Origin of the sequence: Cyanobium sp. ATX 6F1, assembly GCF_024346315.1 — a bacterium.
Lineage (GTDB): Bacteria > Cyanobacteriota > Cyanobacteriia > PCC-6307 > Cyanobiaceae > ATX-6F1.
Map to the genome: position 1 here is coordinate 1 of NZ_JAGQCS010000004.1, position 335,370 is coordinate 335,370.

292 protein-coding genes, 1 tRNA gene and 5 pseudogenes are annotated in these 335,370 nt (G+C 66.3%); 157 read left to right on the top strand and 141 right to left on the bottom strand.

The window, feature by feature from the left end; all coding sequences use genetic code 11:
• Positions 1-269: 269 nt before the first annotated feature.
• A complete protein-coding gene (locus KBZ13_RS07035) occupies positions 270-1,598 on the top strand; it encodes an AAA family ATPase (RefSeq protein ID WP_255007774.1) in 1,329 nt (442 codons plus the stop codon).
• Between the two features lie 319 nt (positions 1,599-1,917).
• Here the strand turns inward: KBZ13_RS07035 and KBZ13_RS15720 are convergent, their stop codons facing one another.
• From KBZ13_RS15720 to KBZ13_RS07060, 5 genes are all read right to left on the bottom strand, one after another.
• Positions 1,918-2,505 carry a pentapeptide repeat-containing protein gene (locus KBZ13_RS15720; protein WP_255007775.1) on the bottom strand — a complete coding sequence of 196 codons (588 nt, stop codon included), beginning with the start codon at positions 2,503-2,505 and terminating at the stop codon, positions 1,918-1,920.
• Between the two features lie 966 nt (positions 2,506-3,471).
• Positions 3,472-4,062, bottom strand: coding sequence for a sigma-70 family RNA polymerase sigma factor (locus KBZ13_RS07045; protein WP_255007782.1), 591 nt, complete (start codon positions 4,060-4,062; stop codon positions 3,472-3,474).
• Positions 4,063-4,376: 314 nt separating this feature from the next.
• Complete coding sequence (locus tag KBZ13_RS07050) at positions 4,377-4,715, bottom strand: TfoX/Sxy family protein (RefSeq protein WP_255007784.1); 339 nt, start codon at positions 4,713-4,715, stop codon at positions 4,377-4,379.
• A gap of 1,707 nt (positions 4,716-6,422) precedes the next feature.
• The gene (locus KBZ13_RS07055) at positions 6,423-6,656 is read right to left on the bottom strand and encodes a hypothetical protein (RefSeq protein ID WP_255007786.1); all 234 of its coding nucleotides are present in this window, start codon (positions 6,654-6,656) and stop codon (positions 6,423-6,425) included.
• A gap of 122 nt (positions 6,657-6,778) precedes the next feature.
• Positions 6,779-7,891: a DMT family transporter gene (locus KBZ13_RS07060; protein ID WP_255007788.1), complete on the bottom strand. Its 1,113-nt coding sequence runs from the start codon at positions 7,889-7,891 to the stop codon at positions 6,779-6,781.
• A gap of 548 nt (positions 7,892-8,439) precedes the next feature.
• Between KBZ13_RS07060 and KBZ13_RS07065 the strand changes: the two genes are divergently transcribed.
• A complete protein-coding gene (locus KBZ13_RS07065; RefSeq protein WP_261358906.1) occupies positions 8,440-8,994 on the top strand; it encodes a phosphate-starvation-inducible PsiE family protein in 555 nt (184 codons plus the stop codon).
• A 224-nt stretch (positions 8,995-9,218) separates the two neighbouring features.
• Here KBZ13_RS07065 and KBZ13_RS07070 read toward each other — a convergent pair whose 3' ends face one another.
• Positions 9,219-11,195: a UvrD-helicase domain-containing protein gene (locus KBZ13_RS07070; RefSeq protein ID WP_255007789.1), complete on the bottom strand. Its 1,977-nt coding sequence runs from the start codon at positions 11,193-11,195 to the stop codon at positions 9,219-9,221.
• A gap of 828 nt (positions 11,196-12,023) precedes the next feature.
• Between KBZ13_RS07070 and KBZ13_RS07075 the strand changes: the two genes are divergently transcribed.
• From KBZ13_RS07075 to KBZ13_RS07095, 5 genes are all read left to right on the top strand, one after another.
• Positions 12,024-12,689 carry a hypothetical protein gene (locus KBZ13_RS07075; RefSeq protein ID WP_255007791.1) on the top strand — a complete coding sequence of 222 codons (666 nt, stop codon included), beginning with the start codon at positions 12,024-12,026 and terminating at the stop codon, positions 12,687-12,689.
• A gap of 289 nt (positions 12,690-12,978) precedes the next feature.
• The gene (locus KBZ13_RS07080) at positions 12,979-13,491 is read left to right on the top strand and encodes a hypothetical protein (protein WP_255007792.1); all 513 of its coding nucleotides are present in this window, start codon (positions 12,979-12,981) and stop codon (positions 13,489-13,491) included.
• A 155-nt stretch (positions 13,492-13,646) separates the two neighbouring features.
• Positions 13,647-14,159, top strand: a complete 513-nt coding sequence (locus tag KBZ13_RS07085; RefSeq protein ID WP_255007794.1) for a hypothetical protein — start codon at positions 13,647-13,649, stop codon at positions 14,157-14,159.
• Positions 14,156-14,605 (top strand): hypothetical protein, encoded by a 450-nt coding sequence (locus tag KBZ13_RS07090; protein ID WP_255007795.1) that lies wholly within the window; start codon positions 14,156-14,158, stop codon positions 14,603-14,605. The genes KBZ13_RS07085 and KBZ13_RS07090 overlap by 4 nt, the downstream gene beginning before the upstream one ends.
• A gap of 190 nt (positions 14,606-14,795) precedes the next feature.
• Entirely contained in the window at positions 14,796-15,581 is a 786-nt protein-coding gene (locus KBZ13_RS07095) for a hypothetical protein (protein WP_255007797.1), read from the top strand.
• A 33-nt stretch (positions 15,582-15,614) separates the two neighbouring features.
• On the opposite strand, the gene KBZ13_RS07100 is transcribed toward KBZ13_RS07095, so the two are convergent.
• From KBZ13_RS07100 to KBZ13_RS07110, 3 genes are all read right to left on the bottom strand, one after another.
• Positions 15,615-15,986 carry an AbrB family transcriptional regulator gene (locus KBZ13_RS07100; protein WP_255007798.1) on the bottom strand — a complete coding sequence of 124 codons (372 nt, stop codon included), beginning with the start codon at positions 15,984-15,986 and terminating at the stop codon, positions 15,615-15,617.
• A gap of 103 nt (positions 15,987-16,089) precedes the next feature.
• Positions 16,090-16,560, bottom strand: a complete 471-nt coding sequence (locus KBZ13_RS07105) for a tryptophan-rich sensory protein (protein ID WP_255007799.1) — start codon at positions 16,558-16,560, stop codon at positions 16,090-16,092.
• Between the two features lie 172 nt (positions 16,561-16,732).
• Entirely contained in the window at positions 16,733-17,104 is a 372-nt protein-coding gene (locus KBZ13_RS07110; RefSeq protein WP_255007800.1) for an AbrB family transcriptional regulator, read from the bottom strand.
• 222 nt (positions 17,105-17,326) lie between these two features.
• Here KBZ13_RS07110 and KBZ13_RS07115 point away from each other — a divergent pair, with 222 nt between their 5' ends.
• A complete protein-coding gene (locus KBZ13_RS07115; protein ID WP_255008197.1) occupies positions 17,327-17,587 on the top strand; it encodes a hypothetical protein in 261 nt (86 codons plus the stop codon).
• A 386-nt stretch (positions 17,588-17,973) separates the two neighbouring features.
• Here KBZ13_RS07115 and KBZ13_RS07120 read toward each other — a convergent pair whose 3' ends face one another.
• The gene (locus tag KBZ13_RS07120) at positions 17,974-18,117 is read right to left on the bottom strand and encodes a chlorophyll a/b-binding protein (RefSeq protein WP_255007801.1); all 144 of its coding nucleotides are present in this window, start codon (positions 18,115-18,117) and stop codon (positions 17,974-17,976) included.
• 218 nt (positions 18,118-18,335) lie between these two features.
• On the opposite strand from KBZ13_RS07120, the gene KBZ13_RS07125 reads away from it, so the two are divergent.
• The 3 genes from KBZ13_RS07125 (at position 18,336) to KBZ13_RS07135 (ending at position 20,027) form a co-directional block, all read left to right on the top strand.
• Positions 18,336-18,512: a hypothetical protein gene (locus KBZ13_RS07125; protein WP_255007802.1), complete on the top strand. Its 177-nt coding sequence runs from the start codon at positions 18,336-18,338 to the stop codon at positions 18,510-18,512.
• A 617-nt stretch (positions 18,513-19,129) separates the two neighbouring features.
• Complete coding sequence (locus tag KBZ13_RS07130) at positions 19,130-19,480, top strand: hypothetical protein (RefSeq protein WP_255007803.1); 351 nt, start codon at positions 19,130-19,132, stop codon at positions 19,478-19,480.
• Positions 19,473-20,027 carry a hypothetical protein gene (locus tag KBZ13_RS07135; protein ID WP_255007804.1) on the top strand — a complete coding sequence of 185 codons (555 nt, stop codon included), beginning with the start codon at positions 19,473-19,475 and terminating at the stop codon, positions 20,025-20,027. The genes KBZ13_RS07130 and KBZ13_RS07135 overlap by 8 nt, the downstream gene beginning before the upstream one ends.
• 289 nt (positions 20,028-20,316) lie before the next feature.
• Here the strand turns inward: KBZ13_RS07135 and KBZ13_RS15790 are convergent, their stop codons facing one another.
• The 5 genes from KBZ13_RS15790 to KBZ13_RS07160 all read right to left on the bottom strand — a co-directional run bounded on the left by KBZ13_RS15790 (position 20,317) and on the right by KBZ13_RS07160 (position 22,424).
• Entirely contained in the window at positions 20,317-20,574 is a 258-nt protein-coding gene (locus KBZ13_RS15790) for an ATP-binding protein (RefSeq protein WP_409995626.1), read from the bottom strand.
• 165 nt (positions 20,575-20,739) lie between these two features.
• Positions 20,740-21,021, bottom strand: coding sequence for a 2Fe-2S iron-sulfur cluster-binding protein (locus tag KBZ13_RS07145; RefSeq protein ID WP_255007805.1), 282 nt, complete (start codon positions 21,019-21,021; stop codon positions 20,740-20,742).
• A gap of 124 nt (positions 21,022-21,145) precedes the next feature.
• Positions 21,146-21,403: a hypothetical protein gene (locus KBZ13_RS07150; protein ID WP_255007806.1), complete on the bottom strand. Its 258-nt coding sequence runs from the start codon at positions 21,401-21,403 to the stop codon at positions 21,146-21,148.
• Between the two features lie 69 nt (positions 21,404-21,472).
• On the bottom strand, positions 21,473-22,246 hold the full coding sequence (locus KBZ13_RS07155) for a 3'-5' exonuclease (RefSeq protein ID WP_255007808.1): 774 nt from the start codon (positions 22,244-22,246) through the stop codon (positions 21,473-21,475).
• Positions 22,233-22,424: a hypothetical protein gene (locus KBZ13_RS07160; RefSeq protein WP_255007809.1), complete on the bottom strand. Its 192-nt coding sequence runs from the start codon at positions 22,422-22,424 to the stop codon at positions 22,233-22,235. Before KBZ13_RS07160 ends, KBZ13_RS07155 begins: the two co-directional genes overlap by 14 nt.
• Positions 22,425-22,637: 213 nt before the next feature.
• On the opposite strand from KBZ13_RS07160, the gene KBZ13_RS07165 reads away from it, so the two are divergent.
• A complete protein-coding gene (locus KBZ13_RS07165; protein WP_255007810.1) occupies positions 22,638-22,952 on the top strand; it encodes a DUF3303 domain-containing protein in 315 nt (104 codons plus the stop codon).
• Between the two features lie 138 nt (positions 22,953-23,090).
• On the opposite strand, the gene KBZ13_RS07170 is transcribed toward KBZ13_RS07165, so the two are convergent.
• The 4 genes and pseudogenes from KBZ13_RS07170 to KBZ13_RS07185 form a co-directional block, all read right to left on the bottom strand.
• Positions 23,091-23,402, bottom strand: coding sequence for a hypothetical protein (locus KBZ13_RS07170; protein WP_255007811.1), 312 nt, complete (start codon positions 23,400-23,402; stop codon positions 23,091-23,093).
• Between the two features lie 159 nt (positions 23,403-23,561).
• Positions 23,562-23,990: a type II toxin-antitoxin system VapC family toxin gene (locus KBZ13_RS07175; protein WP_255007812.1), complete on the bottom strand. Its 429-nt coding sequence runs from the start codon at positions 23,988-23,990 to the stop codon at positions 23,562-23,564.
• Positions 23,987-24,277: a hypothetical protein gene (locus KBZ13_RS07180; RefSeq protein WP_255007813.1), complete on the bottom strand. Its 291-nt coding sequence runs from the start codon at positions 24,275-24,277 to the stop codon at positions 23,987-23,989. The genes KBZ13_RS07175 and KBZ13_RS07180 overlap by 4 nt, the downstream gene beginning before the upstream one ends.
• A 268-nt stretch (positions 24,278-24,545) precedes the next feature.
• Positions 24,546-24,820: pseudogene (locus KBZ13_RS07185) on the bottom strand (AbrB family transcriptional regulator); the annotation flags it as partial.
• A 169-nt stretch (positions 24,821-24,989) separates the two neighbouring features.
• Between KBZ13_RS07185 and KBZ13_RS07190 the strand changes: the two are divergent.
• Entirely contained in the window at positions 24,990-25,394 is a 405-nt protein-coding gene (locus tag KBZ13_RS07190; RefSeq protein ID WP_255007814.1) for a PilZ domain-containing protein, read from the top strand.
• Between the two features lie 7 nt (positions 25,395-25,401).
• On the opposite strand, the gene KBZ13_RS07195 is transcribed toward KBZ13_RS07190, so the two are convergent.
• Positions 25,402-26,268, bottom strand: a complete 867-nt coding sequence (locus KBZ13_RS07195) for a phosphodiester glycosidase family protein (protein WP_255007815.1) — start codon at positions 26,266-26,268, stop codon at positions 25,402-25,404.
• A 234-nt stretch (positions 26,269-26,502) separates the two neighbouring features.
• Between KBZ13_RS07195 and KBZ13_RS07200 the strand changes: the two genes are divergently transcribed.
• Positions 26,503-27,243 (top strand): methyltransferase domain-containing protein, encoded by a 741-nt coding sequence (locus KBZ13_RS07200; protein WP_255007816.1) that lies wholly within the window; start codon positions 26,503-26,505, stop codon positions 27,241-27,243.
• On the opposite strand, the gene KBZ13_RS07205 is transcribed toward KBZ13_RS07200, so the two are convergent.
• Both KBZ13_RS07205 and KBZ13_RS07210 read right to left on the bottom strand, forming a co-directional pair.
• Positions 27,232-27,897, bottom strand: a complete 666-nt coding sequence (locus KBZ13_RS07205) for an HD domain-containing protein (protein ID WP_255007818.1) — start codon at positions 27,895-27,897, stop codon at positions 27,232-27,234. The genes KBZ13_RS07200 and KBZ13_RS07205 overlap by 12 nt on opposite strands.
• 3 nt (positions 27,898-27,900) lie before the next feature.
• Positions 27,901-28,185 carry a galactose oxidase gene (locus tag KBZ13_RS07210; RefSeq protein WP_255007820.1) on the bottom strand — a complete coding sequence of 95 codons (285 nt, stop codon included), beginning with the start codon at positions 28,183-28,185 and terminating at the stop codon, positions 27,901-27,903.
• Between the two features lie 150 nt (positions 28,186-28,335).
• Here KBZ13_RS07210 and KBZ13_RS07215 point away from each other — a divergent pair, with 150 nt between their 5' ends.
• Positions 28,336-28,701 carry a hypothetical protein gene (locus KBZ13_RS07215; protein WP_255007822.1) on the top strand — a complete coding sequence of 122 codons (366 nt, stop codon included), beginning with the start codon at positions 28,336-28,338 and terminating at the stop codon, positions 28,699-28,701.
• A gap of 7 nt (positions 28,702-28,708) precedes the next feature.
• Here KBZ13_RS07215 and KBZ13_RS07220 read toward each other — a convergent pair whose 3' ends face one another.
• A complete protein-coding gene (locus tag KBZ13_RS07220; protein ID WP_255007823.1) occupies positions 28,709-28,831 on the bottom strand; it encodes a hypothetical protein in 123 nt (40 codons plus the stop codon).
• On the opposite strand from KBZ13_RS07220, the gene cax reads away from it, so the two are divergent.
• Both cax and KBZ13_RS07230 read left to right on the top strand, forming a co-directional pair.
• Positions 28,830-29,909 carry a calcium/proton exchanger gene (gene cax, locus KBZ13_RS07225; protein WP_255007825.1) on the top strand — a complete coding sequence of 360 codons (1,080 nt, stop codon included), beginning with the start codon at positions 28,830-28,832 and terminating at the stop codon, positions 29,907-29,909. The two genes, KBZ13_RS07220 and cax, sit on opposite strands and share 2 nt — an antisense overlap.
• Before the next feature lie 5 nt (positions 29,910-29,914).
• Positions 29,915-31,081: a pentapeptide repeat-containing protein gene (locus KBZ13_RS07230; protein ID WP_255007826.1), complete on the top strand. Its 1,167-nt coding sequence runs from the start codon at positions 29,915-29,917 to the stop codon at positions 31,079-31,081.
• On the opposite strand, the gene KBZ13_RS07235 is transcribed toward KBZ13_RS07230, so the two are convergent.
• Genes KBZ13_RS07235 through KBZ13_RS07245 form a run of 3 tightly spaced genes read right to left on the bottom strand, consistent with a single transcriptional unit; the run spans position 31,078 to position 33,099 of the window.
• Positions 31,078-31,989 carry an oxidoreductase gene (locus KBZ13_RS07235; RefSeq protein WP_255007828.1) on the bottom strand — a complete coding sequence of 304 codons (912 nt, stop codon included), beginning with the start codon at positions 31,987-31,989 and terminating at the stop codon, positions 31,078-31,080. The two genes, KBZ13_RS07230 and KBZ13_RS07235, sit on opposite strands and share 4 nt — an antisense overlap.
• On the bottom strand, positions 31,986-32,831 hold the full coding sequence (locus tag KBZ13_RS07240) for a methyltransferase domain-containing protein (protein ID WP_255007830.1): 846 nt from the start codon (positions 32,829-32,831) through the stop codon (positions 31,986-31,988). The genes KBZ13_RS07235 and KBZ13_RS07240 overlap by 4 nt, the downstream gene beginning before the upstream one ends.
• 10 nt (positions 32,832-32,841) lie before the next feature.
• Positions 32,842-33,099: a hypothetical protein gene (locus tag KBZ13_RS07245; protein WP_255007831.1), complete on the bottom strand. Its 258-nt coding sequence runs from the start codon at positions 33,097-33,099 to the stop codon at positions 32,842-32,844.
• 57 nt (positions 33,100-33,156) lie between these two features.
• On the opposite strand from KBZ13_RS07245, the gene KBZ13_RS07250 reads away from it, so the two are divergent.
• From KBZ13_RS07250 to KBZ13_RS07295, 10 genes are all read left to right on the top strand, one after another.
• Positions 33,157-33,606 (top strand): protein phosphatase, encoded by a 450-nt coding sequence (locus KBZ13_RS07250; protein WP_409995627.1) that lies wholly within the window; start codon positions 33,157-33,159, stop codon positions 33,604-33,606.
• Complete coding sequence (locus KBZ13_RS07255; protein ID WP_255007835.1) at positions 33,597-34,250, top strand: 2OG-Fe(II) oxygenase; 654 nt, start codon at positions 33,597-33,599, stop codon at positions 34,248-34,250. Before KBZ13_RS07250 ends, KBZ13_RS07255 begins: the two co-directional genes overlap by 10 nt.
• Before the next feature lie 375 nt (positions 34,251-34,625).
• Positions 34,626-36,980, top strand: a complete 2,355-nt coding sequence (locus tag KBZ13_RS07260; RefSeq protein ID WP_255007837.1) for an arylsulfatase — start codon at positions 34,626-34,628, stop codon at positions 36,978-36,980.
• 88 nt (positions 36,981-37,068) lie between these two features.
• Complete coding sequence (locus KBZ13_RS07265) at positions 37,069-39,444, top strand: arylsulfatase (RefSeq protein WP_255007838.1); 2,376 nt, start codon at positions 37,069-37,071, stop codon at positions 39,442-39,444.
• Positions 39,445-39,491: 47 nt separating this feature from the next.
• Positions 39,492-40,133: a hypothetical protein gene (locus tag KBZ13_RS07270; RefSeq protein WP_255007840.1), complete on the top strand. Its 642-nt coding sequence runs from the start codon at positions 39,492-39,494 to the stop codon at positions 40,131-40,133.
• A gap of 107 nt (positions 40,134-40,240) precedes the next feature.
• Complete coding sequence (locus KBZ13_RS07275; RefSeq protein WP_255007841.1) at positions 40,241-40,468, top strand: type II toxin-antitoxin system Phd/YefM family antitoxin; 228 nt, start codon at positions 40,241-40,243, stop codon at positions 40,466-40,468.
• Positions 40,468-40,872 (top strand): type II toxin-antitoxin system VapC family toxin, encoded by a 405-nt coding sequence (locus KBZ13_RS07280; protein ID WP_255007842.1) that lies wholly within the window; start codon positions 40,468-40,470, stop codon positions 40,870-40,872. Before KBZ13_RS07275 ends, KBZ13_RS07280 begins: the two co-directional genes overlap by 1 nt.
• A 28-nt stretch (positions 40,873-40,900) precedes the next feature.
• Positions 40,901-43,726, top strand: a complete 2,826-nt coding sequence (locus KBZ13_RS07285) for a valine--tRNA ligase (RefSeq protein WP_255007844.1) — start codon at positions 40,901-40,903, stop codon at positions 43,724-43,726.
• Between the two features lie 4 nt (positions 43,727-43,730).
• On the top strand, positions 43,731-45,137 hold the full coding sequence (locus KBZ13_RS07290) for a DUF6880 family protein (RefSeq protein ID WP_255007845.1): 1,407 nt from the start codon (positions 43,731-43,733) through the stop codon (positions 45,135-45,137).
• Between the two features lie 19 nt (positions 45,138-45,156).
• On the top strand, positions 45,157-45,771 hold the full coding sequence (locus KBZ13_RS07295) for a TVP38/TMEM64 family protein (protein WP_255007846.1): 615 nt from the start codon (positions 45,157-45,159) through the stop codon (positions 45,769-45,771).
• On the opposite strand, the gene KBZ13_RS07300 is transcribed toward KBZ13_RS07295, so the two are convergent.
• On the bottom strand, positions 45,756-45,962 hold the full coding sequence (locus KBZ13_RS07300) for a hypothetical protein (protein ID WP_255007848.1): 207 nt from the start codon (positions 45,960-45,962) through the stop codon (positions 45,756-45,758). The two genes, KBZ13_RS07295 and KBZ13_RS07300, sit on opposite strands and share 16 nt — an antisense overlap.
• Before the next feature lie 143 nt (positions 45,963-46,105).
• Between KBZ13_RS07300 and KBZ13_RS07305 the strand changes: the two genes are divergently transcribed.
• The gene (locus KBZ13_RS07305) at positions 46,106-49,360 is read left to right on the top strand and encodes a choice-of-anchor I family protein (protein WP_255007849.1); all 3,255 of its coding nucleotides are present in this window, start codon (positions 46,106-46,108) and stop codon (positions 49,358-49,360) included.
• Here the strand turns inward: KBZ13_RS07305 and KBZ13_RS07310 are convergent, their stop codons facing one another.
• The 3 genes from KBZ13_RS07310 to KBZ13_RS07320 are packed head-to-tail and all read right to left on the bottom strand — an operon-like array spanning position 49,361 to position 52,935.
• Positions 49,361-50,371, bottom strand: coding sequence for an AI-2E family transporter (locus tag KBZ13_RS07310; protein WP_255007850.1), 1,011 nt, complete (start codon positions 50,369-50,371; stop codon positions 49,361-49,363). It lies immediately after the preceding gene.
• A gap of 30 nt (positions 50,372-50,401) precedes the next feature.
• The gene (gene ligA / locus KBZ13_RS07315) at positions 50,402-52,489 is read right to left on the bottom strand and encodes an NAD-dependent DNA ligase LigA (RefSeq protein ID WP_255007851.1); all 2,088 of its coding nucleotides are present in this window, start codon (positions 52,487-52,489) and stop codon (positions 50,402-50,404) included.
• Positions 52,490-52,512: 23 nt separating this feature from the next.
• The gene (locus KBZ13_RS07320) at positions 52,513-52,935 is read right to left on the bottom strand and encodes a hypothetical protein (protein WP_255007852.1); all 423 of its coding nucleotides are present in this window, start codon (positions 52,933-52,935) and stop codon (positions 52,513-52,515) included.
• Positions 52,936-53,033: 98 nt separating this feature from the next.
• On the opposite strand from KBZ13_RS07320, the gene KBZ13_RS07325 reads away from it, so the two are divergent.
• The 3 genes from KBZ13_RS07325 (at position 53,034) to KBZ13_RS07335 (ending at position 55,019) form a co-directional block, all read left to right on the top strand.
• Entirely contained in the window at positions 53,034-53,576 is a 543-nt protein-coding gene (locus KBZ13_RS07325) for a SprT family zinc-dependent metalloprotease (protein ID WP_255007853.1), read from the top strand.
• A gap of 168 nt (positions 53,577-53,744) precedes the next feature.
• Positions 53,745-54,404 carry a hypothetical protein gene (locus KBZ13_RS07330; protein ID WP_255007854.1) on the top strand — a complete coding sequence of 220 codons (660 nt, stop codon included), beginning with the start codon at positions 53,745-53,747 and terminating at the stop codon, positions 54,402-54,404.
• A gap of 93 nt (positions 54,405-54,497) precedes the next feature.
• Positions 54,498-55,019, top strand: coding sequence for a DUF1269 domain-containing protein (locus tag KBZ13_RS07335; RefSeq protein WP_255007855.1), 522 nt, complete (start codon positions 54,498-54,500; stop codon positions 55,017-55,019).
• A 114-nt stretch (positions 55,020-55,133) separates the two neighbouring features.
• On the opposite strand, the gene KBZ13_RS07340 is transcribed toward KBZ13_RS07335, so the two are convergent.
• The 7 genes from KBZ13_RS07340 to KBZ13_RS07370 form a co-directional block, all read right to left on the bottom strand.
• Positions 55,134-55,757, bottom strand: coding sequence for a chorismate lyase (locus tag KBZ13_RS07340; RefSeq protein ID WP_255007857.1), 624 nt, complete (start codon positions 55,755-55,757; stop codon positions 55,134-55,136).
• Positions 55,754-56,782: a hypothetical protein gene (locus KBZ13_RS07345; protein ID WP_255007858.1), complete on the bottom strand. Its 1,029-nt coding sequence runs from the start codon at positions 56,780-56,782 to the stop codon at positions 55,754-55,756. The genes KBZ13_RS07340 and KBZ13_RS07345 overlap by 4 nt, the downstream gene beginning before the upstream one ends.
• 10 nt (positions 56,783-56,792) lie before the next feature.
• The gene (gene mnmG / locus KBZ13_RS07350; protein WP_255007860.1) at positions 56,793-58,757 is read right to left on the bottom strand and encodes a tRNA uridine-5-carboxymethylaminomethyl(34) synthesis enzyme MnmG; all 1,965 of its coding nucleotides are present in this window, start codon (positions 58,755-58,757) and stop codon (positions 56,793-56,795) included.
• 111 nt (positions 58,758-58,868) lie between these two features.
• Positions 58,869-59,114 (bottom strand): hypothetical protein, encoded by a 246-nt coding sequence (locus KBZ13_RS07355; RefSeq protein ID WP_255007862.1) that lies wholly within the window; start codon positions 59,112-59,114, stop codon positions 58,869-58,871.
• A gap of 54 nt (positions 59,115-59,168) precedes the next feature.
• Complete coding sequence (locus KBZ13_RS07360; RefSeq protein ID WP_255007864.1) at positions 59,169-59,450, bottom strand: 2Fe-2S iron-sulfur cluster-binding protein; 282 nt, start codon at positions 59,448-59,450, stop codon at positions 59,169-59,171.
• Between the two features lie 139 nt (positions 59,451-59,589).
• A complete protein-coding gene (locus KBZ13_RS07365; protein ID WP_255007865.1) occupies positions 59,590-59,826 on the bottom strand; it encodes a chlorophyll a/b-binding protein in 237 nt (78 codons plus the stop codon).
• Positions 59,827-59,993: 167 nt separating this feature from the next.
• Positions 59,994-60,137, bottom strand: a complete 144-nt coding sequence (locus KBZ13_RS07370) for a chlorophyll a/b-binding protein (protein WP_255007867.1) — start codon at positions 60,135-60,137, stop codon at positions 59,994-59,996.
• Between the two features lie 356 nt (positions 60,138-60,493).
• Between KBZ13_RS07370 and KBZ13_RS07375 the strand changes: the two genes are divergently transcribed.
• Entirely contained in the window at positions 60,494-60,622 is a 129-nt protein-coding gene (locus tag KBZ13_RS07375; protein WP_255007869.1) for a hypothetical protein, read from the top strand.
• 127 nt (positions 60,623-60,749) lie between these two features.
• Positions 60,750-61,166, top strand: a complete 417-nt coding sequence (locus tag KBZ13_RS07380; RefSeq protein ID WP_255007870.1) for a PilZ domain-containing protein — start codon at positions 60,750-60,752, stop codon at positions 61,164-61,166.
• Here KBZ13_RS07380 and KBZ13_RS07385 read toward each other — a convergent pair.
• On the bottom strand, positions 61,161-63,983 hold the full coding sequence (locus KBZ13_RS07385) for a hypothetical protein (protein ID WP_255007872.1): 2,823 nt from the start codon (positions 63,981-63,983) through the stop codon (positions 61,161-61,163). The genes KBZ13_RS07380 and KBZ13_RS07385 overlap by 6 nt on opposite strands.
• Complete coding sequence (locus KBZ13_RS07390; RefSeq protein WP_255007874.1) at positions 63,980-64,591, bottom strand: hypothetical protein; 612 nt, start codon at positions 64,589-64,591, stop codon at positions 63,980-63,982. The genes KBZ13_RS07385 and KBZ13_RS07390 overlap by 4 nt, the downstream gene beginning before the upstream one ends.
• 74 nt (positions 64,592-64,665) lie before the next feature.
• Between KBZ13_RS07390 and KBZ13_RS07395 the strand changes: the two genes are divergently transcribed.
• Genes KBZ13_RS07395 through KBZ13_RS07405 form a run of 3 tightly spaced genes read left to right on the top strand, consistent with a single transcriptional unit; the run spans position 64,666 to position 67,374 of the window.
• Complete coding sequence (locus tag KBZ13_RS07395) at positions 64,666-65,697, top strand: methyltransferase domain-containing protein (RefSeq protein ID WP_255007876.1); 1,032 nt, start codon at positions 64,666-64,668, stop codon at positions 65,695-65,697.
• Positions 65,690-66,244, top strand: a complete 555-nt coding sequence (locus tag KBZ13_RS07400; RefSeq protein WP_255007878.1) for a 2'-5' RNA ligase family protein — start codon at positions 65,690-65,692, stop codon at positions 66,242-66,244. Before KBZ13_RS07395 ends, KBZ13_RS07400 begins: the two co-directional genes overlap by 8 nt.
• 41 nt (positions 66,245-66,285) lie before the next feature.
• On the top strand, positions 66,286-67,374 hold the full coding sequence (locus tag KBZ13_RS07405) for a DUF389 domain-containing protein (protein ID WP_255007880.1): 1,089 nt from the start codon (positions 66,286-66,288) through the stop codon (positions 67,372-67,374).
• Between the two features lie 312 nt (positions 67,375-67,686).
• Here the strand turns inward: KBZ13_RS07405 and KBZ13_RS07410 are convergent, their stop codons facing one another.
• The 20 genes from KBZ13_RS07410 to KBZ13_RS07505 form a co-directional block, all read right to left on the bottom strand.
• Positions 67,687-67,830, bottom strand: a complete 144-nt coding sequence (locus tag KBZ13_RS07410; protein WP_255007881.1) for a hypothetical protein — start codon at positions 67,828-67,830, stop codon at positions 67,687-67,689.
• Between the two features lie 172 nt (positions 67,831-68,002).
• The gene (locus KBZ13_RS07415) at positions 68,003-68,491 is read right to left on the bottom strand and encodes a hypothetical protein (RefSeq protein ID WP_255007883.1); all 489 of its coding nucleotides are present in this window, start codon (positions 68,489-68,491) and stop codon (positions 68,003-68,005) included.
• A gap of 39 nt (positions 68,492-68,530) precedes the next feature.
• On the bottom strand, positions 68,531-69,232 hold the full coding sequence (locus KBZ13_RS07420) for a VIT1/CCC1 transporter family protein (protein ID WP_255007884.1): 702 nt from the start codon (positions 69,230-69,232) through the stop codon (positions 68,531-68,533).
• A gap of 203 nt (positions 69,233-69,435) precedes the next feature.
• Positions 69,436-69,915 carry a VOC family protein gene (locus KBZ13_RS07425; RefSeq protein ID WP_255007886.1) on the bottom strand — a complete coding sequence of 160 codons (480 nt, stop codon included), beginning with the start codon at positions 69,913-69,915 and terminating at the stop codon, positions 69,436-69,438.
• A 504-nt stretch (positions 69,916-70,419) separates the two neighbouring features.
• Positions 70,420-71,220 (bottom strand): hypothetical protein, encoded by an 801-nt coding sequence (locus tag KBZ13_RS07430; RefSeq protein ID WP_255007887.1) that lies wholly within the window; start codon positions 71,218-71,220, stop codon positions 70,420-70,422.
• 89 nt (positions 71,221-71,309) lie between these two features.
• Complete coding sequence (locus KBZ13_RS07435; protein WP_255007889.1) at positions 71,310-72,794, bottom strand: DUF1254 domain-containing protein; 1,485 nt, start codon at positions 72,792-72,794, stop codon at positions 71,310-71,312.
• Between the two features lie 188 nt (positions 72,795-72,982).
• Complete coding sequence (hsdR, locus tag KBZ13_RS07440) at positions 72,983-75,328, bottom strand: EcoAI/FtnUII family type I restriction enzme subunit R (RefSeq protein ID WP_255007891.1); 2,346 nt, start codon at positions 75,326-75,328, stop codon at positions 72,983-72,985.
• Positions 75,325-75,708 (bottom strand): HEPN domain-containing protein, encoded by a 384-nt coding sequence (locus KBZ13_RS07445; RefSeq protein WP_255007893.1) that lies wholly within the window; start codon positions 75,706-75,708, stop codon positions 75,325-75,327. The genes hsdR and KBZ13_RS07445 overlap by 4 nt, the downstream gene beginning before the upstream one ends.
• Positions 75,695-76,078 (bottom strand): nucleotidyltransferase domain-containing protein, encoded by a 384-nt coding sequence (locus KBZ13_RS07450; protein WP_255007895.1) that lies wholly within the window; start codon positions 76,076-76,078, stop codon positions 75,695-75,697. Before KBZ13_RS07450 ends, KBZ13_RS07445 begins: the two co-directional genes overlap by 14 nt.
• A gap of 334 nt (positions 76,079-76,412) precedes the next feature.
• Entirely contained in the window at positions 76,413-76,748 is a 336-nt protein-coding gene (locus tag KBZ13_RS07455; RefSeq protein ID WP_255007896.1) for a nucleotidyltransferase domain-containing protein, read from the bottom strand.
• The gene (locus tag KBZ13_RS07460; RefSeq protein WP_255007898.1) at positions 76,745-77,038 is read right to left on the bottom strand and encodes a nucleotidyltransferase substrate binding protein; all 294 of its coding nucleotides are present in this window, start codon (positions 77,036-77,038) and stop codon (positions 76,745-76,747) included. Before KBZ13_RS07460 ends, KBZ13_RS07455 begins: the two co-directional genes overlap by 4 nt.
• An 8-nt stretch (positions 77,039-77,046) precedes the next feature.
• Positions 77,047-77,811, bottom strand: coding sequence for a DUF429 domain-containing protein (locus KBZ13_RS07465; RefSeq protein ID WP_255007900.1), 765 nt, complete (start codon positions 77,809-77,811; stop codon positions 77,047-77,049).
• Between the two features lie 68 nt (positions 77,812-77,879).
• A complete protein-coding gene (locus KBZ13_RS07470) occupies positions 77,880-78,092 on the bottom strand; it encodes a hypothetical protein (protein ID WP_255007902.1) in 213 nt (70 codons plus the stop codon).
• Positions 78,089-78,340 (bottom strand): addiction module protein, encoded by a 252-nt coding sequence (locus KBZ13_RS07475; protein WP_255007903.1) that lies wholly within the window; start codon positions 78,338-78,340, stop codon positions 78,089-78,091. The genes KBZ13_RS07470 and KBZ13_RS07475 overlap by 4 nt, the downstream gene beginning before the upstream one ends.
• 126 nt (positions 78,341-78,466) lie before the next feature.
• Entirely contained in the window at positions 78,467-79,039 is a 573-nt protein-coding gene (locus tag KBZ13_RS07480) for a restriction endonuclease subunit S (RefSeq protein ID WP_255007904.1), read from the bottom strand.
• On the bottom strand, positions 79,036-80,418 hold the full coding sequence (locus KBZ13_RS07485) for an N-6 DNA methylase (protein WP_255008199.1): 1,383 nt from the start codon (positions 80,416-80,418) through the stop codon (positions 79,036-79,038). Before KBZ13_RS07485 ends, KBZ13_RS07480 begins: the two co-directional genes overlap by 4 nt.
• Complete coding sequence (locus KBZ13_RS07490) at positions 80,306-80,809, bottom strand: hypothetical protein (RefSeq protein ID WP_255007905.1); 504 nt, start codon at positions 80,807-80,809, stop codon at positions 80,306-80,308. The genes KBZ13_RS07485 and KBZ13_RS07490 overlap by 113 nt, the downstream gene beginning before the upstream one ends.
• Before the next feature lie 580 nt (positions 80,810-81,389).
• Entirely contained in the window at positions 81,390-81,737 is a 348-nt protein-coding gene (locus tag KBZ13_RS07495) for a hypothetical protein (RefSeq protein WP_255007906.1), read from the bottom strand.
• Positions 81,738-81,776: 39 nt separating this feature from the next.
• Positions 81,777-82,466 (bottom strand): TerB family tellurite resistance protein, encoded by a 690-nt coding sequence (locus tag KBZ13_RS07500; RefSeq protein ID WP_255007907.1) that lies wholly within the window; start codon positions 82,464-82,466, stop codon positions 81,777-81,779.
• Between the two features lie 187 nt (positions 82,467-82,653).
• The gene (locus KBZ13_RS07505; RefSeq protein WP_255007908.1) at positions 82,654-83,562 is read right to left on the bottom strand and encodes a hypothetical protein; all 909 of its coding nucleotides are present in this window, start codon (positions 83,560-83,562) and stop codon (positions 82,654-82,656) included.
• 512 nt (positions 83,563-84,074) lie between these two features.
• On the opposite strand from KBZ13_RS07505, the gene KBZ13_RS07510 reads away from it, so the two are divergent.
• From KBZ13_RS07510 to KBZ13_RS07530, 5 genes are all read left to right on the top strand, one after another.
• Positions 84,075-85,046, top strand: a complete 972-nt coding sequence (locus tag KBZ13_RS07510; protein ID WP_255007909.1) for a DnaJ C-terminal domain-containing protein — start codon at positions 84,075-84,077, stop codon at positions 85,044-85,046.
• Positions 85,039-85,347: a chaperone modulator CbpM gene (locus KBZ13_RS07515; RefSeq protein WP_255007910.1), complete on the top strand. Its 309-nt coding sequence runs from the start codon at positions 85,039-85,041 to the stop codon at positions 85,345-85,347. The genes KBZ13_RS07510 and KBZ13_RS07515 overlap by 8 nt, the downstream gene beginning before the upstream one ends.
• 312 nt (positions 85,348-85,659) lie before the next feature.
• Positions 85,660-85,923 carry a hypothetical protein gene (locus tag KBZ13_RS07520; RefSeq protein ID WP_255007911.1) on the top strand — a complete coding sequence of 88 codons (264 nt, stop codon included), beginning with the start codon at positions 85,660-85,662 and terminating at the stop codon, positions 85,921-85,923.
• Positions 85,923-87,026, top strand: coding sequence for a hypothetical protein (locus tag KBZ13_RS07525; RefSeq protein ID WP_255007913.1), 1,104 nt, complete (start codon positions 85,923-85,925; stop codon positions 87,024-87,026). Before KBZ13_RS07520 ends, KBZ13_RS07525 begins: the two co-directional genes overlap by 1 nt.
• 64 nt (positions 87,027-87,090) lie before the next feature.
• A complete protein-coding gene (locus KBZ13_RS07530; protein WP_255007914.1) occupies positions 87,091-87,711 on the top strand; it encodes a glutathione S-transferase family protein in 621 nt (206 codons plus the stop codon).
• Here the strand turns inward: KBZ13_RS07530 and dnaB are convergent.
• The 3 genes from dnaB to KBZ13_RS07545 form a co-directional block, all read right to left on the bottom strand.
• Positions 87,708-89,150, bottom strand: a complete 1,443-nt coding sequence (gene dnaB, locus KBZ13_RS07535; protein ID WP_255007916.1) for a replicative DNA helicase — start codon at positions 89,148-89,150, stop codon at positions 87,708-87,710. The genes KBZ13_RS07530 and dnaB overlap by 4 nt on opposite strands.
• A 183-nt stretch (positions 89,151-89,333) precedes the next feature.
• A complete protein-coding gene (rplI, locus tag KBZ13_RS07540) occupies positions 89,334-89,792 on the bottom strand; it encodes a 50S ribosomal protein L9 (protein ID WP_255007918.1) in 459 nt (152 codons plus the stop codon).
• 43 nt (positions 89,793-89,835) lie between these two features.
• Positions 89,836-90,771 (bottom strand): acyl-CoA desaturase, encoded by a 936-nt coding sequence (locus KBZ13_RS07545; protein WP_255007919.1) that lies wholly within the window; start codon positions 90,769-90,771, stop codon positions 89,836-89,838.
• A 52-nt stretch (positions 90,772-90,823) separates the two neighbouring features.
• Here KBZ13_RS07545 and KBZ13_RS07550 point away from each other — a divergent pair, with 52 nt between their 5' ends.
• Complete coding sequence (locus tag KBZ13_RS07550; protein ID WP_255007920.1) at positions 90,824-91,621, top strand: hypothetical protein; 798 nt, start codon at positions 90,824-90,826, stop codon at positions 91,619-91,621.
• Here the strand turns inward: KBZ13_RS07550 and KBZ13_RS07555 are convergent.
• On the bottom strand, positions 91,573-92,514 hold the full coding sequence (locus KBZ13_RS07555; protein WP_255007922.1) for an acyl-CoA desaturase: 942 nt from the start codon (positions 92,512-92,514) through the stop codon (positions 91,573-91,575). The genes KBZ13_RS07550 and KBZ13_RS07555 overlap by 49 nt on opposite strands.
• 103 nt (positions 92,515-92,617) lie before the next feature.
• Here KBZ13_RS07555 and KBZ13_RS07560 point away from each other — a divergent pair, with 103 nt between their 5' ends.
• The 4 genes from KBZ13_RS07560 to KBZ13_RS15725 all read left to right on the top strand — a co-directional run bounded on the left by KBZ13_RS07560 (position 92,618) and on the right by KBZ13_RS15725 (position 97,663).
• Positions 92,618-93,886 (top strand): aminotransferase class I/II-fold pyridoxal phosphate-dependent enzyme, encoded by a 1,269-nt coding sequence (locus tag KBZ13_RS07560; protein ID WP_255007924.1) that lies wholly within the window; start codon positions 92,618-92,620, stop codon positions 93,884-93,886.
• A gap of 13 nt (positions 93,887-93,899) precedes the next feature.
• A complete protein-coding gene (gene gcvH, locus KBZ13_RS07565) occupies positions 93,900-94,289 on the top strand; it encodes a glycine cleavage system protein GcvH (RefSeq protein WP_255007925.1) in 390 nt (129 codons plus the stop codon).
• Positions 94,290-94,394: 105 nt separating this feature from the next.
• The gene (gcvP, locus tag KBZ13_RS07570) at positions 94,395-97,241 is read left to right on the top strand and encodes an aminomethyl-transferring glycine dehydrogenase (protein ID WP_409995629.1); all 2,847 of its coding nucleotides are present in this window, start codon (positions 94,395-94,397) and stop codon (positions 97,239-97,241) included.
• A gap of 116 nt (positions 97,242-97,357) precedes the next feature.
• A complete protein-coding gene (locus KBZ13_RS15725) occupies positions 97,358-97,663 on the top strand; it encodes a hypothetical protein (protein WP_315859611.1) in 306 nt (101 codons plus the stop codon).
• On the opposite strand, the gene KBZ13_RS07580 is transcribed toward KBZ13_RS15725, so the two are convergent.
• The 3 genes from KBZ13_RS07580 to KBZ13_RS07590 all read right to left on the bottom strand — a co-directional run bounded on the left by KBZ13_RS07580 (position 97,651) and on the right by KBZ13_RS07590 (position 99,767).
• On the bottom strand, positions 97,651-97,899 hold the full coding sequence (locus KBZ13_RS07580) for a hypothetical protein (RefSeq protein ID WP_255007927.1): 249 nt from the start codon (positions 97,897-97,899) through the stop codon (positions 97,651-97,653). The two genes, KBZ13_RS15725 and KBZ13_RS07580, sit on opposite strands and share 13 nt — an antisense overlap.
• A 66-nt stretch (positions 97,900-97,965) precedes the next feature.
• Positions 97,966-98,709: a pirin family protein gene (locus KBZ13_RS07585; protein ID WP_255007928.1), complete on the bottom strand. Its 744-nt coding sequence runs from the start codon at positions 98,707-98,709 to the stop codon at positions 97,966-97,968.
• Positions 98,706-99,767: an alkene reductase gene (locus KBZ13_RS07590; protein WP_255007929.1), complete on the bottom strand. Its 1,062-nt coding sequence runs from the start codon at positions 99,765-99,767 to the stop codon at positions 98,706-98,708. Before KBZ13_RS07590 ends, KBZ13_RS07585 begins: the two co-directional genes overlap by 4 nt.
• 198 nt (positions 99,768-99,965) lie before the next feature.
• On the opposite strand from KBZ13_RS07590, the gene KBZ13_RS07595 reads away from it, so the two are divergent.
• Complete coding sequence (locus tag KBZ13_RS07595) at positions 99,966-100,925, top strand: ion channel (RefSeq protein WP_255007930.1); 960 nt, start codon at positions 99,966-99,968, stop codon at positions 100,923-100,925.
• Here KBZ13_RS07595 and KBZ13_RS15730 read toward each other — a convergent pair.
• From KBZ13_RS15730 to KBZ13_RS07615, 3 genes are all read right to left on the bottom strand, one after another.
• Entirely contained in the window at positions 100,895-101,605 is a 711-nt protein-coding gene (locus KBZ13_RS15730; protein WP_315859612.1) for a rubrerythrin family protein, read from the bottom strand. The two genes, KBZ13_RS07595 and KBZ13_RS15730, sit on opposite strands and share 31 nt — an antisense overlap.
• Positions 101,606-101,674: 69 nt before the next feature.
• Positions 101,675-103,516: a diflavin flavoprotein gene (locus KBZ13_RS07610; protein WP_255007936.1), complete on the bottom strand. Its 1,842-nt coding sequence runs from the start codon at positions 103,514-103,516 to the stop codon at positions 101,675-101,677.
• Positions 103,516-105,273 (bottom strand): diflavin flavoprotein, encoded by a 1,758-nt coding sequence (locus KBZ13_RS07615; RefSeq protein ID WP_255007938.1) that lies wholly within the window; start codon positions 105,271-105,273, stop codon positions 103,516-103,518. The genes KBZ13_RS07610 and KBZ13_RS07615 overlap by 1 nt, the downstream gene beginning before the upstream one ends.
• A 373-nt stretch (positions 105,274-105,646) precedes the next feature.
• Here KBZ13_RS07615 and KBZ13_RS07620 point away from each other — a divergent pair.
• Positions 105,647-105,811, top strand: a pseudogene (locus tag KBZ13_RS07620) (bicarbonate-binding protein); the annotation flags it as partial.
• A gap of 164 nt (positions 105,812-105,975) precedes the next feature.
• Here the strand turns inward: KBZ13_RS07620 and KBZ13_RS07625 are convergent.
• A complete protein-coding gene (locus KBZ13_RS07625) occupies positions 105,976-106,122 on the bottom strand; it encodes a hypothetical protein (protein WP_255007939.1) in 147 nt (48 codons plus the stop codon).
• On the opposite strand from KBZ13_RS07625, the gene KBZ13_RS07630 reads away from it, so the two are divergent.
• The 4 genes from KBZ13_RS07630 to KBZ13_RS07645 all read left to right on the top strand — a co-directional run bounded on the left by KBZ13_RS07630 (position 106,121) and on the right by KBZ13_RS07645 (position 111,318).
• Positions 106,121-107,461 (top strand): CmpA/NrtA family ABC transporter substrate-binding protein, encoded by a 1,341-nt coding sequence (locus KBZ13_RS07630; RefSeq protein ID WP_255007940.1) that lies wholly within the window; start codon positions 106,121-106,123, stop codon positions 107,459-107,461. The genes KBZ13_RS07625 and KBZ13_RS07630 overlap by 2 nt on opposite strands.
• A gap of 81 nt (positions 107,462-107,542) precedes the next feature.
• Positions 107,543-108,361: a nitrate ABC transporter permease gene (ntrB, locus tag KBZ13_RS07635; protein WP_255008205.1), complete on the top strand. Its 819-nt coding sequence runs from the start codon at positions 107,543-107,545 to the stop codon at positions 108,359-108,361.
• 52 nt (positions 108,362-108,413) lie between these two features.
• Entirely contained in the window at positions 108,414-110,414 is a 2,001-nt protein-coding gene (locus KBZ13_RS07640) for a nitrate ABC transporter ATP-binding protein (RefSeq protein WP_255007941.1), read from the top strand.
• Positions 110,415-110,475: 61 nt separating this feature from the next.
• Entirely contained in the window at positions 110,476-111,318 is an 843-nt protein-coding gene (locus KBZ13_RS07645) for a nitrate ABC transporter ATP-binding protein (protein WP_255007942.1), read from the top strand.
• A 113-nt stretch (positions 111,319-111,431) separates the two neighbouring features.
• On the opposite strand, the gene KBZ13_RS07650 is transcribed toward KBZ13_RS07645, so the two are convergent.
• The 3 genes from KBZ13_RS07650 to KBZ13_RS07660 form a co-directional block, all read right to left on the bottom strand.
• On the bottom strand, positions 111,432-111,836 hold the full coding sequence (locus KBZ13_RS07650; protein WP_255007943.1) for an Hsp20/alpha crystallin family protein: 405 nt from the start codon (positions 111,834-111,836) through the stop codon (positions 111,432-111,434).
• Positions 111,837-112,006: 170 nt separating this feature from the next.
• Complete coding sequence (locus KBZ13_RS07655) at positions 112,007-112,483, bottom strand: MEKHLA domain-containing protein (protein ID WP_255007944.1); 477 nt, start codon at positions 112,481-112,483, stop codon at positions 112,007-112,009.
• Positions 112,476-113,321, bottom strand: coding sequence for an SWIM zinc finger family protein (locus KBZ13_RS07660; RefSeq protein WP_255007945.1), 846 nt, complete (start codon positions 113,319-113,321; stop codon positions 112,476-112,478). Before KBZ13_RS07660 ends, KBZ13_RS07655 begins: the two co-directional genes overlap by 8 nt.
• Before the next feature lie 153 nt (positions 113,322-113,474).
• Here KBZ13_RS07660 and KBZ13_RS07665 point away from each other — a divergent pair, with 153 nt between their 5' ends.
• From KBZ13_RS07665 to KBZ13_RS07675, 3 genes are all read left to right on the top strand, one after another.
• Entirely contained in the window at positions 113,475-114,863 is a 1,389-nt protein-coding gene (locus KBZ13_RS07665) for a 1-acyl-sn-glycerol-3-phosphate acyltransferase (protein WP_255007946.1), read from the top strand.
• Positions 114,860-115,348: a GNAT family N-acetyltransferase gene (locus tag KBZ13_RS07670; RefSeq protein WP_255007948.1), complete on the top strand. Its 489-nt coding sequence runs from the start codon at positions 114,860-114,862 to the stop codon at positions 115,346-115,348. Before KBZ13_RS07665 ends, KBZ13_RS07670 begins: the two co-directional genes overlap by 4 nt.
• Positions 115,349-115,419: 71 nt before the next feature.
• On the top strand, positions 115,420-116,028 hold the full coding sequence (locus KBZ13_RS07675) for a TMEM175 family protein (RefSeq protein ID WP_255007949.1): 609 nt from the start codon (positions 115,420-115,422) through the stop codon (positions 116,026-116,028).
• Here KBZ13_RS07675 and KBZ13_RS07680 read toward each other — a convergent pair.
• Entirely contained in the window at positions 115,997-119,110 is a 3,114-nt protein-coding gene (locus KBZ13_RS07680) for a DEAD/DEAH box helicase (RefSeq protein ID WP_255007951.1), read from the bottom strand. The genes KBZ13_RS07675 and KBZ13_RS07680 overlap by 32 nt on opposite strands.
• Before the next feature lie 28 nt (positions 119,111-119,138).
• Positions 119,139-119,393 carry a hypothetical protein gene (locus KBZ13_RS07685; RefSeq protein ID WP_255007952.1) on the bottom strand — a complete coding sequence of 85 codons (255 nt, stop codon included), beginning with the start codon at positions 119,391-119,393 and terminating at the stop codon, positions 119,139-119,141.
• Between the two features lie 89 nt (positions 119,394-119,482).
• Here KBZ13_RS07685 and alaS point away from each other — a divergent pair, with 89 nt between their 5' ends.
• From alaS to KBZ13_RS07705, 4 genes are all read left to right on the top strand, one after another.
• Complete coding sequence (alaS, locus tag KBZ13_RS07690) at positions 119,483-122,194, top strand: alanine--tRNA ligase (protein WP_255007954.1); 2,712 nt, start codon at positions 119,483-119,485, stop codon at positions 122,192-122,194.
• A gap of 105 nt (positions 122,195-122,299) precedes the next feature.
• The gene (glsA, locus tag KBZ13_RS07695) at positions 122,300-124,156 is read left to right on the top strand and encodes a glutaminase A (RefSeq protein WP_255007956.1); all 1,857 of its coding nucleotides are present in this window, start codon (positions 122,300-122,302) and stop codon (positions 124,154-124,156) included.
• A 99-nt stretch (positions 124,157-124,255) separates the two neighbouring features.
• On the top strand, positions 124,256-124,684 hold the full coding sequence (locus KBZ13_RS07700; protein WP_255007957.1) for a hypothetical protein: 429 nt from the start codon (positions 124,256-124,258) through the stop codon (positions 124,682-124,684).
• A 39-nt stretch (positions 124,685-124,723) separates the two neighbouring features.
• Positions 124,724-125,449, top strand: a complete 726-nt coding sequence (locus KBZ13_RS07705) for an SIMPL domain-containing protein (RefSeq protein WP_255007959.1) — start codon at positions 124,724-124,726, stop codon at positions 125,447-125,449.
• Positions 125,450-125,469: 20 nt separating this feature from the next.
• Here the strand turns inward: KBZ13_RS07705 and KBZ13_RS07710 are convergent, their stop codons facing one another.
• Complete coding sequence (locus tag KBZ13_RS07710; protein ID WP_255007961.1) at positions 125,470-126,951, bottom strand: mechanosensitive ion channel family protein; 1,482 nt, start codon at positions 126,949-126,951, stop codon at positions 125,470-125,472.
• Between the two features lie 51 nt (positions 126,952-127,002).
• Between KBZ13_RS07710 and KBZ13_RS07715 the strand changes: the two genes are divergently transcribed.
• Both KBZ13_RS07715 and KBZ13_RS07720 read left to right on the top strand, forming a co-directional pair.
• The gene (locus KBZ13_RS07715) at positions 127,003-127,350 is read left to right on the top strand and encodes a DUF3307 domain-containing protein (RefSeq protein WP_255007962.1); all 348 of its coding nucleotides are present in this window, start codon (positions 127,003-127,005) and stop codon (positions 127,348-127,350) included.
• Between the two features lie 35 nt (positions 127,351-127,385).
• The gene (locus KBZ13_RS07720; RefSeq protein ID WP_255007964.1) at positions 127,386-128,036 is read left to right on the top strand and encodes a hypothetical protein; all 651 of its coding nucleotides are present in this window, start codon (positions 127,386-127,388) and stop codon (positions 128,034-128,036) included.
• On the opposite strand, the gene KBZ13_RS07725 is transcribed toward KBZ13_RS07720, so the two are convergent.
• Together KBZ13_RS07725 and KBZ13_RS07730 are read right to left on the bottom strand one after the other, a co-directional pair.
• Positions 127,990-129,891, bottom strand: a complete 1,902-nt coding sequence (locus tag KBZ13_RS07725; protein WP_255007966.1) for a CHASE2 domain-containing protein — start codon at positions 129,889-129,891, stop codon at positions 127,990-127,992. The genes KBZ13_RS07720 and KBZ13_RS07725 overlap by 47 nt on opposite strands.
• Before the next feature lie 8 nt (positions 129,892-129,899).
• Complete coding sequence (locus tag KBZ13_RS07730) at positions 129,900-131,597, bottom strand: ShlB/FhaC/HecB family hemolysin secretion/activation protein (RefSeq protein ID WP_255007967.1); 1,698 nt, start codon at positions 131,595-131,597, stop codon at positions 129,900-129,902.
• A gap of 302 nt (positions 131,598-131,899) precedes the next feature.
• Between KBZ13_RS07730 and KBZ13_RS07735 the strand changes: the two genes are divergently transcribed.
• The 4 genes from KBZ13_RS07735 (at position 131,900) to KBZ13_RS07750 (ending at position 146,634) form a co-directional block, all read left to right on the top strand.
• Positions 131,900-141,409: a beta strand repeat-containing protein gene (locus tag KBZ13_RS07735; protein ID WP_255007969.1), complete on the top strand. Its 9,510-nt coding sequence runs from the start codon at positions 131,900-131,902 to the stop codon at positions 141,407-141,409.
• Between the two features lie 4 nt (positions 141,410-141,413).
• Positions 141,414-142,691 (top strand): CHAT domain-containing protein, encoded by a 1,278-nt coding sequence (locus KBZ13_RS07740; protein WP_255007970.1) that lies wholly within the window; start codon positions 141,414-141,416, stop codon positions 142,689-142,691.
• A 57-nt stretch (positions 142,692-142,748) separates the two neighbouring features.
• Complete coding sequence (locus KBZ13_RS07745; protein WP_255007972.1) at positions 142,749-144,608, top strand: HD family phosphohydrolase; 1,860 nt, start codon at positions 142,749-142,751, stop codon at positions 144,606-144,608.
• A gap of 106 nt (positions 144,609-144,714) precedes the next feature.
• On the top strand, positions 144,715-146,634 hold the full coding sequence (locus KBZ13_RS07750) for a tetratricopeptide repeat protein (protein WP_255007973.1): 1,920 nt from the start codon (positions 144,715-144,717) through the stop codon (positions 146,632-146,634).
• Between the two features lie 619 nt (positions 146,635-147,253).
• Here KBZ13_RS07750 and KBZ13_RS07755 read toward each other — a convergent pair.
• Positions 147,254-147,562 (bottom strand): annotated as a pseudogene (locus tag KBZ13_RS07755) (glycosyltransferase family 2 protein); the annotation flags it as partial.
• 196 nt (positions 147,563-147,758) lie between these two features.
• On the opposite strand from KBZ13_RS07755, the gene KBZ13_RS07760 reads away from it, so the two are divergent.
• From KBZ13_RS07760 to KBZ13_RS07770, 3 genes are all read left to right on the top strand, one after another.
• Positions 147,759-154,520 carry a YDG domain-containing protein gene (locus KBZ13_RS07760; protein WP_255007974.1) on the top strand — a complete coding sequence of 2,254 codons (6,762 nt, stop codon included), beginning with the start codon at positions 147,759-147,761 and terminating at the stop codon, positions 154,518-154,520.
• Positions 154,517-155,797, top strand: coding sequence for a CHAT domain-containing protein (locus tag KBZ13_RS07765; protein ID WP_255007975.1), 1,281 nt, complete (start codon positions 154,517-154,519; stop codon positions 155,795-155,797). The genes KBZ13_RS07760 and KBZ13_RS07765 overlap by 4 nt, the downstream gene beginning before the upstream one ends.
• A gap of 554 nt (positions 155,798-156,351) precedes the next feature.
• Positions 156,352-167,229 (top strand): beta strand repeat-containing protein, encoded by a 10,878-nt coding sequence (locus tag KBZ13_RS07770; protein ID WP_255007976.1) that lies wholly within the window; start codon positions 156,352-156,354, stop codon positions 167,227-167,229.
• A 9-nt stretch (positions 167,230-167,238) separates the two neighbouring features.
• On the opposite strand, the gene speA is transcribed toward KBZ13_RS07770, so the two are convergent.
• Positions 167,239-169,218, bottom strand: a complete 1,980-nt coding sequence (gene speA / locus KBZ13_RS07775) for a biosynthetic arginine decarboxylase (protein WP_255007977.1) — start codon at positions 169,216-169,218, stop codon at positions 167,239-167,241.
• 93 nt (positions 169,219-169,311) lie between these two features.
• Here speA and ndk point away from each other — a divergent pair, with 93 nt between their 5' ends.
• The 5 genes from ndk (at position 169,312) to KBZ13_RS07800 (ending at position 175,144) form a co-directional block, all read left to right on the top strand.
• Complete coding sequence (ndk, locus tag KBZ13_RS07780) at positions 169,312-169,770, top strand: nucleoside-diphosphate kinase (protein ID WP_255007978.1); 459 nt, start codon at positions 169,312-169,314, stop codon at positions 169,768-169,770.
• Between the two features lie 84 nt (positions 169,771-169,854).
• A complete protein-coding gene (locus tag KBZ13_RS07785; protein WP_255007979.1) occupies positions 169,855-170,580 on the top strand; it encodes a FecR family protein in 726 nt (241 codons plus the stop codon).
• Positions 170,577-172,391, top strand: coding sequence for an adenylate/guanylate cyclase domain-containing protein (locus KBZ13_RS07790; protein ID WP_255007980.1), 1,815 nt, complete (start codon positions 170,577-170,579; stop codon positions 172,389-172,391). The genes KBZ13_RS07785 and KBZ13_RS07790 overlap by 4 nt, the downstream gene beginning before the upstream one ends.
• 61 nt (positions 172,392-172,452) lie before the next feature.
• Complete coding sequence (locus tag KBZ13_RS07795; protein ID WP_255007981.1) at positions 172,453-173,205, top strand: FecR domain-containing protein; 753 nt, start codon at positions 172,453-172,455, stop codon at positions 173,203-173,205.
• Positions 173,206-173,251: 46 nt separating this feature from the next.
• Positions 173,252-175,144 (top strand): adenylate/guanylate cyclase domain-containing protein, encoded by a 1,893-nt coding sequence (locus KBZ13_RS07800; RefSeq protein WP_255007983.1) that lies wholly within the window; start codon positions 173,252-173,254, stop codon positions 175,142-175,144.
• On the opposite strand, the gene KBZ13_RS07805 is transcribed toward KBZ13_RS07800, so the two are convergent.
• Positions 175,092-176,255 (bottom strand): FAD-dependent oxidoreductase, encoded by a 1,164-nt coding sequence (locus tag KBZ13_RS07805; RefSeq protein ID WP_255007984.1) that lies wholly within the window; start codon positions 176,253-176,255, stop codon positions 175,092-175,094. The two genes, KBZ13_RS07800 and KBZ13_RS07805, sit on opposite strands and share 53 nt — an antisense overlap.
• Between KBZ13_RS07805 and KBZ13_RS07810 the strand changes: the two genes are divergently transcribed.
• Positions 176,254-176,688, top strand: a complete 435-nt coding sequence (locus KBZ13_RS07810; protein WP_255007986.1) for a PPC domain-containing DNA-binding protein — start codon at positions 176,254-176,256, stop codon at positions 176,686-176,688. The genes KBZ13_RS07805 and KBZ13_RS07810 overlap by 2 nt on opposite strands.
• Before the next feature lie 32 nt (positions 176,689-176,720).
• Entirely contained in the window at positions 176,721-178,202 is a 1,482-nt protein-coding gene (gatB, locus tag KBZ13_RS07815; RefSeq protein ID WP_255007988.1) for an Asp-tRNA(Asn)/Glu-tRNA(Gln) amidotransferase subunit GatB, read from the top strand.
• Here the strand turns inward: gatB and coaE are convergent.
• Positions 178,192-178,806, bottom strand: a complete 615-nt coding sequence (gene coaE / locus KBZ13_RS07820; protein WP_255007990.1) for a dephospho-CoA kinase — start codon at positions 178,804-178,806, stop codon at positions 178,192-178,194. The two genes, gatB and coaE, sit on opposite strands and share 11 nt — an antisense overlap.
• A gap of 93 nt (positions 178,807-178,899) precedes the next feature.
• On the opposite strand from coaE, the gene KBZ13_RS07825 reads away from it, so the two are divergent.
• Entirely contained in the window at positions 178,900-181,608 is a 2,709-nt protein-coding gene (locus KBZ13_RS07825; protein WP_255007991.1) for a cyclic nucleotide-binding domain-containing protein, read from the top strand.
• Positions 181,609-181,661: 53 nt separating this feature from the next.
• A complete protein-coding gene (gene argJ / locus KBZ13_RS07830) occupies positions 181,662-182,936 on the top strand; it encodes a bifunctional glutamate N-acetyltransferase/amino-acid acetyltransferase ArgJ (RefSeq protein ID WP_255007992.1) in 1,275 nt (424 codons plus the stop codon).
• A gap of 10 nt (positions 182,937-182,946) precedes the next feature.
• Here the strand turns inward: argJ and KBZ13_RS07835 are convergent, their stop codons facing one another.
• Complete coding sequence (locus tag KBZ13_RS07835; protein WP_255007993.1) at positions 182,947-183,159, bottom strand: ribbon-helix-helix domain-containing protein; 213 nt, start codon at positions 183,157-183,159, stop codon at positions 182,947-182,949.
• Positions 183,160-183,335: 176 nt separating this feature from the next.
• On the opposite strand from KBZ13_RS07835, the gene KBZ13_RS07840 reads away from it, so the two are divergent.
• The 3 genes from KBZ13_RS07840 (at position 183,336) to KBZ13_RS07850 (ending at position 185,917) form a co-directional block, all read left to right on the top strand.
• Positions 183,336-183,842, top strand: coding sequence for a hypothetical protein (locus tag KBZ13_RS07840; RefSeq protein WP_255007994.1), 507 nt, complete (start codon positions 183,336-183,338; stop codon positions 183,840-183,842).
• Positions 183,843-183,896: 54 nt separating this feature from the next.
• A complete protein-coding gene (locus tag KBZ13_RS07845) occupies positions 183,897-184,244 on the top strand; it encodes a hypothetical protein (protein ID WP_255007995.1) in 348 nt (115 codons plus the stop codon).
• Positions 184,245-184,312: 68 nt separating this feature from the next.
• Entirely contained in the window at positions 184,313-185,917 is a 1,605-nt protein-coding gene (locus tag KBZ13_RS07850) for an ABC1 kinase family protein (protein ID WP_261358916.1), read from the top strand.
• A 6-nt stretch (positions 185,918-185,923) separates the two neighbouring features.
• Here the strand turns inward: KBZ13_RS07850 and eno are convergent, their stop codons facing one another.
• On the bottom strand, positions 185,924-187,222 hold the full coding sequence (eno, locus tag KBZ13_RS07855) for a phosphopyruvate hydratase (RefSeq protein WP_255007996.1): 1,299 nt from the start codon (positions 187,220-187,222) through the stop codon (positions 185,924-185,926).
• A 114-nt stretch (positions 187,223-187,336) separates the two neighbouring features.
• On the opposite strand from eno, the gene gloA reads away from it, so the two are divergent.
• The 8 genes from gloA (at position 187,337) to rplL (ending at position 194,102) form a co-directional block, all read left to right on the top strand.
• Entirely contained in the window at positions 187,337-187,738 is a 402-nt protein-coding gene (gene gloA / locus KBZ13_RS07860; RefSeq protein WP_255007997.1) for a lactoylglutathione lyase, read from the top strand.
• Complete coding sequence (locus KBZ13_RS07865) at positions 187,728-190,490, top strand: ATP-dependent Clp protease ATP-binding subunit (RefSeq protein ID WP_255007998.1); 2,763 nt, start codon at positions 187,728-187,730, stop codon at positions 190,488-190,490. Before gloA ends, KBZ13_RS07865 begins: the two co-directional genes overlap by 11 nt.
• 47 nt (positions 190,491-190,537) lie before the next feature.
• Positions 190,538-190,774, top strand: coding sequence for a preprotein translocase subunit SecE (secE, locus tag KBZ13_RS07870; RefSeq protein ID WP_255007999.1), 237 nt, complete (start codon positions 190,538-190,540; stop codon positions 190,772-190,774).
• Positions 190,775-190,911: 137 nt separating this feature from the next.
• Entirely contained in the window at positions 190,912-191,532 is a 621-nt protein-coding gene (gene nusG, locus KBZ13_RS07875) for a transcription termination/antitermination protein NusG (RefSeq protein ID WP_255008208.1), read from the top strand.
• Between the two features lie 121 nt (positions 191,533-191,653).
• On the top strand, positions 191,654-192,079 hold the full coding sequence (gene rplK / locus KBZ13_RS07880; RefSeq protein ID WP_255008000.1) for a 50S ribosomal protein L11: 426 nt from the start codon (positions 191,654-191,656) through the stop codon (positions 192,077-192,079).
• A gap of 101 nt (positions 192,080-192,180) precedes the next feature.
• Entirely contained in the window at positions 192,181-192,888 is a 708-nt protein-coding gene (gene rplA / locus KBZ13_RS07885; protein ID WP_255008002.1) for a 50S ribosomal protein L1, read from the top strand.
• Positions 192,889-193,104: 216 nt separating this feature from the next.
• Positions 193,105-193,632, top strand: coding sequence for a 50S ribosomal protein L10 (gene rplJ, locus KBZ13_RS07890; protein ID WP_255008004.1), 528 nt, complete (start codon positions 193,105-193,107; stop codon positions 193,630-193,632).
• An 89-nt stretch (positions 193,633-193,721) separates the two neighbouring features.
• Positions 193,722-194,102, top strand: a complete 381-nt coding sequence (rplL, locus tag KBZ13_RS07895) for a 50S ribosomal protein L7/L12 (RefSeq protein ID WP_255008006.1) — start codon at positions 193,722-193,724, stop codon at positions 194,100-194,102.
• 288 nt (positions 194,103-194,390) lie between these two features.
• Here rplL and KBZ13_RS07900 read toward each other — a convergent pair whose 3' ends face one another.
• Entirely contained in the window at positions 194,391-195,062 is a 672-nt protein-coding gene (locus tag KBZ13_RS07900) for a DUF3747 domain-containing protein (RefSeq protein ID WP_255008008.1), read from the bottom strand.
• A gap of 62 nt (positions 195,063-195,124) precedes the next feature.
• On the opposite strand from KBZ13_RS07900, the gene KBZ13_RS07905 reads away from it, so the two are divergent.
• From KBZ13_RS07905 to KBZ13_RS07930, 6 genes are read left to right on the top strand one after another with little or no spacing between them, the layout of a single operon-like run.
• Positions 195,125-195,859, top strand: a complete 735-nt coding sequence (locus KBZ13_RS07905) for a ribonuclease H (RefSeq protein ID WP_255008009.1) — start codon at positions 195,125-195,127, stop codon at positions 195,857-195,859.
• Positions 195,852-197,006: a quinone-dependent dihydroorotate dehydrogenase gene (locus KBZ13_RS07910; RefSeq protein WP_255008011.1), complete on the top strand. Its 1,155-nt coding sequence runs from the start codon at positions 195,852-195,854 to the stop codon at positions 197,004-197,006. The genes KBZ13_RS07905 and KBZ13_RS07910 overlap by 8 nt, the downstream gene beginning before the upstream one ends.
• A 43-nt stretch (positions 197,007-197,049) precedes the next feature.
• A complete protein-coding gene (locus tag KBZ13_RS07915; protein WP_255008012.1) occupies positions 197,050-198,039 on the top strand; it encodes a hypothetical protein in 990 nt (329 codons plus the stop codon).
• Positions 198,036-198,746 (top strand): PilN domain-containing protein, encoded by a 711-nt coding sequence (locus KBZ13_RS07920; protein ID WP_255008013.1) that lies wholly within the window; start codon positions 198,036-198,038, stop codon positions 198,744-198,746. Before KBZ13_RS07915 ends, KBZ13_RS07920 begins: the two co-directional genes overlap by 4 nt.
• The gene (locus KBZ13_RS07925; protein WP_255008014.1) at positions 198,743-199,516 is read left to right on the top strand and encodes a hypothetical protein; all 774 of its coding nucleotides are present in this window, start codon (positions 198,743-198,745) and stop codon (positions 199,514-199,516) included. The genes KBZ13_RS07920 and KBZ13_RS07925 overlap by 4 nt, the downstream gene beginning before the upstream one ends.
• 15 nt (positions 199,517-199,531) lie before the next feature.
• Positions 199,532-201,793, top strand: a complete 2,262-nt coding sequence (locus KBZ13_RS07930) for a type II secretion system protein GspD (RefSeq protein WP_255008015.1) — start codon at positions 199,532-199,534, stop codon at positions 201,791-201,793.
• A 28-nt stretch (positions 201,794-201,821) separates the two neighbouring features.
• On the opposite strand, the gene KBZ13_RS07935 is transcribed toward KBZ13_RS07930, so the two are convergent.
• Genes KBZ13_RS07935 through KBZ13_RS07955 form a run of 5 tightly spaced genes read right to left on the bottom strand, consistent with a single transcriptional unit; the run spans position 201,822 to position 209,457 of the window.
• Entirely contained in the window at positions 201,822-202,613 is a 792-nt protein-coding gene (locus tag KBZ13_RS07935; RefSeq protein WP_255008016.1) for a pentapeptide repeat-containing protein, read from the bottom strand.
• Entirely contained in the window at positions 202,610-204,511 is a 1,902-nt protein-coding gene (locus tag KBZ13_RS07940) for a transglutaminaseTgpA domain-containing protein (RefSeq protein WP_255008017.1), read from the bottom strand. Before KBZ13_RS07940 ends, KBZ13_RS07935 begins: the two co-directional genes overlap by 4 nt.
• 13 nt (positions 204,512-204,524) lie before the next feature.
• On the bottom strand, positions 204,525-205,484 hold the full coding sequence (locus KBZ13_RS07945; protein WP_255008018.1) for a hypothetical protein: 960 nt from the start codon (positions 205,482-205,484) through the stop codon (positions 204,525-204,527).
• Positions 205,481-208,468 (bottom strand): Calx-beta domain-containing protein, encoded by a 2,988-nt coding sequence (locus KBZ13_RS07950; RefSeq protein ID WP_255008019.1) that lies wholly within the window; start codon positions 208,466-208,468, stop codon positions 205,481-205,483. The genes KBZ13_RS07945 and KBZ13_RS07950 overlap by 4 nt, the downstream gene beginning before the upstream one ends.
• A 50-nt stretch (positions 208,469-208,518) precedes the next feature.
• Entirely contained in the window at positions 208,519-209,457 is a 939-nt protein-coding gene (locus tag KBZ13_RS07955) for an AAA family ATPase (RefSeq protein ID WP_255008021.1), read from the bottom strand.
• A 47-nt stretch (positions 209,458-209,504) separates the two neighbouring features.
• Between KBZ13_RS07955 and KBZ13_RS07960 the strand changes: the two genes are divergently transcribed.
• On the top strand, positions 209,505-210,599 hold the full coding sequence (locus KBZ13_RS07960) for a pyridoxal phosphate-dependent aminotransferase (RefSeq protein ID WP_255008026.1): 1,095 nt from the start codon (positions 209,505-209,507) through the stop codon (positions 210,597-210,599).
• Here the strand turns inward: KBZ13_RS07960 and KBZ13_RS07965 are convergent.
• Entirely contained in the window at positions 210,583-211,665 is a 1,083-nt protein-coding gene (locus KBZ13_RS07965) for a UDP-N-acetylglucosamine--N-acetylmuramyl-(pentapeptide) pyrophosphoryl-undecaprenol N-acetylglucosamine transferase (protein ID WP_255008027.1), read from the bottom strand. The two genes, KBZ13_RS07960 and KBZ13_RS07965, sit on opposite strands and share 17 nt — an antisense overlap.
• A gap of 69 nt (positions 211,666-211,734) precedes the next feature.
• Between KBZ13_RS07965 and KBZ13_RS07970 the strand changes: the two genes are divergently transcribed.
• Complete coding sequence (locus tag KBZ13_RS07970) at positions 211,735-212,520, top strand: hypothetical protein (protein WP_255008029.1); 786 nt, start codon at positions 211,735-211,737, stop codon at positions 212,518-212,520.
• Here the strand turns inward: KBZ13_RS07970 and KBZ13_RS07975 are convergent.
• Positions 212,510-213,448 carry an NAD(P)-dependent oxidoreductase gene (locus KBZ13_RS07975; RefSeq protein ID WP_255008030.1) on the bottom strand — a complete coding sequence of 313 codons (939 nt, stop codon included), beginning with the start codon at positions 213,446-213,448 and terminating at the stop codon, positions 212,510-212,512. The two genes, KBZ13_RS07970 and KBZ13_RS07975, sit on opposite strands and share 11 nt — an antisense overlap.
• Positions 213,449-213,520: 72 nt before the next feature.
• Here KBZ13_RS07975 and KBZ13_RS07980 point away from each other — a divergent pair, with 72 nt between their 5' ends.
• Entirely contained in the window at positions 213,521-213,976 is a 456-nt protein-coding gene (locus KBZ13_RS07980; RefSeq protein ID WP_255008032.1) for a hypothetical protein, read from the top strand.
• Positions 213,977-214,055: 79 nt separating this feature from the next.
• On the opposite strand, the gene KBZ13_RS07985 is transcribed toward KBZ13_RS07980, so the two are convergent.
• A complete protein-coding gene (locus KBZ13_RS07985; RefSeq protein WP_255008033.1) occupies positions 214,056-215,261 on the bottom strand; it encodes a phosphoglycerate kinase in 1,206 nt (401 codons plus the stop codon).
• Positions 215,262-215,360: 99 nt separating this feature from the next.
• Between KBZ13_RS07985 and KBZ13_RS07990 the strand changes: the two genes are divergently transcribed.
• The 3 genes from KBZ13_RS07990 to KBZ13_RS08000 are packed head-to-tail and all read left to right on the top strand — an operon-like array spanning position 215,361 to position 217,653.
• Entirely contained in the window at positions 215,361-215,744 is a 384-nt protein-coding gene (locus KBZ13_RS07990; protein ID WP_255008210.1) for a universal stress protein, read from the top strand.
• Positions 215,744-216,712 (top strand): ribosome biogenesis GTPase YlqF, encoded by a 969-nt coding sequence (gene ylqF, locus KBZ13_RS07995; RefSeq protein ID WP_255008035.1) that lies wholly within the window; start codon positions 215,744-215,746, stop codon positions 216,710-216,712. Before KBZ13_RS07990 ends, ylqF begins: the two co-directional genes overlap by 1 nt.
• A complete protein-coding gene (locus KBZ13_RS08000) occupies positions 216,709-217,653 on the top strand; it encodes an RluA family pseudouridine synthase (RefSeq protein ID WP_255008036.1) in 945 nt (314 codons plus the stop codon). The genes ylqF and KBZ13_RS08000 overlap by 4 nt, the downstream gene beginning before the upstream one ends.
• 37 nt (positions 217,654-217,690) lie before the next feature.
• On the opposite strand, the gene KBZ13_RS08005 is transcribed toward KBZ13_RS08000, so the two are convergent.
• On the bottom strand, positions 217,691-219,331 hold the full coding sequence (locus KBZ13_RS08005) for a dipeptide ABC transporter ATP-binding protein (protein ID WP_255008038.1): 1,641 nt from the start codon (positions 219,329-219,331) through the stop codon (positions 217,691-217,693).
• 82 nt (positions 219,332-219,413) lie between these two features.
• Here KBZ13_RS08005 and KBZ13_RS08010 point away from each other — a divergent pair, with 82 nt between their 5' ends.
• The 3 genes from KBZ13_RS08010 (at position 219,414) to mnmE (ending at position 223,673) form a co-directional block, all read left to right on the top strand.
• Positions 219,414-221,918 carry a RelA/SpoT family protein gene (locus KBZ13_RS08010; protein ID WP_255008040.1) on the top strand — a complete coding sequence of 835 codons (2,505 nt, stop codon included), beginning with the start codon at positions 219,414-219,416 and terminating at the stop codon, positions 221,916-221,918.
• Between the two features lie 91 nt (positions 221,919-222,009).
• Complete coding sequence (locus KBZ13_RS08015) at positions 222,010-222,198, top strand: hypothetical protein (protein WP_255008042.1); 189 nt, start codon at positions 222,010-222,012, stop codon at positions 222,196-222,198.
• A 74-nt stretch (positions 222,199-222,272) separates the two neighbouring features.
• Positions 222,273-223,673 carry a tRNA uridine-5-carboxymethylaminomethyl(34) synthesis GTPase MnmE gene (mnmE, locus tag KBZ13_RS08020; protein ID WP_255008044.1) on the top strand — a complete coding sequence of 467 codons (1,401 nt, stop codon included), beginning with the start codon at positions 222,273-222,275 and terminating at the stop codon, positions 223,671-223,673.
• A 4-nt stretch (positions 223,674-223,677) separates the two neighbouring features.
• Here mnmE and KBZ13_RS08025 read toward each other — a convergent pair whose 3' ends face one another.
• On the bottom strand, positions 223,678-224,544 hold the full coding sequence (locus KBZ13_RS08025; protein WP_255008046.1) for a dienelactone hydrolase family protein: 867 nt from the start codon (positions 224,542-224,544) through the stop codon (positions 223,678-223,680).
• 100 nt (positions 224,545-224,644) lie between these two features.
• Between KBZ13_RS08025 and nadC the strand changes: the two genes are divergently transcribed.
• The 9 genes from nadC to KBZ13_RS08070 all read left to right on the top strand — a co-directional run bounded on the left by nadC (position 224,645) and on the right by KBZ13_RS08070 (position 236,316).
• Complete coding sequence (gene nadC / locus KBZ13_RS08030; protein ID WP_255008048.1) at positions 224,645-225,514, top strand: carboxylating nicotinate-nucleotide diphosphorylase; 870 nt, start codon at positions 224,645-224,647, stop codon at positions 225,512-225,514.
• Between the two features lie 30 nt (positions 225,515-225,544).
• Positions 225,545-226,483 carry an extracellular substrate binding-like orphan protein GrrP gene (gene grrP, locus KBZ13_RS08035; RefSeq protein ID WP_255008050.1) on the top strand — a complete coding sequence of 313 codons (939 nt, stop codon included), beginning with the start codon at positions 225,545-225,547 and terminating at the stop codon, positions 226,481-226,483.
• A 71-nt stretch (positions 226,484-226,554) separates the two neighbouring features.
• Complete coding sequence (gene grrA / locus KBZ13_RS08040; RefSeq protein WP_255008053.1) at positions 226,555-227,001, top strand: GrrA/OscA1 family cyclophane-containing rSAM-modified RiPP; 447 nt, start codon at positions 226,555-226,557, stop codon at positions 226,999-227,001.
• Complete coding sequence (gene grrM / locus KBZ13_RS08045; protein ID WP_255008055.1) at positions 226,998-228,182, top strand: cyclophane-forming radical SAM/SPASM peptide maturase GrrM/OscB; 1,185 nt, start codon at positions 226,998-227,000, stop codon at positions 228,180-228,182. Before grrA ends, grrM begins: the two co-directional genes overlap by 4 nt.
• Positions 228,183-229,251: 1,069 nt before the next feature.
• On the top strand, positions 229,252-230,187 hold the full coding sequence (locus KBZ13_RS08050; protein ID WP_261358902.1) for a DUF3365 domain-containing protein: 936 nt from the start codon (positions 229,252-229,254) through the stop codon (positions 230,185-230,187).
• Positions 230,187-231,104 carry a phosphate/phosphite/phosphonate ABC transporter substrate-binding protein gene (locus KBZ13_RS08055; RefSeq protein ID WP_255008059.1) on the top strand — a complete coding sequence of 306 codons (918 nt, stop codon included), beginning with the start codon at positions 230,187-230,189 and terminating at the stop codon, positions 231,102-231,104. Before KBZ13_RS08050 ends, KBZ13_RS08055 begins: the two co-directional genes overlap by 1 nt.
• The gene (locus KBZ13_RS08060; RefSeq protein WP_255008061.1) at positions 231,101-233,275 is read left to right on the top strand and encodes a protein kinase domain-containing protein; all 2,175 of its coding nucleotides are present in this window, start codon (positions 231,101-231,103) and stop codon (positions 233,273-233,275) included. The genes KBZ13_RS08055 and KBZ13_RS08060 overlap by 4 nt, the downstream gene beginning before the upstream one ends.
• A gap of 69 nt (positions 233,276-233,344) precedes the next feature.
• Positions 233,345-235,156 carry an arginine--tRNA ligase gene (gene argS, locus KBZ13_RS08065; protein ID WP_255008063.1) on the top strand — a complete coding sequence of 604 codons (1,812 nt, stop codon included), beginning with the start codon at positions 233,345-233,347 and terminating at the stop codon, positions 235,154-235,156.
• Positions 235,156-236,316 carry a pyridoxal phosphate-dependent aminotransferase gene (locus KBZ13_RS08070; protein ID WP_255008064.1) on the top strand — a complete coding sequence of 387 codons (1,161 nt, stop codon included), beginning with the start codon at positions 235,156-235,158 and terminating at the stop codon, positions 236,314-236,316. Before argS ends, KBZ13_RS08070 begins: the two co-directional genes overlap by 1 nt.
• On the opposite strand, the gene KBZ13_RS08075 is transcribed toward KBZ13_RS08070, so the two are convergent.
• The 3 genes from KBZ13_RS08075 to KBZ13_RS08085 all read right to left on the bottom strand — a co-directional run bounded on the left by KBZ13_RS08075 (position 236,282) and on the right by KBZ13_RS08085 (position 260,898).
• Complete coding sequence (locus KBZ13_RS08075) at positions 236,282-237,043, bottom strand: MBL fold metallo-hydrolase (protein ID WP_255008065.1); 762 nt, start codon at positions 237,041-237,043, stop codon at positions 236,282-236,284. The two genes, KBZ13_RS08070 and KBZ13_RS08075, sit on opposite strands and share 35 nt — an antisense overlap.
• A gap of 1,414 nt (positions 237,044-238,457) precedes the next feature.
• Positions 238,458-239,207, bottom strand: coding sequence for a SapC family protein (locus KBZ13_RS08080; protein WP_255008066.1), 750 nt, complete (start codon positions 239,205-239,207; stop codon positions 238,458-238,460).
• Positions 239,208-239,586: 379 nt separating this feature from the next.
• Positions 239,587-260,898: a hypothetical protein gene (locus tag KBZ13_RS08085; protein ID WP_255008234.1), complete on the bottom strand. Its 21,312-nt coding sequence runs from the start codon at positions 260,896-260,898 to the stop codon at positions 239,587-239,589.
• 903 nt (positions 260,899-261,801) lie between these two features.
• Here KBZ13_RS08085 and KBZ13_RS08090 point away from each other — a divergent pair.
• The 6 genes from KBZ13_RS08090 (at position 261,802) to KBZ13_RS08115 (ending at position 266,439) form a co-directional block, all read left to right on the top strand.
• Complete coding sequence (locus KBZ13_RS08090) at positions 261,802-262,008, top strand: hypothetical protein (protein WP_255008067.1); 207 nt, start codon at positions 261,802-261,804, stop codon at positions 262,006-262,008.
• 468 nt (positions 262,009-262,476) lie between these two features.
• Positions 262,477-262,611 (top strand): hypothetical protein, encoded by a 135-nt coding sequence (locus KBZ13_RS08095; protein ID WP_255008068.1) that lies wholly within the window; start codon positions 262,477-262,479, stop codon positions 262,609-262,611.
• Positions 262,612-262,785: 174 nt separating this feature from the next.
• A complete protein-coding gene (locus tag KBZ13_RS08100; protein WP_255008069.1) occupies positions 262,786-263,817 on the top strand; it encodes a hypothetical protein in 1,032 nt (343 codons plus the stop codon).
• Between the two features lie 684 nt (positions 263,818-264,501).
• Positions 264,502-265,791 (top strand): hypothetical protein, encoded by a 1,290-nt coding sequence (locus tag KBZ13_RS08105; RefSeq protein WP_255008070.1) that lies wholly within the window; start codon positions 264,502-264,504, stop codon positions 265,789-265,791.
• Between the two features lie 46 nt (positions 265,792-265,837).
• On the top strand, positions 265,838-266,074 hold the full coding sequence (locus tag KBZ13_RS08110) for a hypothetical protein (RefSeq protein WP_255008071.1): 237 nt from the start codon (positions 265,838-265,840) through the stop codon (positions 266,072-266,074).
• Positions 266,071-266,439, top strand: coding sequence for a hypothetical protein (locus KBZ13_RS08115; RefSeq protein ID WP_255008073.1), 369 nt, complete (start codon positions 266,071-266,073; stop codon positions 266,437-266,439). Before KBZ13_RS08110 ends, KBZ13_RS08115 begins: the two co-directional genes overlap by 4 nt.
• Here the strand turns inward: KBZ13_RS08115 and KBZ13_RS15795 are convergent.
• Positions 266,434-266,832, bottom strand: a pseudogene (locus tag KBZ13_RS15795) (DUF4347 domain-containing protein); the annotation flags it as partial. The gene KBZ13_RS08115 and the pseudogene KBZ13_RS15795 sit on opposite strands and share 6 nt — an antisense overlap.
• On the opposite strand from KBZ13_RS15795, the gene KBZ13_RS08125 reads away from it, so the two are divergent.
• On the top strand, positions 266,782-267,219 hold the full coding sequence (locus KBZ13_RS08125) for a hypothetical protein (RefSeq protein WP_255008077.1): 438 nt from the start codon (positions 266,782-266,784) through the stop codon (positions 267,217-267,219). The pseudogene KBZ13_RS15795 and the gene KBZ13_RS08125 overlap by 51 nt on opposite strands.
• Before the next feature lie 225 nt (positions 267,220-267,444).
• On the opposite strand, the gene KBZ13_RS08130 is transcribed toward KBZ13_RS08125, so the two are convergent.
• From KBZ13_RS08130 to prfB, 5 genes are all read right to left on the bottom strand, one after another.
• The gene (locus KBZ13_RS08130) at positions 267,445-268,077 is read right to left on the bottom strand and encodes an anthranilate synthase component II (RefSeq protein WP_255008079.1); all 633 of its coding nucleotides are present in this window, start codon (positions 268,075-268,077) and stop codon (positions 267,445-267,447) included.
• Between the two features lie 38 nt (positions 268,078-268,115).
• Entirely contained in the window at positions 268,116-268,583 is a 468-nt protein-coding gene (locus tag KBZ13_RS08135; protein ID WP_255008081.1) for a diacylglycerol kinase family protein, read from the bottom strand.
• 52 nt (positions 268,584-268,635) lie between these two features.
• Positions 268,636-269,184 (bottom strand): rRNA maturation RNase YbeY, encoded by a 549-nt coding sequence (ybeY, locus tag KBZ13_RS08140; RefSeq protein WP_255008083.1) that lies wholly within the window; start codon positions 269,182-269,184, stop codon positions 268,636-268,638.
• Entirely contained in the window at positions 269,181-269,360 is a 180-nt protein-coding gene (locus KBZ13_RS08145; RefSeq protein ID WP_255008085.1) for a DUF3285 domain-containing protein, read from the bottom strand. Before KBZ13_RS08145 ends, ybeY begins: the two co-directional genes overlap by 4 nt.
• 7 nt (positions 269,361-269,367) lie before the next feature.
• Positions 269,368-270,490, bottom strand: a protein-coding gene (prfB, locus tag KBZ13_RS08150) for a peptide chain release factor 2 (RefSeq protein WP_261358922.1) whose coding sequence is annotated in 2 segments (ribosomal slippage) — positions 269,368-270,417 and positions 270,419-270,490 — 1,122 coding nt in all. Because the reading frame shifts where the segments join, the coding sequence is not laid out codon by codon here.
• Between the two features lie 90 nt (positions 270,491-270,580).
• Here prfB and grxC point away from each other — a divergent pair.
• Both grxC and gshB read left to right on the top strand, forming a co-directional pair.
• Positions 270,581-270,850 carry a glutaredoxin 3 gene (gene grxC, locus KBZ13_RS08155; RefSeq protein ID WP_255008089.1) on the top strand — a complete coding sequence of 90 codons (270 nt, stop codon included), beginning with the start codon at positions 270,581-270,583 and terminating at the stop codon, positions 270,848-270,850.
• Between the two features lie 2 nt (positions 270,851-270,852).
• The gene (gene gshB, locus KBZ13_RS08160) at positions 270,853-271,830 is read left to right on the top strand and encodes a glutathione synthase (protein WP_255008091.1); all 978 of its coding nucleotides are present in this window, start codon (positions 270,853-270,855) and stop codon (positions 271,828-271,830) included.
• Here gshB and KBZ13_RS08165 read toward each other — a convergent pair.
• Entirely contained in the window at positions 271,802-273,244 is a 1,443-nt protein-coding gene (locus tag KBZ13_RS08165; RefSeq protein ID WP_255008093.1) for an isochorismate synthase MenF, read from the bottom strand. The genes gshB and KBZ13_RS08165 overlap by 29 nt on opposite strands.
• A 78-nt stretch (positions 273,245-273,322) precedes the next feature.
• Between KBZ13_RS08165 and menA the strand changes: the two genes are divergently transcribed.
• The 5 genes from menA (at position 273,323) to KBZ13_RS08190 (ending at position 277,090) form a co-directional block, all read left to right on the top strand.
• Positions 273,323-274,306 carry a 2-carboxy-1,4-naphthoquinone phytyltransferase gene (menA, locus tag KBZ13_RS08170; RefSeq protein ID WP_255008094.1) on the top strand — a complete coding sequence of 328 codons (984 nt, stop codon included), beginning with the start codon at positions 273,323-273,325 and terminating at the stop codon, positions 274,304-274,306.
• A 5-nt stretch (positions 274,307-274,311) separates the two neighbouring features.
• Positions 274,312-275,301, top strand: a complete 990-nt coding sequence (locus KBZ13_RS08175) for an o-succinylbenzoate synthase (RefSeq protein WP_409995630.1) — start codon at positions 274,312-274,314, stop codon at positions 275,299-275,301.
• On the top strand, positions 275,283-276,521 hold the full coding sequence (locus KBZ13_RS08180; protein WP_255008096.1) for an AMP-binding protein: 1,239 nt from the start codon (positions 275,283-275,285) through the stop codon (positions 276,519-276,521). The genes KBZ13_RS08175 and KBZ13_RS08180 overlap by 19 nt, the downstream gene beginning before the upstream one ends.
• Positions 276,522-276,599: 78 nt before the next feature.
• The gene (locus KBZ13_RS08185) at positions 276,600-276,878 is read left to right on the top strand and encodes a TM2 domain-containing protein (protein ID WP_255008097.1); all 279 of its coding nucleotides are present in this window, start codon (positions 276,600-276,602) and stop codon (positions 276,876-276,878) included.
• Positions 276,869-277,090 carry a hypothetical protein gene (locus KBZ13_RS08190; protein ID WP_255008099.1) on the top strand — a complete coding sequence of 74 codons (222 nt, stop codon included), beginning with the start codon at positions 276,869-276,871 and terminating at the stop codon, positions 277,088-277,090. The genes KBZ13_RS08185 and KBZ13_RS08190 overlap by 10 nt, the downstream gene beginning before the upstream one ends.
• Positions 277,091-277,115: 25 nt before the next feature.
• Here the strand turns inward: KBZ13_RS08190 and KBZ13_RS08195 are convergent, their stop codons facing one another.
• From KBZ13_RS08195 to KBZ13_RS08205, 3 genes are all read right to left on the bottom strand, one after another.
• Positions 277,116-277,691 (bottom strand): alpha/beta hydrolase, encoded by a 576-nt coding sequence (locus KBZ13_RS08195; protein WP_255008101.1) that lies wholly within the window; start codon positions 277,689-277,691, stop codon positions 277,116-277,118.
• A gap of 164 nt (positions 277,692-277,855) precedes the next feature.
• Positions 277,856-278,386 (bottom strand): acyl-CoA thioesterase, encoded by a 531-nt coding sequence (locus tag KBZ13_RS08200; RefSeq protein WP_255008109.1) that lies wholly within the window; start codon positions 278,384-278,386, stop codon positions 277,856-277,858.
• A 3-nt stretch (positions 278,387-278,389) separates the two neighbouring features.
• Complete coding sequence (locus KBZ13_RS08205; RefSeq protein ID WP_255008111.1) at positions 278,390-279,574, bottom strand: NAD(P)H-quinone oxidoreductase subunit H; 1,185 nt, start codon at positions 279,572-279,574, stop codon at positions 278,390-278,392.
• A 73-nt stretch (positions 279,575-279,647) separates the two neighbouring features.
• Here KBZ13_RS08205 and rsmH point away from each other — a divergent pair, with 73 nt between their 5' ends.
• Together rsmH and KBZ13_RS08215 are read left to right on the top strand one after the other, a co-directional pair.
• A complete protein-coding gene (gene rsmH / locus KBZ13_RS08210; protein ID WP_255008113.1) occupies positions 279,648-280,601 on the top strand; it encodes a 16S rRNA (cytosine(1402)-N(4))-methyltransferase RsmH in 954 nt (317 codons plus the stop codon).
• Complete coding sequence (locus KBZ13_RS08215) at positions 280,598-281,140, top strand: DUF456 family protein (protein ID WP_255008115.1); 543 nt, start codon at positions 280,598-280,600, stop codon at positions 281,138-281,140. The genes rsmH and KBZ13_RS08215 overlap by 4 nt, the downstream gene beginning before the upstream one ends.
• On the opposite strand, the gene KBZ13_RS08220 is transcribed toward KBZ13_RS08215, so the two are convergent.
• Positions 281,130-282,281, bottom strand: a complete 1,152-nt coding sequence (locus KBZ13_RS08220; protein ID WP_255008214.1) for a cysteine desulfurase family protein — start codon at positions 282,279-282,281, stop codon at positions 281,130-281,132. The genes KBZ13_RS08215 and KBZ13_RS08220 overlap by 11 nt on opposite strands.
• A 63-nt stretch (positions 282,282-282,344) precedes the next feature.
• On the opposite strand from KBZ13_RS08220, the gene KBZ13_RS08225 reads away from it, so the two are divergent.
• Genes KBZ13_RS08225 through KBZ13_RS08235 form a run of 3 tightly spaced genes read left to right on the top strand, consistent with a single transcriptional unit; the run spans position 282,345 to position 284,724 of the window.
• On the top strand, positions 282,345-282,926 hold the full coding sequence (locus KBZ13_RS08225; RefSeq protein WP_255008116.1) for a hypothetical protein: 582 nt from the start codon (positions 282,345-282,347) through the stop codon (positions 282,924-282,926).
• Between the two features lie 24 nt (positions 282,927-282,950).
• On the top strand, positions 282,951-283,709 hold the full coding sequence (locus KBZ13_RS08230; RefSeq protein WP_255008118.1) for a response regulator transcription factor: 759 nt from the start codon (positions 282,951-282,953) through the stop codon (positions 283,707-283,709).
• A gap of 7 nt (positions 283,710-283,716) precedes the next feature.
• Complete coding sequence (locus KBZ13_RS08235) at positions 283,717-284,724, top strand: pseudouridine synthase (RefSeq protein ID WP_255008120.1); 1,008 nt, start codon at positions 283,717-283,719, stop codon at positions 284,722-284,724.
• A gap of 100 nt (positions 284,725-284,824) precedes the next feature.
• Here the strand turns inward: KBZ13_RS08235 and KBZ13_RS08240 are convergent, their stop codons facing one another.
• Genes KBZ13_RS08240 through KBZ13_RS08255 form a run of 4 tightly spaced genes read right to left on the bottom strand, consistent with a single transcriptional unit; the run spans position 284,825 to position 287,521 of the window.
• The gene (locus KBZ13_RS08240) at positions 284,825-285,253 is read right to left on the bottom strand and encodes a type II toxin-antitoxin system VapC family toxin (protein ID WP_255008122.1); all 429 of its coding nucleotides are present in this window, start codon (positions 285,251-285,253) and stop codon (positions 284,825-284,827) included.
• 43 nt (positions 285,254-285,296) lie between these two features.
• Positions 285,297-285,566: a hypothetical protein gene (locus tag KBZ13_RS08245; protein ID WP_255008124.1), complete on the bottom strand. Its 270-nt coding sequence runs from the start codon at positions 285,564-285,566 to the stop codon at positions 285,297-285,299.
• A 56-nt stretch (positions 285,567-285,622) separates the two neighbouring features.
• Positions 285,623-286,342, bottom strand: a complete 720-nt coding sequence (gene bchM, locus KBZ13_RS08250) for a magnesium protoporphyrin IX methyltransferase (RefSeq protein ID WP_255008126.1) — start codon at positions 286,340-286,342, stop codon at positions 285,623-285,625.
• Between the two features lie 42 nt (positions 286,343-286,384).
• Complete coding sequence (locus KBZ13_RS08255) at positions 286,385-287,521, bottom strand: N-acetylglucosamine-6-phosphate deacetylase (protein ID WP_255008128.1); 1,137 nt, start codon at positions 287,519-287,521, stop codon at positions 286,385-286,387.
• A gap of 122 nt (positions 287,522-287,643) precedes the next feature.
• Between KBZ13_RS08255 and purE the strand changes: the two genes are divergently transcribed.
• Both purE and KBZ13_RS08265 read left to right on the top strand, forming a co-directional pair.
• Positions 287,644-288,141, top strand: coding sequence for a 5-(carboxyamino)imidazole ribonucleotide mutase (purE, locus tag KBZ13_RS08260; protein ID WP_255008216.1), 498 nt, complete (start codon positions 287,644-287,646; stop codon positions 288,139-288,141).
• A 3-nt stretch (positions 288,142-288,144) separates the two neighbouring features.
• A complete protein-coding gene (locus tag KBZ13_RS08265) occupies positions 288,145-289,239 on the top strand; it encodes an AI-2E family transporter (protein ID WP_255008129.1) in 1,095 nt (364 codons plus the stop codon).
• Here the strand turns inward: KBZ13_RS08265 and cysC are convergent.
• The 3 genes from cysC to KBZ13_RS08280 form a co-directional block, all read right to left on the bottom strand.
• Entirely contained in the window at positions 289,220-289,837 is a 618-nt protein-coding gene (gene cysC, locus KBZ13_RS08270; protein ID WP_255008130.1) for an adenylyl-sulfate kinase, read from the bottom strand. The two genes, KBZ13_RS08265 and cysC, sit on opposite strands and share 20 nt — an antisense overlap.
• Before the next feature lie 66 nt (positions 289,838-289,903).
• Positions 289,904-290,230 (bottom strand): translation initiation factor, encoded by a 327-nt coding sequence (locus KBZ13_RS08275; protein ID WP_255008218.1) that lies wholly within the window; start codon positions 290,228-290,230, stop codon positions 289,904-289,906.
• A 41-nt stretch (positions 290,231-290,271) separates the two neighbouring features.
• Positions 290,272-291,525, bottom strand: a complete 1,254-nt coding sequence (locus KBZ13_RS08280; protein ID WP_255008131.1) for a mannosyltransferase family protein — start codon at positions 291,523-291,525, stop codon at positions 290,272-290,274.
• 163 nt (positions 291,526-291,688) lie between these two features.
• Between KBZ13_RS08280 and KBZ13_RS08285 the strand changes: the two genes are divergently transcribed.
• On the top strand, positions 291,689-291,931 hold the full coding sequence (locus tag KBZ13_RS08285) for a hypothetical protein (RefSeq protein WP_255008132.1): 243 nt from the start codon (positions 291,689-291,691) through the stop codon (positions 291,929-291,931).
• Positions 291,932-292,008: 77 nt separating this feature from the next.
• On the opposite strand, the gene KBZ13_RS08290 is transcribed toward KBZ13_RS08285, so the two are convergent.
• Positions 292,009-292,779: a 20S proteasome subunit A/B gene (locus KBZ13_RS08290; RefSeq protein WP_255008133.1), complete on the bottom strand. Its 771-nt coding sequence runs from the start codon at positions 292,777-292,779 to the stop codon at positions 292,009-292,011.
• A 75-nt stretch (positions 292,780-292,854) separates the two neighbouring features.
• Between KBZ13_RS08290 and trpB the strand changes: the two genes are divergently transcribed.
• Positions 292,855-294,114 (top strand): tryptophan synthase subunit beta, encoded by a 1,260-nt coding sequence (trpB, locus tag KBZ13_RS08295; RefSeq protein WP_261358929.1) that lies wholly within the window; start codon positions 292,855-292,857, stop codon positions 294,112-294,114.
• 9 nt (positions 294,115-294,123) lie between these two features.
• On the opposite strand, the gene KBZ13_RS08300 is transcribed toward trpB, so the two are convergent.
• Together KBZ13_RS08300 and KBZ13_RS08305 are read right to left on the bottom strand one after the other, a co-directional pair.
• Positions 294,124-295,134: an HrcA family transcriptional regulator gene (locus tag KBZ13_RS08300; protein WP_409995631.1), complete on the bottom strand. Its 1,011-nt coding sequence runs from the start codon at positions 295,132-295,134 to the stop codon at positions 294,124-294,126.
• Positions 295,135-295,243: 109 nt separating this feature from the next.
• Positions 295,244-295,588 carry a rhodanese-like domain-containing protein gene (locus KBZ13_RS08305; RefSeq protein WP_255008135.1) on the bottom strand — a complete coding sequence of 115 codons (345 nt, stop codon included), beginning with the start codon at positions 295,586-295,588 and terminating at the stop codon, positions 295,244-295,246.
• Between the two features lie 221 nt (positions 295,589-295,809).
• Between KBZ13_RS08305 and KBZ13_RS08310 the strand changes: the two genes are divergently transcribed.
• From KBZ13_RS08310 to KBZ13_RS08355, 10 genes are all read left to right on the top strand, one after another.
• Positions 295,810-297,465: a DUF3352 domain-containing protein gene (locus KBZ13_RS08310; protein WP_255008136.1), complete on the top strand. Its 1,656-nt coding sequence runs from the start codon at positions 295,810-295,812 to the stop codon at positions 297,463-297,465.
• Between the two features lie 3 nt (positions 297,466-297,468).
• Positions 297,469-297,975, top strand: coding sequence for a SixA phosphatase family protein (locus KBZ13_RS08315; protein ID WP_255008137.1), 507 nt, complete (start codon positions 297,469-297,471; stop codon positions 297,973-297,975).
• Between the two features lie 103 nt (positions 297,976-298,078).
• Positions 298,079-299,266 carry a citrate synthase gene (locus KBZ13_RS08320; protein ID WP_255008139.1) on the top strand — a complete coding sequence of 396 codons (1,188 nt, stop codon included), beginning with the start codon at positions 298,079-298,081 and terminating at the stop codon, positions 299,264-299,266.
• A 38-nt stretch (positions 299,267-299,304) separates the two neighbouring features.
• Positions 299,305-300,480: an NADH-quinone oxidoreductase subunit NuoH gene (nuoH, locus tag KBZ13_RS08325; protein WP_255008141.1), complete on the top strand. Its 1,176-nt coding sequence runs from the start codon at positions 299,305-299,307 to the stop codon at positions 300,478-300,480.
• Positions 300,481-300,541: 61 nt separating this feature from the next.
• Positions 300,542-301,159 (top strand): NAD(P)H-quinone oxidoreductase subunit I, encoded by a 618-nt coding sequence (gene ndhI / locus KBZ13_RS08330; protein ID WP_255008143.1) that lies wholly within the window; start codon positions 300,542-300,544, stop codon positions 301,157-301,159.
• A complete protein-coding gene (locus tag KBZ13_RS08335; protein WP_255008145.1) occupies positions 301,159-301,788 on the top strand; it encodes an NADH-quinone oxidoreductase subunit J in 630 nt (209 codons plus the stop codon). Before ndhI ends, KBZ13_RS08335 begins: the two co-directional genes overlap by 1 nt.
• Positions 301,785-302,114 carry an NADH-quinone oxidoreductase subunit NuoK gene (gene nuoK / locus KBZ13_RS08340; protein ID WP_255008147.1) on the top strand — a complete coding sequence of 110 codons (330 nt, stop codon included), beginning with the start codon at positions 301,785-301,787 and terminating at the stop codon, positions 302,112-302,114. Before KBZ13_RS08335 ends, nuoK begins: the two co-directional genes overlap by 4 nt.
• A 48-nt stretch (positions 302,115-302,162) precedes the next feature.
• Complete coding sequence (locus KBZ13_RS08345) at positions 302,163-303,164, top strand: NAD(+) kinase (protein ID WP_255008149.1); 1,002 nt, start codon at positions 302,163-302,165, stop codon at positions 303,162-303,164.
• Positions 303,164-303,730, top strand: coding sequence for a CYTH domain-containing protein (locus KBZ13_RS08350; protein ID WP_255008151.1), 567 nt, complete (start codon positions 303,164-303,166; stop codon positions 303,728-303,730). The genes KBZ13_RS08345 and KBZ13_RS08350 overlap by 1 nt, the downstream gene beginning before the upstream one ends.
• A gap of 80 nt (positions 303,731-303,810) precedes the next feature.
• A complete protein-coding gene (locus KBZ13_RS08355) occupies positions 303,811-303,975 on the top strand; it encodes a hypothetical protein (RefSeq protein ID WP_255008153.1) in 165 nt (54 codons plus the stop codon).
• A 17-nt stretch (positions 303,976-303,992) separates the two neighbouring features.
• Here the strand turns inward: KBZ13_RS08355 and KBZ13_RS08360 are convergent, their stop codons facing one another.
• Positions 303,993-304,268: a helix-turn-helix domain-containing protein gene (locus tag KBZ13_RS08360; protein ID WP_255008155.1), complete on the bottom strand. Its 276-nt coding sequence runs from the start codon at positions 304,266-304,268 to the stop codon at positions 303,993-303,995.
• A gap of 100 nt (positions 304,269-304,368) precedes the next feature.
• Here KBZ13_RS08360 and KBZ13_RS08365 point away from each other — a divergent pair, with 100 nt between their 5' ends.
• Positions 304,369-305,271, top strand: coding sequence for a methylenetetrahydrofolate reductase (locus KBZ13_RS08365; protein WP_255008157.1), 903 nt, complete (start codon positions 304,369-304,371; stop codon positions 305,269-305,271).
• A gap of 30 nt (positions 305,272-305,301) precedes the next feature.
• On the opposite strand, the gene KBZ13_RS08370 is transcribed toward KBZ13_RS08365, so the two are convergent.
• The 6 genes from KBZ13_RS08370 to KBZ13_RS08395 form a co-directional block, all read right to left on the bottom strand.
• Entirely contained in the window at positions 305,302-306,483 is a 1,182-nt protein-coding gene (locus KBZ13_RS08370) for an NDP-sugar synthase (protein WP_255008159.1), read from the bottom strand.
• Between the two features lie 47 nt (positions 306,484-306,530).
• Positions 306,531-307,397: a segregation/condensation protein A gene (locus KBZ13_RS08375; protein WP_255008161.1), complete on the bottom strand. Its 867-nt coding sequence runs from the start codon at positions 307,395-307,397 to the stop codon at positions 306,531-306,533.
• A gap of 27 nt (positions 307,398-307,424) precedes the next feature.
• Entirely contained in the window at positions 307,425-307,793 is a 369-nt protein-coding gene (locus tag KBZ13_RS08380) for a lipopolysaccharide assembly protein LapA domain-containing protein (RefSeq protein WP_255008162.1), read from the bottom strand.
• 115 nt (positions 307,794-307,908) lie between these two features.
• Positions 307,909-309,549: an NAD(P)H-quinone oxidoreductase subunit 4 gene (locus KBZ13_RS08385; protein WP_255008222.1), complete on the bottom strand. Its 1,641-nt coding sequence runs from the start codon at positions 309,547-309,549 to the stop codon at positions 307,909-307,911.
• Between the two features lie 238 nt (positions 309,550-309,787).
• Positions 309,788-311,803: an NAD(P)H-quinone oxidoreductase subunit 5 gene (locus KBZ13_RS08390; protein ID WP_255008163.1), complete on the bottom strand. Its 2,016-nt coding sequence runs from the start codon at positions 311,801-311,803 to the stop codon at positions 309,788-309,790.
• A 73-nt stretch (positions 311,804-311,876) separates the two neighbouring features.
• Positions 311,877-312,578 carry an NnrU family protein gene (locus KBZ13_RS08395; protein WP_255008224.1) on the bottom strand — a complete coding sequence of 234 codons (702 nt, stop codon included), beginning with the start codon at positions 312,576-312,578 and terminating at the stop codon, positions 311,877-311,879.
• Positions 312,579-312,717: 139 nt separating this feature from the next.
• Here KBZ13_RS08395 and KBZ13_RS08400 point away from each other — a divergent pair, with 139 nt between their 5' ends.
• Entirely contained in the window at positions 312,718-313,791 is a 1,074-nt protein-coding gene (locus tag KBZ13_RS08400) for a LysR family transcriptional regulator (protein WP_255008164.1), read from the top strand.
• Here the strand turns inward: KBZ13_RS08400 and KBZ13_RS08405 are convergent.
• Together KBZ13_RS08405 and ndhM are read right to left on the bottom strand one after the other, a co-directional pair.
• Positions 313,788-314,468 (bottom strand): DUF3172 domain-containing protein, encoded by a 681-nt coding sequence (locus tag KBZ13_RS08405; protein ID WP_255008165.1) that lies wholly within the window; start codon positions 314,466-314,468, stop codon positions 313,788-313,790. The genes KBZ13_RS08400 and KBZ13_RS08405 overlap by 4 nt on opposite strands.
• On the bottom strand, positions 314,465-314,815 hold the full coding sequence (gene ndhM, locus KBZ13_RS08410; protein WP_255008166.1) for an NAD(P)H-quinone oxidoreductase subunit M: 351 nt from the start codon (positions 314,813-314,815) through the stop codon (positions 314,465-314,467). The genes KBZ13_RS08405 and ndhM overlap by 4 nt, the downstream gene beginning before the upstream one ends.
• A gap of 136 nt (positions 314,816-314,951) precedes the next feature.
• Here ndhM and pds point away from each other — a divergent pair, with 136 nt between their 5' ends.
• Together pds and KBZ13_RS08420 are read left to right on the top strand one after the other, a co-directional pair.
• A complete protein-coding gene (gene pds / locus KBZ13_RS08415; protein ID WP_255008167.1) occupies positions 314,952-316,370 on the top strand; it encodes a 15-cis-phytoene desaturase in 1,419 nt (472 codons plus the stop codon).
• A 2-nt stretch (positions 316,371-316,372) separates the two neighbouring features.
• A complete protein-coding gene (locus KBZ13_RS08420; RefSeq protein WP_409995628.1) occupies positions 316,373-317,302 on the top strand; it encodes a phytoene synthase in 930 nt (309 codons plus the stop codon).
• Between the two features lie 13 nt (positions 317,303-317,315).
• Here KBZ13_RS08420 and KBZ13_RS08425 read toward each other — a convergent pair whose 3' ends face one another.
• The 3 genes from KBZ13_RS08425 to KBZ13_RS08435 form a co-directional block, all read right to left on the bottom strand.
• Positions 317,316-318,251: an alpha/beta fold hydrolase gene (locus tag KBZ13_RS08425; protein ID WP_255008169.1), complete on the bottom strand. Its 936-nt coding sequence runs from the start codon at positions 318,249-318,251 to the stop codon at positions 317,316-317,318.
• A gap of 26 nt (positions 318,252-318,277) precedes the next feature.
• Positions 318,278-318,700 carry an RNA recognition motif domain-containing protein gene (locus KBZ13_RS08430; protein ID WP_255008171.1) on the bottom strand — a complete coding sequence of 141 codons (423 nt, stop codon included), beginning with the start codon at positions 318,698-318,700 and terminating at the stop codon, positions 318,278-318,280.
• A 158-nt stretch (positions 318,701-318,858) separates the two neighbouring features.
• On the bottom strand, positions 318,859-320,133 hold the full coding sequence (locus KBZ13_RS08435; RefSeq protein WP_255008173.1) for a CCA tRNA nucleotidyltransferase: 1,275 nt from the start codon (positions 320,131-320,133) through the stop codon (positions 318,859-318,861).
• Here KBZ13_RS08435 and KBZ13_RS08440 point away from each other — a divergent pair.
• The 3 genes from KBZ13_RS08440 (at position 320,132) to KBZ13_RS08450 (ending at position 321,677) form a co-directional block, all read left to right on the top strand.
• Positions 320,132-320,383 carry a Ycf34 family protein gene (locus tag KBZ13_RS08440; protein WP_255008176.1) on the top strand — a complete coding sequence of 84 codons (252 nt, stop codon included), beginning with the start codon at positions 320,132-320,134 and terminating at the stop codon, positions 320,381-320,383. The two genes, KBZ13_RS08435 and KBZ13_RS08440, sit on opposite strands and share 2 nt — an antisense overlap.
• Positions 320,380-321,033, top strand: coding sequence for a tRNA (adenosine(37)-N6)-threonylcarbamoyltransferase complex dimerization subunit type 1 TsaB (tsaB, locus tag KBZ13_RS08445; RefSeq protein WP_255008178.1), 654 nt, complete (start codon positions 320,380-320,382; stop codon positions 321,031-321,033). The genes KBZ13_RS08440 and tsaB overlap by 4 nt, the downstream gene beginning before the upstream one ends.
• Positions 321,034-321,140: 107 nt before the next feature.
• Entirely contained in the window at positions 321,141-321,677 is a 537-nt protein-coding gene (locus KBZ13_RS08450; protein WP_255008226.1) for a YdcF family protein, read from the top strand.
• Here KBZ13_RS08450 and KBZ13_RS08455 read toward each other — a convergent pair.
• The 5 genes from KBZ13_RS08455 to rpaB form a co-directional block, all read right to left on the bottom strand.
• The gene (locus KBZ13_RS08455) at positions 321,571-322,293 is read right to left on the bottom strand and encodes a lysophospholipid acyltransferase family protein (protein ID WP_255008227.1); all 723 of its coding nucleotides are present in this window, start codon (positions 322,291-322,293) and stop codon (positions 321,571-321,573) included. The two genes, KBZ13_RS08450 and KBZ13_RS08455, sit on opposite strands and share 107 nt — an antisense overlap.
• A 35-nt stretch (positions 322,294-322,328) precedes the next feature.
• Entirely contained in the window at positions 322,329-323,228 is a 900-nt protein-coding gene (fabD, locus tag KBZ13_RS08460; RefSeq protein ID WP_255008180.1) for an ACP S-malonyltransferase, read from the bottom strand.
• Between the two features lie 45 nt (positions 323,229-323,273).
• Complete coding sequence (locus tag KBZ13_RS08465; RefSeq protein ID WP_255008229.1) at positions 323,274-324,266, bottom strand: beta-ketoacyl-ACP synthase III; 993 nt, start codon at positions 324,264-324,266, stop codon at positions 323,274-323,276.
• A gap of 96 nt (positions 324,267-324,362) precedes the next feature.
• Positions 324,363-325,766, bottom strand: a complete 1,404-nt coding sequence (plsX, locus tag KBZ13_RS08470; RefSeq protein ID WP_255008231.1) for a phosphate acyltransferase PlsX — start codon at positions 325,764-325,766, stop codon at positions 324,363-324,365.
• Positions 325,747-326,499 (bottom strand): response regulator transcription factor RpaB, encoded by a 753-nt coding sequence (gene rpaB / locus KBZ13_RS08475; RefSeq protein WP_255008181.1) that lies wholly within the window; start codon positions 326,497-326,499, stop codon positions 325,747-325,749. Before rpaB ends, plsX begins: the two co-directional genes overlap by 20 nt.
• A 93-nt stretch (positions 326,500-326,592) precedes the next feature.
• Here rpaB and radA point away from each other — a divergent pair, with 93 nt between their 5' ends.
• Positions 326,593-328,068: a DNA repair protein RadA gene (gene radA, locus KBZ13_RS08480; protein ID WP_255008183.1), complete on the top strand. Its 1,476-nt coding sequence runs from the start codon at positions 326,593-326,595 to the stop codon at positions 328,066-328,068.
• A 27-nt stretch (positions 328,069-328,095) separates the two neighbouring features.
• Here the strand turns inward: radA and KBZ13_RS08485 are convergent, their stop codons facing one another.
• Entirely contained in the window at positions 328,096-328,617 is a 522-nt protein-coding gene (locus KBZ13_RS08485; protein ID WP_255008185.1) for a photosystem I assembly protein Ycf3, read from the bottom strand.
• Positions 328,618-328,780: 163 nt separating this feature from the next.
• Here KBZ13_RS08485 and KBZ13_RS08490 point away from each other — a divergent pair, with 163 nt between their 5' ends.
• Genes KBZ13_RS08490 through KBZ13_RS08500 form a run of 3 tightly spaced genes read left to right on the top strand, consistent with a single transcriptional unit; the run spans position 328,781 to position 332,782 of the window.
• Positions 328,781-331,114: a heavy metal translocating P-type ATPase gene (locus KBZ13_RS08490; protein ID WP_409995632.1), complete on the top strand. Its 2,334-nt coding sequence runs from the start codon at positions 328,781-328,783 to the stop codon at positions 331,112-331,114.
• A complete protein-coding gene (gene tmk, locus KBZ13_RS08495; RefSeq protein ID WP_255008186.1) occupies positions 331,111-331,854 on the top strand; it encodes a dTMP kinase in 744 nt (247 codons plus the stop codon). The genes KBZ13_RS08490 and tmk overlap by 4 nt, the downstream gene beginning before the upstream one ends.
• Positions 331,847-332,782, top strand: a complete 936-nt coding sequence (locus KBZ13_RS08500) for a DNA polymerase III subunit delta' (protein ID WP_255008188.1) — start codon at positions 331,847-331,849, stop codon at positions 332,780-332,782. The genes tmk and KBZ13_RS08500 overlap by 8 nt, the downstream gene beginning before the upstream one ends.
• 26 nt (positions 332,783-332,808) lie before the next feature.
• On the opposite strand, the gene KBZ13_RS08505 is transcribed toward KBZ13_RS08500, so the two are convergent.
• From KBZ13_RS08505 to KBZ13_RS08520, 4 genes are all read right to left on the bottom strand, one after another.
• Positions 332,809-333,597, bottom strand: coding sequence for a response regulator transcription factor (locus tag KBZ13_RS08505; RefSeq protein ID WP_255008190.1), 789 nt, complete (start codon positions 333,595-333,597; stop codon positions 332,809-332,811).
• 423 nt (positions 333,598-334,020) lie between these two features.
• Positions 334,021-334,092: transfer RNA gene (locus tag KBZ13_RS08510), tRNA-Asn, on the bottom strand.
• A 16-nt stretch (positions 334,093-334,108) separates the two neighbouring features.
• Positions 334,109-334,831: an ABC transporter ATP-binding protein gene (locus KBZ13_RS08515; RefSeq protein ID WP_255008191.1), complete on the bottom strand. Its 723-nt coding sequence runs from the start codon at positions 334,829-334,831 to the stop codon at positions 334,109-334,111.
• 5 nt (positions 334,832-334,836) lie between these two features.
• Positions 334,837-335,103 (bottom strand): hypothetical protein, encoded by a 267-nt coding sequence (locus KBZ13_RS08520; RefSeq protein ID WP_255008193.1) that lies wholly within the window; start codon positions 335,101-335,103, stop codon positions 334,837-334,839.
• A 145-nt stretch (positions 335,104-335,248) separates the two neighbouring features.
• Between KBZ13_RS08520 and KBZ13_RS08525 the strand changes: the two are divergent.
• Positions 335,249-335,370 (top strand): annotated as a pseudogene (locus KBZ13_RS08525) (photosystem II D2 protein (photosystem q(a) protein)); the annotation flags it as partial.

The window sequence follows — 335,370 nt, forward strand, 5'->3', positions numbered from 1 at the left end:
TAGCAGCGGCTGACTGAGGCCCATCGATGGGGCCCGGACAGCAGAAGGACGGAGTCTCAGCTATTCAGCTCAGGGGTCGATCCGCTGTGGCCAGGGGTTCGCTGCTCAATTGGCAACAAACTCCTAGCAGGGGCCTCGACACGACAACAGCTCTCCTGATTCTGCGTGAAATTGCTAGAGCACTGAAGCTTTCAGTCCCCCGAAGGGACATCGAAACGCTATTGGCTCAGGCCGACTGCAACCGGACCGCAGAAACTCCAGAGGCACTCATGGGCCTCGGCGTGACTGCAGCCGATCCAATCGTGACTAACGAGCCCGATTGGTTGCTGGAAGGTGTGGTTCCTCGGGGCGTTCTTACCCTGATGGTTGCTCCGCCGAAGGTCGGCAAGACCAGACTTGCCGTGGGTCTAGTGGCAGCCCTTCTTGGCAAGAAGGGCAGTTTCATTGACCGGGCAGTGACACCCATGACGCCGCCGCAGGTGATCATTTTTGGCCCAGATATGCCGGAGGCTGTCTGGATGACGATGCTCGGAAAGGCTGGCTTGTGTCAGCGAGACCATGAAGGCAACGAACGCTTGCAGGCTGGAATCACCCTCTTCCACGAGGGCAACTGCTTCCCACCGCACCAGAACGGCATCGATGCCATTCGGCGCATGGCCCTTGCCCAGCCTGGTTCGTTGATGATCGTCGACACCTTGCACTCGTTCTTCTGTCCGCTCAGGATCGGCGAAAGTTCTGTGAAGGTGGCCGAACCATTGCGAGCCCTATCCAAGGCGCTATTGGGCACGAACACCACGGGTTTGTTGCTTCACCACGTCAGCTACGCCACCGGTAGAAGCCGTGGCAGCTCTGCCATTCCTGCGGCTGCGTCCCAGATCGTGACCCTCAGTGAGCTCGGTGGGAGCTTGATCAAGCTGCACACCAAAGGCCGCCATGGCCCAGAGCAGAACATGACGATCAGGCTCAATGACGACGGGATCTTCGAATCAGGGAAGCGGGTCGAGGAGGAAGCGTTGGTCTTCAAGCTGGAAACAGCTGAAGATGAACTGCAACCCCGTGAACGTACCGCTTTACGTGCTCTACGCCGCCTGAGTCCGTCTTGCCCCAACGGCGTCACTGCGGCTGCGGTAGTTGCCGAGATTGGCCAAACCGGTGGTCCAGATGAATGCGTTGGTCGTCGACCCCTGAACCGATTGGTCCGGCATGGTTTAGCTACCTCCTGGAAGGCCAGCAATAGCCGTGCCATGGAGAACCGCTACCAGCCCGTCGTGATCGACGGCCTCTTCGGAGAACTCAACTCGGAGGACGCCGCCACCAACGCGGTGGTGACCGTTCAGCCCAAGGCGGTCGAGGTCACTGCCTCCACAGAGCCCTCCCAACCGTCCGAACTGGCCACGGGGGAAGGTGACGAGCCCGCGCCGACTGAAGCCCCCACCGTGCAGTCCCAGCACGCTGAGGGCCAGCCCCGCAGGAAGAGCAAGGCAGCCGCTACACCTGAGCAGACAGGGCACGCCCCGGCAGAGGTGGTCGGCCTGGGCGGGGCCAACGACAACGTTGGCCCCGCCGTAACTGCAGCCCCTGTTGCCCAGGAGGTCTGATCCCCACCAGACACCCCTGAACCCGAGCCCTTGGTCGTTGACCAGGGGCTTTTTTCTGGTGCGGACGTCGAGTCGAAGACGACATCACCCGCCCAACGTCTACTGGTGTCGGGGTAAAGAACCAGTTGCTTCCCCTAGAAGCAAGTCTAATTGCGCTGGCCTGACCAGCTAAGGGTGGAAACCCAGCCACACCAATGGTTCTCCTGCTCTCCGACCGTTGCTGCCCAGCCTCGAACCTACCCCCGGTGGTGGCAGCTGCGGTGAAGGGCCAGCCGGCAAGGCTGGCAGGCTCTGGTGTCCCCGGCGTGTGCCATTGAGCTCACTTTCTCAGCCCACAGCCCACATTCGTTACGCTTCCGTTGGGGCAGGTTGTCCGACTGAATTGGGCACCCTTGAGATCGGCACCGCTGAGGTCAGCCCAGAGCAAGTTGGTTTTACTGAGATCGGCCCCAGCGAACTCGCTCCCTCTGAGGTCTGTCCCGGTGAGGTCTGCCCCCTGTAGATCAGCGTTGGTGAACTTGGTTCCAACAAAACTGGTCCTGCTGAGGTTGGCACCTGCAAGATCAAATCCGGTGAGGTCAGCACCAGCAAGCACTGGGAACTTAACTTCTCGGAGAAACTGAAACACCATGCTTCTGCGCTGGGGACCAAGTGGACTATGGCCAGAGAGTTGGGTCAAGGCCGTCAGTGTCAGAGCACGCGCAATTGAATTTGCCTCTGTTCCTTCCTGCCTAGCCTGCTGGGAAACTCTGGCGTCTAGAAGTATGGTCTTCATCTCTGATGTGTATTCTCTCAGGACAGTATCTTTTCTCTCCTCTGTTGCAATATCTCGCTGACGAACCTCACTGACGTGATTAAAAAGAAGTCCTCCTGCTGCAATCACCACTGGAACGGAGATGGAAGCCACCGCATCCAACCCTCCCCTGCCTGACTTCTCACCTAGCCCCGACCACCGCCACAGTGCCGTCAGCGGCGCAAGACATGAGGGGTTCGAAAGCTCTTGCTCAGCTTGCTGTTGGTTTTCTGACTCCGTTTGCCAGGGGTGGATCCTGCTGATGAGGTGTGCCCTTGCCATGATCTTCCGCTTGTCGGGCGTATGCCGTGACGATGTTTGGCTTGATCTACCAAGGAGACCCCATAGCCCAAGCTTCGGTTCCTGGTCCGGTTGCGGGGATTCAGCCACGGAAGTCGATCACTTGCTTGGATGCTAAATCAGCTCTCTGAAGGATCTCAATCAAATGCATGGTGCTTTCTGGCAAGCACCTCAACCGAAAGCTCTGAACCGAGACCTTGTGTTGCAGCATCATCACCTCCTTTTCTATCGATAACCGTTCAGCTTTAGGAGTGTCACGTTGACTTCTTTCGTTCCGATCAGGATATTTATCTTCAGGCTGCCGCAGGTTCAAGCTGCTACTCACCTTGGGTGAGCTGTGTGTGATGCGCCTGAACCAAGAACAACATGCCGCGTTTCGTCCAAAGGTTGGCCTGTAGCTCAGTGGCTTGTCAGCTCCTGGGAGAGGGCCAGGATGATCTTGTGAAGGTGCTCAATGCGAGCCACCAGATCAGCCATGCGTTCCGGTGGGGTGCCCGGAGCTTGAATCTCTCGGGAGATCTCCCCCATTCGGTGCCGCAACTCCGCGCAACGGGCAACACGAGGGTCCGGTTCAGTCACACCTGTTGTTGCGACCAGGAAAGTCAAGCTAGATCAGCTGGTTGGTCGGCTTGAACACAACCAGCACCAGCCTGCAGGCAGTGCCGCTCTTAACAGCTCATGCTGCGGCGTTTTGCTTGGCAGGAGCGTTCACAGACCAACGACTTCCGAGCTGGCAGCTGCAGTGAAGGGCCAGCCGTTGGAAGGCTGGCCCGTCGGCCGTCAGGCCGTGACCTGTTCCCGCAGCGTGGCCAGGGCCTTTTTACGGGCCCGGCAGACCGTCATGGGGCTGAGGCCCAGCTGCGCCGCTGCCTGACGGAGGGACAAGCCTTCCAGCACGGTCAGACGCAGGCTGGCAGCTTGCGCAGCGGGCAGTTGGTCCACCAGGGTGTCGAGCGTGGCAGCGAGCTGCGGGTCGGTGGGTGCCGTGTCAGGTGCCGCCAGTTGATCGAGCAACATGGTGGGCTGCCCACCCAACGGTGCATCGAGGCTGGTGTGGCCGTAGGCGTGGGTACCGAGCTCGTGCTGACGCCGGGATACCCGGACCAGACGGGAACGATCCCGGAGGTAGTGGCTCAAAGCCCCCTGGATGCAGTGCCGCAGGTACGGGACAGGATTGTCGTGTGCAGCGTCAAGACGGCTGACGGCGCGGACGAGCTCCAGGCGGGCCACCTGCTGAGCATCATCCCGTTCGATCAGGCCGCTGTACTGGCGGTGGAAACAACCGCCGATCGTGTCAGCGAGGGCCAGGTGGTCGAGCACCAATTGGTCACGGTGCCGTTGGGGGGATTGGGAGGCAACTGAGCGTGCCATGGGTGGGTCTGTGTAGGACCCTTACCCGCCTGCAGCCCGACAACCGCTGCCGTCCAGGGTGCTGCCAGCACAACGCTTGCCCTTGACGGCAGTGGTGAGCTACCACCGACTAGAAAACAAACCAGTGGCGTGCGGGCTGCAGGGTGTAGAGGGCCGAGCACCCACCCGTGGCCTACGGGGCTGACGACCCCCCCCCACCACCGTGAGCAGCAGCCTGGTGGCTACGAGCCGTTGAGCCAGCAGCCACCGCTTCTTGAGTCCGCCCGGGGCTCGATCGACGGACGGCTCTGGTGGCTACCGCTGGTCCGGGGCCGTTAGCTCAACTTGGTTTGCAGCTTGGTCTTCGGTTTTGGCAGCGGTAGCTCCTGGGCAGTAGCCACCAGCAGCTGCTGGAGTGCCGCGGGGGTTTCAATCTCATCCCGCACCCGGAAGTACGGCTTAGCCCCTGGGTATGGCGGTAGCTCAACTGGGGTACCAAGGATCTGCCGGCCTGCTGCGGTGGGTTTCACGTACAGATCGTTGTCACAGACCAAAGCCACTACTTTCCCCGCCAGGTACAAGGCGTATTCCCCAAACATCTTCCGCTGCGTCAGCTCACCGGGGAGGTTCACTTGCTCACAGATGTAGGTGACCGTGTCTGGATCAGTGGCCACAGGGGACATCCGTAGTCGTTTGATCTTGGGTCCCAGGTGCTGGTCCCTGCAACTGCTCGGGGGGCAGCACTGGCAGGCCAGCAGCACCGTGCAACCTGAGCTGCACCCCCCCGAACCCACCCCGTAGCAATCCCCCCCCCGTAGGGGGGGAGCTGTCGGGGGGGGGGAGCAGGTTGTGGTGCGGGTTCACCGCTGCCGCTGCCGGCATTCCGCTTCGTATTCACGGCACAGGAACCACAGGTCAACACGCCACCGCAGGAGACGCAGCTGGTGCTGGAGACGTTGGTACAGGGTTGGTACGGCCACGGAGCAGCGGTGGAGAACGCCACCCCATCAGCCAGACCGCACGCCATTCGTGCCCAGAAACAAATGTGCGGTCTGGCTAAAATCGGGGTGGTGTGACGCCGATGCGTAGTCCGTACCAACCACGGTGACAACCAACACCAGTGGACGGCTACCGGCGTAAGACGTTAACGAGTTGTACAGCTACGAACGGCATAGGTAGGGCTGTCAGTGGCTTTCGTGTATGCCACAAGCGCCAAGGTACATACTTTGACCTGGCCTGAGGGGCTTGTGATCGTGGCCTTGCCATCTAGGCAGCGGTAGCGTGGTCCAGTGTCCTGGCAGGAGTTCAAGCCTGTGAAAACGATCTTGGAGCCACTGCTCCATTGAACGTCATTCAGATAGCTGGCGTAGCCCTGCGGTGAGGGCTTAAAAGGTAACGACTGAGCTCTTGCCCCTTGCGGTGTCAGAAGAAACCCAAGCATGACGCCTGCAATGGAAAGGGACAGACAATTGAATCCTGATCGTGGCATCATCTTTATCTGATGTGGACTGGTTGCCATGGTAGGTGCATTCGGACCTGGTGAATTGGCAGCTTTTGTCTCTTCCCTGATCTCAGCCACTCCTCTTGTCAAAGCTCCCTCCAGCAAGGAGGCCACTGGGTTGGATCACCATGGCGGCTACCAGCCAGGGCCACTAGGTGGTCAACACAGGCCACTAGGGTTGACGTCAACCAGCTGACGGCTACCGGTGGTAGCAGTGACCAGGGCAGCTGGCAGCGTGTGGTGCCCAGTGCCGGGTGGCACCAGGCACCTGCGGCAGAGCTCAAGTAGCCCAATCCAACGGCAGGTCGTCGGGGAGCTCGTCGATTTGCTGCTCGTCCAGCCAGTGGTCACCGCAGGACCAGGAATCCCAACCGGAACCAATCAGGGACGGGACGTCTGCAGGGTCTGGCTCTGACCAGTCACCGGCAGCGGCGGCAGTAGCCCAGGCATCAATGACAGCGTCGAGCTGGGGTGCACCTGGGGATGGTTGAGCCTTGGTGGCCAGGTACCAGCGGTGGGCCTGGACTGTGAAGCGGTGGGTAGTAGCAACGGCAAACCACCCGCAGGCCAGTGCGTGGGCCAGCAAGGTGGTCAGGATCGTGGTCGGTGTAGTGGTCGGCTCCATTGGGGGCACGGCAAGAACACCGTTCCCCCCCACCGGCTACAACGTCTCAGGCCAGGGTGCCGCCCGGCACACCGCGTAGCCCTTGCCGGACGTTGTCCCCACCCTGGCAACTGCCAGCTGGTGGGGTGCCGGTGGACCATGGGAGGTGTGGGGTCGTGTCCACCAAGAGCCGTCGGTGTGGCCCCAGGCCGATCAGTCCTGCTGGCCAGCCAAGTCTTCAGGGCAGATCAGATCAGCTGCTTGTCGGGCCGAGGCCTACCTGGTCATGCGGACCCGGGCCCGCGCCGTAGGCATTAAAACGCTCGCACATTTCCCTTCAAGACCGGTTGAGGTCTCCAGCGTGAAATTGGGCTGATCACCACTACCACCTGCAAGACCATGATCCGCGTTCACGTTGCAGACCACCAGGAAGCAGCCGCTGTTTGGCGGTCCCTCCAGCAGCAGGAAACCATTCAACGCGTGGCCCTGCACCTTGACGGCCAGGGGCACCTCTGGAATCTGTCCAGAGCCAATGACGGCCATTGGGCAACTGACCCGCCCAGGCCCAGTGCAATGCCTGAAATGATGCCTTAGGCCCGACAAAGCCTGCCTTTCGTCTGTATTGACGATGCTCAACCGCCATGGCCGTGACGGTGATGCACATCACTGACGTGGGGGTGCTCATGCTCAATCGGTGCGTGTTGATGCTCATGGGCATGCCAGTACGCCCGCTCAGGATTACCAGCTGACGGGTTATCGGCAGGGTGGTCGTGGCTGTGGTGCGGGTCTCCGGCAGCCGGATCGTGCCTGTGACGGTGGGCATGCCAGAACTCAGCGTGCCGGTGCCAGTGGGCATGGTCTTCCTTCAGCAGCACGGCCACACCGAGCAGCATCAAGACTGCAGCCATGGTCAAGCCAAGGGTGAAAGCTTCACCCAGCACCAACACGGAGAACAGCAATCCCACGAACGGAGCCGTTGCAAACACCACGGATTCCCGAGCTGCACCCAGGTGGCGTAGGGCTATCAGATCCAGCCAAATTGAGAAGCCGTACCCCACCGCGCCAATGGCCAGCACTGCCAGCAACGAGTTCCACGCTGGCAGTGGCTGACCCGCACCGAGGGCCAGAATCAGCATCGGAGCTGACGCCCCAATGGCTTTCAACAGGGCAACCTGGATGGGGTTGCGCAGGCTGAGGCGTTGGCTGAGGTTGTTGTCGATCCCCCAAGCCAGGCAGGCACCGCCGATCAACAGGGTGCCGAGAAGGTTTGCACTGTTCAAGGAGCCGTCGGTGAGCAGCACAGCACCGGTGAGGATCAGAACGGCAGCAATCAGCCCCCTGCGGCTGAGGTGTTCACGACCAATCAGCACGGCAATCAGCAACGTGAACACTGCTTCCAGGTTCAGCAGCAGCGAGGCAGATCCCGCAGACAGCAGGGTGAGGCCCTGGACCAAGCAAAGTGGACCAATCATCCCTCCACAAACAGTGAGCCCAAGGAGCATGGGAAGGTCACTCCGCTGAACCGGTGATTCTTCCTGTTGATGGCGTACAAACCCACGCACCACCAGCAGCCCGAACGAGGCTCCGGCGTAAAGCAGTGCCGCAATCATCAGTGGGGAGGCAGCACTGCTGATTACGCTGATCAAGGGAGCACTGATGCCAAAGAGCAAGGCGGCCAGCAAGCCGGCAGTCAGCCCCCACCGCTGTGGGGTATCCCTGGCCTTGGGAGCATGATCGTGGTCCATGGCTTCAGCTCAGCCCAACCACCAGTTTGCTGGAGGGCTGCAACCAGTCACTGAAACTGACGTCCTTGCCCAGAGCACAGGATGGGTGAGGCTCTCAGCTGTCATCAAGCCACTGTGCAGACCAAACTCCATGGGGTTTCAAGAATTCGTCTTCTGCGCCGAAGGCAACTTTCCGCTCAATCTGCAACGGGTCCGCCGCTCGGATCGACTTCTCCTTTCTCTCTCGCTCATTCTCTCACCAAACGGAGCTCGAACGCCTCAAACAACAGTCGGGCCTAACGCATCAACCATCTGGCAGCACTTTGCATGATCAGATCAAGCCCCATCAGACGTTAGCTCCCTAAGTAATGCTCCAGTCCGAAATCAAGCAAGAAGAGGCAGCAAACTGCACGACATTGCGTTGATCAATTCGATAGCTCATTCTTTCCCTGATGCCACGGCCTCCAGGATTTGCCGTGTTCTTCAACACCAAGGGCAATGCTGAGTTCCTCATATTTGGTTCGACCTTTCAGCCTTTCAATAGGCTGTGCCTCAGCTTCGGGGTCGACATGCAAGACACCACAACCTTTACTTTTCCTGCCCATAACCCAGACGGCCAGCCAGCAGCCGCTACGTCATCTCCTGGCAACCAGAGAGTGCCCTGGTACCAGCAGTTCCGGCGAACTCAGATTGTTCAGACCCTCGAGGCCGTGCAGGACCTGATTGCCGTAGCACTCTGCGTGGGGCTGTTCTGCGTAATGGTGTTGGAGATGAAAGTGATCTTTACCGAGCTGCTCACAACCGCTGAATTCCACGGGATCACTGCCGACATTTTGTTCATTCTGATCTTGGTGGAATTGTTCCGGTTGCTGATCATTTACCTCCAGGAGCAAAGGGTCTCGATCACGGTGTCGGTTGAAGTTGCAATCGTGTCAGTGCTGCGGGAGGTGATCGTGCGTGGAGTACTTGAAACCGACTGGCACCAGACGTTGGCGGTGTGCTTGTTCTTGGCCACGATGGCAGGCCTGTTGGTCGTGAGAGTCTGGTTACCACCGACGTTCGTTGGGGTTGACCCGGAATCAAGAATGTCCCCTAAGCCCATGACAGGGCAGGAGCATTCCTAGTGGGCCTCGGCTTGATGGAAGGGTTGGGCGTTACTACCACGACGTACGTCAGCGTTTCTGGTGACGTGTGCCCGCGTGCGGCGGGAACCCTGACGATTCACTCTCTCTCCCCCCTCTTCTTTCTGGATCACTCGCGGCTGGGACGCCTCCCCCCTGCAAGTGTTCCCCTACGGCTTCAAGCGGCCGGTAGCACCTCCCGTGCCCAGCTCAAGCCCTGGCGGACGTCAATCCCCAACGTGTTGCACCAGCCCCACGTCGAGGAGGTACCGCAGCACCAGGTACCCCGTCGAACCGAGCTGGTGTTCAGCCAAGAAGGCTTCCACCGCAGCTACGGGTTCCACAGACACCAGCCGTAGCGTCGACAGTTCTGTCAGGAGCCAACCCCAATCCAACGCGGGGTAGCGGTAGTCGTAGTGGTTGACCACGGCTCGGACGAGGTCGGCATCCAGTACACCTAGTACCCATTGCCGACTGGTTGCCTCAACACCACCAGCAGCAACCGCAGCAGTGGGGCCAACAGCCTGCACAGCAGCACCAGCATGGTCAGCGGTCACTACCGCACCAGCAGCTGCACCGTGGGTATCCACCGGCAGCCGCACGGGTCTTGCCGTCACCTTCGGAGGCACTGGGGCACGCTCCAGCTGGACGTAGTCCGGGTAGGCCGCCGTAAAGGCCGCCAAGTCAGCAAACATTGGATCACCCCACTGCGGGGCCACACAGGTGTGCTCGGCACGGGTGAGAGCCACGTACCGCAGATTGAGCTCCTCAACCGGCAACACCAGGGCCCCACGGAATCCTGTTGGTCCCCAAAGCTGGGGGGACAGAGTCGGGCCGTAGTCCCAACAAGCTGGGTAGTCAGTTGCACGCACCGACGATGCAGGCTCAGGCACGAAGACCACTGCAGGAAAATCGTCTGCCAGTTCCACCCGGCCGAATTCCAACCCTTTGGATTTGTGGGCCGTGGCCACGGCAACGTCAGCAGCAGCAGCGGTGTCGACTGCCAGGGTCTGCAGTTGGTGGATCTCCCCGGGGATTTCCCGCCAATTACGGTGCCGTTCGAGCAGACCTAACCAGGCCAGGAGATCACGGGAGTCCTGTTCGTGTGCGTAGGCCTCCAGTGCCGCGTAGCTCTGGAACCCGCGCAAAAACGGATCCTTCACGTCAGCAGTGGCTCCAACCCGTAGGCAGCAGACCTCCAGCAGCAGATCCAACCGGTAACCGCTGATCCCGCCTACGAAATGGATGCGTTTGTGCTGGGTGACGAGTTCAACAGCGTGGGTGTACACCGCAGCGTTCCCACGGGCCAAGAACGCCGTCGTGCCCGTGGGTGCACCACGCCGTCCCCCGACCAGCTCACGGGTCTCCCGCTTGACCGACAGCAACCGGTTGGCGTCAGCTGCAATTCCAGCCCCAAAGCGGAAGCTTTCGGTGAGGTGCAGCAGTTGCCCGAGACCGGCGTCAGCCATGGCGTTAGTGGCGTACCGGAAGCTGTAGATCGACTGGTGCGGGTCTCCCACGAAGACTTTCGTGGCGGGTTGCCCCAGCACGACGGCCAACGTCACCGGATTGGAATCCTGGGCTTCGTCGAACAGGATCGTGTCGTACGGCAGTTGGGGACGGGTCAATTGGTAGACCTTTAAGTACCCCTCGTGAGTCATCGGCAGCCCGTGACCGGAATCCAGCTGCAACCGCCACAGCCGCTCCGCAGCCGCTAGGGCCACGGCGTTTTGCCGGGTCTGGTGCTGAGCAGCAAAGGCAACGAACTCCTCTGCAGCCGAGCAGTGCCATTGCACCAGCAGCTTGAGTGCCAGTGCGGCTTGCCCGAGTTCACCTGGTTCTTGGGGGTTGAGTCCCAGTGCCTTGGCGGCCTCGTCTGGTCGGACAGCACCCCGCAGCTTGTGCTGGTACCGCCGACCGACAGCCTTGAAAGCAAGGGCATGGATCGTTGAGCAAGACACGTTGGCCGGGAATTTGCTGCCAGCCGCAGCTGCAATCGAGCGGTTGAAGGCCAGGTACAACATCCGCTTTGCGGGGCGGGCCAGGGCATACGCCTGCAGCACCGTGGTCTTGCCGGTGCCGGCAAAAGCCAGCACCCGGAGGTCACCGTTGGCGTCCACAACGGCCTGTTGTTCGTCCGTTAGTGGCGGCGGTGCGTGCGTTGGCAGCCGCCGGAGCAATTGTGTGGCGCGTGTGGTCGTCATGGTTAGTAGATCAATGGGACAGGGCATGGTTTTCGAGCCACCCGTTCCCCTGCTGGGTGTCAGCTGCCGTGACTCCAGGGCAGCGGGGGATTAAGTCATTCCCAAAGGGGGGTGGGTGGTCAGAAACCACAAAATGACCCCCTTTTCAGGGGGGCAAAAAATCTTGAAAGTCAGGAGTCGAACCCACAACACATGGCCTGTTTCCCCAGCAACCAACGGGGACAATCGTTCCGGGCTGGGAACTAGCCCCCGCGGGAAATGCCTGCTCAGCCGCTAACCCCTTTAGCCGCAACATTTCTAAGCCCCACTAACCATCACCCCTTGCCATTCTATACACTTTGTGCTTACACTGTTTGAGTGGACCTCCACAGGTCACACCACCAGCACTGACAACACCGACACCACCAACCCGCACGACGCCAGCTACCAAAACACATACCTCCCGCCGAACCGCAACCACCCAACGACGTAGCCCATAACTCTCTCAGCCACCACAACCTTCCAACCACAGCCATACCCACAACACCTGACCCACACTGATCTCTGCCTGGAGTGCAGAACATCACTGGTCGGGCTGCAGGCACACGCGAGCCGCGTCAGTGGTGATTGCTTTGCTGTGCCTGAGAGCAGGACCCAGATCAATACTCCATTACCAATTCATTCCACTCACTCCACCCACCACTCACTACTCCACTGCTACCACTACCCACCACACCCACCACCACCGCATCTTTTTACCTGCTCGTTTTTCTTTTTTCCTTTTTTCCCACTTCCCAACCCACCACCAACCACCACCACGCCCCGTGCGTCCCTGTCCCCTGTCCCCCCGTGTCGTACCGCTTCCACCAGACCAACACCAGCCCGCAACGCCAGGCCACCAGGGACTACCTGCAGTCGTACTTGGTCGACGGGTACCAACCTCGGTACCTCGTCACCCTGCATTACCGGTCACCCGCTGACGCCAATTGGGGCTCCAACCCCGCTGCCAGCACCTGGCAACAAACACCCGCGTACAACTACTACACCCGCCGTAGAAACGACTACGACGCGGTCTCCCAGGACGCCACACACCTCAGGAATCTCCTGTTGGCCCGGTATTACCACGTGCCCACTCCCCGCCACTTGCGGCGGCTCGCCAGCCGCAACCGTGCCGCCGGTCACCCACCCCAGCCGTTGGTGCTGGTGTTCCACGAGCTCGGGTCCTTGCGTACCCAGTACCACTCACATCTGCTGCTGCCCCACCCACCCGGCACGGACCACACCGCGGGGTCACTCACCAGGGATCTCAACCACCACCTGCCGGCCCGAGCCAAATGCCTGTCCTGGCGGGGGATTCACGTGCGTGGCATTGCTGGCGGTACCGCTGCTTGTACTGCAGCAGACCTGGTCGGGGTGCTCGAACACCCGACTGCTGCTTTCTCGGTGGATTACCTCACCAAAGAAACCACGGGCCAGCACTTTTCGTTTGACCCAGTGGCGTCAGCTTTCACCTGAGCCCACCCCCGGCAGCGGTTTGTAGAGACTCCCCTGTTTCCCCTGTTTCCCCAGTTGGCCGCCTGGTTACCCACCCCTGGCTCCGTTTGCTACGACTGACCTGCGGGGCCGTGCAGACTGCCTTTGGTAAAAGGGGAATAGGGGAGCAGGGGAATCCAGAAACCCCAACTACGACACAGCAAGCACCTCCAGTGGTCCTGTTGGTTGTGCTTCTTGACCAGCTGGGCCACCCGCAATCTCTGCCAGCACGCAATGGTGATGGCACCATGGAACAGCTAGCCGCAGGCCAATGAAGAACTACGCCTTCCTCTTACTGATGGCTTTTGCATTGGTGGCCTCCCCCTTGCATGGCCATGCCAAGGAAACAGTCAACCTGCTGACCACCAAGCAAGTCCAGCAGCTCATCCGTTTACCAATACCAGTGGTGGTCCCGGTTGATACACCCGTTAGTTTTCGTGTGACTCGGGTTGACGCTGAGACAGGCAAGTACGCCAATGGTGACGACGACTCGGGTTACAACATCGACTACCGCAATAACAGCCAAACTTGCTTTACCGTGGCCTCTAGCCAGTCAGGTCCTCGTGGCCTGCAGCAGGTTGGACAGGTAGCAACCGCGTTTGGGAGGATCAAGATCTACACCGAATCCCCTAGCCCAGCGGGTGCCAACAATTTCGCTGCTTTCATTCCAGTGGTGGGCAATCCTCTGCTGCTTACGCCTGGTTATGGAAAGCCCGACTGCAAGTCACTTGGCCAGGCAGAGTTCGAACGAGTTCTGCGGTCAATTGTGGTTCTGAAGAAGTAGCTGCCCAGGCGGTGCTGACGCCTGAGTGGTGCTGATAGAAACCGCTAAAGTGATGTCATGATCCTCCTCACATGCACCGCTGAAGACTTGTTGTCGCTGATGGCAGCTTCGTCCTGGTTGTATGTTCATAAGCACTTGCCCACCGAGCTCCTGAAATGACGACTTCAAAGAAGGGGACACTCAATGAGGTCGGCATGGCAGGAGAGTTCCATGTCCTAGCTCAGCTACTCCAGCGTGGATACAGTGCCCATCCCACTCTTGGTAACACGAAGGGGATGGACATCCTCGTTGTTGATCAGGAGACAGGCCACATGCTTAAGGTGGAGGTCAAAACCGCATCCGACGCCATGCGGGCTCCCACCAAGCGCCTCTGGTGGTGTTGGACTCTTTCCAGCAGAGCTGAGCAGATCGGAGCCCCGAATCTCGTCTACTGTTTCGTCCATCTGGGTGAAGTCGGCACCCTACCCCGCTTTTTTTTGGTGCCCAGTGAGGTGGTCGCGGAGCAATGCTCTCGAGAGCATCGTGAATGGATTGCCGCTGGGCCAGAGGATAGGCGGACAACTCGAACGGACACCGCTATCCGCAATTTCTGGTTCTACAACGATGAAAACAATTATGAGAACAATTGGGAGGTCCTGCGGTGCAAGCTGGAGGACCGCACCGCATGAATGCGCCCCCATGGCTGCTTGAACAGACAAACCAAGCCGTCTACACTAAGTGGCTGTTCCGCAAGGCCGCTGCTCTGCACAGGCGTGACAAGAAGCGTGGTAGCAAGTCCACTCGTGCTGAGTATGTTCAAGCCATCCATAAGGCTGTTGTCAAATCTAACGGTGTCGATCATTGGACTGGCGAAAGACTTCACTGGAACCTGATCGGGACTTACGACAACACGGAATCGAAGAAAGGCCGTAGTGCCTACAAGCGGGATTTCAATCTGCTACCCACGATCGACCACCGCATTGCCAATGCCGAGCCAGACTTTGTGATCTGCGGGTGGGGGATGAATGATGCCAAGCACGACATGACTCCGCACCAGATGTACGAGCTATGTCAGGCCTTTATCAAGCACAATCGAGACAACCCCGACTGCGTAGCTCAGGAGTCGAGGTCTTGAGCACGTTCGCCCATGCCCAGCAGCAATTCGCGCTTCAGCTACCCCACACCGAAACGGCCAGACGGTTGCGGAAGCTGTACGAATCCGCGACAGATCCAAAAGAACGCGAAATGATTGGGTGGAGCTTTGAGTCAGTCATGGTGACATGCCCCTTAGGTGAGGTTGGACAGATGCGGGAGGCTTGGGAGGGATGTTGATTCGCTATACCGCTACCAGCAACCTTGGCACCATTGATACCGTCGACCTATACCACCAGCTCGCTGATGGCGTGCCGTGCAGCCCAGGTTCAATTCGACCTGAGTTTGTTCTCTACCAGGACAAGAACTTAAAGGCAGTGTGGGCGCCGTTTGACCACATCAACAGCAGCGCCAGGATTGCACTTGTAGGCATCACTCCTGGCTGGACACAGGCACAGACCGCTTATTCCGTTGCCAAGCAGGCACTCGCGGAAGGTTTGGACTACAGCACAGCTTGCAAACAAGCCCACTCACAGGCAGCTTTTGTTGGGTCGATGCGGACAAATCTAGTCAAGATGCTTGATCAGCTCGGGGTCAACAAGGCGTTCAACATCCAGACCACCGGTGACATTCTCGGGAAGCCTGATCCCCGCGTGCATGCAACATCCGCGTTGCGTTACCCCGTGTTTTGCCACAAGAGCAGGGAGTGGAAGAACTACGGGGGGCATCAGCCAGACGCACTCAGCATTGGTTTCTTTCAGACCATGCTGGACACGCTGCTAACAGAAGAACTTGCCTCGCTGCCTGCCGGGTTGTTGATTGTGCCCCTGGGGATTGCTGTTGAACGGTTCGTCAACTACGCCCTGCGTGACCGCCAACTGCATGCCACGATCTTGCAGGGCTTTCCCCATCCATCAGGCGCCAACACAGGCAGGCCCGCCCAATTCGAGGCCAACAGGGAAGCGTTAAGCCATGCGGTTGCCGATTGGAAGGAATCGTCCTTGATGCAATCAACCTGAGCTCACAAATAATGTAGCTTCAGTCTTGTGAGCTCACTCCTCCTCGTCGGTGGCACCCAAAGGCACCAGGCGGATCTGCTTCTTGCCCAGCTTGATTTCAAACTCGTCCCCAGGCTTCAGGTCGAGGAGTGACGTGTAGGCCTTACCCACCATGAGGTTGCCGTTGAACTGGACTTTGGTGGCATAAGAAAGGTTCCGACCAGCCTTGCTTGCCAGTTGGCCGGCCTTGTCACCAAAGCTCGTGCCCTTGGCGGCCAGCAGTGCTTCGTAGAACGCGGTGTAGTTCAAGCGTTCGGTGCCGTTTTTCTTGGCAGTGACGTACCCAGTGGCCCTGACCAGGACCGACTTGCTGGCCTCTCCCAGTTCTTTGATCTTGGCCAGGAGCTCCGTACCGGTCAATGCCATGGCAAGTGCAACACGTTCAGCACAAGCTACACCGTCACTTCCGCCCCTAAAAGCTCGTAGTTCCTCCTCGGCTGCTGCAAGGTTGCGACTGAATATGACCCGCTCAACTGTTGAGTCCGCGCATCTGCCAGTACACCACTGTTTCAACCGGACTCCACAGGAGGTAGGGGAACAGCAACCAGCCAGACACCGCTGCATCTATTCCAACCGCATCCACCAGCGTCACCGCCAGCACCCACCCCACAACACCTAGAACCACACCGCACAAGAGCCGCCGGGTATAGCCGATCAGCCACGTGCGTCCCACCAGAACCAGCAGTAATCCCGCATACCCAACCATCAACCCCCAACTCCGACTGGCCTCCCAGCACAGCAATGCTGACGCGTACCAGCAGGCATAGATCCCAAGCCAGATCAAGGGGATCCAACGCTCGAAGCTCAGCCAAGCAGGCCGATGCAGACGCAGATACCAATCAGCATCCACCCGCGACAGCCGCAGGGCCCAGAAAACAGCACCCATTACAGCCAGGATCACCAACCAGGCAGGCAAGGGCATCGTTTCCGCGGGTTTCATCAGCTTGGCTGATTCACCCCACCTTTGCTGCTGCTCGACAGTACCCACACCAGCCGTGTGCAAAGGACAGGCAAGCGGCGGCACCCTGCTTCCCCGAACGGGTAGGCCAGCACGTGCAACTGGACTGACCTACCCGCTTAGTGGTGTGTCTTTCGTCAAGCCACCTGGCCGATCAATCCTCTTCGTCAGTGGAACCCACGGGGACCAGTCGAATCTGCTTGCGGCCGAGTTTGATTTCAAACTCGTCCCCAGCCTCCAAGCCCAGCAGTGCGGTGTAAGCCTTGCCGATCAGGAGATTGCCGTTGCCTTGCACGGTGGCCACGTAGCTCAGCTTGCGGCCACCTTTGCCCACGGAACCACCACCATTGGTGCCCAGAGACACCCCCTTGGCTTCCAGGAGAGCTTCATAGAACGCCGTGAAGTTCAGCCGCTCGGACCCGTCTTTCTTGGTCGAGACGTAGCCCGCTGCCCTGACGAGATCAGACTTGCTCACGTCACCGAGCTCTTTGACTTTGGCGAGCAGATCAGGTCCGGTGAGTGCCATTGGAGAGTCGATCGTTGTAACCCACAACGTACCGGATGGTCCGGAGGGCACCAGTACCTATTCCAACTGCTTTGTACTTGATCGGTGTCAGCGAATCCTTCCGACCCAGGTGTTACAGGGCATGAACCCGAAAAAGCTGATGGTGGTTGGGGCCGCCGCTTGACTGGAAAGCGGTGCTACTGAGGAAATTCCCTAGGGTTTGAGCACTTGCTCACCCACCCAGTGCAGAAGCTACTCCTCAGTCTGGCCACTGTGCTCCTGGGCCTTCCACTGCTGATCCCTGACACAGCATGGGCTCAGAAGCGGATTCCCAAACTCCCGGGCAACGACCAATGTCCACTGGGGTATGTGAATGACCTGAAGCAGCATTGCAATTCACCCATCTACTACCAGGTGAAGCCGACCTATGGAAAGCCCTGTGACTCGGGATGGATGAACATTGGGGCGGGCTACTGCAAAAAGAAAACCCTGTGGATTTTCTGATCCCCTCGGCTCGGTGAGTCACCCAGGGTTCACATCCCTTGCACTGGCTAGAGGTGGAACGGTAGGTCAATGACGAGGCTGACGACGTACCGCCGTGGGCACTGACGAACCATCCGCTCCCCTAGGAAAGGACCACTGCTGGGGATCACGTCCGTGGAGCGGTTGCAGCAAAAAACCCCTGGGTAGAAGCCCAGGGGTTGCTTGGTTTCGTACCGGTAGTGGATCCCCCGCACAGCAGGGTGAACCAGCCAGCAAGCGTTGGGATCAACGGGAGCTGGCTGGTAGATCAGAGGGACGTGAAACCACGTAGGTCACCATGCCCGTGAGCATCACGACAACCGTGATCAGGCCGGTGATGGCCGCTGAGTAATCAGTTGACATCAGGTTCAACCGAGACCGATCTGGGAGAGGATGCCTTGGCCGGTGAGCAGTTCGGTGCCCAGGCCGATCACGAAGCCGAGCATGGCCAGGCGGCCATTCCAGGTTTCAGCGAAAGCTACGAAACCAAAGCGGGCAGTGGAATCAGTCATGGCTGCAACGAGTTGTTACACACCCATTGTAACAGGTTGTAACGGGGTTTTCGGCTGAGCCGCCGGCCAAGGCAGCCCCCTAAGGCCGGCGTGGCAAGGACTGTGTCCCGCGGCACATTTCGGTGTAATCAGCTACAGACAGCTCGGCATTTGGTGACTTCAAACCTGACTACGGTCCAGTGGCGGATCATCCGTCCGCATTTTACCGAGCATTCCCAATGGCCAAAGCCACCACCAGCCCCGCCCGTGAACAAGCTCTCCGGGACTCCTTGCGCGTCCGTTACGCCGCCGCTGCTGCCGCCGGCAACAACGACATGAAGCTCGCCCTCAACCACGAAGCCACCTACCTCGGCATTCAGCTCAACCAGGTCATCGGCTCAACCGGCAACAACTGAAGCCGGCGCCTGCTCCAGGGACGTTTTCAGACGTTGATAGGTGGGTGGTGTGGTCTCCCACGCCATCCAGCCTTGGACATGGCCAACAGTCGGGGGGTAGCCGTCGACAGAACGACCTGCGACATCGTGTCAGTAGGCAACCGCTTGCAGCAGCAAAATTACGCTAAAAATTACGCTATTTCTGCTAGCGGAGATTAATAAACCCAGTCACAGCAAGGTTTTTGGGCAGGTTAGGTATGCCTTACAAGCAGGATGTCGCTGGTTCGAAACCGGCATCGGGCATGGCAAGAATTCATGCGCCATTCCAGGGGCTGCCCTGGATGGTTCCAGGAGGTGCAGCGGGATCGGGTTGGTTACGTGGGTCGTGAGCAGCGATCTCCCTCCACGGCCGAATGAGTCACCTGCTCCAGCTCTGAGGCAACGACAGAGGGGAGCATCGTGTGAAAGGCCTGAGCCAGGCTGCGAGCCAAAGTCAGGAAGGCTGCCTACGGGTTGTCTTGTCATGGCAGACGAGGCATGGATGCCCTATTCACAGCCCATCAAAGCACCCCTTTATGGGGTAGTCTAACTCAGGTCTTGAGTTATGCGACTCATTAATGGTGTGCCTGGATCCCGCCATGAACCCTGTGCTTGAAGCGATCTTTGGCAACCGCACGGCGGCATGGGTTCTGCTCTTCCTGCAGTGCTACGGCGAAGGCCATGCCCTGCGCATCGCCAAGACGTTCGGCTTTGGGTTGAACATGACCCAGCGCCAGCTGAAGCGCCTGGAGGAAGAGGGTGTGCTGGTGAGCCGGTTGGTGGGGAACATCCGGCTGTTTGCCTTCAATGATCGAAATCCAACCGTGCGCAATCTCAGGGAATTGCTGGAAGCTGAGCTCAAGCTGCTTCCCGCGGCGCAGGTTCAGCAGTATTTCCGCCAACGGCAACGGCCGCGCCAGTCGGGAAAGGTGCTCATCAACCATGGTTGAGATCACCGAAGCCACCAGCATCGAGGAGCTGGCCGTGATCCTCAGCGAGGCCTTGGAGGCAGCAGGGATCATCGCTACCTTGTCGGGTGGTGGGGCGGTATCGATCTACAGCAACAACCAATACATGAGCCATGACCTGGATTTCGTGACTTCAGCGGACCCCAAGAATTTGCTGAAGGCGATCGCTCCCTTGGGCTTCGCCCAGGGTTCTTCCAAGCGACTTTATGAACATCCCCGTACCGAGTGGCTGGTTGAGTTCCCCGCTGGGCCCCTTGGATTTGGAGAACTTTATGTTACCGACCCCAGAACGATCGACGTATTTCAGAGCGAGCATGGGGCCTTACGGGTGATCACGCCAACCCTTTGCGTGATCGACCGGTTAGCGGCTTACTTCCATCACTGTGACCGCCAATGCTGGGATCAAGCCGTCATGGTTTGCAGGAGCCATTCGATTGACTGGGATGCCATTGCCGACTGGGCAAGAAACGAGAAACCGAAGTTTGAAGAGGTAGAGAGATTGCGTGTAGAGGTAGATTCTTCATCGTGACGATCGCAGAAGGGTCACGGCCCTCATTGACCGAAAGACCATGACGGCGATGAGGGAAATCCTCAGGAACAACCACTTCAAGGCCCCGGCCAGCGATCTTCCTGTCGAGCGAAACTGAAAACTGAGCCACTTCCACCATCGAAACGTGGGCTATCTCCGGCCGGGCGAGGGTCGGGGGTTTGCGGTGGTGATGTGTCTTGGTTCTGGCTGTGTTGCCTGGGGTCGTTCATGGTTCGTGCGTTGGCTTGGTTGACCTCGGCCGTTGATGCCGGTGGGGCTGTTCTCCCCCTCAGGCCTCCTTGGCAGGCAGTGACGGCGAGGAGCCGCCCACCTGAGTGCGGAACAGCCAGGATCTGCGTTTCTTCCTGAGCCGGTAGCTGTCGCCGCTGATCGTCACCACATGGCTGTGGTGTGGCAGCCGGTTGAGGATCGCATCGGATTCAATGACCTTGGAACTCAGGGACCAAACAACGGGTTGCAGTAGCGAAATTTTGCTAAAACTTCCGCCGACCGTGTTGGTTGAGAGTACAAAACCATTTGATGGCAATGGCTTTGAGCGGATTCAACCTGACTTGCAAGCAGGATGTGGCTGGTTCGAAATCGGCATCGGGCATACCCAGCATTCCTTTCCGCCAGGGGTGTTGTCGCTCCAGAAGCCAGCGCTGCTCCCCTCATGGGCAGGAGTCCAGACCGCTTACTCCAGCAGCGAGCCTCAGAGGTCGTCTTCCACGTTGGCCTTCACCGTGCAGTCGCTCTTGGGATAGCTGACGCACAGCAGGGCAAAGCCTTGGTCGATCTGTTCGTCGTCAAGGAAGCTCTGATCGGATTGGTCGACAGTGCCCGTGAGCACCTTGCCGGCACAGGTGCTGCAGGCGCCGGCCCGGCAGGAATAGGGCAGGTCAATGCCCTGTTCTTCTGCGGCGTCGAGGATGTAGGTGTCATCCGCGCAGGGGAAGGAAGCCCCGCCTTCGATCGAGATGGTGTAGGTGGCCATGGAACCAGGAACGGTTTGAAACAGTCCAAGGCCCTCAGGCCATCTGGGTTGCATCCCGCGACACACCATGCCGGCCAATTCAGGGGATCAGCACCTGGCGAGGGATAGGCCAAGCCATGGGCCCTCAGAGGCCGATCTTGCGCCTCCCCCACCACATCCCTGCCGCATAGCCCAGCAACGGCAGCCACAGGAACGGTTGGCCCAGCACCATCACCAGGGCGAGGCCACCAACCGCCCAGGGGATCAGCAGCACCAGGCCCATCGCCAGTTGGCCCGAGCGAGAGCGCCGCACGATCCCACCGGATTTCTGGGCCAGGCGGGGCATACCGCGCCCAAGGCCATAGCCCACCAGGACGGTGAAGACGGTGAGCAGAACGGACATCATCGAGGGTTGGGCGTCGCTGGATCCAGCTTCCCAGTTGGGGCGGCCAGGCGCCCGGGTATGGGCCCGTTACATCCCGCCATCACGGATCGCCGCAAGAACGATGTTGGCGCAGGCTTCAGCGTCGGAGAGTGCATCGTGGTGATTGAGGCTCAGATTCAGATGCCGACACACATCCGGTAACTTCGTCGGCCGAAGGTTCCAGGTCTTCCGGGCGAGCTGCACCGTGCAGAAATAGGGCTGGAGCGGGGGCGAGAAGCCAGCCCGATCACAGCAGGCCCGCATGACACCGGAGTCAAAAGAAGCATTGTGGGCGGCGATGAAACGGGCCCCCTCGAGGCAGGTCTCCAGCTCGGGCCAGAGTTCAGCGAAGGAAGGTGCATCGGCCACCTGCGGCCAACTGATTCCGTGAATTGACGTGAATAAAAATTTCTGCCGAGGTGGTCGAATCAGTCGGTGCTCGCGATGCACGATGGCGTTCCTCTCGACCCGCACCAACGCGATCGAGCAGGCGCTGTCCCTGCCCTGATCAGCGGTCTCAAAATCCAGCGCCACGAAGCAATCGGTTTCGAGTTTCCCATTGCGCGGCAGCGCTGATTGACGGCGGGGTAAGCCGCTCGCTTCATTCTTTGGGGGTGTGTTGCTTGAACGATGTTGAGACAAGGCCGCCTCAGCCTTGCTCAGGAATTGCCTCTCCTCAAGCTCCAAGTTGATCGCGCCCCAGCGGCGTCGATACTCCAGAAGCTTTCCGTAGAGAAGTACATCACCGTTCGACCATCCCAGGGCCCTGAGTTCACAGAAAACGATTCGTTTATCGCGATGGCTCGCCTCATCCTTCGGCATGGGTGGCTTGAGCTCTCTGTTGGATTTCTATGGGGAAGCGGCCAAAGGCTATCCAGGGCACTGCATGGTTGATCACGATGACATGGGACCAGATGGATTGCAGTCTTGTTTGAGATTTACTATTATGAATGGCCATGATGATATCTCTGGCCGGCTTGTCTTTTTGCGTGTAAGCCATGGGCAACCTGCTTGCACGTCTGATGCTCTGTCCACGTGTGATTGCTCATCAGGTCATTCATCGGCCCGCGGCAGGATGAACGGCTGAAGGGAGCGGTTCGATGGTCATTGACCCCGAGCGGGCTGGTTGTGTCCGTTCATGCTTGGCGCTGATCATGCACCCATGACCGATCTAGCGTTCATACGAATGGTGCCCTGAGGAAATGTTGCTGCCATGAAATACATGATCAGTTGGTTCGAGCGTCCGCAGGGTTCTTCAGCGGAATACGAGCAAGCCCAGAAGCGGATCCTTGAGGTGTTTGGTCAGTGGAAGGCACCCGCCGATCTTCGGATCGAGCTCTTCGTGGTTCGCGTTGGGGAATGGGGCGGCCATCTGCTGGTGGATTGCGATGACCCGTTGACGGTGCACAAGCTCTGCTCCACCTTTCCGGCGTTCGAGTTCCAGGCACGCCCGGTGATTCCCGTGGAGGAGGCGGTCAGGGTGGAGCTTGAGGCGATCCACTGGCGTGATTCGCTCCCGGCGGGGTAATCAGCCTGCTGCGGGATGACTCGCCGTGTGTGAGCCGCGTGTCCACGGGCGAGATCGCTCCTGGACGCCCACAGGTTGCGTTCAGTTGCTGGCTGCGGCCCGCTGCTCAGGCGTGAGGGACCTGTCGTGCTCCTGGGGCTACCCCCAGGCCCTGGCGGCCTCTGCGATGGCGGGCCCTGCCTGGGCGAGGTCAGCAGGGATCATCACCGGTTCAAAGGAGATCTCCGCCTTGAGCCAGTGAAAAAAGGGTTCAGCAACCGCAGGAATCTGCGCTGCGTTTTCCAGATCAAGGATGATGTAGGCACCCCGTTGACCATCAATGGCTGTGAAATAAGCCGCTTCGGCATGGATGTCCGTCAACAGTCGTTGCATCTTTTCGCCAAATTGTGAATCGGCCAGTGCCACATTGGCGGCGGCATTCTCGAAACGCACCTTCATCAGCTGACGCATGACGAGTCTCCAAGTTGATCCCATCAAGGCTGATGCCGGTGGCGCTCGGATCGACCCTGCGTCATGAATTGATAGGCAAGGCAAGGCGGCTGAACTTGCGCGCAGCGCAGGCCCGGGGCGCTCTGGCCCAGTTCCACGCTGAAGATCAGATGAGCGCCCTCACGGCTCCAGCAGGTTCTCGAGCCCGTCTCCACCGGGCAGTCGATAGACGCCGAAATCGCGTCGATCAAGCGTGGCGATTTGGCGCAGCCCATGCTCATGGGCCAGCCAGAGCAGTGAGGCATCGGCCAGATCCATCGGCAGATCGCCGTATTGCCGCATCCAGCGGGCCATCAACTCCAGGGCGGACCCACCCATCTCCGCCACGCTCAGGCCACCGAGCGAGACCCAACCGAGCAGGCGAGGGGCCACATCCGCTGGGATCAGATGGCAAACCTCGGTGAGCACCGGCCAGGTGGAAACCAGGGCTCCGCTGTGCTGCAAGAAAAAAGCGGCACAGGCGTCGTGGTCCTGGTCACTGCGATCGAACCAGGCGACCAGAGGGCCCGTATCGACGAGGGTGGCACCGCGAAAGCTGGAGCGACTCACGCGTCCAGCTCGCTCAGACGTTGCCGCCTCTGCTGGCCGTTCAACTTCTGGCGAAGTTGAGCCGAATGGTCCCGTCCCCGACTGCTGCTGGTGCCATCTGGGGCACCACTGGAGAAGCAGCCGATCAGACCAAGGCTCTCCGCCAGGGCCGCAGGGTTGGTGGATTGCCGCTGCAGCAGCTCTAGGCCGGCCTTCACCACCTCGGTCTGGCTGAGGCCGAGGACGTGGCAAAGGCGCTCGAGCCTGACCTCGCTGCCGTCATCCAGGCGCACGGAAATCGTCCGCATCGCTTCGCTTCAAGTGCATTACGCCAATAATACAAAGGATGAGATCGGTCCTGCGCCCGGCGCCGGTGTTGGCCCTGGCCCCGCTCAGCGGTTGCCATAGGGGCAGCCCCAACGCCGCCCCCTCGGGCGTGTAGTACGCCAGTGAGAAACGGTCGCGGTGGAGCACCCGATGGCGGCGCTGCAGTTCCGCCTCCGCCTGCCGGCTCAGGGCAGGACAGAGCCGTTCCCGGATCGGCTTGGCCAGCGCGAGACGTTGTTGGCAGGCCCCGTCGGCCGCCGCCAGATCGAGCAGGACTGCGCAGGCCTTGCCCACCAGCAGATTTCTGTTGCCCTGCACCGTGGCGATGTGGCTCAGCTTGCGGCCAGGCCTCCAGCATCGCCACTCTTCGAGAAGGCTTCGCCGACGTAGAACGTCGTGAATTTGAGCCGTTCAGTCCCGTCCTCTTTGGTGGAGACATACCCCGCTGCCCGCACCAGCGTGGACGTGCTGACATCACCGAGCTCTTTGAGCTTTGCCAGCAGATCTGCTCCAGTCAAAGCCACGGGACATTCAGGTTTTTGATAGGAAGTTACCCATTTCCCAGCACCCGGTTGGGTGCCGGGGGTACCGATGCTGCCCCCAGTCCAGCTGCTGCCGGGCCACGGGGAGACAGGGGTGCGGCGCAGACCCAGGGACCACCTAGCTTGGGGCCCAGCTCATGGGTCTGGGGAGATGTTCAACTTCCTGTTCGGCGAAGCCAAGAAACCCCCCAAGACCAGGGAGATTGATCCTGACGATCCGAGGCGAAATTACAAACGCACGATCCTGCATGTGAATCCACCCAAGGGAGAGCTCCGCTCCGGTGAGGAGGGTCGCTGCCATGTCACCCTCTGGGATGTGAGCCGCGGGGGGCTCTGTGTGGTGGTGGGGGTCAAGAACACCAGCCATCTCAACGAGAGCGATCAGTTCACCCTGGTGCTCAAGGAGTCCCACGGGAGAGAGGAGGTGCTCTTTGAGGTGACCAAAATGTGGGAAAAGGAGGAGTACGGCAACACCTATTACGGGCTCACGTACTCGAACATGGGGCTCTCGGAAAAGGCCCGCACATTTCTGGAGAAGTACCTCAGCAAACCCTGACGCCAGCTCAGCTGGATGGCCCCTTGCCTGAAGGGCCCGGCACCAGCAGCAGCACCGATTGGATGGCCCGTTGGATCGGCTGGCCGCTTCGATCACGTTGGCCCCCATGGCTGACGCCCTGGACATAGATCGACGATGAAGATCCACCGTCGAGATTCAGGGCCGCGATGACTCCCCGTCCCTGCAGGTAGCGGCCCAGTTCCGCCAGGGTCATTCCTGAGCGGTCCCGGCCGGGCTTCTGCTCAACCATCACCCACAGGAGCTGGCCATCGGCCTTGATGCCCACCGCCGTACGGGCGTTGGCGCCCAGGGCATCGATGGCATCACGGACCACGACGCCCTGTTCCCTGGCCGTGAACGCTTCCCGTTCGGTGGTCAGGTTGGGAAGCAGCTGCGGCCCTCCACCGAGTGCCTGCTCCAGCCTGCAGGCGGGCGGGATCGGTGCCTGGTGGGCTGCAATCCCGTACTGGACCTTGCCCCTGCAGCGGTACACCCGGAATTCACTGCGGGCCAGGATCGCGTTGAGGTAGGGCCTCAGTGCCGGGTTCTCGATCAGGCGCCTGTTCTTGCCTGGGTTGGCTGCCACCCGTCCGTTGATCAGCACCCAGGAGTTCGTCTGTTGGTTGGCGGGATCGAAGTAGCCGCCGTTGATCCCTGCGATCGCTCCCCTGGCCCGGGCGATCTGCGCCAGGGGTTGCAGCGATGGGCCCACCGCCGGAACGACCATGAGGGCCGAATCGTTCGCGATCGTCAGCAGATGGACGCGCTCGCCGGCCCGTTCATCGACCTGATAAATCACACCGCTGGATTGGTGCCGGTTCGCCGGAGGGTTGGCGAATCCGCCGCCCAGGGCCAGCGCGGCGGAGCCAGCCACGGCGGCGAGGGCAAGCAGCTTTGGTCTCAGCTGTGGTCTCAGCCGTGGCCTCAGCAGTGGCATGGTCAGGCGGCCGTCTGGGCAAGGACGGGTTCGGGTTCATTCCGCCATTGTCCTGGCCCGTTCAGCTCCGGCTTGGGCCCCTGGGCAGCGGCCCTGGCGCACACCCAGCTTGGAGGCCACAGGGCTGCAATCCCATGGGGGCGCCCCAGAGGGGCAGGGAGTGAAGGGCCCGTGGTCGCGATCCCGGGAGGAACGTCTCCGCGCCGCTGGATGGCACGCTGTGTGCTCTCCTGCGCCGCTCCCCGGCGGCATCCGTTCGCCATGGCCTCGCCTCCCCAGACCCCTTCATCGCCCCTGAAGGCCGCCTTCTGGGACCAGCGCTACCGCGAGGGCCGCGACGGCTGGGAACTGGGCCAACCGGCGGCCGCCCTGGCGCAGTTCCTCAGCGGCCATCCCCTGGCGCCGCAGCCCCCGGGGCGGCTGCTGGTGCCCGGTTGCGGCCGCGGCCATGAGGCCGGGCTGCTGGCCGATCGCGGTTTCGAGGTGGTGGGTCTGGATTTCAGTGCCGAAGCACTCCGCGAGGCCCAGCGGCTCCACGGCAGCGCCGCTGGCGCGCTGCGCTGGCTCCAGGCGGATCTGTTCGACGCCCCTGCCCTGGCCGCGGCGGGTCTGGGTGGCGGGAGCCTGGCGGGGGTGCTGGAGCACACCTGTTTCTGTGCGATTGATCCGGGCCTGAGGCCGGCCTACGGGCGCACCGTGGCTGAGCTGCTGGCGCCGGGGGGCTGGCTGCTGGGGCTGTTCTGGTGTCATGGCCGCCCCGGCGGTCCGCCCTTTGGCGCCGATCCAGGGGCCGTTCACGCCCTGCTCAGCGGCGCCGGATTGGTGGAGGAGTTGTGGGAGGCGGTGGGGATGCAGGCCAAGGGCCGCGAGGGCGAATGGCTGGGGTTCTGGCGCAAGCCCTTAGCGACCTAGGTCGCCGGCCCCCGCCAGCTGGCGCTCGGCGTAACCGGCCGCCCAGACGGAGGGGGCCATGCCCCGCGGCACCAGGCGGATGAAGGTGGGCGTGTGCAGGATCTCCAGCACCGCTTCCCCCAGCAACTCATTGGAGCGGCTGTCGGGGAGCCTGTGGCTCAACACCTGGTGGATCCGCAGCAGGTACCAGGCGCTGCCTTCGATGCCGGCGCTGAAGCGCTTCCAGCTGTCGGCCTCCCGGCGGGCATCGAGCACCTGATCACGGGCGTTGTGGGCCTTGTCGGCGGCACTCACCCGCAGGGAGTCGAGCGGTTTGTGCTCCAGCGAGGCCACATAGCGGGTCTTGCGGGTCAGCCAGGGCTCCTTGTGTTCAGCCGCGGGGCTCCCGGCGCTGTCGCTGCAGTCGGCGACGATGGCGGCGACTCGATCGCCGAAGCGCGCCGCGATTGAAGCCTGGCTCTGGCCCGCATCCTCGATCGCGTCATGGAGCAGGCCGGCGATGGCCTGCTCCTCGTCGCCGCCGTCCTCCCAGACCAGGCCACTGACGGCGATCAGGTGGGAGATGTAAGGAACGGCCTTGCCTTTGCGCATCTGATCGCCATGCAACTCCGCCGCCCAGTGGAGAGCTTCGCTGTAGCGAGTGCTGATGGCCATGGATCAACACTGGCATGGCGATATCCCCCAGCCGCGCTGGCGGTGAAGGTCATCGGTCCAGCCCGAGCAGCGGTGGGTGAGGTGATCGCCGTGGGCCAGCAGGCCCTGGTGCAGCTGGCAGGTGAGCATGGGGATCCCGCCGGGGGCGGCATGGTGGCGAAACCAGTGGCAGGTCATGCAGACCTTGCGGCTGCGGGCGGCCACGAGCACGGGGCCCCCGAGCCAGGGCCAGTCTTCGATCGGCTCGAGGCGGGAGGGCTCAAGGGTGGAGAGGGGCAGCGGGACCATCGATCGCAACGCCAGTGGAACACCTGTACTAGTCGATTGGGGCGGCGTTGTCCATGGGTTCGGTGGTCGCAGTGGGATCCCCGCGGGCCAGCCGGGTGCTCGGGCCACCGGGCGCCGGTGGCAGGATGGCTCCGGCTGGATTGAGAGGGCGTGACGAAGACCGTTGCCCGCTGCCAGCTCGAAGCGTTCGGCTCGGCGTCGGCCTGGGTGCTGGTCTTGGCGCTGGGGCCGGCGGGATGGGCCCGGGAGCGGGAGCCAGGCTGGATCCTGCTGGGCCGTGGCGGTGCCGCCCTGACCTGGTCGATCCGTCCGATCGATCTCCGTGGTGCACGCAAGCTGGTGGAGATCCGCTTCGCCGACTACGCCGGTGTGGGCGATCGCCACAGCGAGCGGATCGACTGCCTCCGCCGAACCCGCGTCGTGTACGCCTACAACGGCGTGCCCATCCCCGAGGAAACCGAAAGCTTCGTGCCCGAGGAGCTGGTTTCAGCGGTGTGGGCCCTGGCCTGTCCGTAGGAACGGCTCACACCGGGGTGGCATCGCGCACGCTCTCGAACAGTTCGATGTCCCAGGCGACCAGATCGCGGCGGATCGCGTCGGCCAGCGGGCGGGCCAGCAGAATGCGGGCCATTCGCTGCCGGGTCATGTCCTTGCGCCGGACCGCTTCCATCGGCCTGCTGGCGATGGTGCCGGTGTCGATCGCCGCCGAGGCCCTGCACTGGGGCGATGGCGTCGTGTTCGCGACTTCAGCGATCGCGATCATCCCGTTGGCGATCTGGCTCAGCACCGCCACTGAGGAACTCTCGATCACCCTGGGCCCCTCGATCGGCGCCCTGCTCAATGCGGTGTTCGGCAACGCCACCGAGCTGATCATCGCCCTGGTGGCCCTCAAGGCCGGTCTGGTGGAGATCGTCAAGGCGAGCATCACCGGCACGGTGATGGCCAACCTGCTGCTGGCCCTGGGGCTCTCGATGCTGGTGGGGGGCATCGGCCGCAAGGAGCAGACCTTCCAGCCGGTGGTGGCGCGGGTCAACGGCTCGGCCATGACCCTGGCGGTGGTGGCGATCCTGATCCCCAGCCTCTCGGTGCTCTCGGGCGGCCATACGGCGGAGAGCACCCAGGGCTTCTCCACCTTCGTGGCCTGGGTGCTGCTGGCGGTCTACGGCCTCACCCTGCTGTTCTCCCTGGGCACCCACCGCAGCCTCTACGAGGTGGCCGCCGCCGATCTGGAGGCCCAGGAGGAGGGCGCGAGCGCCCACAAGCCGCCGCTGTTGCCCTGGCTGGGTGTGCTGCTGGCGGCCACCGCTGTGCTGGCCTACGAATCGGAACTTTTCGTTGGTGTGGTCGAGACCGTCACCGAGGGCCTGGGGCTCACGGCCCTGTTCACCGGTGTGGTGCTGCTGCCCCTGCTGGGGGGCACGGCCGAGTACCTCACCGCCGTGACCATGGCGCGCAAGAACAAGATGGATCTCTCGGTGTCCGTGTCGTTGGGCTCCACCCTGCTGGTGGCCCTGCTGGTGGTGCCGGTGCTGGTGCTGATCGGGCCGTTGCTGGGCCATCCCCTCGATCTGAGCTTTGATGTCTTCGAACTCGTGACGGTGATCACAGCGGTGCTGGTCAGCAATCTGGTGACGGTCGATGGCCGCTCCGACTGGCTGGAGGGGGCGCTGTTGCTGGCGGCCTACCTGATCCTGGCGGCCGGTTTCTTCTTCCAGGCGGGCTGAGCGCGATGGCCGCCACCCCCGACGATCGACCGGTGCTGCCGTTCCGCAGCCGGGCGGCTCTGGCCCGGCTCCAGGAGCTGCCGGCCCTGCAGCTGCTGCTGGCGGCCTCCGCCACCCTGGCGGCCCTGGCCCTGGGCTGGAGCTGGCTGGCGCTGTTGGGGGGCCTGCTGACCCTGGTGCTCTCGCTGCTGCAGCTGCTGCCACCCCTGTGGGTGGTGCTGCGCTCGCGGCTCGAGGAGCCCGCCACAGTGCAGACCCTGGCCCTGCTCGGACTGGTGCTGGGGGCGGTGGCGATCACCGTGGCCCTGGGCTGGTGGGAACCGCTGGCTGCGATCTACCGCAGCGGCGACTGGACCGCGATCGGGGCCGTCGGGGAGGGGGTGATCGGGGCCTTCGGCCAGATCCTGGTGGCCTTCGTGGCCCTGGTGATCGCCTGGCGCCAGTTCGTGGTTGACCAGCGGCTCACCACCCAGCAGAACCGCATCACCCAGGCCCAGACCATCGACAGCTTCATGCAGGGCCTCTCCGAGCTGATCAGCGACGAGGACGGGCTGCTGGAGGACTGGCCCCTGGAGCGCATGCTGGCCGAGGGCCGCATGGCGGCGGTGTTCGGCAGCATCGACGCCGAGGGCAAGGCCAAGATCCTGCGCTTCCTCGCCCACGCCCGCCTGCTCACGCCCCTGCGCCGGGACCAGCGCCTGGGCCGGGCGATTCTTGATGGCGAGGGCAACTACGAGGTGGACCGCCTCGACGGGGTGCCCGTGATCCGCCTGCACCAGATGCTACGGGGGGTGGATCTCTCGGGCGTCGACCTGCGCGGGGTGGATTTCAACGGCGCCGACCTGGGGGGATCCAACCTGCGCGGTTCGGATCTGGCCGATGCCAACCTGGCCGGGGTCAACCTCAGCGGCGCCGATCTCGATGGCGCCCGGCTGGAGCGCACGCGTTTCTTCTACGGCACGGCCGAGGCGGCCTCACCAGCGGATCCGCGCACCCCACCGGATTTTGAGTCGGGAGTTGGCACCGGCGCGATCGTTGAGAACGCCAACCTCTCCGACCTGCGCCAGCTGGACAGCGAAGACCGCTTTTACCTGGGCGCTTGGGGCGGCAGCCGCTCCCGCCAGAGCCTGCCCGGCAGCATCAAGGGCATTCCCAGCAAGCTGGAGCGTTAGGAGGCCACGCCGGTGAGTTCCTCGCTCACCGCCCAGAGCCGGCGCCGGGCGCCGTCATCAAGGGCTGCCGGGGCGATGCGGCCCCTGGCGGGATAACCGCGCACACCCCCCCATTGATCCGGGCCGTAGAGCTCGCCGCCTTTGGCGCTGGCGGCGACGGCGGCATGGAGCTGGGGCAGGGCCCCCATGGCGGCGCTCTGGAACAGGGGACCCATCAGCCCGTAGGCGATCGGCTCGATCCAGGAGCCGTTGGCGCTGATCGAGGCGGGCTGCAGGTTGGTGCGCGCCATCCCCGGGTGGGCCGCCAGGGAGGCCACCGTGCTGCCTGCGGCCTCCAGGCGCCGCTGCAGTTCGAGGGCGAACATCACGTTGGCCAGCTTGCTCTGGCTGTAGGCGCTCCAGCGGTCGTAGCGGCGCTCCCCCTGCAGGTCGTCGAAGGCGATGCGGCCGAACAGGTGGGCGCCGGAGGTGACCGTCACCACCCTGGCCCCGGGGCGCCCCTCCATCAGGGGCAGCAGCTGCAGGGTGAGGGCGAAGTGGCCCAGGTGGTTGATGCCGAACTGGCGCTCGAAGCCGTCACGGGTGAGGCTGCGGGGCAGGGCCATCACACCGGCGTTGTTGAGCAGCAGATCGAGGCGGCCCCAGTTCTCCGCCAGCCGCTGGGCCGCCGCCGCCACGCTGGCCAGATCGGCCAGATCCAGTTCCAGCACCTCCAGGCCGCCTTTGGCCTTGGGCAGCAGGGCGTCGCGGCTCTCCTCGGCGCGGCGGCGGGAGCGGCAGGCCAGCACCACCGTGGCGCCGTGCTCCGAGAGGGCCCGGGCTGACTCGAACCCCAGGCCGCTGTTGGCGCCGGTGATCAGGGCCAGGCGGCCGCTGAGGTCGCCGAGATCGTTGGTGGTCCAGCTCATGGGTCCAATCTTGTCGCCCGCAGCTCCATCACCGTGGGCGCCACCCAGAAGGCGCCGGGGGTCTGGTGGGCCGCGGTGATTTCGGCGGCGGCGGCCTCGGCCTCGGCCGCGCTCCAGTGGCCCTGGCGCACCAGTTCGGGTCCGTAGATGGCCACGAAGCGCTCAATCCAGGCCGCCACCGGATCCCACGGCTGTCCCAGCAGCAGCAGGGGCCGCAGCTCCTCGATCCGAAAGCCCCGCGCCGCCAGCAGCGCCGGCAGGCGCCGGTTCACGTCCGGGTCAGCGCCGCTGGCGCGAAAGCTGGCCTGGCAGGCGGCCCCGAAGCGGCCCAGGGCCGGCCCGTGGGGATGCAGGCCGAAGCTGTCCCAGTGGATGTACTCGTGCAGCACCACCTGGGCCCCGGGCCGCAGAGCCCCCGCCAGGGTTTCCACCAAGGGCTCCACGGCGGGCAGGAACATCGCCAGCCAGCGGCACCAGGCCAGATCGAAGCCCGTCTCGGCGAGGGCCTCGCGGTTCAGGTCGTGGCGGCGCAGCTCCAGCTGCTCCAGGCCAGCGGCGGCGGCCGCCCGCTGGCCCGCCTGCACGTAGGCGGCGCTGAGCTCAAGGGCCAGCACCTTCCCCGTCGGCCCCACGGCCCGGGCCAGTTCGAGGGCACAGAAGCCCGGCCCAGCGCCGAGATCCAGCACCCGCTGGCCGGGAGCGAGGCCCGCGCGGCCCCAGGCCTCCCGGGCGGCAGGCAGCCATAGCTCGTGCTGGAGCCGCAGGCGCTCACGCTCGGCCGGGTCGGTGCCCAGCACGTAGGTGTCGCTCGGCCGCTCAGCCGGCGTGCCTCCCGCCGCCATGGACCGTCGCTCAGTCTTCCGGGAACAGCAGCAGCGCCAGTTCGTCGGCATCCACGTCGTAGACGCGGGCCAGGGTGGTTTCGATCGCGGAGGTCACCTCACCGGGCAGGAAGCGCATGGCATTGAGGGCGTCTTCGGCGATGTCGTCGTTCAGGAGCTTTTCGTCGCCGCCGAGCTTCTCATCGTTGATCACCGCGATCACCCAGCTCTGATAGGCCTCGACCAGATCGGCGAACTCCAGATCCGGGTCGTTCAGGTCCAGGGCCATCGTTCTGTCACGTTCACGCCCCTGCAGTTTGGACCCTCGCCGGGGAGGATGGCAGCCATGAGCCGCACCGATCCGGCCTCCCTGCAGGCCACCCTGTTCGATTTCGCCATCGGCGAACTGGTGCGGCAGCACCGCGAGAGCTTTGCGCCCCTGTGGACGCTGGAGAGCTGGGCCAAGTTGATGATCTGGCTGGCGCTCAACTGCGGCTGCTCCGGCGAACGGGAGGCCCTGGAGCAGTTCGCGGCCGCCCTTGGCCCCGTGCTCTGTGGCCGCCTGCGCCGGCAGTTCTTCGAGCGTGAGCTGGGGGATCTGGAGCTGAAGCTGCTGGCCGATCCGGCCGAGGCCCAGGTACTGGCGTTGCCCCTGGTGGGCGCAGATGCCCCTGACCTGGAGCGCGTGGCGGTGGCCCTGGAGCGGGTGGGCCTGGGCGAGCGGGTGGCCGGGCGCGAGCAGTGGCAGGTTCTGGAGGGGCTGGTGGCGCTGCCCTGGGGGGAGCGATGCGCCTGATCGCCTCCTACCGCAACGCCGGCTTCGAGGCCCTCGCCGATGGGGCGGTGGCCTTCTTCGATCGCCGCAGCGATCTGCAGCGCCGCGGTGTGGCCTTCGGGGGCGAATCGGGTGGCGACTCCCCTGGCCAGTCCGGCGACCCCGGCCCCGCCAAGGTCTCCACCGACATCAGCCTGGTGGCGATCGACCGCTCCGACCCCGAGGCCTTTGCCCTCGCAGGCGTGATCCTGCGCGGCGTGGGCGCTGCCCTGGAGCGTTACCTGCAGGAGCGGCCGCTGCTGCGGCAGTGCTGCCCGGAACAGGCGATGTTCGTCAACCCGATCTTCAACCTGCAGCGCTACGCCCCCGGAGAGGGCTTCCACCGCTGGCACTGCGACTGGAACACCAGTGAGGAGGGCACCGAGCCGATCCGGCGGGTGCTGGCCTGGATCCTGTACTGCAACGACGTGAGCGAAGGCGGCACCGAGTTCCATTGGCAGGGGCACCACGAAGAGGCCGTGCGCGGCAAGCTCGTGATCTTTCCGGCCGGGCTGTCCCACATCCACCGGGGGCGGGTGAGCCATGCCGAGACCAAGACCATTGCCACCGGCTGGATCAACGCCGGCACGCTGGAGGCCTACATCGCCCGCCTCGCCGCCACTTGAAGCCCCTTGGACGTTCTAGGGACCGGCCAGATGCAGACCCGCTTACCCTGTTCGGTCGGCTTTGGCCTGTTCTAAGGCTTTTGGATGTTTCACAGTGCGATCACAACGATGCAGTGCTCATAACACTGAAGTTCGTAGATCGAAGTCCAGATCCTTTCGGGCCAGCATTCAGCTCATGAACATCATGGTCAATCCCTCGATGACCACAACCTCGATCCGCAGGTTTCTGACGTTGCCGTCTGCGCATCTTATGGCTCCTGAAGGAGCGCCATAGGCACGTCTCAGGCCTGGTAACAATTTCGGCTGCCCTTGGCACGCCTCGGCTGTCCAGATTAGTTTTCTGAGTCAGGAACCATCCTCTCCGCCTGCCTTCCGATGCCTCTCAACGAGTACAAATCGGGGGCCGCCTTCCCCGGTGTGATCGGCCGCACCGCCGACGTGTCGACGCCGGCCTGGCCCGAGCCCAACCGAGCAGCGGAAGGTGCGCCAAATGTGCTGTATCTCGTGCTCGACGACACGGGCTTCGGGCAGCTCGGCTGCTACGGCAGTCCGATTGCCACGCCGCATCTGGATGCCCTGGCGGCCGATGGGCTGCGCTACAGCAACATGCACACCACGGCGCTCTGCTCGCCGTCGCGCTCCTGCATGCTCACGGGGCGCAACCACCATTCCAACGGGCTGGCCTGCATCACGGAAGGCTCGATGGGCTATCCCGGCTCCAACGGCTACATCCCCTTCGAGAACGGCTTTCTGTCGGAGATCCTGCTGCAGAAGGGCTACAACACCTACGCCGTGGGCAAGTGGCACCTCACGCCCGCGGAAGCCACCTCGGCGGCTGGGCCCTATGACCGCTGGCCCCTGGGCCGCGGCTTCGAGCGCTTCTACGGCTTCCTCGGTGGCGACACGCACCAGTACTACCCGGAGCTGGTGCGCGACAACACCCAGGTGGAACCCGAGAAAACTCCTGAGCAGGGCTATCACCTCACCCCGGATCTGGTGGAGAAGGCCAAGGCGATGATAGCCGATGCCAAGCAGGTGGCACCGAACAAGCCCTTCTTCATGTACTTCTGCACCGGCGCCATGCATGCGCCCCACCATGTGCCGAAGGAGTGGGCCGACAAGTACAAGGGTCAATTCGACGACGGCTGGGATGCCTACCGCGAAACGGCCTTTGCTCGCCAGAAGGAGCTGGGCATCATTCCTCCCGATACCACCCTTTCGCGCCACGATCCCGACGTGCAGGATTGGAACACCCTTTCGGCCGATGAGCGCAAGCTCTATGCCCGGATGATGGAGGTGTTTGCCGGCTTCCTGGAGCACACCGACCACTACATCGGCGAGCTGATCGAGTTCCTCAAGGAGCTCGGTGAATACGAGAACACCCTGATCATGGTGATCTCCGACAACGGCGCCAGCTCCGAGGGTGGACCCACCGGATCGGTGAACGAGGGCAAGTTCTTCAACAACGTTCCTGAAAACCTGGAGCAGAATCTGGCGGCCATCGACGACATCGGCGGACCGAAGTATTTCAACCATTACCCCTGGGGCTGGACCCACGCCGGCAACACCCCGTTCCGGCGCTGGAAGCGGGAGACCTACCGGGGCGGCACCAGCGATCCCTTCATCCTGAGCTGGCCAAAAGGCATCAACGCCAGGGGCGAGATCCGCAGCCAGTACGCCCACGCGATCGACATGGTGCCCACCGTGCTCGATGCCCTGGGGATCGAGGCCCCCACAACGATCCGGGGGGTGACCCAGAGCCCGATCGAGGGCTTCAGCCTGGCCTCGTCGTTCGATGAGGCCACGGCTCCGAGCAAGCACATCACCCAGTACTTCGAGATGTTTGGCCATCGCTCGCTCTATCACGATGGCTGGCGGGCGGTGTGTCCCTGGCCCGGTGCCTCGTTCAGCGAATCAGGCCGCCGCTTCGGCGATCCGATCTCCTACGACCAGCTGATTCAGCTCGATGCCCACGGCTGCGAGCTCTACAACTTGGAGGAGGATTTTGCCGAAACCAACGACCTCGCCGCCAGCGAGCGTGATCGCCTGATCGCCATGATCGGCATGTGGTATGTGGAGGCCGGCAAGTACAACGTGCTGCCGATCGATAGCCGCGGCACCCAGCGTTTCGGGGTGGAGCGCCCTCAGATCGCCCCCGATCGCCAGCGCTACATCTATTACCCCGGCACCCAAGTGGTGCCCACCAACGCCGCCCCCCGGGTGATGAATCGCCCCCACTCGATCTCGGTGGAGGCCTTGGTGCCCGAAGGTGGCGCCGATGGGGTGTTGTTCAGCATGGGCGGCAACGACGGTGGTTTCGCGTTCTATGTGCAGAACGGGATCCTCACCTACGGCTACAACTACGTGGCCGAGAGCCACTTCCGGATCACCTCCACGGCGCCGGTCCCCAGCGGCCACCACATCTTCAGCGTGGAGTTCACCCCCACAGGCCCGGCGGACATCGCCAACGGCAAGGGCACACCCGCGGCGATCAAGTTGTTCGTGGATGGTCAGCCCGTGGGCGAAGGGCACCTGCCGGTCACGATTCCCCTGAGCCTGGGCCTGGCGGCGGGTGCGGCGGTCGGTGCCGATCCCGGTTCTCCCACCATGCCTGATTACAAGCCGCCCTTCGCTTTCGCCGGCACGGTGAAGCGGGCGCTGGTGGATGTGACCGGCACATCGGTGGAATCGCTCGAAGAGAAAATGCGCATGATCCTGGCGCGGCAGTAGCGGCTTTCCGCTCAAGTGTCAACGGCCCGGCTTGTTTGGAGCTGGCACAGTCTTACCCAGATTCAGTCTTCTGAACAGATCCTCAACCATGACCCCAGCTGATTCCGTACAACGCCAGATCTTGCCGATCCCGGATCAATCCCACGTGGGGCTGATCACCTACGACGCCAGGGATCCGGATACCACCTATCCCCCGATCCGGGATCTGCGGCCGCCGGCGGGAGCACCCAATGTGCTCGTGATCCTGCTGGATGATGTGGGCTTCGGTGCCTCCAGCGCCTTCGGTGGGCCCTGCCACACCCCGAACATCGAGAAGCTGGCTGCCGGCGGCCTCAAGTACAACCGCTTCCACACCACCGCCCTCTGCTCCCCCACCCGTCAGGCCCTGCTCACCGGCCGCAACCACCATTCAGTGGGCATGGGCGGCATCACCGAGATCGCCACAGCTGCTCCCGGCTACAACTCGATCCTGCCGAACACCTGTGCTCCCCTGGCGCGCACCCTGAAGCTCAACGGCTACTCCACCGCGCAGTTCGGCAAATGCCATGAGGTGCCCGTCTGGCAGACGAGCCCGATGGGCCCCTTTGATGCCTGGCCCACGGGCGGCGGTGGCTTCGAATACTTCTATGGCTTCATCGGCGGTGAAACCAACCAGTGGTATCCGGCGCTTTATGAGGGCACCACGCCGGTGGAACCCAGGAAGACGCCCGAGCAGGGCTATCACCTCAGCGATGATCTGACCACCAAGGCGATTCAGTGGATCCGCCAGCAGAAGGCGCTGATGGCTGACAAGCCCTTCTTCACCTATTTCGCTCCTGGAGCGACCCATGCCCCGCACCATGTGCCGAAGGAATGGGCCGACAAGTACAAGGGTCAGTTCGACCAGGGCTGGGACAAGTTGAGAGAGGAAACCTTTGCCCGTCAGAAGCAGTTGGGGGTGATTCCTGCCGACTGTCAGCTCACCGGGCGCCATGGGGATATTCCCGCCTGGGACACGATCACGGCCGAGATGAAACCGATTCTCGCCCGCCAGATGGAGGTGTATGCGGGCTTCCTGGAGCACACCGATCATCACGTCGGACGGTTGATCGACGCGCTCCAGGACCTCGAAATTCTTGAGGACACGCTGGTCTACGTGATCATCGGCGACAACGGCGCCTCAGCGGAGGGCTCCCTCCAGGGCTGTTTCAACGAAATGGCTCCGCTCACGGGCTTTGCCCACCTCGAAACCGCCGAGTTCCTCAGCGAGCGCCTGGATCAACTGGGCGGTGTACAGGCCTACAACCACTACGCGGTGGGCTGGGCCCACGCCATGGACACCCCCTACCAGTGGACCAAGCAGGTGGCCTCCCACTTCGGCGGCACCCGCAACGGCACCATCGTGCATTGGCCCAAGGGAATCCAGGCCAAGGGCGAGATCCGCAGCCAGTTCCACCATGTGATCGATGTGGCCCCAACGATTCTGGAGGCGGCGGGCCTGCCCCAGCCCACCTTCGTCAATGGGGTGCAACAGCGGCCGATCGAAGGGGTGAGCATGGCCTATTCCTTCAATGATTCCAGCGCTGCCGAACGGCGCCAGACCCAGTACTTCGAGATGGCGGGCAACCGCGGCATCTACCACAAGGGCTGGACGGCGGTGACCAGGCACCGAACCCCCTGGGTGACCGGTCAGGTGAAGCTGGCTGCCTTCGACGACGATGTCTGGGAGCTCTACGACACCAGCACCGACTGGACCCAGGCGCAGGATCTGGCCAGCGTCCATCCCCAGAAGCTCCATGAACTGCAGCGGCTGTGGCTGATCGAAGCCACCCGCTACAACGTGCTGCCGCTGGATGATCGCTTCGCCGAGCGGGCCAATCCCGAGATCGCCGGTCGGCCACAATTGATTAAGGGAACCCGCCAAGTGCTGTTCGGCGGCATGGGGCGGTTGAGCGAAAGCTCAATCGTCAACTTCAAGAACAAGTCACACGCCATCACCGCCGAGCTGGTGGTTCCGGAAGCGGGTGCCGAGGGCGTGATCATCGCCCAGGGTGGTCTCACCGGTGGCTGGAGCCTCTACACGAAGGAGGGCAAACCGAAGTACTGCTACAACTTCTATGGCGTGAACCGCTACACGATCGCGGGCACAGAGACGATCCCCCCTGGAACCCACCAGGTGCGGATGGAGTTCGACTACGACGGCGGCGGCCTGGCCAAGGGCGGCACGGTGACGCTCTATGTGGATGGACAGAAGGCCGGCGAAGGCCGGGTGGAGCAGACTGAACCGATGCTTTTCTCCGCCGACGAGACCTGCGACGTCGGTTTCGAGGCCGGTTCACCGGTGACCGACGACTATCCGAGCGTTGGTGGCACGTTCAGCGGCGAGGTGAACTGGGTGGAGATCGCGGTCGACAAGGACGCCGAGGATCTCGATCACCTGATCTCACCCGAAGAACGGCTGCAGGTGGCGATGGCGTTGCAATAGGCGGCGTTGCCATGGAAGGTGTGAACCAGAACAAGCCAGCAAAATCCATGCGCATCGAGTTGCGCTGGCCGGCTTCGCTCGCCGTGCTCGTTCTGTGGGCACTGGAGAGAGGGCTGCCCAACCGGTTCCGGCTCCTTCCTGCCGGCTTTGACTTCATCAGCTTCGGCCTAGTGCTGATCCCGATGCTGGCCGTCGGACTGACGGCCGGGCGCTCTCGCTGGTTACGCATCGAGCGCCTCACCACCTCGATCTTCGTGATTGCCGCCGGCGGCATCACGTTCGTCACCCTGGTCGTTCTGATCAAGGAGATGCTGTTTGGCCGAGGAGATCTCGATGCCCTTGAGCTGCTCGCCTCCGGCGTCGCGATCTGGGTGTCCAATGTGGTCATCTTTTCGCTGGCGTTCTGGCAGGTCGATCGCGGCGGCCCAGAGGCGCGCCTCAATCGTCTGGCCATCCGGGCGGACTGGTTCTTTCCGCAGGAGGGTGTGCCCGATGCTGTGCGCCCCGACTGGCGTCCCACCTTCATCGATTACCTGTTTCTGAGCTTCTCGACGGCGACGGCCTTCAGTCCCACGGGGGCGATCCCGCTCAATGCCCGATCCCAGTTGATGTTGATGCTGCAGAGCACCATCTCCCTGCTGACCATCGCCGTGATCGCCGCCCGGGCCATCAACATCCTCGGCAGCTGAGCCGCTGTCTGCCAGGGCAGGTGACGCGCAGGAATGGTTCGACGCCGGGCACGACGAAGGGAGTACGGCTTAGTCCTTATCCTTGGCTAAGTCCATAGGATCTCCCCATGCAGGTCAACCTCCACGACGCCAAAACCCACCTGTCCCGCTACGTGGCCCAGGCCCTGGAGGGCGAGGAGGTGGTGATCGCCAAGGCAGGCCATCCGCTGGTGCGCCTGGTGCCGGTGGAGCAGGGCACCCCCCAGCGCAGGACAGGCTTCCTCCAGGGGAAGGCCGAGATCACGGCCGATCTCAAGGCTGATTTCAGCGCCGAAATCGAAGCGATGTTCGGTTGATGGAGCCGGCGGGTCCGCTGCTGCTCGACACCCACCTGCTGCTCTGGTGGGCCGTTGAGCCCGAGCGGCTGCCAACGGCACTCCGGCAGGAACTCAGCGACAGGCGGCAACCGCTCCTGTTCAGCGTGGTGAGCCTGTGGGAAGTGGCGGTCAAAACCTCCCTTGGGCGCCCCGGATTTCGGGTCGACGCCCAGGCCCTGAGGCAGGGCTTGCTGCGCGAGGGGTTCAGCGAGCAGGCGATCACTGCCGCCCATGGGCTGGCCGTGCAGCACCTGCCCTGGGTGCACCGCGACCCATTCGACAGGCTGCTGGTGGCCCAGGCCCGCTGCGAAGGACTCACCCTGCTCAGCGCCGATCGCACCCTGATGGCCTACGGGCCTGAAGTGAGGCTCGCGGCCCTTTGAGAGCATGGGCTACCGCAGACCCTGATCCATGGCCGAGGCCGCCGCCCCTCCCCTCAACGACGCAGGCGCCCTGCCCAAGACCTACGACCCGGCCGGCACCGAAGCCCGCTGGCAGGCCGCCTGGGAAGCAGCGGGTGCCTTTCACCCTGATCCCAGTGCCCCGGGGGAACCGTTTTCGATCGTGATCCCACCGCCGAACGTGACCGGCAGTCTGCACATGGGCCACGGCTTCGAGACGGCCCTGATCGACACGATCGTGCGCTTCCAGCGCCTGCAGGGAAAGAACGTGCTCTGCCTGCCGGGAACGGATCACGCCTCGATCGCCGTCCAGACGATCCTCGAGAAGCAGCTCAAGGCCGAGGGCGCCAGCAAGGACGACCTGGGCCGCGATGCCTTCTTCGAGCGCGCCTGGGCCTGGAAGGCGGAAAGCGGCGGCACGATCGTGGGCCAGCTGCGCCGCCTGGGCTACTCGGTCGACTGGCAGCGCGAGCGCTTCACCCTCGATGAGCAGCTCAACAAAGCCGTGGTGGAGGCCTTCGTGCGCCTGCACGGGCAGGGCCTGATCTACCGGGGCGAGTACCTGGTGAACTGGTGCCCGGCCTCGGGATCGGCGGTGAGCGATCTGGAGGTGGAGATGAAGGAGATCGAGGGGCACCTCTGGCACTTCCGCTACCCCCTCAGCGGCGGGGCCGCCTCCGATGGCACAGCCTCCGCTGGCCCCGACCACCTGGTGGTGGCCACCACACGTCCCGAAACCCTCCTGGGTGACACCGGCGTCGCCGTGCACCCGGGCGACCCTCGCTACGCCGCCCTGGTGGGCCGCATGATCACCTTGCCCCTGGTGGGCCGCGAGATCCCGATCGTGGCTGACGAGCATGTGGATCCCGCCTTCGGCACGGGCTGCGTCAAGGTCACCCCTGCCCACGACCCCAACGACTTCGCCATCGGCGCCCGCCACGGCCTGGCGCAGATCACGGTGATGGCCAAGGACGGCACCATGAACGCGGCCGCCGGCCGCTTCGCCGGACTCGATCGATTCGAGGCGCGCGCGGCGGTGGTGGCCGCCATGGAGGCCGAAGGCTTTTTGGTGAAGGTGGAACCCCATCGCCACAGCGTTCCGTTCTCCGATCGCGGCAAGGTGCCGGTGGAGCCGCTGCTCTCCACGCAATGGTTCGTGAAGGCCGAGCCCCTGGCCGAGCGCTGCCGCGAGGCGCTCGATCGCGGTGAGCCGCGCTTTGTGCCGGGGCGCTGGGAGAAGGTGTACCGCGACTGGCTCACGGACATCCGCGACTGGTGCATCAGCCGCCAGCTCTGGTGGGGCCACCGCATCCCCGCCTGGTTCGTGGTCAGCGAAACCGCTGGCGTGATCACCGAGGCCACGCCCTACGTGGTGGCACGCGATCAGGTCGAAGCACAGACCCAAGCCGAAGCGCAGTTCGGCGCTGGGGTGGTGCTGGAGCAGGACCCCGACGTGCTCGACACCTGGTTCTCCAGTGGCCTTTGGCCCTTCTCCACCCTGGGCTGGCCCGACGCCGGAGCCGCCGACCTGGCCCGCTGGTACCCCACCAGCTGCCTGGTGACGGGCTTCGACATCATCTTTTTCTGGGTCGCCCGGATGACGATGCTGGCGGGGGCCATGGAGCCCCTGGGTGCCGGCAAACCCTGGATCCCCTTCGCCGACGTGATGATCCACGGGCTGGTGCGGGACGAGCAGAACCGCAAGATGAGCAAGTCGGCGGGCAACGGCATCGACCCGCTGCCGCTGATCGAGCGCTACGGCGCCGATGCGTTGCGCTTCGCCCTGGTGCGGGAGGTGGCGGGCGCCGGCCAGGACATCCGACTCGACTACGACCGAGCCACGGGCAGCTCAGCCACGGTGGAGGGGGCGCGTAACTTCGCCAACAAGCTCTGGAACGCCACGCGCTTCGCGCTGATGAACCTGGGGGGCGAAACGCCGGCTTCCTTGGGCGCGCCTGATGCTGCCCAGCTGCAACTGGCCGACCGCTGGATCCTCTCGCGCCTGGCCCGCGTGAACCAGGGCAGCGCCGAGCGCTACGGCAGCTATGCCCTCGGTGAGGCGGCCAAGGGGCTCTACGAGTTCGCCTGGAACGAGGTCTGCGACTGGACGATTGAGCTGCTCAAGCGGCGGATCAACCCCGGCGAGGACCCCAGCCCCGAGGCCCTCGCTGATCAGCGCCTGGCGCGGCAGGTGCTGGCCAAGGTGCTCAGCGAGCTGCTGGTGCTGCTCCATCCCCTGGTGCCCCACCTGAGCGAGGAGCTCTGGCATGGCCTCACCGGCGCCCCCGAGGGTACCTTTCTGGCCCTGCAGCGCTGGCCCGCCGTCGACGTAGCGGCGCTGGACGACGAGTTGGAGTCGTCGTTCGCCGAATTGATTGAGGCGATCCGGGTGGTGCGCAACCTGCGGGCCGTGGCCGGGCTCAAGCCCAACCAGCCGGCACCGGTCGTGTTCGTCACCGGCCGCCCCGTGCTGGCGGCGGTGCTCAACGAGGCCAGCGGCGACATCGCCGCGCTGACCAAGGCCGAGAGTGTGACGGTGCTGGATCCGGCGGCCGCGGCCCAGCGCTCCAGCGCCCGCACCCTGGCGGCGGTGAGCGGCGAGCTGCAGGTGCTGCTGCCGATCGAGGGACTGGTGGACCTGGGTGCCCTTAAGGGCCGCCTGGAGAAGGACCTGGCCAAGGCCGAAAAGGAGATCGCCGGGCTCTCCGCTCGCCTCGCCAACCCCAACTTCGCCGGCAAGGCGCCGCCGGAGGTGGTGGCCGAGTGCCAAGCCAACCTCGCTGAGGCCGAGGCCCAGGCCACCCTGGCCCGGGGGCGGCTGGAGGGGCTGGGCTGAGCCCATGGCAGCACGCACCACCCTCAATGCGAAGAACCTGGAGGCCCTCGGTGCTCCGCGGCTGGCGGAGTTGCTGATCGAGGTGGTGCAGGGCAACGCCTCCGCCAAACGGCTGCTGCGGCTTGCCCTGGCGCAGCAGAGCGGGCCGGCGGAGATCGCCCGGGAGGTGCGCAAACGTCTGGCCACCCTGGCCCGCGCCGGCAGTTTCCTCGACAGCCGCCAGCGCAAGGCGCTGCTGAAGGACCTGGAGCAGCAACGCCAGGCGATCAGCGGCCCGATCGCCGAACAGGATCCGGCCCTGGCGGTGGAGCTGCTCTGGACGTTCCTGGAACTGGTGGAGCCGGTGATCGAGCGCTGCGACGACAGCGACGGCGCCGTGATGCCGCTGTTTCATCAGGCCACAGAAGATCTTGGGGTGGTGGCAGCCCGTTGCGCTGTGAAACCCGAAGCGCTGGCGGATCAGGTCTATGCGGCGTTGATGGACAACGGCTACGGACAGTTCGACCACCTGATCGAGCAGCTCGCGGGCGCCCTGGGGGAGGCGGGGCTGGCCCATCTGCGTCAGCGCCTGGAGACGCTGCGTGCCCGCCGAGCCTCTGGAGCGGCCCACGAATCGCGGGCGTCGATCGTACGGCTGGCGATGCTCGACATCGCCGATGCCTGTGGCGATGCCCAGGCCTACCTGGCCGAGTACCAAGGCCATGACCCGAAGCTGCTGGCGCTGCCGGCGATCGCCGCCGAGGTGGCCGAGCGGCTCACGACGGTCGGTCGGGCCCAGGAGGCCCTGGATCTGTTGGATAGTGCCGTTCTTGATGAACGCCGTACGGCCGGACGCAGCGAGTGGCTGGAGGCTCGCCTGGCGGCCTTGGAGGCCTTGGATCGCGGTCAGGAGGCGCAGGCGCTGCGTTGGGCCGAGCTGGAGCGCAGCCTCTCGATCCGCCACCTGCGCGACTATCTGCGGCGCCTGCCTGATTTCGAGGAGGTCGAAGCGGAGGAGCGGGCCCTCGATCTGGGCTTCGATCACCCCAGCTTCCCCCTCGCCCTGCAGTTTCTGCACCAATGGCCCGATCGGCGCCGCGCCGCCCGGTTGATCCTGGCGCGCCAGAGCGAACTCGACGGCGATGCCTACGAGCTGCTGGGGCCGGTGGCTGAGCGCCTTGAACGGGAGCAGCCCCTGGCCGCCACCCTTTGCCTGCGGGCGATGATCGATTTCAGCCTGGCGCAGGCCCGTTCGACCCGCTATCGCCATGCTGCCCGCCACCTCGACACCTGCGCGGCCCTGGCCGCGGCGATCGAGGATTGGGGAGACATCGAGCCTCACGACAGCTACCTGGCCCGCCTGAGGCGCGACCATGGCCGCACGTACGGCTTCTGGGAGCTGACGGCCTCCAGGGCCTCCCCCCTAGCCTGATGATCAGGTGAATGGGCCCATGGACACGCTGCTCGATCAGCTCCTTCCCGCCCTGCGTTCGCCCGCCGGGGCCGTGGCCTTCATCCCCCTCTATGCCCTCTGGGTGACGCTGCTGTTGCCGGGGGTGTGGGCCTCGATGCTGGCGGGCGCCCTCTACGGCACGGTGTTGGGCAGTGCAGTGGTCTTCGTGGGCGCCTCGCTGGGGGCGATCGTGGTGTTTCTGCTGGGGCGCAGCTGGCTGCGGGAGTGGGCCCGGCGGCGGTTGGCGAGCAGCCCCAAGCTGCTGGCGATCGAGCAGGCGGTGAGCCGTGAGGGCCTCAAGATCGTGGTGCTCACGCGCCTGTCACCGGCGTTCCCGTTCAGCCTGCTGAACCTGGCCTATGGGCTCAGTGAGGTGAGCTTCCGGGATTATGCGCTCGGTCTGATCGCGATCCTGCCCGGCACGGTTCTGTTCTGTGCGTTAGGTGCCCTGGCGGGGGATGTGGCGCGATTCGGCGAAGTGCTGTCCGGCCGGGCCGATGCGGGCACCTGGGCCCTGCGCATCGTGGGGCTGGTGGCCACGGTTGGGTCGATCTGGGTGGCGGGCCGGGCGGCACGCCGAGCCCTGGAGGGGAACGCTCAGGAGTCGCCTTGATCCGGGTTCGCGGGGTCGGCTGGAGCGGCCAGGGGCCAATCCCGCAGCGCCGCGATCAGCACGAACCAGGCCAGCCGCAGCCTGGCCAGGGGGCCGGGCCGGGCGGCCAGGTCGCTGTATTGGGCGCGGCCGCACTCGGTCTTGATCCAGCGGAACACCGCCGGTGGCGGTGGGGCAGCGGTACCGGCCATGGCGGGCGAGAACGAAGCCCATCAAACCTAGGCATGTGCCTTGGACAACGCCGGCCTGTGGCGTTAATCGAGCCCTAATCAAGCGTTAACGACGCCAGGCACGTCCTCAACAGAGGGTGGCACCATTCGTTTTCCCCCTAACGATGGCCACCGTCAGCACAGCCAACGCAGGCCTCAACCTGTTGCTCGAGGAGGCCTACGTGGGCCGCAGGTCGGGCGACGCAGCCCTGACTCCTGCGGCCCCCGCGATTGCCAATCGCAAGGCTTTCCCAGGGCAGCCTGAGCCTGCTCCCACCAACCCCCTGCTGGGCTCCATCAACCTCTCCCTGGTTCTCCCACCAGTTACCACGCCTCCCACGCTTCCCACGGAGCAGTTCCAGACGGAAATCTCCGCCTACGTGAGCATCGGCGGCAAGACCTTCATCCTCTCCAGCGGCGGCGGCAGCACCCTCCAGGTCACCGATGCCACCAACCCCGCCGCCCTTGCCCTGGTCAGCCGCCAGCCCCTGGACACCTACAAGAGCCAGGCGGTGGCCACCTACGGCAACCTGGTGGCGGTGGCCCTCTCCCCCAGCGATTACGCCACCAACGGCGGCCGGGGCCTGGTGCGCTTCTACCGCCTCGGCTCTGACGGCAGCCTCACCGTGGTGAAGGATGTGGAGGTCGGTTATCTGCCCGACAGCATCGCCTTCAACGACCAGGGCACCAAGCTGGTGATCGCCAACGAGGGCGAACCGATCACGGGCTACGGCGTCGTTGCAGGCAAGGATCCGGTCGGAAGCATCGGCATCATCGACATCAAAGGCCGTGCCGGCCAGGAGCGTTTTTCTTATACCGATCTGGGCTTCGACGGCCTCACACTGCCTGCGGGGATCCGCATCTCTGGCCCTACTGGCACCACCCAGGCCAACGACATCGAGCCTGAGTACGTCTCAATCCTGGGCCACTATGCCTACGTGACCCTGCAGGAAAATAACGGGGTGGCCAAGGTCAACCTGATCTCGAATCAGATCGAGTCGATTTTTGCCCTCGGTACGGTCGATTTCAAGAATCAGCTCGTTGATCTCACTGATAAGGACGGCACAGGTGGTGCGCCCACCTTCAAGCCGCTGCTGGGCCAGAACTACGAAGGGCTAAGGATGGCTGATGGCATTGCCGCCTACAGCGTCAAGGGCAAGGATTACTTCATCACCGCCAACGAGGGCGACGGCCGCGAGTACGGCGCCTACACCGATGAACGCCGCGGGACGAACCCGGGCACCAGCAGCACTCCGGATGCCACCGCCTACCGCGTCAAGCGCCTCTCCGATGACACCAATGTCGGCAGTACCGATCGCATCACCACCTTCGGTGGCCGCAGCATCAGCCTCTTCGATGCCGACAACGGCGCACTGCTCTGGGATAGCGGCAACACCCTGCAGACCATCGCCTTCGCGGCCGGCATGTATGCCGATGGCCGCAGTGATGACAAGGGCGTCGAGCCCGAGGGCGTGGTGGTGGCCAAGCTCAACGGCCGCACTTACGCGATCGTGGGCATGGAGCGCACCACCAACTCGATGCTCGCGGTGTTCGATGTCACCGATCCAGCTGCGGTGAGCTTCGTCACCAGCACCGTGATTGCCGGGAGCATCTCCCCTGAGGGTCTGCAGGTGATCGAGGCCAAGCAGAGCCCCACCGGGCGCGATCAACTGATTGTCTCCAATGAGATCTCTAACACCCTCAACGTGTTCGACCTTGAGGCTCTGATCGCCGCGCCGACGGTGGCTGGTGCCGGCACCTTTGCCAGCACCATGCTCAAGGACGTGGCTGGCGGGCCCGAGCTGAAGATCAGCAGCCTGATCACCAACGGAGAGTTCACCAACGGCCTTGCCCCCGGCAGCCCGGTCTATGCCCCCACGGGGATCTTCGATGGCATGGGTGCCTACGACAACGGCGACGGCAGCTTCACCCTGCTGGTCAACAGTGAACTGGGCGCTGATCGCGGTTATGGCTATCTCCTGCCCGGCGTCGAGGGTGGGCTCACCGGTGCTCGCGTCAGCAGCCTGGTGATCGACAAGGACGTCGATGATGACGCCTCCAACGGCTACCAGAGCCAGGTGCTCAGAGGTGGTCTGGCCTACGACCGCATCCACCTCGACGGCTCGGACGCTGCGATCGATCAGGCTGCCGATCTGGGTGCCGCTGGCTTCAAGAGATTCTGTGCGGCCAATCTGGTGGAAGCGAACAGCTTCGGTGCAGGCATCGGCTTCGCCGACCGCATCTATCTGGTGGGCGAAGAAGAATTCAGCGGTGACGGTGGTTCCTTCTTCGCTCTCGATGTCAACAGCCGGGCCATCCATGAGGTGGTGGGCTTCGGCAAGGGCACCTGGGAATCCGCCACGATCATCGATACCGGCAGTGCGGACACCGTGTCGGTGCTGTTGTTCGACGACGCCAAGGCGCCCCTCTACCTGTGGGTCGGCAGCAAGAGTTCGGCCGCTGATGCCAGCTTCCTGGAGCGCAACGGCCTGGCGGAGAACCAGGGCACGTTGTACACCTACGTGACCACGGCCCTTCCCGAGAACGGGGTGAGCGCAGGCCCCGACTCCTCCGACCTGCTGGCCTTCACCCAGGCCAATGGCCTGAACACCGCCATCAATGGCTCCTGGGTCGACCTGGCCAGCCTCGATGCCAACTACACCCAGCTGGGTGCCCCGGCCCTGCGCCAGCTGGCGGTGGGCGCCGGTGCCCTGCAGCTGAGCCGGATCGAGGACGGTGAGGTCAACCCGCTCAACGGTCAGCAGGCGGTGTTCGTCTCCACCGGCACCGCTGATTTCGCGAAAGGTGACCTGTATGGCAACGTCTACACCCTTGGTTTCGATGATGCCTTCGGCAGCGATGGCCTGATTTCCGGACCTGGAGCCTCGGTGCTCAAGGTCGTCTATGACGGCGACCTGCTGGTTGATCCCACCACCGGTCTGCGCAATCCCGACAACATGACCATCAGCGCGGATGGCCATGCCTACATCCAGGAGGACCGGGCCAACGGCGGTGGCACCAACACCACCCTCGGCAACTTCGGCACTCAGGAAGCCTCGATCTGGAAGCTGGCGATCGATCCGATCACCGGCAATGCGACCGGAGAAGCTCTGCGCTGGGCTCAGATTGACCGCACCGCCGTGCCCACGGCCTATGGCCAGACCCAGCCCGCCTACACCAACGCAGACAGCAATGGAGTCGGCAACTGGGAGTCCTCCGGCATCATCGATGTCTCATCCATCTATGACGCTGCAGCTGGCTCCTACTTCCTGGCCAACGTGCAAGCCCACAGCATCAAAGACGGCAACATTGGCGGTGCTAACTATCTAGTGGAAGGTGGCCAGATCGATCTGATCCAACAGCAGCCCCCGCTGATCTGATCAGGGGCTGGCTTGGGGCTCGGCGTTGGTTTCCGGCAGGGCACCCTGCTCCTGCCGGACCGATTGAATCCAGATCGAGACCATGCCGGCGATCGGAATCGAGAGGAACACCCCCAGCAGGCCAGCGGTGCGCTGGCCGATGAACAGGGCCAGAAACAGCACGACAGGGTTCAGCTCCATCGCCTTGCCCATCACCCGCGGGTGCACGACGTTGTCCTGGAGCTGGCCCAGCAGCAACGAGGCGATCAGGGCCCGCAGGGCGATGTCGCCCCCCTGGGAGGCGTACACCAGGGCGGTGACCAGCACGATCCCGAGGGTGGCACCGATGCCCGGGATCGCATCGAGCACGCCCACGATCACCGCCAGCAGCAGGGCGTACCTCACCCCCACCAGCGGGAACACCACGGCGGTGCTCAGGGTGAGGAAGAGCATCAGCAGCAGCTGACCGTGGATGAAGCCCAGAAAGCTTTGCTTGAAGGTGCGCTCGAAGCGGTCCCGGTGGGCGTCGGGCAGCCAGCCCAGGAAGCCCCGCCAGAGCTTTTCGCCGTCGATCAGCATGTAGAGGCTGATCACCGCCCCGAAAATGCCGGTGAAGGCGCTGGTGAACAGGGTCTGCAGCACCCCCAGCCCCGTCACCAGGCCCGCCTGCAGCAGCTGGGTGATCTTGTCGAGACCGTAGCCCTCCAGGAAGCGGTGCATGGGGCTGAGGTCCTGCTCGCCCAGGGTTTTGCGCAGATCAAGCACCAGGCTCTGGCCCTGGTTGAGCACCTGCAGGCCCACCAGGGCGGTGAAGCCGCCGGCCAGCAGCAGGGCGCCGAGGAACACCACCGCGATCGCCAGGGGCCGGGGGATGCGCCGCTCCAACCAGGCCAGCGGGATGTTCAGCAGCGCCGCCACGATGCCGGCGGCGGTGAACAGGCCGATCGTGCCCGCGAAGTAGTTGAACAGCAGCACCGTGACCGCGGCGCTGGCCACGATCAACAGGTAGCGGACCAGGTTGGTGGTGCTCATCGGCGGCCAACGGCCCGGGGTGGCCGGATGCTATGCGCCCTCTCCCAGCAGCTCCTTCAGCCCCGCCTCATCGAGCACAGGCACCCCCAGCGCTTCGGCTTTGCTGAGCTTGCTGCCCGCCTCCTCGCCCGCCACCACATAGCTGGTTTTCTTGCTCACCGAGCCGCTCACCTTGCCCCCGGCCGCCTCGATCAGAGCCTGGGCGGCGCTGCGGCTCAAGGTCGGCAGGGTGCCGGTCAGCACCAGGGTCTGGCCGGCCAGGGGCCCATCGGCGCCGCTGCCCCCCGCTTCCGCCCGCTCGGCGTCCGTGGCCATCAGCGGCAGCCCCAGGGCTTGAAGTTGCTCCAGCAGCAGCTGGTTGGCGGGGGTGGCGAACCACTGCTGCAGGCTCTGGGCGATCTCGGCGCCGACGCCGAACACGGCCGTGACCGCTTCGGGTCGCTCCAGGGCGGCGGCGCCCAGCGCGCTGGCGCTGGGGAAGGCTTTGGCCAGGGCCTTGGCGTTCACGCTGCCCACATGGTGGATGCCGAGGCCGTAGAGCAGCCGATGCCAGGGACGGCGCTTCGAGGCCGCCAGGGCCTCCACCAGGTTGGTGGCTGACTTCTCGCCCAGGCGCTCCAGGCTGGCGAGCAGGGCTTCATCGAGCCGGTAGAGGTCGGCGATCGAGCCCACCAGGCCCCGGTCCACCAGCTGCTCGATCAGCTTGCCGCCGGCGCCATCCACATCAAGGGCGTCCCGGGCCACCCAGTGGCGCAGGGAGCCGCGCAGGATCGCCGGGCAGCTGGAGTTGACGCAGCGGGTGGCCGCCTCCCCTTCCTCCCGCACGAGATCGGAACCGCACTCCGGGCAGGCGTGGGGCAGCTCCAGGGGGCGGGCCCCGGGCGGCCTGAGTTCCGGCAGCACACGCACCACCTCGGGGATGATCTCGCCGGCCTTGCGCACCACCACCGTGTCGCCGATGCGGAGATCCAGCTCCGCCAGGCGGTCGGCGTTGTGCAGGGTGGCGCGGCTCACCGTGGTGCCCGCCAGGGGTACGGGTTCGAACTCGGCCACCGGGGTCACCACCCCCGTGCGGCCCACCTGGGCGCTGAGGCGCAGCAGCTTGCTGGGGGCCTCCTCGGCGGCGTACTTGAGCGCGATCGCCCAGCGGGGCGCCTTCTGGGTGAAGCCGGCGCTGTCCTGGAGCCGCAGGTCATCGAGCTTCACCACCACCCCGTCGGTGGCGTAGGGGAGCTGCGCCCGCCGCGTCTCCCAGGCCGCAAAGAAGGCCTCCACCGCCGCCAGATCGGAGCAGCGCTCGGCGTTGGGATTCACCCGGAAACCGGCGGCCGCCAGCCACTGAAGCGAGTTCCACTGGCTGCCGGGCCGCCCAGCTGAGACCGGCCGCCAGTCGTCGGGCAGGTGCAGGGTGTAGGCGAAGAAATCCAGCCGCCGGGAGGCCACCACCCGGGGATCGAGCTGGCGCAGGGTGCCGGCGCAGGCGTTGCGTGGATTGGCGAAGGGGGCCTCCCCCCGCTCGTTGCGCTCGGCGTTGATTACCGCGAAGGTGTCATCGCGGATCAGGGCCTCACCGCGCACCTCCACCCAGGGCGGTGGATCCTCCAGCTGCAGCCTCAGGGGCACCGCCTGGATCGTGCGCACGTTGGCAGTGATCTCCTCGCCCCGCTCGCCGTCGCCGCGGGTGGCGGCCCGCACCAGCAGGCCGTTCGCATAACTGAGGGCGAGGGCGTTGCCGTCGATCTTGAGCTCGCTGACCATCGCCAGGGCCGGCAGGGGTTGGCCAGGTTCCGGCAGGCGATCGAGCACCTTGAGCAGGCGGTTGTACCAGGCCTCCAGCTCCTGGGTGCTGAAGCCGTTGTCGAGGCTGAGCAGGCCGATGCGGTGCTCCACGCTCACGAAGCCTTCGGACGGGGCACCGCCGACGCGCTGGGTGGGGCTGTCAGCGGCCAGCAGCTCGGGGTGGGCGCTTTCGAGTTCCAGCAGCTCCCGGTAAAGCCGGTCGTAGACCGGGTCCTCCATCAGCGGGGCATCGAGCACGTAGTAGGCGTGGGCGGCCCGGTTCAGCAGCGCCCGCAGGTGCTGGGCGCGGGTCTGCGGGCTCGGGCTGGTGGCGCTCACGGCTGTTTGATGAGCGGCCACCCTCAGCTGGCCGCCAGCTTGGCGATGCGATCGACGCGCCAGTCGTCCTCCACCTTCACAAAGGTGAAATCCAGGGGCAGCTCCTCCTTGGCGTCGGACTTGAGCTTGACGGTGAGGATCATCTGGCCCTCCTGCAGCCGCGGGCGCCCGGATTTGAGGTTGCTGTACTTGTTCAGCTGCAGCCCCGCCAGAAAGCGGATGAACTGCTGACGGTTGACGTGGGAGCGGTAGTTCTTGGTGGTGAGCAGGTAGGCAGCGTCGATGCGGCCGGAGGCCACCTGGGTGAAGAACTGCTTGATCAGCGGGTTGATGCCCCGGGCGCTGATCACCAGCTTCACCGCCGTGTAGGTCCAGTAGAGGAGCAGGGCTCCAGCACCGGCCAGCAGCGACTTGGTGCCGATCTCACGGGCCAGGACCAGATCCATGGGGCTCGAACGGGGCGATTCGGGTTCCTGAGTCTGACCGACGGCAGGCGCCGGCGAGGCGGTTCAGACTGGAGGGGTTGACCTGCGGCCCTCGCGGCATGCCCCTGGAGCCCCTGCTGCCCCTGTTCCATCGGCTCGATCGGGAGCACTTCGGCGGCAGCCTCGCCCCGCTCGGCCGCTCTCTGGTGGAGTTGCGCTGGAGCGATGGGCGCATGAACCGCACCGCCGGCCTCTACAAGCGGGGCCGCTACGGCGATGGCCGCGACCTCTGCGAGATCGTGCTCTCGCGGCCGCTGCTGGAGCCACTGCCGCGGGAGGCCACGCTCAGCACCCTCTGCCACGAGATGATCCACGCCTGGGTGGACCGGGTGCTGCAGGTGCAGGAGGTGCACGGCCCCTGCTTCCGGGCCCGGATGGCGGCGATCAACGCCGCCCAGGGGTCGTTTCAGGTGAGCCTGCGCCACCGCTACCCGGTGCCGATCAGCGCCGCCCGCTGGCGGGCCCGCTGCCCCAGCTGCGGCGTCAGCGCGGCCTACCGGCGCCGGCGCGAGGGGCTGGCCTGCCGCCACTGCTGCGACAGGCTCCACGGCGGCCGCTGGCACACCAGTTGCCAGTTGATCTTCGAGTCCACTGCTGCGTAAGACGGCTGCGTAGAACTGCCGCGTAAGACCGGCGCTTAACCTGCGGCCTGCCGTCACGCCGCCATGGGCACCTTTCTCTGGGTGTTGGAGTTTTCCGGTGTGGGCATCGCCCTGGTGGGCCTGGGCCGCGAGCGCTGGCTCAAAGCCAGGCGTCAGTAACGTCGAAGCATGGCCGGATCCAGTAACCGCGCACGCCGCCGGGGCGGTGAGCCCATCGATTCCCGCCTTGGGCAGGGCTTCGATCGCTTCCTAGATGCGGGACGGCAGCTGGTGAATGGGGTGGCCGGCGCTCGCCCGGGCTCACGTCCCTCCGGGTCCGCCGGCCCGGGCCGCGGCGGCGGGCGAGCGGGCCTGGGCGCCTGGGTGGAAGACCGGCTCGATTGGCTCCTGGAAGACGAGGACGACTGGCGCGAGCCCTGGCAGGAGGCCTCCCGCACGGCCCCAAATCGGGAGGCCCCCTACGGCGACCGGTGGGGCCGCGAATCAGCCAGTCGTCCCACAGCTGGCCGTCCAACAGCCGATCGCTACGCCCCCTCCCCCCCCGTGCAACCGCGCCCCGTGGCGACCTGGGGAGGCGAACCTCCGGAACCGAGCCCCCGCCGCCAGCCCCTGGAGGCGATCTCCCGCCGCTCCACCCCCCTGCTGCCACCGGTGTCGGCACCCCCAGGCGCCGATGACTGGCCCGACCTCGAGGAGTTCAGCGTGCCCCGCTGGCGGCGGCCGGCCCGGCCCGCTGTGCCCGAGGCGGAGCGGCCCGAGCTCCGAGCGGGGGAACCGGAGGGCACGGCAGGGCGCCCGCTCCCCCGCTCCACCCGTCGCCGGAGCTGAGACCCGGTTCGAGCGCCCAGGTGTTCCAGACCACCGGCGCGAACGATGACCGTCTCAGGACTGCCTAGGTTGAGGCCTTCCTGAACCCTGGCGATGAGCAATCTGGTGGTGGTCGGCTTCCCCAAGGTGGCGGAGGCGGAAGAGGTGCGGCGCGAGCTGGTGGACATCCAGCAGGAGCACCTGATCTCCCTGGAGGATGCGGTGGTGGTGGAACATGACGCCGAGGGCGGCGTGCACCTGCGGCAGTCCATCAACCTCACGACCGCCGGCGCGGTCAGCGGCGGCTTCTGGGGCTCTTTGATCGGTCTGCTGTTCCTCAACCCCCTGCTGGGGGCGGCGGTGGGCGCGGGCATGGGGGCGGCCTCCGGGGCGCTCACCGACCTGGGCATCAACGACGGCTTCCTCAAGGAGGTGGGCGAGAGCCTGCCCCGGGGCAGTGCCGCCCTCTGTCTGCTGGTGCGAGAGTCCACCCCGGATCGGGTGGTGGAGCGCCTGCGGCGCCACGCGCCCCACGCCAAGCTGCTGCGCACCAGCCTCAGCCACACCGATGAAAATCGTCTGCGGGAGCTGCTGGAGACGGCGAGCAAGCAGGCCGAGGCCCTCCGCCTGACCTGAGTGGGCCGTTGGCTGGAGGGAGGCGAGTTCAGAAGCTCGACCAGATGTGGTGCCCATCGAGGAGCAAGAGCTCAGGCCATTTCCGCTGGCAGCCGGCACGGATTCGGCAAGCTCTCAGGAACGGCTGGCTGCGGCTGGAGCGTTGCTCGGCCCCAGCCAGCGCTCCAGGGCGGGGCTGAACACCTCCCTAATCACCGTCAGCTCCACGCCGCCCCGGAAGAAGCGGTAGTGACGACTCCAGAAAGGGCCCGGCTGGCCGAAGCGTCGCTCCAGCCAGGGGGCGTTCACCCGGGCCAGGCCGTCCACCTCCCGGAACAGCTCGGCCCGATCGGCGGTGAGGCTGCGCCAGATGGGCAGCTGGCGGTCCTGGAGATGGCGCTCGGCTGCCGCCTGGTTCCACCAGCTCTCAGCCCAGGCGAGGGTGGACTCGCCGCAGTTGAGCCACACCTGGCGGCGGATCAGGGGCGGCTCCAACTCCGCCACCTCCGCCGGCCGCTCGCTGGAGCTGGCCGTCTCGGCGTCGGAATTTGTGGCCGGATCGGGGGCCATGGCGATCAGTTCCACCTCCACCGGCGCGCCGGTGAGCAGCTGCAGGTGGCGGGTGGGGCTGCCGTCCCCCAGGAGCAGGAGCTTCCAGGGGCCACTGAGGTTTTCGCCGGCCTCGGCGGCCGTGACGGCGCTCTGGCAGGGGGCCTCCCAGAGCGCCGTCAGCGCCAGAAATCCCTCCGATCGGGTCAAAAGCCGCTGCTGATGCTGACCATCCGTTGGGTGGAGCCCTTCTCGATCACGGCCGAATCGCCTGAGGCCGAACGCAGCCGCCAGCCGCTGGAGCCGATCATCTCGCCCACCCCAACGCTGGTGGAACTGCTGCCCATCTGGAAGATGGCTGAGCCTGATCGGCCCGGCACCTGCACCACCCCGACCAGCTCGGGACCACTGCTGCCACCGCCACCTTCGTAATCGCTGCGGGAGTTCGAGCCGCCGGACGAGCCGGCGTTGACCGGAGGAGGAGGGCCGGGGTTGGTGAGGCTGCGGCTGAACGGCACCCTCAGCACATTGGAGGAGCGGGGAACCGGCGCAGAACCGCCGCCGCCTCCACCGCTGTTACCGCCGCCCTGGAGCGGTTCCAGCTGCTGCATCCAGGTCTCTTCAGGCGGTGGCGGCGGCAGGGTGGAGACACCCGTGGCCCCCAGGGTCAGGGTCTTGTCCTTGCCAGGTGGATCGAGCAGAGGTGCGGCCGGGGCCGAGGCGACCGCGTTGCCGAAACCGATGCTGCGCAGGCGCTCCAGCAGCTGCAGGTTGCGCTCCTGGCGCAGGTCGAGGCGGGCCTGGTTCCAACCGCGCCATAGAAGCACCGAGGAGCCAGCGGTGAACAGAGCCAGCAGTCCCAGCACCGCCGCCAGCAGCTGGACATCCAGGCTCAGGCTGGGCAGCTGCGGCTTCCAGCGGCTCACATCCCGGGCCCATTCGGGTGTGGGCCAATCAATCGGGAACAGGCGGGCGCCGCCGAAGAAGCGGGAGCCGAAGTGGCGCTCTTCGCGCACCTCCACCTCAATGGCGGGTTCGCCGGGGCTGGCCACTCCCGCCCCCGCGGCCCCCACTCCTGCAGGCACCCTTGGCGAGACCGTGGCGGGGCGGGGTGCCACCGGGGGGCGTTCGGCCGCCGGTGCCTGGGCCGCAAAGGCGCCCTGGAACACCCGGTCCATGACCTGCTCGGCCCGCAATTCCCAGAAGGTTCTCGAGGTGCTGCTTCGCGGAGCCATCGGCTTGCCCTCAGCGCGTCGGTGGGAGCACGGTACCTGCGACGAGCGCTTGTGACGAGGGTGCCGGTGTCCGCTGCCGTTTCTGCAGCTCCAGCCAGAGCATCAAGGCGGTCACATCGGCGGGGCTGACGCCGGGGATGCGGGCGGCCTGGCCAAGGGTGAGCGGCGCCACGGCATCCAGGCGCTCACGGGCCTCCCTGGAGAGGGTGGCGATGGCGCCGTAGGCGGTGCCGGCGGGGATCGGCCGGTGCTCCTGCTGTTTCACCCGTTCGATCTGCTGCACCTGGCGGGCCAGGTAGCCGCTGTATTTGATGTCGATCTCCACCGCCTCGCGCACGGCCAGGGGCAGAGCCGCCTCCATCAGGCCGTGGCGCACCAGATCAGCGCTGTGGAAGCCGGAGCGCCGCAGCAGCTCCGACAGCAGGATCGAGCCCTTGATCGGGGCGTCGGTTTCGGCGGCGATCGCCGCCGCCGCCGGATCGGACTCCTTGAGGCGCAAGGTGTCCAGCCGGCGGGCTTCGGATTCGATCGCCGCCTGTTTGCGCTCGAAAATCTCCCAGCGGCGGACATCGATCAGCCCCAGCTCCCGCCCCAGGGGGGTGAGCCGCCGGTCGGCGTTGTCGCCCCGCAGCACCAGCCGGTACTCGCTGCGGCTGGTGAGCACGCGGTAGGGCTCCTTGAGGTCCTTGGTGACCAGGTCGTCGATCAAGGTACCGATGTAGCTGCCCTCGCGGGGGAAGTGCACGGGCTCCTGGCCCCGCAGGCGCCGGGCGGCGTTGAGGCCGGCCACCAGCCCCTGGGCGGCGGCCTCCTCGTAGCCGGTGGTGCCGTTGAGCTGGCCGGCGCTGAACAGCCCGGCCACCCGCTTGGTCTCCAGGCTGGGCCGCAGCTGGGTGGCCGGTAAATAGTCGTAATCGACGCTGTAGGCGGGCCGCAGCATCACGCACTGCTCCAGGCCCGGCAGGGTGCGCAGCAGCTCCAGCTGCAGGCGCTCGGGCAGGCCGGTGGAGAAGCCCTGGATGTAGAGCTCAGGGGTGTCGCGGCCCTCGGGCTCCAGGAAGATCTGGTGACTCTCCTTGTCGGCGAAGCGCACGATCTTGTCTTCGATCGAGGGGCAGTAGCGCGGGCCCTTGCTGTCGATGAAGCCGCCGTAGATCGGGGTGAGATGCAGGTTGTCGCGGATCAGCTGATGGGTGGCGGCCGTGGTGCGGGTGAGGTGACAGGCCATCTGCTCTCCGCTCACCCAGGCGGCCGGATCGAAGGAGAAGAAGCGATCGGCCGCGTCGCTGGGTTGCTCCTCCAGCTGGTCGAGGCGGACGCTGCGGCGGTCGACCCGGGCGGGGGTGCCGGTCTTGAGGCGATCGGTGCGGAAGCCCAGGGCGCCCAGGGCCTCGGTGAGCCCTTCGGCGGGCTGTTCCCCGGCCCGGCCGGCCGCCATCGAGCGATCCCCCACCCAGATGCGGCCCCCCAGGAAGGTGCCGGTGGTCAGCACCACGGCGCCGGCGGCGTAGACGCTACCGAAGTAGGTGCGCACGCCGGTGATGCGGGCGTCGCCGGCCTCGGGGTCGCCCTCCACCACCAGGTCGGTCACCATCGCCTCCCGCAGGGCCAGGTTCGGGGTGTGCTGCAGCAACTGCAGCATCTGGCGGGCGTACTGGCGCTTGTCGGTCTGGGCGCGCAGGGCCCACACAGCCGGGCCGCGGCTGGCGTTGAGCACGCGCTTCTGAAGGGCGGTGGCATCGGCGAGGCGGCCGATCACCCCACCGAGGGCATCCACCTCATGCACCAGCTGGCTCTTGGCCGGACCGCCCACGGCCGGGTTGCAGGGCTGCCAGGCGATGCGGTCGAGGTTGAGGCTGAACAGGGCGGTGCTGATTCCCAGGCGCGCCGCGGTGAGCGCCGCTTCACAGCCGGCATGGCCGCCACCGACCACGATCAGCTCGAAGGTTTCGCTGGGGGCCTGCGCGGATCTCATCCTGTGAATCTAGGGCGTACAGCCGTTGTGGAGCGCTGGGGGATAGGGGAGAAACTCAGCTCCAGAAAGGCTTTTCAGGGGCCGGACCTGGAGCCGGGGGCGTAGGGCCCGTCAGCTCAGCTTCTGCTTCGGCCTGGCCTTCGGTTTGGGGAACGGCAGTTCCCGGGCCGTGGCCACCAGCAGCTGCCGCAGCCGGGCGGGATCCTCGATTTCGTCCCGCACCCGGAAATAGGGCTTGGCCCCCGGGTAGGGGGGATGCTCCGCAGGCGCGCCGAGGATCTCCCGTCCTGCAGCCGTCGGCTTGACGAATAGATCGTTGTCACAGACCAAGGCCACCACGACAGGATCCGTGGCCATGGGGTAGGGACTGATCGTTGTTCAGCCTGGAGCACCACCCCTCGGCCGCTGGCCTCAGAGTTCGACTTCCACGTTGGTCTGGAGCGTGCAGTCACTTTTGGGGTAGCTCAGGCAGAGCAGGGCGTAGCCGGCGCGCATCTGATCGTCATCGAGGAAGTTCTGCTCCGACTGATCCACGCTGCCGGCCAGGATCTTTCCTACGCAGGTGCTGCAGCCCCCAGCCCGGCAGGAAAAGGGGAGGTTGAAGCCCTGTCGTTCCGCGGCGTCGAGGATGTAAGTGATGTCGTCGCAGGTGAAGGACCCACCGCCTTCGATCGAAATGGTGTAGTTCGCCATTGGGAGAACGATGGGCTGGATCCAGTCTCACAGGCTGAGCCAGCCCAGGCCACAGGAGTTCAGAGATGTGGCGTCTGGGCGCATAAAAACCCCTAGGCAGGGCCTGGGGGTTGCTGGATGTCTCGCCTGGGGATCAGGTTCAGAAGCAGAAGGGAAGGAACTGGGTGTGGCAAGCGGTGAAGCCGTCCACCAGGGGCCCCAGACCGATCTGGTGGGCAATACCGGCGCCGGTCAGACCTTCGGTGATGATCCCGATCACGATGCCGAGCATGGCGGCCCGACCGTTGAACAGTTCCGCACGCTTGAGCTGTTCAAGGTGGGTCGCCTGGGTGGCGAAATCCTGGGCAGAGTTGTTGCTAGAGGGAGTGGTGGTCATGGTTGATACGGGGTGGGATGAATGTTCAGACAGCAAGCGCTGGAGTCAGCGGGAGCTGGAGGGGAGATCAGTGGGACGGGAGACAACAAACGTGACCATGCCCGTGAGCAACAGCACAACCGTGATCAGGCCGGTGATGGCTGAGGTGTAATCGGTGGACATGGGGTTCAACCGAGACCGATCTGGGAGAGGATGCCTTGACCGGTGAGCAGCTCGGTGCCCAGGCCGATCACAAAGCCGAGCATGGCCAGACGGCCATTCCAGGTTTCGGCGAAGGCAACGAAACCGAAGCGGGGGGTGGAATCAGCCATGGCTGCAACGAAGTGTTGCGAGAATTGTAACAGGTTGTAACGGCGCTGAGGACCGTCCCGCCCTCCGCAGTTCCGGGCCGGCGCCGAACCACCGCACCCCCGGGCCCGAGGGATCAAGCCCACCACAGGCCTGGCCTGCCTGGGCGCCGGATCAAAGCAGGTCTGCGGGGGAAGCGGGCCTGGGCGGTGATTCATGACACAACTTGGTGTAATCAGCTACAGACAGATGGGGCTTGATCGGGTCCGGCGCATGCTTATGGTTGAACTGCGGTGCGATGTTCCGCTGCTCAGCCCAACCCTTCCCAATGGCCCACGTCACCACCAGTCCAGCCCGAGACCAGGCCCTTCGGGACTCATTGCTCGTCCGTTACGCCGCCGCCGCCGCCGCCGGCAACATCGAGCTGAAACGGGCCCTCAATCAAGAAGCCGTCTATCTAGGCATTCAGCTCAACAACATCGTCGGTCTGACACCTGGCAGCCACTGAAGCCTGACCAGGCTCAAGGCACCGCTGCAACGCCGCCGGGGGATGGTGATCGATGCGTCCGTTGCTGTTGAAAACTCCGCTTAAACTCTGGCCCTGAACAGTCGTGTCCCCAGCAGGGACCACAGAGATGAGTGCTTCAGGGGTGGCGGGGTTACCGGAGCGAAGGCACACGCGCTTTCCCTTGCCCTCCAACCTGGCACCTGTGATCGCCGAGTTCCGCGGCCCCGCGGACGAGTTGCTCCCCGGCCGCCTCTGGGACATCAGCTCCGCCGGAGCCTGCCTTTATCTGTCCCGCACGGCGGTGGTGGACGAGAACAGCCTGGGTGTGTTGATGGTGCGACTGCCGAACAGCCTCGATGAGCTGTCCCTGCCGGTGCAGGTCTGCTGGGCCACGACGCCCTCGCCCACCACCACCTTGGTGGGCATGGTGTTCAGCGAGGGCCTGCTGGCCCCCGGCACCTTCCTGGATGAGTACATGAAAGGCTCCTGGGCCGAGCGGCTGGAGCATTTCCGCACCGCCCAGGTGACGCGCTTTTTTTCATAGGGTCAGGGGCGCCAGGGGCTCGATCTCCGGCCGCCGGCCCCCCACCTGGTTGGTGCGCAACACCAGGGCCGAGGCCCCATGCTCGAGGAACACCTTGATCACCGTGTCGGAGGCGAGCCGCGGCAGCATCGTCCGCCAGCTGCTCAATCCCCGGGCCAGGTTGGCCAGGGGCCGATCCTCCAGGCTGCTCCCCAGCAGGTAGGCGTTCTGGCGCCAGTCGGCGCGGGTGCGCCCCAGGGGATGCAGCTCCCGCCTCAGGGCGCGCTCCAGCCGCAGCAACTGCGCCAGCCGCTGGGCCGGCTCGGGGTTCTCGCGCTCCCACTCCCGGCGCAGGGTGGGATCCACGGCCTGGATCTGCTCCAGCAGCAGCCGGATGGCGCCGAACAGGGCCTGGTTGGAGTCCTGGGCGCAGTTGTTGGCTGGACCGACGAAGGTGGCGCCGGTGCCATCCCCCACCCGGTAGCGGGCGGTCATCGCCGCCAACTGGCACTCGAACAGGGCCAGGGGGGAGCGCAGCTCGTCCCCCACCTGGTAGGGGGCGGTGAAAGGCGGGAAGCGGATCAGGATGTCGGCCACGGGGCGGGTGCCGAGCCAGCCCGCCTGTCGATCGCCCATGTAGCGCCACCAGCTGTGGGCGCCGGCGATCACGCCATCGCCGTTGTGGGCATACACCTGGTGGTAGTCGATCGCCAGGGACGGCTCGGCGGCGAGTGGTTCGAGCACCACCTCGGCGGTGCCGTAGGCGAAGTGGCCGAAGATGAGGCCCGAGGCCGCAGCCGCCTCCCGCCGCTGGCCGCCGATGCCGCCGTAGACGTGCAGCACCAGCAGGCGATCGCCGATCCGCCAGTCGGCGAGCAGGGCCTGGGGATTCGCCCGGCGGCCGCTCACCAGCACCGAGCTGAGGCTGCCGGCGGAGGTGTCGGCCCAGGCCTCACGTTTGAGGTAGCGCCAGGCGGCGCGCCGGCCGCTGATCACCCGCTCCGGCGCCAGGCGCAGCAGCGCCCGCGGCGCCATCGACTGCACCACCAGCCGGCCCTCGCCATCGCTCACCCCGGCGACATACCAGCCCTCGCGGTTCGGCGGCAGTTGGTTCAGGTCGGTGCTGGTGGAGGGCCGCAGGCCTTCGCTGTTGGCGATGGGCTCCGGCAAACGCAGCTCCAGGGCGGCGCCACTGAAGCTGCGCCGCAGGGGGTCGAAGGCCACGGCTTGCCAGAGGTCGCCGCCCAGGGGTTTCTGGAACTGCACCAGGGCCATCCCGCTGGTCTGGCGCGGCTCGGCGACGATCTGCAACTCTGGCACAGCGCCGGTCGTCTCGATCCGCACCGGCTCCGGCAGGGCCACGAACTGGTCGTCATAGGGACGCGCCCCGGCCAGGGATTCCAGCGGCGTCACCTGGCGCCAGCCCTCCAGACGCACCGGGTGCACCCCACCCTGGCGGAGGCTGTGGCGCGCCTCCTCGCTGAAGTGCACATCGAACACGATCGCGGCCAGGTGGGGGTCGTCCCAGTGCAGGCGCAGGGTGCGGCCCACCAGGTCCGCCGCCTCGGCCGGCGCTCGGAACACCTCGAAGTCCACGCTGCCGTCGCGCTGCTCAGGGGAAGGCAGGATCAGGCGGCCGAGCCAGCGGTCCAGGGGCCGGAAGGGGCCGGGGGTGGGCTCCAGCTGCCCGGTGTCACGGGCCCGATCGAGCTGGTGCCAGCGGTTGGCCCGGGCCAGGCCGTAGCTGCTGCCCTCCGGGAGCGCCAGGGGCGGCACCACCGGCCGCTCGCCCAGGATCGCGGCCACCAGATCCAAGGTCTGCTGAAGAGGGCTGCGGCCATCGGGGAGCAGCGCTTCGCCATCGAGGATGCCGCCGGGGAGCTCATGGCCCACGGGGCCCAGGGGGATCAGGCTCACCTTGCCCCGCCGCCTGGCCCGGTTCCAGTAGGAGAGCGCCACCAGGGGCCAGCGCCGGGGGAAGACGATCCGCCCGAAGCGCTCGACGCGATCGCGATCCCCCACCAGGTGGTAGAGGTGCTGGACCTGGAGAAAGGGGTTGCCGCCGGCGAACACGCCCCCCAGGGAGATCACCTCGATCGGGGCCTCCAGGGCGCGGCGCAGGTAGGGCAAGGCCCCCAGGGAAATCTGGCCGCCGCCGCTGAAGCCCAGCAGGGTGATCGGCAGGCCCGTGCCGAGGGGGTAGCCGTTGGCCACCAGGCTGTCGACGATCACCTGGGCAATGCCCTGGTTGTAGATCGGCCCGTAGCGCTCGTCGGCGGAGACCGCCACCACGGTGACGTTGCGCAGGTTGATGATCAGCCCCAGCAGGCTGCGGGGGTTCTTGAGGCGCAGGCGATCCACCCAACGCCAGAACACCGCCAGCCAGCCCATTTCGGTCAGCGGCACGTTGACCACCGAGTAGGGCATGATTCCGCGCACGATCGGCGTGTCATCCGGCAACCGCTGGGCGAGGCGGCGCAGGAAGTCTTCGCCTTCGGGCAGGGCCTCGGCGGAGGCCTGGCCGATGCCATCGAGGTAGACGACCATGCGCGCCAGGGGCTGTTCGCCGCGCCGCGGTGTGGCCAGCACCCCCGTCGCCGGGTGGCCCTCCACACCTCCGCCATACCAGCCCGCCCACCAGCCCAGGGCTTCGAGCGGAGCGAGCAAGGCGGCGATCAGGAACAGCAGCGCCCCGATCGTGACCAGCTCGATCGCGACGCCGAACGTGCGATGCAGCAGCGCATAGAGCGGTGCCAGGGCCAGGCCGGCGCCCGGCAGCAGCACCAGGGCCAGGGCGACCAGCAGCCACCAGCGGCGGGAGAAGGGGGGCAGCTTCATCGCCGCCCCGAGCGCAGCAGGGCCTGCAATTGCGGCCGGTCGCTGACCACAGCCACACCGGCGGCCCGATCCAGAAGTTGCTGGCCCAGGGCGATCACGGGCTGACCGGCGGTGCGTTCCAGCAGCTGGCTCAGCAACCAGCCGCCGATCAGACAGGCGAAGGCGCTCCAGGACCCCAGACCCGTGACCGCGTGCAGACCGACCACGAAGGCGATCGCGGTCCAGAGCGAGAGCAGCGACAGCAGCGGCACCCCCAGGTAGGGCAGCACCCCCAGGAAGCTCAGCAGCTGGGGGGCGTAGGCCAGGGCGAGGGCGCGCACCACCAGGGCCAGGGGCACGGGGTTGCGGAACACCAGCTGCGCCACCAACGCCGTGCTCAAGGCCCAGACCAGGAACCCGAAGGCGAACAGCAGCGTCTGCACCAGCAGCGTGAGCAGGAAACGCAGGGGCGTGACCCGGTTGATGAACAGGATGAAGCCCTGGGCGATCTCCCGGCTCAGCCCCGCCGCCAGCACCAGCGGCAGCCCCAGCCCCGGCAGCTCCCGCATGGCGCGGAAGCTGGCCGGATCGAGGGCCAGGGCCCCGGGGATCACCTCGCTGAAGCCCACCAGAGCTGGATCCGGGGATGCAGTCGTTGTACTCCCCCGGCGCCAGACTGGCTGTTCCTTTCCCCCTGCCCCCCGTGCATAGCGCCGTTCAGGAGTACTACGGCAGCACCCTGGCGGGCACGGCTGACCTGCGCACGGATGCCTGCTGCGACGCCAGCGCCCTGCCCGAGTCGCTGAAGCCCCTGTTGGCAGGCCTCCACCCCGAAGTGCTGGAGCGCTACTACGGCTGCGGCCTGGTGGCGCCGCCGGTGCTGGAAGGCACGCGGCTGCTGGATCTGGGCTGCGGCAGCGGCCGGGATGTGTACCTGCTCGCCCAGCTGGTGGGAGCCACGGGCGAGGTGATCGGCGTCGACATGACCCCCGAGCAGCTGGCGGTGGCCGAAGCCCACCGCGCCTTCCAGGCCGAGGCCTTCGGCTACGCCAACGTGCGCTTCCTTTCGGGCCTGATCGAGCAGCTCGAGGCCTTGCCCCTGGAGCCCGCCAGCTTCGATGTGGTGGTCTCCAACTGCGTGGTCAACCTCAGCACCGACAAGCTGGCCGTGCTGCGGGGTGTGCGGCGGTTGCTGAAACCCGGGGGTGAGCTGTACTTCGCTGATGTCTACGCCGACCGGCGGGTGCCGATCGAGCTGCAGGGCGATCCGGTGCTCTACGGCGAATGCCTGAGTGGGGCGCTCTATGGCCCCGATTTCGTGCGGCTGGCGCGCCAGGCGGGTTTCGCCGATCCGCGTCTGGTGGAGCAGCGGCCCCTGGCCGTCACCGATCCGGAGCTGGCGGTGAAGCTGGGGGAGCTGCGCTTCCGCTCGGCCACCTACCGGCTGTTCGCGCTCGATGATCTGGAGGAAACCCGAGAGGATTACGGCCAGACGGCGACCTATCTCGGCACGGTGACCGACCGTCCCGAGACGTTCAGCTTCGATCAGGAGCTGGGCTTTGCGCGCGGGGTGGCCCAGCCGGTGGATGGCAACACGGCGCGGATGCTCAGCGAGAGCCGCCTTGCCCCCCACTTCGAGCTGCACGGCGATCGCTCCCGCCACCGGGGCCAATTTCTGGCCGCAGCCGCGGCGGCTGAAGCGGATCCTGCTCCCGCGCCAGCCTGTTGTGGCTGAAGCCGCCGGGCCCTATGCCCTCTGGCTGCTGCCGGCGCCGGAGCAGGCCCAAGTTCTGCAGGCGTTGATCGAGCGCCTGGCCGAGCGTTACGAGGCGCCGGCCTTTGCCCCCCATGTGACCCTCTGTGCTGGCGATCGGTCGGGGGCTTTGGAGCCTTGGCTGGAGGCCACGGCCACGCTGGCCAGCCGCCTGGCGCCCCTGGAGCTGGCCACGGCGGGACCCGCCTGGTGCGATGACTTTTTCACGTTCTTTTATCTGCTGCTGCCGGATCCAGCCGCCGCCGAGCTGCTGGAGCGTGCTCGCTTGGCTTTCCCAGGCAGCGACGGGCCGCCGCTGGGGCCCCACCTGAGCCTGCTCTACGCCGAGCCGGAGCAAGGGCAACCCGGCGCTGCGATCGACCGGGCGGCCCTGGCCCGGGAGCTGGCGCCGGAGCTGCCGGCGCGCCTCAGCTTCGATTCCCTGGCGCTGGTGCGGCCGGGGCCCGGCGGTTGGCGCCATGGCTGGCCCTGGCGGGTTGAGGGTCGTTTCAGGTTGGGAGCGGCGTAGGCGGCCCCTGCCGATAACTTGCTTCTTTGCCCGTGCTCGCCATGGCTGGGATGGTGGCCGCCGCGGAGGAGGGCCGGCTTGAGGCCCTGACGAAGGAATTCGAGCGGGAGGCCAGCTTCAACCAGGTGTTCGTCGTGCTCACGGTGGGCGCCAGCCTGATCGCCACCCTGGGTCTGCTGGCCAACAGCCCGGGTGTGGTGATCGGCGCCATGGTGGTGGCCCCGTGGATCATGCCCCTGCAGGCGATGGCCTTCGAGATCCTGCGGGGGCGGGTGGGGATGCTGCTGCGGGCGTTCCGCACCCTGATGCTCGGGGTGGTGATCTGTGTGGCGCTTTCGATGGGGTTGGGAGCCCTGGTGGCGTTCCCCAGCTTCGGAACGGAGGTGATCAACCGAACGAGCCCGAACCTGCTCGATCTGGGCGTGGCCCTGGCGGCCGGAGCGGTGGCGATGTACGCCAAGTTGCGTAAGGAGGCGATCTCCGCCCTGGCCGGCCTGGCGATCGCCGTGGCGCTGGTGCCGCCGATGTGCGTGGTGGGGCTCTTGCTTTCAGCCGGCCAGAGGACCGAGGCCTACGGAGCGCTGTTGCTGTTCGCCACCAACCTGCTTGGGATCATGGTGGGCGCCATGGCGGCGCTGGCCACCCTCGAGCGCGTCTACCGGGCCAGGCTGTTCCACAGCCGGCTCGGCCTGATCAGCGTGGGCCTCACCGCCTTGCTCGTGATTCCCCTGGGCAGCAGCTTTTTTCGGCTGGTGGGCAGCTACCGCCAGCAGGCGGCGGCGCAGCGGGTGGAGGCCCTGATCGAGCAGCGGCTGCGGAGCAGCACGATCACCCTGGGCAGTGACCCGGCCATCGATCTGGTGGGGATCAGCATCGACTGGCAGAAGAATCCACCCCAGATCGACGCCCGGGTCCGCGTCACCGACCCCGATCTGCCCACCCCCAAGCAGGTGGCGGCGGTGCAGGAGTTCATCAATCAGCAACAGGCCCCGATGCGCTTCCGGCTGCTGGTGCAGCGCACCGCGGTGGATCTGATCGGACCGGAAACCCCACCCAATCCAGCCGCCATGGGGGGGCCAGCTCTCCTGGGGCTGCCGCTGCCGGGAGCCGTTCCACAGGACGTCGACTAGCTCTCCGTTGTCATGGCCGTTGCCGTGCCCGTTGCCGATGGCTCCACGGCCGGTGCCGTTGGCAGCTCGGGTGCGGCGGCAGCGGCAGGCCGAGCAGATCGGCGACCACGTTGTGCCCGGCGAAGCGGCCCCTTGGCCCAAGCCACCGCGATCGCTGATGACATCGCCCAACCCAGCAGGACCAAGGGGACCAGGCAGAGGGTGGGCATTTGGCGGGTCAAGGTTTGTTGTGCCTTGTCTTGCCATCACACCAACCACAGGCCAGAGAGCCCACGGGCGTGCTCAACCTGGTCGTTCTCCAGGCGACATGGCTCAGGGCAGGGTGAAGCCTGATTGCAGGTTCCTGAGGTCGAGCATCACCCAGGTGACCCAGATCACGAGCGCCACCAGGCCGGAGATCGCCGCCACTTTTGCGCTGGCTCTCAGAACCACCTCCAGAAGGCTGATTTCTTTCATGGGCCGATCCAGCGGGCCCTCCATCTTGCTACCGCCGGGTTCGCCGGGGCTCAAAGCTTGCCGTTGAACGCCTGGTTCAGCTGGGATGGTTTCCATGGCGCCAGGGATCTGTCGTGGGTTGAACGGATTGAGACAACTTGTACCCCCCGCAGCGCAAAACTCCCACTCCCGTTCAGCGATCAGCTTGGGCACTGGCTTTCGCCAGCGACTCCCGCAGGGCGGCGAGCTGGGGGCCCAACGCCTCCGCCTGGGCGGGGTAGCGGTGGTACTGGAACACGATGCGTCGTTTGGCCCCGCTCTGGCGCACCAGTTCGATCCATTCCGAGCCGCCATCGTCGCAATCGGGGCAGCCGATCACGACCTGGGGCTTCGTGAGTTGAAGGCTGTCCGCCAGGCGAACGAGCGTCCGCCAGGTCTGCGGGGGAAGGCTGGTGAGCTGGATTTTCGGCGCCAGCGTTGTGCCGTTCGGAGTGCGCCAGGCCCGGCGCTCATAGCGCCCGCGGGTTCCCAGCAGCTCCAGTTCCTCCTCGCAGTAGCCCACGCAATGGCCGAAGCTGCTGCCGCTGCGGAGGACGACCAGGGGATCACGGGGCGCCGCGATTCCCGCAGGCAGCGCCGCCAGCCCCAGGCAGGCGATCCACAGGGGGATGGTGGTTGTCATGCGGCTCCAGAATTGACCATCAGCGGGCTGGCCCGTGCCTCAACCGATCCGGTTCAGCCACAGGCCGATCGCCACCCCGGCCAGGGCGGCACAACCGGCGATCGACACCGTGGTCAGCACCGTGGGCAGCACCGCGCGCTCGCCGATCCGGGCACGGCCGTAGCCCAGCAGCACCAGTAGTACCAGGGTCATCAGCAGCGACACCGGCCGGGCCTGCTCCAGCGGCAACAGGGCGAAGGCCATCACCGGCGTCAGCCCCGCGAACAGATCCGACACGAGCATCCACAGTGCATGGGCCCAGGGCTGCTGGCGACTGGAGGCAGAGGGCACCGCGGCGCGGCGCTCCAGTTCCGGCAGCGTCGCCGGCCGCTGCTGCAGGTCGCTCTCAATGGCCGCCAGGGTGGCCGGCTGCAGGCCCGTGCGGCCCAGGCGGCCCATCAGCGCGGCGATCTCGCCGGTGGGATCGGCCCCCACGGCCTTGAGGCGGCGGCGGCTGTCCACCCGCTCCTGGTCCTGCTCTGACTGCAGGTCGAGGAACACCCCCGCCATCATCGAGACGGCGGCGGCCACGGCTCCGGAGGCACCCGCGATCAGCACGCTCTTGCCGGAGCTGGCTGTGAGTGCCACCCCGGCCACCAGGCCGAAGATCGACACGGTGCCGTCCTCCATCCCGAAGACGACATCGCCGATCGAGGCCTCAAACGAGGATCTCAGTGAATGGAGCAGGTTCTGGCGTGGCATGGAGGGGGGGATTCAGCCGGATCGCCTGTGAGACGCGAGAGGAAGGCGAGATCTGCGTACAAGTCTGCCTCGGCAAGTGAGGCGCAGACCGTGTACAGCTTGCGATTCATTCACGCGTCGGACGTTGCCACCCATCGGCAGTCATTGCTGTCCATCAGGGTCCCTTCTCGATGACGGGCCCAACCACCGCGCCGCTGAAACTGTCATTCCTGAAGGGCGGCTTCGATCGTGGCGATGTCGATCTTCGTCATCTCCATCATCGCCGCAAAGGCACGCTTTGCGGCCTTGGGTTCGGGATGCGCCAGGGCTGCTGTGAGCACCCGCGGGGTGATCTGCCACGACACTCCCCAGCGGTCTTTGCACCAGCCACAGGAACTCTCCTGGCCTCCGTTCGCCGTGATGGCGTGCCAGAGACGATCCGTTTCTTCCTGGTCGTCGGTGGCGATCTGGAAGGAAAAGGCTTCGCTGGGGCGGAAGGCGGGGCCCCCATTGAGGCCCAGGCAGGGGATTTCGCAGACCGTGAACAACACCGTCAGCACATCGCCCTGCTTCCCGGAGGGGTAATCACTCGGGGCATGAAATATGGCACCCAGCTCGCTATCCGGGAACGTTGAGGTGTAGAACGTGGCCGCCTCGAGCGCTGCGCCGTCGTACCACAGGCAGATCGTGTTTTTTGCCACCATCGTGTTTCTGCGGTGCACTGGAAAGACGTAGGTAAGGGTAAGGCGATGATGCGAGGTTGATCTGGGCTTGCTATGGGGCTGTTGGGAACTCCGTGGCGCTCAAGGGTTTTCGGTTCAGGCGGGTTGGGTGTTGCGGGTGGTGGAGTTCCATCGCTGCAAGTTATGTCGAATGCTCATGCTCCGCCGACGACGGCAATGTCTGGTGCGGGGCCTGCGAGCCAGAGGGCTGACGCGACCTCAGGGATGGGAGCCTGGCCTCCATCCGACCCAGCGCGCCGGCGAGCAGGTGCGACAGGAAGACGCCAGTCCGGCGCCTTGTCATCGCGGCCCAACGGCGCCGATCAGCTCTCAAGAAGAAGCCCTCTCGCCATGGGCAGAGAGCTCAGAGGGCACTTCTACGGATGAAGAGGCCCTCTTAGGCGGCGTTTTGATTGGCCCAGGTTGATCTCACCGGGATTCAAGAAGGCAGGTGCGAACTGCCTTAGCCAGGCGGCTCATGGGCGGCTACTTGGCGCCAGCGTTGTACTGGTAGTTGCCTTCGAACTGGTCGAGAACGACGGTGTTGGGTGGGTTGGAGTCGGCGGCGGCCGTCAGAACCATCTCCTTGTCCAGTTGGCGTGATCTGAACTGCCATCCCTTCGGCAAGGTCAGGCGCTGGCCCAGGGTTGGCAGGTTATCGATGGTGTTCTTGGGGTCCGCTTTCAGGGACAGGCTGAACATGGTGTAAACGGCGCCCTCGGGAGTGATCAGTTCATATACCGTTTCGCCCGCATTGAAGATCATGCGACTGTCACGTTTGGAGACCAACGGCTTGTAGGCCACGGGCGGTCCGGAAACGAACTTGTCGAAACTCGGGACTTCGAAGGTGCCGTCCACGTTCAAGGGGATCGTGCCGATCACTCTCTGCTTGCAGCCATCCCAGGACATCGCCGTTAGGCTATTCGCCACGAAACGCCGTGGGCCATTGAAGAAGATCCCGTCGCCCCCGAACGTCTTCTTCAAGGTCTCCGTATTCAGAGCTCGGAAGCGCGCGTCCATCTCGTCGTTGGGCGCTGGAAGGGCGTTGCTGAGAGAGTTGAAGTAGTTGCCGATCCCGCCACCGTTGGGCTGGCGGAACATGAACAGAATCTCGTAGAAGGCCTTGCCGCGCCAGTTCTCAGCCTTGATCGGGCAGGGATCCGTCAGTTTGACGATCGGTCCGGCTGCCGGTTTGGCTTGGGCTTGTGCCGTGGGGTGCCAGCCCACCGAAGCGACCAGCGCGGCAGCGGTGAAGAAGGTAGGCAAGACGTAAAGAATCAACTTCATGATCGAAACGTTCGATGGGTTGGTTGAGGGTGAATCGAGAGAGCGAATGGCCATGAGCGCTGATCAGAGACCGAGATTGATGAATCCGATCATTGCGCCTGCATCACCGCCGGCGGCTTCCAACTGCCTGTGCCGGGGGGCAGGATCGACGGTGGGGTGGCCTTCGGCCAGTACAGGCGCATCACCATGTAGATCGGGCCATCAGGCGCGGGCAGCCAGTTGGCTTCCTTACCTTTGCCAGGCGAATCCTTCTGGATGTAGAGGGTGAGCGACCCGTCGGCGTTCTTCTTCAGCTGGGGCAGCATCGGCGAGTTGATCAGGTAGCGGTTGATCGGGTTTTTGATCAGGAGCTGCGTCGTGCCGTTGTACATGGTCATCGACCAGAAGGCGTTGACAGGAGGGAGCTGATCCTTGGGGAAAGTCAGCTTGTATTTGTGCTTGGCTCCGTCGAGTCTCTCGCCGCTGGCGAGCGTCTTGGTCAACGGATACATGGCTTCAACGGCATCGTTGCCGAAGATTCCGCCTTTGGCGCCAGCGGCTCGCTTCAGCCAGTCGCCGTTATAAAACTCTCGGTTGCCAAACAACGAGCCGACCTTCCAGCCATTGATGTTCTTCTGTCCGGCTTCCAGGTAGCTTTCGATCCTGGCGCCGCCTTCCTTAATCGCAAGCACGATGGCGGCCTGGCGCTCAGGCGGCAGATCCTTGATGCTGAACATCTTGCCCGGGCCGATGCCGATGCTGGCGAGCTTGGCGCGGATGGCTATTTCCTCAGGACCAGGCGGCGCAAACTGCAGCGCGAAGGCCAGGTAGTCGAAGAAGTTAGTCTTCACCAGCTCCTTGTCGATCTTCGGAAAATTGATCGGAGGTGCGGCTGGCGGGGGCGGCTGCTTGAGGTAAGCCGACAGCGGCTGTGTCCTGTAGCCCGCCTGCACTTTCTCAACGTTGGGCAGGTCCTTGGGGTCGAAAAGCTGGGTCCGGAAAATCGCCAGCGAGAAGTCGGTGCCCGAGCGGAACACCTGCTTGATGCCCGGCGGTTGTTCACCCTTCCAACGGGGGCCGACGATCAGGTAGTCGCCGGCTTCATGGCCAGTGGCGCGGCTGCCGATATAGCCGTAATTGAAGGTGTTGCCGTCAATCAATTGCACCGAGTAGTAACGCTTGTTCTCCACCAACGGGACTGACACCACTTGCGGCTCGGCGCGAAGGTCCATCCAGAGAAGCGAATAAGGCGTGTCACTGTTCGGCGTCGGGATCGCCGTATCCTGGTAGGTGAAGACGCGAGCCTCGTTGAAAATCTGGTTGAAGGGCGCCTTCCACTGGCCAGAATTCTTGTTCAAGATGTACTCGTTCATCACCGCATAATTCATCACGATTGGCAGACCGTAGATGAAACCCTCCTGTGCGATGGTCTTGACTTCCGCGATGCCGGGCACCGGCAGACCGGCGACCGCATCCATCTTCGCTGCTTGAGCAACGGGGACGGCGGGTTTGCCGTAGCCGGCGAGCGCCATCAGAGGGAGCGACCCGCATACAAAGCACGACACCAACGCCTGTCTTTGTTTGACCACCGTCATCACCATGGGCTGAATGAGAAGCCCACCGTAGCCTTGGGATCTCACGCTTGGTAGAGCCCGCCCAACGTCTCCGATCACCTGCCCGCTCGGAGCTGGTGGGTGTTCCAGCAAGTCTGCGATGGCGAGTCAGGAGCATCAGGCTCTGAGCCACGATCTGTTCGCGCTGCCGGGATTTAGCGAAGCCGCCCTCATCGGGCGGTGGCTTCATAAAGATATCTCTGGAAGCCTGAAAAGAGCTGACCGATGTCTTCGGGCCTGCCCAGATCGGCCACGGCATCGGCAATGGAGTTCTGGTAGCGAAGGCAGAGCAACGGCGTGAGTTTCTCTTGAGCGAGCTCCTGCACGCCCATCGTCACGTAGTGCTGGAGCACGAAATCCAGGAAGAGCTGTTGCTTGCTGGTGAATCTGGAATGGATGTACAGACGGGCCTGCTGGGCGCGCGCCTCGCGGGGGATGGGCTGCAGGGCATAGGCCACATGGGCCAGCACATCAAACAGATCGCTGTTGCCTGCATCAATAATCGACTGCATCTCGGCCAGCTGCGCTGCACCGAAACCCTTCTCCGCGAGGCCTTGGAGCAACTTGCTGCGGGTGTCTGGTGCACTCCAGAGCGCTCGCAGCTCGGCTTCATCCTTCACGAACTCCGGCAACTGGCCATAGAGCAGTTCCAGGAACTGCTGAGAACTCATCGGCCTGCCATCGGGGTGCCAGAAGCTGGTCACCGTCATGTGCTGGATGGAGCGTTCCTTGCCGTCACCCAACTTGATCCGGGCTCTGGTGCGGCTGGGCTGGCCGCTGGTGTCATCCTCGTCGCCTGGATCCTTGGGGTCAGGGGGATCGATGCGCTGCTCCGGTGCCCGAGGCACAACCTCTTCCGGCTCCGTGGGTTCACCGTCCCACTCCGGATCACTGAAGTGATGGTGCGCCTTCACGAAGTCGTAGATCGTGAAGTACTCCTTGCCGTCAAACAGGCGGGTGCCACGGCCGATGATCTGCTTGAACTCGATCATCGAGTTCACCGGCCGCAGCAGCACGATGTTGCGCACATTGCGGGCGTCCACGCCGGTGGAGAGCTTCTGGGAGGTGGTGAGGATGGTGGGGATGGTCTTCTCGTTGTCCTGGAAGGCGCGAAGGGCCTGGTTGCCCAGTTCGCCGTCGTTCGCCGTCACGCGCTGGCAGTAGTTGGGATCGGGGCTGGCCTTGAGCTGGTTGATCAGATCACGGATCGCCAGGGCGTGGTCCTGGGTGGCGCAGAACACCAGGGTTTTCTGGCGCTGATCGATCTGAGCCATGAAGATCTCGACCCGCTGCTGCTCGCGCTGTTTGATCTCGATGATCCTGTTGAAGTCGGCTTCCTTGTAGAGCTTGCCGGCTTCGATCTCCCCTTCCACCACCGTGTCATCGGGGGTGTAGACGTACTCATCGAGGGTGGTGGTGACCTGCTTGACCCGAAAGGGGGTGAGGAAGCCGTCGTTGATGCCCTCCTTGAGGGAATAGGTGAACACCGGTTCGCCGAAGTAGGCGTAGGTGTCGGTGTTGTCCTTGCGGCGCGGGGTGGCGGTGAGCCCGAGTTGCACGGCGGGGGCGAAGTATTCGAGGATGCCGCGCCAGGTGGATTCGTTGTTGGCGCCGCCGCGGTGGCATTCATCGATCACGATGAAGTCGAAGAAATCCGGCGGGTACTGGCCGAACCAGGGGGAGCGCTTGCCGTCGCGCAGCGGCCCGCTCATGAAGGTCTGGAAGATGGTGAGGAACACGCTGGCGTTGGTGGGCACCCGGCCTTTCTTGCGCAGGGCATCCGGCTCCAGGCGGGCCAGGGCGCCCTCTTCGAAGTCGGCGAAGGCGGTGAAGTCGTTGAAGGCCTGATCGGCGAGGTTGTTGCGATCGGCCAGAAACAGGAGGCGGGGCCGGCGGCTGGGTTGGCCCGAGAGGTTCCAGCGGGCCGCAAACAGCTTCCAGATGATCTGAAACGCGATCGAAGTTTTGCCGGTGCCGGTGGCCAGCGTCAGCAGGATGCGGCTGCTGCCGGAGGCGATGGCCTCAAGCACGCGGGTCACGGCGATGTCCTGATAGAAGCGGATCTGCCAGCTGCCGCCCTTGTCTGGGTAAGGGATGGCGGCGAAGCGATCACGCCAGGCGTTCTCTTCGGCAAAGGTGCGGTCCCATAGCTCCTGGGGGCTGTGGAAAGCGTCGAGCTCCGCCTCCTCGCCCGTGGCCCGATCGATGGCGTAGACGCCCTTGCCATTGCTGGCGTAGGTGAAGCGGATCTGCAGTTTGGTGGCGTAATCCTTGGCCTGGCCCACCCCCTCGCTGAGTGGCAGGCTGTCGGCCTTGGCCTCCACCACCGCCAGCTGGGTGTTGCGGTAGGTGAGCACGTAGTCGGCGATCAGTGGCTTACCGCGGCGGCCGCCGCCCTCGATCCGGCCCGGGGTGATCGAGTATTCGCGGCGGATGCGGCTGCCCTCCACCACGCCCCAGCCGGCCGCCGTGAGCAGCGGATCAATCAGCTCGGCGCGGGTTTCGGCCTCGTTCATGCGATCAGGGCATCCACGTGGGCGAGCAGCTCAGCACATCGTTGGTTCCAGGCGACGCGATCGAGGTTTTCCAACTCCGGTTCTTCGTCGTAGCGGCGCAGGACGGCAAAGAGAGTGAACCGGCTGAGAGCCATGAAGGGCTCGATCGCAACACCTTGATCCCGCAGCATCTGGAACAGCAGCCGGAGATTGTGCGTGAAGGGTGGTTGTTCTGGAGCCAGAACCAACAGCCAGGCTTTGAGGGATTTTTCTGTGGCCTGTTGGAGATAGAACCCCCAGGTGTCCTCCTCGAAGACGGAGGAGTCCGCCATGGCCATGGCGGCACGCAGATCGCGGTGGGCGATGCGCAGAAAAGCGGCCGACGTCTCAGCTGGCGCCATGCGGAGACTCCTCTGGGTCCAGCCGCCGTCCGTAGCGGAAGGCCTCGGCAATCACATTCTGACGACCATGACGCCGCTCCTCCACCTCACTGGCGGAGTAGAGCAACAGCTCGATCGGCAGGCGGTGATGGGCCAGCTTCCAGCCCAGGGCATCCGTCTCTTCGAAGCGCGAGTGCGTGGCCAGCCAGTCGTCAGGCACCGTCACCAGCAGGTCGATGTCGGAGTCGGGCCGTTCGGTGCCACGGGCGCGGGAGCCGAACAGGCGCACCTCGGCGCCGGGGATCGCCGCCTGGATCTCGGCCGCGATGGTGCCCAGCAGCGGCTCATCCACCACGTAGTGATAGCTGGAGGGGCGGGCCGAGGCGGTCATGGGGAGAAGTCTGAACCAGAACTGGGCATGGTGGTGGTTGTCAGCGTTGCCGGCCCATGGTTGTCAGCTGGACCCTTGCCAGATGCGAATCACCGCAAGGCATCGAAGGCATGGGCCTCCAGCACGGAGTCTTCGGGCTCGGCGTGGAGCACACCGGATCCGCGCAAGGCCGCCCAGGGAGAGGGGTTAGTGGCGGCACCCATGGAGGGTGGCGTCTGGCATGCCACTGATTTGCCGCACCGGATAAACTCCAGATAGTGGGCGAGGAGCTTGGTCACGGAAATGTCCATCCCGACAACGAAAGAGGCATTTTGATCGAGGCCCTGCTTTCTGCTCAGGGCCGATCCCCACGCCGGTAGAACACCACCCCCGCTCGCTGGATGTGATCGATCAGCTCGGGGGACTGGAGCGCGGCCAGGAGCGAGAGGTCGAAGCGCCAGGGCAGCAGCAGATCGTCGAGGGCGACATCGAGGCGGGCAAGGGTGCGGTGATCGAGGTCGACGCCGGAGAGGGTGAGGTCGATGTCGGAGCCGGGACGGTGGCGCCCGAGGGCCCTTGAGCCATAGAGGGTGGCCTGCTCGATGGCCGGAAAGGCGGCGAGGGTGGCCTGGATCCTGGCCACGGCGGCGATGGGCAATCCGTAGCGGGTGGCGGAAGCCTGGGAGGTCATGGCCGGGCCTCCTCTGCCTGGAGGAGTGATTTCAGCACCGTCGCTTCGTCGTAGGTGTGGGCGCTGAGGTTGCGATGGCGGATCATCTCCATCCAGATCTCGCCATCGTTGATCAACCCCTGGGCAAAGGCTTCACGGGTGGTGTCGCGGGAACCGAAGAGGTCGGACACACCGCGGGAGACCAGGAAATCCTTGAGGGTTTTCCAGCTGAGTTCATGGGTGAACTCGAAGGCCTTGATCAACCCCTGCCGTTCCAGGTCACTGAGGCTGCGCTGCTGGGAGAGCTCCACCGCTTCCCTCAAACGCGCCAGTGCCTGGCGGAAGTTGCCGAAGCGTTGCTGCCAGCGGATGTCGACACCTGTCCTGGGTTCAAGGTAGGGAATGGCGCCCGTTCATGCCCCCTCGGCACCACGATCAACCCCGTCTGCGGCTCCCCGTAGCCAACGCACGCGCCACCCATCGCGAGCTGCTGGGCGGCGACGGCACAGAGGGCCGCATCGATCCAGTCGATGTTGGTGAGCTCGCGGCAATCGAGGCCGAGCCGTTGCAGCAGAGCCCAGCGCTCCTGGACTTTGCGGCGCGCCTGGGGAGGGGGAAGTCCGAGGGCCCGGTGCAGGTGCCAGGTGATGGCGTGGGGAAAGGTTTCGAAGCAGCAGCGCTGTTCTCCTGCTGGCAGGGCGCCTGCGGGCAGCTCGGCTGTGGGCAAAGCGGTGAGCAGGGGATGGCTGGGCTCCAGGGCTTGGTAGAGCGCTTCGCCGCGCAGCATCCAGCCGAAGTAGTCCGTTGGGTGCTCGATGGCCCGCTGGCGGCTGGGGCTGGAGAAGCATGGGATCCGCTCGGCCATCAACGCGCGTTCGGCGAGGCGGCTGCGGCCATCCGCGCTCCAGCGGCAGGGGGCATCAATGGCGATCACGCTGGCGCGCACCACCGAGCGGCACCAATGGGCCAGGGCCGCTGCATCGCTGCTGGTGAAGCGGGAGTGATAGGCACCACCGCAGAGGGCCACGGCATGGAAGCCCTTGCGGGCGCCGCCCACATCAATGCCGACGGTGGCGTCAACCAAGACGCTGACGCGTCCAGAGAGCATCCCTTCGGGCATCGAGAACGGCGACCACAGTCAAGTCGTCGACGTCAAACGTGTAGTAGATGCAAAAAGGAAATCGCTTCGACAGCGCTCGATAAACCATGGGCAAGCCCGTGAATCCCTCCGTAGTAGGCCAGAGATTCGCTATCGGCCAGCAAACAGCTACGGAAATAGCCCCCAAGACCCGGAGCCTGCTGCTCGTCAAACCAGAATCCCTCCTCCAGATCTTTCAGAGCATCTGAAGAGATGTTGATGATCATCCACCGAGTTGCTGAAGCTGGGCCTTGGCCTCAGCCCATGGGATCCGCGTAGCCCTGCCATCGGTCAGTCTCTCGCTGCGTTCCCGCAGCACCTCAGCGTGCCATTCAGGTGAGGAGACATCCGCCGGGTGGCTGCAGAGGCTTTGCCAGACCTGCTCAAGAAGACGAACCTTTTCCTGCACAGTGAGCGCATCAAGCACGTCGCCGGAAAGATCAATCGACATGCGCTCCCCCTGTGTTGTGGCCATTCTAGAACCGGTTGGCTGGATTCACCGTGACACCTCCGCCCCGCTATCACTGCGCTTCTGAAGTGGTTGGGCAGTCAGGGCATCAGTGACGGCGGCGAAGGAGAAGCTGAGGCCGCTCGCCATGGCTCAGAGCTCGCCGCTGAAGGCCTGGTGCAGCAGGGATTTTTTCAGGGCCTCCAGCGCGGCGAGTTTGCGTTCGTAGATTTGGGTGAGGCGTTGGGTTTCGGTGGCGAGGGCGTCGAGCAGGCTGACGATCCGCTGCTGTTCGGCCAGCGAAGGAAGCGCGATTGACAACCCAAGGACTTGCTCACGGGAGATGCCGGGGATTGCGGCACCCGTGGAGAGCGCCTGGAAGTCGTCAAATTTCGAACTTAAAAATGCGTAGACAAAGCTCGGCACAGCTCTGGTTACTCGAACGGCCATCAACTGACGACTAATCGCAACTTCGTCTTCGTCGAGCAGATTGACTTTGCCGACGCCCGAGCCCTTGACTGTTATGAGGACATCGCCTCGATTCGCAAGTATCTTTGGATACTCCGTCCACTTTGTGATTACCGGATTAAGTGGCCCAAAGTCGGAGGGTCCAGTGAGATAACCGATGCCCCGAGACTCCGTATTGTAGTCCTTCGCGTCAATGTGCTGTCCAGAAATGAGTTGACAAACGTCACCAAGTGTTTTCGTTTCCCACCCCTTCTTCATAACAGCGCCCTGATGTTCCCCAGCACTTCCGCACTCTCAGCATCCAGCGCCGCAATCTCCTCCATGATCTCTTGCGGACTGCGGTGCGCGATGGCCTCGCCGCCGTTGGGGTTCTTCACCGACAGATCAAAGGTGTACGGGTCGATGGCCGCCACGTCCACGCTCCAGCTCTTGGGCGAGTCGGCTTTGGTCTTCTGCAGGTCGATGAACTCGGCGAGGTCGGCGTCGTTGAGCGGGTTGGTCTTGCCCAGGTTGCGGCCGGGGTCGAGCTGGTAGAACCACACCTTGCGGGTGGGCGAGCCTTTTTCGAAGAACAGCACCACGGTCTTTACGCCCGCCCCTTGAAAGGTGCCGCCGGGGCAGTCGAGCACGGTGTGGAGGTTGCACTCCTCGAGCAGCTTCTGGCGCAGGGCCACCGACGCGTTGTCGGTGTTGGAGAGGAAGGTGTTCTTGATCACGATGCCGGCGCGGCCGCCCGCCTTGAGCACGCGGATGAAGTGCTGGAGGAAGAGGAAGGCGGTTTCGCCGGTGCGGACCGGGAAGTTCTGCTGCACTTCCTTGCGCTCCTTGCCGCCGAAGGGCGGATTGGCAACGATCACATCGAAGCGGTCTTTCTCCTCCACATCGGCGAGGTTCTCGGCGAGGGTGTTGGTGTGGAGGATGTTCGGCGCCTCGATGCCGTGCAGGATCATGTTCATGATCGCGATCACATAGGCGAGGCTCTTCTTTTCCTTGCCGGTGAAGGTGCGGCTCTGAAGGGTTTCCAGATCAGCGGTGGACAGCTCCCCGCGGCGGCGCATGAAATCAAAGGCCTCGCAGAGAAAACCAGCTGAGCCCACCGCTGGATCGCAGACCGTTTCCCCGATCGTTGGATGGACCACCTGGATCACGGCGCGGATCAGCGGCCTTGGGGTGTAGTACTCGCCGCCGTTGCGGCCGGCATTGCCCATCCGCTTGATCTTTTCCTCATAGAGCATCGAGAGCTCATGCTTCTCGGCCTGGGAGCGGAAGCGCAGGCCATCGATCACATCGATGATCTCGCGCAGGTTGTAGCCGCTGCTGATCTTGTTGCGCAGTTCGCCGAAGATCTCGCCGATCTTGTATTCGATCGTGTTCGGCCCGCTGGCGCTCTGCTTGAAGCGCTCCAGGTAGGGGAACAGGCGCTGGTTCACGAAGTCGCGCAGGTCGTCGCCCGTGAGGGCGGCGTGGTGGTCGAGCTGGCCGCTGGCGTTCTTCGGTGCCGCCCAGCTGTTCCAGCGGTAGGGCTCATCGAGGATCGGCGTGGTGCTGCGGCCCTCCAGGGCGGCCACGGTGGCTTTGTCGTCTTCGAGTCCGTCGAGGTACTTGAGGAACAGCAGCCAGGAGGTCTGCTCGGTAATCGAGCTCGGTGCCGCAGCCGGCCTCCTTGCGCAGGCAGTCGTCGATGGCGCGGAACGCCTGCTCAAACGAGCTGGGGGCAGCGGCGCGGGCACCGTTCGGGGCGCGGTTGGAGGGGGCAGAGCTGAATTCCTGGCCATGGCCGGGGGCTTCTTCCGCCGAACCATCCGCCAGTGCCACCGAACCGCCTCGGCCACGGCCGGGCACGATCAGCCGGCGGCTCAGCAGGTCGCCCTTCACCGCTTCGTAGCTGGCTTCGTCCCACTCCAGCATTTCCCGCAGGCGGCCGTTACCCGCTGATCCACCCAGGGCTTCGAGGGCGCCGAGGAACTCGTCGTGGAGGTCATCCTGGGTGTTTGCAGGGGTCAGAGCGTGATCAGGCGCGGTGGTCAAGGGGAGAAGGAGGGCTGAAGGCTAAGGATGGCAGGGTCAGAGAGTTGGGGGGAAGGTTGGGGGGAGTTTGTGGATGAGGGATAAAGCTGGTATGGCATGGACGGGTTTATTTGCATTTAACTCTTGTCATCATCAGGCCGAATATTAAAATGCAGGAGAAGGATCTTGCTGGAGGTAGCTAGTGCAAGGTGATGCTGGTTGATCCTTGACGGGACGCAACTATTGGAGTAAATTCTATACTTAAATTGAAAATATTGTCCAATGCGATCTGCTTCTGTTGCCCGTCTTCCGAGCAGGTAATCTGCAGCATCTGATCAGTCCGAGAAGATCTGCTGAAAGTCAACCTCTGAGATAGTAGTACGCAAATCACGCTTTAGTTCTTCGTACAAGTCTTTGTCTTGTCGCGCGACAGATCTAGCCATCGCTTTGGCAAGCTCAATCTCCTTTTGTGCAATATGAATTGTTATTTTGTTAATGATCATCTTAGGTACTCCGTGACGGCGCGAGAAAATGTCTTTTGAAACCACGGTACCTAGGATCTGGGCTACGACAACTGGATTTATTCCCCACATGATTCGGCTCAGCGATTCATGAAGTCAGAAAAAGTATTAGACTGGCGAGAGCGATCTGCAAAAAGATCGAAGAGGCTGCGAATCATCTCCCTAAACATGACCTTTGTCTCTTCGTCGGCAGATTCGTTTTTCGACAGCTCTGTGAGGGAGGCTACCAGGATGCTGAAGTTTTGGCTATTGATCTGAAGTTCAGTACACCGAGCCTGAAGAGCTGCCCGGAATGCCTCTTCTTTTGACCTCAAGGCATAGACATCTCTGAATCCATCTATTATTACGGGCAGATTATCAATAAGCCCCTTTGCAAGCACTCCACCTGTATTCATAGCTGAAACATGGGGAATTGATGAGTCACTCATGATGATATCCAAAGAGGAAGGATGAAGAATGGCAATATGTTAGTTATCTTTGGCTATGAGGTCAACAAGTACCTTTACACCCCAGATTGAGCCTGCGGCAATAACAGGTACCACCAAGACAGTGCCAGCAAGCATGCCTCCTCCGACGAGAGCGCCTAATGCCGCCAGGCCAGAGGTAATGCCCGCAGCGCTAAGGCCGAAGACAGAGCCAGATGCAGCGACGGCTGCAACAGGAACGCCGACACCAGCGAGGCTTGCGGCACATTCCTTGATCAGATTGTTAAAGGAGTCTGAATCACTTGGGGTATTGCGAATCTGCCAAAGATTAAATTGAACCTGCTTAATCGCCTGAATCTGATCATCTTTAAGCTCCAGGTGACGTCCAAGACGGATGACATGCTCCTGCTCTTCAACTGAGATGTAGCCATTGGCAAGAGACATTAAGAATAGATCTGAAATCAATGTGAAACGGAGATCCGAGCTGCCAAGAGCCTTAATCCCAGCGAGGATTGCTTCGCGATGCGAATCCTTTAAATCGTAAACAGCAGCATAAACCCTTGCTTTGCCTTGGTCAGAAATGTCAAGCTTGGAAAGCTCAGTATCTAGGTGTTTACGCTCTTGTTCGTCAAAGATGCGATCTATAAAGCATAGTTCGGCAAGAAGTGACAGATAAGCAATCCTTGCCTCTTCGGGGTGGGCGAGAAGGGGGTGCTTCGGTGCCTCAGTCATTATGCTAATCCAAGCAATGCAACAAGCTTACATCGGAAGGCGTGTGTCGTCAGCGTTTTTGATGCGTTATGCAGTTATTGTATATTTTATGCCTCGGATGGCTAACGCTAAGATCAGAAGCTGGCATATCTCTCTGCACTTATAATGTACCACGCACCCGTCTTCTGAATCTTGATGTTAGAGGGGTCTACTCAGGCAGTCCATAGTATTTAGCAATGAGTTTAGGTAGCACCGTCGTCGCCGTGGCTGTCGCGACTGTCCAAGTGCCAGCCATAGCCTTTGCGATCATGCCTCCGACCCAGCCCGCGACGCGAGCGCCTAGCTTCTCCCCTTTGGGCTGGCCATCTTCTGCAATTGCCTCCCTTAAGTCGCCTGAATCATTAGGGCTAACGCCAAGCCTTGAAAGCTCGCGAATAAGACACTCTAAGTCCCCGGGAGCTACGCCTGCTGACTGAGTGACTTGTGTGCTTGCTTGTGCGATATTACCAATGTTTCCATACACCACCGTATGAAAGACCTGAGATAATGCGGCACTTGAGTTCGGCAGGTCGATTCCATCAAGCTCAATCACTGATTCGGCCTCAAGTGCGAAAGTAAGAATCCGATTCCGAACCGACTCGATCGCTCCGATAATCGTGCTCTTGGAAATGCTCAGCCATGCTTGGGCAAGTGCCATGTTTTCGTAGAAGTCCCTCTGAACCATGGCGATGAGATCTCCTGGCCATGCACAGAGAAGATGATCATCTTTGCGACGAGCGATTTCTTCGAGAGTTGCAATCGGATGACGGAATTTCGCCTCGCGCGCCCAGTGTCTTAATTCATCTGGAAGATTGCTTGCAGGGAGTACACTGTTCCGAATAGCGCTACCGAATGGCCCCATGAAGTCACCCATCGCAAGCCCGGAAAGAACACGATAGTTAGGCAGTTCGGCATCTTCGGGATATCCATTGAGCTCGTTTTGAACCCACATGCCTAGGTCGGGTATCTTTTGGCGCGCCGCGAGGACTTGACAACGTCGAAGTAATTCGCCAACAGGCATGTCTGCAGATACTGCGCCATCTTGAATTGTCCGTAGCAAATCAGCGTTGGTAGTCATATTGGCTTTATTCGCAGGCTAGCTAGATCTTCGCCGTTTCCCAGAACAACGCTAGCCACTGAGCGTTTGCCCGTCCAACTCGCAGGAAGCCTTAGGCCCACTTAGCGCGAACGTCTGCGCCCCGATGGATCTGCGCCTGCTTGGTTCCAAACGAACCACTGTTTCGCGAACCCGCTGAGCCCTTTTCGCGACACTACAAAACGGCGATCGGGAGGTCGATGCACGGAGGCTCATCGACAAACCCCTGGGCCCGGGCCTGCAGTGGTGCTGGGTGTCCTTGAGCTGACCTGACGTCGTGGGCACCCCAGCTCCAACGTCCCTCCCCATCGACACGCCAGACCGCAGACATTGCGTCACTGGGGGATGGGCCAGGCCCAGCCGTTCGGCATCGGCCGCCCCTGCCGGTCTTTCCAACCGCCCAGCGCGCTACAAAGATGGAGCGTCCCCCGCCGTTGCCCCATGGCCGTGTGGATTCAGGTTCCCTCGGCGGCCCGGCGCACGGCTGAGGCGCCATGAACTACGTCGACTACTACGCCGCCCTGGAGGTGGAGCGGGGCGCATCGGCCGAGGAGATCCGCAAGGCCTACCGGCGCCTGGCGCGGTGCTACCACCCGGATGTCTCCAAGGAGCCCGACGCCGAGGAGCGCTTCAAGGCGATCAGCGAGGCCAACGAGACCCTCTCTGATCCCCAGAAGCGCGAGGCCTACGACCAGCTCGGCCGCCACCGCCCGGGCGAGAACGTGCAGCCCAGCGCCGAATGGGACAGCCGCTTCTGGCAGGGTGCCCCCGGCGAGGACATCGACCTGGCCGAACTGCTCGAGCGCATCGGCTTCCATGGGAGCGTCCCGCGCGGGGCGGGCGGCCCCCAGCGACCGGGGGGTGGCGGGCGGGCCCCCCGCCGCGGCCAGGATTTCGAGATCGCCACCAGCCTCAGCCTCGAGGACGCCGCCACGGGCACCGAGGTGAGCGTGGAGTTCAGCGTCGCCGAGCTGGGGGACGACGGCCGGGTGCAGCGCCGCCCCCACACCGCCCGGGTGCGCGTGCCCAAGGGGGTCAGCGATGGCGAGCGCCTGCGCGTGCCGGGCAAGGGTGGCCCGGGGCTGGGGGGCGGCAAGCCGGGGGATCTCTACATCGACATCCGCCTGGAGCGCCATCCCCGCTTCGAAGTGGCTGGCCACGATCTTTATTTGCAGGTGCCGATCGCCCCCTGGGAGGCGGTGCTCGGCGCCGAGATCGAGCTGCCCACCCTTGATGGGCGCCTGAAGCTGACCGTGAAGCCCGGCGCCCGCGGCGGCCAGAAGCTGCGCCTGGCCGGCAAGGGTCTGCCCCGGCGCGGCGAGGGGGCGGGTGATCTCTTCGCCGTGCTCCAGATCGTCACCCCCAGCGTGATCAGCGACAAGGAGAAGCAGCTGTTCGAAGAGCTCGCCGCCAGCTCCAGCTTCGATCCCCGTGCCCACCTCACCGGAGAACCCAGCCATGTCTGAATTCGCCTTGAACCCGTCGAGTCCCGAGGAGGCGATCGACCTCGACGATCTGATCGCGAGCACCGGCCTGGTGCAGGCCGAGGTGATCGAGCTGGTCGAGCTGGGCGTGCTTGAAACCTGCAGCGGCCTCACGGGTTATGCCTTCTACTCGCGCACCGTGGTCCAGGCCCGCCGCGCCGCCCGCCTGCGCGACGACTTCGGCCTCAACACCCCCGGCATGGCCCTGGCGCTCACCTACCTGGAGCGGATCGAGCAGCTGGAACGGCGCTTGCGGGTGCTGGAAGCCAGCCAGCCCCACTGAGGGGATCAGCCCGTTGGCCTCTGCCGCAGCCTGGGCCTCGCCGGCGCCCTGCTGCTGGATCTGCCCCTGAATCACTCTGCCCTGGAGATCGTGCTGGGGGTGCATTCCTTTATTTCTGCATCGTGATCATTCGGGTTGTTGTTTGTTGTCCGGCCGCCACGAAACGGCCATGTCGCTGCGCAGGGATGAGTTCAGCCGCGCAAGTTCTCTTCAGGGGCGCAAGATTGCGTGCTCAAGGCAAACTCCCTTCTCCGGCATCCGCCCTGGGGCCAGTGCAGGCCCTCTAGGGTGAACGATCGCTGCATCCCGGTCATGTCGATCGCCTGGATCCGCCGGATGTGTCTTCTGCGCCATCTCGTTATCTCCCTCCTGCTGATCGCCAGCCTCGATCTAAGTCCTGACCAACTGTTGGCTGGGGATCTGTCTCCCTCCGATGGCACCGGTGGCCTGGATTTACCCCCCGCAGCCAATGAGGAGTTGCAGGAGTCGATGCCGGAATTGCAGATGTTCCCGTCCCAGGAACCAGCACCATTTTTGCCCCCACTGGGGGATTCGCCTGACGCTCCTCAGATCTGATGACGGCGAACACCCCAGCGTCGATCCGCCGCGGCCTGCGGGCGCTGGTTCCTGCCCTGGCGTTGCTGTGGGCCGTCCCCACCGTCGCCGCTCCTTCCACGGCTCCCACTTCAACGGCCTCCTCTTCAACAGCAACGGTCCAGGAAATCCTCGATGGCCGCCAGGTCGCCATCGAGGAGCGCCAGGTGCGGGTGGGGGCCAGGGCCCAGAGCCCCCAGCAGGTGAGCACCGGGGACAGCCGCGCCCAGCTCGCCTTCTCCAGCGGCGCCTCCGGCCGCCTCAACCGTTTCTCCAGGCTGCGCCTGGGCAGCGATTGCTTCCTGCTCGGGGCCGGCCAGGTGTTGGTGTCGGGTAAGCAGAACGCCTGCACGCGCTCCAGCCGAATGAGTGTGCGCGGCACCAACTACGTGCTCGATCTGCTCGCTTCTGGCGAGTTGGAGCTCAGCGTGTTGGAGGGGACGGTGGCGGTGCAAACCCTGCGCGAGGGCGTCCCCACGGGTGAGCCGCCTGTGGCCGTGCTGGCGGGAGAGCGGGTGCGGCTCTCAGCCAGTGGCGCCCTGCTCAGCCGCCAGTTGCTCAGCGCCGCCGCCCTGCGGGAGATCCTCGAGGGCCCCTTGGTTCAGGGGTTCCGTTCACCCTTGCCCGATGGAGAGGCCCTGGCGCGCCTGGCCCGCTCCCTGGCCTCCAGCGCCCCGGCGCCGTCCAGCGATCCCATCGTCAGCCTGATCAATGGCGTCCGCACCGGCAACGGCCGCGCCCCGCTGCAGTCCTTGCCGGTCACCCTGGCGGCCGCCAACACCGCCTACGCCGAGCCCGTGCTGCGGCAGCTGATCGCGACGGGTTCCTGCGACCACGACCTGGGGGCCTGGCAGGCGTTCCAGGCCCGTTCCGCCGCTGGCCGGTTGCGACCGGTGAGCGAGGTGCTCGGTTGCCCGGTGCCCAGTGGCCGCTGGAACCCCGAGCGCGTGCTCAACCTCTGGCTCAGCTCCTCCCATCACACCGACGTCCTGCTCAACCGGCCACGCACCAGCCACGCCGCCTGCGTTCAGCTGAGCGACGGTGGCCGCACCGGAGCTCTCTGCACGTTCTGGGTGCCCCAGTGAGCAGCGGCCATGGGCCCCGCCGCCGGAGCCCTCCCTAGGGTCGGGGCAACCTCTGGTGTTTGCCGTGGTCACGCTCTATTACCGCCCCGGCTCCTGCGCCCTCGCTCCCCACATCCTGTTGGAGTGGATCGGTGCGCCCTACGAGGCGATCAACGCCCCTCGGGATGCGAGCTACCGCGCCATCAATGCCTCCGGGGCGGTGCCGGCCCTGAAGCTTGCCGATGGCCAGGTGATCACCCAGGCGGGGGCGGTGCTGCAGCATCTGGCCCAGAGCGCCGGCCGCGGGGATCTGCTCGGGGGGCCTGAACCGGCCAACCAGGCCAGGGTGTTGCAGTGGTCGTGCTTCTTCACCGGCGATTTCCACCCGGCCTTCTTCCCCCTGTTCGTCCCCGGCCGCTACACCACCGATCCTTCCGTAGCGGCCCAAGCGGCGGTGAAGGCGGCGGCCGTGGAGCTGGTGAAGGGCCACCTGGCCACCCTGGACGCCCACCTGAGCGAACGCACCACCTTCGTGGGCGAGCAGCTCACCCTGGTGGATGCCTACGCGGTGCCGATGCTGCGTTGGGTGGGACGCGTGATCGAGGGGGGCCTCGCCCCCTGGCCTGCCGTGGATCGCTTCTACGCCCGCATGGTCTCGGATCCCGGCGTGCAGGCGGCCTTGGCCGTGCACGGCATCGAGCCCTAGTGCCCCACGGGGGCGGCCAGGTTGCGGAAGCGCGTGAACTGGGGCTCGAACAGCAACTTGCAGGTGCCCACCGGCCCGTTGCGGTGCTTGGTCACGATCACCTCGGTGATGCCGCGATCGGCCGTTTCCGGGTTGTAGTACTCGTCGCGGTAGATCATCAGCACCAGGTCGGCGTCCTGCTCGATCGAGCCCGATTCGCGCAGGTCGCTGAGCATCGGCCGCTTGTTGGTGCGTGATTCCACCCCGCGGCTGAGCTGGGAGAGGGCCATCACCGGCACGTTCAGCTCGCGGGCCATGGCCTTGAGCCCCCGGGTGATCCGCGAGATCTCCTGCACCCGGTTGTCGGGGCTGGAGCCCTCCATCAGCTGCAGGTAGTCGATCACGATCAGCCCCAGCTCCTTGCCCTGCTCCGCCATCAGCCGCCGGCAGAGGGAGCGCATCTCCAGCACCCCGGAGTTGGGCTTGTCGTCGATGAACAGCGGCAGCTGGCCCAGGGTGTTGATGCCCTGGCCCAGCAGCGGCCATTCCTCCTGGTGCAGGCGTCCGGTGCGCAGCCGGCCGCTCTCAATCCCGACCTCCATCGACAGCAGCCGGTAGGTGAGCTGCTCCTTGCTCATCTCCAGCGAGAACACGCACACGGGCAGCTGGTGCAGCTGGGCGACGTTCTTGGCCATGTTGAGCACGATCGAGGTTTTTCCCATCGCCGGCCGCCCGGCCACGATGATCAGATCGCTGCGCTGCAGCCCCTGGGTGATCGCGTCGAGGTCGTAGAAGTTCACCGGGATGCCGGCCACCGCGGTGCCGAGCGAACGGCTCTCGATTTCGTTGAAGGTGCTGGTGAGGATCTCGGCGGTGGGGGTCAGGCCCACCGAGGGTTTCTCGTTGCTGATCGCGAAGATCTGCTGCTCGGCCTCATCGAGCACCTGCTCCATCGGCTTGCTCTGATCAAAGCCGAGGCGGATCACCTCGTTGCCGGAGCGGATCAGCTGCCGCCGCAAATACTTGTCCATCACCAGGCGGGCCACCTGGTCGATCGAGGCGGTGGAGAGGGTGCGCTCCACCAGCTCCACCAGCCGGCTGGTGCCACCCACCTTCTCCAGCACACCGGTATCCGCCAGCCAGGCGGCCATGGCGGTGAGGTCGGTGGGCTTGCCCTGGCCGTGCAGCATCAAGGCGGTGCGGTAGATCTCGCGGTGGGCGCTGAGATAGAAGGCCTCCGGCCGCAGCACGTCGGCGATGCGGCCGAGGGCGTCGGGGTCGAGCAACAGGCCCCCGAGCACCGCCTCTTCGGCTTCCAGGTTCTGGGGCGGCACCGAATCGGGCAGGGCCTCGAACCGTGCCTCGTCCCCACCCTGGTTGCGCCGCCGGAAGGCGGGCGTCACGGTGTTGCCGCCCAGGGGTTCTGGGCCGTCTGGATCGTGGAGAGGAGCGTGCGCCATCGGCTCAACCTAGGGCCGATGGCCCCTGGATCCTGTCGCCCCAGACGCCAATCCCCCGCCAATCCCACGCCATCCCAAAGGGCCACCGGAGCGCCGCCCTAGCGGCTTCTTGCCGCAAAAAAACCGGACCCCCAACGGAGCCCGGATCTTCTGCTTCAACCCATCGAGGGCCCCTGTGGGGCCTCAGTGGCTGACGACTTCGAGGTTGATTTCGGCGACCACTTCGGGGTGGAGCTTGATTTGCACCTTGTAGGTGCCGGTGCGGTGGATTTCGGGCACGGTGATGTCGCGGCGTTCGACGTCCTTTTTGGTGGCGGCTTCGATCGCTTCGGCCACGTCGCCGTTGGTGACGGTGCCGAAGAGCACGTCATCGCCGCCGGTCTGCTTTTTGACCGTGAAGCGACCGATGGTGTCGAGGGCGGTGCGGAAATCGATGGCGGTCTGCTTGAGGGCGGCCTGCTTCTCGGCTTCCTTGGCGCGGCGGTGCTGCACCTGGCGCAGCACCGCTGGGGTGACGGCGAGGGCCTTGCCGGTGGGGAGCAGGAAGTTGCGGGCGTAGCCGGGGGCTACCTCCACCAGATCGCCGTCTTTCCCGAGGCTCAGGACGTCTTCGCTGAGGACGACGGATACGCGCTTGGCCATGGATCTTCCTGCGGAACGTGCTGCGGTGAGGCGATTGGCAACCTTAAGCCACGACCCGAACGGCCCTCTCGCCGGCGGGCCCTTCGGCGGGCAGGCGCACCGCGGTGGCCAGACCGAGGCGCTGCAGCGCTCGGATGTGCAGCCAGGTGAGGTCGAGCTGGCTGGGCTTGAGGCCGTGGCGGGCTGAATGGGGGAAGGTGTGGTGGTTGTTGTGCCAGCCCTCGCCGAAGGTGAGCGCCGCCACCCAGGGGTTGTTGCGGGAGCCATCGCCGCTCTCGTAGGTCACCTTGCCCCACTTATGGGTGGCGCTGTTCACCAGCCAGGTGCATTGGTAGACCACCACCAGGCGCAGGGGAATGCCCCAGAGCACCAGGGCCCAGCCGCCGGTGCCGGTGAGGGTGCCGATGGTGAACAGCAGTAGGCCCAGGGGCACTTGCAGCAGCAGGAAATTCTTGTTCAGCCAGCGGTGGTAGGGATCGCGGGCCAGGTCGCCCGTGAGCCGGGGCACGGCCGCCATGGCCGGGATCTCATGGAACATCCAGCCCATGTGGCTCCACCAGAAGCCCTTGTGGCTGTTGTGGTGATCCGCTTCCGTATCAGAGAATTTGTGGTGATGGCGGTGCATCCCCACCCAGTCGATCGGACCGTGCTGGCAGCTGAGGGCGCCGCAGGTGGCGAAGAAACGCTCCAGCCAGCGGGGCACCTTGAAGGAGCGGTGGCTGAGCAGGCGGTGGTAGCCGATGGTCACGCCGAGGCAGGCGGTGAGCCAATAGAGCACCAGGAAGCTGGCCGCGGCGGGCACACTCCAGAACTGGGGCAGCAGCGCCACCAGCGCCAGAACATGGATCACCAGCATGAAGCCGATGGTGACCCAGTGGGCGCCCTTGGGCACCAGGGGCTGGGGTTCGCCGCGGCGGGGCTGGTGCAGGGCACGGGCCTGGCGCAGGGCGGTGGGCGGTAGGGCGACGGAGGCCGTCATGGGCCGACTCCTGATCGATCGATAAAATAGTAACAGTACGAATCCGTATCGCGTGGGATATCAAGACCAACTCGCATCAGGGCGCGAGGCATTTGCCCATCTGATCAGGGCCTGGCATGAGCGCAACGGCTGGTCCCACCGTGTGCTGCCCGGCCTCGCTGAGGTCTTTGACCTGGGCCGGATCCACAACTCCCAGCTCTCGAATCTGCGCAACCGCAAGCTCGCCTCCCCCGGCCCGGAGGTGTTCCTGGCCCTCGGCGGCGTCAACCGGCTGCTGGCCGAGCAGGTGCGCTCCGGGGCGCTCAGCCCGGCGCTGGCCGATCCGCTCGCGCGCCATCCCGATCTGCTCGCGGCCCTGCAGACCTCCGCCCTGGCCCTGGCCGGCGAGGACGCTCAGGTGCTCGGTCCTGCCGAGCTGTTCGCGATCTTCGTGGGCCTTGAGCCCCTGCCCGCCGCCTTCGACCTGCGCATCGCCGAGGCCGAGGCCGCGCCCTTAAGCGCCGCCCTGGCCCAGTTGCTCACCGCCGGCCGCCCCTGGCGGGCCTGCAAGGAGCAGCTGCTGGCGGCCTATCCGGCCGAGAAACGCCAGCGGCGCGAGCGCTTCGCCGCCGTGATCGCCGGCCAGGGCGACTACACCGCCGCCGAACTCGACGGCGAACTGCTGGACCTGCACCGCACCCTCACCGCCCTGGGGGTCGCGGCCGAGCAGGAGCTCAGCGCCGATCTGTTCCTGGAGTTATTGCGCCAAAAAGCCCGCCTGCTGGAGCAGACGGGCGGCGGTGATCTGGCGGCGGCGATCCGTCAGGAGTTGGCGGTCGCCCCGACCTTGGCCCCGAAGGCGGGGCTGTAACGGGCTTCGCGGATGCGCTTGGCCCAGCCCAGGGCCCGCAGCAGCTTGATGTGCTGCCAGGTGATGTCGAATTCGAACCAGCGCAGGCCGTGGCGGGCGCTCGATGGGTGGGCGTGGTGGTTGTTGTGCCAGCCCTCACCGAAGGAGAGGATCGCCACCCACCAGCAGTTGCGTGACAGATCCGGGCAGTCGAAATTGCGGTAGCCGACGGCGTGGGTGGCTGAGTTCACCAGCCAGGTGACGTGATAGACGATGGCCAGGCGCAGGGGGATCGCCCAGAGCACCAGCCCCAGGCCGCCGCCATGGACATTGGCGTGCTGGCCGTACCAGTAGAGGGCCAGGCCGATGGGCACCTGCAGCAGCAGGAACCAGCGGTCGAGCCAGATGTAGAAGCCGTCCTGCTGCAGGTCGCCGGTGAAGCGCTCCACCTGCTGCACCGCCGGGATCTCGTGCAGCATCCAGTCGCTGTGGGCCCACCACAGGCCCCGGGCGGCGTCGTGGTGGTCGTTGGGCTGGTCTGAATACTTGTGGTGGTGGCGGTGCAGCCCCACCCATTCGATCGGACCGCTCTGGCAGGCCAGGGTGCCCATCACCACGAGGACGCGCTCCACCCACTTGGGGGCCACGAAGCTGCGGTGGGCCACCAGCCGGTGCAACCCCAGCGTCACCCCGATCACTGTGACCCAGTAGAGAACCGCCAGCGCGGCCACCCCCTGCCAGCTCCAGAACATCGGCAGCAGCGCCGCCACGGCTCCCACGTGGATCGCCAGCATGAACCCGGTGGTGCCCAGCTTGTAGATCCGCTGATCCCGGGGCAGCCGCTCTCTCGGGGCGTTAACGGCGGCGCGCATCCGGGCCTCCTGGGCCTCGGAAAGGCGGCTGCCTTCATTCATGACGGCGACCAAATGAACTCTCTGCCGAGGGCTATGGCGCAGAAATCTACCGGTGCGACTCTCCCTGGCGCGGCACCATGGCCGCGGTTGAGACATGGAGTTCATGGGCACGGGCTGGGCGGCCGAGCGGGTGGCCGCGGCGATCGAGCGGGTCGCGCCCCTGGCGGCGCAGCGCACGGCGGCGGTGCGGCCGCGGCTGGAGCGGGTGCTGGCGGCCTTCGCCGCTGAGCGCCTGGGCACCCACCATTTCGCCTCCGTGAGCGGCTATGGCCATGGCGATCTGGGCCGAGACACCCTCGATCGGGTCTTCGCCCGCGTGCTGCAGGCCGAGGCCGCCGCCGTGCGCCTGCAGTTCGTCAGCGGCACCCACGCCATCGCCGCCGCCCTGTTCGGCGTGCTGCGCCCGGGGGATCGGCTGCTGTCGATCACAGGCCGCCCCTACGACACCCTTGAGGAGGTGATCGGCCTGCGGGGCTCGGGCCAGGGGTCCCTGGCCGAATTCGGCATCACCTATGACGAACTGCCGCTCAGCGCCAGCGGTGCCGTGGATGGGGCCGGCCTGGCGGATGCCCTCTCCGTGCCGACGCGGATGGTGTTGATCCAGCGCAGCTGCGGCTACAGCTGGCGGCCATCGCTGGCGGTGGCGGAGATCGGCCGGCTGATCGAGTGGGTCAAGGCCCTGCAACCGGGCTGCGTCTGCTTCGTCGACAACTGCTACGGCGAGCTGGTGGAGGAGCGGGAGCCCACCGCCGTGGGGGCCGACCTGATCGCGGGCTCGCTGATCAAGAACCTGGGGGGCACGATCGCCCCCACCGGCGGCTATGTGGCCGGCCGCGCCGAGCTGGTGGAGCAGGCCTGTTGCCGCCTCACCGCCCCGGGCATCGGCAGCGAGGGGGGAACGGGCTTCGACCTGCACCGGCTGCTGTTCCAGGGGCTGTTCCTGGCGCCCCAGATGGTGGCCGAGGCCCTGATCAGCGCCGAGCTGGTGGCGGCGGTGTTCAGCGACCTGGGCTATGCCGTCCATCCGCTGCCGGCCGGGAACCGCAGCGATCTGATCCAGGCGGTGCGCTTCGGGGCCCCCGAGCCGCTCATCGCCGTCTGCCGTGCCTTTCAGGCCTGCTCCCCCGTGGGCTCCTACCTCGACCCGGTGCCCGCCCCGATGCCTGGCTATGCCAGCGAGCTGGTGATGGCCGGCGGCACCTTCATCGACGGCAGCACCAGCGAGTTCTCCGCCGATGGGCCCCTGCGGGAGCCCTACGTGCTCTTCGCCCAGGGGGGCACCCACCGCAGCCATGCCGAGCTCGCCCTGGAGCGGGCGCTCGTTGCCCTGGAGCCCCTGAGGGCTGCGTCGGTCACACTGGGGGGCACCTGATCGCCTCACCGCGATGGCCCCCAGCTTCCCCGACGACCTCCGCTACGCCGACAGCCACGAATTCGTGCGCCCCGAAGGCGAGCTGATGCGCATCGGCATCAGCGCCTTTGCCGTCGATCAACTGGGCGACATCGTTTTCGTGGAGTTGCCCGAGGTGGGCAGCGCCCTGGAGCGGGGCAGCAGCTTCGGCACGGTGGAATCGGTGAAGGCGGTGGAGGAGATGTACGCCCCGATCAGCGGGACGGTGGAGGCCCGCAACGAGTCGGTGCTCGCCAGCCCCGAAGAGCTCCAGAACGACCCCTACGGCGAGGGCTGGTTGCTGGTGGTGCGTCCCAGCGATGCCGCCCAGCTGGAGGATCTGCTCGATGGCCCCAGCTACCGCGCCAAGGTGGAAGGCGCCTGACCCCCTGGAGATTCCTTAGGATCCCGCCACCTTTGATCCTGCGGTGTGAGCTCTGGAGCCTTTCTCGTTCGGCACATCGGGCCCACCGCGTCTGAGCAGGAGCAGATGCTGCGGGAGCTGGGGGCGGCCGATCTTGAGCGCTTCGTCGCTGAGGTGGTTCCCGCCGACATCCTTCTCGATCCGGCCGAGGCCGCCCTGGGCCTGCCGGAGGGCTGCGGCGAGCAGCAGGCCCTCTCTGAGCTGGCCGCGATCGCCGCCACCAACCAGGTGCGCCGCAGCCTGATCGGCCTCGGCTACCACGGCACCGCCACCCCGGCGCTGCTGCAGCGCCATGTGTTCGAGAACCCCGCCTGGTACACCGCCTACACCCCCTACCAGGCCGAGATCGCCCAGGGGCGCCTGGAGGCCCTGCTCAATTTCCAGACCTTGATCAGCGAGCTCACCGGCCTGCCGATCGCCAACGCCTCCCTGCTCGATGAGGGCACCGCCGCCGCCGAGGCCATGGCCCTCAGCCGTGGCGCCTGCAAGCGCTCCGGCGCCCTGCGCTTCCTGGTGGACGAGCAGGTGCTGCCCCAGACCCTGGCCGTGCTGCGCACCCGGGCTGAGCCCCTGGGCCTCGAGCTGGTGGTGGCAGATCCCGCCGATTTTGTCTTCGGCCCTGAGGTGTTCGGAGCGCTGCTGCAGCTGCCGGGTCGCCGCGGCCTGCTCTGGGACCCCAGCGCCGTGATCGAGGCCGCCCACGCCGGCGGGGCCCTGGTCACGGTGGCGATCGATCCCCTTGCCCAGGTGCTGCTGGAGCCCGTGGGCGCCCTCGGCGCCGACATCGCCGTCGGCAGCGCCCAGCGGTTCGGTGTGCCCCTGGGCTTCGGCGGGCCCCATGCCGCCTTCTTCGCCACCACCGAGGAGCACAAGCGTCAGATCCCCGGCCGGCTGGTGGGCCGCTCCCTCGACGCCGAGGGCCACCCCGCCCTGCGCCTGGCCCTGCAGACCCGCGAGCAGCACATCCGCCGCGACAAGGCCACCAGCAACATCTGCACCGCCCAGGTGCTGCTGGCGGTGCTGGCCAGCTTCTACGCCGTGCACCACGGCCCCGATGGGCTGGCCGCGATCGCCCGCCGGGTGCTGCGGCTGCGTGCGGCCCTCGCCCTGGGCCTGGCGCAGCTGGGCCTGGAGATCGAGCCCGGCCCCGGCTTCGACACCGTTGGCCTGACCACCTCCCGTGCCCTGGCGCTGCTGGAGCGGGCCGAGCGCGCTGGCTTCAACCTGCGCCTGGAGGGACCCGATCGCCTCGCCATCAGCCTCGATGAGCTCAGCGACGCCGCCGAACTCGATGCCCTGCTGGCGGCCCTGGCCGATGGGCAGGCCGTGACCCCTGCCGCCGAGCTGCTGGAGCAGTTGGAGGCGGGCCTCACCGCCGCCGAGCCCGAGCGCCAGCTGCTGGCGGGGCTCCCCCTGCGCTCGGGTCCCTGGCTGGCCCAGGAGGTGTTCCACCGCCACCGCAGCGAAACCGAGCTGCTGCGCTACATCCAGCGCCTGGTCTCCAAGGATCTGTCGTTGGTGCACGGGATGATCCCCCTGGGCAGCTGCACCATGAAGCTCAATGCCGCCGCCGAGCTGGCGCCGGTGAGCTGGCCTGCCTTCGCCCATCTGCACCCCTTCGCCCCCGCCTCCCAGACGGCGGGCTACCAAAAGCTGGTGGCGGATCTGGAGGGCTGGCTGGCGGCGATCACCGGCTTTGCCGCCGTGTCGCTGCAGCCCAATGCGGGCTCCCAGGGGGAGTACGCCGGCCTGCTGGTGATCCGCGCCTGGCACCGTAGCCGCGGCGACGACCAGCGCACCGTCTGCCTGATCCCCACCAGCGCCCACGGCACCAACCCCGCCAGCGCTGTGATGGCGGGCCTGCAGGTGGTGCCGGTGGCCTGCGACGAGCAGGGCAACATCGACCTCAAGGATCTGGAGGCCAAGGCCGCCCTCCACGCCGAGCGCCTGGCGGCGGTGATGGTCACCTACCCCTCCACCCACGGCGTGTTCGAGACCGGCATCCGTCAGCTCTGCGCCACCGTGCACCGCCACGGCGGCCAGGTGTACCTCGATGGGGCCAACCTCAACGCCCAGGTGGGCCTGGCCAAGCCGGGGCTCTACGGCGCCGATGTGTGTCACCTGAACCTGCACAAGACCTTCTGCATCCCCCACGGCGGCGGCGGCCCCGGGGTGGGGCCGATCGGCGTGGCGGCTCATCTGGCCCCCTTCCTGCCCGGGCACCCCCTGGCGAGCTGCGGCGGCGATCAGGCGATCGGCCCGGTGTCGGCGGCCCCCTGGGGCAGCGCCTCGATCCTGCCGATCAGCTGGATGTACATCCGCCTGATGGGCGGCGACGGCCTGCGGGCGGCCAGCAGCGTTGCCCTGCTCTCGGCCAACCTGATCGCCGAGCGGCTGGAGCCCCATTTCCCGGTGCTGTTCCGCGGCGCCAACGGTCGGGTGGCCCACGAATGCATCCTTGATCTGCGGCCGCTCAAGCGCAGCGCCGGTATCGAAGTGGAGGATCTGGCCAAGCGCTTGATGGACTACGGCTTCCATGCCCCCACCGTCAGCTGGCCCGTGGCCGGCACGGTGATGGTGGAGCCCACCGAGAGTGAAGGCCTGGCGGAACTCGATCGCTTCTGCGCCGCCATGGCGGCCGTCCGCGCCGAGGTGGCCGCGATCGAATCCGGCGCCGCCGATCCGCTCGACAACCCGCTCAAACGCGCTCCCCATACCCTCGCCGCCGTCACCGCCGAGATCTGGGATCGTCCCTACGGTCGCCAGCAGGCCGCCTTCCCCGTGGAGCAGCTGCGCAGTAACAAGATCTGGCCAGCCGTGGCCCGGATCGATAATGCCTACGGCGATCGCAACCTTGTCTGCACCTGCCCTTCGGTGGAGGAGATGGCTGTGCCGGTGCTCACACCGGTTTAAGTCGCCGTTGCGCCCGTGCGTTCTTGCCGAAAGGCGCTACATTCCGGCCTAATGGCCATGAATCAGCCCCATCTTTCGGGTTGATTTCACATTCCAACAGTTCATCGATGGGGATCATGAACGGCGACGACACAACCACAACCGATGGGGCCAAAGCCGCCAGCGATCACGCTGGCGGTGCAACCATCAACGGCAGCCGATTTCCGTCCCGTTCGGTGGATCTTCCGCCCTTGATGGCGGCGTTTCAGCAATCCGCCAGCCGTGGAGAAATCCACCAGGTGGAAGGAACCAATGTGATCCGGGTGCCCTTCGGTGTGCGTCAGGCCCGTCGGGTGCGGCCCGAGCGCCCCGAGCACTGGGCCACCCTGGTGCTGCCGTTCCAACTGAACGGGCCCAACCCCACCCCGCCTCAGGCGGCCTGAACCGTTTCCAGGCGCCAGTCCACCAGGGCCTTCACATCGTCGATGGAGCTGGCCGGCGCCCGAAACGGCAGCATTCGCATCGGACTGCGTTCCGGGCGCACCAGCCAGGTGAGGTCGTCCTGGGGGATGAGCACGAAGCCCCTATAGCGCACCACCCAGCGCTGGGGCGCCGCCGGCCGTGGCCCACTCAGGGTTTGCTGGCTCCGATTGTTCAGCAGCTCACGTCGCTCCGCCATCGATCCGATCAGGTGGTGATCCTTCCTGTGTAACTGGGTGGCCGCGGGCGTGTTGCATCCTTCGCTTCAATCCAGCTCGAACAGCAACAGATCCGCCCCCTGATCCAAGGCGCTGAGCGTGGAGGGGGTGCCCCCTGCGTCGTCAGCGAAGCCGTAGCCATCGCCCCGCTCCAGGCTTGGCGGGGCCGAGGCGGCGGCACTGTTCTCCAGGCGCACGGCCCCGTCGATCATCTGCAGCCAATAGCGGCGGCCGGCGATGCGGGGCAGCTCCAGCCGTTGCCCCGCGCCGGGCTGCGCCCGCCAGAGCCGCAGCGGCCGGTCGATCGCCATGGCGCCGCCCTGCTGGTCGGGATCGATCAGCAGAATCCAGTCGTCGCCGATGCTGAACGCTTGTTGCCCATAGGCCGGCGGGATGCCTCGGTGGCTGGGCTCGATCCAGACCTGCAGCAGCCGGCAGGGGCGATCGCTCTGGTTGATCTCGCTGTGCACCACCCCGGTGCCGGCGCTCATGCGCTGCACCTCGCCGGCGTGGAGCACTTCGCCGTTGCCCATCGAATCGCGGTGGCTGAGTTCCCCGTCCACCATCACCGTGATGATCTCCATGTCGCTATGGGGATGCATCCCGAAGCCGCGGCCGGCGGCGATGGTGTCGTCGTTGATCACCCGCAGGGGGCCGAAGCCCATCCAGGCGGGGTCGTAGTGGCTCGAAAACGAGAAGCTGTGCCAGCTGTCGAGCCAGTCGAGCTGGCTGTGGAAGCGCTCGGCGGCCGGGCGGAAGACAGGGCGGGTGCCGTTGCTGGTGGTGGTCATGGCAGGAAGGGGTAATCGGTGTAGCCCGCGGGGCCTGGGCTGTAGAAGCTGGCGGGATCGGGGGCGTTGAGCGGGGCGCCGCGCCGCAGGCGCTCGGGCAGGTCGGGGTTAGCCAGGAACGCTGAACCGAAGGCCACCGCATCGATGGCGCCGGCGCCGATGGCGGCGTTGGCCTCAGCAGCGTCGTAGCCCATGTTGGCCACCAGCACCCCGTTGAAGTGCTCCCGGATCGGGGTGAGCACATCGCCGTGCTGCTGCTGGGCGAAATCGCTGCGCATCACGTGCATGTAGGCCAGGCCGCTGTCGTTCAGGCGCCTGGCCAGCCAGCTGGAAAGACCCAGCGGATCGCTGTCGAGCATCGAGTTGAAGCTGTTCAGGGGTGAGATGCGCAGCCCCACCAGCTCGCTTTCCTGGCGCACCGCGTCGATCACCTCCAGCAGCAGCCGCGCCCGGTTCTCAATCGGGCCGCCGTAGGCACCGCTGCGCTGGTTGCTGCCGTCGCGCAGGAACTGATCGAGCAGGTAGCCATTGGCGCCGTGCACTTCCACGCCGTCAAAGCCGGCGGCGATGGCGTTGCGGGCCGCCAGCCGGAAACCCTCCACGATTCCGGGCAGTTCCCCGTCGGCCAGCTCCCGGGGCAGCACGTAGGGCTGCTTGCCCTCGGGGGTGTGCACGCCGTCATCGGTGATGGCGAGTGCGCTGGGGGCCACCGGCTGGCGGCCGCCGTTGAGCAGGGGGTGGCAGGCGCGGCCCCCGTGCCAGAGCTGCAGCACGATCCGGCCGCCGCGCCCGTGCACGGCATCGGTGCTCAGGCGCCAACCCGCCACCTGGGCCGCCGAATGGATGCCGGGCTCGCTGATGAAGGACGAGTTCCCCTCCATCACCATCGTGGCCTCGGCGATCTCCAGGCCGGCGCTGGCCCGCTGGCCGTAGTACTCCGCCATCAGCGGCCCGGGGATGTGGTCCGCCTCGGCGCGGCAGCGGGTGAGCGGCGCCAGCCACACCCGGTTGGGCAGCTCCAGGGAGCCGAGGCGCAGGGGGCTGAACAGGTCGGTCATGGGGGAAGCGGCTGGAGGAGTTGGCGAGAGTGGGGGAATGGTTTTGCTCGGATGTCGGCCATGATCTCAGCTCAGTGGCTCACAGGAGCGCACCGAACCTTGTTGTCCTTCCTGCCGCGAATCAATGGGTCAGCTAAACGGGTTCGTTGACCAGAGCGCTCAGGCAGGCGTGCCCAAGCCAACAGTCTCTGAGCCCTGATGGTCTGGTTTCTTAAGCCGCGCCGTTCCACTCCCAGGGTCCCCGTGTTGCGGTCCCTGCGGCTGCGCAAGCAGGACGGGGTGTTCCGGGCCGAGAAGCTCGATGACTGGCGCCACCACTGGCGTGAGCCCTACCACCTGATGCTGGCCATCCCCTGGCCGGGCTTCGTGGGGCTGATCGCGGCCAGTTATCTGGCCCTCAATCTCGCCTTCGCCCTGCTCTATCTGCTGGACCCGGGCGGCATCGGTGGGGTTCCCGGTGGAGGCCCGGCCGGGTTCGCCGAGGCCTTCTTCTTCAGCGTCCAGACCCTGGGCTCGATCGGCTACGGCGTCCTCCATCCCGCCAGCCTCTGGGTGAATCTGGTGGTGACCCTTGAGGCCCTGGGGGGACTGATCTTCATCGCCGTGACCACGGGCCTGGCCTTCGCCCGTTTTTCCCGCAGCCGGGCGCGCATCCTGTTCAGCGAAGTGGCCACGATCGAGCCCTGGAATGGCGTGCCCACGCTCACCTTCCGGATCGCCAACGTGCGCCGCAACGGCATCCTCGATGGGCGCATGCGGCTCTACCTGGCCCTGGAGGAGCTCAGCAGCGAGGGGTTCAGGCTGCGGCGCCTGGTGCCCCTGACCCTGCTGCGGGAGCAGTCGATCCATTTCCAACTGATGTGGACGCTGATGCACACGATCGATGATCAAAGTCCGCTCCAAGGTCACACCGCCGAAAGCCTGGCCGCCCGCCATGGGGAGCTGCTGGTGGCCTTCCAGGGGGTGGACGAGACCCTGCAGAGTCCCGTCCACGCCCGCTGGACCTACCGGCCCGGCGATCTGAGGCTGAATGCGCGGTTTGCCGACATCGTCGTGGACGACGAGGACAGCCGGGTGCTCGACTTCAGCCGCTTCAACGAGACGGTGCCCTGCAGCGACTGCGGCGATCAGGCGGCCACCAGTTCAGGCTCCCGATAGGGGATGAAATTGGCCTTGCGGGTGCCGCAGAGCGGGCAACTCCAGTCATCGGGGATGGCCTCAAACGGGGTGCCGGCGGCGAGGCCGGAATCGGGGTCGCCGAGTTCGGGGTCGTAGATCACCGAGCAGACCTTGCAGATCCACTTGCCGGCCACAGGGGCGGTTTCCCCGGCCGTGCCGGCGCCCATGAGCGCTTCAAGGGCGACGCTGTAGCGATCGGCGTGGTGGTGCTCGATGGGGGTGAGCAGGCCGAAGTTGCTGGCGGCCTTGCGGAAGATGCCGGCGTGCTCAGCGGATTCGGCGATCTGCTCGTTGAACTCGGCTTCGGCGCCGCCATCGCGGTCGCTGCGGGCCTGCTCGGCGAACTCCGGGTACATCGTTGTGTACTCATAGGTTTCCCCTTCGATTGCCAACTCCAGGCAACGGCTGAGCACGGCCTGCTTCTCGGCATCGCCCAGGGTGGCGGGGTCGGCCACGACGAGCTCGGGGTGGAGCAGGCGGAAGTGGGCGAAGGCGTGCTCGGTTTCCTGGGCGGCGGTGTCGCGGAAGAGTTTGGCCAGCTCGGAGTTGCCGAGCTGCTTGGCCACATCCGCGAAGAAGAGGTATTTGCGGTTGGCCATGCTCTCACCGCCGAAGGCGGCTTCGAGGTTGGCTGTGGTGCTGGGCTTGGAGAGGTCCATGGGGGAGCCATCGTGGATGCCAGGAAGCTTACACGAAGTCGGACTGACTCCGCATAAGGCCGTGGAGGGTCAGTAAAAGGCGCCGCTGCGCCGTTGGTGCACCGCCGGGGTGGCGCCCGCATCGAGCAGGCCGCCATGGTCGACCTGGGCATACACCAGCCAGTGGTCGCCGCACTCCATCCGCTGGGTGATGCGCGCCTCCAGCCAGGCCACGGCCTCCGGCAGCACAGGCTGGCCGCCGGGGGTTTCCTCCAGCTCCAGGCCCGCGAAGCGGTCGGCGCCGGGGGGGAAGGGCTGCAGAAACTGCTTCATCGGGCCGCTGGAGCGACCTTCGGCCAGCACGTTGAGGGCGAAGACGCCGCCCACATGCATCAGCTCCTCCACGGCCCGGTCCTTGGCCACCGCCACGGTCAGCCCCGGCGGCGAGAAGCTGGCCTGGGACACCCAGCTGGCCACCATGGCGCCGCTGATCCGATCGGCACCTTCGCCTTTGGCGGCGGTGAGCACGCACAGGGGCCCGACCACGCGCCCGAGCGCCAGCACCGCCGGGTTGCTGAGGCTCTCCCCCAGGCCGCCGCTGCGCAGCTGCTGCTTGCGCTGGCCCTTGAGCAGCTCCCGGGCCAGGGCGGTGCCCGTCTCCTCCAGGCGCTTGAGGGTGGGGCCGTCGGGGCTGAACTTGACCCGGATCGGCTCGAAGGCGAAGCGGAAGCCGCCATCGCGCAGCTTGCTCTCGAGCAGATCGATCGCTTCGCCGCTCCAGCCGAAGCTGCCGAACACCCCCACGGGCTTGTCCCGGTCGCCCTCCGCCAGCAGGCTGCCCAGGGCCGAAACGATCGGGGTGGGGGCATGGCCCCCGAGGGTGGGGGAGCCGATCAGCACCGCGTCGCAGCCGCGGATCGCCGCCAGCAGCTGCTCGGTGGGGGCGAACTCGCAGTTGATGCTCTCCACCCGCACCCCCGAGCGCGACACCCCCTGGGCGAGGGCGTCGGCGATGGTGGCCGTGTTGCCGTAGGCGCTGGCATAGAGCAGGGCGACCGCCAGCTTGGCCTTCTCCTGGCTGGCGCCCCAGCGGCGGTAGTCCGCCAGCAGGCTGCGCCAGCTCTGCTCGATCGCCGGCCCGTGGCCGGGGGCGATGGTGCGGATCGGCAGCGCCTCGAGCCGGTCCACCACCGACTCCACCTGGCGCGCCATCGGCGCCATCAGGCAGTCGTAGAAGTAGCGCCGGTCTTCCTCGCTGCTGCTGGAGTTGGCCTCGGCGAAGGTCTCGGTGCAGAGGTGGGCGGCGAAGAACTTGCCGCTCATCAGCAGACCGGTCTTGGCTTCGAACGCCACCAGGGCCCCGGGCCAACGCGGTGTGGGCACGGGGATCAAGCTGAGGCGGTGGCCAGCGGCCAGGTCACGGCTCACCTCCTGCTTGACCACATCGATCGGCGGCAGGGGAGGCAGGGGCTCCTGCGCTTCACCCTCTGGGCTGGGTTTGCGCTGCCCCCAGAGCTCTTCCACGAGCCGGGCGCCGGCGTTGGAGGCCACCAGCATCAGCTCAGGCCAGCGCTGGGCCAGCTGGCGCAGCAGTCCCACCCGGTTGGGGTTGGTGTGGCCGACCACCACCTTCAGGGCTTCGCCTGGTCCCACCAGTTCGGCCAGCTGTTCCAGGAACGGCGCGGCGAAGGATTCACCGGGTGGATGGACCAGCACCGGCGGCACCGGTTGGCCGGCTGGGTTGGTGCCGGCGCTGAACAGGAAACTGTTGGCGCTGGTGCCGCGCTCCAGGCCGTATTCCACCTCGAAGCGCAGCCGCTTCGGGCTCAGCCCCCTCAGACAGAGCAACCCGTCATCGACAGGAAGGACGATCACGCGGCGGTCGCTGCTCTCGGCCGGCGAGGCGGGGGCCTTGAAGCTGGTGTCCGCCATCAGTAGTGGTTGCCCACCTTGCGGTGGTGCACGGCGGTGGCGGCCTCACTGTCGGCCACGGTGCCCTCCTCCACCTCGGCATAGATGATCCAGTGGTCGGGGCCCTCCATGCGCTGGACCACCCGGCAGCCCAGGAAGGCCAGGGCCTCGCTCAGCACCGGCCCGCCGGCGGCGGCCCCCTCCAGGGTGGCCACACCGGCGAAGCGGTCGGCCCCCGGCGGGAAGCGCTTGAGGAAATGGCGCAGCAGGGCCTGGTGGTTGTCCTCCCGCAGGATGTTGAGCACGAAGCGGTCGCCCACCTGCATCAACGCCTCGATCGCCCGGTCCTTGGCCACGGCGATCGAGATCCCCGGCGGATCGAAGCTGGCCTGGTTCACCCAGCTGGCCACCATGGCGCTGCTGCGCTCCTCCTGCTGGGCGGTCACGATGTAGAGCCCGCCGCTGATCCGGCCCAGGGCCTTGTCCAGGTCGCCGTCGAGGCTCTTCATCGCCGCGATGGTTTTGTCGCGGGTGAGCAGCTGGCCCAGGTCGGTGCCGGCCTCCTCGCCGCGCTGGTAGTCGGTGGCATCGGGTACCTGGCGCACCCGCAGGGGGCTGAAGGCCTCCTTGAGCCCCAGGCCCCGCAGCTGGGTGGCGATGCTGTCGATCGGCTCATCGTTGCCGCCGTAGGCGTCGTAGACGGCCACGAACTGCTTGGCCTTGAGGGCCGCCAGCAGGGTGCCGATCGACTGCTGGATGTCGGCGTCGGGGCTGATCGGCCAGGTGGGCACCACCACCGCTGCCGCACCCCCCACCAGCGCCGCCAGCTCCTGGGGATCGGTGGCGCGCAGGTCCACCAGTTGCACCTCGGCCTCGGTCTTGCCGATGCCCCGGGCGATCGCCTGGCTGAGCCGGTCGCAGAAGCCGTACTGGCTGATGTAGCAGACGGCCGCGTAGGTCTCATTGGCGCTGCGCTGGCTGCTCCAGTCGCGGTAGTCGCCCACCCAGAGGTTGAGGTGCTCCCTGAGCAGGGGGCCGTGGCCGGTGGCGATCGTGGTGATCTCCGGCAGGGCGTCCATGCGCTTGAGGGCCTGCAGCACGCTGCGGGCGTTGGGGCCCATCAGGCAGTCGTAGTAGAAGCGGAAATCGGGGGCGATCGCGCCGGGATCGATGTCGAAGACGTCATCGCCGCAGTAGTGCAGGCCGAAGGCGTCGCAGGTGTAGAGGATGCCGGTGCCGTGGTCGAAGGAGAAGATCGTGTCGGGCCAGTGCAGGTTCGGGGCGCTCAGAAATTCGAAGCGGTGCTGCACGCCGCTCCCGGGGTTGGTGCCCAGATCGAGCTCCTCGCCGCTCTTCACCGCCCGGCTGCGGAAGGGCCGGTGCACCTGGTCGGCCAGGTAGGCGATCGCCACCTTGGAGGCGACGATTTCGATCTCGGGATTGAGCTCCAGCAGATCACCGATCAGGCCCGAGTGGTCGGGTTCGGTGTGCGAAACAATCAGATAGTCGATCGTGGCCGGATCGATCTGCTCGGCCAGTAATGGTAGCCAGGTGTCACGGAATTTGGCATGGCTGGTGTCCACCAGGGCGGTGCGCTCGCCGCGGATCAGGAAGGCGTTGTAGGTGGTGCCGTTGCGCAGGCCGAACTCGATGTCGAAGCGGCTGCGGTCCCAGTCGAGCGACCGGATCGTGGTGGTGTCGGGTCCGATCGCTTCGCACTGGAGCGAGAGGCGGCCGGGGGCGGCGGGAGCGGTCGTGGGGGCGGCGAGCTGTGTCATGGCGTCGGGGGCTCAGGGTTGCATCGCGTGGAAGCAACTTAGGAACAGCCGCCTGTTGCCTGGCTGACCCATCCATGGGTCTTGCTGATGGGACTGATCGGACTCGGGCTCCTTGCGCTGCCGTGCGGCTGGGATGGGCTGTGACCTCAAAGGTTGCAGGCGCCGCAATCGGCCGGCTCGTGGCCAGGCGGGTGGGGTTGCGGTGGGCGCGCATGTCCGTTGTCCGTTTCGACCACGGCCACTCCATCGGAAGCGGCCTCGCTGCAGCGTTCGATCGCCGCCACCCGTTGCTCGCGCGTGCTGAGTTCTTTGAAGCAGAAAGGATCCCCGGCCTGCTGGGGAAGCTCACCCGCCTGAGCCAGGGCTCCAGATCGTCTCCGGGCCGCACCTCTGGAAGAAAGCAGCCACAGAGCTGGGTGTGCCCGCCAAGGCCATCCCCAAGGGCTCCAGCCGTGGCACCGAGTGGTTCTTCGACGGCAGCGTTTACGACCCCGCCAAGCCCCAGGCCTACCTCGACAGCCTCAAGATCAAGCGCTGATCGGGCGACCGTGATCCCTGGGGCCCCGGCCCCCCGCCCCGGCAGCCGCCTGAGCGCCCATTGATCGCCTCTGCTTATCACTTCTATTCACAATCCTTCGCAAAATTCACACCCAATCGCCAGGGACGGCCATTAGGGTCCGCCGACCAATGACGAATTTCGTTTCAGATGCTTTTTTGAACGCCCGTTGATTGATCCCTGGGACCCAGTTGGATCCCTTTAATTTGAGCGTTTTCCGGTACTTCTGTTTCTCCCAGTCCGGTTTCGTTGACTTGTACCAAGTTTTCCTTTTTTGCAGGAACTTTTTCCATGTCTAAGCGTCGTCAATTTCTCGCGCTGATGGGTGCTGCCATGGCCAGCAGCGTTGTGCTCACGGGTTGCCTCGGTAATCCTCCCGAACCCGGTGGTGGCTCCGCCGGAAGCGGCGCCCCGCCGACCGCTGTCGCGCCTTCCAACCTCGAGACCAAGACCATCAGCCTGGGCTTCATCCCCATTCTTGAGGCCGCGCCGTTGGTGGTGGCGGTGGAGAAGGGCTTCTTCGCCAAACATGGCCTGGAGGTGAACCTCACCAAGCAGGCCAGCTGGCCCTCCGCCCGCGACAACGTCGTGCTCGGTTCCGCCGGTGGCGGCATCGACGGCGGCCAGTGGCAGATGCCGATGCCCCAGATGATCAGCGAAGGCGCGATCACCGATGGCAAGAAGGTGCCGATGGTTGTGCTGGCGATGCTGATGAGCCAGGGCAATGGCATCGCGGCCGCCAACGCCGTCAAGGATGGCAACCTCAGCGTTGATCTCAAGAAGACGTCGCCGGGTTTCTTTGATTCGTTCGCCCAGAAGACGGGCAACAAGTTCAAGGCCTCCTACACATTCCCGAAGGCCAACCAGGAGATCTGGATCCGTTACTGGCTCGCCGCTGGCGGCGTCGATCCCGACAAGCAGGTGGAACTGTTGACGGTGCCCGCCACCGAAACCCTCCAGGGGATGAAGAACGGCACGATGCAGGCCTTCTCCACTGGCGATCCCTGGCCCTCGCGCATCGTCAAGGACAAGGTGGGCTATCTGGCGGCCACCACCGCCCAGATCTGGAAGGCGCACCCCGAGGAATACCTGGCGGTGCGCTCCGATTGGGTCGACAAGCACCCCAAAGCTGCCGTGGCTCTGATCAAGGGGGTGATCGAGGCCCAGCAGTGGCTCGACAAGCCTGAAAACAAGGCCGAGGCCGCCAAGATCCTCAGCTCGCGCAAGTGGTACAACATCCCGGCCCCGGTGCTGGAGCAGTCGCTCAAGGGTGAGTACCTGATGGGCGCCTCCGGCAAGCCCGAGACCGACCTGGCCATGGGACCGCTCTATTGGGCGAGCGATCGGGGTGTGATCTCCTACCCCTACAAGAGCCTCACCCTCTGGTTCCTGCTCGAAGCCCTGCGCTGGAAGTTCTACCCCGGCATCCTCGACACGGTTGACCAGGCCAAGGCAATCAACGACAAGGTGACCCGCGAGGATCTCTGGCTCCTGGCGGCCAAGGAACTGGGCCTGCCCGCCGCCCAGATCCCCACCGGCTCCAGCCGAGGCAAGGAGACCTTCTTCGATGGCGTCGTTTACGACCCGGAGAATCCCCAGGCCTATCTCGATGGCCTGAAGATCAGGAAATAACGGCCAACTGCCGAGATCGAAACGCCTCGGCAATAGATACACGCTCCATCACCACTAACACACGTCATGGCTCCGATTCCAATGCCCCGTAAAGGCAACAACTCCAGCCCCCTGAGCTGGCTCACGCGCAGCTCAGGACAGTGGCTGCCGCCCCTGCTGGGCACCGGCGGCTTCCTGCTGCTCTGGCAGCTGCTCTCGATGAGCGGGGTGATCGCTCTGCCGGCCCCCACCAGCCTGTTCACCGAAGAGCGCACCCGCATCCTGATCCTCTACCCCTTCTATGACCGCGGTGGCCTTGATAAAGGCCTGTTCTGGCAAACCCTGGCCAGCCTCACCAGGGTGGCCCAGGGCTACACCCTCGCCGCCCTGGTGGGCATCGCTGTGGGCATCACGATCGGCCTGAAGCCCACGATCAACCGCGCCTTCGATCCCCTGTTCCAGTTCCTGCGCATGGTGGCGCCCCTGGCCTGGGTGCCGATCGCACTGGTGCTGTTTCAGAAGAACCAGCCCGCCGCCATCTTCGTGATCTTCATCACGGCGATCTGGCCGATCCTGATCAACACCGCCGAGGGCGTGCGCCAGATCCCCCAGGACTACCGCAATGTGGCCCTGGTGCTGCAGATGTCGAACCGGCGCTTCTTCATCAAGGTGCTGATCCCTTCGGCCCTCCCCTACATCTTCACGGGTCTGCGCATCTCGATCGGTCTGGCCTGGCTGGCGATCATCGCGGCCGAGATCGTGATGCCCGGCACCCTCGGCATCGGCTTCTTCATCTGGGATGCCTACCAGCAGAACTACGTGGGCGAGATCGTGCTCGGCGTGATCTGGATCGGCGCCATCGGTCTGATTCTCGATCGCCTGATGGCCTGGTTGCAGACCCGCATCTCCCCAGGTCAGTGATGGTTTCCTGTTTCCGCTTCCGTTGTTTCACCATCCCACAGGAGCCCCAACCATGACCGCACTGGTAGATGTCCAATCGATCGAGAAGAGCTTCGATCTCCGTGGCGGCGGCACCTATCTGGCCCTTCAAGGCATCGATCTGGAGATCCGCAAGGGTGAATTCATTTCCCTGATCGGCCACTCGGGCTGTGGCAAGTCCACCTTGCTCAACATGATCGCTGGCCTCGATCTGCCCACTGAGGGCACCGTGCTACTCGACGGCGAAGCCGTCAAGCGCCCCGGTCCCGACAAGATGGTGGTGTTCCAGAACTACTCGCTGCTGCCCTGGCTCACGGTGCGGGAGAACATCGCCCTGGCAGTCGATGAGGTGATGGGGACGTTGCCCACCGCCGAGCGTGATGCCCTGGTCCAGGAGCACATCGACATGGTGGGCCTGGGCCCGGCGGCCACCAAGTTGCCCCTGCAGCTCTCCGGTGGCATGCGCCAGCGGGTGGCGATCGCCCGGGCCCTGGCGATCCGCCCCAAACTGCTGCTGCTCGATGAGCCCTTCGGCGCCCTCGACGCCCTCACCCGGGGCAATCTGCAGGAGAAGCTGATGCAGATCTGCAACGAGCACGAGCTCACTGCGGTGATGGTCACCCACGACGTGGACGAGGCGGTGCTGCTCTCCGACCGCATCGTGATGCTCACCAACGGCCCGGGCTCGAACATCGGCGGCATCCTCGAGGTCGACATCCCCCGGCCACGGCAGCGCCTGGAGGTGGTGCATCACCCCAGCTACTACAGCCTGCGCTCGGAGATCATCTACTTCCTCAACCGCCAGAAGCGGGTGAAGCAGTGGCGCGCCCGGCCCCACCAGACGGTGGCCCGCCACGGACTGGAGAAGGTGAACCTGGATCTGGGCTTCCTGCCCCTGGCGGCCAGTGCGCCGATGGCGGTGGCCGAGGCCCATGGCCTGTTCGCCAAGCACGGCCTCGATGAGGTGAGCCTGATCCGGGAAACCAGCTGGCGCGGCATCGTCGACGGGCTGGTGGACGGCACCCTCGACGCCTCGCTGATGCCGGCGGGGATGCCCACCTGGATGACCGCCGGTGGCCACGGCGGTACGCCCTTGCCGATCGTGACGGCGCTCACCCTCAGCCGCAACGGCAACGGCATCACCCTGGGCCGCCGCCTGGCGGAGCAGGGGGTGCGCACGGTGGAGGATTACCGCGCCTATCTCAAGAGCCACGAGCGCGAGCCCCACACGATGGGGATCGTGCACGAGGCCTCGATGCACAACCTGCTGCTGCGCTACTGGCTGGCGGCCAACGACATCGACCCCGACAAGGACGTGCACCTGCAGGCCCTGCCGCCGGCCCAGATGCTCGCCGACCTCAAGGACGGCAGCATCGACGGCTACTGCGTGGGCGCCCCCTGGCTCGATCGGGCGATCCGCGACGGCCACGGGATTCCTGTGGCGGGCGACCTGGCGATCTGGCCCGGCCATCCCGGCAAGGTGCTCGGCGTGCGTGAAGACTGGGCGATCGCCTACCCCAACACCCACATCGCCCTTACCAAGGCGCTGCTCGAGGCCTGCCGCTACTGCGCCGATCCCGCCCACTGGGGCGAACTGAGTGAACTGCTCAGCGATCGCCGCTACCTGGGCATCAAGCCGGAAATGATCCGCTTCAGTGAGGCCAGCGCCGATGTGGACCGGGGCGGACCGGAGAGCGAAGAAGCCGTGCCGCACCACCTCTTCTTCGGGGAAGGCCTGAACCGGCCCAGCCGCACCGAGCACCTCTGGATGATGACCCAGATGGCCCGCTGGGGGGAGATTCCCCTGCCGCGCAACTGGGTGGAAATCCTTGAGCGCGTCTGCCAGGTGGGGGTGTTCAGCACCGCGGCCCGCGAACTCGGTCTCGATGCGATCAGCTACCAGCGCCAGGGCATCGAGCTCTTCGACGGCCAGCCGTTCAATGCCGACGATCCGATCGGATATCTCAACGCGCAGACGATCAAGCGCGATTTCAGCATCGCCGAGATCCCCCTGGCCCCGCCCCGGCGCGGCTGAGAAGGGCCGTCTGGCCCACACGCTTTGTTTCCCGCTTCGCCTCCCATCAGCGAGATTCTTGATGTCCACATTGCTTCAGTCCACCCCGGCGGGCCCCACCAGCCCCCCCAGCGAGGCTTTCCTGCGTTTCGAGAACGTCAGCAAGGTGTATCCCACCGCCACTGGCCCTTACACGGTGCTCGATGGCATCGACATGGCCGTGAACCAGGGGGAGTTCATGTGCGTGATCGGCCACTCCGGTTGCGGCAAGTCCACCCTGCTGAACATGGTCTCGGGCTTCTCCACCCCCACCGAGGGCCAGGTGGTGCTGCACGGCAACAGGATCACCAAGCCTGGTCCCGACCGCATGGTGGTGTTCCAGGGCTATGCCCTGCTGCCCTGGTTCACCGCCTACGAAAACGTGTATCTGGCGGTTGATTCGGTGAAGCCGGATCTGCCGGAGCGTGAGAAGAAGGAGATCACCCGGGAGCACCTGGCGATGGTGGGGCTCACCGAGGCGGCCGAGAAGAAGATCCTGCAGCTCTCCGGTGGCATGAAGCAGCGGGTGGCGATCGCCCGGGCCCTGGCGATCCGGCCGGAAGTGCTGATTCTCGATGAACCCTTCGGGGCCCTCGATGCGATCACCAAGGAGGAGTTGCAGGAGGAGCTGCTCACCATCTGGAACACCCAGAAGTGCACGGTGCTGATGATCACCCACGACATCGACGAGGCCCTGTTTCTCGCTGATCGGCTGGTGATGATGACCAACGGCCCGTCCGCCAAGATCGGCGAAATCATGGACATCAAGTTTCCGCGCCCCCGCAACCGCGAGGAAATCATGGAGGATCCGATCTACTACGACCTGCGCAACCAGGCGCTGGACTTCCTCTACAGCCGTTTCGCCCACGACGACACGGCGGACTGAGTCGACGGGCCCTTGTGATCGTTGCCAGCAAAAAGCCCCGGCCGAAGCCGGGGCTGGTGCCTAACAATCGTCCTCTCGTGTGACCGGGTATCACCCCAGCGCGCCTAAGCGCTTCAGTCCTCCACCTTCACCGACACCGTGGTGCTGGTCTGGGCCTTGGGGGCGATGACGGTGAGCAGACCATCCCGGTAACGGGCCTCCAGATGTTCCCGATCCAGGCCGCCTGGGAAGCGGAAGCTGCGGCTCCAGGTGCCGTAGCGGAATTCGCTGTGCAGCGGGCCCGCCGGGGCGCCTTCAGCGCTCTGGGGTGCTTCGGATTTGCGCTCGGCGCTGATCACCAGGGAGCGGTCGGTGGCTTTGACGTCGATGGAGGCCTTGTCCACGCCGGGCAGTTCCAGCACGATCGTGTAGGCCGCTTCGCCTTCGTGCACTTCGGCGGCAGGCACGCGCTCGGCCTGGACCACCTGTTGCTCGAGACGCTCAAAGAGATCGAAGGGGGATTGGCGCAGGGTCAGCATGATGTGTCCTCGGTTTGATGATTGATGGGGGTGAGAACGCTTCACCCGTGATGTCACTGTGCCCCGAGTGTTTGGGGCCTCCGAGGGGGAGAACCGGCCCGTCCGGTACGGCGCTCACGCATCAGTTCGGGCCCCACCCCAGGCCGGTCGAAAGAACCGTCCGATCCGCCTCAGATCCACCACCAGCGGCTGAAGGCGGCCGCCTGGCCGCAGCCCCGGCCCTCCTCGTCGCGCAGGGTCCAGAGGCGGGCGTTGTCGATCACGAAGCGGCGCCCGTGGCTGTTGATGCGCACCCCGGTGTAGCCGCGGATCGCCTCCAGCTGGAGGGCGCTCTCCAGGAGCCGTTGGCGGGCGCTGCGCTCCTGGGGCTCCGCCGTCAGCCGCGAGGGCAGCCCCACCATCGCGGCCCAGGGGCGACGCCACAGGCGCAGGGCCGCCCCATTGGCGTAGATCAGCTGGGGATCGCGGCCGCCGCCGTGGGCCAGCACCACCTCCGCGCCGGCGAACAGTTCCTGGGCCGCCAGCCGCCGGGAGCGGCCGGGTCCGTCGCCCGCCAGCAGCGGTCGCCCGAAGGCGCGCAAGTGGGAGTCGAGCAGCAGGGCGGTGAGTCCCAGGCACTCCGGCGTCAGCCAGGGGGCCTCAGCCACCCCCCATGGCCTGTGCCATCGCCTGCTGGCCCAGCAGGGTTCCCTGCTGCCGCAGCCGCTCGAGGAACAGCTGGTTGGCCTCGGGGAAGCGGGGTTCGGCGGCCAGGGGCAGATCGCCCGCCTCGTCGAGCCCGGTGTCGCCCTCCAGGGCCGGGGTGACCACCACCAGATCGGGATCGAGGGGGGCGTCGTAGCGCCACCAGCGCCCGGGATCGGTGATAGCCGGGTGGGGCGGATGGGGGGCGGCCGGGGCGGTGGCCTTGGCGCTCAGCAGCTGGCGGCGTTGCTCCGCCAGGTTCGCGAGCAGCTGGTTGCGGCTGCGGCCCCGCAACTGGAACAGCACGAAGGGGTCTTCGCTGAAGCGGTCCCCCATCAGGTAGTAGACGGCGCTGGTGTGCTTGCAGGGGTTGGCCTTGTCGGGACAGGTGCATTCGCTGCGCACCTCCTGCAACTTGAACGGAAACAGCCGGCGGCCGCTGGCGGCGAAGGCGCGCTCGATGTCGGCGGGCATGATTCCCGCCAGCAGCTGCGCCGACCAGCGGGCCTTCTGCCCCAGGGCTTCGAGCACGTAGCCCCAGTCTTCGTCGCTGAGGGTGTCGAGCCAGAGCTTCACCTTGTAGGGCTCCTCTTCGGTGCCCTGCACCCTGGCGTGCACGCGGCGCCCCTCGAAGCGGATCGAGAGCACGTTGCCGGAACGGGCGTAGGTCCAGGCGCGCTCCAGCCGTTTCTTGTAGCGGTAGGAGTTGATCAGCTCCATCCACTGCTCCACCCACCAGGGCTGCTGCCCGAGGCCTTCGTCGCCCAGGGTGGTGGTGAGGCTGGCGGGGGTGACCGTCATGGTTCGGGCCGCTTGGGTCGGGTCGTGCTGGCCATGGCCGTGCTGGGCCAAGTATGCAGGCCCGGTGGGCGATCGCCCTAGCCGGGCCTTCGCTACTGGAGAGTGGGGCCGGGAGCTGAGCCGGCTCCTCGACTCCCTGGACTCCTGATCTAGATGCTGGCCCAGGCCCCCCTCGACTTCCTGCCCCAGCGGCTGTTGCCCTGGCTGCCGCAGCTGATGCGGCCAGTGCTGCCGTTGCTGCTGCGCCTGCAGGCGGGCCTGGTGGGGGTGGAGGCCGATCACCTGGAGCGCCTGGTGGCGGCGATCGGGCGCTTTCAGCGGGGTGAGGCGCGACTGTTGGTCGCTTTTCGCCATCCCCAGACCAGCGATCCCTTCTGCTACTCCGCCCTGCTCTGGGATCTGCTGCCCCGTTCAGCGCGGGCCCAGGGCCAGCCCCTGCGGACGTTCGTCCATTCCCATTTCCTCTACGACCGCGGCATTCCCCTGTGGGCCGGCTCCACCGTGGCCTGGTTGTTCACCCGTCTGGGGGGTAGCTCGATCCAGCGGGGCAAGCTCGATCTCAAGGGCCTGCGGGCCGCTCGGCAGTTGATGCTCGACGGGGAGTATCCGCTGGCGGCGGCGCCGGAGGGGGCCACCAATGGCCTCAGCGACGTGCTCAGCCCCCTGGAGCCGGGTGTGGCCCAGATCGCCTTCTGGGCGGTCGAAGACCTGGCCCAGGCCGGGCGCACCGAGGCGGTGGAGCTGGTGCCGCTTGGCATTCGTTACCACTACGTCGAGCCGATCGGCCCCGCCGCGGATCGGGTGCTCTCAGGCCTGGAGCGGGCCTGCGGACTGCCCGTTCCGCCCCCGGGTCCAGCCGCTGCTTCAGCCCCTGGCGTGGCCGGCGCTGAGGAGGCCCAGCTGGCTGCCCTTTACCCGCGGCTGGCGGCCGTGGCCGATTGGCTGTTGCAGCGCCTGGAGCGCTTCTACCGGCAGGCCCACCGGGCTCTCCTGGAGGGCGAGGGGCCGATCACGCCCGAGAACCGGGGCGAGCGGCTGCGGCACTTGCTGGAGGCGGCACTGGCGGTGAGCGAGACCCAGCTCGGTCTGATCGCGAAGGGCAGCCTCAACGACCGCTGCCGACGCATCGAGCAGGCGGGCTGGGACTGCATCTACCGCCCCGAAACCCGCGACCGCCAGGCTCTTTCAGCCGTGGAGCTGGGGCTGGCGGACCGCCTCGCCACCGATGCCGAGCGCGCCCTCTGGCACATGCGGCTGGTGGAGTCGTTCGTGGCCGTCAGCGGCACCCATGTGCGCGAGAAACCCTGCGCCGACCGCTTCGGCGAAACCCTGCAGATTCTCTTCTCGTTGGTGCACCGGCTCACAGGAGATGGAGCCATGCTGAAGGTGCCTCGGCTGGGGCTGCGCCGGGCCCAGATCAGCGTGGGTGAACCGATCGATGTGAGCGCGCGCCGGGACGCCTACCGGGCCGGGCGCCAGGGGGCTGTGGCGTCCCTCACCCAGGATCTTTCGGTTGCTCTGCAGGGCCTGATGGAGCCGTGATCGGCCGGAGGCCGGAGCCGGTGGTGCGCTTCGCCACCGCTGCAGATGCCCCTGGGGTGACGGCCCTGGTGGGAGCGTTGCTGATGGAGATCATGGCGGAGATTGACGAGCCCGCGTTTCGGGTCGATCCCGCTGCCATCGAGCGGCGCCTGCGGGAGGCCCTGGCGGCGGATCGCTACCGGGTGCTACTGGCAGAGACGGCTCCAGGTGACCTGATTGGTTTTCTGGCGCTGCTGGAGGGGTTCGCTCTTTACACGGAGGGCGCGTTCGGCCTCATCCCTGAGTTCTATGTGGCACCGGGCCACCGCGGCGCTGGTGTGGGCCTGGGGTTGCTGGCGGCGGCCGTCGCCCATGGCCGCTCCCGGGGCTGGAGCCGTCTGGAGGTGACCACCCCGCCGCTGCCGGCGTTCGAGCGCACCCTGGCCTTCTACGAGCGGGAAGGGTTCAGCGTCAGTGGCGGTCTGAAGCTGAAACTGGAGCTTTGAATCCGCCTGGTGGTGTTGGCCAGCGCCCCTAGATTTCTGCCCCAAGACCGCCGCAGCGGAGCGCACCACCTATGGGCACCGGACGACTCGAGGCCTTCAGCGATGGCGTGCTTGCCATCATCATCACGATCATGGTGCTGGAGCTCAAAAGCCCGGCCGGCGAAGGTTTCCAAGGCCTCCTCACTCTGACGCCAGTGTTTCTGAGCTATCTGCTCAGCTTCATCTACATCGGCATCTATTGGAGCAATCACCACCACATGCTCCACGCCTGCAGTCGCGTCAGCGGCGGGGTGCTCTGGGCGAACCTGCACCTGCTGTTCTGGCTGTCATTGTTTCCCTTCGTCACCCGCTGGATCGGCGAGAACCATTACGCCCCAGTACCGACGGCCGTCTATGGCCTCAACCTGCTGCTGGCCGGTTTCGCCTACTGGGTCCTGCAGCAGACGATCATCGCTGCCGAAGGCTCGAATTCGTTGCTGCGTCGTGCCGTCGGCCGTGACACCAAGGGCCGGGCTTCGCTGCTGCTCTATGCCTTCGGCGCGGCCATGGCCTTCCTCTTTCCCTGGCTGTCCCAGACGATCTATGTACTGGTGGCCCTCATCTGGATCGTCCCCGACCGCCGCATCGAGCAGGCACTGGTGGCGGCGCCTACGACTCCTCCAGGGCCACCAGATCCCTGAGCTGGCCAGGGTCGAGGCCCCCCAGCCACTCCTCGCCGCTGCCGATGATGTCTTCGGCGAGCTTGGCCTTCTCGCGGATCATGCGGTCGATCTTTTCTTCCACTGAGCCGCTGGTGATGAACTTGTGCACCAGCACCCGGTTGATCTGGCCGATGCGGTAGGCCCGGTCGGTGGCCTGGTTCTCCACCGCCGGGTTCCACCAGCGGTCGATGTGGAACACATGGCTGGCCCGGGTGAGGTTGAGGCCCACACCACCCGCCTTGAGCGAGAGCAGGAAAAGCTGGGGGCCGCGCGGATCCTCCTGGAAGCGATCCACCATCGCCTGGCGTTCGGCCTTGCTGGTGTTGCCGTAGAGGAAGGGCACCTCCTGGTGGAAGCGCTTCTGGAGATGGGTCTGCAACAGCAGCCCCCATTCGGCGAACTGGGTGAACAGCAGCGCCCGATCACCGGCTTCGATCACCTCCTCGACGATCTCATCGAGCCGCTGCAACTTGGCGGAGCGGGCGGCGAACCCTTCGCCGACGGTTGCTTCCTTGAGCGCCAGCGCCGGGTGGTTGCAGATCTGCTTGAGCTTGGTGAGCAGGGCCAGCACCTGGCCGTGCTTCTGGCCCAGGGGGGCGCGGGCGATCGCGTCAAGGGTCTCATCGACGGTCTTGCGGTAGAGCTTCACCTGCTCAGGGCTCAGGCCCACCCACTCGTTGAGCTCCACCTTCTCGGGCAGGTCGTTGATGATCGATTTGTCGGTCTTGAGGCGCCGCAGGATGAACGGACCCACCCGGGCCTTGAGGTCTTTCAGCGAGCTCATGTCGCCGTAGCGCTCGATCGGCAACCGGTAGCGCTGGCGGAAGAATCCCTCCTCCCCCAGCACCTTGGGGTTGAGGAAATCCATCAGCGCCCACAGCTCGCTCACCCGGTTCTCCACCGGGGTGCCGGTGAGGGCAATGCGGAAGCGGCTGTGCTTGGCGGAGCGGGCCAGCTCCCGGGCGGCCTGGCTCTGCTTGGCGCTGGGGTTCTTGATCGCCTGGGCCTCGTCGATCACCACCCCCTGCCAGTCGGCGCCGCCGAGCAGGTCGATGTCCCGCTGCAGCAGCCCGTAGCTGGTGAGCATGAGATCGACGCCGTCGAGTGCCTTTTTCAGGGCGGCAGAGTTGGCGGCCCGGCGGGGCCCGTAGTGCTCCAGCACCCGCAGCTCGGGGGTGAACCCGGCCGCTTCCCGCTTCCAGTTGGTGAGCACCGAGGTGGGGGCCACCAGCAGCACCGGGCGCTTGAGTTCGTTCTCCGCCTTGAGGTGTTGCAGGAAGGCCAGCAGCTGGATCGTCTTGCCCAGGCCCATGTCGTCCGCCAGGCAGGCCCCCTGGTCGAAGCGGTGCAGGAAGGCCAGCCAGCCCAGGCCCCGTTCCTGGTAGGGCCGCAGCTGGCCGGAGAAACCCTCGGGGGCCGGCAGGGGGTCGGGGGCCTTCTGCTGGTGGTATTGCTCCAGCACCGCCTGCAGCCTGGGCCCCGCCGTGAACCGGTGCACCGGCAACCGCTGCAGGGTTTCCCCCTCGTTGCCCGTGAGCCGCAGGGCGTCATCGAGGCTGAGGGCGGGATCGAGGGCGCAGAACTTTTCGGCGTTGCGCAGATCGCCAGGGCGCAGCTCAATCCAGGCCCCCTTGTGCTGCACCAGCGGGCTGCGCTTGCCCGCCAGCCGCTCCAGATCCTTGAGGGTCAAGGTGACCCCGCCGATCATCAGCTCCCAGCTCCACTCCAGGGTCTCGCCGAGGCTGAAACCTCTGGATCGGGCCGGGAGTTCGGCCTGAATCGCCAAGCCCAGCCGGCTGGCCAGGCCGCCACTGAGGCTGGGGGGCAGCAGCACCCCCACGCCCACGTCCCGGAGTTTGGAGGTGATGGTTCGCACCAGCACGAAGGCCTCGGCCGGCGTCAGCTGCATGCCCTCGGGGGCGGAGGAATCCAGCCCCCTGCCGATCGGCTCGAACACCTGCAGGGCGCGGCCCATCCCCTCCAGCAGCACCTCGCCGGGCTGCTCCACTTCGATCTCTCCGAGCATCAGCTGGCGCTCGGTGGTGGCCCAGACCACCGCCGCGCTCACCCGCAGGGCGGGATCCGCCTCCGCCTGCAGGCTGAAGCGCAGGTCCCAGAGATCCTGGCCCTCCTCCGGGGTGGAGAGCTCCAGGCAGGCCCGGGCCGGGGCCACCCGCCCCGCCACCGCTTCGCGCCAGTGGTGGGTGGCCACCTCCAGCCGCTCGGCGTCCTCGACGCCCAGGTTCAGCTTGCCCGTGCCGGGCCCCAGGGCCTGTTGCCAGGCTGCCAGCAGCGGATCGAGGTCGGTGCTGTCGGGGCGGAAGCCCGCCCGCAGCTGGCCATCGACCAGATCGTTAAGCAGGTTGACCACCACCAGGCGGCTGGAGCCGGGCCGCCGGCAGGCCATCTCGGCCACCGGCGGCAGCCCCAGCGGGGTGGCCACCCCCGAGGCCGCCATGGCCACCTGGGGCAGGCGCGCCGCCAGGTCTTCGAGGCGGCGGCGGTCGTCTTCGCGGTTGAGCAGGGGGCGCCAGCGGGCCACTCGCCCATCGCCGCTGCTCTCCACCTGGGGCAGCCAGCGGCCGCGGGCGATCAGGCTCAACACCCAGCGCTGCAGGTGGCTCCACCAGCGCAGTTCATCCGCCAGGCCGAGCTCATCGCCGGAGAGGGGGAGCTGGCCCAGCCAGGCCCCGGCCGCAGCCGGCTCCAGCCACAGCCCTTCCAGTTGCCAGGGCCACCACTCCACGGTTTTGGGGATCGGTTCGCCCGCCTGCAGGGGCAGGCCGCTCCAGGCGGCCCCTTCGCTGGCCTTCTTGCCTCGGGCGCTCTGGCTGCGGCTGGGCAGGGTGAGGGTGGCCACGGTCGGGCGGAAGGCCTCCGACCAGAGCTCGTGCTCCTCCAGCCAGGCCCCGAGCTCGTCCTGGTCCAGGCTCAGGGGGTGAACCGGCACCTTCGCGCCGGGCGTGACCGGCGCCGCCACCCGCCAGGTGTCGGCCCAGAGCAACAGGCCGGGTCGGCCGGCGGTGTGGGACCGGAGCCAGGTGGCGTGCAGCAGGCTCATGGGTACGGGATACGTCCGCGCCGGGGGGTCATGGCCGCAGGACGCTCAAGGAGCGTTGGCCGGCGTGCAGCACCAGGGCGGCACCGATCAACGGCAGCCAGGCGCGCAGCAGCGCCATCATCAACCCTGGCAGGACCTCCGCCGCTGGGCCATTCCATTCCAGGGGCAAGGCCAGGCTGTGGATGCCGCACACCGCCCCCACCAGGCCCGCCAGCAGGGCCCAGCCAAGCGATCGCAGCCGCAGGCGCGCGCGGGCCTCAGGGGGAGCGGGGGGCTCAAGCAAGGGGGCTCAACCAGGGGACGGTGGCGGGGCGCTGGACCTGTGCTGGGCGATCATGCCCGTTCCAGGGTGTTGTTTGCACGTTCGAGGCCATGGCTGTTGCGCTCTCCCCCGATCGCCCTGCCCCTGAGCGGCCCCAGCCCCGCCTCGGCGCGGAGATCCGCGAGGCGTTCCTGAGCTTCTTCGAGAGCCGGGGCCACCGGCGGCTGGCCAGTGCCTCCCTGGTGCCGGAGGACCCCACCGTGCTGCTCACCATCGCCGGCATGCTGCCGTTCAAGCCGGTGTTCCTGGGCCAGGCCCCGAGGCCGGCGCCCCGGGCCACCAGCGCCCAGAAGTGCATCCGCACCAACGACATCGAGAACGTGGGCCGCACGGCGCGGCACCACACCTACTTCGAGATGCTGGGCAACTTCTCCTTCGGCGACTACTTCAAGGAGCAGGCGATCCGCTGGGCCTGGGAGCTGTCCACCGAGGTCTTCGGCCTCTCGCCGAACCATCTGGTGGTGAGCGTCTTCCGCGACGACGACGAGGCCGCGGCGATCTGGCGCGACGTCGTGGGCGTGAACCCCAGGCGCATCATCCGCATGGATGAGGCCGACAACTTCTGGGCCTCGGGCCCCACGGGCCCCTGCGGCCCCTGCTCGGAGCTCTACTACGACTTCAAGCCCGAGCTCGGTGATGAAGGCCTCGACCTGGAAGACGATTCCCGCTTCATCGAGTTCTACAACCTGGTGTTCATGGAGTCCAACCGCGATGCGGACGGACAGCTCACCCCCCTGGCCCAGCGCAGCATCGACACCGGTCTGGGGCTTGAGCGCATGGCCCAGATCCTGCAGCAGGTGCCCAACAACTACGAAACCGACCTGATCTATCCCCTGATCGAGCGGGCGGCGGACCTGGCGGGTGTCGACTACCACCGCCTGGAGGAGAAAGCCAAAACCTCCCTGAAGGTGATCGGCGACCACAGCCGCGCCATCACCCAACTGATCGGCGATGGAGTGAGTGCCTCCAATCTCGGCCGCGGCTACATCCTGCGGCGGCTGCTGCGGCGGGTGGTGCGCCACGGACGGCTCCTGGGCATCGACAAGCCGTTTCTTACCTCGATGGGCGAGGCCGCGATCGCGGTGATGGCGGCGTCTTATCCGCAGCTGATCGAGCGCCGCGAGGCGATCCTGGCGGAACTGGCCCGCGAGGAGGCCCGCTTCCTCGAAACCCTGGAGCGGGGCGAGAAGCTGCTGGCCGAGGTGCTGGCGGCCCAGCCGCAGCAGATCAGCGGCGAGCAGGCCTTCGAGCTCTACGACACCTACGGCTTCCCCCTGGAGCTCACCGAGGAGATCGCCGAGGAGCATGGGCTCAGGGTGGATCTGGCGGGGTTCCAGGCCGCCATGGAGGCCCAGCGCCAGCGCGCCAAGGCGGCGGCGGTGAGCCTCGATCTCACGCTTCAGGGCGCGATCGAGCAGGTGGCCGGCGAACTGGAGGCCACGGCCTTCAAGGGCTACGAGGCCCTGGAGCACCCCAGCTGCGTGCTGGCCCTGGTGGTGAATGGCGCGCCGGCCGAACGCGCCGTTGCCGGTGATGCGGTGCAGTTGGTGCTCGATTCCACCCCCTTTTACGGCGAGGGGGGCGGCCAGGTGGGGGACCGGGGCACGCTGAGCGCCGGGGAGACCGAAGCGGGAGCCGATGGCGACCAGTCGAGCGATCTGTTCGTGCGCATCGATGGGGTCAGCCGTAATCGCAGCGTGTTCGTGCACAGCGGCCGGATCGAGCGCGGCCAGCTGGCGATTGGTGATCTGGTGATGGCCCGGGTGGACCGCGGCTGCCGCCGCCGCGCCCAGGCCAACCACACCGCCACGCACCTGTTGCAGGCGGCCCTCAAGCAGGTGGTGGATCCCTCCATCGCCCAGGCGGGCTCCCTGGTGGATTTCGATCGCCTGCGCTTCGACTTCCACAGCCCCCGGGCGGTCACGGCCGCGGAGCTGGAGCGGATTGAGGCGCTGATCAACGGCTGGATCGCCGATGCCCACCACCTCCAGGTGCGGGAGATGGGAATCGAGCAGGCCAGGGCCGCCGGCGCCGTGGCGATGTTCGGTGAGAAGTACGCCGATGTGGTGCGCGTCGTCGACGTGCCCGGGGTGTCGATGGAGCTCTGCGGCGGCACCCACGTGGCCAATACCGCCGAGATCGGTCTGTTCAAGATCATCGCCGAAACCGGTGTGGCCGCCGGCATCCGCCGCATCGAGGCGGTGGCAGGCCCGGCGGTGCTCGCCTACCTCAACGAGCGCGACGCGGTGGTGCGCCAGCTGGGGGAGCGCTTCAAGGTGCAACCGGGCGAGATCGTCGAGCGCGTGGCGGCGCTGGCCGACGAGCTCAAGGCCAGCGGCAAGGCCCTGGCGGCGGCCCGCACCGAGCTGGCCCTGGCCCGCTCCACGGAGCTGGCGGCAGGCGCCGAGACGATCGGGGCTTTCCAGCTGCTGGTGGCCCGCCTCGATGGGGTGGAAGCCGCCGGCCTGCAGAGCGCGGCCCAGCGGCTGCAGGAGCGCCTCGGCGAGGGGGCGGCGGTGGTGCTGGCGGGGGTTCCCGACGCGACGATCACCGACAAGCTCTCCCTGGTGGCGGCCTTCGGCCCGGCGGTGGTGGCGGCGGGCCCCAAGGCGGGCGCGTTCATCGGCGCCATCGCCCGGCTGGTGGGCGGCGGCGGCGGCGGCCGCCCCAATCTGGCCACGGCCGGCGGCAAGGAGGTGGCTGGCCTCGATGGCGCTTTGGAGACGGCCCGCGCTCAGCTGATCGAGGCGCTCTCGCTATGAGGCGGGGCGGCCGGGATCCCCAATGGGTGGTAGCGATCGCTACAGAGGTGGTCCCCGTTAGGCAGTGGGATCGCCGGGTGATTGATGAGCGAGTGCCTCTCGGCGATGGTTGCCATTTCACAGGTCAACGCGATTCAGGGCCTCATCGATGAACTTCATCAACGCTATTCATCGTTGAATGATGGTGCGCCGGCTGATTACATTCCTGAGCTAGCCAAGGCCGATCCCAACGATTTCGGCATCGTCATCGCCACCGTCGATGGACGGCTTTATCAGGCTGGCGATGTCAGCAAGCCATTCACGATTCAGTCGATCTCCAAGCCCTTCGTGTATGGCCTGGCCCTGGGCCTGCTCACGCCTGAGCACATGGTGGCCAAGGTGGGGGTGGAGCCTTCGGGCGAGGCCTTCAACGCCATCAGCCTGGATCCGGCGTCTGGGCGGCCGCGCAACCCGATGATCAACGCCGGGGCCATTGCCACCACCGCCCAGATCGCTTCCCACGATCCTGAGCACGGCGAAGCCACCGTTCTCGATTTCTTCGCCCAGCTGGCGGGCCGCCGTCTGGGCGTGGATGAGGCGGTGTTTCGCTCGGAGCGGGAAACGGGCCACCGCAACCGCTCGATCGGCCATCTGCTGCGCAATTTCGAGATCATCGAAACAGATCCGGAGCCCTCGCTGGATCTCTATTTCCGGCAGTGCTCGATTCAGGTCACCTGCCGGGATCTGGCGATCATGGCGGCCACCCTTGCCTGCCAGGGCCGCAACCCCTTCACCGGTGCCAGGCCCCTCAGCTCGGACATCACCAAGCGGGTGCTGGCGCTGATGGCCAGCTGCGGCACCTACGACTTTGCCGGCCAGTGGCTCCACGACGTGGGCATGCCGGCCAAGAGCGGAGTGGGTGGCGGGATCCTGGCGGTGGTGCCCGGCCGCCTCGGCATCGCTGTCTATTCCCCGCCCCTCGACAGCCTCGGCAACAGCGTGCGCGGCATCGCCGTCTGCTCGGAGCTCTCCGAGCGCCTCGGCCTGAGCCTGTTCAACCAGTACCCCCAGAGCTCCTCCACCGTCCGCCGCTCCTACACCGCCGCCCTGCGTCAATCCCGCCGTTGGCGTTCCTCCGCCGACCGGGAGGCCCTGCGTGCCTCCGGCCACCGCATCCGCATCGTGCATGTCCAGGGGATCCTCGATTTCGCCGCCCTGGAACGATTGGTGGCGGAACTGGCGGCGAGCCTGGCTGAGGCGAAGGTGTTGGTCCTTGATCTGGCCCATGTGGTCGAGCTTCCGGCGGAGTCGGCGGGCCTGCTGGCCCAGCAGTTGACCCTGTTGCGTGACCGGGGCCTGGCGATCCTGTTGTCGCGCTCCGCCCATCTCGATCTCGAGGGGGTGCGCCTGGCCCTGGGCCTGGAGGCGGAGACCCTCTTCTGCGTTGATCTCGACCAGTCGATTGAGCGGGCTGAGAACCTCTACCTCGACATCTGGAACGGAGACCCTGACCAGGGGGCTTCCAGCGCCAAGGACGAAGCGTCCCTGGGCTTTCTCGCCCACCTCGATCCCGACTACCGCCAGCGGGTGGCGGCCTGTCTGCGGCGACGGGATTTTGCAGCCGGCGATCAGGTGATTCGCCGTGGTGATCCCGGAGATGAACTGTTTCTGGTGCGGGAGGGCCGCTTCACCGCCACGATCCAACTCACGGATGGCTACGGCCGGGCGCTGGAATCACGGCTGGCCACCTTCGGGCCGGAGATGTGCTTTGGGGAGATCGCCTTCCTCTCCGGTCAGCGGCGCAGCGCCAGCATTCACTGCGACCAGGCCGGCAGCTGCCTGGTGCTCAGCCGCGCTGATTTCGATCAGCTCCGCCGCAGTGACCCCGAGGCGATGAACGAACTGTTGCTGGCCCTGATCCGCGACGTCGGTCAGAAGCTTTCGCTCACCAGCCATCAGCTCACGCAGATGGAGCACCTCTGATCTTTTGCCTGCGCGCGGTGAGGATCCGTGTCGGGGCTTGGTTGGAAGGAACCACGCTCCATAGGGTGGACCTCTCCGTGCCCCATGCCGCAGACAGCCATGGCCATCCAACTGATCTCATCGAAACGCCTCTGGGTCTCCGGCCTGGCGGCCCTCGCTGTTCTGCTCAGCGCCACAGCCGCCTTCGCCACCCCGGCCGGCACCCTGCTCAAGGGCCTCAAGTTGCCGGGCGGGCTCACCACGCTGTTCGCGGCCAATGCCGTGGGTCAGACCAGCCTCAACGGCCAGCTGGGCGGCACTCCAGAATCACTCCTGGTGAAGGCCAAGGCCTTGCTCAGTGTTCAGGGCTACAAGGAACGCACCATCAACACCGTGGTCGGGCCGTGGGGGTTCAACCTGGTGCTCGATCCCCCGGCCGGCACCACCGTGGATGGCACCCCGTCCGGCAAGACGGCGGCCCTGGTGCTGCAGTCCACTGCTCTGGGCCCCGGCAAGCTCAACCTCAACGTGCGTTTCGAAGCCCTGTAGGCCGCCAGCCATAGCGTGGGAAGCGGTTGCCCCCTGCCGATGCCCCGCCCCCGTAACGCTCCTCTCCTGGTTGGCTCGCTGACGGGCCTGCTGGCGCTGCCAACACTGATCGCCCTGGCGCCGGCTGCGGCCCGCGCCGAGGGCCAGGTGCAGCTGCGCTGCGACGGCACCTTGGTGGAGGCGCGGGGCTCGGCCGAAGGCAAGCGCCCCACCCAGCGCCTGCGCGTTTCCCTGGGGATCGAGGCCGAGGGCCTCAACGCCGATGCTGCCCTCGGTTTGCTGCAGGAGCGCCTGGCGGCCGTGCGCCAGGGCCTGCAGCGCCTGGGGGTGCAGGAATTGGAGGTCACCTCCCCCAACACCTGGGATCGCCCTTCTGCGCCGCGCATGCCCGCCCAGGTGACGGCGAACGTGCAGGTGAGCGGTCGCTTGGCCCCCGACAACCTGCAGGCGCTGATCCGTGGGGTGGGGGCACTGCCGGGGGTGCGCTTGGCACCGGTGGCCGCCGAGGCCGATCCCCGTGGTGATGCCGCCAGCCGCGGCGTGTTGCTGCGGGCGGCCTACCAGGACGCCCTGACCCAGGCGCGGGAGTTGGCGGCCGCCATCGGCCTGGCCCGGCTCACACCGTTGGAGGTGCAGGTGGAGGGTGGGTTTCGGCCGGTGATGATGAAGGCCATGGCCGCCGACAGCGCCGCCCCCTTTGACCCAGCCGAATTGCCCAAGCCCACTGAGCGCACCAGCCTCCTGGCCCGTTTCTGCGCTCGCTGAGGCCTCAGCGGGTAGGCAAGTCAGCCGAGCAGCGAACTGAACAGCTCACGCATGCGCTCGAACAGCTGCTTGTCATGGAGGGGTGTCGCTTCGTTTTCGAGGCGTTCGAGCTGGGCCCGGCGGGCATTCACCAGGCCCGCCAGCTCCTCCAGCAGGGCGGTGTCGTCGGCCAGTAAGGGCTGCAGCGCTGCACGACTCACCTCCAGCAGCAGGCATTCCTCGAGGGTGCGCACGGTGGCACTGCGGGGGGCATCGAGGCAGAGGGTCATCTCCCCGAAGATCTCCCCCGCTCCGAGCCGGGCGACGGAGGTGGGGCTGCCGTCGGCGTTTGCTTTGAGCACTTCCACCTGGCCTTGCACCAGTTGATACAGCGAGTCCCCGGCATCGCCCTCGCGCACGATCGTTTCGCCGGGACCAAAGCGCCGCGTCAGGCTCAGGGAGGCCAGGGTGCTCAGCTGCTCTTCCCCCAGAAGCGCGAACAGGTGGTTGGAGCGCAGCAACCGCTGCCGCTGCTCCAGCGATGTGAGCGAGGGATCCGCGTCGGCGCTCGCCTGACGCTTGCGGCGCAATTCGCGCACCGGATAGGGAATGCTGTGGCCTGCCCGCTGGAGTGCGAACCAGAACTGTTCCAGCAGTTCACTGCGGATCTGGAGGCGGCTGGCTTCTCCTGCACCGAGGTGCCACACCATCAGCTCGTAGGTGATCGCGCTCTCGGCGTAGGCCCCCACCCAGACCCGCGATTCCTCACTGCTGAGCACGCGGGGGTGCTGGCGGACCACCTGCAGAAGCAGCTGCCGGGCCTGGGCGGGAGACAGGGCGTAATCGAGGCCGAGGCTGAAGCGGTTGCCCACCGGATCGTTCGGACCGAATCGCTTCAGCACATCTGAGGCCACCTTGCTGTTGGGGAGCACTTGCAGGGACCCGTCCATGCCCTTGACGATCGTGTTCATCAGGGTGAGTGAAACCACGAAGCCCTTGAACCCGTCCACCTCGATCCAGTCGCCTTCACGAAAGGGATTGTCGATCTGAAGAGTGATGCCCGCGAACAGGTCTTTGAGGGTTTCCTGGGCCGCGAGGCCGATCACGGCGGTGAGCACCGCTGAGGTGGTCACCAGTCCCACCAGGTTGATGCGGGCCTGTTGTTGCAGCACCACCACCGTGAGCGCTGCCCCCACGGCCAGGATGCCCAGATCGCGAAGGATCTTGGGAGGTTTGGCCCACAGGCCCAGGGCCGCGGGCAGTTCCAGGAACGCCCACTCCCCCAGGCTGATCAGGGCGTAGCTGATCAGCAGTACGGACGAGGTGCTCCACCAGGGGCGGAGGGCCTCCGGCAGCCAGACCAACGGCAGGCTGCTGCTCAGGAACCAGGCCAAGATCGCCGCCAGGGGCAGACGGGTGGGGGGGGAGGCGAGGCCTCGCGGATGGCGACGGCTGAGGACCCGCAGCAGGATCAGGCTGGCGGTGAGACCGAGGGCCAGCAGCAGCCGTTGCAGCACGTCCATGGCGGCTCAGGTCATGGCGGGGCATCCTGGACGGGCCGGGCGGCCCAAGCCATGTTTCCAGACCCCTCCCATCACCCGCATGCGCTGGACCTGTTCCTGATGCTGGCCATGGGGCATTTCGTGGGGGACTTCGCTCTGCAGAGCGACCGGATGGCCACAGAAAAGTGTCCGGGCCATGATGTCACGCTTCCTTGGTACTGGTGGCTGGGCTCCCATGCCGCCATCCATGGCTTCCTGGTGGGTGCGATCACCGGCGTGCCCCTGCTGGGGTTGGCGGAATGGGTGGCCCACGCCCTCACCGACTTCGGCAAGTGCCGGCATCTCTACCGCCTGCCGGGTGATCAGGCCATCCACCTGACCACCAAGCTTTTTTGGACCTGGCTGGTGGTGCGATCCTGAGCGGGTGGATTCAACGACCTTCATCCGATCCAGCGATGGCCCTCTTTGATCGCAAACCCGCCCGCCGCTGGCTCCATGTCCTGCTCCTGGCGGCGGTGAGCCTTGAGGCCAGCGCTGCCCTGGCCCAGCCGAACCTGCGCAGTACGTTTCCCGGCCGTCGCATCGGTGGCGGCACCCGCGGTGAGTGCGCCGCACGGGTGCTGGCCCACCTGGTGCCCAGCGACAGCGTCTTCGCCCCCGGCCCCGCCCTGACAGTGGCTCTGCTCGAGGGACCCACGGCCAACCCCCGGCCCCTGCAGGTTCAGTTCCGGCCCCAGGGCCCTGGCGGCACGGCCGCCGGCCCCGCCGTGAAACGGGAGCTGCCGGCTGCTCCGGCGGGGATCACCCTGCTCAAGCTGGCCAGCTTCAAGGGTTCCCAGGTCTGGGAATCCACCTTCCGCTGCGATGACGGCGCTCCGCCCGCCACCAACGATCCGCTCAGCTTCGTCGAAACGGTCTCACCACCAGCCCTGAGCCTGCTCGTCACCGAAGGCTCGGCCGACGACCGCAGCATCCAGGCGGCGTTGCAGAAGCTCAAGGGCCTCTGCGGTTCCCAGTTGTCCAAGGCTCAGCTGGCCCAATCCTTCGGCCTCGAAGATGTCATCGGGGCGGATTGGCCGGCGACGCTGCCGGTGCGCTGCCCCTGAGCTCCCAGACGTCGAGGGGTTCCGTTCGGCCCTTCACCTGCAGGCTGCCCCAGGGTTCCCAATTCATCGTGTTGGCGCCGTTCTGAAGCACCAGATCGCGCGTCACCGAGGAAACCAGCACCCGGCAGAGGCCGTTCTGACGCGCTTTCTCGGAGCTTTCCAGCCGTGAGGCGCAGTTGACCGTGTCACCGATGATCGCGTATTCCAGCCGCTCGCTGCTTCCCATCGAGCCCGCCAGCACAGCGCCGGAATGAATCCCGATGCGCATGCGCATCGGCGGCTCGCCGTCGGCGGCCAGGTCGCGGTTGAGTTGCTCCAGGCCGTGCTGGATCGCCAGGGCGGCGTCGATCGCTTCGCTCGCGTCGGCCACCTCCCCCTTGCCCAACGGTGCCCCGAACACCGCCAGGAACCCATCGCCGGTGAACTTGTTGACCATGCCGCCGCGCTCGGTGATGGCGGGGACGCAGAGGGCCATGCCGCGGTTCAGCCAGGCCAGCAGATCCGCCGGTTTGAGGCGCTCGGAAAGGGTGGTGAAATCGCAGGTGTCGGAGAAGATCACGGTGACCGCCAGCAGGCGCCCCTCAAAGCGCCCGTCGCTGAGCAGTTCATCCCGTTGCTCCCAGAGCTGCTGGGCCACCGCCGGTGAGGTGGTCTGGCCGAGCAGCCGTTGGATCTGCTGGCGCTGTTGCTGGCTGGCGGCCCCGCGGCGCAACCAGGCCGCCCCCGCCATCAGCGTCAGGCCCGCCAGGGGCAGGGTGGTTTGCAGCCACACCCCGTTCAGCAGCAGGGCTACCGCGCCGCCCAGGCCCAGCAGCAGCACCGCCGTCACGGCGAGGATGCTGCGCCGCAGGGTGGCGAAGCTTTCCCCCAGGGCTACTCCGAGCCCCAGGCCCAGCACCAGCAGCAGCATGCCGCTCCAGCCCGGCAGGGCCCGCAGCCCAAGGGGTCGCCCGTCGGCGAGCGCCAGCAGGGCGGCGGTGCGGTTGGCATGGAGTTCCACGCCGGGCATCTGCATCTGGCGGGCCGTCAGCACGAAGCGGGTGTAAGGAACGTTGAACAGATCGCGCAGGGAGGGGGCGGTGCTGCCGATCAGCACGATCCGCCCGCGGATCTGTGCTTGGGGCACCTGCCGGTTGAGCAGCTGATCGAGGCTCCAGAGGGGAAAACTGCCCGGCCGATGGAACGCCAGCATCTGCTGGTAGCCGGCGGCATCGAGGTTGAAGTATCCGCCTGAATCGCGCTCGAGCCAACCCTCGGCGTTGGGGCTGGTGTCCAGCCGGCTGCGCAGCTCGCCGTTGCCGCGGAACACTTCTACCAGCCGCAGGGGGAGGGCCACGGTGGCGGCGTCCTGGCCGGCCACATGGAGCAGGTCCCGGCGTACCACCCCATCGGCGTCCACCACCAGGTCGTTGAAGGCCTGGCGATCGCTCGGGGTGCCCGGGATCGGGCCGATCGATTCGGCCACATTGAAGATCGACACCAACCGCGGGTTGCTGCGTGCCTGGCGGCGCAGGCACTCCTGCTGGGGGCCGACGCCCTTGTTGCGGTAGAGATCGAAGCCGATCGCCCGGGCGCCATCGGCGCTGAGGGTGTCGATCGCCCGGCAGAGCAGCTGGTCATCGATCGGCCAGCCGAAGCGCGAGATGTCTCCTTCGCTGATCCCGATGAGCGTGATCGGTGTGGTGGTACCGGCGGGAGCAGGCCGCAGGTAGGTGATCAGGTCGTAGAGCAGCAGGTTGAGCGATTCACCGATGCCCGTGAAGCGCAGGGCCGCCACCAACAGCGCCGCCGCTCCGTAGGGGGCCGTCAGCAGCAGCGCCCGGCTTAAACGATTGGGTCGCGACGATCGGCCCATGGAGGCCCTCAGAACCGGTATTGCACCTTGCCGTAGAAGCCCTTGCTCAGGGTCCAGTCGGCCCATGGGCCGACGTTGGTGTTGGCGCCGAGCTGATTCACCCAGCCGGCCTCCAACGTCCACTTGTCGCCGGCCAGCCAGCGGGTGAGAACGCCGGTGGAGCCGATGTAGTCGGTGAAGTTGAGGCCCTGCAGCTTGGTGTTGATGCCGCCGTAGCCGAAGAAGGGCACCAGTTGCAAGGCGTTCTTTTTCTTCTGCCAGAAGGTCCAGACCACCTCACTGGTGCCCAGCCAGCCGTTGTCGCCGCTGATCAGCTGACCGGGCAGGCCGCGCAGGCCCACGTCGGAGCCGAGGGTGAACTGCATCGAGGGGGTGAGCGGGTTGAAGGCCACCTGCCCCCCGGCCCGCAGGTTCAGTTGCCAGTTGGGGGCGAAACCCCAGGCCGCTGACACCAGACCCCCCAGGGCCGTGGCCTGGCCCGGGACAACGCCCACCTGGGTCAATTCGTTGATCTGCTTGTCGGGGGTGAGGGCACCGATGCCCTGCAACAGGTAGACGTTGCCACTCCAGCCCACGGAGTTGCTCAGCCCGCTGCCGCTCAGCCCCACCCGCAGGTAGCCCGTGCGCGGGGAGCGCACACTCTCGGGCAGGAAACTGGGCAGGGCCTGGCCCGAGAGGTAGGTGTCGCTGCGGTTGATGCTCAGGCCGGCGAAGGCAGCCCAGCGCTGGGTCAGGGTTTCCTTGAACACCCACTCCAGCTGCCCGAGGCCCTGGAACTGCCGGGTGCTGAAGTCGTTCGCCGGGGCGGGGAGCTCGATCAGGTTGCGGCGGCTGTAGCCGAAGGAGCCCGTGAGGTTGACCTGGTCGCTCAGCGGGTAGGTGTAGCTGGCGGATGTGATCAAGGCCCCCAGGGAGGGGTCGTTGTTGAAGTCGAGTTCGCCGTAGAGCAACAGGATGTCGCCGGGGGCGGCGAGCCCCCCCTTCACCAGGGTGGCCACGGCCCGGCCCTCGCCGGAGCCGCTGGAGCCGTCGTTGCGCAGGGAGAGGTCACCTTGGAGGGGCTGGCTGCCCAACTCCACATTCACCGTCAGTACGGCCTGGGTGGGGTCGCTGCCCAGGCGCGAGAGGTTGCTGCGGATGCTCTTGATGCCCGCCTGGCGCTGCAGCAGCCGCAGTTGGCGCTCCACCTCGGCCAGGTTGAGCACCTCGCCCTGGAGCGGCCGCAGCAGCCGGGTCACCCGGCGACTCAGCCAGGCACTCTTGGCGTTGACCCGCACCTCCACGATCTTCCCTTCCACCACCTCCAGGCGGCCGGGCGCCGGGCTGGTTTCGACGAAGACGCGGCTGTTGACGTAGCCATCGGCCACCAACCGGGCGGTGAGGCTGGCGGCGCAGGCCTTCAGACGCTCGGCTGGATCGCTGATCGCCAGGCAGGGCGCGAGGATCTTGCTCAGTTCGGCACTGGAATAGCGCTTGAAACCGCGGATTTCGGGCAGCGCCTGGCGGCTGGTGCTGGGTGCGCCGGGGCCGGTGGGAGTTGGCACGGGGGTGGCCGGGACCTCTGGCTCCACCGGCAGCCCATCAATCTTCGGGGCCGGACGGTCCCGATCGGGTCGTTGCTCGGTGGCGCCCGGCCCCGGCAACCGTACCGGCCCCTGCTGAACTGGTGGGGCCACCAGCTGGGCCAGCAAGGGCAGAGTGAACATGAGAGTCGTGTAAAAGTTTATGAGCAAAACTTATCGGAGATTTGTCTGAATTTCAGCGCGACGGACCCCTTGGTTGATCGTCCCTGCACGACCCAGCGTTCCGTTGCTGGGGCGGTGGCCGCCGGATCGATGCGGGCCAAACGATTCAGGTCATTCTTTGGGCGCTGATTGAAATGGGCGCTTGAACGTCTGTTGCCCGATGACGCCCCGAACATGTCCTCCGCTTAGTGTTTATTTCACCTGGTGTGGGTTTTGAACCCCCGCTTTTTGTTGGCGTCCTTTCCATGGCGACGCGTTCCCGGATGAAGCAATCGCATGGCCAGGGCGTCTCAGTGGCCCTGGGCCTCTCGGCCCTGCTGGCCGCTGTTCCGGTGTGCGCGGGCGAAGTGAGCGCCACCGGCGGCGTCCTGGGCCTGGGCACGGCGGTGAATGGCCAGCTGGGCGGCAGCTGCGCAGCTGGCCTGTGCCAAGTGGGCGGCGGCACGGCGGCAGGCAGCAACCTCTTTCACCGCTTTTCGGCCTTTGATACGCGCGGCGGCATCACCGGGGTGAACTTCGCCACCGGCGGCGCCAGCAATGTGTTTGTTGGTGTGACCAGCCCCCTGGGCAGCTTCATCGACAAACTTGTCTCGTTCTCTAGCCCCGGCAACCTGTTCTGGCTCTCCCCGGGCGGCATCGCCATCAGCGGCGCCGGTGGTTTCGCCAACATCCAGCAGCTGAACCTCAGCACCGCCACCGGCTGGCGGCTGAGCAACGGCGTGTTCGATGCGGCAGGCACCACCGCCGGCCAGGCGGCGTTGCTCAGCGGCGCTCCCCTGCAGGGGGCGGCGGGGCCGCTCAGCGATCCGGCCAGCCTGGCGGCGATCGGCCTGCAGAAGAACGGCGATCTGAGCCTTTCCGGCGGCCTGCTCACGGTGGATCAGAGCCTGCTGCTCGATGCCCAGGGCGGCAACGTGCTCCTGCAGGCCGCCGGGATCCAGGCGCCGGGGGGGCAGGTGGCGATCAGTGGGGCCACGGTGGACCAAGGCGCCACATCGATTGATGTGAGTTCTGTCAGCGGACCCGGCGGCCGGATCACGATTACGGGCGGCGCGGTGCTCCAGACCGCGGCTCTCAACGCCAGCGGCAGCAGCGGTGGCGAGGTGACCCTGCAGGCGAACCAGCTGCTCAGTGCGGCGCCGATCCAGGCCATCGGCAGCCAGGGCTCTGGGGGCCGCATCACCAGCGCCAGCACCGCCTCCACGGTGCAGACCCTCAGCGGCCTGTGGGATGTCAGCGGACTCTCGGCGGGGGGCTCGATCACCCTCAGCGCCGGCACCGAACTGTTCAGCTCCGGCAGCTACCTCGCCCAGGGCACCGGTGGAGCGGCCCAGGGCGGTCGTATCGATCTGCTCGCCTCCACGATCACCCTGGCTGCGGCCCAACTCGATGCCTCCGGCGTCGGCGGCGGCGGCCAGGTGCACGTGGGCGGCGGCTTCCAGGGGGCCGACCTCGGCCTGGGCGCGAATGCCCGCAAGGTCACGGTGACCCCCGGCACCGGCCTCCGGGCCGATGCCACGGCCCTGGGGAATGGCGGTCAGGTGGTGGTCTGGTCGGAAGATGCCACTCGGTTTGCTGGCGCCGTCAGCGCCAAGGGAGGCGCCTTGGGAGGGAACGGCGGTGTGCTGGAGGTGTCGGGCAAGGCCGATCTGTTCTTCGGTGGCACGGCCGACGCCTCAGCTCCCGCCGGCAGCCCCGGCAGCCTGCTGCTCGATCCCAAGAACATCTACATCGAGAACACCACGGTCGGGGGCTACGGCTACGACGCGCAGAACATCGTCTACCCCGGCTCCGATGCAGCCGGTCCGACGGCGCTGGTGGAGCAGCTGGGCACGGCGGCCACTAGCCCGATCCTGGTGAACGTGCCCACGGGCGGCCTCCCCGGCCAGGAGGGGGTCACCTACCTGTTCGATGGCAGCACCTACGGCCTGCTGAGCGCGCTCTATGGCACCGATGCGATCAGCAGCCAGAAGGCGAACTACTCCCCGTCGGGTGTCTCAGCGGGATTGCTGGCGCTGATCAGCCCCGGCTGGAACAACGGGGCGACGCTCGATGCCGGGGCGGCCACCTGGATCAACACCGCCACGGGCAAATTCGCCAATGGCACCACCAGCGGTGTCATTGGCAGCGGCAACTCCTTGCTGGGCAGCACCACGGGTGATTTCAACCAGGCCTCGGTGCGCTTCCTGACTTCCGGCCAAGCCCTGGTGTTCACCCCCCGCTGGGACAACGGAGCCAGCGTCGATGCCGGCGGTCTCACCTGGCTGAGTGGCAGCACCGGCAAGCTCGCCGATGCCAGCACGGGCGGAGCGATTGGCATTGGCAACTCCCTTCTGAACACGGCCTCGGCGGCCTATCTGCCACAGGCGGGCTGCACCGGTTGCAGTTCCTACGTGAATCAAACCGTGCGCGAGTACGGCGGCGGAAATCTGTTGATCTACAGCGGCGCCTGGGCCAATGGCGCCGTGCCGAATGCGGGGGCACTCACCTGGTTGAACGGCACAACGGGCGCCCTGGCCAACGGCGCCACCGGTGGCGTGATCGACGCGGGCAACTCTCTTGTGGGCTCCAGTGCGGGGGATCTCAATCCCTTCGGTGGTCTGGTTCCCAACACCTATGACCCTAACTACTTCTTTCAGCAGGGAGGGACGAACCTCGTCTACGACCAGACGGCCGCGGCCGCCCCGCTGGCCCTGTTCCGCTTCACCACCTGGGACAACACCGCCACAGGAGCCACCGACGCCGGCGCCCTCACCTGGATTGATGTGGCCACCGGCAAGCTCGGCAATGGAGCGGCCGCTGTCGGAGCGATCGGAGCGGCCAATTCCCTGGTGGGGAGCTCCACGAACGATCGGGTCGGCTCCTCTTACCAGCAATTGGGGTACTACTCCAGCACCTCCCGGGATTATTTCGTCTTCCTCAATCCCACCTGGGATGCCAGTGCCACCGCCGCCGACGCCGGTGCCCTCACCTGGATCCGCGGCAGCACCGGACGACTCGCTACGAACGCCCCGATCATCGGCACCTTGGACGCCAGCAACTCCTTGGTGGGCATCACGGCCGGCGACCGGGTGGGTGGATCCTACGAAGGCATCACAACTGGTTATTACTCTTCGACCATCACCAACCTCTGGCTCACCACCGGTGGTTGGGACAATGGTGCGAGTGCCGATGCCGGCGCCTTCACTTGGATCCAGGGCTCCACCGGCAGCTTGGCGGATGGCTCTCCGGCGGTGGGGGCGATCGGGGTGGCTAATTCACTGGTGGGCAGCAGTGCCAGCGATTTCAGCGGCAGCAGTGTGTCACGTCTGTATTCGTCGTCCTATTACTACACCAACAAATTCCAGAACCTGCTGGTGTTCACCCCCAACTGGGATAACGGCGCCGCCACCGACGCCGGCGCCCTCACCTGGGTGGATGGCAACACGGGCAAGCTCGCCACCGGAGCGAGCGCCTTCGGTGCCCTGGGTGCCACCACCTCGTTGGTGGGTAGCCATGTGGGCGACGCCATCGGTCAGCGGTCGTTGATCGATACCAACTACTACTCTTATGACGGTCCGGAGCTCTACCCCAACGTGCTGGCCCGCAATCCCCAGTGGTCGGGGAACACGGGTGCCGCCACCTTTATTAATGGCAGCACCGGTGCGCTGGCCGATGGAGCCCCGGCGGTGGGAGCGATTGGCACGGCCAATTCTCTGGTGGGAAGCACCCCCGGCGATCGAGTTGGTTCAGCTGCCTTGAGCCTGCGCTCCAGTTTGAGCGGTCAGCCGCCGGACAACTTCCTGCTGGCCAGCCCCGATTGGAGCAGCGGCGCGGGAGCGATCACCTGGATCAACGGCGACACCGGCAAGCTTGCCGATGGCAACAACCCCTTTGGCGTGGTCAGTGGAGCGAATGCCCTGGTGGGAAGCAGCCCTGGCGATGGCCTTGGTTCGGCGGCCTCGATCACGATCACCGGCGATTACTACTACAGCCTCAGAAACGTTCTTCTGCGCAATCCACTCTGGGACAACGGCTTGGCCACGGATGCTGGAGCCGTCACCTGGATTAATGGCTCCACGGGCCTGCTGAGCAACGGCGCGGTTGCCCTGGGACCGATCGGTCCCACCACGTCGTTGGTGGGCAGCAGCAGCGGTGACGCCATCGGAGCGTTGGCGACGGGTGTCGGCTACTACGACGACCCCGGTGGCACCAACCTGGTGTTGCGGAGCCCCTCCTGGGACAACGGCGTGGCCACCGATGCCGGCGCGGTCACCTGGTTGAACCTCGGTACGGGCCAACTGGCCGATGGCAGTGATGCGTTCGGGGCCATTGGTGCCGCCAACTCCCTGGTGGGCAGCAGCTCCGGTGATCGGGTGGGCGACGGTTTCCTCACCAGCGGATCGTTCTACAGCACGCCCGGTGTCAACCTGCTGTTGCTCTCCCCGCTCTGGGACAACACCTCGGCCGGTGCCACTGATGCCGGTGCGGTGACCTGGATCGCCGGTGCCACTGGAAAGCTCGCCGACGGAGCCAGCAACCCCTTCGGGGCCATCGGCAGTCGAAATTCCCTGGTGGGCAGCACCAGCGCCGACGGAGTGGGCGGGCTCTATGACCGCTACTTCGGCTCTACTGAAACCCTGCTGCTGCGGAGCACTGCCTGGGACAACACCGCCACGGGGGCCACCGACGCCGGCGCCGTCACATGGTTGAACCTGTCCATAGGCAAGTTGGCCGGTGGCATCAACAACAGCTTCGGTGACATCAGCTCCGTCAATTCATTGGTGGGCAGCAGCACCAATGATCGTGTCGGCCTGACCATCGAAACCAGCGGCGGGCAGTACGCCTTCATCGGCAGTCCTAATTGGGATGGCGGCAGCACCGTCGATGCAGGTGCCATCACCTGGATGGACCGCCAGCTCGGTCAAACCGTTGGTGGTGACAACGCGATCGGCACAGTTGGAACGGCGAATTCCCTAGTGGGCTCGTCGAGCGGCGATCAGCTGGGGACCTTCTCCATCACGCAAGCCTGCACCGCCGGAGCCGCCTGCACCAACCAGGACTATTTGGTGCCCTTTGACTTCGGCTCATCAGTGCTGATCGGCAGCCCCCTCTGGGATAACGGAGCCCGGGCCGATGCCGGGGCCATCACGGCCGTGCGTCTCCTCGACGGCCGTCTGGTGGGTACCTCCAACTACGCCACAGGCCCCCTGAGCTCCTCAAATGCCCTTGTAGGCAGTTCGGCCGGAGAGCAACTGGGGATTTTCAGCCGCAACGACCAGCTTCCCGATGGCACGCCGGTGATCGAAACCAACGTCGGCACCCTCTCCAACGGCGCCGCCCTGGTGGCCAGCCCCCGCTGGGACAGCGCCACCACCGCCGATGTCGGTGCCGTGGCCCTGATCCCCACCACCACGCCCCGGGTGGGCAGCCTCGATGCCAGCAACGCCCTGGTGGGCAGCAGTGCCGGTGATTTCACGGGCTTCTCAGCCCGCAGCCTGGGCAGCAACGCGCTGCTGTTCACCCCGAACTGGAGCAATGGTGCGGTGGCAAGTGCCGGCGCGGTGACCTGGATCAATGGCACCACTGGAGCCTTGGGCAATGGCTCCTTTGGCGGAGCCATAGGAGCTGGTACGTCGCTGGTGGGTAGCAGCAGCGGTGATTTTGCCGACTACAACACCTCTCAGTTTGGCACGGGTGCCTTCGTGCACCTGCCGAGCTGGAACAGTGGTGCCGTAGCCGATGCGGGAGCCCTCGGCTGGATCAACAGCAGCACCGGGGCCCTGGCGGATGGCAGCCCCGGTGGTGCGGTGGGGCCAGGCAATGCCTTGCTGGGCAGCCAGAGCGGTGATCTGGCCAGCTACCAGCTCAGATCCCTTTCGGGCGGCAATCTGCTTGTTTCCACTCCCTCCTGGGACAACGGCGCGGTTGCCGATGCCGGTGCCCTCACCTGGTTGAACGGCACCACCCCGGCGCTTGCGAACAACCCCACCGGCGTGGCCGGCCTGGGGGCCATTGGTCCGAGCAACTCGATTGTCGGTGGTGCAACGGGCGACCTCAATGGCTATTACCTGCGCCAGCTGAGCGCCACTGCCGACAGCAACGTGCTGGTGGTGACGCCGTTCTGGAACGGCGCCACGGCGAATGGCGGAGCGATCACCTGGTTGAACAGCGCCACCGGCAAACTCTCCGACGGCAGCAGCGGTGGCGTGATCGGCCCCACCAACTCTTTGCTCGGCACGGGCCAGGGCACGCTGGGCCGCGGCGATCTGGCCGACACCACCAATCCCTACCGGGAGTCTCCCAGCGGCAACGTGGTGATCTACAGCTCCGCCTGGGGTTTCAGCTCAGCCTCGGGCAGCGGGATCGGCTCCCTCACCTGGCTCAACGGCAAGACGGGCGCCCTGGCCAATGGCGCGACGGGCGGTTTGATCGGTGCGGCAAATTCTCTGGTGGGCAGCGCCGTCGGCGATCTGGCCCCTCAGTACGACGACAGCAACTACTACCGCTTCGTGCCCGTCGCCGCCAACTTCTTCAAATACAACACCAATTCCTCGGGCGACGGAATCCTGTTCCGCAACGTCGCCTGGAACAGTCGTGCCGGGGCCGTCACCTGGCTGAACACCAGCACCGGCAAGCTCGCCGATGGCAACCCAGCGGTTGGGGTGATCGGTGCCGCCAATTCCCTGGTGGGCAGCACCGCCAACGATGGCATCGGCAACTTCTACAACACAGTCACCAAGGGCGTCAGCGGGCTGGCCTTGTTCAGTGGCTACTGGGACAACGGCGCCGCCGAAGATGCCGGGGCGGTCACCTGGCTGAACGTGGCCACAGGCAAGTTGGCCAACGGCAGTGCCGCGATCGGGCCGATCAGCGCCGCCAATTCCCTGGTGGGCAACACCAGCTACGACAACATCGGCACCAACTATGACGCCTATTCGTTTGGCAACGGCGTCGCCCTGTTCAGCGGCTCCTGGGACAACGGCGCTGCCATCGATGCAGGAGCTTTCACCTGGCTGAACGGCGCCACCGGCACCCTGGCGAATGGGGCCGTGGCCATCGGGCCGATCAGTGCCGCTAATTCACTGGTGGGCAGCAGCAGCAGTGATGACGTCGCGCTCTCCCGGCGCACCTTCTCCAGTTCTCTCGGCAGCAACATCGGCCTGATCAGCCCCAACTGGGACAACGGTGCGGCGGTTGACGCGGGCGCCGTCACCTGGATCAGCGGCAGCTCAGGGCTGCTGGCCAACGGTGCGGCAGCGATCGGACCCATCAGCGCTGCCAATTCCCTGGTGGGCAGCACCGCCGGTGACCGGATCGGCGCCACAGCCCTGGAGGTGGGGTCCTATTACTCCCAGATCGGCTCCAACCTGCTGGTGTTGAGCGGCTCCTGGGACAACGGTCCGCTGGTGGATGCCGGCGCGGTCACCTGGATCAGCGGCCTCACCGGCCAGCTCCTTGACGGCAGCGCCGCGATCGGGGCGGTGAGCGCCAACTTCTCGATCGTGGGTACGTCCGCAGGTGACCAGGTGGGTGCGCTCTATGCGCCGATGGGTTCGCTGTACAGCTATGCAGGCCTCAACGTGCTATTGCAAAGCCCCAACTGGGATGCCTTGATCGCGGGCGGGCCGCTCGTCGATGCCGGTGCCGTCACCTGGGTGAATGGAGCCAATGGGCTGATGGTGGATGAATCCGGCAAGGGGGGGCTGAGCGCCAAAAACTCCCTGATCGGCAATTCCATCGGTGACCAGGTCGGCAGAAGTGTTGATGTGGTCGCGCCGGACACCTTCTTCGTCAACGGTCCGGGGGCCTCCCTGGTCGGTACACCTCCCGTCACGGCCAACGTGGTGGCCCAGAAGGTGCGAATCGTCCCTGAACCGCTCTATCCCTTGGTCGCTCCGGGCCTCAACTTCGCTGACGCCGGCGACGCTTCGGTCACCATCTCCCCCAGCCAGATCGCGGCGATCACCAACACCGGCACCGCCCTGGTGCTCCAGGCCAGCAACGACATCCTGCTGCGTCCGCTCTCCGATCTCACCTTCAATAATCCGCGGGGCAATGGCGGCGACCTCACGCTCCAGGCTGGTCGCAACATTGCTCTCAATTCCAGCATCAGCACCGACAACGGCAATCTCACCCTGATCGCCAACGACCCTGGCGCCATTCCCGGTGTGCGCGAACCCGGTGACGGAGGGATCGTTCAGCGCACTGGCACCAGCCTCAATGCCGGCACCGGCACGGTCACCCTCGCCGTTCGCCCCTCCACCGCCACGGCCACCGCAGGCACCATCGCCCTCTCCCAGGTCAGCGCCGGTGCCATCGACATCAGTGCCGTCAACCTCTCGCTCTCGGGGACCACCTTGAGCGCCAACGGCTCCCCGACGGCCGCCGGGTCGCTGTCGGTGACCAGCACAGGAGTGTTGTCCGTGGCCAACAGCACCTTCAATGCCAGCAGCCCCACGGGCGATGGCGGCAGCATCACCCTTGATGGCACGGTGTTGCAGATCGGTGGCAGCACCTTCAATGCCTTCGGCACGGGCTCCGGGAATGGCGGCACCATCGCCCTGGGCGCCCTCTCCACCCCATTCGTGCCCACATCCCTCTCCCTGACCAGTTCCCTGCTCGATGCCCGTGGTGGCACCGCTGTCTTGCCTTTGCCCCTCAGCAATGGCGGCACGATCACGGTGGACGGTGGGGCCATCGCCTTGGCCGGCGCAACGCTGAACACCTCCGGTGGCGCCACTGGCGGCACGATCGCCATTGGCATGGCGGCCACGAACAATCCCACCAGCGTCTCGATCGTGAACTCCAACTTGATCGCCGACCCGGCAGCCACGGGCGGATCGATCGCCGTTGGCGGGACGACGATCTTCACGTCCGGCAGCCTCTACAACGTATTTGGTGCCAGCGGAGGTTTCCTGGCCCTCGGCTCGCCCCTGACCAATGCCCTGATCTTCGGCGCCGGCACCAGCGTGCTCGGAGGTGGCAGCGGCAGCTTCACCTACCAGGGCACCACGATTTATGACCCCCAGTTCGCCCCCTATTCCGGTGGCACGTTGCGGATCATCGGCACGATCTTCTCCCCTGCCGTCCCCACGACTCCAACCACTCCCACCTCTCCAACGGCGCCGATTTCCCCCACGGCCGGGGCGGCCGGGCTGTTGGCTAGCCCCCTGGCCACCAGCTCTCCTCTGTCGGGTCTGACGTCCGCTCTGATCGCCTCCAGCCTGCTCAACACCAATTTCAATCTGTTGCTAGTAACCGGTCTGAACGGCACCACCAACCAGTCGGCCGGCACATCCTTACCACCTGTGGCCACCGGGCTGTTCAGCAGCGCCGATCCCAGCCTGTTCGCAGGGCTTCCTTTGCAGCTCACCCTCGATCAGAGTTCCCTCCTGTACGTGGATGGTTATCTCGATCCGGTGCTGGATCCGTCGCTCCTGGGCCTCGATGCCTTGGATCTGCAGAAGCGCGCCGCCAGCTCGGCGGGTCAAACAGGCAGCGAGGCGACGGGTGACCTCAGCGTCGATGAGCAGCTCAAGCTCCCCGGCCTTGGCCAGGGCGGCAACCCCGCCGATCGGGACGATCGTGACCGGGTCTCGGTCACGGATCTGGATCCCTCTCAAGCCGAGGCCCTGTTCCTCAAGGGCGAACAGGCGGCCGAGAGCAACGCCACCATCAAGCTGGGAGTTGAGCCTGAACCCGATAAAGAGGCCATCAACGTGTTGCAGCTGCAGCAGTGGCTGCGTCAGGTGGTGCCGTACGTCCAGCAACGGCTCCAGTCGGGGCGCTGACGCTATGGCACCCCTGATTCGGCCACTCATTTCCCTGGTTCTGCTGGCCTTGGTGGCTCCCAATGGCCCCGCCCGTTCGGCCACGCCCGTGGCGGTACCGGTCCCAGACGGCCCGGCCAAGACCGTCCTGGCACCGGCGGTCTACCGGCCGGGGATTCTGCGTCTGGCCTTCTCCAGCGCCCCACAAGCGGTCAACCCCCAGGAGAAGGCCCCACCGGGCGCCTCCACAAACGAGGGCTTCATCGATCTCAGCTTCGTTCCTCCCGAGGGCCCGGTGATCGGCAAGCGGGTGCAGCTGAACGTGAAGCAGTTCGCCGAGCTCCTCAAGGGCCTCTACGTGCGCCTGGCCCGGTTCGAATCCCTGGATGTGGGCAACCCAGCCTCACCCTCCCGGCGACTGCACGCCCTGTTGATCGCGCCGATCGAGCCTGAGCTGAAACAGCGGGGGATCACCACCCTGCTGATCTCGGTGGATGCCGGCCTCCAGGCTCTCCCCCTGGCAGCTCTCCACGACGGCAAGGCTTATTTCGGCCAGACCTACGCCTTTTCCATCACCCCGTCCCTGGGGCTGATGGTCAAGGATGTGCCCCTCGCCCAACCGGATAAGCGGGTGTTGAGTGCGGGTGCCTCGGTGTTCGAGGGGCTCTCCCCGTTGCCCTTGGTGCCCAAGGAACTGGCCAATACCTCGGCGCCCGGGCGCACGGATCTCTTCCTCAATCGGGCCTTCACCCCCGATGTGGTGCTGGTGAAGGCGGGCGATTCCCAGTACCAGCGCGTGCACGTGGCCACCCATGCCGAATTCCTGCCCGGGGGGCCGGACAAGTCGATGATCTTCTCAGGGACGGGCCCAGTCTCCCTGGCGCGCTTTGCCGCCCTGCGGCAGCGACGCCAGGGGGTACCGCTGGATCTGTTCTCCCTGAGCGCCTGCCGTACGGCGCTTGGCAATTCAGATTCGGAGCTGGGCTTTTCCGGCCTGGCGTTGCAGTCGGGCTCCCGCAGCGCCCTGGGCACCCTCTGGTACGTGGATGATGTGGCTGCCGCCGCCTTCTTCATTCAGTTCTACCGGCATCTGGATCGCGGTCTGCCCAAGGCAGAAGCCCTCCAGCGCACGCGTTCGGCCTTCATCGATGGCCAGGTGCGCCTGCAGGGGGATCAGTTGCTGGGACCGGGCCCTCAGCCCCTGCTGACGGATCTCACCCTCGCCGAGCAACGCCGGGTCAGCCGTGGTCTGCAGCATCCCTTTTATTGGGCGGGAATCGAGCTGCTGGGAACGCCCTGGTGAGTGGCGAGTTCGGTGGGCCAACTTAAGGTTGGATCTAGCTGATCAGGCGGTTCGCCCATGACCGACACGGCCTTCTCCCGCCCCGCAGCTGCTCCGAGCGGGCCGTCGGATCAGACCCTGGTGGAGATCCTGAACATCGCCACCGCCCTCAGCGGTGCCGGCGATCTGCGCACCCTGTTGCACCTGATCCTGACCAAATCCCGCCAGCTCACGGGCAGTGATGCCGGCAGCATCTTTTTGGTGGAGCGCGTGGATCAGCGCAAGGATCCTGGTGGTGTGGACAAGCTCTGGTTCGCGGTTTCCCAGAACGCCAGCCTGGCGAGCCGATCGAGGCTGGCTGGTCAGCAGGATGACATCCATGAGGAGCTCTCCGATCTGCGTTTCCCGCTCACCTCCGAGCGCTTGGTGGGCTGGAGTGCCCTCACCGGCGAGGTGCTCAACATCCCCGACGTCTATCAGCTCGATCCAGCCCTGCCTTACCGCTTCGACAGCACCGTCGACAAGGAACTGGGTTACCGGGCCGTGTCGATGCTCACCGTGCCGATGCGCTCCACCTCAGGCGAAACGGTGGGGGTGATGCAGCTGATCAACCGCAAGATTGACCCCGCCACCGTGATCAGCGCTGAAACGGCCCAGACGCTGGTGCGTCCGTTCGATGCCTTTGATCAGAGCCTGATTGAGGCCCTGGCCTCTCAGGCGGCGGTTTGCGTCGAGCGCACCCAGTTGCTGGAGGCCCAGCGGCAGCTGATCGATTCGATGATCACCCTGCTGGCGGGGGCCATCGATGCCAAGAGCCCCTACACCGGCGGCCACTGCGCCCGGGTGCCGGAATTGGCGCTGATGCTGGCCCGAGAGGCCGAAGAGACCACGGCGGGCCCCCTGGCTGAGTTCTCGCTCGGCGGAGAGGAGGACTGGCGTGAGTTCCGCATCGGCGCCTGGCTGCACGACTGCGGCAAGATCACCACCCCTGAATACGTGGTCGACAAGGCCACCAAACTTGAAACCAACTACAACCGCATCCACGAAATCCGCACCCGTTTCGAGGTGCTGCTGCGGGATGCCCGCATTGTCTGGTTTGAAGGGGTGATCAACGGAGCGGATCGCGAACAGCTGGACAAGGCCTACAAGCAGCGGGAGGCAGAGCTCAAGGACCAGTTCACCTTCGTGGCTGAGTGCAACCTCGGGGGTGAGTTCCTGGGCCCTGAGCTGGTGGAGCGCCTGCATGCCATCGGTGCCCAGAGCTGGCAGCGCCATTTCGACAGTTCCCTGGGCCTGGCCTGGGAGGAGCTTTCACGCCACACCCAACTGCTTCAGACGCTGCCCGCGGAGGAGTCCCTGCTGGCGGATAAGTCGTGTCACATCATCCCCCGCGAGGACAGCCAGATCCCTGACGCCCGCTACGGCTTCAAGATGGAGGTTCCCGAGCACCTCTACAACCTCGGGGAACTGCACAACCTCTCGGTCTCCCGCGGCACCCTCACCGACGAGGAGCGCTACAAGATCAACGAGCACATCGTGCAGACGATCATCATGCTCGAGGCTCTGCCGTTCCCCGCCAATCTCTCGCGGGTGGCGGAGTATGCGGGTACCCACCACGAGACCCTCGACGGCAAGGGCTACCCGCGCAAGCTCACGGGCGAGCAGCTTTCGGTGCCGTCGCGGATCATGGCGATCGCCGACATCTTCGAGGCGCTCACGGCATCCGATCGCCCCTACAAGAAGGCCAAGTCGTTGTCGGAATGCCTCAAGATCCTGGCCGGCTTCCGCGACCGCCAGCACATTGACGCCGACCTGTTCGAGCTGTTCCTGCGCTCCGGCATCTACCAGAACTATGCCGATCTCTTCCTGCTGCCTGAGCAGATCGACGAGGTGGATGTGGAGATATTCCTGCGCCCAGCTGCCAAGGGCGGTAGTTGAGCGCTGATCGGGGATCCCCAACGTGAGTGAACTGACTTCGGGGCAGGCCGGACCTGGGCAGGCGCAGCCTGCAGACCAGGGGATTGCAGCGGCGATCAATCGAGCCTTGGACGCCTTGGCCAAAGGAGAGGTGGCGCAGGCACGAACCCTGCTGGAGGAGGCCATCACGCTCGATCCAAGCCATCCGGCCCCCCGCCACAACCAGGCGGAACTGGAGTTCCGCACGGGCCAGATCGATCGAGCCCAGGCCCTGTTCGAGCAGCTTGTCAACGGTTGGCCGAGTTTTCTGCCCGCCTACCCCTCCTTTCTGGCCCTGCTGGAGCAACGCCAGGCCAGTGGGGTGGCGGCCTCAGCTGAGTTGCGGCCGGTGCTGCTGAACAACTTCGGCAATGCCCTGCTGGCTGCTGGCCAGATCGGGGCGGCTGAAGGGGCCTACCGCCAGGCCCTCGGCCTGCGGCCGGATTACGCCAACGCCCTCGCGAACCTCTCCAATGCCCTGCGCCTGTTGGGACGGTTGTCGGAGGCGGAGCTGGCGGCCCGTGGGGCTCTGGCGTTGCAGGCAGGCCATGCCGGTGCCTGGGTGAACCTGGGCTGCGCCCTCGAGGAATTGGCCTTCCACGCCGAAGCCGAGGCCTGCCATCGCCGCGCCCTGGAGCTCCAGGGCGACCAGCCGGAGGCCCTGCACAACCTGGGCAGCGGCCAGCTGATGCGGGACCTCTACCGCTCCGACCTCAGTGAGGCCGAGTTGCTGGAGCGCCACCGCGCCTGGGGGGAGGCCCTGATGGCCAGGAAGGCCCCTGGGGTTGTCAGCCCAGCGCCCCAGGATCAGACCCGGCCCCCCAGCCCCAGCGGCAAGCCACGACTGGGGTTCCTCTCCAGCGACCTGCGCCGCCATGCGGTGAGCACCTTTCTGGAGCCGTTGCTGGAGCACCTGGACCGGGAGCGCTACGAGGTGGTCTGTTTCGCCAGCCAGCAAGAGAACGATGAAGTGAGCGAGCGGCTGCGGCGGTTGCCCCTGGAGTGGCACCCCTGCCATCACCTCGATGACGGCGACTTGGCCAGCTTGATCCGCAGCGAAGGCATCGATCTGCTCGTCGAGCTCAATGGCCACACCCGTGGCACCCGTTTGGGGGCGCTGGCCACACGGCCGGCAACGGTCCAGGTCTCCTGGCTCGGTTACCCCTTCCGCACCGGGCTGCCCACGATTGACTACCGCCTCAGCGATGCCTGGGTGGAGGCTGGCTCGGGTCAGGATTGGCAGGATCCAGATCAGGGCAAATCTGAGCGTGCGGTGCTGATGGACCGCTGCCAGTTCGTCTACCGCCCGGCGTGCGAAGCCCCGGAGGTTTCCCCGTTGCCGGCCCTGGAGGCGCCGGGGATCACGTTTGGATCCCGCAGCAACCTCAACAAGCTCAGCCGTGAGGTCGTTGCCCTCTGGAGCCGCTTGCTGCTCAGCTGCCTGGGCAGCCGCCTGCTGTTGCAGTACAGCCAGCTGGAGGATCCCTTTTGGCGCGGCCGCATCCTGGGGGCGTTCTCCGCCCATGGGGTGCCGGCAGAGCGGCTGGCGCTGCTCCCACGCAACCCCAACCATGGGCACATGGGGGCTTACCACGCCATCGACATCGCCCTCGATCCCTTCCCCTACAACGGTGTGACCACCACCTGCGATGCCCTCTGGATGGGTGTGCCCGTTGTGGCACTGCGTGGCCAGCTGCCCCAGGCGCGCGGCGGTGTGAGCCTGCTGGAGGCCCTGGGCCGTCCCGAGTGGATTGCCGATGATCCGGAGGCTTACCTGGCGATTGCCCTGAAGCTCGCGGCGGATCCCGTGGGGCTCAGCGCCGAGCGCAAGGGTCTGCGAGCCCTTATGGAAGCGTCGCCCCTGCGGCAGGAGGCGGACCATGCCCGGGCGTTCGAGCGTTGTGTGGAGCGCATGCTCGCAGGGCCAGCCGGTAGAGATCAGCCGGGAGGGAAAGGGGCGCGTCAGCGGGTGCCCCGGCCGCGCAACGTTCGCTCAGGTCAAGCCTGAGGTCCGTCAGGGTGTCAAGGGTGGGCCCCAGGGCCCGCTGCAGGCTGTCATCGACGGCCACCCGCAGCCCATCCGCCGTTGGTTGCGTGGGATCGCCCCCGGGCAGCCAGCTGTGGCGGGCCCAGAACGATTCGAGGCTCCTCAGCTCCTCCAATCGCGCGATCATCTGGTGTTGCCAGTTGTACCAGGGAGCCATGCCGTCGGCGATCGTGCGGCGGCCCATCGCCGCCTTGCGCGCCAGCCGCCCGCGGCTGAGCAGGGGCAGGTGGGCGCACCTCAGGTGCTGGCGGTGGGCGAACAGGCTCTGGGCGCGGATGGATGGGCGCAGTTCGTGGGCGCCGGCCGCGAGCCAGGCCGAGGCGGTGTTGCGGAAGATCACCTTGCCACCGAACGGCAGGCGGAAATAGTTGAACGAACCCGCGATGATCGCTTCCACCAGACGTGGATCCAGCGAGGGTGAGAAGGGTTGATCCGGCAGGGAGCGCACCTGAAGAACGCGGTAGTGATTGAGGTTGGTCTCATCAAAATCCGACGTGGAAAGCCAGTTTTCCACCTGGTAATGCAGGGCGTTGATGGTGTCGGGCAGGCTTTCAATCAGCTCCCGTAGCCCTGACGGAGCGATCAGAATTTCATCGGCATCAAAGGGGTAGAACCACTCGGGAGCGGAGGCCTGGGCCACCTCCACCAGGGCGTTCATGAACGCCTCTTCGATGAAAGCTTCCTCCTCGAAGCGCACCACATGGATTCGTGCACCCAACGGCGACGCCTGCAAGGCCGCCAGGCCAGTGGCGGTGCCATCGCTGCTGCCGTGGTCGAGCACATAGGCCACATCAACGTGGTGCTGGAGGGCGTACACCAGCGCCACCGCCGCCAGGGGCCACTCGTTTTTGACCTTCAGCAGGCCAATGATGCGCGGCGCTGGGGAGATGGCTTGAAACCGTTAGGGGGCAAGGATAGGTGCGCCATTGGGCACGACGATGAAGCCATGTTTAGTAGCGAGGGCTACGGATTAGCTGCTGCAGTGATGCAGCACTTAGCAGATTCTCAGTGATCAATTATGGATCAACCGCTAAAAAAGCTGATTGGGCTTTAGCTTCTGGAGCTAGTCGCGAACGGCCCCACCCATGGCGCTGCGTCATGCCATCGGTCTTTGGGCGCTAATCCTGGCTGGAGCGCCTGCCATGGCGGGCGAAGTGAGCGCCAGCGGCGGCGCCCTGGGCCTGGGCACCGCGGTGAACGGCCAGCTGGGCGGCAGCTGCGCATCGGGCCTCTGCCAGGTGGGCGGCGGCACGGCGGCGGGCCGTAACCTTTTTCACCGCTTTTCCGCCTTCGACACGCGCGGCGGCATCACGGGGGTGAATTTCTCCACCGGCGGCGCCCAAAACGTGTTCGTTGGGGTGACGAGCCCCCTGGGCAGCTTCATCGACAAACTTGTCTCGTTCTCTAGCCCCGGCAACCTGTTCTGGCTCTCCCCGGGCGGCATCGCCATCAGCGGCGCCGGCGGTTTCGCCAACATCCAGCAGCTGAACCTGAGCACCGCCACCGGCTGGCGCGTGGGCAACGGTGTATTCGATGCGGCGGGCACCACAGCCGGCCAGGCGGCCCTGCTCAGCGGCACACCGGGCCTAGGGGCGGCTGGTGCCCTCACCGATCCGGCCAGCCTGGCGGCGCTCGGCCTGCAGAAGAACGGCGATCTGAGCCTTTCAGACGGCCTGCTCACCGTCGATCAGAGCCTGCTGCTCGATGCCCAGGGCGGCAACGTGCTGCTGCAGGCGGCCGGGATCCAGGCGCCCGGGGCCCAGGTGGCGATCACCGGGGCCTCGGTTTCACTGCAATCCAGCACGGTGGATGTGAGCGGCTCCAGCGGCGGCGGCACGGTGCGCCTGGGCGGTGGCCTGCTGGGAGCCGATCCCACGATCACCAACGCCCAACGCACGAGCGTGGATGGGGCCAGCGCGGTCCGCGCCGATGCCACGGCCCAGGGTTCGGGCGGCACCGTGGTGGTCTACGGCACCGACAGCATCAAGGTGGAAGGCGCCCTCTCGGCCCGCGGGGGCCCCCAGGGCGGCGATGGCGGCCTGGTGGAAACCTCCAGCCGCGGCGAGCTGGTGGTGAACCAGGCGCCGGACGCTTCCGCCCCGAAGGGCCAAGGCGGCACGTGGCTGATCGATCCCAACAACGTCACGATCCAGGCAACGGGGCCCGACAGCAACGTCACCGCCCCGCCGGCCGTGATCACCACCGGCGACAGCGCGGTGCTCACCACCAGCACCCTTGAGACCGCGCTCAATGCCGGCACCAACGTGAGTGTGGTGACCAGCGCCGGCGGCACCCAGGCGGGCGACATCACCGTGGCCTCACCGATCAGCAAAACGGCGGGGGGTAACGCCACGCTCACGCTCACGGCCTACAACAACATCAACCTCAACGCGAACATCAGCAGCAGCGTTGGACAGCTGAATCTCACGCTCAACCCCGACAGTGATGCCAGTGGCGGTGGGACCACCAGCCTGGCTACTGGTGCCACCCTCGCCCTCAATGGCGGCACGGCGGCCTTCAACGGCAGCACTTCCTTGGCGGGCACGATCAGCGGCAGCACGATCACCGGGTCAGAGATTGCCTCAAGTAACGCAACGCTGAGCAACATCACGTTCGGCTCGAATCTGTCGACCACAGGGGGGTTGAATCTTTCTGGAACGATCGGGCTGGCCAATGGAATCACGTTGAACAAAGGCATCAGCAGCGACTGGTATGCAGCCCCGGGCACGCAGTTAACGACTGGCGGGACTGCTGTGATCAACAGCAGCGGCGGTAACATCATTGCGGGCAATGGCGGTCCTGGAACGTTCGGAATCGGCAGCGGCGTGACGCTGCAGGGCTATGGCACGTTGACGACCAACTCATCGGCAACGCTGAACAACCAGGGCACGATTCGTGCCTCCACGGCTGGGCAGGTGTTCTCGATTAAACCAACGACGCTGAACAACACGGGTACCATTGCTACCACCTTGGGAAGTATCGGGATCTTCCCCACCAATCCCTTCTCCAATGCTGGTGTTCTAGAGATCGGCCCGAACACCAGCATCAGCGCGAAAAGCTTCACCAATGCGGCGGGCGGCATCATCCGCGGCGGTTTAGGTCTGGCGCAGGGGAGCCTCTTACTCCAAGGCGATAGTACTTCTCCTTCTGCTACTCTCACCAACCTCGGCACCATCAGCCCCGGAGGCGATGGCGTCGCGGGCTGGCTGACCCTGTCTGGGGGCGACCTTGTCCTGGGCAGCACCTCAGTCCTTAATCTCGAAATTGGCGGGCCCATTAATGGCAGCCAATTCGACTGGATAACAGTTAGTGGCAACGTGAGCCTCGGTGGCACGATCAACACCCAACTTATCAATGGTTTTAGCCCAAGCCTTGGCCAGAGCTTCGATGTGATCTCAAACGACCCATTAACGGTCACAGGCAGCTTTGCTACCTCGAATCTGCCCTCGGGGTTCAACGGCGCGATCGTGGGCAGCGTCTACCGCCTCACCAACTCAGGTCTGAGCTGTCTTGGCATTTGCTGGGATGGCGGTGACGGCACCACCGCCTGGGAAAACCCGGCGAATTGGACAAGTGATCAGTTGCCCACCACCAGCGATGTGGCCTACCTGAACCTGGTGGCTGGTGTCGATGTGACCCTCTCCAGCAGCCAGAGCATCAAGGGGTTGAACAGCAACGCCGGCAACAACCTCACGATCAATCCTGGTGGCACGTTGACGCTGAATGATCCAGGAACAAGCTCGCTATTGGATGGTGGGCTGACCATCAGTGGTGGCACGTTGACCACCAAAGGAGCCTTAACACTGAACGGATCCTCGGTGTGGGCCGGCGGCACCCTTGATGGAACGGGAACGCTGACGGTGTCTCCAGCGGCCAAATTGGTGGTGAACGGCGGCGGCACCTATGGCTTGAGCCAACTGACGAATCAGGGGATAGTGCAATGGACGAGCGGCAATGTTGATTTTAGTGCAAATGGAGTGATCACTAACTCACTTTTGTTCGACGTGCAGACCGATAGCATCTGGGGCAACAAAGGCTTGTTCGCGATTGAGTTCAATAACCTGAACGGAATACTGCGCAAGAGTGCTGGTACGGGTACTGCGACCTTGGGAGCAGGGGGCAATCGAGTGAATCTGACGAACCGCGGATCAGTGGAGGTGAGCGCGGGAACGCTGGCGATCAGCCCTGCGTCGGCAATGCAGAACAATGGCATAATCGAAATTGCATCGGGAGCAACTTTCCAGGTTGCTTCAGGAGGCCTCACCAACAACGGCATTCTTTCGGGCTTTGGCACCATTGATGTGGGCGCCGGCAATACGCTCACCAACCTCTTGTTCATCTACCCCGGCAGCGCTAGCACTAGTACTGCGGGAACCCTGAGTCTCATCGGCGACCTAGCTCTGGGCGGGGCCTCCGTGCTCAACCTCGACCTGGGCGGTGCCACACCCGGTAGCCAATACGACCGGCTAGCGGTTTCGGGCAACGTGAGCCTTGGTGGCACGATCAACACCCAGCTGATCAATGCCTACGCCCCTAGCCCCGGTCAAAGCTTCGATGTGATCACATCCGGCGGAACGGCCACCGGCAGCTTTGCCAGCTCGAATCTGCCTTCGGGTGTCAACGGGGCGATCGTGGGCAGCGTCTACCGCCTCACCAACTCCGGCCTGAGCTGCCTGGGCGTCTGCTGGGATGGCGGTGGCGGCACCACCGGCTGGGAAACCCTGGCGAATTGGACAAGCGATAAGTTGCCCACCACCACCGATGTGGCCTACCTGAATCTGGTAGCTGGTGTCGATGTGACCCTCTCCAGCAGCCAGAGCATCAAGGGGTTGAACAGCATCTCCGGCAACAGCCTCACGATCAATTCCGGGGGGGCGTTGACGCTGAACGATCCAGGAACGGCCTCCAACCTTGCTGGCAATCTCACGGTCAGTGGCACCCTGAACATTCAATCGCCCCTCAGCGCATCGTCGTTGGCCCTCAGTGGCGGAGCGTTGGCCGGCAGCGGCAGCCTCACGGTTTCTAATGCCTTCTCGCGTACGGGCGGAACTACGGGCACCACCCTCACCGGGGTCACGCTCAACCAGGCCAGCGGTGATCTCAGCCCGGGCGCCTGGACCGTTAATGGACCGGTGTCGTTTACGGCGGCGGCAGGAAACCTGCTCGTCGATGGACCCGTGACGGCCACCACCCTGCTGGGCCGCGGTGCCACAGGGCTGACGCTGCAGCCCGGTGTCGTGCTGAACGCCACGGCAAGCACGGGGAGTGCCTTGGTGCTCGATGCCGGCACGGGCGCCTTCACCAACCTGGCCGGCGCCGGGGCGCTAGCGGTGGCACCAGGGGCGCGCTGGTTGGTCTATTCCGCCAGCCCCCTCACCGACAACCGCGGCGGCTTGAGCTATGCCTTCAAGCAATACGGCATCACTTACGGCAGCGCGAGCCCTGTATTGGGCGCCGGCAATGGCTTCCTCTACAGCGCCACGCCAACGGTCACGGCCAGCCTCACCGGCAGCATCAGCAAGACCTACGACGGCACCGTGGCCGCCCCGATCGCCGCTGGCAACTATCTCGTCAGTGGCGCGATCGATGGCGACACCGTACAGGTGAACAATTCCACGCTCGGCACGTACACAACGGCCGGGACCGGGGGGCGTGGTGCGAAGGATGTTGGCAGTGGAAAGGATGTCTCCGTTTCTGGGGTGACGATTTCCGGCGCCAGCGAGGGTGCGGTTGCGGTGTATGGCTACCAGTTGGCCAGCTCAACAGCGAGCGGTACCGCCCTGGGCACGATCAATCCGCTCGCGCTCGCCGGTGCCGCGATTGCGCCCTCCAGTTCCATCTACGGCGCGGCCCTCAGCCCCGGTGCAGTCAGCTTCTCCAATCTCTTCTCCGGCGATCTCGTCGGTTCTGCCACCTCCGTCAATACCTCAACCCTCAGCACCGGCGGCACCCCCATCGTTGGTACCTACACCCAAACGGCCAGCGCCACCCTCAGCGGTAGCGATGCGGCGAACTACAGCTTCTCAGGCTTCACATCAACTCCCAACTACACGATCAATCCCCTCAGCCTCTCGGTCACGGGCGTTACCCCCCTCAGCAAGACCTACGACGGCACCACTCAGGCCACCCTCAACAATACCGCCGCCGCCGTGTCAGGCCTCTTAGGCACCGACGGTGTGACGCTTAACGGCCTAACCGCAACCGGTCAATTCGCCGATCCCAACGCCGGCCTGGCCAAGCCCGTTGCCGTCTCCGGCTTCGTGATCAGTGGCCCCGATGCGGCCAATTACACCCTTCTTCAGCCGGGCGGCCTGACCGCCGACATCACCATCCGCCCCCTCGGCACCTGGAGCGCCTCCACCCCTGGCAACTGGAGCGATGCGGCCAACTGGGATGTCCTGCCCAGTGGCTCTAACGTGGCCGTCGTGGTGATCCCCGTGGGTAGCGGCGCCCTCACTTACGACGCCGCCGCCGGTAGCACCAACCTGCAGAGCCTCATCATCGACCAGAGCCTCAGCATCACCGGTGGTTCCCTGGCGGTGAGCGGTGCGACATCCGTGGCCAGCGGCGCCAGCTTGAGTCTCAGTGGTGGCAATTTTTCGACCACCTCCCTGAGCAACCAGGGGCTGGTGAACGGCAGCAGTCCGCTCGTGGTGAATGGCTCCTACACCGAGAGCGGCGGCAGTCTCGGTAGCGGTTTCTCCAGCGTTGCGATCACCCAGGCCAGCGGCGACCTCAACCTCAGCAGCGTGGGATCCACGGGCCCGGTGAGCCTGACCAGCAGCGCTGGCGCCCTCAACCTCAGCGGCGCTGTGAGCTCAGCCGGTGGGCCCATCAACCTGATCGCCACCGGCGCCACGGATCTTTCCTCCACCGCGTCGCTCATCAGCCCCGGCGCTCTGATCTCCGTGAGCAGCGGCGGTCCGCTGAGCCTGAACGGCGCTCGCATCGATGCCAGCGGAGCCAGTGCCGCCGGCACGGTGCAGCTCGATGGCAGCAGCATCACCCTCACCAACGCCACGGTGAACACTTCTGGTGCCAGCGAAGGTGGTTCGATTCAGCTGGGCCTGAAATCCCTGCCCAGTAGCGTTACGCTCACCAACTCCAGCCTGGTGGCGGATCCCCCTGGTCTTGGCGGTTCCATCTCCATCGACGGCCTTGCCATCGCCTTGGTTGGCTCCACCTTGAACGTGGTGGGCTTGAGCGGCGGTTCCATCCTGCTGGGTTCTGCCAATACCGCCACCTTGAGCCTCGATGCTGCCACCTCTCTCGTGGGCGGTGGTGATGGCACCTTCAGCCTGTTCGGCGGTTCGATTCTCAACAACGCCAGCATCATCGGTGGCCGGTTGTTTTTGAATGGGGTGGGATTGGGCGCTGTGAGTGTGTTGCCTAATCTGCCCTTGAGCGCTGTTTTGTCCCCCATCGTCGCGCTGCCCTCTGAGGTGGCGTTCCAGCTCAGCGTCGATCTCGGTCAGAGCTCTCCGCTCTCCAGCGTTGATTACACGGCGCCGGGTTCGTTGCTGGTCGCCCAGTGGGAGCAGCTGGGGATCGATCCGCTTTCTATCACCCTCACGGAATCGGCCTTCCTCTATGCCAATTTCTTATTGAATGAAGGTCTTTCAACCAGTGGTCTGTGGACGTTCGATCCATCCGTGCAGCAGCTCACCCCCTCACAGGTGGAAGAGCAGTTCACCGCTTCCGAGCAGCGAGCGATGGAAGCAACGGCGGCGAAACTAGGTCTTGACCCCACTGACGGCCTATTGGCGCCTACTCCTGCTCAATTGCAGGCGAGCCTGCAGAAGGTGATCAAAGCTGTGCGCGGGCGGATCCGAGGAGGTCAGCCATGATCCGGCCAGCACGTCATTGGCCGAGCCGTTACCTGGTGGCCTCGCTGCCGTTGTTCCTCGGTCTCCCTGTAACGACACCAGTTGCCTTGGCGGCTCCGCCAGCCGCCGCTGTGCAGCTGGCGCGCGCTTCCGATGGTGCTTCCCCCTTCAATCCGGCCCTCTACAACCCGGCGATCCTGCGCATCGGCTTCAGCGAAGCCAAGGGCAAGTCCGCCAATCCCGAGGCCGATTCCTTCCTCGACATCACCTTGGTGCCACCCGATGGGGATGTGCATGGTGCCCGCAGTGAGGTTTCGCTCAAGAGCTTCAACGAGCTGCTGCGCAAGCTCTATGGCCAACTGGCGAGTCAATCGCCGCTGGATGTCAACGATCCGAACTCACCGGCTCGGCAGCTGTATTCGATTCTGATCCAGCCGATTGCCGCGCAGCTGCAAAAGCACAAGATCACCACGCTGCTGATCTCCGCCGATGCGGGGCTGCAGGCTGTGCCGTTCGCGGCCCTCCACGACGGCCAGAGCTACCTGGGTGAGCGCTACGGCCTCGGCATGACGCCGGCCCTGGGGCTCACCAAGCTGGCAGTGCTGCCCGAGAAAGCCCAACCACAACTGCTGGCGGCCGGGGCCTCCGAGTTCGTGGGCCTCAATGCCCTGCCTCTGGTGCCCCAGGAGCTCGACCGGGTGGGCAAGGGCAGGGCGAACCAGAGCTTCCTCAACAGGAGCTTTACGCCCCAAGTGCTGCTCCAGAAGGCGGGCGATCCACTGATCGATCGGGTGCACATCGCCACCCACGCCGAATTCCTGCCCGGCGGGCCAGCGGCGGCTCGCCTGTACTCAGGCACCGGTCCGATGTCCCTGCGTCAGTTATCCCAGCTGCGCCAACGCCGCGGTGAGGGTCAGCTGGATGTGTTCAGCCTCAGCGCCTGCCGCACCGCCCTCGGTGATGCCGACAGCGAACTGGGTTTCGCGGGGTTGGCGCTCCAGGCGGGCTCCCGCAGTGCGATCGGCAGCCTCTGGTACATCGACGATGTGGCCACTTCGGCGCTGTTCGTGCAGTTCTACCGCTACCTGGACCAGGGCCTTCCCAAGGCCGAGGCGCTGCAATTCACCCGGCGCGCCATGGCGAACGGCCGGATGCGGCTCGTGGGCGACCAGGTGATCGGGGCCGGGGGCGATGTGCTCCTCTCCAAACTGACCACGTCCCAGCAACGTCGCATCAGCACAGGTCTGCAGCACCCCTTCTTCTGGGCGGGCATCCAGTTGCTGGGAACGCCTTGGTGATTAGCGATTCTGGCCGTCCTTCCCCTTGCCCTGGGGATGGCTGATCCTGCGTTTATCCAGATGAGATATTCGGCATTGCACAACGCCTGAGTAGACCTGAGCGGCTGTCGGACAAGACCCTGGTGGAGATCATGAACAACGTGCTGGAACTCCACACCCAGCCCTCGCGCAGCGATCAGAACTACATCGGCATCGAAGCGATAGAGCCAGTCAGGTGCGGAGGCCAGCGGCGGTGCCATCGCTGCTGCCGTGGTCGAGCACATAGGCCACATCAACGTGGTGCTGGAGGGCGTGCACCAGGGCCACCGCCGCCAGGGGCCACTCGTTTTTGACCTTCAGCAGGCCAATGATGCGCGGCGCTGGGGAGATGGCTTGAAACCGTTAGGGGGCAAGGATAGGTGCGCCGTTGGGCAAGTCGATGAAGTCATGTTTAGTAGCGAGGGCTACGGATTAGCTGCTGCAGTGATGCAGCACTTAGCAGATTCTCAGTGATCGATCAAGGATCAACCGCCAAAAGGTCTGACATAGGCCTTAGTTTCTTGAAACGGACTCGAATGGCCCCATCCATCGCGCTGCGTCATGCCATCGGCCTTTGGGCTCTGATCCTGGCGGGGGGTCCTGTCGTCGCCGGCGAAGTGAGCGCCACCGGCGGCGCCCTGGGCCTGGGCACCGCGGTGAACGGCCAGCTGGGCGGCAGCTGCGGCTTAGGCCTGTGCCAGGTGGGCGGTGGCACGGCAGCAGGCCGCAACCTCTTCCATCGCTTTTCCGCCTTCGACACGCGCGGCGGCATCACGGGGGTGAATTTCTCCACCGGCGGCGCCCAAAACGTGTTCGTTGGGGTGACGAGCCCCCTGGGCAGCTTCATCGACAAACTTGTCTCGTTCTCGAGCCCCGGCAACCTGTTCTGGCTCTCCCCGGGCGGCATCGCCATCAGCGGCGCCGGCGGTTTCGCCAACATCCAGCAGCTGAACCTGAGCACCGCCACGGGCTGGCGGGTGGGCAATGGTGTGTTCGATGCGGCGGGCACCACAGCCGGTCAGGCGGCCCTGTTGAGCGGAGCGCCTGTGAGCGGCCTTGCCGGTGCGGTGAACGATCCGGCAACTCTTGCGGCCCTGGGGATCCAGAAGAACGGCGATCTCAGCATCGCCGGCGGTCTGCTGACGGTGGATCAGGGCCTGCTGCTGGATGCCCAGGGGGGCAACGTGCTGCTGCAGGCGGCGAGGCTGCAGGCGAAGGGCGGGTCGGTGGAGATCCAGGGCCAGTCCGTTCGGCAGGACGCACCGATCGAATCCAGCGGCACGAGCGGTGGCTCGGTGACGATCAACGCGGCGGGCGCTCTCACCAACGGCGCACCGATCCAGGCCAACGGGTCCAGTGCTGGCGGCACCATCAACCTGCAGGCCGGCACCAGCCTCACGAGTTCGTCCGCGATCACCGCCACGGGTACGGGGCCAATGGCCAAGGGCGGCACGATCGAGCTCACGGCCCCCAGCGTGACCCTTGCGGCGGCCCAAGTGGATGCCAGCGGCGCCGGCGGCGGCGGTGTGATCAGGGTGGGCGGCGGGGTTCAGGGCAGCCCCCTCAGCCTGGGGGGCGCCAACGCCATCAACACCATGGTGGACAGCAGCAGCAGCTTGAAGGCCGATACCACCCAGGCGGGCAACGGCGGCCAGGTGGTGGTGTGGGCTGAGAGGGCCACCCTGGTGGATGGGGCGATCAGCGCCCGCGGCGGCCCGGCGGGCGGTGATGGCGGCTTCGTGGAAACCTCAGGCCGCGAGCAATTGGCGGTCAGTCGGGCGCCGGATGCCTCGGCCCCTTTGGGCAAGGGAGGCACCTGGCTGCTGGATCCCAACAACCTCACGGTGAATGCCAGCGGGCCCGACAGCAATGTCAGCGGCTTCCCCAACGCAACCACCACAGGCGACAGCGCCGTCATCGCCGCCTCCACAATCAATGCAGCCTTGAACGCGGGCACCAGCGTGAGCCTGGCCACCAGTGCCGGTGGTGCCCAGGCGGGTGACATCACGGTCTCCGCCCCGATCAGCAAAACGGCCGGCGGCGCTGCCTCCCTCAGCCTGAGCGCCCACAACAACATCAACCTCAATGCCAACATTTCCTCATTAGCGGGTGCATTGAACCTGAATTTGGTTGCCAATTCGGACAACGTCGGCGGTGGATCCGTACAGAGGCAGACTTCTGGTACCTTCATCGACTTGAACGGCGGTAACTTGAACCTTGCTGGCAATGGCGACTTCACGCTAATTGACGACTTTCGGAATCTTCGGTTTGACAAAAGTGGAACAGGTTCCTACCTGGCGCCCTTCTTCGTTCGGTTGACCGGCGTGACGATTGGCACCGACATGACCTTCAGTAACGAAGTGGGAATCGTCAACGATCTGCTGCTGGCCAATGGTGTGACGGTGAACAAAGAAGCGAACATCTGGCGCTTTGGAACCACCGGTCTGCGCACCCTGGGGCTGGCCCCAGGGGCCACCAGCGCCACCGTCATCAGCAGCGGGGGCTTCATTCTTGCCGGCCAGGGGGTCATCGGCCAGACCCTGACGATCGGCCCTGGCGTGACGCTGCAGAGCTCCGGCGCAGGCACCACGCAGCTGAGAGACAGCACCGCCAGCACCATCATCAACAACGGCACAATCGCTTCCACCACTGGTGGCACCTGGTCGATTTTGCCCGCCGGGTTCATCAACAACGGTGCGGTGACAGCCAACAACGGCACGGTGTCGATCAGTTCGACGAGTTGGAGCAATGGGAGCACGGGTGTCTTCAATGTTGGCCCTTCGGGCACATTGAATCTGGGCGGTACGTTCACCAATGCCAACCCAGGTGCCTCCAATCGCACCGGGGGTTCGGTCTTCATTCCCGGCACCTTCGACCTGGCGGGTGCCACGTTGGATGTGGGCTCGGCGGGCCTGTTCGGCAGCGGTGGGCTGACGCAGCTCAGCGGCACGCTTTTAGGCGGCACGCTGATCAACACCGATACCACCCCTGTGCTGACCTCGGGCTTAGGCACGCTCAATGGGATGACGATCGGCTCCAACGTGGGCATCAACGGTACGTTGCGCATCGCCAACGATCTGCTGCTGACTAATGGCGTGACAGTGAACAAGGGAGCGAATAATTGGAACTTCGTCACCACAGGAGTTCGTACCCTCGGCCTGGCTCCAGGCGCCAGCAGCGCCACGGTCAGCAGCAGTGGTGGCGCCATCTTCGCCGGGTCGGGGGTCAGCGGCCAGACCCTGACGATCGGCCCTGGCGTGACGCTGCAAAGTTCCGGCGCAGGCACCACGACGCTGACCAACAGCTCTGCGGCCCCAATCATCAACAACGGCACAATCGCTTCCACCACCGGCGGCACCTGGTCCATTACGCCCACCAGCTTCACCAACGGCGCCACAGGAACACTCGTTGTTTCAGCGGGCTCCACGCTCGCTACCGCTAACAACTCCTTCTCCAGCGATGGCGCGATCCAGGGCAGCGGCACCATCAATGTGGGCACCGGTACGGTAACCAACAACGGCACGATCAAACCCGGCGGTACGGGCGCGGCGGGCACGCTCAACATCACCGGCAATTTCGTCAGCAGCGCAAGCGGCATCATTGAAGCCGAACTGGGAGGCACCACCGCTGGCAGTCAGTACGACCGGCTGGCGGTTTCAGGCAACGTGACCCTGGGGGGCACCTTGAACAGCCCCCTGATCAATGGCTTCGTACCCTCCGGGCAAAGCTTTGATGTGATCACCGCCGGCGGCACCGCCACCGGCAGCTTTGCCAGCTCCAATCTGCCTTCTGGGTTCAACGGGGCGATTGTGGGCAGCGTCTACCGGCTCACTAACTCCGGCCTGGGCTGCCTGGGGATCTGCTGGGATGGCGGCGGTGGTGACACCAGCTGGGAAAATGTGGCGAACTGGGGTGGAGATCTTTTACCCACCGCCATTGATGTGGCCTACCTGAACCTGGTGGGCGGTGTCGATGTGACCCTCTCCAGCAGCCAGAGCGTCAAAGGGCTGAACAGCATCGCTGGAAACAACCTCACGATCAATTCCGGTGGGTCGTTGACGCTGAATGATTCAGGCACGAGTTCCAGCTTGAACGGTGGACTGACGATCAACGGCGGCACGCTAGGTGGCACGGGTGATGTGACGGTCAGTGGGGCGTTTGACGTCACCTCCTCCAGCTACCTGAGTGGACCTGGATTGTTCACGACGCAGGGCACCAGCACGGTGAACATGCCCAGTGAGCTCGGAGGCTACTTGAACCTTGAGGGCGGTAAGAACTGGGTGAACGAAGGCACACTGACGATCGGTGGTGATGACTTGATCTACTTTGGCTTTGTCGGAGGGGGCGCCAACACGCTGACGAATGCGGTGGGCGCGACCTTGAATCTATCGAGCGCCGCTGGCACGCCGCTGAGCTATTGGGCCGGCACAGCGGAGGTGATCAATGCGGGGACATTGAACCAGACGGTGGTCGGTGCGCACACGATTGACGTCAACTTCAACAACACGGGCACGGTGAATGTTGATGTGGGCACGCTGTCGATTGGCGGCAGCGGTAGCGACAGCGGCAGCTACGCGGTGGATGCGGGAACCACGCTCAACTTCAGCAGCGGTACACGCGACCTGAATGCGGGCAGCAACATCACCGGCCTGGGAACGCTGAGCGTCTCGGGTGCGACGGTGAATGCCAACAGTGGTCTGACGATCGGCAGCAATCTGCAACTCGATGGCGGCACGCTAGGTGGCACGGGTGATGTGACGGTCAGTGGGGCGTTTGACGTCACCTCCTCCAGCTACCTGAGTGGACCTGGATTGTTCACGACGCAGGGCACCAGCACGGTGAACATGCCCAGCGTGAGTGGAGGCTCTCTAAACATTTCGAACGGTAAGAACTGGGTGAACGAAGGCACACTGACGATCGGTGGTGATGACTTGATCTACTTTGGCTTTGTCGGAGGGGGCGCCAACACGCTGACGAATGCGGTGGGCGCGACCTTGAATCTATCGAGCGCCGCTGGCACGCCGCTGAGCTATTGGGCCGGCACAGCGGAGGTGATCAATGCGGGGACATTGAACCAGACGGTGGTCGGTGCGCACACGATTGACGTCAACTTCAACAACACGGGCACGGTGAATGTTGATGTGGGCACGCTGTCGATTGGCGGTTCACTGACCCAGTCGGGCGCGATTGATGTGGCCGCTGGAGCCGTTTTTCAGAAGAGCGGCGGCTTCACCAATGCTTCCACCGGCACCCTCTCGGGCTTTGGCACCATCGATGTGGGCGCCGGCAACACGCTCACCAACCTCGGCACCATCAGCCCCGGCGGCGATGGCGTGGCGGGTGCTCTCAGCATCACCGGCGTCCTGGCCCTGAGCAGCACCTCCGTACTCAACCTCGACCTGGGCGGCGCCACGCCTGGCAGTCAATACGACCGGCTGGCGGTTTCGGGCAATGTGAACCTCGGGGGCACGATCAACACCCAACTCATCAATGGTTTTAGCCCCAGCCTGGGCCAGAACTTTGATGTGATCACATCCGGCGGCACCGCCACCGGTAGCTTTGCCGGCTCGAATCTGCCTTCTGGTTTCAATGGGGCGATCGTCTTTGGCAGCGTCTACCGGCTCACCAATTCCGGCCTGAGCTGCCTGGGGGTCTGTTGGGATGGCGGCGGTGGTGACACCAGCTGGGAAACCCTGGCCAACTGGAGTGGCGATCAATTGCCCACCACCAGCGATGTGGCCTACCTGAACCTGGTGGGCGGTGTCGATGTGACCCTCTCCAGCAGCCAGAGCGTCAAAGGTCTCAATAGCATCGTGGGTAACAACCTCACGATCAATTCCGGTGGTTTGTTGACCCTGAATGATTCAGGAACGAGCTCCACATTGAATGGTGAACTAGCCATCTACGATGGCGCGTTGACGACCAATGGAGCGCTAACACTGAATGGAAATTCGGTGTGGGCCGGCGGCACCCTTGCTGGAGCGGGATCATTAACGGTGGGGAGTGGGGCAACGCTGGTGGTGGGTGGCGGGAGTGGGATTGTTCCTGGCACGTATGGCTTGAGTCGGCTGACGAATCAGGGGACGGTTCAATGGTTGGCTGAGGGATTAAATTATAGTGCTGATGGTGTAATTGATAACAGCGGCTTGTTCGATGTGGAGATCGGTGATGTCTGGGATGCTGCCGGATCATTCACGTTCGCGTTCAACAATTTGACTGGAGGAGAGCTGCGCAAGAGTGGGCTGGGAATTAGCTTCTTGGGTAGCGTGAATCTGACCAACAACGGCTTGGTGGATGTGAGATCTGGCACGTTAGTGGTTAGCCCTAATTCTTTGATACAGAATAATGGGCTGATTCAGACGGCTTCAGATGCAAGCTTTCAGGTCCAATCCGACTTGACGAATGCCTCCACCGGCACCCTCTCGGGTGGCATTGAAGTCTATTTTGGCACGTTGATCAACTTTGGCACGATCAGCCCCGGTGGTGATGGCGTGGTTGGAGTAATAGGCGCCGACAACCTGATCTTGGGCAGCACCTCCGTGCTCAACCTGGACATTGGTGGCGCCACGGGAAGCCAATACGACAGGCTGTTTACTGCAAACGTCGTCGGCAACGCAAGCCTCGATGGCACGATCAACGCCCAGTTGATCAATGGCTATAGCCCCAGCCCAGGCCAGAACTTCGATGTGATCCTCTCCGCCACCACCACCGGCAGCTTTGCCAGCTCGAATCTGCCTTCGGGATTCAACGGCGCGATTGTGGGCAGCGTCTACCGACTCACCAATTCCGGCCTGAGCTGCCTGGGCGTCTGTTGGGATGGCGGCGGCGGCACCACCGGCTGGGAAACCCTCGCCAACTGGAGCGGCGATCAATTGCCCACCACCACCGATGTGGCCTACCTGAACCTGGTGGGCGGTGTTGATGTGACCCTCTCCAGCAGCCAGAGCGTCAAGGGGCTCAACAGCCTTGTTGCTAACAACCTCACAATCAATTCCGGTGGGTCGTTGACACTGAACGATCCAGGCACCGCCTCCAACCTCGCTGGCGATCTCACCGTTAATGGCACCCTGAACATTGAATCGCCCCTCAGCGCATCGTCGTTGGCCCTCAACGGCGGAGCTTTGGGTGGCAGCGGCAGCCTCACGGTTTCCAATGCCTTCACGCGTACGGGCGGAACCACGGGCACCAGCCTCACCGGGGTCACGCTCAACCAGGCCAGCGGTGATCTCAGCCCGGGCGCCTGGAGCGTCAATGGACCGGTGTCGTTCACGGCGGCGGCTGGAAACCTGCTGATCGATGGACCCGTGACGGCCACCACCCTGCTGGGCCGCGGTGCCACAGGGCTGACGCTGCAGCCCGGTGTCGTGCTGAACGCCACGGCAAGCACGGGGAGTTCCTTGGTGCTCGAGGCCGGCACGGGCGCCTTCACCAACCTGGCCGGCGCCGGGGCGCTAGCGGTCGCACCAGGGGCGCGCTGGTTGGTCTATTCCGCCAGCCCCCTGACCGACAACCGCGGCGGCTTGAGCTATGCCTTCAAGCAATACGGCATCACCTACGGCAGTGCGACCCCCGTAGTGGGCGCCGGCAATGGCTTCCTCTACGGCGCCACGCCAACGGTCACGGCCAGCCTCACCGGCAGCATCAGCAAGACCTACGACGGCACCGTGGCAGCCCCGCTCGCGGCTGGCAACTATCTCGTCACTGGCGCGATCGACAGCGACACCGTACAGGTGAACAATCCCACGCTGGGCACGTACACATCGGCCGGGACCGGGGGGCGTGGTGCGAAGGATGCCGGCAGTGGTAAGGATGTCTCCGCTGCTGGGGTGGCGATCACCGGGGCCAGCGAGGGTGCGGTCGCGGTGTATGGCTACCAGTTGGCCAGCTCAACAGCGACCGGTACCGCCCTGGGCACGATCAATCCCCTCGCGCTCACCGGTGCCGCGATTGCGCCCTCCAGCTCCATTTACGGTTCGGCCCTCAGCCCCGGTGCGGTCAGCTTCTCCAATGTCTTTTCAGGGGATCTCGTCGGCGCCACGGCTTCCGTCAACACAGGCGGCGTGAGCAGTAGCGGCAACTCCATCGTTGGCGCCTACACCCAAACGGTCAGCACCACCCTCAGCGGTAGCGATGCGGCGAACTACAGCTTCTCAGGCTTCACATCAACTCCCAACTACACGATCAGTCCGCTGGCCCTCACAGGCGCTGCGATCGCTTCGGGCAGTTCCATCTACGGCTCAGCACTTGCCCCCGGCGCCGTCAGCTTTGGCAATCTCCTCGTAGGGGATCTCGTTGGCGCCACGGCTTCCGTCAACACAGGCGGCGTGAGCAGTAGCGGTAACTCCATCGTTGGCGCCTACACCCAATCCGCTGGCACGACCCTCATCGGTGGCGATGCGGCGAACTACAGCTTCTCGGGCTTCACCTCAACGCCCAACTACACGATCAGCCCGCTCGCCCTCACAGGCGCGGCGATCGGCTCGGGCAGTTCCATCTACGGCTCAGCGCTCACCCCAGGCGCGGTGAGCTTTGGCAACCTCTTCTCCGGTGATCTCGTCGGAGCTGCCGCTGCGGTCAACACCTCCACCTTGAGCACGGGCGGCAACCCGATCGTTGGTGCCTACACCCAATCCGCCAGCACGGCCCTCAGCGGCTCTGATGCGGCGAACTACAGCTTCTCGGGCTTCACATCAACGCCTAACTACACAATCAGCCCGCTGGCGCTCACAGGCGCAGCGATTGCTTCGGGCAGTTCGACCTACGGCTCTGCCCTCACCCCAGGCGCGGTGAGCTTTGGCAATCTCTTCTCCGGTGATCTCGTCGGCTCTGCCATCTCCGTCAACACCTCCATCCTCAGCACCGGCGGCCAAGCCATCGTTGGCGGTTACACCCAATCCGCCAGCACGGCCCTCAGCGGCTCTGATGCGGCGAACTACTCCTTCTCGGGCTTCACGTCAGCGTCCATCTACACGATCAGTCCCCTAGACCTCACGGCCACGGGGGTTCTCGCGAACAACAAGGTCTACGACGGCAACACCGTGGCGACGATCAGCACCAGCGGCGCGACCCTTACGGGTCTGATCGCGGGTGACCGTGTGGCCCTTGCTGGTGGCACAGGTCTGTTCGCCGATGCCAACGTGGGCCTGGCCAAGCCCGTGGCCGTCAGCGGCTTGGGCCTTGGTGGCACCGACGCTGCCAACTACAGCCTGCTGCCTTCCAGCAGCCTCTCCGCCGACATCGCCATCCGCCCCCTCGCCACCTGGAGCGCCTCCACTGCCGGCAACTGGAGCGATCCGGCCAACTGGGATGCCCTGCCCAGCGGCTCCAACGTGGCCGCCGTGGCGATCCCAGTCGGCAGCGGCGCCCTCACCTATGACGCCGCCGCCGGCAGCACCAACCTGCAAAGCCTCTTCAACGATCAAAACCTCAGCATCACCGGTGGTTCCCTGGCGGTGAGTGGTGCCACATCCGTGGCCAGCGGCGCCAGCTTGAGCCTCAATGGCGGCAGCTTCTCCACCGCCACGTTGATCAACGAAGGGCTGGTGAACGGCAGCGGCCCACTCGCGCTTAATGGGACCTACACGGAGAACGGCGGCAGCCTTGGCAGCAACTTCTCCAGCGTTGCGATCACCCAGACCAGCGGCGACCTGAACCTCAGTGGCGTGGGGGCTACGGGCCCCGTGAGCCTCTCCAGCAGCGCCGGCGGCCTCAATCTCAGCGGCGCTGTGAGCTCCGCTGGTGGTCCCATCAGCCTCAGCTCCAGCGGCCCCACCTTGCTTGCCTCCGGTTCATTGCTCACCAGCCCCGGCGCTCTGATCTCCGTGAGCAGCGGCGGCCCCCTGAGCCTTCTGGGTGCCCGCGTCGATGCCAGCGGCAGCAGTGCCGGCGGCACGGTGCAGCTTGATGGCAGCTCGCTCACACTCACCAACGCCACGCTGAACACCTCCGGTGCCAGCGACGGTGGTTTGATTCAGCTGGGTCTCAAAACCCTGCCGAGCAGCACCACCATTACCAACAGCAGCCTGGTGGCCGATCCGCCGGGCCTGGGCGGCACGATCACCATCGACGGCCGTGCCATCGCCCTGGTCGGCTCCACATTGAACGTGGTCGGTCTCAGTGGTGGCTCGATCCTGTTGGGTTCGGCCAACACCGCCACCTTGAGTCTCGATGCCGCCACATCCCTGGTCGGCGGCGGTGGGGCGTCGTTCAGCCTGTTCGCCGGCTCAATCGTTAACAACGCCAGCATCATCGGCGGCCGTCTGTTCGTGAACGGCGTGGACTTGGGCGCCGTGACGGTGCTGCCTGATCTGCCCTCGATCGAGGCGCTGCCCGCTGAGGTGGCATTCCAGTTCAGCGTCGATCTTGGTCAGAGCTCTCCGCTCTCCAGCGTTGATTACACGGCACCGGGTTCGTTGCTGGTCGCCCAGTGGGAGCAAGTGGGGATCGATCCGCTCTCGATCAGCCTGAGCGAATCGGCGTTCCTGTTCGCCGACACTTGGATGACGTCAGCTCAGGGTCCCCTGGCGGTGTGGGACAGCCCCACGTCGGGAAGTTTCGCTGAGCTCTTCAGCGATCTGGCCCTCGCTTCGCCCTATGGCCAGCCCCTGCAGCTTGATCCCGAACTGCTGAGCAACCCGGTGTTCGCCCTGGAGGCCGCTCGCTCTTTCGGCGAACTGATGAACCTTCGCCTGGCCCAGGACCTGTTCCCCTCGGCCGGGGCCGGGGCCGGGGCCGGGGCTGTGGCGGAGGCGGCCCCTTCACTGCTGGCGTCTCTGATGCCGGCTGTCGAGCCCAGCGCCCTGCGGCTCTATCAGGATCTGTACCCGTCAGCGGCGATCAGCACGGCCTGGCCCCCGGGTCCCGTGCTCGGTGGGGTGGTGGACGCGTCGACCGTGGCGGAGCGTTCGATTCAGTTGCTCTCATCCCTGCAGGTGATGGAGCAGTTCACGGCGGCGGATCAGCGGGCCCTGGCGGAATCGGCCGTCCTGCTGGCCGATGGCTCGATCTACAGCCAGCCGGTGCAGCTCAATCTCGAATGGACACGGCCCATTCCGTCTGCCCCCGCGGCCGCCCCCTCGGCCGCCTTGGCCGCAACGGGGGCCACTGCGGATCCGTTCAGCCTGCGCTTGCTGCAAGCGCTGTTCCCCTCTACGGCCTTCAATCAGACCTGGCCTTCCGGCGCGGTGCTCAGCCTTTCGGGCGGCCCCCAGGGCCTGTTTGATCGGGCCGTGCAGCAGTTGTCTCCCCAGCAGGTGAACGATCAATTCACGTCCTCAGAGCAGAAGGCGCTGGAAGACACCGCCTCCAAGCTCGGCCTGGAGGGCGGAGGCAGGGTGGCCCCAAGCCCGGCCCAGCTGCAGCAGAGCCTGCGGGAGGTGATTCAGGCGGTGCGTCGCCGGATCAGCGGCCGTTGAGCCTCGCCCTCACTGCAGGTAGGTGATCTGCCCCAGACTGCTCTCCAGGTGGTCCATCAGCCGCTGGGCGTCGTTGATGCGCAGATCGCCGCGGCTGATCGCCGCCTCACTGGCCACACGTAGCCGTTCCAGCAGCAACTCAGGCTGGTGCTCCATCGCCTGGAGCACATCGGCGTTGGTGTCGCCCCGCACCACGTGATCCAGGCGGTAGCCGCCGCCGGCGGCCAGGCGGATGTGTACGGCGTTGGTGCTGCCGAACAGGTTGTGCAGGTTGCCCATCACCTCCTGGTAGGCCCCGCCCAGGAACAAGCCGATCCAGTAGGGCTCGCCTGGCTTGAGCGCGTGCAGTTCCAGCAGCGGCTTCACCTGACCGCGGTCGATGAAGCGGGCCAGCTTGCCGTCGGAGTCGCAGGTGAGGTCGGCGAAGCTGCCGAGCTGATCGGGTCGTTCGCCCAGCCGGTGGATCGGCATCACCGGGAACAGCTGATCGATCGCCCAGGTGTCGGGCGCTGAACGGAACACCGAGAGGTTGGCGTAGTAGGTGCTGGCCAGGGCGGCCTGTAGCCCCTTGAGCTCATCGGGTACGCCGACGGCTGGTAGCCGTTGGGCGATCGCCTGGCAGCAGGCCCAGGTGAGCTGCTCCGCCAGGGCCCGTTCCGGCAGGCTCAGGTAGCCGAGGCGGAAGGCCGAGAGGGCGTCTTCCTTGAACTTGAGCGCGTCGTTCCAGGCCTCCTGCAGGTGCCGGGTGTCGCCGTGCTCCGTGGCGTTGATGCCGGCCAGGGTGTCACGCAGGTTGCGCACGATCAGCGGTTCACCCTCCAGCGCTTCGGGCACCGCGTCCGGCACGCCGGCGGCGCCGAGCACATCGAACACCAACACGCTGAAGTGGCTGGCGAGCGCCCGGCCGCTCTCACTCACCAGGGTGGGCAGGGCAACGCCCAGGGGTTCGCAGCACTCCCGCACCGTGGCCACCACGTCGTTGGCGTAGTTCTGCAGCGAGTAGTTGGTGGAGGCGGCGGTGGCGGTGCGGCTGCCGTCGTAGTCGATGCCCAGGCCACCGCCCACATCGAGGTAGCCCATGGGCGCCCCCAGCTGGGCCAGCTGAACGTAGATCTGGCCCGCCTCCTGCAGGGCGTCCTTGAGCACGGCGATGTCGTTGATCTGGCTGCCCACGTGGAAGTGCAGCAGGCGCAGCTCCCCCAGCAGCCCCGCGGCCCTCAGGCGCTCCACCGTGGTGAGCAGGTCGGGGATCGAGAGGCCGAACTTGGCACGATCCCCCACCGAACTTCCCCAGCGCCCGGTGCTGCGGACCGAAAGTTTGGCGCGCACGCCGATGAACGGTGCTGCCCCCAGGGCCGCACTCGCCTCGATGATCCGCTCGACCTCATCGGCCTGCTCGATCACCACCACCGGCTGGCGCCCAAGCCGCCGGGCCAGGATCGCCGTTTCGATGTAGCGACGGTCCTTGTAGCCATTGCAGATCAGCAGTGCCTCCGGGTCATCGAGCAGGGAGAGGGCGATCAGCAGCTCCGCCTTGCTGCCCGCCTCCAGACCGAAATGCCAGCGCCGGCCGCTCTCCACCAGCTGCTCGACCACGTGGCGCTGCTGGTGGCATTTCACCGGGAACACCCCCTGGTAGCGGCCGGAGTAGCCGTACTGGGCGATCGCCCGCTCGAAGGCGGCGTGCAGCCGCTCCAGCCGGTCCTCGAGGATGTCATCAAAGCGAATCAGCAGCGGCAGGCCCAGGTTCCGTCCCTGCAGCCCCTGCACCAGCTCGACTAGATCCAACGAGCCCCCCCGGTCGCCCCGGGGTTGCACCATCACGTGGCCGCGGCCATTGATCGAGAAGTAGGGCTCCCCCCAGCCATCGAGCCCATAGAGGTGGGCGCTGTCCGCCACCGACCAGGTTGTCCCGCCCGCAGTGGGGTCTGCAATGGCGCCGTAATTGGCGTCAGCAGCGGCATCAGCAGCGGTGCTCGAGGCGACCATCGGTGCGCTCAGGGGGCATGAAGCGTTTCCACTGTGCTTGCCAAGGGGGCCGACTGGCGCGGACGATGGTCCGGATTTGTGGATCAAGCACCCATGACCAGCGAACGCAGCTTCATCGCGATCAAGCCCGATGGGGTCCAGCGGGGCCTGGTGGCGGAAATCCTCGGCCGCTTCGAGCGCAAGGGCTTCAAGTTGGTGGGCCTCAAGCAGCTCACCCCCAGCCGTGAGCTGGCCGAGAGCCACTACGGCGTGCACCGCGAGCGCCCCTTTTTCGCGGGCCTGGTGGAGTTCATCACCAGCGGCCCCGTGGTGGCCATGGTGTGGGAGGGCGACGGCGTGATCGCCAGCGCCCGCAAGCTGATCGGCGCCACCAAGCCCCTGGAGGCCGAACCCGGCACCATCCGCGGTGATCTGGCGATCAACATCGGCCGCAATGTGATCCACGGCTCCGACGCCCCGGAAACGGCCGCTTTCGAGATCGGCCTGTGGTTCCGCCCCGAGGAACTCAGCGACTGGACCCCTTCCGACCAGACCTGGCGCAGCGAAGGCTGAGCCAGCCGCGGGCTGACTTTTGGCTTGGGCCAGTTCCGGCCCTTGCCGGGGTTGGCAGGCTGGGGGGACTTGTGCGTCTTCGCCATGAAGGTCCGCGGACGTCCCCTGGTGCTGGCCACCGCGATCAGCGCCGCCCTGGCCGCTGGATGGGCTGACGCGGCAACGCCTACGAAAAAGCCCAGCTCCCGGATCGTCGATGTGGCCGCCCGGCCCGCCTTCAAACGCGCGGCAGGGGCCTCCGAGGTGGCAGCCAAACCCGGACAGCTGCTCGCCCCCGGCACGGTGCTGCGCACCCAGAGCCCCGGACGGCTGCAGGTGCGCCTGGCCGATGGCCGCAGCTTCCGCCTCGGCGGTGATGCCGAACTGCATCTGGCTGGTGAGGAGCTGGACCTGCGCCGGGGCCAGATCATTGCCTGGATCAATCCCGCTCAGAAGGGCGGTTGGCCGCCGCTGCGCATCCGCACCCGGGTGGCCACCGCCTCGATCGTGGGCACCACGGTGTTCATCGATGCCAGCGCGGAGAGGGTGTTGTTCCTGAGCTGGGAGGGTCTCGTCAAGGTGGCCACCGACGACGGCAAGCGCATCCAGCTCAAAGGCGGCCAGGTCATGACCAAGACCGGTGACACCTGGGCCCTGCCCCGCCCGCTCAGCCCCGTGGAGGCCCGCGGCCGGCGCGAGCGCAACCCGCTTTTCCAGAGCTTCAGCACGCCGATGGACACCCTGCCGTTGATCGATCGGCAGATCGACGCCCTCCATTCAGCCCCCAGGAGCGCAGCTCCAGCCCAAGCCCCAGCCGCCGGGCACCGTTGAGGCGGCCGCCCCTGTGGGGTCTGGCGCTGCTGGCGCCGTTGCTCCTGGCTCTTCCGGCCCTGCGCACCAGCCCCGTCGGCCTCGCCCTGGTGGCCGCCGATGCCGCGATCGGGGCCCAGTTCTTTCGCCTTCGCGGCCCGCGCCCGGCGCCGCCGTCGCTGGTGGTGCTGGCGGTGGATGGCGATTCGCTCGCCCTCGATCGGTTGCTGGGCCCCGAGGAGCGACAGCGATCGCCGCTGTGGCGGCGCATGGGCCCCTGGCCCTGGCCGCGGGCCCTGCAGGCGGAGCTGGCGGCGGCGGTGCTGGAGCGGGGGGCAGCCCGGGTGGTGTTCAACGTCGTCTACGGCCAGCCCAGCCGCTATGGCCCCGCCGATGACAAGGCCTTCAGCGCGCGCCTGGCCCCCTGGCGTGATCGGGTGATTCTGGCGGCGGCCTATGGCCGCGAAAGCCAGGACGGGGTGGAGCGTTCCCAGCTGGACCGCCCGATCTACCCCTTCCTCCACAGCGGTCTCACCACCCTGTTGCAGAGCCCCCAGGGCCTCAGCGACGCCATTCCAGGCCTGGAGTGGCTGGAGAGCAACCTGGCGGCGTTCGCCCCGCCCCGCCCCGATCCCCTGCCGTTTGTGGCCACGGGCCGGCGGCCGCCGCGTCAGCCCCTGGGCATCAACTTTCCTGGCCCCGCCGGCCGTGTGGCCAGCGTGCCGGCCTGGCGGGTGCTGGAGCAGCCCGAAGGCTTCTGGCGTGGGCGCACCGTGCTGATCGGCGCCACCGCTCCCGAACTCGGCGGCCTGCTGGAGACGGCCTACGGACCCCAGAGCGGCACGGAGGTGCAGGCGGCCGCCCTGGCCAGCGTGCTGCGGGGCGACGGCCTGGCGCGGCCGGAGCCCGCCCTGGAAACCCTGCTGCTGCTGGCTTGGGGCTTGGCCACAGCGCTGCTGTTGCGCCGCGGCCCCAATGCCTCCGCCAGCCTGGTCACGGGCCTGGCCCTGGCGGCGGCGGCCCTGGGGCTGGGGGCCCTGCTCTGGGCCCGGGCCTTCCTGGTGCTGCCCTGGGCCGCCCTGGTCGCCATGCCCCTGGCGGCGGGTGCCGTGCGGGGCGGCGGCCAGTGGCTCAAGGAGAGCCGCGAGCGCGCCTACCTGCACCAGGTGCTGGCCCGGCGCATCTCCCCCACCCTGCTCAAGGACATCCTGCGGGAGCCGGGGCCGCTCTGGACCCAGGTGGGGGGCAGCCGCGCCGACTGCGTGGTGCTGTTCACCGACCTGGTGGGGTTCACCCCCCTGAGCGCCCAGCTGGAGCCAGCGGCCCTCTTTGCCTTGCTCAACAATTACTTCGAAGCGATCGCCACCGCTGTGATCGAGGAGCAGGGGCTGCTGGACAAGTTCATCGGCGATTCGCTGATGGCGGAGTTCGGGGTGCCCCGCAGCCGCGGCGACCGCCAGGAGGCCCTGGCGGCGGCACGGGCCGCCCTGGCCATGCGCAGCAGCCTGGAGGCCCTCAACGCCGAGCTGGAGCGTGAGGGCCGCCCGACCCTGCGCCAGGGCATCGGCCTGCACTTCGGTGAGGTGATCGCTGGCAACCTGGGCTCCTCCCAGCGCCTGGAGTTCACGGTGGTGGGATCGAGCGTGAATGTGGCCAGCCGCCTGGAAGGGCTCACCCGCCGCTTCCCGGAGCACTCGATCCTGATCAGCGGCGAGCTCTTGGCCCTGCTGGGGGAACGGGCGGAGGTGGTGCCGCTCGGTGAGCACACGGTCAAGGGCTGGCCGACGCCCCTGGCGGTGTATGCCTTGGAGGGTCTGCGGCCGGAGGCTTGAGGCCGAGGGGGCCAGGCCTGGTCACCGGGGGCAGAATGGCGCCCCTTGCCACTGGCTGACGATGGTCGCTTCCCTCCGGCGCCGCTCCGCTGGCCTGGGCTCCCTTTCCGCTTCAGGGCTCCTGGTGGGCCTCGCCCTGGCCATGGGCTTGGACGCGGGCACCGGCTCTGCCGCCCGCGCCGCCGATGCCGCCACGGTGCAGGAAATCCTCGATGGCAAGGAGCTCTACATCGACAGCAAGCCGGCACGGGTGAAGGACAAAGCGGCTTCCCCCCAGCAGGTGAGCACCGGCAGCAGCCGCGCCCAGCTGGCCTTCGAGGGGGGTGCCGCCGGCCGCTTGAACCGCTTTTCCCAGCTCAAGCTGGGTGCCAGCTGCTTCCTGCTCGATAAGGGGCAGATCCTGGTCTCCGGCAAGCAGAACGGCTGCACCAAGTCGTCGCGGATGAGCGTGCGCGGCACCAACTACGTGATTGACGTCTCCGAGAGCGGCGACGCCGAACTCTCGGTGCTGGAGGGTTCGGTGGAGGTGGCCCCCAGCCTTGATGGCGAGCCCACCGGGGCCCCCAGCACCACGGTGGAGGCGGGGCAGAAGGTGCAGCTCTCGCCCGTGGGGGTGGTGCTGGCGATCCTGCGTCTGTCGCCTTCGGACTACACCAGCGTTCTGAACGGTCCCCTGTTCTCAGGTTTCAGTTCCTCCCTGCCTGGATTCAGCTCGCTGGAGAGCTACATCCGCAGTTATGTGCCGGGGGTGTCGATTCCATCGGTCCCCTATGCGCCGTCGGTGCCCAGCTTCGGCTTCCCCCGTTTCTTCTGATGGGGGCCTTCGCTGGGGCTTGGCTGCTGACCACTGAGAGGCGGCGATGAAACGCCCCGCCGTGATCGCCCTGGCCTCCGGCGCGATCGTGCTGCTGGTGGGGGGGCTGGGCGGTTGGCCCCTGGGCCCCTGGAAGAGCTGGGAGCGAGGTCTTGAAAACCAGTTGGTGCGCTGGCGGGGCCCGCGCCAACCGCCCAGGTCGGTGATGGTCGTGGCGATCGACGATGCCACCCTGCAGCAGGGGGCCTGGTTCGAGGGCCATGGCGCCATGCCCGATTGGGCCCGGGGCATTGGCACCCTCCCCTGGCCGCGGGCCAGCTATGGCCAACTGGCCAGTCGATTGCTGGAGGCGGGTGCCGATGCGGTGGCCCTCAACGTGGTCTTCGAGGGCTCCAGCAGCCGTGGGTTCGCCGATGACACCGCCCTGGCCCGCTCCCTGGCTTCGCAACGCGGCAAGGTGGCCCTGGCCGCCGAGATGCTCGAGCCCCAGGATGCCCAGGTGGGCAGTGGGCTCACCCTGGTGCGCCCGGAGCGTTTCATGACCCCCGTTGGCGGATCGGGTGCCCTGGGGCTCACCAACACCCTGCCCGCCCAGGCGGGTGATCCCGACCGACACCCGGAGGCCTACGGCCGCAGACTGCTGCCGGCCAATGGCCTCAAGCCCCAGCCTTCCTTGGCGGCCACGTTGCTCCAGCTGGGGGGACGGTCTTCCCGCCAGAACGATCCGGCCATGGCCCTGGATTTTTATGGGCCAGAGGGCAGCTTCACGCGCCTGTCGGCCTGGGAAGTGCTCGATCCGGCCCGCTGGAGCCGCCATCCCCTGCGGGGTTCCCTGAAGAACGCCCTGGTGGTGGTGGGGCCCGTGGTCTCCCAGGGGGAGGCGGGCAACCCCACCCCCTTCGGCAACCTCTCCGGCCTGGAGCTGCTGGCCACCGCCACCGCCAATTCCCTGGCCGGCGATGGCCTGGCCCCCTGGCCCACCACGGCTCCCTGGCGGGCGCTGCTGGCCCTGGCGCCGGTGCTGCTGGTGGCCGCCCTCGGCCTCTGGCGCGGCGGCATCGGCTGGCGCCTCGCCCTCGTGGGCGCCGCCCTGGTGCTGGTGGTCACCGCGGGCTTCTTCGCCCTGCAGCGCAGTCACCGCTGGCTGCCCCTGCTGGCCCCCGCCTCAGGGCTCGTGGTGCTCGGGCTGCTCTATGGCGGCGATGCCTACCTGCAGGAGGAGCGGGAGCGGCGGCGCCTGCGGCGCACCTTCGAGCGCTACGTGGCCCCCAGCGTGGTGGCGGAGATCCTTTCCGATCCCAAGGCGGCCGACGGCATCCTGCGGGGCCGCGTGCTGCGGGTGACGGTGCTGTTCTCGGATCTCAAGGGCTTCACCCAGCTCACCCGCCAGCGCACCCTCGACGGCCAGAGCGAGCTGCTGGTGAGTCAACTGAACGAATACCTGGGCGAGATGGTGGAGGTGATCACGGCCCACGGCGGCACCGTCGACAAGTTCATCGGCGATGCGGTGATGGCGGTGTTTGGCTCGCCCGTGAGCCGCGGCGAGCAGCAGGAGGCCCTGGCGGCGGTGCGCTGCGCCCGGGCGATGCGCGAGGCGCTCGAACGGCTCAACCTGGGTTGGGCCCAGCGCGACATCGAGCCTCTGGGCAACGGCGTCGGGCTGGCCAGCGGCGATGTGGTGGTGGGCCAGATCGGCAGCCCCCGCCGCCTCGATTTCACCGTGATCGGCGACACGGTCAACCTGGCCAGCCGGTTGGAGGGTCTCACCCGCACCCTGGAGGTGCCGGTGCTGTTCGATCAGGTCACCGCAGACCTGGTGCGCGATGAACTGGCGCCCCAATCGAAGGGTTCACCGCCGGTGAAGGGCATGGGGCCCACGCCGGTGTTCACCCTGCCGGAGTCACCGCCGGCATCCCCGCCGCCGGCGCCCGGGGGCTGAAGCGGTCCCAACGGAACGCCTCTAGCAGGCCCCGATCCGCCGCCTGCAGCTCATCCCCCAGCAGCCTGGCCGTGATGAGCTCGGCGGTGATCGCCGCCAGCAGCACGCCGTTGCGGTGGTGGCCGGTGGCCAGCTCCAGGCCTGCGAGCGGGCTCGCCCCCAGCAGGGGCCCCTGGTCGGGGGTGCAGGGGCGAAAGCCCCACCAGCGCTCCATCGGCGGCCACTGAGCCGCCTCCGGCAGCAGGGCGTCGATTCCCGCCTGTAGCTGCCGCTGGCCGGCCGGGGTGAGGCCCTCAGCGAAACCCGCCTCCGGTTCACAGGTGGCGCCCACCACCAGCAGGCCGTCCTCCCTCGCCACCAGGTAGGTGCCGGGGCCGAACACCACCCGTGCCAGGGCCCCGATCGGCCCCTGCAGCGACAGCATCTGTCCTTTGACCGGAAACACCGACAGCTCGCTCAGCAACCGGGCGCTCCAGGCGCCGCAGGCCAGCACGGCCTTGCCACAGCTCAAAAGCTGCTCGTCCCCTTCCGCCCGCCGCAGCCGCACCCCCGTCAGCCGGGGGGCCGTGGCCTGGGCCTCCTGGTGCAGGTCCAGCACCTCGGCGCCCTCCTGGAAGGCCACCCCGTGGGCGCTGCAGGCGCGTTCGAGGGCCCGCATCAGCTGGCGGCGGTTGTCGATCTGGCCGTCCTGCTCGAACAGCAGGGCCGCCTGGAAGCCAGGCCCGATGCCGGGGATCTCGCGCTCGAGGTCGGGGCGATCCAATGGCGTGCCCAGGCTGGCGGTGGGATAGGCGTCCCGCTCGGTGGCGCTGGCGAACGGCACCACGATCCCGCAGGGCCGCAGGCCGCAGCTCAGGCCGCTGTCGGCTTCGATCTGCTCCACCCAAGCCGGAATGGCCTCCAGGCTGCGCTGGCCCAACGCCAGCAGGGCCCCCGAGAGCCCTTCCGCATGGGGCGCCAGCATCCCCGCCGCCACGAAGCCCGCCGCCTCGCTGCGGCTCCGGCTCAGCACGGTCACCGCCTGGCCGCGGCGGGCTAGCTGGTGGGCGATCGCCAGCCCCATCAGGCCGCCCCCCAGGATCAGGATCGGTTCGCCTGTGGCCCCAGTCATGACGACAACCTATCCACCCGGATCAGCGGCGCCGACAGGGCTGCTCAGCCTGCGGCTGTCGCCGGGGGCCGACCTGCGCGGGGCTCTGGAGGCCCTGGTGAACGAACGCGCCATCGCCGCCGCCTGGGTGGCCTCGGCCATCGGCAGCCTCCAGGGGCTGGTGTTCCGCCCCGCCGGCAGCGACCGGGTTCTGGAGCTGGAGGGCCCCTGGGAACTGCTCAGCCTCCAGGGCAGCCTCGGCCCCGGCGGCGTTCACCTGCATCTCACAGCCGCCGATCAGGGCGGCCACTGCCGCGGCGGCCATCTGCTGGCGGGCAACGTCATCCGCACCACCGCCGAGATCGCCCTGCTGCTGCCGCTGGCGGTGCGCTTCGAGCGCCAGCTCGATGCCCTCAGCGGTTACCGGGAGCTGACGTTTGAGGCCGCTGCCTAGGATCGCCCCCTCAGCCAAGGGAGTGAAGCGGTATGGCGTCGGCGATCGGCCACGGGAGCTGGGAGGCCGTGATCGGCCTGGAAACCCATGTGCAGCTGGCCACCGCCAGCAAGATCTTCTCGGCCGCCTCCACCAACTTCGGCGATGACCCCAACACCCATATCGATCCGGTGGTGCTGGGGCTGCCCGGCACCCTGCCGGTGTTGAACCAGAAGGTGCTGGAGTACGCGGTCAAGGCCTCGCTGGCACTCAATTTGCAGGTGGCCGAGCACTGCAAGTTCGACCGCAAGCAGTACTTCTACCCCGACCTGCCCAAGAACTTTCAGATCTCCCAGTTCGATCAGCCGATCGCCGAGAACGGCTGGATCGAGGTGGAGGTGGCCGAAAAGGGCAAGGACACTTACACCAAGCGCATCGGCATCGAGCGCCTGCACATGGAAGAGGATGCCGGCAAGCTCGTGCACGCCGGCAGCGACCGCCTGGCGGGCTCCACCCACTCGTTGGTGGACTACAACCGCGCCGGTGTGGCCCTGGCGGAGATCGTCTCCAAGCCGGATCTGCGCACGGGCCGCGAGGCGGCTGAGTATGCCTCCGAGATCCGCCGGATCATGCGCTACCTCGGTGTCTCCGACGGCAACATGCAGGAGGGCTCCCTGCGCTGCGACGTCAACATCTCCGTGCGCCGCGGGCCCGATGAACCCTTCGGGGTGAAGGTGGAGATCAAGAACATGAACTCCTTCTCGGCGATCCAGAAGGCCTGCGATCACGAGATCGAACGCCAGATCAAAGCAATCGAGGCCGGGGAGCCGATCTTCCAGGAAACCCGCCTCTGGGATGAGGGCAAACAGCTCACCAAGAGCATGCGCAGCAAGGAGGGCAGCAGCGACTACCGCTACTTCCCCGAACCCGATCTCGGCCCGATCGAGGTGACGCCCCAGCGGCGTGAAGCCTGGCGCGCCGAATTGCCGGAGCTGCCGGCCGCCAAGCGCCACCGCTACGCCGAACAGCTGGGGCTCTCGATCTACGACGCCCGCGTGCTCACCGATGAGCGGCCGATGGCGGAGTACTTCGAGGCCGCGGTGGCGGCCGGCGCCGACCCCAAGGGGGCGGCCAACTGGATCACCGGCGACATCGCCGCCCATGTCAACGCCAACCGCCTCGCCTACGGCGAAATGCTCCTGCGGCCCCAGCAGCTCGCGGAGCTGGTGCAACTGATCGAGGGCGGCACGATCAGCGGCAAGATCGCCAAGGAGATCCTGCCGGAGCTGTTGGAGCAAGGCGGCTCCCCCGCCGCGATCGTCGAGGAACGGGGCCTGGGGATGATCAGCGACCCGGCGGCGATCACGGCGATTGTCGAGGAGCTGCTGGCGGCCCACCCGGCTGAGGTGGAGGCGTTCCGTGGCGGCAAGACCAAGCTCCAGGGCTTTTTTATAGGTCAGCTGATGCAGCGCACCGCCGGCAAGGCCGACCCGAAGCTGGCCAACCAGGTGCTCGTGGCCAAGCTCAAGGGCTGAGGGCCAGGGCCCGCTGCACCTGAACCTCCAGGCCCTCGGGCGCGCCCCGGTTGTCGATCAGCACATCGGCGCGGGCCCGTTTGCGTTCCAGGGGCCACTGGGCCGCCAGGCGGGCCTCGGCTTCCGCCCGGCTGAAGCCATCGCGGGTCATCAGCCGCTCCCGTTGCTCCTCAGGGTCGCAGTCCACCAGCCAGATTTCACTGCACAGCCCCTCCAGCCCGGCCTCGAACAGCAACGGGACCATCAGCACCACCACGGGCTCGGCTACCAGCCGCGCCAGTTCGGCCTCGAATCTCGCCCGCACCGCCGGGTGGACAAGGCCCTCGAGCCAGGTCCGCTCAGCGGAATCGGCGAACACGATCCTCCCCAGGGCAGCGCGGTCCACCTGCACTGGGTTCCCCCCGGCCACCAGGTCTCCGTAGCGCTCCGCCACGGCCCGGGCGCCCGGGCTGCCGGGGGCCAGGGCCTCGCGGGCGAAGGCGTCGGCATCGAGCAGCGGCAGGCCGTGCCGTTCGATCAGCAGGCGCCCCACCGTGCTCTTGCCGCTGGCGATGCCGCCGGTCAGGCCGATGCGGCGTTGGCGGCTGGAACCCGAGGCAGACATGGAGGGGCGAAAGGGATGGCGGGGTGAACGTCATCATCAACTCGACAGGCCCCGAGGGCATCGGTAGGGTCCAATCCGCCGACGGCTTGCGCCTTGCAACTGTTCAGTGCCTGGTCGGAGCGTCAGGCCCATCTCACCCGCTGGGTGCTGCTGCTGGGCTGGCTGGGGTTGATCGTCTCGCTGCTGATCCCGAACGTCGATCCCTGGCCGTTCAACATCAACCACTGCGGCCAGCTCCTGGAATGCCACACCCATGAGGGCAACCAGATCTTCTGGGGCCTGGTGGTGCCCAGCGGTCTGCTGACCCTGGTGGTGTTGAGCCATGAGCTCTGGCGCCGGATCTGCCCCTTGGCGTTCATCTCCCAGCTGTTCCGGGCCCTGCACTGGCAGCGCACCGTGGCCGGCAAGGGCAGCCGTAGGGAGGTGGTGAAGATCGAGGCCAACTCCTGGCTGGGCCAACACCACGTGCAGTTGCAGTGGAGCCTGTTCATCGCCGGCCTCAGCCTCCGTCTGTTGGTGGTCAACAGCAGCACCGTGGGCCTGGGTCTGTTCCTGCTGCTCACGGTGGCGGCGGCCCTGGTGGTGGGCTGGGCCTATGGCGGCAAGGCCTGGTGCCAGTACTTCTGCCCGATGGCGCCGGTGCAGACCGTGGTCACGGGCCAGCGCAGCCTGCTGGGAAGCCCCGCCCACATGGACACCAGCTCCAAGATCACCCAGTCGATGTGCCGCACCTACGGCGACAAGGGCAAGCTCCAGAGCGCCTGTGTGGCCTGCCAGGCCCCCTGCATCGACATCGATTCGGAACGGGCCTACTGGCAGACCTTCAGCGCCAAGCGTGGCCTCGACTGGGCCTGGTTGTCCTATCCCGGCTTGGTGCTGGGCTTTTTCCTGCTCATCCGCGCCGAGTCCCGCGAGGGCGTCGATTACCTGCGCACGGGCCTGTGGGCCTACGACGCCCGCCATGTTGATGCGATCCTTCAGCCCCTGCAGTTGTGGGGCTTGAACACGCTGCTGCCGCGGCTGATCTCCCTGCCGGCGCTGCTGGTGCTGGCGGCTGTCCTCTCGGTGCTGATCTTCTCCTGGCTGCAACGGCAGCTGGAACGCCGGCTGGCGGCCCTCGGGGAGCGGGCCGCCGATGTGGCCCGGCAGCGCACCCGCCTGCTGGCCAGCTTCCTGGCGGTGAACGTCTTCTTCTGGTTTGCTGATCCCTCCCTGGGGGCGTTGGGGGGCAAGGGCGGCCAGCTCATCCGCTCCGTGGTGCTGATCGCCAGCGGCATGTGGCTCTACCGCGGCTGGTCCCGGGACAAGGCCACCTACACCCGCGAGAGCACCAGCGCCAGCCTGCGCAAGCAGCTCGAGAAGCTCATGCCCGAGCTGGACGCCTTGCTTGAGGGGCGCTCGCTCCAGGAGCTCAGCGCCAACGAGGTGTTCACCCTCGCCAAGGTGCTGCCGGTCCAGATCAGCGCCACCAAGCGCGGCATCTACCGGGAGGTGATGTCCGACCTGTTCGACACCGGCCGACTGGACCGGGCCGCGGCCCTGGTGCAGTTGGAGGAGCTGCGCCAATCCCTGGGGCTGGTGGAGGAGGACCACCACGCCGCCGTGCGCGAACTGGCGATCACCGACCCGCGCATCCTGCAGCTGGACTACCGCCAGAGGGAGATCCGTGGCCTGCGCCAGGAGGCCGCCGCCGAGGCGATCGAAGATCTGCTCGAGGCCAGCCGCAGCCTCGACCTCAGTGCCGCCCTCGCCTCCCCCAGCCATCAGGAGGGCCTGGAGCGCATCCGCGCTGAATTCGTGCTCGATGAGGCCAGCTGGGGGGAGCTGCTGGCCCGTTTTGGCCCCACCTCGGCCTTCTCCCGCCAGCGCCTCGAGGAGGAATGGGAGGAGCTGCGCGCCCAGCTTGCGGCCCGCATCAGCCTGGAGCAGGCCACCGCCAGCGATCCTCTGATCCGCCCTTTGCTGCCGGTGATCGACCGACGCCTCACCAGCCTGTTCGTGATCATCTGGCCCGGTCTTGCACATTTCAGCGACGACGACCCCTTGGTGCGGCGTTTCGCGGCGCTGCTGCCCCTGGCGCCGCCGTTGGTGTTGAGCCAGCTCAGGCGCAGGGAGCAGCGCCTGGTGATGGAGCCAGGGGAGGGCTCCATCAACCTGGAGCCCTTGCCCGATCCCTCCGATGCCCTCGAAGCCCTCTGGCGCGATCCCGATCCCGACACCGCCCTGTGGGTGCTGTGGGTGCAGGACCGGCGCGCGCCGGAGCGGGCCGCCGCCCTGCGCCGGCAGCCGCGGGTGGGTCTGCCGGACAGCCCGGCCCTGCGCCAGTTGCTGGCGGGGGTGGATGTGCCCCACAGCGATCGGCTCACCCAGCTGCTCCAGGTCCCCCTGGGGGCCGACCTCTCCCCGGCGGCCCTGTTCAGCATGTTGCGCTGGGGAGACCAGCGGCGGCTCGAGCCCGGTGAGGCTCTGTTCAGCGTCGGCGATCAACCCGACATCGTCGCGATCCTGCTGGAGGGCAGCTGTGAGGTCTACCGCGACGACGGAGTGGGGAATCCGATGGCCCTGATGGCCCAGATCCGCGTGGGCGAGCCGATCGGCGAGGTGGCTTTCTTCACCGATCATCCCCGCCGGGCCGAGGTGCGCGCCGGCGCCGAACCCGCGACGGTGCTGGTGTTCACCGCGTCCCATTTCGAAGAGCTGCTGTCGCAATCGACCGAGTTCAGCCGCAGCCTGCTGGAGCAGCTGTCGGTTCGGCTGGAAGATCTCTACGCCAAGGTGGGCCCGGCCAGCGTGTACCGCTGAGGGCGCGGCCTGCGCCCCCGCCCTGGCGTTGAACGGGCCGCCGCCCCGGCAGGATGCACCCAGAGCGATCCCTCGCCTTGACCCTTCCGACCCCCTGGCAGCCCATCGCCGGTGGCATCACCGCTCCGGCGGGCTTCCTCGCCGCCGGCGCCACCGCTGGCCTCAAAGCCTCCGGCAAGAGCGACCTCTCCCTGCTGCTGGCGCCCGTTGGGGCCGTTTGCGCCGGCAGCTTCACCACCAACCGGGTGCGGGCCGCCTGTGTGGACCTCTGCGCCGAACGGCTGGCCGCCAGCGGTGGCCGCGCCCGGGCGGTGCTCACCAACTCAGGCCAGGCCAATGCCTGCACCGGATCACGGGGCCTGGCCGACAGCCTGACGGCTACGGCCGAACTGGCCCATCGCCTGGGTCTGGCCGCCGAGGAGGTGCTGATCTGCTCCACCGGCGTGATCGGGGTGCCGATCCCGATCGACACCCTGGTGGCGGGCCTCGATCCCCTGGTGGCGGCCCTGGGCCCCGAGGGGGGCGCCGCCGCCGCCACGGCGATCCTCACCACCGACCTGACGAACAAGCAGATCGCCCTGGAGGCCCACCTGGGTGGCCGGCGGGTGCGCCTCGGCGGCATGGCCAAGGGCTCCGGGATGATCCACCCCCAGATGGCCACGATGCTGGGCTATCTCACGTGCGATGCGGGTGTGCCGGCGGAGTTGTGGCGCGCCATGGTGCAGCGGGCGGTGGAGCGCTCCTTCAACGCGATCACGGTGGACGGCGACACCAGCACCAACGACACGTTCCTGGCCTTTGCCGCCGGTGCGCCCCTGCCACCGGAGCACTTCGAGGCGCTGGAGGCCGGCCTGACGGCGGTGTCGCAGCACCTGGCCCAAGCGATTGCCCGTGATGGTGAGGGGGCCACCTGCCTGATCGAGGTGCGGGTGGAGGGTGCCGCCAGCGACGCCGACGCCCGCGCCATCGCCCGCACCGTCTGCGGCTCGTCGCTGGTGAAATGCGCCGTCCACGGCCGCGACCCCAACTGGGGCCGGATCGTGGCCGCGGCGGGCCGGGCCGGGGCGGCCTTCGATCCGGAGGCGGTGGCCCTCTGGCTCGGGGAGCACCAACTGATGGCGGCGGGTCAGCCCCTGGTGTTCGATCGACCGGGGGCCTCCAGCTATCTCAAGGCCCGTGCCGAAGGTGACTACCTGGGCGGCACGGGCCCCGGCGGCGACACGGTGCTCATTCGGCTGCGGGTGGGGGAGGGGTCCGGCACGGGCATCGCCTGGGGCTGTGACCTATCGGATCAATACGTGCGCATCAACGCCGACTACACCACCTGAGCGGGTTGAATCACTCCGAAGACTGCTTCTCGCTGAGGATCGCGTGGCAGTTCGGCTCGTTGGAGATGGCCCACTCGAGCAGGTAGGCAGCGAGATTGCTCAGGGAACGTCCCTGTTCGCGCGAGATGGCGATCAGTCGTTCGTTGACGCTTTCGGGGATCGTGATGCTGATGCGCGCGGGTGCCTTGAACTGGGTGTTGTGTCCGACCCGCGATTTCGCCACAACCACCCCCATTTGTCTTGGACTGAGCGTAGGTTGCCCGGTCTCGTTTGGATCCCTGGCGCCAGGGCCGGATCCCCGCCACTGACCTTCATCTTGAAGGGCTGAGAGATCCGCCTGGGGCAGGATGGGTCGGCGCACCGCTGCCCCCCGCACCGCCGCCCCACCGCCCTATGCCCATGGCCCAGGCCAGTGCCGCCCCCACCCGTGCCGCCCGCCCCGGGAACCCCTGGAGTGGTCCCCTGGTGATCGGGCTCGGCTTCGCCCTGGGGTTCGGCCTCACCCAGCGGTTGCAGGTCCTGGACGGGACCCCTTCGATCGACCTGGGCCACCGTTTCGACGCACAGCCCTTGCCCGGCATCAGCCTGGAGAGCCTGAGGATGCGCTACGGCGCCCAGAATGAATCCCTGCGCGGGGATCCCAACCCGCCCGCGAAAACAGACCCCGCAGACCAGCTGCCTGAGCCGCTGCCGGGGGCGGAGCCCGACAGCAACGGCGCCCCCGATCCCCTCGCGCCCACGGAGAGCGCCGCCCCGACGGCCCCATCACAGCCCCCGAAGGCCAAGCCACAGCCCCCGAGTGCCAAGCCACAGCCCCGGAGTGCCGACGACGGCGCCCTCGACCCGCTGCCCCCTCTGGACGCACCAGCGCCCCCCGTTCTGCCCGAGGCGACTCCCGCCCGCTAGATCCCCGCCGGGGATTCCGATCTGCCACAGTTTGGCCAGCACAGCAGGCCCAGGATGAGCGCCCCGCAATCCCTGCTTCAAGCCGCCGTCAATCGGCTCTCGGCGCGCCTCCAGAGCGGCGTGGCCGAGGCCCTGTCCGCCCTGACCAGCCTGGCGGAGCTGGCGCCCGAGCGTCTGCAACAGGAATGGAGCTTGTTCGTCGAGGAGGTGGAGCAGGAGGCCGAGCGCCTGGAACGGGGTGAAACGGCGCCCTCTGATGCCACTCCCGGTGCCGCAGCCCCACCTGCGGACATTGGGGTCCAGGGCCAGTCCTCCGGTGCCAGCCCGAACCCCCAGGATCAGATCGATGCCCTGCGGGCCCAGGTGGCCGGGCTCGCCTCGCGGCTCGAGGATCAGCCTTGATCGGCCCTTTGCGGCGCCGGCTGCGGGAACTGGCCCGCAGCGTTCAGGTGTGGTGGGTGGTGGTGGCGATGGTGGTGGGCCTCTGGTGGGACGGGGCCGCCTGGAGCTATCCCGGTGGTGTCACCGAGGAAGGCCGCGCCCAGCGCCAACGACAACGGGCCCGCTGGCTCACGGCCCGTCTGCTCGATCTGGGGGCGGCCTTCATCAAGCTCGGTCAGCTGCTCTCCGCTCGCCCGGATGTGCTGCCCGCTGGCTATGTGGAGGAGCTGGCGCATCTCCAGGACAAGGTGCCGGCCTTCCCCTTCGCCGTGGCCCAGGGCCTGCTGGAGCAGGAATTGGGGGAGCGTTGCGCCGAGATCATCGATCTGGAGGCTGAGCCCCTGGGCGCCGCCAGCCTCGCCCAGGTGCACCGGGCCAGCCTGCGCAGCGGCCGGCAGGTGGTGTTCAAGATCCAGCGCCCCGGCCTGGAACGCCTCTTCCGCCTCGATCTCGACATCCTCCAGCAGGTGGCTGCGTTGTTCCAGCGCCATCCCCGTTGGGGGGAAGGCCGCGACTGGGTGGGCATCGCCCAGGAATGCCGCCGGGTGCTGATCCGCGAGCTGGACTTCCGCACCGAGGCCGAACATGCGGCCCGCTTCCGCCAACAGTTCCTCGATGATCCGCTCATCCGTGTGCCGGCGGTGGTCTGGGAACTGAGCACCCGCCGGGTGCTCTGCCTCGACTACCTGCCCGGCATCAAGATCACCGACCGTGCGGCCCTGATCGAGGCCGGCATCGATCCGGCCGCCGTGGCCGAGCGGGGGGCGGCCAGTTACCTGCAGCAACTGGTGCGCTACGGGTTCTTCCACGCCGACCCCCATCCGGGGAATCTGGCGGTGGCGGCCGATGGCGCCCTCATCTACTACGACTTCGGGATGATGGGTCAGATCTCCCAGCGGCTGCGCAGCCGCCTGGGGCGCATGGTGCGGGCCGCCGCCGCCCGCGATGCCTCCGGCCTGGTGGAGGAGTTGCAGGCGGCCGGGGTGATCGCCCAGGGCATCGATCAGGGGCCCGTGCGCCGGCTGGTGCGGGTGATGCTCAACGACGCCCTGACGCCGCCCTTCTCCAGCAACGTGATCGAGAAGCTCTCGGGGGATCTCTATGACCTGGTCTATGGCCAGCCGTTCCGCCTGCCGGTGGAGCTGATCTTCGTTATGCGGGCCCTCTCGACCTTCGAGGGGGTGGGCCGCAGCCTCGATCCGGCCTTTAGCCTGGTGGCGATTGCCCGCCCCTACCTGCTGCCTCTGATGTCCGCCAGCGGTAACGGTCCCAACGACTTCATCAACGAACTCGGTCGCCAGGCGGCCGAGGTGGGCAGCCGTGCCCTCGGCATCCCCCGGCGCCTGGAGGAGAGCCTGGCCCGCGTCGAGCAAGGCGATCTGCAGGTGCAGATTCGCGCCGGTGAAACCGACCGGCTGCTGCGGCGGTTGGCGGTCAGTCAGCAACTGGCCAGTCAGTCGGTGTTGCTGGGGGCCCTGGTGGTGGCCGCTTCCCTGCTGGCCAGCAGTGGTCGGCCGCTGCTCTCGGCCCTTCCCCTGCTGGCGGGTGTTCCCGTGGGGGTCGGCTGGATCAAGCTCCAGGCGAAGCTGCGCCGTGACAGCCGCCTGGAGCAGCTCCCCGGCACCCGCAGCTGAGCTGGATCAGGCCTTGCCTCTCGGGCCCCGGTCTTCGACACCGGCGTAGATCGCCTGGCTGCCCAGTTCGTCTTCGATGCGCAGCAGGCGGTTGTATTTGGCGACCCGCTCGCTGCGGCTGAGGGAGCCGGTCTTGATCTGGCCGGCGCGGGTGGCCACCGCCAGGTCGGCGATTGTTGTGTCCTCGGTTTCGCCGCTGCGGTGGCTGATCACGCTCGTGTAGCCGGCCCGGCCGGCCAGGTCGATCGCCTGGAGGGTTTCGGTGAGGGAGCCGATCTGGTTGACCTTGATCAGGATCGAATTGGCGATCCCCTGCTCGATGCCCCGCTGCAGGCGGCTGGTGTTGGTCACGAACAGGTCGTCGCCCACCAGCTGCACGCGGCTCCCCAGCCGCTCGGTGAGCAGGGCCCAGCCCTCCCAGTCGTCCTCGGCGAGGCCATCCTCGATCGAGACGATCGGGTAGCGGCTGACCATTGCCTCCAGCTGATCCACCAGCTCGGCGCTGGTGTAGCTGCCACCGCCGAAGGCGTAGCGGCCGTCCTTGAAAAACTCGGTGCTGGCCACATCCAGGGCCAGGGAGATCTGATCCCCGGGCCGATAGCCCGCCTTCTCGATCGCCGCCACCAGCAGATCACCGCCGGCGTCATTGCTGGTCAGGTCGGGGGCGAAGCCCCCTTCATCGCCCACGGCGGTGGAGAGCCCCTGCTCGGCCAGCAGACCCTTGAGCGTGTGGAACACCTCGGCGCCCATGCGCAAGGCCTCCCTGAAGCTGGAGGCGCCGTGGGGCACCACCATGAATTCCTGGAAATCCAGGTTGTTGGCGGCGTGGGCGCCTCCGTTGATCACGTTCATCAGCGGCACCGGCAACAGGGTGGCCATCGGCCCCCCCAGGTAGCGGTAGAGGGGCAGGCCGACCCCCTCGGCCGCCGCCCGGGCCACCGCCAAGCTGACCGCGAGGATCGCGTTGGCCCCGAGGGCGGATTTGTTGTCGCTGCCGTCCAGTTCGATCAGGGCGGCATCCACGGTGCCCTGGTCGGTGGCGCTGAGGCCGCAGAGGGCCGGCGCGATCTTTTCTTCGATGTTGGTCACCGCCTTGGTGACTCCCTTGCCGAAGTAGCGGCTGGGATCCCCGTCCCGGAGCTCGTGGGCCTCGTGGGCGCCGGTGCTGGCGCCGCTGGGCACGATCGCCATCCCGCGGGCGCCCCCTTCGAGCAGCACCTCCGCTTCCACCGTCGGGGTGCCACGGGAATCCAGCACCTCGCGGGCCACCACGCTGTCGATGACGAGATCGAGGGAATCGAACACGAAAGGCTGTCGTTGATGTTGGGGATCTTATGGGCCTCCCCCGCCCGCCCATTTGTGCCGGTTGGCACGGATCTCGGGCCTCTGGTCAGAATGGCTTCGCCCCACCCCCTGGCCATGCGACTGCTTCACACCATGCTGCGGGTGGGGGATCTGGAGCGCTCGCTCGCCTTCTACACGGATGTGCTCGGCATGCGGCTGCTGCGCCGCAAGGATTACCCGTCGGGCCGTTTCACCCTGGCCTTCGTGGGTTACGGCGACGAGCGCGACACCGCTGTGCTCGAGCTGACCCACAACTGGGACACCGCCAGCTACGAGATCGGCAGTGGTTACGGCCACATCGCCCTGGGGGTGGAGGACATCCAGGCGCTCTGTGATCAGATCCGCGCCAAGGGCGGCCGGGTGACCCGTGAGCCTGGACCGATGAAGCACGGCAGCACCGTGATCGCCTTCGTGGAGGATCCCGATGGCTACAAGGTGGAATTGATTCAAACCTCCCCCCGGCACGATGCGGACTGACCCTTCCCCCCCGGGCAGCCTCACCGCCGAACCGGACCGTTTCAGCGACGCCGCCTGGGACCTGCTGCTGGCCAGCCAGGACCAGGCCCGTCGCTGGCGCCATGGCCAGCTGGATGTGGAGCATCTGTTGCAGGTGCTGTTCAGCGATGCCCGTTTCGCCGCTTGGGTGGATCCGCTGCCGATCAGCGTCGACCGGGTGCTCGATCGCCTCGAGGCCTTCTGCGCCGATCAGCCCGCGGGCAGTGGCGGTGAGCTGTTCATCGGTGAGGCCCTGGAGGAGCTGCTGGAGGCCGCCGACCGCCGGCGGGGGGGCTGGGGCTCCCGCCTGATCGATGTGCCCCACCTGCTGCTCGCCCTGCTGGAGGAACCCCGCCTCGGCGCCGAGGTGCTGGCGGCCGAGGGGTTGGGCGAAGAGCGCCTGCTGCGACAGCTGCGTCCCGGGGCGCCCCTGCTCTCGAGCCCATCGCCCCAGGCGTCCCCCCGCCCCCGGACCGCGCTGCTGCGCAGCGACGACGACTGGATCGACACGACCCCATCCCGCCCCCAGCCCGTGGCCCCGCCCAAGGCTGCGCTGGCGGTTCCGGTTGCTTCTGAGGGCGGGCTCACCCTGGAGCGGGAACCCTCTCCCCTGGAGCAATTCGGGCGCGACCTCACCGCCGCCGCCCGCGCCGGTCAGCTGGATCCGGTGATCGGTCGCGACGCCGAGATCCGCCGCCTGATTCAGGTGCTCTCGCGCCGGGGCAAGAACAACCCGGTGCTGATTGGCGAGCCCGGCGTCGGCAAGACCGCCATCGCCGAGCTGCTGGCCCAGAGGATCGTGGCCGGTGAGGTGCCCGATTCGCTCAAGGGCCTGCGCCTGATCGCCCTCGATCTGGGGGCCCTGATCGCCGGCGCCAAGTTCCGCGGGCAGTTCGAGGAACGGCTGCGCAGCGTGCTGGCGGAGGTGAGCGACCCCGACGCCGGGGTGGTGCTGTTCATCGACGAGCTGCACACGGTGGTCAGCAGCGACCGCTCCAACGCCGATGCCGGCAGCCTGCTCAAGCCGATGCTGGCCCGCGGCGAGCTGCGCTGCATCGGTGCCACCACCCCAGCCGATTACCGGCGCACGGTGGAGAAGGACCCCGCCCTCGAGCGCCGTTTCCAGCAGGTGGTGGTGGGCGAACCCAGCCTGGAGGTGAGCATCGAGATCCTGCGGGGGCTCAAGGAGCGCTATGAGCTCCACCACGGCGTCACGATCAGCGATGGGGCGGTGGTGGCCGCCACCCGCCTGGCGGCCCGCTACATCGCCGACCGCTGCCTGCCGGACAAGGCCATCGACCTGATCGATGAGGCCGCCGCCCAGCTCAAGATGGAGGTCACCTCCAAGCCCCAGCTGGTGGAGGACGCCGAACTGGCCCTGCGGCGGGTGGAGCTGGCCCTGCTGGCGGCGGAGTCCGCCCCGATGGCCGAACGCCTGCAGTGGCAGGACCAGCGCCGGGACGCCCAGGAGCGCCTGGCGGCCCTGCAGGAACGCTGGCAGGGGGAGCGGGAGCAGCTGGCGGAGCTGCGGGAGCTCCAGCACCAGGACGAGGACCTGCGCCACGCCATCGCCGAGGCCGAGCGCGATGGCGATCTCGAGGAGGCGGCCCGGTTGCAGTACGACCAGCTCCATGGGCTGCAGCAGCGCCGTCTGGCCCTGGAGCAGGGGATGCTCGAAGACCAGCGCTCCGGTCAGTCGCTGCTGCGGGAGCAGGTGGAGGAGGGGGACATCGCCGATGTGGTGGCCCGCTGGACCGGCATCCCCGTGCAACGGCTGCTGGCGGGGGAACGCCAGAAGCTGCTGGAGCTCGAAAGCCGACTCGGGGAGCGGGTGATCGGCCAGCCCGAGGCGGTCACCGCCGTGGCCGCCGCCATCCGCCGCGCCCGGGCCGGCATGCAGGACCCCCGCCGGCCCGTGGGCTCGTTTCTGTTCCTCGGGCCCACCGGCGTGGGCAAGACCGAACTGGCCAAGTCCCTGGCGGCGGCCCTGTTCGATGAGACCGAGGCCCTGGTGCGGCTCGACATGAGCGAGTACATGGAGCGCAACGCCGTGGCCCGCCTGCTGGGGGCGCCGCCGGGCTATGTGGGTTACGAGGAGGGGGGGCAGCTCACCGAGGCGGTGCGCCAGCGTCCCTATGCGGTGCTGCTGCTCGATGAGGTGGAGAAGGCCCACCCGGACGTGTTCAACGTGCTGCTGCAGGTGCTCGACGACGGCCGCCTGACCGATTCCCAGGGCCGCACGGTCGATTTCCGCCACACGGTGGTGGTGATGACCAGCAACCTGGCCAGTCGGGCGATTCTCGAATTCGGGCGCAGCGGCGACGGGGCCGCCCTCGATGCCGCCGTGGAGCGGGCCCTAGCCGATCAGTTCCGGCCGGAGTTCCTCAACCGCATTGATGAGGTGATTCGTTTCCGACCCCTGCGGCCCGAAGATCTGCAGCGGATCGTGCGCCTGCAGTTGGCGGAGCTGGCTCAGTTGCTGGCGGACCAGGGACTGGAGTTGCAGGTGGACGAGTCCCTGGTGGCCCGCCTGGCCGCCCAGGGTTACGAGCCCGAGTACGGGGCCAGGCCCCTGAGGCGCCTGCTGCGCCGTCAGATTGAGAACCCGCTGGCCACGGCCCTGCTGGCCGAGACCTTCAGCGGCGCCAGGGGCGTTCGGGTGCAGGCATCCGCTGACCCGGCGGAGCCGCTGTGTTTCATCCCCCTGGGGCCAGAGCGTGAGGACGTCCGGTAGGGTGATCGTTTGCCGGTACGACTGATCGCACCGGTGCGCCAGCGCCTGTGACCCTCCAAACGCCCGAAGACACGGCCAAAACCCCCGCCGCGCCAGCGGCGCCGGCCGATTCCGGCGGTTTCGCCGCCGCCACTGTGGAGGAGTTGCGCAAGGTGGTCTGGCCCAGCCGCCAACAGCTGTTCAGCGAGTCGGTGGCCGTGATCTTGATGGTCAGCCTTTCGGCGGCCGCGATCGCCGCCGTTGATCGCTTCTTCGGTTGGGGGTCCACCCAGATCTTCCGCTGATCGCCTCGCCCGCTGTCCCCTTCCCGCTGCGCCTCCCCGTTCTGAACTCCGTGTCCGAAGCCCAACTCGCCACCTCTGATCTCTCCGCCGGCGATGAGCCCTTCGAGGAGATCGCCTCGCCGGGCCAACTGATCGACCTGAGCGAAGCGCCTTCCGGTGATGGGGCCGGCGAAGGGGCCTCCGAGGGCAAGAAGACCGTGGCGCGCTGGTATGCGGTCCAGGTGGCCTCCAGCTGCGAGAAGAAGGTCAAGGCCACCCTGGAGCAGCGGGCCGTCACCCTCGGCGTGGACAGCCGCATCCTGGAGATCGAGATTCCCCAGACCCCGGCCATCAAGATCAAGAAGGACGGCAACCGCCAGAGCACCGAGGAAAAGGTGTTCCCCGGCTACGTGCTGGTGCGCATGGTCCTCGACGAGGACACGATGATGGCGGTGCGCAGCACCCCCAACGTGATCAATTTCGTGGGGGCCGAGGAGCGGCGCGCCACGGGCCGGGTGCGCGGCCACATCAAGCCCCGCCCCCTGAGCCGCACGGAGGTGGACCGCATCTTCAAGCGCGCCGCCGAGAAGAAGGCCGTGGTCAAGTTCGACCTCACCGAGGGCGACCAGATTCTCGTCACCGCCGGTCCGTTCAAGGACTTCCAGGGCGAGGTGATCGAAGTCTCCGGTGAGCGCAGCAAGCTCAAGGCCCTGCTCTCGATCTTCGGCCGGGAAACCCCGGTCGAGCTGGAGTTCGCCCAGATCAGCAAACAGAGCTGAAGCCCAGCGGCCGCCTCCCTGCGGAGGGTGGCCGTCCATCGCACGCCGTTCCCTTCGGGTCGGCGATCCGCAGACCGTCCCGACGTCCCCCTAGGGAAGTCCCCGTTCCCCAGCCCAGCCGATGGCCAAGAAAGTCGTAGCCGTGATCAAGCTGGCCCTCAATGCCGGCAAAGCCAACCCCGCACCGCCCGTGGGCCCTGCCCTCGGCCAGCACGGGGTCAACATCATGGCGTTCTGCAAGGAGTACAACGCCCGCACCCAGGACAAGGCCGGCTATGTGATTCCGGTGGAGATCTCGGTCTTCGAAGACCGCAGCTTCACCTTCATCACCAAGACCCCGCCCGCCTCCGTCTTGATCTCCAAGGCGGCCGGCATCGAGAAGGGTGCCGCCACCTCCGCCAAGGGTTCCGTGGGTGCCATCAGCCGCGCCCAGCTCGAGGAGATCGCCCGCACCAAACTGCCCGATCTCAACACCTCCAGCCTCGAGTCCGCCCAGCGCATCATCGAAGGCACCGCCCGCAACATGGGCGTCGCCATCAGCGACTGAGCCTGATCCGGCGAGCTCCGGCCCGCCCGATCTTCAACGTTCCTTTCATCCACCTCACCGGGGGAGACCGCCCAACGGTCGATTGCACCCCACCACCTGCCATGCCAAAGATCTCCAAGCGACTGTCCGCGCTCCACGCCCAGGTCGAAGACCGCGTCTACACCCCCGAGGAGGCGGTGCAACTGGTGAAAGACACCGCCACCGCCAAGTTCGACGAAACGATCGAAGCCCACGTGCGCCTGGGCATCGATCCCAAGTACACCGACCAGCAGCTGCGCACCACCGTGGCGCTGCCGAACGGCACCGGCCAGAACATTCGCATCGCCGTGATCGCCCGCGGTGAGAAGGTGGCCGAGGCCAAGGCGGCCGGCGCCGACCTCGCCGGTGACGACGAACTCGTGGACGCCATCGCCGCCGGCCAGATGGACTTTGACCTGCTGATCGCCACCCCGGACATGATGCCCAAGGTGGCCAAGCTCGGCCGTGTCCTCGGCCCCCGGGGTCTGATGCCGAACCCGAAGGCCGGCACCGTGGCCACTGACCTGGCCGGAGCGATCAAAGAATTCAAGGCGGGCAAGCTGGAATTCCGCGCCGATCGCACCGGCATCGTGCACGTGCGCTTCGGCAAGGCCAGCTTCAGCGTTGAGAAACTGCTGGAGAACCTCAAGGCCCTGCAGGAAACGATTGATCGCCAGAAACCCAGCGGTGCCAAGGGCCGCTACTGGAAGAGCCTTTACCTCTCCTCCACCATGGGCCCCTCGGTGCAGGTGGACGTCGCCCTCCTGCAGGAGATCAAGCAGGAGAGCTGATTGGCCCGGGTACGTCACCCTGTAGGGTGATCAACTGGCTCAGGCCAGAAACGGGCACGCGCCCGACCCAAGACAGCAGGTTTCCCTTAAATCCTGCCGAGGTGCACGCGAAGGTTTTTCCCCCATGGGGCGGATCATCACGCGGCCTCGCTTCCCTTCCAAGGGAGGTTCCCATGGCCGCGTGCCCAGCTTGTTCCCCCGATCCGTTCCACACCTATGGGCCGCACGCTGGAGAGCAAGCAACAGATCGTCGAAGAGCTCAAAGGGCTCCTCGGTGAGGCCGACATGGCGCTGGTTCTTGATTACAAGGGCCTGACCATCAAGGAGATGTCTGATCTGCGGACCCGTCTGCAGGCCAGCAACGGCATTTGCAAGGTGACCAAAAACACCTTGATCCGCCGTGCCATTGATGGTGACGCTGTTTGGTCGGAACTCGATTCCCTGCTCACGGGCACCAATGCCTTCGTCCTGATCAAGGGCGATGTCGGCGGTGCCGTCAAGGCCGTTCAGTCCTTCCAGAAGGACACGAAGAAATCGGAAGTCAAAGGAGGCCTCTACGAGGGCAAACTCCTTTCCCAGTCCGATGTTCAGGCCATTGGTGAGCTGCCTTCCAAGGAGGCGCTGCTGGCTCAGATCGCAGGTGCGATCAACGCCGTGGCCGCCAAGGTGGCTGTGGGCATCAACGAGGTTCCGGCCGGTCTTGCCCGGGCGCTGAAGGCCCACGCCGAATCCGGCGACAGCTGAATCCTGGCTCCGGCTTCGCCGGGCCGGGCCCCAAGAGTTCGACCGATCCCCCTGTTCCCCAACAGATCTGTTGCTGATCCCCCCTAACCATGTCCCCAAAAACCGACACCATTCTCGAATCGCTCAAGGCGCTCTCCCTGCTGGAGGCCTCTGAGCTCGTCAAGCAGATCGAAGAGGCCTTCGGCGTCTCCGCAGCCCCCTCCGCCGGTGCGGTCGTGGTGGCTGCCGCCGCCGTTGCCGAGCCCGTCGAAGAGCAGACCGAATTTGACGTGATCCTCGACGGCTTCGACCCCGCCGCCAAGATCAAGGTCCTCAAGGCCGTCCGCGAGGCCACCGGCCTCGGCCTGGGCGAAGCCAAGGCCCTCGTGGAAGCCGCTCCCACTCCGATCAAGGAAGGCATCGCCAAGGGCGACGCCGAAACGATCAAGAAGGCCGTGGAAGAAGTCGGCGGCAAGGTCACCATCAAGTGATCTCCGGCCCGGCGGGGGCCTTCGCCCCCGTCAGCTCTTCTGGTTGCCTTCGCCGGCCCTGCGGGGCCGGCTTTTTCATGGCCCGCCGCCCCACTGCTCCAGTGCGCAGACAAAAAAAAGCCCCGCCGAAGGCAGGGCTCTGAGATTGGAACGATCCTGGGAGTCTTTCCTCGTTTCGACCCCGGGAGAGCGTTCCGCACTCCTCACACGCACAGACCTTACCGAGAGGGGATGGGGGCGCCCACCTGGGGCGGACGCTATGGCAACTGTCCGCACTCCTGGAGGGGCTCACGGCCGGAAGGGGATCACCCGCAGGCTGATCGGTCCACTGCCGTAGCCCGCTCGGCCCGGGCTCAAGGCTGTGGCCGTCTCCGCAGGCCTGGAGAGTTGGCTGAGGCTGCCGTCGCTGGCGAAGTACATGTGGCTGAGGGTCTGGCCCCCGTAGACCCGGCGGCGCAGCTGCCAGCCGGGCTCCAGTGACATCGCCACGAAGCCGTCCCGGTCCCGGCGCTGCACCGAGCCACGGCCCAGCACCAGATCATTGCTGTTATCGGGGGAGGACCCGAGCAGCTGCAGTTCCTGGCCCCGCTGGCGGAGCAGCAGCCGGTAGCGGCTCGCCAGGTCCACGCCGTTCACCCGCAGGGAATAGCCGTTGCTGTCGATGTAGCGGCTGCAGATGCCGGTGTAGTCAAAACGGGTGAGGGCTGCGTCGATCAGACCATCCGACCGCTGCTGCCAGCAGGCGGGGGCGGGCTGCAGCTGCTCCAGCACGATCAGACTCCAGTCGGATCGGGCCACGGGTTTGGCCAGGATCACAAACCGGGAGGCCTCCACCGGCCGGCTTTCAAACAGGGTGGCGGCCCGGGCCGCCTGCAGGGGCGCAAGCGGCGTGGGGGCCAGCGCCGATCCGCTGGCCAGAAGTGCACCGAGGCCAAGGGCTGCGAGGTAGGTTCGCTGCATGCGACGGACGCCTCTCATCGAGATCGGAACTGCGTTCTACCGAACTTCCCCGCCCCGGCCCAGTGGCCACTGAGGCAGGGCGTGTGGTGACCGCCTCCTGCGACGGTGCCTGCAGCGGCAACCCTGGCCCCGGCGGCTGGGGAGCGTTGCTGCGCTTTGAAGATGGCACCGTGCGGGAGTTCGGCGGTTGGGAGCCGGCCACCACCAACAACCGCATGGAGCTCACCGCGGCCCTGGCGTTGCTGGAAACCCTCGCCGATCTGCCCCGGCACCCCGCGCTGGCGATCCGCACCGACAGCCGTTATCTGATCGATGGCTTCAGCAAGTGGATGGCCGGTTGGAAGCGCAAGGGCTGGCGCACCGCCTCCGGGGGCGCCGTGCTCAACCGCGAGCTCTGGGAGGCCCTCGACCGGGCCCGCCTGGCCGATGTGCCCTTCGTCCATGTCAAGGGCCACAGTGGCGACCCCGACAACGACCGCTGCGACGCCATCGCCGTGGCCTACTCCCGCGGGGGGCGGCCGGCCCTGGCGGGTTCGGCTCCTGCGGCCGAAGGCCCCCCCGCGCCCATCGAGGACCTTGCTCCGGCGCCCCTGCAGGCGCTGCTCAATCGGCTTGAGCTGGCCGATCGACTGGCGCGGGGGGGCTACGGCCTGAGCGCCGTGGAGCTGGCCCAGCTGGTGGAACAGCCGCTGGCCAAGGTGCAGGACCGACAGCGGTCCTGGCGCTGGCGCGATTGGCAGGTGCGGCCCGAGGCTGAAGGCCGTTGGCGGCTGGTGCGGGAGGTGGCCGATGGCTGAGCCGATGCCGCTCTACCGCCGCTGGGTCGGCCCGCTCCTGGCCCGCGATGGGGGCGCCGACGCCGAACAGTTGAGCGTGATCACCCTGGCGGCCCTTGGCCAGGCGGCCCTGCGGCGCCAATGGCCGATCGTGGCGGGCAGCCTGGCGGGGCTTGCGGCGGAGCTCCAGCGCCGCGATCCCCGGCTGGAGCAGACCCTGTTCGGCTGTCGTTTCGCCAACCCGGTGGGGCTGGCGGCCGGTTTCGACAAGAACGGCGTGGCCGCGGCGATCTGGCATGTGTTCGGTTTCGGATTCGCCGAGCTGGGCACGGTCACCTGGCAGGCCCAGGCCGGCAATCCCCGGCCCCGGCTGTTCCGGCTGGCCGCCGAGCGGGCCGCCCTCAACCGCATGGGCTTCAACAACATCGGCGCCGAGGCCGTGCGCCGCACGCTCGAGCGCCAGCAGCTGCCCCCGGCAGGCCAGCGTCCGGCGGTGCTGGGGATCAACCTGGGCAAGTCCCGGGCCACCTCCCTGGAGCTGGCTCCCGATGATTACGCCTCCACCCTGGAGCTGCTCTCGCCCCTGGCGGACTACGCGGTGATCAACGTCAGTTCGCCGAACACACCGGGATTGAGGGAGCTGCAGGAGGAGGTGCAGCTGCGGCGTCTGGTGGAGCGGCTGCGGCGGCTGCCCGCCTGCCCGCCCCTGCTGGTGAAGATCGCCCCTGATCTGGAGGATGACGCCATCGACGCCATCGCCCGCCTGGCCTACGAGGAGGGCCTGGCCGGAGTGATCGCGGTCAACACCAGCCTCAACCGGCTGGGTCTGGAGCAGCGGCGACTCGCCCAGAGCGGCCGCAGCCTGGCGGAGGAGGCGGGGGGACTGAGCGGTGCTCCCCTGCGGGCTCGAGCCCTGGAGGTGATCCGGCGGCTTAGGGCCACAGCGGGGCCGTCGTTGCCTTTGATCGGTGTGGGCGGCATCGATACGCCAGAGGCTGCCTGGGAGCGCATCACCGCCGGAGCCTCCCTGGTGCAGCTCTACACGGGCTGGATCTACCAGGGACCGGCCTTGGTGCCGGCGATTCTTGAGGGCCTCTCAGCACAGCTTGATCGCCACGGATTCCGCGAGATTGGTGAAGCGGTCGGTTGTGGGGTTCCCTGGCGCTGAACTACCGGTACCCTTTGGAGAACTTTGACCACCTGCGGTTTTGGTGCTCTCCGGTGTACAGAATCGACTCAAGCCTCTGAAGGCTTGGCTCTTTCCGCCTCGGGTCCTGCTGGAGGTGGAGGATCGCTGGCTGACACTGTCCGCTTTCCCCTCCGGCAGCCAGCAGCGGCGGGCCACTTTTCTGCAGCGGGTGCCGCTGCCCGCCGGCTCGATCGTGGCCGGCGAACCGCGCCGCACGGAGGCGATCGGCGACCTGATGGGTGATCTGTTGCTCGAGCATGGCCTCACGGGAGCTCGGGTGGTCGCCACGCTCCCCCACCAGGCCACCCAGTGGCGGATGGTGCAGTGGACCACACCGGGCTGGCCGGCGAATCCTGAGAAGGAACTGGAGACACTCAATCCCGATCTCGGCTTGCCCTACCCCCTCACGGCCGCCTATGTCACGCTGTTGCCCCTGCCGCGCAAACAGTCCAGCGAGCCGGCCACCTCGCTCTTGGTGACTGTCCGCCGTGCCGCCGTTCAGTCCTGGATCGAAATCTTCTCCCTGGCGGGCGTGGAGTTGGAGCACTTGGAATCGGCGCAGCTGAGTGAATGGAGGGCCCTGGAACCCTTGCTCAGCGACCTGCCCAGCGGAGCCTTGTTTGTCCAGGTGGAACTCAATGAGGGAGGCAGCCGCTTGGTGCTTTACCGCCATGGGGTGCCGGAGTTCGAGCAGGCGTTGCCGGCGGCGGGCCGTCCGGTGCAGCTGGATCTCAACCAGGAGTTGGTGCAGAAGGTCGAGGGCATCGTTCGCTACTGGCGTGAGCAGGATGCCGCGGTGACGTCCGTGCGGGTGGGGCTTGTGGGAACCTACGCGGAGCGCCAGGATCTGCTCGATCTATTCAGTCAACCGGAGGGCTGGAGCGTGGAGCAGATCGATGCCTACAGGCTTGGATGGATCGATCCACCGGCTGATGCGGGCGAAACGGGCACGCCGTCCGGTGGCCAGTTGCTGCGGGTGGCGGGTCTGCTCCAGGAGGCGCTCAAGCCATGACCCGATCTCCAGGCTCGGTCGATCTGCTGCGCCAACGGCGCCTTGAACTGGGGCTGCCCGAGCGACCGGCGGCCCCCACCGATTCTTCAAGGCTGCTCCTTATGGGGGGTCTCGCCGGGGCCGCCCTGGTGCTTCTGTCCTTGCTGGTTTGGCTGGGATTCCGCTTCCGGTTGCAGGTGTTGGACACCGAGGTGGCCTCTCTAGCCGATGTCCCGGTGCAGGTGAAGGCGCTGAAGGGTGAGCTTGAGGCCTCGATCGGGCGTGTCATCAAATTGAAGGCCGTCAACAAGGGCCTGGTTGAGGGCCTATTGGCGGTGCGTTCGGGCTCGGCGCTGCTCACCCAGCTGTCCTTGATCAACCCCGCCGGAATTCAACTCACCAACGGCGATGTGCAGGGCAACACCCTCACCCTCAAGGGCCTTGCGGCTGATCCGCAGGCGTTCCGCCGCATCAATGCTCTGCAGCTGCAGCTTGCCAATTCTCCCTTGTTCGATGCCTCTACCGCGGAAGTTGTCAAGGTCAGTCGCGAGAAGTCTCCAGTTCAGGCCCAACCTGGGGCCGCCCCTGCCACCCAGGTGACCTTCGAGATGAAGGTGGAGTTCAGTCCCGCAGCCCAGTCCGCCAACTTGGCGGAGCTGCAGCGCCTGGGGGCCGAAGGCATGGCTCAGCGGTTGATCGTTCTTCGCCGTGCGGGGGTGCTCCCATGACCAATCTTCAGGCCCAAGCTTCCAGTCCAGGGCTCACGGGCTTTTTCACCCGCGAGCGGATGCTCGTCGGTGTGCCGGCCGTGATCGGTGGGGTGATCGCCCTGACCTTCGTTGGCTTCGCGGTCGTGCCGCTCGTACAACAAGTCGACAAGGTTCAAAAGCAAGTCGACGATCTTCGCCAGCAGGAGGCCACCCTGCCGCTGCTGCGCAACCAACTGGCGGTGCAGCAGACCAATGAAACCGAGGCACTCAATCTCAGGGCCAAACTTCTTGCTTTGATCGCTGGCAGCGGCAGCATGAAAACCTTCTTGGCCCAACTCAGCGCCGAAGGATTGCGCACCGGTGTGCAACTGGATGCCTATGAACCACTGGTGGCTGTTGCGCCACCCCCAGGCGCTGCGCCCCCGGCACCTGCAGCGCCCCCGGCACCTGCAGCCCCACCGGCGAAGGGGGCGCCAGCGGATCAAGCGGCCCAGCCCGCCGTTCCAGTGGATCCACTGTTGGCACCGGGGATGCAGAAAACCTCGGTGTTGATTGGGGCACGGGGACGCTATCCGCAGGTGTTGGCCTTCCTGCGCCGGCTTGAAAGCTTGAGCCTCTTGGTGGTGCAGAGCGATCTCGTTCTGGGGCTTGAGGATGTCAAGCAAGGGCCGACGCCCGTGCCAGGTTCCACCCTTGTGATCCAGCCACCCGCTCCTCGCACGGTGTTGAAGTTGAATGTGGCGCTTTATTCCAAAGCTCCTGCGCCCTCGGGGGCGAAAAAGCCTTGAATTACTGCTCTTGCCATGGTTCTTCCGTCAGTTCAGCGTTACGATCCGCAGGTTATGGATGTCGTCAGGGTGGTGGTCACTGTGGGTAGTAAGCGCTTGTTTATCTGGGCGGCGGCCACTGCCTTGCCCGTTCTTCAGTTGGGAGCCCCCGGTGGGGCTGCCCTGGCCCAGGCGGTGCCGCTCTCCGTTCAGTCCCAGCCGGCAGCCGAAGGCCTGGTGCTCAAGGCTCGGCGGCTGAGCGATTCGGTTGAGGTGATGATCGAAGGCACGGGCCCGGCGCCGGTGCTGCAGCAGTCCAACAGCGGCGGCCTCTGGTTCGGTCAGTTGGCCACCAGTCAGCCCCTGCGTCTGGGGGCCGGCTCCCAGCGCTTGGCTCTGCCGGAAGCGGGGATCGAATCGATCACCCTGCAGGGATCGGGGGGCAGCTATCAGATCCAGGTCAAGCCCATGGGCGGGGCGCCCCTAGCCCGGCCGCTGGTGAGCGCCGATGGCCGGAACCTGATCCTGTCGTTCTCGGCCAATGCCCAGGCGACCACGGTCAGCGGACGGCTTGATCTCAATGCCCCTGGCCGGGTGCCCCAGAGCGTGTTTGCTCCCCCTCTGCAGCCAAGGGCCGTGGCCCCGCCGCTCGGGGACATGGCCGTGGGAAGCATGGTGCTGCGCAACCGCAGCTTCGTGAATGTGAGCGGCCCCCGTGTCACCCTCACCCTGCGCAACGCACCGGCCAAGGATGCCCTGATGGCTCTGGCCCAGATGGGCAATTACGGCTTCGTCTTCGTGGATGATGCCCAGGCAGGGGGAGCGCCAGCCCCTTCGCGCGCTGTATCGATTGCCTTCCGCAATGAAAGCTATCCCAGAGCATTGAATTCTGTGCTCCTCGCCGCTGGCCTCCAAGGCAAGCTCGAAGGCAGCATGATTGTTGCTGGACCGAATGTATCCGGTAAATCCTTCGGATCGCAGATTTCGAAGATCTATCGCCTGAATCAGGCGTCTTCAGCATCGGCGGCGAATTACCTCGCCAGTCTTGGTGCCACTGTCACCAAAGTCACCACGGTGACCACGGCGGTGGCCCAGGGCGTGGACCAAGCCAACCAGGTGGCCGGAGGCTCGGCCACCTCACAGACCACCACCTCTTCCCAGCAGACGGTTGAGTCTTACGGGGCAGGCAGCGGCCCCCTCCGTGGTTTGATCGGCACGACGGATTCGCGCTTGGGCACGATCACTTTGATCGGTGATTCTGGTGTCGTGGCCATTGCTGAGAATTACCTCAGGCAGTTGGATCTGCGTCAGCGGCAGGTGGCGCTGTCCGTCAAGATCCTGGATGTCACACTGGATAACGACGCTACTATTTCCAATAGCTTTGCTTTCCGCTACGGGAACAATTTTATCGTCAATGACAATGGCCAGATGCTTGGGGCGTTTGGTCGGCTTCTCCCTCCAAGTACGGCGCTTGGACTTAGCGCTTTCGATGCACCGCGCGCTTTTGCCACCGCAGGAGCCCCTCCTAATCCTGGCCTCCAGTATCCAAGGGACAACTTCTTTGATTTTGTGAATGCCACAATCACAGCACGAAGCACCAAAGTTCTAGCTAGCCCAACCCTGATCCTCAGTGAGAATCAGGACGAAATCAAAGGCGGTGCTGAGGTTTCGGCGGCCTTGGCCACTGCCGGAGGTTCATCTAGCAGCTCCAGCTCCAGTGGCAGTGGCCTCTCCGGTACCACAGGAGGTGCGACCATTGGCCGTCCGCGCTCGAACGAGTCCTATGTGACCGTTGGAGAGCAGGTAATCACGAATTACACGGTGACAACCGGCACCCAAGGCAACGGCAACTCCTGTGAACCTGAGTTTGGCATCGCGGGTCTCACCTTTGGCGCTCGGGTCTCGAAGATTGATGACAATGGCTTTGTCACTTTCACGCTTTCCCCTCAGATTTCTGCCACCACACGACAGCAGAACGTTGCCGGCTGTGGGTTGATCGATATTCTTTCGATCCGTAGATTGGATACGGGTAGTGCCCGGGTTCGAGATGGGCAGACACTGATCCTTACGGGTGTCATTTCCGACTCTGATACACAACTCGTCAGCAAATGGCCCATTCTTGGTGACATCCCGTTGATTGGGCAGTTCTTCCGTAGCTCCAACGGTGGCCGCAAGAAGCGTGAGCTGGTGATCCTGGTGACCCCGAAGATCATCAACGACACCGAAGGCGGCACCTATGGCTACGGCTATAACCCTTCTACCAAAGACGCCAGGCAGTTTGTCGGATCCCAGATGTAGAGCCCAGGCCATAGGCCAGGGCTCTTTCCTAAAACGCCATGAACGCCTTGGCCGCCAGCGGGGCGAGGTAACTGAATGCTGACATCACCCCGCTCAGCAGCTGGGAGCCCATGCCATTGCCGGCGTCCTTCTTTTTCTCGGGGGCCAGGAGCTGCTCGGAGGCCTTCTTGAGCTGTAGGGCCGGTTCCGGCTGGCCCGATTGCTCGAATAGCGAGGCGGCGTAGGCGAAATCCTGGGCGGCTAGAGCATTCTTGCCCAGTTCCGTGCGGCTGATGCCCCGGGCGACCCAGCTCATCGCCGCATCGGGTTGTTTGCGAATCGCGTCACCAAAGAATTTTTCGGCCTCTGGATAGCGCCCCTGGGTGGCGGCGTCGGCTCCGGCGTTATGGAGAGAGGCGTAACTCTGGAAGGTGGTCGACACACCCACCGCCTTCTCCCAGTGGCTGCGGCTCAGGGCGTCGGTGTCGAGCAGGGCCTCACTGAGATCGGCTTCGCGAAGATCGGTGCCCTGCAGCAGGGCACCGCGCAAGTCGGCCCCGCGCAGGCTCGCGCCGGACAGGCTCGTGAAGCTCAGATCGGCGCCGCTCAGGTTGGCCCCATCAAGTCGCGCGCCACTCAGATTCGCCCGCTGCAGCCGGGCCTTGCGCAGATCGCCATCGCGTAGATCCGCCCGCACCAGATCGGCGTCCTGGAGCTTGCAGCCCACACAGCGCCGGCTCTCGAGCAGCCGCATCAGTTGGGTCTGATCGGCTGCCTGGCCGGGACCAGCGGTCAGGCCCCCCAGCAGGGCCAGGCTGATCAGAGGGACAACCTTGTTCATTGCTGCCGTGGATGCTGCCTGAGTTCTAACCATGGCAGCTCCAGGCGTCGAATGGCCGTTGCCAGGTCGTGGCCTGGCTGCCGCCAGGGGAGAACCGCTAGCGGCGGGGCTTGGCGCGCGAAACGCCGCTGGCTGTAGTGATGCTCGAGCTGCTGCAAGGGTGCGCTGAGGCTCGGATGGATCTCCCTCACCCGCCGGCAGAACGCGTCCAGGCTCTCCCCGGGAAGGGGCTCCAGGCCCACGCGGCGCAGGGGCCTGAGGCTGCGCTCCAGCTGGCGCCTGAGGCGATCGCCCGGACGCCTTCGCCAGTGATCGAGCAGCTGCATCAGACCCAGGGCCACAGTGATCGTCCCGGCCATGGTCAGCACCAGCAGCAGCCCCTGCCAGTCTTTCCAGGGCCCCATCCACTGGCCCAGCCAGGCCTGCTGGGCGGGGCCGTCGAAGCCCAGCATCCAGCGGGTCCAGAGCAGGTCCAGGCCCCCCCAGCGCTGGCCCAGTTGCCGCAACCAGGCCGGACCGATCTTCAGCAGCGCCAGTTCCCCCGGGCGGTCCGCCAGGCTCCCCGCCAGGCCCCGCTCGATCCGGGCCGGATCCACCCAGCCGGTGGGATCCACGCGCAGCCAGCCGCTGGCCCCCAGCCACACCTCACTCCAGGAGTGGGCATCGCTCTGGCGCACATCCAGGTAGCCATCGCCGCCCGTGGCCGCCCCCACCCAGTCGCCCCCCTGGTACCCCACCACCACCCGCGCGGGCACGCCGGCGGCCCGCATCAGGGCCGTGAAGCTGGAGGCGTAGTGCTCGCAGAAGCCCTTCTGGGTCTGAAACAGAAAGGCATCCATGGGCGCCAGCTGCGGCAGGGGGCCTGGTTCGAGCGTGTAGCGGAAGGGCCGTTGCTTGAACCAGCGCTGGGCGGCTTGCACCCGCTCCAGGGGGGTGGCCAGGCTGCCCCAGGACTGGCCCAGGGCCTCCAGGCGCGGGTTGCTGCCGATGGGCAACGCCAGCTGCCTGGCCGTGGGCGGCACCAGGCTCCAGGAGCCGATGCGCTCTGTGTGGGTGAGGGTGTAAACCGGCCGATCGCCGATCAGGCGTTGGCTGCGCAGCACCCCCTGGTCGCTGGTGCGCAGCTCGGCTGATTCAGGTAACCCCTGCCCTGACCAGGGCAGCTGGGTCAAAGGCCAGGGCTCCAGCAACCACAGCTGGCTGGCCCCCCCTGGCTCGGGTTTCGTTGTTGGGGGTGGTGGTGGATCGGTGGCGGTCGCTGCAGCCGCCGGGACCCGTTGGGAGACACCCCAGCCGCGTCCATCGAAGGCCTCGAGCACCAGCACCCGCCAGTAGCGCTGGCTGGGTGGGGGCGGCGGGTCCTTGCCGAAGCTCACCCGCAGGGCCGGCGAGGCATCGCGCACCAGGGAGCTGAGGCCCCCGGGGTTGAGTTGGTCGGAGAGGCCGGTGCGCCCGGCCTGGTTCTGGGGCAACTGCCAGAGCGGGCCGAGCCGTGGCAGCAGCAGGAACAGCAGCAGCATCAGCGGGATCGAGGCCCCGAGCAGCCGCAGGGTCTGCTCCAGCACCCGCCGCACCGGCGGCAGCTCGCCTAATTCCTGAAAGACAATGGCGATGATCGCCACCAGCGCCGTGGCCCCCTGCACCAGGCTTGGCGCCAGGCCGGGGTTGATCACCGCCAGCACCCCCACGGCCAGCAGCTGGGTGAGGGCGCTGCGCTGCAGATCCGAGGGCCGGCGCGCCTCCCAGAGCTTCAGGGCCGCCAGCACCACCAGCACCACCACTCCCCAGAACAGGGGATGGCGGCTGTCGCTGCCAAGCAGTTGCAGCGCCAGGCTGCCGAGGACGACCTGCTGCAGCCGAACCGCCCGGGGGCTGAGGGTGGTGCGCGCCTGACTCATCGCGGTCTCGCGATCACAGCCGGGCCAGGGCGAGGGCCCGCAGGCAGCGGTCCCGGTGGGCCTTGCCGCTGCCCATGGGGATGGTGAGCTCCCCCAACCGCAGCCCATAGGCCTCGTTGCCCTGGCCGAGCTGGGCAATGCGCGCGCTCAGCTGGCTCAGGGCCCGCTCCCAGGGGGCGTCCGGGTGGGGGGCGAGCAGCCCGTGGCGGGGTTCGGGATCCTCGAAGCGCTTGCTGTAGCGGCCGCCGCTGCGGGCCAGCTGTTTCCAGGCCAGCCGCGCCAGACCCTCCTGGGGCCGATGGGGTCGCAGCTCGCTCCAGTCCTCGCTTCCATGGGCGTTGCGCTGGCTGGCGGCCTGATCCGCCGCCTTCTCCCCTTCGCCCACCACCGCCACCGGCCCATTCAGCCGCTGGGGGTAGACCAGCTGGGGAGCGCTCGGCTCCCAGACGCTCCAGCAGTGGAACAACCCCAGGGGCGCCGTGGACCAGATCCGCAGTCGCCCCGGGCGCTGCTCCCCCCGCTGGGGGGAACTCCAGGCCACGGCGATCGTTTCGTCCCCTGCTGGCACCGTCAGCGTCGTGATCGGCCCGCCGCTGGCCCTGAACTGGATCTGGACGCCGTAGCGGTTCACTCGGCTGTTGAGCTGCAGTGGGTAGGCCAGGGGCTCGCCGGCGAAGCCCCCCGCCGGTTCGCCGCAGCGCAGGCGCAGCCCCTGCAGGTTGAACTGGGTGAGGTGCAGGCTGATCAGGAACAGTCCCGTGCCCAGAAACCCCAGCAGCAGCGGGCCGTTGCTGCCGCCATTGATTCCCAGCAGGTAGAGCACCAGGCAGCTCAGCAGCCAGAGCCAGCCGAACCGCGTCGGCAAGATGTAGAGGTTGCGCAGGCCCAGCAGCAACTCCGGGCCTCCCCGGGGCCGGATCAGGCGATCGGGGAAGCGCTCACGGGGCGCCGCTGCGGCGGGACGGGGGCTCAAACCAGGTTGAAGTTGCTCTGCACGAAGGCATCAACGGGATTGATCGCGCTGATGTTGTCGAAGGTGCCGATCAGGGCGATTTCGTTGGCGCTCACCGTGGTGGAGTTGGTGGAATTGCCACCACCGGCGTTGAAGGCGTAGAGGAAGGCGTTGTCGTTGTCGTAGGCGAGCAGATAGCCCTTGCCGCCTCTGGTGCTGGTTTTCAGCGTGGCGCTGCCGCTCCCGATCAGGCCATCCAGCAGGGCCGTCCCATTGGTGACGCCCGCCAAGGTTGCGGAGGAATCGAAGTTGAAGGCGAAGATGTCGCTGCCCGTAGGGCCGGTATTCAGGTTGTAGCTGGTGGTGGCCCCGCTGATGCTGGCCAGGCTGGCGCTGCTGCCGCTGCGGCTGGTGAGGCTGTCGGAGAGGCGGATGGTCTCTCCCGTGACAGGGTCGAGGTTGAAATCGGTGATCGTGCAGCGGTTGGCGGCGCTACTGATTCCGCTCAGGTCGAAGCTGTCGGTGCCGTCAAGGCCGGTGAGCGTGTCGAGGCCGCCGCCGCCCTTGAGCAGGTTGGCGGCGATGTTGCCTGTGATCACGTTGGCGCCGCTGTTGCCCGTGCCGTCGATGGCGGCGTTGCCGCTCAGGCTGAGGTTCTCGATACCAGCGGCCAAGGTGGTGGTGCTTGTGGCCACCAGGGTGTCGGTGAGGGTGGTGGTGACGCTGCTGGGGGTCCCCAGGGCAGCATTGGTGGGAGCCGAGAGGCTGAGGGTGAAGCTTTCGTCGGCTTCGTAGCTGTTGTCGTTGAGCAGGGCGACGGTGATGGTCTTGTACGTTTCGCCGGCGGCGAAGCTGAGGCTGCCGCTGGTGGCGGTGTAGTCGAAGCCGGCGGTGGCGGTGCCGTTGGCGGTGGCGGTGGCGTAGCTCACTGTTGTCGTCACACCGGCGGGGTTTGCCGACGAGAGGCTGACGGTGTAGGTAACGCTGGTGTTCAGTCCCTCGACCATGGTCTGGGCGGACGAGAGGCTCAGCACCGGCAGATCGTTGTCGAGGTTGGTGAGGCTGACGCTGCTGCTCACGCCCTGGTAGGCGGAATCTCCGGAGGCACTGGTCAGGGTCACCGCGTAGGGCTGGGGGCCATCGACCAGTTGATCGTCGACTCCGGTGACGATGACGGTCTGGGCGACGTTCCAGTTACTGGTGGTGAAAGTGAGAGTCGACTTATCGGGCGTGCCTTCGTTGGTCTTGGTGCTGCTGACGCTGATGCTCACATTGGCCGTCGGTGCGCTGGCGAGCACGACGCTGAAGCTCGCTGTGCCGCCCGCTTCAGTTGTGGTGAGCCCGGAGGTGGGAGTGACGACGATCCCGGGTAGGGCCGCCGTGGCCACGATCGTGCCGCTGATCAGGTACTGGCCCAGGCTGCCGTAATCGCTGTAGCCGGTCATCAGGGGATTACCTTCACCGACCCCATCGATGGCGAGGTAATAGGTGCCAGCGATGGAGATGTCGTAACTGAAGCTGGCTCCCAGGCCATACTGGGGATTGGATTCATACAATTTAGTGCCGTTTGATGCGTAGAGGCCTGCCCAGATGTCCAGGTTGGTGCTGCCGCCAGGAGCCGTGACGTAGCTGCTCAGATAACTGCCACCGGTATTGATGAAGGCCTGGGTGATGCTCCCAACTGAGAAGGAGATTGTGCCGACTCCGGTGGTGAATCCGTACCAGTCCAGATCGCTCCGGGTTTCGATGATTCCGAATTGAAAGACATCCACCAGAGAGGCATAGGTGGCATTTGATCCGTTCACTCCCAGGGAACTTGCGGTTGCGGCAGTATTACCTGAGGCATCAGACCGGTAAGTGCTCTGGCTGGCGATGATCGCAAGATCATCTTGCTTTTGGTTCGCCCCGATGTACTCACCCTTGCTCCACTGGCTGAGGGGCTGGTAATAACCAACGCCCATGATCGGTGCCCAACCGGTTTCGCCCGATCCCTGGCCGCTGTAGTAGCCCTGGGTGGCGGTGCCGTCATGGCTCAGGCCGAGGTTGTGCCCAACCTCATGGCTGATGGCTTCGGCAATGTATTTTTCACCGTTGGGCCCGAGATTCTCCGGGAAGATAAGAGCTGGTTTGTAAGTGTCGCCAACGGAGTCAAAGACATTCACATAGGCGATGCCTCCGTAGTTTCCGAAGTAGCTGCTGATCGGGCTGATTAAGGCACGGGTGCCGTAGATCTGGTCGCCGATGCTGCTTCGTGTGAGAAAGGCCTCGCCGAGATACTCCGTGGTGACATCAATGTTGAATGGTGCGAAGTCTTCGGCCACCCGTTGCCAGATTTTCTGGATCAGTGCCCGTTCCTGATCGTTGAAGTTGTTGGGATCAGCATCGATCGACCAAGCGGGGGCGTTGATGGCGTTGCCGCCGTTGTAGCCGTTGCTCCAGGCGGATCCAGCCGGAATCAGATGGCCATCGAAGTCCAGGTAGATCGACTTTGTCGCCAGGGGGTTGCTGTGGAGCTTGAAGGTGTCGAGCAGGCTGAGGGACGCCACCGTGCCGGCGGCGGCCACGGCCGTTGTGGCGGCTTCGACGGCGCCGCCACTGACGCGGAGAGTGGAGCAGGCCGGGCAGCGGCAGACGCTGGGTTCAGCCGCCTTGAACTGGGCTGAAGCGGTGTGGGACGTCAGCGCGCCGGAGGGGGCCCAGCCACCGGCCTCGGGAATCGCATCGGGACGATTCTCAGCCGCCAGCGGTGGCGTCGGGGAGGCCTTGTCCACGGCCAGGAGCGGCTGCGTCAGGCTCTCGAAGGGCCGCGGCGGTGTGCTGAGCGGAGGGAGGGGGGCGTCGCTGCCGGTGATTGGATCCTCCCGGGCGAATCGCTGATCGCCCACCCCAGCCAGGGGATTGGTGTCGAGGCCGCCGAGGCTGATCGGGTCGCGGCGGCTACGCCCGGAGCCTCCAGGGTTGAGCTGATCGAGCAGCCAGTCAACCGTTGCAGTGGTGCGCGCCATGGCCTTGCGATCAGGTTCACCGTGAACCTCAAACTACTGCTGGTGCTCCCCTAACGCACGCCATCCACCGCCTCCAGCAACGGGCGGCTGAGGGTGCCTTCCGCCCCCCGGGGCTCGCCCCCATCGAGGCGGTGTTCACACACCGCCGCGAACACCGCCTGCACGTCGCCTGGTTTGACGAAATCGCGACCCTCGATCAGCGACCAGGCCCGGGCCGCCTGCAGCAACCCCTGGGCCGCCCGGGGTGAGAGCGCCGCACTGCTGCCGGCAAAGTTCCCGGCAAGGTTCCCGGTTCCGGGCCCCGCCTTGCGGCTCTGGGCCACCAGATCGAGCACGTAATCCAGCAGGGCCGGCGAGGCGTGCTGACGGCGGCAGCGCGCCTGTTCCTCCTGGAGTTGCTGCGGGCTCAGCAAGGTGGGCAGATCGGTCAGCGCCAGGCCCTCACCCGCCAGCAACGCCCGTTCCGCCTCCCGAGCCGGGAAGCCCAGGCTGAGCCGCATCAAGAAGCGGTCGAGCTGGGATTCCGGCAGCGGGGCGGTGCCGGATTGATCGAGGCCGTTCTGGGTGGCGATCACGAAGAAGGGCTGGGGCAGCGGGTGGCTGGTGCCATCCACGCTCACCCGACCGGCCGCCATCGCCTCCAGCAGGGCGCTCTGGGTGCGGGGGCTGGCCCGGTTGATCTCGTCCGCCAGCAGTACCTGGGCAAACAGCGGGCCCGGCTCAAAGCGGAAGCTCCCCTGGGTCTGATCGAACAGACGGATGCCGGTGAGATCGGCCGGCAGCAGATCGCTGGTGAAATGCACCCGGCGGAAATCCAGGCCGAAACTGCGGGCCAGGGCCTCGGCGAGGGTGGTCTTGCCCATGCCGGGCAGGTCTTCGAACAGCAGGTGCCCGCCGGCCACCAGAGCGCTCACGGCCAGCTGCACCTGGCGTTCCTTGCCGAGCAGCACCCGACTGATCTGGGCCACGACGGAGACCAGGGAACTCATGGACCGGCGCAGGTGGCGTCAGGCTAGGGGTGTTGCCGCCCCGATCCGTGTCCAGCGCAGGCTCCGAACCGATCGAGCGCCACGGCGGCAACCTGGCGGCCACCGCCCGCCGCCTGGGCTGCCGCCCCGACCAGCTGTTGGATGCCAGCGCCTCCCTGGTGCCCTTCGCGCCCCCCGCCGCCCTGCTGCGGGCCCTGCGGTCCGCGCCGCTGCGGGCCTACCCCGACCGCACCTACGCCTCCCTGCGCGGGGCAATCGCCCGCCTCCATGACCTGGAGCCGGCTCAGGTGCTGCCCGGTAACGGCGCCGCCGAGCTGTTCACCTGGGTGGCGCGGGAGGCCGCGGCCGCTGGTGTCAGCGTGCTGCCTGCGCCGGGCTTCGCCGACTACGAACGCGCCCTGGCTTGCTGGGGGGGCGCCTGGCGGCGGCTGCCCCTGGCCCTGGAGTGGCCCGACGCCTGGCCCCAGGCGTTTCCGGATCCGGGCCCCGCGCTGGCCCCCGCCGAGGTGCTGTGGGTGACCAACCCCCACAACCCCACCGGCCAGCTGTGGTCGCGCGCCAGCCTCGAGGCGCTGCTGGGGCGCTTTGCCCTGGTGATCGTCGATGAGGCTTTTCTGCCCCTGGTGCCAGGAGGCGAGTGCGAATCGCTCATCCCCCTGGTGGCCGATCACCCCAACCTGGTGGTGATCCGCAGCCTCACCAAACTGTTTGCGATTGCGGGCCTGCGCTTGGGCTACGCCGTGGCCGCGCCGGAGCGGCTGGGGCGCTGGAGCGGTTGGCGGGACCCCTGGCCGGTGAACGCCCTGGCCGCTGCCGCTGGGGAGGCCTTGCTGGCTGATGGCCGCTGGCCCCGGCGGGTGCGCCGCTGGGTGGGCTCCGAGGGGCCGTGGCTGCGCCAGCGCTTGGCGGCCTTGAGCGGGCTCTATCCCTTGCCATCGGCCGCCAATTTCCTGCTGGTGCGTGGAGAGAGTTCCCTGGTGCCCCTGCGCGAGCGGCTGGAGCGCCAGCACCGGGTGCTGCTGCGCGATGGTCGCTCCTTCGAGGGGCTGGGCCCCGAGTGGCTGCGGATCGGCCTCCAAAACCGCGGCGGCAACGGGCGGATCCTGCGGGCCCTGGCCTGGGAGCTCAGGCAGGGGGCCTGAGCTCCGCCAGCAGGGCCACCAGCCGCTGGTCGGCATCGCGCACCGCCAGGCGCTCCATGCCCTGCCGCAGGCTGAGCAGGGGGTCGGCGGCGCCATCGACCCCCCGCAGCCGCGGCCCCAACAGATGCCAGATCGCCTCGCCCAGGGCCTTCTGCTCCGGCGGGTGCTGCCAGACGATCACCGCCGCCCCCAGGGCCGCCGCCGCCGCCGCATTGGCGTCCTGGTGGCGGTCGGCGGCCTGGGGGAAGGGCACCAGGATCGCGGGCGCCCCGCTCACCGCCAGCTCGGCCAGGCTGCCGGCGCCGGCGCGGCTGATCACCAGATCGGCGTGCTGCAGCAGGCCTGGCATGTCATCGCTGAAGGGGCGCTCCAGGTAGAGCGGCTGCTGGAAACGGCCCGCCTCCGGGTCGCTGCTGCCGCTGAGGTGCACCACCCGCACACCGGCTTCCAGCAGGGCGGGGAGCAGGGGTCGCAGCATCCGGTTGAGCCCCACGGCCCCCTGGCTGCCGCCCATCACCAGCAGCAGCGGGCCCTCCCCAGGGGGCACCCAGGCCGGAAGCGCGGCGGGCTCCAGGAAGGCTCGGCGCACGGGGGTGCCCGTGAGCAGGGGGTGGCATTGGGGCAGCCGCCGCTGGGCCTCGGGCAGCCCCACCGCCACCCGCGTGCACAGCCGCCCCAGCAACCGCGTCACCCGCCCAGGCACGCCGTTGGATTCGTGCAGCACCACTGGCACGCCGCAGCTTCTGGCCGCCAGGATCACCGGGGCGGCGATGTAGCCGCCGGTGCTGAACACCAGCTCAATCCGCTCCCGCCGGATCAGCCGGCGCACGTCACGGCTGGCCAGCAGCAGCCGGAGCAGTTGGCAGAGCTTGCGCAGGCCCCGGCCCTGGAGGCCGCCCGCCCGCACGGTGTGCAGCGGGTAGCGGCTGGGCACCAGCTCCCTCTCCAGCCGGTCCGGCACCCCCAACCAGCGCACCGACCAGTTCGACGGCAGGGCATCGGCGACCGCCAGGGCGGGGAAGAGATGGCCCCCGGTGCCGCTGGCGGCGATCAGAAGCCTCGTCATGGAAGTCAGTTGAAGCGCCGCTGGCGCGGGGGAGCGCGCCTAACTTAAGGGTCACCCCCGTTGCGCTCCATGTCGCTGCTTCGCCCCTGGCTCGCTGCCCTGCTGGCCGCCGCGGCCCTGGCTCTGCCGGCGGCACCGAGGGCTGCCCAGGCGGCCGCCCCTGCCAGGATCAGCGCCGAGCTGGCGCCGCTGCCGCCTGCCTTGCAGAGTCTGGAGGCGGCCCTCAACAGCGAGGCCCCTGGCGCCCTGGCCGCCGTGCTGGAGCCCGGTGTTGGGCTGGTGCCAGCGTCGATCGAGGGCCGTCGCCGCAGCTTCAAGGAGCGTTTCCCCGACGCCCGCTGGCAGGTGCTGAGCGGTCCGCCCCTGGCCGATGGCCGCAGCAGCCTCACCCTGCGCGTCACCGGCAGCCGCAGCGAAGGGCCCTTTGCCTATCGCCTGTTGGCGGAACAGGTGCTGGCGGTCACCAGCAGTGGATCCCGGATCACGGCCCAGGAGCTGCTCAAGGAGAACTCGATCCTGCGCAGCGGCAGCGCCGATCTGAAGGTGAGCCTGCTGATCCCCGATGCGGTGCTCACCGGCCAGCGCTACGACGTGGATGTGGTCTTCGACGAACCCCTCAATGGGGCGGTGGCCGCCGGCGGCATCGCGGCGGTCACTCCCCAGCAGGTGGAGGCCCAGGAAAGCCCCGAGATGCGCCTCTCGGCCCTCGGTGGTGGTGGCCTGTTCAAAACGGTGCTGGCCCCCGATCAGCCCGGCGGCCAGACCTGGGCAGTGCTGCTCGTGCATCCCAATGGCATCATCAGCGCCAGCAAAAGGGTGCGGGTGGTGAGCAGTTCGGCGGCCCTCAAGCTCTGAGCGGCCCCTGGCCCTCTCCCAGATCCTGCCCGTACCAGCGGGCCAGGGCGGCCAGATCCTCCTCGCCGAAGCCAGCCTCGATCAGCTTGTCCTCCATCGCGGCCACCCTGGCGCTGATCGGCAGCTCCAGCTCTTGGGCAGCGGCGGCGGCCAGGGCGATGGTGAGGTCCTTGCGGTGCAGAGCGAGCTTGAAGCCGAGGGGGAAGTGGCCCCGCAGCATGGCGCCCGAGCGGTGCTCCAGGGCCCACGATCCCGCCGCGCCGCCCTTGAGGGCCTCCACCACCAGCTCCAGCGGTAGCCCCAGGCGCCGGGCGAGGGCGAGGGCTTCTGCCACCGCCGCGTAGCTGCCCGCCACCAGCACCTGGTTCACGGCCTTGGCCTGCTGGCCCGCGCCCACCGGCCCGAAGTGGGTGAGGCGCCCCCCCACCACCTCCAGCAGGGGCCGGGCCCGCTCCAGGTCGGCCGGCTCGCCGCCCACGAGCACCGAGAGGCTGCCGGCGCGGGCCCCTTCGGTGCCACCGGTCACCGGGGCATCGAGGTAAGCCACCCCCAACAGCCGCAGCCGCGCCGCCAGCTGCTGGCTGACGGCCGGATCGATGCTGGAGAAATCCACGACCAGGGCGCCGGGCCGCAGGCCCTCGGCCGCCCCGTCCGCTCCGAACAGCACCGCCTCCACATCGGGGCCATCGCTGACGCAGATCGCCAGCAGGTCGGCGTCGGCCGCCGCCGCCGCCGCCGTGGCCGCCCGCCGGGCGCCCCTGGCCGCCAGGGGCTCCTCCCGCTCCCGGGTGCGGTTGTGGACCGTGAGCGCAAAGCCCGCCGCCAGCAGGTTGGCGGCCATCGGTTCGCCCAGGGCTCCAAGGCCAAGAAAGGCCACGCTCAGTGGGTTCTGGGCGTTGGGGCCCGGGGGCCAGGAAGATTCGGTCATGGACGCCGCGGCCCCGGTAGGGATTCAGTCGGATGGGTTCCACAGGATGGCGAAGTCATCCAGCCCAACACCATGCGCGCCTTTTCTTCCGTTTCCGTTCAACGCCTGCTGCTGCCACCGGTGGCGGCCGCCCTCGCCCTGGCCCTGCAACTGGGGGGCGCCCAGGCCCAGACCGCCCCCACACCCCAGGGGTCCATGGGCCCACGCCAAGAGGCCCTCAATCTCACCCCCGCCCAGCGCGAGGGGCTGTTCAGCGGCCGTAAATCCATGGCCCTGCGCACCGCCTCCGAGCGGATCGCGTTGCTCCAGCAGAGCGAACGCTGCCTCTCAGGCGCCAGGGATCTCGATGGCCTGCGCACGTGCCAGCAGCAGGAGCGCTCCGCCCAGCGGGAGCTGATGGAGCGCAAGCGCGCCGAGGTGACCGCGCTGTACCAACGCCTGGGTCTGCCGGCCCCGCAGCCGCGCCGCTGGAATGGCCAAAAGCGGACTGGCTCTGGCCCTGAGGGTGCCGGAAATCCCGTCTGGTGAGGCCGAGGTGGATTGAGCTGAGCCCAGCTGATCCCATGGCTCAGCTGATCGGGCGGGAGGGCCTCAACCCGCGCTCAGATCAGGCCTCATCAAGGGCCGCCACGCCGGGCAGCACCTTGCCCTCCAGCAGCTCCAGGCTGGCGCCGCCGCCGGTGGAGATGTGGCTCATCTGCTCGGCCACCCCCACTTTCTCCACGGCGGCCACGGAGTCACCGCCACCGATGATCGTGCAGCAGCCGGTGGCGCTCAGGCCCGCCAGGGTGTGGGCGATGGCGTTGGTGCCGGCGGCGAACTTGTCGAACTCGAACACGCCCATCGGGCCGTTCCAGATCACCGTCTTGCAGTCAGCCAGGGCGGCCTGAAAGGCCTGGATCGAATCGGGTCCGATGTCGAGGCCCATCCAGCCATCGGGGATGGCCTCGATCGATGTGATCTGGCTGTTGGCGTCGGGGGAGAAGTTGTCGGCCAGGACCACATCGGTGGGCAGCAGCAGCTGAACGCCCTTGGCCTTGGCCTTGGCCTCCAGCTCCTTGGCCAGCTCGAGTTTGTCTTCTTCCACCAGGCTCTTGCCCACCGCCAGGCCGCGCGCCTTGTAAAAAGTGAAAATCATGCCGCCGCCGATCAGCACCTTGTCGCACTTGTCGATCAGGGCTTCAAGCACACCGATCTTGCTGCTCACCTTGGAGCCGCCCACGATCGCCGCCAGGGGGCGCTTGGGCTCATCGACGGCACCCTGCAGATACTGCAGTTCCTTCTCCATCAGCAGACCGGCCACGCAGGGCTTCAGGTAAGCGGTCACGCCCGCGGTGGAGGCGTGGGCGCGGTGGGCGGCGCCGAAGGCGTCGTTCACATAAACGTCGGCCAGAGCGGCGAGCTTGGCGGCGAAGCCGGGGTCGTTGGCCTCCTCCTCGGCGAAGAAGCGCACGTTCTCCAGCAGCAGCACGTCACCGTCGGCCAGGGCGGCCACCTTCGCCTCGGCGTCGGGGCCGATGCAGCTCTCGGTCTTCACCAGCGGCTTGCCCAGCAGTTCGCTCAGCCGCGCAGCGACGGCGGTGAGGCGCATGGCCTCGTTCACCTGGCCCTTGGGACGTCCGAAGTGAGCGGCCAGGATCACCCGGGCGCCCTTGCCAGAGAGGTCGTTGATCGTGGGCAGGGCGGCGCGGATGCGGGTGTCGTCGGTGATCCCCCCCTGATCATCAAGCGGTACGTTGAAGTCCACCCGGACCAGGACACGCTTGCCGCGCAGGTCGTCGGCGGTGAGGCTGGTCAGGGAGCGCTTCGCCATGGGGGAGGGTTTCGGGGTAAAGGATGGGCGACATTAACCCTCAGCCTTCTGCCGCCGGCGGCCCCGGGCGCTAGGACAAGGGCACCCGGGAGCGTGGCGATGTTTGAAACGGTGCTGTTCCCCATTGATCAGAGCCGCCAGGCCCTGGACGCGGTTGCCACGGCCCTGAAGCTGGCCCGGCAGCATGAAAGCCACCTGGTGGTGCTCTCGGTGGTGGAGGAGGAACCCGGGGCGATGCACGACCCCGAGGCCGTGGCCCAGCTGCTGGAGCAGGCCCGCAGCAGCTTCGTGGAGGCGGGGGTACCCACCCAGGTGATCGAGCGGCAGGGCAAGCCGGCCTTCGTGATTTGTGATGTGGCCGATGAGATCAACGCCGATCTGATCGTGATGGGCACCCGGGGGCTGACCGTGGAGGCCGACGTTCCCAGCACCGCCGCCCGGGTGATCCAGCTCGCCCCCTGTCCGGTGCTGGTGGTGCCCTGATGGATGGCCCAGGGGAGGCCGGCGGCCGCGCGCCGGCGATCCAGTGGTACCCCGGCCACATCGCCCGAGCCGAGCGCCAGCTCAAGGCTCAGCTGGCCAAGGTCGACCTGGTGATCGAGGTGCGGGATGCCCGCATTCCCCTCTCCACCGGCCATCCCCGTCTCAAACGCTGGACCGACGGCAAGCAGCGGCTGCTGGTGATCAACCGCCGTGACATGGTGCCGGAGGCGGCCCGGATCGCCTGGGATCGCTGGTTCCGCGCCCGCGGTGAGACCCCCTGGTGGTGCGACGCCAAGGTGGGCACGGGCGTCAAGCAGCTGCAGGAGGCGGCGATTCGCGCCGGAGAGCAGCTCAATGCCCGCCGGGCCGGTCGGGGCATGCGTCCGCGGCCGGTGCGGGCGCTGATGCTGGGCTTCCCCAACGTGGGCAAATCGGCGCTGATCAACCGGCTCGTGCGCCAGAAGGTCGTGGACAGCGCCCGCCGGGCCGGGGTCACCCGCACCCTGCGCTGGGTGCGCCTGGGCCAGGCCCTGGATCTGCTCGATGCCCCCGGCGTGCTGCCGCCCCGGCTCGAAGACCAGCGGGCGGCCCTGCTGCTGGCCCTCTGCGACGACATCGGCCAGGCGGCCTACGACGGCGAGGCGGTGGCGCGGGCGTTTCTGCGCTTGCTGGAGAAGCTGGAGCTCGATCCCGCCAACGGCATCGCCGCCGGCTTGCTCCAGCGGCGCTATGGCGTGGCGGCCCCGGCCGCCCATGCCGATGGGGCCGAGTGGCTGGAGGCCGCCGCCGCCCGCCACACCAGCGGCGACACGGCCCGCCAGGCCCAGCGCCTGCTGGATGACTTCCGCCGCGGCGTGCTGGGGCCGATCGCCCTGGAACTGCCACCGGAGCCGGTGCTTGAAGCGCCGCCTGCAGAGCTCCCTCCGGCGGAGCTGGAGCCCGCCGGGATGGAGGTGGCCGGGGCGTGAGCGGCTTCGGCGAGGGGGAGGGGGAGCTGCTGACGCTTGAGTACCCCAAGCCGCTGCCGATGCGGTTGGACCGCTGGCTGGTGAGCCAGCGGCCCGAGCAGAGCCGCGCCCGGATCCAGAAGTTCATCGATGCCGGTTACGTGCGGGTCAACGGCGTCACCGGCCGCGCCAAGACCCCCCTGCGCCAGGGCGATGCGGTGCAGCTGTGGATGCCGCCCCCGGAGCCCCTGCCCTATCTGCTGCCCCAGGACATCCCCTTGGATGTGCTCTTCGAGGACGAACACCTGATCGTGCTCAACAAGCCCGCCGGGCTCACGGTGCACCCGGCCCCGGGCAACAGGGACGGCACCCTGGTGAACGCCCTGCTGCACCACTGCCCTGATCTGCCGGGCATCGGCGGCGAACTGCGCCCGGGGATCGTGCACCGCCTCGACAGGGACACCACGGGCTGCATCGTGGTGGCCAAGAGCCAGGAGGCCCTGGTGAAGTTGCAGGGCCAGATCCAGAGCCGCGTGGCCTCACGGGAGTACCTGGCGGTGGTGCATGGGGCCCCGGGCGCCGAGCGGGGCACGGTGGTGGGGGCGATCGGGCGCCACCCGGTGGATCGCAAGAAGTACGCCGTGGTGGCCGAGGCCTCCGGGCGCCATGCCTGCACCCACTGGCAGCTGCTGGAGCGGCTGGGCGATTACTCCCTGCTGCGCTTCAAGCTCGACACCGGCCGCACCCACCAGATCCGCGTCCACTGCGCCCACATCGGCCACCCGATCGTCGGGGATGCCACCTATGGCCGTTGCCGCAAACTGCCGGTTCCGTTGGCGGGCCAGGCCTTGCATGCGGTGCAGCTCGGGCTCGACCATCCGATCAGCCACGAGCGCCTGGTGTTCGAAGCGCCTTTGCCGGCGGCATTCGAGCGCCTGCTGGCGAAGCTGCGCAGCGTCTGAGCGCCGGCCGGGATCCAGGGGGCCAGGGAGCCCGTGCTCAAGTGGCCAGCGACGGCAACCGCGGGGAGGCCTCCACCAGGGCCCGGGTGATGGCTGCCTGGGGATGCTCCAGCAGCTGATCGCCCGGCCCCTGCTCCACGATCTTGCCCCCCTCCAGCACGATCAGCCGCTGGCAGAAACCGCTGGCCAAGGCCAGGTCGTGGGTGACGAACACCATCGCCAGCCCCAGGCGCTGCTGGAGGGAGCGCAACAACTCCAGCACCTCCGCCTGCACCTCGGCGTCGAGCATGCTCACGCTCTCATCGCAGAGCAGCACCCGGGGCTCGAGCATCAGGGCGCGGGCGATCGCCACGCGCTGCTGCTGCCCCCCCGAGAGCTCCCGGGGCAGGCGCCGCTCGTAGCGCTCCGGCGGGGAGAGCCCCACCGCCGCCAGCTGGGCGCGCGCCCTGGCCCGGGCTTCGGCGCGGCCCGCCAGACCGTGGATCAGAAGGGGATCGGCGATCGCCTCCCCCACGGCCATGGCCGGGTTGAGGCAGGCCAGGGGGTCCTGGAACACCATCTGAATGCGCCGCCGGGCCCGGCGCCTCAGGCGGCCCCGCAGCGCCAGCAGGTCCTGGCCCTGCAGCCGCACCGATCCGCCCCGCACCGGCGTCAGGCCCATCAGGGCCCGGCAGAGGGTGCTCTTGCCGCAGCCCGAGGCCCCGACCACGCCGAGGGTTTCCCCTTCGCGCACCTGCAGGCTCACCCCGTCGACGGCCTTGAGCCAACGGGGGTTCCAAGGCAATGAGGGCAGCGGGTGCCAGCAGCGCAGGTTCTCCAGCTCCAGCAGCAGCGGTGCCTCGCTGGGGGCTGGGGTGGGGGTGCCCTCGCGGGCGCGGGCGGCCGCCAGCAGCCGCTGGCTGAGGGGGGCCCGGGGGCGGGTGAGCAGTTGGGTGGCGGGGGCCTCCTCCACCAGCCGGCCCTGATCGAGCACGGCGATGCGATCGCACCAGCGGCCCGCCAGCGCCAGGTCGTGGCTGATCAGCAGCAGGGCGCTGCCCGCCTCCTGGCAGAGGCGGCTGAGTTCGGCCATCACCTGGGCGGCCACCGCCACATCCAGGCTGGTGGTGGGCTCATCGGCGATCACCAGGGGCGGTTCCAGGGCCATGGCCAGGGCGATGGCCAGCCGCTGGCGCATGCCGCCGCTGAATTCATGGGGGTAGCTGCCGTAGCGCTCCGCCTCGATGCCGACTCGGGCCAGGAGCTCCTCGGCGCGCTGCCGGCGCTGGCGGCGTTTCCACAGGGGGCGGTGGGCCGCGAGGGTGTCGTTCAGGTGCTCCCCCACCGTGAGCAGCGGGTTGAGCCGGGTCATCGGGTCCTGGAAGACCAGCCCCACGGCTTCACCACGGAGCTGGCGCAGTGCCCCCTGCCGCAGCAGCCGCGGATCGGTGCCCGCCAGCAGCAGGGTGCCCTCGCAACGGCTGCCGCTTGGCAGCAGCTGCAGCACCGCCCGGGCCACAGTGCTCTTGCCGCAGCCCGAGGGGCCCACCAGGGCCAGCCGCTCGCCCCGGGCCAGGCTCAGGTTCAGGCCGTCGAGGGTGGGAACCAAGGCTTCCCGCTCCGATCCGGCCGCGGGCGGGTACTGCACCACCAGATCGCGGATCAGCAACACCGGATCGGTGGCGGAAATGGTGGCCATTCCCCCAGCTTGGATGCCGGGACCCGCACATCCGGCCAAATGTTTCGGCGCCCCAATACGATGGATGAATCCGCAGGGTGAAATGCTCGAAGCGGCCCAGGCCACGGCTGTCGAAGATCTTGTCGCCGACGATCTTCTCGCCGAAGATCTCGCTCTCGACGATGGGGATCTGGAAGATCGGGCGGTTGTTGATGCCGATCGCGTCGATCCCCCTGCCGAAGCGCCTGCTGGACATCCCCCGGTGAGCGGGACCTTGGTGGTGGCCTTCGGCTCTGGGCGCCGTTCCGCCGACGACTACGCGATTCCGCTGCCGGAGTGGCTGCGGCGCGCTTTGGAGCAGTCCCAGCCGTCTTCCCCAGCTCGCGCCCCCGGGGCTCCCGCCACCGCCAGCGAGGCCCAGCCGGCAACCGCTCATCCGCCCGCAACAGCCCATCCGCTCGCAACAGCCAATCAGCGCCTGCTGGCCGCCGCCTTCGATTTCGCCTACCAGCTCCATGACGGTCAGATGCGGGCCAGCGGCGAGCCCTACATCGTTCATCCGGTGGCGGTCGCTGATCTGTTGCGGGAGATCGGTGCCAGCCCCAGCGTGATCGCCGCCGGGTTCCTCCACGATGTGGTCGAGGACACAGGCGTCACCCCCGAGCAGCTCGAGCAGCATTTCGGCCCTGAGGTGCGGGCGCTGGTGGAGGGGGTCACCAAGCTGGGGGGCATCCATTTCACCAACCGCACCGAGGCCCAGGCGGAGAACCTGCGACGCATGTTCCTGGCCATGGCCAGCGACATCCGGGTGGTGCTGGTGAAGCTGGCCGACCGGCTCCACAACATGCGCACGATTGCGGCGCTGGCGCCGGAGAAGCAGCAGCGCATCGCCCGCGAGACCCGCGAGATCTACGGCCCCCTGGCCAACCGGCTGGGGATCGGCCGGCTCAAGTGGGAACTGGAGGATCTGGCCTTCAAGGTGCTCGAGCCCGAGGCCTTCCGCGAGATCCAGCAGCAGGTGGCCAGCAAGCGCAGCGACCGGGAGGATCGCCTGGCGGTCACCGTGCAACTGCTGCGCGACCGGCTGGCGGCGGTGGGGTTGGAGGCCTGTGACGTGAGCGGCAGGCCGAAGCACCTCTACGGCATCTGGAGCAAGATGCAGCGCCAGCAGAAGGCCTTCCACGAGATCTACGACGTGGCGGCCCTTCGCATCCTGACCCCGAGCGACGAGGCCTGTTATCGCGCCCTGGCCGTGGTGCACGACACCTTCCGCCCGATCCCCGGCCGCTTCAAGGACTACATCGGTCTGCCCAAGCCCAACGGCTACCAATCCCTGCACACGGCGGTGATCGGCCGCCACCGGCCGATCGAGGTGCAGATCCGCACCGCCGACATGCACCAGGTGGCCGAATACGGCATCGCCGCCCACTGGAAATACAAGGAGGGGGGCTCCCCCGCCGCCGGCGACACCGAGCGCTTCAACTGGCTGCGGCAGCTGGTCGACTGGCAGAAGGACGACGGCGGCGCCGACAGCAGCGACTACCTGGCCTCGATCAAGGAAGACCTGTTCGATGAGGAGGTGTTTGTGTTCACCCCCAGCGGTGATGTGGTGGGGTTGCGCAAAGGTTCCACGGCGGTGGATTTCGCCTACCGGATCCACTCGGAGGTGGGCAATCACTGCCAGGGGGTGCGCATCAACGACCGCCTCTGCCCCCTGGCCACGCCGCTGCAGAACGGCGATTTCGTGCAGATCCTCAACGCCAAGTCGGCCCACCCCAGCCTCGATTGGCTCAACTTCGTCGCCACCCCCACGGCGCGGAACCGCATCCGCCAGTGGTACAAGCGCAGTCACCGGGAGGAGAACATCCTCCGCGGGCGGGAGCTGCTGGAGCGCGAACTCGGCCGCGACGGCTTCGATGCCCTGCTCAACGGACCGGCCATGGCCAAGGTGGCCCGCCGCTGCAACCTCATCGGCACCGACGATCTGCTGGCCTCCCTGGGCTTCGGGGGCGTCACCCTGCAGCAGGTGGTGAACCGGCTGCGGGAGGAGATCCGCCTGGCCACGGCGGTGGCCGCTCCGGTGCTCAGCAACGAGGAACTGGCTCGCACGGTGTCGGCCCAGGCGGAGAGCGCCCCTGCGCCGAACGAGACCTCCACCGCCAGCCCGATCCTGGGGCTCGAGGGGCTCGAATACCGCATCGGTGGTTGCTGCAGCCCCCTGCCCGGGGAGGCGATCCTGGGCACGGTTGCCCTTGGCAACCACGGCATCACCATCCATCGCCAGGACTGCCCCAACATCAGCCCGGTGCCGGTCGACCGGCGGCTGCCGGTGCGCTGGAACCCCCTGGTGGATCCCGTGCGCCGCCGTTACCCGGTGCAGTTGCGCATCGAGGTGCTCGATCGCGTCGGGGTCTTGAAAGACATCCTCACGCGCCTCTCCGACAGCCGCATCAACGTCAGCGATGCGCGCGTGCGCACCAACCCCGGCAAGCCGGCCCGCATCGACCTGCGGGTGGAACTCACCAGTGCCGCCCAGCTGGGCACCACCATGGACCAGATCCGCTCGATGGCGGATGTGCTCGATCTCTGCCGCACGGGCATCGGCTGAGGTGTGGAGCCCCTGAAGCCGTGCCTTTGGTCACATCAGCTCCGGGAAGCGCTGGCTAGACAGGCTCAACCCATTTCAGGAGTCGCGTCCCATGACCTCTGAGCAAGCCGCCGCCCTGCTGGATGACACCCTCGATCTGGTGCATCTCCGCCTTGAGCACCTGCAGTTGAGCCATCAGGGGGCGGAATGCCAGGCCCTGGAGGCGGAATTCCGCGAGTGGCGCCACCCCAGCGGCCCGGAGATCGATCTGGTGCTCTGCCCGACGCCTTCTGCCGGCTGAGGGGCTGTCGGCTGAGGGGCTGCCGTCGGCGATGACGCCAGCCGACACTGGGGGTTGTGCGGCGGACGCCCCCCTTGAAGAGCGAGGACACCATCGCCAGCGGCGGCGGCGCCACCGACACGATCGCTGCGGTTGCCACCGCCGTGGCGCCGGGGGTAGGCAGCGTCGCGATCGTGCGGGTCTCCGGGGCTGGGGCTGAGCCGATCGCCCGCCGGTTGTTCCTGGCCCCTGGGGACCAGGCCTGGGAGAGCCATCGGGTGCTCTACGGCCATGTGATCGATCCCGGCAGCGGTGAGCGCCTCGATGAGGCGCTGCTGCTGCTGATGCGCGCCCCCCGCAGCTTCACCCGCGAGGACGTGGTGGAGTTCCACTGCCATGGAGGGGTGGTGGCCGTCGGCCGGGTGCTGGAGCAGGTGCTCGCGGCGGGGGCCCGGCGTGCCCTGCCTGGGGAGTTCAGCCAGCGGGCCTTCCTCAACGGCCGCCTGGACCTCACCCGCGCCGAGGCGCTCAGTGAGCTGATCACCGCCCGCAGCCGCCGGGCGGCCCAACTGGCGATGGCGGGCCTCGATGGCGGCCTGGAGCGGCGCATCGGCGCCCTGCGCTTCCGGCTGCTGGATCAATTGGCGGAGCTGGAGGCCCGCGTCGATTTCGAAGAGGATCTGCCCCCCCTTGAGGGCGGCGCCGTGGTGGCGGAACTGGAGTCTGTGAGGGGGGAACTCGCCGCGCTGGTGGCCGAGGCCGCCCAGGGCCGGGTGCTGCGGGAGGGGTTGAAGGTGGCGATCATCGGTCGCCCGAACGTGGGCAAATCCAGCCTGCTCAATGCCCTCAGCGGCAGCGAACGGGCGATCGTCACCGAGCTGCCCGGCACCACCCGCGACCTGGTGGAGAGCGAACTGGTGCTCCAGGGGGTGCCGATCACCCTGCTCGACACGGCCGGTATCCGCCCCACCGACGACCCGGTGGAGCGCCGGGGGATCGAACGCAGCCGCTCGGCCCTGGCGAGCGCCGATGCCGTGTTGCTGCTCTTCGACCTGTCGGCAGGTTGGGGCGAGGCTGATGGGGCCCTGCGGGCGCTGGTGCCCGAGGGGGTGCCCTTGCTGGTGGTGGGCAACAAGCTGGATGCGGTCCAGCCAGATGCGGCCGCTGGGGGTGGGGTCGCCGGCCCGGCGGATCTGGCAATCAGCGCCCTGGCGGGCGAGGGGCTGGGCGCCCTGGCGACGGCGCTGCTGGCTCGATGCGGCGCGACGCTTGGATCAGGGTTGGAAGTGGCCCTCAACCAGCGCCAGCGGGATCTGGCCGCCGAGGCCTCCATCGCCCTGGGCCGATCCCTGGAGGCCGCTGATCAGGACCTCCCCTGGGACTTCTGGACCATTGACCTGCGCCAGGCGGTGCGCAGCCTGGGGGCGATCACCGGCGAGGAGGTGAATGAAGCCGTGCTCGATCGGATTTTTTCCCGCTTCTGCATCGGCAAATGAAGCCTCAGCCCGCCGGTGCCACCCCGTGGGCCTTGAACCAGGCCTGCAGCCGCTTCCAGCCCGCCGCCGCCGCTTCGGCCAGGAAGGTGGGGCGGTAATCGGCGTGGAAGCCGTGGGGCACGCCCGGGAACACCTGGATCTCACTGCGGTTGCCGGCCGCCTTGAGCGCCGCCTGCATGCGCTGCACCGACTCCAGTGGGATGCCCTCATCGGCGCCGGCATAGAGGCCCAGCACCGGTGCCTTCAGCTTTCCCGCCAGATCGATCGGGAAGCGGGGCTGCAGCGGCGTGGCGGTGCCCACCAGGCGGCCGTACCAGGCCACACCGGCCTTGAGCTTGGGGTTGTGGGCGGCGTAGAGCCAGGTGATGCGTCCACCCCAGCAGAAGCCCGTGATCCCCAGCCGGCTGGTGTCGCCCCCATGGCCCGCGGCCCAGGCCACCGTGGCATCGAGATCGGAGAGCACCTGGGCATCCGGCACCTGGGCCACCACCGGCAGGATGGATGGGATGTCGGGCAGCTGGCTCACATCCCCCTGGCGCTCAAACAGGCTGGGGGCGATCGCCAGGTAACCGAGTTTGGCCAGGCGCCGGCAGACGTCCTGGATGTGGGCGTGCACCCCGAAGATCTCCTGCACCACCAGCACCACCGGATGGCGGCTGCCCTTGGCGGGCTGGGCGCGGTAGGCGGGAATCGAGCGATCAGCCGCCGGCACGCTCACGAAGCCGGCGAGCAGCCCATCGGCGGGTGTGGTGATCGTGGCCGCCATGGTCGGCCCGGCGGCGATGGCGAAACCAGTGGCCAGGCCCCCCAGCAACAGCTCCCGGCGCCGCAGGCTGAGGGTCGATGCGGGATCATTCGATCGGGTTCCCATGGAGCTGCTGGGGGCTGGGGTTGGTTCCAGGCCACTCTGGTCGACAATTCTTTCCACCCCAGCCCCGCGCCTCTGGTTTGCGGCGGTGCCGCGCCTACCCATGCCCCCAGGTCCCGCCCCCCACGCCAGCCTGCTCGCCGATCCAGGTCTGAGTGAGCGCTTGAGGGGCTGGCTGGCCGAAGACATCGGCCGTGGCGATCTGACGGCGCCCGCCCTGATGGGGGCCCGGGGCCAGGCCGCCTGGATCGCCAAGCAAGGCGGCCGCTTCTGCGGCGGCGTGCTGGTGGAGCCCCTGTTCAAGCTGCTGGATCCGGCTGTGCGGGTGGAGCTTCTTGTGGCCGATGGCGTGCTGGTGGAGCCGGGGACGCGCCTGCTGGAGCTGGAAGGCCCAGCGACGGCCCTGGTGGCGGGGGAGCGCACGGCCCTGAACCTGGCCATGCGCCTCTCGGGGATCGCCACCGCCACGGCGGTGCTGGTGGCCCAGCTGGCGGGCAGCGGCGTGCGCCTGGTGGACACCCGCAAGACCACGCCGGGGCTGCGCACCCTGGAGAAATACGCCGTGCGTTGCGGCGGCGGCCACAACCACCGCCAAGGTCTCGATGACGCCGCCATGCTCAAGGAAAACCACCTGGCCTGGGCCGGCGGGGTGGCCGCCGCGATCGCGGCCGTGAGGGCTTCGGCCCCCTGGCCGGCCCGGGTGATCGTCGAGGCCGAAACCGCCGCCGAGGCCGAAGCGGCGCTGCGGGCCGGCGCCGATGCGGTGCTGCTGGATGAGTTCACGCCCCAGGCCCTCGCGGAGCTGGTACCGCGCCTGCGGGCGCTCGCCCCGGCAGTGGTCCTGGAGGCCTCGGGTGTGGACCCCGAAAGGCTCAGCGCCTATGCCGCCACAGGCATTGATCTGATCTCCACCAGCGCGCCGATCACCCGCAGCCCCTGGCTCGATCTGAGCATGCGCTTCGAGCGGGCCTAGATTTCGGCTCAATCCGTCTGGGTCGTGATCGTGGGTTCTTTTGCCCCTAGCCGTTTCCGGGCCCTGCTCCTGGGAGCCTTGAGCGCCGTGCTGCCGCTTACGGCGCTCTCGCCGGCGCCGGTCTCCGCCGAAACCGTGCTGGAGCGGGCGGCCAAGAGCGGCGAGGTGCTGATGGTCGGTCCCTCCGACATCCCACCGTTGATCCGGCTGGGGGCAAAGGGCGAACCCGAGGGCTATGCCATCGATCTGGCCCGCCGCATTGATCGCCAGATCAAGGCCGAACTGGGCAGCAAGCTGCAGATCCGCTTCGTTCCCGTCGACAACGCCGCCGCGATGGTGGAGGCCGTGGCCAGCGGCCAGGCGGGCCTGGCCTGCGGGGTGCCGTTCAGCTGGGAGCGGGACAGGGTGGTGGACTTCTCCCTCCCGATCGCCCTCTCCGGCCTGAGGCTGCTCAGCCGCAGCGGCGCCGTCGATGGCTCCCCCGCCTCCCTGGCGGGTCGCTCGATCGCCGTCGTGGAAGGCTCCATCGGCGCCGGTGCCCTGGGGAGCCTGCAGCCCAAGGCCAAAGCGGTCAGCTTTTCCACCCTGGCTCAGGCCGTGACGGCCCTGGAGCAGAACAAAGTGGCCGGTGTTCTCGGTGACACGATCGTGCTCGCCGGGCTGCGTCAGCAGCGCCGGCTCAGCGGCGTGACGCTCGTGCCCCAGGTGCCCTATCTGAGTTACGGGGTGGGTTGCATCGTGCCCGAGAACAATTCCACCTTGCTGAACGTGGTCAATCTGGCGATAGCCGGACTGTTCCAGGGTTACCTGGAGGGACGTCCCGACGCCGTGGCCAGCGTGGATGCCTGGATCGGTCCGAAGGGTGTGCTGAGCGTGCCCACCGAGCGCGTCCGCGCCTTCTTTCAATCGGTGCTGCTGAGCCGCGAAGGCTTCATCCTGGGGGGCTCTTCCCCGGCCGCTTCCCGCTGATGGCAGCGCTTCCGCCTGTCGGCGGACCCCTCCCGCGCTCCCTTCCGTTCTTCATTCCTCGCGTCAACCCGATGGCGACCTTCTCCCGCTCCGGCCTTTTCGGTTTTCTGTTGTTGCTGGCCGCCCTGGCCCCCGCTGGTGCTGGTGCCACCTCGTTGGCTGATGCTGGCGCCACAACGCTGGCCGGTGAGGGGTCCCCACCGGCGGCCAGTGCCTCCCCGTTGGAAGCTGCTCCGGGCTCGATCGATGCCCGGCTGCGGCGCATCTCCCAGGCCCTGAGGGAGAAGTCCCCTGAACCCATGGGGCCTGAGGATCGCGCCAGCTCCCCAGATGGCCGCCTCGCCTTCGTGTTCGCGAACGGCGGCGGTCGCCGGGTCGGCTGGGGCAATGGCGGCTTCCGCAACGGTGGCTTCGGTAATGGCGGCTTCCGCAACGGCGGCTGGGGCAACGGCGGGTTCCGCAACGGTGGCTTCGGCAACGGCGGGTTCCGTAACGGCGGCTTCCGCAACTTCTGGTGACCCCGCCAGGCGCCCCGCCCCTAGGCAATCCGGAGGGGTTCGGGCCCTTGCAACTGCTGGTGATCCAGCCCACCCCCTACTGCAACCTCGACTGCGACTACTGCTACCTCCCCAACCGCAACGACCGCCATCGCCTGCCCCTGGAGATCCTGGAGGCGGCCCTGGAGCGGGTGCTGGAGAGCCCCTATGTGGGCGGTGACTTCACGCTGCTGTGGCATGCGGGCGAACCGCTCACCGTGCCAATCGCCTTCTACGACGAGGCCAGCGCCTGCATCCGTAGCGCCCTGGAGCGCTGGCAGGGGGAGGGGGAGCCGCTGTCGATCCACCAGTCGGTGCAGACCAACGCCACCTTGATCAACGACGCCTGGTGCGACTGCTTCGAGCGCAACGGCATGTCCGTGGGGGTGAGCATGGATGGGCCGGCCTTCCTCCACGACATCCACCGGCGCACGCGCACCGGCCTGGGGACCCACGCCGCCAGCCTGCGGGGCATCGAGGTGCTTCGGCGCCGGGAGATCCCCTTCCAGATGATCTGCGTGATCACCGAAGAGGCCTTGGGCCATGCCGACGAGTTGTTCGCCTTCTTCGTGGACAACGGCATCACGGATGTGGCCTTCAACATGGAAGAAACCGAGGGTGAGAATCGCGTTTCAACCCTCAGCCGCCCCGATGCGGAGGTGGCCTACCAGGCCTTTTTGAAGCGGTTCTGGGAGCTTTGGCAGCAGAACAACCCTGCGCTGATGCGGGTGCGGGAGTTCGAGGGCATCTGCAGCCTGGCGGCGGCGGATGCGCGGATGGAACTCTCCGACATGACCCATCCCTTCGCGATCGTGAACGTGGATGCCCGCGGTTCGATGACCACCTTCGATCCGGAGCTGCTGGCGGTTCAGACCGACACCTACGGCGACTTCGTGCTCGGCCATGTGCTCAGCGACAGCCTGGTGTCGATCGCGGCCAGCGCCAAGTTCGAGCGCATCCACCGGGACATGCGCTCCGGCCTCGCCCGCTGCCAGAGCGAGTGCGCCTATTTCGGCCTCTGTGGGGGCGGCGCCGGCAGCAACAAATACTGGGAGCACGGCACCTTCGATTGCAGTGAAACCCAGGCCTGCCGTTATCGGATCAAACTCACGGCCGATGTGGTGCTCGCTGGGTTGGAGGAGATGTTGGAGCTTTCGGCCTGAAGGTTGGCTGACTTCGACAGTTTTCGGCGCAGCTCTGTGCTGATCAGAAATGTCAACCGGCACATTTTTGGCGACCGCTCATGAGCTCTGCGGTGACGTTTCGGGCTTCGAAGTTTCCCTCGGCAAGGCCCTCAATCGTGGCCCCATCGAGCTCCGCATCAGCGATTAATCGCTTCTCCTGAGGAGAAGCCTGCAGCAAAAGTCTGCTTTTTTCTGCTCGAGCTTCTGAAGCATTTTACTTTTGTAGCCTATGGCCTCTGGCCGACTTCGTCTGCTTCTCCGCTATAAACTGATGTCAGCGCCGATGGGTGGCTGCGGAGCCTTGAAGGGCCTGAACACATCAACGACGTTCAGCCCAAGGTTGAGAAGCTTGACTCCTTCGGAGCAGCCATTGGCACGGGTTGTGACGTTTGCATTTCAGGGGTTCCTCCATGCCAGGTTTGGCTGGTGGGAAAGCTCTCATTTGAACTGGATCAGCATTTCGGGGTCCGGGCAATCGGGCGAAGCCCAGAGATCCAGGGTCCAGCGCAGCGACCTCCTCACGGGTTCGGCAGCGGGAAGGCACTGGGATGAAGTTCGCCGAGACCCGAACGACGACCCAGGGCTGTGGGTCCTCGAGAATGCCGCCTTCGACTGCGGAGCGGGTTCATCCACCTGGGCCTCCAGCCGGCTTGACCTCTCTCCAGGCCGGCTGGAGGCGGTGAACCGCGGCTCAGGCGCTGGCCCTTGGGCCCGTGGCGGACGGCAGAGGGAGTGCTTTCCCCAGTCGGCTTGTGCTTGAAGCCTCAGGCGTCCAGTCTGAAGTAATGCGCGGCTGTGCTGCCATGGGGATCCATCTGATCTCCTCCAGCGCTCCGATCACCCCAGCCGAAGGAGGGACATCCCGATGAGCTTCGAGGTCGTAATCGCCCGTCGGAAAGTCTGTTGGGGCCTGGAGGCGTTGATGAGGCGTCGTATGCGACTAAATTGCCCATTCGGGATGTTCTGAAATCGGACTTGGCCCAACCGCATGGTCAATCCGGTTCAGGCCAGTATGATCAAAGCATGATTGCTATGTTCTGCTGTGAGATTGCGTCGGATCACCTCACTATTCAGCGGAGATGGCACCCGTCCGCTCCGCACGCAGCTGGCTTACACACTTGCGGGCATCTTCGCCCTGTCAGTTTTGCTTGCCGTTCTGATTCTCAACTATCTCTTCGGCATTCAGGCGCGATCGCTGATCGACCAGAGGTCAAACTTTTTCATGGATAGCATGCTGGCTGTGCGTGAATACACCAGCCAGAAAGTCAATCCGATTGTGGCACCTCTCAACAAGGGTGGAGGCGTCTTCCGTCCAGAAGCGGTTCCAAGTTATTCCGCCAATACTGTGTTTGAATATCTGAAATCCCGGCCTGAATACAAGCAATATTCCTATCGAGAAGCCACTCTTAACCCAACCAACCTCAAAGACAAGTCTGACACCTTTGAATCCAAGCTTGTGGAGTCGTTTCGTGCGAATGGAGCGCTCAAGATCCAGTCTGGAGACCGTGCCACGCGTCTAGGGACGTTCCATTACGTGGCCAAGCCCATCATGGTCAACAAGCAAAGTTGCTTGGCTTGTCACTCCACGCCTGACCGTGCTCCCAAGAGTCAGATCCTGGCCTACGGCACCACGAATGGTTTTGGCTGGAAACTCAACGAAGTGGTCGGGGCTCAGATCGTCTCGGTGCCGGTTGAGAGCGTGATCGCTGCCAAGAATCATTCACTGCTGATCACCGCAGGCCTGCTGGTTGGTTCCTTGTCCGTTGTTGGAGTTGTCACCAATGCGGTTCTCAATCAACTGATCCTGCGCCCGATGCGGGCGATCAGCCTCAAAGCCGATCAGGCCAGTGTGACTCCCTCCAGTGTCAGTTTTGAGGAAAAGTCCCGTGGTGATGAAATTGGTTTACTGGCTCGCAGTTTCGAGCGCATGAAGCAGAGCCTGACGATCTCCATGCAGATGATCAAGGACCGTAAGCAACTCTGATGCCCTCTCGCTCCGTGAGGAACACTGTCACAGCCGTCGCCGTTCTCATAGGGCTCTTTCTGGCGGGATGCTCCGGTCAACCCGGGGCTGGTCCTCCTTTTTGTGGAGCCTCCGGCGAGCTGAGGGTCGGGGTCGTAGGTGTCATTGAGGGAGCCGCCGACGCGAAGGAGGGCCTGCTGGACCAGGCCCAGGCTTTCGAGCTCAAGGATCAGCTCACGGCAGCCAGTCGCTGCGAGGTCCAGATGGAGCCGGTCCGGAGTCCGGATCTGGCGAGGAGCCGTCTCTCTGCCCAGGCCTGGGATCTGGCGTTTCTGCCGCCTGGCCTGATGGCGTTCGCCCTGGAGCTGAAGCCTCCCTACGTTCCGATTCGTACCCTCGGGACAACGCGGGAGTCGCGCTCGTCGATCGTGGTTCCTCAGCAGGGTGAGATCCGTAGCCGTGTCCAGCTCAAGGGAGCACGGCTCGGCCTGTTACCGCGTGGTTCCCTCACGGGCTTCTATTTACCGCTCTACAACCTGCATGGATTGCAGCTCTCTGAGGTTGTCTACGCCCTCGATTATTCAAGCCTGCTGCAGATGCTGGCCTCCGGTCGCGTCGACGCGATTGCCTGGGACGAGGCCCGGCCCGAACCCACTCCGCCGGTGCGAAGGATCGTGACCGACACCCATGCCATCCCGATGGGCTCGATGGTGGTCAAGCAGGAGCTCACCAGTGGGAGCCTGGCGGGTCTTCTGGCCATCCTTGATGATTCAGCCCGTGATTTTCCCTCGGGCCTCGGGTATGTTCCTGGCACTCCCTCGCCGGAGGGGCAACGCGTGCAGGAACTTCGCGCCATCGTCACCCACGTGGAGTCGTGGCAGCTTCCTGAAGAAGGCAAGCCCTACCGTGTCTTCGGACCGATCGGAGCTCGGCGATGAGCATCGGCAGTGACAGGCAGCTCAAGGTCGTCCTGTTCAGCGACGTTGTTGACTCCTCGGAGCGGATCTTTGCCGATGAACTGATTGCCGTTCAGCACATCAAGACCGATCTCTCTTTGATCAAAGATGCCATCCAGAGCCATGGGGGCAATCTGGTCAAGTCGCTCGGCGATGGGGTGCTGGCCACGTTCGATGCCCCCACCCAGGCGCTCGAGTTCGTCCAAGACGCCGTAGAGCAACTCGTAGGCCAGCGAGGAGGGCATTCTTTGCAGCACCGCTTCGGCATCCACGTGGGCGAGATCTATGCCAATGGCGATGACATCATCGGCCAGGGAGTGCACCTGGCCTCCAGGCTTCAGACGATCGCCCCGCCCAACGGAGTCGCTTTCTTGCAGTCCACCTATGAAATGGTGGACAGCGAGTTCCGTCAACGGGCACGGTCGATGGGGCTGGTCCCGCTGGCGGGCCTGCCTGCTCCGGTGATGTGTTATTCCATCGCCGAGAAGCAGCTTCTCAGCGATCGGGCTGTCGCGCCTCGTGATGGGAACACCATTGAGAATGTGCTGGCTGGTTCTCCTTACCACCTGGAGCGTTCCCTGGGGCGGTCACCCGGAAGCCGCACCTATCTGGTCAAGGATCCGAATAGGGACCGGCATGCGGTGCTCAAGTTGTTCCCTGGAGATCGGGAACAGCTGGCCGCCATGGAATTGGAAGCCGCCTGCCTGGATCGGTTGCGCCATCCCCGCATCCCCCGCTCACTCGACGGCTTCATTCGTGCTGGCCAGTACTGCCTTTTGCAGGAATGGATTCCCGGTCCCTCCCTGGATGGGTCGTTCGACTACCTGCGCAAGAAGCAGCGTCTTTCTGAACTGCTGCGTCAGGTTCTGGAAGTTCTGGAAGTCACCCACTCGGCCGGGATCCTGCACGGTGATCTCCACCCCGCCAACCTGATCCCAGACGCGGACTCGGGGCAGCTGTTCGTGGTGGATTTCTCGCTGATCAAGTCCAGGGCGGGGAGTTCCTCCTTCATCCTCCCCACTCCAGAATCATTCCCTTCTGGGGAGACCGAACAAGCACAAGCCGCAGGCGTCACTTCTCGTTCGTTCTTCAGCCCACCAGAGCTGATCCGTTTCGGGCGGATCTGGGCAGGAGTTGATCTTTACGGACTCGGTGTGACCGCACTGGCTCTTTACAGCGGCCGGCCGCCGGGAGAGCTGTACGACCAGGATATCGGCGGCTGGAACTGCGGCGATCTCGACCCGGAAGTGATGGCATGGCTTTCGCCGCTGCTTGAGGAGTCACCTGGGCGCCGCATCCACTCCGCGGCCGATGCCCTGCAACGTCTCGACCGACCGCAATCCGCACTGATTGAGCCTGCCCATCCACCGCAGCAGGTTGTGATCGAGGCTGCCGATTCAGCTCAACAGGGTGTGATCGAGAAATCCAGGCTGGTGGCCGCTCTTGCCAGGACCTACGGACCGGTCGTTCAGTTGCTCCTGGACAGCTGGCCCTCGGTCATTCCGTTTTCACGTGAGGCGACCCTGCGCACCAAGCTGGAGGACTGCGGCATGCGTGCCGAGGACATTGAGCCGGCTTTGGCTGCCGCTTCCATTCGCCCGGTGCCTGCACCAACAGCACCAACCGCAACGGTTTCTGCGGAATCTGTTGCTGGCGTTTGCGAGCGAGAGAGGGAAATTTTGCTGTCCGTTCTGCGCCGTTCGATTGGGCCTGTCGCCGATCTGCTGCTCACACCGGAACTCATCGCCAAATTGATGCTTGGTGATCAGACTGTCTCTGCCACCCTGTCAGGCAACCACCTCCAGGATGAGGCCATTCAAGAATTGCTGGAAGTGGCGCGTCAGCTCAGAGAACGGCAGGCCCCCGTCCCAACCCCCCTGGCCTCGCGTCCCACAACTGAAGTCGTTGACGTCAATGGGCCGATCACTCCTCAAGTTGAAGTGGAGCCACCAGGAGGACCCGACGATGCCGTCCTGAGGCAAGCCCTGCTCAAGGCCGTAGGACCCATTGGCGAGCAGATTCTCGAGCAAGTGCGTGACCTTCCCGTCGCGGAACGGGTGAAGGCCTGCGTCAGCCTGCTGCAGGACTTCGCCGTGGAGGCTCAGGTGATCAGCCGCCTCCAACACGACTGCAGCGCCCCCCCGACCGCCTGAGCGGGCTGTCTGAGGGCGGCGCGGGATGATCGCAGGCAACGCCCCAGGCCGCTTCGGCTCCCTCCCTCCATGCTGCGCATCGCCCAGACGCTGACCCACCAGCTGCAGGAGGCGATCGAGCGGGCCTATCCCGAGGCGGCGGAGAGGGCGGCGGCGGCGGGGAATCTCCTGGACCCCCAGTTGGCCCCCGCCAGCAAGCCTGAATTCGGCGATTTCCAGGCCAATGGGGCCCTTGCCCTGGCCAAGGGCCTGGGCCAGAGCCCCCGTGCCATTGCCACGGCCATCGTTGAGCAGTTGAAGGCCGATGCCGCCTTCACCGAGCTCTGCCAAGAGCCCGAGATCGCCGGCCCCGGCTTCATCAACCTCACCCTGCGGCCCGAGCGGCTGGCGGCGGAGCTGGCGGCGCGGCTGGGGGATCCCCGGCTGGGCGTGGGGCGGGCCCAGGCTCCGCAGGGGGCAGCCCTGGCGCCGGTGATCGTTGATTTCTCCAGCCCCAACATCGCCAAGGAGATGCACGTGGGGCACCTGCGCTCCACGATCATCGGTGATGCCCTGGCCCGGGTGCTGGAGTTTCGCGGCCATCCGGTGCTCCGCCTCAACCACGTGGGCGACTGGGGCACCCAGTTCGGCATGTTGATCACCCACCTCAAGCAGGTGGCCCCCGAAACGCTCATCACCGCTGATGCGGTCGACCTGGGGGATCTGGTGACCTTTTACCGCGAGGCCAAGGCGCGCTTCGACGACGACCCGGCCTTCCAGACCACCGCCCGCGAGGAGGTGGTGAAGTTGCAGGGGGGCGATGCGGTGTCGCTCAAGGCCTGGGGACTGCTGTGCGAGCAGTCGCGGCGAGAGTTCCAGCAGATCTACGACCGCCTCGACATCCAGTTGAGCGAGCGCGGCGAATCGTTCTACAACCCCTATCTGGCGGCTGTGGTGGCCGATCTGGAGGCCACCGGGTTGCTGGTGATCGACGACGGCGCCGGTTGCGTGTTCCTCGAAGGGGTGAAGGGCAAGGACGGCGGTCCGTTGCCCCTGATCGTGCGCAAGAGCGATGGCGGCTTCAACTACGCCACCACCGACCTGGCGGCGATTCGCTACCGCTTCGCCGCTCCCCCAGAGGGCGATGGCGCCGGCCGGGTGATCTACGTGACCGATGCGGGCCAGGCCAGCCACTTCGCCGCCGTGTTCCAGGTGGCGGGTCGGGCCGGCTGGATCCCTGAAGGTGGCCGGCTGGAGCACGTGCCCTTCGGGCTGGTGCAGGGCGAGGACGGCAAGAAACTCAAGACCCGCTCCGGTGACACCGTGCGGCTCAAGGACCTCCTGGATGAGGCGGTGGAGCGTGCTGAGGCCGACCTGCGCCGGCGTCTGGCGGAGGAGGGCCGCAGCGAGGACGAGGCCTTCATCGCCCATGGGGCCACCACCGTGGGCCATGCGGCGGTGAAGTACGCCGACCTGAGCACCAACCGCGGCACCAACTACCAGTTCAGCTTCGATCGCATGCTGGCCCTCCAGGGCAACACGGCCCCCTACCTGCTCTACGCCTTTGTGCGCATCCAGGGCATCGCCCGCAAGGGTGGCGCCCTGGAGGCCGCGGCGTTGGAACCTCTGGTGTTCGATCAGCCCCAGGAATGGGCCCTGGCCCGCCAGCTGCTGCAGTTCGATGCCGTGATCGCGGAGGTGGAGGAGGAGCTGCTGCCGAACCGACTCTGCGCCTACCTGTTTGAGCTCTCGCAGATCTTCAACCGCTTCTACGACCAGGTGCCTGTGCTCAAGGCCGATGGGCCCGCCCGCAGCTCGCGCCTGGCCCTCTGCCGCCTCACCGCCGACACGCTCAGACTGGGCCTCGGCCTGCTGGGCATCCCTACCCTCGATCGGATGTGATGGTGAACGCGCGCCCCGAGGTGGAATCGCTCACGGCCTACAGCGCCCCGCTGGAGGGGCGCCGGGGGTTGCTGCGGCTGGATTTCAACGAGAACACGGTGGGCCCCAGCCCGGCGGTGGTGGAGGCGATCCGCGCCATCCCCGCCGATCACTACGCCATCTACCCGGAGTACGACGGCCTGCGGGAGGCGGTGGTGGCTTCGCTGAACTCAGAAGCTGGGTTGCCGGCGGAGCCGTCGCCAGCGGGAGGCCTCATGCCCGCCCAGGTGGGCCTGTTCAACGGCGCTGACGCCGCCATCCACGCCCTGTTTCACGCCTACGGCGCCCCGGGCGACACACTGCTCACCACCAGCCCCACCTTCGGCTATTACAGCCCCTGCGCCCGCATGCAGGGCATGGCGATCGAGGCGATCCCCTACGAGGGACCCGCCTTCACCTTCCCCCTGGAGGCGATCCAGCTGGCCCTGGCGGCCGGGCCCCGGCTGCTGCTGATCTGCAACCCCAACAACCCCACCGGCACCCGATTGGCGCCGGAGCGGATCCTGGAGCTGGCGCGCTCAGCGCCGGGCACCCTGGTGGTGGTGGATGAGCTCTATGAGGCCTTCACCGGTGACAGCGTGCTGCCGCCGCTGCTGCGGGCGGCAGGTGTTGGCGGTGATCCCTTCGCGGCAGTGCCCAATCTGCTGGTGCTGCGCTCCCTGGCCAAAACCGCTGGTCTGGCCGGGTTGCGCATCGGTTTCGCGATCGGAGCCGCCGGGGTGGTGGATCGGGTCAGCCGCGTCACAGGCCCCTACGACATCAACAGCTTTGCGGTCACCGCCGCCCGGGCGGCCCTGGCGGATTCGGCCTACGTGGACGCCTACGTGGCCGAGGTGCTGCGGGCCCGCGATTGGTTGGTGCAGCAACTGAATCGGGTCGGGGTGCGGCACCACGCCGACGGCGGCAACTACCTGTTGATCTGGCCCACGGCCCCAGCGGCCCGGGTGGAGGAGCGGCTGCGCCAGGCCGGCATCCTGGTGCGCTCGATGGCGGGCAAGCCCCTCATTGATGGCTCCCTGCGGGTGAGCCTCGGCACCCTTGAGCAGATGCAGCGCTTCTGGGCGGCCTATGCCGCGATCGATGGGCTCAGCGCAGCACCAGCACCTGGGTGGCGTCGCTGAGCTTGCCCGGTAGGCTCACCGAGCGGCCGACGCGCTTCACGGGCGTGCCCGCCAGGGCCTGCAGGAAGGGCTCGACACTGCCCTGGTCGCAGTCGGCCGGGGTCTTGCCGCTCACGTACTGCACGGGGATCACCCGGCGCGGTTGCAACTCCTTGACCACCGCCGCCGCCTCGGCGCCGTCGTACACCTTCGCTCCGCCGCCGACGCCGATGATCAGCAGGTCGGGGCGGCCCAGGAGCACCTTGTCTTCGGGCCTGAGTGGGGCGGCGGTGCCGCCGATGTGGGCGATCTCCAGGCCCCCCTGCTTCCAGCGCCAGAGGGTGGAGGCGCCAAAGCGGCGGCCATCGAAGCGGTCGTGGGGCGAGGAAACACCCTCGATCCGCAGACCCCCCACCTTGTAGGAGCCAGGGCTGACCAGGAACTTGCCGCTGGCCACCGGCGCCCCCTCATCCAGCAGGCGGCTGCTGGCCAGGATCACATCGGCGCGCACGCGTGGTTCCGCCAGCCCGGCGGCGCAGGCCACCGCCTTGAAGGGGTTGATCAGCACCGTGGCGCCACCCCCCTGGATCAGCAGGGCACTGTGGCCGTAGCTGGTGACGTTCACCCCGCCACCCTGCTCGGCAGCGGCGGGTAGAGAACTGGCCCCGAAGGCCACCGCCGCCGCCAGGGAGCTGCCGCCCAGGGCTCCCGCACACCGGCGCAGCAGGGACAGGGGGGGAAGGGCCATGGGGGTGTGGGGCGCCCGCTGACGCCTGCGGTGGCGCGAACCTAGCAGCGTTGCCCCGGTTGAGTTCAGGCCGGCGATCCGGTCGCGGCTGTGGTTGGTCCGGGGATGTTGGTGTGGAGTGGTCGAGAGAGACTTGGCTTGGTGACTGGACGAGGCGCAGAACAGGAGCATCGCCACGGTTGCCAGCAGGGTGGAGACCTGAACGTCCAGATCGGCACGATCGATGCTTTTCGAGATCAATGCGCGTGGGGATTCAGTATTGAAGGGATAAAGTTTGCTCCCCAGACGATAATCCCAAACAAAGCCATGGAGCCAAGGCATCAGCAGCAATCAAGCTTTTCGAGAAAAGCCATGCGTTTAGATGGTGGAATGCTTTCGCGAGCAGTTCGCTGAAGAGAGAAAAGCGTTATCGAAGTCGTGGAGGTTATGGGCAGGCGCGCTCCGCTCATCTTCCCTACATGATTGGGCCCATGGGGACGATGGCCATCACGGTGCCCAAGGGATGATCAATCGGGGCATCGCTGAACGCGTGCCCATTTAGCAATTATTCGCATGGGTCGCTGAGCGGCACCGACCGCTGTCTTTGACTACTTTGCGAAAAATATTGCGTGATTGTGTTGATATGGCTTTCAGCCTGGAGCCCTGGTGTCGTGTAGACATTGAGTCTAGCGAAGTAGCTTGAAACTGTATTGCTTCCCTCTCAGGTTATGGGAGATTGGCTTTGGATTCGATCGAGAACGAAGCCGGCCGAGTCTCGTGGGTAGGTGGTCAGCGCATTCCCTGAAATAGACAGAGCCCCAAATTCATGCCATTTTGCAGAACTTTCCCCGGGGATTTATATCCATTAAGTATCTTCCGACGTACTATCCTGTTGCTTCGCGGCAATCGAGTTCAATATTTTTACTCCAGGCTTCTGTTTGGTTGGCGAGCTATAGGATTCCATGGGGATTTATGGTTCCAACCTTGATGAGTTCTTGGACGTGCTCGGTCTGCTTCGGTAAGGCCCAGTCATTCGCCATGGGCGTCTTGTACATGAGGGCCAGATTGTAGATGACTTTTATATGCTATTTAGCTTCAAGTGCTTACTGTGAATTGTAATTTACTAGCGGTGGATTGAGGATTGACTTGTCGTTAGGGGTGCGTGCAGCGCCTGTAATTCGATACCAATCGCGGCCCAAAGTGCTAGAAATCAGGGAATCCGTCGTTGCTTTGAGAGCATTATGACTGCCGGCATTGCACGAGTATGAAGCTCTTGGTGTGAATGATGGCTGTTTGTTAGTCGCTCCCATGGGGCATGCTCAATCCTTCCAAGGCCAGGCCTTGCCCAGTTGGCTGGATTGGCTTGATCGGCCGATGGCGAGCTGACCGATTGCATCGTCAGATGGCCATCGGCGCATGGAGCGGGATACGGGAATTAAACAGGCAGAAGCTGATCAGAAGTGGTCGATTGGGCCCCGCCCAGGTTGCCGAGCGTGTTGAAATTACGCAGGGAGGCAAGGTGATGACAGATCATCTCGTAAACCCCAGAGCGCACCAATTCCAGCAGGGCCTCTGAGGAGAGGGTCAGCACCCTCGAGCGCTCGACGGTGTAGAAGCCGTTGATGGCTTTCGTCTGACCATTGGGGAGCTTGGCTTCAGCCTGCTTGGGTTCAAGCAAGTTGAGCTCCTTCAGTTTTTTGCAGATGACTTTGGTGCGCTGGTACTCAGCTTGAAACTGACTTAAGAAGCGCAAGATACCGTCGATGTATTCGCTTGCTTTGCCGTCGTCACCGATCAGGGCAATGCCCTCTTGGCTTTGGTTGAATCCGGGGTAGCTTTCATCAATGCAAAGATAGGCTTTCTCTTGATCGTCCGCTTGGGACAAGACGAAGGGGTAGCGGCGAATGAAGGCGGGGACATACTTGCCCTCCCAGTTTCCCTCGGGAGACAAGTATAGATTTTCTGATTGCTGCATGCCGAGCAGTATCACAGGCATGACTTCGTCCTCGCCGACAAAGACGATCGGGTAGTCGCCAGCAGCATTGAGAAACTCAATGGCCATCAGCGGCACAGCGTTGGTCGACTCGGTGAAGGAATAGTCCTTCACCGGGCTGATGTGCCAGTCCTTGTGGCGTTCGGCCGACAGGGGAATGATTTCGTTGTAGAAGAGGAGCTGGGTGGCCATAAAAATCTCTTTAACTTAATCATCTTAACCCGGCGTGGTCGCAGGGAGCTTGGCCTGGATTTTTGATCCGTTGTGTTGTCTGACCTGACCTTGATGAGCGAGCAGAGTTGAAGTCGGGCATGATGCATGCGGCCATCAAGCTGTGCTCAAGCATCCGCTGCATGGGAGGAGTGTACGGAGTTTCTGGGCTCAGGCTTGTCTCGCTGACGGATAGGAAAGCTGCTTGGCTGACAGCGATATAGGAGTCTGGATTTAATTGCCAAGGGTAACTGATTTGGGCGCGATCGTGCCGCGTCTAACGCGACAAGAGCTGGTAACCCGTTTGGGGAAGTTGGTTTGATTGAAGTGCACAGGTCCCCGCAAGGATGCGTAAAAATTTCTAATCAGTCAGCATTTTGTTGAGGGCTTGCTTGGCCTTTTGGAGCGCTCCCGCTCCTTTTGAGAGGATCTCGAACAATCCACTGGAGTTGCTGCTCGAGCGTTTCCTTGGGATGCCAGAGAGGGCCTCCGCTGCAGGCTTGCTGTCGAGAGGTTGGATCGGGATGTTCAGGGGCTGGATCGCCGTATCAATGGCGCTCGCGGGCGATCCTTTCAGTGGGACTGCCGGTGCAACCCAGGGCCCGATCTCCAAGCTTGATCCCTTTTTTGGGGGTGGAGCAAGTGTCATCGACCATTCGGCTCCAGCGACCGCACGACTCACCGATTGATCCATGGTTGGCGATGGAGTCAAGGCGGAGCTTGTGCCGGGTCCTGGAGCCAGCACAGGAGAGCCCATGACCGTTCTGACGCCGGCTTCGAGAGACATGGCCATGAAGCCCGACTCGGCATGCTCCAGCCCCGCGTAGTGGCCAAGTTCATGGCTGATGACGCTGAGCAGATCCATGTGACCCGTGGCGGCGCCTGACGTTGCCTGGAGAATGCCGTCGATGAAACGGAACTCCTGGTCGTTGGTGGGAGTGGCGTCGACGAACCAACCAAATCCGGCGGCGTTCCAGTCAATCTTGATGACATTGCCCTGTTCGGCTCCGAGCGAGAGGCCCTCCAGGTCATCCAGTTGCACGGTCACCGTCTCTAGGCGTGCCAAGGCAGCCGCATCGAGCCCCATCAGCGCGATGCGCCGCTTGGCTTCGGCCACGAGACCATCAAGGTCCGCCTGCGTTGGCTGCGTAAGGCGGGCCGTGGCGGTGGCCACGGATGCCGGTGCGGCGCTGGCCGCCACCAGGCCCGCCGCGGGTTGGCCATAGGCGGCATCGTCAGTTTTGAGGCGAACCAGGTCGAATGAGGTCTGAGCGGACGTCGCGCCTTTGAGGCTGATCAGGCCATAGCCGCCGTCAGTGAGCGTTTCGTTGAAGATTGTGCTCGCCACCACGGCGCCATTGATCGACGCATTGACCACGTTGCCCCGTAGGGAGACACCGAGGTTGTAATCCTTGCTTGCCGAAACCGAGATGGAGACGCTGCGGACGATGACCGTGGTTCCGTTCTTGACGTAGCCGATCAGGAGCTGATTGGTGTCTGCGGAGAGGGTGACGAACTTGTAGTACGTCGGTCCGTGGTAATCGAAGACGATTCCACCCTGGCCGCCTGTCTTCAAGGTCGTGGTGATGTCCAGCAGCGACCCCGGAGTGATCAAGGTACCGATCAGGTTGACGGCCGGCGCAGCGGCGCTAGCGGCCGTGCCGTTGAAGCGCCCGCTGCTTGTGGCCCAGGCTCCGGTGGTGTTCTTGGGCTGGGTGAACAGTTGGCTGGCTGGGCTGGTGCTGCTGAAGTCGACAGTCTTATCGAGTGTGATCGTCTTCGGCGGCGACTGCACGACGACGTCATCGATCTGTGCCTTGGTGCCACCCGTCGAGGCGATGCCAACCACGCCGTCGTTGATGCTGTGCCGCAGGCCGAACGAATCGATGCGGGCGGCAAAGGTGTAGCTGACCGAGGTGATGCCCTGTGTGAGCTTGACGGCCGTGCCGCTGACGGACAGCAGCACCACGTAGTCAGTGCCTGCCTTCAATTGGGCATTGGTCTGGTTGTCTACGAACCAGGTGCCCGCTGAGTAATGCCCGATTTCGAGCTTGTTGGTTGAGATGTTGATGCCGGCGAACTTGAAGTTGTCGTTGCTCTGCCAGTCAAAGATCAAGTAGGCATTGGCCTTGTTGCCGCCCGTGGGCTTGAGTGCATTGATGGTTGCCTGCATCTCAAAGACGCCCGGAATCTCGACATCAGACTGGTTGAACAGGCTGATGGCATCGCCAAAAGCTGTGGCGGGTGCCACCTCGTAGCGGTTGTTCACGACCGCGAAGGTACCGACTTGAGGCGTGAAGCCCTGTGAGGCCGTGCTGTTGAAGTTGGCCGTGCGCAGCACGTCGCGCGCACCGCCGCTGTTGCCTGGCTGCGGATCGGCGGGCCCACCGTGCTGGTCGCCCCAGGCAGCATCCTTCTGCAGCACCAGACCCAGTTCGCCCCAGGGTTCGCCGTTGCGAGCTGGGTCGCCGCCGGGGTTGTCGGTGGCGCGGGTGAAGTCTGCGCCGTCACTGCGTGAGAGCGCGTACAGGAAGTCAATCAGTCTCGGCTGCAGGCTGCGGCTGATCGTGGCGGCCCCATAGGGCGAGAACGGCACCAGGTAGCTGTTGTATTCCCCCGTCCAGTCGATCAGTCGATCGCCACCGGTGTTAGCGATCATCACATCGCGGCCAGCGCCGCCGAAGGCACGGTCTTCGTAACTCGCGCTGGTGTCGGGTGTAATTGTGGCCAGGTCGTCGTCGACATTGAGCAGGTCGTTGCCCCAGCCTCCGTAGAGATTGTCGCGACCACTGCCACCGATCAGCCAATCGTTGCCCAGATCGCCAAAGATCTTGTCGTCGCCATCGGTTTGGCGGGCTGCATCCAGGGTCGACTTCGGTCCCTCATTGGCGGCGAAGTTCAGGAAGAACTCGCCGCCATTGACTGAAATCTTCGCCAAGGGGTTGTACTCGTCGTAGAGAGCGAATTCGCCCGCCCGCAGGGCACTGGCCTTCGTGCCGTTGAGGTCGCTGGGGTTAAACGAAAGCGCATCACCGGGGTTGAAGGGGCGTTCGTAGTCGATGCGGATCGGTGCGCCCACCGTCTTGCCATCCATGCCGTAGAGCTGGGTCCAGGCCAGCTGCAGTGCTTCCGCGCCACTGATGGCGTCATCGCCCGAACCGCCGTGCAGAAAATCATTGCCCCAGCCACCGAAGATGATGTCGTCGCTGGTGTGCCGTGATTGGCCCACGCCACCGGCGTTTGGTAGCGCGAATTCATCAGCCGTTGCCTTCCAGTTTGGGTCCTGACTGAACGGGCTCAGGTCGACGGCCTTCTTGAGTTGGCCGGCAATGTTGATCGTTGCCTGCTGCATGTTGCCGCCGGTAGCGATCACGGCTGGTGTCACCGCCACCATCACCCCATTCAAGGGCTCAGGTTTGCCGTTGCGGCTGGTGAAGAGGCGCCCGTCGTCACCGATCACGCCGTCGTCGCCCGTGCCGCCGCTGATCCAGTCGTTGCCGTAGCCGCCAACGATGTCATCATCCTGGCCTTCGCCGAAGATCACATCGTTGCCCTTGCCGGCATAGAGGAAGTCGTCACCGGATTCGCCATGCAGTTCGTCGGCCGCACCGAGGTCATTGGATGTTTCTGCATTGAAATCTGAGCCGCCTGGCGTGTAGTCGAGCAGCTGGATCGAGCGCACGACGATTTTGTTGGCCGAACCGGTAGCTGAGTTGTAGTCGTCGTAGTTGAAGTTGAGCGTCTGTGCGGCGTTGGCCGTGCCGCCGGCACCGACGATTCGGAAGATGGTTCCGTTGTCGCCGACGATGGCGTCGGCATCGAGGGCGTGACCGTTGTTAACGGTGTGGTCGCCGAGGTCATTGCGGGCTGTGTCGGTGCCGGCACCGCCAAAGAGGCGGTCGGCGCCGTCGGTGCGCTGGCTGCTCGCGCTCAGACCGAACAGGTTGGAACTCCCGCCGATGATGTCGTCTTGGCCGAGGTTGCCGTAGATCAGATCGTTGCCGGCATTGCCTTCGATGTAGTCATCACCGTCGCTGGCAGCCTCGAACGACGCCACGTTGACTGAGACAAGGCCCGCTGCATCGCGCTGGTAGTCGACTCCGCTGCCCGCCACCCGGCTGGCGATGGAGCCGTCGCCCTGGATCCTGTCGTCGCCGCTCTGGCCGAAGATCTGGTCGTTGCCGGCGCCGCCGGCGATGTAGTCGTTGCCGAACAGGCCACCTTGGCCATCACCAATCGTCGTGGTCCAGTTGCTCCACTTCGGAACGTCGCCGCTCGGACCGGAATACTCGGTCAGCGTCAGCACGGACTGACCAGCTGATGGGCCCGTTGTTTCGTAGAGCTGGCTGCCCGCCAGGCTGCGGAAGCGTGGGTTGGTGCTCACGCCCGCCGCGCGGCTGGTGAGCACACCTTGGTCGCCCAGGATGTGGTCGCGACCGGCGTTGCCGTCGATCACATCATGACCAACGCCGCCAAGGATGATGTCGTCATCTTCGTTGCCTTCGATGATGTCGTCACCGCCGGTCTCGTTTGCAACGTCGGTGGTTGTGATTGACGCGGCCCGCAGGGTTGACAGCGTCTGAACGTCGAGAAGTTCAGCGTTGTCGCCAATCAACAGGTCTGCATCGATGAAGCTGCCGCTAAGCGCAGCGCCGGCTGAACCATTGCCGCCGAACAGCTGGTCGTTGCCGAATCCGCCGATCAAGATGTCATCGCCGGCGTTGCCAGTGATGACATCGTCGCCACCCTTGTACACATATGTCGTGCGCACGGCTTTGAGTGTGGCCGGATCCTGTTGGTTGGCCAGGTCGTAGATCAGCTCGCCGTTGTCGCCGAGGGCGATGTCATTGCCAGCTCCGAGCGCAATCGTGTCGGCGCCAAAGCCCCCCAGGGCGATGTCGTCACCACCGCCGCCATTGATGGTGTCGCTGCCACCTTTGCCTTCCACGCTGGTTTCGATGCGCTCCACCTCCGCGGTGGTATTGATGCGGCGGACGCCCGCCGCCAGGGTGAGGATGCCCTGGTCGGCCAGGATCACGTCTTGGCCATCTCCGCCCAAGAGGTTGTCAGAACCAGGCTCTGGGCTGGTGAGCACCGTGAACATGGCCGCATCATTGCTGAGCCCATAGTTTTGGACTTTGCGGTTGGGTTGTTGATCTTCGGCGAACAGTCTCAGGTTCAGATTGAAGGCAGCATCGCCATAGATGTGGTCGTCGCCGGCTTGGCCGTCCACCCCATCGTCACCGGAATTGCCCGTGAGTTGGTCGGCTCCCTGGCTGCCTTTGATGTTGTCGTTGCCTTCGCCACCATCGATTACGAGCCCCACGTAGCCATCAGCCTTGGCTTGCATGGCTGAGGCATCGATCCGGTCGTTACCTGGGTTGTTGAAGCTGGTGCCACTGGCAGACGCCGCACCCGTGGAATTGTTGTAGCGCAGGCGATCTTGGGAGCTGTCTCCATAGACAATCAGTGCACCTTCACCGCGGTCGTTGATGGTGATGGTGTCGTCGCCACCGCCGCCATGGATCGCCATGATCGAGCGTGGATCGTTCAACAAATCGGTGTTGACTTCATCGCGAGTGGCCTCGTCCCGATCAGCCGTGGTCTCCACGATCAGGGTTTCATTCCCCTTGCCGAGAAGGATGTCGGTGGTTTCAAAGCCGTTGAATGTGATGCCGCCGCCGTAGTAACGCCAAACTGGATTTTCATCCGTGCCTTCATTCACCCGGATGTCGTCTCCCATCCCCAGGCCTGTCAAGGCGAGCCCAGGGTTGGAGAGGTTCTGTGATTGATCAGTCTGGGTGCGGTAGCTCAGCTTGCCGGTATCAGCATCGCTGTTGTCGGTGTGGAAGATGGTGAGTGAATCGATGTCATCCCATTCATTGGTGTTGAGCAGCTCGACTTTGCTTGGAACATTTGTTTCTCCCGGGAGCAGAACTGGCGCGGCGAAGCTGCGGTCGATGTCCGATCGACCACCCTCGATGACCAAGGCGCCCTGAATCTGGTCGAGATTTTGGTCACGGGTGGCAAATTTCTTGAGGCTGCGCGCTTCCGCCGATAGCGAGAGTGTGGGATTGGCGTTAATGCCGACCATGCTCCACTGCTTGTAGGTGCTGGAGTCAAAGCTGATCGTTGTGCTGTAGGGGTCTGCAACTGCGCCTTGGATGATCGTGGTGGTATCGGTCTCCACCTTTAGATTCACGGTCTGCGTAGGCAGCTTGGTGAGCCGTACCCGGTAGGCATCACCACCATTCGTGCCTGTGTTGACGGCGGTGAAGCCGTCGCTTTCCTGAACGATGAGCTGAGCCACGTCGTCGTCGTAGACCGTGACATCGAGATCAAAGGAGGCGGCGATGTTGGCGTAGTTGCCAGCGTCACTGCCATCTCCCGTCACTGAGGAGAGGGTGTGCTTGATCTTGGTGGCTTTCTTGCCATCCTGCTTACTGTTCTCCACGCCTGAGACCGTGACGGTCTGGGCCGTATCCCAGTCAGCGCTTGTGAAGATCAGGGTGTTGGTGTTCGTTGACGTGAAGATGCCGTTGTTCAGGGTCACCGTGACGGTTTCTCCAACTTTCGGGGCTGCGGTGAGGCTGACGGAGTATTGATCCGTGAATCCATTGGCTCCTTCCAGCACCTCGGTGGTGGTGCCGCTGAAGCCGGAGTGGTCGGCATCGAGCGGGCGAATGTCGAGCCCGGCCTTGTCGTTGTCGATGATTTTGATGTAGACGTCCTTGAGAGCCAGGCCGTCAAAGCGCTGATCCAGGCTGATGATGCTGTGGCTGATCAGGGCAATGCGCTCGCCTTCAGGGGCGCTGTCGTTTTCGGCCTGGATTTCAAGCTCGACGGCCTGATTCCAGTTGTCGTCATCGAAGCTGAGCACAAGGGCGCTGGTGAATGTGCCCACACCCTTGCGGCGCAGCAGGAGGCTGCGGCCACCAATGGCCTGATCGGCTGTGCTGGTGGGGCCTGCGGACACCGTGAGATAGACGGGTTCCCCGGCCTTGGGCTTCTCCAGCAGGCGGATGCTGTAGCCGGAGAGCAGGCCGGCTTCGCTCACCAGCAGCGGTTGGGTGGCCTGCTCGATTGACACCAGAGCCCCGGTGGAGGGGGTGCTCACCAGGGTGTCTACGCCGGGGGCGCCCACGGTGGCGTAGCTGGAATCCGTGCTGCTGAAGGTGTGGGTGATCAGGCCCGAAATCGCCTGAAGTTCGGCACTCACGATTGGGGCGGTCACATCGCCCATGACCTGAATCTGATCGCTACCCAGGCCGCCGATGATCTTGGTGACCACATCTTCATTGGTGCTGAGGATGAAGATCTTGTCATCGCCCTCGAGGGCATCGAGCTCAGCTTGCTCAATGTTCTCGAAGCGCACATTGAGGCCGGCACCGAAGATGCCATCGCGGGTGACAACAAAGCTGTCATTGAAGGGGGTGCCAAGCACGACGACGGTATCGAAGCCCGCTCCGCCATCAATGTTCACGGGGGCATTAATGGCATAGGTGATGGAGTCTTCGCCATCACCGCCCTTGACTTCGCTCTCGCCTTGCTTGTCCGTTGTATCGATGGTAACGAAGGCACGAATCACAAAGGTGTCGTTGTCGTCTTCACCCTCCATGCGAAGAGTGCCTTCATTGCGATAGACGTTGAAGGTGTCGTTGCCGTCTCCGCCAAAGATGGTGGTGGCATAGCTGACACCCCTGCTGACGTAGGCGATGCCTTGTAGGGGTTGATCTCCACTGGCCGCAATGGCGTCAATGATTTTCTGCCTCGTTTCTGCAGATAGCACGTCGGTGACGGGGTCAAAGCCGACGGGATTGAAGATGATCTCGTTTGTTTCGGGATCGCGGATCAGACCGATGATCACGGGGGTGACATCAAAACTGTCTCCCGGTTGAACCCCGGCCCTGGCATCCCTAAGGGTGCCGAAGATCTGGCCGATCTGGAAGGTGTCTGCTCCTTCGCCGCCATCGAGGGTGGTGATCGAGCTGTTGTCATCCATCACGATCTTGTCGTCACCGCCCAGGCCATTGATCCGTAGGCGGGCGTTGATGTTCTTGTCGTAGTTGACCCGTTCGGCGTTGGTGAAGCCCTGGCTGGTCAAGCCATTGAGGAGGGCCACGAAGTTCTGGCGCCCCAGGAAGGTGTCGGCCTCTTCGGTGCCGTTGATGATCAGCGCGTCGACGCCGCTGTCGGGTGCGCCGTTGTCAAACACATTCACCAGGGCGCTGCCCGTGCCGGCCAGGTTCACGGTGGTGAGGTCGGAACCCGATTCACCGTGCAGATTGAGCAGGGCCGCCAGGCCATTGCTGTTGGTGCGCGTGAAGATGCCTCCGCTCGGATCCCCCTGCACATTGACTTCCACCACGTCGTTGCCGGCCTGGCCGTGGATGGTGGTGAGACCGCCGATTGTGTTGATCGCGATCGTGTCATCCCGGCGGTTGGTGGCTTCTGTGCCATCGCCGCCAAACACCTCAGTGCTGGCTTGGTGGGTGCTGTCGATCAACAGCACATCGGCCCCGGTGCCCATCGAGAGCTTGAGGCTTTCGAGATGGGTGTAGTCAAGTCCTGCGCCGAGGCCCAGGCCGCGCAGGCTGTTGCTGGTGAGGGTGGCGGCTTTGGCGGTGGTGTTGCCGGAATCGTCGATCAAGAGCACGTCGCTCTCGTTCGCGGCGGCTCCACCATCGATCACCACCAAGCCCTGCACCCCATCCACCTGGCCGATCCTGGAGGCCACCGGGGTGGCGATGCCACCGATGCCTGGCCCCTGCAGACCGCCTGGATAGGCAGCGGGCAGCAGGGTGGCAGTGGCAAGATCCAGCTTGTTGTTATCGGTTTTGCCGTAATCGCTGATGTGAATCTGATCACTGCCGGCCTGGCCGTAGATCGTGACCGTGCTGCCCAAGCCAGTTCCGCGCACACCGATGACGTCGTCGCCGGCTTCGGCGTAGATCGTCAGTTGGCCATCGGCGTCGTTGATCTGGATCTGATCCGCTCCTGCGGCGCTGAAGACGTTGGTGGTCGTGCCGTGGGTGGCATTGACGAGCAGGTGATCCCCAGCGGCACCCATCCAGAGGTTGAACGTCTCGAGATTGAGGTAGTTGATGCCCTGCTCCAGCTCCATGCCCCTCAGGCTGAATCTGCTGGTGTCGATTTGATCCAGGATTGCTGACTTGGCATTAGCGGCGGCGGAGTCGTCGACATTGAGTTGATCGCTGGAGGCATCGTCGTTGCCCCCATCAACGGTGAGCAAGCCATTGATGGCTGTGATGACGCCCGTGGGCGCAGTGGCGCCATCGGCAGTTGGCCGCGCAGGGGCCAGGTTTCCCACATTGGTGGTATCGCTTCCGGTGCCTCCTTCCGCCAGCACCGTTCCGTTCATGGCGCGGATGTTGAACGTGTCATTGCCGCCATCACCGCGCAAGGTGCTGTTGCTGCCGTTGTTGGTGCCGTTGACCGTGATCGTGTCGTTGTCGGCCTGGCCTTCCACCACGAGGAGGTCGTCAGCGCTGTTGATCACCACCTGGTCGTCACCGCCGCCGCTGCGCAGGGTGGTGTCCTTCTGGAAGCCGATGGCGAGCGCCGCAGGATCGCTGGTTTTGTGGGTGCTTTCAATGGTGAACGTGTCGCTGCCGCTGCCGAGGCTGATCAGCAGGTGCTCGATGGTTCCGTAGGTGATCGTTCCCCCCATGTCGAGGCCTGAGAGCGTGGTGGAGGTGAGGGTGCCGCTGCGATCGGCGCTATCACCGGTGTTGTCCACGTTGAGATGGTCGCTGCCGCTGGTGGGCAGATCGCCGTTGATCGTGAGATTGGCCCGGATTCCCTGCACGTTGCCGCCTCCGTTCGCGCTGCGGCTGGCGAGGGTGCCTGCGGCCTGGTTGCCCACGTTGATGGTGTCCGAATCATTGCCCGCCTGCACGAGGGTGACGTCGTTGAGGGTCTGGATGTTGACCACATCGGCACCCTGATCGCCCCTGAGGGTGAGCTGGGTCGCTGTGCCGGTCCCGCCGGTGCCGGTGGCGAACACATTGATGATGTCGTCGTTGGCCCCGGCGTTCACCGTGGTGGTGCCACCGATGCCGCGGATGTTGGTGGTGTCTTCACCGTCGCCGGTGTTGACGGTGACCGTTCCAGCGGTGAGATCAAGGCTGGCCGCAAGGTTCACCGTGTCGTTGTCGGCGTCTCCGTTGACCACGACCGAACTGCCGCTGTCGGCACCCTGGAGGTTGATGGTGTCGGCACCCTGCTGGCCGAAGACGGTGAGATCGTCAGCAGCGTCAACGATGGTGACCTGATCGCCAGTGCTGCCGCTGGAGAGAGAGGTGGTTTTGCGCGGAGTGCCGGAGTGGGTGCTCTGAACCGTGAAGGTGTTGCCGCCGCTGCCCAGAGAGAGGGTGAGATCTTCGAGGGTCAGGTAGGTGATCGAGCCACCCATGCCTAGTCCAGTGATGCTGTCGCGGCTGAGCGCACCGCTGTTAGCGGTGGCATCTCCGGTTTCATCCACCAGCAGTGAGTCGCGCTCGCCTGTGCCGCCGCCCCCCTGGAGGGTGAGCAGGGCGGCGATGGCATTCAAAGTGCCTCCGCTGTTCGTGCTTGTGGTGGCGTTGCTGCCTACGTTGAAGCGATCGACGCCCTCTCCGCCCTGGATCGTGACGGCGGCGGCGATGGCCCGGACGTTGAACTGATCGGCGCCCGCACGGCCATCGATGCTGATCTGCTGCACCGAGGCATGGCTGCCTTGGATCGTGAGGTCGTCAGCGCCGCTGCCCAGGTTGAGGTTCACCTGGCCAAGGGCGGCGAAGCTGATCTGCCTGCCGCCGGCGATGCCGAAGCCGCTGAGACCTGCGGCAGAACCCGTGCTGGCGATCGTGCCGAGGTTGTTGGTGCTGTCACCGCTCTTGTCAATCGTGAGGAGGTCGACTGGCTGACTGCCACCATCAACGGCCAGGTTGGCCTTGATGCCTGTCAGCGCCCCATTGCTGTTGGTCGTCGATGCATTGCTGCCCACTGTGAAGGTGTCCGCATCGGCTTGGCCCTCGATACGGGTATTGATGTTGATGGCGTTGATGTTGAAGACATCATTGCCATCCCCACCTCTGACCACGAATTCGTCGTTGCTTCCTTGCCCGGAGATCGAGAGGCTGGTTGTGGGTCCGTTCGCCAGCCCCCAGGTTGCCGAGGTGGTGTCCACAAAGTTGGTGCTGGCTAGAGCAGGGAAATCCGTCAGGCGCCGGACAGTGGAGGGCTCCAGAGAAACGCTGGCATTGACATCAACGCGATCGGCGAAGGCTGACTGGATCAGGTTTACGGTGTCAGCGAGCTGTTTGTTACTGTCTTCGCGCAGATTGACCTCGAATCTGCCGACGGCACTTCGTACGCTGTCTTCGAGAAGGACCGTGTCGGCACCGTCGGCGGGAACGATGAGCAGGGATTCCAGGCCCGATGCCGTTGCCATGTTGCTTTGCGGCCCGGTTGGGATGTTGTAGATCTCCAATGTGGTGCCATTTCCGGCAAAGCGCAGAAGATCGGATCGCGATGTTCCCTTGACTTCGAGCTTGTCAGTTCCCGCCCCAGCATCGATCGAATCGCCGAGAAGATCGTTGATGACGCCGAAGATAGCGTCATTGTCTGCGCCGGCTTCGATCCGATCGGCACCGGCGCCACCTTCGAGGTAATCATTGCCGGATCCGCCACGCAGGGTGTCATTTCCCGAGCCCCCGAAGAGGATGTCATTGTCTCCCTCACCATCGAAGTCGACACGAGCGCTGCCGGCGGAGGCCAGCACATCGTTGCCGGCACCCCCTCTTGCGTTGACCGCCAATCCAAATCCCTGGGTCAGGATCAGGCTGTCATTTCCGGATCCAAAGTCAGCAGCAACACTGGAAACTCCGTTGTAGTACTCCGTGTAGCCGAAGGCCTGAACGAGTACTCGGCCACCCCCCAGGTCAGTGAGTTGGTAGCCCTCGTTGATCTCGCTTTTAACAACCGTACGTTGGGTGCTGCGCGCGCCAGCGTTGAGATTGAGGACGCCACCTTCCACCTTGGCCAACCTGGGCGGCGGGGTGGGGAAGATGCTTCCAGGAATGCTGATGCTGGCAATGGTGCCGCCCCCGCAGACTTCATCAAAGAACAGATCAACACAACCCCGCGCGTAGAGGCTCAGCGTTGTCGAGGACGGGCCAAAGACTGCAGTGCCGCCGAGGGTGACGGAGGCGCCGATGCCGATGCCGACGATCTCCAGCCTGACCCGTCCTCCAACCTGGACGGAGAGCGTGTAGGTATCGTCTTCAGAATAGAGATAGTTGGTGCCACTCTTGATCAGGGAGACGGAGCCGAACACCTGGCCTGAAATCGAGAAGCCCGGGATGCCGAAGTACAGCCCTCCACTCACGGAAATGCTGAACTGACCATCGGATTGAATCCAGCCACCGGCCGTGATGTTGATCGGACCGAGGTTGCCGTAGAGATTGGCCCCGATCCGCCAGGTGCCTTCCCCGCCTGCGCCGATTTCAATGTTGAAGTCACCACCAATGGAGACCACCTTGGCAATGGTGAGATCTCCTTTCATGCTGAGCTTGAAGATATCAACAGGGCCTTTCGTATTGATCAGTAAGGAGCCTGCTGCCTCAAGACTGAGCATTGATGTGACGTCAGCTTTGAGCGTCACGGCTGCGGTCAGGGCAATGCCGGAGCGATCGATGGAGATGGCACCCTTGGCTTCGAAATCAAGCGAGATACCTTGCGTGCCGATAGAGAAGCTCAGATCGGCAAATAGCTCAACGCTGTTGGCATCAATCCCAATCCCTCCCGTGATCTGCGCCTCGGCAAAGCCGGCAAAGGTCACGCTACCGGAAAGTACGGCAGTGATATAGGGAGAGGGCGTCCGGGCATATTCCGATGCGCTGAGAACACCACCGTTGAGCAGCTTGCTGATGGTGCTGGTTTTCGGTATGCCGTCACTACCCACGATGATGGGCTTGCGTCCATCGATACTGTATTGATTGTTGTTGCTTCCACCCAGGCGATCGAGCAGGTTGCCCGCAAGGATGTTGCCGGCATCCTCATTGGCCTCAAGCCTGCTGATGATGGTGTCAGGCAGTGTAATTGTCTGGGTTACGCCTGTTGTGTTGATCAGCAGTCTGGCGGAAACATCCAGATCGATCACCGATAGATTCAGACCGATATCGATATCGAGGTCTGCCGCAAAGCCCTGGTTGTTGATCACAACAGCGCCCAGGGCGCTGATGGCTACAAGGGGGCTGCTGCTCTTGCCGATGTCTGGGCCTACGCGCACATCCACGCTGGCGAAAAGGGCAAAGCCTTCGTTATCAACTTCCAGGAAGAAGACCCCCTGCATTTCGGCCAGCTTGGTGGAACCGGCCTTGACGGTGAGCGAACCCACCATCTCCACATCGATCTGGAACTCCTCGAAGCCAAGAACGATGGGCGAATCGGGGTTGCCTGTGTTGACCAGGAATCCTTGCTCAGACCAGTAGTCGCCGTAGGTGTCGTTGTTGTTTTCGTAGTAATTACGCGCGCTCTCTTTGAAATCAATCGCGCCGACGCTGGCACCACTCCCGTTGACGCCCACGCCTAGATTGATCTTGGCGGAGAGATAGACATCCAAATCAATGATCGGCTTGAGCGCGCCGACGGTCTGCAGTGAATCAAGCGAGAAGTCAAGCGCTGCATAGGCCGCTGGATTGCTCAGATCCGTGGACACTCCAACGAAGAGGCCCACATTGAGGTTGTTCAGCGCCAGGCCACTGGCATTGGGATTGATGGAACCGTCGTCATTGAAGTAGGGCCCATCCCAACCGATGAAGCCGAACACATCGGAGGCGCCCACCGTCATGGTGGTGACATTGACGGGGTCTGGAGCCAGATTGCCGTTCACATCCCGGATGGTCACATCCTGGGTGGGACCGAGTTCGAAGGCGAAGTTGCCCCTGAGGGTGACAATCCCCAGCACATCCAGGTTCAGCATGCCCTGGGCTCGCACCAGGGCGGAATCCATGCTCAGGTAGACCGGTGCCGTACCCGTGCCTGTCTTCACTTCATAGCCCAGTGGATCAATCTTGCCGTCTTCATCGAGATCGATTGCCGTGGCAAGATCAAGGCCATTGTCGCCGCCACCCAGCAGCTGGGCTGCTTCAGCCAGACTGATCATGCCGTCGAGATCGCCATCCAGGTAGGTGAGGAGGTCTTCATGATTGACGACAGTGTTGCCTGCGCGTGAATCACTGCTGAGCGAGGCAATCGATGCAGAGCCGACGAATGCTTTGAGTTCCCCGAGGGTGATCACCCGGTCGGCGCCGCCAAACAAGGCATCTTCTTCGCTGGCGAACTGGTCGGTGCCGGCAAAGTCAACGACGGGGAAGATCGGAACACCATAAATGCTTGGCGTTGATTGGTTGACCTCAATCAGGAGGTTGTCGGCATCAACCGTGACACCCTCAATTCCTTCAAGGCTGATTCCTGAAGCACTGCCCTTGAGGGCGAAATACTTCGAGGGATCCAGCTTCAATTCAGGCCTCATGAAGGCCATGCCAACATCGAGATTGTTGATCAGCAGACCGACGGATCCTTCGCCGAGACTCTCTCTGGTGCCATCGAAGTTATCGATAAAATCATCGGGATCACCAACAATGCCCACGAAGGCATTCAAAGAACCTCCGATCGTCATGAACGACAGGGTCTTGGGCCCTGTCACGTTGGCGGCCAGTGTGGTCAGCAGATCACCGCCAAAGCCCAGTTCTTCTGCCGCATCAATCGCGGCGTCGATCGCACCTGACGCGAGGCCGCCGGTGAGTTCGACGGTCTGGGTGCGCCCCATTTCAAAGGCGAGACTGCCTTTGAGGTAGACGAAGTTGGCGATCTGGGCTCTGGCTTCACCCACACTGGCGCTGATCAGTTCGCTTTCGAAGCCGAGCGTGGTACTGGTTTCAACTGTGTCGTCCCCGGTATCCACCGCAGTTTCGATGGTATAGCCATCTGCTGTCCAGCCATCCGCATAGGTTCCATCGTCCCGCAGATTGGCTTCCGCGCTCGCGACGAAGTTGATCGTGGAGTTATTGAGCAGAGCGCTCGCCCCAGGAACCAGAGCGCCTCCGAGGTTCAGGTTGACCACAATGTCTTGGACATCCAAGTCGAGGATGCCTGCGCCACCATCAGTGAAGCCGGCTTCATCGATCTGTAGGCTCATCGCCGTGAAGGTGGGCAGCTGCTCGCTGACCAGGGGCTTGAAGATGCCGAGGGCGAGATTGACATTGGAGCCGTAGAGGCCGATGGCACCGAGATCGCGTAGGCGTTCTCCCAGGTTGTCTCCCGCAAAGAGATCCCCGATCTCATCGCTATCCACGCCCGGCAGGCCAACAAACAGATCGGCGCCGCCGATCCCCAGTTTGGTGACTTCCACGTCCATCCCCGACACCGTGCGGAAGTCGTCGGAGAATTGAAGGCCAGCGAAGCTTTCCAGACCATCCAGGACAGGAGCCAGCTGGGCATCAAAGCGGTTGTAGAGACCATCCAGCTTCAGCTGGATGCGGTTGAGAACAGGGATGAGTGCAGCATCAATCTTGGCGCTGATGGTTGCGGCGAGCCGATCGGTTGTGGAGGTGATTGTTGTTGACAGCGTGCCGGCCACCTGCTGGATGGCATCATCGATGGCTCCACCGAGGTAGGAATTGATGGCTTTGGTGAGCGTGGCTTTGAGCGGCTCAATCACTTTGCCAAGAAGGCTGGCCATCGCAGGAGGTAGTCCGCTTGAGATCTCGTCGAGCAAAGGTTGAAACAGATCGTCAATAATGGTTTCAGAGATCCCTGTGGATACAGCGCCGACGTTGCTCTTCAGTCTTTGCGCCAATGCATCCTGCGCATAGCTGATCGCGCTGGTGATCTGCTCATTCAGTTCATCCTTGATTGTCTCGACAAGCTCATCAATTTTTTCTTCCAGGGTGGTCCGTGCAAGCTCAACGGCGTCCACGAATTTCGTTCTCAGCAATGTGCGCGGATCGGTTTCCTCCAGTTCTTGAAGGAAGCCGTTGATTGTTGCTGCAACCTCACTCAATGTGAGGCCGGAGCTTTCGATAGCGGACAACACGCTGCTGGGGATTCCGGAATTAACGATGACCGAGGTTCGCGAGCCAAGATCAAAGCTGAGGTTGCCATTGAGATAGGCAAAGCCACCCAGGTTCACCAGGACATCATTGGCACCGACATGGATCCGGCGTTCCTCGAAATCAAGGACCTGCTCCGTGCTTGTGCTCGTTTTGACGACCAACCCATCCCCATCGCCAAGGGATGCGAAGTTCACCACCTCGGAGGCGGCTGTGGCCCCACCGCCACTGGCGATGTTCAGTTCAATGGTGATGGCACCGGTGCCGAAATCGACACCGAAATCCGATGTACCCACCAAGCCGGCCTGGGCGCCGCTGGCCCGCAGGCCGATGTACTTGGTGGTGGGAGTGCCAGGCGTCGCGTCCGCATCCTGAAGGATGGCAAGGGCAAGATCGACATCCGTGATTGCAAAACCAACGGCATTGGCATTGGTTTCGGTTGCCAGATCGATCGAACCATCAGCGTTGCTGTCGCTGGCATAGGGACCACCCGTACCGATAAACAGGCTGACATCGCTGGCTCCGATCTTCAGGACCGATGCCGTGGCGATGCTGCCACCTCTGGAGAGCTCCACATCCTCCAATACCTCGCCCTTCTCGAAGGCGAAGCCTCCCGTGAGCGAGACATAGGAGCCGATCTGCAGAGTGGCATTGTCGACGGATGCACGAAGGACCCGCGTTGCCACGTCAAAGATGACACTTTCGTCTCCGAAGACATCCAGCGGATCGTCGGCGTAGTTGATCGCTGAACTGGTTCCTCCAACATCAACGCCAGGTCCGGAGACGGAGTTGTAGTCAATGCTGACTCCTGAGGCGGACAGCTGGAAATCGTCGATGCCCACGAAGCCGACGAAGTCGGCGGAGGCCTTCAGTGCTGTGTATTTCGTTTGCGAGGCACCGGTGTTCGCAACTTCTCGGCTGACGACGAGGGCAAACATCCCATTCTCGATGGCCAGGCCGACGGCCTCAGGGCGTCCGTCCAAACCATCGTTGACATTTTCGTAGACCCCATCGTTGTCGGCGTCGACAAAGTAAGGACCGTCACCCACGAACAGGTCGACATCCTTGGCTCCGATCACCAGGGTGTTCACGTTGTTCAGCTGAACGTCATTCTGCAGACCCGCGCCGAGTGTCACCGAGCCACCGATGCGTCGCTCCAAGGCAAAGCTCCCGGAGACATAGACGAAGTCTCCAATGGTCAATCTGGCATGGTCAATTGCCACCCGTTCGGTGGGGGAGGAGAAGCTGAACTCCACCTCCTCACCACCGGTCTGCACGGTGAAGGGATCCTCGAAGGCGGTGAAGTCGATCCCCACCTTGCTGGCTGCCCCAAGCTTGGTGACACCACTGTTGATCTGTACCTGATACCCCGAGGCACTCAGCGGTGATGCGTCGGTTGAACCCACATCAATGCCTACCAGCTCGGCCGTTCCCAGGGAGGCACTGATGGCGTAATAGCCTTCTGCGGCTGGAGCCAGCGGATTGAACAGGGCAACGGCCAGCTGGCCGCCGCTGATCAGCAGGCCCGATGGCTCGTCGGTCTGCTCCTCCACAGGCTTGCTGAAGTCGTAGCGGCCCTCACCGGCGAACACGTTGAGGTTGTCGAAGCCAAAGGTGACGAGATTCACCACCTCTCGGGTCTGGGAGATGTCCGAGAGGGTGACGGTTCGTCCGTCCTGCTTCGACATGGCAAAGGAGCCGTTGATCTGCAGGAAGCCACCCACCGAGAGCGTCAGTTCTTCGGCCGATACGCTGATCAGCTTGGTGTCAAAGTCGTAGGCGAAATCGTCTGCGGGATCTCCTGTGAGCGCGTTGGTGGCCTGGAAGTCGATGACCCGACCCCGAATGTCGTTGCCGCTGTTGACTTCAATCTTGAGATTTTCGACATCAAACTTAAAGATCGCTGGGTCTACTCCCACCACTTTGATATCACTTGCTGAGGCATCGAGCGCGAAGAAGCTGGATCGGTCATTGGCAACCTCTGACTTGAACAAATTCAGTTCGAGATCCAGATTTTCTATGACAATGCCTGCTGCGCCTGCTTCCTCTTTGGATCCATCCGGTTGGAAGTACGGTCCACCCGTGCCGATGAAGATGTTGGCGTCTGTGGCGGTCACCGTCGTGACGGCCATGGTCTTCCGCAGGGCCATGGTGTCTTCAGCACCTGAGCTCGGCTGGGTGAGGACCACATCCACGCCGCTCTCAGTTTTGAAGGTGAGAACGGATTCGATGTAGACGTATTCATCGATGGCCAGCACCGCATGGGTGCTGACTTCCTTCAGGACGCTGACGTAACTGATGATGGTTTCACTCGTGCCATCGCCATCGAAATCGATATCTTCGTTGAACCGAACGAAGCTCCCATCGAGTGCCGCAGTGTTGACCTTGATGCGGATCAGATCGCTGCGGAGGGTGAGGCCATCGATGCCCACAAGTGCCGCCGTTGAGGCTTCGGCGTAGACCACGTCCCAGCTGCGTGTGCTGCCGCCGACTTCCGTGTAGCGATAGAGGACGAAGTTGACATCCTCCAGGGCAAGGCCAGCGGCCTCGTAGTTGATGCTGCCATCGCCTTGGCGGTAAGGGCCGCCAGTGCCGGCAAAGGCCTGGGCCCCGGTGACCTGCACACTGCGGATACTGACAGCGACTTCTTGAACAACGCCAGTCTTGGAGATGTCAATTGTGCCGGTGCTGCTTTCCAGGCCAAAGGTTCCACTGACGTAGAAATATTCGTCAATCGTGAGGGCGGCATCCGCCTGTAGGTTGATGCCCCCTGACCCCATGGCCAGGGCAATGGTGGTGGGATTACCCTCTGCATCCAGCCCACCGGTTTCAACGAGCAGGGCTCCGTCGAAGCTCGTCCTGAAGTTGACGGCCTCCGTCGGATCTGGGGTGGTTTGGCCAAAGACTGCGTTGTAGCTGGCCGAGATGTTCGAAATTTCGCCAGATACGCCTCCGCTGCCGCCGGATAGTTCACCGCCAGCCACCTTGAAGCCGAGCCAGCTTCGGGCATCGGTTGGATCTGTGCTGGTGTAGTAGGCAAGACCGATGTTGACATTGGCAGCGCTGCCATAGCTGATCAGTTCGTTGGCAGCGTCGGTTGTATCTGTGTCGATCTCAATGGCCGCATTGCTGATGCCCACCTCGATCGCGTTGGCATCGTTGACTGCGCTGCCATCGGCCAGGATGAGATCGGCCGATCCAATGCGGACGGCCACACTGCCGCTCAGTTCCACGCTGAGCGTATCCACAGTCACGCCCAGCGTGACCGTGCCTCTGGCCTTGATCTCGGCCTCACTGCCGCTGAGTACTACGGAATCTGGGGTCGTTCCGGTGCTGATGGCAAAGTCCTGCGCAGCTCCGGAACCCTGTGTGTAACCCTGGCTGAAATCAACAACACGCCGGGGATTGAGCACATCGCTGCCTCCGTTGCCGGAGATGGCCACGTCGGTAATCGAGAGGTTGAAGGGATCGAAGCCGGTGAGGACCACGGCATCGATACTGGCCTCGAAGGCGTAGTAGCGGCTGGCATCGGCGACATCGTCCGGCGTCAACAGAGCCAGGCCGAAGCTGGCACCGTCGACGACCAGCCCCTTGTCGTCGGTTGCGTCACCATCGACACCTGGATCGCCGATGAAGGCGTCCAGACCCGAGCCACCGAAGCTCAGCATCGACAGGGTCTTTGTGGAGCCATCGCTGAGGGTGGCTGTGATTCCGCCCTTGCGCTCCAGCGCCACACTGCCGCTGATCTCCACAAACCCGCCGATGGAGATCTCCACGTCGCCACTGGCCCGCAGACTTTCGCCGTTGAAGCTGGGGTTAGCGCCAAGGATCATCGAGGCACCGATCCCGGTCGGGATCTCGATGCCGCCGCCTGCGCCCGCGCCAAAATCTGTCTCACTGAAGTCAACCGCCGCGGTCGTGGCGGGTCCTCCGCCAGCCGGAATGAGTGAACCTCCGTTCACGGCCACGCTCATGTCCGTGACGGCCATCGTGAGGATGTCTTCCAGGCCCACGAGTGCCCCGCCGCCAGTTCCCGTGAGGGCGTAGAAGCTTCCGCTGGGTCCCGTTGCACCCGACTCGGTGCGCATCAGGGCGAGGCCGAACGCATCGATCGTGAGGGCAACACCGGTTGCCGAATCTGAGGTCGCATCGTTGGCCAGGAAGTAGGGGCCACCGGTTCCGACGAACACCTTCACGTCGCTGGCGCCGATCTTGAGTACGGAGACATCCAGCGTTGTGCTGCTGGCATCAGCCAGCACGACCTCCTGGAGAGCGTCCGATTGTTCAAAGGCAAAGTTGCCCTGAACCTGGATGAACTCAGAGATGACGATGTCCACCGAACCCGCCACTGATAGAACCTGGGCGGTGCTGTCAAAACCCAGCACCACGCGATCCGTGCTCAGCGGGCCTGTCGTCACCACCAGACCTTCAAGGTCCTCGTCTAGACCCTCGGAGAGGGCATCGGCGGACAGCTCCTTGAAATTCAGGGCATCGATGGTGGTTGCACCATCGCGGCCGCGGTTGACCTCCACGGCCACGGAACCCGAGAGGGTGATGCCTTCGACGCCGATCAGTGCTGCATTGCCGCTGGCCTTGAGCGAGAAATAGCTCCTGGTGCTTGGTACTCCTGCCGTGGGCACCGGAGCAATCAAGGCCAGTGCCAACTCGTCGACGCGAATGGCAACTCCGAGGGCGCCGTTGGCTTCCAGCTCGGTGTTGCTGTCCACCTGCTGATCGTCATCGCTGTCGGCTGGCCCCGTGCCGACGAACGCTTGCAGGTTCTTGGCGCCCAGGGTGAGGGCGGAATAGCTCTCTGCCTGGAAGTCACCATCCAGATCCAGGGCGAGTTCACGCTGCTCGAGTGCGACCGAGCCGCTGATGGTGATGGCGTTGTCGACAGAAACCAGCAGGTCACCAGCGATACTCAGCGAGGTGCCGCTGCTGAGCTCCGCGAGCCCGGTGTCATCGATACCGAAGAGATCATCGTCCTGCTCGGCCAGGGCCTGCCAATCGATCCGCTCTGGGGCTGTCGAACTGTCGGGACCGTTGAACAGCACCTTGAGGTTGTTCACCTCAATGGTGATGCCATCGGGCAGGCCCACGGGCGCCATCGATTCCAGGCTTCCGGCCAGACCCAGCCAGCTTCGGGCCGTGCCACCGCCAGTGGTAGGCGGCACTTCCTGCAGCACGGCCAGATCGAGATTGGCGCCGCTGACTGAGAAGCCAACGGCCTCATCCGTATGGATGCCGGTGACGGCTGAATCGGGATCGCTGGCGTCTTCGCGGGTGAAGGCGCCACCGCTGCCGACGAACACATCCAGATCGGACAGTTCCACCAGCAGCAGGCTGGCGTTGTCCACGTTGACGTTGCAGTCGTCGATGCTGAGGCCGGACTTCAGGCTGACGCCGATCGTGCCCGTGGCCAGCACCGCGCCCTCGAGATTGAGCGCCACATCACCGCTGACACTGAGGTCTGTGGTGCTGGTGAGGGACTGGATCTCCTCCGCCAACCCGTTCAGATGCCCATCGGTGTTGTCGGCCTCGGTGGTGCTCACCAGGTTGGACCAGTCCAACCGGCTGCCGCTGGCGGGATCGGTTTTGTTGTAGAGCACATTGAGGGAGCGCAACTCCAGCAGATCGCTGGGCAGGCCCACCAGATCGAGCTGGCTTACGCTCGCGGCGAGCCCCATCCAACGGCGTCGCTGGCCAGCCGTTTCGCTGACGGTGGCGATCTCCAGGTTGGCGTTCTCGATGCTGAAGCCCGTGGCGTTGCTCAGATCGAGGGCCTGAATGACTCCGTCGCTGTCCTTGTTCCAGGCGCCGCCGGTGCCCACGAACAGATCCACCTCGCTCAGGGAGATCGTCTGCAGGGTTACGTCACTGAGCGCCGTGCTGGTGAGGGCTGTGCTGTCCGTGAGCTCCAGCCCGGTCTGTTCCACGAACGAGAAACCGCCCCTGGCCAGCACGAAGCCATCGAGGTTGATGGCCAGTTCACCGCCGATCGATAGGCCAGCGGTTGTGGCCCCGCTGATCGCCGTGGCTGTGAAGGTGTCATCCGCTGGCGAGAGGTCCACCATGCTGGTCCAATCCAAGGCATCCGGCGCGCCCGAAGGTGCCACCCCGCTGAGGCCATTGCTGAGAACATTCAGGCTGGTGGCGGTGATGTCGATCCCTTCGCCCAGTCCATTGAGTTCTGCGCCGTTGACTTCAGCTTGAATCGAATAGTATTTGGCTGGGAAGGTTGAGCGATCGGCTGGATTAGCCTGCAGGCTTGTGTAGATGAAGCGGCCTTCATCGATCGAGAAATTCACCCCATCGGCAGCGCCGACGCGCAAGCCCTTGCCAGGGCCACCATCGCCATCGGGATCGTTGATGCTGATGCTGAGTTGCAGCAATTCAGCGTTATCCAGATCGATCACTGGTGTTGAGGCCGAGGGATCAAAGCTGACATCCGCCTCTTGAATGGTGAGTTCGAAGCCGCCATTGACCTCAACAACATCGAAGGCTTTCAGATTCAATTCACCGGCGATGCGCGTGAAGGCACCGGCGTAGGTGAGCTGCCTGGGGTCGCTCGACTCGGCAAAGAAGGTGGGGTTGTTGGCACCGAGAGCCGTGGACCAATCCAGGGCCGTGGCTTGTGTGCTGCCGTCGGCGGCTACTCCTGAGGCACGGTTGAGTTCAACGGCGATGTTGAAGGCCTGGACCTCGAACTCCGATGGCAACCCGAGCAGTTGAGCGCTGCCCAGCTCGGAGGTGATGGCCATGTAGCTGCGTGAATCTCTCGGTTCGCTCGCAGCTTCTGCACCCTGCAGCATCGCCAGGCCCAGACGACCATCGGCCACGGCGAATCCGGTGCCGTCGTAGAGGCTGGGATCCTCATCGATGGCGTCGAGATCGTCCTGGCTGAAGCGGCCATCTGCCCCTAATCCTTCGCTACCGGCGACATCGATCACGCCGGTTCCTGCGTAGGCGAAGACGTTCTCCAGCTCAAAGGTGACCAGGTCGAACTCACCTTCCGGCGCTGAGCCACCGCTGAGGGTCAGGCTGCGTCGCTTGAGTGTGAAGGTGGCTTCGGCCATCAGATAGGCGAGGATCTGTAGCGTCAGGGTGCCGGAAGCGCCGAACAGTTTTCCTTGATCGCCATCGAAGTCGATGCTGATGGTTTCGGTGGAACTGGGAGTTGCGTCATCGACGAGCGAGAACACTTCGCTGCCGCTCTGGCTGCCTCCTGGATTGAAGTCGAGCACCAGCGATCCAGCCGCCGTTGATGTGTTGACCTCCAGGCTGAAATCTGTCAGCGCGACCTGCACACCCTCGACGCCCACCAGTTCCGCACTGCCGCCGGTGGATTTGAGGGCACGGAAGTCGGCGTTGGTGGCATCAGCTCCTATCCCGTCTTTGTAGGTAACCAGTGTGAAGGCAATGTCTTCGATCCTGATTCCTTGGCTATCACCATCGTTGCCATCTGCCGTTGGGTCCAGGTAGCCGGCAAAGACATCAATGTTGTTGCCGCTGAGAACGCTGTAGATGGCATCATCCACCACCCTGCCATCACTGAAGGTGAGCGGACCTTGCTGTTGGGCAAAGTTCAGCTCTCCAGAGATGCGGAAGTAGTTGTCCATGGTCAGCACGCCCTCAAAGCTGATGGCATACAGCAGCGGGGCGGACAGATTGAAGATGTCTATATTGCTGGCCGCAACATCAAAGCTGCCGGAGAAGTTGAGGAAGTTGTCGCTGGTGCTGATGCTGCCGGTGCCAGTGATGGCCAGATCCAGATCGGACTCAGCCGCGACGTCGATGCGCAGCGCTCCGAGATCGGCGTAGTTGATACGTCGTGGAACGGCCGTGTTGTCAAGGGTCAGAGCAGGAGCCTGTGCGAACCGGATGTCGTAGCTGTCCGGGATGAAGTTGCCGATGAAGGTGATGCGGAAGACAGCTGGTTGCACCGTTGCGGAGATCAGCTCGACTTCATAGGTGCCGTTGGTGGCAAGCGCATTAAGGGCCGTCGTGAGGGCCGCGTCGGTCGCGTCGTAGGCCAGGCTTACATTTGTTGTGCCTACGGTGAGTGTGTAGGTGCCTGCGCTGACCAGGACACTGAGCTTGTCACCATTGAGGGTGGCCTGTTCAGCATTGCCGCTGGTCAGCGATGGTGCGGCATCGAGGGCATCCAGCACCACCGCTCCGCCCCAGTTCTCAACGGTTGGATCGGCGTTGAGGATGGTGGCGATCTGTTCGGCACTGGGCGGGGAGCCGTTGGTTCCCAGCAGGGCAATGGTCGTTCCATCGAGGGAGATGGACCAGGCGCCCGCTGCCGGATTCAGCGTGAGCAGGGTTCCGCTGACCGTGGTGCCGGAGGCAGCAACGAAGGCCGGTGGCGAGCTGAAGCTGATCGTGAACGTGTTGGCGCCGCTCGCCTCCACCACGAAGCTGCGGGCGCCAAGGTCGAGCCCCGCATTGAGAGCCGCTTCCAGTGATTCGGCAGCGGCAGCTGTATCGGGATCATCGGTGAGCGAGCTATCCAGCACCAGAGAGATCTGGCCCACGGCGATCTCGTACTGTCCGGCAACACCTGTGAGGGTGAGTGTGTAGGTGTCGGCTGTCCCCGCGGCAGCGCTGAGCACGGCAACGTTGTCGTTGTTGGTGATCACCACAGCGACATCCACCACCAGGCTGGCATCCACCGTTGCCGCCAGGGTTCCCGTCGCCCCGGCCAGATCCGCTGCTAGATCCGCAGTTCCCAGGACATCAATGGCGGCGTGGGCATTGATCTGGTCAAACTGAATGAAGAAATCAGAAGCGCTGGGGGTTTGCGGCGCGATCTGCAGACCGCCCGGGATTGTGGCGCCTGGCTTGATCAGAATCTCGAAATCTTCTCCAACCGCAGTGACTACAATGTTGTCACCGCCAATCGAACTCCAGGCCGCTAGGGCTTCTTCAATCTGGCTGGCGCTGAGCTGGGTTGACAACTCGGTCAACTCGTTGCCATCAGTGATGACGTAAGTGCCTGTTGGGTTCTGAATCGACAGGGTGTAGGTGGTTCCATCGAATGTTGGGGAACCTGAGCTGATCGTGGCAACATCAATCGCCAAGCGCGATAGATCCAGGCCAAAGGTGAGACCGATGTCAAGCCAGGCTTCCACGTCGGCTTCCACGTCGGCTTGCAGACTGGTGTCGAGGGTGATGCCCGCAGCTGCGAGATCGGCACCCAGATCAAAGGAGAGCTGATCCTCCACACCGAATCGTGTGGGGGCCAACGTGAACGTGAGCCCATCCTGATCAAGACCCACATCAACGCTGACTCCCAATGTTCCAGAGAGGAAATCAGCGAGGCTGGTCTCGATGCGCTCGGCCAGAACGGAGCTGAGGGCATCGAACGACGGCAGGGAGTCTTCGATCTCGCTGAAGCTCAGACCGGTCAGTTCGCTGTAACTGGCTCCAGCGATGGAGGCTGTGGTCAAGGGCTGAGCGACCACGGCCAGACCGGACAGTTGAGTGGTGGCCGTACCGGAGAGCGTGATCGTGAAGCTTCTTGCGCCGGTGGTGGTGGTCTCGACGACTGCCACATTGCCGGCGCCGATGGAGCTGAGTTCGGCGATCGCCGCGGCGAAGGCTTCCGCCGTGGCCGTTGCGTCCACAACGGCGTATTCGGCTTCGGCTCCGCTCCCCAATCGGAGGGCCACCACATCGCCCGTGGCCGCGAGGGTCAGCGTTTTCGAGTTCGATGGCTCGCCGTCAACGAGGGTGGCGGCCTGGATCGAGGCGATGCTGAGGGTGGGCAGGCTGCTGAGGGTGCCCTGGGCTCCGATGCGGAATTCCCTGGTTGTCGCGTCGGCGCCACTGACTTCAACCACCCGCGCTTTGCCCTGGCCAATGCTGTTGAAGAAGCCAAGGATGCGCTCGATGTCCTCGGCGCTGGCCGTGTCTTCAATCAGATGGACTTCCTTCCCATCCGTGAGGACCAGAACATCGCCAATGCTGGTGTCGAAGCTGAGCGTGGTGGTGGTGAGATCGCGGACGGCCAGGTAGTCGACCACGGCAGAACCCGCGCCGATCACCCCATCGATGATCGAGCGCAGATCGAGCAGGTCCTTGAGGGTGCCACCCACCAACGGCAGCGGAGTGTCGTCCGAGAAGATGTCATTGCCGAGGACGGAATCCGCGAGCTCCTGGGCCTTGGTACCCAGCTCGTTCAGCCCGTCCTGCAGCGAACCCGCCAGGTCATGAATCAGATCGAGGGCGGTGGTGACGGCGCTGCCGGAGACCTGGATCGAGTCGGTGCTCTCGATGTCCTGCCAGGCCAGGGTCAGGCTCTGGGTGGGGAACTCTCCCAGGGCCGAGGCGATCTGGATCGAGGCACTGAAGGTCAGGTCGTCAACATCAGGGCCTGGATCCAACGGATCGTTCACATCGCTGAAGTCGACCGTGATCGGGCCGGAGGCCTGCGATGAGCCTGTGGTGAGGCTGAGGGTCAGCCCAGGGTCGATCGCGAGGCTGATGGCGCTGGCCTCGAAGCTGGCCAGGCCCAGATCCCCCGCCAGGGTGAGGGAGCTGACGTCGACATCGATGTCGGACAGCGACAGGTTCAGGCTCCAGGACTGGAGCGCTGTGCCGCCAGCATTGAGGGTGAAGGTTGCGCTCGCCCCCAGGGCGATCGAGGCATCGAGAGAGCCCGCCACCGTGATCGGGCTGCCCTCTCCGAGGGTGAGATCGAGAGAATCGGTGACCGTTTGATCCAGATTCAGGCTCAGGGTGTTGGCTGCCCAGGTCACATAGGTGACGTCGCTGGTGCCGATCAGGCCATTGAGCTCCATGTTCAGGCTGGAGGCGACAACAGCGCCATCGCCGGTTGCGCTGGCCAGGGCATCCCGCAGCGCCGTGAGAATGCCCAGGGGGCCATCACCTGCCAGCGCGGAAGAGGCATCGACCGGCAGTCCGATGCCGATGCCATCGAGCCTGTTCACCACAGAAGCGAGCGCGTTGCTGATGCCGAGCCACGGTTCAACCGCCAGCAGGTCCTGATAATCGGGAGAGAGGGCCGTGGTTTCGATGGTGCCCACCTGGCTTTCCAGAAACCAGTTGCCGCCCAGGGCTGCTGATCCCGTGGCATCCACAGAGGCCGCCACATCCGCTCCGGTGAGCCGCGCCAGGGTTGAGGCGAACGCGAAGCCAGCCGTGCCGTAGCCGGCATCACAGCCATAGAGCAGGATGTCGCCTGTTTCCTGCAGAGCTGAACCCCAGCCGCTGAGGAGTTCTGCCTGGGCTTCCAGGTCGCTTTGACTGAGGAGCTTGCTGCCGAGTTGCAGCACTCCACTGCTGCCGTGGCCGAGGATGTGAATCGCGGCCAGATTGCTCTGACCCGCGAGCGCGGCGGAGATTTGAGCCAGGCCATTTTGCTGGGGATCCAGCAGGGTGACGACCGTGGTTGATGGATCGGCTGTTTGCTGGATCTGCCCAACCAGGTCATGGGCATCGCTCAGCCCACCATCCACGAAGATCAGTTGCCGTCCAGGCAGGGCTGGGCTGCTCTGCGGCGCGGAAGAATCCGTCAGCCAGTCTCCGCTGGCCGCTGGGGCGACGCTCAGGCTGTAGGAGCCTTGCTCCAAGCCACTGATCAAGATGGGATGGTCGACCAGGGCCGGCCAGCTCTGATCAGGGTTGGGTGGTGGCGCCTCCTGCAGCAGGAACACTGGATCGTTGAGTTGCCCCTGCGTGCTGGCCTCCAGCAAGGGCAGCAGCAAGCCTGTTTCGCTGCCCGTGCTCCACGGTTCGAGTGGAACGATGTCTCCCGGGTTCAGGCGATCGGACTGAAGATTCAGGGCCTGATCGGCGAATTCCATGGGGCCTGCGTCTCTGTTTTGTGGCGTAACAAGGCCTGAGATGTGGCCCTAGGGATCGTCAGTAGCGCTCAATGGACACTTGTCCACCGGGTGAACTGCTGAATCGCTGAACAATCGCCTCTCACCCTACGGCTTTCTTCGGGGCCTCATCCTCGAAAACGCCGGTCCTCCTTTAGATCTCACTCTCTTCTAAGCCTTCAGTTGCCCTGGGTTTCGGCGTTCGATCCCCGGGTCGGGCGTGCCGAAGCGATGCCCCGGTTGGGTTCAGGCCGGCGATCCGGTCGCGGCTGTGGTTGGAGGGTTGATGGAGGCTGCTTGGCGCAGGAAGTTGCCCAGCAGCCGATGGCCGCCTTCGGTGAGCACGCTTTCAGGGTGGAACTGCACGCCCTGCAGGTGGAGGTGCTGCCGGTGCCGCAGGCCCATGATCGTGCCGTCCTCCAGCCAGCCGGTCACCTCCAGGCAGTCGGGGAGGCTGGCGCGTTCGGCAATCAGGCTGTGGTAGCGGGTGGCGGTGAGCGGATCGGGCAGTCCCTCGAACACTCCCTCGCCCCCATGGCGCACGGGCGAGGTCTTGCCGTGCATCAACTCGCTGGCCCTCACCACCTTGCCGCCGAAAACCTGGGCGAGGCACTGGTGGCCCAGGCACACCCCCAGGATCGGCACGGTCGGCCCCAATTGCCGCAGCACCTCCAGGCAGACCCCCGCCTGGTCTGGATCGCCGGGACCCGGTGAAATCAGGATCGCCTCGGGCTGCAGCTCCCGGATCGCCTCGACGTTGAGGGCGTCATTGCGCTCCACCCGCAGCTCGGCCGCGATCGGATGCTCCGCCGCCAGCTCGCCGAGGTACTGCACCAGGTTGAAGGTGAAGCTGTCGTAGTTGTCGAGCACCAGCAGCATCAAACCTCGTGGGCCGAGCGGCCCTCAACTGGATCCATTCAAAGGCCGAGCCGGACCCAGAGCGGCGGAATCAGCAGCAGCAGGGCGATCAGCATCGAGGCGAGCGACGCCACCAGCACGGCGGCAGCGGCGCAATCCTTGGCGATGCGGGCCAGGGGATGGAACTGGCGGCCGATGGCCAGATCCACCACCGCTTCGGTGGCGGTGTTGAGCAGCTCCAGCACCAGCACCGCCGCCACGGTGAGCACCAGCACCGCCAGCCGTTCCGTGCTCAGGCCCAGCCAGAGGCCCAGCAGAAAAACCAGCAATCCGGTGATCACATGGATGCGGAAGTTGCGCTGGCTGGCGAAGCCGTAGGCCAGGCCCTGGGCGGCGTAGCGGAAGCTGGCGGGCAGATCGCCGGCCACCCGCCAGGCCCCGACCCTCAGGCTGCGTCCGCGGCGGTGGACGTCGGGGCGTTGAGCGGGGAGTGTCGTGACGGGTTCGGGTGGCATCAGGGTGGTCATTCGGCGCAGGGCCTCAAGCCTCCTGGCACGAACCATACCGCCGATAACCAGCTCAGTCTGTGAGCAGTTGCTGACGCTCCAGCATCGCCGCCAGGCTGGGCTCGTCCGGGTGGTCCCAGCCCAGCAGGTGCAGAAGCCCGTGGCTGGCGAGGAAGCGCAGTTCCTGATCCAGTGAGTGACCGTGTTCGAGGGCCTGGCGTTCGGCGGTTTCCAGGGAAATCACGATGTCCCCCAGTTCCAGCGCTTCGCGCCCCGGCTCGTCGTCGTCCATCCCCAGGGGCAGGGGCATCGGCGGAGCGTCTTCGAGCGCCTCGTCCAAGGCGGCGAAGGCCAGCACGTCGGTGGGGCCGCTGTGCTGGCGCCAATCGGCATTGAGCTCGGCGATGGCGGCATCGTCCACCAGTTGCAACCCCAGGCTGTAGGCGGGGGCTTGCACGTGTTCGGCCAATTCAGCGCCCAACTGGGCCAGCCAGTCGCCGATCAGGGCATGCCAGCGCTCGGCCCCCTCCAGCGGGTCGGCCAGGGAACCGGCGGCGCTCAGCAGCTCCGGCGCCAGCACGCCCTCGACGGAGAAAGCGAGATCGAGATCGGGCAGGGTCATTGGGGCACAATCGGGCGCCCCAGCCAGGCCAACAGCAGCAGGAAGCCCACCAGCCCCACTGCGGTGAGGCCGAAGTGCAGCAGGCTCTGGCGCCCCTTGCGCACCATGTTGCGCATGGCCAGCTTCACGAAGCTGGGGGGTGGTGTCGCCGGGGTAGGGCTGGTGGGATCAGGCATGGGTCATTCAGGCAGCCACATCCGCCGCAACCTCCACACCCTGGCGCAGCAGGGCCTGGATGAACGGATCGAGATCGCCGTCCATCACCCCTTGCACATCGGTGGTCTCCTGAGCCGTGCGCAGATCCTTGACCATCTGATACGGGTGGAACACGTAGTTGCGGATCTGATTGCCCCAGGCCGCCTCGACGATGTCGCCGCGGATGTCGGCGATCTCTCCGGCGCGCTGCTCCTGGGCGATCACCAGCAGCTTGGCCATCAACAGCGCCATCGCCTTCTCCTTGTTCTGCAGCTGGGAGCGCTCCTGGGTGCAGCGCACCGCCAGCCCGGTGGGGATGTGCAGGATGCGCACGGCTGTTTCCACCTTGTTGACGTTCTGGCCGCCGGCGCCGCCGGAGCGGGAGGTGGTGACCTCCAGGTCCTTGTCGGGGATGTTGAGCTTGACCTCCTGCTCCAGCTTGGGCATCACCTCCACACCGGCGAAGCTGGTCTGACGCTTGTCGTTGGCGTTGAACGGCGAGATCCGCACCAGCCGGTGGGTGCCCTTCTCGTTGCGCAGGTAGCCGTAGGCGTAGCGGCCATCGATCTCGATCGTGCAGCTCTTGATCCCCGCCTCCTCCCCCTCGGAGAGTTCATCCACGCTCACCGTCATGCCGTGGTCCTCGGCCCAGCGGGTGTACATCCGCATCAGCATCAGCGCCCAGTCCTGGGCGTCGGTGCCGCCGGCGCCGGCGTTGATCGAGATCACGGCGCCCTCCTTGTCATAGGGGCCGCTCAGGAGCCGCTCCAGTTCCCAGCGATCCAAGGCCGCCTTAAGGCTCAAGAGGCCGCCATGGGCCTCGGCGAGCAGGTCGTCGTCGGCTTCGAGCGCGTAGAGCTCAAGGGTGGCCTGGCCGTCATCGATCAGGGTCTGCCACTGGTGCAGCTGCTCCAGCTGGGCCTTGACTTCATCCAGCAGACGCATCTGTTTCTGCGCCTGCTGCTGGTCGTCCCAGAAACCGGGTTGCGAGGCCAGCTGCTCGAGGTCGCGCTGGCGAGCGTTCAGGGCCGGTACGTCAAAGACAGTCCTGGGCATGGCCCAGGCGGTCAGTGAGCTCGGAGAGATCGCGTTTGAAGTCGGTGAGATCCAGCACCGGCGTTCGGGGGTTCGGTGTGGTCGACCGTACCAGTGCGGCGCAGGGGTGGTTCTTAGGATCCATACCAATCGGCACGGCAACGCAATGGCGGTGGGCACGGCGAACAAGGTTGAGATCTACACCTGGCGGGCCTGCCCGTTCTGCGTCCGCGCCAAGGCGCTGCTGGATCGCAAGGGGGTGGCCTACACCGAGTTCGCGATCGATGGCGATCACGCCGCCCGCGAGGCCATGGCCCAGCGCGCCGGCGGCCGTCGCAGCGTGCCCCAGACCTTCATCGACGGCACCCACGTGGGCGGCTGCGACGACCTGTTCGCCCTCGAGCGCTCCGGCCAGCTCGACGCCCTGCTCGCCTGACCGTGGCGGAGCCCCAACTGTTCGTACTGGATCCGATCCAGCGTCTGCGCCCCACCAAAGACTCCAGCGTCGCCCTGATGCAGGCGGCCCAGCGGGCCGCTCAGCAGGTCTGGGTGGCCACCCCGGCGGAACTTTCCGTCAAGGGGCTGGAGCCGGGGCATGAACCCCTGGTGCGCGCCCAGCTGATCACCCTGGCGGACATCCGGCCCACCAGCGGCGGCTGGGAGCTGCCCGAACCCTGGTACAGCCTCGGGGAGCCCGTCTGGTTGCCGCTCACCCACTTCCCCAGGGTGTGGATGCGCAAGGATCCGCCCGTGGATGAGGCCTACCTCTATGCCACCCACCTGCTGGAGCTGGCGGCGTTCAAGGGGGTCCGTGTGCTCAACCATCCCGCGGCTCTGCGCAGCTGGAACGAGAAACTTGGTGCCTTGCGCTACAGCCATTTGATGGCGCCCACCCTGGTGAGCGCCCAGGTGGAGCAGCTGGCGGCCTTCGCCGCCGAGCAGGGGGAGGTGGTGCTCAAGCCCCTCGGGGGCCGCGCCGGCCAGGGGGTGGTGCGCACGGCGGCGGACGCCCCCGGGCTGCGGGCGCTGCTGGAGCTGGTGACCCAGCAACAGGCGATGCCCGTGATGGCCCAGGCCTTTCTGGCCGCCGTCACCGCGGGCGACAAGCGCATCCTGCTGGTGGACGGCGAACCCCTCGGCGCGATCAACCGCCGGCCCGCTGACGGGGAGTTCCGCAGCAACCTGGCGGTGGGGGGCGCCGCCGAGGCCACGGAACTGAGCGAGCGGGAACGTCAGATCTGCGCCGAGCTGGCGCCGGCCCTGCGCAGCGAGGGCCTTTTCTTCGTGGGCATCGACGTGATCGGCGATCGCCTCAGTGAGATCAACGTCACCAGCCCCACGGGGGTGCGGGAGGTGGAGCGGCTCGGGGGTGTGCCCCTGGCCGATCTCACCATGGAGCGGCTGCTGGCGGGCTGAGGGGCAAGGTCTTGGGCAGATGGCTGTCAGGCAGGCAGAGCTGCTGCTGCAGCACTCCCAGCTTCAGGGCCACCTCCTGCAGTTCCCGTTCCGTCTCCGAGCCCCGCACCAGGCCGGCGCCGGCGGTGAGTTCCAGGCGCCGGCCCCGCAGGGTGCCGCTCCGGATCGCCACCCGCAGTTCGGCGTCCCCTTCGCTGTCAATCCAGCCGATCGGGGCGGCGTAGTGCCCGCGCTCGAACGGTTCCAGGCTGCGCAGCCAGGCCATGGCCTCCCGCCGGGGCAGGCCCGCCACCGCCGGGGTGGGGTGCAGGGCGGCGGCGAGGGCCAGGGGCTGCTGGCCGTCGAGATCGGCGGTGATCGGGGTGTGCAGATGCAGCAGCTGGCCGTGGCGGGCCAGGCGTGGGTGGCGGGGCCGCCGGGGCCGCAAGCCGTTCTCCGTCAGCACCTGGGTGATCGCCTCCACCACCAGCTCGTGCTCATGGAGGTCCTTGATCGAGCCGATGAGCTGACCTGAGGGGGCTCCGATCGGTGCCGTGCCCGCCAACGCATCGCTGCGCAGCTGGCCCTGGCGCACCGCCAGCAGCCGCTCGGGGGAGGCGCCGATCAGGGCCTCGCCAGGCCGCAGCTGCCACAGGAAGCGGCAACTGCCGGGCTGACGCCGGCGCAGGTGAGACAGCAGCCGCAGGGGATCGAGGGGTTGGTCCAGCTCCAGGTCCTGGCGCACCGCCAGCACCAGCTTGCGCAGCTCACCGTCCTCCACGAGCCCGAGGGCCTGTTTCACGGCGCCCCGGTAGCCCGCTTGCCAGCTGGAGCGGTGGATCACACCGGGGCCGAGGGCCGCTTCGCCGTGGGCCTCGGGATCGCTCGGCAGGGTGGAGAGCCGCTGGGCCTCCTCCCAGAGCTCCTCGGCCACGGAGCGGGCGGTGACCTCGCCGCCGAGGCTGCGCTGGAGCCGCAGCCAGCAGTGCCGCCCCTGGCGGCTCAGTTGCCAGCGGGGCAGCACCGCCTGCACCCCCGGCACGCCCGTTCCCTCCTGCAGGGGGCTGTCAAAGAAGGAGAAGGCCAGCAGCACCCGCGGCCTGGCCAGGGGAGGGCAGCCCTGGGGCAGGGCCGCCAGGCGGCTGAGGCTGAGGGCGCTGAAACGCTGGGCGAGCTCGAAGCGCCGGGGCCCACTCAGTTCCAGGTGGTTGGTTTTACCGCTGGCGGCCAGGCACAGCCCCGGGGCCCCATCCCAGAGGAAGCGGAACCCCTGCCCGTCGCCCAGGTGGGGCAGCAGGGCCAGCGGATCGTGACGGTGGTTGTCCCTGGGCTCGGCCAGGGGCAGCGCCAGGCTGAGAACGCCCTCGTCTTCCAGCTGCCGCGCCCCGTGGGCCGCCGCCGCCAGCAGTTCAAGGAAGGAGGGGCTGGCCTGCACCGGTTACGGGATGGGGGGAAGGGCCGTGGAAGCTGCTCAAATGTATGGGCCTTCCCGCGCCGTCCGCCGCCGGCCGCCATGTCCGAGCCCCAGGTCGTCGCAAGCCGTTACGCCTCCGGGGAGCCGGCTGGGGGCTCGCCGGCGCCCGATCGCCGGCGCCTCTGGAAGGCGGCGATCAAGTGGCCGATGTACTCGGTGGCGGTGATGCCGGTGCTGCTGGCGGCCGGTTGGTGGCTCGGTCAGGGTCAGGCGTTGCGGCTGGATCAACTGCTGGGATTCCTGCTGGGGGCGGTGCTGCTGCTGGCCTGGGAAAACCTGGCCAACGATGTGTTCGATGCCGACACCGGCGTGGACCGCCACGGCAAACCGCATTCGGTGGTGAACCTCACCGGCCGCCGCGACCGGGTGGCCTGGATCGCCAACGGCGCCCTGGTGGCGGGCCTGGCCTTGATCGCCCTGGTGGCCCTGCGCAGCAACCCCGCCGTGCTGGTGCTGGTGCTGGCCTGCTGCGGCATCGGCTACGCCTACCAGGGGCCACCCCTGCGCCTGGGCTACCGGGGGCTGGGGGAGCCCCTCTGCTGGCTCGCCTTCGGGCCCCTGGCCACGGCTGCCGCCCTGCTGGCCCTGGCGCCGGCAGGGGCCCTGGTGGGGGTGCCCTGGGGGGCGGCAATCGAGCTCGGCAGCGGCCCGGCCCTGGCCACCACCCTGGTGTTGTTCTGCTCCCATTTCCACCAGGTGCAGGAGGACGCGGCCCACGGCAAGCGCTCGCCGGTGGTGCGTCTGGGCACCGGCCGCGCCGCGGCGCTGGTGCCCTGGTTCGTGGCCGGCACCCTGGCCTTTCAGTGGGCGCCGGTGCTGGTGGGCCAGTGGCCGCTCACGGCCCTGCTGGGGGGCGCGGGTCTGCCGGCGGGCACGGCCTTGATCGGCCTGCTGCGGGAGCACCACCGGGTGCCGGAGAAGATCCATGCCAGCAAGTTCCTGGCCCTGCGCTTCCAGGCCCTCAACGGCCTGGGGCTGGCCCTGGGCCTGGCGATCGGGCCCGCCCTGGCCGCCCTGCGGTGAGCCGCCTGGTCCTGGCCTGGCGCCCGTTCGTCTTCGAGCTGCCCCGGGCGATGGTTACGGCCCATGGGGCGCTGGAGCGCAAGCGGGGCTGGCTGCTGCGGATGGAGGGCGCCGGTGTCGCATTGGGTTGGGGGGAGGCGGCGCCGCTGAACGCCGAGGGGGCGGTGCCTGCTGGGGGGAGCCCGGCTGGACCCGACCTGGCGGCGGCGATCCGGGGGCTGGGGGAGACGATCGAGCGCTCCGACCTGGAGCTCGCCCTGCCAGGACTGCCGTTGGCCCTGGCCTTCGCCTTGGGCTCAGCCCTGGCGGAACTCGATGGCTGGCCCGCCGTTGATGGCGGCGCAGGCGGCTGGCTGGCCGCGCCCGCCTCGGCCGTGCTGCTGCCGGCCGGTGCGGCGATGCTGGACTCACTGGAGCAGGTCCTTGCGCTGAAATCGCCTTCGCCCCTCACCGTCAAATGGAAGGTGGCCGCAGGGGCCGACGGCCGGGAGCGGCAGTGGCTGGAGCGTCTGCTGCAGCGCCTGCCCGCCACGGCCCGGCTGCGGCTTGATGCCAACGGCGGTTGGGACCGCCCGACGGCCTTCGCCTGGGCCCAGCGGCTGGCGGGGGAAGCGCGGCTGGAATGGCTGGAGCAGCCCCTGGCCCCCAGCGACCAGGACGGCCTGCTGGAACTGGCGGCCGCGGTGCCGGTGGCCCTTGATGAATCCCTGCGGACTTTCCCCGAGCTCCGCACGACCTGGAACGGTTGGCAGGTGCGCCGCCCCGCTTTTGAAGGCGATCCGCGCCCCCTCTGGCTGGAGCTGCGCCAGGGGGCATCCCGTCGGATGATCAGCACGGCCTTGGAAACCGGCCTCGGCCAGCGCTTGGTGGCCCACCTGGCGGCCCTGCAGGCCCTGGGCCCCACGCCCACGGCCCCTGGGCTGGCTCCAGGCTGGTGCCCAGGCGGGCCGTTGTTCGAGAGCGATCCGGAGCGGGTGTGGGAGGCGGCGATGTGATCAGCCGCCTGGGCACCGGCGCCGATGCAGCGGCCACGGCCGCAGCACTGGAATCGCTCTGGGCCGAAGGGGCCCTGGTGGGTCTGGCCTCGCCGCAGGACCAGGGCGAGCTGGCGGCGGCCCTGCCCGAGCGCCTGGAGACCCCCTCCCCCTGGGGGCCGGGCGTGGTGATCGCCAGCGGCGGCAGCAGCGGCCGAAGGCGCTGGTGTGTGCAGCCCCTGGCTGGGCTGGAGCGGGCGGCGGTGGCGTCGGGCCTGTGGCTGCAGCTCCAGGGGATCGATCCGGCAGCGACCACCCTGTTCAACCCCCTGCCCCTGCACCACATCAGCGGCCTGATGCCCCTGGTGCGCGCCCGCCGCTGGGGAGCGACGTTGCGCTGGCTGGAGCCCGCCTGGATGCGCGAGCCAGCAGCGCTCGTTGAATGGGCACCTTCCTCCGACGCTGGGCCAGCGCTGCTGTCGCTGGTGCCCACCCAGCTGCAGCGGCTGCTGGCCGATCCCGCCGGGATCAACTGGCTGCAGGGGTTCGCTCTGATCTGGATCGGCGGGGCGGCCCTGGCGCCGGAACTGGCGGCCGCGGCGCGGCGGGCAGGGGTGCGCCTGGCCCCTTGCTACGGCAGCACGGAGACCGGGGCGATGGTCACCGCCCTTTCGCCCGAGCGTTTCCTGGCAGGCGAATGGGGCTGCGGTCATCCCCTGGCCCATGCCCAGCTGCGCCTCGAGCCGGCGAGCGGTGCCCTGCAGGTGAAGGCCACCAGCCTCAGCCCCGGGGCCTTTGAGGCCGGGAGCTTTCAGCCCTTGGAGGCGCCGGGGGGCTGGTGGAGCAGCGGCGACGGGGCCCGACTGAGCGCAGCGGGGCTGGAGCTGCTGGGCCGGTTGGATGGGGCGCTCAGCAGTGGCGGTGAGACGGTGTTCCCCGAGGAGGTGGAGCGGCGGCTGCGGGACCTGGCCGCCGAGGCGGGCCTTCCTCTGCAGGCGGTCCTGGTGCTGGGGCAGCGCGACCCGCTCTGGGGTCAGCGGCTGGTGGCGTTGGTGCGGGCCCAGGGCGGCGCCGATGGATCCGCGCTGGTGGCGGCGTTGGAGACGGCCGCGGCGGCCCTGTCCCCCGCCCAGCGGCCCCGCCAGTGGTTCCCCTGCCCGCAGCTGGCCCCGAATGCCATCGGGAAATGGGAGCGGGGGCGCTGGCTGCGGTGGCTCCAGGAGGCCACGCCGACGTCCTGATCCGCCGACGTCACTCAGTGACGGCCGCATGACAGGGCCGAATGGTTCGGCTAGAAGCGGGGGGTCTGCCGTACCCCGATGACCGATAGCGATCTCACCGAGGTCAGCAACAAGAAGCTCGCCGCCGGACTGCTGGGCATCTTTCTGGGGGCCTTCGGCGTTCACAAATTCGTGCTGGGTTACACCACCCCCGGCGTGATCATGGCGGTGGGTTCGGTGGTCGGAGGTGTGGTCACCTGCGGTTTCGCCAGCTTTGTCTTCGGTGTCATCGGCCTGATCGAGGGGATCATCTACCTCACCAAAACACCCGAGGAGTTCAAGGCCCTCTACATCGACGGCAAGAAAGAGTGGTTCTGAGCCGCGCCACCACCAGCGTGGCGGGCCCGTCGGCCCGTCCCTCCGATCGCCGGGCCGAGCGCCCTGCCTTGCGGCTGATCCTGGCTGTGGCGGCCCTGGTGAGCTTCAGCCTGGCCGGGGTCACGATCTCCGATGGCCTTCATCCCCTGGCCCTGCTGGCCAGCCTGCTACCCCTGCAGCTGGCGACGCTGCTCTGGGTGCTGCGCCGCTGAGCGAGCGCCCCTGGGGGGCTGAGCTTCAGGGCTTGGGGCTGGAGGAATCGTTGCCCAGATTGCTGCCCAGGTCGCTCTCGAGGAACACGCGTACCACATCGCTGAGGGCGCTGACGCGGCTGATGGCCGCCTTCAGGGCGGGCAGGTTAACGGCCAGATCGGTGGTGGGGTAGGCCTGCAGGAAGCCGATCGGGGAGAGTTTCCCGTCACCGGCGTTGATCCCCAGCACCGTCGCGGCCCGCAGGGCCGGCACCCCGGACTTGGGGGCCTGCAGGGGATAGAGGATGCGGGCCACCCGGGCCAGGGCCACACCACCGATGCGTGTGCCCAGCAGCCGGCTCGTGGTCACCAGAGGCAGGCTCACACTGCGGTTGAGCAGATCGGCCACGGTCTGGGGTTTCTGCCGGCCCAGCCGGATCATGTCCGCGAGCAGGCCCCGGGCCTCGCCTGTTTGGGCCAGGTGCTCCAGATCGGCCACGGGGATTGAGCGCCGGAAGGCGCCGCTCACGAACACCACCTGCTCGGCAGCGGGGGCGGGCAGGGGCAACAGGCTCAGGGAGGCGCCCAGCAGGGCGAGGCTGAGCGCGGCGGTGCGGCGCATGGACGATGGAACCTGGGGGCATCCATGCCTAGCGCTGTTTCGTCCCTAACGGACCATTTCCGCTCAATCCAGTCAAACTCCGCCCATGGGCGATCCTGCGGCCGCCCCCCTGAGCCTGCGCATCCGCCCCGGAGGGTGGGGGGTCTCGAGCGGGCTGTGGGGCCCTAGGAATCGGCCGGCCGAGGCGCCTCAGCGCCCTCAGCAGCAGGTTGTGCGGCGCTCGACTCCTTCAGCCAGCGGGCGATCGGCTCCGGAAACGCGCAGCGTTGACGGGTCGCCGCCTCGATCGCCCGGTGGCGGGTGAGGGCGCTGGCCGCCTCGAAACCGCCGGCCTCGAAGCGATAGCGCACCTCGAAGAGGCCTCCCTCCAGGACCACCGGGGCCAGGGTGATCGTCAGGGCATCGCCGGCGAGCAGGGGCCTGTGGAAATCGGCACGGGCGTGCACGATCGGCAGCACCACGGCCGGGTTGGCCCGCCCGCCAGGCAACTCCTTGCGCCAGGTCGGCCCCGGGAAGATTTCGGCGGAGCTCAGTCCGAAGGCCTCCAGGCTCTGCTCATAGGCCTCGTGGCACCAGCGCAGCAGCTGGTGAAAGTGCATCACCCCGGCGGCATCGGTGTCACCGAAACGAACCGTGCGGCTCTGGTGCAGCCAGTGGCCGGGGATGGGGGGATCCTTGAAAAAGTTGTCGAACAACCTTTAGCGATCCACCGAGCCCATGATCACGTCGATCGAACCGAGGATCGCCATGATGTCCGCCACCTTGGCCCCGGTGAGGATGTGGGGCAGGATCTGGAGATTGTTGAAATCAGCGGCGCGGATCTTCCAGCGCCACGGAGTCACATCATCGTTGCCCATGATGAACACGCCCAGTTCGCCCTTGCCTGACTCGAGCCGGGCGTAGAGCTCACCGCCGGGGATCTTGAAGGTGGGGGCCACTTTCTTGGCGATGTACTGCATATCGAAGCTGAAGGCTTCGCCCCCCTTGCCTTCGGTGATTCGCCGCGCCTCCAGGCTCTCGGTGGGGCCGCCGGGAATGGCTGCGGCGGCCTGGCGCAGGATCTTGAGCGATTCGCGCATCTCCTGGATCCGCACCCGGTAGCGGGCGTAGCAGTCGCCCTCGGGGGCAGTGGCCACGTCCCAGTCGAAGTCGTCGTAGCACTCGTAGTGATCCACCTTGCGCAGGTCCCAGGGCACGCCTGAGGCGCGCAGCATCGGCCCCGAGAGGCTCCAGTTGATCGCCATCTCGCGGCTGATGACCCCGAGGCCCTCGATGCGGCGCTTGAAGATCGGATTGTTGGTGATCAGCTTTTCGTATTCGTCGATCTTGGGGCCGAACCAGTCGCAGAAATCGAGCAGCTTGTCGAGCCAGCCGTAGGGCAGATCCACCGCCACCCCGCCGATGCGGAAGTAGTTGTTGTTGATCAGCCGCTGGCCCGTGGCCGCCTCCCAGAGGTCGTAGATCATCTCCCGCTCGCGGAAGATGTAGAAGAACGGCGTCTGGGCGCCCACGTCCGCCAGGAAGGGGCCGAGCCAGAGCAGGTGGTTGGCGATGCGGTTGAGCTCCAGCATCAGCACCCGAATGTGGCTGGCCCGTTTGGGCACCGGGATGTCGGCCAGCTTTTCGGGCGCGTTGACGGTGATCGCCTCGTTGAACATCCCCGCCGCGTAGTCCCAGCGGCTCACATAGGGCACGAACATCACGTTCGTGCGGTTCTCGGCGATCTTCTCCATGCCGCGGTGCAGGTAACCGATCACCGGCTCGCAGTCCACCACGTCTTCGCCATCGAGGGTCACCACCAGCCGCAGCACCCCGTGCATGGAGGGGTGATGGGGGCCGAAGTTGATCACCATCGGCTCCGTGCGCGTTTCGAGCTGCGTCATGGCGCCTTAGGCGGAATCGAGTGGTCGGATCTTAGGAAGGGACCAGCGCTCCTTAGGTCCATTTCGTTGTCGTTTGGCTGAACGTCCCCCCACGGCTGCCGCTCCTGCTGCTTCTGAGCCCCCCGGCGCCGCGGCCTTCGAGCACATCCCCGTGCTGGCGGAGCCGCTGCTGGCGGCCTTCGCCGGCCTGGGCGCCGGCGGCCTGCTGCTCGACTGCACCGTGGGCGGCGGCGGCCACAGCGCCCTGCTGCTGGAGGCCCATCCGGGCCTGCGGCTGATCGGCCTCGACCAGGATCCCGCCGCCCTGGCGGCCGCCGCCGAACGCCTGGCCCCGTTCGGGAATCGCGTGAACCTGGTGGCCGGCAACTTCGCCGCCTTCACACCGCCGGCGCCGCTGCTGGGGGTGGTGGCGGACCTGGGAGTCAGCAGCCCCCAGCTGGATGGGGGGGCGCGGGGCTTCAGCTTTCGCGTCGATGGTCCCCTGGACATGCGCATGAATCCGGGGGCCGGCGAGACCGCCGCCGCGCTGATCGATCGCCTCTCGGAAGGCGAGCTGGCTGACCTGATCTACGCCTACGGGGAGGAGCGGCTCTCACGGCGCATCGCCCGCCGGATCGTGGAGCAGGGGCCCTGGGGCGGCACGGCTGCCACTGAGGCCGATCGGGGCACGGCGGCGCTGGCCTACCTGGTGGCGGGTTGCTATCCCCCCAAGGCCCGCCGCGGCCGGATCCACCCCGCCACGCGCACCTTCCAGGCCCTGCGCATCGCCGTCAACGACGAGCTGGGGGCCCTCGACACCCTGCTGAGGCGCGCCCCCGACTGGTTGGTGCCCGGCGGCCTGCTGGCGGTGATCAGCTTCCATTCGCTGGAAGATCGCCGCGTCAAGACCGCCTTTCTCAGTGATGAACGCTTGGAGCGGATCACGCGCAAGCCCCTGGTGGCGAGTGAGGCGGAGCAGGAGCTCAACCCCCGCAGCCGCTCCGCCAAGCTGCGGGTGGCCCGGCGCCCCCTCGAGGCGAGCCCATGAACCAGCAGGACGTGATCTGGTGGCTGGCGCTGTTGATCCAGCTGGTGGCGATCCCGGGCACCCTCTTTCCGGTGCTGCCGGGCCTGGCCCTGCTGCCCCTGGGGGCGGGCCTGTGGACCTGGTCGGTGGGCTGGGCCGTGGGTTGGCCGGCCCTGGCGCTGGCCAGCTTGATCCTGCTATTGGGTTGGGGCGCTGACGCCCTGGGGATGCTGCTGGGGGCGGCGCGGCTGCAGGCCACCCGCTGGGCTTACATCGGCGCCGGCCTGGGGCTGGTGGTGGGGCTGCTGGGGCTGCTGCCGGCCATGCCCATCGGAGGCCCGTTGGTGGGGGCCCTGGTGGGGCCGCTGCTGGGGGCCGCCCTGGGGGAACTGCTCAGTGCCTCGGGCGAGCTGGGGCCCTTCGGCCTGGAGCGTTTGAAGCGCTCGCTGCTGGTGGGCCTGGCGGTGGTGGCGGGGATGCTGGTGAGCCGCCTCGCCCAGGTGATCCTGGCGGTGCTGGGGGTGGTGGGTTTCGTGCTGATCAGCCGGATCATGGTCTGATCAGCTCGCCCCGCAGCTCCCGCACCGTGGCGGCCACCGCCTCGATGGCCTGATCGATCTCGGCGTCGGTGGTGCCACGCCCCAGCCCGAAGCGGATCGAGGCGGCCGCCTCGGCACGGCTGCGCCCCAGGGCGGCCAGCACGTGGGAGGGGCTGCCGGTGCTGCAGGCCGAACCGCCGCTCACCGCCAGCTGCCGCCGCAGGGCACCGTGCAGCTGGCTCCCCTCCACCCCGCCGATGGTCACGTTGAGGTTGTGGGCCAGACGCTGGCTCGGGTGGCCGTTGAGGCGCACGTCGCCGAGGGCTTCCAGGGCGCCCCAGAGCTGATCTCGCAGGGCCCCCAGGCGCTCGCTGCGCGCCTCCCGGTCGCTCTCTGCTAACTCCGCCGCTTTGGCCAGCCCCACGATCAAGGGCACTGCCAGGGTGCCGGCCCGCAGGCCCCGCTCCTGGCCGCCGCCGTGCTGCTGGGGCGCCGGCCGCACCCCGCCGACCAGCACCAGGGCGCCGATGCCCTTGGGGCCGTAGAGCTTGTGGCCGCTGAGGCTCAAAAGGTCGATGCCCAGCTCCCTGGGCTTGAGGCTCAGGTGGCCGATGGCCTGGGCCGCGTCGCAGTGGAAGCTGATGCCCCTGGACTGGCAGAGGGCCCCGATCGCCGCCAGGGGCTGGAGCACGCCGATCTCGTTGTTGGCGGCCATCACGCTCACCAGCACGGTGTCGGGGCGCAGGGCCGCCCCCAGCTGGTTCAGGTCCAGCAGGCCGTCGGGGTTCACCGGCAGCACCGTGAGCTCGAAGCCCTGGGATTCCAGATGCCGCAGCGTGTCGAGCACGGCCCGGTGCTCCGTGGCCACGGTCACCAGGTGGCGGCCCTGCCTCGATCGGGCTTCGGCGATCCCTTTGAGGGCCAGGTTGTTGGCCTCGGTGGCGCCACTGGTGAACACCAGCTCTTCAGGCTCCACGCCCAGGCCAGCGGCCAGCGAGCGGCGCGCCTGCTCCACGGCGGCGCTGGCCGTCAGCCCCGGGCGGTGCAGGCGGCTGGCGGGGTTGGCGAACTGCTCGCTCCAGTAGGGCGCCATCGCGGCCACCACCTCGGGATCGCAGGGCGTGGTGGCCTGGTGGTCGAGGTAAGGGATGGGGGCGGCCAGGGGAGCCTTGCGGCGAACGACCCCTCCATGCTGACAAGATCGAAGTGATGGTTGGTGGGAGCGATGGGCACGAGCAGCCAGGCCAAGCAGCCTTCGTTCTCCAGGAGGACGCTCGCCCTGCGGCTTGCCCGGCGGCTGGGCCAGCGGCCACTGGCGCTGCTGGCCCTCGCGCTGATCCCGCTCGGAGGCCTGGTGCCGGCCGGCGCTCAGAACGTGATTGGCAGCCCTGAGGAATCACGGCCCAAGGGGATGGTGATCATCCAGGACAAGCCCACCCTCGAGGGGCGCCGGGTGGTGGGGGTCTACGGCGTCACCGTCGATGAGAAAGACCCCAGCCTGCGGCGCATCAAGGTCTGGTACGAGCTGCCCAACAGAGTCAGCGTCCGCAGCGAGACGATCCGCTGCGCCCCCTCGGGCCCGATGCGGATCAGCCACGACGGCAACAATCTGGTGATGCGGGAGCTCAATCCCGGCGGGCTGATCACCCCTTTCAACCTCCAGGACCACCGCATCTGGTGGATCTCCTGCTTCCCGGAGCAGGCGGGCGCTGACCCCGCCACCCTGCGGCCCCTGGCCCTCAGGCTCGGCTACAACGGCAACCTCCAGGAGAAGGAGACCCTGTTGCCCAGTCCATCCGCTCGATAGATTTCAATCTCCCATCCCCCGGGCATGCAGCACCCCCAACCCCCGCTCGAGCCTGAGCAGGAGCCCGCTCAGGTGCCCGTGGCGGCCCCCGCCCCCGCCCGATTGCTGCTGGTGGACGACGAACCCGGCCTGCGCACGGCGGTGCAGGCCTACCTGCAGGACGAGGGCTTCGAGGTCACCACCGCGGTCGACGGCGAGGAAGGCTGGGCACTGGCCCAGGAGCAGCTGCCGGATCTGGTGCTCAGCGACGTGATGATGCCGCGCCTCGATGGCTACGGGCTGCTCAAGAAGCTGCGCGCCGATGAGCGCCTCGGGGGCACACCGGTGATCTTCCTCACCGCCAAGGGCATGACCGCCGATCGCATCGAGGGCTTTCAGGCGGGCGTCGACGACTACATCCCCAAGCCCTTCGATCCCGATGAGCTGGTGGCGCGGGTGCGCAATGTGGTGCGCCGCCAGGAGCGGCTGCTGGCGGAGGCCGCCCGCTACGCCGACGCCGACATCGGCCAGATGGCCAAGCAGATCACCGAGATCCGCTCCCTGCTGCAGATGGGCGGCAGCAAGAAGGCCGCCGGCGCCCCGGTGCACCACGAGTTCACGCCCCGGGAGGCCAGCGTGCTGCAGCTGGTGGCCGAGGGGATGATGAACAAGGAGATCGCCCGCCGGCTCGAAACCTCGATCCGCAACGTCGAGAAGTACGTCAGCCGCCTGTTCATCAAGACCGGCACCGCCAGCCGCACCGAGCTGGTGCGCTACGCCCTCGAAAACGGCCTGGTGGATTAGGAGGCCCGTGGCCGAGGGCTGGCTGCCGGCGGCGTTCAATCGCGGCTGGACCTACCGCGATCGCATCGGGGCGGAGCCGGCGGGAGCGACGGTGCTGAGCTTCTATGCGGCCCGTTACCGCCATTCCGATCGGGCGGTGTGGACGCAGCGCCTGGCGGCCGGGGAGCTCCACAGGAACGGCAGCAGGCTCCGGGCCGATGCTGCCCTCTTGGCCGGAGACCAGTTGCAATGGCATCGGCCCCCCTGGGAGGAGGCCGCCGTGCCGGGGTCGTGGCAGCTCCTGTTTGATGACGGCGATCTGCTGGTGATCGACAAGCCCAGCGGCCTGCCGGTGCTGCCCGCCGGGGGCTTCCTGGAGCACACCCTGCTGCGGCTGCTGGAGCGCCGCCACTCCGAAGAGGCTGGCGGTGACGCCGCCGATATGCCCCGGCCCGTGCACCGGCTGGGGCGCTTCACCTCGGGGCTGCTGGTCTGCGCCCGCCGCCCGACCACCCGGGCCTGGTTGAGCGACCAGCTGCGGGAGAGCACGGCGGGCGCAGCGCGGCAGGTTGGCGAAGCGCCCTGCTGCCGCAAGCTCTACCGGGCGTTGACCGAGCCCCTTCCCCTGCCCTTGAAGCTGGGTGAATCGATCACGCTCTCCACCCCCATCGGCCGCCGGCCCCATCCACTGCTGAATCAGGTGTGGTGTGCCGCAGCCGACGGGGAACCCGGCGCCCTGGCGGCCCGCAGCACGCTGAAGTTGCTGGAGCGCCGCCCGGGTGCCGACCTGGTGGAGGTGGCGATCGCCAGCGGCAGGCCTCACCAGATCCGCATCCATGCCGCCGCCCTCGGCGCGCCCCTGCTGGGGGATCCGCTGTATCTGCCGGGCGGCCTGGCCCGCGCCGAGGTGCTTCCGGGGGAAGGGGGCTACCGGCTCCATGCCCATCGGCTGGTGCTGCTGCGCCCGGACGGGGAGCTGCTGGAGCTGGAGGCACCGCTGCCGGAGGGGCTTGGGCTCTTGGGTTCGGGCGCTTGATCGGAGCCACGCGGTCGACAAGGTCCCTTCCGTCGACAGGTCTTGGCCACTTGAGGATGAATCGCTGTTGAGGCCCGCGCTGATCGAACTCCTGATCAGCTCAGCGCAGCGGAGCCTCCGCCCGCAGCCCTGAAAAGCGCTGAAAATCCCGGTCGCAGCTCGCCAGCCGGGCCCCCTGCTCCAGGGCGATGGCGGCCAGATGGGCATCGGAGCTGAGGTTGGCGGCGGTGCCGCTGGCGCTCAGAAGCTGGCGCAGCAAGGGCCAGTGGTGCGGGCCCGGTTGCACCAGGCGGCTCACCGGCCGCTCCAGCCAGCCGTCGATCAGCGCCAGGGCTTCGTCCACCTCCAGCGGCCGATCGAACACCCGCTGGCTGGTGCTGATGCGCAGGAAGGCGAGCAGCACCAGCCAGGTCCAGCCCACCGCTTCGTCTCCGGAGAGGGTCGCTTCCAACCAGTGCCGCGCCGGTCCATGTTGGGGCGCGTCCTGGTTCACGGCGTAGAGCAGCACGTTGGCGTCGGGGATGATCACGGCGCAGCGCTGGCCCGGTCCATGGCTTTGGGCTGAGCCGCCTTCAACGCCGTTGGGCCAGCTTGGCGGCGATGGCGTCCTCCTCCAGTCGATCAGCCAGGGCCAGGGCCCGCTCCAGCGGCTGGCGGGGTGCACCCATGGCCACGGGGGTCAGTTGGTAGGGGCCGCCCGAAGGGCCGGCCGGGGTGGCCGGAGCGCTCAGCCCCGCCCGCAGGGTTGCTTCCACCACGGTCCGAAACGGCTTCCCCTGCTCCAGGGCCCGTTGCTTGAGCGCCGTGAGCAACTGGTCGTCAACGGTGAGGGTGGTGCGCATCTTGATGCCTCCTGCAACATCATCATGGCATCAACAGGGGACGATTCCGGTTGTCGCTAGCCCCGCTGGAACTCCACCAGCCGCGAGAAGTAAAACGGCGCCTGATTGAGGCTGCGGCGCATGGGCACAAAGCCGCTGCGTTCGGCCGCCGCCACGATGCCCGTTTCCTTGAGGGTGTAGGCGCGGGTGGTCTTGCTGGGGCCGGGGAACAGCTCGCCGATGCGCTTGAGCGCAGCCAGCAGCGGTGTGTAGGGGGCGAAGCTCACGATCAGCCGCCGCTCCGCCAGCCCCGCCAGGTGCTCCACCATCTGCTCGGCGGCTTCCTGGGGGTAGTGGATGAACACATCGAGGCAGATCACCGTGTCGTAGAGGCCGCTCAGGCTCTCGAGATCGGAGCTGCTGAAGCTCAGCCGCTGGGGATCGAGGCCCAGCCCATCGGCCCGGCGTTGGGCCTCGGCCACCATCGCCTCCGACAGATCACTGGCGGCGATGCGGCCGGCCCCGAGCGCCGCCAGGGGCAGGCTGAGGCTGCCCACCCCGCAGCCGGCGTCGCAGAAGCTGCGCTGAGCCAGATCCCCTTCCTCCTGCAGCCACCCCAGCACCTGATCCACCGTCTTCTGGTGGCCGAGGCGGATGTTGCGCTGCACCTTGTTGACCTCGCTCGAATCGCTGTAGATGCGGTTCCAGCGCTCGAAGCCGGTGCTGTTGAAGTAGGCATGCACCTCCGCTTTTTCGGCCGCCTTCGGGCAGGGATCCAGCAGCTGATCGGCGGGCATGGGGACGGGGCCGTGGGCGGCCTGGGGGAATGGGCGCGGATCCTAGGCAGCGCGCCGCCAGCTCAAGGTGCCTGCAGCGCCCGTGTGCCAGCGCAGGCACTCCTCGATCGGCATCCCCAGCAGCAGTTCCTCCAGCGGCCGTTCGTCCCCCAGCACTCGCCTTGGGGTCACGGTGGCCGCCCGGATCGCCCCGGCGGCGTCCCCGCCCCAGCCCGCCAGGCGCTTCACCCCCTCCAGAAGCGGCAGGGTCACCCCCGCCAGGGTGCCGTCCTCCAGCCGGCAGCTGCCGTCTTCCACCAGCAGCACGCGTTCATCCCAGCGGTGGCGGCCCTCCTCCAGTCCGTAGGGGCCCAGGGCATCGCTGACGATCACCAGCTGCTCGGGCGCCAGACGCTGCAGCAGCAGGGCCATCGAGGGGGCCACGTGCACCCCGTCGGCGATCAGCCCCAGGGCCACATCGCCCCGCAGCACCGCCGCCGCCAGGGGCCCCGGGGCGCGGTGGCCCAGGCCGGCCATGGCATTGAAGCTGTGGGTCACCATCGCCACCCCCGCCGCGAAGGCGTCACCCGCCTGGGTTTCATCCGCTTCGCTGTGCCCCAGGCTGACCACGATCCCGTCGGCGCGCAGGGCCTCGATCAGCTCAGCGGCTCCCGCCAGCTCTGGCGCCAGGGTGACCAGGTCGATCGTGGCTTCAAAACCGCCGATGCGCTCCCGCAGGGCCGCCAGGCTGGGCGCCACCAGGTGCTGGCTGGGGTGGGCGCCCCGGCGCCCGGGGGCCAGAAACGGGCCCTCCAGGTGGCCCCCCAGCAGCTGGCAGCGCCCGCGGCCGTGCAGGGAGCGGGCCTGCTCCAGCACCGCCAGGGCCTGGCGCAGGGGGCCCACGTCGCAGGTCACCAGGGTGGGGCAGATCGCCTCCACGCCGTCGCTCCAGAGCCGCTCCAGCAGCTCCAGCAGCCGGGGCAGGTCGCTCTCCTGAAGTTCCGGGAAGGCCAGCCCCAGCCCGCCGTTGATCTGCAGGTCCACCCCGCCCGGGCTGAGCCAGTCGCCCCGCCAGTCGTCGCCGGCGGCGCGGCTGCCCGGGGCCAGGGGCCGCAGGGCAGTGATCTGGCCCTCCTCACCCAGGCCCACACGCCAGAGGCGCTCATCGCCGGGGAGACGGACGTTGCTGAGCCAGCGCATGGGGAGATGGGAGATGGGCAGGTGGCGGTGGGCCGCGCCGGAGCGGAGAATGCCATTCTCCGTTCCTCGCCCCCGTGGTCGCCGCCCCCACCCCATTCCCCACCCCGTTGGTGGCCGTCGTGATGGGCAGCGATTCCGATCTGCCCACCCTGGAGCCGGCGGTGCGGATCCTGGAGCGTTTCGGCATCGCCCATGAGCTACGCGTGCTCTCGGCCCACCGCACCCCCGAGGAAATGGTCGCGTTTGCCCGCGCCGCCGCCGGCCGGGGCCTCAAGGTGGTGATCGCCGGCGCCGGGGGCGCCGCCCACCTGCCGGGGATGGTGGCCGCCCTCACCCCCTTGCCGGTGATCGGGGTGCCCGTGCAGAGCAAAGCTCTGTCCGGGGTGGATTCACTGCATTCGATCGTGCAGATGCCCGCAGGCATCCCGGTGGCCACCGTGGCCATCGGCAATGGCACCAACGCCGGCCTGCTGGCCGTCCAGATCCTGGCCACGGCCGATCCCGCGTTGCTGGCGGCCGTCGAGGCCTACCGGCAGGAGTTGCATGACCAGGTGGTTGCGAAGGATGGGCGGCTCCAGGCCCTCGGCAGCGCCGAGTACCTGCGCCAGATGGCCCCCTGAGCCATGGGCCCCATTGTTTCTCTGGTGGTGCCCCGTTGGCTGCGGCTGGCCCTGGCCCTGCCCCTGCTGGTGCTCAACCTCTTCGTGCTGCGCCAGCTGCTGGTGCCCCTGGCTCCCTTCCCCGCCCTGTTCCTGGGGGCGGCGTTGATCGCCTTTTTGCTCGATCTGCCCAGCCGCTGGCTCACGGGCCGCGGCCTGCCCCGGCCCCTGGCCCTGCTGTTGGTGGTGGGCCTAACCTTTGGCTTGGGGGTGCTGGCGGCCCTCTGGCTGGTGCCGCGGCTGGTGCAGCAGCTGGGGGATCTGGTCACGGCCCTGCCCGGTTGGCTGGCCCAGACGGAAAATCTGCTCAATGAGCTGCAGGCGAGCTTGACGGCCCGGGGCTTGCCGGCGGATTTCGGTGATCTCAGCAGCGAGCTTCTGACCCGCTCCACCCAGCTGGCCAGCCGATTCAGCCAGCAGTTGCTGGCCCTGCTTGGGGCCACCCTCAATCTCACGATCAACACCTTGATCGTCTTGGTGCTGGCGGTGTTCCTGCTGGTGGGGGCGGATTCCATCAGTCGCGGCCTGGCCCGCTGGCTGCCGGACAGCTGGCGGGAGCTGGTGCTCGGCACCGTGATGCGCACGTTCCGTGGCTACTTCGCCGGCCAGGTGGTGCTCGCCCTGATCCTCAGCGGCGCCCAGATCATCGTCTTCACCCTGCTGGGGATCCCCTACGGGGTGCTGTTCGCCGTGGCGATCGGCTTCACCACCCTGGTGCCTTACGCCAGCGCGCTCACAATCACCTTGGTCAGTCTCCTGCTGGCCCTTGAAGATCCCCGCACGGGCCTGGAGGTGCTGGCCGCCGCCATTTCCGTGGGCCAGGTGGTGGACCAGGTGATCCAGCCCCGCCTGATGGGCCAGATCGTGGGGCTTCAACCCGCCTGGCTGTTGGTCAGCCTGCCGATCGGCGCCCGGGTGGGCAGCCTGCTGGGGCTTGGGGAGTTGCTGGGGCTGCTGCTGGCGGTGCCCGTGGCCAGTTGCCTGAAGACCTTCCTCGACGCCTGGGCCCAGGGCCTGGGGCTGCCGGAGCCCGATTCGATCAAGGTGCCGCTGGAATGATCCCAGCGGCCGCCAGGTAATTCACCACCTCCTGCACGCAGGCCTCCAGGCTCTGGCCGCCGGTGTCGATGCGCAGCTCGGGGGCCTCCGGCAGCTCGTAGGGGCTGGAGATCCCGGTGAACTCCTTGATCGCTCCGGCGCGGGCCTTGGCGTAGAGCCCCTTGGTGTCGCGGCCTTCGCAGACCTCAAGATCGGCGGCGCAGTGGATCTCGATGAAGTCGCCGGCATCCACCAGGGCACGGGCCCGCTCGCGGTCGGCCCGGAACGGCGAGACGAAGGCGGTGAGCACCACCACGCCGGCGTCGAGAAACAGCTTGGCGACCTCGCCGATGCGGCGGATGTTTTCCTCGCGGGCGGCGTCGGAGAAGCCCAGGTCGCTGCAGAGCCCGTGGCGCACGTTGTCGCCATCGAGCACGTAGCAGCTCAGCCCCTGCTCGAACAGGGCCGAATTCACCGCATTCGCCAGGGTGCTCTTGCCCGCGCCCGAAAGCCCGGTGAACCAGAGGATGGCGCTGCGGTGCCCGCGTTGGTGGGCCCGGGCGGCGCGGTCCACCGAGGAGTGGTGCCAGACGATGTTGGTGGCTTTGGTGCTCGTCATGGCGCAGCCGGGGGCAGAAGCGATCGAGCCATTGTCCCTGGCGTTGGGCCCAGTGGTGGGCCAGGACTACCCCCCCGCCTGCTTGGGCCGGAAGCCCTCCTGCTCCAGCAGTGCCAAGGCCGCGGCCAGCTGGTCGCCCTGGAGTTCAATTACCCCGTCTTTGAGCGTGCCGCCGCTGCCGGCGCGCGCCTTGAGGGCCTTGAGCAGGGCTTTGGCCTCCCCGTCGCCCAGGTCGAGGCCGGTGATCACGGTCACGGTCTTGCCCCCCTTGCCCGCCTTGGTGCGCTGCACGCGCACCCGTTGCTGGGCCCGGGGCAGGGGGTCCGTTCCCCCCTGCCCCGGCCGCTGCAGGCTCTCGGCCCGGCTGAATTCCTGCCAGCCTCCCTTGCCCATGGCGAACGTCCCCGTTAGTTGAGCCATCACAGCGCAGCAGGTCAGCCGATCCAGAGGCCATGGGCCAGCCGCAGGGCATAGAGCACCAGCTGCAGCGTTCCGAAGCCGAGCAGGAATCCCAGCCAGCGGGGATGCCGCTGGAGTTGGGCGCCGTAGAGCATCAGCAGGGGCGCCGTGGCGAAGACATGCCGCTCCAGGCTCATCGTGTTCTGTTTCATCAGGTAGAGGAGCAGGCTGGCGGCCGCGAAGCCCCAGAGCTCCAGAGGAAGCTCTCGGCGGCCCCGCAGAAGCAGCAGAACCGCACCCACCACCACCATCAGGTTGAGGGCGGACATGCCACCCACCAGCCAGGCCCCCACAAACGCCACCAGGGAGAGCGCGAAGCCGGTCTTGGGGCGCCCATGGCGCAGCAGGAAGGCGATCCCCCCCAGTAGCACCGTGATCGTCATCAGGACCGGATGGAGGAGTTTCAGCGGGGCGGAGGGCCCTCCCTTCGTGGTTCCAAAGAACACCTTCGTCAGATCTTTTGCCCAGTAGGAGAGGCCGGAAATGTTGAGCCCCGGCTGGTTACCCCAGGCCTTCTGGGCATGGAGGAAGGCCAGGGGGTCACCGCGCAGGTGCAGGCCGATCCAGGCCACCGCCGCCAACCCCCCCAGGCCCGCCAGGGCCACCGCCAGGCCGGCGCCCAGGCGGCGCTGGCGGGCATAGGCGAGCAGGATCGGTACCACGATGGCCACGCCGTTCGGACGCGAGGCCGCGCAGAGTGCGGCGATCGGCGCCAACCGCACCGAAGGGATCGGATCCCTTCCCAGCCAGGTGAGCGAGAGGGTACTGAAGAGCAGGAAGAACGATTCCGTGTAGGGCAGGGAGAAGAAGATGCTGAGCGGATTCAGGCAGGTGAGCAGCACCGTGGCGCGGGCGGCCTCGGCTCCCAGCCAGCGTTCACTGAGACGGTGCAGCAGTGCCAGGGCTACCAGGAAGGCCCCGTTCGACAGCAGCAGAGCCACCACCAGCGGCGGCAGCGGCAGCAGATCGCTCACCAGCCGGACCGCGGCCGGAAACGCTGGGAAAAAAGCCAGGTTGTTGTCTGCGTAACCCTCAAGGGCGATCCGCAGATAGTGGGCTCCGTCCCATGACGAGAGTCGTTCGGCGAGCTGGCCCGGTGCCGTGACCGTCACCGCGAGGGCGAGGGATCCGAAGAACAGCAGCCGGCTTCCCAGCCAACTGAACACCACCAGGGGCAAAAAGAAGGGTCTGGCGCCTGGATGTCCGGGACCGGGGGGATCAGGCGACACGGGCTCAAGAGCGTGTCGCCTGATCCTGGCAGTGCCGGCAGGAGTTCCGGTTCAACGTCGCAGCAGTTGGCCGGTGCTGTCCTCTCAGCCGCCCTTGCCCATGGCGAAGGTCCCCGCTACTTCTGCAATCACTGCGCAGCAACAGTCTGTGGATCTCCCACCCGTGCAAGTCGAGATGGTGCGGGTGGCGCTGCCGGGCCGCCAGGAGCCACCCGCCTGCCGTCAGCCACCCTCCCCCGACCAGGAGGTGCTGATCGGCTCGCTGGCCGGGGTGCCGCTCTGCCAGGCCAAGCGCATCAAGGTGCCGATGCCGGCGGGTTGGCCCGTGACCCCACCGCCGCCGCTGCCGTCAGCGAAATCCGCCGCCAACAAGCGCCCAGCCAAGGCCCCCGCAAGCAGCCATTGAACTTGGCGGCTCCTGTTGCCGAGCGTCAGCTGAACTCCTCACCCTGGCTGATGCGCCCTGCTGCGGCCGTCATCGGCTCAGGTCCGGGCTGCCGGGGCCAGGCTTTCCCAGGGAAAACGTGGGAGGTGGTACAGAGCCTCCCGCTGGGCCTTGCTCCAGGTCTCGATCATCTCGGAGAGTTCAGGTGCATCGGCCTCGAACCTGAGTTGGTGCGAAATCGCCCGACTTCCCGCTGGAATGACCACCAGCTCGAACGGTGGCCCCACGCTGAGATTGGAGCGCTGGGTGAGCACTTCTGAGATCAGGCAGAGCCGGGCGGCATCTTCGAGCGAAAGGTTGGTGTGGCCCACATTGTCGAGCGGGGGTTTGCCATATTTACTCTCTCCAATCTGAAGATAAGGCGTTTCGCGCGTCGCCATGATGGCGTTGCCCTCGGAGTAGATGAGAAACAGCCCATGGGACTCGCTGCCGATCTGCCCACCGAGGATAAAAGAAGCTCCGCCACTGGCTCCAGACCCGCGCAGGGCGGCTTCGTTCTCTTTCTGAACGGCCACATTCACGCGGCCGATATAGGCCGCCGCTTCGAAGAGATGGTCGCAATGACGCAAATCCTTGCCTGACCCTGCCTCCAGATCCGCGTCACGGTCCAGATCCCGGCGGATCCAGTTGATCACCGCCTGGGTGGTGGCCAGGCTTCCCGCCGCCAGCAGCACGAACAGCCGATCAGGACCTGGCTGGAACACATGCATCTTGCTGTAGCTGGAGATGTAGTCCACCCCCGCATTGGTGCGGGAATCGGAGACCAACACCAGCCCCTGCTCCAGCCAATAACCGATGCAATAGGTCATTGAGGCAAGTGAGCCTTGAACGATCGAGCGTAGTCAGGGAGCCTCACTTCCTAGTGTGATGGCCGCTGCTTCGACCTGCCCGTGACCACCACCCAGCCCACGTCGGCGGAACTGGCGCAGGAGGCCCGCCCCAACGCCCTGGGCCGCTTTGGGCGCTTCGGGGGGCAGTACGTGCCCGAAACCCTCATCCCGGCCTTGCTGGACCTGGAGCGGGCGGCCGCCGAGGCCTGGGCGGACCCGGCCTTCACCGCCCGCCTCGATCACCTGCTGCGCACCTATGTGGGCCGGCCGACGCCGTTGTATGAGGCCGAGCGGCTGAGCGAGCACTACCGCCGCCCGGAAGGGGGCCCGCGCCTGTGGCTCAAACGCGAGGACCTCAACCACACCGGTGCCCACAAGATCAACAACGCCCTCGGTCAGGCCCTGTTGGCCCTGCGCATGGGCAAGCGGCGGATCATCGCCGAGACCGGCGCCGGCCAGCACGGGGTGGCCACGGCCACGGTCTGTGCCCGCTTCGGCCTGGAGTGCGTTGTCTTCATGGGCGCCGAGGACATGCGCCGCCAGGCCCTGAACGTGTTCCGCATGCGCCTGCTCGGAGCAACGGTGCAGCCGGTCACCGCCGGCACCGCCACCCTCAAAGATGCCACCAGCGAAGCGATCCGCGACTGGGTCACCAATGTGGAGACCACCCATTACATCCTCGGTTCGGTGGCCGGTCCCCACCCCTACCCGATGCTGGTGCGCGATTTCCACGCCGTGATCGGCGTGGAGGCCAAACGCCAGTGCACCGAGGCCTTCGGCCGCCTCCCGGATGTGCTGCTGGCCTGCGTGGGCGGCGGCTCCAACGCCATGGGCCTGTTCCACCCCTTCGTCGCTGACACCTCCGTGCGCCTGATCGGGGTGGAAGCCGCCGGCGAGGGGGTGGCCAGCGGCCGCCACGCCGCCACGATCACCGAGGGCCGCGTGGGGGTGCTGCACGGGGCGATGAGCCTGCTGCTTCAAGACAACGAGGGCCAGGTGCAGGAGGCCCACTCGATCAGCGCCGGCCTGGATTACCCAGGTGTGGGCCCGGAGCACAGCTACCTGCGGGAGATTGGCCGTGCGGAGTACGCCGCCGTCACCGATCAGCAGGCCCTTGAGGCCCTGCAGCGGGTCAGCCGGCTGGAAGGAATCATCCCGGCCCTGGAGACGGCCCACGCCTTTGCCTGGCTGGAGCAGCTCTGCCCCACCCTGGCGCCTGGCACCGAGGTGGTGATCAACCTCTCCGGCCGCGGTGATAAAGATGTGAACACCGTGGCCGACCGGCTCGATGATGAGCTGCGGCCTGCCAACTGAGGGATCGCTCTAGTTCAGCAATCGGCTGAGGCTGGTGGCCACCGTGCGTACGGCGGCCCGGGCGGTGGCATAGGCCATGCGCATCGGTCCGACGACGGCCACGTGGCCCCCGATCCCTTCGCCGGTGGCGTAGCTGGCCTGCACCACCGCGCAATGCTCCAGCGCCTTGTGGGGGTGCTCCGCCCCGATCCAGATGCCCCCCAGGGCGCTGATGCCTTCAGGTTGAAGCAGCTGCTGGGGCTGCTCCTCCACCAGTTGCAGCAGAGGCCGGAGGCTGGCCGTGCGGCTGAATTCCGGTTGGCCCATCAACCCCCCCAACCCCAGGGCCAGGGCACCCTCGCTCTCGCTGCCACGGGCCCGCCGGTGGCGCTCCAGGGCCTGACGAAGCAGCGTGCCGCTGCGCTCCAGCTGCGGGGGCAGGTTGTCCCAGTCGAGGCCGTCGCCCTGATGGTCCTGGCGGGCCTGGAGCTGGGTGGCGGCCCAGCGCTCCAGGGCCGGCACCTCGCTGGCGGTGCCCCCTGGCAGGCGCAGGTTGAGGCTGGTGGCAGTGGTGGACCCTTCCACCAGCAGCACCAGCAGCCGCTCGCCGCTGGGCACAAGCCGCAGGGCCTGGAGGCTGGGCTGGCTCCGTTGGGGCCGGGTGATCAGGCTGAGCAGCCCGGTCATGTCCGCCAGCCGCCGGGCCAGGTGGAGCAGCAGGTCATCGAGCGCTGTCCACTGCAGGCTGAGGCTGGCCATCTCCCGCTCCAGCTGCAGGGCCGCGGCCCCTGGGGCGGGCAGCAGGCAGTCCACGTAGAGGCGGTAGCCCTGTTGGCTGGGCACCCGCCCCGCGGAGGTGTGGGGCTGGGTGAGCAGACCCTTCTGCTCGAGCGCCCCCATGGCCGAGCGCACCGTGGCCGCGCTGGCGGTCAGGCCGAAACGCCGCACCAGGGTGTGGCTGCCCACCGGTTCCATGGTGTCCACGTAATGGCGCACGGTGGCCTGCAGCACCTCCTGTTGGCGGCGGGGTAGAGGAGGCAGGCCGGAGCTCAGCAGGGGGTCATGGTGCACCGGCCTGGATCGTAGGGGGAACTGACCAGGCAGGCGCTGCCTAATGACTGGCTGCTGGATGCTGGGGAGCCCTGGGCGCTCAGTAACGGGGAACCGTTGGATCCACCTCCACGCTCCAGGCCTCGATGCCGCCCTGGAGGTTCCACACGTCGCTGAAGCCCTGGGTCTCGATCAGCCAGGAGGCGAACTGCCAGCTGCGCATGCCCGCATGGCAGAGCACCACCACGGGGCGGCTGCGATCCAGCAGGCTGTCGATCCGCTCCGTCCATTCCCTTGATGCGCTCAGGGCCAGGTGGATCACGGGATGGCCCAGGGCGGCCAGCTCCAGTTCGGAGGCTTCGCGCACATCCACCAGTTGCAGGTCCTCCCCGCCGTTCAGGCGGTTGTTGAGATCGCTGGCGGAGAGGCTGAAGGGTTGGGGCATGGGGTGGGTTGTTCCGTGGCGGGGTGAAGGAAGGGCCGTTCGCCGGATGGGTGAGCTGTTCAAACGATCGCTCCTCAACAGCTGGGCCTGCCGAGCTGGGGAGCTGTCGAACCGATGGCGCTGAAACTTACCGAGTTCAAACGGAAGGGTGCGCGCTCAGAGGGAAGAGTGTCAAACAGAACCTCGATGCACAAAGATGAGGCCACTGCTGTGGTCGCCGCGTGAAGCTCCGCCCCTTCCTTGCGGTTGTGCTGGCGGTGGCCTTGCTCCTGCTTTCGCTGGCGGCCGGGGGTTGGTGGTTGCTGTTGCGCCAGAGCCCCCTGGCGCTCCAGAACCACAGCCTGCGGGTGCCCCTGGCCTCCCGCTTCATTGCGCGCAACGCTCCGCTCAGCGTTCATCTCCAGATCAGCCCCGACCAGGCGGTGGCCTATGCCAGGGCGGTCGCTTCCCCCCGCCAGCGGCGCCAGGCCGCTGCCGCTGTGGAACGGCTGAGGGATGGGGCCTTCGCCGCCGCCGGCCTCGATTACCCCGGTGAGCTGGCCGGCTGGCTGGGCGGCGATCTCAGCCTCGCCCTGCTCGATGCCCCCACGGAGGGGGCTGCGCCCGGCTGGGTGCTGGCCTTGTCCAGCCGCGATCCCCAGGGGGCCCGCCGCTTTCTGCAGCGCTTCTGGCAGACCCGCAGCCTGGCCGGCACCGACCTGCAGATCAGCCGTTACCGCGGCATGGGTCTGATCAGCGGCCGCGGAGCCCTGTTGGGCCAGCGCCCCCAGCCCCTGGCCACTGCTCTGATCGACGACCAACTGGTGCTGATCGCCTCTGGGCGGATGGTGCTGGAGCAGGCCCTGGACGTTTCCCAGATCGACGCACTCAACCAGGCGGGCAGTTCGTCCTGGCGCGAGGCGATCGAGCGCCTGGGTCCCGGCATCGTTCTGGTGACGGCCCGTCCAGGAGCGCTGCCCCCCTGGCTGGGTCTGCCGGCCCCCCTGGCCTCCGTCTCCCCCCTGCAATCCCTGGTCGCCTCCCTGGCGCCCTCCGGCGCCGGACTGGTGCTGGAGGCGCGCCTGGAGGGTGCGGGCACCCTCGGAGTGGCCGCCAATGCCGCCGCCAATGCCGTCGCCGATGCCGCTGGCAGGCCGCTGCTGGCGGCCCTGCGGGGCAACCCCACCAGCCTGCTGCTTCTGGCTGATTCCGCTGCTCTGCTCAAGGGCGGCGAGGGCGAGCCCCCCAGCGGCGATGCCTTGCTGGGCACGGTGTTGGCGGAAGCGCTCGCCAACCTGGGGGGGCCCCTGCCGTCCCTGGTGGCCCAGCGCACCCCGGGGCCGCTGCTGGTGGCGGCCCAGCCGGGGGGCTGGTTGATCGGCACCGCCACGGAGCAGCCCCGGCCCGCCGATCTGCAGCCCGCCCTGGCCGCCGCCGGCTACCAGGAGGCCCCCCTGAGTGCCGACGGCCACGAGCTCACGGCCTGGACCCAGCTTCAGGCCCGGCCGATCAAGGGCGACCCCGACCAACTGCGCGCCAGCCTGGCCGGCGCCCGCAGCGTCGAGGCGGGGGTGGCCTGGTGGGGCGAGGGCCTGGCGGTGCTCCAGGACCAGTGGCAAGGCCATTCCCCCGCCCGCCAGCGCCTGGATCAGCTGGAGGCCCTGGCCAGTTCGGGTGCCCCGATCCAGTGGGCCCTCTCGCCGGTGCCGGCCCGGGCCCTGCTGGGCCGTTGGCAGCCCTGGCAGCTGCTGGGCGGTCTGGCTGGCGCCCCCCTGACCGATCGGGTCCAAGGGCTGGCCCTGAGCCTCCGGGGGAGCCCCGGCGCCGAGGCCCCAGGGGCCGCCAGCGATTCCAGCCCCGGCGCTCTGCTGCTGAGGGCCCGCTTGGAGCTGGGTTGAACCATGGGCGTCCGCCGCGAACTGCTGCTGTTGCGCCACGGCATCGCCCAGGAGCGGTCCCCGGCGCTGGAGGACGCCGCCCGTGCCCTCACCCCCCAGGGCCGCCGCCGCAGCGAACAGGTGCTGGAGCGGCTGGTGGCAATCGGCCTGCGCTGCGATCACCTGATCAGCAGCCCCCTGGTGCGGGCCCGTCAGACCGCCGAACTGGCGCTGGCGGCGGGCCTGGCGGAGCGTCTGGAGATCAGCGCCGCCCTTGCCCCGGGGGGGCGCCCTGAACCGCTGCTGCGGGGCGGCTGGAGCCGCCTGGGGCTGGTGGGCCATGAACCCGACCTCAGCGCGTTGGCGACGGCGCTTTGCGGGGCGCCCGCCGGCAGCCTGCGGCTGCGCAAGGCGGGGGTGGTGCTGCTGGAGCTGGCGGATGCTGGTGACGCTGCTTCCAGCGAGGGTCCCTGGCCCCTTTCGGGGGCCACGCTCCAGTTGCTGCTCAGCCCCCGCAGCCTGGGGCTCTGAGGGCGCTGGAGGCTTCCGCCTGAGCCACCGCCGGTCGGTAGCGCTACTGCGGGCTTTGGGCGAGCGGTCCTAGGTTGCCGGCCTTCCCGTACCCCGCGCCGCGATGGTGGTCGACGCTTCCCCTCAGCCCGCCATGGGCAACGGAGTGGTTTTCCGCCCCGGGCTCGAGGGTGTGCCCGCCACCCAATCGGCCATCTGTGACATCGACGGCACCCAGGGCCTGCTCACCTACCGGGGCTACCCGCTTGAGGAGCTGGCGGCCCACAGCAGCTTCCTGGAAACCACCCACCTGCTGATCTGGGGTGAGTTGCCCAACGCCGAGGAACTGCGGGCCTTCGAGCGGGAGGTTCAGATGCACCGCCGGGTGAGCTTCCGCATCCGGGACATGATGAAGAGCTTCCCCTCGGCGGGCCATCCAATGGATGCGCTCCAGGCCAGTGCCGCCTCCCTTGGGCTGTTCTATTCCCGCCGCGCCCTCGACAACCCCGAATACATCTACGGGGCCGTGGTGCGGCTGATCGCCAAGATCCCAACGATGGTGGCGGCGTTCCAGCTGATCCGTAAGGGCCAGGATCCGATCCAGCCCCGAGACGACCTGGCCTATGCCTCCAACTTCCTCTACATGCTCACCGAGCAGGAGCCCGATCCCCTGGCGGCTCGGATTTTCGATGCCTGTCTGATTCTCCACGCCGAGCACAGCCTCAACGCCAGCACCTTCAGCGCCCGCGTCACCGCCAGCACCCTCACCGACCCCTACGCGGTGGTGGCTTCAGCCGTGGGCACCCTTGCCGGACCCCTGCACGGCGGCGCCAACGAAGACGTGCTGACGATGCTCGAGGAGATCGGCAGCGAAGACCAGGTGGAACCCTGGCTGGATCGGGCGATTGCCGGCAAGCAGAAGATCATGGGTTTCGGCCACCGCGAGTACAAGGTCAAGGACCCCCGCGCCGTGATCCTCCAGAAGCTGGCGGAGCAACTCTTCGACCAGTTCGGCCACGACCCGCTCTACGACCTGGCCCGCAAGTTGGAGGAGGTGGCCGCCGAGCGGCTGGGCCCGAAGGGCATCTACCCCAACGTGGATTTTTATTCCGGCCTCGTCTACCGCAAGCTCGGCATCCCCGAAGACCTGTTCACCCCGATTTTTGCCATCGCCCGGGTGGCCGGTTGGCTCGCCCATTGGAAGGAGCAGCTGGGGGCCAACCGCATCTACCGGCCCACGCAGATCTACACCGGTTCCAGCCGCCGGGCCTGGGCACCCATCAATGCCCGCCCGGCAATCGCCCGCTCCTGACCGCCTGCGCCTAAGTTGCCCCTACCGCAGCTGCCCCCATGGTCCCTGCACTTGCAGCCGTTGCCCCATCGGCCGTCGTCTCCGCCGTAGGCGTGGTCAGTCCAGGCCTTGATCTGGAATCGAGTTTCAGCGCCGCGCTGGAGGGCCTTGGCCTCACCCCGGCCGCCGCTCGCCTGCTCTGGCTGCCCCTGCCGATGCTGCTGGTGCTGGTGGCGGCCGTCGTCGGGGTGCTCGTGACCGTCTGGTTGGAGCGCAAGATTTCGGCGGCGGTTCAGCAACGGATCGGCCCCGAATACGCCGGGGCCCTCGGCGTGCTTCAGCCCATCGCCGACGGCCTCAAGCTCCTGGTCAAGGAAGATGTGATCCCGGCCAAGGCCGACGGGCTGCTGTTCACGCTCGGGCCGATCCTGGTGGTGGTGCCGGTGATCCTTTCCTGGCTGGTGGTGCCCTTCGGCCAGCACCTGCTGATCAGCAACGTGGGGGTGGGCATCTTCCTCTGGATTTCCCTAAGCAGCATCCAGCCCATTGGCCTGTTGATGAGCGGTTACTCCAGCAACAACAAATACGCGCTGCTCGGGGGCCTGCGGGCGGCGGCCCAGTCGATCAGCTACGAGATTCCCCTCGCCCTGGCGGTGCTGGCGGTGGTGATGATGAGCAATTCGCTCTCCACCGTCGACATCGTCGATCAGCAGAACGGTGCCGGCATCCTCAGCTGGAACATCTGGCGCCAGCCGGTGGGTTTCCTGATCTTCTGGATCTGTGCCCTGGCCGAATGCGAGCGCCTGCCCTTTGACCTCCCTGAAGCGGAGGAGGAACTGGTGGCTGGCTATCAGACGGAATACGCGGGCATGAAGTTCGCCCTCTTCTACCTGGGCAGCTACATCAACCTCGTGCTCTCGGCCCTGTTGGTGTCCGTGCTCTACCTCGGCGGCTGGGGCTTCCCGGTGCCGGTGGAGTGGCTGGCCTCGGCCCTGGGTCAGTCCCCCGATGCCCCCTTGGTGCAGGTGATCACCGGCTCGGTCGGCATTGTGATGACCGTGCTCAAGGCCTACGCGCTGGTGTTCATCGCCATCCTGCTGCGCTGGACCACACCCCGGGTGCGCATCGACCAGCTGCTGGATCTGGGCTGGAAGTTCCTGCTTCCGATTGCCCTGGTCAACCTGCTGGTCACCGCCGGTCTCAAGTTGGCGTTCCCCGCCTTTTTCGGCGGCTGAGTCCCTCTGACGTCATCATGGGCCCCAGGCCTCCAGCGTTCTTCCCTTCCCTCCCAGGCTCATGTTCGGTTTCCTGAAACAGGTCGGTGACTACACCAAGGACGCGGTCAGCGCTGCCAGGTACATCACCGATGGCCTGTCGGTCACCTTCGATCACCTCAAGCGCCGCCCGATCACGGTTCAGTACCCCTACGAAAAGCTGATTCCCTCGGAGCGTTACCGGGGCCGCATCCACTTCGAGTTTGACAAGTGCATCGCCTGTGAGGTCTGTGTGCGGGTCTGCCCGATCAACCTGCCGGTGGTGGATTGGGTCGCGAATAAAGAGACCAAGAAAAAGGAACTCCGAAATTACTCGATTGATTTCGGGGTCTGCATCTTCTGCGGCAACTGCGTCGAGTACTGCCCCACCAACTGCCTCTCGATGACCGAGGAGTATGAGCTGGCGGCCTTCGATCGCCACAGCCTCAACTACGACAACGTCGCCCTCGGTCGACTGCCCACCAGCGTCACCACTGATCCGGCGGTCACCCCCCTCAAGGAATTTGGCTACTTGCCCAAGGGGGTCATCGATCCCCACGGAGTCGATCCGTCCCGTCCCCGCGCCGGTGCCCGGCCCGATCAGATCCTGGCGGCCCAGGCCGCTGCCGCCCCTGCCCCCGACAGCGGAGCCCCGTCCTGATGACCATCGCCTCCACCGCCCAGTACATCTCCTTCACTGCCCTCTCGATCACCCTTGTGCTGGGTGCCCTCGGGGTGGTGCTGCTGCCCAACATCGTCTATTCGGCCTTCCTGCTCGGGGGCGTGTTCCTTTCGGTGGCTGGTCTCTACCTGATGCTCAACGCCAGCTTCGTGGCTGCCGCCCAGGTGCTGGTCTATGTCGGCGCCGTGAACGTGCTGATCCTGTTCGCGATCATGCTCGTGAACAAGAAGGAAAACATGGCCGCCATCCCCGGGCTGGCCCTGCGCCGGGTGCTCTCCGGCGCGGTCTGCGCCGGCCTGTTCGCCTTGCTGTTGCGCGTCGATCTCACCACCTCCTGGGCCCTCCCCGGGCCGGTGCCCCTGGGGGATGAAGCCACCCTGCGCATCGGTGAACATCTGTTCAGCGACTACCTGCTGCCCTTCGAGCTGGCCTCGGTGCTGCTGTTGATGTCGATGATCGGCGCGATCGTGCTGGCCCGCCGCGACGTGCTTGTGAGCGATGTGATCACCGGTGAGCCGGTGGATCAAGGTCTGATCGAGAAGGAGCGCAGCCCCCTGCTGCTGGATCGCTCCGCCCTGGAATCGTCCCTGCTGGAGAATACCCCATGAGCCTTGAACTCCCCACCACCATCCCCCTGCAGGCCTACCTGGTGCTGGCGGCGCTGCTGTTCTGCACGGGCGTCTGGGGGCTGATCAACAGCCGCAATGCCGTAAGGGTGCTGATGAGCATCGAGTTGATGCTCAACGGCGTCAACATCAACCTCATGGCCTTCTCCAGCTACGTCGACGGTCAGCTGATCCGCGGCCAGGTGTTCGCGATCTTCGTGATCTGCGTGGCGGCGGCCGAGGCGGCCGTTGGGCTGGCGATTTTGCTCTCCCTCTACCGCAACCGTGAAACCGTCGACATGGAACGCTTCAACCTGCTGCGCTGGTAGGTCTGAGCGCTTGTTCATCGGTTCATTCCATGGTTCCAGGGGCTGAGCATGCGCCTGGAGATGGTCTGGCTGATCCATCGGGCCGGCAGCGCTCTGGCCCAACGCCAGGCACGCCGCTGCGCCTCAGATCTGCGCAGCCAGGGCATCGCCGTGGCGATGGCCGCCAGCGGCCTGGACCTGGACCCCTACCCGTCCCTGATCGCGGCAGGCGCTGACCTGCCCGATCTGGCCCTGGTCTTGGGGGGCGATGGCACGGTGCTGGGGGCCTCCCGTCACCTGGGACCGCTGGGGGTGCCGATCCTCAGTTTCAATGTCGGCGGGCACCTGGGCTTCCTCACCCACGACCGCAAGCTGCTGCGCCTCAGGGACGGCGATGGCGCCGCCCGGGAGCCCAACCTCTGGCAACGCCTGCGCGAGGACCGCTTCGCCCTTGAGCGCCGCATGATGCTGGAGGCCTCCCTGGAAGGCGAAGCCCCGCTCAGCCCTGCGGCTGGGGCGGCAGGCACAGCACCGGCAGCAGACTCTGCCGACGACGCGGCGGCGGTTCACACCGCCCTGAACGATTTCTACGTGCGCCCCAGCCTGGAAACCCTTTCGCCCACCTGCGATCTGGAACTGGCCATCGATGGCGAGGTCATCGACCACTTCCGCGGCGACGGCCTGATCATCGCCACCCCCACCGGCTCCACCGGCTATGCCATGGCCGCCGGTGGTCCGATCCTGCATCCGGGACTGGACGCGATCGTGGTCACCCCGATCTGCCCGATGAGCCTCTCCAGCCGCACCGTGGTGGTGCCGCCCCGGGCCCAGCTGGTGATTCGCCCCCTCGGGGAGCCCGGCCGTCGGGTGCGCCTCTGGAAAGACGGCGCCCAGGCCGGGGAACTGGTGCCCGGCGAACGCTGTGTGGTGCGCCGTTCACGCCACCAGGCCCTGATGGTGGTGCTGGAGCAGAGCCCCTCCTACTACCGCACCCTCACCCACAAACTGCATTGGGCCGGCAGCCTTTCTGCGGCCGAATCAGCGCGGCCCGGCGGACCCCGGGGCGGCTGATGGCACTGGAGATCGAGCGGCGGTTTCTGGTCGCTCCGGGGGAGGCCTGGCGCCTCCATGTGACCAGCCAGCAGGCCCTGCGTCAGGGCTACCTGGCCGGGGATCGTGAGGGTTTCACCGTGCGGGTGCGCAGCACGCTCCCTGAAGCGGGTCTGGTCAGCGAGCGAGCCCGGGGGGGGGCGGCCAGCGCCTGGCTGACCTTGAAGGCCCCCACGGGTGGCCTGGCCCGCCATGAGTTCGAGTACCCGATTCCCCCGGAGGATGCGGAGGCCTTGCTGGCGCTGGCGCCGGTGGGCTTGCGCAAGCTCCGCTACACGCTCGATCTGAGTGGCGGCGATTGGGTGCTCGACGTGTTCGAAGGGGCCAATGCGCCCCTGGTGATCGCCGAAGTGGAGCTGGAGCGGGCCGACCAACCGGTGCCTGTCCCGCCTTGGTGCCGCTGGGAGATCACAGGCCTTGGGGAGCTCAGCAATGCGGCCCTGGCCCACCACCCGTTCGCCTGCTGGGGGGAGGAGCAACGCAGCCACATCCTGCAGCATCTGGGCGGCACCGATGCCGCTCCCTAGGCCATAGGCTTGGGCCCAACGGCACAGGCTCGGGTGTTTGACGCTCCCCAGCACCTCCGCCCACATCCCTGTTGAAGACCGTGATCGCCCTTTACGACCACCAAGGTTTGCTGCGCTTCGTGGGGAAAGATCGTGATGCCTGCCAGGCCTATGTGGAACTGTTCGAGCTCGAGGCCGTCACGTTCGAGCCTTTAGGTGACGACGGGGACGAAGTGGATCTGGGCCGCCTGAGCGCGTTGGCCTGAGTCTTTGCCGCGCCTGATCAGGGCCGCTGGCCAGCCTCTGGGAGGGAGCAGCAGTTGAAGCCATCGCGGCAGATCTTGCCGTTGTCCATGGCCCAATTCAGCAGGGCCACCCGGTTCTTGGCACCGGTCTTGGTGAAGATGTTGCTGACGTGGTTGTCGACCGTGCGCTTACTGATCATCAGCTTTTTGGCCACTTCCTGATTGGTGAGCCCGGTGGCCACCAGTTCGATGATCTCAAGCTCCCGCTCCGAAAGGTTGGAGCGCACCGCTGCCAGGCCGCCGAGATCAGTCATCAGGGGTCAGTCGCCCTCGGACCCATCCACTGTACGCAGGGCGCGCAGTGGCGCTGGCTGCGCTGATCCATGATGGGCGCTTCGGTTGCGGAGTCGATTCGTGCTTCTGGAAGAGGCTCTCCGCTCCGGCCAGTTCGCGATCACGGCGGAGGTGACCCCACCGAGGGGTGCGGACCCGTCGCGCGCCCTGGCGGTGGCCCGGTCCCTCAAGAGCCTGGTGCATGCCATCAACGTCACCGATGGCAGCCGGGCGGTGATGCGCATGAGCAGCCTGGCGGTCTGCCGATTGCTGCTGGAGGCGGGGATCGAGCCCGTCTGGCAGCTCACCTGCCGTGATCGCAACCGCATCGCCCTGCAGGCCGACCTGCTCGGTGCCCATGCCCTCGGCATCCGCAATCTGCTTTGCCTCACCGGTGATCCCGTGCAGGCGGGCGATCAGCCCAGCGCCCGGAAGGTGAACGAGTTGGAGGCCGTGCGGCTGCTCGAGCTGGTGCGGGCCTTCAACCAAGGCGAGGATCCTGTGCAGGGCGTGTTGCCCGATGGACCCACGGCGCTGTTCGCCGGTGCGGCCGCCGATCCCCAGTCGGGGAGCTGGAGTGGTCTCAAGCGCCGGCTGGAGCGCAAGCAGGCGGCCGGGGCTCGCTTCATCCAGACCCAGATGGTGATGGACACCAGGGCCCTTGAGCGCTTCTGCCAGGAGATCGCTGATCCCATGGGACTGCCGGTGCTGGCGGGGGTGTTTCTACTCAAATCGGCCCGCAATGCGGCCTTCATCAACCGGGTGGTGCCGGGCGCCTCGATTCCCCAGGTGCTGATCGACCGCCTCGCCGCCGCTTCCGACCCTGCCGCCGAGGGCATCGCCATTGCTGCCGAGCAGGTGCGCGACTACCGCTCGATCGCCCAGGGGGTGCATTTGATGGCGATCAAGGCCGAAGACCGGATTCCGGCGATTCTTGCGGCGGCCGGGGTCGCCCCACTCGCCCATCCCGCGAGCGTGCGCTGAGTTGCCCAGGCCAGGAAGGCCTGGGGCCGTTCAACCGGCCTTGCCCACGGCTAAATCTGTGCCGAGCAGGTCGGCCATGGCCTTCTGCTGAGGAGAGGGGACGCTGTGGTCCTGGCGGCGGGAATCGGTGATCAGCCAATCCAGGGCGGCCTCCTGGAGATCGAAGTGATCGCCGTTGCGATCGACGCAGTAGCGGCCAAACACTAACTTCTCCACCAGCCGCACTCCGGCACCGATGCGGGAGTAATCGAAGATGATCGAATTATCGATCGTGGCACCAGCACAGATGTGGCAGCTGGGACCAATCATGGCGGGCCCGATGATCGTGGCGCCGTCCTCGATCTTGGTCATGCCCCCCACGTAGACGGGGCCTTCGACGGTGATGCGATCCCAGTTGGCGGCCACGTTGAGGCCCGTGAACACCCCCGGGCGCACTTCCTTGCCGGGGATCTGCACCTGGCGCACGTGCCCTTCGAGCACGCTGCGAATCGCCTGCCAGTAGTCGGGGACCTTGCCGATGTCCACCCATTCAAATTCCATCGGCAGGGCGTAGAAGGGCGCGCCTGCTTCCACCAGCAGCGGGAAGAGATCGGCGCCGATGTCGAAGGGCACGCCCACCGGGATGTGATCAAGCACCTCCGGTTCGAAGATGTAGATCCCCGTGTTGATCATGTCCCCCAGGGCCTCATCCACCGAGGGTTTTTCCTGGAAGGTGAGCACCCGGCCGTCATCGCCGGTGACCACCACGCCATAGCTGCTGACCTGATCGCGCGGCACGCGCTTGGTCACCAGGCTGGCCATGGCACCTTTGGCCTTATGGCGCCGCACCGCCTCGGTGAGGTCGAGGTCGATCAGGGCGTCGCCGCAGAGCACCACGAAGGTGTCGTCGAAGAAGGGCTGGAAGGTCTGGATCTTTTTGATGCCGCCGGCTGAACCCATGGCCTCGCCGATCAACTCACCTTCTTCGATGCGGCCTTCGAAGCTGTAGGCGATCTCGACGCCGAAGCGCTGACCATCGCGGAAATAGTTCTCGATTTCCTCGGCCAGGTGGGAGACGTTCACCATGATTTCGGTGAACCCATGCTCCTTGAGCAACTCCAGCAGAAACTCCATCACGGGTTTCTGCAGGATCGGGATCATCGGTTTGGGAATGGTGTGCGTGATGGGGCGCACCCGGGTTCCCTTGCCGGCGGCCAGGATCATCGCCTTCATCGACGCCTGTCTGCCTTACTCAAGTGACTCAAGCCTAAGGGCGGAAATCAGGCTGCCAGGGCCTGCCGAGCCGGCAAAGGAGCTGGCACCAAGGGCAACTGGACGCTTTCGCTCTCCACCAGGTTGCGTTTCAAGGTCAGCGGGGCGAACAGTCCCCCCTCCTGGGCCAGGTCCACCTTGCCCTGGGCGCAGAGGAACAACAGGGCCCAGAACACACCCACCCGGTCGCTGTCCAGCTCCGCTGGTGCCTGGGCCGTCCAGATCGTGACCAGGTCGTCGAAGTCGACCCAATCGAGGGCCTGGGGCCAGCGCAGCAGGAACTGGCTCAGGGCGGCGGTGGTCTCCGGCAATTTTTCGCGGTGGGCCAGGGCCGCCACCTGCTCGATCGCAGCCCGATCACTGAGGCGCTTGCTGCGGTACTTGGGCCTGCTGCGGCCCTCCTCCTGCTCCAGGCGCTCGGCAATGTCCTCGAGCTGGCGAATCAGTTCCCCCAGGGTGACCGGTCGCTGCAAAGGCGGCGGGGCCACGGGCCTGCGCCAGAGGTGACGCTCGGGACGCCTGGGCAGCTCGATCACCACGTCGTAGGCCGGATCTCCCGAGGAGTCGAGATCGAAGGGATCCTCCAGGGGGGCTTCGGGGGGGAAGGTCTGGGCCTCGAGCACCTCCGCCTTGAGGGAGACCAGCACAGAGGCGGCCAGGAAGGCCTCGCTGGTTTCAGCGAGGTCCTGCTCGTAGCTGCCCCCCCGTTGCCCGCGGTCCGCCCTGACCAGTCGGGGCACCACGATGCGCTGGCGCAGCTGGTCGAGGAAGCCATCGACGACGGCAATCACATCCACGTCCCAGGGGTCCAGGTCGCCGCGTTCAGCGGCGTCCTGCAGCAGCCGGATGGCCAGCCTGGCGCCCCCTTCAGCCAACCGTCTCCCCCTTGCGCTGGGCGCAACCTACCCGCTTTCACCCAGGCCAGCCACCGCTGAGGTTTCACCGGCCGCCGGCAGCAGTCCCAGCTGGGCGTCCACCGTGGCCCGGTAGCGCTGCACGTCTTCCTCGAGTTCGCGGATGCGCACCTGTTGGGCTTCCAGCTCACCGTTGTCGGCGAGGGTTTCCACCTTCTTGATCACTCCGGTCCAGACGGCGAACACCCAGGCGGCGGTGGCCCCCACGCCCCCCACCACCAGCAGCAGCGCGGCCAGGGGCAGGGTGAGGTTGATCCCCGGCAGGAAGCGCACCGTGGTGGCCGCGGTGTTCTCGAGGGTGAACATCACCATCGCAAGGCCGAAGCTGAAGATCAGCAGAAAATTCAGCTGTCGCATCGCTGGGTCCGCAGGCTCTGCCGCACATCTGGATTGGCGTCTGGGAGCGTAAGGAAGCCGCCCTGGATCTGGGCCGGGCGGAGGTCAACTGCAGAGTTTCGTTACCCCTGGATGCTCAGGCCAGGGCAGAGACCCGGACCAGCGCTGGAGGCAACAGGCTGGGAGCCACCAGGCTCTTGCGGATCAAGCCGGTGGGGATCGGTCCGATCACCTTGTTGAAGGCCAGATTTTCGCGGGCCACCAGCGCCTCAATTGAGGCCCGGTAACTGTCGGTGACCAGGCGCGGATAGAGGCCGATGCCGATGATCGGCACAAGCAGAGCGGAGATGATGTAGATCTCCCTGGGCTCGGCGTCCACCAGCTGGTTGTGGCTGGCCAGCTCGGGGTTCTCCTTGCCGAAGAAGATCTCCCGCAGCATCGAGAGCAGGTAGATCGGAGTGAGGATCACTCCCACCGCCGCCAGGGCCGCCATCACGATGCGGAAGCTGAGGGCGTAGGCCTCGCTGGTCACAAAGCCCACGAACACCATCAGCTCTGAGATGAAGCCGCTCATCCCCGGCAGGGCCAGCGAGGCCAGCGAGCAGATGGTCCAGAGGGCGAACATCTTGCGCATTTTCTGGCCCACGCCGCCCATCTCATCGAGCTGCAGGGTGTGGGTGCGGTCGTAGGTGGCCCCCACCAGGAAGAACAGACTGGCGCCGATCAGGCCATGGCTCACCATCTGCAGCATCGCGCCGCTGGTGCCCACGGCGCTGAAGCTGCCGATGCCGATCAGCACGAAGCCCATGTGGCTGATCGAGCTGTAGGCGATCTTGCGCTTGAGGTTGCGCTGGGCAAACGATGTGAGCGCCGCATAGATGATGTTCACGACCCCAAGCACCACCAGCAGCGGAGCGAACTGGGCGTGGGCGTCGGGTAGCAGCTGCACGTTGAAGCGCAGCAGCGCATAGCCGCCCATCTTCAGCAGGATGCCGGCGAGCAGCATGTGCACCGGTGCCGTGGCTTCGCCGTGGGCATCGGGGAGCCAGGTGTGCAGCGGCACGATAGGCAGCTTCACCCCGAAGGCGATCAGCAGGCCCGCATAGGCCAGCAGCTCGAAGCGTGTGCCGAACTCCTTGGCCGCCAGGGCCGAGTACTCGAAGCTGGGGGCGCCGCCGCCTTGGAAGCCCATCGCCAGGGCCGCCAGCAGGATGAACACCGAGCCGCCGGCGGTGTAGAGGATGAATTTGGTGGCGGCGTATTGGCGCTTCTTGGCCCCCCAGATCGCCAGCAGCAGGTACACCGGCAGCAGCTCCAGTTCCCAGGCCAGGAAGAACAGCAGCATGTCCTGAACGGCGAACACGGCGATCTGGCCGCCGTCCATGGCCAGGATCAGGAAGAAGAACAGCCGCGGTTTGAACGTGACCGGCCAGGCGGCCAGCACCGCCAGGGCGGTGATGAAGCTGGTGAGCAGGATCAGCGGCATTGAGAGGCCATCGGCCCCCACCGACCAGGCCAGGCCCAGATCAGGCAGCCACTCCACCCGCTCGATCAGCTGCAAGCCCTCCACCGACGGGTCGTAGCCATTGAGGTAGGCCGCTGCCGTGACCAGGAAGGTGATCAGGGACACCCCGAGGGCATACCAGCGCACGGTCTTGCCGTCGCCGGCATCGGGGATGAAGGGGATCGCCAGCGCGGCGGCGATCGGGAACAGGATCGAGATGCTCAGCCAGGGCACGGCTGCTACGGAGCCTGTCGTCACAGCGAAGTCCAGCAGCACAGGCGAGGCAGGGGAAGCTCGCCGGAGTGTAGAAATGCAGGTCCAGGGCGGTCCGTGCGGATACGGGATTAAACACAGAGTGTCCTGTGGCCCCGGGCGCTTGGATTCGGCCAGGGCCGGGGGCGCCCCGGGCCAGCACCCAGGCCGGCGGCTGGCTGGGCGGCGACCACCTGTGGCCCTGGATTCAGTGGATCCGATCCCAGGGGCGAAGGCTGCTGAAGCCCCTGGCCGGCCCTCAGCCGAAGGCGCTGAACAGCACCACCAGGGCGATCACCCCACCGAACACGATCAGGGCATAGAACTGGGCCCGGCCGGTTTCGAAGTACTTGAGACCCTCGCCGCTACCCAGGGTGAGCAGGCCGGTGAGGTTCACCACCCCATCGACCACCTTGGCGTCCACCTCGAGCACCTGGCGGGCCAGTTTGCGGCTGCCCTGCACGAACAGGCGATCGTTGAGGTCATCGAGGTACCACTTGTTGGCCAGGAAGGCGTTGACGCTGGGGAAGCGGGCCGCCACCAGCCTGGCCAGATCAAGCTTGTGCAGGGAGTAGGCCAGCACCGCCACGGTGATGCCTGTGATGGAGATCGCCACCGACGCGCCGGCCAGGGGCAGGAACTCTCCCCAGCTGAAATGCTCGGCCGCCTCAGCGGCTTCCTGTGGATCGAGCAGGGCCCCGAAGCGGCTGTGCCAGGGGGTGCCCAGCAGACCGATCAGCACCGAGGGCACCGCCAGCACAGCCAGGGGGGCGGCCATCTGCCAGCCGGATTCGTGGGGGTGGCTGGCGTGGTGGCCGTGGCCCTCCCCCTGCTCCTCACTGCTGCTGCCTTTGCCGGCTGCCGCCAGCAGTTGTTGCTTCATGGCGGTGTCATGGCCACGGAAGGGGCCCTCGAAGGTGAGGAAGTAGAGCCGGAACATGTAGAAGGCGGTCATGCCGGCGGTCAGGAAACCGACCACCCACAGCAGTGGGTAACTGGCGAAGGCCACCCCAAGGATCTCGTCCTTGCTCCAGAAACCCGCCAGGGGGGGGATGCCGCTGATCGCCACGCAGCCGATCAAAAAGGTGATCGCGGTGACCGGCATGTACTTGCGCAAACCGCCCATCAGGCGCATGTCCTGGGCGAGCACGGGCTCGTGGCCCACCACTTCTTCCATGGCGTGGATCACCGAGCCCGAGCCCAGGAACAGCATCGCCTTGAAGAAGGCATGGGTGACCAGGTGGAACATGCCGGCGATCGGGGCGCCGCAGCCCATCGCCAGGACCATGTAGCCCAGTTGGGAGACGGTGCTGTAGGCCAGGCCCTTTTTAAGGTCGTGCTGGGTGAGGGCGATCGAGGCCCCCAGGAAGCAGGTGATTGTGCCGACCACGGCAATCACCGTCTGCACATCTGGGAACTGGAGGTAGATGGGCTGGAGCCGAGCCACCAGGAACACCCCGGCGGCCACCATCGTGGCCGCGTGGATCAGGGCCGAGATCGGTGTCGGGCCCTCCATGGCATCGGGCAGCCAGACATGGAGCGGAAACTGAGCCGACTTCGCCATCGGTCCCATGAACACCAGAAGGCAGAGGATCACGGCGGCCACGTGGGTGATGCTGCCGTTGGCGAGGCCCTCGGAGAGCCGCGCAGCGATCTCTTCGAAGCCGAAGCTGCCGGTGGCCCAGAACAGGCCGAGGATGCCCAGCAGCAGGCCGAAATCCCCCACCCGGTTGACGATGAAGGCTTTTTGGGCGGCGTTGGCGGCCCCTTCGCGGTCGTACCAGAAGCCCACCAGCAGGTAGGAGCACATGCCCACTAGCTCCCAGAAGACGTAGATCTCCAGCAGGTTGGGGCTGAGCACCAGCCCGAGCATCGAGCTGCTGAACAGGGCCAGGTAGGTGAAGAAGCGCACGTAGCTCTTGTCGTGCGCCATGTAGCCATCGGAGTAGACCATCACCAGCAGGGCGATGGTGGTGACCAGGGCCAGCATCACGGCCCCCAGGGGATCCACCCGGTAGCCCATCTGCAGGTTGAAGTCGCCGGTGCTGGCCCAGTTGAACAGCACTTCGGTGGCGGGGGCACCGGCCAGTTGCTGGGCCAGGATCACGAAGCTGATCACAGCGGAAGCCCCCACCAGGCTGATCAGCAGCAGGGCGACGGGTTTGCGCAGTCGGTTGATGGTGCGGTTGAAGCTGATCAACCCCAGCCCCACCAGCGCGGCTCCCGCCAATGGCAGCACGGGAATCAACCAGGCAAGTTCAGCGGCCGAGCTCATCCTGGAAGGGTTTGGGTGCAGGGAGTGTAGGCAGCCTGCCTGGGCGGCTCAGGCCTGATGTGTTGGAGTGCCATCAGCCCAGTAGGGCCCCGAGAGGACTGCGGTTGAAGGCCGTCGCGGCCACGCCGATCCAGCGGTGGCTCCACCACAGCACCCCGATCGCGATCGCGATCCCCAGCTGGGAGGGTCTGAGGAATTCGGCCAGCACCAGCCGCTGGCGTCCGTCCAGCACAGCCCGGAACGGCAGCACCGAGGTGCTCGAGCGCAGCTCCTCAAAGGCGTCACCAAAACGCGCGGCCAGGCGCCGGTCGCCATGCCAGACGGCAAACAGATGGTGGGCGATCAGGCCCAGGCAAGCCCAGGCCGTGAAGCTGCTGCCGATCCAGAGCAGGTGGGTGGCGCACCAGAGCACCTGACCGACCGCCTGGGGATGGCGGCTGATGCGGATGATGCCGCTGGCGTAGAGGCGCACCTCGGGCTTCAGCAGGGCCGGGATTTCCAGCAGGTTGTATGTGGCGGGATAGAGAAAGAAGAAGCTGATCGCCGTCCCCACCCACACGAGCGGCACGATCCAGGGCTGCTCCTGCAGGTTCCAGAGGCGCAGGCCGTCGTAGCGGTGGGCGATGAAGAACCCGATCACCACCACGGCGGCGGGGATGCTCAGGGCGGCGAACAGCAGCCGCCAGGCCCTGGCGCCGATGCGTTCCTCCCCCCAGACGCGCAGGGCGGCCCCACCGCTGTGGAGCACGGCGAAGGCCAGCAGCAGGGCCAGCATCACCAGGCTGCTGTGTTGGAGGGGCGAGATCACGGTTGGGGGCGTCAGTGATGAAGTCTGGCGGAGCCTGAGCCAGCCCTGAGACAGTTCCCCTTAAAGTTCGATCCCTACGCAGCTGCCAGCCCTCCGGGGCGCTCCCATGGCTGATCTGCCGTTCACACTCGATCAGCTGCGCATCCTGCGGGCGATCGCCAGCGAGGGCAGCTTCAAGAAGGCCGCCGACAGCCTCTACGTCACCCAGCCGGCGGTGAGCCTCCAGATCCAGAACCTGGAGAAGCAACTCGATGTCTCCCTGTTCGATCGGGGTGGCCGCAAGGCGCAACTGACCGAGGCCGGCCATCTGCTGCTCAGTTACTGCGACCGGATCCTGAGCCAGTGCCAGGAGGCCTGCCGCGCCCTCGACGACCTCCACAACCTCAAGGGGGGCTCGCTGGTGGTCGGTGCCAGCCAGACCACGGGGACCTACCTGATGCCCCGGATGATCGGCCTGTTCCGGCAGAAGTATCCCGATGTGGCCGTGCAGCTGCAGGTGCACAGCACCCGGCGAACGGGCTGGAGCGTGGCCAACGGCCAGATCGACCTGGCGATCATCGGTGGCGAGCTGCCGAGCGAACTGAACGAACTGCTGCAGGTGGTGCCCTACGCCAGCGACGAGCTGGCCCTGGTGCTGCCCGTGAAGCATCCGCTGGCCCGTCTGGCCGAGATCAGCAAGGACGACCTCTACCGACTCGGTTTCGTTTGTCTGGATGCCCAGTCCACCACCCGCAAGATGGTCGACCAGCTGCTGGCCCGTTCCGGCCTGGATGTGGGCCGGCTCAAGATCGAGATGGAGCTCAACTCCTTCGAGGCGATCAAGAACGCGGTGCAGTCGGGCCTTGGGGCCGCATTCCTGCCGGTGGTCTCGATCGAGCGGGAGCTGGCGGCGGGCAACCTCTTCCGCCCCAACCTGGTGGATCTGTCGGTGCGGCGTCAGCTCAAGCTGATCACCCATCCGGCCCGCTACTGCTCAAGGGCGTCGGAGGCTTTTCGGCGCGAGATCCTGCCGGTGTTCGCCAGCCCCGACAGCCCCCTGCGCCAGCCGGCTCGGGCCGCCCAGGGGGCGCCCCAGATGGCGGCAGCAGTGCCTGCGATGGCAGTGCCCGCTGCAGCAGGCTCGGTTGGCTCGGGGACGCCGTTGGCCAGCGTCGATTCCAGCCAACCCCAGGACGTCTAGAACTGATTCGCCTCAGGGGTGATCCCCACGCTGTCGTCGGCGGCGCCGGCCACGCCCCTGGTCTGGAACCTGTTGTCGACGATGTCCGTCTGGTAAACGCAGCGCACCACGGGCTTGTCCTTGATCGAACCGACGTAGGCGAAGGTGTTCATGCGCTGTTTGCACTGGCGCATCTGCTCATTGGTGACCGCCCCCTCCTTCTGGAGCACGGACCAGTTCTCCCGGCGGATCACGCAGCCGGGCTGCAGCTTGGGCTGGGTCACGAAGCTGCTGCTCGGGTTCATGGTCGTGTACATCTCCACGTCCACCACGAAGGCGCTGGCACCCCACTGCTTGCAGAACTCGGGGTCGGGCACGGCCAGATCGAGCTGCTGGCTGCTGGCGATGTTGCCCTGATCGCCGGCGGTGTTGCTGGAGAGGGCCGTGCCGATGCCGATGCCCACCACCAGAACCCCGGCCAGCACGGCCATGGTCGCGACGCTGAACTGGAACGGACCACCCCCGGGGGCGCCGCCACCGCCACCGGGGCCGCCACCGCCGCCAGCACTGCCGCTGGGCGGACGCCGGCCACGGGGGGCTTCGGTCCGGCGCGGCGCGTCGTAGCCCTCGTCGTCATAGCCGTAGGGCTCGCGGCTGCGGGCCGGCTCGGTGGAACGCCCGTAGCGGGAGCGGGTCACAGGCTTTCAGGGCTGCGGGGCAAGCCCATCGAGTAATTGAGCACCCGTGCCTCCGGGTTGTAGCGGAGCTCGCCGGCCTGCAGCAGGGTGCGGATCGTGCCCTCCAGCTCCGAGCCGATGTGGCGCAGGTGGTATTCGCTCAGTTCGGCGCCGGCGTGGGCGGCCACCAGTTCTCGGAATCGCTGCTGCAGCTTCTCCAGGACCGCCGCGTCCCAGAGGAACTCGTTGTCGGGGTCCACATCGAGGGTGAGCTGATCGGGGCTGGGCACGAGGTCCTGACCCTCCACCCGCGCCGTGAACAGGCGGATGTGGCGGGTGGTGGACTTGAGCAGCAGGGTGTCGGCCATGGCTGGCAGGGTGCTCGGGCGGATCTGACGTGGGCGGAGGCCCCGAGAGATCTCAGGGGTTCGACTTTAGGAACCCCAGGGGCCAACGGCGCTGGGAGAGGGGCTCTTAGGGTTACCGCTGGTTTTGGGTTTCTCCATGCGTGTCGCGATCGCCGGAGCGGGGCTGGCCGGGCTGTCCTGTGCCAAGTACCTCTGCGACGCGGGGCACACCCCGATCGTTTTTGAGGCCCGGGACGTGCTCGGGGGCAAGGTGGCGGCCTGGCAGGACGAGGACGGCGACTGGTACGAAACGGGGCTGCACATCTTTTTTGGCGCCTACCGCAACATGCGTCGGCTGTTGGCCGAGCTCGGCATCGAAGAGCGGCTCCAGTGGAAGAGCCATTCGATGATCTTCAACCAGAAGGACGTTCCGGGCACCTACAGCCGCTTCGATTTCCCTGACATCCCGGCTCCTTTCAATGGCTTGGCGGCCATTCTGGGCAACAACGACATGCTCAGCTGGCCGGAAAAGATCCGCTTCGGGCTCGGCCTGGTACCCGCGATTCTGAAGGGCCAGGACTACGTCGAGGAATGTGATAAGTACTCCTGGACGGAGTGGCTGCAGCTTCACAACATTCCTGAACGGGTCAACGATGAGGTGTTCCTGGCCATGAGCAAGGCCTTGAACTTCATCAACCCTGAAGAGATCTCCAGCACCGTGGTGCTCACGGCCCTCAACCGTTTTCTGCAGGAGAGCGATGGCTCCAAGATGGCGTTTCTCGATGGCAATCCGCCCGAGCGCCTCTGTCAGCCGATCGTTGACTACATCACGGCGCGCGGTGGTGAAGTTCATCTCAATTCACCCTTGCGCCAGATCGAACTGGCCGCCGATGGCAGCGTGAGGGGCTTTCGTCTCGCTGGCCTCAAGGGGCAGGATGACCGCAGCGTGCAGGCTGATGCCTACGTCAGCGCCATGCCGGTGGATCCACTCAAGCTGCTGCTTCCCGAGCCCTGGAGGGAGCTTCCCTATTTCAAGAAACTCGAGGGGCTCAAGGGCGTACCGGTGATCAACATCCACCTCTGGTTCGATCGCAAGCTCACCGAAATCGATCATCTGCTGTTCAGCCGCAGCGAGCTACTCAGTGTCTACGCCGACATGAGCAATACCTGCCGCGAATACGAGGATCCCGAGCGTTCGATGCTGGAGCTGGTGTTCGCCCCTGCCAAGGATTGGATCGGCCGCAGCGATGCCGACATCGTGGCCGCGACCTTGCTGGAGCTGGAGCGCCTGTTCCCGATGCACTTCACCGGTGAGGATCAAGCCAGGCTTCTGAAGTCGAAAGTTGTGAAGACCCCACTTTCGGTCTACAAGACCGTGCCAGGCTGCCAGGCCCTGCGGCCCGATCAGGCTTCGCCGATTCCTAATTTCTTCCTGGCGGGCTGTTTCACCAAACAGCGCTACCTGGCCTCGATGGAGGGGGCAGTTCTCAGCGGGCGCCTCTGCGCCGAGGCGGTCGATCATCGGGCCGAATCAACACTCGGAACGGATGTCGAACCGAGCCTGGCGGCGGCCTAGGCGTGCTGGCCCCCTTGCCTGGAACTGACAATCTCCCCCTGGGCCTGGAGCAGGCCTATGAAGCCTGCCGCCGGGAAACGGCGGAATGGGCCAAGACCTTCTATCTGGGCACCCTGCTGATGCCGCCCGCCAAGCGGCGAGCGATCTGGGCCATCTACGTCTGGTGCCGGCGCACCGATGAGCTGATGGACGGCCCGGAGGCCCAGCACGTTTCAGCCCAGGAGCTCTCGGATCGGCTCGATCGCTGGGAGGTCCGCACCCGGGCCCTGTTCGATGGAACGGTGCGGGATGGGCTGGACCGGGTGATGGTCGACACCCTGGAGCGCTTCCCCCAGCCCGTTCAGCCCTACCTCGACATGATTGAGGGCCAGCGGATGGATCTCCTCCAGCACCGCTACGCGAGCTTCGAGGAACTGGAGCTCTACTGCTACCGGGTGGCGGGAACGGTGGGGCTGATGACCCAGGAGGTGATGGGCGTCGACTCGGCCTACACCACGGCGCCCTGGAGTTCCAGGCCGGACACGTCCGAGGCGGCGGTGGCCCTGGGCATCGCCAACCAGCTCACCAACATCCTGCGGGACGTGGGTGAGGACCGTGCCCGTGGTCGTATCTATCTCCCCCAGGATGAGCTGGAGCGGTTCGGCTACAGCGAAGCCGATCTGATGGCGGGCAACTTGAACCAGAACTGGCGCGACCTGATGGCCTTTCAACTGCGCCGGGCCAGGCAGTGGTTTGCCCGTTCGGAGGAGGGGGTGCGCTGGCTGGCCCCCGATGCCCGCTGGCCGGTGTGGGCGTCTCTGCGTCTCTATCGCGGCATTCTCGATGTGATTGAACGCCACAACTACGACGTGTTCAACCATCGCGCCTATGTGCCCAGGACAGGAAAGTTGCTCGATCTGCCCTTCTCTTATCTCACCGCCCAGGTGAGGTGACCCCCAGGCCGGCTCAGCGGTCCCCTTGCTCCAGGAGATCGTCGAGGATCCTGTTGATTTGCTCGGGAGCTTCGTCATGGGGGCAGTGGCCCAGGCCCGGGATCACCGCGATGTCCTTGACGGACGGGTAGGCCAGCCAGCGGCGGGCTTCCGCCACCGGCTCCCAGGGGTCCTCCTCCCCCCAGATCAGCCGCACCGGAGTGCTGAGGTCGGCGAGGAGATCGGGGGCAAGCCGGTCATTGAACAGATTGATGAAGCCTCGAAAGGCTTCCGGTGCCTGGGGGTCGCGGGCCGGTTGCAGCAGCAGATCCACCAGTTGATCGTCGATGTTCTTTCCGCTCGGGTAGGCCACCTCCAGCACCTTGCGGATCATCCCAGGGGAGGCCAGGGTCCGGAACAGGGGGCCGGTGATCCAGCGCTGGCGCACCACGCTCTTGAGCAGGGGGCGCACCCAGCGCGCCAGCAGCGGCTGGCTGGCGAGGCGTTTGTCGTCGAGGGCCCGCTGGGCGCAGTCGATCAGCACCACCTGACGGGCCGGTCGGCCCAGCTGCTCAAGGCGCCGGGCGCAGGTGAGCGCCACCACACCGCCGATCGAATTGCCCACCAGCTGGACCGGAGCGACCCCCTGGTCGTTGAGGAAGTCGACCACCTGTTCAGCCCAGAGGTCCATGCCATAACGGATCGATCCAGGGACCAAGGCTTCCCCGTCGAGACATGAGCTGGGTTTGCTGCTGGAGCCGAAGCCGAGCAGGTCGATGGCAAAGGTCTGGCGGCCTCGGGCAAGGGCGGCGGTGTTGTGGCGCCAGTGTTCCTTGCAGGCGCCGAATCCATGGATCAGAACCACCGAAGCGCGATCCTGCCGCGCCTCCCCGGTGACGATGAAGCTGATCTGATGGTCGCCCCATTTCGAGGAGCGACACCAACCTGTGGGATAGGGGCCGGTGGTCATCTCCTCGCCAATGTCCGGCCGATCGATCAGACCGCCGCCTTCTGGGTGGCCAGAAGGTTCTTGAGTTTGGCCAGTTCGCCGGCCCAGCGGGGGTCGGGGGCGCCTTCCTCGATGCTGTCGCTGTGCACCACCTTGTTGACCGCCTTGCGGGCCACGGTCGAGGGGGCGGCGCCGGGGCGACGGTCCGTGCCGGGGCGCACATCCTTGCGCTCGGAACGCTCAATGCGCAGGGGGTTGCCGCCGAAGTCGCGGCCGTTGAGTTGATCGATCACCGCGTCGGCGATCGCCTCGTCATCGACGTTGGCGAAGCCGAAACCACGGCTGGCGCCTGTTTCCCGATCCTGCACGGCCTTGAAACGGACCCCTTCGCCCACGGCGCTGAACAGAGCATCAAGCTCCTTGGAATCAAAGGTCTGCGGCAGGTTGCCGACGTACAGACGAACGCTCATGGAGAGGAAGGAAGGGGGAAAAGGTAGGGGATGGCCAAAGGAGGGTGGGCCCCAGGGCAGGCACATGTGCCGCTGCGACCGGGAGGGACCCGAAGGATGGGGCCCAGCTGAATCCTTCAGCCTGGATCAGGCAGCTTGATTCGCCTTTGCCTAAGCAGTTAATCACGGCGGGGGCCCTGTGATCCAGGATCTGTCTGTCTTGCCAGCCACCGTTTCGCCGCCTCCAGGGCCCCGGCGCGGTCGTCGATGCGACCGAAGGCCCGCTCCGAGGTGAGGTGGTCGATCAGCTCCCCCAGGAGGGGGGAAGCGCTCAGGCCCAGCTCGCGCTGCAGGGCCCTTCCATCCAGGGGCGGCCTGGGGTGGAACAGGGGGTCGCCCGGATCGCGCCAGCGCTCCATCCAGACTTCAGCCAGCTCCGGGGGCAATTGCAGGGCCAGGGCGGGCAGATCCGCTTCAAGCTGTCGGTGCAGGGCCAGCCGCTCCGCCTCCTCCATCGTTTCCAGTTCAGCTTTGGCCTGATCGGCCGAGGCCCCCAGCCGTTGACACCAGCGGCGCAGTCGCCCGCAGCGCCCCTGCAGCTTTCGGCTGCTGCGCAAGCGCTCCAGGGCGGGACTGTCGAACAGGGCGGCCAGGCGGGCCAGGGGCAAGGCGGCATGGGATTCCTGCGGGCTGAGTCCGCAGGAGCGCGCCCGCCCAAGGCTGAGTGCGGCCAGATCCGCCCCCGGACCGCCGCTGACCCAGGGCTCCAGCAGGCCGCTGCAGCGCGCCAACTCGAGATCCCTGTGCCCCAGGGGACTGGCGGCCAGTTTCTCCAGCTCGCCCAGCACCCGCTCCGGGGCCACCTCCTGCAGCAGGCCATGGTGCAGGAGGATCCAGCTCCAGGTGCGCTCCTCCAGCTCGAAGTCGAGCTGGCTGGAGAGGCGCAGTCCCCGCAGCAGCCGCAGCGGATCGTCGAGCAGGTTCTGTTCGGCAACGGCCACCACCTGACGCCGGCTCAGATCCCCCAGGCCGCCGGTGGGGTCCAGCAGCGATGGTTCATTGGCCAGAGGCAGGGCCAGGGCATTGATCCTGAAGTCCCGGCGGCGCAGGTCGTCTTCGAGGGTGTCCCCCACCTGGCGGGCCAGGTCGACGGTCCAGCCGCGGATCACCAGCCGGGCGATCGAGCGCTCCCGATCCAGCACCACCGCCTGGCCGCCTAAACGCTCAGCCAGGTGGCGGCAAAGGTCGATCGCCTCAACGCGCACCACCAGATCCAGATCGGGCCGGGGGCCCAGCCGCCCCAGCAGGCCATCGCGCACGGCGCCCCCCACCAGGGCCGTTCCCTCCGGCAGCACCTGCCAGGGCAGCGGCCAGCGCTCCGGCCCCAGCGCCTGCCACAGCGCTGCGGCCGCCCCAGCCCCCAGAATGGGGTCCTCCGGAGGGCGCGGCGGCATGTGCATCTGCGTGGATTGCCACTGGGTCGACCGCTGCCAGGCCTACCACGCGGTCGAGCGCCAGCATGGCGTCCCCCATCTCAGTGCTTCCCCCGATGTGGTGCCCACGGACCCCCGCATCCACATCCAGGTGATCGATCATCCCGCCGGTGGCGTCGGCGTGGAATGGGACGTGCGCGCCTGCGCCAGCTTTCTCGCCGAGCCCGGCCGCTGGCAGGGGCTGCGCCCGGGTGCTTGCCTGCCTTCATGAGCGGGACGGCGGATTTGTTGTTGGCCCTTCACAGCTCCAGCGACACCCTCGCCGTGGGGCTGCAGGAGTGGCCGACCGTCACTCTCGCGGTCGCGCCTCCCGTCGTGGCTGAATTTCCCCTGGGGCGAACCCTCTCCACCGAGCTGTTCGCCTGCGTGGAGCAGGTCCTGCCGGCCTCCCGGTGGCGTGAGATCAGCCGGCTGGCGGTGGCGATTGGCCCCGGCGGCTTCACGGGCACCCGGCTGACGGTGGTGATGGCCCGCACCCTGGCCCAGCAATTGGCCATCCCCCTCGATGGGGTGGGCAGTTTTCTTCTGATCGCCCGACGCCTGCGGGCCCAGGGGGTGCCAGGGGCAGCGGCGGAGCGCTTCGTGCTGGTGCAGACCCTCCCCCGCCATGGGCTGGTGGCCGGTTGCTATGGAGCGGGCCCTGCCTATCCGGGGGGGATGGTGGAACTCCAGGCCCCGCGCTTTTTCTCCTCTGAGCAGGACCTCCCCGCAGGACCGCGGCTGGAGGCGCGGGTGGAAGCGGCGGCCGACACGGTGCAGCTGCTGGAGATCGCCACCGAGGCGGCGCGGGCCCAGCGGCCGGCCCCCTGGCAGGCCGTTCTGCCCCTCTATCCCACAAGTCCCGTGGAGCCGCGCCCTTGACGGCCTCCCCCAGGCCCGGGACCCATCGCTCCAAGCCCCCCCGGCGCCGCCGCCGACGGGGGGGCAGGCGCTGGCTGCTGGCCCTGGGGGCCGGGGCCCTGCTCTGGATGTCCCGGGGGATCTGGCTGCCCCATCCCCCCTCTCCCCAGATGATCCTGGTGCTGGGGGGCGATGTGGCCCGGGAGCAAGAGGCTGGCCGACTGGCGCGCCGCTACGGCCTGCCGGTGGTGGTCAGCGGTGGCAGCAACCCCGAGTATGCGCAGTGGCTGTTCGCCAACGAGGGCCTGCGGCGCAGCCAGTTCCAGCTCGACTACCGCGCCCGTGACACCCTGACCAACTTCACCTCCCTGGTGGATGAGCTCAGGCGTGCCCGCGTCCGGCATCTGCTGCTGGTCACCAGCAGCGACCACATGCCCCGGGCGCTGCTGATTGGCCGGATCGTGGCCGGCAGCCGCGGCATTCAGATCACCCCGGTGCCGGTGCCCTGCGCCAACCTCTGCCATCCGGAAGGGCGCCGCAAGGTGTGGGGGGATGGTTTCAGGGCCCTGGTGTGGGTGCTGACGGGTCGGGACGTGCGGACGTGGGGGGCAAGGCCGCTCGGGGCTCTGCTCCAGTCAGCAGGCCCAGGTCCAGCAGGGCATTGATCTGGGCCTGGACGGCGGCGGTGGTCACATCGAGATCGGCCCGGCGCCTTGAGGCCGGCGGCGGGATTGGCGTGCCGATGCGGATCTGGATCGGCACCAGCCGAGGCCAGCTCTGGCCCGTGCCCAGGGCCCGGTGGCTGTTCAAGATGGCCACCGGCAGCAGGGGCACCCCGGCCCGGGCCGCCAGCAGCGCCGCCCCCGGCAGTGGAGCGTTCACCCGACCGTCCGCCTGGCGGCTGCCATCGATGAATACACCTGTGGCCCAGCCCTCCTCCAGGCGGTCGGTGGCGGTGCGGATCGCCTCGCGATCACTGGCTCCGCGGCTGACCGGGTAGGCGCCGCAGGCACGGATGATCTGGCCCAGCAGCGGCACCCGGAACAATTCGGCCTTGGCCATGAACGCCACCGGCCGCCCCAGGGCATGGCCTAGCAGGGGCGGGTCCAGGTGGGAGCCGTGGTTGGCCACCACCACCAGCGCCCCCTCCTGGGGCACCTGGGCCTTGCCGAGGATCCGGCCCCGAAACAGCAGCCGAAACACTGGAAACACCAGCAGGTAGCTGATCAGCTGGTAGGTGATGCTCGGCCGCGGCGTCAACAGCAACGGTGGCTCACTCACCCGACGGCGGCGCCCCAGACGGCGGAAGCTTTCCCTCACAGCCCCAGATCGTCGCTGCCGGCGATCTGCGCCACGGTGACCCCCTCGAGGCTGCGCTTGATCAGTCCACTGAGCACGTTGCCCGGGCCGATCTCCACCACGGTGCTGATGCCCTCGGCGCCCAACCGATCCATCGTTTCGCGCCAGCGCACACCGCTCACCATCTGCCGGCGCAGGCGTTCCTTGAGCACGGCGCCGCTGGTGGCGGGGGTGGGATCGGTGTTGCTGAGCACGGGGATGGTGGCGTCGGCGAAGGGCACCTGCTCGAGAAGCTCCGAGAAGGCGCTTGCGGCCTCGGCCATGAAGGGGGAGTGGAAGGCCCCGGACACGGCCAGGGGCACGGCCCGCTTGCTGCGCACCTGGCCGCTGACGGCCGCCACCGCCTCCGGTGTGCCGGAGATCACCACCTGGGCGGCGCTGTTGTCATTGGCGATCACCACCCCCTCGGTGCTGGCCACCAGCGCCTCCAACTCGCCGCGATCGAAGCCGATCAGGGCGGTCATGGCTCCACCACCGGCGGCGGCCATCAGCTCACTGCGGCGCTGCATCAGGGCCAGACCGGTGGCGGCATCGAACACGCCGGCGGCGTAGAGGGCCACCAGCTCACCCAGGCTGTGGCCCGCCACCAGCTGGGCGCTGCGCCCCTGGTCCTTGAGGGCATCCACCAGCAGGCTCTCGATCACGAACAGCGCCGGCTGGGTGTTGCGGGTGTCGTTGAGATCGCTGGGTTCGCCGGTCTGCTCCAGCCCCTCACCGCTGACGATGGCGAGCAGATCGCGGCCCAGCAGCTGGGAGGCCTGCTCGAAGCGCCCCAGGGCGCCAGGGAGATCCAACAGCGGAGCGGCCATACCCAGCTTCTGCGACCCCTGACCGGGAAAGACCCAGGCGATGCCCATGGACGCGCAGGAAGCGGCTGGGCTGGAGCGTAGGTGGCGGCCGCCTCAGCCCTGGGGCCCCTGCCAACGCAGCAGGGCCGCCCCCCAGCTCAGGCCGGCGCCGAAGCCGCTGCTGGCCAGCAGGTGACCGGGCTGCACCCGGCCATCGGCCACAGCCTCCTGCAGCATCAGCGGGATCGTGGCGGCCGAGGTGTTGCCGTAGGCGGCCAGGTTGCTGAGCACGCGGTCGTGGGGGATCGCGAAGCGCTCGGCCACGGCGTCGAGGATGCGCTGGTTGGCCTGGTGCAGCAGCAGCCAGTCGAGCTGCTCGGCGCTGGTGCCGGTTTCGTCCAGCAACTCCTGGAGCATGGCGGGCACTTCCCGCACGGCGAATTTGTAGACCTCCTTGCCGTTCATGGCGATCGGCTCGAATCCGCCCACCTGGGCGGTGACCTCCCCCACCAGGGGAAGGCGCTCGCTGCGCTGGGCCAGGGTGAGGCAATCGGCTTTGCGGCCGTCGGAGCGCATGCGGAACCCCAGCAGCCCGTCGGCTTCCGGAGCGCAGGCCTCCACGGCCACCGCGGCGGCCCCGTCGCCGAAGAGCACACAGGTGCGACGGTCGTCCCAGTCGACCCAGCGGCTGAGTTGATCGGCGCCGATCACCAGGGCCCGCCGTGCGTTGCCGGCGCGGATGTACTGGCTGACGGTCACCAGGGCAAACAGGAAGCCGCTGCAGGCTGCGGTGAGATCGAAGGCCACGGCCCGGTGGGCCCCCAGCAGCCCCTGGAGGCGTGGGGCGCTGCCGAACAGGTCATCGGGGCTGGAGGTGGCCAGCAGGATCAGATCGAGCTCATCGGCCTCCCAGCCGGCGTGGGCGAGGGCCCCGCGGGCGGCTTCGAGCGAGAGGCTGGTGAGCGATTCGCCGGGACCCGCCACCCGCCGGGCGCCGATGCCCGTGCGGCTGCGGATCCATTCGTCGTTCGTCTCGACCCGCCGGCTCAGGTCGTCGTTGCTGAGGCTGTGGCGGGGCAGCCCGCGGCCGCAGCCCACCAGTGCCATCCCTGAGCCCCGTTGGCCGAGCGACACCTGATCCGACCCAGATCGCGTCAGTCAATCACAGGCGACGGCCCCAGGGGCCGGCCTCGGGCGCCGAGCTCAAGCGGGGCTTGTGGTGGCTGGCCTGCCGGTGCTGGTGGCCGAGGCGAGCGCGCTGGACTCGGCGCTGAGCTTGAGCAGATCGTCCATGACGCCATGGTTGGCGGCCGAGTGGGCCAGCCGCAGGGCACTCACCACCGAGAGCGCTTTGCTGCTGCCATGGCCGATCACGCAGATGCCGTTGACGCCGAGCAGCAGCGCACCACCGTGCTCGGCGTGGTCGAGGCGTTTCTTGATGCGCACCAGGTTGGAGCGCAGGAAGGCGGAGCCCACCTTGCCCCGCCTTCCCCGGGGCAGTTCGGCCCGCAGCACATCGAGCAGGACGCTGCCCACCGATTCGAGGAACTTCAGCAACACGTTGCCGGTGAAGCCGTCGCAGACCACCACGTCGAAGTCGCCGGAGAGCACGTCGCGGCCCTCGCAGTTGCCGGCGAAGCGCAGCCTCGGCTCCTCGGCCAGCAGCGCGAAGGTGCGCTGGGCGAGCTCGTTGCCCTTGCTCTCCTCTTCGCCGATGTTGAGCAGGCCCACCCGGGGCTGGTTCACCTGCAGCACGTCGCGGCTGTAGATGCTGCCCAGCAGGGCGAACTGATGCAGCCAGGCGGGCTTGGAATCTGTGTTGGCGCCCACATCCAGCACCAGCACCGAGCGGGCGGGGTCCTTGGTGGGGAACAGAGCCCCGATCGCCGGCCGGTCGATGCCCGCCAGGCGCCCCAGCCGGAAGATCGCCGAGGCCATCACCGCCCCGGAGTTGCCAGCGGAATAGACCGCCAGGGCCTCACCGGCCTTCACCAGGTCCATGGCCAGGTTGATGCTGGCGTCGCGCTTGCGACGCACCACGGTGGCCTCCTCGTGCATGCCCACCGAGGGACCGCTGGGCACCAGCTCAATCAGGCCCGCCTCCTGGGCCCCCTGCAGCTCCCGTTCCAATCCGAGCGCCGCCACGGCCTGACGGGTGGGTTCGGTTTCGGCCACGAAGCGGATGCGCAGGGGCAGGCGTCGCACCGCCTCCAGGCAGCCCTCCAGGATCGGTCCGGGGGCGTGGTCGCCCCCCATGCCATCGACGGCGACCCAGAGGCGCTCCCCATCGAGGATCGGAACCTCGCCACCGCCGGGGCCCTGCTGCAGACGCCGCAGGGGATCGAACACCAGTGGGTGCAGCACCGAGCCGGCCACGGATCCGGCCGTGTTGGCCACCGATCCAGCCACCGAACCGGCGGTGTTGGCCATGGACCCTGCCACCGAGCCGGCGACGGATCCAGCGGTGTTGGCGGCGGATGTGGCCGAGTCCACCAGGGAGGTGACGGCGGCGTTGCGGCGGTACCAGATCACCAGCCGCCGGATCGCGCGGTTGGGCTTCACGCGGCGGGCGCTGGGAAGGTTGGACTCAGGTTCCTTCGGAGGCAACGGCATCGACAATGCGCTGGAACAGGTATCCCGTTCCCCGGGCCGTGAGGATCAACTCGGGGTTCGCTGGATCATCCTCCAGTTTGGAGCGCAGCCGCGAGATGTGGACATCCACCACTCGGGTGTCCACGTGACGCTCGGGGGTGTAGCCCCACACCTCCTTGAGGATCTCGCCGCGGCTGAAGGGCTCGCCCGACTTGCTGACCAGCAGCTCCAGCAGGCTGAACTCCATGCCGGTGAGCCGAATGCGCTCGTCTCCCCGGTAGACCTGGCGCTTGTTGGTGTCGATGCGCAGGTCGCCCACCAGGATCAAACCGGAGTTGGGGATGCCCGCCACCTGCTCCTTGTCCACCCGCCGCAGCACGCAACGGATGCGCGCTTCGAGCTCCTTGGGGCTGAAGGGCTTGACCACGTAGTCGTCGGCGCCGAGCTCCAGGCCGGTGATCCGGTCGGCCACGTCGCCCAGGGCGGTGAGCATCACGATCGGGACGTCCGATTCCTTGCGCAGCTCCTGGCAGACGCCGTAGCCGTCGAGTTTCGGCATCATCACGTCGAGCACCACAAGGTCGGGGGTGACCCGGTGGAAGGCCTCAAGGGCTTCGACGCCATCGCTGGCGGTGATCACGTGGTACCCGATCATCGTCAGCCTGGTTTCCAGGATCCGGCGGATGCTCGCCTCGTCGTCGACGACGAGGATGGTTCCCTTGGCGGGGGCGGGGGGGGTAGCCGTCATCGCGGCGAGGTCAGCGTTACAACCGGTGGCACCACTGAAAAGCTCCGAAGGGTCACAGGTTCACCGAATACCACCAATCTTCATACACCCAGCTTGGCCCGCCCCACCACCACCTACGTCTGCCAGAGCTGCGGAGCCCAGTCGCGCCAGTTCTTTGGCCGCTGTTCCGCCTGTGGCAGCTGGAACAGCCTGGTGGAGCAAACCGCCCCCGCGGTGGATGGTCGGCGGCGGCGCCCGGCCCCCAGCGGCGGCCCTGGCGTCGACCCTGGCGAACCCGGCCGCCCGCGCCGATCGCTGCCGATTCACAGCGTTGGGGAGGGGGCCTTCCAGCGCCTGAGCAGTGGCTACGACGAGCTCGATCGAGTGCTGGGGGGCGGTCTGGTGCCTGGCTCCATGGTGCTGGTGGGGGGTGATCCGGGCATCGGTAAGAGCACCCTGCTGCTGCAGTGCGCCGAGGTGATGGCCCGTCGCCATTCCGTGCTCTATGTGAGCGCCGAGGAGTCGGCCCAGCAGGTCAAGCTGCGCTGGCGGCGGCTGGGGGAGCCGCTTTCGGCGGCCGGGGCCGACCCGGCGGCCCCTTCACCCAGCCCCGAGCCAGCCGAGGCGGGTTCGGGCCTGCAGCTGCTGGCTGAAACCGACCTGGATCATGTGCTGCAGGAACTTGAGGCCCTGCGGCCGGCGGTGGCCGTGATCGACAGCATCCAGGCCCTGCACGACGGGGAGCTCAGCAGCGCTCCGGGCTCGGTGGCCCAGGTGCGCGACTGCGCCGCCGCCCTGGCCCGGATCGCCAAGCGCCAGGACACGGCCATGCTGCTAGTGGGTCACGTGACCAAGGAGGGAATGCTGGCGGGCCCCAAGGTGCTCGAGCACCTGGTGGATGCCGTGCTCACCTTCGAGGGCGACCGCTTCGCCAGTCACCGGTTGCTGCGGGCCGTGAAGAACCGCTTCGGCGCCACCCATGAACTGGGGGTGTTCGAGATGCGTGACCGGGGCCTGGTGGAGGTCAGCAACCCCAGTGAGCTGTTCCTGGGGAGTGAGGAACTCACCGCCGGCACGGCCACGATCGTGGCCTGCGAGGGCACCCGGCCTCTGGTGGTGGAGCTGCAGGCCCTGGTGAGCACCACCAGCTACGCCAGCCCCCGGCGCACGGCCACCGGCATCGGCACCAACCGGCTGCACCAGATCCTGGCGGTGCTCGAGAAGCACCTGGGGTTGCCCCTGTCCCGCTTTGATTGCTACCTGGCGGTGGCGGGGGGGCTGGAGGTGGAGGAGCCGGCGGCGGATCTGGGGGTGGCCGCGGCGGTGGTGGCCAGCAGCCGCGACCTCACCCTGCCGCCAGGCACGGTGCTGGTGGGCGAATTGGGGCTCGGCGGCCAGCTGCGGCCGGTGGGGCAGTTGGAACTGCGGCTTCAGGAGGCGGCGCGGCTGGGGTTCCGCCGGGCGGTGGTGCCCCGGGGCAGCGGCCTGGGGCCGATGGCAGCGTTGCTGGAGCTGCAGCTGCTGGAGGCGGCCACCATCGCCGAGGCGCTGGTGGCCGCCCTGGGGGAGACTCCCGCCGGCGACGATTGAGCCTTGGCTTTGGAATGAGCCTGAGCTTCAGAAGTAGACGTCGACGTTGCTGCGGCCGGAGGACTTGAGCCAGTTCTCGATTTCCAGGTAACCGCCCGGGTAGAGGCGCACGGCGCGGCCCCAGAGGTCCGCGGCCTTGTCGAGCCAGCGATCAGCCGAATCCTGATCCCCCTCTTCCTGGGCGAGACGGCCCCACTTCTCATAGATCAGACCCATGTTTTTGAGGCAGGAAGGAGAGTTTGGGTTTTCCTCCAAAGACTTGGCGTAGTAGCCGAGTGACTTCTCCTCTTCGCCATTGCTCATGAAGATGATCGCCATGTTCTTGAAGATCTCGCCGCGGTCGATGGGGTCATCCTCCAGCTTCAGGGCCTCTTCGTAGTTGTCCAAGGCCTCGGCGTAGTCCCCATCGCCCTGGGCGGAGAGTCCATCTTTGTAATAGATGTAGGCCTCCTTGGCCCTGGAACTGATCGGCATCAGCTTCACGATCAAGTCGGCCATGACCGTGAAGCTCTTGTCGATGAAGTTGTCATTGCGTTGACTGCGTGGCACGGCGAAGGGTCGTGGAGGTCCCCCCATCCTCACCCCCGCTCGGCTCCCTAACCTTGCGGCCTCTGCCGAAACTCCGATCCGCCTGCCTGCCCCCACTGGCCGCGCCACCGGTTTCCTGGCTTCCGCCCTGGACATCCAGACGCCTGGGGAGATCGAACCCCTGCTGTTGGAGGTGGAGGGGATGAAGTGCGGCGGTTGTGTGCGGGCGGTGGAACAGCGGCTGCTGGAGCAGCCCGGGGTGGCCCAGGTGAGTGTCAACCTGCTCACCCGCACGGCCTGGGTGGGCCTTGATCCCCCACGCGCCGACGCTGGCGCCAGCGATCCGCTGCCAGCGGTGATCGCCAGCCTGGGGGGCCTGGGGTACACCGCCAAGCTCCGCAACCGCGACCTGGATTCACCCAGCCCGCAGGAACGCCGCCAACGCCTGCACTGGTGGGAGCAGTGGCGCCAGCTGGTGGTGGCCCTGGCCCTGCTGCTGGTCTCGGTGGCGGGGCACCTGGCGGAATCGGGTCAGCTGGGGGTGCCCCTGTTGGCGGAGATCCCGTTCCATGCCCTCGTGGCCACCGTGGCCCTGGCGGGGCCAGGCCGCTCCATTCTTGTGGCCGGGGCCCGGGGGGCCCTGGCGGGCGTGCCGAGCATGGACACCCTGGTGGGGCTGGGCATGGGCAGTTCCTACCTGGCCAGCCTGGGGGCTTTCCTCTGGCCCGCCCTGGGCTGGCAGTGCTTCTTCAACGAGCCGGTGATGCTTCTGGGCTTCGTGCTGCTGGGGCGTTTTCTGGAGGAGCGGGCCCGCTACCGCACCGGCCGCTCCCTCGAGCAACTGGCGGCCCTGCAGCCCGACACCGCCCTGTTGCTGCTCGATGGCGGAGAACCGCGTCTGGTGCGGGTGGGTGGCTTGCGGCCCGGGGACCGGCTGCGGATCCTGCCCGGCGATCGGGTGCCCGTGGACGGCCTGGTGCACTCAGGCCATTCGGCCGTGGATGTGTCGAGCCTCACCGGCGAGCCCCTGCCGCTGATGGCCGCCCCGGGGTCCTCCCTGGCTGCCGGCAGCCTGAATCTGGAGGCGCCCCTGGAGCTCGACGTGGAGTGCTCCGGCGCCGACACCGCCCTGGCCCGGATCATCCGGCTGGTGGAGGAGGCCCAGGCCCGCAAGGCACCGATCCAGGGGCTGGCTGATCGGGTGGCCGGTCGCTTCAGCGTGGTGGTGCTGGCCCTGGCCGCCGCCACCTTCCTGTTCTGGTGGCTCTGGGGCGCGGCGCTCTGGCCCCAGGTGCTGCTGGCGGCACCGGCGTTCTCGGCCCACGGCTTCCACGGGGCGGGCGGAATGCAGGCGGGCCATGCCGTGCTCGGGGCCATGGCCACGACCCCCGCCGCCCTGGCGCTGCAGCTGGCGATCGCGGTGCTGGTGGTGGCCTGCCCCTGTGCCCTCGGTCTGGCCACCCCCACGGCGATCACCGTGGGCACGGGCCTGGCGGCCCGCTCCGGTGTGCTGTTCAGGGGCGGCGATGTGATCGAAAGGGCGGCCCGGGTGCAGGTGATGCTGTTCGACAAGACCGGCACCCTCACCCTGGGGCGTCCGCTGGTGACGGCCGTGGAGGCAGCCCCTGGCGTGGAGGCTGATCGCCTGGTGCAGATCGCCGCCAGCCTGGAGCGACAGACCCGCCATCCCTTCGCCCATGCCCTGCTCCAGGAGGCCCAGGTGCGTCAGTTGAGCCTGCTCGCGGTGACCTCCAGCCACACCCTCGCCGGGCAGGGGGTGGAGGGCACGATCGATGCTCTGGCGGGCACCGCCCGGGTCGGTCGACCCGGCTGGCTGAGGGAGGTGGGCCTGGTGCTCGACCCGGAGCTGGAGCAGCGACGCGATCAGTTGGAGCGCCTGGGGGCCACGGTGTTGGCGGTGGCCGAGGGCCCGCGGCTGCTGGGGCTGGTGGCCGTCGAAGACCAGCCCCGCCCCGATGCCGCTTCCACCCTGGCGGAACTGCGGCGCCAGGGCCTGGAGCTCGGGGTGCTCAGCGGCGATCGCGAACAGCCCGTGCGCCAGTTGGCCGCTCACCTTGGACTGCCGGTCGATGCCTTGGCCTGGGAGCTGCGGCCGGAGCAGAAGTTGGAGCGGATCATGGCCGCCAGGGAACGGGGGCCGGTGGCGATGGTGGGAGATGGCATCAACGACACCCCGGCGCTTGCCGCCGCCGACCTGGGCATCGCCGTCGGCAATGGCACCCAGATCGCCCAGGACACGGCCGATCTGGTGATCCTCGGGGAGCGCCTCGAGGGGGTGGCGCTCGCCCTGGGGCTGGCCCGCTCCACCATGGCCAAGGTGCGTCAGAACCTGGCCTGGGCCTTCGGCTACAACCTGATCGTGCTGCCGATCGCCGCCGGTGTGCTGCTGCCGGCCTTCGGAATCCTGCTCTCGCCTCCCCTGGCCGCCCTGCTGATGGCCAGCAGTTCGATCACGGTGGTGGTCAACGCCCTGTTGCTGCGGCCCCGTCTGGCATGAGCGAGGCCATGGGTGAGCACGGGAGCGTGGGGTCTCCTGCGGTCCGGGGGAGGTTTCTGGTGCTCGAGGGCATTGATGGCTGCGGCAAGACCACCCAGCTCGAAGCCCTCCGGCACTGGCTTCCGGCCAGTGGTCTGATGGCCCCCGGGGCCTCCCTGGTGGTGACCCGGGAGCCCGGTGGCACGGCCCTCGGGCTGGCCCTGCGGGAGCTGCTGCTGCACCCCCCCGGAGAGGCGACGCCGGATCCCTTGGCTGAGCTGCTGCTCTATGCCGCCGATCGGGCCCAGCATGTGCGCCAACGGATCGAGCCGGCCCTGGCGGCCGGCGATTGGGTGCTCAGCGACCGCTTCGTGGGCTCCACCGCCGCCTACCAGGGCGATGGCCGGGGGCTGCCGTCTGAGTGGATCAGCGCCCTGGAGGCCCTCGCCACGGGCGGTTTGGTGGCTGATCTCACCCTCTGGCTGGATCTGCCCCTGGAGCGCTCGCTGCAGCGCCGGGGTCACCGGCCGGCGGATCGGATCGAATCGGCCGGTGGGGCGTTCCTGGAGCGGGTGGCTGGGGGGTTCGCCCGGCTGGCCAACGAGCGGGGCTGGCGCCGCATCGAGGCCGACCAGGGGCCCGAGCAGGTGAGCGCGGCGATCCGTCAGCTGCTCCAGGAGCGGTTTCCGCTGCCTTCGCCTCCACCGGTCACGGCGGAGGTGGTGGGGCCGGCGGGGCCGCTGGGGGACGGCCATGGCTGATCTGTTTGCGGGGCTGGTGGGTCAGGAGCGGGCCCTGACCTTTCTTCGGGCCGCCCTGGAACGTCAGCGGCTGGCCCCCGCCTACCTGTTCTGTGGCCCCGAGGGCATTGGCCGTCGCCAGGCGGCCCTGCGCTTTCTCGAAGGGGTGCTGGCTGGCCCCCAGGGCAGCGAGTCCGTGCGCCGGCGACTGGCGGCCGGCAACCACCCCGACCTGCTCTGGGTGGAGCCCACCTACCAGCACCAGGGGGAACTGGTGCCGGCCTCCGAAGCGGTCGAGCGCGGCGTCAGTCGGCGGGCGCCCCCCCAGCTGCGGCTGGAGCAGGTGCGCGCCGTGGGCGGTTTTCTGGCCCGCCGGCCCCTGGAGGCCAACCGTGTCCTGGTGGTGATCGAGGCGGTGGAGGCGATGGCCGAGGGGGCGGCCAACGCCCTGCTCAAGACCCTCGAAGAGCCCGGTGGCGGCCTGCTGCTGCTGCTCACGGCGGCCCCCGACCGGTTGCTGAGCACGATCCGTTCCCGTTGCCAGGCGATCCCCTTCTCCCGCCTGGATCCCCTGGCCATGGACGAGGTTCTGCAGGCACTGGGCTCCCCAGCCGGGGCGATCTCGGAGCCCCCGGGTCTGCTGGAGCTGGCCGCTGGCTCACCGGGGGCGCTTCTGCGGCACAGGGAGCAGTGGAACCAGTTGCCCGAGGGCCTGGCGGACCGCCTGCTGGCCCTGTCCAGCGACCCGATGGAGGCCCTGGCCCTGGCCCGCGACCTCACTGAGGCCCTGGATGGGGAGCAGCAGCTCTGGCTGCTCGACTGGTGGCAGCTTCAGCTCTGGCGCCGGACCGCCTCGATCCAGCGTCAGCGGCGCCTGGAGCAGCTGCGTTCCCAGCTCAGGGCCTACGTGCAACCGCGTCTGGCCTGGGAAGTGGCCTTGCTGGGCTGACGTTTCCCCGCTGAAGCCCAGTGGCCTCAGGCGGCGGTGGGAGCGTTCAGCGGAGGTCCGCTGTTGCCGCGGTGGGCAACGATCAAGGGAGCGAGCTCCTCGAGCCGGGCACCGTTGGGCAGTTCCAGGCAGTAGCCCGCCCCGTAGACGGTCTTGATGAACTGGGGCTTGCGCGGATCGGGTTCCAGCTTGGTGCGCAGATGGCGGATGTGGACCCGGATCGTTTCGATGTCGTCATCGGGTTCGTAGCCCCACACCTCCTTGAGGATCAACGCTGGGGCCACTGTCTGGCCGTGACGCTGCAGCAGGCAGCGGAGCAGTTCGAATTCCAGGTGGGTGAGCCGCACCGGTGCGTCAAACCAGTTGGCTTCAAAGCGCTCGGGCACCAGAATGAGCGGGCCGTAACTGAGAATCTCACTCGGTTTGGACGACACCGGCGCCCGCTCGGTGCGGCGCAGCAGGGCCTTGATGCGCACCTGCAGCTCTTCGATATCAAAGGGCTTGGTGAGGTAGTCATCGGCTCCGGAATTGAAGCCGCTGACGATGTCCTTGGTGCCCCCCAGGGCCGAAATCACCATGATCGGAATGCGGGCGGTGCGCTCGTCCCGGCGCAGCCTCTGGCAGAGGGTGAGGCCATCGACTTTGGGGAGGATCAGCTCCAGCAGGATCAGGTCGGGGCTGAACTGCAGGGCCAGGGCCTGCCCCTTGAGGCCGTCTTCGGCGCCCTGCACCTCAAAGCCAGTCCGCTCGAGCTGGGCCGTCACCTGCTCACGCATGGCGCGGTCCTCGTCGATCAGCAGGATGCTGGGCTTCATGGATGCCGGCGTTGGAGCTGGCGCAGGCGGCTCCAGGGGAGTGTCACGGGGGCCGCCGGCGGAGCGCCGGGGCCTGGGGCCAACGGAGGGCCGAGGGCGGTTCGTGAGCAGCAACGGGACAAAGTCAACGCTTTTCCTTTCGATTCGCATTTTCATTCGAATTCAGCGTGCCTGCGACCCTGGCCGCCTCTCTGGCGGGGCCGGGCCCCTCAGGCGCGGCCCAGGTCGCGCTGAAATCGCCCAGGCCACCAGCGCAGAAGCCCTGCGGCAGCTGGGTTGAGCCGATGGAGCGCCCACGGCTGACCATGGAGATCTGAAGATTCTCTTCACCATTGAAGCAGGGTTGCCGGGCCTCCGTCGGCTCACGGGGCAGGCCCCTGGGCCAAAAAAAGACCCCAGCCCTGGGGCTGGAGTCTGGGCAAACTCCCCGGGCGGGATTCGAACCTGCGACCAATCGATTAACAGTCGACCGCTCTACCGCTGAGCTACCGAGGATGGCAACCGGTCGAACCTACCCCTCGGCCTGTCCGACCGGCAAGGGGGTGAGCAGGCGCCGCAGGGCGCGTCCGTCCTGCCAGGAACCCAGGTGACCACGCTCCATCAGCGCGGCGGCGGTGCAGCGTTCCAGCTCGTCCAGCCGATGGGTGATCCACAGGGCCGTGAGCGGCCTGTGGGGGCGTTGGCAGAGGGCGCAGATCAGCTCCAGGACATCGGCCTGGCTCTCCGGGTCCAGCAGGGCGGTGGGTTCATCGAGCAGCAGCAGCGCGGCCTCGCTGGCCAGGGCACCGGCGATGGCCAGCCTCTGTTTCTGGCCGCCGCTGAGGGTGTGGATCGGCCGTTGCTCCAGTCCCCCCAGCCCCACTTGCTCAAGGGTCGCCCGCAGGCGGCGCTGACGTTCAAGCGCCGTCAGGTTCGCCGGCATGGAGAGTTGCAGATCGGTGCCGCAGCTGGGCAGCAGCAGTTGATGGTCGGGGTTCTGAAACACCAGGGCGGGTTTGAGCCCCAGCCGCAGCCGCCCGCGGCTGGGCTCCAGCAGGCCGGCGATCAGGCGCAACAGCGTGCTCTTGCCGCTGCCGTTGCCGCCCACGATCATCCACAGCCCGGGGCCTGGAATGGTGAGGTTGCAATGGGCCAGGGCCGTGGCACCCGTGGGCCAGGCGAAGCCCACCTGCTCCACCACAAGCGGCGGCTCGCTTGGCAGCGGCTCGGGGGAAGCCAGGGCGGAGCCTGTCAAGGGCCTCAGTCGTCGAAGGAGAATCCTGGGCGCTTGCCGCCGCCGCCGCCGGTGGTGGATTTTTCGTAGAGCTGAACGGCCACCAGCTCACTGCTGAGCAGGGCGATGCGTTTCTCCTCATCCTTCTCGCAGGTGAGTTCGAGCACGCGGGGGTGCCCGCTCTCCAAGGCCTCCTTGATCTGGCCGTGGAGAGCCAGGGCCGCCTCCAGGTCCTTGCGCTGCACAGCCACGGGCATGGGGCTCAGCTTGAGCGAGAGCTCGACGACGTACACGGGCGGCGGGGGGAAGGTGCTGACACTCTGGCGAATCGCGCGGCCCTAGGTGCAACGACTCATTTTTTGAGGTCGACCGGAGAGGGTGCCGCGATCGGGAGCGTTTGACCGTACGATGCGCATGTAACGAAACATAAAGTCACCCATGACGATCGCTCTAGGGGGCGCGCCTTCAGCCCGGGGATGGTTCGACGTCCTCGATGACTGGCTCAAGCGCGACCGCTTCGTTTTTGTGGGCTGGTCGGGTCTGCTGCTGTTCCCCACGGC

What these genes read in the sequence shown, in the direction of transcription:
- KBZ13_RS07170 (WP_255007811.1), bottom strand. Translation starts at nt 23,402, where the DNA reads ATGCGTCAGCTGATGAAGGTGCGTTTCGAGAATGCCGCCGCCAATGTG.
- rplA (WP_255008002.1), top strand. Translation starts at nt 192,181, where the DNA reads ATGCCAAAGATCTCCAAGCGACTGTCCGCGCTCCACGCCCAGGTCGAA.
- ndhM (WP_255008166.1), bottom strand. Translation starts at nt 314,815, where the DNA reads ATGGCCGACACCCTGCTGCTCAAGTCCACCACCCGCCACATCCGCCTG.
- KBZ13_RS07715 (WP_255007962.1), top strand. Translation starts at nt 127,003, where the DNA reads ATGTTTCCAGACCCCTCCCATCACCCGCATGCGCTGGACCTGTTCCTG.
- KBZ13_RS07770 (WP_255007976.1), top strand. Translation starts at nt 156,352, where the DNA reads ATGGCCCCATCCATCGCGCTGCGTCATGCCATCGGCCTTTGGGCTCTG.
- KBZ13_RS07070 (WP_255007789.1), bottom strand. Translation starts at nt 11,195, where the DNA reads ATGACGACCACACGCGCCACACAATTGCTCCGGCGGCTGCCAACGCAC.
- KBZ13_RS07840 (WP_255007994.1), top strand. Translation starts at nt 183,336, where the DNA reads ATGGCCCAGGCCAGTGCCGCCCCCACCCGTGCCGCCCGCCCCGGGAAC.
- KBZ13_RS07110 (WP_255007800.1), bottom strand. Translation starts at nt 17,104, where the DNA reads ATGGCACTCACCGGACCTGATCTGCTCGCCAAAGTCAAAGAGCTCGGT.
- KBZ13_RS07640 (WP_255007941.1), top strand. Translation starts at nt 108,414, where the DNA reads ATGACCGCACTGGTAGATGTCCAATCGATCGAGAAGAGCTTCGATCTC.
- KBZ13_RS07325 (WP_255007853.1), top strand. Translation starts at nt 53,034, where the DNA reads ATGCCCCTGGAGCCCCTGCTGCCCCTGTTCCATCGGCTCGATCGGGAG.
- KBZ13_RS08505 (WP_255008190.1), bottom strand. Translation starts at nt 333,597, where the DNA reads ATGAAGCCCAGCATCCTGCTGATCGACGAGGACCGCGCCATGCGTGAG.
- KBZ13_RS07660 (WP_255007945.1), bottom strand. Translation starts at nt 113,321, where the DNA reads ATGACGGTCACCCCCGCCAGCCTCACCACCACCCTGGGCGACGAAGGC.
- pds (WP_255008167.1), top strand. Translation starts at nt 314,952, where the DNA reads ATGCGTGTCGCGATCGCCGGAGCGGGGCTGGCCGGGCTGTCCTGTGCC.
- argS (WP_255008063.1), top strand. Translation starts at nt 233,345, where the DNA reads ATGCTGCGCATCGCCCAGACGCTGACCCACCAGCTGCAGGAGGCGATC.
- KBZ13_RS08395 (WP_255008224.1), bottom strand. Translation starts at nt 312,578, where the DNA reads ATGCTGGCCCTGCTGCTGGCCTTCGCCGTGCTCCACAGCGGTGGGGCC.
- KBZ13_RS07615 (WP_255007938.1), bottom strand. Translation starts at nt 105,273, where the DNA reads ATGACACAGCTCGCCGCCCCCACGACCGCTCCCGCCGCCCCCGGCCGC.
- KBZ13_RS07235 (WP_255007828.1), bottom strand. Translation starts at nt 31,989, where the DNA reads ATGAGCTGGACCACCAACGATCTCGGCGACCTCAGCGGCCGCCTGGCC.
- KBZ13_RS07480 (WP_255007904.1), bottom strand. Translation starts at nt 79,039, where the DNA reads ATGAAGAAGGGGTGGGAAACGAAAACACTTGGTGACGTTTGTCAACTC.
- KBZ13_RS07360 (WP_255007864.1), bottom strand. Translation starts at nt 59,450, where the DNA reads ATGGCGAACTACACCATTTCGATCGAAGGCGGTGGGTCCTTCACCTGC.
- KBZ13_RS08465 (WP_255008229.1), bottom strand. Translation starts at nt 324,266, where the DNA reads ATGGCACTGGTGGGCTGCGGCCGCGGGCTGCCCCGCCACAGCCTCAGC.
- KBZ13_RS07525 (WP_255007913.1), top strand. Translation starts at nt 85,923, where the DNA reads ATGACGGCGAACACCCCAGCGTCGATCCGCCGCGGCCTGCGGGCGCTG.
- KBZ13_RS08005 (WP_255008038.1), bottom strand. Translation starts at nt 219,331, where the DNA reads ATGGCCACCATTTCCGCCACCGATCCGGTGTTGCTGATCCGCGATCTG.
- KBZ13_RS07610 (WP_255007936.1), bottom strand. Translation starts at nt 103,516, where the DNA reads ATGGCGGACACCAGCTTCAAGGCCCCCGCCTCGCCGGCCGAGAGCAGC.
- KBZ13_RS08360 (WP_255008155.1), bottom strand. Translation starts at nt 304,268, where the DNA reads ATGACTGATCTCGGCGGCCTGGCAGCGGTGCGCTCCAACCTTTCGGAG.
- KBZ13_RS07495 (WP_255007906.1), bottom strand. Translation starts at nt 81,737, where the DNA reads ATGAGTGACTCATCAATTCCCCATGTTTCAGCTATGAATACAGGTGGA.
- KBZ13_RS07975 (WP_255008030.1), bottom strand. Translation starts at nt 213,448, where the DNA reads ATGACCGAATCTTCCTGGCCCCCGGGCCCCAACGCCCAGAACCCACTG.
- KBZ13_RS07260 (WP_255007837.1), top strand. Translation starts at nt 34,626, where the DNA reads ATGCCTCTCAACGAGTACAAATCGGGGGCCGCCTTCCCCGGTGTGATC.
- KBZ13_RS08350 (WP_255008151.1), top strand. Translation starts at nt 303,164, where the DNA reads ATGGCACTGGAGATCGAGCGGCGGTTTCTGGTCGCTCCGGGGGAGGCC.
- rpaB (WP_255008181.1), bottom strand. Translation starts at nt 326,499, where the DNA reads ATGACGGCTACCCCCCCCGCCCCCGCCAAGGGAACCATCCTCGTCGTC.
- KBZ13_RS07505 (WP_255007908.1), bottom strand. Translation starts at nt 83,562, where the DNA reads ATGACTACCAACGCTGATTTGCTACGGACAATTCAAGATGGCGCAGTA.
- KBZ13_RS08390 (WP_255008163.1), bottom strand. Translation starts at nt 311,803, where the DNA reads ATGAGCTCGGCCGCTGAACTTGCCTGGTTGATTCCCGTGCTGCCATTG.
- KBZ13_RS08110 (WP_255008071.1), top strand. Translation starts at nt 265,838, where the DNA reads ATGGCGCTGGCCTCGAAGCTGGCCAGGCCCAGATCCCCCGCCAGGGTG.
- KBZ13_RS08380 (WP_255008162.1), bottom strand. Translation starts at nt 307,793, where the DNA reads ATGCGACAGCTGAATTTTCTGCTGATCTTCAGCTTCGGCCTTGCGATG.
- ylqF (WP_255008035.1), top strand. Translation starts at nt 215,744, where the DNA reads ATGGATGGCCCAGGGGAGGCCGGCGGCCGCGCGCCGGCGATCCAGTGG.
- KBZ13_RS07980 (WP_255008032.1), top strand. Translation starts at nt 213,521, where the DNA reads ATGCGCGCCTTTTCTTCCGTTTCCGTTCAACGCCTGCTGCTGCCACCG.
- KBZ13_RS07080 (WP_255007792.1), top strand. Translation starts at nt 12,979, where the DNA reads ATGAAGAACTACGCCTTCCTCTTACTGATGGCTTTTGCATTGGTGGCC.
- KBZ13_RS07270 (WP_255007840.1), top strand. Translation starts at nt 39,492, where the DNA reads ATGCGCATCGAGTTGCGCTGGCCGGCTTCGCTCGCCGTGCTCGTTCTG.
- KBZ13_RS07810 (WP_255007986.1), top strand. Translation starts at nt 176,254, where the DNA reads ATGACGACAACCTATCCACCCGGATCAGCGGCGCCGACAGGGCTGCTC.
- KBZ13_RS07765 (WP_255007975.1), top strand. Translation starts at nt 154,517, where the DNA reads ATGATCCGGCCAGCACGTCATTGGCCGAGCCGTTACCTGGTGGCCTCG.
- KBZ13_RS07135 (WP_255007804.1), top strand. Translation starts at nt 19,473, where the DNA reads ATGGTTGAGATCACCGAAGCCACCAGCATCGAGGAGCTGGCCGTGATC.
- KBZ13_RS07420 (WP_255007884.1), bottom strand. Translation starts at nt 69,232, where the DNA reads ATGCCACGCCAGAACCTGCTCCATTCACTGAGATCCTCGTTTGAGGCC.
- KBZ13_RS08205 (WP_255008111.1), bottom strand. Translation starts at nt 279,574, where the DNA reads ATGACGCAGCTCGAAACGCGCACGGAGCCGATGGTGATCAACTTCGGC.
- KBZ13_RS07940 (WP_255008017.1), bottom strand. Translation starts at nt 204,511, where the DNA reads ATGAGTCAGGCGCGCACCACCCTCAGCCCCCGGGCGGTTCGGCTGCAG.
- KBZ13_RS08345 (WP_255008149.1), top strand. Translation starts at nt 302,163, where the DNA reads ATGCGCCTGGAGATGGTCTGGCTGATCCATCGGGCCGGCAGCGCTCTG.
- KBZ13_RS07920 (WP_255008013.1), top strand. Translation starts at nt 198,036, where the DNA reads ATGACCCGATCTCCAGGCTCGGTCGATCTGCTGCGCCAACGGCGCCTT.
- KBZ13_RS07955 (WP_255008021.1), bottom strand. Translation starts at nt 209,457, where the DNA reads ATGAGTTCCCTGGTCTCCGTCGTGGCCCAGATCAGTCGGGTGCTGCTC.
- KBZ13_RS08430 (WP_255008171.1), bottom strand. Translation starts at nt 318,700, where the DNA reads ATGAGCGTTCGTCTGTACGTCGGCAACCTGCCGCAGACCTTTGATTCC.
- KBZ13_RS08320 (WP_255008139.1), top strand. Translation starts at nt 298,079, where the DNA reads ATGGTGGTCGACGCTTCCCCTCAGCCCGCCATGGGCAACGGAGTGGTT.
- argJ (WP_255007992.1), top strand. Translation starts at nt 181,662, where the DNA reads ATGCACCCAGAGCGATCCCTCGCCTTGACCCTTCCGACCCCCTGGCAG.
- KBZ13_RS08225 (WP_255008116.1), top strand. Translation starts at nt 282,345, where the DNA reads ATGGGCACGAGCAGCCAGGCCAAGCAGCCTTCGTTCTCCAGGAGGACG.
- grrA (WP_255008053.1), top strand. Translation starts at nt 226,555, where the DNA reads ATGGCGACCTTCTCCCGCTCCGGCCTTTTCGGTTTTCTGTTGTTGCTG.
- KBZ13_RS07430 (WP_255007887.1), bottom strand. Translation starts at nt 71,220, where the DNA reads ATGAAGTTGATTCTTTACGTCTTGCCTACCTTCTTCACCGCTGCCGCG.
- KBZ13_RS07935 (WP_255008016.1), bottom strand. Translation starts at nt 202,613, where the DNA reads ATGAACAAGGTTGTCCCTCTGATCAGCCTGGCCCTGCTGGGGGGCCTG.
- KBZ13_RS07365 (WP_255007865.1), bottom strand. Translation starts at nt 59,826, where the DNA reads ATGACCACCACTCCCTCTAGCAACAACTCTGCCCAGGATTTCGCCACC.
- KBZ13_RS08255 (WP_255008128.1), bottom strand. Translation starts at nt 287,521, where the DNA reads ATGCGCTGGCTCAGCAACGTCCGTCTCCCCGGCGATGAGCGCCTCTGG.
- KBZ13_RS08215 (WP_255008115.1), top strand. Translation starts at nt 280,598, where the DNA reads ATGAACCAGCAGGACGTGATCTGGTGGCTGGCGCTGTTGATCCAGCTG.
- mnmG (WP_255007860.1), bottom strand. Translation starts at nt 58,757, where the DNA reads ATGAGATCCGCGCAGGCCCCCAGCGAAACCTTCGAGCTGATCGTGGTC.
- KBZ13_RS07285 (WP_255007844.1), top strand. Translation starts at nt 40,901, where the DNA reads ATGGCCGAGGCCGCCGCCCCTCCCCTCAACGACGCAGGCGCCCTGCCC.
- KBZ13_RS07145 (WP_255007805.1), bottom strand. Translation starts at nt 21,021, where the DNA reads ATGGCCACCTACACCATCTCGATCGAAGGCGGGGCTTCCTTCCCCTGC.
- KBZ13_RS07625 (WP_255007939.1), bottom strand. Translation starts at nt 106,122, where the DNA reads ATGGAAAAAGTTCCTGCAAAAAAGGAAAACTTGGTACAAGTCAACGAA.
- KBZ13_RS07520 (WP_255007911.1), top strand. Translation starts at nt 85,660, where the DNA reads ATGTCGATCGCCTGGATCCGCCGGATGTGTCTTCTGCGCCATCTCGTT.
- KBZ13_RS07515 (WP_255007910.1), top strand. Translation starts at nt 85,039, where the DNA reads ATGTCTGAATTCGCCTTGAACCCGTCGAGTCCCGAGGAGGCGATCGAC.
- KBZ13_RS07740 (WP_255007970.1), top strand. Translation starts at nt 141,414, where the DNA reads ATGGCACCCCTGATTCGGCCACTCATTTCCCTGGTTCTGCTGGCCTTG.
- KBZ13_RS07850 (WP_261358916.1), top strand. Translation starts at nt 184,313, where the DNA reads ATGGTGGTGGGCCTCTGGTGGGACGGGGCCGCCTGGAGCTATCCCGGT.
- KBZ13_RS08070 (WP_255008064.1), top strand. Translation starts at nt 235,156, where the DNA reads ATGGTGAACGCGCGCCCCGAGGTGGAATCGCTCACGGCCTACAGCGCC.
- KBZ13_RS07410 (WP_255007881.1), bottom strand. Translation starts at nt 67,830, where the DNA reads ATGAAAGAAATCAGCCTTCTGGAGGTGGTTCTGAGAGCCAGCGCAAAA.
- nuoH (WP_255008141.1), top strand. Translation starts at nt 299,305, where the DNA reads ATGGTCCCTGCACTTGCAGCCGTTGCCCCATCGGCCGTCGTCTCCGCC.
- KBZ13_RS08450 (WP_255008226.1), top strand. Translation starts at nt 321,141, where the DNA reads ATGTCCCGGGGGATCTGGCTGCCCCATCCCCCCTCTCCCCAGATGATC.
- KBZ13_RS07745 (WP_255007972.1), top strand. Translation starts at nt 142,749, where the DNA reads ATGACCGACACGGCCTTCTCCCGCCCCGCAGCTGCTCCGAGCGGGCCG.
- speA (WP_255007977.1), bottom strand. Translation starts at nt 169,218, where the DNA reads ATGGTCGCCTCGAGCACCGCTGCTGATGCCGCTGCTGACGCCAATTAC.
- rplL (WP_255008006.1), top strand. Translation starts at nt 193,722, where the DNA reads ATGTCCCCAAAAACCGACACCATTCTCGAATCGCTCAAGGCGCTCTCC.
- KBZ13_RS07290 (WP_255007845.1), top strand. Translation starts at nt 43,731, where the DNA reads ATGGCAGCACGCACCACCCTCAATGCGAAGAACCTGGAGGCCCTCGGT.
- KBZ13_RS07680 (WP_255007951.1), bottom strand. Translation starts at nt 119,110, where the DNA reads ATGAGCCTGCTGCACGCCACCTGGCTCCGGTCCCACACCGCCGGCCGA.
- KBZ13_RS07455 (WP_255007896.1), bottom strand. Translation starts at nt 76,748, where the DNA reads ATGACCTCCCAGGCTTCCGCCACCCGCTACGGATTGCCCATCGCCGCC.
- KBZ13_RS08335 (WP_255008145.1), top strand. Translation starts at nt 301,159, where the DNA reads ATGACCATCGCCTCCACCGCCCAGTACATCTCCTTCACTGCCCTCTCG.
- hsdR (WP_255007891.1), bottom strand. Translation starts at nt 75,328, where the DNA reads ATGAACGAGGCCGAAACCCGCGCCGAGCTGATTGATCCGCTGCTCACG.
- KBZ13_RS08245 (WP_255008124.1), bottom strand. Translation starts at nt 285,566, where the DNA reads ATGCGCACCACCCTCACCGTTGACGACCAGTTGCTCACGGCGCTCAAG.
- KBZ13_RS07320 (WP_255007852.1), bottom strand. Translation starts at nt 52,935, where the DNA reads ATGGATCTGGTCCTGGCCCGTGAGATCGGCACCAAGTCGCTGCTGGCC.
- dnaB (WP_255007916.1), bottom strand. Translation starts at nt 89,150, where the DNA reads ATGGCGCACGCTCCTCTCCACGATCCAGACGGCCCAGAACCCCTGGGC.
- KBZ13_RS07795 (WP_255007981.1), top strand. Translation starts at nt 172,453, where the DNA reads ATGGTCGCTTCCCTCCGGCGCCGCTCCGCTGGCCTGGGCTCCCTTTCC.
- KBZ13_RS07760 (WP_255007974.1), top strand. Translation starts at nt 147,759, where the DNA reads ATGGCGCTGCGTCATGCCATCGGTCTTTGGGCGCTAATCCTGGCTGGA.
- KBZ13_RS07710 (WP_255007961.1), bottom strand. Translation starts at nt 126,951, where the DNA reads ATGGACGTGCTGCAACGGCTGCTGCTGGCCCTCGGTCTCACCGCCAGC.
- KBZ13_RS07590 (WP_255007929.1), bottom strand. Translation starts at nt 99,767, where the DNA reads ATGACCGACCTGTTCAGCCCCCTGCGCCTCGGCTCCCTGGAGCTGCCC.
- KBZ13_RS07445 (WP_255007893.1), bottom strand. Translation starts at nt 75,708, where the DNA reads ATGGCGCCAGCTGAGACGTCGGCCGCTTTTCTGCGCATCGCCCACCGC.
- KBZ13_RS07910 (WP_255008011.1), top strand. Translation starts at nt 195,852, where the DNA reads ATGGCTGAGCCGATGCCGCTCTACCGCCGCTGGGTCGGCCCGCTCCTG.
- KBZ13_RS07425 (WP_255007886.1), bottom strand. Translation starts at nt 69,915, where the DNA reads ATGGTGGCAAAAAACACGATCTGCCTGTGGTACGACGGCGCAGCGCTC.
- KBZ13_RS07045 (WP_255007782.1), bottom strand. Translation starts at nt 4,062, where the DNA reads ATGGCACGCTCAGTTGCCTCCCAATCCCCCCAACGGCACCGTGACCAA.
- KBZ13_RS07990 (WP_255008210.1), top strand. Translation starts at nt 215,361, where the DNA reads ATGTTTGAAACGGTGCTGTTCCCCATTGATCAGAGCCGCCAGGCCCTG.
- KBZ13_RS07355 (WP_255007862.1), bottom strand. Translation starts at nt 59,114, where the DNA reads ATGGCCACGGATCCTGTCGTGGTGGCCTTGGTCTGTGACAACGATCTA.
- KBZ13_RS07300 (WP_255007848.1), bottom strand. Translation starts at nt 45,962, where the DNA reads ATGGCCGGTACCGCTGCCCCACCGCCACCGGCGGTGTTCCGCTGGATC.
- KBZ13_RS07985 (WP_255008033.1), bottom strand. Translation starts at nt 215,261, where the DNA reads ATGGCGAAGCGCTCCCTGACCAGCCTCACCGCCGACGACCTGCGCGGC.
- KBZ13_RS07180 (WP_255007813.1), bottom strand. Translation starts at nt 24,277, where the DNA reads ATGCGGACGATTTCCGTGCGCCTGGATGACGGCAGCGAGGTCAGGCTC.
- KBZ13_RS07330 (WP_255007854.1), top strand. Translation starts at nt 53,745, where the DNA reads ATGGCCGGATCCAGTAACCGCGCACGCCGCCGGGGCGGTGAGCCCATC.
- KBZ13_RS07150 (WP_255007806.1), bottom strand. Translation starts at nt 21,403, where the DNA reads ATGTCCGTTCTGCTCACCGTCTTCACCGTCCTGGTGGGCTATGGCCTT.
- KBZ13_RS07555 (WP_255007922.1), bottom strand. Translation starts at nt 92,514, where the DNA reads ATGAATGAAGGCAGCCGCCTTTCCGAGGCCCAGGAGGCCCGGATGCGC.
- KBZ13_RS07785 (WP_255007979.1), top strand. Translation starts at nt 169,855, where the DNA reads ATGAAGGTCCGCGGACGTCCCCTGGTGCTGGCCACCGCGATCAGCGCC.
- KBZ13_RS07865 (WP_255007998.1), top strand. Translation starts at nt 187,728, where the DNA reads ATGCGGACTGACCCTTCCCCCCCGGGCAGCCTCACCGCCGAACCGGAC.
- KBZ13_RS08500 (WP_255008188.1), top strand. Translation starts at nt 331,847, where the DNA reads ATGGCTGATCTGTTTGCGGGGCTGGTGGGTCAGGAGCGGGCCCTGACC.
- KBZ13_RS07580 (WP_255007927.1), bottom strand. Translation starts at nt 97,899, where the DNA reads ATGGCGGAGCGACGTGAGCTGCTGAACAATCGGAGCCAGCAAACCCTG.
- KBZ13_RS07545 (WP_255007919.1), bottom strand. Translation starts at nt 90,771, where the DNA reads ATGACGGCCTCCGTCGCCCTACCGCCCACCGCCCTGCGCCAGGCCCGT.
- KBZ13_RS08075 (WP_255008065.1), bottom strand. Translation starts at nt 237,043, where the DNA reads ATGGCCCTTCCCCCCCTGTCCCTGCTGCGCCGGTGTGCGGGAGCCCTG.
- KBZ13_RS07220 (WP_255007823.1), bottom strand. Translation starts at nt 28,831, where the DNA reads ATGACCCGGCAGCGAATGGCCCGCATTCTGCTGGCCCGCCCGCTGGCC.
- KBZ13_RS07650 (WP_255007943.1), bottom strand. Translation starts at nt 111,836, where the DNA reads ATGCTGACCCTGCGCCAATCCCCCTTCGATCTCTTTGAGCGTCTCGAG.
- KBZ13_RS07450 (WP_255007895.1), bottom strand. Translation starts at nt 76,078, where the DNA reads ATGACCGCCTCGGCCCGCCCCTCCAGCTATCACTACGTGGTGGATGAG.
- KBZ13_RS15725 (WP_315859611.1), top strand. Translation starts at nt 97,358, where the DNA reads ATGAACGGCGACGACACAACCACAACCGATGGGGCCAAAGCCGCCAGC.
- KBZ13_RS07370 (WP_255007867.1), bottom strand. Translation starts at nt 60,137, where the DNA reads ATGGCTGATTCCACCCCCCGCTTCGGTTTCGTTGCCTTCGCCGAAACC.
- nuoK (WP_255008147.1), top strand. Translation starts at nt 301,785, where the DNA reads ATGAGCCTTGAACTCCCCACCACCATCCCCCTGCAGGCCTACCTGGTG.
- KBZ13_RS07125 (WP_255007802.1), top strand. Translation starts at nt 18,336, where the DNA reads ATGGCCAAAGCCACCACCAGCCCCGCCCGTGAACAAGCTCTCCGGGAC.
- ybeY (WP_255008083.1), bottom strand. Translation starts at nt 269,184, where the DNA reads ATGACCCTGCCCGATCTCGATCTCGCTTTCTCCGTCGAGGGCGTGCTG.
- KBZ13_RS07245 (WP_255007831.1), bottom strand. Translation starts at nt 33,099, where the DNA reads ATGGCCCTGGACCTGAACGACCCGGATCTGGAGTTCGCCGATCTGGTC.
- KBZ13_RS07240 (WP_255007830.1), bottom strand. Translation starts at nt 32,831, where the DNA reads ATGGCGGCGGGAGGCACGCCGGCTGAGCGGCCGAGCGACACCTACGTG.
- KBZ13_RS07105 (WP_255007799.1), bottom strand. Translation starts at nt 16,560, where the DNA reads ATGAAACCCGCGGAAACGATGCCCTTGCCTGCCTGGTTGGTGATCCTG.
- KBZ13_RS07950 (WP_255008019.1), bottom strand. Translation starts at nt 208,468, where the DNA reads ATGGCGCGCACCACTGCAACGGTTGACTGGCTGCTCGATCAGCTCAAC.
- coaE (WP_255007990.1), bottom strand. Translation starts at nt 178,806, where the DNA reads ATGTCTGCCTCGGGTTCCAGCCGCCAACGCCGCATCGGCCTGACCGGC.
- KBZ13_RS07385 (WP_255007872.1), bottom strand. Translation starts at nt 63,983, where the DNA reads ATGAAGCTGCCCCCCTTCTCCCGCCGCTGGTGGCTGCTGGTCGCCCTG.
- KBZ13_RS08425 (WP_255008169.1), bottom strand. Translation starts at nt 318,251, where the DNA reads ATGACCACCGGCCCCTATCCCACAGGTTGGTGTCGCTCCTCGAAATGG.
- KBZ13_RS08015 (WP_255008042.1), top strand. Translation starts at nt 222,010, where the DNA reads ATGACCTCTGAGCAAGCCGCCGCCCTGCTGGATGACACCCTCGATCTG.
- tsaB (WP_255008178.1), top strand. Translation starts at nt 320,380, where the DNA reads ATGAGCGGGACGGCGGATTTGTTGTTGGCCCTTCACAGCTCCAGCGAC.
- KBZ13_RS07345 (WP_255007858.1), bottom strand. Translation starts at nt 56,782, where the DNA reads ATGGCTCCGCGAAGCAGCACCTCGAGAACCTTCTGGGAATTGCGGGCC.
- KBZ13_RS07705 (WP_255007959.1), top strand. Translation starts at nt 124,724, where the DNA reads ATGCCCCGCCCCCGTAACGCTCCTCTCCTGGTTGGCTCGCTGACGGGC.
- KBZ13_RS07255 (WP_255007835.1), top strand. Translation starts at nt 33,597, where the DNA reads ATGCGCCTGATCGCCTCCTACCGCAACGCCGGCTTCGAGGCCCTCGCC.
- ndk (WP_255007978.1), top strand. Translation starts at nt 169,312, where the DNA reads ATGACCAGCGAACGCAGCTTCATCGCGATCAAGCCCGATGGGGTCCAG.
- KBZ13_RS07275 (WP_255007841.1), top strand. Translation starts at nt 40,241, where the DNA reads ATGCAGGTCAACCTCCACGACGCCAAAACCCACCTGTCCCGCTACGTG.
- KBZ13_RS07090 (WP_255007795.1), top strand. Translation starts at nt 14,156, where the DNA reads ATGAATGCGCCCCCATGGCTGCTTGAACAGACAAACCAAGCCGTCTAC.
- KBZ13_RS08290 (WP_255008133.1), bottom strand. Translation starts at nt 292,779, where the DNA reads ATGACCTATTGCATCGGTTATTGGCTGGAGCAGGGGCTGGTGTTGGTC.
- KBZ13_RS07205 (WP_255007818.1), bottom strand. Translation starts at nt 27,897, where the DNA reads ATGGCCATCAGCACTCGCTACAGCGAAGCTCTCCACTGGGCGGCGGAG.
- ntrB (WP_255008205.1), top strand. Translation starts at nt 107,543, where the DNA reads ATGCCCCGTAAAGGCAACAACTCCAGCCCCCTGAGCTGGCTCACGCGC.
- KBZ13_RS15730 (WP_315859612.1), bottom strand. Translation starts at nt 101,605, where the DNA reads ATGGACCTCTCCAAGCCCAGCACCACAGCCAACCTCGAAGCCGCCTTC.
- KBZ13_RS07165 (WP_255007810.1), top strand. Translation starts at nt 22,638, where the DNA reads ATGAAATACATGATCAGTTGGTTCGAGCGTCCGCAGGGTTCTTCAGCG.
- KBZ13_RS07700 (WP_255007957.1), top strand. Translation starts at nt 124,256, where the DNA reads ATGGCCATCCAACTGATCTCATCGAAACGCCTCTGGGTCTCCGGCCTG.
- rplI (WP_255007918.1), bottom strand. Translation starts at nt 89,792, where the DNA reads ATGGCCAAGCGCGTATCCGTCGTCCTCAGCGAAGACGTCCTGAGCCTC.
- KBZ13_RS07805 (WP_255007984.1), bottom strand. Translation starts at nt 176,255, where the DNA reads ATGACTGGGGCCACAGGCGAACCGATCCTGATCCTGGGGGGCGGCCTG.
- gatB (WP_255007988.1), top strand. Translation starts at nt 176,721, where the DNA reads ATGGCGTCGGCGATCGGCCACGGGAGCTGGGAGGCCGTGATCGGCCTG.
- KBZ13_RS08435 (WP_255008173.1), bottom strand. Translation starts at nt 320,133, where the DNA reads ATGCCGCCGCGCCCTCCGGAGGACCCCATTCTGGGGGCTGGGGCGGCC.
- KBZ13_RS07665 (WP_255007946.1), top strand. Translation starts at nt 113,475, where the DNA reads ATGCTGGCCCAGGCCCCCCTCGACTTCCTGCCCCAGCGGCTGTTGCCC.
- KBZ13_RS07155 (WP_255007808.1), bottom strand. Translation starts at nt 22,246, where the DNA reads ATGCCGAAGGATGAGGCGAGCCATCGCGATAAACGAATCGTTTTCTGT.
- rplJ (WP_255008004.1), top strand. Translation starts at nt 193,105, where the DNA reads ATGGGCCGCACGCTGGAGAGCAAGCAACAGATCGTCGAAGAGCTCAAA.
- KBZ13_RS07675 (WP_255007949.1), top strand. Translation starts at nt 115,420, where the DNA reads ATGGGCACCGGACGACTCGAGGCCTTCAGCGATGGCGTGCTTGCCATC.
- KBZ13_RS08185 (WP_255008097.1), top strand. Translation starts at nt 276,600, where the DNA reads ATGACCGATAGCGATCTCACCGAGGTCAGCAACAAGAAGCTCGCCGCC.
- KBZ13_RS08230 (WP_255008118.1), top strand. Translation starts at nt 282,951, where the DNA reads ATGCAGCACCCCCAACCCCCGCTCGAGCCTGAGCAGGAGCCCGCTCAG.
- KBZ13_RS07925 (WP_255008014.1), top strand. Translation starts at nt 198,743, where the DNA reads ATGACCAATCTTCAGGCCCAAGCTTCCAGTCCAGGGCTCACGGGCTTT.
- KBZ13_RS07970 (WP_255008029.1), top strand. Translation starts at nt 211,735, where the DNA reads ATGTCGCTGCTTCGCCCCTGGCTCGCTGCCCTGCTGGCCGCCGCGGCC.
- KBZ13_RS07060 (WP_255007788.1), bottom strand. Translation starts at nt 7,891, where the DNA reads ATGGACCACGATCATGCTCCCAAGGCCAGGGATACCCCACAGCGGTGG.
- KBZ13_RS08195 (WP_255008101.1), bottom strand. Translation starts at nt 277,691, where the DNA reads ATGCGCCGCACCGCCGCGCTCAGCCTCGCCCTGCTGGGCGCCTCCCTG.
- KBZ13_RS07265 (WP_255007838.1), top strand. Translation starts at nt 37,069, where the DNA reads ATGACCCCAGCTGATTCCGTACAACGCCAGATCTTGCCGATCCCGGAT.
- KBZ13_RS07295 (WP_255007846.1), top strand. Translation starts at nt 45,157, where the DNA reads ATGGACACGCTGCTCGATCAGCTCCTTCCCGCCCTGCGTTCGCCCGCC.
- KBZ13_RS07725 (WP_255007966.1), bottom strand. Translation starts at nt 129,891, where the DNA reads ATGGGCCGATCGTCGCGACCCAATCGTTTAAGCCGGGCGCTGCTGCTG.
- KBZ13_RS07230 (WP_255007826.1), top strand. Translation starts at nt 29,915, where the DNA reads ATGGCCGCCACCCCCGACGATCGACCGGTGCTGCCGTTCCGCAGCCGG.
- KBZ13_RS07120 (WP_255007801.1), bottom strand. Translation starts at nt 18,117, where the DNA reads ATGACTGATTCCACTGCCCGCTTTGGTTTCGTAGCTTTCGCTGAAACC.
- KBZ13_RS07475 (WP_255007903.1), bottom strand. Translation starts at nt 78,340, where the DNA reads ATGGCCACAACACAGGGGGAGCGCATGTCGATTGATCTTTCCGGCGAC.
- KBZ13_RS07500 (WP_255007907.1), bottom strand. Translation starts at nt 82,466, where the DNA reads ATGACTGAGGCACCGAAGCACCCCCTTCTCGCCCACCCCGAAGAGGCA.
- KBZ13_RS08440 (WP_255008176.1), top strand. Translation starts at nt 320,132, where the DNA reads ATGTGCATCTGCGTGGATTGCCACTGGGTCGACCGCTGCCAGGCCTAC.
- KBZ13_RS07190 (WP_255007814.1), top strand. Translation starts at nt 24,990, where the DNA reads ATGTTCAACTTCCTGTTCGGCGAAGCCAAGAAACCCCCCAAGACCAGG.
- KBZ13_RS07595 (WP_255007930.1), top strand. Translation starts at nt 99,966, where the DNA reads ATGGTCTGGTTTCTTAAGCCGCGCCGTTCCACTCCCAGGGTCCCCGTG.
- KBZ13_RS07930 (WP_255008015.1), top strand. Translation starts at nt 199,532, where the DNA reads ATGGTTCTTCCGTCAGTTCAGCGTTACGATCCGCAGGTTATGGATGTC.
- KBZ13_RS07720 (WP_255007964.1), top strand. Translation starts at nt 127,386, where the DNA reads ATGGCCCTCTTTGATCGCAAACCCGCCCGCCGCTGGCTCCATGTCCTG.
- KBZ13_RS07900 (WP_255008008.1), bottom strand. Translation starts at nt 195,062, where the DNA reads ATGCAGCGAACCTACCTCGCAGCCCTTGGCCTCGGTGCACTTCTGGCC.
- KBZ13_RS07095 (WP_255007797.1), top strand. Translation starts at nt 14,796, where the DNA reads ATGTTGATTCGCTATACCGCTACCAGCAACCTTGGCACCATTGATACC.
- KBZ13_RS07510 (WP_255007909.1), top strand. Translation starts at nt 84,075, where the DNA reads ATGAACTACGTCGACTACTACGCCGCCCTGGAGGTGGAGCGGGGCGCA.
- tmk (WP_255008186.1), top strand. Translation starts at nt 331,111, where the DNA reads ATGAGCGAGGCCATGGGTGAGCACGGGAGCGTGGGGTCTCCTGCGGTC.
- gcvP (WP_409995629.1), top strand. Translation starts at nt 94,395, where the DNA reads ATGCTGCGGGAGCTGGGGGCGGCCGATCTTGAGCGCTTCGTCGCTGAG.
- KBZ13_RS07335 (WP_255007855.1), top strand. Translation starts at nt 54,498, where the DNA reads ATGAGCAATCTGGTGGTGGTCGGCTTCCCCAAGGTGGCGGAGGCGGAA.
- KBZ13_RS07035 (WP_255007774.1), top strand. Translation starts at nt 270, where the DNA reads ATGGGCCTCGGCGTGACTGCAGCCGATCCAATCGTGACTAACGAGCCC.
- KBZ13_RS07210 (WP_255007820.1), bottom strand. Translation starts at nt 28,185, where the DNA reads ATGGTCCCGCTGCCCCTCTCCACCCTTGAGCCCTCCCGCCTCGAGCCG.
- KBZ13_RS08275 (WP_255008218.1), bottom strand. Translation starts at nt 290,230, where the DNA reads ATGGGCAAGGGAGGCTGGCAGGAATTCAGCCGGGCCGAGAGCCTGCAG.
- KBZ13_RS07250 (WP_409995627.1), top strand. Translation starts at nt 33,157, where the DNA reads ATGAGCCGCACCGATCCGGCCTCCCTGCAGGCCACCCTGTTCGATTTC.
- KBZ13_RS07085 (WP_255007794.1), top strand. Translation starts at nt 13,647, where the DNA reads ATGACGACTTCAAAGAAGGGGACACTCAATGAGGTCGGCATGGCAGGA.
- KBZ13_RS07065 (WP_261358906.1), top strand. Translation starts at nt 8,440, where the DNA reads ATGCAAGACACCACAACCTTTACTTTTCCTGCCCATAACCCAGACGGC.
- KBZ13_RS07405 (WP_255007880.1), top strand. Translation starts at nt 66,286, where the DNA reads ATGGCTGGGATGGTGGCCGCCGCGGAGGAGGGCCGGCTTGAGGCCCTG.
- glsA (WP_255007956.1), top strand. Translation starts at nt 122,300, where the DNA reads ATGGTTGCCATTTCACAGGTCAACGCGATTCAGGGCCTCATCGATGAA.
- KBZ13_RS08010 (WP_255008040.1), top strand. Translation starts at nt 219,414, where the DNA reads ATGCTCGAAGCGGCCCAGGCCACGGCTGTCGAAGATCTTGTCGCCGAC.
- cysC (WP_255008130.1), bottom strand. Translation starts at nt 289,837, where the DNA reads ATGACGAGCACCAAAGCCACCAACATCGTCTGGCACCACTCCTCGGTG.
- KBZ13_RS07100 (WP_255007798.1), bottom strand. Translation starts at nt 15,986, where the DNA reads ATGGCATTGACCGGTACGGAGCTCCTGGCCAAGATCAAAGAACTGGGA.
- KBZ13_RS08305 (WP_255008135.1), bottom strand. Translation starts at nt 295,588, where the DNA reads ATGCCCCAACCCTTCAGCCTCTCCGCCAGCGATCTCAACAACCGCCTG.
- KBZ13_RS07560 (WP_255007924.1), top strand. Translation starts at nt 92,618, where the DNA reads ATGGGCACGGGCTGGGCGGCCGAGCGGGTGGCCGCGGCGATCGAGCGG.
- KBZ13_RS07310 (WP_255007850.1), bottom strand. Translation starts at nt 50,371, where the DNA reads ATGAGCACCACCAACCTGGTCCGCTACCTGTTGATCGTGGCCAGCGCC.
- KBZ13_RS08145 (WP_255008085.1), bottom strand. Translation starts at nt 269,360, where the DNA reads ATGCCTGATCCCACCAGCCCTACCCCGGCGACACCACCCCCCAGCTTC.
- KBZ13_RS08265 (WP_255008129.1), top strand. Translation starts at nt 288,145, where the DNA reads ATGGGCCCCATTGTTTCTCTGGTGGTGCCCCGTTGGCTGCGGCTGGCC.
- KBZ13_RS07845 (WP_255007995.1), top strand. Translation starts at nt 183,897, where the DNA reads ATGAGCGCCCCGCAATCCCTGCTTCAAGCCGCCGTCAATCGGCTCTCG.
- KBZ13_RS07380 (WP_255007870.1), top strand. Translation starts at nt 60,750, where the DNA reads ATGAGTGCTTCAGGGGTGGCGGGGTTACCGGAGCGAAGGCACACGCGC.
- gloA (WP_255007997.1), top strand. Translation starts at nt 187,337, where the DNA reads ATGCGACTGCTTCACACCATGCTGCGGGTGGGGGATCTGGAGCGCTCG.
- gcvH (WP_255007925.1), top strand. Translation starts at nt 93,900, where the DNA reads ATGGCCCCCAGCTTCCCCGACGACCTCCGCTACGCCGACAGCCACGAA.
- KBZ13_RS08400 (WP_255008164.1), top strand. Translation starts at nt 312,718, where the DNA reads ATGGCTGATCTGCCGTTCACACTCGATCAGCTGCGCATCCTGCGGGCG.
- menA (WP_255008094.1), top strand. Translation starts at nt 273,323, where the DNA reads ATGTCCGAGCCCCAGGTCGTCGCAAGCCGTTACGCCTCCGGGGAGCCG.
- KBZ13_RS08370 (WP_255008159.1), bottom strand. Translation starts at nt 306,483, where the DNA reads ATGAAGGCGATGATCCTGGCCGCCGGCAAGGGAACCCGGGTGCGCCCC.
- KBZ13_RS07630 (WP_255007940.1), top strand. Translation starts at nt 106,121, where the DNA reads ATGTCTAAGCGTCGTCAATTTCTCGCGCTGATGGGTGCTGCCATGGCC.
- KBZ13_RS07800 (WP_255007983.1), top strand. Translation starts at nt 173,252, where the DNA reads ATGAAACGCCCCGCCGTGATCGCCCTGGCCTCCGGCGCGATCGTGCTG.
- bchM (WP_255008126.1), bottom strand. Translation starts at nt 286,342, where the DNA reads ATGCCCGCCGATCAGCTGCTGGATCCCTGCCCGAAGGCGGCCGAAAAA.
- KBZ13_RS07435 (WP_255007889.1), bottom strand. Translation starts at nt 72,794, where the DNA reads ATGACGGTGGTCAAACAAAGACAGGCGTTGGTGTCGTGCTTTGTATGC.
- cax (WP_255007825.1), top strand. Translation starts at nt 28,830, where the DNA reads ATGTCCTTGCGCCGGACCGCTTCCATCGGCCTGCTGGCGATGGTGCCG.
- KBZ13_RS07965 (WP_255008027.1), bottom strand. Translation starts at nt 211,665, where the DNA reads ATGACGAGGCTTCTGATCGCCGCCAGCGGCACCGGGGGCCATCTCTTC.
- KBZ13_RS07305 (WP_255007849.1), top strand. Translation starts at nt 46,106, where the DNA reads ATGGCCACCGTCAGCACAGCCAACGCAGGCCTCAACCTGTTGCTCGAG.
- fabD (WP_255008180.1), bottom strand. Translation starts at nt 323,228, where the DNA reads ATGGGCATCGCCTGGGTCTTTCCCGGTCAGGGGTCGCAGAAGCTGGGT.
- ndhI (WP_255008143.1), top strand. Translation starts at nt 300,542, where the DNA reads ATGTTCGGTTTCCTGAAACAGGTCGGTGACTACACCAAGGACGCGGTC.
- KBZ13_RS07160 (WP_255007809.1), bottom strand. Translation starts at nt 22,424, where the DNA reads ATGGCTTACACGCAAAAAGACAAGCCGGCCAGAGATATCATCATGGCC.
- KBZ13_RS07130 (WP_255007803.1), top strand. Translation starts at nt 19,130, where the DNA reads ATGAACCCTGTGCTTGAAGCGATCTTTGGCAACCGCACGGCGGCATGG.
- KBZ13_RS08130 (WP_255008079.1), bottom strand. Translation starts at nt 268,077, where the DNA reads ATGCTGCTGGTGCTCGACAACTACGACAGCTTCACCTTCAACCTGGTG.
- KBZ13_RS07645 (WP_255007942.1), top strand. Translation starts at nt 110,476, where the DNA reads ATGTCCACATTGCTTCAGTCCACCCCGGCGGGCCCCACCAGCCCCCCC.
- KBZ13_RS07470 (WP_255007902.1), bottom strand. Translation starts at nt 78,092, where the DNA reads ATGATCATCAACATCTCTTCAGATGCTCTGAAAGATCTGGAGGAGGGA.
- purE (WP_255008216.1), top strand. Translation starts at nt 287,644, where the DNA reads ATGGGCAGCGATTCCGATCTGCCCACCCTGGAGCCGGCGGTGCGGATC.
- KBZ13_RS08135 (WP_255008081.1), bottom strand. Translation starts at nt 268,583, where the DNA reads ATGACCACCCTGATGCCACCCGAACCCGTCACGACACTCCCCGCTCAA.
- KBZ13_RS08080 (WP_255008066.1), bottom strand. Translation starts at nt 239,207, where the DNA reads ATGGCCACCCAGCTCCTCTTCTACAACGAAATCATTCCCCTGTCGGCC.
- nadC (WP_255008048.1), top strand. Translation starts at nt 224,645, where the DNA reads ATGCCCCCAGGTCCCGCCCCCCACGCCAGCCTGCTCGCCGATCCAGGT.
- rplK (WP_255008000.1), top strand. Translation starts at nt 191,654, where the DNA reads ATGGCCAAGAAAGTCGTAGCCGTGATCAAGCTGGCCCTCAATGCCGGC.
- KBZ13_RS07735 (WP_255007969.1), top strand. Translation starts at nt 131,900, where the DNA reads ATGAAGCAATCGCATGGCCAGGGCGTCTCAGTGGCCCTGGGCCTCTCG.
- KBZ13_RS08055 (WP_255008059.1), top strand. Translation starts at nt 230,187, where the DNA reads ATGCCCTCTCGCTCCGTGAGGAACACTGTCACAGCCGTCGCCGTTCTC.
- KBZ13_RS07280 (WP_255007842.1), top strand. Translation starts at nt 40,468, where the DNA reads ATGGAGCCGGCGGGTCCGCTGCTGCTCGACACCCACCTGCTGCTCTGG.
- KBZ13_RS07730 (WP_255007967.1), bottom strand. Translation starts at nt 131,597, where the DNA reads ATGTTCACTCTGCCCTTGCTGGCCCAGCTGGTGGCCCCACCAGTTCAG.
- KBZ13_RS08060 (WP_255008061.1), top strand. Translation starts at nt 231,101, where the DNA reads ATGAGCATCGGCAGTGACAGGCAGCTCAAGGTCGTCCTGTTCAGCGAC.
- KBZ13_RS08025 (WP_255008046.1), bottom strand. Translation starts at nt 224,544, where the DNA reads ATGGGAACCCGATCGAATGATCCCGCATCGACCCTCAGCCTGCGGCGC.
- KBZ13_RS08315 (WP_255008137.1), top strand. Translation starts at nt 297,469, where the DNA reads ATGGGCGTCCGCCGCGAACTGCTGCTGTTGCGCCACGGCATCGCCCAG.
- KBZ13_RS07585 (WP_255007928.1), bottom strand. Translation starts at nt 98,709, where the DNA reads ATGACCACCACCAGCAACGGCACCCGCCCTGTCTTCCGCCCGGCCGCC.
- grxC (WP_255008089.1), top strand. Translation starts at nt 270,581, where the DNA reads ATGGCGGTGGGCACGGCGAACAAGGTTGAGATCTACACCTGGCGGGCC.
- KBZ13_RS07415 (WP_255007883.1), bottom strand. Translation starts at nt 68,491, where the DNA reads ATGACAACCACCATCCCCCTGTGGATCGCCTGCCTGGGGCTGGCGGCG.
- alaS (WP_255007954.1), top strand. Translation starts at nt 119,483, where the DNA reads ATGGCTGTTGCGCTCTCCCCCGATCGCCCTGCCCCTGAGCGGCCCCAG.